The 461,373-nt window shown below is 57.2% G+C and carries 389 protein-coding genes, 4 tRNA genes, 3 rRNA genes and 3 pseudogenes (2 of these 399 cut by a window edge); 195 read left to right on the top strand and 204 right to left on the bottom strand.

Features of this window, described 5'->3' with window-relative positions:
* From PK28_RS04705 to PK28_RS04695, 3 genes are all read right to left on the bottom strand, one after another.
* On the bottom strand, positions 1 to 1,823 hold the 5' portion of the coding sequence (locus tag PK28_RS04705; RefSeq protein WP_044511928.1) for a TonB-dependent receptor family protein. 304 nt of this gene lie to the left of the window's left edge; the window shows 1,823 of its 2,127 coding nt (coding positions 1–1,823); it begins with the start codon at positions 1,821 to 1,823; the stop codon falls past the left edge of the window.
* A gap of 152 nt (positions 1,824 to 1,975) precedes the next feature.
* Positions 1,976 to 2,566, bottom strand: coding sequence for a hypothetical protein (locus tag PK28_RS04700; RefSeq protein ID WP_044511926.1), 591 nt, complete (start codon positions 2,564 to 2,566; stop codon positions 1,976 to 1,978).
* 2 nt (positions 2,567 to 2,568) lie between these two features.
* The gene (locus PK28_RS04695; RefSeq protein WP_156126239.1) at positions 2,569 to 3,063 is read right to left on the bottom strand and encodes a hypothetical protein; all 495 of its coding nucleotides are present in this window, start codon (positions 3,061 to 3,063) and stop codon (positions 2,569 to 2,571) included.
* Positions 3,064 to 3,767: 704 nt separating this feature from the next.
* Between PK28_RS04695 and PK28_RS04690 the strand changes: the two genes are divergently transcribed.
* The 6 genes from PK28_RS04690 (at position 3,768) to PK28_RS04665 (ending at position 9,215) form a co-directional block, all read left to right on the top strand.
* The gene (locus PK28_RS04690) at positions 3,768 to 4,358 is read left to right on the top strand and encodes a HupE/UreJ family protein (protein WP_044511922.1); all 591 of its coding nucleotides are present in this window, start codon (positions 3,768 to 3,770) and stop codon (positions 4,356 to 4,358) included.
* A 134-nt stretch (positions 4,359 to 4,492) separates the two neighbouring features.
* The gene (locus tag PK28_RS04685) at positions 4,493 to 6,844 is read left to right on the top strand and encodes a M1 family metallopeptidase (RefSeq protein ID WP_044511920.1); all 2,352 of its coding nucleotides are present in this window, start codon (positions 4,493 to 4,495) and stop codon (positions 6,842 to 6,844) included.
* A 170-nt stretch (positions 6,845 to 7,014) separates the two neighbouring features.
* Complete coding sequence (locus PK28_RS04680; RefSeq protein ID WP_044511918.1) at positions 7,015 to 7,638, top strand: YIP1 family protein; 624 nt, start codon at positions 7,015 to 7,017, stop codon at positions 7,636 to 7,638.
* A 31-nt stretch (positions 7,639 to 7,669) separates the two neighbouring features.
* Positions 7,670 to 8,044 carry a PH domain-containing protein gene (locus tag PK28_RS04675; RefSeq protein WP_044511915.1) on the top strand — a complete coding sequence of 125 codons (375 nt, stop codon included), beginning with the start codon at positions 7,670 to 7,672 and terminating at the stop codon, positions 8,042 to 8,044.
* 68 nt (positions 8,045 to 8,112) lie between these two features.
* Positions 8,113 to 8,487 carry a hypothetical protein gene (locus tag PK28_RS04670; RefSeq protein WP_044511913.1) on the top strand — a complete coding sequence of 125 codons (375 nt, stop codon included), beginning with the start codon at positions 8,113 to 8,115 and terminating at the stop codon, positions 8,485 to 8,487.
* A gap of 77 nt (positions 8,488 to 8,564) precedes the next feature.
* Positions 8,565 to 9,215, top strand: a complete 651-nt coding sequence (locus tag PK28_RS04665; protein ID WP_044511911.1) for a beta/alpha barrel domain-containing protein — start codon at positions 8,565 to 8,567, stop codon at positions 9,213 to 9,215.
* Positions 9,216 to 9,483: 268 nt separating this feature from the next.
* On the opposite strand, the gene PK28_RS04660 is transcribed toward PK28_RS04665, so the two are convergent.
* The gene (locus PK28_RS04660) at positions 9,484 to 10,860 is read right to left on the bottom strand and encodes an NAD(P)/FAD-dependent oxidoreductase (protein ID WP_044511908.1); all 1,377 of its coding nucleotides are present in this window, start codon (positions 10,858 to 10,860) and stop codon (positions 9,484 to 9,486) included.
* A gap of 211 nt (positions 10,861 to 11,071) precedes the next feature.
* On the bottom strand, positions 11,072 to 11,752 hold the full coding sequence (locus PK28_RS04655) for a carboxypeptidase-like regulatory domain-containing protein (RefSeq protein ID WP_048825593.1): 681 nt from the start codon (positions 11,750 to 11,752) through the stop codon (positions 11,072 to 11,074).
* Positions 11,753 to 11,863: 111 nt separating this feature from the next.
* On the opposite strand from PK28_RS04655, the gene PK28_RS04650 reads away from it, so the two are divergent.
* The 5 genes from PK28_RS04650 to pruA all read left to right on the top strand — a co-directional run bounded on the left by PK28_RS04650 (position 11,864) and on the right by pruA (position 15,922).
* Positions 11,864 to 12,259 (top strand): metalloregulator ArsR/SmtB family transcription factor, encoded by a 396-nt coding sequence (locus PK28_RS04650; RefSeq protein WP_044511904.1) that lies wholly within the window; start codon positions 11,864 to 11,866, stop codon positions 12,257 to 12,259.
* Positions 12,260 to 12,302: 43 nt separating this feature from the next.
* Positions 12,303 to 12,620 carry a (2Fe-2S) ferredoxin domain-containing protein gene (locus PK28_RS04645; RefSeq protein ID WP_044511902.1) on the top strand — a complete coding sequence of 106 codons (318 nt, stop codon included), beginning with the start codon at positions 12,303 to 12,305 and terminating at the stop codon, positions 12,618 to 12,620.
* Between the two features lie 146 nt (positions 12,621 to 12,766).
* Positions 12,767 to 13,465, top strand: a complete 699-nt coding sequence (locus PK28_RS04640; RefSeq protein WP_044511899.1) for a YjjG family noncanonical pyrimidine nucleotidase — start codon at positions 12,767 to 12,769, stop codon at positions 13,463 to 13,465.
* 58 nt (positions 13,466 to 13,523) lie between these two features.
* The gene (locus tag PK28_RS04635) at positions 13,524 to 14,072 is read left to right on the top strand and encodes a nucleoside/nucleotide kinase family protein (RefSeq protein ID WP_044511897.1); all 549 of its coding nucleotides are present in this window, start codon (positions 13,524 to 13,526) and stop codon (positions 14,070 to 14,072) included.
* A gap of 182 nt (positions 14,073 to 14,254) precedes the next feature.
* Positions 14,255 to 15,922, top strand: a complete 1,668-nt coding sequence (pruA, locus tag PK28_RS04630) for an L-glutamate gamma-semialdehyde dehydrogenase (RefSeq protein ID WP_044511895.1) — start codon at positions 14,255 to 14,257, stop codon at positions 15,920 to 15,922.
* A 531-nt stretch (positions 15,923 to 16,453) separates the two neighbouring features.
* On the opposite strand, the gene PK28_RS04625 is transcribed toward pruA, so the two are convergent.
* On the bottom strand, positions 16,454 to 17,068 hold the full coding sequence (locus PK28_RS04625; RefSeq protein WP_044511893.1) for a Uma2 family endonuclease: 615 nt from the start codon (positions 17,066 to 17,068) through the stop codon (positions 16,454 to 16,456).
* A 131-nt stretch (positions 17,069 to 17,199) separates the two neighbouring features.
* On the opposite strand from PK28_RS04625, the gene PK28_RS04620 reads away from it, so the two are divergent.
* The 11 genes and pseudogenes from PK28_RS04620 to PK28_RS04570 all read left to right on the top strand — a co-directional run bounded on the left by PK28_RS04620 (position 17,200) and on the right by PK28_RS04570 (position 26,663).
* The gene (locus tag PK28_RS04620; protein WP_044511890.1) at positions 17,200 to 17,592 is read left to right on the top strand and encodes an NADH-quinone oxidoreductase subunit A; all 393 of its coding nucleotides are present in this window, start codon (positions 17,200 to 17,202) and stop codon (positions 17,590 to 17,592) included.
* A 69-nt stretch (positions 17,593 to 17,661) separates the two neighbouring features.
* Positions 17,662 to 18,216, top strand: coding sequence for an NADH-quinone oxidoreductase subunit B (locus tag PK28_RS04615; protein ID WP_044511887.1), 555 nt, complete (start codon positions 17,662 to 17,664; stop codon positions 18,214 to 18,216).
* Between the two features lie 75 nt (positions 18,217 to 18,291).
* On the top strand, positions 18,292 to 18,858 hold the full coding sequence (locus tag PK28_RS04610; RefSeq protein WP_082016961.1) for an NADH-quinone oxidoreductase subunit C: 567 nt from the start codon (positions 18,292 to 18,294) through the stop codon (positions 18,856 to 18,858).
* A 96-nt stretch (positions 18,859 to 18,954) separates the two neighbouring features.
* Positions 18,955 to 20,145 (top strand): NADH dehydrogenase (quinone) subunit D, encoded by a 1,191-nt coding sequence (nuoD, locus tag PK28_RS04605; protein ID WP_044516265.1) that lies wholly within the window; start codon positions 18,955 to 18,957, stop codon positions 20,143 to 20,145.
* Positions 20,146 to 20,167: 22 nt separating this feature from the next.
* Positions 20,168 to 20,743, top strand: coding sequence for an NADH-quinone oxidoreductase subunit NuoE family protein (locus PK28_RS04600; protein ID WP_044511885.1), 576 nt, complete (start codon positions 20,168 to 20,170; stop codon positions 20,741 to 20,743).
* Between the two features lie 126 nt (positions 20,744 to 20,869).
* Positions 20,870 to 22,210 carry an NADH-quinone oxidoreductase subunit NuoF gene (gene nuoF, locus PK28_RS04595; RefSeq protein WP_044511882.1) on the top strand — a complete coding sequence of 447 codons (1,341 nt, stop codon included), beginning with the start codon at positions 20,870 to 20,872 and terminating at the stop codon, positions 22,208 to 22,210.
* Positions 22,211 to 22,340: 130 nt separating this feature from the next.
* Positions 22,341 to 23,347 (top strand): annotated as a pseudogene (locus PK28_RS04590) (NADH-quinone oxidoreductase subunit G).
* A 61-nt stretch (positions 23,348 to 23,408) separates the two neighbouring features.
* Positions 23,409 to 24,488 carry an NADH-quinone oxidoreductase subunit NuoH gene (nuoH, locus tag PK28_RS04585; protein WP_052430518.1) on the top strand — a complete coding sequence of 360 codons (1,080 nt, stop codon included), beginning with the start codon at positions 23,409 to 23,411 and terminating at the stop codon, positions 24,486 to 24,488.
* A 144-nt stretch (positions 24,489 to 24,632) separates the two neighbouring features.
* Positions 24,633 to 25,196: a NuoI/complex I 23 kDa subunit family protein gene (locus PK28_RS04580; RefSeq protein WP_044511880.1), complete on the top strand. Its 564-nt coding sequence runs from the start codon at positions 24,633 to 24,635 to the stop codon at positions 25,194 to 25,196.
* 100 nt (positions 25,197 to 25,296) lie between these two features.
* Positions 25,297 to 25,806 carry an NADH-quinone oxidoreductase subunit J family protein gene (locus tag PK28_RS04575; RefSeq protein WP_044511878.1) on the top strand — a complete coding sequence of 170 codons (510 nt, stop codon included), beginning with the start codon at positions 25,297 to 25,299 and terminating at the stop codon, positions 25,804 to 25,806.
* A gap of 86 nt (positions 25,807 to 25,892) precedes the next feature.
* A complete protein-coding gene (locus tag PK28_RS04570) occupies positions 25,893 to 26,663 on the top strand; it encodes a DUF4262 domain-containing protein (RefSeq protein ID WP_044511876.1) in 771 nt (256 codons plus the stop codon).
* A 41-nt stretch (positions 26,664 to 26,704) separates the two neighbouring features.
* Here the strand turns inward: PK28_RS04570 and PK28_RS04565 are convergent, their stop codons facing one another.
* From PK28_RS04565 to PK28_RS04550, 4 genes are all read right to left on the bottom strand, one after another.
* Positions 26,705 to 27,088, bottom strand: coding sequence for a hypothetical protein (locus tag PK28_RS04565; protein ID WP_044511874.1), 384 nt, complete (start codon positions 27,086 to 27,088; stop codon positions 26,705 to 26,707).
* A 59-nt stretch (positions 27,089 to 27,147) separates the two neighbouring features.
* A complete protein-coding gene (locus PK28_RS04560; RefSeq protein ID WP_197070478.1) occupies positions 27,148 to 27,756 on the bottom strand; it encodes an RNA polymerase sigma factor in 609 nt (202 codons plus the stop codon).
* Between the two features lie 176 nt (positions 27,757 to 27,932).
* Positions 27,933 to 28,397 carry a MaoC family dehydratase gene (locus tag PK28_RS04555; protein ID WP_044511870.1) on the bottom strand — a complete coding sequence of 155 codons (465 nt, stop codon included), beginning with the start codon at positions 28,395 to 28,397 and terminating at the stop codon, positions 27,933 to 27,935.
* 188 nt (positions 28,398 to 28,585) lie between these two features.
* Positions 28,586 to 36,043 (bottom strand): T9SS type A sorting domain-containing protein, encoded by a 7,458-nt coding sequence (locus tag PK28_RS04550; RefSeq protein ID WP_044511867.1) that lies wholly within the window; start codon positions 36,041 to 36,043, stop codon positions 28,586 to 28,588.
* A gap of 695 nt (positions 36,044 to 36,738) precedes the next feature.
* On the opposite strand from PK28_RS04550, the gene nuoK reads away from it, so the two are divergent.
* The 6 genes and pseudogenes from nuoK to PK28_RS21305 form a co-directional block, all read left to right on the top strand.
* Positions 36,739 to 37,071: an NADH-quinone oxidoreductase subunit NuoK gene (gene nuoK, locus PK28_RS04545; RefSeq protein ID WP_044511864.1), complete on the top strand. Its 333-nt coding sequence runs from the start codon at positions 36,739 to 36,741 to the stop codon at positions 37,069 to 37,071.
* A gap of 88 nt (positions 37,072 to 37,159) precedes the next feature.
* Positions 37,160 to 39,142 (top strand): NADH-quinone oxidoreductase subunit L, encoded by a 1,983-nt coding sequence (nuoL, locus tag PK28_RS04540; protein WP_044511861.1) that lies wholly within the window; start codon positions 37,160 to 37,162, stop codon positions 39,140 to 39,142.
* Positions 39,143 to 39,345: 203 nt separating this feature from the next.
* Positions 39,346 to 40,530, top strand: a complete 1,185-nt coding sequence (locus PK28_RS18845) for a hypothetical protein (RefSeq protein ID WP_048825590.1) — start codon at positions 39,346 to 39,348, stop codon at positions 40,528 to 40,530.
* A 44-nt stretch (positions 40,531 to 40,574) separates the two neighbouring features.
* Positions 40,575 to 42,044 carry a complex I subunit 4 family protein gene (locus PK28_RS04530; protein ID WP_044511859.1) on the top strand — a complete coding sequence of 490 codons (1,470 nt, stop codon included), beginning with the start codon at positions 40,575 to 40,577 and terminating at the stop codon, positions 42,042 to 42,044.
* Between the two features lie 120 nt (positions 42,045 to 42,164).
* On the top strand, positions 42,165 to 43,574 hold the full coding sequence (locus tag PK28_RS04525; protein WP_044511857.1) for an NADH-quinone oxidoreductase subunit N: 1,410 nt from the start codon (positions 42,165 to 42,167) through the stop codon (positions 43,572 to 43,574).
* A 269-nt stretch (positions 43,575 to 43,843) separates the two neighbouring features.
* A pseudogene (locus PK28_RS21305) lies at positions 43,844 to 44,032 on the top strand (hypothetical protein); the annotation flags it as partial.
* On the opposite strand, the gene PK28_RS20855 reads toward PK28_RS21305, so the two are convergent.
* The gene (locus PK28_RS20855; protein WP_044511854.1) at positions 43,991 to 44,464 is read right to left on the bottom strand and encodes a hypothetical protein; all 474 of its coding nucleotides are present in this window, start codon (positions 44,462 to 44,464) and stop codon (positions 43,991 to 43,993) included. The pseudogene PK28_RS21305 and the gene PK28_RS20855 overlap by 42 nt on opposite strands.
* Here PK28_RS20855 and PK28_RS20850 point away from each other — a divergent pair.
* On the top strand, positions 44,454 to 44,942 hold the full coding sequence (locus PK28_RS20850; RefSeq protein ID WP_082016956.1) for a S41 family peptidase: 489 nt from the start codon (positions 44,454 to 44,456) through the stop codon (positions 44,940 to 44,942). The genes PK28_RS20855 and PK28_RS20850 overlap by 11 nt on opposite strands.
* Positions 44,943 to 45,002: 60 nt before the next feature.
* Here the strand turns inward: PK28_RS20850 and PK28_RS19505 are convergent, their stop codons facing one another.
* The gene (locus tag PK28_RS19505) at positions 45,003 to 46,385 is read right to left on the bottom strand and encodes an OmpA family protein (protein WP_052430517.1); all 1,383 of its coding nucleotides are present in this window, start codon (positions 46,383 to 46,385) and stop codon (positions 45,003 to 45,005) included.
* Between the two features lie 135 nt (positions 46,386 to 46,520).
* Positions 46,521 to 47,315, bottom strand: coding sequence for a 3'-5' exonuclease (locus PK28_RS04505; protein WP_197070476.1), 795 nt, complete (start codon positions 47,313 to 47,315; stop codon positions 46,521 to 46,523).
* Positions 47,316 to 47,831: 516 nt separating this feature from the next.
* On the opposite strand from PK28_RS04505, the gene PK28_RS04500 reads away from it, so the two are divergent.
* Positions 47,832 to 49,673, top strand: coding sequence for a multicopper oxidase domain-containing protein (locus PK28_RS04500; protein ID WP_231576218.1), 1,842 nt, complete (start codon positions 47,832 to 47,834; stop codon positions 49,671 to 49,673).
* A 359-nt stretch (positions 49,674 to 50,032) separates the two neighbouring features.
* Here PK28_RS04500 and PK28_RS04495 read toward each other — a convergent pair whose 3' ends face one another.
* From PK28_RS04495 to aspS, 6 genes are all read right to left on the bottom strand, one after another.
* On the bottom strand, positions 50,033 to 50,683 hold the full coding sequence (locus PK28_RS04495) for a response regulator (RefSeq protein ID WP_044511850.1): 651 nt from the start codon (positions 50,681 to 50,683) through the stop codon (positions 50,033 to 50,035).
* Positions 50,684 to 50,780: 97 nt separating this feature from the next.
* Entirely contained in the window at positions 50,781 to 53,864 is a 3,084-nt protein-coding gene (locus PK28_RS04490; RefSeq protein ID WP_082016955.1) for a sensor histidine kinase, read from the bottom strand.
* A gap of 112 nt (positions 53,865 to 53,976) precedes the next feature.
* Positions 53,977 to 54,633 (bottom strand): SdpI family protein, encoded by a 657-nt coding sequence (locus PK28_RS18840; protein ID WP_048825585.1) that lies wholly within the window; start codon positions 54,631 to 54,633, stop codon positions 53,977 to 53,979.
* Positions 54,634 to 54,649: 16 nt separating this feature from the next.
* Complete coding sequence (locus tag PK28_RS04480) at positions 54,650 to 54,904, bottom strand: autorepressor SdpR family transcription factor (protein WP_044511843.1); 255 nt, start codon at positions 54,902 to 54,904, stop codon at positions 54,650 to 54,652.
* A 78-nt stretch (positions 54,905 to 54,982) separates the two neighbouring features.
* Positions 54,983 to 55,414 (bottom strand): hypothetical protein, encoded by a 432-nt coding sequence (locus tag PK28_RS04475; RefSeq protein ID WP_156126238.1) that lies wholly within the window; start codon positions 55,412 to 55,414, stop codon positions 54,983 to 54,985.
* A 782-nt stretch (positions 55,415 to 56,196) separates the two neighbouring features.
* Positions 56,197 to 57,963, bottom strand: a complete 1,767-nt coding sequence (gene aspS / locus PK28_RS04470; protein WP_044516251.1) for an aspartate--tRNA ligase — start codon at positions 57,961 to 57,963, stop codon at positions 56,197 to 56,199.
* 310 nt (positions 57,964 to 58,273) lie between these two features.
* On the opposite strand from aspS, the gene PK28_RS04465 reads away from it, so the two are divergent.
* The 9 genes from PK28_RS04465 to PK28_RS04425 all read left to right on the top strand — a co-directional run bounded on the left by PK28_RS04465 (position 58,274) and on the right by PK28_RS04425 (position 68,923).
* A complete protein-coding gene (locus PK28_RS04465) occupies positions 58,274 to 59,173 on the top strand; it encodes an ABC transporter ATP-binding protein (RefSeq protein ID WP_044511837.1) in 900 nt (299 codons plus the stop codon).
* A 129-nt stretch (positions 59,174 to 59,302) separates the two neighbouring features.
* Positions 59,303 to 62,932: an ABC transporter permease/M1 family aminopeptidase gene (locus PK28_RS04460; protein ID WP_044511834.1), complete on the top strand. Its 3,630-nt coding sequence runs from the start codon at positions 59,303 to 59,305 to the stop codon at positions 62,930 to 62,932.
* Between the two features lie 190 nt (positions 62,933 to 63,122).
* Positions 63,123 to 63,590 (top strand): T9SS type A sorting domain-containing protein, encoded by a 468-nt coding sequence (locus PK28_RS04455; protein WP_044511832.1) that lies wholly within the window; start codon positions 63,123 to 63,125, stop codon positions 63,588 to 63,590.
* A 156-nt stretch (positions 63,591 to 63,746) separates the two neighbouring features.
* A complete protein-coding gene (locus PK28_RS04450; RefSeq protein WP_044511829.1) occupies positions 63,747 to 64,310 on the top strand; it encodes a DcrB/PsbP domain-containing protein in 564 nt (187 codons plus the stop codon).
* A 136-nt stretch (positions 64,311 to 64,446) separates the two neighbouring features.
* Entirely contained in the window at positions 64,447 to 64,860 is a 414-nt protein-coding gene (locus PK28_RS04445; protein WP_044516248.1) for a nucleoside deaminase, read from the top strand.
* A 100-nt stretch (positions 64,861 to 64,960) separates the two neighbouring features.
* Positions 64,961 to 65,569 (top strand): superoxide dismutase, encoded by a 609-nt coding sequence (locus PK28_RS04440; protein WP_044511827.1) that lies wholly within the window; start codon positions 64,961 to 64,963, stop codon positions 65,567 to 65,569.
* 301 nt (positions 65,570 to 65,870) lie between these two features.
* Complete coding sequence (locus tag PK28_RS04435; protein ID WP_044511824.1) at positions 65,871 to 66,140, top strand: ArsR/SmtB family transcription factor; 270 nt, start codon at positions 65,871 to 65,873, stop codon at positions 66,138 to 66,140.
* A 94-nt stretch (positions 66,141 to 66,234) separates the two neighbouring features.
* The gene (locus PK28_RS04430; RefSeq protein ID WP_044511822.1) at positions 66,235 to 67,347 is read left to right on the top strand and encodes an alkene reductase; all 1,113 of its coding nucleotides are present in this window, start codon (positions 66,235 to 66,237) and stop codon (positions 67,345 to 67,347) included.
* A gap of 232 nt (positions 67,348 to 67,579) precedes the next feature.
* Positions 67,580 to 68,923 carry a nucleoside permease gene (locus tag PK28_RS04425; RefSeq protein ID WP_044511819.1) on the top strand — a complete coding sequence of 448 codons (1,344 nt, stop codon included), beginning with the start codon at positions 67,580 to 67,582 and terminating at the stop codon, positions 68,921 to 68,923.
* Between the two features lie 254 nt (positions 68,924 to 69,177).
* Here PK28_RS04425 and PK28_RS04420 read toward each other — a convergent pair whose 3' ends face one another.
* A complete protein-coding gene (locus PK28_RS04420; RefSeq protein WP_044511816.1) occupies positions 69,178 to 69,597 on the bottom strand; it encodes a nucleoside-diphosphate kinase in 420 nt (139 codons plus the stop codon).
* Positions 69,598 to 69,955: 358 nt separating this feature from the next.
* Here PK28_RS04420 and PK28_RS04415 point away from each other — a divergent pair, with 358 nt between their 5' ends.
* From PK28_RS04415 to PK28_RS04400, 4 genes are all read left to right on the top strand, one after another.
* Complete coding sequence (locus tag PK28_RS04415) at positions 69,956 to 70,999, top strand: DHH family phosphoesterase (protein ID WP_044516247.1); 1,044 nt, start codon at positions 69,956 to 69,958, stop codon at positions 70,997 to 70,999.
* Positions 71,000 to 71,037: 38 nt separating this feature from the next.
* A complete protein-coding gene (locus PK28_RS04410; protein WP_048825584.1) occupies positions 71,038 to 72,033 on the top strand; it encodes an FKBP-type peptidyl-prolyl cis-trans isomerase in 996 nt (331 codons plus the stop codon).
* Positions 72,034 to 72,120: 87 nt separating this feature from the next.
* Positions 72,121 to 72,690, top strand: a complete 570-nt coding sequence (locus PK28_RS18835; RefSeq protein WP_197070475.1) for an FKBP-type peptidyl-prolyl cis-trans isomerase — start codon at positions 72,121 to 72,123, stop codon at positions 72,688 to 72,690.
* A gap of 51 nt (positions 72,691 to 72,741) precedes the next feature.
* Positions 72,742 to 73,155: an FKBP-type peptidyl-prolyl cis-trans isomerase gene (locus tag PK28_RS04400; protein WP_197070474.1), complete on the top strand. Its 414-nt coding sequence runs from the start codon at positions 72,742 to 72,744 to the stop codon at positions 73,153 to 73,155.
* A gap of 115 nt (positions 73,156 to 73,270) precedes the next feature.
* On the opposite strand, the gene recO is transcribed toward PK28_RS04400, so the two are convergent.
* The 4 genes from recO to PK28_RS04380 form a co-directional block, all read right to left on the bottom strand.
* Complete coding sequence (gene recO / locus PK28_RS04395) at positions 73,271 to 73,990, bottom strand: DNA repair protein RecO (RefSeq protein ID WP_044511814.1); 720 nt, start codon at positions 73,988 to 73,990, stop codon at positions 73,271 to 73,273.
* Positions 73,991 to 74,094: 104 nt separating this feature from the next.
* On the bottom strand, positions 74,095 to 76,422 hold the full coding sequence (porZ, locus tag PK28_RS04390; RefSeq protein WP_156126237.1) for a type IX secretion system anionic LPS delivery protein PorZ: 2,328 nt from the start codon (positions 76,420 to 76,422) through the stop codon (positions 74,095 to 74,097).
* Positions 76,423 to 76,486: 64 nt separating this feature from the next.
* Entirely contained in the window at positions 76,487 to 77,119 is a 633-nt protein-coding gene (locus PK28_RS04385) for a thymidine kinase (RefSeq protein WP_044511809.1), read from the bottom strand.
* Between the two features lie 270 nt (positions 77,120 to 77,389).
* A complete protein-coding gene (locus PK28_RS04380) occupies positions 77,390 to 77,713 on the bottom strand; it encodes a 2Fe-2S iron-sulfur cluster-binding protein (RefSeq protein WP_044511806.1) in 324 nt (107 codons plus the stop codon).
* A 35-nt stretch (positions 77,714 to 77,748) separates the two neighbouring features.
* Between PK28_RS04380 and PK28_RS04375 the strand changes: the two genes are divergently transcribed.
* Positions 77,749 to 78,906: a DUF8457 domain-containing protein gene (locus tag PK28_RS04375; protein ID WP_156126236.1), complete on the top strand. Its 1,158-nt coding sequence runs from the start codon at positions 77,749 to 77,751 to the stop codon at positions 78,904 to 78,906.
* A 59-nt stretch (positions 78,907 to 78,965) separates the two neighbouring features.
* Here PK28_RS04375 and rodA read toward each other — a convergent pair whose 3' ends face one another.
* The 7 genes from rodA to purH all read right to left on the bottom strand — a co-directional run bounded on the left by rodA (position 78,966) and on the right by purH (position 87,804).
* Positions 78,966 to 80,237, bottom strand: a complete 1,272-nt coding sequence (gene rodA / locus PK28_RS04370; protein WP_044511801.1) for a rod shape-determining protein RodA — start codon at positions 80,235 to 80,237, stop codon at positions 78,966 to 78,968.
* A gap of 44 nt (positions 80,238 to 80,281) precedes the next feature.
* The gene (mrdA, locus tag PK28_RS04365; protein ID WP_044511799.1) at positions 80,282 to 82,123 is read right to left on the bottom strand and encodes a penicillin-binding protein 2; all 1,842 of its coding nucleotides are present in this window, start codon (positions 82,121 to 82,123) and stop codon (positions 80,282 to 80,284) included.
* A 205-nt stretch (positions 82,124 to 82,328) separates the two neighbouring features.
* The gene (locus tag PK28_RS04360; RefSeq protein WP_044511796.1) at positions 82,329 to 82,868 is read right to left on the bottom strand and encodes a hypothetical protein; all 540 of its coding nucleotides are present in this window, start codon (positions 82,866 to 82,868) and stop codon (positions 82,329 to 82,331) included.
* A complete protein-coding gene (gene mreC, locus PK28_RS04355; protein ID WP_044511793.1) occupies positions 82,868 to 83,791 on the bottom strand; it encodes a rod shape-determining protein MreC in 924 nt (307 codons plus the stop codon). The genes PK28_RS04360 and mreC overlap by 1 nt, the downstream gene beginning before the upstream one ends.
* Before the next feature lie 128 nt (positions 83,792 to 83,919).
* On the bottom strand, positions 83,920 to 84,945 hold the full coding sequence (locus PK28_RS04350) for a rod shape-determining protein (RefSeq protein ID WP_044511790.1): 1,026 nt from the start codon (positions 84,943 to 84,945) through the stop codon (positions 83,920 to 83,922).
* A gap of 226 nt (positions 84,946 to 85,171) precedes the next feature.
* Complete coding sequence (locus tag PK28_RS04345) at positions 85,172 to 86,185, bottom strand: SRPBCC family protein (RefSeq protein WP_231576217.1); 1,014 nt, start codon at positions 86,183 to 86,185, stop codon at positions 85,172 to 85,174.
* A gap of 83 nt (positions 86,186 to 86,268) precedes the next feature.
* Complete coding sequence (gene purH / locus PK28_RS04340; protein ID WP_044511787.1) at positions 86,269 to 87,804, bottom strand: bifunctional phosphoribosylaminoimidazolecarboxamide formyltransferase/IMP cyclohydrolase; 1,536 nt, start codon at positions 87,802 to 87,804, stop codon at positions 86,269 to 86,271.
* 255 nt (positions 87,805 to 88,059) lie between these two features.
* Here purH and PK28_RS04335 point away from each other — a divergent pair, with 255 nt between their 5' ends.
* Genes PK28_RS04335 through PK28_RS04325 form a run of 3 tightly spaced genes read left to right on the top strand, consistent with a single transcriptional unit; the run spans position 88,060 to position 90,560 of the window.
* On the top strand, positions 88,060 to 89,196 hold the full coding sequence (locus PK28_RS04335) for an acyl-CoA dehydrogenase family protein (RefSeq protein WP_231576216.1): 1,137 nt from the start codon (positions 88,060 to 88,062) through the stop codon (positions 89,194 to 89,196).
* Positions 89,189 to 89,959 carry a PIG-L deacetylase family protein gene (locus PK28_RS04330; protein WP_044511782.1) on the top strand — a complete coding sequence of 257 codons (771 nt, stop codon included), beginning with the start codon at positions 89,189 to 89,191 and terminating at the stop codon, positions 89,957 to 89,959. The genes PK28_RS04335 and PK28_RS04330 overlap by 8 nt, the downstream gene beginning before the upstream one ends.
* Positions 89,904 to 90,560 (top strand): SAM-dependent methyltransferase, encoded by a 657-nt coding sequence (locus PK28_RS04325; protein WP_316931970.1) that lies wholly within the window; start codon positions 89,904 to 89,906, stop codon positions 90,558 to 90,560. Before PK28_RS04330 ends, PK28_RS04325 begins: the two co-directional genes overlap by 56 nt.
* Here the strand turns inward: PK28_RS04325 and PK28_RS04320 are convergent.
* The 9 genes from PK28_RS04320 to PK28_RS04280 form a co-directional block, all read right to left on the bottom strand.
* Positions 90,517 to 91,740 carry a glycosyltransferase family 2 protein gene (locus PK28_RS04320; RefSeq protein WP_197070473.1) on the bottom strand — a complete coding sequence of 408 codons (1,224 nt, stop codon included), beginning with the start codon at positions 91,738 to 91,740 and terminating at the stop codon, positions 90,517 to 90,519. The genes PK28_RS04325 and PK28_RS04320 overlap by 44 nt on opposite strands.
* Positions 91,741 to 91,804: 64 nt before the next feature.
* Positions 91,805 to 92,956 (bottom strand): BamA/TamA family outer membrane protein, encoded by a 1,152-nt coding sequence (locus tag PK28_RS04315; RefSeq protein ID WP_044511777.1) that lies wholly within the window; start codon positions 92,954 to 92,956, stop codon positions 91,805 to 91,807.
* 90 nt (positions 92,957 to 93,046) lie between these two features.
* Complete coding sequence (locus tag PK28_RS04310) at positions 93,047 to 94,246, bottom strand: BamA/TamA family outer membrane protein (RefSeq protein ID WP_044511775.1); 1,200 nt, start codon at positions 94,244 to 94,246, stop codon at positions 93,047 to 93,049.
* A gap of 94 nt (positions 94,247 to 94,340) precedes the next feature.
* Positions 94,341 to 95,246: a geranylgeranylglycerol-phosphate geranylgeranyltransferase gene (locus PK28_RS04305; protein ID WP_048825568.1), complete on the bottom strand. Its 906-nt coding sequence runs from the start codon at positions 95,244 to 95,246 to the stop codon at positions 94,341 to 94,343.
* A gap of 133 nt (positions 95,247 to 95,379) precedes the next feature.
* On the bottom strand, positions 95,380 to 95,574 hold the full coding sequence (locus tag PK28_RS04300) for a cold-shock protein (RefSeq protein WP_044511773.1): 195 nt from the start codon (positions 95,572 to 95,574) through the stop codon (positions 95,380 to 95,382).
* A gap of 114 nt (positions 95,575 to 95,688) precedes the next feature.
* On the bottom strand, positions 95,689 to 96,192 hold the full coding sequence (locus PK28_RS04295) for a KdsC family phosphatase (protein ID WP_044511771.1): 504 nt from the start codon (positions 96,190 to 96,192) through the stop codon (positions 95,689 to 95,691).
* A 101-nt stretch (positions 96,193 to 96,293) separates the two neighbouring features.
* Positions 96,294 to 96,533, bottom strand: a complete 240-nt coding sequence (gene iscX / locus PK28_RS04290) for a Fe-S cluster assembly protein IscX (protein ID WP_044511769.1) — start codon at positions 96,531 to 96,533, stop codon at positions 96,294 to 96,296.
* Between the two features lie 99 nt (positions 96,534 to 96,632).
* Positions 96,633 to 96,962: a 2Fe-2S iron-sulfur cluster-binding protein gene (locus tag PK28_RS04285; protein WP_052430594.1), complete on the bottom strand. Its 330-nt coding sequence runs from the start codon at positions 96,960 to 96,962 to the stop codon at positions 96,633 to 96,635.
* 57 nt (positions 96,963 to 97,019) lie between these two features.
* Positions 97,020 to 97,853, bottom strand: a complete 834-nt coding sequence (locus PK28_RS04280; RefSeq protein WP_082016952.1) for a Rossmann-like and DUF2520 domain-containing protein — start codon at positions 97,851 to 97,853, stop codon at positions 97,020 to 97,022.
* A 161-nt stretch (positions 97,854 to 98,014) separates the two neighbouring features.
* Here PK28_RS04280 and PK28_RS04275 point away from each other — a divergent pair, with 161 nt between their 5' ends.
* A complete protein-coding gene (locus tag PK28_RS04275) occupies positions 98,015 to 100,690 on the top strand; it encodes a T9SS-dependent choice-of-anchor J family protein (RefSeq protein ID WP_044511762.1) in 2,676 nt (891 codons plus the stop codon).
* A gap of 149 nt (positions 100,691 to 100,839) precedes the next feature.
* Here PK28_RS04275 and ccsA read toward each other — a convergent pair whose 3' ends face one another.
* The 7 genes from ccsA to PK28_RS04240 form a co-directional block, all read right to left on the bottom strand.
* Positions 100,840 to 103,419 carry a cytochrome c biogenesis protein CcsA gene (gene ccsA, locus PK28_RS04270; RefSeq protein WP_044511760.1) on the bottom strand — a complete coding sequence of 860 codons (2,580 nt, stop codon included), beginning with the start codon at positions 103,417 to 103,419 and terminating at the stop codon, positions 100,840 to 100,842.
* A gap of 96 nt (positions 103,420 to 103,515) precedes the next feature.
* Positions 103,516 to 103,941 carry a cytochrome c maturation protein CcmE domain-containing protein gene (locus PK28_RS04265; RefSeq protein ID WP_044511757.1) on the bottom strand — a complete coding sequence of 142 codons (426 nt, stop codon included), beginning with the start codon at positions 103,939 to 103,941 and terminating at the stop codon, positions 103,516 to 103,518.
* Positions 103,942 to 104,106: 165 nt separating this feature from the next.
* Positions 104,107 to 104,337, bottom strand: a complete 231-nt coding sequence (locus PK28_RS20700; protein ID WP_044511754.1) for a CcmD family protein — start codon at positions 104,335 to 104,337, stop codon at positions 104,107 to 104,109.
* Complete coding sequence (locus PK28_RS04255; protein WP_044516222.1) at positions 104,318 to 104,989, bottom strand: cytochrome c biogenesis protein; 672 nt, start codon at positions 104,987 to 104,989, stop codon at positions 104,318 to 104,320. Before PK28_RS04255 ends, PK28_RS20700 begins: the two co-directional genes overlap by 20 nt.
* 16 nt (positions 104,990 to 105,005) lie before the next feature.
* A complete protein-coding gene (locus tag PK28_RS04250) occupies positions 105,006 to 105,647 on the bottom strand; it encodes a heme exporter protein CcmB (RefSeq protein ID WP_044516219.1) in 642 nt (213 codons plus the stop codon).
* 198 nt (positions 105,648 to 105,845) lie between these two features.
* Positions 105,846 to 109,082: a hypothetical protein gene (locus tag PK28_RS04245; RefSeq protein WP_231576215.1), complete on the bottom strand. Its 3,237-nt coding sequence runs from the start codon at positions 109,080 to 109,082 to the stop codon at positions 105,846 to 105,848.
* Between the two features lie 22 nt (positions 109,083 to 109,104).
* Positions 109,105 to 110,202 carry an NAD(P)/FAD-dependent oxidoreductase gene (locus PK28_RS04240; protein WP_044511751.1) on the bottom strand — a complete coding sequence of 366 codons (1,098 nt, stop codon included), beginning with the start codon at positions 110,200 to 110,202 and terminating at the stop codon, positions 109,105 to 109,107.
* An 86-nt stretch (positions 110,203 to 110,288) separates the two neighbouring features.
* Here PK28_RS04240 and PK28_RS04235 point away from each other — a divergent pair, with 86 nt between their 5' ends.
* From PK28_RS04235 to PK28_RS04215, 5 genes are all read left to right on the top strand, one after another.
* The gene (locus PK28_RS04235; RefSeq protein ID WP_044511747.1) at positions 110,289 to 110,924 is read left to right on the top strand and encodes an MBL fold metallo-hydrolase; all 636 of its coding nucleotides are present in this window, start codon (positions 110,289 to 110,291) and stop codon (positions 110,922 to 110,924) included.
* 46 nt (positions 110,925 to 110,970) lie between these two features.
* Entirely contained in the window at positions 110,971 to 111,666 is a 696-nt protein-coding gene (locus PK28_RS04230) for a CDP-alcohol phosphatidyltransferase family protein (RefSeq protein WP_044511745.1), read from the top strand.
* 128 nt (positions 111,667 to 111,794) lie between these two features.
* Positions 111,795 to 115,739, top strand: a complete 3,945-nt coding sequence (gene porU / locus PK28_RS04225) for a type IX secretion system sortase PorU (protein ID WP_044511742.1) — start codon at positions 111,795 to 111,797, stop codon at positions 115,737 to 115,739.
* Between the two features lie 42 nt (positions 115,740 to 115,781).
* Positions 115,782 to 116,987: a type IX secretion system outer membrane channel protein PorV gene (porV, locus tag PK28_RS04220; RefSeq protein WP_044511741.1), complete on the top strand. Its 1,206-nt coding sequence runs from the start codon at positions 115,782 to 115,784 to the stop codon at positions 116,985 to 116,987.
* Between the two features lie 3 nt (positions 116,988 to 116,990).
* Positions 116,991 to 118,277, top strand: coding sequence for a M16 family metallopeptidase (locus tag PK28_RS04215; protein WP_044511737.1), 1,287 nt, complete (start codon positions 116,991 to 116,993; stop codon positions 118,275 to 118,277).
* A 446-nt stretch (positions 118,278 to 118,723) separates the two neighbouring features.
* Here PK28_RS04215 and rrf read toward each other — a convergent pair.
* The 14 genes from rrf to rpmH all read right to left on the bottom strand — a co-directional run bounded on the left by rrf (position 118,724) and on the right by rpmH (position 132,713).
* A 5S ribosomal RNA gene (gene rrf, locus PK28_RS04210) occupies positions 118,724 to 118,835 on the bottom strand.
* Positions 118,836 to 118,915: 80 nt separating this feature from the next.
* Positions 118,916 to 121,822, bottom strand: a 23S ribosomal RNA gene (locus PK28_RS04205).
* Positions 121,823 to 122,021: 199 nt separating this feature from the next.
* Positions 122,022 to 122,098, bottom strand: a tRNA-Ala gene (locus PK28_RS04200).
* Positions 122,099 to 122,135: 37 nt separating this feature from the next.
* Positions 122,136 to 122,209: transfer RNA gene (locus PK28_RS04195), tRNA-Ile, on the bottom strand.
* Positions 122,210 to 122,316: 107 nt separating this feature from the next.
* A 16S ribosomal RNA gene (locus PK28_RS04190) occupies positions 122,317 to 123,829 on the bottom strand.
* The 16S, 23S and 5S rRNA genes sit together here with 2 tRNA genes alongside, the layout of an rRNA operon.
* 208 nt (positions 123,830 to 124,037) lie before the next feature.
* Positions 124,038 to 124,613, bottom strand: coding sequence for a hypothetical protein (locus PK28_RS20310; protein ID WP_156126233.1), 576 nt, complete (start codon positions 124,611 to 124,613; stop codon positions 124,038 to 124,040).
* Positions 124,614 to 124,735: 122 nt separating this feature from the next.
* Positions 124,736 to 125,875: a serine hydrolase gene (locus PK28_RS04185; RefSeq protein WP_048825564.1), complete on the bottom strand. Its 1,140-nt coding sequence runs from the start codon at positions 125,873 to 125,875 to the stop codon at positions 124,736 to 124,738.
* Positions 125,876 to 126,230: 355 nt separating this feature from the next.
* Positions 126,231 to 127,442, bottom strand: a complete 1,212-nt coding sequence (locus tag PK28_RS04180) for a hypothetical protein (protein WP_048825561.1) — start codon at positions 127,440 to 127,442, stop codon at positions 126,231 to 126,233.
* A gap of 58 nt (positions 127,443 to 127,500) precedes the next feature.
* On the bottom strand, positions 127,501 to 128,850 hold the full coding sequence (locus PK28_RS04175) for an APC family permease (RefSeq protein WP_044511733.1): 1,350 nt from the start codon (positions 128,848 to 128,850) through the stop codon (positions 127,501 to 127,503).
* A 155-nt stretch (positions 128,851 to 129,005) separates the two neighbouring features.
* Entirely contained in the window at positions 129,006 to 129,518 is a 513-nt protein-coding gene (locus tag PK28_RS04170; protein ID WP_044511731.1) for a DUF2480 family protein, read from the bottom strand.
* 54 nt (positions 129,519 to 129,572) lie between these two features.
* Positions 129,573 to 130,274 carry a tRNA (adenosine(37)-N6)-threonylcarbamoyltransferase complex dimerization subunit type 1 TsaB gene (gene tsaB, locus PK28_RS04165; RefSeq protein ID WP_044511728.1) on the bottom strand — a complete coding sequence of 234 codons (702 nt, stop codon included), beginning with the start codon at positions 130,272 to 130,274 and terminating at the stop codon, positions 129,573 to 129,575.
* Between the two features lie 94 nt (positions 130,275 to 130,368).
* Positions 130,369 to 132,063: a S41 family peptidase gene (locus PK28_RS04160; RefSeq protein WP_044511726.1), complete on the bottom strand. Its 1,695-nt coding sequence runs from the start codon at positions 132,061 to 132,063 to the stop codon at positions 130,369 to 130,371.
* A gap of 28 nt (positions 132,064 to 132,091) precedes the next feature.
* Positions 132,092 to 132,520: a ribonuclease P protein component gene (locus PK28_RS04155; protein WP_044511722.1), complete on the bottom strand. Its 429-nt coding sequence runs from the start codon at positions 132,518 to 132,520 to the stop codon at positions 132,092 to 132,094.
* Positions 132,521 to 132,554: 34 nt separating this feature from the next.
* Positions 132,555 to 132,713, bottom strand: a complete 159-nt coding sequence (rpmH, locus tag PK28_RS04150; protein WP_044511719.1) for a 50S ribosomal protein L34 — start codon at positions 132,711 to 132,713, stop codon at positions 132,555 to 132,557.
* 237 nt (positions 132,714 to 132,950) lie between these two features.
* Between rpmH and PK28_RS04145 the strand changes: the two genes are divergently transcribed.
* The gene (locus PK28_RS04145; RefSeq protein ID WP_044511716.1) at positions 132,951 to 134,687 is read left to right on the top strand and encodes a M61 family metallopeptidase; all 1,737 of its coding nucleotides are present in this window, start codon (positions 132,951 to 132,953) and stop codon (positions 134,685 to 134,687) included.
* 18 nt (positions 134,688 to 134,705) lie between these two features.
* Positions 134,706 to 135,509: a hypothetical protein gene (locus tag PK28_RS04140; RefSeq protein ID WP_156126232.1), complete on the top strand. Its 804-nt coding sequence runs from the start codon at positions 134,706 to 134,708 to the stop codon at positions 135,507 to 135,509.
* A 79-nt stretch (positions 135,510 to 135,588) separates the two neighbouring features.
* Here PK28_RS04140 and PK28_RS04135 read toward each other — a convergent pair whose 3' ends face one another.
* From PK28_RS04135 to PK28_RS04125, 3 genes are all read right to left on the bottom strand, one after another.
* Positions 135,589 to 135,843, bottom strand: a complete 255-nt coding sequence (locus PK28_RS04135; RefSeq protein ID WP_044511711.1) for a hypothetical protein — start codon at positions 135,841 to 135,843, stop codon at positions 135,589 to 135,591.
* Between the two features lie 149 nt (positions 135,844 to 135,992).
* Positions 135,993 to 136,919: a PfkB family carbohydrate kinase gene (locus PK28_RS04130; RefSeq protein ID WP_044511708.1), complete on the bottom strand. Its 927-nt coding sequence runs from the start codon at positions 136,917 to 136,919 to the stop codon at positions 135,993 to 135,995.
* A 99-nt stretch (positions 136,920 to 137,018) separates the two neighbouring features.
* Positions 137,019 to 137,095: transfer RNA gene (locus PK28_RS04125), tRNA-His, on the bottom strand.
* A gap of 168 nt (positions 137,096 to 137,263) precedes the next feature.
* Between PK28_RS04125 and PK28_RS04120 the strand changes: the two genes are divergently transcribed.
* Positions 137,264 to 138,688, top strand: coding sequence for a DEAD/DEAH box helicase (locus PK28_RS04120; protein WP_044511705.1), 1,425 nt, complete (start codon positions 137,264 to 137,266; stop codon positions 138,686 to 138,688).
* A 66-nt stretch (positions 138,689 to 138,754) separates the two neighbouring features.
* Here PK28_RS04120 and PK28_RS04115 read toward each other — a convergent pair whose 3' ends face one another.
* The 3 genes from PK28_RS04115 to PK28_RS20075 all read right to left on the bottom strand — a co-directional run bounded on the left by PK28_RS04115 (position 138,755) and on the right by PK28_RS20075 (position 140,996).
* The gene (locus PK28_RS04115; RefSeq protein ID WP_044511702.1) at positions 138,755 to 139,162 is read right to left on the bottom strand and encodes a hypothetical protein; all 408 of its coding nucleotides are present in this window, start codon (positions 139,160 to 139,162) and stop codon (positions 138,755 to 138,757) included.
* 215 nt (positions 139,163 to 139,377) lie between these two features.
* Positions 139,378 to 140,061 (bottom strand): uracil phosphoribosyltransferase, encoded by a 684-nt coding sequence (upp, locus tag PK28_RS04110; protein ID WP_082016950.1) that lies wholly within the window; start codon positions 140,059 to 140,061, stop codon positions 139,378 to 139,380.
* The gene (locus PK28_RS20075) at positions 140,046 to 140,996 is read right to left on the bottom strand and encodes a GNAT family N-acetyltransferase (protein ID WP_197070472.1); all 951 of its coding nucleotides are present in this window, start codon (positions 140,994 to 140,996) and stop codon (positions 140,046 to 140,048) included. Before PK28_RS20075 ends, upp begins: the two co-directional genes overlap by 16 nt.
* 153 nt (positions 140,997 to 141,149) lie before the next feature.
* Between PK28_RS20075 and PK28_RS04095 the strand changes: the two genes are divergently transcribed.
* The 7 genes from PK28_RS04095 (at position 141,150) to PK28_RS04065 (ending at position 149,490) form a co-directional block, all read left to right on the top strand.
* A complete protein-coding gene (locus PK28_RS04095; RefSeq protein WP_082016949.1) occupies positions 141,150 to 143,084 on the top strand; it encodes a hypothetical protein in 1,935 nt (644 codons plus the stop codon).
* A gap of 21 nt (positions 143,085 to 143,105) precedes the next feature.
* Positions 143,106 to 143,444: a hypothetical protein gene (locus tag PK28_RS04090; RefSeq protein WP_197070471.1), complete on the top strand. Its 339-nt coding sequence runs from the start codon at positions 143,106 to 143,108 to the stop codon at positions 143,442 to 143,444.
* 81 nt (positions 143,445 to 143,525) lie between these two features.
* Positions 143,526 to 145,370, top strand: a complete 1,845-nt coding sequence (locus PK28_RS04085) for an ABC transporter ATP-binding protein (protein WP_044511696.1) — start codon at positions 143,526 to 143,528, stop codon at positions 145,368 to 145,370.
* 140 nt (positions 145,371 to 145,510) lie between these two features.
* Entirely contained in the window at positions 145,511 to 146,017 is a 507-nt protein-coding gene (locus PK28_RS04080; protein ID WP_044511693.1) for a hypothetical protein, read from the top strand.
* 9 nt (positions 146,018 to 146,026) lie between these two features.
* Complete coding sequence (gene lpcA / locus PK28_RS04075) at positions 146,027 to 146,611, top strand: D-sedoheptulose 7-phosphate isomerase (RefSeq protein ID WP_044511691.1); 585 nt, start codon at positions 146,027 to 146,029, stop codon at positions 146,609 to 146,611.
* Between the two features lie 116 nt (positions 146,612 to 146,727).
* Positions 146,728 to 148,266 carry a YifB family Mg chelatase-like AAA ATPase gene (locus PK28_RS04070; RefSeq protein ID WP_044511689.1) on the top strand — a complete coding sequence of 513 codons (1,539 nt, stop codon included), beginning with the start codon at positions 146,728 to 146,730 and terminating at the stop codon, positions 148,264 to 148,266.
* 189 nt (positions 148,267 to 148,455) lie between these two features.
* Positions 148,456 to 149,490 (top strand): quinone-dependent dihydroorotate dehydrogenase, encoded by a 1,035-nt coding sequence (locus PK28_RS04065; RefSeq protein ID WP_044511687.1) that lies wholly within the window; start codon positions 148,456 to 148,458, stop codon positions 149,488 to 149,490.
* A 10-nt stretch (positions 149,491 to 149,500) separates the two neighbouring features.
* Here PK28_RS04065 and PK28_RS04060 read toward each other — a convergent pair whose 3' ends face one another.
* Entirely contained in the window at positions 149,501 to 150,622 is a 1,122-nt protein-coding gene (locus tag PK28_RS04060) for an acyloxyacyl hydrolase (protein WP_082016948.1), read from the bottom strand.
* A 189-nt stretch (positions 150,623 to 150,811) separates the two neighbouring features.
* Here PK28_RS04060 and PK28_RS04055 point away from each other — a divergent pair, with 189 nt between their 5' ends.
* The 5 genes from PK28_RS04055 (at position 150,812) to PK28_RS18830 (ending at position 154,722) form a co-directional block, all read left to right on the top strand.
* The gene (locus PK28_RS04055) at positions 150,812 to 151,534 is read left to right on the top strand and encodes a porin family protein (protein ID WP_156126231.1); all 723 of its coding nucleotides are present in this window, start codon (positions 150,812 to 150,814) and stop codon (positions 151,532 to 151,534) included.
* 157 nt (positions 151,535 to 151,691) lie between these two features.
* Positions 151,692 to 152,354, top strand: a complete 663-nt coding sequence (locus PK28_RS04050; protein ID WP_044511681.1) for a porin family protein — start codon at positions 151,692 to 151,694, stop codon at positions 152,352 to 152,354.
* 182 nt (positions 152,355 to 152,536) lie between these two features.
* Positions 152,537 to 153,145: a porin family protein gene (locus PK28_RS04045; protein WP_044511678.1), complete on the top strand. Its 609-nt coding sequence runs from the start codon at positions 152,537 to 152,539 to the stop codon at positions 153,143 to 153,145.
* Positions 153,146 to 153,294: 149 nt separating this feature from the next.
* A complete protein-coding gene (locus tag PK28_RS04040) occupies positions 153,295 to 153,987 on the top strand; it encodes a porin family protein (RefSeq protein ID WP_044511676.1) in 693 nt (230 codons plus the stop codon).
* A gap of 135 nt (positions 153,988 to 154,122) precedes the next feature.
* On the top strand, positions 154,123 to 154,722 hold the full coding sequence (locus PK28_RS18830; RefSeq protein ID WP_048825558.1) for a porin family protein: 600 nt from the start codon (positions 154,123 to 154,125) through the stop codon (positions 154,720 to 154,722).
* Positions 154,723 to 154,865: 143 nt separating this feature from the next.
* Here PK28_RS18830 and PK28_RS04030 read toward each other — a convergent pair whose 3' ends face one another.
* From PK28_RS04030 to prmA, 5 genes are all read right to left on the bottom strand, one after another.
* Positions 154,866 to 156,230 (bottom strand): dipeptidase, encoded by a 1,365-nt coding sequence (locus PK28_RS04030; RefSeq protein WP_044511674.1) that lies wholly within the window; start codon positions 156,228 to 156,230, stop codon positions 154,866 to 154,868.
* Positions 156,231 to 156,330: 100 nt separating this feature from the next.
* Complete coding sequence (locus tag PK28_RS04025) at positions 156,331 to 156,708, bottom strand: hypothetical protein (protein WP_197070470.1); 378 nt, start codon at positions 156,706 to 156,708, stop codon at positions 156,331 to 156,333.
* Positions 156,709 to 156,822: 114 nt separating this feature from the next.
* Positions 156,823 to 157,464, bottom strand: a complete 642-nt coding sequence (gene plsY, locus PK28_RS04020) for a glycerol-3-phosphate 1-O-acyltransferase PlsY (protein ID WP_044511670.1) — start codon at positions 157,462 to 157,464, stop codon at positions 156,823 to 156,825.
* Between the two features lie 247 nt (positions 157,465 to 157,711).
* The gene (locus PK28_RS04015; RefSeq protein ID WP_044511668.1) at positions 157,712 to 162,967 is read right to left on the bottom strand and encodes a hypothetical protein; all 5,256 of its coding nucleotides are present in this window, start codon (positions 162,965 to 162,967) and stop codon (positions 157,712 to 157,714) included.
* Between the two features lie 257 nt (positions 162,968 to 163,224).
* Positions 163,225 to 164,055 (bottom strand): 50S ribosomal protein L11 methyltransferase, encoded by an 831-nt coding sequence (prmA, locus tag PK28_RS04010; protein WP_044511665.1) that lies wholly within the window; start codon positions 164,053 to 164,055, stop codon positions 163,225 to 163,227.
* 176 nt (positions 164,056 to 164,231) lie between these two features.
* Between prmA and PK28_RS18825 the strand changes: the two genes are divergently transcribed.
* Together PK28_RS18825 and PK28_RS18820 are read left to right on the top strand one after the other, a co-directional pair.
* The gene (locus PK28_RS18825; RefSeq protein WP_156126229.1) at positions 164,232 to 164,945 is read left to right on the top strand and encodes a hypothetical protein; all 714 of its coding nucleotides are present in this window, start codon (positions 164,232 to 164,234) and stop codon (positions 164,943 to 164,945) included.
* Between the two features lie 86 nt (positions 164,946 to 165,031).
* Entirely contained in the window at positions 165,032 to 165,322 is a 291-nt protein-coding gene (locus PK28_RS18820) for an OmpA family protein (RefSeq protein WP_231576214.1), read from the top strand.
* Between the two features lie 78 nt (positions 165,323 to 165,400).
* Here PK28_RS18820 and PK28_RS04000 read toward each other — a convergent pair whose 3' ends face one another.
* The 6 genes from PK28_RS04000 to uvrA (PK28_RS03975) form a co-directional block, all read right to left on the bottom strand.
* On the bottom strand, positions 165,401 to 165,784 hold the full coding sequence (locus PK28_RS04000) for a 7(1) septoil knot domain-containing protein (RefSeq protein ID WP_044511663.1): 384 nt from the start codon (positions 165,782 to 165,784) through the stop codon (positions 165,401 to 165,403).
* A 111-nt stretch (positions 165,785 to 165,895) separates the two neighbouring features.
* On the bottom strand, positions 165,896 to 166,660 hold the full coding sequence (gene tpiA / locus PK28_RS03995; RefSeq protein ID WP_044511661.1) for a triose-phosphate isomerase: 765 nt from the start codon (positions 166,658 to 166,660) through the stop codon (positions 165,896 to 165,898).
* Positions 166,661 to 166,711: 51 nt separating this feature from the next.
* Positions 166,712 to 167,512 carry a TspO-related membrane protein gene (locus tag PK28_RS03990; protein WP_048825552.1) on the bottom strand — a complete coding sequence of 267 codons (801 nt, stop codon included), beginning with the start codon at positions 167,510 to 167,512 and terminating at the stop codon, positions 166,712 to 166,714.
* A gap of 155 nt (positions 167,513 to 167,667) precedes the next feature.
* Entirely contained in the window at positions 167,668 to 167,913 is a 246-nt protein-coding gene (locus PK28_RS20695; protein WP_197070468.1) for a T9SS type A sorting domain-containing protein, read from the bottom strand.
* Between the two features lie 140 nt (positions 167,914 to 168,053).
* Positions 168,054 to 169,772 carry a DUF8693 domain-containing protein gene (locus PK28_RS20690; RefSeq protein WP_197070467.1) on the bottom strand — a complete coding sequence of 573 codons (1,719 nt, stop codon included), beginning with the start codon at positions 169,770 to 169,772 and terminating at the stop codon, positions 168,054 to 168,056.
* Between the two features lie 245 nt (positions 169,773 to 170,017).
* Positions 170,018 to 172,855, bottom strand: coding sequence for an excinuclease ABC subunit UvrA (gene uvrA / locus PK28_RS03975; protein WP_044511653.1), 2,838 nt, complete (start codon positions 172,853 to 172,855; stop codon positions 170,018 to 170,020).
* A 306-nt stretch (positions 172,856 to 173,161) separates the two neighbouring features.
* Here uvrA (PK28_RS03975) and PK28_RS03970 point away from each other — a divergent pair, with 306 nt between their 5' ends.
* From PK28_RS03970 to PK28_RS03960, 4 genes are all read left to right on the top strand, one after another.
* Complete coding sequence (locus tag PK28_RS03970; protein WP_197070466.1) at positions 173,162 to 173,710, top strand: dihydrofolate reductase family protein; 549 nt, start codon at positions 173,162 to 173,164, stop codon at positions 173,708 to 173,710.
* A 126-nt stretch (positions 173,711 to 173,836) separates the two neighbouring features.
* Complete coding sequence (locus PK28_RS03965) at positions 173,837 to 174,265, top strand: hypothetical protein (protein ID WP_044511649.1); 429 nt, start codon at positions 173,837 to 173,839, stop codon at positions 174,263 to 174,265.
* 238 nt (positions 174,266 to 174,503) lie between these two features.
* Entirely contained in the window at positions 174,504 to 174,806 is a 303-nt protein-coding gene (locus tag PK28_RS20305; RefSeq protein WP_156126228.1) for a hypothetical protein, read from the top strand.
* A gap of 399 nt (positions 174,807 to 175,205) precedes the next feature.
* On the top strand, positions 175,206 to 176,420 hold the full coding sequence (locus PK28_RS03960; RefSeq protein ID WP_044511646.1) for a hypothetical protein: 1,215 nt from the start codon (positions 175,206 to 175,208) through the stop codon (positions 176,418 to 176,420).
* 23 nt (positions 176,421 to 176,443) lie between these two features.
* Here the strand turns inward: PK28_RS03960 and PK28_RS03955 are convergent, their stop codons facing one another.
* Positions 176,444 to 177,145 (bottom strand): SGNH/GDSL hydrolase family protein, encoded by a 702-nt coding sequence (locus PK28_RS03955; RefSeq protein ID WP_044511643.1) that lies wholly within the window; start codon positions 177,143 to 177,145, stop codon positions 176,444 to 176,446.
* A 427-nt stretch (positions 177,146 to 177,572) separates the two neighbouring features.
* On the opposite strand from PK28_RS03955, the gene PK28_RS03950 reads away from it, so the two are divergent.
* The gene (locus PK28_RS03950; RefSeq protein ID WP_156126227.1) at positions 177,573 to 179,024 is read left to right on the top strand and encodes an alpha/beta hydrolase; all 1,452 of its coding nucleotides are present in this window, start codon (positions 177,573 to 177,575) and stop codon (positions 179,022 to 179,024) included.
* A gap of 307 nt (positions 179,025 to 179,331) precedes the next feature.
* Positions 179,332 to 180,804: an alpha/beta hydrolase family protein gene (locus PK28_RS03945; RefSeq protein WP_044511640.1), complete on the top strand. Its 1,473-nt coding sequence runs from the start codon at positions 179,332 to 179,334 to the stop codon at positions 180,802 to 180,804.
* Positions 180,805 to 180,892: 88 nt separating this feature from the next.
* Here the strand turns inward: PK28_RS03945 and PK28_RS03940 are convergent, their stop codons facing one another.
* Positions 180,893 to 182,191: an MFS transporter gene (locus PK28_RS03940; protein ID WP_082016945.1), complete on the bottom strand. Its 1,299-nt coding sequence runs from the start codon at positions 182,189 to 182,191 to the stop codon at positions 180,893 to 180,895.
* 299 nt (positions 182,192 to 182,490) lie between these two features.
* Here PK28_RS03940 and PK28_RS03935 point away from each other — a divergent pair, with 299 nt between their 5' ends.
* The 5 genes from PK28_RS03935 to nth all read left to right on the top strand — a co-directional run bounded on the left by PK28_RS03935 (position 182,491) and on the right by nth (position 185,363).
* Entirely contained in the window at positions 182,491 to 182,898 is a 408-nt protein-coding gene (locus tag PK28_RS03935) for a hypothetical protein (protein ID WP_044511638.1), read from the top strand.
* Between the two features lie 84 nt (positions 182,899 to 182,982).
* Complete coding sequence (locus PK28_RS03930; RefSeq protein ID WP_044511635.1) at positions 182,983 to 183,549, top strand: DUF6799 domain-containing protein; 567 nt, start codon at positions 182,983 to 182,985, stop codon at positions 183,547 to 183,549.
* 283 nt (positions 183,550 to 183,832) lie between these two features.
* Positions 183,833 to 184,468, top strand: a complete 636-nt coding sequence (locus PK28_RS03925; RefSeq protein WP_044511633.1) for an RNA polymerase sigma factor — start codon at positions 183,833 to 183,835, stop codon at positions 184,466 to 184,468.
* Positions 184,446 to 184,637, top strand: a complete 192-nt coding sequence (locus PK28_RS03920; protein WP_231576213.1) for a hypothetical protein — start codon at positions 184,446 to 184,448, stop codon at positions 184,635 to 184,637. The genes PK28_RS03925 and PK28_RS03920 overlap by 23 nt, the downstream gene beginning before the upstream one ends.
* A gap of 21 nt (positions 184,638 to 184,658) precedes the next feature.
* Positions 184,659 to 185,363, top strand: coding sequence for an endonuclease III (nth, locus tag PK28_RS03915; RefSeq protein ID WP_044511628.1), 705 nt, complete (start codon positions 184,659 to 184,661; stop codon positions 185,361 to 185,363).
* A 53-nt stretch (positions 185,364 to 185,416) separates the two neighbouring features.
* On the opposite strand, the gene PK28_RS03910 is transcribed toward nth, so the two are convergent.
* Together PK28_RS03910 and gldB are read right to left on the bottom strand one after the other, a co-directional pair.
* Entirely contained in the window at positions 185,417 to 186,622 is a 1,206-nt protein-coding gene (locus PK28_RS03910) for a glycosyltransferase family 4 protein (protein ID WP_044511626.1), read from the bottom strand.
* Between the two features lie 150 nt (positions 186,623 to 186,772).
* A complete protein-coding gene (gene gldB / locus PK28_RS03905) occupies positions 186,773 to 187,783 on the bottom strand; it encodes a gliding motility lipoprotein GldB (RefSeq protein ID WP_502213706.1) in 1,011 nt (336 codons plus the stop codon).
* Between the two features lie 106 nt (positions 187,784 to 187,889).
* Here gldB and PK28_RS03900 point away from each other — a divergent pair, with 106 nt between their 5' ends.
* Positions 187,890 to 188,561 carry a porin family protein gene (locus PK28_RS03900; RefSeq protein ID WP_044511624.1) on the top strand — a complete coding sequence of 224 codons (672 nt, stop codon included), beginning with the start codon at positions 187,890 to 187,892 and terminating at the stop codon, positions 188,559 to 188,561.
* A 90-nt stretch (positions 188,562 to 188,651) separates the two neighbouring features.
* Here PK28_RS03900 and PK28_RS03895 read toward each other — a convergent pair whose 3' ends face one another.
* The 3 genes from PK28_RS03895 to PK28_RS03885 form a co-directional block, all read right to left on the bottom strand.
* A complete protein-coding gene (locus tag PK28_RS03895) occupies positions 188,652 to 190,259 on the bottom strand; it encodes an Rne/Rng family ribonuclease (protein WP_048825547.1) in 1,608 nt (535 codons plus the stop codon).
* A gap of 328 nt (positions 190,260 to 190,587) precedes the next feature.
* On the bottom strand, positions 190,588 to 191,484 hold the full coding sequence (locus PK28_RS03890) for a tetratricopeptide repeat protein (protein WP_231576212.1): 897 nt from the start codon (positions 191,482 to 191,484) through the stop codon (positions 190,588 to 190,590).
* A gap of 75 nt (positions 191,485 to 191,559) precedes the next feature.
* Entirely contained in the window at positions 191,560 to 191,865 is a 306-nt protein-coding gene (locus tag PK28_RS03885) for an HU family DNA-binding protein (protein ID WP_044511619.1), read from the bottom strand.
* 193 nt (positions 191,866 to 192,058) lie between these two features.
* Here PK28_RS03885 and mutY point away from each other — a divergent pair, with 193 nt between their 5' ends.
* From mutY to recG, 4 genes are all read left to right on the top strand, one after another.
* Positions 192,059 to 193,141 carry an A/G-specific adenine glycosylase gene (gene mutY, locus PK28_RS03880; RefSeq protein WP_044511616.1) on the top strand — a complete coding sequence of 361 codons (1,083 nt, stop codon included), beginning with the start codon at positions 192,059 to 192,061 and terminating at the stop codon, positions 193,139 to 193,141.
* Positions 193,142 to 193,240: 99 nt separating this feature from the next.
* Positions 193,241 to 193,663: a single-stranded DNA-binding protein gene (locus tag PK28_RS03875; protein ID WP_044511614.1), complete on the top strand. Its 423-nt coding sequence runs from the start codon at positions 193,241 to 193,243 to the stop codon at positions 193,661 to 193,663.
* Between the two features lie 117 nt (positions 193,664 to 193,780).
* Positions 193,781 to 194,377, top strand: a complete 597-nt coding sequence (gldD, locus tag PK28_RS03870) for a gliding motility lipoprotein GldD (protein ID WP_044511612.1) — start codon at positions 193,781 to 193,783, stop codon at positions 194,375 to 194,377.
* A gap of 106 nt (positions 194,378 to 194,483) precedes the next feature.
* Complete coding sequence (gene recG / locus PK28_RS03865) at positions 194,484 to 196,583, top strand: ATP-dependent DNA helicase RecG (RefSeq protein WP_044511610.1); 2,100 nt, start codon at positions 194,484 to 194,486, stop codon at positions 196,581 to 196,583.
* Positions 196,584 to 196,633: 50 nt separating this feature from the next.
* On the opposite strand, the gene PK28_RS03860 is transcribed toward recG, so the two are convergent.
* On the bottom strand, positions 196,634 to 196,891 hold the full coding sequence (locus PK28_RS03860) for a hypothetical protein (RefSeq protein ID WP_156126225.1): 258 nt from the start codon (positions 196,889 to 196,891) through the stop codon (positions 196,634 to 196,636).
* 369 nt (positions 196,892 to 197,260) lie between these two features.
* On the opposite strand from PK28_RS03860, the gene PK28_RS03855 reads away from it, so the two are divergent.
* Positions 197,261 to 198,712 carry a hypothetical protein gene (locus tag PK28_RS03855; RefSeq protein WP_044511606.1) on the top strand — a complete coding sequence of 484 codons (1,452 nt, stop codon included), beginning with the start codon at positions 197,261 to 197,263 and terminating at the stop codon, positions 198,710 to 198,712.
* Positions 198,713 to 198,794: 82 nt separating this feature from the next.
* Here the strand turns inward: PK28_RS03855 and PK28_RS03850 are convergent, their stop codons facing one another.
* From PK28_RS03850 to PK28_RS03825, 6 genes are all read right to left on the bottom strand, one after another.
* Positions 198,795 to 200,219 (bottom strand): Glu/Leu/Phe/Val family dehydrogenase, encoded by a 1,425-nt coding sequence (locus PK28_RS03850; protein ID WP_044511604.1) that lies wholly within the window; start codon positions 200,217 to 200,219, stop codon positions 198,795 to 198,797.
* Between the two features lie 133 nt (positions 200,220 to 200,352).
* Entirely contained in the window at positions 200,353 to 202,140 is a 1,788-nt protein-coding gene (locus tag PK28_RS03845) for an acyl-CoA dehydrogenase FadE (RefSeq protein ID WP_044511602.1), read from the bottom strand.
* 301 nt (positions 202,141 to 202,441) lie between these two features.
* Positions 202,442 to 203,620, bottom strand: a complete 1,179-nt coding sequence (locus tag PK28_RS03840; RefSeq protein ID WP_044511600.1) for an acetyl-CoA C-acyltransferase — start codon at positions 203,618 to 203,620, stop codon at positions 202,442 to 202,444.
* A gap of 122 nt (positions 203,621 to 203,742) precedes the next feature.
* Positions 203,743 to 206,151, bottom strand: a complete 2,409-nt coding sequence (locus PK28_RS03835; protein ID WP_044511598.1) for a 3-hydroxyacyl-CoA dehydrogenase/enoyl-CoA hydratase family protein — start codon at positions 206,149 to 206,151, stop codon at positions 203,743 to 203,745.
* A gap of 62 nt (positions 206,152 to 206,213) precedes the next feature.
* Complete coding sequence (locus tag PK28_RS03830) at positions 206,214 to 206,693, bottom strand: MarR family winged helix-turn-helix transcriptional regulator (protein ID WP_044511596.1); 480 nt, start codon at positions 206,691 to 206,693, stop codon at positions 206,214 to 206,216.
* A gap of 153 nt (positions 206,694 to 206,846) precedes the next feature.
* A complete protein-coding gene (locus PK28_RS03825) occupies positions 206,847 to 208,628 on the bottom strand; it encodes an AMP-dependent synthetase/ligase (RefSeq protein ID WP_044511593.1) in 1,782 nt (593 codons plus the stop codon).
* 132 nt (positions 208,629 to 208,760) lie between these two features.
* Here PK28_RS03825 and PK28_RS03820 point away from each other — a divergent pair, with 132 nt between their 5' ends.
* From PK28_RS03820 to PK28_RS03805, 4 genes are all read left to right on the top strand, one after another.
* Positions 208,761 to 209,909: a formimidoylglutamase gene (locus PK28_RS03820; protein ID WP_044511592.1), complete on the top strand. Its 1,149-nt coding sequence runs from the start codon at positions 208,761 to 208,763 to the stop codon at positions 209,907 to 209,909.
* 102 nt (positions 209,910 to 210,011) lie between these two features.
* Positions 210,012 to 210,308, top strand: a complete 297-nt coding sequence (locus tag PK28_RS03815; protein WP_044511589.1) for a cytochrome b5 domain-containing protein — start codon at positions 210,012 to 210,014, stop codon at positions 210,306 to 210,308.
* 24 nt (positions 210,309 to 210,332) lie between these two features.
* The gene (murQ, locus tag PK28_RS03810; RefSeq protein WP_044511587.1) at positions 210,333 to 211,139 is read left to right on the top strand and encodes an N-acetylmuramic acid 6-phosphate etherase; all 807 of its coding nucleotides are present in this window, start codon (positions 210,333 to 210,335) and stop codon (positions 211,137 to 211,139) included.
* A 382-nt stretch (positions 211,140 to 211,521) separates the two neighbouring features.
* Positions 211,522 to 212,088: a hypothetical protein gene (locus tag PK28_RS03805; protein WP_044511586.1), complete on the top strand. Its 567-nt coding sequence runs from the start codon at positions 211,522 to 211,524 to the stop codon at positions 212,086 to 212,088.
* A gap of 90 nt (positions 212,089 to 212,178) precedes the next feature.
* Here the strand turns inward: PK28_RS03805 and PK28_RS03800 are convergent, their stop codons facing one another.
* From PK28_RS03800 to era, 3 genes are all read right to left on the bottom strand, one after another.
* Positions 212,179 to 212,418 (bottom strand): hypothetical protein, encoded by a 240-nt coding sequence (locus PK28_RS03800; RefSeq protein ID WP_044511584.1) that lies wholly within the window; start codon positions 212,416 to 212,418, stop codon positions 212,179 to 212,181.
* 150 nt (positions 212,419 to 212,568) lie between these two features.
* The gene (gene der, locus PK28_RS03795; protein WP_044511582.1) at positions 212,569 to 213,891 is read right to left on the bottom strand and encodes a ribosome biogenesis GTPase Der; all 1,323 of its coding nucleotides are present in this window, start codon (positions 213,889 to 213,891) and stop codon (positions 212,569 to 212,571) included.
* Between the two features lie 197 nt (positions 213,892 to 214,088).
* Entirely contained in the window at positions 214,089 to 214,988 is a 900-nt protein-coding gene (gene era / locus PK28_RS03790; RefSeq protein WP_044511580.1) for a GTPase Era, read from the bottom strand.
* A 228-nt stretch (positions 214,989 to 215,216) separates the two neighbouring features.
* On the opposite strand from era, the gene hemH reads away from it, so the two are divergent.
* Positions 215,217 to 216,263, top strand: a complete 1,047-nt coding sequence (hemH, locus tag PK28_RS03785) for a ferrochelatase (RefSeq protein WP_044511578.1) — start codon at positions 215,217 to 215,219, stop codon at positions 216,261 to 216,263.
* Positions 216,264 to 216,343: 80 nt separating this feature from the next.
* Here hemH and PK28_RS03780 read toward each other — a convergent pair whose 3' ends face one another.
* The 4 genes from PK28_RS03780 to glmM all read right to left on the bottom strand — a co-directional run bounded on the left by PK28_RS03780 (position 216,344) and on the right by glmM (position 220,467).
* Complete coding sequence (locus PK28_RS03780; protein WP_048825543.1) at positions 216,344 to 216,853, bottom strand: PRC-barrel domain-containing protein; 510 nt, start codon at positions 216,851 to 216,853, stop codon at positions 216,344 to 216,346.
* Positions 216,854 to 216,909: 56 nt separating this feature from the next.
* Positions 216,910 to 217,533 carry a hypothetical protein gene (locus PK28_RS03775; RefSeq protein WP_044511576.1) on the bottom strand — a complete coding sequence of 208 codons (624 nt, stop codon included), beginning with the start codon at positions 217,531 to 217,533 and terminating at the stop codon, positions 216,910 to 216,912.
* A 139-nt stretch (positions 217,534 to 217,672) separates the two neighbouring features.
* Positions 217,673 to 218,854 (bottom strand): cysteine desulfurase family protein, encoded by a 1,182-nt coding sequence (locus PK28_RS03770; RefSeq protein WP_044511574.1) that lies wholly within the window; start codon positions 218,852 to 218,854, stop codon positions 217,673 to 217,675.
* A gap of 224 nt (positions 218,855 to 219,078) precedes the next feature.
* Positions 219,079 to 220,467, bottom strand: coding sequence for a phosphoglucosamine mutase (gene glmM, locus PK28_RS03765; RefSeq protein WP_044511572.1), 1,389 nt, complete (start codon positions 220,465 to 220,467; stop codon positions 219,079 to 219,081).
* Positions 220,468 to 220,633: 166 nt separating this feature from the next.
* Between glmM and mazG the strand changes: the two genes are divergently transcribed.
* From mazG to PK28_RS03715, 9 genes are all read left to right on the top strand, one after another.
* Positions 220,634 to 221,476: a nucleoside triphosphate pyrophosphohydrolase gene (gene mazG / locus PK28_RS03760; protein ID WP_044511570.1), complete on the top strand. Its 843-nt coding sequence runs from the start codon at positions 220,634 to 220,636 to the stop codon at positions 221,474 to 221,476.
* Positions 221,477 to 221,729: 253 nt separating this feature from the next.
* Complete coding sequence (locus PK28_RS03755) at positions 221,730 to 222,602, top strand: MotA/TolQ/ExbB proton channel family protein (RefSeq protein WP_197070465.1); 873 nt, start codon at positions 221,730 to 221,732, stop codon at positions 222,600 to 222,602.
* Between the two features lie 65 nt (positions 222,603 to 222,667).
* The gene (locus PK28_RS03750) at positions 222,668 to 223,291 is read left to right on the top strand and encodes an ExbD/TolR family protein (RefSeq protein WP_044511568.1); all 624 of its coding nucleotides are present in this window, start codon (positions 222,668 to 222,670) and stop codon (positions 223,289 to 223,291) included.
* A 10-nt stretch (positions 223,292 to 223,301) separates the two neighbouring features.
* A complete protein-coding gene (locus PK28_RS03745; RefSeq protein WP_044511566.1) occupies positions 223,302 to 223,823 on the top strand; it encodes an ExbD/TolR family protein in 522 nt (173 codons plus the stop codon).
* Positions 223,820 to 224,644, top strand: a complete 825-nt coding sequence (locus tag PK28_RS03740; protein WP_231576211.1) for an energy transducer TonB — start codon at positions 223,820 to 223,822, stop codon at positions 224,642 to 224,644. The genes PK28_RS03745 and PK28_RS03740 overlap by 4 nt, the downstream gene beginning before the upstream one ends.
* Positions 224,645 to 224,849: 205 nt before the next feature.
* Positions 224,850 to 225,659 (top strand): energy transducer TonB, encoded by an 810-nt coding sequence (locus tag PK28_RS03730; protein ID WP_197070464.1) that lies wholly within the window; start codon positions 224,850 to 224,852, stop codon positions 225,657 to 225,659.
* Between the two features lie 178 nt (positions 225,660 to 225,837).
* Positions 225,838 to 226,086 carry a hypothetical protein gene (locus PK28_RS03725; RefSeq protein WP_044511562.1) on the top strand — a complete coding sequence of 83 codons (249 nt, stop codon included), beginning with the start codon at positions 225,838 to 225,840 and terminating at the stop codon, positions 226,084 to 226,086.
* Positions 226,076 to 227,044: a PstS family phosphate ABC transporter substrate-binding protein gene (locus tag PK28_RS03720; protein ID WP_048825541.1), complete on the top strand. Its 969-nt coding sequence runs from the start codon at positions 226,076 to 226,078 to the stop codon at positions 227,042 to 227,044. The genes PK28_RS03725 and PK28_RS03720 overlap by 11 nt, the downstream gene beginning before the upstream one ends.
* 52 nt (positions 227,045 to 227,096) lie before the next feature.
* Positions 227,097 to 228,728 (top strand): tetratricopeptide repeat protein, encoded by a 1,632-nt coding sequence (locus tag PK28_RS03715; RefSeq protein WP_044511561.1) that lies wholly within the window; start codon positions 227,097 to 227,099, stop codon positions 228,726 to 228,728.
* Between the two features lie 66 nt (positions 228,729 to 228,794).
* Here the strand turns inward: PK28_RS03715 and PK28_RS03710 are convergent, their stop codons facing one another.
* The 15 genes from PK28_RS03710 to PK28_RS03640 all read right to left on the bottom strand — a co-directional run bounded on the left by PK28_RS03710 (position 228,795) and on the right by PK28_RS03640 (position 242,370).
* Complete coding sequence (locus PK28_RS03710) at positions 228,795 to 229,844, bottom strand: RluA family pseudouridine synthase (RefSeq protein WP_044511560.1); 1,050 nt, start codon at positions 229,842 to 229,844, stop codon at positions 228,795 to 228,797.
* Positions 229,845 to 229,938: 94 nt separating this feature from the next.
* Positions 229,939 to 230,586, bottom strand: coding sequence for an OmpH/Skp family outer membrane protein (locus PK28_RS03705; protein WP_044511558.1), 648 nt, complete (start codon positions 230,584 to 230,586; stop codon positions 229,939 to 229,941).
* 38 nt (positions 230,587 to 230,624) lie between these two features.
* The gene (locus PK28_RS03700; protein WP_044511556.1) at positions 230,625 to 231,305 is read right to left on the bottom strand and encodes an OmpH/Skp family outer membrane protein; all 681 of its coding nucleotides are present in this window, start codon (positions 231,303 to 231,305) and stop codon (positions 230,625 to 230,627) included.
* Between the two features lie 30 nt (positions 231,306 to 231,335).
* Positions 231,336 to 233,924 carry an outer membrane protein assembly factor BamA gene (bamA, locus tag PK28_RS03695; RefSeq protein WP_052430515.1) on the bottom strand — a complete coding sequence of 863 codons (2,589 nt, stop codon included), beginning with the start codon at positions 233,922 to 233,924 and terminating at the stop codon, positions 231,336 to 231,338.
* Between the two features lie 10 nt (positions 233,925 to 233,934).
* Entirely contained in the window at positions 233,935 to 234,681 is a 747-nt protein-coding gene (gene uppS, locus PK28_RS03690; protein ID WP_044511554.1) for an undecaprenyl pyrophosphate synthase, read from the bottom strand.
* 65 nt (positions 234,682 to 234,746) lie between these two features.
* Positions 234,747 to 235,487, bottom strand: a complete 741-nt coding sequence (porG, locus tag PK28_RS03685; protein WP_044511552.1) for a type IX secretion system protein PorG — start codon at positions 235,485 to 235,487, stop codon at positions 234,747 to 234,749.
* 39 nt (positions 235,488 to 235,526) lie between these two features.
* Positions 235,527 to 235,952 carry a DUF6089 family protein gene (locus PK28_RS21120; protein ID WP_156126224.1) on the bottom strand — a complete coding sequence of 142 codons (426 nt, stop codon included), beginning with the start codon at positions 235,950 to 235,952 and terminating at the stop codon, positions 235,527 to 235,529.
* Complete coding sequence (locus PK28_RS21115; RefSeq protein WP_044511550.1) at positions 235,949 to 236,464, bottom strand: DUF6089 family protein; 516 nt, start codon at positions 236,462 to 236,464, stop codon at positions 235,949 to 235,951. Before PK28_RS21115 ends, PK28_RS21120 begins: the two co-directional genes overlap by 4 nt.
* A gap of 129 nt (positions 236,465 to 236,593) precedes the next feature.
* A complete protein-coding gene (locus PK28_RS03670; RefSeq protein ID WP_044511549.1) occupies positions 236,594 to 237,490 on the bottom strand; it encodes an NAD kinase in 897 nt (298 codons plus the stop codon).
* 42 nt (positions 237,491 to 237,532) lie between these two features.
* The gene (locus PK28_RS03665) at positions 237,533 to 238,885 is read right to left on the bottom strand and encodes a BamA/TamA family outer membrane protein (protein WP_048825537.1); all 1,353 of its coding nucleotides are present in this window, start codon (positions 238,883 to 238,885) and stop codon (positions 237,533 to 237,535) included.
* A 99-nt stretch (positions 238,886 to 238,984) separates the two neighbouring features.
* Entirely contained in the window at positions 238,985 to 239,653 is a 669-nt protein-coding gene (locus PK28_RS03660; RefSeq protein WP_044511548.1) for a CBS domain-containing protein, read from the bottom strand.
* Between the two features lie 112 nt (positions 239,654 to 239,765).
* The gene (locus tag PK28_RS03655) at positions 239,766 to 240,548 is read right to left on the bottom strand and encodes an alpha/beta fold hydrolase (protein ID WP_044511546.1); all 783 of its coding nucleotides are present in this window, start codon (positions 240,546 to 240,548) and stop codon (positions 239,766 to 239,768) included.
* On the bottom strand, positions 240,532 to 241,218 hold the full coding sequence (locus PK28_RS03650; RefSeq protein ID WP_316931965.1) for an anthranilate synthase component II: 687 nt from the start codon (positions 241,216 to 241,218) through the stop codon (positions 240,532 to 240,534). The genes PK28_RS03655 and PK28_RS03650 overlap by 17 nt, the downstream gene beginning before the upstream one ends.
* A 52-nt stretch (positions 241,219 to 241,270) precedes the next feature.
* A complete protein-coding gene (locus tag PK28_RS03645; RefSeq protein ID WP_044511541.1) occupies positions 241,271 to 241,792 on the bottom strand; it encodes a CvpA family protein in 522 nt (173 codons plus the stop codon).
* 116 nt (positions 241,793 to 241,908) lie between these two features.
* Positions 241,909 to 242,370, bottom strand: coding sequence for a GatB/YqeY domain-containing protein (locus tag PK28_RS03640; RefSeq protein ID WP_044511539.1), 462 nt, complete (start codon positions 242,368 to 242,370; stop codon positions 241,909 to 241,911).
* Positions 242,371 to 242,506: 136 nt separating this feature from the next.
* Between PK28_RS03640 and PK28_RS03635 the strand changes: the two genes are divergently transcribed.
* From PK28_RS03635 to PK28_RS03610, 7 genes are all read left to right on the top strand, one after another.
* Positions 242,507 to 243,220: a pyridoxine 5'-phosphate synthase gene (locus PK28_RS03635; RefSeq protein ID WP_044511531.1), complete on the top strand. Its 714-nt coding sequence runs from the start codon at positions 242,507 to 242,509 to the stop codon at positions 243,218 to 243,220.
* A gap of 30 nt (positions 243,221 to 243,250) precedes the next feature.
* Positions 243,251 to 244,324, top strand: a complete 1,074-nt coding sequence (mnmH, locus tag PK28_RS03630) for a tRNA 2-selenouridine(34) synthase MnmH (RefSeq protein ID WP_044511530.1) — start codon at positions 243,251 to 243,253, stop codon at positions 244,322 to 244,324.
* 42 nt (positions 244,325 to 244,366) lie between these two features.
* Positions 244,367 to 245,428, top strand: a complete 1,062-nt coding sequence (gene selD, locus PK28_RS03625; protein WP_044511529.1) for a selenide, water dikinase SelD — start codon at positions 244,367 to 244,369, stop codon at positions 245,426 to 245,428.
* Between the two features lie 33 nt (positions 245,429 to 245,461).
* Positions 245,462 to 246,025, top strand: a complete 564-nt coding sequence (locus PK28_RS03620; RefSeq protein WP_044511521.1) for a PH domain-containing protein — start codon at positions 245,462 to 245,464, stop codon at positions 246,023 to 246,025.
* Positions 246,026 to 246,090: 65 nt separating this feature from the next.
* A complete protein-coding gene (locus PK28_RS21215) occupies positions 246,091 to 246,279 on the top strand; it encodes an alpha/beta fold hydrolase (RefSeq protein WP_316931964.1) in 189 nt (62 codons plus the stop codon).
* Positions 246,192 to 246,869: an alpha/beta fold hydrolase gene (locus PK28_RS03615; RefSeq protein ID WP_316931978.1), complete on the top strand. Its 678-nt coding sequence runs from the start codon at positions 246,192 to 246,194 to the stop codon at positions 246,867 to 246,869. The genes PK28_RS21215 and PK28_RS03615 overlap by 88 nt, the downstream gene beginning before the upstream one ends.
* 161 nt (positions 246,870 to 247,030) lie before the next feature.
* Positions 247,031 to 247,738 carry an SAM-dependent methyltransferase gene (locus tag PK28_RS03610; protein WP_044511519.1) on the top strand — a complete coding sequence of 236 codons (708 nt, stop codon included), beginning with the start codon at positions 247,031 to 247,033 and terminating at the stop codon, positions 247,736 to 247,738.
* Between the two features lie 128 nt (positions 247,739 to 247,866).
* On the opposite strand, the gene feoB is transcribed toward PK28_RS03610, so the two are convergent.
* Positions 247,867 to 250,050 (bottom strand): ferrous iron transport protein B, encoded by a 2,184-nt coding sequence (gene feoB / locus PK28_RS03605; protein WP_082016941.1) that lies wholly within the window; start codon positions 250,048 to 250,050, stop codon positions 247,867 to 247,869.
* Positions 250,051 to 250,059: 9 nt separating this feature from the next.
* On the bottom strand, positions 250,060 to 250,323 hold the full coding sequence (locus PK28_RS03600) for a FeoA family protein (protein WP_410471232.1): 264 nt from the start codon (positions 250,321 to 250,323) through the stop codon (positions 250,060 to 250,062).
* A gap of 204 nt (positions 250,324 to 250,527) precedes the next feature.
* Here PK28_RS03600 and PK28_RS03595 point away from each other — a divergent pair, with 204 nt between their 5' ends.
* Both PK28_RS03595 and PK28_RS03590 read left to right on the top strand, forming a co-directional pair.
* Complete coding sequence (locus PK28_RS03595; RefSeq protein WP_044511503.1) at positions 250,528 to 251,424, top strand: carboxypeptidase-like regulatory domain-containing protein; 897 nt, start codon at positions 250,528 to 250,530, stop codon at positions 251,422 to 251,424.
* An 83-nt stretch (positions 251,425 to 251,507) separates the two neighbouring features.
* Entirely contained in the window at positions 251,508 to 252,407 is a 900-nt protein-coding gene (locus tag PK28_RS03590) for a carboxypeptidase-like regulatory domain-containing protein (protein ID WP_044511502.1), read from the top strand.
* 174 nt (positions 252,408 to 252,581) lie between these two features.
* Here the strand turns inward: PK28_RS03590 and PK28_RS03585 are convergent, their stop codons facing one another.
* Positions 252,582 to 255,080 carry a bifunctional UDP-N-acetylmuramoyl-tripeptide:D-alanyl-D-alanine ligase/alanine racemase gene (locus tag PK28_RS03585; RefSeq protein ID WP_044511501.1) on the bottom strand — a complete coding sequence of 833 codons (2,499 nt, stop codon included), beginning with the start codon at positions 255,078 to 255,080 and terminating at the stop codon, positions 252,582 to 252,584.
* 132 nt (positions 255,081 to 255,212) lie between these two features.
* On the opposite strand from PK28_RS03585, the gene PK28_RS03580 reads away from it, so the two are divergent.
* Complete coding sequence (locus tag PK28_RS03580; protein ID WP_044516175.1) at positions 255,213 to 256,127, top strand: EamA family transporter; 915 nt, start codon at positions 255,213 to 255,215, stop codon at positions 256,125 to 256,127.
* On the opposite strand, the gene PK28_RS03575 is transcribed toward PK28_RS03580, so the two are convergent.
* Positions 256,124 to 258,748 (bottom strand): DUF5686 and carboxypeptidase regulatory-like domain-containing protein, encoded by a 2,625-nt coding sequence (locus PK28_RS03575; protein ID WP_082016939.1) that lies wholly within the window; start codon positions 258,746 to 258,748, stop codon positions 256,124 to 256,126. The two genes, PK28_RS03580 and PK28_RS03575, sit on opposite strands and share 4 nt — an antisense overlap.
* 146 nt (positions 258,749 to 258,894) lie before the next feature.
* On the opposite strand from PK28_RS03575, the gene PK28_RS03570 reads away from it, so the two are divergent.
* Entirely contained in the window at positions 258,895 to 259,395 is a 501-nt protein-coding gene (locus PK28_RS03570; RefSeq protein ID WP_044511495.1) for a regulatory protein RecX, read from the top strand.
* Here the strand turns inward: PK28_RS03570 and PK28_RS03565 are convergent.
* From PK28_RS03565 to PK28_RS03535, 7 genes are all read right to left on the bottom strand, one after another.
* Complete coding sequence (locus PK28_RS03565) at positions 259,392 to 259,985, bottom strand: GNAT family N-acetyltransferase (protein WP_044511494.1); 594 nt, start codon at positions 259,983 to 259,985, stop codon at positions 259,392 to 259,394. The two genes, PK28_RS03570 and PK28_RS03565, sit on opposite strands and share 4 nt — an antisense overlap.
* Before the next feature lie 25 nt (positions 259,986 to 260,010).
* The gene (locus PK28_RS03560) at positions 260,011 to 260,643 is read right to left on the bottom strand and encodes a DUF4230 domain-containing protein (RefSeq protein WP_044511493.1); all 633 of its coding nucleotides are present in this window, start codon (positions 260,641 to 260,643) and stop codon (positions 260,011 to 260,013) included.
* A gap of 126 nt (positions 260,644 to 260,769) precedes the next feature.
* Positions 260,770 to 261,741: a 1-aminocyclopropane-1-carboxylate deaminase/D-cysteine desulfhydrase gene (locus PK28_RS03555; RefSeq protein WP_048826260.1), complete on the bottom strand. Its 972-nt coding sequence runs from the start codon at positions 261,739 to 261,741 to the stop codon at positions 260,770 to 260,772.
* Between the two features lie 101 nt (positions 261,742 to 261,842).
* Positions 261,843 to 264,389, bottom strand: a complete 2,547-nt coding sequence (locus tag PK28_RS03550) for a YfhO family protein (protein WP_044511486.1) — start codon at positions 264,387 to 264,389, stop codon at positions 261,843 to 261,845.
* A 218-nt stretch (positions 264,390 to 264,607) separates the two neighbouring features.
* A complete protein-coding gene (locus PK28_RS03545) occupies positions 264,608 to 264,892 on the bottom strand; it encodes a DUF4834 family protein (RefSeq protein ID WP_044511485.1) in 285 nt (94 codons plus the stop codon).
* The gene (locus tag PK28_RS03540) at positions 264,892 to 265,662 is read right to left on the bottom strand and encodes an FkbM family methyltransferase (RefSeq protein ID WP_044511484.1); all 771 of its coding nucleotides are present in this window, start codon (positions 265,660 to 265,662) and stop codon (positions 264,892 to 264,894) included. Before PK28_RS03540 ends, PK28_RS03545 begins: the two co-directional genes overlap by 1 nt.
* A 68-nt stretch (positions 265,663 to 265,730) precedes the next feature.
* Positions 265,731 to 266,186: a hypothetical protein gene (locus tag PK28_RS03535; protein ID WP_044511473.1), complete on the bottom strand. Its 456-nt coding sequence runs from the start codon at positions 266,184 to 266,186 to the stop codon at positions 265,731 to 265,733.
* Between the two features lie 158 nt (positions 266,187 to 266,344).
* On the opposite strand from PK28_RS03535, the gene PK28_RS03530 reads away from it, so the two are divergent.
* A tRNA-Thr gene (locus tag PK28_RS03530) sits at positions 266,345 to 266,420 on the top strand.
* A gap of 111 nt (positions 266,421 to 266,531) precedes the next feature.
* Here PK28_RS03530 and PK28_RS03525 read toward each other — a convergent pair.
* Positions 266,532 to 267,236: a hypothetical protein gene (locus PK28_RS03525; protein ID WP_044511469.1), complete on the bottom strand. Its 705-nt coding sequence runs from the start codon at positions 267,234 to 267,236 to the stop codon at positions 266,532 to 266,534.
* Positions 267,237 to 267,471: 235 nt separating this feature from the next.
* Entirely contained in the window at positions 267,472 to 267,855 is a 384-nt protein-coding gene (locus PK28_RS03520) for a hypothetical protein (RefSeq protein ID WP_044511468.1), read from the bottom strand.
* 316 nt (positions 267,856 to 268,171) lie between these two features.
* Here PK28_RS03520 and PK28_RS03515 point away from each other — a divergent pair, with 316 nt between their 5' ends.
* Both PK28_RS03515 and PK28_RS20300 read left to right on the top strand, forming a co-directional pair.
* Entirely contained in the window at positions 268,172 to 268,777 is a 606-nt protein-coding gene (locus PK28_RS03515) for a C40 family peptidase (RefSeq protein WP_044511467.1), read from the top strand.
* A gap of 454 nt (positions 268,778 to 269,231) precedes the next feature.
* Positions 269,232 to 269,309: pseudogene (locus PK28_RS20300) on the top strand (YkvA family protein); the annotation flags it as partial.
* Positions 269,310 to 269,738: 429 nt separating this feature from the next.
* Here PK28_RS20300 and PK28_RS03505 read toward each other — a convergent pair.
* The 5 genes from PK28_RS03505 to PK28_RS03485 all read right to left on the bottom strand — a co-directional run bounded on the left by PK28_RS03505 (position 269,739) and on the right by PK28_RS03485 (position 276,900).
* Positions 269,739 to 270,005, bottom strand: coding sequence for an acyl carrier protein (locus PK28_RS03505; RefSeq protein WP_044511462.1), 267 nt, complete (start codon positions 270,003 to 270,005; stop codon positions 269,739 to 269,741).
* Positions 270,006 to 270,037: 32 nt separating this feature from the next.
* On the bottom strand, positions 270,038 to 273,487 hold the full coding sequence (locus tag PK28_RS03500; RefSeq protein WP_044511460.1) for an efflux RND transporter permease subunit: 3,450 nt from the start codon (positions 273,485 to 273,487) through the stop codon (positions 270,038 to 270,040).
* 63 nt (positions 273,488 to 273,550) lie between these two features.
* Positions 273,551 to 274,702 (bottom strand): efflux RND transporter periplasmic adaptor subunit, encoded by a 1,152-nt coding sequence (locus PK28_RS03495; protein ID WP_231576210.1) that lies wholly within the window; start codon positions 274,700 to 274,702, stop codon positions 273,551 to 273,553.
* Between the two features lie 38 nt (positions 274,703 to 274,740).
* Positions 274,741 to 276,267, bottom strand: coding sequence for a TolC family protein (locus PK28_RS03490; protein ID WP_048825532.1), 1,527 nt, complete (start codon positions 276,265 to 276,267; stop codon positions 274,741 to 274,743).
* Positions 276,268 to 276,288: 21 nt separating this feature from the next.
* Positions 276,289 to 276,900, bottom strand: a complete 612-nt coding sequence (locus PK28_RS03485) for a TetR/AcrR family transcriptional regulator (RefSeq protein WP_044511455.1) — start codon at positions 276,898 to 276,900, stop codon at positions 276,289 to 276,291.
* A gap of 242 nt (positions 276,901 to 277,142) precedes the next feature.
* On the opposite strand from PK28_RS03485, the gene ispF reads away from it, so the two are divergent.
* The 5 genes from ispF to PK28_RS03460 all read left to right on the top strand — a co-directional run bounded on the left by ispF (position 277,143) and on the right by PK28_RS03460 (position 290,569).
* A complete protein-coding gene (ispF, locus tag PK28_RS03480) occupies positions 277,143 to 277,622 on the top strand; it encodes a 2-C-methyl-D-erythritol 2,4-cyclodiphosphate synthase (protein WP_044511453.1) in 480 nt (159 codons plus the stop codon).
* A gap of 95 nt (positions 277,623 to 277,717) precedes the next feature.
* Complete coding sequence (locus PK28_RS03475; RefSeq protein ID WP_044511452.1) at positions 277,718 to 279,409, top strand: M28 family peptidase; 1,692 nt, start codon at positions 277,718 to 277,720, stop codon at positions 279,407 to 279,409.
* 166 nt (positions 279,410 to 279,575) lie between these two features.
* Entirely contained in the window at positions 279,576 to 280,976 is a 1,401-nt protein-coding gene (locus tag PK28_RS03470) for a LutB/LldF family L-lactate oxidation iron-sulfur protein (RefSeq protein WP_044511451.1), read from the top strand.
* A gap of 641 nt (positions 280,977 to 281,617) precedes the next feature.
* On the top strand, positions 281,618 to 284,221 hold the full coding sequence (locus PK28_RS03465; RefSeq protein ID WP_197070463.1) for a T9SS type A sorting domain-containing protein: 2,604 nt from the start codon (positions 281,618 to 281,620) through the stop codon (positions 284,219 to 284,221).
* A 1,299-nt stretch (positions 284,222 to 285,520) separates the two neighbouring features.
* The gene (locus PK28_RS03460) at positions 285,521 to 290,569 is read left to right on the top strand and encodes a T9SS type A sorting domain-containing protein (protein WP_044511446.1); all 5,049 of its coding nucleotides are present in this window, start codon (positions 285,521 to 285,523) and stop codon (positions 290,567 to 290,569) included.
* Between the two features lie 64 nt (positions 290,570 to 290,633).
* Here PK28_RS03460 and sdaAA read toward each other — a convergent pair whose 3' ends face one another.
* Positions 290,634 to 291,539: an L-serine ammonia-lyase, iron-sulfur-dependent, subunit alpha gene (sdaAA, locus tag PK28_RS03455; RefSeq protein ID WP_044516157.1), complete on the bottom strand. Its 906-nt coding sequence runs from the start codon at positions 291,537 to 291,539 to the stop codon at positions 290,634 to 290,636.
* 155 nt (positions 291,540 to 291,694) lie between these two features.
* On the bottom strand, positions 291,695 to 292,156 hold the full coding sequence (gene msrB, locus PK28_RS03450) for a peptide-methionine (R)-S-oxide reductase MsrB (protein WP_044511445.1): 462 nt from the start codon (positions 292,154 to 292,156) through the stop codon (positions 291,695 to 291,697).
* Between the two features lie 111 nt (positions 292,157 to 292,267).
* Here msrB and PK28_RS03445 point away from each other — a divergent pair, with 111 nt between their 5' ends.
* Positions 292,268 to 293,785, top strand: coding sequence for a bifunctional ADP-dependent NAD(P)H-hydrate dehydratase/NAD(P)H-hydrate epimerase (locus PK28_RS03445; protein ID WP_044511443.1), 1,518 nt, complete (start codon positions 292,268 to 292,270; stop codon positions 293,783 to 293,785).
* 2 nt (positions 293,786 to 293,787) lie between these two features.
* Here the strand turns inward: PK28_RS03445 and PK28_RS03440 are convergent, their stop codons facing one another.
* From PK28_RS03440 to pafA, 4 genes are all read right to left on the bottom strand, one after another.
* On the bottom strand, positions 293,788 to 294,687 hold the full coding sequence (locus PK28_RS03440) for a UbiA prenyltransferase family protein (RefSeq protein ID WP_044511441.1): 900 nt from the start codon (positions 294,685 to 294,687) through the stop codon (positions 293,788 to 293,790).
* A gap of 75 nt (positions 294,688 to 294,762) precedes the next feature.
* Complete coding sequence (locus tag PK28_RS03435) at positions 294,763 to 295,446, bottom strand: DUF6766 family protein (protein ID WP_044511439.1); 684 nt, start codon at positions 295,444 to 295,446, stop codon at positions 294,763 to 294,765.
* Between the two features lie 121 nt (positions 295,447 to 295,567).
* Complete coding sequence (locus PK28_RS03430) at positions 295,568 to 296,137, bottom strand: inorganic diphosphatase (RefSeq protein ID WP_044511437.1); 570 nt, start codon at positions 296,135 to 296,137, stop codon at positions 295,568 to 295,570.
* A 112-nt stretch (positions 296,138 to 296,249) separates the two neighbouring features.
* The gene (gene pafA / locus PK28_RS03425) at positions 296,250 to 297,968 is read right to left on the bottom strand and encodes an alkaline phosphatase PafA (protein ID WP_044511436.1); all 1,719 of its coding nucleotides are present in this window, start codon (positions 297,966 to 297,968) and stop codon (positions 296,250 to 296,252) included.
* A 158-nt stretch (positions 297,969 to 298,126) separates the two neighbouring features.
* On the opposite strand from pafA, the gene PK28_RS03420 reads away from it, so the two are divergent.
* Positions 298,127 to 298,852 (top strand): HAD family hydrolase, encoded by a 726-nt coding sequence (locus PK28_RS03420; protein ID WP_048825529.1) that lies wholly within the window; start codon positions 298,127 to 298,129, stop codon positions 298,850 to 298,852.
* A 197-nt stretch (positions 298,853 to 299,049) separates the two neighbouring features.
* Here PK28_RS03420 and atpG read toward each other — a convergent pair whose 3' ends face one another.
* The 8 genes from atpG to PK28_RS03380 all read right to left on the bottom strand — a co-directional run bounded on the left by atpG (position 299,050) and on the right by PK28_RS03380 (position 305,081).
* Positions 299,050 to 299,940 carry an ATP synthase F1 subunit gamma gene (gene atpG, locus PK28_RS03415; RefSeq protein ID WP_044511435.1) on the bottom strand — a complete coding sequence of 297 codons (891 nt, stop codon included), beginning with the start codon at positions 299,938 to 299,940 and terminating at the stop codon, positions 299,050 to 299,052.
* 75 nt (positions 299,941 to 300,015) lie between these two features.
* Positions 300,016 to 301,599, bottom strand: coding sequence for a F0F1 ATP synthase subunit alpha (atpA, locus tag PK28_RS03410; protein WP_044511434.1), 1,584 nt, complete (start codon positions 301,597 to 301,599; stop codon positions 300,016 to 300,018).
* A 6-nt stretch (positions 301,600 to 301,605) separates the two neighbouring features.
* Positions 301,606 to 302,166, bottom strand: a complete 561-nt coding sequence (atpH, locus tag PK28_RS03405) for an ATP synthase F1 subunit delta (protein ID WP_044511433.1) — start codon at positions 302,164 to 302,166, stop codon at positions 301,606 to 301,608.
* Positions 302,167 to 302,273: 107 nt separating this feature from the next.
* Positions 302,274 to 302,765, bottom strand: coding sequence for a F0F1 ATP synthase subunit B (locus PK28_RS03400; protein WP_044511420.1), 492 nt, complete (start codon positions 302,763 to 302,765; stop codon positions 302,274 to 302,276).
* A 153-nt stretch (positions 302,766 to 302,918) separates the two neighbouring features.
* Positions 302,919 to 303,179, bottom strand: a complete 261-nt coding sequence (gene atpE, locus PK28_RS03395; RefSeq protein WP_044511419.1) for an ATP synthase F0 subunit C — start codon at positions 303,177 to 303,179, stop codon at positions 302,919 to 302,921.
* Positions 303,180 to 303,241: 62 nt separating this feature from the next.
* The gene (gene atpB, locus PK28_RS03390) at positions 303,242 to 304,318 is read right to left on the bottom strand and encodes a F0F1 ATP synthase subunit A (RefSeq protein ID WP_044511417.1); all 1,077 of its coding nucleotides are present in this window, start codon (positions 304,316 to 304,318) and stop codon (positions 303,242 to 303,244) included.
* 33 nt (positions 304,319 to 304,351) lie between these two features.
* Positions 304,352 to 304,759 (bottom strand): hypothetical protein, encoded by a 408-nt coding sequence (locus tag PK28_RS03385; RefSeq protein WP_044511415.1) that lies wholly within the window; start codon positions 304,757 to 304,759, stop codon positions 304,352 to 304,354.
* A gap of 88 nt (positions 304,760 to 304,847) precedes the next feature.
* On the bottom strand, positions 304,848 to 305,081 hold the full coding sequence (locus PK28_RS03380; protein WP_197070462.1) for an AtpZ/AtpI family protein: 234 nt from the start codon (positions 305,079 to 305,081) through the stop codon (positions 304,848 to 304,850).
* 219 nt (positions 305,082 to 305,300) lie between these two features.
* Here PK28_RS03380 and porW point away from each other — a divergent pair, with 219 nt between their 5' ends.
* The 3 genes from porW (at position 305,301) to uvrC (ending at position 312,612) form a co-directional block, all read left to right on the top strand.
* The gene (gene porW, locus PK28_RS03375) at positions 305,301 to 308,246 is read left to right on the top strand and encodes a type IX secretion system periplasmic lipoprotein PorW/SprE (protein WP_044511413.1); all 2,946 of its coding nucleotides are present in this window, start codon (positions 305,301 to 305,303) and stop codon (positions 308,244 to 308,246) included.
* Positions 308,247 to 308,313: 67 nt separating this feature from the next.
* Positions 308,314 to 310,650: a penicillin-binding protein 1A gene (locus PK28_RS03370; RefSeq protein ID WP_082016935.1), complete on the top strand. Its 2,337-nt coding sequence runs from the start codon at positions 308,314 to 308,316 to the stop codon at positions 310,648 to 310,650.
* Positions 310,651 to 310,794: 144 nt separating this feature from the next.
* Positions 310,795 to 312,612, top strand: coding sequence for an excinuclease ABC subunit UvrC (gene uvrC / locus PK28_RS03365; RefSeq protein WP_044516147.1), 1,818 nt, complete (start codon positions 310,795 to 310,797; stop codon positions 312,610 to 312,612).
* 76 nt (positions 312,613 to 312,688) lie between these two features.
* On the opposite strand, the gene porN is transcribed toward uvrC, so the two are convergent.
* From porN to PK28_RS03310, 11 genes are all read right to left on the bottom strand, one after another.
* On the bottom strand, positions 312,689 to 313,594 hold the full coding sequence (porN, locus tag PK28_RS03360; protein ID WP_044511409.1) for a type IX secretion system ring subunit PorN/GldN: 906 nt from the start codon (positions 313,592 to 313,594) through the stop codon (positions 312,689 to 312,691).
* Positions 313,595 to 313,640: 46 nt separating this feature from the next.
* Complete coding sequence (porM, locus tag PK28_RS03355; protein WP_231576244.1) at positions 313,641 to 315,176, bottom strand: type IX secretion system motor protein PorM/GldM; 1,536 nt, start codon at positions 315,174 to 315,176, stop codon at positions 313,641 to 313,643.
* A gap of 108 nt (positions 315,177 to 315,284) precedes the next feature.
* Positions 315,285 to 316,049, bottom strand: a complete 765-nt coding sequence (porL, locus tag PK28_RS03350; protein ID WP_231576209.1) for a type IX secretion system motor protein PorL/GldL — start codon at positions 316,047 to 316,049, stop codon at positions 315,285 to 315,287.
* Between the two features lie 109 nt (positions 316,050 to 316,158).
* Positions 316,159 to 317,178 (bottom strand): T9SS ring complex lipoprotein PorK/GldK, encoded by a 1,020-nt coding sequence (gene porK / locus PK28_RS03345; RefSeq protein WP_044511399.1) that lies wholly within the window; start codon positions 317,176 to 317,178, stop codon positions 316,159 to 316,161.
* Between the two features lie 240 nt (positions 317,179 to 317,418).
* The gene (locus PK28_RS03340; protein ID WP_044511398.1) at positions 317,419 to 318,411 is read right to left on the bottom strand and encodes a PorP/SprF family type IX secretion system membrane protein; all 993 of its coding nucleotides are present in this window, start codon (positions 318,409 to 318,411) and stop codon (positions 317,419 to 317,421) included.
* Positions 318,412 to 318,536: 125 nt separating this feature from the next.
* Positions 318,537 to 319,370, bottom strand: coding sequence for a uroporphyrinogen-III synthase (locus PK28_RS03335; RefSeq protein ID WP_044511393.1), 834 nt, complete (start codon positions 319,368 to 319,370; stop codon positions 318,537 to 318,539).
* 91 nt (positions 319,371 to 319,461) lie between these two features.
* A complete protein-coding gene (locus tag PK28_RS03330) occupies positions 319,462 to 320,631 on the bottom strand; it encodes a DUF4271 domain-containing protein (RefSeq protein ID WP_082016934.1) in 1,170 nt (389 codons plus the stop codon).
* Positions 320,632 to 320,643: 12 nt separating this feature from the next.
* A complete protein-coding gene (locus tag PK28_RS03325; protein WP_044511392.1) occupies positions 320,644 to 321,699 on the bottom strand; it encodes an MraY family glycosyltransferase in 1,056 nt (351 codons plus the stop codon).
* 69 nt (positions 321,700 to 321,768) lie between these two features.
* Positions 321,769 to 322,185 (bottom strand): hypothetical protein, encoded by a 417-nt coding sequence (locus PK28_RS03320; RefSeq protein WP_044511389.1) that lies wholly within the window; start codon positions 322,183 to 322,185, stop codon positions 321,769 to 321,771.
* Positions 322,186 to 322,192: 7 nt separating this feature from the next.
* Complete coding sequence (gene lipB / locus PK28_RS03315; protein ID WP_044511388.1) at positions 322,193 to 322,918, bottom strand: lipoyl(octanoyl) transferase LipB; 726 nt, start codon at positions 322,916 to 322,918, stop codon at positions 322,193 to 322,195.
* A gap of 127 nt (positions 322,919 to 323,045) precedes the next feature.
* The gene (locus tag PK28_RS03310; RefSeq protein WP_044511387.1) at positions 323,046 to 324,047 is read right to left on the bottom strand and encodes a bifunctional phosphoglucose/phosphomannose isomerase; all 1,002 of its coding nucleotides are present in this window, start codon (positions 324,045 to 324,047) and stop codon (positions 323,046 to 323,048) included.
* A gap of 132 nt (positions 324,048 to 324,179) precedes the next feature.
* On the opposite strand from PK28_RS03310, the gene PK28_RS03305 reads away from it, so the two are divergent.
* Complete coding sequence (locus PK28_RS03305; protein ID WP_044511383.1) at positions 324,180 to 324,539, top strand: YraN family protein; 360 nt, start codon at positions 324,180 to 324,182, stop codon at positions 324,537 to 324,539.
* A gap of 9 nt (positions 324,540 to 324,548) precedes the next feature.
* Here PK28_RS03305 and PK28_RS03300 read toward each other — a convergent pair whose 3' ends face one another.
* Together PK28_RS03300 and htpG are read right to left on the bottom strand one after the other, a co-directional pair.
* On the bottom strand, positions 324,549 to 325,502 hold the full coding sequence (locus PK28_RS03300) for a toxin-antitoxin system YwqK family antitoxin (RefSeq protein ID WP_044511382.1): 954 nt from the start codon (positions 325,500 to 325,502) through the stop codon (positions 324,549 to 324,551).
* A 158-nt stretch (positions 325,503 to 325,660) separates the two neighbouring features.
* Positions 325,661 to 327,493: a molecular chaperone HtpG gene (gene htpG / locus PK28_RS03295; RefSeq protein ID WP_044511381.1), complete on the bottom strand. Its 1,833-nt coding sequence runs from the start codon at positions 327,491 to 327,493 to the stop codon at positions 325,661 to 325,663.
* A 198-nt stretch (positions 327,494 to 327,691) separates the two neighbouring features.
* Between htpG and PK28_RS03290 the strand changes: the two genes are divergently transcribed.
* Complete coding sequence (locus PK28_RS03290) at positions 327,692 to 327,991, top strand: YidH family protein (RefSeq protein WP_044511380.1); 300 nt, start codon at positions 327,692 to 327,694, stop codon at positions 327,989 to 327,991.
* Positions 327,992 to 328,130: 139 nt separating this feature from the next.
* On the opposite strand, the gene PK28_RS03285 is transcribed toward PK28_RS03290, so the two are convergent.
* Positions 328,131 to 328,592, bottom strand: coding sequence for a hypothetical protein (locus PK28_RS03285; protein ID WP_044511378.1), 462 nt, complete (start codon positions 328,590 to 328,592; stop codon positions 328,131 to 328,133).
* A 405-nt stretch (positions 328,593 to 328,997) separates the two neighbouring features.
* Between PK28_RS03285 and PK28_RS03280 the strand changes: the two genes are divergently transcribed.
* The 6 genes from PK28_RS03280 to PK28_RS03255 all read left to right on the top strand — a co-directional run bounded on the left by PK28_RS03280 (position 328,998) and on the right by PK28_RS03255 (position 335,325).
* The gene (locus PK28_RS03280; protein ID WP_044511375.1) at positions 328,998 to 329,378 is read left to right on the top strand and encodes a hypothetical protein; all 381 of its coding nucleotides are present in this window, start codon (positions 328,998 to 329,000) and stop codon (positions 329,376 to 329,378) included.
* Positions 329,379 to 329,557: 179 nt separating this feature from the next.
* Entirely contained in the window at positions 329,558 to 331,960 is a 2,403-nt protein-coding gene (locus PK28_RS03275; RefSeq protein WP_048825520.1) for a TonB-dependent receptor, read from the top strand.
* A 107-nt stretch (positions 331,961 to 332,067) separates the two neighbouring features.
* The gene (locus PK28_RS03270) at positions 332,068 to 333,018 is read left to right on the top strand and encodes a cation diffusion facilitator family transporter (protein ID WP_044511370.1); all 951 of its coding nucleotides are present in this window, start codon (positions 332,068 to 332,070) and stop codon (positions 333,016 to 333,018) included.
* Positions 333,019 to 333,164: 146 nt separating this feature from the next.
* The gene (locus tag PK28_RS03265) at positions 333,165 to 334,409 is read left to right on the top strand and encodes an MFS transporter (RefSeq protein ID WP_082016931.1); all 1,245 of its coding nucleotides are present in this window, start codon (positions 333,165 to 333,167) and stop codon (positions 334,407 to 334,409) included.
* A 97-nt stretch (positions 334,410 to 334,506) separates the two neighbouring features.
* Positions 334,507 to 334,956: a DUF6526 family protein gene (locus PK28_RS03260; protein WP_044511367.1), complete on the top strand. Its 450-nt coding sequence runs from the start codon at positions 334,507 to 334,509 to the stop codon at positions 334,954 to 334,956.
* A gap of 66 nt (positions 334,957 to 335,022) precedes the next feature.
* Positions 335,023 to 335,325, top strand: coding sequence for a DUF4286 family protein (locus PK28_RS03255; RefSeq protein WP_044516142.1), 303 nt, complete (start codon positions 335,023 to 335,025; stop codon positions 335,323 to 335,325).
* Between the two features lie 79 nt (positions 335,326 to 335,404).
* Here the strand turns inward: PK28_RS03255 and PK28_RS03250 are convergent, their stop codons facing one another.
* The 4 genes from PK28_RS03250 to PK28_RS03235 form a co-directional block, all read right to left on the bottom strand.
* Complete coding sequence (locus tag PK28_RS03250; RefSeq protein WP_044511365.1) at positions 335,405 to 335,908, bottom strand: GNAT family N-acetyltransferase; 504 nt, start codon at positions 335,906 to 335,908, stop codon at positions 335,405 to 335,407.
* A gap of 108 nt (positions 335,909 to 336,016) precedes the next feature.
* Positions 336,017 to 336,253, bottom strand: a complete 237-nt coding sequence (locus PK28_RS03245) for a hypothetical protein (protein WP_044511363.1) — start codon at positions 336,251 to 336,253, stop codon at positions 336,017 to 336,019.
* Between the two features lie 96 nt (positions 336,254 to 336,349).
* A complete protein-coding gene (locus PK28_RS03240) occupies positions 336,350 to 338,566 on the bottom strand; it encodes a prolyl oligopeptidase family serine peptidase (RefSeq protein ID WP_052430514.1) in 2,217 nt (738 codons plus the stop codon).
* A gap of 106 nt (positions 338,567 to 338,672) precedes the next feature.
* On the bottom strand, positions 338,673 to 339,356 hold the full coding sequence (locus PK28_RS03235; protein WP_044511359.1) for a hypothetical protein: 684 nt from the start codon (positions 339,354 to 339,356) through the stop codon (positions 338,673 to 338,675).
* Positions 339,357 to 339,520: 164 nt separating this feature from the next.
* Between PK28_RS03235 and PK28_RS03230 the strand changes: the two genes are divergently transcribed.
* Positions 339,521 to 340,210, top strand: a complete 690-nt coding sequence (locus PK28_RS03230; protein WP_044511356.1) for a DUF4386 domain-containing protein — start codon at positions 339,521 to 339,523, stop codon at positions 340,208 to 340,210.
* A 39-nt stretch (positions 340,211 to 340,249) separates the two neighbouring features.
* On the opposite strand, the gene PK28_RS03225 is transcribed toward PK28_RS03230, so the two are convergent.
* The 7 genes from PK28_RS03225 to PK28_RS03195 form a co-directional block, all read right to left on the bottom strand.
* Positions 340,250 to 341,710, bottom strand: coding sequence for a MotA/TolQ/ExbB proton channel family protein (locus PK28_RS03225; protein ID WP_044511354.1), 1,461 nt, complete (start codon positions 341,708 to 341,710; stop codon positions 340,250 to 340,252).
* A gap of 166 nt (positions 341,711 to 341,876) precedes the next feature.
* Entirely contained in the window at positions 341,877 to 343,364 is a 1,488-nt protein-coding gene (locus PK28_RS03220; RefSeq protein WP_156126223.1) for a hypothetical protein, read from the bottom strand.
* 154 nt (positions 343,365 to 343,518) lie between these two features.
* Entirely contained in the window at positions 343,519 to 346,995 is a 3,477-nt protein-coding gene (locus PK28_RS03215; RefSeq protein ID WP_044511348.1) for a hypothetical protein, read from the bottom strand.
* A 194-nt stretch (positions 346,996 to 347,189) separates the two neighbouring features.
* On the bottom strand, positions 347,190 to 348,638 hold the full coding sequence (locus PK28_RS03210; protein WP_044511346.1) for a hypothetical protein: 1,449 nt from the start codon (positions 348,636 to 348,638) through the stop codon (positions 347,190 to 347,192).
* Positions 348,639 to 348,787: 149 nt separating this feature from the next.
* Entirely contained in the window at positions 348,788 to 349,180 is a 393-nt protein-coding gene (locus PK28_RS03205) for a hypothetical protein (RefSeq protein ID WP_044511344.1), read from the bottom strand.
* 91 nt (positions 349,181 to 349,271) lie between these two features.
* A complete protein-coding gene (locus tag PK28_RS03200) occupies positions 349,272 to 350,615 on the bottom strand; it encodes a hypothetical protein (RefSeq protein ID WP_044511342.1) in 1,344 nt (447 codons plus the stop codon).
* Positions 350,616 to 350,941: 326 nt separating this feature from the next.
* Positions 350,942 to 351,940, bottom strand: a complete 999-nt coding sequence (locus PK28_RS03195; RefSeq protein WP_044511340.1) for a sugar phosphate nucleotidyltransferase — start codon at positions 351,938 to 351,940, stop codon at positions 350,942 to 350,944.
* Positions 351,941 to 352,165: 225 nt separating this feature from the next.
* Between PK28_RS03195 and PK28_RS03190 the strand changes: the two genes are divergently transcribed.
* The 3 genes from PK28_RS03190 to PK28_RS03180 all read left to right on the top strand — a co-directional run bounded on the left by PK28_RS03190 (position 352,166) and on the right by PK28_RS03180 (position 354,120).
* Complete coding sequence (locus tag PK28_RS03190) at positions 352,166 to 352,744, top strand: LemA family protein (RefSeq protein WP_044511337.1); 579 nt, start codon at positions 352,166 to 352,168, stop codon at positions 352,742 to 352,744.
* A 105-nt stretch (positions 352,745 to 352,849) separates the two neighbouring features.
* Positions 352,850 to 353,305: a TPM domain-containing protein gene (locus tag PK28_RS03185; RefSeq protein WP_044511334.1), complete on the top strand. Its 456-nt coding sequence runs from the start codon at positions 352,850 to 352,852 to the stop codon at positions 353,303 to 353,305.
* Positions 353,302 to 354,120 (top strand): TPM domain-containing protein, encoded by an 819-nt coding sequence (locus PK28_RS03180; RefSeq protein ID WP_044511332.1) that lies wholly within the window; start codon positions 353,302 to 353,304, stop codon positions 354,118 to 354,120. Before PK28_RS03185 ends, PK28_RS03180 begins: the two co-directional genes overlap by 4 nt.
* 78 nt (positions 354,121 to 354,198) lie before the next feature.
* On the opposite strand, the gene PK28_RS03175 is transcribed toward PK28_RS03180, so the two are convergent.
* A complete protein-coding gene (locus PK28_RS03175; protein ID WP_044511329.1) occupies positions 354,199 to 354,837 on the bottom strand; it encodes a DUF1684 domain-containing protein in 639 nt (212 codons plus the stop codon).
* Positions 354,838 to 355,026: 189 nt separating this feature from the next.
* On the opposite strand from PK28_RS03175, the gene PK28_RS03170 reads away from it, so the two are divergent.
* The 12 genes from PK28_RS03170 to PK28_RS03120 all read left to right on the top strand — a co-directional run bounded on the left by PK28_RS03170 (position 355,027) and on the right by PK28_RS03120 (position 374,420).
* Positions 355,027 to 355,797, top strand: coding sequence for a hypothetical protein (locus PK28_RS03170; protein ID WP_044511327.1), 771 nt, complete (start codon positions 355,027 to 355,029; stop codon positions 355,795 to 355,797).
* A gap of 39 nt (positions 355,798 to 355,836) precedes the next feature.
* Positions 355,837 to 358,620 (top strand): TonB-dependent receptor, encoded by a 2,784-nt coding sequence (locus PK28_RS03165; protein ID WP_044511324.1) that lies wholly within the window; start codon positions 355,837 to 355,839, stop codon positions 358,618 to 358,620.
* Between the two features lie 13 nt (positions 358,621 to 358,633).
* Positions 358,634 to 358,855 (top strand): DUF4249 family protein, encoded by a 222-nt coding sequence (locus PK28_RS20295; protein ID WP_156126222.1) that lies wholly within the window; start codon positions 358,634 to 358,636, stop codon positions 358,853 to 358,855.
* Positions 358,842 to 359,789 carry a DUF4249 domain-containing protein gene (locus PK28_RS03160; protein ID WP_048825515.1) on the top strand — a complete coding sequence of 316 codons (948 nt, stop codon included), beginning with the start codon at positions 358,842 to 358,844 and terminating at the stop codon, positions 359,787 to 359,789. The genes PK28_RS20295 and PK28_RS03160 overlap by 14 nt, the downstream gene beginning before the upstream one ends.
* Positions 359,790 to 359,821: 32 nt before the next feature.
* Positions 359,822 to 362,227 (top strand): hypothetical protein, encoded by a 2,406-nt coding sequence (locus PK28_RS03155; protein ID WP_044511321.1) that lies wholly within the window; start codon positions 359,822 to 359,824, stop codon positions 362,225 to 362,227.
* Between the two features lie 329 nt (positions 362,228 to 362,556).
* Positions 362,557 to 363,312 carry a hypothetical protein gene (locus tag PK28_RS03150; RefSeq protein WP_156126221.1) on the top strand — a complete coding sequence of 252 codons (756 nt, stop codon included), beginning with the start codon at positions 362,557 to 362,559 and terminating at the stop codon, positions 363,310 to 363,312.
* Positions 363,313 to 363,367: 55 nt separating this feature from the next.
* Positions 363,368 to 366,148: a TonB-dependent receptor gene (locus PK28_RS03145; RefSeq protein WP_044511316.1), complete on the top strand. Its 2,781-nt coding sequence runs from the start codon at positions 363,368 to 363,370 to the stop codon at positions 366,146 to 366,148.
* Entirely contained in the window at positions 366,149 to 367,315 is a 1,167-nt protein-coding gene (locus PK28_RS03140; protein WP_044511313.1) for a DUF4249 domain-containing protein, read from the top strand.
* 24 nt (positions 367,316 to 367,339) lie between these two features.
* A complete protein-coding gene (locus PK28_RS03135; protein ID WP_044511310.1) occupies positions 367,340 to 368,500 on the top strand; it encodes a DUF4249 domain-containing protein in 1,161 nt (386 codons plus the stop codon).
* A gap of 53 nt (positions 368,501 to 368,553) precedes the next feature.
* On the top strand, positions 368,554 to 370,950 hold the full coding sequence (locus PK28_RS03130; protein ID WP_044511305.1) for a hypothetical protein: 2,397 nt from the start codon (positions 368,554 to 368,556) through the stop codon (positions 370,948 to 370,950).
* Between the two features lie 105 nt (positions 370,951 to 371,055).
* Positions 371,056 to 373,932, top strand: coding sequence for a DNA polymerase I (gene polA / locus PK28_RS03125; RefSeq protein WP_044511300.1), 2,877 nt, complete (start codon positions 371,056 to 371,058; stop codon positions 373,930 to 373,932).
* Between the two features lie 68 nt (positions 373,933 to 374,000).
* The gene (locus PK28_RS03120; RefSeq protein WP_044511298.1) at positions 374,001 to 374,420 is read left to right on the top strand and encodes a DoxX family protein; all 420 of its coding nucleotides are present in this window, start codon (positions 374,001 to 374,003) and stop codon (positions 374,418 to 374,420) included.
* Positions 374,421 to 374,548: 128 nt separating this feature from the next.
* Here PK28_RS03120 and PK28_RS03115 read toward each other — a convergent pair whose 3' ends face one another.
* A complete protein-coding gene (locus PK28_RS03115) occupies positions 374,549 to 375,070 on the bottom strand; it encodes a hypothetical protein (protein ID WP_044511297.1) in 522 nt (173 codons plus the stop codon).
* 167 nt (positions 375,071 to 375,237) lie between these two features.
* Here PK28_RS03115 and PK28_RS03110 point away from each other — a divergent pair, with 167 nt between their 5' ends.
* Complete coding sequence (locus PK28_RS03110) at positions 375,238 to 376,239, top strand: YpdA family putative bacillithiol disulfide reductase (RefSeq protein ID WP_044511294.1); 1,002 nt, start codon at positions 375,238 to 375,240, stop codon at positions 376,237 to 376,239.
* Positions 376,240 to 376,314: 75 nt separating this feature from the next.
* On the opposite strand, the gene PK28_RS03105 is transcribed toward PK28_RS03110, so the two are convergent.
* The 4 genes from PK28_RS03105 to PK28_RS03090 all read right to left on the bottom strand — a co-directional run bounded on the left by PK28_RS03105 (position 376,315) and on the right by PK28_RS03090 (position 380,663).
* Positions 376,315 to 376,806, bottom strand: coding sequence for a hypothetical protein (locus tag PK28_RS03105; protein ID WP_044511287.1), 492 nt, complete (start codon positions 376,804 to 376,806; stop codon positions 376,315 to 376,317).
* A gap of 164 nt (positions 376,807 to 376,970) precedes the next feature.
* A complete protein-coding gene (locus PK28_RS03100) occupies positions 376,971 to 378,407 on the bottom strand; it encodes an SGNH/GDSL hydrolase family protein (protein WP_048825512.1) in 1,437 nt (478 codons plus the stop codon).
* A 21-nt stretch (positions 378,408 to 378,428) separates the two neighbouring features.
* Complete coding sequence (locus PK28_RS03095) at positions 378,429 to 379,688, bottom strand: OmpP1/FadL family transporter (protein ID WP_044511284.1); 1,260 nt, start codon at positions 379,686 to 379,688, stop codon at positions 378,429 to 378,431.
* A 156-nt stretch (positions 379,689 to 379,844) separates the two neighbouring features.
* A complete protein-coding gene (locus PK28_RS03090) occupies positions 379,845 to 380,663 on the bottom strand; it encodes a cyanophycinase (RefSeq protein ID WP_048825508.1) in 819 nt (272 codons plus the stop codon).
* Positions 380,664 to 380,916: 253 nt separating this feature from the next.
* On the opposite strand from PK28_RS03090, the gene mgtE reads away from it, so the two are divergent.
* Positions 380,917 to 382,302 carry a magnesium transporter gene (mgtE, locus tag PK28_RS03085; RefSeq protein ID WP_044511281.1) on the top strand — a complete coding sequence of 462 codons (1,386 nt, stop codon included), beginning with the start codon at positions 380,917 to 380,919 and terminating at the stop codon, positions 382,300 to 382,302.
* A 16-nt stretch (positions 382,303 to 382,318) separates the two neighbouring features.
* Here the strand turns inward: mgtE and arfB are convergent, their stop codons facing one another.
* Entirely contained in the window at positions 382,319 to 382,732 is a 414-nt protein-coding gene (arfB, locus tag PK28_RS03080; protein ID WP_044511279.1) for an alternative ribosome rescue aminoacyl-tRNA hydrolase ArfB, read from the bottom strand.
* A 282-nt stretch (positions 382,733 to 383,014) separates the two neighbouring features.
* Between arfB and PK28_RS03075 the strand changes: the two genes are divergently transcribed.
* The 3 genes from PK28_RS03075 to PK28_RS18805 all read left to right on the top strand — a co-directional run bounded on the left by PK28_RS03075 (position 383,015) and on the right by PK28_RS18805 (position 386,628).
* Positions 383,015 to 385,075, top strand: a complete 2,061-nt coding sequence (locus tag PK28_RS03075) for a M13 family metallopeptidase (RefSeq protein WP_044511276.1) — start codon at positions 383,015 to 383,017, stop codon at positions 385,073 to 385,075.
* Between the two features lie 133 nt (positions 385,076 to 385,208).
* Complete coding sequence (locus PK28_RS03070) at positions 385,209 to 386,051, top strand: helix-turn-helix domain-containing protein (RefSeq protein WP_048825505.1); 843 nt, start codon at positions 385,209 to 385,211, stop codon at positions 386,049 to 386,051.
* A gap of 73 nt (positions 386,052 to 386,124) precedes the next feature.
* Positions 386,125 to 386,628: an SgcJ/EcaC family oxidoreductase gene (locus PK28_RS18805; RefSeq protein WP_048825503.1), complete on the top strand. Its 504-nt coding sequence runs from the start codon at positions 386,125 to 386,127 to the stop codon at positions 386,626 to 386,628.
* A 37-nt stretch (positions 386,629 to 386,665) separates the two neighbouring features.
* On the opposite strand, the gene PK28_RS03060 is transcribed toward PK28_RS18805, so the two are convergent.
* On the bottom strand, positions 386,666 to 387,136 hold the full coding sequence (locus PK28_RS03060; protein WP_044511273.1) for a nuclear transport factor 2 family protein: 471 nt from the start codon (positions 387,134 to 387,136) through the stop codon (positions 386,666 to 386,668).
* A 180-nt stretch (positions 387,137 to 387,316) separates the two neighbouring features.
* On the opposite strand from PK28_RS03060, the gene PK28_RS03055 reads away from it, so the two are divergent.
* A complete protein-coding gene (locus tag PK28_RS03055; protein ID WP_044511270.1) occupies positions 387,317 to 388,063 on the top strand; it encodes a head GIN domain-containing protein in 747 nt (248 codons plus the stop codon).
* Between the two features lie 88 nt (positions 388,064 to 388,151).
* Here PK28_RS03055 and PK28_RS18800 read toward each other — a convergent pair whose 3' ends face one another.
* On the bottom strand, positions 388,152 to 391,064 hold the full coding sequence (locus PK28_RS18800; RefSeq protein WP_048825501.1) for a PA14 domain-containing protein: 2,913 nt from the start codon (positions 391,062 to 391,064) through the stop codon (positions 388,152 to 388,154).
* Between the two features lie 340 nt (positions 391,065 to 391,404).
* Here PK28_RS18800 and PK28_RS03045 point away from each other — a divergent pair, with 340 nt between their 5' ends.
* Positions 391,405 to 392,430 carry a DUF3667 domain-containing protein gene (locus PK28_RS03045; protein ID WP_044511268.1) on the top strand — a complete coding sequence of 342 codons (1,026 nt, stop codon included), beginning with the start codon at positions 391,405 to 391,407 and terminating at the stop codon, positions 392,428 to 392,430.
* Positions 392,431 to 392,444: 14 nt separating this feature from the next.
* Here PK28_RS03045 and PK28_RS03040 read toward each other — a convergent pair whose 3' ends face one another.
* Positions 392,445 to 393,020, bottom strand: a complete 576-nt coding sequence (locus PK28_RS03040) for a hypothetical protein (protein WP_044511265.1) — start codon at positions 393,018 to 393,020, stop codon at positions 392,445 to 392,447.
* A gap of 165 nt (positions 393,021 to 393,185) precedes the next feature.
* Here PK28_RS03040 and PK28_RS03035 point away from each other — a divergent pair, with 165 nt between their 5' ends.
* Complete coding sequence (locus tag PK28_RS03035) at positions 393,186 to 394,133, top strand: 3-oxoacyl-ACP synthase III family protein (protein WP_044516132.1); 948 nt, start codon at positions 393,186 to 393,188, stop codon at positions 394,131 to 394,133.
* 8 nt (positions 394,134 to 394,141) lie between these two features.
* On the opposite strand, the gene PK28_RS03030 is transcribed toward PK28_RS03035, so the two are convergent.
* A complete protein-coding gene (locus PK28_RS03030) occupies positions 394,142 to 396,232 on the bottom strand; it encodes a matrixin family metalloprotease (protein ID WP_048825499.1) in 2,091 nt (696 codons plus the stop codon).
* Positions 396,233 to 396,333: 101 nt separating this feature from the next.
* Positions 396,334 to 397,245 (bottom strand): DUF72 domain-containing protein, encoded by a 912-nt coding sequence (locus PK28_RS03025; RefSeq protein WP_044511262.1) that lies wholly within the window; start codon positions 397,243 to 397,245, stop codon positions 396,334 to 396,336.
* A 352-nt stretch (positions 397,246 to 397,597) separates the two neighbouring features.
* Between PK28_RS03025 and PK28_RS03020 the strand changes: the two genes are divergently transcribed.
* The 4 genes from PK28_RS03020 to PK28_RS03005 all read left to right on the top strand — a co-directional run bounded on the left by PK28_RS03020 (position 397,598) and on the right by PK28_RS03005 (position 402,163).
* Positions 397,598 to 398,410 (top strand): septal ring lytic transglycosylase RlpA family protein, encoded by an 813-nt coding sequence (locus PK28_RS03020; protein WP_082016929.1) that lies wholly within the window; start codon positions 397,598 to 397,600, stop codon positions 398,408 to 398,410.
* A gap of 138 nt (positions 398,411 to 398,548) precedes the next feature.
* Positions 398,549 to 399,181 (top strand): outer membrane beta-barrel protein, encoded by a 633-nt coding sequence (locus tag PK28_RS18795; protein WP_048825497.1) that lies wholly within the window; start codon positions 398,549 to 398,551, stop codon positions 399,179 to 399,181.
* Positions 399,182 to 399,325: 144 nt separating this feature from the next.
* Positions 399,326 to 401,752, top strand: a complete 2,427-nt coding sequence (locus PK28_RS03010) for a penicillin acylase family protein (RefSeq protein ID WP_231576208.1) — start codon at positions 399,326 to 399,328, stop codon at positions 401,750 to 401,752.
* 15 nt (positions 401,753 to 401,767) lie between these two features.
* Positions 401,768 to 402,163 carry a hypothetical protein gene (locus tag PK28_RS03005; RefSeq protein ID WP_044511249.1) on the top strand — a complete coding sequence of 132 codons (396 nt, stop codon included), beginning with the start codon at positions 401,768 to 401,770 and terminating at the stop codon, positions 402,161 to 402,163.
* Between the two features lie 137 nt (positions 402,164 to 402,300).
* On the opposite strand, the gene PK28_RS03000 is transcribed toward PK28_RS03005, so the two are convergent.
* Positions 402,301 to 403,524: an alpha/beta hydrolase family protein gene (locus PK28_RS03000; protein ID WP_048825495.1), complete on the bottom strand. Its 1,224-nt coding sequence runs from the start codon at positions 403,522 to 403,524 to the stop codon at positions 402,301 to 402,303.
* Between the two features lie 191 nt (positions 403,525 to 403,715).
* Between PK28_RS03000 and PK28_RS02995 the strand changes: the two genes are divergently transcribed.
* From PK28_RS02995 to PK28_RS02985, 3 genes are all read left to right on the top strand, one after another.
* A complete protein-coding gene (locus PK28_RS02995; RefSeq protein ID WP_082016928.1) occupies positions 403,716 to 404,150 on the top strand; it encodes a BlaI/MecI/CopY family transcriptional regulator in 435 nt (144 codons plus the stop codon).
* A complete protein-coding gene (locus PK28_RS02990) occupies positions 404,104 to 405,495 on the top strand; it encodes a TonB family protein (protein ID WP_197070461.1) in 1,392 nt (463 codons plus the stop codon). Before PK28_RS02995 ends, PK28_RS02990 begins: the two co-directional genes overlap by 47 nt.
* A gap of 204 nt (positions 405,496 to 405,699) precedes the next feature.
* Entirely contained in the window at positions 405,700 to 406,737 is a 1,038-nt protein-coding gene (locus tag PK28_RS02985; protein WP_197070460.1) for a hypothetical protein, read from the top strand.
* A 173-nt stretch (positions 406,738 to 406,910) separates the two neighbouring features.
* On the opposite strand, the gene PK28_RS02980 is transcribed toward PK28_RS02985, so the two are convergent.
* Positions 406,911 to 408,482: a DHA2 family efflux MFS transporter permease subunit gene (locus tag PK28_RS02980; RefSeq protein WP_044511242.1), complete on the bottom strand. Its 1,572-nt coding sequence runs from the start codon at positions 408,480 to 408,482 to the stop codon at positions 406,911 to 406,913.
* Positions 408,483 to 408,563: 81 nt separating this feature from the next.
* On the opposite strand from PK28_RS02980, the gene PK28_RS02975 reads away from it, so the two are divergent.
* Positions 408,564 to 408,950, top strand: a complete 387-nt coding sequence (locus PK28_RS02975; protein WP_231576207.1) for a four helix bundle protein — start codon at positions 408,564 to 408,566, stop codon at positions 408,948 to 408,950.
* Positions 408,951 to 408,995: 45 nt separating this feature from the next.
* Here the strand turns inward: PK28_RS02975 and PK28_RS02970 are convergent, their stop codons facing one another.
* From PK28_RS02970 to PK28_RS02960, 3 genes are all read right to left on the bottom strand, one after another.
* Positions 408,996 to 410,114 (bottom strand): HlyD family secretion protein, encoded by a 1,119-nt coding sequence (locus PK28_RS02970; RefSeq protein ID WP_048825493.1) that lies wholly within the window; start codon positions 410,112 to 410,114, stop codon positions 408,996 to 408,998.
* Between the two features lie 90 nt (positions 410,115 to 410,204).
* Positions 410,205 to 410,639 (bottom strand): universal stress protein, encoded by a 435-nt coding sequence (locus PK28_RS02965; RefSeq protein ID WP_044511240.1) that lies wholly within the window; start codon positions 410,637 to 410,639, stop codon positions 410,205 to 410,207.
* A 28-nt stretch (positions 410,640 to 410,667) separates the two neighbouring features.
* Complete coding sequence (locus PK28_RS02960; protein WP_044511237.1) at positions 410,668 to 411,906, bottom strand: TolC family protein; 1,239 nt, start codon at positions 411,904 to 411,906, stop codon at positions 410,668 to 410,670.
* A 305-nt stretch (positions 411,907 to 412,211) separates the two neighbouring features.
* On the opposite strand from PK28_RS02960, the gene PK28_RS02955 reads away from it, so the two are divergent.
* Positions 412,212 to 414,317, top strand: coding sequence for a sigma-54-dependent Fis family transcriptional regulator (locus tag PK28_RS02955; protein ID WP_044511235.1), 2,106 nt, complete (start codon positions 412,212 to 412,214; stop codon positions 414,315 to 414,317).
* A gap of 155 nt (positions 414,318 to 414,472) precedes the next feature.
* Here PK28_RS02955 and PK28_RS02950 read toward each other — a convergent pair whose 3' ends face one another.
* Entirely contained in the window at positions 414,473 to 416,956 is a 2,484-nt protein-coding gene (locus PK28_RS02950) for a M1 family metallopeptidase (RefSeq protein WP_044511232.1), read from the bottom strand.
* 383 nt (positions 416,957 to 417,339) lie between these two features.
* Here PK28_RS02950 and PK28_RS02945 point away from each other — a divergent pair, with 383 nt between their 5' ends.
* From PK28_RS02945 to PK28_RS02930, 4 genes are all read left to right on the top strand, one after another.
* Complete coding sequence (locus tag PK28_RS02945; RefSeq protein ID WP_048825491.1) at positions 417,340 to 418,614, top strand: AAA family ATPase; 1,275 nt, start codon at positions 417,340 to 417,342, stop codon at positions 418,612 to 418,614.
* 126 nt (positions 418,615 to 418,740) lie between these two features.
* Positions 418,741 to 419,772, top strand: coding sequence for a 5-methylcytosine restriction system specificity protein McrC (locus PK28_RS02940; RefSeq protein WP_197070459.1), 1,032 nt, complete (start codon positions 418,741 to 418,743; stop codon positions 419,770 to 419,772).
* Between the two features lie 336 nt (positions 419,773 to 420,108).
* Positions 420,109 to 421,758, top strand: coding sequence for a TldD/PmbA family protein (locus PK28_RS02935; protein WP_044511226.1), 1,650 nt, complete (start codon positions 420,109 to 420,111; stop codon positions 421,756 to 421,758).
* A 56-nt stretch (positions 421,759 to 421,814) separates the two neighbouring features.
* Entirely contained in the window at positions 421,815 to 423,149 is a 1,335-nt protein-coding gene (locus PK28_RS02930) for a TldD/PmbA family protein (protein ID WP_044511224.1), read from the top strand.
* A 214-nt stretch (positions 423,150 to 423,363) separates the two neighbouring features.
* Here PK28_RS02930 and PK28_RS21210 read toward each other — a convergent pair whose 3' ends face one another.
* Complete coding sequence (locus PK28_RS21210) at positions 423,364 to 423,537, bottom strand: GIY-YIG nuclease family protein (protein ID WP_316931960.1); 174 nt, start codon at positions 423,535 to 423,537, stop codon at positions 423,364 to 423,366.
* A gap of 139 nt (positions 423,538 to 423,676) precedes the next feature.
* Between PK28_RS21210 and PK28_RS02920 the strand changes: the two genes are divergently transcribed.
* Both PK28_RS02920 and PK28_RS02915 read left to right on the top strand, forming a co-directional pair.
* Positions 423,677 to 425,329 (top strand): TldD/PmbA family protein, encoded by a 1,653-nt coding sequence (locus PK28_RS02920; RefSeq protein WP_044511222.1) that lies wholly within the window; start codon positions 423,677 to 423,679, stop codon positions 425,327 to 425,329.
* A 42-nt stretch (positions 425,330 to 425,371) separates the two neighbouring features.
* Positions 425,372 to 426,697: a TldD/PmbA family protein gene (locus tag PK28_RS02915; RefSeq protein WP_044511219.1), complete on the top strand. Its 1,326-nt coding sequence runs from the start codon at positions 425,372 to 425,374 to the stop codon at positions 426,695 to 426,697.
* Positions 426,698 to 426,871: 174 nt separating this feature from the next.
* Here the strand turns inward: PK28_RS02915 and PK28_RS02910 are convergent, their stop codons facing one another.
* Positions 426,872 to 427,501, bottom strand: a complete 630-nt coding sequence (locus PK28_RS02910; protein ID WP_044511216.1) for a porin family protein — start codon at positions 427,499 to 427,501, stop codon at positions 426,872 to 426,874.
* A gap of 187 nt (positions 427,502 to 427,688) precedes the next feature.
* Between PK28_RS02910 and PK28_RS02905 the strand changes: the two genes are divergently transcribed.
* The 6 genes from PK28_RS02905 (at position 427,689) to PK28_RS02880 (ending at position 436,028) form a co-directional block, all read left to right on the top strand.
* Positions 427,689 to 428,312 carry a DUF4159 domain-containing protein gene (locus PK28_RS02905; RefSeq protein WP_044511213.1) on the top strand — a complete coding sequence of 208 codons (624 nt, stop codon included), beginning with the start codon at positions 427,689 to 427,691 and terminating at the stop codon, positions 428,310 to 428,312.
* Positions 428,313 to 428,445: 133 nt separating this feature from the next.
* A complete protein-coding gene (locus tag PK28_RS02900; RefSeq protein ID WP_044511210.1) occupies positions 428,446 to 429,423 on the top strand; it encodes an AAA family ATPase in 978 nt (325 codons plus the stop codon).
* A 159-nt stretch (positions 429,424 to 429,582) separates the two neighbouring features.
* Positions 429,583 to 430,461, top strand: a complete 879-nt coding sequence (locus tag PK28_RS02895; protein WP_044511208.1) for a DUF58 domain-containing protein — start codon at positions 429,583 to 429,585, stop codon at positions 430,459 to 430,461.
* Between the two features lie 29 nt (positions 430,462 to 430,490).
* Positions 430,491 to 432,023: a BatA domain-containing protein gene (locus PK28_RS02890; protein ID WP_071885040.1), complete on the top strand. Its 1,533-nt coding sequence runs from the start codon at positions 430,491 to 430,493 to the stop codon at positions 432,021 to 432,023.
* 80 nt (positions 432,024 to 432,103) lie between these two features.
* A complete protein-coding gene (locus tag PK28_RS02885) occupies positions 432,104 to 434,242 on the top strand; it encodes a DUF4175 family protein (RefSeq protein ID WP_044511203.1) in 2,139 nt (712 codons plus the stop codon).
* Between the two features lie 4 nt (positions 434,243 to 434,246).
* On the top strand, positions 434,247 to 436,028 hold the full coding sequence (locus PK28_RS02880) for a hypothetical protein (RefSeq protein ID WP_044511200.1): 1,782 nt from the start codon (positions 434,247 to 434,249) through the stop codon (positions 436,026 to 436,028).
* Between the two features lie 173 nt (positions 436,029 to 436,201).
* Here the strand turns inward: PK28_RS02880 and PK28_RS20290 are convergent, their stop codons facing one another.
* On the bottom strand, positions 436,202 to 436,432 hold the full coding sequence (locus tag PK28_RS20290; RefSeq protein ID WP_156126216.1) for a hypothetical protein: 231 nt from the start codon (positions 436,430 to 436,432) through the stop codon (positions 436,202 to 436,204).
* A 135-nt stretch (positions 436,433 to 436,567) separates the two neighbouring features.
* Here PK28_RS20290 and PK28_RS02870 point away from each other — a divergent pair, with 135 nt between their 5' ends.
* The 5 genes from PK28_RS02870 (at position 436,568) to PK28_RS02850 (ending at position 439,605) form a co-directional block, all read left to right on the top strand.
* Positions 436,568 to 437,155: an RNA polymerase sigma factor gene (locus PK28_RS02870; protein WP_044511196.1), complete on the top strand. Its 588-nt coding sequence runs from the start codon at positions 436,568 to 436,570 to the stop codon at positions 437,153 to 437,155.
* Positions 437,156 to 437,203: 48 nt separating this feature from the next.
* Positions 437,204 to 438,358, top strand: a complete 1,155-nt coding sequence (locus PK28_RS02865; RefSeq protein ID WP_044511193.1) for a trypsin-like peptidase domain-containing protein — start codon at positions 437,204 to 437,206, stop codon at positions 438,356 to 438,358.
* A 161-nt stretch (positions 438,359 to 438,519) separates the two neighbouring features.
* Positions 438,520 to 438,813, top strand: a complete 294-nt coding sequence (locus PK28_RS02860) for a hypothetical protein (protein ID WP_044511191.1) — start codon at positions 438,520 to 438,522, stop codon at positions 438,811 to 438,813.
* Between the two features lie 216 nt (positions 438,814 to 439,029).
* The gene (locus tag PK28_RS02855) at positions 439,030 to 439,239 is read left to right on the top strand and encodes a hypothetical protein (protein WP_044511189.1); all 210 of its coding nucleotides are present in this window, start codon (positions 439,030 to 439,032) and stop codon (positions 439,237 to 439,239) included.
* Positions 439,240 to 439,314: 75 nt separating this feature from the next.
* Positions 439,315 to 439,605, top strand: coding sequence for a hypothetical protein (locus tag PK28_RS02850; protein WP_044511186.1), 291 nt, complete (start codon positions 439,315 to 439,317; stop codon positions 439,603 to 439,605).
* 1 nt (position 439,606) lies between these two features.
* On the opposite strand, the gene PK28_RS02845 is transcribed toward PK28_RS02850, so the two are convergent.
* Positions 439,607 to 440,014: a hypothetical protein gene (locus PK28_RS02845; RefSeq protein ID WP_048825487.1), complete on the bottom strand. Its 408-nt coding sequence runs from the start codon at positions 440,012 to 440,014 to the stop codon at positions 439,607 to 439,609.
* Positions 440,015 to 440,230: 216 nt separating this feature from the next.
* Here PK28_RS02845 and PK28_RS02840 point away from each other — a divergent pair, with 216 nt between their 5' ends.
* On the top strand, positions 440,231 to 440,758 hold the full coding sequence (locus tag PK28_RS02840; protein ID WP_044511184.1) for an inorganic diphosphatase: 528 nt from the start codon (positions 440,231 to 440,233) through the stop codon (positions 440,756 to 440,758).
* Positions 440,759 to 440,788: 30 nt separating this feature from the next.
* Here PK28_RS02840 and PK28_RS02835 read toward each other — a convergent pair whose 3' ends face one another.
* The 3 genes from PK28_RS02835 to PK28_RS02825 form a co-directional block, all read right to left on the bottom strand.
* Positions 440,789 to 441,889 (bottom strand): PAS domain-containing sensor histidine kinase, encoded by a 1,101-nt coding sequence (locus PK28_RS02835; protein ID WP_048825485.1) that lies wholly within the window; start codon positions 441,887 to 441,889, stop codon positions 440,789 to 440,791.
* A 223-nt stretch (positions 441,890 to 442,112) separates the two neighbouring features.
* On the bottom strand, positions 442,113 to 443,777 hold the full coding sequence (gene ettA, locus PK28_RS02830) for an energy-dependent translational throttle protein EttA (protein WP_044511182.1): 1,665 nt from the start codon (positions 443,775 to 443,777) through the stop codon (positions 442,113 to 442,115).
* Positions 443,778 to 443,789: 12 nt separating this feature from the next.
* On the bottom strand, positions 443,790 to 443,984 hold the full coding sequence (locus PK28_RS02825) for a hypothetical protein (RefSeq protein WP_044511180.1): 195 nt from the start codon (positions 443,982 to 443,984) through the stop codon (positions 443,790 to 443,792).
* A 143-nt stretch (positions 443,985 to 444,127) separates the two neighbouring features.
* Here PK28_RS02825 and PK28_RS02820 point away from each other — a divergent pair, with 143 nt between their 5' ends.
* The 3 genes from PK28_RS02820 to PK28_RS02810 all read left to right on the top strand — a co-directional run bounded on the left by PK28_RS02820 (position 444,128) and on the right by PK28_RS02810 (position 446,627).
* Positions 444,128 to 445,447, top strand: coding sequence for a DUF349 domain-containing protein (locus tag PK28_RS02820; RefSeq protein ID WP_044511178.1), 1,320 nt, complete (start codon positions 444,128 to 444,130; stop codon positions 445,445 to 445,447).
* Positions 445,448 to 445,585: 138 nt separating this feature from the next.
* Positions 445,586 to 445,807: a DUF2795 domain-containing protein gene (locus tag PK28_RS02815; RefSeq protein WP_019948259.1), complete on the top strand. Its 222-nt coding sequence runs from the start codon at positions 445,586 to 445,588 to the stop codon at positions 445,805 to 445,807.
* Positions 445,808 to 445,856: 49 nt separating this feature from the next.
* Positions 445,857 to 446,627: an ABC transporter ATP-binding protein gene (locus PK28_RS02810; protein WP_231576206.1), complete on the top strand. Its 771-nt coding sequence runs from the start codon at positions 445,857 to 445,859 to the stop codon at positions 446,625 to 446,627.
* Positions 446,628 to 446,791: 164 nt separating this feature from the next.
* Here the strand turns inward: PK28_RS02810 and PK28_RS02805 are convergent, their stop codons facing one another.
* The 3 genes from PK28_RS02805 to PK28_RS02795 all read right to left on the bottom strand — a co-directional run bounded on the left by PK28_RS02805 (position 446,792) and on the right by PK28_RS02795 (position 450,366).
* Positions 446,792 to 447,979 (bottom strand): lycopene cyclase family protein, encoded by a 1,188-nt coding sequence (locus tag PK28_RS02805; RefSeq protein ID WP_044511169.1) that lies wholly within the window; start codon positions 447,977 to 447,979, stop codon positions 446,792 to 446,794.
* Positions 447,980 to 448,070: 91 nt separating this feature from the next.
* Positions 448,071 to 448,934 carry an LOG family protein gene (locus tag PK28_RS02800; RefSeq protein WP_082016922.1) on the bottom strand — a complete coding sequence of 288 codons (864 nt, stop codon included), beginning with the start codon at positions 448,932 to 448,934 and terminating at the stop codon, positions 448,071 to 448,073.
* A 172-nt stretch (positions 448,935 to 449,106) separates the two neighbouring features.
* Positions 449,107 to 450,366: an ABC transporter permease gene (locus PK28_RS02795; RefSeq protein WP_044511167.1), complete on the bottom strand. Its 1,260-nt coding sequence runs from the start codon at positions 450,364 to 450,366 to the stop codon at positions 449,107 to 449,109.
* A gap of 141 nt (positions 450,367 to 450,507) precedes the next feature.
* Between PK28_RS02795 and queA the strand changes: the two genes are divergently transcribed.
* Positions 450,508 to 451,557, top strand: coding sequence for a tRNA preQ1(34) S-adenosylmethionine ribosyltransferase-isomerase QueA (queA, locus tag PK28_RS02790; RefSeq protein WP_044511165.1), 1,050 nt, complete (start codon positions 450,508 to 450,510; stop codon positions 451,555 to 451,557).
* Positions 451,558 to 451,630: 73 nt separating this feature from the next.
* On the opposite strand, the gene PK28_RS19675 is transcribed toward queA, so the two are convergent.
* Complete coding sequence (locus PK28_RS19675) at positions 451,631 to 451,978, bottom strand: hypothetical protein (protein WP_065814128.1); 348 nt, start codon at positions 451,976 to 451,978, stop codon at positions 451,631 to 451,633.
* Positions 451,979 to 452,133: 155 nt separating this feature from the next.
* Here PK28_RS19675 and PK28_RS02780 point away from each other — a divergent pair, with 155 nt between their 5' ends.
* Together PK28_RS02780 and PK28_RS02775 are read left to right on the top strand one after the other, a co-directional pair.
* Positions 452,134 to 452,832, top strand: a complete 699-nt coding sequence (locus PK28_RS02780; RefSeq protein WP_044511162.1) for a 2-C-methyl-D-erythritol 4-phosphate cytidylyltransferase — start codon at positions 452,134 to 452,136, stop codon at positions 452,830 to 452,832.
* A gap of 70 nt (positions 452,833 to 452,902) precedes the next feature.
* A complete protein-coding gene (locus PK28_RS02775; protein ID WP_044511160.1) occupies positions 452,903 to 453,703 on the top strand; it encodes an enoyl-CoA hydratase-related protein in 801 nt (266 codons plus the stop codon).
* Positions 453,704 to 453,777: 74 nt separating this feature from the next.
* Here the strand turns inward: PK28_RS02775 and PK28_RS02770 are convergent, their stop codons facing one another.
* Positions 453,778 to 454,623, bottom strand: coding sequence for a hypothetical protein (locus tag PK28_RS02770; RefSeq protein ID WP_044511158.1), 846 nt, complete (start codon positions 454,621 to 454,623; stop codon positions 453,778 to 453,780).
* 159 nt (positions 454,624 to 454,782) lie between these two features.
* Here PK28_RS02770 and PK28_RS02765 point away from each other — a divergent pair, with 159 nt between their 5' ends.
* Genes PK28_RS02765 through PK28_RS02755 form a run of 3 tightly spaced genes read left to right on the top strand, consistent with a single transcriptional unit; the run spans position 454,783 to position 456,325 of the window.
* On the top strand, positions 454,783 to 455,397 hold the full coding sequence (locus tag PK28_RS02765) for a DUF4142 domain-containing protein (RefSeq protein ID WP_044511156.1): 615 nt from the start codon (positions 454,783 to 454,785) through the stop codon (positions 455,395 to 455,397).
* A 49-nt stretch (positions 455,398 to 455,446) separates the two neighbouring features.
* Complete coding sequence (locus PK28_RS02760; protein WP_044511154.1) at positions 455,447 to 455,686, top strand: hypothetical protein; 240 nt, start codon at positions 455,447 to 455,449, stop codon at positions 455,684 to 455,686.
* A 39-nt stretch (positions 455,687 to 455,725) separates the two neighbouring features.
* Positions 455,726 to 456,325, top strand: a complete 600-nt coding sequence (locus tag PK28_RS02755; protein ID WP_044511152.1) for a DUF4142 domain-containing protein — start codon at positions 455,726 to 455,728, stop codon at positions 456,323 to 456,325.
* A 57-nt stretch (positions 456,326 to 456,382) separates the two neighbouring features.
* Here PK28_RS02755 and uvrA (PK28_RS02750) read toward each other — a convergent pair whose 3' ends face one another.
* Entirely contained in the window at positions 456,383 to 459,427 is a 3,045-nt protein-coding gene (gene uvrA, locus PK28_RS02750; RefSeq protein WP_231576205.1) for an excinuclease ABC subunit UvrA, read from the bottom strand.
* Between the two features lie 266 nt (positions 459,428 to 459,693).
* Between uvrA (PK28_RS02750) and PK28_RS02745 the strand changes: the two genes are divergently transcribed.
* Both PK28_RS02745 and PK28_RS02740 read left to right on the top strand, forming a co-directional pair.
* On the top strand, positions 459,694 to 460,179 hold the full coding sequence (locus PK28_RS02745) for a hypothetical protein (RefSeq protein ID WP_048825483.1): 486 nt from the start codon (positions 459,694 to 459,696) through the stop codon (positions 460,177 to 460,179).
* A gap of 80 nt (positions 460,180 to 460,259) precedes the next feature.
* Positions 460,260 to 460,508, top strand: coding sequence for a hypothetical protein (locus tag PK28_RS02740; RefSeq protein WP_044511150.1), 249 nt, complete (start codon positions 460,260 to 460,262; stop codon positions 460,506 to 460,508).
* 96 nt (positions 460,509 to 460,604) lie between these two features.
* Here the strand turns inward: PK28_RS02740 and asnS are convergent, their stop codons facing one another.
* On the bottom strand, positions 460,605 to 461,373 hold the 3' portion of the coding sequence (asnS, locus tag PK28_RS02735) for an asparagine--tRNA ligase (RefSeq protein ID WP_044511148.1). 638 nt of this gene lie beyond the right edge of the window; 769 of the gene's 1,407 nt are visible here — the last part of the coding sequence; the start codon falls outside the window, past its right edge; it ends in the stop codon at positions 460,605 to 460,607.

Raw genomic sequence — 461,373 nt, 5'->3', positions numbered from 1 at the left:
TTCAGGCCCGCGCTGAGGGTGTGCGGCGCAGTGCCCGTCAGGCGGTTGCCGGTGTAGTCATTACTGCCTTGCTGGTAAGTCTGAAACCGGAAGTGGTTGTAGGCATAGCTGGCCCACGCCCGCAGACCAGCTTCGGGGGTAGGCACATTGGAGGTCCCCCCTTCCACCGATGCAGGCTTCCACAGCCAGCCGCTGGCCGCTACCTCCGCCCCCAGCTGGCGGGTGGCCCCGGAGTTGGAAAACAAGGCGGTGCCCTGCGCATTGCTGCGGGTTACAATGGTTTGGCGGAGCTCAAAATCAAACACCGAAACATCAAACGTGAGCCGGTCGGCCAATAGCTGCCCCCTGGTTCCGATTTCGTAGCTGGTGCCGCGCTCGGCCTGCAGGTCGGCGTTCAGGCTGCCATCGGAAGGGCGAATTTCTTCTTCGGTGGGCGGCGAGAAGCCGGTGCTCACGCTGGCGTAGGCCGAAATTTTGGGGCTGAGCTCCTTCAGCAGAGCCACCCGCGGGGAAACCTCCGGGCGGAAGCTTCGCTTAAACTGATAGGTATCCGGTTGCGCAGCCGCATCCGAAACCCGGGCAATGCGGTAGGCCAGGCGGTTGTAGCTGGCCCCCAGCGTCAGGAGCCAGCCGGCGGGCAACTCCCAGTCGGCCTGGGTAAAGCCGAAGCCCGTGGCCGTCCGGATTTCATCATCGTAGCGCAGCGCCCCGGGCGTGCCACCCTGGTTGCGGTAGTTGCGGGAATTCTCGAAGCTGCTTTGCACCTCTGCCCCCGCCAGCAAACGGAGCGTATGTCCGGCCAGGGTAGTCTGGTAACGGAAGGCGGTGCGCCCGCCCAGCCCCAGCAGCGTGTTCCGCTCATAGTCTACCAAGAATGGGGTGCGAATAACCGAGCCGGAGCCATACAACACGGTTTTATTGCTGAGGCGGGGCGAGAATTGGTACTGGTGCGAACCGCCCACCAGGGCAGTGCGGGAACGGTAGGCCGCCTTTTGCGCCACAGTGCCCGGCCCGGCCGGACTATCGGGGCGAGCCTGCCGGGGGTTCTGCTGAAACTGCGCCAGCGTGAGGCCACCGGGCAGCTGATAATCCAGATCGGTATAGAGCAGATGCAGCGCCACAGTGCGCTCATCAGAAGGCCGCAGCTCCCCATCCAGGGCCACCACATCCCGGCGCTGGGCGCTCTGCTGGCGGTAGCCATCCAGGGTCTGGCGCACGTATTGGGCGCGCCAACTGGCTTTTTCCGTGGCGCTTTCGGCGGCTACATTATAGCGCCGCAGCCCAAAGCTGCCCGCCGTGAAGCCGGTTTGCAGGCGGGTGGTGCCCGCGGCCGGCCGCGGGCTGCTGAACAGTACGGCCCCGCCGGTGCCGGCACCATAGGCACTGCCCGCCGGGCCTTTCAGCACTTCAATGCGCCCAATGATAGCAGGGTCCAGCAGGTTGAGCGGGGTGCTGCCGCTGGCCTCGGTGAAGGGAATATCGTTGTAGTAAACCTTCACATTGCGCACCCCAAACGGCGAGCGGAGCGTGCTGCCCCGCACGCTGAGGCGGTAGCTGGCGGTGGCCCGCTCCTCCAGTCGCACGCCAGGCAGCGTATTCACGGCCGCCGTAAGAGAAGCCTGGTTAAACTGGTTGATAACGCGGGCATCTACTATCCCAATACCGGCGGCGGTGCGGCGCAGCGGCAGCTCCTGCCCGTAGCCGGTTACGGTGGTTTCCGGGAGCAGCACGGTGCGGGTGGTATCCGGTGCGGGCAGGGTTTGCGCCAGTAGCGGGACGCTGCCCAGCAGCAGACCTGCAGTCAACAGGAAAAATCGTAACATCAGAGACAGGAAAAGCGGGTTTCTCCCAACGCGGAAGCCCCACGGCGGGTTGACCGGGGCGGCCGCCAGTCGGAATCATTATCCTACAACAAGCAAGCCCCCATCGGAGATAAAACCAATGAGGGCTTCCGGGAAGCCAGTTTATGGCTGACTTATTCTGAGCCGTTGTTCGTTTTTTGGGTGAGGCGCTGCATTTGTTCCCGCTCCTGCTGCTGGCGAATTGCCTCGCGCAGGTAGGCGGCTTCGGCAAAGTGATTGGCATTAAGCCGGCTGCGGTATTTAGCCGGAATAGGCTTACCGGCTGCATACGCATCGTCTACTGCCTTCAGATGCGCTTTATTGAACATAGTGGCATGCACGATAAAGCCCGCTACGGTACCGGCCAGCACCGCAGCCCCCAGCGGGGGCGAAACCGCTTCATCGGCTACGCTGCGGTTGCCGTACTCATCGGTGTGCTCTACGGGCAGGGCCAGCATGGTGCCGGCCATGAAGGGCAGCACGTAAACCCAGCCCGCGTAGCGCTTTTTGCGGAACATACTCAGCAGGGCGCCGGTGGTATCGGCCTCGGTGCCTTTGGGGTGGTAGCTGGGCAAGTACCAATCGTTAAATAGCAGCACCGCTCCGGAGTCAACGGGAATAACGGGTTTGGTAGTAGTTGCCGCTTCTGATGGCAGCGGAGGCGTTTGGGCCTGCACCGCCAGGCCGGTTAGCAGGAAGGCCACGAGAAAGGCTAGTTGCTTCATACTTAGTTGGCCGGCTTAACTTCGACGGGCTTGTACTGGATAATAGGCTGGTCGAAGAACCGGGGCTTTAGCTTGCGGCGCACATTGCGCGGCAGTGGTTGCCCGGCGCCGTATGCCGTAACAATCTTTTCCAGGTTGCCATTGCTGTAGTGCAGCAGCTTACCTACCCCGTAGGCCACAAACGGCATTACCATTAAGGCCGCCGCCGGACTGGGTGCCTCTTCCTGCATGACGTAGCCGCCCCCAACATCTGTCTGACGTCCGCTGGCGGTAACAATGCGCAGGGCCGTCAGGGCCGAGCCTAAAATCCAGCTGGCGCCGCCGGCCTGCCTCTTGCTGTAGAGGTTAATTACGGCCTGCGCCGTATCGTTTTGCAGATATTGACTGCGCAGATGCTGCTTAAAGGTTTCGGACTCCAGATTGGTGACCGGCGCCTGCGCCCGGGCACTCATGGCACACAAGCAAATAAAGCCACTTACGAGTAAGGGTTTAATCATAAAAGCGAAACGATAATTGAGAAGTGAATTTCCTCGCAAAATACTGCCTTCGCACAGGAGTAGCAGCATTACTGCGCCGGATTTATGGCTTTGTTTTTATGTCGGTATTTCCGACCTGCTTCCCATTCGACTTCTCTTCTACTTACCACCTGCTGGCTTTGGGCGAGTTGTTTATCGCAGAACTTAGGGCCGTTTAGCCAGCTGCCCGGATAACTGACGTTGAATACGCCGGGGCAACTGATGTTTCTGCTCGTAGAGCAACACTATGTCCCGCTCGCTACCCCGCGAGTTTCTGGCGTAAGTGTTTAGAGCGGCATAAGTAAGGGCACCAGTGCCTAGTGCTCCCACAAAGATTCCTATAACAGGTAGTGTGTCATCATCAGCTACCCAAACTCGCGACCCAGAATAGATGCTCCAGCGGCAAGCACAGGAGTTAAACCCAGCATTATTCTCGCGCTGCGGCGGTGTTTCCGATAAATAGCCTGAATGGCGCGCAGGGTATCAGCGTGGGTATAGTTTGCGGCGGCAGCTGCCGGCCGGGCATTGTGGAGGAGAGAATCGTCAGAAGTTTGCGACCAGGAGGGATGAGCTATACCGGTAAGCAATCCGAAAATAAGCAATAGTCTGAGCATAACGGGGAAATAGGATACATACACTTGCGGCAGTAATATAGCAGTTCCGACTCCCCTCCCTAGCTTTGCCGCATGTCGTCCGTTTTTCAGACCTACCTCCAGCTCGGCTTCTTCCACATCTTCAATCTGCAGGCCTACGACCACCTGGTGTTCCTGCTGGCGCTGTGCGCGCCCTATGTGTTGCAGGACTGGCGGCGCGTGGTGGCGCTGGTCACCAGCTTCACGCTGGGCCACTCCCTTACGCTGGCGCTGGCCACGCTGGGGTTTGTGCAGTACAGCCCGGCCCTGATTGAAATTCTGATTCCCATTACCATTATCCTCACCTGCCTGGTAAATCTGCGGCAGGCCGGGCAGCGCCTAAACCCGCGGGCACCCATCGTCCTCACACTGGCTAACGCCCTGGCCGCCAGCTTCGGACTGATTCATGGCCTGGGGTTTTCCAGCTACCTGCGCGAGCTGCTGGGCCACCAGAGCCGGCCGGTGCTGGAGCTGCTGGCTTTCAATGTGGGCGTGGAACTTGGGCAGCTGCTGATTGTGTCTTTCATTCTGATACTGGGCTTTATAGTACTGCGGGCTCTGCGCGTGGCGCGCCGCGACTGGCTGCTGGTTGTAAGCGGGGCCGCCGCCGGCATTGCCGCTGTTTTATTGCTGCAGCACGTGTAAGGCGGGTTAAAGTGCAACCTTTATAAGGGCTCCTATTATGATGCAACGTTATCGGCCCAAAAGTGTCTTATTTCGCATTGTCATTTCGTAGCTTTGGTTTTCTGTCTTTTGCTTTTCGTTTCACCCCTGTTTTCATGCTGAAACATTTCTTCCTTACGGCTGGTGTGGCGGTGCTGGTAGCTGGCCCTTTGGCTGCCCAGTCCACCAACTCCGGCACCGATAAATTTGCCCAGCTGGGCACGGAGCTGCCCACTCCCAATATGTACCGCACGGCCTCCGGTGCCCCCGGCAGCCAGTACTGGCAGCAGCGCGCCGACTACAACATTCAGGTGAAGCTGGATGATGAGAAGCAGTCCATCACGGGCTCCGAGGATATCACCTACACCAACCTCTCGCCCGATGTTCTCACCTACCTGTGGGTGCAGCTGGACCAGAACATCCTGGACAAAAACTCCATCACGCAGTCTACGGAGGTAGGCCAGCTGTCGGATAAAATGTCGTTCCGCGGGCTGGAGTACCTGATGAACTCTGATTTTGAAGGCGGCTTCAAGATTTCAGAAGTGAAGCTGAAAGGCGGCAAAGCCCTGCCCCACGTCATCAACCATACCATGATGCGCATTGACCTGCCCACGCCCCTGCGGCCCAAGCAGAACGTGACGTTCAGCATCAAGTGGAGCTATAACATCAACGACCAGCTGAAAATCAATCAGCGCTCCGGCTACGAGTTTTTCCCCGAGGACAAGAACTACCTCTACGAAATTGCCCAGTTCTACCCCCGCATGGCGGTGTACTCCGACTTTCAGGGCTGGCAGCACAAGCAGTTTCTAGGCAATGGTGAGTTTGCCCTGCCCTTCGGTGACTACCGCGTGAGCATTACGGCCCCCGCCGACCACGTGGTGGGCGCCACCGGCGTGCTGCAAAACCCCGGCGAAGTCCTGACGGCCACCCAGCGCCAGCGCCTGGAGAAGGCTAAAAACGCCAAAACGCCCGTGCTCATCGTGAGCCAGCAGGAAGCGGAGCAGGCAGAGCAGAAGCGCGCCAAAGGCACCAAAACCTGGACCTACGCCGCCAAAAACGTTCGTGACTTTGCCTGGGCTTCGTCCCGCAAATTCATCTGGGATGCCATGCAGATTAAGCAGGCCGGCAAGCCCGTGATGTGCATGAGCTACTACCCCAAAGAGGGCAACCCGCTGTGGGGCAAATACTCTACGGAAGTGGTGGCCCACACCATCAAAACCTACTCCAAGTACACCATCGACTACGAGTACCCGGTAGCTATTTCGGTACACGGTCCGGTGGGCGGCATGGAATACCCCATGCTGTGCTTCAACGGCGGCCGCCCCGAGAAAGACGGCACTTACTCTGCCGAGCGGAAATACGGAATGATTTCGGTGATTATCCACGAAGTGGGTCACAACTTCTTCCCCATGATCATCAACTCCGATGAGCGCCAGTGGACGTGGATGGACGAAGGCCTGAACACCTTTGTGCAGTACCTCACGGAGCAGGAATGGGAGCGTGACTACCCCTCGCGCCGCGGCGAGCCCAAGCTGATTGTGGACTACATGCGCACCGGCAAAAACGTGCAGACCCCGATTATGACCAACTCGGAATCGGTACTGCAGTTTGGGCCGAACGCCTACGCCAAGCCCGCTACCGGCCTGAACATTCTGCGCGAGACTATTCTGGGCCGTCAGCTTTTCGACTACGCCTTTAAGGAATACGCCCGCCGCTGGGCCTACAAGCACCCCGAACCCGCCGATTTCTTCCGCACCATGGAAGACGCCTCCGGCACCGACCTGGACTGGTTCTGGCGCGGCTGGTTCTACACCACCGACTACACTGACCTCAGCATTGAGGGCGTGAAGTGGTACACCGTAGACTCCAAAAACCCGGAAATTGAAAACGCCCGCAAGCGCGAGCAGCTGAACGCCTCGCCCAAAACCCTGTCGGAGCAGCGCAACCTGCAGGACATCAAGCGCACCCTGGTGGATGAGAAGCCCGAGCTGAAGGACTTCTACAACCAGTATGACCCGCTGGCTACCACCGAGGCCGACAAGAAGCGCTACCAGGACTACGTGGCCAAGCTCACGCCCGAGCAGCAGAAACGCTTGGCCGGTGGCCTGCACTTCTACGAGGTAAGCCTGAAAAACCTGGGTGGCCTCACCATGCCGGTTATCGTGCAGATGACCTACGAGGACGGCAAGCAGGAAGTAGTGAATATTCCGGCCGAAATCTGGCGCAAGAACAACGCCCAGGTAACCAAGGTGTTCATCACCGAGAAGCCCGTAGTAAGCTTCGTGCTGGACCCCTTCCTGGAAACCGCCGATACGGACCTTTCCAACAATGCCTTCCCGCACCGGAACGCACCGTCGCGCTTTGAGCTGTTTGATCAGCAGCAGCGTACGCAGCCGAACCCCATGCAGAACGCTATGCAGCAGACGGAGAAGAAATCAACCGGCAGCAGCACCGGAGGCAGCAATTAGTAGCTGCAATGATCAGCAAACAAAAAAGCCAGCCGCTATTGCGGCTGGCTTTTTTGTTTGCTGATTTTCAGGACTTAAAAGGCCTTTCATATTGGGCTGAATTCAGGTCCTACGCTACTTTATTTGTACTAGATTTACAGCAGCTACTCTTCTAAAAGCATATAGCACTCATGGAATCTATAGAAGTCCGGAAAATCAATCCACTAACACAGATTTGGTTTAAACCAAAGCACACGCTACAGTACATCCTGCAATATTCTCCGGAGAAATATGTTCCTGTTTTATTATGCCTTGGGGGTATTGACAGAGCTATTGATCGGGCTTCGCTGAAAGATATGGGCGATAAAATGTCGACCCCATCAGTACTGTTTTCAGCTATTCTGGCTGGGGGTTTGTTTGGCTGGCTTTCCTATTATCTCTATGCATGGCTGTTGAGCGTTACCGGGAAATGGCTCAATGGCCAGGCCACTTTGTCTGTGCTTAAAACAGTACTTGCGTGGTCACTCCTTCCCGCTATTTTTTCGCTTGTGCTGGTAGTACCGGCACTGGCAATATTTGGGGATGATGTATTTAAAAGCCAACTGGTACATCAATCCATTTCCTACCAAATCATGTGGGTTTTCTATGGCCTATGCGAAGTCGTTTTGGGTATCTGGACCTTGGTTATTTTGGTTCAGGGGATATCCCTGGTTCAAGGATTTACAATGGGAAGATCAATTCTGAATCTGGTTCTTCCTGCCCTTGTGATTTTAGCACCTTTTGTGTTGCTGGCCGTACTCTTCAGGGCATTTTAGTATTTCACTTACCTATTAACACCCGTTTCACATGGGACTACTCGACGGCTTACTCGGAAATGCATCGGAGAAAGATGCGCAGGAACTACAGAATGAACTGACAAAGGTGCTGGCCTCTACCGAGCGGGTGGAGCGGGCCTACGTGCTTATCCGGGACCAACTTGTATTTACCAACAAGCGCCTGATTATGGTAGACAAGCAGGGCATAACGGGCAAGAAAGCGGAGCTGCTAAGCATCCCCTACCGCAGCATCACCCAGTTCAGCATGGAAACTACCGGGCACTTTGATATTGAATCGGAGCTGAAAATCTGGGTGCGCGGGCAGACGGAGCCCATTCTCAAAACCTTCCGCGACGATAAAAGCATCCATGACGTGTACCGGGCCCTGAGCGAGTATGCGTTGTAGCTCGTATGCCTGCAACCATTTTAGCGGGTCCGGGCTCCTTGCAGCATATCCCCTAGCCTCCCCGTTTTATGCATAGGTTATTTCTGGCCACGGTAGCCAGCTTATTGGCGCTGAGCCTGATCAGTAGCTGCAAGGAAGAAAACGTTAATCTGCAGCTGGATTGTGCCCGCGGCCGGGTAATTGGCCGGAGTTGTAATGGCCTGCTCATTCAGCTGCTGGAGGAAACCACGGTAGGCCAGAGCATTACGTATCAGGACACGGTATATACCAACGTATTCGGCACTTACTCCCCGCTTGCTGATACTCTGAAGGCCGGTGACACCTTCGTTTTCAGTCTGCAATCAGCTACCGATGCAGATGCGGCGGCTCGTCCGTGTCAGGCTATTTATCAGAGTTACGATGTTCCCCAACTCACCGTGGGGCCTGCCAAATGTCAGAAATAGCCGTACGCAGGGCTGGTTACCGGGCCCTGCTGCTTAGCGAATAAGGAAGCGGGCCTGACTTGTTATTGCATTTACTTATGGCCCGATTTACCCGCTCCTTTACCATCGCGCAAGCGCAAAGCACCCCGCTGATTCCCGTTTTCTACCACGCCGAAGCCGGGTATGCCCGCCAGGTATTGCAGGCCTGCTACGAGGGCGGTGTCCGGCTGTTTGAGTTTACCAACCGCGGGCCCAACGCCTTTGCCATCTTCGCGGATCTACAGCGCTTTGTTGAAGCCGAATACCCCGATCTGCTCCTGGGGGCCGGTACCATTTTCACGGCCGAAGAAGCCGAGCGGTTCATTCAGGCCGGGGCCGATTTCATCATCCAACCCATCATCAACGCGGAAGTAGCAGCCGTGTGCCAGCGCCACGACCTGGCCTGGCTGCCCGGCGCCATGACGCTGAACGAGGTTTACCAGGCACAACAGCTGGGCGCGGCCCTGGTGAAACTGTTTCCGGCGGCCCTGCTTACCCCGGCATACCTGAAAGCCCTGCGCGGCTCTATGCCCATAATGCCTATCATGGCTACGGGCGGCATTCAGCCTACCGTGCCGGTACTCACAGAATGGCGGGAAGCCGGCGCCACCTGCGTCGGCATCGACACCCGCCTGCTCCTCACGGATAGCCCGGTGGCTCTTACGGCGCAGGTAGCCACCTTAATGCAGGTCCTGATTTCTGCAACTTAGCTGCACAAAAACAGGCCGTCCTGTCGAGCAAAGCCGAGACATCTCGCGTGCTGATGTTGTTAGGAAACGAACGAATAAAACAAAGAACGTCATGCTGAGCGGAGTCGAAGCATCTTGGTAGTGTAGTAAACTCTTACGAAGCGGTAGAGATGCTTCGACAAGCTCAGCATGACAGTTACCATGGCAACATCAGCACGCGAGATGTCTCGGCTTTGCTCGACAGGACGGCCTTATTTATTGGGCAAGCCTGGCGTTATAACCATGCTATCTACCCCGCCGGGGTTTGGATGGCGGGCGGGGTGGGAATATACTCCGCGGTGGCGGTCTGGTGCTCTGCGGCTTTTTTGCCCCGGTCGTCTTTCACGTCGCGGCGGCTGAAGGGCCGGATAATGAGGCGCAGAGCCTGGTCGGAGTTGAAGTAGCTGAAGGCCCAGTCAATAAAGGCTACGATTTTATTACGGAAGCCCACCAAGGTCATCAGGTGCACAAATAGCCAGGTAAGCCAGCCAAAGAAGCCATTGAAGTGCACGTCCTTGGGCAGGTCTACCACGGCTTTATTGCGGCTTACAATGGCCATTACGCCTTTGTTCAGGTATTTAAAGTTCTCGGGCGTTTGTCCCTGCAGAATGCGCACCAGGTTTTTAGCCAGCAATTCGGCCTGCTGCTGGGCCACAGGCGCCAGCATGGGCAGGCCGCGGGGCATTTCCTCCGTCACCATATTGGCCACGTCGCCAATAGCAAAGACATTCTCGAAGCCCTCCACGCGGTTCCACTGGTTCACATTGATGCGCTTGTTGCGGGCCACAATTTCGGGCGGCAGGCCGGGTATGGCGGCGCCGTTCACCCCGGCCGCCCAAATCAGGTTTTCGGTAGGAATAAACTCAGTATCCGAATAATAAGCGCGGCAGTTTTCGTAGCGCTTAATAGCCGTGTTCAGCCGCACCTGCACGCCCAGGTCCTGCATGTAGCGCAAGGCATCCTCCTGCGACTTTTTAGACATGGGTCCCAGTAGTTCGGCACCGGCTTCTACCAGAATAATCTGCATCTGGCGCAAATCCAGCTCGGGGTAGTCTTTGGGCAGCACGTGCTTGCGCATCTCGGCCAGAGACCCGCTGATTTCCACGCCCGTAGGGCCGCCGCCCACCACCACAATATTCATCAGGGCCTGGCGCTCCTCGGGGTTTTCCGTGAGCAAGGCTTTTTCAAAATTCTGGAAGATAAAGCTGCGCAGATTCAGGGCATTGGGAATGCTCTTGATTTGCATGGCATTGCGCTCCAGGCTCTCAATACCAAAGAAATTGGTGAGCGAGCCGGTGGCCAGCACCAGGTAGTCGTAGCGAATGTCGCCGATGTGGGTCACCACCGTATTGCGCTCGGGCTCTACGCGCTGCACATCGGCCATGCGGTAGAAGAAATTCTCCTGACCCGCAAATATTTTCCGGATGGGATAGGCAATGCTATCAGCCTCCAGAGCACCAGTTGCTACCTGATAGAGCAGGGGCTGGAAATTATGATAGTTATTACGATCGATAACCACCACCTGCACGGGAGCATGGCGCAATTCTTTGGCCAGGCGCAGGCCGGCAAAGCCACAACCCACAATCACTACCCGCGGATTTTTAGAAACCGGAAGGTTGGTATCCATAAAGCACAAATACAGTTAGAACAAACACTGGCTTTACCGGGAAAACGCTTCGGGGGTTGCCTGGTATCAAATCAAGAACGTCATGCTGAGCGTAGTCGAAGCATCTCGCTAGTGTGGTAAATGGTTAGCACCACAACCTCAGCACGCGAGATGCTTCGACTACGCTCAGCATGACGTTCTATATTTATCAGGCTCCTATCAGGCCCGCCGCTTAATAATCGACGCCTTCTTTCTTCTTGAACTCACCATCTTTCACCTGTTTAATGAGCTGCAGCCAGCTGAAGGGATTGAGGAGCGGGTTGTTGGCCTGCACCGAGGGGCCGATACCCATGCGCCGGTCGCGCTCAAACTGCTGCTGCTGCATGGTTTGGCGATAGTTGCCCATGCTGGTAACGGGGGCATTGTTGAAAATGCGCTTCATGATTTCCTCGTTGAGGTTTTCAGCAGTGCGGGAGCCCCGCTCGGTAGGCAGGCGCAGGGCCAGGAAAGCCTTTTTAAAGTCCCGCTCCGTCACGTAGGGGAAAATGCGCACCTCCGGCAGCATGGTGGCATCTTCCTTCAGCTGCACAATAACGGAGTAGCTCTGGCGCGGGTAGTCGGGCGGAATAACCACCCACTGGTTGCGGTAGCCCAGGGAGCGAATCACGATACTATCACCGGCCAGCACGGGCAGGGAGAAGTAGCCGTAGGCATTGGTGGCGGTGCCGCGCCCGGCCTGGGGCACCATCACAGTAGCGCCGGGCACGCCCAGCAGGGAGTCGCCGGTGGCTACAATACCCGTAAACTGCACCACGCGCCGCTGGCCCTGGGCCTGCACGGTTGATGAGCAAGTGGCCCACACCAGCAGCACCAGCGCCGTGAAAAGGAATTTATATCGAACTACAACAGACATACAAGGCATTACAGACTACAAGTATACGGTGGATTTGGGGGGAGCCGGCCGGTTTAGCGTAAATTTGTGGCGCCCCCGGCCACTGGTTCTTCCCTGCTGCTTTTACAAAAGATGCGCCTAAAACACTTTACCGTTGCATTTGGCCTCCCAATATTTAAAGCCCTGGGCGACGAAAGCCGCGTCCGCATCCTGCATTTGCTCTGGCGCAACCAGGAAATGTGCATTTCCGACCTGGAACAGGTGTTGGACTTCACTCAAACTAAGACATCCCGTCAATTATTGTTTTTAAAAAATGCGGGGCTCGTCAGCTTCCGACGCCTCGATAACTGGGTGTTTTACTACCTCAAGGACGAGGTGCTGGAGCTGATGCAGCAACTGCTGGGCTACCTGGAGCGCGACGCCCAGCTGCTCCACGACCAGCAGGTGTACCAAACGCTGTGGTCTAACCGGGAGCTGGCCGCGTATAAGCTGCAAAACCGCCGCTGGACGGGCGCTCCGCCTGCATAAACTGGCCGGCGCGCGGCTTCCTCTGGCTCTCCCCTTTCCTGCCATGCTGCTCGATCATCACGTATTCGTCTGTACCAACCAGAAAAATGAAATTGGCCGGGACGTGGCCAAAGCGCTGAAAACCGAGCTGAAAAAGCAAGGTCTGAAAAACCTGCTGGCGGGTGGGGAAAAGCGCCGGAACCGCGTGCAGACCTGCAACTGCCTGGACCAGTGCAAGCATTGCAAAAAAGGCCCCGGCGCCGCCCTGGTTATTTATCCGGAGGGCACCTTCTACGGCGACGTAAAGCCCAAAGACGCCGCCGAAATCGTGCAGAAACACTTAGGCGAAGGCCAGGTTATCAAACGGTTATTAATTGACTGATTGCCCGTCATGTCGAGCGAAGGCGAGACATCTCGCGTGCTGACGTTGCCAAACTAATTACCACACTAGCGAGATGTCTCGCCTTCGCTCGACATGACGGGCTTTTTGCCTCATTTCTTCGTTACATCATTACCTCATCATCCGCTTTGAAATCCTACCGCCACCTCTTCTTCGACCTCGACCATACGCTCTGGGACTTCGAAACCAACGCCGACGAAACGCTGCGCCATCTGTATGACCATCATGATCTGGCGCGCTACGGCACGTTTTCAGTAGACCAATTCATTCAGGTGTATTCCGATATCAACCACGGCTTGTGGCGCCTGTACCAGAACAACAAAATCACGCAGCAGCAGCTGCGCGCCACCCGCTTCCCGCGCACCTTCGTGAAGCTGGGCCTCACGGAGGCGGACTCCCCGGCCGGTATCTCTGAGCAGTTCACGGATATCCTGCCCAAGAAGTCGGCGGTGTTTCCCTACACCTACGAGGTGCTGGACTACCTGCGCGACAAAGGCTACGAGCTACACCTGATTACCAACGGCTTCAAGGATATTCAGTACATCAAGCTGAATGCCTCCCGCCTGACGGACTATTTCCAGGAAATAGTCACCTCGGAGTGCTGCGGCCACCTCAAGCCCGACACACGCATCTTCCAGCACGCCCTGGAGCGCACCGGCGCCACTACTGCTGAGAGTATCATGATTGGCGACAACCTGGAGTGCGACATGCTGGGCGCCTACAATGCCGGCATCGACCAAGTGTATTTTAACCCTGAAAAGCGCCGGCACTTCAACCAGGTAACCTACGAAATCAGCTGCCTGAGCGAGCTGCGCACAATCCTGTAACCACGCTTTTCCCGGCAAGGGCTAACTATTGCCCCGTTCCTCCCGACCTTTGCCCGCTATGGTACACCTCATTGGCCTCTCGGGGAAGCGTGGCAGCGGCAAAGACACCGTGGCGCACCTCATTCAACTACTGCAGCCCGAGCGCAACTGGCAAATTATGTCCTTCGGTGATGCTATTAAGGCCGTGTGCGCCACGCTGGCCGGCGAAAGCACCGCGCCCTACTATACCCAAACCGGCAAAACTGAGCTGCTGCCGGCCTTTGGCCGCACCCGCGGCGAGATGCTGCAGCAGGTGGGCGCCGCCCTGCGCGCCTGGGACTATGAAATCTGGGTAAAGGCCTTTTTCGCCCGCCTGCCTAAAGACCAGTTTGTCATCATTCCTGATGTGCGCTTCCCCAACGAAGCCCAGCCCATTCTGGACCGGGGCGGCATTATGCTGCGCGTGGAAGGCGACCCACTCCACCAGCAAGGCGACGGCACCCGCGACGACTCGCACCCCAGCGAAACGGTGATGGATACGTATGACCAGTTTACGGCGGTGCTGCACAACACCGCCTCCCGCCAGGAGTTAGAGCAGCAGGTGCGGGCCTTGCTTAAAAAATTGTAAAAAACTGTCATCCTGAGGCGGCAGCCGAAGGACCTTCTCAAGTTAGAACGAATCGTTGTTACGAGAGTCGTGCTTTGGTGAGAAGGTCCTTCGGCTGCCGCCTCAGGATGACACATAGTATTCTTCTACCTTTGCTCCGCCCACCCATACATTAAATCTGCAACCCAAAACCAGTAACCGCTATGGCCAACGGCTTTTTTAACGTTCCCACCCCGATTAATGAGCCTGTAAAAGGCTACGCGCCCAACTCGCCGGAGCGCCTGGAGCTGCTCAAGACTCTGAAAGAGCTGAAGCAGCAGCAGCGCGACATTCCCATGCACATTGGTGGCAAGGAAATCCGCACGGGCAAAACCAAGAACATTACCCCGCCCCACGACCACCAGCACGTGCTGGGCCAGTTTCATGAGGGCGACAAAACCCACGTAGGCCAGGCCATTGAAGCCGCTCTGGCTGCCCGCGCCCACTGGGCCGAAATGCCCTGGGAGCACCGTGCCGCCATCTTCCTGAAAGCCGCCGATTTGCTAGCCGGCCCTTACCGCGCCCGCCTAAACGCGGCTACCATGCTGGGTCAAAGCAAAAACGCTTTCCAGGCTGAAATTGACGCTGCTTGCGAGTTGATCGACTTTTTCCGCTTCAACGTGCACTTCATGCAGCAGATCTACCAGCAGCAGCCGGAGAGCCTGCCTGGTATGTGGAACCGCCTGGAGCACCGCCCGCTGGAAGGCTTCGTGTTTGCCCTCACTCCTTTCAACTTCACTTCCATTGCCGGCAACCTGCCTACTTCGGTAGCCATGATGGGCAACGTGGTGGTATGGAAGCCCGCCAACACCCAGATTTACTCAGCCCAGGTGCTGATGGAGCTGTTCAAGGAAGCCGGCGTGCCGGATGGCGTTATCAACCTGGTGTATGTGGATGGCCCCACCGCTGGTGATGTTATCTTCTCGCATCCCGATTTTGCTGGTATCCACTTCACCGGCTCCACCGGCGTATTCCAGAACATCTGGAAAACCATCGGGCAGAATATTCACCTCTACAAGAGCTACCCCCGCATTGTGGGCGAAACCGGCGGCAAGGATTTCATCCTGGCCCATCACTCGGCGCACCCGCGCCAGGTAGCTACGGCCATCAGCCGCGGTGCTTTTGAATATCAGGGCCAGAAGTGCTCGGCCGCTTCCCGTGTGTACATCCCCAGCAACATGTGGGATGAGGTGAAAGGCTACCTGCAGGAAGATCTGAAGTCGTTCAAAATGGGCGATGTGGAGGATTTCTCCAACTTCATCAACGCCGTTATCGACGAGAAGTCGTTCGATAAGCTGGCCAAGTACATCGACGGTGCCAAGGCTGATGATTCGGCCGAAATCATTGCAGGCGGCAACTACGACAAGTCGAAAGGCTACTTCATTGAGCCCACAATTATCGTGACCAAGAACCCGCAGTATATCACCATGTGCGAGGAGCTGTTCGGCCCCGTGCTCACACTGTACGTGTATGATTCGCAGGAATTCGAGAAGACGCTGGATCTGGTAGACGGCACCTCGCCCTACGCCCTCACCGGCGCCATCTTCTCCCAGGACCGCTACGCCATTGATCTGGCCTCGAAGCGCCTGGTGCACGCCGCTGGCAACTTCTACATCAACGACAAGCCCACCGGTGCCGTGGTAGGCCAGCAGCCCTTCGGCGGTGCCCGCGCCTCCGGCACCAACGACAAGGCCGGCTCCATGCTGAACCTGCTCCGCTGGGTATCGCCGCGCGCCATCAAGGAAACCTTCGTGCCGCCGGTAGATTACCGCTACCCCTTCCTGGGCGTGGACAACCACGAGGACCTGAACGTAGCGAAAGGCGGCTTTTAAGCTGTTTGCTTTTCTTATAGAAAAAGCCGCTCTGGGTTACTGGGGCGGCTTTCTTGTTCACCTATCCTTTTAACTTGCTTTATGTTACGCTGCTTTTTGGTTGCAAGTCTGCTATTTCTCACGTCACTATGTTATGGTCAGGCATTCCATTGGCCTGCCAGCTATGCTGTAAAAGTCCCACATTCAGTATATCTACAATTAAAGTATCAAGCCCAAGTGAAGGAGAATTGGGGTGTCGTTCCTGACCGATTCACGTATCTGCCTGTATTCAATGTATTACACCCTAAGCAGCGTGAATTCACGGACGGCATTTACTACTACAGCTGTAGTGTGCATGATCAAGGCAGGCTTTTCATTTATAGAAAAGGCAAAACAACTTTTCTACGTAACACCTCTACTGTCACAATTTTAACGGACTACAATAATTTCATAAGATCTAATTCTTTATCAGAGCAAACTCAAGTCGAGTATCTAAGTGCAATATCTTCTTTCCTAAAATTCTTACAGGAGTAGAGTTGTTTCTGTATTTTTCTATTTATTGGATTGATTCTCAGCCGGTGGCTGCGCCCGCATCGGCGTAATGTCTATTTCATCATAAATATCCTGCACCCGCAGCGTGCTGGCCAGCTCCGAGATTTCCAGCGTGTCCGTCAGCTCCCCTAGCGGGGTGAAGGACCACACACCACTTTCCTCGCGCCGAAACCACTCTACCAGGCAGGTGTGCTGGGAAACCAGCAGGTAGTGCTGCAAAGAAGGGAGTTGTTTGTACTGATTGAATTTCCAGCTCCGGTCGTGGTCGGCGGTGGAGGGCGAGAGGATTTCAATGATGAGTACCGGATGGCGCATGGTACGCTGCTCGTTCACGTCCTCCGGGTGGCAGGTTACCAGTACATCAGGGTACGTGTAGTAGCGGCCATCCTGTACCGCAAGCTGCATTCCTTCGTCATAGACTTTGCAGCCTCGCCCCCGCAAGGCAGCACGCAGGCTAATGACGCAGTTCTGCCGGATAGTATGGTGCGTGGCCGAAGCCCCCGATATAGCATACACCTCCCCCTCATAAAACTCGTGCCGCTGCTCTGAAACTTCTTCCAGCGCCTGGTACTCTTCTACGGTATAGCGCCGTGGTGGGGATTGAAGATGTGCCATATTACAACTGCTGATTTGCCCAAATATACGCCATTCCCTACCCTGCCTGCCATAACCTTTGTTCCCAACCCTCCAAGCCCTACCTTTGCCCTCCAATGCCGTTCCCGAACGGCCTTTTCCCGTTGCTGCTTATGCTTCTTGCTGTAACCTCCAATTACCAGCCCTCTGACTTTCTGCCGATTATCGTGCAGTTTGTGTTGGCCATAGCCTTCGTGGCTTTTTCCATGATTGCCTCTCACCTCATCGGTCCGCGCCGCAAGAGTCGCGTGAAGGATGAAGCCTTTGAGTGCGGTATCGAATCGGTGGGCAATGCGCGCACGCCTATTTCGGTGAAGTACTTTCTCACAGCCATTCTGTTTGTGCTGTTTGATGTGGAAGTCATCTTCATGTACCCCTGGGCCGTGAACTTCCGGGAGCTGGGCAAAACCGGCTTCTACGAAATGATTGTATTCCTGGCTTTGCTGATGGCGGGCTTTGCCTACGTTATCAAAAAAGGCGTCCTGCGCTGGAACGAAGCCCGTTAGTAGCAACCTTTAGCCCGCCTGCAGTGTTGGCTATGCGGGGTTTCCCGCTTTCTAAACTGACCTTTCCTCATGGATAATAGAGTTCCTGAAATCAAAACCGTAGAGGCCCCTGAGGGCGTTGAAGGTGCCGGCTTCTTTGCTACCTCGCTGGAGAAAGTAGTGGGTATTGCCCGCGCCAACTCGCTCTGGCCTCTGCCCTTTGCCACCTCGTGTTGCGGTATCGAGTTCATGGCTACCATGGGCTCACACTACGATATTTCCCGCTTCGGCTCGGAGCGTCCTTCGTTCTCGCCCCGGCAGGCCGACCTGCTGATGGTGATGGGCACCATTGCCAAGAAGATGGCTCCCATTGTAAAGCAGGTATATGAGCAAATGGCCGAGCCCCGCTGGGTGCTGGCTATGGGTGCCTGCGCCTCCTCGGGTGGCATTTTCGATAGCTACTCCGTGCTGCAGGGCATCGACCGGATTATTCCGGTGGACGTGTACGTGCCCGGCTGCCCACCCCGCCCCGAGCAGGTGCTGGATGGCCTGATGCGTGTGCAGGATCTGGCCAAAAACGAATCAATGCGTCGCCGCAACTCGCCCGAGTATCAGGCCCTGCTGGCGTCTTATAATATTAAGTAGGAAACCAGTTGCGAGGAGCGGGAAGCACATTCCTGATCCTCGTTACACTTCTCTCCTCTAGCTTCTTCCACCAGAATGGCTGAACAGAACGAAGAATCCCCCGCTGCCCAGGAAACTGCCGCGGCACTGGACCCGGCCGCGCAGAAAAACGCGCAGCTGCTGGCTTTGCTGCACCGCTTGTTCGGGGCCGATGCCTTTACCGATGTAGAGGAGCCCTACGGCATGCTGACGGTGACCACCACGCGTGAGCGGATTCACGACATCATTGCCGGTCTGCAGCAGGATCAGGAATTGCAGCTCAACTTTCTCACCACCATGTGCGGCATGCACTGGCCGGAGCGCGAAGGCGAGGAGCTGGGCATGGTGTACATGCTGCACAGCCTGGTACACAACATCCGTCTGCGTCTGAAGATTTTCTTCCCCATTGCCGACCCGGTGGTGCCCACCATGACGGTCCTCTACGGCACGGCCAACTGGATGGAGCGCGAGGCTTATGACTTCTACGGCATTCTGTTCCCCGGCCATCCTAACCTCATTCGCATCCTCAACGTGGAGGACATGGACTACTACCCCATGCGCAAGGAGTACGCGCTGGAAGATGGTACCCGCGAAGACAAAACTGACCTTTTCTTCGGCCGCTAGGCCCCTGATACCTTTATCATGGCAGTAAACGACACGCTGGAAGGCACCCATAAAATTGTAGAGTCGGCGAAGGAGCAGGACCACCGCATCAACCCGATGCACCCGGCCGTCAACGACTTCAACCAGGAGCTGACCACGCTGAACCTGGGCCCCACGCACCCCGCTACCCACGGCATCTTCCAGAATATTCTGCAGATGGACGGGGAGCGTATTATTTCGGGCGTGCCCACCATCGGCTACATCCACCGCGCCTTCGAAAAGATTGCCGAGCGCCGGCCCTTCTACCAGATTACGCCCCTGACGGACCGCATGAACTACTGTTCGTCGCCCATCAACAACATGGGCTGGCACATGACTGTAGAGAAGCTGTTGGGCGTTACGGTGCCCACCCGCGCCCAGTACATGCGCGTAATTGTGATGGAGCTGGCGCGTATCACCGACCACCTAATTTGTAACTCCATTCTGGGCGTGGATACCGGCGCTTTCACGGGCTTCCTGTATGTGTTTCAGGAGCGCGAGAAGGTGTATGAGATTTACGAGGAAATCTGCGGCGCCCGCCTCACTACCAATATGGGCCGCGTGGGCGGCATGGAGCGTGACTTTACGCCGGTTGCCCTGCAAAAGCTGCGCGACTGGCTGAAGACCTTCCCGGCCGTAATGCGCGAGTTTGAGAAGATGTTCAACCGCAACCGCATCTTCATGGACCGCACTCAGAACGTGGGCGGTATCACGGCGGAAAAGGCGCTGAATTACGGCTTCACGGGCCCCAACCTGCGCGCCGCCGGCGTCGACTACGACGTGCGGGTGATGAACCCCTACTCCTCTTATCAGGATTTCGACTTTGAAATTCCGGTGGGCACCAATGGCGACACCTACGACCGTTTCCTGGTGCGCAACGAGGAAATCTGGCAGAGCCTGCGAATTATTAATCAGGCCCTGGAAAACCTGCCCGAAGGCCCCTTCCACGCCGATGCCCCGCATTACTACCTGCCGCCCAAGCAGGCCGTGTACCAGAATATGGAGGCCCTCATCTACCACTTCAAAATCATTATGGGTGAGATTGAAGCGCCGGTGGGTGAAGTGTACCACTCCGTGGAAGGCGGTAACGGCGAGCTGGGCTTCTACCTCGTTTCCGACGGGGGCCGCACGCCCTACCGCCTGCATTTCCGCCGCCCTTGCTTTATCTACTACCAGGCTTACCCCGAAATGGTGGTGGGCTCAACCCTCTCCGACGCCATCGTGACCCTGTCCTCGATGAACGTTATTGCCGGAGAGCTGGACGCGTAGTTTTTTGCTGAATTTGACTGATATGGAACCGACTACTGCGCCCGCTAAGCCGCAATTTTCTGAAGCTGCGAAGGCCGAAATTGCGCGCATCTGCAAGCAATATCCTGAAGAGCGCCGCAAGTCGGCCCTGCTACCTGTGCTGCACATTGCCCAAGCAGAATTTGGCGGCTGGGTAAGCCCCGAAGTACAGGACCTGGTGGCCGAAGTACTGGGCCTGGCTCCGATTGAGGTATACGAGGTGTCGACGTTCTACACCATGTTCAACCTGAAGCCGGTAGGCAAGCACGTGCTGGAAATTTGCCGCACGGGTCCCTGCATGCTGCGCGGCTCCGATGAGCTGACCGCTCACCTGGAGCGCATCACCGGTGCTAAAGTAGGTGGCGCCCCGTCAGAAGACGGTTTGTTTACCCTAAAAGAAGTGGAGTGCCTAGCCGCCTGCGGCTTTGCTCCCATTGTGCAGGTGCGCGAGAAATATTACGAGCAGCTGGACACACAGGAAGCCGTGGATGCTATGCTCTCGGAGCTGCGCAACCAGGTACACCGCCCGGCGCTGCCGTGGGAAGAAACTGGCCTCCCGAACGCGCTGGCCAATAATTAGGCTGTTGGCTGTTAGCTTTTAGCTGATAGCCTTTCTGCCTGAGTAACTTTGTTCGTCAGGTTTATTCTGACAGCCTACTTACCCTAGCTAACAGCCATCAGCCAATAGCTAACAGCTTCAAGACCAATGGGACGCAAACTGCTGACCGAACATATTAACGTTGAAGGCATCGAAACCCTGGAGGTATACCGCAAGCATGGCGGGTACCGCTCGGTGGAGAAGGCCATCAAAACCATGACGCCTGAGGAGGTGGTGGAAGAAGTGAAGAAGTCGGGCCTGCGGGGCCGCGGCGGCGCTGGCTTCCCCACGGGCATGAAGTGGAGCTTCCTGGCCAAGCCCGAGGGCGTGCCGCGCTACCTGGTCTGCAACGCCGACGAATCGGAGCCGGGCACCTTCAAGGACCGCCAGCTGATGTCGAAGCTGCCGCACCTGCTCATCGAGGGCATGATTACGAGCTCCTACGCGCTGGGTGCCAACACCTCGTACATCTACATCCGCGGCGAGTTGTTGTACGTGCTGCGTATCCTGGAAAAAGCCATTGCCGAAGCTTACGCGGCCGGTTACCTGGGCAAGAACATCCTCGGCTCAGGCTACGATCTGGACCTGTACGTGCACCCCGGTGGCGGCGCCTACATCTGCGGTGAGGAAACGGCGCTGCTGGAATCCCTGGAAGGCAAGCGTGGCAACCCGCGCAACAAGCCCCCATTCCCGGCGGTGCAGGGCCTGTACGCCCGCCCCACGGTGGTGAACAACGTGGAGTCCATTGCCGCCGTGCCGGTGATTGTGAACGAGGGCGGTGAGGAGTACGCTAAAATCGGGATTGGCCGGAGCACCGGTACCAAGCTGATTTCGGCCTGCGGCCACCTCAACAAGCCCGGTATCTACGAAATTGAGCTGGGTCTGCCCGTTGAAGAATTCATCTATTCCGATGAGTACTGCGGCGGCATCTGGAAAGGCCGGGAGCTGAAGGCGGTAGTAGCCGGTGGCTCTTCCGTACCGATTCTGCCCAAAGAGCTGATCCTGAAAACGGCCGCCGGTGAAAACCGCCTGATGACCTACGAGTCACTCTCGGATGGTGGTTTCGTGACGGGCACTATGCTGGGCTCCGGTGGCTTTATTGCCATGGACGAGACGACCTGCATTGTGCGCAACACCTGGAACTTCTCCCGCTTCTACCACCACGAGTCGTGCGGGCAATGCTCGCCCTGCCGTGAGGGTACGGGCTGGCTGGAAAAAGTACTCCACCGCCTGGAGTACGGGCACGGCCGCATGGAAGACATCGACCTGCTGGTGAGTGTAGCCAAGCAAATTGAAGGCAACACCATTTGCCCGCTGGGCGAAGCGGCTGCCTGGCCGGTAGCCGCCGCCGTGCGCCACTTCCGCCACGAGTTTGAATGGCACGTGACCAACGCCAAAGAAGCCGTGCAGCCCGGCGCGGTCTTCCCCGGCAAAGCAGTGCTGGTTTAAAATTGAACGTCATGCTGAGCTTGTGGAAGCAACTCGCCCGGCATCGTTAGCTTACTAATCATACGTCACCACGCGAGATGCTTCCACAAGCTCAGCATGACCGGCGTACTTTTAATGTGCGATACCCCCAATGGCTAAAATAACCTTCGACGGCATCGAGGTGGAAGTTCCGGACGGAACCACCATCCTCAACGCAGCCCGCCAGATTGGCGGCAGCATTGTGCCCCGGCCATGTGCTACTACACGCCCCTGAAAGGCTCGGGCGGCAAGTGCCGCGCCTGCCTGGTGCGCGTAGCCGCTGGCTCGGCCAAGGACCCGCGCCCCATGCCCAAGCTGGTGGCCTCGTGCGTTACGCCCGTGCAGGATGGGATGATAGTGGAAAACACTACGTCTGAACAGGTGATGGACGTGCGCAAAGGCATTGTGGAAATGCTGCTCATCAACCACCCGCTGGACTGCCCCGTGTGCGACCAGGCCGGCGAGTGCGACCTGCAGAACTTCGCCTACGAGCATGGCGTGAGCACCACCCGCTACGTAGAGGAGCGCCGCACCTTCGAGAAAATCGACATTGGCCCGCTGATTCAGCTGCACATGACGCGCTGCATCCTGTGCTACCGCTGCGTGTACACTGCCGACCAGCTAACCGACAAGCGCGTGCACGGCGTACTGGGCCGCGGCGACGCCGCTGAAATCGGCACCTACATCGAGAACATCATCGACAACGACTTCTCCGGCAACGTCATCGACGTATGCCCGGTGGGCGCCCTGACCGATAAAACCTTCCGCTTTAAGCAGCGCGTGTGGTTCACGAAGCCCGTGAATGCGCACCGCGACTGTGAGAACGAGAAGTGCGGCGGCCGCGTGGTACTCTGGTACAAAGGCAAAGACGTGCTCCGCGTAACGGCCCGCAAGGACGAGTACGGCGAGGTAAAGGAGTGGATCTGCAATACCTGTCGCTTCGACAAAAAGGAAACTGCTGACTGGACTATCGAAGGCCCGGCTCACATCGACCGTTCTTCGGTAATTTCGGCCAACCACTATGAGCTGCCGGTGGTAAACCCGCAGGTTATTGCCGATTTGCCCGAAAGCTCTATTCGTGATTTGGAGCAGAATCCGCCCATGAAACTGGGTAACTAAGCTGAGTATATACGGTTCTGCCACCCTCTTCAAAGGGTGATTTTAAGCAAGAAACTCTCCCATGATAGAAATACCAACCCTGGGCTGGCAATCCATCGTCATCTTCGTTGTATTCGCGCTTTCGCTGCTGATTGCTACGTATTGCACTTATGCTGAGCGGGTCATTGCCGCGTTTCTGCAGGACCGCGTAGGCCCGGACCGTGCCGGCCCCTATGGCCTGGCCCAACCCCTGGCCGATGCCGTGAAGATGTTCACGAAGGAAGAATTCTTCCCCGGCGGTGCCAATAAGGCCCTGTTCATCTTCGGCCCCTGCCTGGCCATGACTACGGCTCTGATGTCGTCGGCGGTTATTCCGTTCGGCAACAACGTGAGCTTCGGCAACAACCTTTTCTTCCTGCAGGGTATCGAGGTGAACATCGGCATGCTGTGGATTTTCGGCGTGGTTTCGCTGGGCGTGTATGGTGTGATGATTGGCGGCTGGGCCTCCAACAACAAATTCTCGCTGCTAGGCGCTATCCGGGCGGCCTCGCAGAACATTAGCTACGAGCTGGCCATGGGCATGTCGCTGATTGCGGTGCTGATGATTTCCGGCACCTTGTCGTTGCGCGAAATCACCCTGCAGCAGTCCATTGCCGGCGAGTGGCACTTCTGGAACATCGTAAAGCAGCCTTTGGGCTTTATCATCTTCCTGGTGTGCGCTTTCGCGGAAACCAACCGTACGCCTTTTGACTTGCCCGAGTGCGAAACGGAGCTGGTAGGCGGCTATCACACGGAGTATTCTTCCATGAAGCTGGGCCTGTACCTTTTCTCGGAGTACGTGAACATCTTTGTGGTGTCGGCCGTGATGAGCGTGCTGTACTTCGGCGGCTTCAACTTCCCCTTCCAGTACGAGCTGCGCGACTGGCTGGTGAGCAACCACGACTGGACGCTGGCTTCGGCTCAGAACCTGATTACCTTCCTGGGCACAGCGGGTCTGTTCCTGAAGATCTTCGCCTTCATCTTCTTCTTCATGTGGATTCGCTGGACCCTCCCGCGCTTCCGCTACGACCAACTGATGCGCCTGGGCTGGACTATGCTCATCCCACTGGCCGTGATAAACATCCTCATCACCGGCGGGCTCATCCTGTTCGGCGTGATTTAGTACCTTCAAGTACCCGCGTCTGTCATGCAGAGCGCAGCGAAGCATCTCGCGTGCTGACGTTGCAGAAGTATACCACACTAGCGAGATGCTTCGCTGCGCTCTGCATGACAGCCAAATATTCTGACAGTTTTCGCAACTGATTATATGCAACTCACCAACCGAGCCAAGATACTGGAGAAAAAGCCGATGACGCTGGCCGAGCGGGCCTACCTGCCGGCTATTTTTCAGGGGCTGAGCATTACGATGCGGCACTTTTTCATGAAGAAGGCCACCATCCGCTACCCCGAAGAAACGCGCCCCTTCTCCCCCATCTTCCGCGGCCTGCACGTGCTCAAGCGCGATGAGCAGGGCCGGGAACGGTGCACCGCCTGCGGCCTCTGCGCCGTAGCCTGTCCCGCCGAAGCCATTACCATGGTAGCCGGCGAGCGGAAAAAAGGCGAGGAAGGCCTCTACCGCGAGGAGAAGTACGCCATCAGCTACGAAATCAACATGCTGCGGTGCATTTTCTGCGGCCTCTGCGAAGAAGCCTGCCCGAAAGCCGCCGTGTATCTCCAGCCCGATAAGATGGCCCCGCCCCGCTATGAGCGCGACGAGTTCATCTACGGCAAAGACCGGCTGGTTGAGCCTGTGTCGCCAGATGCCCGCTCTATCCGCGGCATTCAGCTGACGCCGGAGCAGGCCGAGGCGCTTCGCGCCAAGCTGGTGTAGAGTGTAGCGCGAAGCTCCAGCTTCGCGTGGCAGTCGCGCCGATTCAACGATTATCGTTCAACGATACGCGAAGCTGGAGCTTCGCGCTACTTCTTTCGAAATGTCTCCACTTTTTCTCTTCCTGGCTTTTGTGGCGCTGCTGAGCGCGCTGGGCGTGGTGTTTGCCAAGAACCCGGTGCACAGCGTGCTGTTTCTGATTCTGACGTTCTTTGCGCTGTCGGGGCACTACCTGCTGCTGAACGCGCAGTTTCTGGCGGCCGTGAACATCATTGTGTACGCCGGCGCTATTATGGTGCTGTTCCTGTTCGTGATTATGTTCCTGAATCTGAACGTGGACACGGAGCCGCACAAGCCGGCGCTGGCGAAAATTGCCGCTGCCGTAGCCGGTGGCTCGCTGCTGCTCATCATGGTAGCAGCCATGAAAGACGTGCAGCCTGCGGGTTATGATGCCGCTACCTTCAACTCCCAGATTGGCATGGTAGATAAGCTGGGCATGGTACTCTATACCCAATACCTGCTGCCGTTTGAGTTGGCCTCGGTGCTGTTCCTTGTGGCTATGGTTGGCGCTGTAATGCTGGGCAAGCGCGAACTGGGCGAGCGGAATTTTTAATTAGGAGGTTCACATTAAATAGAAAGCGGCGTCTGATGTATCAGGCGCCGCTTTTTCTATATTTAACCAATACAGTTTTAACCCAAATGTCTACAGACGAGCACGAACTACACAATCAGGAAGCAGAAGATTCAATCAAGCGAATAATCAAAGAACATGGTTGGTACGTTGCCTTATTTGAAGCTGATACCGCGACTCCCGCTTTTGCTTATACAATTGGACTATGGAAGAATTTTAACCACCCAGAAATCATTGTTTTTGGTTTGCCCACAGACACTATGCACTGGATGTTAAATGATGCTGCCGAGCTTATCCAAAAGGAAAATCCAATTACGGTTAATGCTGACAACTACAATATTCTGAGTGAGGGCCCTGTTCAGTTTAGGCCTGTAGAATCCAGCAATATCCCTGACTACTTTGGTTATGCACGCTGGTTTTATGAGTACGGAGATTTTCCAGCAGTACAGCTAGTATGGCCTGATAACCAAGCTCGATTTCCATGGAATGAGGGCTTCGATGAGAGGTACGAGTTTGACCAACCAGTACTTGATAGGAAACTTGATTTCAAGTTTTTTGAACCCAGAAATGTGGCAACGTTTGTTGCTCGTCAGATCTTTTCTGAGGGCAGACCTATATTATATGTTTGTCACGATGACGATGATGGCAGCTGGCAATTTTTAACTGGCGACTCTGTTACAACTGATGACTGTATGATAGTTGCACTAGAAGAAGTCGTAAAGCATGATTTAACAATAAACGAGCTGTTCAACATGCCAACAGGTCAATATGCTACTAGACAGTTTGTAGGCGACCAATGGATTCGCGAATCTATGAACAATAACGACGAAGCAGAGTAAATGAAAAGCGCCAACTGATTCCTTAGTCGCCGCTTTTTAGTTTACTGGGCCTGGGAAGCAGACTTAGGTTGCTCTGCCGGCATGCGCATCCACGGCGGGCCGCAGCTGGTGCGCATCTTCTGGCGGAATTTCTCCCGTTCTTCTTCCGTCATGCCCTGCATGCGGTTTTCCATTTTGTTGCGCCAGTGTTCCTGGGCGCGGGCTTTCCAAGTGGCGCCTCCACCACCTTTGTGAAAACCGCCGAACAGGATGCGGCTCAGAATCAGCAGACCCAAGGCCTGCGCGAAGGAAAGAAGTGGCAGACCAAAGATGGCCGGCATCAGCCAGTTCCAGAGGCTCATCACCACAAAGCCAGCCAGCGCCACAAATAGCGCGGCAAAGAGGATAAATTTTAGGCCGCGAAGCAGCCAGAAGGAGCGGTTCATATATCGTTTGATGAGGGGTGCGAGAAGGGAGTAGTACGGCCGAAAAATCGTCGGCTTAGTTAATCCGTGAACAGGTCGGTGTAGAGGTCCTGTAGTTTGGTGCGCAGTTGTTGCACGGCGTAGTGCTTGCGCGAAATGAGGGTTTTGAGCGGCACGCCGGTTTCTTCTTCCATCTGCCGGAAGGTTTTACCTTCGAATTCGTGCCACACAAATACCTGGCGCTGGGCGGGCGGAAGCTCATCCAGGGCATCCAGAATAGCTTCCATGATGGCCTCGCGGGCCAGGGCAGTTTCGGTGGAGGAGTCGGCGGCGGGCAGCACGTCGGCCAGCAGCAGGGATTCTTCCGCGTCCTGAGTGGCGTGGTAGGCGGCGGCTTCTTCCAGGGAAGAGGTTTTGGGGCGGCGGTACCGGTCGATGATTTTGTTGCGGGCCACGCGGAACAGCCAGGCTGCCACCTGCTCTACCGGCTTCACCATGCGGTAGCTCTGCACCAACTCGTAGAACACGTCCTGCAGAACGTCTTCGGCATCGGCCTCATCGGGAATGCGCCGGCGGATGAACGACAGCAGCCGGCCGCGCTGCGCGCGCACGGCCTCCTGTATCTGCTGATCCTGGTGCCCGGCCGTCATGAAAGAGGCGTCGTCGATGTTGAGAGGTAGTGTTGCCATTCTGCTGATACAGACGGGCAGAGCCAGAAGATACTTTACTGGTAGCAGAAAATTTCTGGGCAGATATAAGCGGTCATTCCGAACGGGGCGAGGAATCCGGATATAAACCGTTGCGTAGGTTTATCCGGATTCCTCGCCCCGCTCGGAATGGCAGGTTCTAAACGGGAGATAACCGCTTACAGGAAGTGGTACAGAAACGTAATAACGCCTGTGTAGGCGGGTTTCTTGTTGCCTTCGATTTCCATCGTTACACCGATGTTGGCTTTAGCTATACCGCGCAAATCTTTCACGGCCAAAAGCTTGGCGTGCAAACGAACTGGCGTATTCACCAGCACAGCCTGGTTGAAGCGGAAGCTTTCGATTTCGTAGTTCACCTGCATCTTCAGGTTTTCTACCTGCACCAGCTGGTTCCAGAAGTAAGGCAGCAACGACAGCGTGAGGTAGCCGTGGGCAATGGTGCCCCCGAAAGGCGACTCAGCGGCGGCACGCACCGGGTCAGTATGAATCCACTGGAAATCGAGCGTGGCAGCGGCAAACTGGTTGATTTGCTCCTGCGTGATGGTATGCCAGGGCGTGATACCGAGGTCCTGGCCCTCATACTGTTGCAGCTCAGCTAAGCTGCTAATCGTAATGCTACTCATGGTGGTGGTTGTGGTGAATGGCGCACCTAAGGTAAGGTTCTTTCCCGCACGTTTTTCAGGTAGAAGCTCCCCTGGTGCCTTCTATCCGGTACGAGAACTAAACCCAGAATGGCCGGCCGGTATTCAGCTCAAATAAAAAAGGCGGCCCCAGGAGGAGCCGCCTTTTTAGGCAATAGTGAAGGAGTAGATTACTCTACTACCAGCTTCTGCGTGAAGCGGCCATCGGCCGTTTGCAGCGAGACGATGTACATGCCGGCTGCCAGCTTGGCAGCGGGCTTCACCAGCATATCCTGCTGATCCAGCGTCAGGTTAACCGCCATGCGGTACACCTCGCGGCCAAAGCCGTCGGTGATGCGCAAGGTGCCGGCCGTGCCTTTCAGGCCCTGTACCAGTACATTGAACTGCGTGCCTTTAGCGGGGTTAGGATACGCCTGCAGCGCCGCTTTGGCAAGGCCGGCCATCTTCACCACTACCACGGCGCTGTACGCTGTGCGGCCATCGTTATCCACCTGGCGCAGGCGGTAGTACGACTGGCCTTGGAACGGACGAGCATCAGTGGCAGCATACTCAAAGCGGGTAGTGCTGGTGCCCTGAGCGGCAACTTGCGCTACCGCTTCAAAGTCCTTACCGTTCAGGGAGCGTTCTACTACAAAGTACGAGCTGTTGCGCTCCATAGAAGTAGCCCAGGCCACGCGCACTGTAGTACCCACTGCTTTCGCCGTGAAGGTAACCAGTTCCACAGGCAGCGGGGTGTAGGAATTGTTCAGGGGGTTATCTACCAGGTTGGTAGATGCCAGGGCAAACAGCGAATTGTTGGTAATGCTGGTTATCCCGGAGGTAACATAGCCGGCAGGAGCCGCCGGGGAGAATACCCCCGCGCCGCCTTCATTTGTCCAGGTACCGCCGGCCGCTGTGGCCCGCGCTACGCGCAGGTTGCTGGGCACTTTAATTTCCTCATCGTTGATGTTGGTATTAAAGCTTAGCTGTACCGTTGGGCTGCTAATTGCTCCACTAAGTGCCGTAATGCTGTAGTAGCGCACCCGCGACAGGTTAGAGATGCCGGAGCCTGCTGCTACCTGACCGGTTGCCGAAGTCTGCACCATTTCTACCTGTACTACTGTACCTGCAGTGCTACCGCCCTGGGCCACAATAGTTACCGGACGATAGAAGTTGGTGGAGGTATCACCCGGCTTGAAGTTACCCACCGGGAACGTACGTGCAGCAAACGAAGTGGTAGGGAACGTAATGGCCAGTTTACCCAGAATGTAAGCACTCAGGCTCTGGCCAATTACCGGCTGCGTAGCAGCATTGGTGAGAGCCAGTGTGTTGGCACCCGTCACAATGTTACCATTGTTGAGGTTGAGCACGTTTCCAATCGTTATGTTCTGCGACATAGTCAGCGAACCGCTGCCCTGCTTGTAAACCGTGTAGAATGCCGTAGGCTGTGTGCCTCCCAGCGTACGGGCCACATTACTCAGGAAACGTACCGTGCCCATGTTGGGAATGAAAGTAGCCGAGTTGGTCCAGTTTCCTTGCAGATCAATAGTGCCGGTGCCCGCGTTGAAGCTACCAGTGCCCAGGTTAGCAAAGTCGCCGCCAATGGTGAGCGGGTTTGCGTTGGCAAAGTAAGCCCCCGAGTTTGACACGTTGCCGGCTACCGTCAAGTTGCCGTTGCCAGCCCGGAAGATGCCGGAGGTTGTCAGGTTACCACCTACCGTAATAGCGCCGCTTTGGTTCTCCGCGTTCAGGGTACCGGAGTTGGTCAGATCAGCCGTTACGCGTAGTGCACCAGCCCCCGTGTTATAAGTACCGGAGTTTACCAGGGTAGCAGCTACTACTTCGCCATCAGCGGAAGTTAGCGTGCCAGTGTTGGTTAGCGTGGCTCCTACCGTGGCTTTACCACCTAGCGTCAGGCTGGCCGCAACGTTATTCGTCAGGGAGCCCGCTACGGTAAGGGCGCCATTCCCCAGGTTCACTGTACCACTGTTGATAAAGTTCTGAGCGGCATTCAGCAGCGTAACATCAATGTTATCATTGTTATTCACCGTGTTGCCGGCCTCAATCGTCATATAACCATTCAGCTGCAAGGCCACGTTGCCCAAGGACTTGGTAGCCCCCGTGCCGGAGAACACCAGATTATTGTAGACAGAGCGGGGTGGCAGCGTTACAATGGAGCCGGTATATTCTACCGTTCCACCGGTGCCGCTCGTGAAGTCAGCATAATTACCGGCCGGGAAGGTAGAGGAGTTGATTTTCAGACGACCCGTGCCTGTTACCACACCAAAGTTGTTGGAGGTGTAGTTGCTGATGTCCAGTGTTCCGTTCAGCGTCAGTGACGAAGCATTCTGGCCAGCGGCTGCCGTTTTAATAACGTGGGTTGGCAAAATTACCACCGGCGTACCAGCCACAGGGCCTGCAGTCGGCATCACGGCTGCATCCGAGCCATCAGCCTGGAATGTCCAGGAACTGGCCGTAGCCCAGTCAGCACCGGTAGTAGTAATGTTGGGAGCCAAGTTGCGGCTGTAGTACACTTTCACCGCCTGGAATTCCGATGATGCACCAGCCGTGTAGTCACCATTAATATAGCTAACCGTCGTATTTGCTGTGATATTGGCGAGAGCAATAACATGCTGTGCCGTCAATATAGTAGAGCTGATACCACCAGTAGGGATCCAGCCATTAATCAGGAACCGACCGGCTACGTAGGAGCTTTCTTCAGGAGCATCCGCAGCCACATACTGGTACACGTGACGAATAGCTAATGCGCTGCCCGTACTGAATCCGGTACTATTCACGCGCCAGTAGTACTTCAGCTCTGATTTGGTGTTGTCAGTAGTGGAGGGATGTGCCGAGTTTACCGGCGCTACTGTGATGGTACCCGCTACCGCATTAGTATTCACATCATAGGAAGCCGGAGTATACTTGCCAGCTACACCAATGGGGAAGATGAAACGGGCAGCTGCAGAAGCCGGGAAGGCCTTTTGCACGCCTTCATCCGCCACGTTGCCATTAGTGATAATGTACTTGGTATTCGTTGTGCCAACAATAGCTGCACTGCTGGTATTGGTCAGTTTCAGGAGGTTGGAGCCAATGGTCAGGTTGCCGTTGGTGAGCGTAAGCACGCCATCAACCTGCTGGGCAACCAGAGTAGTTGCGCCATTACTATTGTTCACTTCCAGGTTACCAAAGATACCCGTGCCATTACCACCAATGGTTTGAGCAGCCGTACCAATCAGGGCAATTTTGCCCGTACCACTGTGCCTGGCAGAGTTTACTACATTGCCCAACACCGAAATAGTGTTGCCACCATCCGCCAGTTCGCCTTTCGTAAGCGTTAGCTGTCCCTGCACGCGCAGCGCGGTGCTGGCAGCCAGGGTTACTTTGCCACTGGAATTTGTGTTGTTCACTACCAGGTTGCCGAAGTTGGTCAGGTTACCGGGCGCACCGGTCAGCAGCTGGTTGTTGGATGAGCCGTTCAAAGTAGTGGTTTGCGTAGCAGTCTGCACGCGGTAACCACCCACTGCCAAACCGGTAGTGGTGGTGGTGTTACCGTTGCTGAAATTGCCGCCTACCGCTACATCGAAGCCATTGGTATCAAAAATAGAATTGGCGTTGCCAATAGTCAGGTTACCTTTCAGCGTGAGGGGATTTTGCAGCAGCTGTGCGGTATTGGCACCATTCTCCACCTTCAGGCTATACAAGGGCACTGAAGTATCCAGCGTCAGAGTAGAAGCAACCGTGGCACCACTGGTACCCAGGATGATTTCGCCACCCGTTACGGTGCTGGCAGCCGGGTGCAGGTATACATCGGCGGTAGTACCACTACTTAATGTTTTGAGCACGGTGAGCGTACCCCCTGACATGTTGAAGGAGCTGCCAGCGTTCAGCACCTCAAACTGGGCCCGGGTCAGGTTAGTAGTAGCATTGTTGCCCCGTACCAGCACGGCTCCGCCGGTCTGGGTGTAGGTTAGAGCGCCCTGGGTAGTAGTGAAAGGCCGACGAATACGGCCATCCACGTTTAGCGTACCGGTGGTTACCAGAATTTCCGGCTGGCTAGCGCCGGAATATTCTATGCTGCGCCCTACGTTTATGGTGCCAGCCAATGCACTCAGGCGGCCATCCAATTGCAGGTTAGCCCCCGTGGCAAGATTAATAACGGCTCCGGTGCCATTTACTGCCAGTCCAGCCGTGTTGCCAATAGTATATTCTCCGGCATTTACCTGAATAGTAGTATTGGTTTTGGCGAAACTGAATGTACCATTGGTCAGCACCAGCCAATTATCAGTGGTTGGTACGGATAAGGTACCCGCTACATCCAGTGTTATAACCGGTGTGCGGGAAGTGCCTTTGTCAACGGTGAGCTTATTGAATCTGGTGGTGGTACCGGTACCGGTTATTTTCTGGTCCGTGTCACCTACAAACGTTACATCAATCTTGCCACCTGCAGGTGCCAGATCAAATGTGCCGTTATTCGTAACGCCACCGCCTATCTGCAGCGTATTAGCTGCAGTACCGGTTACAATACCAAAAGCAGCCCCCGATCCAACCAGCACATTAGCACCTACCACAACGTTACGCGTGGCGGCACCATACTGGAGCCGGCCATTCTGTACATCTATATTGCCACCAATCGTGAGGTCACCATTCACTCCGGCGCTGAGCGCGGCCAAACCGGTGTAACCGGCCAGGGTACCCACGCTCAAATCATTATAAATGCGCAGGTTTTGGTTGGGCAGGGTAAGCGTGCGGCCAGCACCGGCATTCAATACCAGATTGTAGTAGCTGGCTACGGTGTTGGCGGGCAGTGTAAAGTTGGTATTTCCAACCGTGTAGTACTCTACCGTACCGCCTTGTGTTCCCAGGAAGTTAGCAAAGTCACCACCAGGGAATACGGCGGTAGCACCCGTGCTGGCAATGCGCAGCGTACCGGAGCCCTGCACAATTTCCTCGGGCAGGGAGCCAAAGTTATGGCCGGTAGTAGTTCCAACATCCAGCGTAGCCCCTTTATCTATCTGCAGGCTACCGGAGGCAACCCCGTTAGCCGTAACCGTTACCGTATAGTTGTTGCCAATGAATACAGGGTTGCCGGCACCCGGCACATCGGTAGTAGCTACGCCATCATAGCCGGTTCTCGACCACGTAGTGGCATCGTTCCAGTTACCGGTTTTGCGGCTGTAGAACTTGTTGATGGTACCGAAGGCCGTGCGGTAGTCACCAGCCGTGTATTCCCCATTAATGTTCACGCCCGAGAAGTTGATATCAAGGGTGGTCGCATTTTTCACTACATCACTGGCCTGGTTATTCGTCTTCCAGGTCACGGTAGCCGGGTCGTAGTAGGCGGCTACATAGAAAGCTTTATCCCCACTGATCAGCGCATTGGGTGCCGTGTACTTGTGCACGACCTTATTAGCAGCCAGACCAGCAAAGTCATATTCTGATACCTTCCAGTAATACTGCAGCGTTTTGGGCTTATCAGTGGAGAAAGGGTTCACCACTTTTACCGGAGCCACATTTATTTTCCCATACTTACCTGGCACGGCCGTGAGATTGATGGCGGCAGGGGTATAGTAATAAGTGGCGCCTACCTGCGTACCCACGGGGAAGATAAAGGCCTCCAGCGAGCCATAGGTTTTGCGAATACCACCGTCGCTCTGGTTACCCGCAGTCAGGATCATGCGCGTGCTGGAGAAAGCTCCTCCAGTAGCTACAATGGCGTCTTTGCTTACTGCAGTAATATATAACCGATGCGTGTTGATGTCGAACAGCCGGTCGTTGGCCAGGGTAAGCGTACCGCTTACGGTCTGATCGGCAGTAGCCTGCACGGCCAGAGTGCCCGCTGCACCCGTTGTGTTGTTGAGGATCAGGTTACCGAAGATACCGCTCCCATCGCCGCCTACGGTTTGCAGAGCTGTGCCGGCCAGCGTGATGCTGCCGGTGGTGGTGCCGCTGCTGGTGTGCGTAGCCGAGTTGACCACGTTGCCCAGCACCGTGAGAACTTTGCCCGCATCGTTGAATACACCGTTTGCCAAGGTAAGAGTGCTGCGCACCCGCATGGAAGCAGTAGAGGAACCAGCCAGCGTGAGCGTACCGTTCGATTTGTCCATCACCATCTGGTTCAGACCCAAGGCGCCGGTTAATCCAATGGTGCCGTCAATCTGCAGCGACTGATTTTTGCTGCCGGTAAAGCTGGTGGCATTGGCACCGGGTAGGTACACCGTACCAGTGTTAATTACAAAGTCACCCTGTACCGTTACGTTCTGGCTGTTGGTCTGTAGGGTGGGTTGGTTAGCGCTGCTTACCAGTATCAGATTATTCGCTACTACCAGCGGTTGAACGGTATTATTTACCGTAGCAGCTAAGGCGGCTACCGGCGTACCAGTGCCCGCTACCGGGCGGGAGATAGACAAATTCCAGAACGGCACCGTGCTGGAAATGTTCATGTTCTGCGTATTGTTGAAGATACCGGTGCCGGGCAAAATCACATTGAAGTCGCCGCCCGTAACCGAGTAGTTACCGGTCCCAACTCCGATTTCCACGGCGGACAGTGCACCCTGGCCGCTGTCTTCCGAGTTGTACACATTGATGGTACCACCACTTACGCTATACGTCTGTCCCGAATACGGAACAGAGAAGCGCGCATAGGGCTTCTGGTTATTCATATTAGCACCAGTTCCCTTCAGGTTCATGGTACCACCTGTCATCACAAAGCTGCCGACAGGCGTTCCTACCTTCTTTGGGCTGAACTTTTCAGAATTTACTGTTCCCCCTTCTATGGTATAGCTGCCTACGTCGCCAATTACGGTACCATCGTTACCGGTTGAGGTGAACGTACCTGCACTGATACGGAAACTCCCCAACGATATCAGACCACCATTTACAGCGGCAGGCACAGATATATCAGCACCATTCACCCAAAGGCCTGCTGTAGCGGGAATGACATAGCCATTGTTACCATTGGCTGAAACCATTAACTGCGTAGTGATATTGCTACCCAGCTGAATGGTACCGTTTTGAATATCGATTTTAGGATTGTTATTCCCGGTATCCGTTAAGGAGAGCAAGTTCGCGGCACCGGCAGTGACGGATAATATATACTGTGCGTTGCTACCCTTGTTAATTATAATGGACTTTAACGATGTAGCGCCATTAACTGCAAAGGTGCGGTTAGCGGCACCCGTGAAAGTAATAGAGCCCGTACTGCTGATAGTTCCGTTATTGGTTATATTCCCGCTGCTGGTAATGTCTCCACTTCCCGTAAGCATTGTACCAGCTGCCAGGGTCATATCCCCAGTAACGGCTATATCATTTGCGCCTAAAGACAGTGTGAGGGCGCCTGCACCGGTCTTCTTAGTGGTCAGGGTACCCAGCACCGTAGTACCGGTTCTGACCGAAGCTTCCATAGCCGTTGGCTTGCTATTACTGAACAGCAGGTTATTATACTGCGCAATTGTAGGCAGATTCTCCGTGCCCAGATCATAGTATTCTACCGTACCGGTGCCCGCATCATCAAAATTGTTGGTGGTGATACCAGGAAAGTTCACACTAGCCAGACGCAACAGACCCTGGCCATCCAGCTTGGTAATGGTGCTGCTGAAGCCAAAGTTCTGCATGTCCAGCACGCCACCTTTCTGAATAGTGATGCTCAAGCCGGTTGTGGCAACGCTGGCTGTTAGTTTAACCGTGTATCCGTTTAGGATTACTACCGCGTCCCCATTAGCCGGCACACCAGAATTCGTCAGAACAGAGCCTGTGGGGTCTGTTGTCCAGGTTTTGGTGCTAGCCGCGTTATTCCACGGGCCATTCGTGCCCCCACCTATATAGGTATAATAGGTAGCAGCATGCGCCAATGTACTACTGAGAATCAGCAGTAACAGAGTAAGTAATCTTCTCATAAGCAATAGGTAAGTGGAATTAGAAAAGTCAAAATCAGATTCAGAGTGCAATTTGGCGACTTTACTTTGGATAACGTATGACTTGGTATAGTGCTGGGTAAGGAAATTATAATTTTATCATTTTTTTATAATTTTAATCATTCCTTACATTGATATAATACAAGTATAATTTATAGCCCCGCCGTAATATGCGGCCTTTCTATCGGGTGTATAATTACGAGCTATTCAATAGCAAAATGGAAATGCTAACCAGGTGTATGTTAGTAAAGTTCAAGCCAGCGGCAGGAATATAAAGGCTACTGGATTTGTTTATCCCGCTAATGTGCTACAAAGGCAAAAGCCCTAGTGCGGCGGTATGGATTTCCCGATTTTCAGGATACCTTTGCCAGCTAATTGCCCCGCCCTGCCCAGGTAGTGCGGGACTTTCGTTCCGCCGTCAGCCTTCCCGCATGGACCAGAACATACCGCAGGTCATCCAAACGGTTCCTCTTCAGTACTACGTCTTCTTCGCTACTGCCCTGTTTTCTATTGGCGTGCTGGGCGTACTCACCCGGCGCAATGCCATTATCATCTTTATGTGCGTGGAGCTGATGCTCAACGCCGTAAACGTGCTGCTGACGGCCTTCTCCGCCTACCGCGCCGACCCCAACGGACAGGTATTCGTGTTCTTCATTATGGCCGTGGCCGCGGCCGAAGTGGCGGTGGGCTTGGCTATTATTGTAATGATTTACCGGAACCTGCAGAATACTGACGTTAATCTGCTTAACCGCCTGAAGTTCTGATTTCGCTTCTGCTTTGCTGAGCAGCCGGAAGCTCTCCTAAGGCTTCCTACGCTGCTCTGCAGGACTGAAACAATTCTGCATCTCTCTTATGCAAGAAACTGTTATACCCGCTGCCGGCGCCCCGTACTCTGCTTTGCTGTACGTGCTCATTCCGCTGTTGCCGTTCCTGGGCTTCCTGATTAACGGCCTGCTCAACCGCCGGCTCTCCGGCACCGTGGCCGGCTTCATCGGCAGCGCCACCGTACTGTGCTCCTTCCTGATTTCAGTCCTGCTGTTCTGGGAGTTTCAGCACCCCACGGCCCAGTGGATTGCCCCCGGCGCTACTGCCCACCAGGCCTACACGGTGCAGCTGTTCGACTGGATTTCCGTCGGCTCCCTACAGATTCCTTTCTCCTACCAGATTGACCAGCTCAGCCTGATTATGCTGCTGCTGGTAACGGGCGTGGGCTTCCTGATTCACGTGTACAGCATCGGGTACATGCACCACGATGAGAACGTGGGCAAGTTCTTCTCCTTTCTGAACCTGTTCGTTTTCTCAATGCTGGTGCTGGTGCTGGGCGCCAACTTCGTGATTCTGTTTATCGGCTGGGAAGGCGTGGGGCTCTGTTCCTATCTGCTTATCGGCTTCTGGAACAAGAACACCAGCTACAACAACGCCGCCAAGAAAGCCTTCATTATCAACCGCATCGGTGACCTGGGCTTCCTGCTCGGCATCTTCCTGATTTACCTCACCTTCGACTCGGTGCAGTACGCCGAGGTATTCCAGAAGGCCAGCGCCTTGCAGATTGGCACCATGACCGTGACGGCCATTACGCTGCTGCTGTTCGTGGGTGCCGCCGGTAAATCGGCTCAGCTGCCGCTCTACACCTGGTTGCCCGATGCTATGGCCGGCCCCACCCCGGTTTCGGCACTGATTCACGCCGCCACCATGGTAACGGCGGGTATCTACATGATTCTGCGCGCCAACGTGCTCTTCACACTGGCTCCCCATACGCTGGAAGTTATTGCCATTATTGGGGCGGCCACGGCGCTGTTTGCCGCTACTATTGGTCTGGCACAGAACGATATTAAGAAGGTGCTGGCTTACTCCACCGTGTCGCAGCTGGGTTATATGTTCCTGGCGCTGGGCGTTATGGGGTACAGCACCAGCCTGTTCCATGTGCTTACCCACGCCTTCTTCAAGGCGCTGATGTTCCTGGGCGCGGGCTCCGTGATTCACGCCATGAGCAATGAGCAGGACATGCGCCGCATGGGTGGCCTGCGCAAGGCGCTGCCTATCACCTTTATTACCTTCCTGATTGGCTGCCTGGCCATTGCCGGTATTCCGCCCTTCGCGGGCTTCTTCTCGAAAGATGAAATCCTGCTGCACGTGTACGAGCATAACAAAGTGCTGTACGCCGTGGGCCTGTTCACCGCTTTCCTGACGGCCTTCTATATGTTCCGTCTGCTGTTCCTCACCTTCTTCGGCGAGTTCCGGGGCACCGAGGAGCAGAAGCACCACCTGCACGAATCACCGGCCAGCATGACGCTGCCGCTCATTATCCTAGCTATTCTGGCCGCCGTGGGTGGTTTCATGAATGCGCCGCTGGTGCTGGGCAAAGGCTACCTAGCCGACTACCTCGCTCCCCTCTTTGCTTACTCACAGAAGCTGAACCCGGCTGCTTTCGGTGCCGAGGTTGACCATGCTACGGAGTACATGCTCATTGGGCTTTCCGTGGGTGCCGGCTTGCTGGGCATTATCCTGGCCTACGTGCAGTACGTGAGCCGCGGCGTGCGCCCAGTGGAAGATGGTGAGTCGCGCGGCTTCCTCGAAAACCTGATTTACCACAAGTACTACATCGACGAGCTGTATAATGCTCTGATCGTGCGCCCCATCATGTGGCTCTCGCGGGGTCTCTACCGCTTCGTGGAAAACGGCATCATCGACCCAATTGTCAACGGCTTCGGCCGCGTGACTATGGGCGGCGGACAGCTGCTACGCTACGTGCAAACCGGCTCCGTGGAAACCTACCTCATCCTGATGGTGGTGGGTATCGTGCTGGTACTGGCGCTGAACTTCGTGAAATTCTAATTCTATTCTGACGGCCGGGCCGGGCATTTTTCTACCGGTTTCTTCCGCATCCAGATTACGTATGCTGACTGTCTTACTCTTGCTTTATCCCTTGGCGGCCGCCCTGCTGCTGCACTTTTAATTGAAAAAAACCATCACTTATCAATCTTATTCAACATTATATTATTTATAGTTGACCATTAATTTACAAGCTTCTCAGCGCCATGATCATTCAGGAACTTTCCATCAACTCACACGGGAATCTGACCCGTCTTTCTGCTCAGATCGTTTGGGAAACTAGTAAGCAAGTGACCCAAACAATCTATTTCGATGTACCCAACAAGTATACTGACCATTTATACAAGTCCTACGACCCTTTTTTATCCGGGGCTATAGTACCGGCAATGTTTGCCGGTGAGAAGAGAATTAAAGTTGAGGGTGTAGTTTGCCCAGTACTGAAGCGTGGCTTACTTCTCAATATGCAGTGGTTGTCTTACTGGTACAAACCGGGTCATTCAATTCCTGAGATTGAAGCAGGATCTACTCTATCCTACAATCTTGGTGATACCAGATATGCGGCCTCATTCCTTTCGGGTGGTATAGATTCGCTCTGTACACTGCGACTCAATCATCTACAATTTCCTGAAGGACATCCCCAACGCATAAAAGAAGGAGTAATGGTTTTTGGGTTTGACATTGCTGGTCAATCTCATGAACTCAACACCGATCATGAGCAACAGTTTGAAATAGCATTAGAGGCACTTGAACAAATTGCCACCGGAGCAGGTATCAACTTAGTCCCTATTTATACTAACATCCGTTATCTGAATGATAATATTACATTCTGGATGCATCAATCACATGGTGCCGCTCTGGCAGCTACTGGATTAGCATTAGCCAATAAAATTGACTCAATTTATATCGGCTCTAGTTATGATATCCCTAATATGCAGCCTTGGGGTTCCCACCCCATTTTAGATACCAACTTTAGTAGCCAATATCTTAATATCCGTCATGATGGAGCGGAATTATCCCGTTTGGAAAAGACTAGGATAGTCGCCGAATGGCCGGTTGGTCTGAATAACATGCGCGTTTGCGTTGCGAATACGGGAAGACTCAATTGTGGACAGTGTGAAAAATGTGTCCGCACTATGTTTCAATTGGAGGCACTTAATAAACTCAAGGATAGTACTGCTTTTCCTAGCCATACGGTTAATCCGCAAATGTTGCTCTCTATAAATATTGGCAGCCGTTACGCCGAAATTTGCTACGAAGATCTATATCCTATATTCCGCCAACAAGGCCGCAACGATTTGGCAGATGCTATTAGCGCTTTTCTAAAAAGAAGAAAGAACTATCTAGCCAAAAGGAAGATAATTGATTTTGCAAAAAAGGTGCTTCGCAAATAATACTTACCCCGCTTCCATTCGACACTGCACCCTCACAGTAAAGCATGCTCACTGTCCTTCTTTTACTCTGGCCCTTGGCGGCCGCCCTGCTGCTGCACTTCTTCAAAGGCCGTGCGGCCCGGGTGGCGGCGCTGGGCGCAGCCCTCATTGAATTTGCGCTGGCGGTTTACGCGGCTGTTTCATTCAACGGCAACAATACCGCGCAACTCTCCTTCAACCACGACTGGATTGCCTCCGCGGGCATCAACTTCCACGTGGGTATGGATGGCCTGAGCCTCCTACTGGTACTGCTGACAGCTTTCCTGGTGCCAATTATTCTGCTGAGTGCCTTCCGCCGCAACTTCGAGAATGAGTCGGCTTTTTATGCGCTGGTGCTGTTTATGCAGACCGGCCTGATTGGCGTATTCACGGCTCAGGATGCTTTCCTGTTCTACTTCTTCTGGGAAGTAGCCCTGATTCCGATTTACTTCTTGGCCGGCATCTGGGGCGGCGTTAACCGGGCCCGCGTCACCTTCAAGTTCTTCCTCTACACTATTGTTGGCTCGCTGTTTATGCTGGCGGGCTTTGTGTACCTGTATTTCCAGACTGGCCCTGCGGCTAACGGCCTTGCGGCGCATAACTCGGAACTGGCCTCGTTCTATAACCTGAACCTGCCGGCCGAAACCCAATCCTGGCTGTTCTGGCTGATTTTCGCGGCCTTCGCCGTGAAGATGCCCATCTTCCCCTTCCACACCTGGCAGCCTGATACCTACACCGAGGCCCCGGCCCCGGCTACCATGCTGCTCTCGGGCATTATGCTGAAGATGGGTATCTACGGCACTATGCGCTGGCTGCTGCCGGTGGTACCCATGGGCGTGAGTCAGTGGCAGAATCTGGTTTTGATTCTCTCCATCATCGGCATCATCTACGGCGCTATCATTGCCATTCGTCAGCAGGACATGAAGCGCCTGATTGCCTATTCGTCCCTCTCGCACGTGGGACTGATGGCGGCCGGCGTATTCTCGCTCACACAAATCGGCCTGCAGGGCGCCAGCATTCAGATGCTGGCCCACGGCATCAACGTGGTAGGTATGTTCTTCATTGCTGACGCCATTGAGCGCCGCACCGGCACCCGCCTTATTCCTGATCTGGGCGGCCTCACGCGCCAGGCTCCTGTTCTCACGGTTTGCTTCCTGGTGCTGCTGCTGGGCATCGTAGCCTTACCACTCACCAACGGCTTTGTGGGTGAATTTCTGCTGCTGGCCGGCGTGTACCAGTACAACGCCTGGATGGGCGCCGTAGCCGGTGTTACCATCATTCTGGGGGCGGTGTACCTGCTGCGCATGTTCCAGCGCGTGATGCTGGGCCCCGACTCCGCGCACACTGCTACCTTCACCGACCTGACCGGCGCCGAGCTGGCCCTGCTGGTGCCGCTCATAGTACTGGTTTTCTGGATTGGCCTGTTCCCGAACACCTTCCTGCACCTGTCGGAAGGCAGCGTGCTGAATATTCTGAACGAGGTAGTAAAACGCTAATTCGCTTGTAGCGCGCAGCTCCAGCTTCGCGCCTCCTACGCACCGTCATAACGAGTATCGTTCAACGAATTCGTTTAACGATACGCGAAGCTGGAGCTTCGCGCTACAACGCAGCCGACTATGAATTCCATCATTCTACTTTCCGTTCTGGGCCTCGCGAATCTGTTTCTCGGGTTCCTGCGCTCCAACCGGCTCCTGCTGCCCGCGGCTATGCTCATGCTGGCCGTGGTGTTCGGAGTAAACTTCATCGACTGGAACGCCGGTACCCAGACCTTTTTCAGCGGTATGCTGGTCATCGATAATTTCTCGGTGGCTTTCACTGGTATTGTCGTGCTCACGGCGCTGCTGCTGATACCCTTTTCCCAGAAATACGTGCGCGACGGCGAAGCCAACCTGGCCGAGTACTACTCGCTGCTGCTGTTCTCGCTGGTGGGCGCCATCATGATGGTGAGCTACAACCACCTGCTCATGCTGTTCCTGGGTATCGAAATCCTGAGCGTGGCTATGTACGTGCTGGCCGGCTCTGATAAGCGCAATCTGCGCTCCAACGAAGCCGCCCTGAAGTATTTCCTGATGGGCGCATTCTTCACCGGCGTGCTGCTCTTTGGTATGGCGCTGGTATATGGTGCTACCGGCACGTTTGAGCTGAATAAAATTGGGCAAGCGGTGCTGATGCCAACCAACGCCTCGCTCACGCCCATGCTCTACATCGGCATGCTGCTGATGCTGATGGGTATTGGCTTTAAAGTATCGGCGGCGCCGTTCCACTTCTGGACGCCCGATGTGTACGAGGGCACGCCTACTTTCTTCGCCGCCTTTATGAGCACGGTGGTGAAAACCGCTGGTTTCGCGGCTTTCCTGAAGCTGTTGGTGCAGGCTTTCCCGGCTGCCTCGGCGGTGGGTATCTGGCTGCCCACGCTCACGGCTATGTGCGTACTCACGCTGCTCATCGGTAACATAGGCGCAGTGGCCCAGGCCAGCGTGAAGCGGATGCTGGCCTACTCCAGCGTATCGCACGCCGGCTATCTGCTGATTGGTCTGGTGGCTTTCAACGGGCAGTTGCAGGGTGCTTCCGCCAACGGTATTTTCTTCTATTCGCTGGCGTACTCAGTAGCTACGGTGGCCGCCTTCGGGGTGCTGAAACTGGTGGCCGATGCCCGCCAGCGCGAGGACTACAACGGCCTGAACGGCCTGGCCAAAACCAATCCGCTGCTGGCGTTTGTGATGACGGTGGCCATGCTTTCCCTGGCCGGCATTCCGCTCACGGGTGGCTTCTTCGGCAAGTTCTTCATCTTCTCAGCGGCTGTGGAGAATGACTATATCTGGCTGGTGGTGTTTGCCGTGGTTATGTCGATGGTAAGCATTTACTACTACCTGCGCCCCATCATTGCCATGTACATGCGCGATGCAGACGCGGATACCGCCGAACCTGTTTTCGTGGGCGGCTTCCAGTCGGCCGCGCTGCTGTTGCTGGCCTTGCTGACGGTAGTGCTGGGTGTGCTGCCCGGCCTGGTAAGCGGTATTTTGTAAACCGGTTTTATGACCTGTTATTCCTGAAAAGAGCGGCCCTCCGGCCGCTCTTTTTATTTGGAAGGTAGAGACGCAATATTTTGCGTCTCCTCGCGGGCGAATCGTTCAACGCTAAGACGCAAAATATTGCGTCTCTACCTTCCAATGGCTTAAGAGAACAGCACAAAGGCTTCCAAAACATTCTTTTTACCCCGACATCCAACCTGCGCCCCTCCAAAAGCATCTACCTACTACACCCGACTGGCTCTGCTATACCACCACGCTGTTTTATGAGGTTGATTTCTACTCTGATCTGCCTGCTGCTTACAATTAGCAGCAGTTATTCCACTCGCGCGCAACCAGCCTCCCTTAGCCTCCCGGAACAAAATTTTGAGCAGTTCTGGCAGGCCTTTCGGGACAACTACGCTTTCTTTCCGCTAAAGAAAGTGGATTGGAATGCCTCCTATCAAATCTTCAGCCCCCGGGTTTCGGCCCAAACCACCGAAGAGGAGCTGGTAGCCGTGTTCGGAGAAATGCTGACGCCGCTGCGCGATGGGCACCTCACCATTTCGCGGGGCGAAACCATTCTGTTTAAGGGCGAAAGCGCCCGCAACACCTTCAAGCAAACGTTTAAGGCAGTGCAGCCGGAGTTCTGGCGCGTGGCCTACCAGCAGCTGCAAGCCGCCGGTTTTACCCCGGCAAAAGGCCTCGGCCCCAGTTTTAAGGGTAAGCAGGTGCTGTACACCAGCCGAAACTGCACCATCAGCTACCTGCACCTCACCCGCAACTTCGCCGATGTAACCGGCGCCATCGGTACCGAGGCTCAGGAGCTTAAAGACCACCGCAAGCTGGAAAAGCTGTTCAGCCGGGCGCTGCGGCAGCTGGCCGGTTGCCGGGTACCTGCGCGACAACGGCGGCGGGCACAGCGGCTACGAGCTGGCCGGGCACTTCCTCCGGGAGCGCCGCCTGGTGAACTACAAAGCCCTGCGCCAGCCTGGCGGTTACGAGCAGTTTGGCGCGGAACAGGCCTTCTACGTAAATCCGACAACCGGCCCGCGCTTTCTGGGCCTGCTGGTGGTCCTCACCAGCGACCAGACTGCCAGCGCTGCCGAAGACCTAACCATTTCGCTGGCCCGGCGCCCGCGCACCACGCTGGTGGGCACCGCCACCAAGGGCATGCTTTCCGATATGCACAGCATACGCCTGCCTAACGGCCTGGACGTTACCCTTTCGAACCAACGCTACACCACCCCCGACGGACAGCTGCTGGAAGACACAGGCGTGCAGCCCACCGTAGCCGTGAAAAACACGCTGGCCGAGCTGCAACAGCAGCGCGACGCGGTGCTGCAACGGGCACTTTCTGAAGCGCAGCAGTTACTTAAAAAGTAAAAAGAGTCGGCCCTTCTGCGTGCAGAAGGGCCGACTCTTTTTATGAGTCAGGTACAACGCTTATTTTTTCGTCACGCGCACGTCTACCCGGCGGTTCTGAGCGCGGCCTTCGGGGGTATCATTGGAGGCTATGGGGTGCTCCTGGCCGTAGCCCTCGGCCGCCACGCGGCCGGCGTCAATACCGTTATTCATCAGGGCTTTGCGGGCAGCGTTGGCCCGGTCGGCGCTGAGAGTCAGGTTCATATCAGCCTTACCAACATTATCAGTATAGCCGCCGAATTTGATGGCCGCGTTGGGGAAGGCCTTCAGTATGGCCGCCATGTTCTTCAGCTGCGCCTGCGATTCGGCCGTGAGCGTAGACTTGCCGGTGTTGAAATACACCCGGTCCAGGCTAAACCAGCCCTGCGTCTTGTCGTCGCTCACCGTCATGTTGGCGTCGTTGAGGAAGTTGTACAGGCGGGCTTCGGTGGAGTTGGCGCCTACGTTCAGTACGGTGCCATCTGACAGCTTGATTTCCGTGGTGGAGCCGGTATCATAGATGTAGTTGCCGGTAGCCTCATCGTAGCGCCCGGTAGCGGTAGTAGCGGGCGCCATCCGGGTGGTGGTATCCATAGGCGCTTCAGTTGTGGTTGTATCAACCGCGTCCGGCTCCCGGTTGCAGCCGCGCATAAAGTACCACAACGCGGCCAAAGCCAGCACGGCCAGCAGCAGCCAGGGCCAGCGGGAAGGCGTGGCGGCGCGCTCGGGCACGTACCCTGCCCCCCGGGCGGCATCCTGCGTGTTGTGGGCAGCGGCCGACATGGTATTGCCTACGTTGTGGGCAGCACCGGTTACGGCATTTCCTACACTGGCGGCAGTACCGGCAGCGCCCAGCCCCAGGCCGGCCAGCATATTCCCCAGCCCGCCGGGCAAGCGGCTTAACGCCCCGGCAATACTCCCACGCTGACTATTCAGGTAGGTACCGAAACCTGCTTCATCTAAATTATTCTGCGCGGCATGGCGGCCCATTAGGCCCAGCCCTACCGGCACCGCCATACTTAGCAGGCTATTAATAGAAGAACTTTTTACGCCGGCCTGCTGCCCTACCTGCTCTACCGCAGTGGTATAGTGGCTGCCTAATACGGAGCGCAACAATTCGGCTCCGCGGTTTAACAGGGCCCCATCAGTATCGGCTGTGGCGGTGCTGCCCCGGCTCATACCGCCCAGCAAGTCGCCCAGGTTACCCAGAATGCCGGTGCTGTGCGCCTGGCGAGCCATCCCAAATACCTCGGCTGCGCCGCCGGGCTGCTGGGCGCGACCAAACAGGGCCGCCAGAGCCAGGGGAATGACGCTACGCAAAGCTGTACCAATACTACTTTCACTTTCGCCCAGCGCAGTGCTGGTCTGGTGCACGGTGTCGCTGCTGAAATAATTTTCAACAAGCTCCAGTAAGTTCTGGCTCATGGCAGGCAGGATTTAGCGTGAAGAATCTCCCTGCTTACGTAGTCAAGCATCTACACGACTATATATAAGACTAATTATTAATGATTATATACAAATTTTATCTCTCGATTCATAAAAACGTCTGTGGGACACGCCTCAGACGCGGCGCATTACGGCTGCCACCTCATCAGCATATACTACGGCTTCATCCCCGAAGGGCTCATCGCCCCGGAATTTCTGCAACACGCGGGCCGTGGTGATAATATCCTTCTGGCAATAGTGTACGATACGGGGCAGGTCCTTCTCGTTGTAATACACCCGGGCTACATCGGCCCCGCTGATGTCGTCTTTGGGCGTGGGAATGCCAAACATGGCAGCCAGTAGGGCCAACGAGGTAAAGGATTTCCGGTCGCCGAACTTCCAGAGCTCCATGGTATCCAGGTGGTTGATTTCCCAGGGCTTTTTGCCGGCCACATCCAGCTGCGGCGGCAGCTGCAGGCCGTTGATCAGCAGACGCCGGCCCAGGTAGGGGAAGTCGAATTCCTTGCCGTTGTGGGCGCACAGCAGGTAATTGGGCTTGCGGGCCAGTAGGGCGGCAAAATCGCGCAGCATGGTTTTCTCGTCGTGGTCGGCGAAGCTTTTCACCCGGAAGCGCCACCGCTCTTCCTCTTTATCAAAAAAGAAGCAGCCCACGGAAATACACACCACTTTCCCAAACTCGGCATAAATGCCGGCCTGCTCAAACAAGGAAGACGGATGCAGGTGGTCGGGCATTTCCGTGACGTCGGCGGCGCTGGAGTGCCAGCCTTTTTCCCGGCGCAGGGCGTGGCACTTATGCTCCCACAATAGCCGCAGCATATCATTCAGCTCATCGTGGCAGCCTACGCAGGGCACGGTTTCAATATCGAGAACGAAGAGCTGATCAAGGGAAACTTTGTGCAGAATCTGCATAACGGGCGCGGCTAACGGTATTCGGATTCCGAAGATACTTTTTTTAGCAAGCTCCGCGGTAAAAACTCTGTCAAAACCAGCAGGCACCCCAGCCCATTTTCTATGCTGCAGCTCCCGGCAGCCCCGTTTTACTGCTGCATCCCGGCGGCACTCCCCATGCTAATGGACCTTCCTGGTCACACCAGTGAGCAGCTGCCAGGCCATAGCAATGATTTATGTCATTTCTTATATATATATAATTAAATATTTTAAATACATACTCCCTAACCGCACAGGAATCCCCTGTAGTTAACTGATGACGTGCTATGTGAAAAATTTAACCAGGTATGAAAAATGCAACCGCCACTCTATCCATCCACTCGCCGGAGGCTGCTCCTGCTGGTAGCCTTGCTATTTACCAGCATAGTGGGCCAGGGACAGGCTCTTCTCTCCCCGGCTTCAGTGCCCAAATTCGTTAACCCGCTACCCATTCCGGCAGTTATTAACGCAACCGGTGCAAACAGCCGACTCATAACCATGACCATTTCGCAGTTTCAGCAGGATCTGGGACTGGGGCTGAAAGACGAGGCGGGAAAGCCGGTGCTCACTACGGTGTGGGGCTACAACGGCCAGTATCCCGGCCCTACCCTGCTGGCGAAGAAAGGCCAGCCCGTATTGGTGAAATGGCTGAACCGGCTGGTGGATGCCCACGGGGCGCCACTTCCCCACTTACTGCCCATTGATAAAACCATTGACTGGGCCGCGCCATCTACGCCGGGCATCCCCATTGTTACGCACCTGCATGGGGGCCACACCGAATCTGCCAGCGACGGCCTCTCCCAGGCCTGGTACACGCCTTTTGGGCGCAGCAAAGGCCCGGCCTACCGCAAAGGCGAGCAGACTCCCTATTTCTACGATAACAGCCAGGAGGCCGCCACCCTCTGGTACCACGACCACGCGCAGGGCATCACCCGCCTGAATGTGTATGCGGGCCTGGCCGGCTTCTATCTGCTGACCGATAACGTGGAGCAGGGGCTGCAAAAAAGCAACAAGCTGCCGGCCAGCCCCTATGATATTGGCCTGGCCATACAGGACCGGATGTTTACCACCGATGGGCAGTTGTTTTACCCCTCAGAGCCGGAGGAGCCCGACCAACCGGCACCCAGCATTCTGCCCGAGTTTTTTGGGGATATTATGCTGGTGAACGGCAAGGCCTGGCCCCTGCTAAAAGTGGAGCCCCGCCAGTACCGCTTCCGGCTGCTGAATGGCTCCGACTCCCGCTTCTATAACCTGCAGCTGACGCGGGGCCTGAAGATGTGGCAAATCGGCTCCGACAATGGCCTGCTGCCGCAACCCGTAGAGCAGGGCCAGCTGTTGCTAGCGCCCGCCGAGCGGAAAGACGTCATCATTGACTTCTCGGCGGCAGAGCTGCAAGGCAAAACCATCATCCTCACCAACAATGCCGCCATCCCTTTCCCAAACGGCGACCCGGTAGAGGCCGATGATGCCCTGGCACAGATTATGGCTTTTAAAGTGTGTGTGCCGCTGAACCCGGCCTATCCGCGCACGCCGGTGCCCGCTACCCTGCGCGCTCCGCTGCCCAGTTTACCCGCGGCTACCAACGTCAGAAAGCTGATTCTGTATGAAGCCGAAGATGAATATGGCCGCCTGAAACCCATGCTGGGTACGATGGATGGCGGCGTGTTTATGTTTGAAGACCCGATTACTGAAAACCCGGCCATGAACAGCACGGAAATCTGGGAGATTTATAACCTGACGGAAGATGCCCACCCCATTCATTTGCACCTGGTGTCTTTCCGGGTACTCAGCTCCCAGGAATTCACGGGCACTATCAATCCGGAAAACGGCGCCCTCTCTCAGGTGCAGCTGCAAGGGCCGCTGAAGCGCCCGGAAAGCGGACAGGACGGCAGAAAAGATACCTACCCCATCCGGCCCGGCGAAGTAACCCGCCTGGTGGCCACCTTTGATAGACCCGGGCTATACGTGTGGCACTGCCATATTCTCTCCCACGAAGACCATGATATGATGCGCTCCTTCTATGTGGGGGCTATGCCGGGCGCACCGCAGGTGGGCAACCCGGCGCAGCCAGGCCCGGGCCGGAATGTAGCCTTCAGCTTCTTTCCCAACCCTTTCTCCACTTCGGCTACCCTGCACCTGAGCGTATCAGAACCGGCCTCCGTGGCCGTGCGCCTGTTTGCGCTGGGTGGCCGCCTGGTGCGGGAGGTACCGGCCCGCCAGCTGCCGGCCGGGCAGCACCAACTGGAGCTAAACGGCGCCGGGCTGGACAACGGCCTCTATGTGTGCGAGCTGAAAGTAAACGACCAGCTTTACCACAGCCGGCTGGTGCTGGCCCGGTAGCCCGGCCAGAAATCCGGCAGCCACCCCATGGGGCAGCATAGAAACGCCCGGCTCAGGACTCTCATCCTAAGCCGGGCGTTTAGGTGGAGTGCCCACCACTACCCGAGCCACTTACTGCATAAAGCTCTCCGTTTGCGGCCCTGCGACTAGGCCAGGGCGGGCTTATGCAGCATCCACAAGCCTAATAGCATAATGGAAATGGTAGTAGACGAGGAGGCTGTGGCTGGTCTCATAACATTGCCACCAACCCCGGAACCCTCCGTTACGACCCGGATTTGCCGGAGCCAGTGGTAAGGGTAAGTTGCAGTTCTTTCTCGGTTTTGTCAATCACATGAACATGTGATAAGCCGCTCCCCTTTTTAGGTCAGGCCCTGGCGCAGCGCCTTGCTGACGGCCTCCGTCATGGAGCGTACGTGCAGCTTTTCGTAGATTTTCTTGATGTGGGAGCGGACGGTATCCAGACTGATGCCCCGGTCGGCGGCAATCATTTTGTAGCTGTAACCCTCCACCAGCAACCCCAGAATCTCCTGCTCCCGGGCGCTCAGGTTGGCCGCCGACTCCTCGGCCACGGCGCGGGGCGGCACCCGGGGAAACAGCCGGAGCACCTGCCGGGCAATAGCAGGCGTCATGGGCGCGCCGCCGGCCCGCACCTCCCCAATGGCTTCCAGCAGCCGGGCCGGGGGTGTTTTCTTCAGCAAATATCCATCAGCCCCGGCACAGATGGCCTCAAACACCCGGTCGTTTTCATCAAACACGGTAAGCATGACCACATTTACCTCCGGCGTGGTGGCTTTAATGCGCCGCAGTCCCTCAATGCCGCTCATGCCGGGCATGTCAATATCCATCAAGACCACATCCGGCTGCAGGCGGAGCATATCGGCCCCGGCCTGGGTGCAGTTGCTCAGGGCGCCGGCCAGCTCCAGCCCCGGCGAGCCCGCCAGCAGCTGACTCAGGCTGGCGCGCAGGTCGGCGTTGTCTTCGTAAATCAGAACGCGGGTGGGCTTATCCATGGCAAAGGGAAGAGAACTGGCAGGCAGCTATTTTTTCTGAAGATACTGCACTGACGGCCACAGCGGCTTCACATAATCATGTGAGCGGCCAGCTGGTTTAGCTGTTTAAGGGCACGCTCAGCCGCAGCTCGGTGCCCTGACCGGGCGCCGTCCGGATTTCCAGCTTGCCATGCAGCGCCGCGGCGCGGGCCTGCATGTTGGCCAGACCATTGCCGCCACCCTGGGCGGGCGCCTGCAGGTCAAACCCCACGCCGTCGTCGCGCACAGTCAGGAGCAGGTGGTGGTGCTGGTGGTCGAGGTGAATGGTGGCGTGCCGACACCGGGCGTACTTAGCCAAGTTATTGATGGCTTCTTTGAAGAGCAGATAAAACTCCCGCCGGGCACGCATCTGCAGGCGCAGTCCCTGCACCTCGGGCGTTGCAGTAAAGGAGAAGTCGAGGCCCCGGGCTTCCAGCACCTCGGAGGCAAAAATGCGCATGCGGGTGGTTACGGCCTCCATGGTATCGTGAGCGGGGTTAATGGCCCACACAATGTCATCCATGGAATCCAGCATCCGGCGCGAGCTGTCCCCAATCTGGTCCAGCAGGGCGGCGGCCTGGTCCGGGCGGTTTTCGTGCTGGTGGTTGCGGGCCAGCTGGCTAAGAATGGAAATACTGCTGAGCGTGGAGCCCATGTCGTCGTGCAGGTCGCGGGCAATGTGGTGGCGTACCCGCTCCAGGGCCAGCAGCTGCCGCACCCGCATGCGGTACAGGAGAAACAACACCGCCAACGCGGCCCAACTGGCCAGCACCCGAAACCACCACGTTTGGTACCACGGGGGCGTCACCATAATTTTCAGCTGGGCCCCCTGCTGGTTCCAGACCCCGTCATTATTAGCGGCGCGCACCTGAAAGGTATAGGTGCCGGGGTCCAGGTTGGTGTAGGTAGCCTCCTGGCGGGCGCCGGCCTCTACCCACTTTTCATCGAAACCATGCAGCCGGTATTCAAATCTGTTTTTGGCGGGCAGCTGATAGTTTAAGGCTGCAAACCCGATGGAGAAAAAGTTGTCGCGCGGGCCCAGACGCAGGGTGCGCCGCTCGGTAATGCTGGTATCCAAGGGCACGGGCCGATTGAACTTTCGAAAATCGGTGAGCACCACCGGCGGGGCTATCGTATTGGCCGGCACCGTGGCGGGCCGGAAGCTCACCAACCCGTTGCTGCCGCCAAAATACAGCTGCCCATCAGCCCCCCGCAGGCAGGAGCCAGCGTTGAACTCATCCTGCAGCAGCCCGTCGCGGGTATCGAAGGTGCGGAAGCGTTGTGTGGCGGGGGTAAAACAGGCAATACCCAGGTTGGTGGATAGCCAGAGGTTGCCCCGCTCATCCTCCAGCATACCATACACCACATCATTAGGCAGGCCCTGCGGCTCCCGGAAAGTGGTGAAGAGGCCTTTCGCCGGATCATCCAGCCGGTTGAGGCCACCGCCTTCGGTTCCAATCCATAAGGTGCCCCGGCGGTCCTGGAGTATGCAGCGCACAAAGTTGCTGCTCAGGCTACGGGGGTTCCCGGGAATGTTACGGTAAGGCCGGCACCGGCCGGTGGCGGCATCCAACAGCACCAGTCCGCCGCCACCGGTGCCCACCCACAGGCGCCGCTGGCGGTCCTGGTATGCCAGGCGCACGTAGTTGGTACCCAGGCTGGTGGCGGGCTGCCGGGGGTTATGGCGAAAAATGGTGCAGTGGCCGGTAGCGGGGTCCAGCAGGTTCAGGCCGCCTTCGGTGCTCACCCAGAGGCGGCCATTGTTGGCGCGGCTAATAGCCCGCACCGCATTATCACTCAGGCTTTGCGGGTTGGCAGGCTGGTGGCGAAAGTGCGTGATGCTGCCGGTGGCGGGGTTCAGGCAGTCGAGGCCGCTGCGCTGGGTGCCAATCCAGAGGCGGCCTTCAGCATCAAAACACAGCGCCCGCACAAAATCCTCGCTCAGGCTTTGTGGCCGCCCGGCGTTGTGCCGGTAGGCTTGCCGCTGGCCGGTGACCGGGTTATAACAGATTACGCCCTGCGTTTCGGTACCGGCCCAGAGGCGGCGCTGGGCGTCTTCGGCCACTGCCCAAACGGGCTCAGGGCCTGCGGTAACCGGCACCGTTACAAAGGCGTTGGGCCGGGGTGCAAATGAGCTGACTCCGGCATCAGTACCCACCCACAGCAACCCATTCCGGTCCTGAAACAGCGCCTGCACCGTATTATTGGGCAGGGAGTAGTTATTGCCAGGGCGTTGCTGATAAACGGTAAAATCATTGGTGGTCCGGTTCAGCAGATGCAGCCCTTCGGTAGTGCCCACCCACAGGCGCTCCTGCGGGTCTTCAATGAGGGCCCTTACCTCATTGCTGCGCAGGCTGCGGGAGTTTCCGGGTTCAAACCGCCAGGTGGTCATGGGCTGGTTGCCGGTGAGGGAAACGCGGCGCAGGCCGTTGGCTTCGGTGCCAATCCAGAGCATTCCGGCCCGGTCGGGGTGCAGGGCGGTAATGGAAGAGGCTGATGACCATTCCGGATAGGCCACTAACTCCTGTTTTTGCAGATCCAAATGGCACACCTGCCCTGCCCCGGTGCCTACCCAAAGCCGGCCCCGGGCATCCTGCCCAATAGCCCGAATAGAGTTGATACGCGGGTTAGTAGAGGCACTACCTGAATGGGTAAACAGCTGAAAGCGCCCGGTTTTGGGATTATAGCGGTGCAGGCCGCCCTCGGTGCCGGCCCATATCGAGCCCGATCTGTCGCAGAAAACGGTGCGCACAAAGTCATCCGTGAGCGTGCCGGGCTGGCCTTCCTGGTGCTTGAAAGCCCGAAATTTACCGGTTATGGGGTCGTAGCGGTTGAGGCCTCCCCCGCCGGTGCCAATCCAGAGGCCACCCCGGGCATCCACGGCCAGGGCCAGAATGAAGTTGCTGCTTAGGCTACCTATATGTTGCGGGTCGTTGCGGAATACTTTGAAGGTGCTGCCGTCGTAGCGGTTCAGGCCGTCCTGGGTGCCCAGCCATAGAAAGCCACGCTGGTCCTGGGCCAGGCAGTACACGCTGTTTTCTGACAGGCCCTGCGCCGCGGTGAGGGAGCGGAATGTGAACGGCATGGCGGTTTGGGCAGCCGAGATGCCTGCCCACAATACCAGGAAAGGCAGAAAGAAAGCGGGTAGCAAGCTACGATTCATGCTGATATGGCGAGCCTGCCCGCATGGCCGGGCGGGCTCGCCAAAGCTAGCAAAATAGGCGACTGACGCTACTCCTGTCCGCCAAGGCTTTCCTTCTCTGCCTGGCGGCGCCTTAGGCGGCTTTACTTACTTGTTGGTACAGGTAGTAAGAATAGCCATAAACCACTACTACTGTTGCCAGCACTCCGGCAATTAACACCCCCGTAGCCAACGGCGCCGACCATACCACGGCCAGCAGCGCGCTAAGCAAGCCGGTGGCAAAAAATAGCCAGCCGCCCACCCGATGGACACGGGCCCAGATCAAAGGAAACTCCAGGGCCCACGGCGTTTTAAAGCCCATAAAATAGTTGGGCGGCACGGTGGTCAGGTAGTTACCTATCAGCATAAAGAATAGCCCCATCAGAATGGCCATACCCTCCCCTGCTTTTACCAGCGGATGGACCGCCAGATACAAAGAGTAAACAAGCAAGCCACTCACCAAACCCACCAGGGCCAGCATCAGCTTCTGGTAATTGGCGCTGCCCGCGTTTAGGCGCTGCTTAGGGTCGAGGCGCGGGGCAAACCAGAGCAGCAGGTAGATACTAAGCGGCACCAGCGTGCATAGCAGCCACATGTTTTCTTTATTGGTAAAGCCATTGGCATTGCCGCCCGTATCAAAGTGCGTGGGCACATGGGCCGGCAGGCTGGGCCAGGTATAAAACAAGTAGAGCGAAGGCAGCAGCACGAGCAGCAGCGTAAACAAGCTCCAGATAGAAAAGGCAGATTTCATGGGATGTGGAATAGCACTATGATTTGAACTGCAGCAGCCAGCCCAGCAGCTCATCCATCACCGTCATATTTAGGGTGTAGCGGATAAACTGGCCCTGCTTTTCGCTACTCACCAAATCGGCTTGGCGCAGCAAATCGAGGTGGTGACTGATGGTAGGCTTCGAGAACTGGAAGTAGTCGGCTATTTCCCCGGCCGTGCGCGGCTGTTCGCTCAGCAGCTCCAGAATGGCGCGGCGCGTGGGGTCGTTGAGGGCTTTGAAGAGTGCGTTCAAGATTGATTAGTTATTTAGGCAAATATCTAAATATATTTCACATAAGCAAGAGTCCTACGGAATTTTGCTTCGCCTTATCTATCTGCTTTTGTAATCTGAGGTGGCCTTCAGGCTCTGGATGAAGTCGGCCTCCTTTGCAACAGGATAAACCCTGAAAGGCGCTGGTGATGCCGCATTCACGATTGACAGCAGCGCTACCAGTTCGGGCACGTAGTTATTATTCCAGAATAGCTCGGTCATTCTTCCGGCTTTTGTTACCGTTACTTCTGCCTGAAACCCATCATCCGCTGCCACATTATTGCTTCGTAAAGCCAACGAGTCTGGATTAGCACGGCGTAGAATTCGCCGAAACGCCCGGGCCTGTTGTGCACTTATACCCTTGCTGCCGATGCGGATAGGTGCAGCTTCCGGGCTATAAGCTGTTTTGTATAGCACCACCCCACGCTCATTCAATACATAGGTAATCCGGTAGACGTCTACCGTATAAGGCATTGGGCGCGCGAGTTTCACGGAATCTAAGCTGTATTCACGCCAGCTGTATTCCCGGTGTGGTAAGGTAAACTTGATTTCGAGTGGGTGCTCCTGCCGTTTTCTAGCGCTAGCGCAGGAACAAAGAAAAAGTAAAGTAAGCAGGCAGAATCTGGGTTGCATATCTGCGACTTGAATAACGTAATAGTCAGTTGATTTGCAAATCAAATGATTTACTCCGCTTTCAAATACAACACTACTTATTGTTCTTCTATAGTATTTATAAAACTACAATTCATTTAGAGTTGATGTTGAGCGAATCCAATAGTTGCACCAGTTCAGCCTTACTAATATCTAAATACTCTAGTTCCACACCACCTATTAATTTTTGTTTAGCTGGACTATCATAAAAGAAAATCCAATAAGTTGATGTTCAACCTTTTGTTACCTTTTCTATTACGGTGAATATCTTTTTCCACTCAATAAAAGAATGCTTTTTAGTCCATATCCCATCTACTCCAATCTTCAATTGAGGTGTATGAAGACGAAGTATTGGAAGAATTACTGGAGCGACGGCAACAGCATATAACAGACACAGAATTAACAATGCAATTCCAAAATTTGATGATTTTATTTCATTACTATTCAAAGTAAAAAATATTGGTATTACTAGTAACGGAACAACGATACTCTTCAATAGCTTCCACTTTGAATAATAAACCACTCTGAACCATTTTTTAGATTCAGAGTGGTTTATTATTTCACTGCGAAGAGTCTCCATATTGATTTAACAAATTATATAGACGGCCTTCACAAAAAAATATTTAATTCTTTATCGCCACATCCGTCTTTATCCTCAGCTCCTTCAATTGAGCACCAGAAATCTGCGAGGGCGAATCAATCATGACGTCGCGGCCGGAGTTGTTTTTGGGGAAGGCAATGAAGTCCCGGATGGAATCGGCGCCGCCGAAGAGCGAGCAGAGGCGGTCGAAGCCGAAGGCAATGCCGCCGTGGGGCGGCGCGCCGTACTCAAAGGCATCGAGCAGGAAGCCGAACTGCGCTTTAGCCTCCTCATCGGAGAAGCCCAGCAGCGAGAACATGCGGGCCTGCACGGCGCGGTCGTGAATACGGATGGAGCCGCCACCTACTTCTACGCCGTTAATAACCATGTCGTAGGCGTTGGCGCGTACTTCCCCAATGGTTTCGGGGTTATCGAGCAGCGCAATGTCCTCGGGCTTGGGCGAGGTGAAGGGATGGTGCATGGCGAAGTAGCGGCCTTCCTCCTCCAGATATTCCAGCAGCGGAAAATCGACTACCCACAGGGCGGAGAAAGTATCTTTATCGCGCAGGCCCATGCGCTGGCCCATCTCCAGGCGCAGCTCGCTCAGAGCCTTACGGGTTTTGGTAGGCTCGCCGGCCAGAATCAGCAACAGGTCGCCGGGGTTGGCATTGAAGGCGGCCTTCCACTTCTGCAGCTCTTCCTGAGAGTAGAACTTGTCTACGGAGGATTTCACCAGGCCATCGGGCTCTACGCGGGCGTACACCAGGCCGGTGGCCCCCACCTGCGGGCGCTTCACGAAATCGGTGAGCTCATCCAACTGCTTGCGGGTGTACACAGCGGAGTTAATGGCGTTGATGCCTACTACCAGACCGGCATTATCGAACACGGGGAAGCCCTGGCCTTTTACTAGGTCGTTCAGCTCCACAAACTTCATTTCGAAGCGGGTGTCAGGCTTGTCGTTGCCGTAGTAGCGCATGGCATCGGCGTAGGTCATGCGGGGCAGGGTGCCAATATCGAGGCCCTTCACTTCCTGAAACAGGTATTGTACCAGCCCTTCAAACGTGTTGAGGATGTCTTCCTGCTCCACAAAGGACATTTCGCAGTCAATCTGCGTGAACTCGGGCTGGCGGTCGGCGCGCAGGTCTTCGTCGCGGAAGCACTTCACAATCTGGAAGTAGCGGTCGAAGCCCGAAACCATCAGCAGCTGCTTAAACGTCTGGGGCGACTGCGGCAGGGCGTAAAACTCGCCTGGGTTCATGCGGGAAGGCACCACGAAGTCGCGGGCGCCTTCCGGCGTGCTTTTGATGAGCACGGGGGTTTCCACTTCGATGAACTCCTGGCCATCGAGGTAGCGGCGGGTGGCCTGGGCCACGCGGTGGCGCAGCATCAGGTTCTGGCGCACGGGGTTGCGGCGCAGGTCCAGGTAGCGGTATTTCATCCGCAGGTCGTCGCCGCCGTCGGTTTCGTCCTCAATCAGGAAAGGCGGCAGCTTAGCGGGGTTCAGCACCTCCAGCTGCTCCACCCGGATTTCAATGGCCCCGGTGGGCATTTTGTCGTTTTTGGAGTAGCGCTCGGCCACTTTGCCCGTCACGCAAATCACGAACTCGCGGCCCAGCTCGCGGCCTTTGGCGCGGATTTCTTCGGTCTCCACGCCTTCTTCCAAGGCCAGCTGGGTGAGGCCGTACCGGTCGCGCAGCACAATCCAGAAAATACCGCCAGCGTCGCGGGTGCGCTGTACCCAGCCACAGAGCGTAACGGTTTGGCCAATATGGTCGGGGCGAAGTTCGCCGCAGGTGTGCGTACGGAGCATAACAGAGATATTCAGATGAAAAGAGCCGGCGGCCCGCCGCAAAGATAGAAGACCGGGGCGGGCGCACCACACCCCGGCTGGCAAGCGGCCACATTTTACCCCGCGCCGGGTCCTGCGCCCCTGTGCTGGCCGATGTTGTAGTTATTCTGAGAAGAAATAGGTGAAATAGCGGAGAAAAAGCCGCCGAAGGCATATACAATTCCCTATGTTTGTCGGGAACTCCCACAAGCCTAGCCCATTACTGGCTGCAACCTATTACCAGTTCCTCGTCTCCTTCTCCCGCTTCACAACCTTAACACTTTCCCAAGCTATGGAACTGGTTATCGACCACCTCTCCAAAACATACCCCAACGGCACTAAGGCCCTCAACAATGTTTCCCTACGCATTGAGCCGGGTATGTTTGGCCTGCTGGGCCCCAACGGCGCGGGGAAATCCTCGTTGATGCGCACCATTTCCACCTTGCAGGAGGCCGATGCCGGCAGCATTCAGCTGGGCGATATTGACGTACTGCAGCAGCCCGAGAAAGTGCGGCAGGTGCTGGGCTATCTGCCCCAGGAGTTTGGCGTGTACCCCAAAGTAACGGCGGCCGAACTGCTGGAGCACTTTGCCGTGCTCAAAGGCATCAGCAATAAAGGTGAGCGGCGGCAAGTGGTAGATGCCCTGCTGCACCAGACCAACCTCTATAATGTGCGCAACAAGAACCTGGGCGGCTATTCCGGCGGCATGAAGCAGCGTTTCGGCATTGCGCAGGCCCTGCTCGGCAACCCCCGGCTTATCATTGTGGATGAGCCCACGGCCGGCCTCGACCCTACCGAGCGCAACCGCTTCCACAACCTGCTGGCGGAAATTGGCGAGGACCGCATTGTGATTCTGAGCACCCACATTGTGTCCGATGTATCGGACCTGTGCCGGCAGTTTGCCATCATCAACAAAGGGCAGGTACTGTATACCGGCGACCCGCTGCAGGCCATTGAGGAAATGCGCAACCAGATCTGGCGGCGCACCATCCGCAAGGATGAGCTAACGGCCTATCAGCAGCAGTTTTCGGTGATTTCCTCGCGTCTGTTTGCGGGCCAGACCATTATTCACGTGCACAGCCTGGCCCAGCCCGGCAACGGTTTTGAATCGGTAGAGCCCACCCTGGAAGACGTGTACTTTGCCCGCATTCACGCGGCCGAAAGCGTGGCTTCGGAAGCACTGAAAGGCTAAAAAGACACTAGTAAGACCGGCATGCAGAGGCGGAGCCGAAGCATCTCGCTAGTGTGGTAAATAGTTTGGCAACATCAGCACGCGAGATCCTTCGGCTTCGCCTCTGCATGACCCTGAATACTCCAACCCATGTTCCTGGAAATCTTCCTGTTTGAAATCCGTTACCGCCTGAAACGGCCGGCAACCTATATCTACTTTTTTCTGATGGCCCTGATGGGCTTCCTATTCATGCTGGCGGTGGGCGGCGTGTTTGGGGCTAATGTGACCATTGGCGGTGCGGGCGGCAAAGTGCTGGCCAACTCCGCTTACCAGGTAAACACCATTCTCACGGTGCTCAGCCTGTTTGGCGTGTTCATCACCTCCTCCATGATGGGTACCCCGGTGTACCGGGACTTCGACCACCGCACCCACTCCCTGTACTACACGGCGCCCATCAGCAAGGCCGGCTACCTGGGCGGGCGCTTTCTGGGCTCGTTTATCGTAACGGTGGCCATATTTCTGGGTGGGGCATTGGGCACCTGGCTGGCTACCTACTGGCCTACCATGCTGGCTGATAAGCTGGGTCCCAATATGCTGGCGGCCTACCTATATCCTTACCTGCAGATTGTGATTCCCAACCTGTTTCTGACGGGCGCCATCTTCTTCACGGCCGCTACGCTTACCCGCTCGGCGCTGGCTATTTACCTGGGTGGCGTGCTGTTTCTGGTGTTGTATTCCATCAGCGGCAGCCTGCAGCAGGATATGGACAATGAAACCCTGCGCAGCCTCCTCGACCCCCTGGGCGGTGCCGCCATCGACCTGACCCAGCGCTACTGGACGGTGGCCGAGCGCAACACCCTGCTGCTGCCCTGGAGCACTTACCTCCTGCAAAACCGGCTGCTCTGGATGAGCGTGGGCGTACTGACGCTGGTGGCCTGCTACGTTTTCTTCCGCTTTTCCTTCGCCAACAAAGCCGACTCCGGCCCCCGTCCCAAAGCGGGCGAAGCCCTGGGTGTGGCCGCCCGGCCTACGCAGCTCACGCTGCCCCAAATACAGCCTCAGTTCACGCCCGGCCTAGCCTGGGCGCAGCTGGGCCGCCTGGTGCGACTGGAGTTCTTCAGCACCATCCGCAGCGTGTACTTTATGGGCATTGTGGGCGCTGGCGTGCTGTTTCTGCTGATATCGGGCATGCAGGTGGGCAAAATGTATGGCACCAATACCTTCCCGGTTACGCCCGTGGTGGTGCAGCTGCTGGCCGGCACGTTTGCCCTGTTTCAACTCATCATTATTACTTTCTACGCCGGCGAGCTGGTGTGGCGTGAGCGGGATTCCAACGTGCACCAGATTTACGATGCCATGCCCATGCCCAGCTGGGTGCCGTTTGTGGCTAAACTGGGCGCCCTCATGCTCATTCAGGTGGTGCTGCTGGCCGTGGTCATGGTGTGCGGCCTGCTGCTGCAGACCTTTAAAGGCTATTTCAACTACGAGCTGGATGTGTACCTGAAAGAGCTGTTCGGCTTCCGGCTGGTTGGCATGCTGATGCTGTGCGTGCTGGCTATGCTGGTGCAGGTGCTGGCCAACAACAAGTACCTGGGGCACTTCATTATGATACTCTATTATGCCTTCAGCCTGTTCCAGAGCACGCTGGGGCTGGAGCATAACCTGTATACGTTTAACTCCGCCCCGGGCACGCCCTATTCAGCCATGAACGGCTATGGGCATTTTGTGCTGCCCTTCCTCACGTTTAAAGTGTACTGGGCCATGTTTGCCGTGCTGCTGGCCCTGGCCAGCTCCCTGCTCTGGCCCCGTGGCACCGAAACCCGCTTCTCGTGGCGCTGGCAGCAGGTGCGCGCCAACTTCTCGCCGGCCCTGCGCGTGGTAGCGGGCGTGGCATTCCTGGCCTTTGCGGGCCTGGGCGCTTACATTTTCTACAATACCAACGTGCTTAATACCTACCGCACGTCTAAGCAACAGGAGGAGCTCTCGGCCCGCTACGAGAAAACGTACAAGCGCTTTGCAAGCCGCCCCCAGCCGCGCATTGTGGCGGTTAATATTCAGGCCGATTTATACCCGCAGGAGCGTGACATCCGCTTCCGGGGCTCCTACTGGCTGCTGAACCGCTCCGGCCAGCCCATCGACTCGGTGCACCTCGTCAGCAACGCCGACGCCCAGGTAAAACAGCTGGCCCTTGGCCGCGCGGGCAAGGAAGTGCTGCACGACCAGATTGGCGACGTGGACTACCGCATTGTGCGCCTGGCCCAGGCCCTGCAGCCCGGCGACTCCGTGCAGCTCAACTTCGACCTAAGCTACACCAACCCGGGGTTCAAGAACGAGGAGCTCAGCACCAGCGTAGTGTACAATGGCACCTTCGTGAATAACTCCCAGATGCTACCGCACATTGGCTATCAGGAAGCCGTGGAGCTGAGCTCCGATGATACCCGCAAGGAGCAGGGACTGCAACCCAAGGCCCGCATGGCCGGGGTAAACGACTCGCTGGCGCGCATGAACACCTACATCGGCAACGACGGGGACTGGATTCGATTCGAAGCCACCGTGAGCACCACCCCCGACCAGATTGCCATTGCCCCGGGCTACCTGCAGAAGGAATGGACGAAAGATGGCCGCCGCTATTTCCACTACAAAATGGATGCGCCCATTCTCAACTTCTACTCCTTCCTCTCGGCGCGCTACGCCGTGTACAAAGACCAGTGGCAGAATATTCCCATTGAAATCTACTACCAGCCGGGCCACGAGTATAACCTGAAGCGCATGGCTACGGGCGTGAAAAAGGGCCTGGAGTACTACACCGCGCACTTTGGCCCCTATCAGCACCGGCAGGTACGTATTCTGGAATTTCCCGGCTACAGCTCTTTCGCCCAGAGCTTCCCCAACACTATTCCCTTCTCCGAGAGCATTGGCTTCATTGCCGAGGTAGACTCCACCGACCCCAAGGACATTGACTACCCGCTCTATATAACGGCGCACGAGGTGGCCCACCAGTGGTTTGCCCACCAGATTATTGGCGGCAACGTGCAGGGCGGCACGCTCATGTCGGAAACCCTGAGCCAGTATGGCGCCCTCATGGTGATGAAGCACCTGTACGGCGAGGAGAAAATGAAGAAGTTTCTGCGCTTTGAGCTGAACTCCTACCTCACGGGCCGCACCACGGAGCGCAAGAAGGAAGTGCCCCTGTACCTGGTAGAAAACCAGCCCTACATCCACTACCGCAAAGGCTCCCTGGTAATGTATGCCCTGCAGGATTATGTGGGCGAAGCCGCCGTGAATGCGGCTATTAAGGAGTACCGCGACAAAGTGGCCTACCAGCGCGCCCCATTCACCAACTCCGTAGAGTTTGTGGGCTACCTGCGCAAGCACACGCCCGATTCGTTGCAATACCTGGTCACGGACCTGTTTGAGCGCATCACGCTTTATGAGAACAAGGTAGACTCGGCCACGTACCGCCAGCTGCCCAACGGCCAGTACCGCGTACAGTTCACCGTAGATACCAAAAAGCTCTACGCCGACTCCCTGGGCAATGAAACGGCCGACCTGAAGTCTCGTGACCTGATTGATGTGGGTGTGCTGGGCCGCAAAAAAGTGAAGGGCAAGTGGCTGGATGTACCCCTCATGGTGCAAAAACAGCGCCTCAAGCCCGGTCGCAACCGTTTGGAGTTCACCGTGCCCCAGAAACCGGAGCGCGTGGGCATCGACCCCTTTAATAAGCTGGTAGACCGCAACCCCGATGACAACGTGAAAGCGCCCACCGAGAAAAAGGTATAAACCCAAAATGTGAACCTGTAAGAAAGCCCAGTCGTTACGGACTGGGCTTTCCTGTTGTAAGCACGCTTTACTATACTTAGCCTAAATATTAGCGTATATCCTTCCAGGGGGCTTTTTTCAAGTTTGGCCCGACTTCTGCAAAGACCTATGTACGGGCGGTTGCCCGCTTCCTTAGCCTTCTCTACTTACTATGAAACGTTTCGCACTTCTTGCTCTCGCTACCGCTCTTAGCTTCTCTGCCGCGCAGGCCCAGACTAAAATTAAAACCAAGGCCAAGGACGAAGATGCTTCCGTGAAATCGAAGAGCTCCGGCAATGATTCCGTGGTGCTCAGCGGGCCAATTCGGCGGGTAGAAACCCTCTCCGGCATTGATGTGTACCCCAACGCGGGCACCAATACCATTCTGCTCAGCTTTACGCAGCAGTTCACGGTGCCTGGCACGCTGGTGATGACCAACTACAAAAACGAGCCGATTTACACTACCCCGCTGGACCCCGCCAACAACACCGGCCAGCCCGTAGACCTGGGCCGCATTCCGGCCGGCACCTACCTGGTAGAGGCCAAAACCGGCAACTATGTGTACTGGAAGAAGGTGCGCATTAAATACCCCACGGTGGCCAGCTCCAGCAATACCAAAAAGAAAAAGCACCGCCGCTAACCGGCTTCTACTACCGATTTTTCAGCCTCCGCAGCCAGCCTGGTTGCGGAGGCTTTTCTTTAGAAGGGCGCACGCCAGCGCCTGTTTTTCCCGTTTTTCTCTCAGATTGCAGCGCCAAAGCGCTTAGCCGCCCGGCCTCTTCCTTTCTTCTGCCTCATGAAAATTCGCCTTTTTTCGTCTCTGTTCCTGGTTTTTTTGCTGGCGCTGACCGCTGTAGCCGGCCCGCGTCCTAAGCTCAAGAAAACCTCAGTAAACAACCGCATCAGCCTGGGCGTGCCCGTGGGCTTTATTCCGCTGCCCGATGAAGGCATTGCCGCCAAGTTTCCGGCCCCGCGCAAGCCCCTGGCCGTGTTCAGCGACCCCAGCGGCCGTACCGATCTGAGCGTGGCTCAAAAGCAGACGCCCTTCACCAGCCAAGACTACGGCCTGCTGCTGAAAATCTACAAGGCCAGCATTCAGAATATGTACACCAAGGTGGAGTTTCTGGCCGAGGATATCCGCACTATTAACAAGCGTGATTTTGTGGTGCTGGAATTCGTGTCCACCCTCGCCGACACGCGCCGCAACGGCAACCTGGCCCCCATCCGGCGCTACCAAATGGTGCAGTATGCCATCGACGGCGACCAGCTGACGGTCTTCACCTTCACGGCCCCGGCCGATGATCAGCCCAAATGGCAGCCCACGGCGCAAGCCATTATGCAGAGCATTTCCATGAAATAGCTGATGATTGATGTTGGATAAGCAGCAGATGTTTTCCTGATTTGTGAAAATTTATTCTGTTAATTATCCACATATCCACAATACTTATCCACATTCTTTTTTCGTGACCCTTTCCCTTTATTCCGACGAGCAGTACATGCGGGAAGCTTTGAAGCAGGCGCAGTATGCCCTGGCGGAGGAGGAAATTCCGATTGGAGCCGTGGTGGTGATGGACCGGCAGATTATTGCCCGCGCGTACAACCAGACGGAAAAGCTGCGCGACGTAACGGCCCACGCCGAAATGCTGGCCCTCACGGCCGCCGCTAACCACGTAGGCAACAAATACCTTTCTGACTGCACTTTATATGTAACCGTGGAGCCCTGCGTGATGTGCGCCGGGGCCAGCTTCTGGGCTCAGGTAAAGCGCGTGGTATACGGCGCCCCCGAGGATAAGCGCGGCTTCCGGCGGCATGGTAACCTGCTGCACCCGCGCACGGAGCTGGTCAGCGGCATTATGGCCCAGGAGTGTGCCGCCCTGATGCAGGAGTTTTTCGCCCGCAAGCGTAAATAATCTACTTTTGGCACGGCCGCTGCCCGCCCAGCGTAACCCTAAGGGCCCGGTGGCGGTTAGTAGTTAATTCCCTCCATCCTTCACTAAAACTCCTTACCCTATGGCTTTCGAACTGCCCCAGCTGCCCTACGCCTACGATGCCCTTGAGCCGCACATTGATGCCCGGACCATGGAAATCCACCATACCAAGCACCATCAGGCCTATGTGACCAATCTCAATAACGCCATTGCCGGCACCGAGCTGGAAAACCACTCGCTGGAAGAACTGATGCACAACATTGCGGCCGCTCCGGTAGCCGTGCGCAACAACGGCGGTGGCCACTGGAACCACTCCCTGTTCTGGACTATTATGAGCCCCAACGGCGGCGGTGAGCCTACCGGCACTATTGCCCAGGCCATTACCTCGGCTTTTGGCAGCTACGAGAAGTTCAAGGAAGAATTCACCAAAGCCGCGGTGGGCCGCTTCGGCTCCGGCTGGGCGTGGCTGTGCAAGCAGCCCGATGGCTCGGTGCAAATCTGCTCCACTCCCAACCAAGACAACCCGCTGATGCCCGATACCGGCTGCAAAGGCATTCCGGTACTGGGCCTGGACGTGTGGGAGCACGCCTACTACCTGCACTACCAGAACCGTCGGCCCGACTATATTTCTGCCTTCTACAATCTCATTAACTGGGATGAAGTAAACCGCCGCTTCGCTGAGGCAGGCTAATCCGCCGCGGCGGATAATTTCCACGGATTAGTGAACGGACCTGGCCTGCACATGCGGCCGGGTCCGTTTTTCTGTTTAGCGTTGCCTGCGCTGCACGTAGCCGCCGGTAGATTCTATCATTCTCATCGTACTTTCCTTGTACTTTCAGGTTCTGAAAAAGCAGCACTTATGCACCAAAGAACCGGTGTGATTGTTGCTCTGCTTACTACAACTTTATCAAAATATTAGTAGCGTACATTTCCCTTTTTGCTTGTAGCTATAGCCGTTTATCCTTTTCCAGTTCAGTATATCTTTCTTCCCTATGGATACCCAACTTGTGGCCAAATCGGCAGGGGCGCTGTCTGATAAATACCGTCTTAGCATTGTACTGGCCCTGAGCCAGCAGCCCACGCTGCCCTTTGCGCAGGTACAGGAGCTCACGGGCCTTTCGCAGCCCTGCGTATCCCATCACCTGAAAATTCTGGCCGATAGCGGCCTGGTATTGGTGCAGAAAAATGGCCGCTGCGTGAGCATAACCCTGAACCGGAGCGCTATGCAGGAGCTGGCTTCGTTTTTAGGGGGCCTTAGCTGAAACCCGAAAAAAAATTTACCGTAATCCATCCAAACATTTGAATGAATTGATACTTTATAGCGTCTGCATTCTAACTAACCTTTGACTTCCCCATATGGCTTCTAAGCTTTTTTCGCCCGCCCAGCTGGGCCAGCTTGCCCTTTCTAATCATATAGTTATGGCTCCCATGACGCGCAGCCGCGCGCTGGGTAACGTGCCCAATGCCCTGATGGCGGAATATTACGCCCAGCGCGCCTCGGCCGGCCTTATCATTACCGAAGGCACTGCGCCTTCCGCCAACGGTCTGGGCTATGCCCGCATTCCCGGGCTGTTTACCCCGGAGCAGGTAGCCGGCTGGAAGCTGGTAACCGATGCCGTGCACGCCAAAGGCGGCCGCATCTTCGTGCAGCTGATGCACACCGGCCGCATTTCGCACCCCCTGAACATGGCTGCTGACGCGGAAATCATTGCCCCCTCGGCCATTGCCGCCGCCGGCGACATGTGGACGGACCAGGAGCAGATGCAGCCCCAGCCCACGCCCCGCGCCCTCACCACCGAGGAAGTAAAGCAGGCAGTGAGGGAATATGTAACCTCGGCTAAGCTGGCTATCGAAGCTGGTTTCGACGGCGTGGAAATCCACGGCGCCAACGGCTATCTGATTGACCAGTTCCTGAACCCCAAGAGCAACCAGCGCACCGACGAGTACGGTGGCAGCACCGAAAACCGCGCCCGCTTTGCCCTGGAAATTGCCAAAGGCACTGTAGAAGCTATCGGCGCCGGGCGCACCGGCATCCGCCTTTCGCCCCACGGCGCCATGAACGACGTAGCCGCTGCTTACGACGACCTGAACGACCTGTACCTGCACCTGGCCACCGAGCTGCAAAAGCTGAACCTGGTGTACCTGCACCTGGCCGACCACAGCAGCATGGGTGCCCCGGAGGTGCCCGCCGCCCTGGTTGCCAGCATCCGCGAACAATTCACGAACACCCTCATCCTGAGCGGTGGCTACGATGTAGAGCGCGCCGAAGCCGACCTGCAGAGCGGCCGCGCCGACCTGGTGGCCTTCGGCCGGGGCTTCATTGCCAACCCCGACCTCACGGAGCGGCTGGAGCAGGGCACTGAGCTGGCCCAGGCCGACCAGGCTACGTTCTACGCCCCCGGTCCCGAGGGCTTCCACCAGGGCTACACCGACTACCCGGTGCTCGCTGAAACGGAGGCTGCGCGCTAACCATCCGGCTTATTAAGCCTGAAAAGCCCTTCTACCAGTGGTAGAAGGGCTTTTCTATTGCTGCCTGCTCCGGCAGCCTGCTATTGGAGCACCATATCAGGCTGGCATATAGTACCACTACCATTGCTTATAAATAGGTCATTCGGCGGCGGCAGGTGTTTCCGGCTCTGGGAAGTTTTCTTGTATCTTTAGGTGCAAAACGTACCTCCTACTTTCCCCAAAACTGCCCCGCATGAACACTAAGCTGCGTCTTATTGTATTGAGTTTCTTGCAATTCTTTATTTGGGGTTCGTGGTTGATAACCATTGGGGCATATTGGTTTAAAACCAAGGAATGGTCGGGGGCTGAGTTTGGGGCTATTTTCTCTACCATGGGTATTGCGGCCATTTTTATGCCCTCGCTCATGGGTATTCTGGCCGATAAGTACTTCAACGCCGAAAAGCTTTTCGGCATCCTGCACATCCTGGGCGGGGCCGTACTGATGATGGTGCCTTCCGTGAACGACCCCGGCACCATGTTCTGGGTGATGCTCCTGAACATGATTTTCTACATGCCTACCCTGGCTCTGTCCATTGCCGTGTCGTACTCGGTGCTGAAAAAGGAGGGCCTGGATGTCGTGAAAGACTATCCGCCGATTCGCGTATGGGGCACCGTGGGCTTTATTGTGGCCATGTGGACGGTGAGCCTGCTGCATATTGAAACTTCCGCCAGCCAGTTTTACGTGGCAGCCGGGGCGGCTTTCCTGCTGGGCATCTACTCGTTTACGCTGCCCGCCTGCCCGCCACAGGGCGCTAAAGAATCCAGCAAATCCTTGGCCGATGCGCTGGGCCTCCACTCCTTTGCGCTACTGAAGGACCGGAAAATGGCAGTTTTCTTCCTGTTTGCGCTGTTGCTGGGCGCTGCCCTGCAGCTGACTAATGCCTACGGCGACGTATACCTGCACGACATTAACAAGGATGTGCCTCTTGTCAATATTGAGTCTTGGGGACAGTTTTTATCCTTAATAGTATCCCATCCTTTTGAGACTATTAGCAGCTTAGCGGCGAAATATCCAGCAATTATTATGTCTATCTCGCAAATTTCAGAAACCCTTTTTATTCTGGCCATTCCTTTCTTCTTGCGCCGCTTTGGCATCAAGCAGGTCATGTTTTTCAGTATGATAGCCTGGGTACTTCGATTTGGATTATTTGCTTTTGGAAACTTGGAGACGGGGCTTTGGATGATTATCCTCTCGTGCATTGTGTACGGCATGGCCTTCGATTTCTTTAATATCTCGGGCTCCCTGTTCGTAGAAACTCAGACCAAGCCATCCATTCGGGCCAGCGCCCAGGGCCTATTTATGATGATGACCAATGGCTTTGGGGCCGTGTTGGGTAGCTTAGTGAGCGGCCTGGTTATCCAGCACTTCTTCACCAACCCCGATAACAGCAAAGACTGGCACGGCATCTGGCTGTCGTTTGCTGGCTACTCGCTGGTTATTGCCGTGCTGTTCGTTATTCTGTTCAAACACAAGCACGACCCACGCTCAGTGGATACCACCCAGGTAGAGCCACTGCTGACAGTAGAGCAGGCATAGGCTAAACGCTTACCTTGCCTTACGCAGGCAGCAGCTTTTGCCTCATGCTAAAGAATATGGATTCTCTGGATCAGAAGCCCCCCTTTGGAATAGGCTAGTTTTAAATCGGTATAAAAAAAGTTTATAAACAGCCTGTTTTTAGCAAACAGAAAACCCCGCTAAGCAGATGCTTAGCGGGGTTTTCTGTTTGTTTCGCTCTGGATCAGAACTGAAAAGCCATCAGCTAAAAGCTAACGGCCATCAGCTAAGAAGACTTAGAACTGCTCGTTGGCGGCGAAGAAGAAGTCACCTTCAATCTGCGCGTTTTCGTCGGAGTCAGAGCCGTGCACGGCGTTAGCTTCAATGCTCTTGGCGTATTTCTTCCGGATGGTGCCTTCAGCCGCCTGTGCTGGGTTGGTAGCGCCAATCAGGGTGCGGAAATCAGCTACGGCGTTATCCTTCTCCAGGATAGCGGCTACGATGGGGCCCGACGACATGTACTTTACCAGGTCGCCGTAGAAGGGGCGCTCTTTGTGTACGGCGTAGAACTCACCGGCACGCTCGGGCGTGAGGCTTACTTTTTTGAGGGCAACGATGCGAAAGCCGCCTTCTTCCATCATGTTCAGGATGCCACCAATGTGGTTTTCCTGGGTGGCATCGGGCTTAATCATCGTGAACGTGCGGTTCGTGGCCATGGGCTTTTCTTATGGTTGGGTTGAAATAAATTGACTTGGGGGAAGCAAAGAAGTTTGCGGCCGCAAAAGTAGCCGATTGCAAACGAAGAATACATCATGCGCAAAAATCTACTAGCCGCCCTCCTCCCCGGGTACCTCTCCTGTTAGCAGGCAGAAGGGCCCCGGTAGAGCATGCAGCGCCCTTCCGGGCCACCTTCAGCCCCCGCAGGACCAACTCCATTATTAATTGGCCACCCGGATTGTGACCAAGTTGGCGCACCAAACTGAAGGCCGGTTTGTTGAAACCCGGATTATTTCCGATTTTTGCCCCCTTGTACACGGCGTAAATCACCGGATTTCAGCCACCTATCAGCAGCAAATGCACGATATAAACGCTCTGCGGGAGCTGTTAGCCCAGCCCAGGCAGATATTTATCACCACCCACCACAAACCCGACGCCGACGCCCTGGGCTCGTCTTTGGGCCTGGCTGGCTACCTGCGCAAAAAAGGCCACCACGTAACGGTGGTTACGCCTTCTGATTACCCCAACTTCCTGGCCTGGATGCCCGGCAACGAGGACGTAATCATTTATGAGCGCAACCAGAATGATGCGCAGGTGCGGGACCTGATCAACCGCGCCGAGGTTATTTTCTGCCTCGATTTCAGCTGCCTGGGCCGCATCAATGAGATGGGCGAGTACATCCGCCACGCGCCCGGCACCAAAGTGCTCATCGACCACCACCTGGAGCCCGAGCAGTTTGCCGACCTGGACTTCTCCAACCCCAAAGCTGCCGCTACGGCCGAGCTGGTGTTTGAGGTAATCCGGGACCTGGGCGACCAGGCCATGATTGATGTAGGCATTGGCGAGTGTCTGTACGCCGGCATTATGACGGACACGGGCTCGTTCCGCCACCCCAGCACCTCCCGCAACGTGCACCTTATTATTGCCGAGTTGTTGAACGCCGGCATTAACCTGAGCGACGTGCACCGCCGCATCTACGACTCGCACTCCGAAATGCGCCTGCGCTTTCTGGGCTTCGTGCTCAAGGATAAGCTCACAGTGCTGCGCGAGTACAATACGGCCTACATTGCCATTACCCAGGACGAGCTGCGCCAGTACGATTCCAAAACCGGCGATACGGAAGGCCTGGTAAACTTTGCCTTAAGCATTGAAGGCGTGGTGTTTGCTGCTATTCTGATTGACCGCGGCCCGGCCGTGAAGATTTCCTTCCGCTCGGTGGGCGAGTTCTCCGTGAATGAGTTTGCCCGCAAGCATTTCAACGGCGGCGGCCACCATAATGCCGCTGGTGGCATCAGCTACGAGCCGCTGGAACCTACCGTACAACGCTTCCTCGACCTGCTGCCCCAGTATCAAACGCAGCTGGTCACGAGTCCTTTGGCAGTTGCGCCGCCTTCGGTGTAACTTGCCTGAAATTTATTCTTCATCCTCTTTTCCTTTTCATGCGCTCTACCAACTTTCTGTACCTCGCTCTGGCGGCCGGTACGCTTAGCTTATACTCCTGCAACAAAGGCGGCAGCGGGGATTTTGCCAAAACCAAATCTGGCGTTGAATACAAGCTTTTCAAGAACGAGGGCGGCAAATTCACTTCCAAAGAGGTGAATGAAAATGATACCACGTACAAAAGCCGCATCGGAAAAATCATTTCCCTGGACGTAGAGTACCGCACTGCTAAAGACTCGGTGCTGTTCAACTCCCGCAAGCAGCAAGGTGTACCGGTTATGGTGCCCCTGCAGGAAGTAACCACTAAAGGCGGCCTGGAAGAAGCTATTTCCATGCTGCAGCCCGGCGACAGCGGCGTATTCCGCTTTAACCTGGACACCATTTTCGAGCGCTCCTTCAAAACGCCGGTTCCTCCTTTCATGAAGAAAGCCGGCAACACCATGACCGTGTATGCTAAGGCTGTAAAGCTGATGTCGCGCGACGAAGCCATGGTAGAGCAGCAGAAGATGATGGCCGAGCAGCAGCAGAAAATGATGGCCTACGCTGAGCAGCAGCTCAAGAAGGACGACGTGATTCTGCAGGACTACATCAAGAAAAACAACCTGAAGGCCCAGAAAAGCCCCGACGGTATCTACTACATCGTAAACACCGCCGGCACGGGCGCCAAGCCTAAAACCGGTCAGCTGGTGTCGGTGCAGTACAAAGGCACCCTGCTCGATGGTAAAGAGTTTGACTCTTCGGCCAAGAGCAACGGCGGCAAGCCAATTCAGTTCCCCCTGGGCGTGGGCCAGGTAATTCCAGGCTGGGATAAGGGCATTGCCTTGCTCAGCAAAGGTACCAAAGGCACCCTGCTCATTCCTTCGTCGTTGGCCTACGGGCAGCGCGGCGCCGGCACCGATATTCCGGCTGATGCTCCGCTGCGCTTCGATGTAGAGCTGGTAGACATTCAGAACGCTCCGGCTGCTCCGCAGGGCGGTCCGGCTATGGGTCGCTAAGCTGCCCTTGAGTTAGTAGCATTTAATACCCGCGCCGCCGAATAGCGGCGCGGCTTTTTTCTCCTCACTATGGTACGCTCCTTTCCTTTGAAAAGCTCTTTCTTCCTCCGCTTGCTGGTGCTACTGCTGGTGGCCACCACGCCCCTCCTTTCCGGTTGCGGCAGTTCCGAGCCCGATTATATCAAAGCTGCCAAAAAACATCAGGAAGAGCAGAAGGTGAAAGACCTGGCTGCCATTCAGGAATGGCTGACCACGAACAACTACTCCGGCTCCCAGGTACAGACCACGGAATCGGGCATTTCCATTGTAACGCTGGAAGCCGGAACTGGTCCGGCCGTAGTGAAAGGCAAAACCCTGCAGGTGCAGTACATTGGCAAGCTGCTGGACGGCACCAAGTTCGACAGCTCCTTCGATAATGGCTCGGTATGTGGCTGCTTTAGCTTTGCAGTAGGCGCCGGCGGCGTAATTCCCGGCTGGGAAGAGGCCGTGCTCCTGATGAAAGCAGCCGGTAACAGCCAGGATGGAAAAGGAGACGAAAAGGGTGACCATAAACTGGTACTTATCCCCTCTTATCTGGCCTATGGCGCTGCCCCAAGAGGCAACATTCCTGCTGACTCGCCTCTGGTGTTTGATATGCAGCTGCTCAGTCAGCGCTAACATATGCCTGCTTGCCGGATTACGGGAAGGTTGGCCATGCTGGCCTTTCTCTTGCTACTTGCCCGCCTAAGCACCGCTCAGACCCCAGGCGCGGCCGCTGACACCGTGAAGCTGGCCAGCGGCGTGCGCTACGTGGTCCACTCGGTTGGCACGGGCGCGGTGCCCCGCATGGGGCAGATGGTTTACGTGCACTACACTGGCTTTTTGCCCAGTGGGCGCATGTTTGAGTCATCGGCGGAAGAAGGTAAGCCGGTGAAGTTTCGGTTGGGCCGGAAAGAGGTTATTGCGGGTTGGGAAGAAGTACTGGCGCTACTGTCGGAGGGCACCCGGGCCTGGGTGTATATTCCGGCCCAGCTGGCCTACGGCACAAAGGGCGTGCTCCTTCCCGATGATGAACAGCAACGCTTTCTTATTCCACCCAATACTAACCTCAGCTTTGAGCTGCAGGTAGTGAAGGTGAAGTAGCCTGCGCCGAAGAACCTTCAGGAATTAAAAAAGCCCCGCTATGCTTATAGCGGGGCTTTTTTATGCAAAATGAGCTAAAAGCTCCGGGAGCCTATAGCAGGCTTTTGTGCCGGCTTTACTCCGCCAGCACTTCGGAAAGCACGGCCAGGGAGCGTATCTCCCCCAGCTTCTCAATATGCAGCTGGTAGTAGCGAATCAGCACCAGGAGCAGCTCCCGGCGTACGCGGCCGTTGGGTACGGAGGCGCTGCCCGGGTCGCGCAGCAGCTCATCAAAATACTGATCGAACTCCTGAAAGCGCAGGGCAGTAGGGCCGGAATCGGCGGCGGTAGTGGGGGCAGCGCCGGCAAAGGCTACCTGCGAGGTTATTTCCTGCCCGGATTCGGCCCCGAAGCCCAGGTAGGAGGCCAAGCGTAGCAAAAAGGCCAGCGCAAAATTCTCGAAGCCCTCCTTTTGCTGATCGAAGGCCAGAATAGAATCGTGCAGGAAAGTGAACAGCAGCACGTTTTCCTCTTCCTCCAGCACCGTGCGGCTTACTACTTCCGAGAGAAACAGTACCACGCTGCTTTTGCGCACATCATACGGAATAGACGAAAACGACTCGGAGCATCGGAATTCCGACAACCGCGTGATGCCGCCCGTGCGGGAGGTATAGGCCACCAGATCCAGCAGCGTGAAGGGCTGAAACAGCGCAATGCGCCCGGGCGGCTTGGCCTTGCGCACGCCGTTTACCACGTACGTCTGCAGCCCCAGCCGCTCGGTATAGACGCGGGCAATAATGGATGTTTCGCGGTAGCGGATATAGCCCAGAACAATACCACGGGTTTTAATGAGCATAGTTGGTGGAGTAGATACGAGTTAGAAGCTAAAAGCTAAACAGCTAGTTCCCCTCCTTTCTAAGGAGGGGAACTAGCTGTTTAGCTTTTAGGGCGGCCCTTAGTTTATTCATTCACTACGGCAATTTTGCTGATGCAGCCATTCTGGCCATCGGCATCGGAGCTCAGCACCAGGTATACGCCCGACTGCACCCGGCGGCCATTGTAGTCCTGCAGGTTCCAGACCACGGTGCCGCCGCTGGCGCGCGTTTGGTATACCAGCTGCCCGGCCACATCCGTAATCTTGACCACGGCATTATTGGCCAGCCCGGAAATACCCACCTGGCCCGTGAAACTGCGGCGCACCGGGTTGGGAAACACTTTAGCGCAGCTGGGGGCACCTTCTGTTACGGTAGCCGAGCCCCGGTAGCTTACCAGCCCGGCGTCGGTGGCTACAAATACTTCCCCGGTTTTGTCGTTCACGGCCACATCCACAATGCGGTTGGAGGGCAAGGGGCTGTTGGCGGTAGTGAAGTGCTGCAGGGCCTCGTCGCCGTCGGCGTTGAAAAGCCAAAGGCCATTATCGGTGCCAAACCACTTGCGGTTGCCCCCATCTACGGCAATGGTTTTTACTACTTCCGTGAAGAGCAGGTCGTAGCCACTACCCTCTCCCCGGCTGACCAGCGGCTTGCGCAGGCCGGGGCTGCCGGGCAAAAAGACTTGGCTGGGGTCGTTGTACACGGCTACGCCGGCAATAGTAGCCACCCAAATGTCGCCGACCCGGTCTTTCACCACGTCATACAGCTCCACGGCGGGCAGGCCGCCATCTTCCTTGGTAAAGAGCCGGCGGGCCTGGGTTTTGCGGTCATACACCACCAGGCCCCGGCCATTCTTGCGGGACTCCGTTAGCCAGGCATACCCATTATCGTCAATAGCAATGCGGTCCAGGTTTTCAGCGCCGGAAAAATAGGGTATGGTAATCCACTGCTTGGTGGCGGGCTGATACAGAAATAACCCCGAGGTATTGGGCACCTCGTGCCGGTTTACCACCCACACGTTGCCGTCAGCATCCAGGGCCACATCGTTTATGCGGGTGTAATTGGGGTCGGCAATAACGCTTAGCAAGGGGTTAGGCTGATTACTGACCGGGTTGAAAAGCTTAAACCTGCCCGGCCCCTGCCACTCCAGCAGCCCATTGCCGTAGCTGCCAATGTAGAGCGTGCCATCCGGGGTGCGCACGCCCCGCGTGAGGTCTTTGGGCCGGGGATACTGGGCCAGGTCGGGCAGGGTTTGGGGCGTGGTGCTCTGCCAGCGGCCATCGGCATACTCGTAGAACCCATCGTACACTTCGGCCTGCAGATACCGGTCGCCGTACCCACCGGAGAAAACGGTTACGCGGCCGTTGGGCTCCGTTAGAATACTGAAAGACCGCGCCGAGGCCGGGGAGTTGGTAACATAATTGGTCACCTGCTGCCCATCAGGAGCTACAGCCAGCAGGCCATTGCCATTATCGGCCACGTACAGCACCCCGTCGCGGGCACGGGTTGCGGCCCGGGGGTTTTGTATCAGGGCATTCGGGTACGAGCGCACCTCACCATTGGGTTTCAGCAGTGCCACACCCATGTTACTAACTACCAGCAGCCCCGCGGCAGAGGGCGTTAGCTGCCGGTACTCATTGCCGGCCAGTGGCCCCAGTGGCACCCACTCCTTGCCGGTGAAGCGGTGTAACCCAATGCCGTTTATGCCCGCGTACACCCGCCCATCCTGGGTAGCCAGGGTGCGGTACGGGTCCCCGGGGCGGGTAAGGCCACCGGCATCGGTGCGCCAGCTGTGGTAGTCTACCAGGTTATCGGTCAGGCGGCCGCGCAGCAGGCCGTAGGAAGTGGCCGCGTACAGCGAGTCGTGCAATACGGTGGTAGCCAGCACGCGCACCGCCTCGCCGCCCGCACCAATATTGGTGTACGTATCCCGCACTTCCAGCCGGTTCATATCAAGCACCACCAGCCCAAAGTTGCCGGACAGGTAAGCGCGCCGGGCATTGAAGTAGATGCTGTTAATAATTTTTTCGCCGGGTAGCTGCTTGCGCAGAATATCGGTGAGGTTGTGGATGGAGCCATCGGGCCGCAGCACGTCCAGGTTACCGTTGCGGTACACCACCAGCACCGACTGCGTCAGGGAATCATAGGCCACGGTGCGCACGCCCACATCATGCAGGCCGTCGCGGCGGGAAAGCAGCCGGATGCTTTTCAGCTCCTTATCAAACAGCAGAAAAGCGTCATTCGTCGCCACATATACCTTGGCACCAGCGTCGGCCAGTGCGTAAGCGCCGTTGGTTGGCAGGTGCAACTGCCAGTCGCCGTAGCCTACTGCTCCCTGCCCCAGCGCTCCGCCGGCGGCCAGCAGACTGGCCACCAGCCCGGCAAAAATCCACCGCAGACAGTGTAGAAAGGGCATCAGCAGCAAAGACAGCAAGCGTGAGCGAAAACCAGGAGAAACCAGAAGAACGGAAAGCAGTTGGTTATGGGTGCTTGATGGTAGTACCGGTAGCCTCTGCCTCTTCCGACTTATCCTTCAGGCCTTCCAGAAAGCAATGGCGGCAGCGGGCTTCGTAGGAATCAGTTTCGCCCAGCAGAATCTTGTCTTCGGAAGCGGCAATGCGGAAGGAGTAGCTGGCAATTTCGCCGCAACGCACGCACACGGCGTGCACTTTGGTTACGTACTCGGCCACGGCCATGAGGGCGGGCATGGGGCCAAAAGGGTTACCCATGTAATCCATATCGAGGCCGGCCACAATCACGCGCTTGCCGTGGTTGGCCAGCTGAATGCAGACGTCAACCACGGAGGCATCAAAGAATTGGGCTTCGTCAATGCCTACTACGTCGCAGCCGCTGGCCAGTAGCAGCATTTCCTCCGGCAGCTGCACCGGCGTAGAACGGATGCTGTTGGCGTTGTGCGATACCACATCCAGCTCATGGTAGCGGGTATCGAGGGCGGGTTTAAAGATTTCAACGTGCTGCCGGGCTATGCGGGCGCGGTTCAGGCGCCGGATCAGCTCTTCCGTTTTGCCCGAAAACATAGAGCCGCACACAACTTCAATCCAGCCCCGGCGGGGCGTGTCACGGGCATTGCCGACGCGGGGTTCAATAAACACAGAGTAGTCAGTTTTCGGTGGCGGTTGTCAGTGGCCTGACAGCTCTCAGAACTCTAAAGTACGGCTTTCGGCGGCTAAGCTCAAACGGAAAATACCCCGACTACCGCTTACGTTCAGAGTATCAGCTGCTAGGGCTGCAACGCAAAGAGTAGCGCGAAGCTCCGGCTTCGCGCACGAGCGCAGCGAGTAGCAGGCGTAAGCTCACCTCTGCACAACGCGTAGGAACTCGCGTTGCTCGTACGCGAAGCCGGAACTTCGCGCTACTTTTCGCTATTTGATATACTGCTGGTGCGGCAACTGGGTGGCCTGGGGCACGCGGCCGGTTACGTGGCCGGCGGGCAGGCGCGTCTGGCAGGTAAGGCGCTCCGTGCTCAACAGGCGGCCGGCCGTGCGGTAACGCAACTCCGCATCGGTTGGCGGCGTTAGGAGCTCGGCCCCTTCCTGCACTATCATGCGGCAGGTAGTACAGCGGCCTTTCGCCCCACAGGCGTGCATCCAATCGTAGCCAGCGGCCTGCAAGGCGGCCAGTAAAGTGGCGCCGACTGGCACCTCCAGCGTGGCACCGGGCATATTTTGCACCGTCAGTGTGGGCATCTTTCTCTAACTTTCCCGCCTGAACAAGGCTTGCGATGAAGGACAAATATAGCCAACCAAAACTCGAAGAGTACGGCCGCCGCCTGGCTGCCCAGCTCTGTGAACGACATTTCGGTCCCCAGCCGGGGGCCTTGCTTGATGGGCCAGCCGTGCTGCGGTTTACGCCAGTGCGGCAGTTAAACCTGTTTGTGGTACAGCAGCTGCTGGCCAAATGGACGGAGGAAATGGCCAATCTGCGCAGTCCCTACTTCGATTTTGAAGATGCGGAGGTGCGGCAGGCGCTTACCCAGTTTATGAACGTGCTGTCCCGTCGCATCCGCCTGGGCCGGGAGGCCTTTGAGCCCCTGCTGGCCCGGGCCGTAACGGATACCCTGCGCGTAGCCGCCGACCCGGTGGTGGGCTTTGATGAAAAGCTGCTGCATGGCCGCGCCGCCGCTACCAAGGAGCAGCTGCTGGAAGGGGTGCGGTATATTGATGTAGAGAAGCCCCTTTTCCAGGGCTTTCTGGAGAGCCTACCCAGCGCGGCCGCCGTGCCACGGGCAGAGCTTTTGAAGCAGTTTCGCCAGTATCAGGAGGCCAACTACCAGACACTGCATCCGTTGGAAACCGTGGTGAATGAGCTGAGCGCCCTTCTGCCTTTGTCGGAAATTGATTTGCGGGTAGAAGAAGCTACCCTGCCCAGCCCGGCAGCTCCGGCAGCAGTTACTACGCCCGTAGCACCCCAGCCGGAGCCGGTTGTCCCGGCCGCGCCTGCTCCCCCTGCTCCAGCACCAGAGCCCACGCCGGCCCCCACGCAACCGGAGCCTGTGCGGCCCCCGGTGGCAGCAGAAGCATCTGCCCCGGCCGCGACCGAAAAGCCGCTCTATGAAAAGCTGAAAACCGAGCGCGCCACCCCACCTTTGGCCGAAACCCTGCGCACCGAGCGCACGGCCGCTACACTGGCGGAGAAGGCGCCCAAAGTAGAGTCTCTGCGGGAGGCTATTTCCATCAATCAGCGCTTTGGCTTCATTAATGAGTTATTCAATGGCGAGAACATGGAATACCATGCCGCCATTCAGAAGCTGGATGCCATGCCCGACGCTGCCACGGCCCGCCGCTATGTGCAGGAAGACCTGGCCCAGCAATACGGCTGGGTGCGCAAGGAAGAGCACGTGAACAAGCTTCTGCGCCTGATTGACCGGAAATTTGAGTAAGCCTGCCTGCTAGGAAAGAATACTTCTGCCCTGCTGCGCCCCGCGTAGCAGGGTTTTTTTTACCGGTTCAGATCCTGCTTGCGGTAGGCATCAATAGCCAGCAAAATAAACAGCAGAATCGTAAACGACCACAACGACGAGCCGCCGTAGCTGAAAAACGGCAGCGGAATACCTACCACCGGCGCCAACCCAATGGTCATGCCGATGTTGATACTGAAGTGGAAAAAGATAATGCTGGCCACGCAGTACCCGTACGTGCGTCCAAACACCGATTTCTGCCGCTCAGCCACGTATAAAATGCGCGCCAGCAGCGCCATAAAGAGAATGACCACCGTAATGGTGCCCAGCCAGCCCCACTCCTCCCCTACAGTACAGAAAATGAAGTCGGTGCTTTGCTCTGGCACGAAGTCGAACTTGGTTTGGGTGCCTTGCAGGAAGCCTTTGCCGGCAAAACCACCTGAGCCAATGGCAATTTTGGACTGGGTTACGTTCCAGCCCACGCCCAAGGGGTCGGCAGAGGGATTCAGCAGCACCTCAATACGCTTGCGCTGGTACTCGTGCAGCACACTGTTGAAGAAATAATTCACCCCAAATACCATCCCAATCACAATGGCCCACACGCTGAGCGCCACGGGCAGATGGTGCCGGAAAATGCGCGTGTTAAACACGAATACCAGCACCAGAATCAGGGTGAAAGTGCCCAGCAGCCACATAGTGGGTACCAGCAACGCCAGAATAAGAATGATGCCGGCAGAGGCCAGAATAATCAGAATCAAAGGCGACATGCCCTCCCGGAAGTAGGCCAGCAGCAGGGCCGCGTACACCAAAGCCTGCCCGGTTTCATTGGAGGCAATGATGAGCACGACGGGCAGCAGCGTCATGCCGGCCAGAATCAGCTGGTCGCGCCAGTTCTGGTGGCGCAGGTTAATGCTGGCCATGTAGCGCGAAACGGCCAGGGCCGTAGTAAACTTGGCAAACTCCGCCGGCTGCAGGCGCACCGGACCCAGCTCCAGCCAGGAGCGCGACCCGGCAATGGGCCGGGCAATGAAGAGCGTGAGTAGCAGCAGCAGAATCATGCCGCCATACAGCACGTAGGCCAGCGTGTCGTAGGCTTTGTAATCGATGACCAGCAGGATAACAATCAGCACCACGGCGGTGCCAATCCAGACCAGCTGCTTGCCGTAGTTGAAGTCGAAGTTGAAGAGGCCACTGGGGGCATCGGGCGAGTAGCTGGCCGCGTACACGTTCAGCCAGCCCAGCAGCACCATAAAGGCATATAGCCCCACGGTAACCCAATCTATACTGCGAGAATAGCGCGCCGGTGCGGGCATAACAAGGGAAAGCTGAAGAGAGCAGCCGCTGCCGGCTGGAATGATTAGTGTTTCTTTTTGCTGATGAATTTGCCGTTCATCACCCAATATTCCCAGGGTTTGCGCCCGGGCGAGATGCTGCCGCGCAGGTATTTCTCCATCATGAGCGAAGCCAGCGGCGCGGCAGAAACCCCACCAAAGCCGGCATTTTCAATAAACACGGCAATGGCAATTTTGGGGTCTTCGGCCGGGGCAAACGCCGCAAACGTGGCGTGGTCTTCGCCGTGGGGGTTTTGCACCGTACCGGTTTTGCCCGCTACGGAAATGCCCAGGCTGGCCAGGCTGGCAAAGCTACCGGTAGCACCCCGGCCCCCATCCACCACGGCCTGCATACCGGGAATGAGCGCCTCAAAATATTGAGGGTCTACGGTGGTCTTGTGCTTTACCTGATACTCCGGCCGGGGGCCGTCTTTGCCAATGCCGCGCACAAAGTGCGGGGGGTAGTAGTAGCCGCGGTTGGCAATGGTGGCCAGAATATTGGCCATTTGCAGGCCCGTAATGCCAATTTCGCCCTGCCCGATGGCCAGCGAATACACCGTGCGGAAGTTCCAGTGGTTTTTGCCGTAGCGCTTGTCGTAGAAATTGGGGGAAGGAATCAGACCCATTCGCTCGCCTGGCAAATCCACGCCCAGGTGCTGGGCCAGACCAAAGCTCACCACGTTTTGCCGCCAATCGGCCAGGCCCAGGGCGGCATCCTGGTTTTTCTTGCTGGAGCGGCCGCGCATCACGGTAGCCCGCATTACCTGATAGAAGTAAGGGTTACAGCTATTTTTAATGGCGATGCTCAGGTTGCTGGGATTCTCGTGGCGGTGGGTGCAGCGCACCAATTTCCAGTTGCAGGGAAAGCCCGTGTAGGGCGTTACCACGCCTTCCTGCAGGGCAATCAACTCGTTCACCAGCTTAAACACCGAGCCCGGCGGGTAGGTAGCCATCAGCGGGCGGTTGAACAGGGGCCGCTCCGGGTTATTGAGCAGGTCCATGTAGCGGTTGCCCAGGCCCTTGCCCGTGAGCTGGTTAGGATTGTAGAATGGGGCCGAAACGAAGGCCAGAATCTCGCCGGTTTTGGGGTCAATAGCCACCACAGAGCCGCGCTTTCCCTTCATCAGCAGCTCGCCGTAGCGCTGCAGCTCCAGGTCGATGCTGGTGTGCAGGTCCTGCCCGGCCACGGAAAGCGTGTCGAACTCGCCGCCCCGGAAGGCGCCTTTCTCAATGCCACGCACGTTTACCATGCGGTACTGCACGCCCCGGCGGCCCATCAGCTCCTGCTCGTAAAACGACTCCAGGCCGCTGATGCCCAGGTTGTCGCCGGCCTGGTATTTAGCATATTTCGGCTTCTCCAGCATGGCCGGCGACACCGGCCCCACGTAGCCTAGGGCGTGCGCCAGCACCGTATCCTGGTAGGAGCGCGCCATGCGGGCTTTGATGCTGAAGCCAGGAAAGTCCATCAGGTTATCCTGAATGGCAGCCAGCTCGGGTGTGCTCAGGTTCTGCACCAGCGGCGAGGCCTTTACCCGGGAGTAAATTTTGGCGGCCAGCAGCCCCTCGCGCAGTTCTTCCACGGATAGCTGCAGCAGCTGACAAAAGCGGGTGGTATCCAGGGTTTTTACTTCGCGCGGCACCACCATCAGGTCGTATACCGGCGTGTTCTGCACCAGTATTTTGCCGTTGCGGTCGTAAATCAGGCCCCGATAGGGCGTTTGTACGATGCGCTGCAACGTATTCCGGTCGGCGGCCAGCTTGTAGCTGCCGTCCAGCACCTGAATGTAGAAAAGGCGGGCGCCAAATATCGATGCTACGGCCAGGAAGATGGCCAGAACCACGTATTTGCGGCCTTCGAGATATTGCAAAACAGAGAAAACTAACGGTACGCGGCAACGGCCTAACAGCCGGATTTACAAAGGTAAGCGGTGGCCGCTTAGCAGTCACCCTTACTTTCACAACCAATAAGCGGAATGGGGCAGACAGCACAGCCAACTGCAGATTGCATCCGCATAACGGACTTCAGGCCCTCCGCAGTTCCCACGGGCCAAACAGCCCGCCACGCCCGTAGGTTTACCGGCTGCTGCGCCGCGTAGAGAAGAAAACCAGCTGGATAATGAGTAGCACAATTCCTGTAAAAAGGGTGCTTACGATAATCTTACCCAGTGTAAGGCCAATGGAGCGCAGGCCGCCCAGCTCTACAAAGAAGAAGGCGGCATTATGAATCCCCAATAGCAATACCGTGTAGACCATAAACCACTGCCACCCCATGCGGTGGATATTCACGGAGTCGGCGGAGTCGTAGCCGTCGCGGGGGGTGAGCAGGCGCAGCACCCACGGCCGCAGGTAGGCCACCAGCACCGAGGCCACTGCGTGCACGCCGCCGGTGTCAAAGAAAATATCCAGCGCAATACCCATCACAAAGCCCAGCACCAGCTGTAGTACAATAGGCGTATTGATGGGCAGAAACAGCAGAAAGCCCAGGTACAGAAAGCACCAGCCCAGCCCAAAAAGGCCGTCGGGCGCCAGCCGGCTCACCACAAATACCTGCAGCGCCAGGTAAAGCGCAAACCGCAGTATTTGAATCAGGATAGTCCCAATAGCTCCTTGCATCAGCGGGTGGCTCCTTCCGGCTTTATGCCCGCGTGTACGGCCAGCGTATCCCGCTCGGCCTGCGAGCGGCTGCCCACCACGTACACATAGGTCAGGTTTGAAAAATCGGTGGCCAGACGCACCTGCACCGTCCAGAAGTTTTTATCCGGCTCCTGCCGGAAGCCATCAATGGTGCCAATCATGACGCCCTCCGGAAATACGGCATTGTAGCCCGAGGTCACGATAGTATCGCCGCGCACGAGCTTGTTCTGGCGCGGAATATAGTCCAGCAGCGCATGTTTGGGGTCGTCGCCCAGCCATTTAATACTGCCAAAGGTGCCGTCGCGCAGGATTTTGGCCGAGATGGTGGTTTTAGAATGCAGCAGGGAGCTGACCGTGGCATAGTGCTCACTGACCACTTTCACCCGGCCCACCACGCCCGAAGCCGCAATAACGCCCATGCCCGGCTTGATGCCTTCCCGGTTGCCGACGTTCAGGGTCAGGTAGTTATCCACGCGCTGCAGGGTATTGCTGATGACGCGGGCCGGCGTAAGCGGGTACTCCGGGTCGGCGGCGGGCAGGTTGCGCAGGCCCAGCAGCAGCGAATCGGGCCGGCCTTTGGCTTGCAGGCGGTCCTGCGTGATGCTATCCTGGCTGACGGGCAGCACGGGCGCTTCGCGGCGCGTTAGGGTAGTGGGATACAGCTGCTCGCGCAGGGCTGCATTTTCCGTCACCAGCGTGCGGTTTACATCTACCAGCCGGAAATAATCATACACCTGCGTGCGCAGAGCCAGCATCTGGCCGGTGTACTCATTGGCCGAGTTGAAGAAAGCCGCCCGCTGATACGAGCTGTTGCGCAGCAGCAGAAACACGCTTATCACCTCCAGCAGCACAAATACCAGCGCCCCCCGATAGCGGAAAAGGAAGGTGAAAAGATTCTTCATTAACTAATTAGTAATTAAGAATTAATAATTAAGAATTGACCTCCACAAAATCCGTGAGAAGCAGGGGGCGCAACTCAGGCTTTGAAGAGGCCATTACTAATTCTTAACTACTAATTGCTAATTGAAGCTTAAGTCAGCAGCACGCTGCGGAACGCCTGAATATCCTTGATGGCCGCCCCCGTACCCCGCACTACGGCGCGCAATGGGTCTTCGGCAATGTGAATGGGCAGCTTGGTTTTGGCAGCCAGGCGCTTGTCCAGGCCGCGCAGCAGGGCACCGCCGCCGGTCAGGTGGATGCCGTTTTCGTAGATATCAGCCGATAGCTCGGGCGGAGAGATTTCCAGCGCCTTCAGCACGGCTTCCTCAATCTTGGCCACCGACTTATCCAGGGCAATGGCAATTTCGGAAGAGGTTACTTTGATAACCTTGGGAATACCGGTCATCAGGTCACGGCCACGTACTTCAAAGTCCGGGGGCGTTTCGTCCAGCTCCGTGAGGGCGGCACCTACTTCAATCTTGATGCGCTCGGCGGAACGCTCGCCGATGAGCAGGTTGTGCTGGCGGCGCATGTAGTCCAGAATATCCTGGTTGAACACGTCGCCGGCGGTTTTAATGGACTGGTCGCAGACGATACCGGACAAGGCAATAACCGCAATTTCGGTGGTGCCCCCTCCTATGTCAATAATCATGGAGCCGATGGGCTGCTCCACGTCGATACCAATACCGATGGCGGCGGCCATGGGCTCCTGAATCATCCAGACTTCCTTGGCGCCGGCGTGCTCGGCGGAGTCCCGGACGGCACGCTTTTCTACTTCCGTAATGCCCGAGGGAATGCAGATAACCATGCGGTGCGACGGCTGAAACAGCCGGTTCCGGGTATCAATCATTTTTATCATCCCCTTAATCATCTCCTCGGCGGCGTGGAAGTCGGCAATTACGCCGTCCTTCAGCGGACGAATGGTTTTGATGTTATCGTGGGTTTTCTCGTGCATTTGCTGGGCCTGACGGCCTACCGCAATTACTTTATTGGTTGTGCGGTCTTTAGCAATGATGCTCGGCTCATCCACCACGATTTTATCGTTGTGAATGATGAGGGTGTTGGCCGTTCCCAGGTCGATGGCAATGTCACTGGTCAGGAAATTGAAGAAACCCATTGAGTAGCGGCAAATGAATGAAAACGGGCGGGTTGCGCCCGTTAAAAGAGGTGCAAAAGTAAACAGATTTCAGGGAAGAACGACTTATAGCACTTTGGCATTGTGAGCAAAGCATAGCATTCCTGCCTGAGCAACACCCAAAGCTTCGGAAAGTGAAAAGCCCCTGCGGCCAACACGGGCAGCAGGGGCTTTTTTAATAGGCGAAAGAAGCCAGGAGTTTATTCTTTTATTTCTGACTACTTATTGAAGTCGAGTAAGTATGCGGCGCTTGTGCTTCACTGCGTTTGGCTACTACCAGCAGAATGCGGCGCTGAATCTCGCGCATTACATAATCCGTCCACAGGCCGGCATAGGGATTCAGCCGTGTGCTCAGCCGCTGCTGACTGTAGAGCAGGAGCCGCGTTTGCCGGGGGCTGACAACCTCTAACTCATAAGTACCCCGCAGCACGTCAAAAAAACGCCCTCCAACTGTTACATGCTCATCAAACGTGGTGGGCGGAATAGTGGCCGTATTGGGCTTGATGCTAAAGGAAATACGCTTGAGTGGCTCCCAGGCGTCTACCGTTTCAATAAATTCCACACCACGTTCAAAGGTAGCGTGCCGCACCCCTCCTATTCCTTCATATGAAAGCGTGGCTTCTACCGGGCGAGGAAATCCAATATCATCTACCAGACTTGAACCCAGATCCTGAGCGGATATGGGCGGTACCCGAATAATGTTCTGCCATACCACGGTGGCGGGCGCGTCAATTACAATAGAGTTTTCTACCCGCCGGAAATCATTGGGTGCAGATAGTTGACTCTCCAGTGGAGCTGCGAGGAAGGGCAACAGCGCAAAGCCAGCAACTACGTACGCTTTATGACTATCAGAACCTGTTTTTCGCGTGAGTCTTACATACAGTTCAGCCCCCAGCCAGGAGGTTAGCAGAAACAGCGGGGAGATAATTAGTACGCAGATCATGCCCTCCAGATGAAACAGGAGCGCCACCGTCAAGAACAAGAAAACCGTTAACCACGGGGCAAAAACAGTCCGCCAGTTCCGGGATGCTGAAATGGGTGTAAAGTGCGCGGTAATTGCTCCTAAGGCCACTGGAATTAATACCAGAAAGCATACCATTAGCAGCCCTCCCGCATTGTTAAACGCCTTGCTGGCAAAGGTAAAACGTCCTAAAAGAGCGAAGAATAGTCCCGCTGAAACCGCTATAGCATAATGAGCATAGCGGCGTTGAAATACGGACATAAAAACAGCATATAAACACTCGTGGATACTGCTGCGTCATTGTTCCACACAGCAGTACCCACAAACGGATTAAAATAAAATGATTAGTGCTTGAAGTGGCGCACGCCCGTCAGCACCATGGCCATGCCCAACTGGTCGCAGGCGTTGATGCTATCCTGGTCTTTGATGGAGCCGCCGGGCTGCACTACCGCCCGGATGCCGGCCTCGCCGGCAATTTCCACGCAGTCGGGGAAAGGAAAAAAGGCGTCGGAAGCCATAACAGCGCCGTGCAGATCAAAGCCAAAGGAGCGGGCTTTTTCAATGGCCTGGCGCAGGGCGTCTACGCGGGAGGTCTGCCCCACACCGGAAGCCAGCAGCTGGCCCGGGCGCGCCAGCACAATAGTATTGCTCTTGGTGTGCTTGCACACTTTCAGGGCAAACTCCAGTGCTGCCGTTTCCTCGGCCGTGGGCGTCGACTTGGTAACGGTGCGGAAGTCTTTGGCAGTTTCTGTCTTCCGGTCGAAATCCTGCTCAATCATGCCATTCAGCAGGGTTTTCACTTGCTTAGCGGGAAAATGCACCGGCTTCTGGCGCAGCAGAATACGGTTTTTCTTGCTTTGCAGAATGGGCAGCGCCTCGGCCGCAAACTCCGGGGCAATCAGCACTTCAAAGAACAGCTTGTTTAGCTCCTCGGCGGTGGCCACGTCCACGGGTTTGTTTACAATGATGACGCCCCCGAAGGCCGACACCGGGTCACAAGCCAAGGCGTTGAGGTAGGCCTGGTGCAGGGTTTCGGCCTGGGCCACGCCGCAGGCATTGGTGTGCTTCAGAATAGCGCAGGCCGCCGGGCCATCGGCCGCAAACTCCTGCATCAGCAGCACGGCCGCATCCACATCTACCAGGTTGTTGTAGCTGAGCTGCTTGCCGTGGAGCTGGTCGAAAAGGGCGTTCAGGTCGCCGTAAAAGGTGCCGGCCTGGTGGGGGTTTTCGCCATAGCGCAGGGCAGTGGCGGGCTTCTGGCTGATTTTGAGGGCGGCACCTTCCAGCGCCGTGCCCCCGCTCATGTAGCGGAAGATTTCCGTGTCGTAGTGGGAGGTGGCTTCGAAGGCCGCCGCCGCATACTGTTTCCGGTCGGCCAGCTCGGTAGCGCCGTTCTTCTCGCGCAGCAGCTCGGTCACGGCGGCGTACTGGTCGCGGCTGCTCACTACCAGCACGTCGCGGAAGTTTTTGGCGGCGGCGCGCAGCAGGGAGATACCGCCAATGTCTATTTTCTCGATTACGTCCTGCTCCGGCGCGCCGGAGGCTACAGTTTCCTCGAAGGGATACAGATCCACAATCACCAGGTCGATGGGCGGAATCTGGTGCTGCTCGGCTTCCTGCCGGTCACTGGCTTCGTGGCGGCGCTGCAGAATCCCTCCGAATACCTTGGGATGCAGGGTTTTCACGCGGCCGCCAAATACCTCCGGGAAGCCCGTCAGGCTTTCCACGGCCGTAACCGGAACGCCCAGGTCTTCAATAAACTTCTGGGTGCCGCCCGTGGAGTACAGCTGCACGCCATGCTGACGGAGGACCTCAATCAGCGGCTCCAGCCGGTCTTTGTAATACACGGAAACCAGGGCGGAGCGAATGGGCTGCATCATAACAAGAAAAGGTTGGGCTGAACGACGGCACGAAGGTAGGTAGCCCGGGGTTAGCGGGGCAAGCCATTACCTGATTTGTTCCCGCGCCAGGGGAAATCAGCCTCGCTTAGTTAAAGTAGCCCCCTATTGCCCCGGTTATTTCGCTGATGCACAACTCTTGCTGATTTTCTCAGGTTATAGTGAGCTACCCGGGGAAGTCCGGGTGGCTACCTCTTGCCGGTTTTCGCTATGCTTTCCTCTCCTTCGCCCTCTGTATTGGCAGCTCCCCCTTCTCTGGAAATGCTGCTGGCCGCTGCCGCCCACCTTGTCCCCTGTCTGGCAGCCCGCGCCGCGCAAACCGATACGGTGGGCGGCTTTCCTACTGAAGAGCTTGACCAGCTCCGCACGGCTGGCCTGCTAACGGCCCCGCTACCTCTGGCTGACAACGGGGCCGACCTGATGGCCCCCGCCAATACGCTCACAATGTTGAGCGTGCTAAAGCATATTGGGCGCGGCAACCTGGCCGTAGGGCGTATTTACGAGGGACACGTGAATGCCCTGCAGCTTATTCAGCGCTTTGCCAGCCCGGCGCAACAAGCCCGCTGGACGGTTGATGCGCAAGCTGGTCATGTATTTGGGGTTTGGAACACCCAAGCTGAGGACGGCGTGCATCTGCAGACACTACCCAGTGGCGGTTACCGCCTGCAGGGCAGCAAAACCTTTGCCTCGGGCGCCGGCCACATAACGCGGCCACTTATTACGGGCGCACTGCCTGACGGCGGCTGGCAGCTGTTTGTACTACCTACCGATAGCCAGCCGCCTGCCTTAGACGCGTCCTTCTGGCAACCACTGGGTATGCGGGCCACCGCCAGCCTGCACGCCGACTTAACGAACCTGGAAATCAGCCCGGAGGAGCTGGTAGGTCAGCCCGGTGCCTATTATCAGCAGCCGTGGTTTAGCGGCGGCGCCATCCGGTTTGCCGCCGTGCAGTTGGGCGGGGCCGAGGCAGTATTTGATGAAACCCGGCGTTTTCTGCAGGATTTGGGCCGTACTGATGACCCCTACCAACGGATGCGGCTGGGAGAAATGGCCATGCTGATTGAAAGCGGCAACCTGTGGCTGCGCGGCGCCGCCGACCACGCAGCGCGCCCCGCGGCTGAAACCGAGGCGGAAGCCACGGTAGCCTATGCCAACCTGGTGCGCACGGCCATAGAAGAAATCTGCCTGCGGGTACTACAGCTGGCCGAGCGCTGCGTGGGCGCCCGGGGCCTGCTGCAGCCCGAGCCCTTTGAGCGCCTGCACCGCGACCTGACCCACTACCTGCGCCAGCCCGCCCCCGATGCTGCCGTAGCCGATGCCGGCCGCTATGTACTCCATAACACCGCACCCGCCTACCAGCTCTGGCATGACTGAAGCCGCCGCGCTCTTCCACTCCCTGCCGCTATACCCGGCGGCTTATGCGGCCAGTCTGGGCTCCACCGTCGTCATAGTGCCCCACCCCGATGATGAAGCCCTGGGCTGTGGCGGCCTGCTGGCGCTGCTGCGGCAGGCCGGGCAAGAGGTGCGTGTGGTTTTAGTGAGTGATGGCACCATGTCTCACCCTAACTCCCGAAAATTTCCGCCAGCGGCCCGGCAGGCCTTACGGCAAGCCGAGTTAGAAGCCTCTTTGCGCTGCCTGGGCGCTAATGCGGCCCAGGTTTTATACCTGAAGCTGCCGGACGGGGCCGTGCCCGGCACCGGCCCGGAAACCGAGGTTCCGGCACAGGCTATCCGCCGGCTTCTTGCGGCGCATTCCCCTCAAACGGTACTGGTGCCCTGGCGGCGCGACCCTCACCCCGACCATCGAGCCACCCACGCCTTGCTGCAACTGGCGCTGGCCGGCTTCTCCTCTCCTCCCCGGGTAATTGAATACCTGGTATGGGCCTGGGAGCGGGCGGCCCCGGCTGATCTGCCACTGCCCGGCGAGGCCACCGGCTGGCGGCTGGATATTCAATCGGTTCTCGCGCAAAAGCAGGCGGCCCTGGCCGCGCATGCCTCCCAACTGCCGGGCAGCCCTATCAACGATGATCCGACGGGTTTTACTTTAGCTGAATCGATGCTGGCGCATTTCGCGCAGCCGTTTGAAACGTATCTGGAAGTACCACTGCCCACCGGAAACCAAGAACAACATGGGTGAGAACCCCGATAACCCCAGCCTGCCGCCCACTTACTTCGATGCGGTGTACCAGGCAAATACGGACCCCTGGCATTTCGAAACCAGCCCCTATGAGCACGCCAAGTACGCCGCCACGCTGGCGGCATTGCCCCAGGCGCGGTATGAGCGGGTGTTTGAAATTGGCTGTTCGCTGGGAGTACTTACAGCCCGGCTGGCCTCACGCTGCGGCTATCTGCTGGCCGTAGATGTGGCAGAGGCGGCACTGGCCCAGGCCCGGGCCCGCTGTACCGGGCTGCCCCAGGTAGACATTCGCCGAATGCAGGTACCCGAGAGCTTCCCCGAGGGCCAGTTCAATTTGATTCTGGTGTCGGAAGTGGGGTACTACTGGTCCTGGCAGGCGCTGGCGCAAGCGGCGGAGGCTATCCGGGCGGCCCTTCCCGTAGGCGGGCAGCTCCTGCTAGTGCACTGGACACCACCAGTCCATGACTACCCCCTCACCGGCGACCAAGTGCACGAATACTTCCTGCAGCACTCCGGCCCGGATGGTCCGTGGCGGCATCTACTGGGCCAGCGCGAGGCTACATACCGGCTGGATCTGCTGGAGAAAGCCCCTCAGGCGTAGTTTCTACTGTGCGCAACAGCTGCCGCACCTTCAGTAGGGCCTGTCCCAGGGGTACCATAACAGCCGGGTAGCGCGGCAGCCGTTGCGCCGCTACCTCTTCCCAGAGTTGCCCAAACGTTTCCGCCGACAGCAACTGCTGCATTAGCTCCGGGGTAGTACAGGCCAGGGCAGTGGCTAATTCAGCATACTGCGCATGGTACGTCGGGCAGCTTGCTACATGCTCCCGGCTTTGCCACAACCGGCGCAGCTTGCCGCGCAGCTTTAAGTGAGCGTAGAGATGGGTGCTGCTTTCTACCATCGGCTCGGTACCGGCCGCGCTTAGCCGGGCCCACTCGCGCAGCTGCCAGGACAACCCGACGGCCACGCGCCCTACCTGCCGGTCGGAGGTGTGCACGCGTACCTGGGGGCTGTGGCGCACGCGCAGGTCGTGGCGGCGCAGGGCGTGGCGCAGGGCCTCGTCTTCCAGATACGGCAGCACGGGCAGGCCTCCCACGCGCCGATAGGCCGCCGGGGTGAGGGCCAGGCTGCCGCCAAAGAACTGATGATGGCGCGGCCAGGGGTCGGCCGGGTCGGGGTCGAGGAGGCTTTCCAGACGGGCACATAGCAGCCGGTAAGCGGCATCGCGCAGATGGCTGCGCCGCACCGTGCACGTGACCGGGGCCATGCCAGGCGTTAGGATCCGCCCTCCTACGGCATCAGCGCCGGCGGCAATTTCGGCCAGGGTAGCGGCCAGCCATGTGGGGGCCGGAATGGTATCAGCATCGGTGGAAACAATGATGCCCTGGGGGCGCTGCACCTCCTCCAGGCGGCGGCAGGCCGCATCCATCAGCAAGCGGCGCGCCCGCCCAATGTGGGCCTCCGCCGGCGGCAGCTGTATTTCCACCACGTGCACAGCCAGGGCCGGATGGGCGGCGGCAAACCGCCGGGCCGCTGCTGCTGTGGCATCTGCGCAATTATTGGCCAGCACCAGTATCTCAAACAGCTCCGGTGCCAGGGCCTTGCCCGCCAGATCCAGCTGCGTGGCCAGGGCAGCCAGCGTGGCGGGCAGCGTTTCGGCTTCGTTTTTGGCGGGGATGATGATGCTGGCTAGCAGGGCTGGGTGCGGGGGCGTGCTCAACTGCAAAGCCGCTACGGCCAGTTCAGCCGGGGCACTGCCCTCCTGAAATAGATTGGGTGCCACAAGGTTCATTCCTGCGGTCTACGCCAATCAACTGGTTTTGGATTGCTGCTTTGCGGCTGGTGTGTTAGAAGGCCTCATTAAAGGCAAAATATACGCCGCTGGACTCGCCGGAGCCCACGCCATAATCAATCCGGATGCTTAGCCGGTCTTGGCGGTTGACATCAATGCGCAAACCGGCGCCGCCGGCCAGGTTAAACTGGCCGGGGCGGAAATCGGTAACCTGAGGTTGTACCTGCCCCACGCCGCCAAACAGCACACCGCGCAGCCGCCAGAAAAGCTGCTGCCGCACCTCAGCCTGCGCGGCCACCAGCTGCCGGTCCCGGAAGCGGCCTTCGTAAATCCCGCGCATCATCCGCTCGCCTCCCAGGTTAGCCAGCTCCCGGAAGGGTACCGTGCCGCCATGAAATATGCCCTGCACCTGCCCGGCCAGCACGGTACGCTCTACGTCCTTCGGCCCCAGCACCCAATACTGGCGCGCATCAAACTGCAGGCGCATAAAGCCATAGTCGCTGCCCAGAGCTTTGCCCGCGAATAGTACGCTGGCATCCAGAAAGCGGCCGTGGTGGGCACTCAGGATATTGTCACGGGTATCATAGAGCAACGCGGGGCCTATGCCGGAAGTAAGCGTGGCCTGCCGCTCGCGGGCGTCGCGCTCCAGCAGCCAGTTGGGGCGGGTGCCGTCATCGGTGAGGGCATCATCAATGCGCACATTGTACATGTTGGTGAGGCGGTACAGGCCGCCCACAAACAGGCCCGGCCGCAGGCGTTTCAGCACCCGCTGGTTGAGGATAAACACCTCGTAGGAAATGTCGCTTTTCTCGCTTTTCCGGGTGTCGTTACCGACGCCGTAATAGTAAATGGGGAAGTTGAAGTACTGCGCTTCGCCGCCCACAAACCACCGCTCGCCGGGCGTAAAGATAGAATGGGTAAGGCTGGCGCTGGACTGCTTACGCTGAGTACGGTAGGCCAGCACCCGGGCATTGGAGCTCCGCGTGGTGGTATCGGCCCCAAAACGCCACACGGGCAGCACGGCGGCCCCGTAGGCCAGCCCGGTTTCGGGTTGCGAAAACACGATGGGCAACACCGCAATTTTTACGCGGCGCGGCTTTTTAACGGGGGCACTGGTAGTTACCGAATCGGGGGCAGGCGACTGGGCAGCGGCGGGCAGCGTGAGCAGACTCAGCAGCAGTGCGGCCCCAAAATGAAACGCGGGCATACGGCGGGCGTGGTTGGGAGAGGGAAGGTTGCTAAATGTACAGGTTTAACCCAGACCAACTACCGCCCGCTTCCGTTGCCTGCGTGGTTTCTAGAAAGCTTCGTTTACGCCAAAATATAAACCGCTATTTCCGCCGGAACCCACCCCGTAATCAAAGCGGATGTTGAGCCGGTCGCGGCGGTTAAACTGGAAGCGGATACCCGCGCCGCCAGCCAGCTTGATACCGTCCAGGGACATGTCGTTCAGATGGGGGGCTACCTGCCCTACGCCGGCAAACACGGCCCCATTCAGGCGCCAGAACAGGTGGTGTCGCAGCTCGGTTTGGGCTGCCAGCAGCTGCCGGTCGCGAAAGCGGCCTTCGTAAATTCCCCGCAGCAGGCTCACGCCCCCCAGATTAGCCAGCTCCCGGAAAGGCACCGTGCCATTATGAAACATACCCACCACCTGACTGGCCCAGATGGTGCGGTTAGAGCCCAAAGGCAGGAAATAGCGCCCATCTACCACATAGCGCGTGAAGGTGTAGTCGCTGCCCAAACCTTTGGTATTGAAAATGGCCTGCAGATCCAAATAACGGCCCTGATAAGTGCTGAGAATAACGTCGCGGCTATCATAGATAAAGGTGGGACCGAAACCGGAAATGCGGGTTTTCAGCGTATCACGGGCTGAAAGGGTACGCAAAAGGTTGGGCCGCTGCCCATCCGTGGTGGTGCGCTCGTCTGACTGAATATCCCGCAGATCAGTAAAGCGGTACTGGGCGCCTACAAAAGTGTAGGGCCGGATGCTTTTCAGAGCCCGTTGGGTAATGGTGATGAGCTTGTAGGAAATTTCACTTTCATCCTCCTTGCGGGTATCATTGCCGATGCCGTAGAAGAAAATAGGGTAGTCGAAATACTGAATGTCGCCGATAAGCAGGTAGCGCTCCTGGCGGGTAAAAATGGTGTGCGAGAGCTGCAGGTTTACTTGCTTTTTCTGCGAAACCCAGCCCCCCAGGCGCCCATTTGATTTGCGCACGGTGGTATCGCGGCCGTGCCGCCAGGTGGGCAGGAAGGTTGCGCCCACCGCAAAGCCGGTTTCCGGCTCATAGAAGGCCACCGGGGCCGGAATAAAGCTGGGCCGGTCGGCCGGGTTTTTGGGTGGCTGCGCAGGGGCGGCCGTTACCGGGGCTGCTGGCTGCGCCGGGGCGGGCGCCGCCGGCACGGTTTGGAGAGAATCGGAGGCAGGAGCAGTTGTTTGGGCAAAAGCAGCCGGTGCCAGCCACAGGGCAGCCAGCAACAGGGTAATTATTCGCATGAGTCAGGAATACATAAGGTGAGCGGCAGGGGCCAAAAGCTCCGCCGCAATTCCTAACGTACCAGCCGCAGCCAAGTTTTACTGTTGAGCTTAGCTATACCAGCAGCATGGAGAGGATACCGGCCAGCATAAGCATTTTGCACCAGAGGCTCAGCTGGGAAAAGTGCTGCTTGCGGTCGGCGCGGGCCAGCTGCCGGGCGAAGGCCAGCAGCGGGAAAAGCACCAGCGCCGCCAGCCAGGCGCCCAGTGCCCAGCGGTGCATTTGCAGGCTCTGCCAAATGGCGCCGGTCAGGAGTACGGCCAGGTTCAGCAGGAAAAAGCCGGCCACCCATTTGGCTTTCGCCACGCCGGCCACAATAGGCAGTGTGCGGCAGTCGTGCTGGGCATCGCCGCGCATATCCTCGATATCCTTAATGATTTCGCGCACCACGGAAAGCAGAAAAGCGGCCAGGGCATAGGCCCATACGGCCTGGTTGCCGGTGCGCAGCTGCAATTCCGGCAGTAGCACCGAGGCAGCCGTGAGGGCGGCAATACTGACATTGCCAACCAAAGCCACGCGCTTAAACCGTACAGAATAGCCCCACAACAGCAGTGCCGAGCCCATATGCACCAGCCCCAGCAGCGGCGACAGTGCCCCGCTGATGAGAATACCCAGCCCCGACAGGATGAGGTGCGTGAGCATGGCGTGGCGCCGGTTGATGGCCCGGCCCACCACCAGGCGCTCAGGCCGGTTGATGGCATCAATCTTTACATCATAATAATCATTGATGATGTAGCCGGCCGCCGCCACGCATACCGTAGCCAGCATGAGCAGGGCAAAGGGCACATCCAGCGGCTTTATCTGGGGTACCTGCGGCCGCAGCAGACCCATGCGCACCAGCGCCATGCACAGCATGATAATGAGCAGATTGGGCAGGCGCACCAGCCGCCATAGCTCCCGCAGCCCGGCACCGGAAGGCGCCGCGGTAGCCGCAGAAGCAGGGGGAAACGGGGCAGCCATACGCAAGCGCAACGCAGAGGAAGATACAAAGATGCCACATGGCCCGCGGACTACGTACCGGCCGCAAAAAAAGAAAGCCTCCCCACGATGGAGAGGCTTTCCGCAAGCAAAAAACCTTGTCAGGCGAAGCGCCTTACAGTTTCTTCACATTCACCGCGTTAACACCTTTGCGGCCTTCCTGCGTGTCAAACTCCACGCGGTCATTTTGCTGAATCTGGCCCCCGTTAAGGCCGGTAACATGGACGAAGAAGTCTTCCTTCGTGCCGTCTTCCGTAATGAAGCCGTAGCCCTTCGACTCATTATAGAATTTTACGGTTCCTGTTTTCATGAAAAGAATAAGAAAGAGTGAATGGATGATTTTGTAAAGATAGAGGGATTTTATAAAAACACAACCGGTGTTTTGTGGCCCTCAAATTCACAAAAACATCTTCTAAAACCCTCTCTACCAAGTCTGTTGGCACTTCATTACGTTTTCCACCAGCTCGCGCACGGCACCTTTGCCGCCGGGCAGCTGAGCTATGTAATTGCAGATTTCGCGCACATCGGTGGCGGCATCGGAGGGGCAGGCGGCAATGGCACAGCGGCGCATTACTTCCACATCGGGCATATCGTCGCCCATGTAGGCAATGTGGGCGGGATCCAGCCGGTGCAGGTTGATGTACTTGTTGAAGATGACCATCTTATCATCGACGCCCAGGTAAATATCCTGGACATCCAGGGACTCCAGCCGGCGGCGGACACCTTCTTCCTCGCGGCCGGAAATGACCACAATGCGGTAGCCTTTGCGCAGAGCGTGCCGGATGGCAAATCCGTCGCGGATGTGGAAGGCGCGGGCCTGCTCACCGGAGTTCAGGGCCAGCAGCGTGCCATCGGTCAGCACCCCGTCCACATCAAAAATAAAGGCCTTCACTGCCGATAAATCCGGCATTTCTACAACTACTGACATGCAAGCGGGATAAAGGGAGCCTGGCAAAATATAACAAAGTCCTGGTCAGGAAAGCAACCAACGGCTGCCAGACCAGAACTAATGGGCCGGGCCCGGGCTTTTTATTTCTGATTGTCGCGCCACTCGTACACCCACTTGGCCTGAATCTGCTCCAGGTGGCCTTCGGTGGCCTGCTCGCGGGTGCCTTCAAAGTTGGGCAGGGTTAGTACCCAGTCCAGCAGATCGGTGAAGCGGATGCGGTAAATTTTGGCTTCGGAAAAGTCGTCGCCAAATTTCTCGTACAGCGCCATGGCAATATCCTCATGGTCGCTCCACTTGATGGGGGGCTCGAAATGATTCATCTTATCATCAGTTGAAAGTGGTCAGCTGCCCTGTGCTGATGGGGAGTTGGCGCGCTATATAAACGGGCCGCATACCAAATCAGCAGGATAAACTGAAAATTAGTGGCCCAGGAAATCCTGTGGCGGCACCAGAATAACCAGGTCTTCGTGGCCCTGCACCACGCACTGGCAGCCCAGGCGGGAGTTGATGCGGGGGTTAGCGGCCCGGTCAATGAAATCTTCTTCCTTGTCGCTGATTTCCGGCAGGTCATTTTCGCCCTGCACCACATATACGTGGCAGGTGCTGCAGCCGCAAACGCCCCCGCAGTTGTGCTGCAGCTGAATTCCATTGTTCAGGGCAACATCCAGCACCGATTCTCCTTCTGCGGCCACATGGGTCTGCTCGGGCTGTCCGTCCTCGAATTTAAAGGTGATATTAACAGCTTTCACGGCGTGGGGGTAAAGTGGCAAATTGCGGGCACAAAGGTAGGCAGGCAGCCTCCGGAATCAAAGTTGCGTGCCGGATATGCTCGGGCGCTGAGGATGTTGGCGCTGAATATCGGTGGTTAGCTGGGCATACAGCGCCTGCCAGGCCGGATGGGCGGCTAAGGCCGCCCGGTGCGCGGCCAGCGTGGGCGCATCGTAGCGCACGGCCGGGCCGGTTTGCACGCTAAACGGCGCGTTGCTCAGGGCTTTGTCTATGGTTTCGCGCACCAGGGGCTCCAGCAGCGGCAAGGGCAGCCCGGCCTCGGCCAATAGCTGCTGACTGATGCCGAGCAGATGGTTGGTGAAGTTGCAGGCAAAAACCGCGGCTATATGCAAAGCCTGGCGTTGCGGCGTGGCCACCAGCTGGGTGCGTTGGGGGCTCAGGCTACGGCCCAGGGCCAGCAGCAGGGCCTCGGCGGCCGGCTCGGCGGCTTCAATGCACAGGGGCACCTGCGCCCAGCTGATGGGGCGGCCCGGACTGAAGGTTTGCAGCGGGTAGAACACGCCCCCACGCAGGGCTGGATAGGGGGTAAATACTGCCAGCGGCACCGTACCGGACGTATGCGCTACTACGCTGCCGGCCGGAAACCGCGCCTCCTGCAATACCGCCGGAATGGCGGCATCGGGCACGGCCAGCAGATAAACGGCCGCGGGAGGCAGCAGGGTAAAATTGAGGGAAGAAAGCGCGGGAGTGCCGGGCACAGTGGCGGCCACGGCGGCAGCATGTGCCGGAGAGCGGCTCCATACGCCGGCCAGCTCCCAGCCCGCCCGGGCCAGCGCCGGTACCAGCTGCGCGGCTACTTTCCCCGCTCCTACTACCAGCACGCGCTGCCCCAAATCAGAAATCATTGTCATAGAGGGCACAAAAATGCGCCGAAAGAATCGACTTATTTTTTCAACGCAGAGGTTTGCTATTCAACTTGGCCGAGTGCTAAAAGTTATTGCCCGAATTTGCGCTAAAACCGGCACCTTTGCTTTTAGGATTTATTTGATTCTGTCCCTATTGACTTACTAATATGAAGAAACTGTACCCTTTACTTCAGCTTTCCTTCCGGGCACTGGTTTGCCTGGCACTTTTCCTGGCGGCTGCGCCAGTCCAGGCCCAGCGCCTGAACTATTCCAGCCGGGGATTCTCCCTGTTTGCGGGCACCTACACCGACCTGGGCCCGGAAGGAACAGTTATTACGCTGCCCACGCCGGATACTTACAACTCGGCCCCGCAGGAAATCGGGTTTACTTTCCAGTTCAATGGGCGGGCTTTCACGCAGTTTATTTTCAATACCAACGGGTTTCTGCGGCTGGGCAATGAGGCCCCCAAAACCTCCAAATCGGAGCAGGAAGGTTCTATAATGGGTGGCCCCATTACCAGCGCTGACCCTGCCGATGTAAACCTGATTGCGCCCTTCAGCATGAATCTGGCGGGGTCCGCTACCAAAACGCCCGAATACCGCGTGGCCACCACCGGCACAGCGCCTAACCGGGTGTGCACCATTCAGTGGAAAAACGTAGCCGACCTGGGATTGACGAAGCTCCGTCAATTTGAGAGCATGTCGTTCCAGGTAAAGCTCTACGAAACCAGCAATACCATTGAGTTCATCTACGACACCATTACGCCTACCAGCAATGCCGTCAGTCCTCTGCTGGCTGCGGTGGGCATAAAGGGCTCCGGCATAGCCGAGTACCAGCAGGTAATGGTTGGCAAAACCAGCATAGCAACCTGGGCATCGGCCAAAGCCATTAATACCAAGTACACCTCTAATACCAGTGCATTTGGTACGCGCCGCACGGAATTACCCACCCCCGGTATCACATTCCAGTTTAAGAGCACGCCGCTGCAGGATGTTACCGTAGCCAATATCTACACGCTCGGCCAGTTGCCCCTTACGGGCGTCTTGCCGCACAAAGTATCTGCGCGCATTGCCAATACGGGGATGAACGCCATAAGCGCCCTGAAAGTGACGCTTACAGTAACCGGGGCCACTGAATTCACCAACACCCGCACTATTGAGTTGCCGCAGTATGAGACGGTGTTGGTAGAGTTTGAGGGCTACACCCCGGCCCAGAGCGGCACCAACCAGGTTACTGTGCGCGTGACGGAAGATGATGACAATACCAACAACGCGCTAACAGTAACGCAGGAGGTGAGTCCCTCACTCCTGAGCTACGCGGATAACTCCCCGGTTCTGGTTAATACCCGGCGCTACGATGAGCGGCTTACGCTGGTGCGGCACGCCCTGCTTCAGCCCAAAGCCATAGAGGCCATCAAAATTCTGGTAGGCAACAGCACCTATAACACGGGCCAGACGGTGTATGGCGTGGTACTGGATGCCGCCGGCAAAGTCATCGGCCGTTCGCCTAACTACCGTGTTCTGGCAGATGATCTGGGCCAGGAGCATACTTTCACCCTGTATTCGCCTATTAAAATGGAGGCGAATACCGATTATTACTTTGGGGTGGCCCAAACGCTCCTCACGGGTAAATCCGGCTACGAGGTGGTAGCGGAGCAGGCAGAAACTCCGGTTCGGGACAATGCCTACTTCCAGGCTTCCCCGGACGGCAGCAACCTTCTGCCGTTCCTGAGTAGCCGTTTTGTTATTACGGGTAAGCTGATAGAGGTACCTGCCTGCCTGGCGCCTTTGGAACTGGCTGCCTCTGATGTCACAGCCGGAGGCGTAACTCTCACTTTTCCAACCGTGGAAGGTGCCCCGGCTTATACCGTAGAATATGGCCCGAAGGGCTTTATGCCCGGCACTGGCGCCGGCACTATCGTCAGCAATGTAACCACCAGCCCTTACCAGCTGACCGGCATGCCGGCCGGCACATGGTACGATGTATATGTCCGCACGGCCTGCTCTGAGACCAGCACCAGCGGTTTCGCAGGCCCTGTAGCCGTGCAAACGGAATGTGGCCCGGTAGAAGCAGCCACCATTCCCTACACCCTCGATTTCAGTAAAGTAATGGCAGGCACCCTGCCCTGCGGCGTTACTGTTTTCAATGGCAACCCGGACCAGGACGAATACAAGTACACCTGGGAAGTGGCTCCTGACCCCGCCGCTGACTATCAGAATGCCATGATGTCCACTTCGGGTGGTACCGGGCCTTCCGACGACTGGTTTTTCACCGCGCCACTCCAGCTTAATGCCGGAAGCCGTTATTTGGTAAGCTTCGATTACCATGGTTTCAGCGCTTCTTTACCTCATGCGCTGGCTGTTTCCTACGGCAGCGCCGCCACGGTTGAAAGTCAGAGCACGCTGCTATGGAGCAACGCTGATATTACTACCAAGGAGTATGTACCCGCAGAGGGTGTGGCTGTTATTGAGCCCGCTACTACCGGGAGCTACTACGTGGGGTTCCATACAACTACTGAAACGGGCCACCTCTTTATGTACGTCAAGAACGTGCAGGTGGTAGCCGCTGAGGTAACGGCCGCTTCCGGAGCCCTTGCCCGCGCTATCAGTGCCTACCCCAACCCTGCTGCCGATCAGCTGCTGCTGGAAGTGCGCGGAGCTAATGCCAAAGGCGCCCTGCAGGTGGAAATCGTGAATATGCTGGGCCAGCGCGTGTATGCCGGCACCGCCCACGACAACTTCATCAACCGCCTGAATGTAGCCTCCCTGGCCTCGGGCCGGTATATTCTGAAAGTGCAGTCGGCCAATGGCTACGCGGTGCGTGCTATCCAGATCCAACACTAAGTATCTGGCTTTTGGCTGATGGCTAATAGCTTATTATCATAAAAAAGGCCTGTCTGGAGTCAGACAGGCCTTTTTTATTTTATACATCCTGATAAGGTTCGCTGGAAAGCAAACAGCCAATAGCCATCAGCCAAAAGCTAAATCCCAAGCTACGCTACCTGCGCCGAGGCCGTCTGCTTGCGGCGGGCCGGGGCCTCGGGGCGCTGGGACTCCGGTTTGCGCTGGCGCAGAGCCATCAGGAAGCCCACGCCCATGAGCAGCGTGCCGCTCCAGAGCAGGTTGATGAAGGGCTTCTCCATGGCTTTCAGGATGATGTAGTCTTTCTGGGTAGTGCTCACGCCGAAGGTGAACTTGCCTTTGGTGGGGTCTACATTGTTGAAGGACAGGCGCAGGCCCAGGTCTTCTACCTCATCGGGAATGCGGCCAATCATTTTGTCGCGCACTACAAACACGGGGTGCACGTGGTACTGCTTTTTCTCGCCGGATACGATAAAGTCGCCCTGAATGGCCAGGTCGCCGGGTTTCAGGCCCAGGCCGGCGGTTTCGTGGGCGGGCTCAATGGCGCGCAGCACGGCAAAGTAGTCGTTCAGGTAAATGGTGTCGCCTACGGCCAGCACGTGCTCCTTCACCTCGCTCCAGTCCTTTTCCTTGGAAGGATCCGGCACGGTGCTGATGTGCGAGTAAATGTCGTGGTCCCAGAACTTCTTGATGTCAGGAGAAGCCAGCAGGCCCTCGCCCATTTCCTCGTTCACCTGCGCCCGGGGGAAGAGCGTGAAGGATTTGCCGGTTTTCCGGTCTTTATACTCCACGCGGTAGTAGGTGTTTTCGGGCCGGATTTCCAGCGTGTCGCCTACTTTATAGTACACCCGGTCGTTTTGCTTTACCTCGGCGCGGGCAATGGCCTTGAACTCGTCGTCGGTGCGGAAAAGCAGGTCTTTGTTTACGTATTCGGGCACGCCGGGCACATCATAATACTGGCCGGTGTAGCTGACATCGTAGCCCTGCATGGGGGCCGCTTCGTTGCGCCACAGCAGCACGTTGTCGCGGTTCACATCTTCCGGAAAATCCTTGGAGTACACCAGGCCCGATACGTTCTGCGAAATAATGTTGGAATACCCGGCCGAGGCCAGAATCCCCAGCAGCATCAGCGCAATGCCAATGTGCGACACGGCCCCGCCCGAAAGCTGAATCCGGCGCTTCAGCAAAACCAGAATGGTGCTCAGGTTAGCCAGCACGCCAAACAGGCCCGCCGTTACCAGCACAATGTACACCGGCTTCATGGGGTGCCCGAAGTAGCGTACCAGCAGAATAGCCAGCGCCGCGCCCAGCAGCGTGAGCACCACCGGCACGGTGAGGGAGTTGGTGAGGCTTTCCTTGTTGTTGCGCTGCCACCACATCACCTGCCCCAAACCAGACAGGAAGGCAATGGCCACGCCCATCCAGAGCTGGAACTTGGTGTAGTGCGCAATCTGGTCGGCGGGCAAAGCAAGGTTGGATTTAATACCCAGGAAGCCCAGGAAGGCATTATACACCGGAATGCTGGTGGTTACCAGCACCTGGAACGCGCCCAGGCACAGCACCGTGGCGCCAATGAATACCCACAGCTCGGGGTTGTAGGTTGTCAACTCTTTTTCTGATACCGGAATCTGTTTCCACTTCACTATCAGCAGCGCCACGGCCAGCACCACAAAAGCAGCCAGATAAATCATCAGCTGGCCGGAGAGGCCCAGGTCGGTGAAGGAGTGCACGGAGGCATTGCCCAGCACGCCGCTACGGGTGAGGAAGGTAGCGTAGAGAATCAGCAGGAAGGTGGAAATTACCAGCACGAAGGCGGTGCGCAGGCCCGTGCGGCGGCGCTGCCACAGCACCAGGGCATGCAGGGCAGCCACCAGTACCAGCCAGGGAATGTACACGGCATTTTCTACCGGGTCCCAGTTCCAAAAACCGCCAAAGTTCAGGGTTTCGTAGGCCCAGTAAGCGCCCATCATAATCCCAATGCCCAGCACGGCTCCCCCCCACAGGCTCCAGTTAATGGCTGGCTGTACCCACTTGGTCAGCTCGTTTTTCCAGAGGCCGGCAATGGCGAAGGCAAACGGCACCAGCGTGAGGGCAAAGCCCAGGAAGAGCGTGGGTGGGTGAATCACCATCCAGTAGTTCTGCAGCAGCGGGTTCAGACCGGTGCCATCGGTAGGCACAAAGTTGGGGTTGAGGCGGAACACCGGCGCATCGGTGAGAAAGTCGCGCAGCAGAATAAAGGGCGAGGAACCGATTTTTACGTCCAGCACCACCACGCCCAGAATCATGGACGTGAGAAACAGCTGCACGCCCGCGAATACGGCCATTACCGGGGCCTCCCACTGGCGGTTGAAGCGCATAATGGCAAAGCCCAGCAGCACGTGCCAGAATATCCAGAGTAGGAACGAGCCCTCCTGCCCTTCCCAGAAACAGGAAATCATGTAGTACACCGGCAGGTGGTTGCTGGCGTGGCTCCAGGCGTAGTGGTACTCGTAGCGGTGGTTATAAATGATATTGAACAGGCAGATGATGATGGAAAACACCGCCGCGCCATGTACAAAAAATGCCCCGCGCGCCAGCCGCAGCCAGGAGGCATCGGCCGAGCCCAGGGGCTGGTTGCGGGCCGCCATGAAGTAGGAATAGGTAGCCACAATGGCCGCCACAAACGCTACAATGACACTCAGATGTCCGGCGTCGCCAATAAATGTGTTCATACTAAATTCTGAATGATGAATTCTGAATGATGAAGTCTGTTTCGTAGACTGGTTACTGCGTAGACCAGCTCAGCATTCAACATTTAAAACCCAGAATTAACGAGTCGCCGTAGCGCCTTTGATGTCTTTCTCCACGTACTTCGAGGGGCACTTCAACAGGATTTTATCGGCCACGAACACGTCGTTGCGCATGGCGCCGGTAATCACCACCTGCTCGGATTTGTCGAAGTCCTGGGGCTTGGGGTTGAAGTACACCACGCGCTGGGCAATGCGGTTGGTATCTACCAGCGTGAAGGCGAAATAATTGGGGTCGAGGGTGGGGTTGTACTCCAGACCCATGATGTTTTTCTGCGTGTCGCGGGGCAGGCGGCCCACTACGTGCACTTTGGTGGTATTGCCTTCGGCGGCCAGCTCGCGGGCCTCCTTAAAGGACACGTATTGGCTTACATCACCGGCCGTGGTTACCAGAATGCCGATGGCAATGGCAATGACCGTCAGGATAAGCAGGTGTGATTTTTTCATGGTATTACGGAGCGGAAAGCACGAAGCTGGCTGTTGCGGGGCCAACTCTTCTGAACAACCAAAAAGGACCGAATAAATCCGTCGGCCTGGCGGAAAAATTTACAATCCGGCGGCAGTGAAAGTTTGTCTTGAAACTCTGCTGTATCGCCGGTTATGGCAGGCGCTTTATCTGATTTCCTTTTCCAGACGGCCCAGCTTGCGGTCCAGGGAAATGAGGTAGGCAAACAAGCCCGTCAGGAGGACCACAATAACGGCTACCACCACGTAGATTTTCCCGCTCTGGCGCAGGGTATCGGCCATTTCGGGCGTGCCGGAAGCGGTTTGGGCGGCGGCTTGCAGCACAGGCAGCAGCAGAGCCAGCACCAGCAGAAGGGCGTTACGCAAGCTGTTTTTCATATACTTTTTGTTTGAGCAGCGACAGGCGCACGGCCAGCTGCGTAATCCAGACGCCCAGCAGCGTCCAGCCAATTACGGCCGGATAGAACACCAGGCGCATATCACTGTCGAGGTCGTAGCGGGCAAAGGCGGGGTTGCCGCCCGCGCCGGGGTGGAGCGAATCCGTAAGGCGGGGCAGAATAAAGAACAGCGGCATGGCCGCGGCAAAAGCAAAGATGTTGTAGATGGCCGAGACGCGGGCGCGCTGCTGCTCATCGGTAAAAGAGGAGCGCAGCACTAGGTAGGCGCCGTAAATGAGCATGGCAATGGCCGCACCGTTCAGCTTGGGGTCGTTGGTCCACCAGGTGCCCCAGGTAAAGCGGGCCCAGATGCTGCCCGTGCTCAGGCCGATGAGGCCCATGAGAATGCCGGTTTTGGCAAACTCATGCGAGAGAGTATCCAGGCGGCTGGTGGGTGCGCGCAGGTAGCGCACGGAGAATACCACCGAGGTCGTCAGAATAATCGTCATCCCGAACCACATGGGCACGTGGAAGTACAGGTTGCGGATGGTTTCGTTGAGGATAGCCAGGCGCGGCACCGGCATCAGCAGCCCCGCAATAGCGGTGTAAAACACCAGCACCACGGCCAAAACTTTCCACCAATTGCTCTTCATCATAGGAACGTTGGAATCAGCTTCGCCACAAAAAAGGAAACAGAATGTAAGACACCGCTCCCACAATTAAATTCAGGGCCACCAGCGTAAGCATGGAGCTCCGGCTGGCTTCCCACTCCAGCCCATCCAAAGCATTTTTTGACACTTTGATGAGTAGCAGCAGCATCGGAATCATAATCGGGAAACCCAGCACGGCCATCAGCGTGTGGCTGTTGGCGGCTTTGGAGGCAATGCCGGATACCAGCGTGAGGGTGGCCGCAAAGCCCAGCGCACCCAGCAGCACATTGCTTACAAACAGCGGCACATCCTGCACGGGGTTGCCCAGCACCAGCGCATACACGCCAAAGCCCACCGTAGACAGCCCCAGCAGCAGCAGGGCGTTGTAGCCTATTTTAGCCACAATAACGGCCTGGGGCCGCACCAAGGCATAATAGTAGAGCTGCCGCCCACGACTTTCCTGCAGAAAGCCCTTCGCCACGGCATTCACGGCGGTGAAGAGCAGAATAATCCAGAACAGAGCATTCCAGGCAGGTACCGGCAGCTGGCCACCGCGCAGGGCAAAGCTCATATAGCACACAAATACCGTGCTGCCCACGTACAGCAGCATGCCGCTCAGGGCCGCGCGCTGCCGCCATTCCAGACGGAAGTCCTTCTGTATCAAATACCAAATCTCACGGAGGAGCTGCACGGCAACAGGAGTGGTGAACGGGACGGCAAAGATACAACCCAACTCCCGGATGGCCGCACCCCCGCGCTACCTATGACGAATGTCATGTAGCGGCCGCCCTCTAAAAAGCCAAAATCCCCGCCTGCGGGGGCAGACGAGGGATTTTTCCGGAGGCACTGGCTTTAGCCGTTAAAAATCATACCCCAGCGTGAAATAGAACTTGGGGCCATTCTGCTCAAAATCCTCTTCTCCCCACGCCACATCCAGCTTGCCATAGAAGCCCAGAATGGTGCTGCGGGCCCCCACGCCGTAGCCCACCAGCAGCGGGTTGCGGAAGCGTACCACTGTGGCCGAAAAGGCATTGCCGGGGTTAGGCTGCAGTTGGGTGTTGTAAGAGTTATCCTGGGTGAAGGGGTTGGCGCCGGAATAGGCACTGCCGGCATCAGCAAAGCCCGTGAGCTGCAGGTTGCGGAAGAAACCGGACTCAATAGGCTTGTTGGTGAAGTACTGGATAATGGGAATGCGCAGCTCCGAGTTAAACAGCACGTACTTGGGGCCGCTGCGGGCATTGTAGTTAAAGCCCCGCATGTTGGTCACAAACTCCTGGTAGAATACGTCGGCCAACTGTCCCTCAAACACTTCACTGGCCGGGCCATTATAACTGTTGTTCAGCCAGTTATCCATACCACCCATCCGGAAAGTTCTCGGCGACTTGCCAAAGAATGCCCCATAGCTGGCGCGGTTTGCCCAGATAATCTGGCGGTGCACTTTCTGGTAATGCCGCAAATCCACAAAGAACTTGTTGAAGCTCTGGTTGGCATCCCGGGTAGCATGCAGCATCTGGATGCCAACTTTCATGCGGGTGCCTTCCAGCATGTTCACGCCCGTGGCAATGGCGTTATCAAACACCAGCTCTGAACTACCGCCTAAGAAATTCTCCACGGAGTCCCGCTCCGTGAGCGGAATCATCCGGGTGGTGCGCACATTTACATAGCGGGCCGCTACCCGCACGCTCAGGTTGGGCGTGAGCGGATAGGCCAGGCGCGGGGCCACTTCGTGGCGGGTAAAGCGGGTTTCCCCTTTCTCCGTACCTACGTTGTAAGACTGTTTCTGGTAGCTCATACCCCAGTCGTAGCGGCCACGCAGGTTAGAATACTCCGTGAAGATGTTGCTGGTGCGCAGGTCCGTGAGAGCGAAGATACCCGCCCGGATGCGGTGGTCCTCAAACAGGTCAGACATGGCGGCCTGCCCAATCAGCCCCCAGCCCAGCAAAGGGTCCACATACACCGTGGATACTACTTTGTTGATGCTGAACTGCCGGCCATACCGGATGGGCCCTACCAGACCAATACCATCGGCGGGTGGTGTGGTGCCTGCCCGCTGGCCGCTGCGCTGCTGCGGGCGTACCGGTGTGTCTTCCTCATACTGGTATTCCTGGTTCTGGGTCTGCTGGGCCTGCTGCTGCTGCGTGGAGTCGGCGGAGGCGGGCGGCTGCGGTACCGTATCCTGCGCGGCCGGGGCGGGCGCCGGCGCGGGGGGCGCGGGCTTAGACCGGTCTTCCAGAATTTCCTGCCGCGCCGTTTTCGAGAGCTGCAGGCCGGTGGGCAGCGGGTACGCCGGATTTAGAAAGACGAAGGGGCGCGCCCGGTCATTAGCTACATAAGCCAGCGTAGAAGTAGCGGCGCTATAGTCGTAGCTGCGCAGGTTGGGCAGCAGGTTGGTAACGGGCGTGCGCTGTTTAGTGGTGATGTCGTAGCGGTAGAGGCTGCGCACGCCGCTTTCTTCGCTCAGAAATACCACTTCGTTATTCGACAGCGCCCGCGGGGCACTTTCGTTGGAAATGGTAGCTACCAACGACTCCACCGGCTGTGCGCGCCCATCCAGATGGTACAGAAACAGGTCGTAGTTATTCACCACGTAGGCGAAGTTGTTTTTAGCCAGCCCGGTAGTGTCCATCCAGCGGTTGGAGCTGAACACGATTCCCTGGCCGTTGGGCAGGAACGTGGGCTGCACATCGTCGAACAGGTCATTGGTGAGGCGCTCGGGCGTGCGGCTGCCGCTGCGCAGCAAAAACAGGTCGTTCTGGCCATTTACGGCCGCACTAAACACCATGGACCGGCCATCGGGGGAGTATTGCAGACCCATTATCTGCGTATACCGGCTGAGAATAGTGGAGCCCTCGCGCCCGCTAAACGGCAGGCCTTCCCATACCCGCGCCAGAATACCGGCGGCCCCGCCATTGGCCGGGCGCAGGCGCAGGCTCATCTCTCCCCTATCGGTTTCGGCTACAGCCAGCTCATTGTTGTTGCGCCAGGCCAGCACGGGCAGACGCTGGTCTACCTGCTGATCGGGCGTTTTGTAGCCGCCGCGGTGCACTACGTGCCGGTTATTGCCGGTGGCCGCATTGCTTACAATTACCCGGTAGCGGCCCCGGTCGTTCATCACGTAGGCCAGCTGCCGGCCATCGGGGCTCAGGGCTATTTGCGAATACTGCACCTCGTGCCGGTTGCGCTTTACCAGCCGGGATTTATCGTCGGGCAGGGTAGTGTAGGGCGTGGTGGGTTGCGCGTTCAGCTGGCGGTAGTAGGCCAGCCAGTCTTTCAGAAAGGTTTTATAGGGTACGTTCAGCGAGCTGCTGATACCGGTTTCCACGTCGCGGGTAATGCGCGTGAGGTTGAGAATATTCTGAATGGAGGTGTAGCCGTAGCGCTCGGCAATGTAGTTCCACACGCTCTGCCCGGCCAGCTCGGGGCTGCGGGCAAAGAATGGGGCCGGGCGGTTGGCGTCTATCTGCTGCGTCATATCGCGCATGTACTCGTCCATCTCCACGCTCCAGCCCTCGGCGGTGTAGGCGGCCGCGCCGGTGATAAACCAGTCGGGCAGCTGCAAGAGGTAGTTGCTCTGGATGACTTCCTTCAGGGAACCGCCGTACATCATGTCGTGCAGCAGCACGCGCGTTACCTGAAAGCTTACGTCGCGCTTCAGCAGGGTTTGCTGACCCTGAAAGGCAATCTGCACTTTATCCATGCGCAGCAAGTCGGTTTCGCCGCCCATCTGGTACTTGTCATCGTTCAGACCGATGTTGCTCTGCCGCAAATCCGTGACGGAGTTGTAGAGCATGAGCGTGGTTTTGGAGTAGGGATAATACCCCAGCAGCGAGGTAATGCGCTGCAGCTCCTTTTCCGCGTACTCGGCGGTGCGCCGGGCCGTGGCCTCGCCGCCGGCGTAGAAATACACGTTGAAGTTGGCGGTGGAGAAATAGCTCCAGTCAAACTTTTTATACTGAATCCGGACCCGTCCGAACGGCTCCTGCGACGTTTGCGCCACCGTGCCGGTGAGCGTGCTCAGCCACAACACGGCCGTGAGCAAGCCGCCCATCGAGAGCAAGCGCTGCCGTTGCCGAAAGGAAGTAAACAGGTGCATCATCGAGCTAAAGAGCAAAAAAATATCAGGAAGATATTACGGCTGCCGGATGGGCCGCAGAGTAGAACGATTGAAAGCGCCGAATATTGACCTCGGGCCACATTTCTGTGGTGCCCGCCAGCACATTGGCGAAGTGCTCGGCCAGCAGCGGCGCCATGAGCACGCCCTTGGAACCGAAACCGTTGCATATACTCAGGAAAGGCTCCGCCGGATGCGTGCCCAGTAAGGGTTTTCGGTCGCGCACGGCCGGGCGTACGCCCGCCCACTGCTGCAACACATCAAACGGCAGTGTGGTTACCTCCGCAAAGCGTTGGCTCAACTCCGTGCGGGCCTCCACTGTAGTGCCCGCCGCAAACGGCGGCCAGCGGTAAGTGGCCCCCACCCGGAACCGCCCGTTGCCGAGCGGTACTACGTAAGCGCCTTTATTTAATACTTGTTCTTCGGCTAATCCCGGGCAATGCACGTCCAGTACCTCGCCCTGGTTGGGCGTAAGCGGCAGCCAGCTAAACCAAGGGTTGTGCACGGCCGCGGAACCTTCGCAGAAGATAACGCGGCCCGCCCGTACCGTATCGGCGTAGCAGACATCCGTGGCATTGGTAACAAGCTGTTCCGGCACGAAAGTTTCCCGGCGCAGCCAGCCTTCCGCTACTCCTTTTTCGGCCTGCGCAGCCAGCATTTCCCGCACTGCTATATAGCCGCCGCCACGAATGCGCATGCCGCCGAAATCCTGCCGCACGCCCGGCAGCGGGGGCAGCTCGGCGCTGACTTCCTCTACAAATTCCTGCCAGGGGTGGTCGGCGCTGCGGGCCATGGCGTTGTTCTGGTCTGCTATCGAGGAAAAGAGCTTCAGAATGGGCATGAGCTGCAAAAACTGCGTGCCCAGCTCCTGCTCCAGACTTTGGTAATAGCGGATAGCGGCCGGCAGAAATTCGGCTACGCGCCAGCCCAGCGCCAGGCGCTTGCCGGCCACGGGGTTCAGCAGGCCGGCGGCCACGGTGGAGGCCGTATCTGCCGGGGCGGCATCCAGCACCAGCACGCTATGGCCGCGGCGGCGCAGCACGGTGGCCAGCGTAGCACCGGCCAGGCCGTGGCCTATGAGCAGATAATCGTAGTACTCTCGCATGGCGGCCAAGGTACACAAGTACGGCCCGAATGTGTAACTTACCTCGCCATTGAGCCTGTTTTTGGGCTGATTTCAGACTTTTTCGCATGCTGGTTTCCGGGTTTACTTTCAACGCCTTTTCCGAAAACACTTACCTCCTGCAGGATGAAACCGGGGAGTGCGTCATCGTAGATCCGGGCTGCTACTCCACCGAGGAGCAGCAGGCATTGCGGCAGTACATTGAGGAGCACAAGCTGCGTGTGGTATTGCTGCTCAATACCCACGCCCACATCGACCACGTGCTGGGCAACCGGTTTGTGCTGGATACTTATAAGGTACCCTTCCTGCTGCACGAAGCTGATTTCGCTACCCTGCGCGCCGTAGAAGCATATGCGCCATCTTATGGCTTTGCCCAATACCAGCCCGCCGAGCCCACCGGCACCCTCACGCCGGAGGAGCCCGTCCGGTTTGGTAAAACTGAGCTGGAAGTGCGCTTCACGCCCGGCCACGCGCCGGGCCACGTGGTATTCTACCATGCACCCACGCAAACCGTAATTGGCGGCGACGTGCTGTTCCAGGGCAGCATTGGCCGCACCGACCTGCCAGGCGGCGACTACGCCACCCTAATCAGCAGCATCAAAACCCAATTGCTTACCCTGCCGGATGAGGTAACGGTGTACCCCGGCCACGGCCCGGCTACAACGATTGGCGCAGAACGCCGTTCGAATCCGTTCCTGCAGTAAGCTTCTACCCTGCGCCCTTCTCTCTACCACCTCCAAGTTCTTCCCTTTGAAACGACACCTTCCCAACGCCGTTACCTGTCTCAACTTGTTTGCGGGCTGCCTGGCGCTGGTACAGATTTTTGCGGGCAATCCGCAGGCGGCAGCTTACCTGGTAGGCATTGCGGCGCTGTTTGATTTTGTGGATGGCCTGATTGCGCGGGCCCTGCACGTTAGCTCGCCCATTGGGAAAGACCTTGATTCCCTGGCCGACATGGTGTCGTTTGGGGTGGTGCCGGGTGCTTTCCTGTTTACGCTGCTGCAGCAGGCGCTGCCCGCGGCGGGCCTGCCGGCCTGGCTGGCCTACGCGGGTTTTATTGTGACAGTATTTTCGGCGCTGCGGCTCGCTAAGTTCAACAACGATACCCGCCAGACCACTTCGTTTATTGGTTTGCCCACGCCGGCCAATACGCTGCTGGTGGCCTCGCTGCCGCTTATCCTGGCCAATGACACTTTCGGCCTGACCTCCTATATTCTGAACCCCTGGGTGCTGCTGCCGCTCATGCTGCTGCTGTCATACCTGCTGGTGGCCGAAATTCCGCTTTTTGCCCTCAAGTTCAAGAATATGAGCTGGCAGGATAATTCCCTGCGGTTCATTTTTGTGCTGCTGGCCGTGGTGCTTATCCTGCTGCTGCAGGCTACCGCCATTCCGCTGATTGTGCTGTTATATGTAGCGTTATCCATGCTGAAACCCAGTTATAGCTAGGCTGCACAATAAAATACGGAGCAGGGAGGTTGTGCCTATGAACAGCGAATGAACCGGCTGCCGGGTGTTGCTGTTTCCAGCATCTATTCCCTTTTCATTTTCTGCTTTTGCCGCTGACCTGAATTTCTATGCCCCGTCGTGCTTTGTTGCTGCTCTGGATGCTGCTGGGCTGGTCGTGGACCGGGCAGGCACAGGCACCTGCTGATCAGGCGCTGCGGGTTGCGCTGCATTGGCAAGGCACCGCAACCGTTTATTTGCCGCAGGGCCGCACCCGGCAGGTTCCTACGTTTGCGGAAGCCGGTTTCCGGCCCGGCCAACTGCTGCCTTTCTACCAGTTTAGTGTGGATGGCCGGGTGGCTGCTGATGAGCTGCGGGATGCCGTGTACGAGCCGCTGACCGCAGCCGACAGCAAAATACTGGGTACCGCTACCATTGGCGGAACACCGGAGATTCGCCGCGCCAGCGGCACCGAGAACCGGCAGGCCCGCACCATTCTTACGCTCACGCCCCTGCGGCGCAATGCCGGCACGGGACAGGTAGAAAAGCTGGTTTCGTTTACTTATTCCTATACTACCCGGGAAGCGGTGGCTGCGCGCCGTGGTGGTACCCACGTTTACGCCGCCAACTCAGTCCTGAGTCAAGGACAATGGTACAAGATTGGAGTGCCCACCAGCGGCCTCTATAAGCTGGATAAAGCCACCCTACGCACCCTGGGGCTGGATGTGCAAACTTTGGATCCGCGCCGTCTGCAGCTCTACGGCAACGCCTTCGGCCAGCTTCCTCAGCTGAACAGTTCCCCGCGCCCCGACGACCTGGTAGAAAATGCCATCTACGTTTCCGGCAACAACGACGCCACCCTCAGCGACGACGAATATGTGCTGTTCTACGCCCGCGGGCCGCACACCTGGGAGCCTACCTCCAACGAGCAGCGCCCCTTCCGGCACCTGTACCACACCTACACCGATACCGCCTATTACTTCCTGACCGTAGGCGCCACGCCCGGCCGGCGGGTAGCCCCGGCGGCTACTGTCACCGGCCCGGCCTCCATTACCGTTTCCACCTTTCCCGATCATCAGTTTCACGAAATAGACCTGGTGAACCTTCTGAAGTCGGGCCGCCAGTGGCTGGGCGAAGGGTTTGATGCCGGCGCGGCGCAAAAGGACTTCACCTTTCCCTTCCCGGATCTGGTGGCGAGTGAGCCGGTTTCGGTTACCAGTCTCACCGCCGCCACCGCCAACAGAGCTACCACTTTTCGGCTGACCCTCAATGGACAGTCCATTGGCAGTCAAACTATTACCGGCCTCAGCGGCGACTATTTCCCAGAGGCCGCCAACCTGCAGCTTTCCACCTTCAGCAGCCCCGCCCCGGCTGGCAATGAGCTGCAGGTAAAGCTCACCTACGACGCAGGGGGCGACTTCTCCGCCAAAGGCTACCTCGACTATCTGGAAATTACGGCTTGGCGCAAGCTGCGTTTAAGCGCCTCCTCGCTGGAGTTTCGGGCCCTGGCCGGCTCTACTGCCGGCACCATCCAGAAGTTTGTTCTGGATAATGCCGCGGGCGCTACCGTCTGGGACGTCACCAACCCGCGCCGGGCACAGGAGCGGCCCCTCTCTAACGACACTTTCCTGGCTCCCGCCGATTCGTTGCGGGAGTTTGTGGCTTTCATGGGCAGCAGCTTTCCGGCGCCCCGCCTGTTCGGCCGCGTGGCCAACCAGAATCTGCACGCTCTCAGCCTGGGCAATCAGCTGGATGTAGTAATAGTGACGCATCCGGTTTTTCTGGCCGAAGCGGAACGCCTGGCTGCCCACCGCCGCAGCCACGATGGCCTGCAGGTGCAGGTAGTCACCACCGAGCAGGTATACAACGAGTTCAGCTCCGGCGGGCAGGATATTACCGCCATCCGGGACTTTATGAAGATGGTTTACGAAACCAACCAGCGACCTACTGGCGCAGTCCGCATGGCGCTTCTGCTCTTCGGCGACGCTTCCTACGACTACAAAGCCGACCCTGGCAACGACCCCAGGTTTTTGCCCGAGTACTGGTCTCAGCGGCAGATAACGGATAAAAATAACCAGAACTACGTACCGGTTTACGAGTCTTACGAGTCGTTTGCCCGCATTTTTCCGCGGGCCTTCAATGAGGCCATTTCGTTTTCTTCCGATGACTATTTTGGTCTGCTGGATGATGCGGAAGGCGAATGGAAGGAAAGCGCGGACGCTAATTTCGAGCTCCTGGATATTGGCGTCGGCCGCCTGCCGGTGCGTACGCCTAACGACCAGCCCCGTTCCGCCGCCCAGGCCCGCCTGGTAGTGGATAAGCTGATTAGCTATGATCAGCCCGCGAGCTTCGGGAAGTGGCGTAACCGCATCACCTTCGTCGCCGATGATGGCGACTCTAACCTGCACCTGCGCGGTGCCGAGCTGCTGGCCAATCAACTGGTAGCCAAGCAGCCAGCCTACAACGTGCACAAGGTGTACCTGGACATGTACCCGCAGGTGGTAGTGGCCGGCGGCCAACGCTCCCCCGAAGCGGCCCGGGCCATCGACCAAAGCCTGGAAGAAGGCTCCCTGCTGGTTAACTACACCGGACACGGCGGCACCAAAGCCTGGTCCGATGAACAGATTTTCAACATCGAATCCATTAAGAAGCTGCAGAACACCCAGCGGCTGGCCTTCCTCCTTACGGCCACCTGTGACTTCAGCACCTATGACGACCCCGGTTTTGACTCGGCCGGCGAAGTAGCCCTGACCGATGTAGCCGGCGGCGCCATTGGCCTGCTTACTACTACCCGCGTGGTTTTATCCGGCAACAACGCCGTCCTGAATCAGCAGTTTTATGAGGCTGTTTTCAAGGAAGAGAATGGCCGGCTGCCCCGCCTGGGCGAGGTGATGGCGCGAACCAAAAATCAGAGCGTTTCCGGTGCCTACAACCGCAACTTCGCCCTGCTCGGCGACCCTTCCATGCGGCTGGCCTATCCCAACTATACCGCCACCGTGCGCGAGCTGAACCACCGCGCCCTTACCACTACGCCCACCGATACGCTCAAGGCCCTGTCTCAGGTAGCACTGGCCGGTGACGTAACCGACCGGGCCGGCGCGCTGGCTACTGCCTTCAGCGGCACCGTGCAGGTAACGGTGCTCGATAAACCGGCGCCCGTGCTCACCCTGGGCAATGAGCCCAACGATGGCCAGCAATCTATACAGGTGCAGGAAAGTGTGTTGTACGATGGCAAGGCCACTGTGCGCGAGGGCCGTTTTCAGCTGGAGTTCATGGTCCCGCGCGACATCAATTACAACGTAGGCCCCGGCAAAATCAGCTTATATGCCGCCGCCCCCCAACTGGGGCTTGATGCACACGGCGCCAACAAAGACGTGCTGGTAGGCAGCGTGGCCTCCGATATCAAAGCCGATACCATTCCGCCCCAGGTGCGCCTGTTCATGGATTCAGAATCCTTCGTGTTTGGGGGCCTCACTGGCTCCGAAACCATGTTGCTGGCCCAGCTCAGCGACAGTAGCGGCATTAACACCGCTGGCGCCGGCATTGGCCACGAAATAACCGCGGTGCTGGATAATGACCCGTCTAAGCTTATTGTGCTCAATAGCTATTATACCGCCGATGTTGATAACTTTCGGAGTGGCCGCGTACGGTACCTGCTGAAAGGACTGGCACCGGGCCCGCACGTGTTGCGGTTTAAGGCCTGGGATACGTTCAATAACTCCACGGAACGGGAGCTGGAGTTTATAGTGGCCCGCAACGAAAAGCTGGCGCTGGAGCACATCCTGAACTACCCTAACCCGTTTGCTACCACCACTACGTTTCATTTCGACCATAACCGCAACGGCGAGGACCTGGACGTACAGGTTCAGATTTTTACCGTAACGGGGAAGCTGATCCGGACCCTGGCCACCTCAATCCCCGGCAGCCCGGCGCACGTAGGTACTTTAACCTGGGACGGGCGGGATGAATTTAATGACCAAGTTGCCCGTGGCGTGTATCTATATCGGCTTCACGTTCGTTCACCCCGCGACGGCGCGCAGGTAAGCAAGTATGAAAAACTTGTGCTCTTGCGTTAACGTGTTTACTTGCATCTCCATTACCCACCTTTTCTGATATATATGTTGTCGAAGTTGACTGTGCGACTGAGTTTTCTCACCACAACCGGGCTGCTTACCTTGTCGGTAGCCGCTTCGGCCCAGCAGCGTGATGACCACGCCATTACCACGGCCGTGCCCATTCTCACGCTCAGCCCCGATTCCCGCTCCGCCGCTTTAGGGGAAGCCGGGGTGGCCATTTCGCCCGATGCCAACTCCATGTACTACAATGCCGGTAAACTGGGCTTTGTGCCCTACAACACCAGCGTTTCCCCTTCCTACACACCTTGGCTCCGCTCCATTACCGATGACATGGGCTTGGCACATGTTTCAGCGTATCACCGCGTCGGCCAGCGCTCCGCTTTTGGGGCTTCGCTCACCTATTTCGATCTGGGCAGTATTCAGTATCGGGACAACCTCAACAACTCTAAGGGCGACTTCAACCCTAAAGAGTACGCCTTTAGTGTTTCCTACGGCCAGCGTTTGAGCGAAAACCTGGGGGTAGGCGTTGCAGCGCGCTTCATCCACTCCAACCTCACGGGCGGCGATACGGATACCAAGCCCGGCAACGCCGCCGCAGTAGACCTGGGTTTATATTATACCAAAGACGTGTCCATCGGCGCCCAAGATTACAACCTGGCATTTGGAGCTGCTATTGCCAATATTGGCAACAAGATTTCCTACACCAATCCGGAGGAAGGTAACTTCCTGCCCACTAACCTGAAAATTGGTACTGCTATTACGAAAGAGCTGGACCCCTACAACAAGCTTACCTTTACTATCGACGCCAACAAGCTCCTGGTGCCCAGCCCTTATTATGAAGGTGCTAACCCGGACTCAGCCTCTCAGGTACGCATAGATGCCAAGAACCGGGAAATAGCCGGTAAAAGTGTTGTTAGCGCTATACTGGGCTCTTTCTCGGACGCTCCTGGCGGCTTTAAGGAAGAAATGCAGGAAATCAACCTTTCCGCTGGCATAGAATACTGGTACAAAGATATGCTGGCAGTGCGCGCTGGCTACTTTTATGAGAACCCGCAGAAAGGAGCCCGTCAGTACCTGAGCTTAGGTGCCGGCCTGCGCTACCAGGTATTTGGGGTTGATGCGGCTTATCTGGTCCCTAACGACAAGAACAACCCGCTTTCCCAAACCTTACGGCTTTCTTTACACTTTAACTTTGGCGAAGGCGCCAACACCTCCGGCGCCACCGATACCCCGACCCCCACGAATTAGCCTATGCTCAACCGTTTGGTTGCCCCTCCCGTTCAGCCGCTGGCCAGTGTAACGCTGCCCGCGGCTGACGTGCTTTTACTGCCTAACGGCAGTCGTTTGCACGTTCTTCACAACGCGGCCCAGCCCGTTGTACGCCTACAGGTAGTATTCCGTGCCGGCAAATGGTACGAGCCTGCCCCTGGTATTTCCCTGCTAACCGCCCGCATGCTGCTGGAAGGTACCCGCACCCGCACTGCCCGCCAAATTGCCGATGAAGTAGCTTTCTATGGTGCTTCTCTAGAATGTGAGCAAGGCTTCGACCGGGCCACGCTGACCCTCTATTGCCTCACTCGGCATTTGGAGAAGCTACTCCCGCTGGTAAACGATGTACTCACAGAACCCACCTTCCCCGAGCCCGACTTGAGCCTGCTGAAAAACCGTACCATTCAAAACGTACGGGTAGAACGCCAGAAAACCAGCTATCTGGCCGCTGAGCAGTTTTCCCGTAATCTTTTTGGCAGTGCCAATCCTTATGGGGTAGTCTTTGATGAAGACAGCTTCCAGGCAATACAAGCAAGTGATGTCCAACGCTTCCACCACCAAGCCTATCGTTTAGCCGGAGCTGAAATTTTCCTTTGTGGTGATGTGGAAGCCCAACATATTGACCAAGTGCAAGCCATGGTGGGTAAAGGGAGCATTTCCACTCAGGATCTGAGTGCGTCTCATGGCTACACTGCTCCTACTGCCTCCCTCGCACATGATTACGTAACAGTAGCTGACAGCATTCAATCTTCACTACGAATCGGCCGCCTGTGGCCAGCCCCCAGTCACGCAGATACGCATAAGCTCCAGGTACTCACCAAGATATTAGGGGGGTATTTTGGCTCACGTTTGATGAAGAATATCCGCGAGGATAAAGGCTTTACCTACGGTATTTACGCCAGCGTAGGCCCACGGGAACACGCCACTAGCTTCGTCATCGGTACCGATGTAAATGCGGCCAGCACCCAAGCCACCATCACAGAAGTACATCATGAACTCAGAAAGCTACAGGAAGAACTCATCCCTGCTGAAGAGCTAAAAACCGTCAAGAACTATATGGCTGGCAAATTCGCCAACGAGCTCAGTACAGTATTCGAACAATGTGATAAATATAAAAGCTTAGTATTCCTTAACCTACCACCTACCTACTACACCGATTTCTTACATGATGTTAGCAGTATAGATGCTGCACAAGTACAGCACCTAGCCCAGCAATACCTTTCCCCCTCAGATATGCTTCAGGTTATAGCAGGCCCAGCATCAGCTTAACCATAATAAAATAGACCCAAAGAGCCTCTCGTAAATTTTACGGGAGGCTCTTTGGGTTTAGGCAATACTGTAATCTACAGAGAAATATAACTTCTATTAAAGGTTTCAGGCACTAGTATAATCGAACTATAGCTTAACTCCCAATGAGAATAAAGCAAAAGACCCTCCCGCATTTGTTGTGGGAGGGTCTTTTGCTCAAAGAGCCTGCTTGCTTTATGAAATAGGCCAAGACATTTTCAAAATAGATTAATCCTTGACGTTGGTCTAGGCCTAGCGGCTGATTGGCCCTGCGCACTGCATACCTAATCCTTACCAATAGCTGAAAAGGGAAGAGTTGACAAAGACGCCGGGCGCTTTCCTGGTGGCCGGGCGCGGGCACGGAGAAGTGGTAAAACGACGATACCCCTCCCGCAGCACAAAGTCGCAGGAGGGGTATCGAAAAATAAGGTTGGCGGCGACCTACTCTCCCGCCGGTGAAGGCAGTACCATGGGCGCTACGGGGCTTAACTGCTCTGTTCGGAATGGGAAGAGGTGAACACCCGTGCTAAAGCCACCATTAAGGTGTCAGTAATACGTGAAACGCAAACTGTCAAATCGTTGACGCAGGTAACGGGTAAGAAAAAGGAGTTGAGCTTACTGACAAGAAGCGTTCGAGTCATTAGTACACCTCGGCTGTGCTATTTCTAGCTTTAGACCTAGTGCCTATCAACGTGGTCATCTACCACGACTCTTAGTATGGGATATCTCATCTTGAGGTGAGTTTCGCACTTAGATGCTTTCAGCGCTTATCTCATCCCAGCGTAGCTACCCGGCGCTGCAGCTGGCGCCACAACCGGTGCACTAGCGGCTGGTCCATCCCGGTCCTCTCGTACTAAGGACAGGTCCTCTCAAATATCCAACGCCCACCACAGATAGGGACCGAACTGTCTCACGACGTTCTGAACCCAGCTCGCGTGCCACTTTAATCGGCGAACAGCCGAACCCTTGGGACCTTCTCCAGCCCCAGGACGTGACGAGCCGACATCGAGGTGCCAAACCTCCCCGTCGATATGAGCTCTTGGGGGAGATCAGCCTGTTATCCCCGGCGTACCTTTTATCCTTTGAGCGATGGCCCTTCCATGCGGAACCACCGGATCACTATATCCGTCTTTCGACCCTGCTCGGCTTGTAGGCCTCACAGTCAAGCCCGCTTCTGCTATTGCGCTCTGCGTACGGTTACCAAGCGTACTGAGCGGACCTTTGAAAGCCTCCGATACTTTTTTGGAGGCGACCACCCCAGTCAAACTACCCAGCAGACACTGTCTCCCTTTCAAGATTAGGCACCAAGCAACACAAGGGTGGTATTTCAACGTTGGCTCCCCCACGGCTGGCGCCGCGGGCTCATAGCCTCCCACCTATCCTACACATGTGTTACCCAGCGTCAATGTCAACCTATAGTAAAGGTGCACGGGGTCTTTCCGTCCCGTGGCGGGTACTCGGCATCTTCACCGAGACTACAATTTCACCGAGCTCATGGCTGAGACAGCGCCCAGATCGTTACACCATTCGTGCAGGTCGGAACTTACCCGACAAGGAATTTCGCTACCTTAGGACCGTTATAGTTACGGCCGCCGTTTACCGGGGCTTCGATTCAAACCTTCGCCTTGCGACTAAGTTCCCCTCTTAACCTTCCGGCACCGGGCAGGTGTCAGGCCTTATACTTCCGCTTGCGCGTTCGCAAAGCCATGTGTTTTTGTTAAACAGTCGCCTGGGCCTTTTCACTGCGGCTTCTTGCATTGCTGCAAGGAAGCGTCCCTTCTCCCGAAGTTACAGGACCATTTTGCCGAGTTCCTTGGCCATGATTCACTCGAGCGCCTCAGGATTCTCTCCTTGACTACCTGTGTCGGTTTGCGGTACGGGTTATCGAGCAGTAAACGCTTAGCAGGTTTTCTTGGCAGTCTGATTAGGTACACTATCCCCGTGGCCGAAGCCGTGGGGTACTATCATGTTTCAGCTAGGTCAGCGGATTTGCCTACTGTCCTAATACCTACGCACTTTAACGGGCACTTCCGTCCGCCCGCGGTACTTTCACTTCTGCGTCACTGCATCACTCTACTCAATAAGTGCTGGAATATCAACCAGCTGTCCATCGGTGTTCGCCCTTCGGCTTACCCTTAGGTCCCGACTAACCCTGCTCCGATTAGCGTTGAGCAGGAAACCTTAGTCTATCGGCGGGCAGGTTTCTCACCTGCCTTATCGTTACTCATGCCTACATTTGCTTTTCTAGCCGCTCCAGCACCCCTGACAGGATACCTTCACCGCTGCTAGAATGCTCCCCTACCACTCATACATAGTATGAATCCATCGCTTCGGTACCGGACTTGATGCCCGCGTATTATCGATGCCCTGTCGCTCGACCAGTGAGCTGTTACGCACTCTTTAAATGAATGGCTGCTTCCAAGCCAACATCCTGGCTGTCAAAGCAACTGGACCTCCTTTGTTCAACTTAGTCCGAATTTAGGGACCTTAGCGGATGGTCTGGGTTCTTTCCCTCTCGGCCTGGGACCTTAGCACCCCAAGCCTCACTGCCGAGTATATTTCCAGGCATTCGGAGTTCGTCAGGATTCGGTAGGCTGTGACACCCCCTAGTCCTATCGGTAGCTCTACCTCCTGGAAACTTCACCTCGACGCTGTACCTAAATACATTTCGGGGAGTACGAGCTATTTCTCAGTTTGATTGGCCTTTCACCCCTACCCACAGGTCATCCAAATCCTTTTCAACGGAAACTGGTTCGGGCCTCCAGTTGGTTTTACCCAACCTTCACCCTGCCCATGGGTAGATCACAAAGTTTCGCGTCTACCCCCTCTGACTCTGCGCCCTATTCAGACTCGCTTTCGCTGCGGCTCCATGCGTCCACGCATTTAACCTTGCCAGAGAGGAGTAACTCGTAGGCTCATTATGCAAAAGGCACGCCGTCACCCCACTAAAGGGCTCCGACCGCTTGTAAGCACACGGTTTCAGGTTCTTTTCACTCCGGTATTCCCGGTTCTTTTCACCTTTCCCTCACGGTACTAGTTCACTATCGGTCTCTCAGGAGTATGTAGCCTTAGCGGATGGTACCGCTGGATTCAGACGGGATTTCTCTGGTCCCGCCCTACTCAGGAATCCACTACCGTACCTAATCAGGTCGCTTACCGGGCTCTCACCGTCTATGGCCGACTTTCCCACGTCGTTCAGCTAAGATTAGATAATCAGATGTTGTGGTCCTACAACCCCACGGTGGCCGTAACCACCCTGGTTTGGGCTAGTCCCCGTTCGCTCGCCACTACTTGGGGAATCATTAGTTATTTTCTTTTCCTCCGGGTACTTAGATGTTTCAGTTCCCCGGGTTTGCCCTTGGTGCTAAATGCACGAAGTCTTACAGCTTCACTGTAAGGGGTTGCCCCATTCGGAAATGCCAGGATCAATTGGTATGTGCCCATCCCCTGGCCTTATCGCAGCTTATCACGTCCTTCATCGCCTCTGAGAGCCTAGGCATCCCCCGTGTGCCCTTGCTTACTTCTTGTAGCTCTCTATTGCTAGAGAGGGCTCGGGTGACTAACCATAGGTTAATCACTCTTTGTTACTTTTTCTTACTCGTTACACTACGTCAAAGAACGTTTGTTTTCCCTATTGGAAAACAACGTAGTACTGTCCTGTTGCCAGAAACACTACTATATGTTGGTATTCTCACCAAAGCTGATCCGATTGATCATACTTCTTGTTGGTGGAGAATAACGGATTCGAACCGTTGACCCCCTGCGTGCAAGGCAGGTGCTCTAGCCAGCTGAGCTAATCCCCCATTTCCGTGTTCCGTTGGCAATCCCAACTGTGAACAGTGGGCCTGCCTGGACTCGAACCAGGGACCTCTACATTATCAGTGTAGCGCTCTAACCACCTGAGCTACAAGCCCGGGTTTCGATGAGGGCATCGAATCCGTGAATATCTTGAATGAAGGAATGACAAATTTGATAGTCCAAAGGTAACGCGAGCAATAACTCACGAGTCGGACCGCTCCAGAAAGGAGGTGATCCAGCCGCACCTTCCGGTACGGCTACCTTGTTACGACTTAGCCCCAGTTACCTGTTCTACCCTAACTGGCTTCTGTGACGAGCACCAGCTTCAGGTCTACCAGACTTCCATGGCTTGACGGGCGGTGTGTACAAGGCCCGGGAACGTATTCACCGCGTCATTGCTGATACGCGATTACTAGTGATTCCAGCTTCACGAAGTCGAGTTGCAGACTTCGATCCGAACTGAGAACGGTTTTTTGAGATTGGCGTCACATCACTGTGTAGCGACCCTCTGTACCGTCCATTGTAGCACGTGTGTAGCCCTAGGCGTAAGGGCCATGATGACCTGACGTCGTCCCCGCCTTCCTCACTGCTTGCGCAGGCAGTCCATCTAGAGTCCCCGGCATAATCCGCTGGCAACTAAATGTAGGGGTTGCGCTCGTTGCGGGACTTAACCCAACACCTCACGGCACGAGCTGACGACGGCCATGCAGCACCTTGCTTTGTGTCCCGAAGGAAAGGTTCATCTCTGAACCGGTCACGCGCATTCTAGCCTAGGTAAGGTTCCTCGCGTATCATCGAATTAAACCACATGCTCCACCACTTGTGCGGGCCCCCGTCAATTCCTTTGAGTTTCACCCTTGCGGGCGTACTCCCCAGGTGGGATACTTAACGCTTTCGCTAAGTCACTAACTGTATATCGCTAGCAACGAGTATCCATCGTTTACGGCGTGGACTACCAGGGTATCTAATCCTGTTCGCTCCCCACGCTTTCGTGCCTCAGTGTCAGTACCAGCCTAGTCAGCTGCCTACGCAATCGGGGTTCTGGATGGTATCTATGCATTTCACCGCTACACCATCCATTCCGCCAACCTCGTCTGGACTCAAGCCTTGCAGTATCCATGGCAGTTCTCTCGTTAAGCGAGAGGCTTTCACCACGGACTTACAAGGCCACCTACGCACCCTTTAAACCCAATAAATCCGGACAACGCTTGCACCCTCCGTATTACCGCGGCTGCTGGCACGGAGTTAGCCGGTGCTTATTCCTCAGGTACCGTCAGTGTACCACGCATGGTCTTTTTCTTCCCTGAGAAAAGCCGTTTACAACCCAGAAGGCCTTCATCCGGCACGCGGCATGGCTGGGTCAGGCTCTCGCCCATTGCCCAATATTCCCTACTGCTGCCTCCCGTAGGAGTCTGGCCCGTATCTCAGTGCCAGTGTGGGGGATCACCCTCTCAGGTCCCCTAGACATCGTCGCCTTGGTGGGCCGTTACCCCGCCAACTAGCTAATGTCACGCAACCCCATCCTTGACCAATAAATCTTTACCAATTGCCTGATGCCAGGCTGTTGGTTTATGCGGTATTAATCCGCCTTTCGGCGGGCTATCCCCCAGTCAAGGGCAGGTTGGTTACGCGTTACGCACCCGTGCGCCACTAGTGTATTGCTACACCCGTTCGACTTGCATGTATTAGGCCTGCCGCTAGCGTTCATCCTGAGCCAGGATCAAACTCTCCATTGTAAAATTACTTGCTACTCTCTTCGAAAAGAGAGCCATGTCGAGTGCTGATCCGACCCGTATTGACGAGCTATTATTCGTTTGTTACGCTTGGTTGGTTTTAAAGCCGAAGCTCGAAAACCGCTTACCAAATTTGTCAATTCCAATCATTCAAAGAACGTGTGCTCTCGTCGTTTCGAGAACCGTGCGCTAGCCAGGCTAGCCGTGTTTTTCATTTCGTTTCCCGGCTTCCGTTCGAAGCGGGATGCAAAGGTAAGTACCTTTTTTGAAGTGACAAGCGAAAGGCGAAATAATTTTGAAGCTTTCGTTTTCGTCTGCCTGACTTGTTTTCCCCTTCCGTTTGAAGCGGGATGCAAAGGTAAGTAACTTTTCTGCTGCTTTCCAAATCCGGTTTCGAAGTTTTTTTTCGAAGCGGGTTGGGTTTGTTCAGCTCGAAGCGCTTCCGGTTGAAGCGGGTGGCAAAGGTAAGCCGCTTTTTTCGTTTCGCAAGCGAAGTGGAAAATTTCTTTTTTGAACTTTTCCGTGCTGCTGGCTGACTTCCGATGGAAGCGGGTGGCAAAGGTAAGGCTTTCTTTTCTTCGTTTGCAAACCCGAAAACAACTTTTTTTTCGGATCCGGCCCGGCTTCCGGTTGAAGCGGGCTGCAAAGATAGTAGAACCTTTCCCAGATTTCCAACTTCTTTTTCAAAACTTTCTCCAGCCGCCTCGCAGCTCTTGGCCCCGCCGCGTTCCGGTTTGGGAGTGCAAAAGTGCGACTCTTCTCCCCTATTTCCTAATCCGTACAGCAAATAATTGATGGAAATAGGTGCTATCAGGCTTAGGTATGATCAACGATATCCTCATCAAAACTGATTGACAGCACTTTACACCCTTCTCGCATAACCTGACTATTTTCGAGGAGAAGCAAAAACTAGCGGACTACTTCCTTAGCGAAGAGTTCTGACAGATCTGGATGGTGCGTGCGGGGGCGCCTGGCCTCGTATTGATAGAGCACCTGCCCCAATGCTTTCAGGAAAGGCAGCCCGATGGATTCGTATTCATAAGCGCCATCGTTGAGGATGCCGTCCTGGTTTACGTAGAGCACTGCGCTGAGCAAAAACTCGCTTTGGTGGGTGGAATCGGCGAAATAGGCCACATCGGCCAGGTAGCCGTGCGACATCCCTACTATATTATATAGGTGTAAGCCGGGCTGCGCTGGCCGGTTGGGTTGGCGGCCGAAGTAGAGATACTTCTTATAGGCATCGAAATAAGCGCGGCTTTGATAGCGCGAGAAGCCCGAGCCGTGGGGCGTACTGTGCAGATAATAGCGCAGGAAGGCATAATCATCGGGGGTGAGCTGGAAACGCTGGGCAGCCGGGGTGGATTCAGGGAACAGAACAGCCTTGAGCATATCCGTCACGTTCTGTAGCGGCAGATAGTTGGCGGTAGTGAAATCGTAGGGTTGATAAATGATGCGCCCTCCGGCTTGGTAGCCGCGGCCTTTTCGGATGTTCCCTAATGGCAAGGGGAAGGAATGTGGGTTAAAGGCGGCGGGCTGTTGATAGATAATCTGCCCCGTGGTGGCATTAAGGAAGGTTATGGGATTGGTATGGCGGTTGGCGGCCGTATCACAGGGAGCAAAGCGGCGGGTGATGCGTACCTGCGTGTACCCTAATTCCCATAAACGCACATTAAGTGGGCGCTGCCCCAGGAATTCATAGAGCCGGTTATAGGCTACGTTGTCGCTGACTAGCAGCATGCGCTTGATATAGTTGCCGACTGTATTCACCTGGTCGGAGTTGGCGGAAGGAATATAGGGTGCGGGGGTCTGGCAACGGAAGGCGGTGCCGGTGGCCATAGGTGTGCGGCGGGTGAGGCCGGATTGGTGCAGGCGGTTCAGCTTTTCCAGAGCCAGGGCAGCCGTGGGCAGCTTCACCAGACTGGCAGGGTTGAAGTACTGCCGGGCATTGAGGTGGTAATCGTACTGGGTGAAGTGCGGGCGGTTCTGCGCGTCGCGGTTGATTTGGGTATAGATGATCTGCAGCTCATACTTGTCGGCGTGGTTTACCACTTCGGCTAAGCGAGCATCGCTGTGAAGCAGGCTGTCGAGCAGCTGGCGGTTGACTCTTTGTTGTGCTATGGAACCTGGAGGAACCGGCGCTTTAGAAGGGCTATTGAAAGTACTCCCTATATATAGGAGTAGCCACAATAGGAATGGATGAAAAGCTAGCGGCATAAACATTCCGGAAAGGGATAATGGAACCGAGGACCAGTACGGCAATACATCCTTACGAAAACACAGCATGCCCTACTCTCTTGCTGGCATTAAATAACAAAAAGAGGCTGCGGCAACCATGCCACAGCCTCTTTTCTTTTGCTGCCGAATTTGCGCAGCCTACTCCTATATATATAGTATAGGCCGAAAGCTATTCCGCTACCGTTTTGGTGCGGCGGGCTAAAAGCAGGTTGGAGTCGTTTTGCCGCCAGTTGTAGCCGGTACCGAAGGGCAGCGGGCGGGGCCGGTGCACCGAATCGGTATAAACCTGGGTTAGCGTGGGCTGATAATGCTTGGCGAAAAGGTTGATGGGGCGCTTATAGGTGCCGTAGTAGGTGAATTGCCAGTCGGAAGCGGGGAAGTATTTCATGGCAATGCCCGAATCATCCTGTAAGATAAAGTTGCTGCGGTCCAGAATCAGGTTGCGCACTTTGCTGAAATAGGGCTTGTGCATGAGGTAAGTAGCCGATTTGATGTAGGTGACTACCGGCCCAAGCGTGCGCACATACTGCAGTATAGCGTCTTTCGTCGTGCCCAGCTTCCAGTCGCTGAGGTCGGCGGAGAAGTAGTACACGGTTTTCTCCTGGCCTTTGGCATCGCGCAGCTTCATTTCTACGCCGGGAATGATTTTGGGACCGGGCCGATGGATGGTCATGGTATCGGCTTCCGACATCTGCCCCTGAGTATTCAGCTGGAGGTAGCGAATATCAGTTACCTGGTTGCCGGTGCGCGTGGCGAAAAGCATCATCAAAGGCAAAGCCCCATCCAGCTCCACTGATTTGAGGTCGACGGCCATATCATTAGTGCGGAAAAAGCTAAAGTTGAGCACCGACCACAAAGAGGCTTTGATGGCGCTGAACAGCTTAGGATTTTCCAGGGTGCTGCGGCGGGGCACTGTGCCTACTGGCTCCAGCCCTACCAATACATAGGTTTGGGCCGTGGGAAACATGGTATAGGCATTCAGCAAATCGGGCCCGCTAAAGGGGTAGAACACGGTGGAGCTGCTGCGGCGTACGGAATCCAGCTCGGTGGCGGCCCACTGCTGAATACGGTTGGTGCGGGTGTTGTGATAGTTGGTCCAGCTTTTATCGGCATCGGCGGCAAATGCCTGCCAGGCAGGAAGGGCCGTAAGTGGGCGCAGGTCGCTACGTTGGCTTACTGGCTGACCGGCCAGATAGGCCGCTACATCCTGCACAGCGGTAGTATCCGGGGCGGGCGCCGCAACGGTTGGAGCCGATGTAGTGTCAACGGGAGCTGACGAGGCGGGCTTCTCTGGTTCAGTGGCAGTGGTTTTTTGCTCAGAGCAGGCAGCCAGCGTGGTAAAAAGAAAAGGAGCCAGAAGCCTGAAAAGGTAAATGCGCATGCGGGAGTACTTAGGAAGAACAAAACGAATGGAGCAGCAAGTTAGCTTTTCCGCTTTTTCACTCCTTATATATAGAGTGCATTGGAACATCGGCGTTTGGCTTCTTCATCGGGCGACTAACGCCTTTATAGACCAGCAGGCCCAGCAACACCGTGGCCAACCCATACAGGGACTCCATTGGTTTATCGCGCAGCAGAAAAAGGAGCGTCCAGCCACTTAAGCCCAAAAATAGCAGAGGCGTGATGGGGTAGCCCCAGGCCCGATAAGGCCGGGGCAGCGCCGGGTGCTTCCAGCGGAGGATAAACAGACCCAGCACCGTGAGAAATGTGAAAAGGCTCAATACAAAGCCTGCATATAGAAGCACCTGCTCAAAAGTGGCCGTCAGAATAAAAACCAGGGTGAGCAGCGTTTGCAACAGCATGGCCCGGACCGGTATGCCAGCCCGACTGACGTGCGCCAAAGCGCGCAGGCCGGTGAGGTCCTCCCCCATTACCTGCACAATGCGGGGCCCGGCAAAAATCATGGAGCTGACGGTGGATACCAGTAGCACCGCAATAACGCCGCCCATCAGACGGCCAATAGCGGGACCAAACAGGGAATTGGCCACCACGAAACCAACTTCTACCTGGCCGGCCAGGGTATTGAGCGGGGTGGAATACAGGAACACGAAATTCAGCCCTATATATAATAGGAGTACCACGGCGGTACCGATCAGCAAAATGCGTGGCAGATTCCGTTGCGGATCGGCCACTTCGCCCGTCATATACACGGCGGCATTCCAGCCGGAATAGGCATACGACACATAAATGAGGGAAACGGCAAAGGCCGGGCTCAACACTTCCTGCCAGCCCAGAGCACTGGGGCGGAAAGACAGCGGCTGTGGGGTGGCGGCCAGCAGCCCGGCGCCAATAAAACCAACCAAAACCAGCACTTTGATGGCCGTAATCAGAACCTGCAGGCGGCTGCCGGCCTGCTTGCTGCTGGCATGTACCGCCGTAAGCAGCAGGACCACCATCACCGATAGCACCTGCGGCTGCACCGAGGGCCATACATTTTGCGCATATTTTCCCAGAGCCATTGCCGCCAGCGCCGTGGGAGCCGCAAACCCAACCGTAGCCGATACCCAACCCGACAGAAAGCCTACCGCAGGGTGGTAAATCCTGGAGAGGTAGTGATATTCGCCACCCGAGCGGGGCATGGCCGCGGCCAGCTCACCATAGCTTAGCGCCCCGCATAAGGCAATTAGTCCGCCCACGGCCCACAACATCAGCAGCGCAAAGCCGCTTTTGAGGCCCAGTATCTGAAACCCCAAGCTGGTAAAGACGCCGGTGCCCACCATATTGGCAATAACAATGGCAATGCCCGTGATGACACTGATTTTGTAAGCGGCTTTTTGGGGTTGCGTCATAAGAGCTATTTACCGGCAAAGATGCAAAGTTGCTTTTTGCCGATTCAGAAGTACGCTCCTGCGGGGCTATGCAAACCTCAGCAACGCAAAAAGCCCCTGCCGTTTTATAACGCCAGGGGCTTTTAGATAACCTCGCCAGGAAAATTTCCGGCGAATCAGGCTTTCGGACGCTTGTACAGGGGTACCGTGCTGCAGGGCTCACCATACATAATGCTGCTGGCCACCGGCAGAAGTTTCTGCATAATGGCCACGTAAGCATACGTAGGCACGGGTTTCTCACCACAGCCTTTTACCACCATTTTGGCATCCCGGTACTGTTCAGCATCAATGCCCGCAATGGCTTCCTGGAACAGCTCCTGCTCCAAGGCTTCCAGGTTGCCGAATACATATCGATGGGCATGGCCCTGTAGCTTGGAAGCCAGCAGCATGTACGCCCAGGTAGGTACAATGGCATCGGCGGAGCAGATGATGGCTACGTTCTTGCCGTCGTACTGGCTCCAGTCGTGGGTTTTGATGAACTCGCGGAAGTCCTTTTCCCGCAGCATTAAGCCATGGAACAGGTTTTCTTTGATGTCATATACCACCCGCTCACCAGGATGAATAAACTCTTCCAGATTGAGCGTAGTGAGGGCACTTTGCGTGACGCGGTTGATGAGGGTGTCTTCCATTATATAGCTGATAGACGTTAGAGGGAAGATTTTTTGACAGCTTGCCTCCTGGTGCTAAGCCTTAGGCCTGGGGGTAGTGGTGTATACTTCTTTTAAGTAGAACGGCTCGTAGTAGGCCACATCCCGGAAGTCCTGCTCCCGGAAAGCCTGCACGGCCAGCGCCCCTACCGCCACCGCAGATGGCTGAATATCTGCCAGAAAATCGGCGTGGACATTACCGGCCACAAGCGGCTGAAACTTAACGGCGCCGTTACCAAAGCATAACAAGCGGTGGTGGGCTAATTGTTCGGCCAGCGTGGTTTCCTCCAGAATAAGCGGTGTGGGCGCCAGCACTTCCCGGCCTTCGTGGGTGTAGAGCGCGGCATATACCTCCATACGACGGGCATCCAGCATGGGACAAAAGAGGTATTGCTCCGGCCGGGCCGTGTAGGAAGCTACCTGATAAGCCAACGCCTGCAGGGTACTGATAGCCACCAAAGGAATTTCCAGCGCAAAGCAGAGGCCTTTTGCTGCGGCTGCTCCTATGCGCAAACCAGTGTAGGAGCCCGGTCCATCAGAAACCGCCACGGCCGCCACATCCTGCAACGTGTACTGGCAGTTTTCCAACAGCTGATTCACCAGCACGCTCAGGTGCGAGGAGTGCGACTTCTCCAACCGCAGTTCCGACTGCCCCACCAGGCTACCATCGGCTACCCGGTGCAGGGCTACGGAGCAAATGGAGGAGGAAGTTTCGAGGGAGAGAATGAGAAAGGACATAAGCAGCGAAAACGGAGGAGAACAGTTCCTCTCACAGAATGAAAAAAGCAGACTCATAAGGAGTCTGCTTTTCATTACAAAGGTATAACAAACCTTACTTCGTACCGGCACTCTTCATGGCACTGGCCGCTTTGCCGCCGGGCTTAAGCAAGGCAGCATAGCGGTTGGGCTCGTTCAGCACCTGCACGGCAGCCAGAATATTGGGGTCATCATCAAAGCTGGCTTCAATGCTGCCTTTCTGGAAGTAGTAGCGCGACACAATTTCCTGCTCCAGAAACTCCCGGATTTCGGGCTTAAAGCGAATCAGGTCGTTGCTCTTGTTGGTGGATACTTTCCGCCGGATGGCTTCCAGTTCGTTCTTCACGTCGTCGTAGTGCTTTTCCTCCTTGGCTTTCTTCACTACATCGGCCAGGCTTTTCTCTACCTCGGTGCTGTAGCTGATGTCTTTGCCCTGCAGAAACTGAATAAATTTCTGGTACTCGGCATCGGAAAGCTTGAAGTCGCGGGCTGGTGGAATGCTGGTATGCTCGGCGCGGTAGCGCGTGGCATAGTCGAAGACGTAATTTTTCTGCAACAGCAAGCGGGTGATTTCGGCCACATCCTGCTCCTGTACTTCCACATCCGGCGCTACTCCGCCACCATCAAATACGGTGCGGCCGGTCTGGGTTTTGAAAGCAGTGCGCAGGGAATCGGGGAATTTGCCCAGCGAGCCATCATCGGCGCGGTGCGAATAGTCGATTTCCTGAATGCAGCGGCCGCTGGGAATGTAGTATTTGGCGGTAGTTACCTTTAGCTGGGAGTTATAGCTAAGCGGGCGCGTGGCCTGCACCAGGCCTTTCCCGAAAGTACGCTCCCCTACCAGCACGGCCCGGTCGTAGTCCTGCAATACCCCCGATACAATTTCGGAAGCCGAGGCGGAACGGTTGCTGGTGATAATGGCAATGGGTATCTGGGTATCCAGCGGCGTATCAAGGGCCTTATAGGTCTTATTCCACTCGGTTACTTTGCCTTTGGTGCTGACAATATCGAGGCCTTTATCCACAAACAGGTTGGAGATATTCACCGCCTCGTTCAGCAGTCCACCGGGATTGTCCCGGATATCGAAGACAATTTTCTTGGCGCCCTGCTCTTTCAGCTTGCTTACCGCCAGCCGAACTTCCTTGCCGGCGTCAACCGTAAAGCCGGCCAGCTGGAAATAGCCGATATCACTGGTGAGCATGCCGTAGTAAGGCACGTTGTCTACCTGAATCTTGTCGCGGGTGATGTTCACTTCTACCGGCGCATCCTGCCCGTAGCGGGTCACCATCAGCTTCACCTGCGAGTTGGCCTGCCCCTTCAGCAGCTTGCTGATATCGGAGTTGGTTTTTTTCTCGAGGCTCACGCCGTTGATGTTCAGGATTTCGTCGCCGGGCAGCAGGCCAGCTTTCTGGGCCGGGTAGCCCTCATACGCTGCCTGCACAACGGTCTTGTTGGCCCGCTTCACCACTACGGCCCCAATACCGCCGTACTGGCCGGTGGTCATGGTGCGGAAATCCTCGATATCGTCTTCGGGAATGTAGTTGGTGTACGGGTCCAGGGACTTGAGCATGGCGTCAATCCCGGTTTTCACCAGCTTGGAAGGCGGCACCTCGTCTACATAGTAGGTATTCACCTCCTTAAACAAGGTGGCGAAAATGTCGAGGTTCTTGGCAATTTCGAAGTAGCGCTCGTTGTCGGACGCTGACCGAAAGGATACGAGTAGCGCAGTGCCTCCTAGCAGAAGACCGGCAGCAATAGATTTTTTACGCATAGACTGAGCAGGAAGCAAGTAAACAACCCTACGAACCAGACACCCCGCCGGCCTGCGGCGTTGCATCTGTCAACAAACGCTCTAGCCCTGAAATTAATTTTTTTTCGACCAGCGTAAAAGGCTTTTTTTCCTTGCCGGTATAAATAATAGCCAGCAGGCCCACGCTGTGGCCTCCTGCTGCCTCCGTGAGGCGATATTTATTTTGCCGGTACGCTTCGCGCATCAGCCGCTTAAAGTAGTTGCGGTCTACGGCGCGCTTAAAGTTGCGCTTGGATACACTTACTAATACCTGCGGCGGCGCGGTGGTAGCGGCGGGGGCAGGCAGCCAAATCAGCCGTAGGGGGTATAAACCAAAAGAAGAACCCCGTGCGAACAGCTCATCAATGAGCTTTTTTCGGCACAAGTGTTCTTCTTTCGAAAACGAATAAGAGCGCGCCCCCGGCGTAGTATCATCCATGGGTGGGGGCAAAGCGGCGGCAGCCGTCAGCGGTTTAGCGCTTATGACGGCCTTCGTCGGATACGCTGATGCGCTTGCGACCTTTGGCACGACGGGCGGCCAGCACACGGCGGCCATTGGCGGTTTCCATGCGCGAGCGGAAACCGTGCTTATTGCGGCGCTTGCGCTGCGAAGGCTGAAAAGTACGTTTCATGATATGTGAAGTGACTCAGTAACAGGTAAGGCCGGCAAAGGTACGCCCTTGTTTTGAAAATGGCAATGCTTCTACCGGCTTTTTGCAGCAATACGGCAAACAAGTTCCCCGGCACTCCGGCAAAGTTCCAAACAAAAGTACTACTATCTGCCGGGCAAACCTGTAAGAAAGGCCGCGTGTATCAGCCGGATAGGCGTACCTTTACTCTGATTTTCTGCTCTGCCGCCCCGCGCTTATATGATTCACTATTACGTTTCGTTTGAGAACCCGCTCACGTTTTACGCGCAGGTTCAGATAACCTTTGAAGTGCCCGCTACGGCTGCTGGCGCGCTGGAATTGCAACTGCCCGCCTGGCGCCCGGGCCGCTACGAGCTGCAGAATTTCGCCCAGAAAGTACAGCGGGTGGTGGTAGAAGATGCCGCTTCCAGTGAGCCCCTCTCCTACCGCAAGCTCACCAAAGACCGGTGGGAGGTAAGCAGCGCGGCTGGCCGCACCGTACGGGTACGCTACAATTTCTACGCCCACCAGATGGATGCCGGCGGCTCCTGGCTGGATGAAACCCAGCTCTACCTGAACGGGGTGCAGTGCTTTATGTACGTGGAAGGCCGGCAGGAAGAAGCCTGTCAGCTGACGCTGGCGCTGCCTACGGGCTGGCAGATTGCCTGCGGCCTCCCGCAAAGCGGCCCCAACACGCTCCAGGCCCGCAGCTTCGACCATTTAGTGGACTCCCCCCTGATTGCCAGCCCCACGCTGGCGCAGCATACCTATCAGGCGCAGGGTATTCCGTTTTACGTCTGGATTCAGGGCGAATGCACGCCGGACTGGGCGCGCATTCTGCAGGACTTTGCCGCCTTTACCGAGGAGCAACTCACACTATTCGGCGGCTTTCCGGTATCCGATTACCATTTCCTGAATCAGATTCTGCCTTATAAGCACTACCACGGCGTAGAGCACGGCAACTCTACCGTTATTACGCTGGGGCCCGCGGAGCTCTTGATGACGGAAGTGCTTTATAAGGAGTTTCTGGGCGTGAGCTGCCACGAGCTGTTCCATACCTGGAATATCAAGAGCATTCGGCCCGCCGAGATGCAGCCGTACGACTACGCCCGCGAGAATTACTTCCGCACCTGCTACATAGCCGAAGGCATTACCACCTACTATGGCGAGTATCTGCTGGCTCGCAGCGGCGTCCGTACTGTGGAGCAGTATTTCCAGGAGCTGAACACGGTGCTGCGCAAGCATTACGATGATTACGGCCGCTACAACCTTTCCCTGGCCGATGCCAGCATGGACCTGTGGCTGGATGGCTACAAGCCCGGCGTGCCCGACCGCAAAGTATCCGTGTATCACAAAGGTGCCCTGGTGGCCCTGCTGCTAGATATTACCATTCGGAACCTCTCCCAACACCAGCGCAGCCTGGATGATGTAATGCGCCGCCTATGGCAGGAATTTGGCCAACCCGGCATTGGCTACACGGAGCAGGATTACATGCACTTGGTAACCGAAGTGGCCGGCCAGGATATGCAGGGCTATTTCAATGACTACGTGTATGGCACCGCCGCGCTGGAGCAACCGCTGGCGGAGGCCCTGGCCACCGTAGGCTGTATGCTGCTGATCGAAGAAAACCCATCGGCCTCCGAAGGCACTTTTGGCTTCCGGACAGTGGTGAAAAACGAGCGGACTGAGGTTACCGACATTCTGCCCGGCTCACCGGCTGCGGCGGCGCTGACCGTAGACGATGAGATTGTGGCCGTGAATGGCCGCCGCGTAGCCATGAACTTACAGTCCCTGCTTTCCGCCAACCAGGAAATGCAGTACGAAGTATCCGTGTTCCGGCAGAACAAGCTGCTGACGGTTACGCTGCAGGCCCGGCCGGAGCAGCGCTACTGGCAGAAGCTTACGGTAGAGAAGCGGCCGGATGCCACCCCCGCCCAGCAGGCCAGCTTCCGGCAGTGGCTGAAGCAGGATTTTTAAGCGCTGGCTCTTGATCCTATGATGCCATCTGTACGCATCCTTTCGTCGGGGCTGGCGCTGAGTATGCTGGCGGCCTGCTCCCTGCGGGTACAACCGCAGGAGCACGCCAAGCCTGAGCCAAGCGGCGCCTCTCTCAAGCGCGCGGAACCCCGCCCCATCTACCGCTGGGCCCACCTGGACACCCTTACGCTGGAAGGCGGCCGGGTGTTGAAGCTATACCCAGCCCCCACATCAGTCTACAACCGCCTACCCGCCCCGGCCTGGCTGGCCGCGGCCACGGCCGCCGAAGATGACGGCGAGCTGGATATATCCGTGGAAGAGCAGCGCCGCCTGCGCACGGCGGGCCCGGCAGTACGCCGCGTGGGCCGCAACCTGCTGTTGCGCACTCGCAGCGGGGCCACCGTGCGCCTCACAGATAACCCGGCCGAAGACTACGATACCAATATTGCTTTCGAGTACGTGGCTGCCCTGCCCAGCATTGGTCAGTGGCTGGTTTCGGTGCATTTGTACGAAGGCGGCTACTACATGCTGGTAAGCCAGCACACGGGTCGGCGCACCAAAATCTGGAGCCCGCCGGTAATATCTCCGGACGGTCATCATTTCGTGTGCGGCAACTCCGATGTACTGGCCCGCTACGAGCCCAGTGGCCTGCAGGTGTGGGAAGTACAGGGCCAGCAGCTGCGCCTGCTCTGGCAGCGGCAAACGGAGTGGGGCCTCAGCCAACCGCGCTGGCTCGATAACCGCACTATCCTGTTCGGGCAGGATTACTTTGATAACGGCGACGTGGACACCCGCGTGATGCGCCTGGCCGTGGTACCGTAGCTTTTGCAGATTATCAAACATAAAAAAGCCCCGTCATGATTACTGACGGGGCTTTTTTTGATAAGGCTATAAGCCGGTATTAGTGGCGCGAATCGCCGCCTTTTCCCACTTTGCTGTTGCCGTCCACCGACATGGGCTTGTTGCCTTGCGGGTTGCTGCGGATGTGGGCGTTCTTGTTAGGGTCTTTCCCTTGGGTGTTCCCATCGGTGGTGTTGCCGTGCGTAGACACGTTGCTCACGTTAGGGTTCTGAACCTGGGTGCTTTTCTTCTTGGTATTGGCAGCGGGGTTCACCGACGTTTTCTGGTTGGCGAGGTCCGATTCTTTCTTATTCATGGCACTGACTGTTAAAGTGAATGACTATTCCTTCTACCGTACCCTTTGTAAAAGGTTGCCATAAATCAGGGCATAAAAAAACTCTGACCGGTGCCAAAAAGACCGGTCAGAGTTTTCCGTTGGCTGATTCCTCAGCCCGGTAATTCTAGTTACACCGTAGCCACGGGCATCACGCTCACCAGATCGGCAAACTGCTGCTCGCGGGCTTCCACTTCTTTATCTGTGAGATGCAGCAAACGCTCGGTGCCAAACTTCTCCACGCAGAACGAGGCCATGGCCGAACCATGAATGACGGCGCGCTTCATATTATCGAAGCTGATGTCGTCGGTAGCGGCCAGGTAGCCGATAAAGCCACCCGCGAAGGTGTCGCCGGCGCCGGTGGGGTCAAACACCTCTTCCAGTGGCAGGGCCGGGGCAAAGAAAATCTGCTTTTTATGGAAGAGCAGCGCGCCATGCTCGCCTTTCTTAATGATGAGGTATTTCGGGCCCATCTCCATGATTTTGCGGGCCGCCTTCACCAGGGAATACTCACCGGAAAGCTGGCGGGCTTCTTCATCATTGATGCTGAGCACGTCTACCATTTCAATGGTGCTGATGAGCTCATCCAGGGCCACGTCCATCCAGAAGTTCATGGTGTCCATCACAATGAGCTTGGGGCGGTTCACGAGGCGCTGAATCACGAGGCGCTGCACCTGCGGGGCCAGGTTGCCCAGCATCAGGTATTTGCAGTCCTGGTAGGAGTCCGGAATAATAGGGTCGAAATCGGCCAGCACGTTCAGCTCCGTTACCAGCGTCTCGCGCGAGTTCAGGTCGTTAGCGTACTTACCCGACCAGAAGAACGACTTCTCTCCTTCTTTGATCTGCAGGCCTTCGGTATCTACTCCATGCTTTTCCAGCAGGCTGATATCCGACTGCGGAAAGTCGTCGCCGACTACGGCTACCAGTTTCACGGGCTTCAGCGAGTAGGACGCCGACAGGGAGATATAAGTAGCCGCGCCGCCAATAATCTTGTCGGTTTTGCCGAAGGGGGTTTCCAGCGCGTCGAACGCTACGGAGCCGATAACAACCAGACTCATAAGGAGAGGGTCTAAAGTGAGGTCTGCAAAAATGCCTTGCCGGAGCAACGCTTCAATCAACAAAAAAGTCCCCGGAAATTTCTCTCCGGGGACTTCCATTGGGGTAAATAATGGGGCTCGAACCCACGACCTTCGGAATCACAATCCGACGCTCTAACCAGCTGAGCTATATCTACCAGGTAGGTAATGGAGTGACAAAAGTAGTGTTGAGGGAGGAAATTACAAGCATTCTAGGCAGATTTTTTTCTGGCACGATGCCTCTCAATTCGTAGTAAGCTGACCCTCTGTGACTCTTTCCGCCGGTATTCCCCGTACCTTTGCAGCTTCAAAAGCATCATAAGATTATGTCTGATTCGCCCCAGCCGGCAGCGTTTGCCGATTTCAAGCTCAACAAGCAATTGCTCACGGCCGTGGCCGAAGCAGGCTTTGAGCACCCTACGCCCGTGCAGGAGCAAACCATTCCGCTGCTGCTGGCGGGCCACGACGTGCTAGGCATTGCCCAGACCGGCACCGGCAAAACCGCCGCCTTCGGCCTGCCGCTGCTCATGAAGGTGAAGTATGCGCAAGGCGTAAACCCAAGGGCCCTGATTCTGGCCCCTACCCGCGAGCTGGCCATGCAGCTTGAAAGCCACCTACGCAAGATGGCCGTGCACACCGACCTGCGCATATTCGCCATTTACGGCGGTCTGGGTCCCAAAACCCAGATTGAAACCATTGCCAAGGGCGTAGACATTCTGATTGCCACGCCCGGCCGCCTCATGGAGCTGTACCTGAAAGGCAACCTGGTGCTAAAGGATATTAAGACCCTGGTGCTGGATGAGGCCGACAAAATGATGGATATGGGCTTTATGCCCCAGATCCGCCGCATTCTGGAGGTAATTCCAAGCAAGCGCCAGAATGTGCTGTTCTCTGCCACCATGCCCGATAAAGTATCGGTGCTCAGCGAGGAATTCCTGGAATTCCCGGTGCGGGTGGAGGTAACCCCCGCCGCCACCTCGGCCCAGAATGTGACGCAGTCCTTGTATGAGGTGCCCAACCTGCTCACCAAGATTAACCTGCTGGAATACCTGTTTCTGGACTGGGACGCTTTCCACCGCGTCATGATTTTTACCCGCACCAAGGAGCACGCCGAAAATGTGGCCAGCTTCCTGAAGCGCAAAGCCCACGGCGAGGTGCGCGCCATTCATGGCAACAAAGGACAGAACGTGCGCATCAACGCCATGGAAGCCTTTAAGGCCGGGGAAATCCGCTTTCTGGTAGCTACCGATGTAGCCGCCCGCGGCATCGACGTGCCCCAGGTAAGCCACGTTATTAACTTTGATGTGCCGCTGGTGTATGATGACTACGTGCACCGCATTGGGCGCACCGGCCGGGCGCAGCACACGGGGGCCGCTATTACCTTTGCCAACCAGGCCGAGATGCACCACATGGGCCGCATTGAGGAGCTCATCAACCAGAAAATTCCGCTGCTACCGCTGCCGCCGGAGGTGAAGGTGATGGAAACCCAGTTCGATGAGCAACAGGGCATGGACCGGGAGATAGATGAGCGCCGCCGCCGTGAGGACCCCTCCTTCCAGGGTGCCTTCCATGAGCGCAAAGAGTATGTGAAGCCCGGCGTAACCATAGACAAGCGCACCGGCAAAACCTATCAGGAAGGGCCCAACCGCAGCCAGAAAGGCAACAAAGCCAACCCGTCTAAAAAGACGGCCTCCAAGCCCGCCGTGAAAGCCGCCAAAGCGGCCATGGCCCGGGCCAAGCGCCGGAAGTAAGATTAAAAGCCATAGAAAAAGCCGCTCCGGATATCCGGAGCGGCTTTTTCTATGAAAGGAAACCTGCTAATGCTGAAAGATAGCCAGGTGGCTGAACCTAACGGCCAGCGTGGTGAACAGGAATCCCCAAAAAACAGCGCTCCACAGCATATGCAGCATAATTTTAAAGCGAGGCACGTGTAGCTGCGTGGCAATAACGGTACCGCCAATGGGGCTGAACAGAATAGGTGTGAGAAACGCAATGCCACCCATTCCAAAGCGGGAATAGATCATAACGATGCGCCGGGAGCGTTTGGAAAACAACGGCTTACGGTTCTTAATTCTTTTCCGGCGCTGGTGCAGGGCCCAGGCCTTGCCCAGGCTCGAAATCAGGATAACGCTGGACATCATGCCGGCTACGGTGAGCCCCACGGTGGCCATGTACGGCACGCCGGCAGCTACCCCCGCTACGGGGCCACCGAAAAATTTTACCATGCTAAGCAGGAAAACAGAAGCGTATTTTAGAACGTGTGGTACCACGGTTGTTTTCGGAGCGGAGAATGGAAATAGCGAGCTATTCTAGCGTCAACTAAAGATAACAGGTTGAGCCTGCCGGAATAGTTCCGGCAGATCATCTGATTGTGACCGATGTATAAACAGATGATGGTGGCGTAGGGCACTGCCTGCGCCAGACTTCCAGCCGATTTTCCTTACAGCTTACTGCCGTAGGAAAGGTCGCCGGCATCGCCCAGGCCGGGCACAATGTAGGCCTGCTCATTCAGCCCTTCATCAATAGCCGCTACCCACAGCGTGGCTTCCGGAATTTCGCGGGTGACGTAGGCTACGCCTTCCGGGCTGGCAATAACGGCGGCAATGTGCACCTGCCGGGGGGTGCCAAAGCGCAGCATGGCCCGGTACGTTTGCACCAGGGATTTGCCGGAGGCCAGCATGGGGTCGGCCAGAATCAGCACCCGCTCATCCAGGCTGGGGGCCGTGAGGTAGTCTACCTGCACCTGTACTTGTGAGGTACCCTCAATGCGGTAGGCCGCGGCAAAGGCCGATGGGGATTGATCAAAGTAGTTTAGAAAACCCTGGTGGAACGGCAGACCCGCGCGCAGCACGGTAGCCAGCACCGGAAAATCGTGCAGGTGCATGCTGCTGGACTGGCCCAGGGGCGTGCGCACCGTTTTGGTGGTGTAGCTGAGCTGGGAGCTGATGCGGTAGGCCATGATTTCGCCCAAGCGCTGCAGGTTGCGGCGGAAGCGTAGGGAGTCGCGCTGCACGTCTACATCACGAAGCTCAGCCAGAAAATGGTTGGCCACCGAGGGCTCGGCACATACTACATGTACACGATTCAGATCGGGGGCAGACGTAGGATTCAGCGCATCAGCCATGAGAGATACCAGGGGTTTCGGGTTTGGGTGAGGGCAGCATACGGCACCGCTGCGGCACCGAAGTTGGCGAAAAATCGGGCAATAGACGGTATCATGCCGCCTTCGAAATCGAGGAGCAAGCCCCGGGTGCCGGCATGGTGCTGTATTATGTAGTTGAGCAGCAGCAGCGGGGCACCTGCCTGCCGCCCCGCCGCGGAGGCGGCTGCGAACAAGTAAATCAGGCGGTGCGGGTGCGTAACGAAGACGGCGCCGGCCAGCAACGCGCCGGACTGCGGCGCCCGCACCTCCAGCACCTGTCCCAGGCCACGGGTTTTTAAGGCTCCGAGCAGCTTTTTTAGTCGCTCGTATTCCTGGGGCTTGAGGCCCGCGGCGGCTCCGGTGGCTTCAGTTTGAAAGAGAGTAATCAGCTCATCGGCCGCGGCTGCGGAAGTAACCGCCAGTGGCTGCGGCTGCTCCTGGTTGCGGCGCAGGCGCCGCCGGTAGTCGGCTTCAAAACCGGCCAGCAGCGCCGGGTAGTGCGGGGCTAGACTCAGCTGATAGGTGTAACGCTCTTTGAGCTGAAAGCCTGCCGGGGCGCTGGCAAGCTCCTGCCCGGTATGCAGTTGCAGGTAAAAGCGGGCAAACCGGCCTTTTATCAGGGTAAGATAATCCAGCACATTCCGCTGGCGGCTACCGGCTGTCGTGAGCAAACCCAGCTGCTGGGTGAAGGGCGGCTGGTATACTTCCCGGCCCCACGGCCGGCGCTTAATGGGCAACGGGAATACCGAGAGGTACGCTCCGCTGGTCTCATCTATCTCCACCACGGCATCCCAACGGCCAGCGGTAGCCGCCAGCCACCAGGAGTAGGCGTACGGCACCGGCTCCGTGGCAGCCGCCACGCAGGTATCCCAGGCAGACAGGTCTAGTTGGGCATGAGGCAGATAGCGGAGCGACAAGGAATAAGGCCGTTGGTATAGCTCAAAAGAGTACGCAATATGCCACACCACGGCCAAGCAAATGGGGTAATCGGGAGAAAAACCAACTCCTTTCGCGTAACTGCGTAGGTTTGCGCCATTGGCTGCCGCGTCGGCAGCGCTGTCTACTTCTGTATGATACGACCTCTCCTGCTTTTGCTCGCTACCGGGACGCTGCTGGCGGGCCCTGCCATTGCTCAGGATACCCTCTCCACTGCCCCCACAAGCGCGCCTACTGATACGGCTACCACCTCGCCCTGGCGGATATACAACCAGCCTATAGAGGCGCCACGCAAGGCCAAAGAAGTGGCCGCCCCTACTCCTGCCTCAGCGGCTCCGGCAGCCCAGCCTGTGGCGCAGCCGGCAGCCGTCCCGCCGCCCCAGCCAGTACAGGCACCCGCCTCGCGCACGCTCCAGGGTACCACCTACGTACCGCTTGACGCTGATATTTACCGCCTGATTGACCGCTACGCGGCCAAGTCCGGCGCCGATTCGTTGCAGGAGCTGCACACGGCCGTGCGGCCCTACCCGCGGGCTATGGTGGCCCGCCTGGCCGAGCAGATGCTGCGCGACTCTGCCGCCGGCCTCTCCCGTGCCGACCGGTTTAACCTGCGCTACCTGCTGCGCGACAACTGGAACTATTCCACTCAGGCCGCCGCAGTAAACGAAAGCGCCCGCCCCCTGCTCACCCATTTCTACCGCCGGCAGTCCGACCTGTTTTCGGTAAACAACCCCGACTTTACGCTGCGCATCAACCCGGTGATAGGCGTGCAGCTGGGCAAGGACACGGATAGCGACGGAATTCGCTTCCTTAATACCCGCGGCGTGCAGGTGGAGGGCACTATTGATGAGAAGCTGGGCTTTTACACCTTCCTGGCCGATAACCAGATGGCCGTGCCGGAATACGTGCGCCAGCGCATTGTGCGCGACAATATTGTGCCGCACGAAGGCTATTGGAAGCCGTTCAAAACCAAGCCCGGCCAGTATGACTTCCTCTCAGCGCGCGGCTACATTACCTATGCGGCTACCAAGCACATTAACGTGCAGCTGGGCCACGACCGGAACATTATCGGCAACGGGTACCGCTCCCTGATTCTCTCCGATTACGCCGCGCCATACTTCTTTCTGAAGCTGAACACGCGCATCTGGAAGTTCAACTACCAGAACCTGTTTGCAGAAATGACGGCCGACAAGGCCAACGCCGATACCATCTATCAGAAGAAGTACTTTGCTCAGCACCACCTCAGTTTCGACATCACCCCTAACTTCAATGTGGGGGTGTTTGAGTCGGTAGTATTTTCCCGGGGCAAGGGCCGTTTTGAGCTGCAGTACCTGAACCCCATCATCTTTTACCGCAGCGTAGAGCAGCAAATCGGCTCCCAGGATAACGCTTTGCTGGGCATGGATTTCAAGTGGAATATTGCCCACACGGCCCAGCTCTACGGCCAGCTGATGCTGGATGAGTTTGTGGTAAGTCAGGTGCGTTCCGGCAATGGCTGGTGGGCCAATAAGCAGGCCTTTCAGCTAGGCGCGAAGTACTTTGATGCCGTGGGCATCCGCAATCTGGATCTGCAGGCGGAGTTCAACTACATCCGCCCTTACACCTACGAGCACGAAGACAAGTTCCGCAACTACCAGCACTACAACCAGCCGCTGGCGCACCCCATGGGGGCTAACCTCTGGGAAATTTTGGGGATAGTGAGCTACCAGCCGCTGCCGCGTCTGATGCTGGTAGGCAAGGGCTTTTTCTCGGAGCAGGGCCTGAACACCACCATCAGCCCCGATTTTCCGCCTTACACGCCTATTCCTATTAACTACGGTGGCAACGTGCTACTGCCCTACACCACCCGCGTGCAGGAATATGGTAACCGCGTGGGCCAGGGCAACACCACTCACCTGTTTCACGGCGACCTGACGGCAACCTACCAGCTGCGGCACAACCTCTTTATTGATGCCACGCAGATAGTACGCCACCAGACTTCCCAGATTGCTACCCCGTTGGCAGGCACGGAAGCCTATTCGGCCCTTTCGCTCCGCTGGAACATTGCCCAGCGCGTGCACGAGTTTTAAGCCGCAGTCCTCTTTCCGTTTATGCGCCACGACCCCGCCGCCCTGCTGCTTTTCCGGCCGGTCAATCAGCAGGAGCTGGATTTAATAGCCGCCGCCAACTGGCTGGCTTTTCCACCGCGCTTGCCCGAGCAGCCCTACTTCTACCCGGTGCTGCATGAGGCCTACGCCAGCCAGATTGCCCGCGACTGGAACGTGTCCTACTACGGCATCGGCTACGTGCTGCGCTTTGCCGTGGATGCGGATTACGCCGCCACCTTCCCGGTGCAGAACGTGGGCGGCCCGAGCACGACGAGCTGTGGGTACCGGCCGAAGAGCTGGCCGAGTTCAACCAGCATATTCTGGGGCAGATTGAGGTGGTAGCCGTGTTCAACGCGGAGTAGCGCCGGCAGCGCAAAGCAGCCCGTCTGCAATCGGAATCCGGGGGTTACCTTTGCAGCCTCCATGAAGACCTACCTCCGCATTCTGCAGTACGCGCGGCCCTACGCCGATTTTCTGCCCTTCTACTTTCTCTACACCATCCTGGGCATCATTTTCAGCATTGGCAACTTTGCGCTGATTATTCCCTTGCTGAAAGTGCTGTTTGACAAGACGGGCAAGGTGCAGATGAATGCGCCGGACCACCTCCCCGGCTTCGCCCCTTCTCTCGATTACGTTACCAGCACCTTCAACTACTTCTTCGCGCACGTTATTGCCACGCAGGGCAAGATGGGTGCCCTGCTGTTTGTGTGCCTGGTGCTGGTGGTATCGGTGTTTTTTAGCAACGTATTCCGGTATCTGAGCTTGCGGCTGGTGGCCCGGGTGCGGGCCCGCGTTATCCGCAACATGCGCCGGGCGCTCTACCACCGCGTCATTCAGCTGCAGCTGGGCTACTTCGCCACCGGCCGCAAGGGTGATTTGATGTCGCGCTTTACCAACGACGTGCAGGAAGTGGAAGGCTCCGTGGTGAATACCCTCACGGCCGTCATTCGGGACCCACTGACTATTGTGGCCTTCTTCGCGGTGCTGTTTTACATGTCGTTTAAGCTCACGCTGTTTACGCTGGTGCTGCTGCCCATTTCCGGGGGAATTATTGCCAGCCTGGCCAAGCGGCTCCGCTCTCAGGCCAAAACCAGCCAGAGCACGCTGGGCTCCATGCTTTCTGTGATTGATGAGACGCTGGGCGGCATCCGCGTGATTAAGGCCTTCAATGCCCAGGACTACATCAAGGACAAGTTTGAGCAGCAGAACGACCTGTACGCCAAAACCTCGCGCCGCATTGATAACACCCGGGACCTCGCTTCCCCCTTCTCCGAGTTTGCCGGGGTGCTGGTAGTAGCCGGCCTGATTTACTTTGGCGGCACCCTCATTCTGGGTGGCAATTCCGATCTGGAAGGCGAATCGTTCATCACCTATATCGTGCTGTTTTCGCAGGTACTCACGCCGGCCAAAGCGCTGTCGTCGGCGTTTGGCAACATTCAGCGCGGCCTGGTGGCCGGCGAGCGGGTGCTGAGCATTATTGATACGGAGCCGGTGATTCGGGACAAGGCCGATGCGCAGTTGCTGCCCGCTTTTGAGAAGGAAATCGAGCTGCGCAACCTGCAGTTCACCTACGGCGACCAGCCCGTTTTGCAGGACATCAACCTCATTATTCCGAAAGGCAAAACGGTGGCGCTGGTGGGCCCCTCGGGCGGTGGCAAATCAACCCTGGCCGATCTACTGCCCCGCTTTTACGACCCCACCGGCGGGCAACTCCTGATTGATGGCCACGATGTGCGCGACTGCACCATTCACTCCGTGCGCGACCAGATGGGCATTGTAACCCAGGAAAGCATCCTGTTTAACGATACCATCTTCAACAACATCCGCTTCAACCAGACCCAGGCCACCGAAGAGGAAGTGATGAATGCCGCCCGCATTGCCAATGCTCACGAGTTCATTATGAGCACCCCGGAAGGCTACCAGACCATCATCGGCGACCGGGGCACGCGGCTTTCGGGCGGGCAGCGGCAGCGCCTGAGCATTGCACGCGCCGTGCTGCGCAACCCACCTATTCTCATTCTGGATGAAGCTACTTCCGCCCTCGATACCGAGAGTGAAAAGCTGGTGCAGGAAGCGCTGATGCGCCTGATGCAGAACCGCACTTCCCTGGTTATTGCCCACCGCCTGAGCACCGTGCAGCACGCCGATGAGATTGTAGTGCTGCAGCACGGCCGCATTGTGGAGCGCGGCACCCACGATGAATTGCTGCAGCGCGGCGGCCTTTACCAGCGCCTGAGCCAGATGCAAACCAACGTGGCGTTAGCCTAAGCCAACGCGGAACCGGGACTTTGCGTTTAGACGGGCAGCCGGGCTCACCGCGCCGTAATTAGATATCTCCTATATTTAATTCGCCAAGCCACTGCCGTGGGCCGGTGCTATTCGTTTTGTACTCTCTAAGCCTCTCTCCCATGCTTGCTCTCAAACGCCTCGTCACCATCCTGGTTATGGTGTATCTGCTCCTGGCGCTGCTCTTTATTTTAAGCCCCGCCACCCGCGACGCCGTAGCCGGCGCCTTTGGTCTGGGTACCGATATGAGCACCTTTTATTGGGTGCTGTTTATTGTAGCCGCCGTGCTGCTGGCCGTGCAACTGCTGGTTGAGAACCTGGACAGCACCATGCTGCGCCGTAATATCTCCCAGCACGAAGGCAAAATCAACGAGTTGAAAGCCCGCCTCTACGACCAGCAGATGGAGCTGCGCGAGCGGGAGTTTCAGCAGCGGCCTGGAGTGGTCACGGGCACTACTACGTATCCCGAAACGGTGTATACGCCTTCGCCAACAACTACTCCCGTGCCGGAAGCTACCCGGCCGGTTTTTCCTCAGGAAGACCCCAGCCTACCTAACGCGCCCCTGCAGCAGCCAAATTCTATCATTCCCCCGGCCTCACCTGATGTAGATGAGCGGCCAGTGCGGTAGTTTTGCACCGTGACTGAATCCCTTACTGACCTCATCCGGGCCGAGCTGACGGAAGCCCGCACCGTTCTCGACCGTTTTCTGGCCGATCCGGCCAATCTGCAAGCCATTGAGCAGGCCGCCCGCCTTATGGCGGATTCCCTGCGCGCCGGCGGCAAAATCCTGACCTGCGGCAACGGCGGCTCGCTCTGCGATGCGCAGCATTTTGCCGAGGAGCTCACCGGCCGCTACCGCCAGAACCGCCCTGCGCTGGCCGCCATTCCGCTCACGGAAGCTTCTCACATGAGCTGCGTAGCCAATGATTTCGGCTACGACCATGTATTCAGCCGCTACGTGCAGGCCCTAGGCCGCCCCGGCGACTTGCTCCTGGCCATCAGCACCAGCGGCAACTCGCCCAACGTGCTGCTGGCCGCCGAGGCCGCCAAAGCCGCGGGCATGCGGGTGGTTAGCCTCACCGGCAAAGACGGGGGCCAGCTGGCCGGTATCAGCGACGTGGAAATCCGGGCCCCACACAGCGGCTACGCCGACCGGATTCAGGAAATCCACATCAAAGCCATTCACATCATGATTATGCTCATTGAGCAGCTGGTAGCCTAAGCCTACTAACACTTTACAGAAAAAGCCGACTCCTAAGAGTTGGCTTTTTCTGTAACACGTGGCACTCTATCCTAGTATCTTCGGTTACTGAACCGCTTTATCCTTACCCCCACTGTATGCTTACAAAAACCTACGGCTCGGCCGTGCAGGGTGTCAATGCCAATACTATTACTATTGAAGTAGTTGTATCGCAGGGGACGAATTTTTATGTAGTGGGCTTAGCTGATAATGCCATTAAGGAAAGTCAGCAGCGGATAGAAGCCGCCCTCAAGTTCAGGGGCTACCGCATGCCGCGCACCAAAGTGGTGGTAAACATGGCCCCGGCTGATGTGCGTAAGGAAGGCTCCGCCTACGATTTACCCATTGCGCTGGGCATTCTGCACGCTTCCCAGCAACTGACCACCGAGCGACTGGGCGACTATATAATTATGGGCGAGCTGGCCCTGGATGGTGGGCTGCGGCCTATCCGGGGGGTGTTGCCTATTGCCATTCAGGCGCGCAAAGAAGGCTTCAAAGGCATTATTCTGCCGAAGGAAAACGCGCAGGAAGCGGCCATCGTGAATAATCTGGATGTGATTCCCGTGGAAACCATGCAGGAGGCCATCGACTTTTTCGAGGGCCGCCAAGATATTGCGCCGGTGAAGGTGGACACGCGCGACATTTTCCAGCACGCCGCCAACCAGTACGCCGCCGATTTTGCCGATGTGCAGGGTCAGGAGAACATCAAACGGGCGCTGGAAATAGCCGCGGCCGGCGGCCATAACGTTATCATGATCGGCCCGCCCGGTGCCGGCAAGACCATGTTGGCCAAGCGCCTGCCCAGCATTCTGCCGCCCCTCACGATGCACGAGGCACTGGAAACCACCAAGATTCACTCCGTAGCGGGCAAGCTGGGCACTAATGCTTCGCTGCTCAGCTCACGGCCATTCCGGGCTCCGCACCACACCATTTCCGATGTGGCCCTGGTGGGTGGTGGCGGTAATCCGCAGCCGGGAGAAATATCCCTCTCGCACAACGGGGTGCTGTTTCTGGATGAGCTGCCCGAGTTTAAGCGCACGGTACTGGAGGTGATGCGCCAGCCTTTGGAAGAGCGGCGCGTGACCATTTCCCGCGCCAAAATCAGCATCGATTTCCCGGCCAACTTTATGCTGATAGCCAGCATGAACCCTTGCCCCTGCGGCTACTATAATCACCCGGAAAAGGAGTGCGTGTGCGGCCCCGGCGTGGTGCAGCGCTACCTCAACAAAGTAAGCGGCCCGTTGCTGGACCGCATTGATCTGCACGTGGAAGTAACGCCGGTTTCCTTCGACCAGATGACGGAAACCCGCCGCTCCGAAACCAGCGCCGATATTCAGCAGCGCGTTTCCACGGCCCGGGAACGGCAGGCCGTGCGGTTCCAGGATTTCCCCGAAATCCACTCCAATGCTATGATGCCCCCGCAAATGGTGAAGGACCTGTGTCAGATAAACGATGCTGGCCGCCTGCTGCTGAAAACCGCCATGGAGCGCCTTGGCCTCTCCGCCCGCGCCTACGACCGGATCCTGAAAGTAGCCCGCACCATTGCCGACCTGGCCGCTTCGGAGGAAATCCAGATTCAGCATCTGGCCGAAGCCATTCAATACCGCAGCCTGGATAGAGAAGGCTGGGCGGGGTAAACAAATTGTCATTGCGAGGCACGAAGCAATCTGTCCTCTCAGAAGTGACCAACCCTCTCTTACCAGAAAGCCCTTGATGTATAGTACGTCAAGGGCTTTTCACATCTCAGAGCTTTCTGCGTTTCAGAGGACGGATTGCTTCGTGCCTCGCAATGACACTTCCTCCCCATTGCGTAGCTTTGCCTTGCCATGTACAAAGCCCTGCTGAAGCCCCTGTTTTTCCAGTTGGATGCCGAACGCGCGCACCATCTGGTATTCGATAACCTGAAGCGGATGGCCCGCGTGCCGGGCGGCCAGGCGCTGCTGCGGGGGCTTTATGACTATCAGAATCCGGGGCTGGAGCGGGAAGTGTTCGGGCTGAAGTTCCGGAACCCGGTGGGCCTGGCGGCTGGCTTTGATAAGAATGCGGAGCTAACCGACGAGCTGGCGGCCCTGGGCTTTGGTTTTGTGGAAATTGGCACCGTAACGCCCCGCCCGCAGCCCGGCAACCCACAGCCCCGCCTGTTCCGCTTGCCGCAGGACGAGGCCCTGGTAAACCGCATGGGCTTCAATAATGCCGGGGCCGCTGCGGCCGCCGAGCGCCTGCGTCACCGCCGTTCCGATATGATTATCGGCGGTAACATCGGCAAAAACAAAGACACCCCGAATGAGCAGGCCGCGCAGGATTACGTGGCCTGCGTAGAGGCCCTGCACGAGGTGGTGGACTATTTTGTGGTGAATGTCAGCTCGCCTAATACGCCCAACCTGCGCCAGCTGCAGGAGCGCGAGCCGCTGATTCAGCTGTTGCAGCAGGTGCAGGAGCGCAACCAGGCCCTGCCGAAACCCCGGCCCCTCCTACTCAAAATAGCCCCCGATCTGACGGACACTCAGTTGGACGACATTCTGCTGATTGCCCGCGAAACCAACCTTAGCGGGCTGGTAGCTACCAATACTACCATCAGTCGGGAAGGCCTGCGCACCAGTCCGGAGCATGTGGCCAGCCTGGGGGCGGGTGGATTAAGCGGGCGGCCTTTGCGTCAGCGCGCTACGGAGGTTATTCGCTACCTGCACCGGCATAGTGATGGCGCCTTGCCCATCATTGGGGTGGGCGGTATTCATTCCCCGCAGGATGCGCGGGAAAAGCTAGCCGCCGGGGCCGTGTTGGTGCAGCTCTATACCGGGTTTATTTACGAAGGGCCCGCCATAGTGAAGCGCATTAATCAGGCGCTCCTGGCCGCCAAATAGAAGGCAGCTATTATAGCTTTATCCCGGCTTTCCACTCCAGCACATCGGCCGCGCCGCGGTGTACTTTCAGGTCTACGGCGCCAAACAGGCGGTTGGTAAAGTGGTATTTCAGCCCCACCCGCTCGTAGTAAAAGTTGTTGGATTTGTAGGGGTTGTACACGTATACGCCCAGGTGCGTAACCAGCGCCAGGCGGCCAAACAGCAGCTCATGGCCCAGAAAAACGCCGGCTTTTTTTACGTCTACTAAAGGCGCGTCCTGGCGGGCGGTATCCCGCTGCTCGGCGCGCAGAGAACGGTCGTAGAAGCCCTCCAGGCCCAGCAGCAGGTTGCTTTTACGATCCAGGCGGCGGCCAGCTACTATTGAAACGGAGTTGACCAGGTAGATTTGCTGGTCGATTTCATTGAGGCGTTTCAGTCCCAGGCTAGTGCTTAGGTTCAGGAAATTCCGGCCGATATCGGTTGGCTCGGGCAGCGGGGGTACATCCAGCGGCCGGAAGGGGCGCTGCTGATGGAAATTGAGGCCCAGTACTACGGTGGGAATATTAATACCCAGATTGGGCTTGGCCGTGGCGCCGTTGGAAAAATGATTCAGCCCCACGCCTACCAGCAGGCCAACCTGCCGCGACAGGGCCCGGTCGTACTCCACGCGGGCCTGCAGCATGGCATTGAGGTGGGAGCTGACGAGCGTATTTTTGTGGTTGAGTTCCTGTGAAAACCCCTGCGTAAACCACCCCAGGCCAGTGCCCAGTCGGAAATTTAGCTCCTGCCGGGTGGTGCGCCAATAGGTTTTATTAAGGTAAAAGGAAGCCCCGTAGCTCTTCCCCAGCACCGGGTTATGGTAATCATAATAGACCAACGCCACGCCTATTTTAGGGTAGCCATACCAGGCGTGCCAGGGGGCCTGCCCGGTGGTTTGGCGCTGCAAATTCAGCTCCAGGCCGGTAGGGTGCGCCCGCACCAGGTGCCGCACCCGCGGCGAGTGGGCCACTATAAAGCCTCCCTGGGCATAGAGCCCTGCCACCCAGGGGGCGCGCGGCACTTGGCCCCAGACGGGGCCGGCGCTACTGCTAAGCAGCACCACTACTACGGATAGTGCTGCCCAAATGCGGATAGTGGAATCAGAGTTAGCCAACGCTCAAAAATACGAGCCGCTGCTTTATCGGATGTACCCTGCAACGCCAAGGGCATAAAATCAATCTTACCAGAGCAGCTGGTTGCGGGTAACTCACGCCATTGCCGTAACATTGTCTTTTCATTGGGCTCCGCCGGGCAACATGCGGCGGGTTCCCTGTATTATTCATTCACTGCAATTTCTATTTTCATGGTTAAGAAGGCCGTACTGGCAGTTGCCCTCGCCGCTTTGGCCTCGGTGGCCCACGCCCAAAACCCCGGCAAGCCCCGCCTGGGCCTGAAAGCCGGTGCTACGCTGGCCCGCCTCACGGGCAACGAGCTGGACATGCTGGCCGGCCCCAACTACCGGGTGCAGCTGGGCGACCGGCATACGGGCTATAATGTGAGTCTGGCGGCGACTATTCCCCTTTCCAGCACTGGTTTGTTCACGGTAGCGCCCGAACTGCAGCTGAACCATAAAGGCTATAAGCTCACGCAAACCTCCCTGAACACTACTGAGCTGGGCGAAAGCGAAACGCTGCGCATCAATACCGTAGACCGCACCCTGAGTTATCTGGATTTGCCCGTTCCTGTGCGCGTGAACACCAACGGAGGCGTGTACTTTGAGCTGGGTCCGCAGGTAGGCTACCTGCTGGGCAGCAGCACCGATACCGAAACCTACAGCAAATTCTCCGACAGCCGCAAAGAAGCCACCACCAAGGCCTCTTCCGACGCCAGCGGCGACGTAGCCAAGTGGGATTTTGGCGCCCTGGCGGGAGTAGGCTACCAGTCCCGCAATGGCCTCACCCTTGGCCTGCGCTACAACCGCGGCTTTCAGACGGTGCTGGATACCAAGGCCATTGAAAGCAAGCCCAAGAGCGCCAACGACGCCGTTATTTTGCAGGTGGGCTACCTGCTGCAACTGGGCAAATAATCAGGCGGTTACCGCCGCCTGAAAATGGTCTGGCCGCAAGGCCGGGCCATTTTTTTTTGCGGTGATATGTATCCGTTACCAATTTCTCCGTTTAAGGCCCCATGGAACCCCGGGTTGGGGTGCCAATGTGCAATGTTCACTAAACCCTTGTTGCACCATGAAAAAGACAACAATCCTACTCGCTTCGCTTCTGGCGGCCGCCACTTTCTCTTCTCAGGATGCCAAAGCCCAGGGCGTACGCCTGGGTATTAAAGGCGGCGTAAACTATTCCAACCTCTCCGGCGACCTGGTCAATGAGGACCGTTTCGAAAGTAAATTCGGTGGCCACGGTGGCATTATGGCTAATTTCAGCGTAACCGATGATGGCTTCTTCTCCATTCAGCCGGAAGTACTGTATTCTCAAAAGGGCTTTAAAAATGCTGATAAAGAAATTGCGGGTACAAAGTTTGAAGGCAGCCGCACCTATAACTACATCGATGTACCAGTATTGCTGAAGATTAATGCTGATGGCTTTTTCTTTGAAGCTGGCCCGCAATACAGCTATTTGCTTAAAATAAAAGATGAAACTAAGTCGACTAGGAATGGCACAACTCTTTATAAAAGAGAGGATACAGAAAACCTGAACAATGTGAATCGTAGCGAAATTGGCTACGCCGCTGGCTTGGGTTATCAGTCTACCGCAGGCTTCCTGGTGGGTATCCGCTACAATGGCTCCTTTACTGACTTTGCCAAAGACGGCTACACAGGTGATGATGACGTGAAGAATGCCCGTAACCAGGTATTCCAGGCTTCGCTAGGTTACCTCATTGGTGGTAAATAAGCCGTAGCTTTTAAAGCAGAAACACTTGGGCGCTTACTTTCTTCGGAGAGTAAGCGCCTTTCTGTTTTATAGCAATTCCGGAATAATGGCACAATTCCTGCAGCACTTTTCAGCCTCTGTTGCAACGTCCGCTCTCGTCCTCATCACCGAACTTTTCTCTCCCTTCTGTTCTTCGATTTTGCATGAAAAAGGCCGTTTTTATCCTAGCCGCTGCGCTTTTTACTACGGGTGCCGTGCAGGCGCAAAAAACCATATTTGGACTTAAAGCCGGGGCTAACCTGAGCAACATTGTGGGCTCTGATGCGCCGGATGCCAACCAGCTCAAGCTAGGTGGGCTGGGCGGCGCAGTAGTCAATTTTCCGGCTTCTTCTAATGGGTTCCTATCCATTCAGCCCGAGCTGCTGTACTCCATGAAGGGCACCAGCCAGAATGCTGGTGCTACCAAATCCACCATCCATTACATAGACGTGCCCGTGCTGGCCCGGCTGGATCTGGAGGGGCCGTTTCTGGTGCTGGGCCCTCAGGCTAACGTTCTATTGACTTCCAACTCTGGTAGAACGGGCTACCGGCCGGTTAACTACGGCGGCACGGCCGGGGTGGGCTATCAGTCGGAAGGCGGGCTGAGCGTAGAGTTGCGTTATAACCGGGATGTAACTCCTCTGAAGGAAGACAACGGGAATATCAAAGTACACAACTACAACTCCGTCATACAGGCGCAGGTGGGCTACTTGTTTTTGGGCAGTGATAACCCTTCATTTAACCGCGCCAGACACAACCGCAGCAAGTACTAATAATCAGTGGCCTGCTTGTAGAAGCCTGCTTTCCCCAGGAGGGGAAGCAGGCTTTTTTTACGCCAACAGTGCCTGCATAAATCAGATTGGCACATTTTTCGAATAGAGGCCGGCATACGATTTCCTTTCCCTAATTCGTATCTGACCTTATGAAAAAGTCCACCGTTCTCGTAGCCGCTTTGCTTTCTGTCGCGGCATTTTCTTCGGCCCAGGCACAGGGTGTGCGTTTGGGTCTGCGCGCCGGCGCTAACTATTCCAACCTGTCCGGCAATATCAAAAACGAAAACACTTACAATAACAAGCTCGGCTTTGTGGGTGGCGTTATGCTGAATGCCCCTATCGTGGAGAATTTCTTCTCCATTCAGCCTGAGCTTTTGTACTCGCAGAAAGGCTTTGAAAACAAGCCTACGGAGTATACTAACATACTGGGTTACCAGACAAAGCGTGAAGGCAAGGTAAACTACAACTACCTGGACCTTCCTATTCTGGCCAAAATCAATGCTGATGGTTTCTACTTTGAAGCAGGCCCGCAGATATCATATCTGCTGAGTTCGAATAATCAGACTAAAACTACCACCACCAGCCCACTGACAGGTGAGCCCGAGACTTCCCAAGCCGAAAACCAGAACGACGTGAGCGAGCTGAACCGCACGGAACTGGGCTACGCTGCCGGCTTGGGCTACCAAGCCGAAAATGGCCTAAGCATAGGCCTGCGCTACACTGGCGCCTTCAGCGACCTGGTGAAGAGCGACAATGGCGACACCTACTTCAACGGCGACCTGAAAAATGCCCGCCACTCTGCCTTCCAGGTTTCTCTGGGGTATCTGATTGGCAATAAGTAAGCCTCGTCGCTACCGCAAACCTTGCCCCTTCCCCTCCACGGGAAGGGGCTTTTTGTTACCCGAAGAGTAAGCACAGACGGTTTTCAGTGTAGTTTTACGCCTGTACAGTACGTCTCTCTGACTTTGGCACTTCCTATGAAAAAAGCATTTCTTCCTCTTTTGCTGCTGGCCGGCCTGGCGGGTACCGCTCAGGCTCAAAGCGACGTTTCCTTAGGCCTGAAGGCGGGCGGCACCCTTTCCTCTTTTGTGGGCAAGCAGGCCGGCAGCGCTAAGTCTATTTTCGGCTTCCACGCCGGGGGCTTCGCTAACATCGGCTTTACGGATATGCTGGCCTTTCAGCCCGAGCTGCTGTATTCCCAGAAAGGGGCCGAAATACCTTCCGTTCCCAACCCACACACCCGCCATCTGGGCTACGTGGATGTTCCACTGCTGCTGCACGTAAATGCCGATGGCCTGTTCTTTGAAGCCGGCCCGCAACTGGGCTTTCTGGTGTCGGCCAAAGACAAGTACAACACCATTACCTACGATCGAAAAAGCCGGTACAACACCTTTGATCTGGGTTATGCGGCGGGCCTGGGCTATCAGCGCAAAACGGGGCCGGGCATTGGCCTGCGCTATAATGGCGGCATCACCAACATAGAAAAAGCCACTACGGTGGGCAGCGCCACGGTGCAGAACAACATCCGCAACAGTGCTTTTCAGCTTTATCTTACTTACTCCTTCAACGGCCGTTAAGCTTCCTCCTGCTAACAAGCAAAAGCCCGGCTCCTGCTAAAGGAACCGGGCTTTTGCTTACACTGTCATTCCGAGCAGCGCGAGGAATCTGGGTTAATCTTAAGCAGAGAAACTCAGCTTCCTCGCTTTGCTCGGAATGACAGTTACTTCTGCATGCCCGCCGCGTAGTTGCGGTAGAAATGCGGAATGGTTTCAATGCCCTTAAAGAAGTTAAACACGCCGTAGTGCTCATTGGGCGAGTGAATGGCGTCCGAATCCAGTCCGAAGCCGAGCAGCACGGTATCCAGGCCCAGCTCTGATTTAAACATGGCCACAATGGGAATGGAACCGCCACCCCGGGTAGGAATAGGCTTTTTGCCGAAGGTGGTTTCCAAAGCATCGGCGGCGGCCTGGTAGGCTACCGAATTGGTGGGTGTTACTACCGGCTCACCGCCGTGGTGCGGGGTTACTTTTACGGTTACGCTGGCCGGGGCAATGCTTTCGAAATGCTTCTGGAAGAGCGCCGTAATTTCATCCGAGGTCTGGTGCGGCACCAGGCGCATGGAGATTTTGGCGTAGGCTTTGGAGGCAATAACCGTTTTGGCACCCTCGCCGGTGTAGCCGCCCCAGATGCCGTTTACGTCCAGCGTGGGCCGAATGCCAATGCGCTCCACGGTGGTGTAGCCTTTTTCGCCGTAGATATCTTTCAGGCCGATGCTCTCCTTAAACTCCTCATCGGAGTGCGGCACGCGGTTCAACTCGGCACGGTCGGCCTCGCTGAGTACGGCTACATTGTTGTAGAACTCGGGAATGGTAATGTGGTTGTTCTCATCGTGCAGGGAGGCAATCATCTTGCACAGCACGTTGATGGGGTTGGGTACGGCGCCCCCGTAGAGGCCGGAGTGCAGGTCGCGGTTGGGGCCGGTTACTTCTACCTGGTGGTAGCTCAGGCCACGCAGACCTACCTCAATGCTGGGCTGGTCGTTGGAGAGGATGCCGGTGTCCGAAATCAGGATGACATCGGCCTTCAGTTTCTCCTTGTTGGCTTTCACGAAGATGCCCAGGTTGCTGGAGCCTACTTCCTCCTCGCCCTCAAACATCACCTTCACGTTGCAAGGCACGCCGCCGTCCTGCATCATCATTTCGAAGGCTTTTACGTGCATGTACACCTGGCCTTTGTCGTCGCAGGCGCCGCGGGCGTAGATCTTACCGTCTTTAATAACGGGCTCGAAGGGTGGCGAGGTCCACAGCTCATACGGGTCGGCGGGCTGCACATCGTAGTGGCCGTACACCAGCACGGTGGGCAGGCTGGGGTCAATGATTTTGTCGCCGTACACAATGGGGTAACCGGCCGTCTGGCACAGCTCCACGTTTTCCATGCCGGCTTCTTCCAGGCGCGTTTTCAGGAAGTCGGCGGCCCGCAGCACGTCGCCGTGGAACTTAGGGTCAGCGGAAACCGAAGGGATGCGGAGCCAGTCGAGCAGTTCGCTCAGGAAACGGTCTTTATTCTGTTCGAGGTAAGAAGCCATGCAGAGTAGATTGGGTGGAAATGCTGGGGTAAAAGTAGCCAACGAATAGATAGTACGGGAAAGCACAACTTCCACCTTTTTTATGAGAGGTAGCAATCTGTTATCCGGCCCTATTCAACAAAGCAGCCATTACCTCATCTGGTGCTTTATAAGGCCCTAAATAATCTTTAATTGTCTGGGCCTTGAGTTCAGTGTCAAGTGAGTCCCAATTATCAAGCTTACGCAGATGGTAATTAACTATTTCATAAATTTCATCTCCCTTCTTCACCAAAGGCCAGCCGTTTTCGAGTAGGTTTTTTGTTGCGCGGGAACCTTTTGACATCTCCCATATCCTCTCACAAATTTTCTGATACAGGTCTGAAATGATAGGACTGCCAGCTAAAAAAGATGCGGTTTCTCCCTTCGATTCATACTTAACGAAACTCAATGCTTTTGCTAAAGCAACCAGTTCATAACGTTCAAATGAGTCAAAGTTCATTGGTCTCTTATTAGTCAATTCCAAAGAGAAATGATTTTTATGAACCGAATTAGCTCCTAACTGTTCGCGGCGTAGACAGCACTTATCTGTTGGAACACGCCTATTAAGTACCTCCTACTTCTTATCCCATGGCATGGGCACGCGGCTTTCCGTACCGGCCCGCAGCCTCCCAATATTAGCGCGGTGGGTGTAAATCAGCAGCAGGGACAGCACGAAACCAAACCACACCAGCAGCGAATTATCGGGACGGAAAGCCGGGAAGAGTTGCAGCAGCGCAAAGACTACTCCGGCCGTCATGCTGCTGAGCGAAACGTAGCGAAACAGCAGTAGCATCACGATAAACACCAGAATACACACGCCCACCGTAGCCGGGGCAATAGCCAGCATCATACCCAATACGGTAGCCACGCCTTTGCCGCCCCGGAAGCCCGCCCAGATGGGATAAATGTGTCCAATGACGGCCAGCACCCCACAGGCCAGCTGAAAGTAGAGCAACTGCCCGGGCTGAATGGCGCCCTGCTGCATCATCACAGTAGCCAGAGAAGTAGCGGCCCAGCCCTTCAGCACATCCACGGCCATAACGAAGGAGCCGGGCTTTTTGCCCAGCACCCGGAAGGTATTGGTGGCGCCGGCGTTGCCCGAGCCGTGCTCCCGGATATCGAGGCCAAAAAACCAGCGGCCTACCCACAGCGCGGTGGGAATGGAGCCAACCAGGTAAGCGGCCACCAGCAGACCGATGACAATGGGCAGATTCATACAAAAAGAGCGTAACGGTGGGAAATAGGCAGCGGGGAGAAAGGCCGAACAAGGCCAAATATAACGGTTGCGTGGTAGCGCGAAGCTCCGGCTTCGCGCACGAGCGAGGCGAGTAGCCGGAACCGCGCCAGCTGTACCCACGCGCAGGAACTCGCGTTGCTCGTGCGCGAAGCCGGAGCTTCGCGCTACTATCCGGAAGCAAACAGCCCCGCTCCGGTTTCGGAGCGGGGCTGCGGCCAGAAGGAGCTTACTGACCGCCGAAGGGGTCGTCTTCGTTTTTCTTCTTTTTCTTCTTTTTACTGGTGTCTTCCGTGGGAGCGGCAGAAGCATCTGCGGGCGGGTTGTCCGCATCGGCCTTCGCCTCTTTCTTGCTCTTCTTTTTGCTGGTTTCCTCTGCCGGAGCGGTACCCGCGGCCTCTTTGGCGGCAGCATCAATCAGCGCCTGGTCGTCGTCCTTTTTCTTCTTTTTCTTGCGGTCTACCGGGGCGTCGTCTACAGGCGCATCAGCGGCCGGCTGGTCAGAGTTGGTCATATCGAACTCCGAGCCTTTTTTCTTCTTTTTCTTCTTGCCATCCTCTTCTACCGAAGGGTCGGGCTCGGGCTGGGTAGTCACAATTTTCTTGGCAGCCTCTTTGCCTTTCAAACCCAGGTAAGTTTTGCGGAAGCGCGTGAGGAATTCCTGCACCGTCTGGTCATCACCCAGGAAGAAGCCGTACTCCGTGGCCGTGTTGTAGTCGCCCTTGGCTTTGTAGCCTACAATCTCGTCGAAGGAGCCGTGCTGGGCTTTGGCCAGCATGGTGTTGTTGGCATACTTGAGGTAGTACCAGGTTTGCGGCTCGGCCTCCAGGTACATTTCCACCACGTCGCCCGTCGATTCGTGCTTGATTTCGATGTAGCCGTCAATCAGGGCGTTGATGTCCTTTTTCAGGATGCTCACCAAGCCAATTTTGCCGGTGGAGTACCAGGCCCGCTGCTTGTCAGACCAAACCAGGTCCACTTTGTTCAGCACCAGCGTGCGGGCCAGTTTAGACGATACTTTCTGCAGGGACGTGTAGCCACCGCGGCGGTTCATGTAGGCGGCGGCATCTTTGCTGCCCACAAACTCACCCAGCTTCAGAGCCGTTTCGCGGGAGTTGTCCACGGCTTCGGGCAGGCCTTTGGAATAGCGGGCCATATCATCGCCCATAGCTATCAGAGCCTTTTCGGGCAGGTTGATGTCCAGGGCCATGAAGGTATCCAGTTCGTAGCGGCTGCTGTCGGGCTTGGCGTAGCCCAGACCGGCGGCCTCCAGGGTATAGTCCTTGTTGGAGTTGATGAGGTTAAGCTTGCCCCGGAAGGTCATGGCTGAGGTAGAGTCATTAAACGTCAGCACATTTCCCTGCAGGATATCGGGGCTCTCGTCCTGCGGCCCCAGCCGGAACTGCCGGGTCTTAGGATCAAAAGCCAGGGTGCCTTCCGCCTGAAAGATATTCTGGTCGGTGATGCTCTGCTTGGGGCCTACAAACAGCGGATAAACTCTATTGGCCTCCGATAAAAACAGACCCGTAAACAAGGTGGTGCCGTCGTCGGATTTCGGGTCCTTAATCGGAATACGGATGCGGTTGGGGTCAATCGAGTCCTGCACCGCAAACCAGGTAGAGGCCGCGGCATTCTTGCTGAACTCCAGCCGCGACTGTCCATCAAAAGCAAACCGCTTACGCTGGGAGTTCATAATGGCGCTGCCCCGGTACGCAATGCGTGGGGCCAGATGGAACTTGTCCTCGGCCTTAATGCTGGCGGTGGCCAGCGTGGGCGGCGAGAATTTAGCGCCATCGTTCCTGCTCAGCAGCTTAGCGGCCCGGCTGCGGTTATCGCCGCCCAGCGCCTGCGCGGAGTCTACCCGGAAGTTCTCGAACTTGATAGCAAAAGAATCGGCGGAGGCATTCTTGTAGTTATACAGCGCATTGCCCACAAATGAGCGCCGCGACAGGATATCGACCTCGCCCTTGTACAGCTGGTGGTACTTGTGCAGCGTGTCCATGGTGATGTTGGCATTCTTGAACGCGCGCATATCAGCGTTGGCCGAGATATACACCTTGTTGCTGTCCGGCTCAATCCAGGCATCGGCGGCGGCAATATGCGGCACGCCACCGGCCAGCAGGCGGTACTTGTTCAGATCGTACATGCCGCTGGAAGCCTGAAACTTCAGGCCGTACTGATCGGGCTTGGTGGAGTAGAAGAAGGAGCGCGTGGAGTCGGCGCCCGGCGCTACCCGGAACACAATAGTTTTCTTCTTAAAGTCCCACTTACCGCCACTCAGCGAGGTTTTGTACTGGGTATAGGGCAGCTCTACGTTGGCCACACCGGCCTTTTCCGGCGAGAAATCCGCAAAGCCCTGCTTAATGTCATAGTCGAAAGCCACGTCCGATGCCGTTACCGCCGGCTTGTTCTGCTCACTGGATTTGATGTTGAGCACCGCGTTACTGCCTTTGTAGTGGTGCTGCAGGAACGTGAACTTGGGGGAGCGAATCACGGACTGTGGTCCTTCCATCCGGCCGTCACCGTACAGGCCGGTGGGCGTCAGCACGGCTTCGCCGCGGTAGGTGTAGGTACCATCGTAAAAGCGCATGGCCGAGCTGGATTTGGCCGTGCTGAAGTACATGGAGTCGGCGGCTACGGCCCACTTCATCTGGTAGCCGGGCAGCAGACTCAGCTTAGGATACTCCGCGCCTTTATAAGAGCCTTCGGCCAAGGTGGCGGTTTTGCCCACCGTTACCACGGAATCTTTGTAAAAGATGAACTGGTCGCTCTGCAGCGTGGCCGCCAGGTACTTAATTTCGCCAATGCCCTGAATACCGCGGTTACTCATCTTCACCTGGTTAAACAGCTGGGCCTTGCCGCCATACAGGGCAAAGCCACCTTTGGGAATGTTGTAAGTGAAGCCCAGGGAGCCATCTTCCTGCAGGCTGAGCTTGGTGGCAAAGCGGGGCATGATATTACCCGAGACGAAGGTACCCTTGAAGCCTACCGCCGAGCGGTTTTTGTTGTTCAGGGAGTCCAGGCGGAAAGGCGGAATATCGAAGTAAACCGTGGTATCGTAGGCGCCGCCCAGTACTTCCGGCTTATCAAAGAACACGTAAGCCCCTGTGGTAGCATCAAACGAAGGATACGCCCCCAGCTTCTTGCGGCCTGACTTATTTCTGGGGTCGTTGATGTAGAGCTTACCGGCCGAGGTTTTCTTTTTGTTGGTGAGGGTAAAGTCCGTGTCCTTGCGGGCTTTCATCACCGAGCCTTTGGAGTTCTTGCCCTTCACAATGATGGAGTCAATCTTCATCATATCCACGAAGAACCCATCGTAATCAAAGCGAAACTCCTTGCCCTTGAACACGAAGGCCGACGCTACCATGGTGCCGTTGAACAGAATGTTGCGGTTTTTCTGAATGCGAATCTGGCTGCTGTCGGGCTTCACGAATACCGTTACGGAGTCGTCGGAGAAGTTAAACCGGTCTACGCCCCGCACCAGCAAATCGTCGTTCTGCATGTTCAACGTGGCATTGCGCCCGCCACCAGCCACCGACTTAATAGAAATATGGTCGTAGTCTTTCTTGCCGCGCGCCGAGTTAACGTAGTGCGTGGCCTTGGGCAGCAAGAGAATATTGTCGCTGTTGGGGTTGATGCGCACGTAGCCATCCCGGGCTAGTGCCGCCATAGCCGAGCGTACGTTCGGCTCCGTTACCTTATAGGTAGTTATCAGGTCGTTTACGGTAAAGCTTTTGGTATTGCCGTGGCTCTGGCTGTAGCCCACCACCATTTGCAGCGGGTGCATCTTGTTAATGCCTTTCAGCTGTTGATACCGGGTATTCGTGTAGAATTCTTTAGAATCGAAGGTGGCGGCTACCTGGCTTTTGGCCGTGAGCATGGTAAAGTTGATGAATGGCGTATTGATGGGCCAGGTCAGCAACTCGGTGGCAATTTCAATCTGGTGGTAAGAGTCGGCGTAGGGCGTGGTTTTGTACAGGCCGTCTTCGCGGGCCAGCTGCAGCACCTGCCGGGGCTTGGAGAACTTCAGCTTCACGCCAGGGTGATAGAGCGAGTCAATCTTGGCCTGGTAGATGGTAACGGCGGCGCGGGCGGAGGAAATCAGTGTATCGCCCAGCTCATAAGCGCGGGCATCGGCCCGGAACTTGGTTTTGCCATCGGCCTGCACACTAATGGTAGACAGGGAACCATCGAGGCTGGCGCTGAAGGTGCGCTGCCCGTTCAGGGCAAAACCACCCACGTATTTGATGTTGTCGCCGATGTTCTTAACGCGGGCGTCGTTAGTGAGGGAGATAAAGCGCGGGAAGGAAGAATCGGTGCTGCCGGGCTTTTTCTTGAGGCTTTTAAACGCCAGCGCCCCGCGCACGGGGTTTTCCAGCACGGCCGGATACGTCAGCGTTACGGGCTCAGCCTTAAACTCCGGCCTGGCCACGTCAAAATCGTAGTGGGTGAGGTCGGCGGTGGCGGGGTTCTGCCCTACCTGCCACGCATACTGGCCGCCCTGCCCCACAAAGCGGGTTTGCAGGGGCACCAGCATGCCGCTGGTTTTGGTGATAAGCGCCGAGTCGGCCCCGAAGCCGCCCAGCAGTAAATCCACTTCCTTCAGCACAATTACGGGCCCGCGGGTGCTGGGCGCGGCATAATCATCATAGTACTGGGGCGCGGCTACCGGCTCCGGCTCAGCGGCCCGCTCTACGGGCGCCGCTTTGCTGGCAGTAGTTTTAGCCGGGGCTTTTTTTACGGGCACGGCCTTTTTCTTGGGCGCCCCCCAGCCATCATCGTCGCCCCAGCCACTACTGCCGGAAGATGACCAGTCAGAAGTATCCCACCCATCATTTTTCTTTTTGGCGGCAGGCTTAGCCGCTGATTTGGCCTTGGTTTTCAGCGGAGCCGTGGTAACGGCGGCTGGTGTAGGCGTAGGGGCTGGCGCGGCTACCGGTGCGGCCAGGGGCTGGTCGTTCTCGTTATAGGCAAAGGTAAAGCTGCCGCGCACCAGCTCTACGCGGTTGTAGCGCGAGCGGTAGAGCATATTGCTGGCCGTAAACTGGGCCAGCGTGTTCAGCAGCTTTTCGGTTTCCTTCACCGGCTCCTTTTCCACCGTTTTGCCGATGGTAGTAAGCAGGTCCGTCATCTGCTGGTCAGAGAGGTTCTGCTTGGCATTGCCGGCCAGAATGGTATTGAAGAACAGCTCGAAGTGGGGCTTAGGCCGAAACTTGCGGGCCAGCATCTGCTGCGAAATAGCAATAATAGTGCGCTGCTGCGTAGCCGTGAGCTTGTTGGAGCCCCACAGGCTCTGCAGTTGCGCGGCGGTAGCCTTGGCTGCTACATTGTTAGTGGAGGCCATCATAGCCTGCACATCCTGGATAAACTGCTCAGGGTCCTGGGAAAGTTTACCGGCCTGCGGGCGCGCCGTGGCCGGTTGCTGGCCGGGCTTGGGGGCGGCCGGCTGCTGGGCATGCACCACCGTGCTCAGTCCCAGGGTCATTACGCATAGCCATCCAAATACTAGTTGCTTCATACTCAATACCGTCAGAACATACTTATTCGCCTACAATTTCATCAAAAATCGGCGCATTCTTTTTGAAACGGCCGCCAACGCCCACAATTCCCGGTGGATGAAATATTCGGCTGGCTATTATCCAAACCAACGCTAAAAACCCGGGCGCAAGTGCCCAAGGGGTTCAAACAAAACGAGGGAAAGAGCTATTGCTCCTCCCCTCGCCCATTACCTGATTCCCTCGCTTATTTCCGGAAAATAGCCGATACCCAATGGTTGCGCGTGCGCATAGATTCATACCGGAAGCCAGCCTTTTCCGCGGCGGCCCGAATCAGGGGCAGATCTTCCTCATAGAAACCGGAGAACAGAATAGGTCCGCCCGGCTTCAGATACTGACCATAGGCGCCCATATCTTCCAGCAGTACGTTGCGGTTGATGTTGGCCAGAATAATATCGAAAGGAGCTTCGCCTTCCAGGGCGGTGATGTCGCCGAGGCGGGCTTCCACTTTGTCCTGCACATTGTTTTCGGCGGCGTTGTCGGCGGCATTTTCGGCGGTCCAGGGCTCTACGTCCACGGCCAGCACGTAGTCGGCGCCCAGGTGCACGGCCATAACGGCCAGAATGCCGGTGCCGCAGCCCATGTCCAGCACACGCTTATGCTGGTGGTCGATAGTGAGCTGATTTTCAATCATCAGCGCGGTGGTATCGTGGTGGCCGGTGCCGAAGGACATGCGCGGCATAATCACGATTTCGTATTCCAGATCCGGTCGGGCCTCGTGGAACGGCGCCCGCACCGATACTTTCTCGGCAATAACCAGCGGCTGGAAGTTCTTCTCCCACTCGGCGTTCCAGTTCTGGCGAGTGATGATGCGGTGGCTGTGCTCTACCTCCCCAATGCCTTCGTAGCGGCTCACAATTTCCGCTACATTGTCGGGGTTAAATACGTCCTCGGTGGTGTAGGCGCAGAAGCCTTCGTCGTTGTCTTCGAAGGTATCAAACCCTACTTCGGCCAGCTCGGCTACTAAGATATCGGCCAGCTCGCGGGGCGCCTTCACGCGCAGTTCTATAAAATCCATCAGCTCTGAGTAAGTAAATCCAAGGAAGGCGGCCGGGTGGGCCGCGCTGCAAAGGTCGCAGGAAAACTTGGGCGGAAAACCTCCTGCCTGCAAATGGACATGTTGTATTTAAGTATTCTTATATAAATATTCATTTTATTTGTTCGATCTATACACGCTTAGCCCTTCTGCTTTTCATGAAACAAACTTCTCCTCTCGTAGCTTCCGCCCTTTTGTTGGCGGGTGTACTCTCCTCCTGCGGCTCCAAAGACAAGGCCGCCGGAGAATCAGCCACAGCCACCGTTGAAACCACCGAAACCACTGCTCCTGCCCCCGCGTCGGCTGAGCCGGCCGCTGTATTAGCCAGTGAAGCCCCCGCCACCACGCCGGCAGCTACTTTCGATATCAATACTGTTCCGGTTACGGACGCCAACCTGGGTACTTTCCCCTATTTGAGCGCCCTGAAAGGCTACCAGACCAAGTACAGCAGCGACAGTGTGGGCTTCGATTTTGACCGGGCTTACTTCTTCGATGGCAAGAATATTATTGCGGTGGAAGGCAAAATGGTGTCCCGCACGTTCCGCCCCGTCGACTCCAACAAGCCCGCCTCGGAACTAATGATGCAGCGCAACTACGAGAACCTGATTAAGAGCCTGGGCGGCGTAAAAGTGCATTCCGGCATTATTAACGAGGAAGCCATCAAGAAGCTGGGCGAGCAGGAATATGACAAGCATAACGGCTCCGTCAGCACCTACCGGCCCACCGATACCTATGTCATTCGGCAGAAAGACAAAGAGGTTTGGATACAGGTGCAGCCCGATGACGAGAAGTACAACCTGGACATAGTGGAGAAAGCCGCCATGCCCCAGCAGGCATCCGTAGTGGGTGCCACGGAGTTAAAAAAAAACTAGAAACTGACGGCAAAGCCACGCTCTACATCAACTTCGATACCGACCAGGCCAGCATCCGCCCCGAGTCGGAGGCCACAGTGGCGGAGGTGGTGAAGCTGCTGCAGCAAAACCCAGCGCTGCGCCTGGCTGTGCAGGGCCACACCGATAACACCGGCAGCGCCGAGCACAACCGCAAGCTTTCCACGGCCCGAGCCCAGGCCGTGGTAGCCAACCTCACGCAGCACGCCATTGCCAGCCCGCGCCTGCAAGCCGCCGGCTTCGGCCCCGATCGGCCCATTGCTGATAACAGCACGGAGCAGGGCAAAGCCAGGAACCGGCGGGTAGAGCTGGTAGAGCTGGTAGAGCTGGTAGAGCTGGTAAAGCTGGTAAAGCTTTAGAAAGACAGAGTAACAGCCTAAAAAAAGCCCTTCTGCATGATGCGGAAGGGCTTTTTTAGTATCAAGAGCTAAAGCGGATTACCGCTGGGAACGGCAACCAGCGTAGCTGCGCACCTTGGTATACTGAATGCTGAAATCGGCTAAAGCGCGCTTATCCGTCACGAATAGCACATAATCGGCAAAGTCGCGGGCCCTGGTGAAGTACCAGAAGCCGGCTTTATCGGCAAAAAGCTTGTTGTCTTCCTGGTACACCAACACATCGGCAAAGGCTTCCTCCGGCTCCCGATACACCGTAGCAAAGCACCGGGCCCGTCGGCGGGGGTCGGTTTCCAGAAAGATGCTGCCATAAATTCGGCAGGCATCAACGGAGCCTACCGGCCCGGCCTCCACAAACGGTATGGCCGGAGCCGGCTGAAACGGATTCAGCGCCAGGAAACCGGAAAGCAGCAGGGTATGGAGCATGGCGGTGAGTAAACAAGAATCCGGCCGTGATTTGTCATTCCGAGCAAAGCGAGGAATCTGGGTGCTCACTAACAGATTAACTCAGATTCCTCGCTTTGCTCAGAATGACATCTAAAACGACTTGATGATTTCCGTGAAGTCGCGGGACTTGAGGGAGGCGCCACCGATGAGGCCGCCATCTACATCGGGCTGGCTGAACAGCTCACGGGCGTTCTGGGCGTTGGCCGAGCCGCCGTACAGAATGGTTGTGTTCAGGGCCGCTTCGGCATCATAAGCGCGGGCAATCTGCTCGCGGATGAAGGCATGCACTTCCTGCGCCTGGGCGCTGGTGGCCGTTTTGCCGGTGCCAATGGCCCAGATGGGCTCGTAAGCAACTACTACCTGCTCAAACTCCTCATTGGAGAGGTGGAACAGGCCGTCTTTCAGCTGCTTCTCAATGTATTTGAAAGTGTCGTCGGCTTCGCGGGTTTCCAGGCTCTCGCCCACGCAGAAAATAGGCTTCAGACCGGCAGCCAGGGCCGCTTTCAGCTTCTGGCTCAGCAACTCATCATCCTCACGGAAATACTGGCGGCGCTCAGAATGGCCCAGAATCACATACTCTGTTCCTACTGATTGCAGCATTTTGGCCGACACCTCGCCCGTGAAAGCACCGCTTTCCTTCTGGTGGCAGTTCTGTGCGCCCAGGTGGAACTGGCTGCCAGCGGGCAGCTGCTTGCCAATGGCCGACAGAAACGGAAACGGTGGGCAGATAACCACCTGCACATCGGAGCCGGTTACCTCGTCCTGTACCATGTTGGTGATTTCGGAAACCAGCGCCAGGCCATCCTGGAGCGTCATGTTCATTTTCCAGTTGCCGGCAACGATGTTCTTACGCATAGCGGAGATGTAGTGATGGAGGAAAGAATGCGTCAAAAGTAAGCAGACAATTCAGACTCCGGCTACTACGCGCCGCCGGCGCAGGGCCAGCGCCACGCCTACTACCCCCGCCAGCACCGCGCCGGCCAGCGCAGCCCAGGCCAGCTCCGGATACTGCGGGCGCCGTGCCAGCCAGATAGCCACCAGCGCCCAGGCCACCACCAGCGGAATCACTACGTCCCGGAAAGCGCTGCCTACCAGAATACCCAGGGCTGTAACTATGGCAATCAGCACCAAAGCCAGCAGCAGCGACACATTCAGCTCCGGCTGCCAGCCCAGGTCGCGCAGCGCAATAGTTAGGTTGATGACCGTAGCCACCGAAATCCAGCCCAGATACAGCGCCACCGGCACGCTGCCTATGGCGGGGCTTTGGTCCTCCAGCACCAGCCGCCGCGCCCGCCCGTAGGCCACAATCAAACTACCCAGAATAATAAGCATTACGGCCGCACTCAGGGGCATTAACTCATAGGCAAACACCACCAGCCAGGCGCCGGTAGCCAGGTTGGCTACCACCAGCGGCCGGGCCACCGCGCTGGGCAAAGGGTTGTGCCGCTGGGCAGGCAGCAGCTGCCACACCGCGTACGCCAGCAAGCTCAGAAATATCAGCCCCCAAATACTGAACGCATAGCCCGCCGGCGTGAGCAGCGTGGGGTACTTACCCGAAACCACCGCATTGGTTTGCCCATTAAACGGGTATTGCTGAGACACATAGTTGAGTGCAATATTGAGTACAATGGCTACGGCCGCCAGCCCGCGCCACACGCGGCTTTCGGCGTAGGTGGCGGAGAAATGAGGATGCGGGGTGATTTCCATATGGGCCGCGAATAGCAGATAAATGAGTGACTTACGAAACCGGTTTGGTCAGCGTTGATTACTACCCGCTAACTTACGAATACCGCACTTCTGGTAATGTAAATCCTGGTTGGCAGACAAGTAGGCTATCGGAAAACTCCGGGTATGGCCATGCACTATTCCACCACTACGCGCTTAACCAACACTTCGGCTCCGGCCTGCAGACGCAGCACGTACACACCAGCCCGCAGGTCCCGCACATCGAAATCAAAATGAGTACCGGCGGCAGGCAGGAGTGCCGTTTTCCGGCATACTGCCTGCCCTAGCATATTGAGCAACGTGGCCTGCACCTGCTTGGCACCGGGCACGGCTGGCAGTAGCAGACTGAAGCGCTGATGGGCTGGGTTAGGATAGAGTTGCACGCTGGCGGCACTCAGAGCAGCCGCGCTGGCGCTAGTGCTTATTGGCTCAAAGCGCAACTCAAACCGACCATTCAGTGGCCCGGCCGCCCCTACCACGAAATTATAGCGCGGTTGCTGGCTCAGATTGACATCCTGCCCGGTCAGGGCATCGTGCAGGTCACGGTGGCCGTGCTTAGGTTCAATAGTTGAGCAGCTTCCAGCGTGTAGGTGCCCGCCTGCGGAAGGGCCATGCCCAGCGGCACAACTGCGGAGCCGGTCAGTTGAGAGAGGCCATTGATAGCCTGCTCGGTGCCCGCCGCCAGGGTCCAGAGTGTAAGCACCGTGTCGGGGCTGTGTTGCATTTTCAGCGCATCAAAGCGTGCGTCAAAGTCAGAGGTGGCTCCTGCCTCGAAGTACACGTAGGTCTCATCGGTCAGGGACGAGCCGGCGCGGGCGAGAGTCAGCTGCAGTAAGGGCCGGGTTTCAGCGTCCGGCTGCTCCCAAGGCTCTTGCCGGAACGTGGTAACGCGCGCCGCATTGGGCAAAGTCAGGCTCACTACCGAGTTGGGCTGGCTCACGCGCACAAAAAAGCCCTGACCCAGTGGCAGCACGGGGTTGCCAATGCCGTTGACGTAGCTGTGGTACCGGCCGCCATACTGCCCAATACTCTGGTACACGTAAAGCGCCGCATCAAGGCCGGCGGGCACGGGTACTTGGCGCCAGTCCAGCGGCGCAGGAAACGGGTTGCCCAGCAGCTGCCAGCCTGCATCGGCTTCAGACCCGCGGTTCAGCGTCAGTGTTACGTCACTCTGGTTCGGCACGCCCTGGAAATTAATGATGCTACTGGCGGGCAGATTCACGTTATAGCCCCGGCCCACTGCCAGCGGGTCGCTGAGGGAGGCCGGCGAAACCCAGCCCTTATCGAACGGACTCAGGCCCACGGCCGGGCTGCTGGCCAGCCGGGCTTGGTCGTAGCCGAACACCGTGGGAAAAGGCAAGACGCTGCCCGGCGCGGCGGCCCCATTGTAAGCGGGGTTGACTACAGGTGTAAAACCGGCCGTAGCCAGCATACCGACGGAAGCACCCTGCACCGGGGCGGCGAGGTGGCGGTAGCCAAGTCCCGCGTTCAGACTCGGGTCGATACTGCGCTGGATGACGATGGGCCGGGTGATGACCGGCCCCGGTGGCACCCCGTTAGCTGTCCGATCCATTATCAGGGCGGTTCCGCGCACGGGGTCCGAAAGCAGTGTAATCGTACGGGCTGGCCCCGGTCCCAGCAGAAAATCCGGGTCGATGATGGTACTGTTGTAGGTGCCCAGCACTTCGGCAACGCTCACGTCGCTTTCCAGCGCCAGAATGTTGTTGCCCGGCGTGCCCTGCAAGTTCACCACGTTTGCTATCAGACTACGAACCCGCGCAGGCAGCCCCGAGCCGGTATACTGCACCACAGGCGCGTCTTGGAAGCGTATCACTGCATCGTAAACGTAATTGGCGTCGGGACTGTACGAGCGGCTCTCAGAATAGATACTCCCGCCATTAGGTGAGGTGCTGCCCGCTGCCATGATGCCGAATGCGTCCCCGATGTGCAGCGTGCCACCCGCCTGCAACTCAAAAGCGCCTCCTCCTACCAGCCATTCATCGGTAATCAGGGTGCCGCCGTCCTCCACGCGCAACGTTTCGGTTACAGTTACATTGGCCCGCATCGTGGCAATCCCGCCCCGGGCAATGGTCAGGTTGGTGTAATCGCCGCCGATATCCTCGCTCGAGGTTATCGTTACATTCTGAGCCAGGGCCGCCGAGGCCGGCAACAGCAAACTCACCATCAGGACAAGGACATACCTCAACTGCGGGCGGCGAGTGGTGGGTGGTACTGTATCCATACAGCGGTGATAATAAGTGGATGGGAAATACCAGCGGGCCTCGGCTGTGGTGGGCTCGGTGGGCAAGCTGCAACCAGAGCTGTCTATTTAAATTACTGAATTTACCGGCTCCAGTCCAATTTGACCAGCATCATTTTGGCAGAGGGCGGGTCATGTGCCGACAAACCGTTTTACTCACCTTAAGCACAAAGAAAGGGCACCCATGCGGGTGCCCTTTGTACCAGACAGGCTGCCAGAAGCTGTTGCTACAGCTTCTCGGCCAGGAACCGCGCCGTGTGGTTGCTATCCTTAATTTTCACCATCTCCTCCGGCGTACCTTCAAACAGCAGGTGGCCACCGTTGATGCCGCCTTCGGGGCCGAGGTCGATAATCCAGTCGGCGCACTTGATGATGTCCATGTTGTGCTCGATGATGAGTACCGAGTTGCCTTGCTCTACCAGCGCATTCAGGGCCGTCATCAGCTTGTTGATGTCGTGGAAGTGCAGGCCGGTGCTGGGCTCATCAAAAATGAACAGAATCTTATCCTGCTGCAGTGTGGCGCCTTTGGTCAGGAAGGAAGCCAGCTTCACGCGCTGGGCCTCGCCGCCGGAAAGCGTGTTGGCCGACTGCCCCAGGCGGATATAGCCCAGGCCCACATCATCGAGCGGCCGGAGGCGCTCCACAATCTTCAACTGGTTTTTGAAGAACTCAATGCTGTCCTCAATGGTCATTTCCAGCACCTCGTTGATGCTCTTGTCCTGGTATTTCACGTCCAATACATCCTGCTTGAACTTGCGGCCCTCACAGGCTTCGCAGGTCAGGTAGATATCGGCCATGAACTGCATTTCAATCTTCACCTGGCCTTCGCCCTGGCAAACCTCACAGCGGCCGCCATCAATGTTGAAGGAGAAGTGCGACGGTTTGAAGCCGCGGGCCTTGGCCAGCTGCTGATCCGCGAACAGGCTGCGGATAGCGTCGTAGGCCTTTACGTACGTCACCGGGTTGGAGCGGCTGCTTTTGCCGATGGGGTTCTGGTCCACAAACTCCACGTGCGTTACCTGCCCGCTCACGCCCATGAGGCGGTCGAACTTGCCGGTAGCCTCGCCGGCGCCGCCGCCCAGCTGCTTCATGAGCGCGGGTGCCAGAATGCGGCGAATGAGCGTTGACTTGCCCGAGCCGGATACGCCCGTTACTACCGTCATAACGTTCAGCGGAAACTTGACGGAGACGTTCTTCAGATTGTTTTCGCGGGCGCCGGTCAGTTCCAGGGCATTGCGCCAGGGGCGGCGGGTTTTGGGCACGGCCACTTCCATTTTCCCGCTCAGGTACTGGCCGGTGTAGGTAGCGGTGTCCTTCAGAATCTCTTGGTAGGTACCCTGGAACATGAGGTGGCCGCCACCGCTGCCGGCTTCGGGGCCGATGTCGATGATCTGGTCGGCCTCTTCCATGATTTTCTCCTCGTGCTCTACCACAATAACCGTGTTGCCCAGCTTTTGCAAGGAGCGCAGCACGCCAATCAGCTGCTCGGCATCCTTGGGGTGCAGGCCAATGCTGGGCTCATCGAGGATATACATGGAGCCTACCAGCGCCGAGCCCAGCGAGGTTGCCAGCGAAATACGCTGGCTTTCGCCGCCGGAAAGCGTGCTGCTCAGGCGGTTCAGGGTGAGGTAGCCCAGGCCCACGCGGTTGAGGTACTCCAGGCGGTTGGTTACTTCCGTTACCAGACGCTCGGCCACCTTGGCGTCGTGCTCGTCCAGATTCATGTTCTGGAAGAACTCCAGGGCCTTGCTCACCGGCAGCAGCACCAGATCAGTAATGCTTTGGCCGCTGATTTTCACGTACTGGGCGTCTTTACGCAGGCGCGTGCCGCGACAGTCGGGGCAGGTGGTGCGGCCCCGGTAGCGGCTTTGCAGCACGCGGTATTGGATTTTGTGCGTTTGGGTGGAAACCCACTTAAAGTAGTCGTCGAGGCCGTCGAAGTACTTATTGCCCTTCCAGAGCAGCTGGCGTTCAGCCTCACTCAGCTCATTGTAGGGCCGGTGAATGGGGAAATCGAAGCGGATACCGTTTTTGAGCAGGGGCTTCAGCCACTCGCTCTGCTTGTCGGTGCGCCAGGGGGCAATGGCGCCTTCATACACCGTCAGGCTTTTGTCGGGAATCACCAGGTCTTCATCAATACCCAGCACCGAGCCGAAGCCTTCGCAGGTCTGGCAGGCGCCGTAGGGATTGTTGAAGGAAAAGAAGTTGACGCTGGGCTCCTCGAACACTTCGCCGTCCAGCTCAAACCGGTCGGAGAAGGTGCGGGTTTCGTCGTCGAGCTTAATGATACAGGTGCCGTGGCCCTCGAAGAAAGCGGTTTGTACCGAGTCAGAGAGGCGGAACATCAAGTCTTCGTCGCCGGGCTGAATCACGGCGCGGTCAATCATGATGAACACGTCGCCTTTCACCTCGGGCTGGCCTTCGGCAATCAGCTCTTCAATGAAGGATGTTTCGCCGTTTACGACTACGCGGCTGTAGCCTTTCTGCAGCAGCAAATCCAGCTCCTTGCTCATGGGCCGGCCCGCTTCCGAGGGCATCAGAGGCGCCAGCACCATAATGCGGGTGCCGCCGGGCAGGCGGAACAGGTAATCCACCACATCGGCCACGTTATCCTTGCGCACCTGCTCCCCGCTGATGGGCGAGAACGTGCGGCCTACGCGGGCGAAGAGTAGCTTGAGGTAGTCGTAAATCTCGGTGCTGGTGCCTACCGTGGAGCGGTTGTTCTTGATGCTGACCTTCTGCTCGATGGCAATGGCCGGCGAAATGCCCCGGATGTAGTCTACATCGGGCTTATCCATGCGGCCCAGGAACTGGCGGGCGTAGGACGAGAGGCTTTCCACGTACATACGCTGGCCCTCGGCATATAAGGTATCAAACGCCAGCGAGGACTTGCCCGAGCCCGAGAGGCCCGTAACCACAATGAATTTATTGCGCGGCAGCGCCACGCTCAGGTTCTTGAGATTATGAACCCGGGCATTTTTTATCAGGATAAACTCGCGTGGGTCGAGCTGGTCAATGGGGTCGGCTGCCGGAGCGGCCATTTGCAGAGCGGAATTGTCGGCCATAGAACGGGTAAACAGCCGCAGGGCTGGGTTTGGTTTCCGGCCTCTGCGGTTTGGTCAGGCGAAGGTACGGCGGGGGCGGTTGGATTGGTAGTGGCAATCTTCTCACCACTACCTGCATAGTCCGCCGCGGGGTGATTATTTGGCTACTGTTGGTTTGAGAAACGCTACTACCTTGCGTAGGCATGCGCTGGTACTGCACTGGGCACTAGTGGTACTACCACATAGTATCAATCCTTGTAAAAAAGACCGTCACCACGCACAGACAACTACACCTCTTACAAGCACATGAGAAAACTAATTTCATTTATGCACATCTCCCTGGACGGTTTTGTATCAGGGCCGAACGGAGAAATGAATTGGATTACCGTGAATGAAGAAATCTTCGCTCATATCGATAAGCGGATAAGCAAAACCGACACGGCAGCCTATGGCCGGGCAACCTATCAGATGATGGAGAGTTACTGGCCAAAGCAGGGAAACGAGCCCGATGCCAGCCAGCACGACATTGACCACTCAACGTGGTATAACCACGTGCACAAGGTGGTTGTATCCAACTCCATGCAAGGCGCGGATTTATCGAACACCATCATTATTAATGGTAACCTCGCGGAGAGCCTACAGGAAATAAAACAGCAGGGGGATACAGACATTCTGCTGTTTGGCAGCCCAACAGCCACCCACTCCCTGATGCAACAGAATTTAATTGACGGCTTCTGGCTGTTTGTGAATCCCGTAATTCTGGGCCAGGGCATTCCCTTGTTTACCAACGTCCAGGACAAAATAAAACTTAAGCTATTGACCACCCAACAATTCACTTGCGGAGTAACAGAACTGAGTTATATAGTGGACAAATAATAACAACGAACGGCTACGTTCATGTAGCGCGAGAATCATAACGCAACGAAGCGCAGACAACTAAATGCACTACATAAAAGTATTTCAACCGCAGAAAGTGCTTCAACGGTAATCTAAAAAGGACTTATGAACTCGTCTGCCCACAACGATATTGACCTTCTCTTGGAAAAAGCAAAAAGCTCTGGAAGAAATGAAGACCTCTCCGCTTTGTGGAAAGCTGCCCTCAATTTGCCTCAATGGCATTTTATAACGCAACAAACGGCAAATATTGAAGACAGAAAACCGGCCGTGGGAATGGTTGATAACAAGCCTTGGGTATTCTTATTTACTGATAGGCAAAGAGCGCAGGAGTATGGGAGAACTATTAAAGACGGCGGGTTTGTCGATGAAAGTGGCAACGTTATGGTTATATCCACGGATACGCAAAGAGCCATTGACTACCTTCTGGCTCTCGCTTCGCAAGGCGTGTATGGATTAAGATTCAATGAGCTTAATGGCTGGTTTTCACCCATCGAAAACTTGCCTGCTATTATAAAACACGTGAATAAAGGCTAAGTAGTAATTACCTCACCAAGCAATGGTGAGCCCCCCCGCAGTCGCTCGGCTGTGCCGAGTGACTAATGCATGCGCTTGAGCAGCTAGGCTGCGAATCCGGCCGAGGCGCTGCCCCACATGGCGCGGGACGCTCGCGGCAGAGCCGCTCTGACTTATAGCTCACTCGGCACAGCCGAGCGACTGCACCTGTACTTTATTGGACCGACAACAAAACAATTACTTGATATTAGAATCGAAAATGAAGACTGAAACTATTAATAGGGTTATTCTCAACAGCAATAATGAGCTACTATTAATTTTAGCTGGCCCAGGAAAGCCTATGTATCAATATGTTTATCGTGAAGCAGCAGGTGTTTATTGGGATAACAGCCAAAAAGGATTTAGATCCACGCCGTTAAGAGAATGGACTATCTCAGATTGGTTTATGCATATTAAAGAAATTGTAAAAACAAGTCTGAATGTAGATTTAAAATTGAGTAACTCCTTAATCTGGGAAAATATACCGGAAATCGAACAGACAAAAATTAAAAGCGCACTATAACAGGCGTTTGACCCCTACTGGCGCTAATTTAGTGTAGCGTAACTCGTGACCAGCCTAGAGGATGATGTTGCACCTCATCTGCCGCAAGGCAGCAAGCCGAATCAGCCCTAATCAGAGGATATAGCCCTTTTTTTAAACCCCTTGGATAGAGCCTCGGCAGCTCCATAACCCGGCCGGAAACACAATAAAAAAAGGGCCGCTGCCGCGGCCCCTTTTTATTTGCATAGGTGTAATGATACTATAGTAATAATCAAGTCAATAAGCTTAGTATTCTTTCGTAGCCCGGGTAACTGAATAAGCTGTCTGATAGCACTATACAAAAGTGCAGTCTTCCCATGCGTGGTACAAAGGCCAAAAATTTCTTTTTTTGGCCCTTCGTTACTGTTTAGTGTTCTATCTATGCCCGTTATATCTGCTACGCAGCAAGCCGCTCTTTGCGCGGCAGTAGCTACCCGCTTTGGCCAGCCCATCCGTTACCCCAGCCACTGCGAGGCCCTGGAAGCCTCCATTGCCCAGGCCCAACCTCAGGACGGCCGCCTAAGTGCCAACACGCTGCGCCGGTTTTTTGGGCTGGTGAAGAAAACCGGCGGCTACCACCTACACACCCTGGATGCCCTGGCCCGTTATGCCGGCTTCGCAGATTTTGAGGCTTTCGTAGCGGGCACTTTTACCACCGCCGATGCTATTCCGGACATTCCCGAGCTGCTGGCCTTTCCCCGGCTGCAACATGCCGAGCGGCTCCTGATGGGTTACTTCTTGGGCCAGATTACCCGCACCGATGATTTCACGGCCAATGCGTTGGCCCTGCGCTTAGCGGCCCACCCCGCCGGGCAGGAATATTTCGTGGAAAGCTACGTGGACCTGGCATACCTCAACGGCGCATATGGGCAGGTAGTGCGGGAGTATTTACGCCATAAGAAAACGCCCGAAGCCCAGCTCTATGGCCACAGCGTGCTGTTCCTGGGCGAGTTTCTGGCCGAAGATGAACCCGCCTGGCAGGCCCGTTTGCAGCATTTGCTGGCTCTGTCCGTTCCGCCCGATACGCACCCTTTCCCGCGCGGCCGTCGGGCCTTTGCCACAATTGCCGCCACGTGGTATAAGGCACCCGCGCAGCCGCTACCGGCCGCGCTGTGGGCGCAACTACTGGATGAGGCGGCTCAAATTCCCATTCTCCCCACGGATGCTGGCAGCTTACCTCCCTTTTACAATTACTTTCCGGCCGGATATTACTTCTTGGTGGCGGAGGCCTTCTTTCTCACCAATCAGTTTGAGCCGCTAGTTGCCTGGATAGAGCTTACGCTGGAAGCTTACCCCACCTTGCGGCATTACGAACACAACGTTTTTAATGAGTTGATGCGGGCTTTTCAGGCAGTAGCTGCCCTGCGTACCGGCACCGCCACCACCTGGGATTCGGCACCGCTGGGCGCCGTGCTGACTACCCACGCCTGGCTGCGCGACTACTATCAGGTGCATTGCTGGCTGGCGAGCCTACATTTTGCCGTAGCCGGCCCACCCGACCCGTCGGCAGTTGCCAAGATTCGGCAGCACATCAGCCGGTTTGCCCAAAAGCGCCGGATGCCGTTTTTTGAAAGCCTGGCCGCGCGCATTGCGTAGCTGGCGCTTGTGGTCTGATAAATCTACTTCTTCAAATACGGCGCTACCACGCGCGTCCAAATCTCATACCCGGCGCGGGTCATGTGCAGGCTGTCTGACACATAAAGATCCGGGCGGGGCTTGCCGTTTGGGCCCAGCATAGGCGTGCTCACATCCACGTATGTAAGCCGTTTGGGATGTTGCTCAATGTACTGGCGGATGAGGGCGTTGGCCTCCTGCATCCTGGGATAAAGCGCCCAGCGCGAGGGGCTGGGTTTGATGGACAGGAACACGACGGGCACGCGGCGCAGCTTTTTGTTCTGGCGCATCAGCTTCTCAAACGCCAGAAACGATGCATACACTTCCTGCGGCGTAGCCCCGGCGTTAATATCGTTGTCGCCCTCATAAAGCAGTACCTGTCGCGGCTGGTAGGGCACCACCAGCTTCTCGAAAAAGTAAATAGCATCGGGAAAGCGGGAGCCTCCGAAGCCGCGGTTGAGCACGGGCCGGCCGGGGAAGTCTTGCGGCAGCGTTTCCCACTTCCTGATAGACGAGCTGCCATAGAACAGAATGGGCTTGCGGGGAGGCGGCGTGAGGCTGTCCTGCCGGGCAAAGGCGCGCAGTTCCTCCGCCCATTGGGCCGGATCAATAGCCGGCACCTGGGAAGTCTGGGCAAAACCCGTGAGGCTGCTTAGCAGGATAAAAACCAGCCCTGCACTCAGGAAACGAAGGATAGATGGACGCATAGCAAGAATTATCAGCTTACAGGAAGCAGCAAGCTATGAAGTTGTCTGGTAATGGTCGTTAGGTTGAAAAAGGAACGTCATGCTGAGCGGAGTCGAAGCATCTCGCTAGTGTGGTAAAATCAATAGCACCACAAACTCAGCACGCGAGATGCTTCGATCCTGGCTTGATGCGCCACATGCTCGACATGACAGGCTTTTCCCCAACAACATCAGCACGCGAGATGCTTCGACTGCGCTCAGCATGACGGTTATTATGGCAACGCCACCACGCAACATGTCTCGACTACACTCGCCGTGAGGAATCTTGTTGCCATCTGCAATCCTGGCTACCCTTCTTTCTATTTTCCCGTTCGGAACAGAGCCTCCTTACCCAACGTTGTACCAGCACACCGTAATTTTCGGCACTCATCTTGTGCTGTACCAGCCTATGCGTTCTACCTTCTTTGCCTGCCTGCTTCTATTAATTTCCTTTTCGGTGGCTTTCGGGCAGCGTACGCCCGGGCTGGCCGGCCAATGGGCCGGCACCCTGAAGCTGCCTAATGGCGGCGCCCTGCCCCTGCTCATTGCCATGCAGGATGCCAACGGCCGCCGCACCGCCACGCTGGACGTGCCCAGCCAGGGCGCAAGCGGCATTCTGGTAGACCAGGTACTCGTGCGCGGTGATAGTGTGCTACTGGCCATCAATACCATAAAAGCCCGCTATGCCGGCCGGCTCAGCGCCGATGGCCGTCAGATGCAGGGCTTCTGGCGCCAGAATAATGCCCGCTTGCCCCTTACCTTGGTGCGTAGCTCGGTAGGCGCGCCACCGGCCGCGGCGGCCCCGGCTACTTCCGGGCGGCCCGGCGCCAAACAAAACCGCCCTCAGGAGCCGGTAGCGCCCTTCCCCTACCGTGAGGAAGAAGTCAAATTCACGAACCGGGCGGGCGGCGTTACGCTGGGTGGCACGCTCACGGTGCCGCCTGGTGCGGGACCCTTCCCGGCGGTGGTGCTGCTCTCCGGCTCCGGCGCCCAGGACCGCGACGAATCTGTTTTCGGCCACCGCCCTTTCCGGGTAATAGCCGATTATCTGACCCGCCGCGGCATTGCCGTGCTGCGCTTCGATGACCGGGGCGTGGGCCAGTCTACCGGCAACGCCAAAACCGCCACGGCCGGCGACTACACCACCGACGCCCAGGCGGCGCTGGCTTTTCTGCGCACCCGCCGTGAAATCAATGGCAAGCAGCTGGGCCTGATTGGGCACAGCGAGGGCGGCACGGCCGCTATTGCTGCCGCCGGCCAGCCCCAAGGCCCGGCCTTTCTGGTGCTGCTGGCCACGCCCGGCGTGCCCGGCCCCGATTTAATTACTCGTCAGGCCCTGGATCAGGCCCGCCTCAAGACTACCAACCCTAAAATTCTGGCCGGGGTAGAACAGCGCCAGCGCAACCTGCTCGGCATTGTGCAGCGCATCGCCGATAACAATGCTGCCCAGGCCCAGCTGGTGGCCGCCCTCATCCCCCCCATTGACCTGCCTCCCGAGCAGGCGGCTCAGATTAAAGCCGTAGCCCAGGGCCAGGCCGCCCTCATGGTCACGCCGGCCTACCGCTATCTGCTGAACGACAACCCGCAGAAAACCCTGAAGGCCGTGCGCTGCCCGGTGCTGGCCCTGGGCGGCAGCAAAGACCTGCAGGTAGCCTCGTGCGTGAATTTGCCGGCCATTGAGAAAACCCTGAAGGCCGTGCCCAACCGCGACGTAACCGTGAAAGAGCTGCCGGGCCTGAATCATTTATTCCAGACCGCCAACACCGGCGGCGTGGGAGAATACGCACAGCTGGAAGAAACCTTCTCGCCCACTGCCCTAAAAATTATCGGCGACTGGGTGACGGAGCACACCAAGCGTTAAGCGGCTTTTTGAGTTAATCTGTCACGTAAGACTACTGCTCCGGAGGGAGCTTCTGCGGGTGTACCTGCGGAGGCTCCCTCCTTCATTTTTAGCCCGTTAAGGGACGGGGCAGCACCAGGGCTTTCCTCTGTTCCTGCTCCATTCCTTACAAAGCCCACCTTTATTCTCTGCCCTACCCTCCGCCAGGTAAGCATAGCGCAGGCCCACGCAGCTTATTATGGCTTGATGATTGCGGATTAAAAAAATGGTTAGATTTCAACCTTCACCTGCACCCATCAGCCCTATTAACAGCCTTACATAGAACTTTATGAATACAAGCTTACTCGCCCTGCGCAGGTTCTGTGCCTTTGTGCTGTTGATTCTCCTGCCGGGTATTTTGTTGGCCGGGCCCGAAGACCAAAAGCTCAACGGCCAATGGTCGGGGATGCTGAAAGTAGGCGGCACAGAGATGGAGATGATTGTGACCATTGTGCCGCTCTCCACCGGGGGCTATTATGCGGCGCTGGATATTCCCAAGCAGAAAATCAGCCGCATGCCTATGCAGGCATCCTTAACCAACCAGGATGTGCTGCTGAAGATTGACCAGGCCGGCAGCCGCTTCACGGGCAAGCTGAATACTGCGGGCACGGCTATGACGGGCACCTGGCAACAGCCGGGCATTACCAGCCCACTGGTACTCAAGCGTATTTCCACTTCTATTCTGAACGCTACTTTCAACGCGGCGCCGCCTTACCGGCGCGAGGAAGTGATTGTGCCCAACAAGCCGTTTAAACTGCGCCTGGGTGCTACCCTAACCATGCCCAACGGGGCCGGCCCTTTCCCCGCTGTGGCCTTGGTATCGGACCTGGGCGCGCAGGACCGCGACGCTTCCCAGGAGCAATACCGCATGTTTGCTATTCTGGCCGACTACCTCACGCGCCGGGGCTTTGCCGTGTTGCGCTACGATGACCGGGGCGTGGGCAAATCAAACGGCAAATACTACGCCGCCACCACCGCCGACCTGGTGACCGATGCGCAGGCCGCTATGGGTTTCCTGCGGGCGCACTATCGGGTAAAGAAAAACCAGGTGGGTTTGATTGGGCATGGCGAGGGCGCCAACATTGCGCTCCTGGCCGCCGCGCAGCCCAAAGGCCCCGATTTTATAGTCTCCCTGGCGGGCTCCGGGCAAAGTGGCCACGCCGTGATGCAGCAGCAGCAGGTAGAAATTCTGCGCCTGATTGGCGCTAATGCCAACCAGGTGAAATCGGCCCTGGCCCTGGATAATCAGATGGTAAATGTAATTCGCCAGAACCCCGACAATAAGCTGGCTCGCGCTAAACTGGGCGTGTTGCTGCGCCAGATTAACAACGACCTGGCGTTTACCATGGTGCAGGCCCGCGTAGACCAACTGACCTCGCCCTGGTACCGCTACTACCTGGACTTCAACCCAAGCGCCAAGCTCCCCGCCGTGAAATGCCCCGTGCTGGCCATGAACGGCACCGCCGACCTACAGGTAATGGCCAACAAAAATCTTTCGCTCTTGCACAAAGGCCTCCGCAACAGCCGCAAAGTCACCATTGTAAAGCTGCCCGGCGTAAACCACCTGTTCCAGCCCGACCGCAACGAATGGGCGCTAATTAATAACGAGCAACAGCCGGTTTTTGCCCCCAAGGCTTTGGCTACCATAGATGTATGGCTGAAAAACCGCACCAAAACCAGAACCTCCTTCACAGCCCCTATTAAAGCTAAGCTGGCGGCACCGCTACGTAAGCCAGCTACCGATAAAACTGCCAGCCGGTAAGTTAAAAGAGTTAAAAAACCGAAATGCTCCGGTAGCCAGTCAGGCTACCGGAGCATTTCGGTTTTAAGGGCGTTTACTTTCGCCCTGATCAGGCCTTCACCGGCTCGGTTTCCTGTTTTGGAGATAAGTCCAGTACGCGCAGCTGGTTGGCGCGCCAGGCCGTTACGGCCACCACTACCAGCGTCATGGTGCCGCCCAGCACCACCGAGGTAACCGTGCCCAGCAGCCGCGCCGTGGCTCCCGACTCAAAGGCGCCGATTTCATTGGAAGAGCCAATAAAGATGTTGTTTACCGCCGAAACGCGCCCTTTCATGTACTCCGGCGTGAAGGTGTGCAACAGCGTGGAGCGCACAATCACGGACACGGAATCGAAGATGCCCGTCATGAACAGCAGCACCAGGGACAGCCAGAAGTTGCGGGATAGCGCAAACAGAATAGTAGCTACGCCAAAGCCCGCCACCGCCCACAGGAGCTTGCGGCCGGCGTGCCGGCGCAGCGGGAAGTACGTCAGCAGCACCGCCATCAGCACGGAGCCTACGGCCGGCGCGGCCCGCAGGTAGCCCAGCCCCTCGGCGCCGGTGTGCAGAATCTCATCGGCAAAAATGGGCAGCAGCGCCACCGCACCACCAAACAGCACGGCAAACAGATCCAGCGACAAGGCAGCCAGTACAATCTGGTTTTGGAAGATGAACTGCACCCCGCTCAGCACGCTTTCCTTTAGCCCCAGGCGCTGGCCTTCTATAGGCGGCAGCGGGCGCCCAGCAATACTCAGAAAGAGCGCCAGGGAAAGAGTGGTCAGCACTACATCGGTGAGGTAAGCGGCGGAAATACCCAGCTTGGCATACACCAGTCCACCAATGGCCGGGCCCAGCACGGCGGCAGCCTGCCAGGTAGAGCTGTTCCAGGTTATGGCATTGGCCAGCCGCTCCCGGTCGGGCAGCAGCTGGGGCATAAAGGAAAACAAAGCCGGCCCCAGGAAACCGCGCGCCAGCCCACTGGTAAAAATAACGGCGTATAAAGGCAGCGCATGATAGCGCAGCAGCCAGCCGGCGCCTTCCGGGCGGGTAAAGGAGAGCAACGCCGCCGCACAGAACAGCAGCACCACCACGGCGGCCAGAATAATATTCTTGCGGCGCACAGAATCGGCCAGGTGGCCGGCGTATAACGATACCACAATGCTGGGCACGGCTTCGGCCAGGCCAATAAGGCCCAGCGCCAGGGGGTCTTTGGTAAGCTGATAGATCTGCCAGCCCACTACTACCGCCTGCATTTGGGTAGCTACCACCAGGCACACGCGGGCCCCAATCAGGCGCCGGAACTCAGGAATGCGCAGGGCCGCATAGGGGTCATGCCGGGGCGCTGGAGGAAAGCTGGGAGAAGATGTCATAACGGTTTTCGCAGAGCCGGCAAAGGTAGCCCAAACGCGCCGCAGAAGTACAGAATATGGGCCGCTTATTCGCCTGGCTTGCTATAGCTGAGTATTCTGTGTATCATTGACTTATTCTTCCTGCTCTGCCGGTGCGGCCACTTTTCCAGGCACCTGCCCTTCCTTATAGGACGCTACCACGGCGCCACCGCCTCCCTCCACCTAGCTGCCACTTCTCTTACCGATGTCTTCTGGCATAGGGTGCTGCTGCTGCCCTTTCTGCCCACTGGCCTGTCAGATACAGCTAACTGCGCTTTGCTATGGTCGATTTTCTTGCCCTCACGCATCAGCCTGCTACCTCGGTGCTGGTGGCCCGCTGGCTGCGGGCAGCCACGCCCGAAGAACTACAACAGGGGTATCACGAGCTGCTGTCGGTGGCTACGCTGCATAAAGTGCGCTACTGGCTGCTGGACTTACGCCGCCGTGGCCCCGTCAGCACTGAGCTGGTGCAGTGGGTGCAGCAGACCTTCTTCCCGCACGCGGCCCGGGAGCTGCAGGGCAGCATCTACCTGTCTTATTTCATCTCGCCCGACCATCTGGAGCAGCTGCAGCTACAGCCTGACTGGTTCGCGGAAGATCAGGGCCATTGCCTGGCCCGGCTTTTTACCGATGAGCGGCAGGCAACCGAGTGGCTGAGCCAAACCCGTCAGCAGGAACAAGTCGCCTGATTCGACTTATTCTATTGGTTTGCGTACTAAGCGAAATCCTCCTGATTTCGCTTTTTTTATTGTCCGCCGTTCCTCCTCTTTCCTATGCTACGCACTACTATCCTTGGCTTTCTGGCAGTTTTTTGCCTGAACACAGCTGCCTCCGCCCAAACCCAACCCACCACCCAGGGCCAGCAAGCCGTGCGCGTATCCCTGAAGGATGGCGCCTTTCGCCGCAAGGGAGTAATGATGCGCATCCAAAGCGGTAAAATCACCCGCCTGACTTCATCCTTCCAGCTAACCAACGGCACCACTGTTTACCCCGATGGCCATGTGGTAACCACTAACGGCACCCGCCAGCAGCTGCCCGATGGGCGCGCCATTAATATGCAGGGCGAGATTGTGGGCCTGAGTGATGATATGCTGACCGCGGCCACCATTCAGCAGCTGGATCAAATGGTAACCGGCTACACCGGCACCGTAATTAGCCTGCCCAATGCCGTGCCCGCCGAGGCTGCAACCGCCCTGCAGCGCCTGGAGCGCAAAGCCGCCTTGCTGGAGCAGCTCACCGACCGCCTCGCCCAGCGCACCGCCCAGGCCGTGCCCGCCTCCCCGGAAGCCGCCAGCTTAGATGCCCAGATCAATGCCCTGGCGCCTCCAGCCAAGCCATAAGCAGCCCCTCTCAACAATGGAAAGCCCGCGTTAAGCGGGCTTTTTTATTTGCTTCCATTCCATTTTTAAGTATTTTAAGCTGATAGAAAGCAAAACTGAACAATTGCACCGGTTCAGGAACATGTGAAAAATTTCTGCTTTTATTCTTATCTGGCATTGTGTTTGGGCGATTGGTTCTTTACATTTGGTCAGGAGATATCTCCGCCAATCCCCTAATTTTCTTCTTTATCCTCTAGCTGCACAATATGGCTTAAAGCTCTACGTTCCCTTATTCGTAGCCTTTATGGAAACCATGCAGCCGAGCGACTCCGCGTTGATTTCGCTCTATATCAACGGAAAAGAAGAAGCCTTCGAACTGTTGTTGAACCGGCACAAAAGCCGCGTCTTTACCACGATTATGTTAATCGTGCGGGACGAAGCCGTAGCCGAGGATCTGCTACAGGACACCTTTATCAAGGCTATCCATACCATGAAAAGTGGCCGCTACAACGAGGAGGGCAAGTTCTCGTCGTGGATTGGCCGTATTGCCCACAACCTGGCCATTGATTTCTTCCGTCGGGAGAAGCGCAGCCCGCTGCTCAACCTCGACATCACGAGCCACGCTTTCAATTCTCTCTCGCACGCCGAGGAAGGAGTAGAGGCCAGCCTCACCCGCGAAGAAACCTATAGCCGGCTGCGGGAGTTAATACAAGACCTGCCCGCCGCGCAGAAAGAAGTGCTGGTGATGCGCCACTACGGCGACATGAGCTTTCAGGAAATTGCGGACGCGACAGGGGTGAGCATCAACACGGCGCTGGGGCGTATGCGCTACGCGCTGATCAATCTGCGGAAGAAAATGGCCGCACATCCTGTCTTCTATGATCAAAACCTTTACCCAAGAGAAACTGCTCCGGTACGTGTACAACGAATTGCCGGCTGATGAGCAAGCCGGCCTGGAGCAAGCCCTGACCCACGATGCCGAACTGGCGGGCCAGTGCGCCGATCTGTTGCTAGCCCAGCGGGTGCTAGATGGCGTGCGCAGCACGCCCAGTGCTGGTACAACTCAATCTATTCTGCAGTATTCGCGTACGTTTTTAGCCGCGTCCTAAGGGCGCGGCTTTTCTTTTTTTATGCGTAAGACCGAGCGGTACCGCCGCTTTCTGGACTACTTCACCACCCACTTTCCTGCCCCCGAAACCGAGCTGCACTACTGCAGCCCGTACGAGCTGATTGTGGCCGTGGTGCTCAGTGCCCAATGCACTGACAAACGCGTGAACCTGGTCACGCCGGCTCTTTTTGAGCAGTTCCCCACGCCGGCGCATCTGGCGGCTGCCTCTGTGGAGGAAATTTTCCCTTTCATTCGGAGTGTCTCCTACCCCAACAACAAAGCCAAACACCTGGCCGGGCTGGGGCGCCTGCTGGTGCAGGATTTCAATTCCGAGGTACCCAGTCAGCTGGAAGATCTGCAGCGCCTGCCTGGCGTGGGCCGCAAAACGGCCAATGTGGTTATGTCCGTGATTTACAACCAGCCCGCTATGGCCGTGGATACGCACGTCTTTCGGGTGTCGCATCGGTTGGGCCTGGTTAGCAAAACGGCCACTACCCCGCTGGCCGTAGAGAAAGAGCTGGTGCGGTATATTCCGGAAGAGTTGGTGAACAAAGCACACCACTGGCTGATCCTGCACGGGCGCTACATCTGCGTGGCACGCCAACCTAAATGCGGCATCTGTCCACTCACGGACATTTGCGCCTATTACCAGAAGGTAGTAAAGCCTACTGCCGCGCTTGGACTGAACACCGCTCAGCAGCTGGAAAACGAGGGAACCGTCGAATAAAGCAGCCCGTTAGTACAACTTAGTATAAAAGTAGCTTTAAGCGGCACAACGCTTTAGCGCAGGGTGGCCGCCTTTTCCAGCACCTGCTTAACCGTGTGAGCAATCTGCTGGCGGTCAAATAATTGCCGGGCTGCCTGCTTACCACGTTGGCCGGCTGTCTGCAGTTTTTCTGGCTGCGCAAGCAGTTCCAGCAGCTTGGTAGCCAGGGCATCAGGCTGCCCGGCCGGTACAAACCAACCGGCTCCGTGCTGCTCTACAAATGCCTTGGTCCAGCCCTGGTTGGTTACAATTACCGGGGTGCCTACCGCGAGGCTGTCGTAGAATTTAGCGGGGGAATTGGCATCCAGTACAGGCATCTCCAGAAACGAAACTACTGATACTGCCGCCAACCGAAACCACGTGAATACCGCATGCCTTGGCTGCGGCGGCACCAGCCGAATAGCGGGGCAACGCGCCGCTGCCTCCCGGATCAGCGGCTCGTGGTAGCCAAGGCCCATAAACAGCCAGCACATGTCCGGATTCTGCGCCGCCAGTTCCTCGGCGGCAGCTACCAGGGTCGGGATGTCATTGGCTCGGCCAAACGTGCCGGCATACAACACTACCTGCTTGCCTTCCAACCTATACTCCTGGCGCAGCGCAGCCACTGCTGCATCTGTAGCGCGGGCAGCCAGGTCCAGATCGGTGCCATTGAGAACGGTAGTTACCTTGGCGGCCGGTATTCCCAGATCGGTAACGTAGCGCGTCATATCCGGCGAGAGGGGCAGAACATGGGCGGCGCTCTGGTACAGGCTTTTCTCCAGCGCAAACAGCCGTTGCCGGGCCCAGCCGGCAGGTACGGCCCCCATAGCAATGGGGAAAGATGGCCACAAATCCTGCACCTCAAATACCCACGGCACCCGGCGCCGGCGCGCTACCCGGGCCGCCACCCAGGCGGCCGTGAGCGGCGTGGAAATGCCCCAGATAACATCCGGCTTATCTACTTTCAGCCCTTCCCGATAGGCGTAGGCTACGTACTGCCCAAACGCCAGTACCCGCCGCGCCGGCCCCATGCGGTTATGGTACGGTATATCGGCGGCGCGCATCTCTACGCCTTCCGGTAGCCACGGAAACTCCTGCGTCAGGCGCTGTTGCTCCCAGGTGCGGGTGGTAATGAGCGTAACGCGGTGGTACCGGGCAATATGCGCCAGCAGGGAGTAATGCCGGCTCGTGGCCGGGCAGTCGGGATTGGTGTGGTACTGGCTGAAAACGAGGATGTGCATAAATTCAGTAGCGAATTCAGTAGCGCCCACAGTAGCGCGAAGCTCCAGATTCGTGCACGAGCGAAGCGAGTAGCCGGCGTATGCAGACGCGTGGGAACTCGCGTTGCTCGTACGCGAAGCTGGAGCTTCGCGCTACACCTTCCTTACCGCCTACTTACGCTTCTGCGGGCGGTAGCGCGACTGGTTAAGGATCTGCTGCGCGTCTCGGTTGGCCATAAGCTGCGGCAAGGTCACCTTAGCGTTTTCAGCCATATACTTACGCACAATCTGCCAGCCAACCCATGCTCCTATGCGGCCGGGCGCCGTCTTGTCGATTTCCGGTACGTCGGGCCGCTCACCTACGTACTTCTGAATCACGAAGGGCGTGGTATTGTACAGCAGGTTTTTCTCAATGAAATGGCCCCACACTTTGCCTTCGTTGTACTGTACACCTTCTATTTCTTTGGCCGTGTAGCCAATCAGCAGGGAATCGGGGGTGCAGGGCAGCATTTTTTCGGCGAAGTACAGCGCCTTGCCAAACTGGACCATTTCGGCCAGCATGGTTTGGTTGGTTAGCTGCTTGCGGTTGTATTTGCTGGATACGGCCAGCATCACGGTAGGCAACAAATGCTCCGGCGTATAGCGGCGGACAATGTACTCGGGCACGTTGGGCCGGTAGCTGGCCTTGGGGCCCACAAAAAAGTCGAGCCCCAGCACCAGCAGGCTGTCGTTCACGAATACGTCCTGGCTTAGGCCGCTTACAAAGGTCTTGACGGGCGGCACCCGGAAATCGGGGAAGTAGAAGCGCACGTGCTGGAAGGCCTGCTGCAATTGGCGCCGCAGGGCCGCGGTATCCTTAAAGGCGGCTTCTGTTTCGCGGCCCAGCTTCTGCAGTCCTTCGTTGGTGGCCAACTGCGTCAGGCGCTGGGCCAGCACGTCGTCTGAGGGGTATTGGCGGCGCAGCAGGAAATGGGTAGCAAACAGGGGCTCGGCCGCCAGAAAACGTTTGGCGTCGGCGGGCGTCTTAATCTGGAAGAACGGGCGCGTCAGATCCTCCATCTGTACCGGGGCCTCTACCCGCGCTACGGCCGGGTCAAGCTCACAGGAGGAAGTATCCCGGCTACAGCCGGCCAGCAGTCCTATGGCACACAGCCACGGCAGAAAGTGAAACAACGGGCGCATGTGGGGGAGATTGTACTTCACGCTTCTATCTTTAGGGCGAAATTAGCCAAAACGAAACGCCGCGCTACTGACGCTATTGTCTGACCCCGTTTTTCCTTGCTTTTATATGAAAAAGACGTTCCTGGCCCTTTTCCTGACGGCCGCCACCGCTACTGCCGCTTCGGCGCAGGTTGAAATTGGCCTGAAGGTATCCCCTTCCATTACATATCTGCGAGCCGATGGCTCGGCCAATAGCTTCGAGAAAGAAAAATCGAAGCTCGGTTTGGGCGGCGGCCTGGTAGTTGATTATTTCTTTGGCGAAAACTACGCCTTCAGTTCCGGGCTGGAGCTGGCCGGCAAAGGCGGCACCATTCGCTACAACGACCCGGGTACCGGCACCTCGCAGACGGCTAAAATCACGGCCCAGTATCTGCAGATTCCGCTCACCATGAAGCTTTTCACCAACGATATTGCCACCGATACCAAGCTCTATTTCCAGCTGGGCGGCGTGGTCGGCGCCAACATCGGCACCCGGATCAACGGCGAGAAAGAATACAAAGACCCAGGCAATAACAACGCCGTTTTCAAAGCCAATAAATTCCTGCTGGTGCCTGATCTGGGCGTGATGATAGGCTTTGGCACCGAGTACCAGATGGGCCAGAGCACCAAGGTATTCGCCGGCCTGCACTACCAGCGCGGCCTGCCCAACATCGACAACTATTATGGCGATGAGCGCAACTTCAGCAATGTGGTGCTCAAAAATAGTGAGTTTGCCCTGGATCTGGGCCTGAAGTTCTAGGCCAGCCTTCTACCGCACAAAAAAGCCCGCGTTGCTTCCAGCAGCGCGGGCTTTTCTTCTTGTTCAGGCGGGGCTTTCGCAGAAAAACCGTTAGTCTGTAATTTCTATTTCACGATCCTGCAGGCGGCTCATAGCCGCAGCGGCCGAGTGTAGGGCAATATCTTCGCCTTGCTCGTCTTCGATGCGGTATTCCGTCAGGCCCAGGGACGTGTCCTTCATGATTTTCACCCACTTGTAGTACTTGAGGTACCACTTCATCTGCCGGCTTACCAAGCCTTTAGTATAGTAGGCGTGCAGGAACGGATGCACATACAGCGTGATGCCCGCCTGGTTTTGAGTTACCAGAAGGTCTTCAATGCTGTTGTCGATTTCATCCGTTACCAGAATAGAAGCGGAAATCTTGCCCGTGCCACCACAGGTGGGGCACACCTCACCGGTTACAATGTTCTCGGCGGGGCGTACGCGCTGCCGCGTAATCTGGAGCAGGCCAAACTTGGTGATGGGCAGAATAGTGAAGCGCGCTTTATCGTGCTTCATAATGTCCTTCACCGCGTCTTCTACCTTCTTGCGGCTATCTGCCGACTTCATATCAATGAAATCGACCACGATAATGCCGCCCATATCACGCAGGCGCAGCTGCCGGGCTACTTCCTTGGCCGCCAGCATATTGATCATGAGAGCCGTAGCCTCCTGGTCGCCTTCCTGGTTGCTTTTGTTGCCCGAGTTCACGTCGATAACGTGCAGGGCTTCGGTGTGCTCAATAACGAGGTAACCACCGCCCGGCACCGTCACGGTTTTGCCAAACAGCGACTTCAGCTGCTTTTCAATGCCGTGCTGCTCAAACACCTTTACTTTGGCGTTGTGAAGCTTAAGCAGACCCAGCTTATCGGGGGCAATTTTCTGGAGGTAGCTGCGCATCTCCTCATACATCGGCGCCGAGTCCACGGTAATGGCATCGAACGACTCGTTGAGCATATCGCGCAGCATGGAGCTGGTCCGGCCCAGCTCGCCCAGCACCTTGTCGTTCGGCTTGGCCGTGCGCAGGGTCTGGTAAAGCTGGTTCCAGTTATCCACCATGCTCTGCATATCCTTGTCGAGCTCAGCCACTTCGCGGCCTTCAGCCACGGTGCGGATGATCACGCCAAAATTATCGGGCTTAATGGAGGCAATGAGACGCTTGAGACGCTCCCGCTCCGTGCGGCTGACAATTTTCTTGGAAACACTGATGGTATTGGAAAAGGGCACCAGCACGAGGTAGCGACCGGCCATGGAAATATCCGTGGACAGGCGTGGGCCTTTGGTGGAAATGGGCTCCTTGACAATTTGAACCAGCATTTGCTGGCCCTTTTTCACGGTGTCAGCAATCTTGCCGACTTTGTCCAGCTGCCCATCAAACTGGAAGGTTTTCAGGGGGCCGACGGTAATTTTCTGCGACTGGACACCTTTCACCCACTTGGTAAGCGAGGGAAAATTTTCCCCAAGGTCGCCGTAGTGTAGAAAAGCATCCTTTTGATACCCGATATCAATGAACGCGGCGTTCAGACCGGGCATAACTTTCTTGACCGTACCCAGGAAGATGTCACCAACGGAATAGTTGGTGTCGTTGCGGTCGAAATGATATTCGATGAGCCGCTTGTCCTGGAGCAGAGCAATCCGTTCTCCGTCCTGAGTAGAATTAATGATTAATTCGTTACTCAATGGATTAGGCTGTTTAAGGTATATCTCCGAGTGAGCAGCCCGCTGGCCTGACCAGAAACCCGCAAAGGGAAGCCAGTGCACAGAGCACCAGCTTCCCTTTCAAGCCACGGGGAAAGCGCACAGTTAGCCACTCTCGGGGATATGACATGAGAGATAGACGGGCGCTTAAACGCGCAGTGCGTTACGCCCGCCAGCAAACCCCGAAAGGCTTACTTCTTCTTGTGACGGTTCTTGCGCAGACGCTTCTTGCGTTTGTGGGTAGCAATCTTATGACGCTTTCTTTTTTTACCGCAGGGCATGGGTGAAAGTGGTTAAGGTTAAAAAATGATTATTGCAGCTTCTGCAATTCCTGATCAACCGAGGCCGACAAAGCCGGATCGGTACTGTTTTTCTTTACTTCGGTGAACACCTTGCGGGCTTCGGCACGGTTGCCGGTTTGCGCCAGGGCCACCCCCAGGTAAAATTGGCCGCTTTCGTTTTCGGGGTGATATTTCACCAGCTCCCGGAAACGCTCCACGGCCTTTTCGGCCTGGTTGCTTTGCAACGACAACACACCCAGATTATAGAGCGCCTTTTCGTTGCGGGGGTCGGTGGCCAGCACCTCGCGCAGCATTACAACACCCTGTACGGGGTTTTCGCTGGCCATGTACGTCATCCCCAGGTTGGTTTTCGCATCCAGGTTATCGGGGTTGTTCTTGAGCACCCGCTCATACAGCTCCCGGGCCTTGGCACTCAGCTGCTTAGCCCGCTCCTCGGTAGCCGCGAAGCTGAACGCTTCGAAGTACTGATCGGCGGCCCGTTTCCAGGCTTGCTCACCGGGGCGGGCCACGGCTACCTGCTCGTAGTAGTATCCTGCGCTGTCAAACTTATTGACGGCGGCATACTGCTTGGCCAGGTCACCGGCCAGGCGGGATTTTGCGGTGCCATCGGCAGCAGCGTATTTAGCCCGCAGCTGCGCCAGCTCCTTCTGCTGCGCCGGAGTAGCGGCCATGTGGGGCTGCTCAGGCGTAGCACCGGCCGTAACGGGCGCAGCCCCTTCTACAGAAGCTGTAGAGGGGGCTGCGGCACCATTGTCGCGGTTAGCTGTGCGAGCTGCGGTTTGCGCCAGCTCGCCTTTGCCTTCTTTGGGCTTCACAATTCCCTTCGGCAACATAAACAAGGCCCCCACTATCACCAGAGCGACGAGGACCAGAATCAGTTGATGCGAAGAGGAAGTACGAGCCATGCGAAGAAAAAAGCAGGCCGCCGGGCTTTACACGAAAACCTGGCGGCGCTGCGGCAATGTTACAAAGAAACGAACTTATGCCTGAGCCAGCTCCTTGATCTTCTTGCTGTTTTTGATCTTGCCGATGAAGGTTTTCGACGGCTTGAAGCTCGGGATGAAGTGTTCGTCGATGATAATCGACGTGTTTTTCGAGATGTTGCGGGCTACTTTTTTCGCCCGTTTTTTGTTGACGAAGCTTCCGAAGCCACGCACGTAGATGTTGTTGCCATCGGCCATGGAATCCTTCACTACTTTGAAGAAGGCTTCTACGGTAGCCGAAACGTCTGCTTTCTCAATGCCAGTCTTCTCGGCAATTTCGGCGATTACTTCTGCTTTAGTCACGCTGGTAAGTGTACTATGGAGTGAAAAAATATACGGGCAAAACTCCCCGATTCTATACGTAAGCCTTTGCCCAATAGGCGGTTCGCCTACGAATTGGGGCCACAAAGGTAGTTTCCTTTTTTTGTTTTACAATACTTTCTCCCGAATCCATGTTGGATGCTCTTCATCTGACAAGCCTTTCTTCTTCACCATTTTGACGCCTTCTTCCTCTTCTGCCGCCCATCCGTTCTTCTCCCGCGCCCTGCTGGCCTGGTATCCGCGCCACCGCCGGGACCTGCCCTGGCGGCACACCCGCGACCCTTATGCCATCTGGCTTTCGGAAGTGATTCTGCAGCAAACCCGGGTCAAGCAGGGCCTCCCCTACTACCTCGATTTTATCACCACTTATCCCACTGTGCATGATCTGGCGGCCGCTCCCGAGGATGAGGTGCTGCGCCACTGGCAGGGCCTGGGCTATTATTCCCGGGCCCGCAACATGCATCATACCGCCCAGCAGGTAGTACGGGAATTTGAGGGGCAGTTTCCTGGTACGTACGCCGGCTTGCTGCAGCTGCGCGGCGTGGGCCAGTACACCGCGGCCGCCATTGCCTCTTTTGCTTACGATGAAAAAGTAGCGGTGCTGGATGGCAACGTATTCCGGGTGCTGGCCCGAGTGTTTGGCATTTCGGCTGACATTGCCGTGCCGGCCAGCCGCAAGGTTTTCCAGCAGCTGGCTGATACGCTGATTCCGGCCGATGCGCCCGCTGAGTTCAACCAGGCCATTATGGAGTTTGGTGCCATTCAGTGCACCCCGCTGAAGCCGGACTGCCTGTTTTGCCCTGTGCAGAGCGAGTGCTACGCCTTTCAGCACGGGCTGGTAGCCGAGCTACCGGTGAAAAGCAAGGCAAAAGTCGCCCGTACCCGCTATTTCCACTACTTGGTGCTCCGCCACGCCGATAGAATCTACATGCGCAAGCGCATAGAGAAAGACATCTGGCTGGGGCTCTATGATTTTGCCCTAACGGAGACGGAATTGCCGGAACTAGCCCCGCACAGAATTATTGACCAGGTAGAGGCCCTGGGCGGCAAGCTGGCTACCGACCGGGTAGAAGAGCCAACGCCCGCTTTCCGGCAGGTGTTAAGCCACCAGAAGCTGGAAGCCCGGTTTCACGCGGTGTGGTTGCAGGAGCCCTTATCGGCGGCGGCTATTGCCGCTACGGGCTTAACGGCCTTCTCCATGGAAGAAGTGGAACAGCTACCTAAACCATTATTGATTACTAATTATATTGGCATATAAAACACAAGCTAAACCTGTTGGAATTTATGATATTTATATCTATCTTTAACCTATCATAAAACAACCCTATTTCATACTTAAACTTTTCATTGTCAGACTATGGCAGGCATAAACAAAGTAATCCTGGTTGGGAACCTGGGCAAAGACCCAGAAGTCCGTCATTTGGAAGGCGGCACCAGTGTAGCTCATTTCACGCTGGCCACCAACGACTATTACAAAGACAAGCAAGGCAACCGGGTAGAGCGCACCGAGTGGCATAACATTACTGCCTGGCGCGGCCTGGCCGAAATGGCTGAGAAGTACCTCAAAAAGGGCCAGCAGGTGTACGTAGAAGGCAAGCTGCGCACCCGCCAGTTCCAGGATAAGGACAATCAGACGCGCTACATCACGGAGATTGTAGCCGATGAGATTTCCATGCTGGGCGGCCGCCCGCACAACGATGATACGCCCGCCGCAGAGCAATCTGCGGCGGCGCCTACTACATTCCGCCAGGAGCCGGAACTCGACCAGCTTCCTTTCTAATCAGAACAGCCGCTCTGCGGCTTGTGAGTAGCCTCGGCACTTTGCCGGGGCTTTTTTGCGTTGTGCGGCACAGTGCCCGTTAGTGGCTACCTTTGAGTAAACTCCGCATTGTTTCAAATGCCTGCTTCTTCCTTTCTCCGCAGCCTGGGTGCTGCTTTAGGCTTTCTGCTATTAGCGGCCGGCTGCTCTTCTGCCCCCGATTTTACGCCCAAGCCCAAGGGCTTTAACCGCATTGATCTGCCGCCGCACCGCTACCAACAGCTGGCGCCCGGGCATCCCTACACGTTTGAGTACTCCCGCTTTGCCAAAGTGCTGCGCGATTCATCCTACCTGGCCCAGCCGCACTGGATTAACGTGTACTACCCCACGCTGAAAGCCAACGTACAGATTACTTACACCGATGTGCGCCAGAACCCCAAGCTCTACAACAAGATGATGGAGGACGCGCGCAAGCTCACGGGCAAGCACGAAATCAAGGCCACCGCTATTGATGAAAGCTTGCTGAAAACGCCCAGCGGCATGCGCGTATCGGTATTTGAGTTGCAGGGAGAGGTACCCAGCCAGCTGCAGTTTTATACTACGGATAGCACCAAACACTTCTTCCGGGGTGCCCTCTACTTCCGCACGGCTACCGCCAATGATTCCCTGGCGCCCGTCATCGACTATGTAAAGCAGGACATTGTGCACCTGCTGAACACCCTCAAATATCAGTGAGTTGAGCTGCAAGCCACAAGCTTTGTAGCCTGTAGCCGCCTTTTTCTCCGAGCATTTTTTTGTTTTTTAAGCTTGCAGCCTGAAGCTTATAGCTTGCAGCTGATCCATGAGTAATTTCTTTCAAACCAAAATTGAGTATCTGCGGGGTGTGGGCCTGCAACGGGCCCAGCTGCTGCAAAAGGAGCTGGGCATTTTCACGTACGGCGACCTGATTCAGCGCTACCCGTTCCGCTACCTCGACCGCACCCAGTTCTATAACATCTGCGACCTGCACGACGACCTTCCTTACGTGCAGGTGAAAGGCGTGCTCCGCAACCGTGAAGTGCTGGGAGAGGGCCCTAAAAAGCGCATGGTGGCCAAAGTCGCCGATGCCAGCGGGGAGCTGGAGCTGGTCTGGTTTAAGGGGGTGAACTACCTGGAGAAGATCATCCGGAATCACCAGGAATACATTGTCTTTGGCAAGCCCACCATGTTCAACGGCCGGCCCCAGATGGCGCACCCCGAACTGGAAGAAGTGACCGAGGCCAAACCGGGCCAGAGCTTCCTGCAGCCAGTCTACAACACCACCGAAAAGCTCAAGAACTACCACCGCATCGACAGCAAGGCCATTGCCCGCATGGTGGCCGACTTGCTGAAGATTGCGCTGCCGCAGGTGCAGGAAACCCTGTCGCCGGCCCTGATTCAGCACTATGCGCTGATGGATAAGGCCACGGCGCTCCAGCAGATTCACTTTCCGCAGACGCCCGAGCTGCTGCAGGCCGCCCGCTTCCGCCTCAAGTTTGAGGAGCTGTTTTACGTGCAGCTCAAGCTGCTGCGCCAGAAAACCCAGCGCAAGATTGAGCTGGCCGGCCAGATTTTCAAGGAAGTGCCCACGCTGGTGCACTTCTACAAAAACATCATGCCCTTCGACCTCACCGGGGCGCAGAAGCGGGTGATTCACGACATCTACAAGGATTTTTGCGCCGGCAAGCAGATGAACCGCCTGCTGCAGGGCGACGTGGGCTCGGGCAAAACCATCGTGGCCTTTATCAGCATGCTCATGGCCGCCGACAACGGCGCGCAAAGCTGCCTGATGGCGCCCACCGAAATTCTGGCCGACCAGCACTATGTGGGCCTGAAGCAGTATGCCGACCTGCTGGGACTGAAGATTGGCAAGCTGACGGGCAGCACCCGCACCGCCGAGCGGCGCGTGCTGCACGAGCAGCTGCGCTCCGGCGAGATGCATATGCTGGTGGGCACCCACGCCCTGCTGGAAGATGTGGTGCAGTTCCGCAACCTGGGGCTCACCATTATGGATGAGCAGCACCGCTTTGGCGTGGCCCAGCGCTCCAAGCTCTGGCAGAAAAACCCCCACGTGATACCCCACGTGCTGGTAATGACGGCCACGCCCATTCCGCGCACCCTGGCCATGACGCTCTACGGCGACCTGGACGTGTCCGTGATTGATGAGCTGCCGGCCGGCCGTAAGCCCATTGTTACGGTGCACCGCTTTGACTCCAACCGCCTGAAGGTATTCCAGTTTCTGCGCGACCAGGTTGCCCTGGGCCGGCAGGTGTACATTGTGTACCCGCTGATTGAAGAAAGCGAGGCCATGGCCGACTATAAAGACCTTATGGATGGCTACGAAAGCGTGGCCCGCGCCTTCCCGGACTTGCAAATCAGCATTGTGCACGGCCGCATGACGGCCGGCGAGAAAGACGCCGAGATGCAGCGCTTCATTGAGCGCAAAACCCAGATTATGGTGGCCACCACCGTTATTGAGGTGGGTGTAAATGTGCCTAATGCCTCCGTAATGGTCATTGAAAGCACCGAGCGTTTCGGCCTTTCCCAACTGCACCAGCTGCGTGGCCGCGTGGGCCGGGGCGCCGACCAGAGCTACTGTATTCTGATGAGCGGCTACAAGCTCAGCAAAGACTCCCGCACCCGCATTGAAACCATGGTGCGCACCAACAACGGGTTTGAAATTGCCGACATCGACCTGAAGCTGCGCGGCCCCGGCGACCTGATGGGCACCCAGCAAAGTGGCGTGCTGGACCTGCTCATTGCTGATCTGGCCAAAGATGGCCGCATTCTAACGGAAAGCCGGGCCGCCGCCCAGGGCCTGCTGAACGAAGACCCGGAGCTGAACCACCCGGAAAACCGCAACATCCGGCAGCATATTGATTCGCTGCCGGCCACGGCTGTAAACTGGAGCCGGATTAGCTAAACCCGACGGCAGCGGGCATAAAAAAAGCGGAATCACTTCCGCTTTTCGCTTTACTCAATCGTAAAGATTTGATCACCGCTTGAGGAAGGCGGTGTGCCGGGGGCCTGGTGATAGCCGCCTGATTTATGGCTTACCTGCTGCACAAAAAACGTGTGGCTATCCGTTGAGGTAGTACCTACTACGGTTTGGGGCTTTTCAGCAACCAGATTTACGTACGTTAATGGTTGTTTGGCAAGCTTACCAACTACAATCAGCGTGAATAATAAAAAAGCTTTGAGTAAAAATTTCATATGAATGGTGGTCTTCAAATAAGCGCTGGCTGATAGTGCAAGAATTAAGCCAGAGCCGTCGTAAAATCGAGGTAAATCAAAGAATCAGGGGCAAAAGTACGATGATTGGCTGGTAGATGCCGGCAAAAATCACCAGAACATCCTAGAGGACAAAATATCCTTTTTATAAGTCAATCAGCACCTTTCTACTGTGAAGGCACAGACAAAGGAACGGTGAAGCGGGAGAGCGAGGACAAAAAAGGCGGTTAAGGATTCGTGAAGATTTCAAAAAGCGGTGGTGGCCATTCGCGGCATTGTGGCCATGTACGGAACTGAGGGCAGAGTTGATACCTTTGGAGAAGACTTTTTCAGTTTTTTTTCATTTTTTCTTGTTAACTGTCTTTTGCCGTGCGTCTTAACTTTCTTTTTTGGATAAGCAGCCTTGCTCTGGCCTGGACCGTTGCCGCCCCTACGGCTACCGCCCAAAAGGCAAAAACCGCTTTCAGCTACGTACCCGAGCAGTCGGAGGACCGCTACAACCAGCGCGTGCCCCACAAAACCCTAGCGCTGGCCGGCTCTACTGATTTCATCGTCCTCGGCCACAAATCGGCCACCGAGTATACCGTAGAGCGCTACAACACGGAGCTGAAGCGGGCCTGGCAGGCCATTATCCCCGTGGCCGCCGGCGAAACCATTGAGGCATTTTCCCGCAATAAGGAGCAGGCGCTGGTAGTGATACACCACAAGGAAACCGGCGCCCAGAACCTCTCCGTTATAGCCGTAGACCTGAGCAATGGCCAGAAGACCGCCGCGAAGAAGCTGATAGATGCTGCCCCGCGCGACCGGCGCCCCGGCGTAGCTATTTCACCCGATGGCACGCACCTGGTGGCCTTCCGCTACCTCACCCGCGACGTGCAGATCCGGGCCCTGAGCGCCAACATCTTCGATCAGAAGCTGACCAAGCTGAAAACCCGCGTCTACGATTTCCATGACCTAGGCGACTTCTTCTCCCCCACCGTGTACGTAGCCAACGACGGCACCCAGTACGTGGCCCTGGTAACGGACGGCATGAAAAAAATAGCTGTGCGCCAGTATCGCAACGACAACCCCGATGTGAAGGTGATGTCGGTAGTGGTGGGCGGCACGTTTGGCGGCAAAGTGGTGAATGTGTTCGACACTAAATTCACGGTGCACCCGAACGGCGTTATCCTGGGGGCGGCTATCTGCACGGAGCGCGAAACCGGGCAGTACTATAGCCTCAAGCTTCTCAAGTTTGACCCCACTGCCGGCGGCGAGCTGAAGTTTGCGCCGGAATTCCGGTTCAAGCCGGAGTATCTCACCATCGTAAACAAAGCCACGCAGAGCAGTGCCAAGCGCCTGGAAGACATATATCTATCCGATGTGATCATGACGCCCGACAGCTCACTGGTAGTAATAGCCGAGAAAAAGTATGAAGAAGGTGGTGATACCTCGCCGGTACACGCCCGCGAGCTGCATCTATTCGGTTACAACCAGTTTCAGACGCCCACCTGGAATACCATCATTGCCAAAGATCAGGTGGCTTCGCCCGCGGAAGGCTTTGCTGGTATCGGCTACCGCATGGCTTCCTTCGGCAATGAGCTGGAAATCCTGACCCAGGAAAAAATCAAAGGCAAGTCTGACCTGTACCTGCGCCGCGTGAATGCCCGCACCGGTGTGGTAACGGAGCCCAAAAAGCTGGGCCTGAATGTAGCCGCCGACCAGAACCTGGCTTACGTGAAGGACTTTACCACCTGGCTGGATGCCAAAACCATCATCGGCGTGAGCCGCCCTAACAAGAAATCAGCAGCCCTGATGCTGAACAAGATTACCGTGAAATAGCCACCTCCGCGCATAAAAAAGGCGTGGCCCGATGACTTACGGTCGTCGGGCCACGCCTTTTTTGCGGGGTTTCTGCCGGGGTTTACGGGAAGATTCCCAGCGCCTGGTAGCTCACGCCAATTTTCTCAATGGCGTTGTAGAAGGCCGCCGTGCGCAGGTCCGTGATGCCGGGCACGTCCTTCATTACCTGCCGGATGGCGTGGTAGGCCGTAATCATGGTGTCTTCGAGGCCGGAGCGCACCAGGTCAATTTCGTCGGCGCCGTGCACGATGAGCTGCCGCTCCTGCTCCGAAACTTTCTTGCCCGTGTTGCGCTCAATGGTTTCTACCAGGCGCTTCATGGCCGCTTCCTCCGCCCGCTTGCCCATGCGGCCAAAGCGCACGTTGGAAAGATTTTTCAGCCACTCGAAGTATGAAACGGTTACGCCGCCGGCGTTTAGGTAGAGGTCGGGCAGAATTACGATGCCGCGCTCCAGCAGAATTTTCTCCGCGTCTTTGGTGGTGGGGCCGTTGGCGCCTTCGGCAATGATTTTGGCTTTGATACGCGGCGCATTTCCCTCGTGAATCTGGTTTTCCAGCGCGGCCGGTAGTAGCACATCACACTCGTATTCCAGCAGCTCCAGGGACTGGGGCACATCCTTAGCGCCGGCAAAACCCAGAATGGAGCCCGTATCCTGGCGGTGCTTGAACACGGCCGCTACGTCCAGCCCACGCTCACTATAAATTCCGCCTTCGCGCTCGGCAATGCCCGTAATAAGCGCGCCGGCTTCCTGGCAGAAGTGGGCGGCATAGTACCCTACATTTCCCAGGCCCTGCACAACGATGCGCTTGCCGGCAATGCCGCTACTCAGCCCTATTTTCTGAAGCATGGGCTCATCTTCCAGCAGCTCGCGCAGCCCGTAGAACACGCCCAGGCCGGTAGCCTCCGTGCGTCCCCGAATACCGCCCTGCCCCACGGGCTTGCCCGTAACGCAGCCCAGGGCGCTGGTGTCGCCGTATTTAAAAGTCATGTAGGTATCGGCAATCCAGGCCATTTCCCGGCTACCGGTGCCGTAGTCCGGGGCGGGCACGTCCATGCCGGGGCCAATCAGGTTTTTCTTGATCAGCTCGCTGGCGTAGCGGCGCGTAACCCGTTCCAGCGTTTGCAGGGAGCTGGTGCGCGGGTTGATTTTTACCCCGCCCTTGGCTCCGCCAAACGGTACATCTACCAGGGCACACTTAAAGGTCATGAGGGTGGCCAGAGCCATTACTTCTTCCTCATCTACGTACACGCTGTAGCGAATACCGCCCTTGCTGGGCAGCTTGTGATGGCTGTGCTGCACCCGAATCCCTTCAAACACCTGCACGTGCCCGTCTACCTCTACCGGGAAATTTACCTTGTAGATGCTGTTGCAGGCCCTGATCTGTGCAATAATGCCGGGGTCCAGCTTAGAGAAGCTCGCCGCATGGTCATAAAACTGCAGTACGCTGTTGTAAAAGTCCTGGCCCTTTACTTGTTCGTTCGTCATGGTTTCGCGGATGGGTTGAAGGTGGGATGTCTGCTGCAAACGGCATCTGCTTATCCGGCGTTGTACCAAACAAAAAAAGCCGCCCCCAGCGGGAGCGGCTTTTGGTAGTGAGTTTTCCTTACGTGAATTACCCCTAATACACGTAATCGTTGGCCTGAATCATGGCATCCGCAATGCGACGACGGGCCTCTTTGGCGTTGAACAGCTCAGCTTTGGTGAAGCGCTTGAGGCCCATGGCCAGCAGGCGCTGCTCGTCGCCTTCCGTCATGGAGGCAATGGCGTCTTTGCCGGCCTTGTTCACCAGGTCCACGGTATCGTAGAGGTACACGCGGGCAATGTCTACCTGATTGGCAACGGCTTCTTCGCCTTTGGTGCCAGCCTCTTTCTCCACGCGCAGCAAAGTGCTTTCGGCGGTGTAGACCTTGATGGCCATGTCGGCAATGTTCATGAGCACTTCCTGCTCTTTGGCCAGGGAGTTCATGTACTTCTGCACCGCCGTGCCGGCCACCATCAGAATTGCCTTCTTCAGCTTCTGAAGGGTCTTTTTCTCGGCAGCAAACAGGCCGGTTTCTTCTTCGGTATTGAAGTCCGGAATAGCCATCAGCTCCTGCTGCACGGCCTGGGCGGGGCCCATCAGATCCAGCTCGCCCTTCATGGCCTTTTTCAGGATCATGTCTACGGCCAGCATCCGGTTGATTTCGTTGGTGCCTTCGAAGATGCGGTTAATGCGGGAGTCACGGTAAGCGCGGTCCATGGGGTAGTCGGCTGAGAAGCCGTAGCCGCCATAAATCTGCACGCCTTCATCCACCACGTAATCCAGCACTTCCGAGCCTTCTACTTTCAGGATAGCACACTCCACAGCAAACTCGCGGGCAGCGCCCAGCAAAGCTTCGTTGTGGCTCTGGCCCTGGCTCAGCAGCTCCTGCTCCATGCGGTGGATATCCATACCCGCCCGGTAAATAGCCGATTCTACGGCGTAGGTGCGGATGGCCTGCTGGGCCAGCTTGTACTTGATGGCGCCGAACTTGGAGATAGGCAGCTTAAACTGAATCCGCTCGTTGGCATACTTCACGCTGGTAGCCACCACTCGCTTGGTAGCGCCCAGGCAGGCCGCGGCCAGCTTAATGCGGCCAATGTTCAGGATGTTGAAGGCAATGAGGTGGCCTTTGCCAATCTCGCCCAGCACGTTTTCCTTCGGGATTTTCACATCCGAGAGGAATACCTGGCGGGTGGATGAGCCTTTGATGCCCATCTTGTGCTCTTCGTTGCCGAAGCTGAGGCCGGGGGTGCCGCGCTCCACAATGAAGCCCGTGAACTTATCCCCATCTACCTGCGCAAACACGATGAACACGTGCGCGAAACCGGCGTTGGTAATCCACATTTTCTGGCCGTTGAGCACGTAGCTCTCGCCATCTTCCGTCAGCACAGCTTTGCTGCGTGCGCCCAGGGCGTCGGAGCCCGAGCCGGGCTCGGTGAGGCAATAAGCCCCCAGCCACTCGCCGCTGGTCAGCTTGGGAATGTATTTGTCTTTCTGCTCCTGGGTACCAAAGTACAGGATGGGCAGCATGCCGATACCCGTGTGAGCCGCGAAGGCTACCGGGAAGGAGTGGCCGCCACCTACGCCTTCTGTCACCAGCAGGGCAGTGTTGAAGTCCATATCGTAGCCGCCGTACTGCTCGGGAATGCTCACGCCGAACAGGCCCAGTTCGCCGGCCTTTTTCATCAGGCCTTCCAGCAGGCCTTCCTCGTGGTTATCGAGGCGCTCCAGCAAAGGGTCTACTTCGGTCTGCACAAAGTCCAGACAGGTCTGGTACATCATGCGCTGCTCCTCCGAGAATTCGGCGGGGGTAAATACTTCCTGAGCGTCGGTCTCTTTGATGATGAACTCGCCGCCCTTGGTCAGTTTGTTGGTTACTTCCATGACTGGGTGAGGTATTGAGGGGGTTGGGGATTATCGAGGGGAAAGCAAATTATTCCGATGGCTGTCAACTACTTATTAACACAGTAGCTCAACAAATTGTCGTACCGAAATATACAAAAAAATAGTAGGCTTGCCGAGTATATTCCGGAAAGAAAACCCCGAACTGCCGGGGTTGTTCTTGCAAACCAGTTGTCATGTCGAGCGAAGTCGAGACATCTCGCTAGTGTGGTAAATAGTTGAATTACTACTCCAACATCAGCACGCGAGATGCTTCGACTTCGCTCAGCATGACAACCGTCTTTTATTTCAGCAGTTCATAAATGCCGGCTACGCCCTGGCCGCCGCCCACGCAGGCGGTTACCATGCCGTATTTCTTGTTTTGCGCCCGCAGCTCGTGGAACAGTTGAATGCTGAGCTTGGCTCCCGAGCAGCCCAGTGGGTGCCCCAGCGCAATGGCGCCGCCATTCACGTTCACTTTGCTCTGGTCCATGCCCAGCTCGCGCATAACGGCCAGACTCTGAGAAGCAAAAGCCTCGTTCAGCTCGAACAAGTCAATGTCTTCCAGCTTCATGCCGGCCTGCTTCAGTGCCTTCGGAATGGCTTTAATCGGGCCCATGCCCATGATGCGCGGGTCAATGCCTTCGGTGGCGTAGGTTACCATGCGGGCAATGGGCTCCAGGTTCAGCTCCTTCACCATGCGCTCCGACATCACAATGACGAAGGCAGCGCCATCGGAAGTCTGGGAGGAGTTGCCGGCCGTTACGGTACCGTTGGCTGCAAACACGGGGCGCAGCTTGCCCAGGGCTTCTACCGAGGTATCAGCACGGGGGCCTTCATCGGTATCTACCACGTAAGAGCGGGTTTTCTTTTTGCCGCTGGCGGGGTCCAGGTAAGTTTCTTCTACCGTGATGGGCACAATCTGTTCCTTGAACTTGCCGGCCTGAATGGCTTTAATGGCCTTCTGGTGGGAGTTGTAGGAGAACTGGTCCTGGTCTTCGCGGGAAATCTTGTAGTCCTGGGCTACGGCTTCGGCGGTGAGGCCCATGCCGAGGTAGTAGTCCGGGTGCTCTTTGGCCAGCTTGTAGTTGGGCACCGTTTTCCAGCCTACGGTGGGCACCAGGCTCATGCTTTCCGTACCACCGGCCACGATGCAGTCGGCCATGCCGGCGGCAATTTTACCGGCGGCCATGGCAATGGTTTCTACCCCGGAGCCGCAGTAGCGGTTCACAATAAGGCCTGATACGTTCATGGGCAAAGCCAGCAGCGAAATCAGACGGCCCATTTGCAGGCCCTGCTCGGCTTCCGGCACGGCATTGCCCACTATCACATCGTCGATGCGCGTGGGGTCGAGGGCGGGCACGGAGGCCACCAGGTGCTTGATGACGTCGGCGGCCAGGTCATCGGGGCGGGTGAAGCGGAAACCGCCACGGTTGGCTTTGCCTACGGCCGTACGGTAACCAGCTACGATATATGCATTCATGAGAAGTTTCTTCTTAGAGAGTTGAATCGAATGTCCTTCCGAGCGAAGGCGAGGAATCTGAAGTTAGCAAGTCAACAACTTTTTCAGGCCAGATGTCTCGCTCTGCTCGACATGACAAGTAGTTAGTTGCGCAGCGGCTTGCCAGTGGTCAGAATAGACTGAATCCGCTCCAGCGTTTTCCGCTCGCCGGTCAGCGAGAGGAAAGCTTCGCGCTCCAGATCCAGCAGGTACTGCTCCGATACTTCCGTAGGGGCGCTCAGGTCGCCGCCGCACATCACGTAGGCCAGCTTGTTGGCAATCTTCACGTCATGGTCGGAGATGTAGCGGCCTTCCTTCATGGCCGAAACGCCCGTCAGGAACATGCCCAGCGCGCCTTTGCCGTGCACCTTGATGTTGGTTTTCTGCGTGGGCTGGGTGTAGCCATCATCGGCCAGCTCAATGGCCGCGGCCTTGGCCTGGGCAATGACGCGGTTGGAGTTCACCACCACTTCATCGCCGCGGCGCATAAAGCCCAGATCGAAGGCTTCAGCAGCGGAGGTCGACACCTTGGCCGTGCTGATGGTCATGAAGGTGTTGCGGAGCATGTTGTACTCCGGCTCTCCTTCCTCGTACTTGGCGGCGGTGCGCAGGGTCATTTCCTTGGTGCCGCCACCGGCCGGAATCAGGCCTACGCCAAATTCTACCAGGCCCATGTAGGTTTCCGCCGAAGCTACTACCCGGTCGCAGTGCAGGTTCAGCTCGCAGCCGCCACCCAGCGTGAGGCCATGGGGTGTACCCACCACCGGAATGCTACTGTAGCGCATGCGCATCATGGCCTGCTGAAACTGAGCAATCATCATGTTTATCTCATCGTACTCCTGCTCCAAGGCAAACATGTACACGAGGCCCAAATTGGCGCCCGCCGAGAAGTTGGGGGCGTCGTTCCCCACCACCAGACCGCGGAAATCTTTCTCAGCCAGCTCCACGCCTTTCAGCAAGCCCTGAATAACATCAGAGCCCAGCGTGTTCATTTTGCTGTGGAATTCCACGTTCAGGATACCGTCGCCGAGGTCGATAACTGAAGCCCCGGCGTTTTTCCAGAGCACTTTGCCCGTGGCGCGCAGGTTATCCAGAATCACGAAGTTCTCGACGCCCGGAATGGCCTTGTAGCTCTTCGATTCGAGGTCGTAATACTGCTTTACGCCCTGCTTATTTACCTGGTAGAAGGAAGTATTGCCGGCGTCCAGCATCTCGCGCACCCAGTCGGCGGCCTCTTTGCCTTCGGCCTGCAGCAGCTCCAGGCCTCTCTCCACGCCCAGGGCATCCCAGGTTTCAAACGGACCCAACTCCCAGCCAAAGCCGGCACGCAGGGCATCGTCAATCTTGTAGAGCGAGTCGGTGATTTCCGGAATGCGGTTGGTCACGTAGGCAAACAGGCCCGCGAACATCTTGCGGTAGAACGCACCGGCTTTGTCTTTGCCCGCGGCCAGCACCTTGAAGCGGTCCGCCAGCTTTTCAATCGGCTTGGTGGCTTCTAAGGTGGCAAACTTCACCTTCTGGCTGGGCTTATACTCCAGCGTGTTCAGGTCCAGCGCCAGAATTTCTGACTTGCCATTAGCTCCAGTTACTTTCTTGTAGAAGCCCTGCTTGGTTTTATCGCCCAGCCACTTGTTTTCGCCCATCTTCTTGAGGAAGTCGGGCAGTTGGAATACAGCTTTGGCTTCGTCGTTGGGCAGGCCCTGGGCCAGCCCATTGGCTACGTTCATCAGCGTATCCAGACCCACTACATCGGAGGTGCGGAACGTGGCTGATTTGGCGTGGCCGATAACCGGACCGGTGAGCTTGTCTACTTCTTCTACCGTGAGGCCCAGCTCCTGCATCACCTGCAGCACGTCCATAATGGCGAAAACGCCCACGCGGTTGGCAATGAAGGCAGGCGTGTCTTTGGCCAGCACGGTGGTTTTACCCAGGTACAGGTCGCCGTAGTGCAGCAGGAAGTCCACAATGGCCGGATCGGTGTCCGGCGTGGGGATAATTTCCAGCAGCTTCAGGTAGCGCGGCGGGTTAAAGAAGTGCGTGCCGCAGAAGTGCTTTTTAAAGTCCTCGGAGCGGCCTTCCGTCATCAGATGAATCGGGATGCCGCTGGTGTTGGAGGTAATGAGCGTACCGGGCTTGCGGAACTGCTCCACGCGCTCAAACAGGCTCTTTTTGATGTCGAGACGCTCTACTACCACCTCAATTGTCCAGTCATACTGAGCAATATTCTTGAGGTTGTCGTCGAAGTTGCCGGTTTTGATGCGCGAAGCATCGGCCTTGCGGTACAGCGGCGAAGGGTTGCTGGCAATGGCCGCCTGCAGGGAGCTGTTGACGATGCGGTTCTTGACGGCCGGCGCGTCCAGCTTCAAGCCTTTTTTCTCTTCGTCGGGCGTCAGCTCTTTGGGAGCAATGTCGAGCAGCAACACCTGCACGCCAATGTTGGCGAAGTGGCAGGCAATGCGGGAGCCCATGACGCCCGAGCCTAAAACAGCTACTTTTTTAATGGTTCGATTCATGAGGAGATGAAGCGGGTGGCAGGAATGCGTTATAAACAGGATACGCTCCGGGTCCGGACCGGCTAAGCCGACTTAGACTCCGAGCGCAGGGGTTTCAGGGTGAAGTCCTCGAATAGGGTTTTGCCCTCAATCATGGCCGTAATCTGAGAAATGACCGTGAAGAAGGTATCCAGCTGGTTTTGCGGGATTTTCTCGCGCACCTTCAGGTTGAAGTGGCGCACCGTCTGGCGGGAAATTTCCTTTTTCTGCAGGCCTTCTTCGGTCAGGAAAATGCGCACGGAGCGCTTGTCCAGCTGGTCGGCCTGTTTGTAGATCAGGCCCTTCTCTTCCATGCTGCGCAGAATGCGCGTGAGGCTGCGCGTTTCCAGGCCCAGCAGGGGCGCAATTTTGGTAGCCGGCGTGCCGTTTTCCTGATCAATGTTCAGGAGCACGAAGCCAATACTGGTGGTGATGTCGTGCTTGGCAGCCTGCGTGTTGTACATGCGCGAAATGGCGTGCCAGGCTACTTTGATGTTATAATCGACGGTTTCTTCCGGTGTCATGAGCGGGGTGAAGTCCGGTAAACATACATAAATATGTTATGCTTGCATACTAGTTCAGGCAAAAAAAGTTTAGCCTAACTGCTGCCAGGTTTTCCGACTTCCCACCTATTATAAATAAAAAGACCCCGCTACTCCAATAGCGGGGCCTTGGGGTTAGCGGCGGCTGTCGGTATGATATAAGCTGTCGATCAGGTCGGTGTTGTTCTGGAAGATGACTTTGCGCTTCACCTTCATGGTGGGCGTCATCTCACCGGTTTCCACCGTCCATTGCTGGGGTAGCAGCGCCACTTTCTTTACCTGCTCCCACTGCGCAAAGCCTTGGTTGTATTTCTTCACCAGGTCTTCGTACATCGATATAATCTTCTCGTTTTTGATCAGCTCGTCGTTGGGCCCGGTGCAGTCTAAACCGTTGCGCTTGCACCAGCCGCGCAGGTCGTCGAAGGCGGGAATAATCAGTACGGAGGGGAATTTCTGCCCGTCGCCCACCACCATGCACTGCTCTACCAGCGGCGACTCCTTCAGCTTGCCTTCAATTACCTGCGGGGCAATGTACTTGCCGCCCGAGGTCTTGAACATCTCCTTTTTGCGGTCCGTGATTTTGAGGAAGCGGCCGTTCACCAGCTCGCCAATGTCGCCGGTGTGGAACCAGCCTTCCTCATCAAACTCCTTGGCCGTCAGCTCAGGCTTGTTGTAGTAGCCCTTCATCACGGAGGCCGATTTGGTCAGGATTTCGCCATCGGGCGCAATCTTTACTTCCGTGTTGTCGATGATGGGTCCCACGGTGCCAATCAGGTTGTTTTCGGGCTCGAAGCCGCCCACAGCAATAACCGGCGAGGTTTCGGTGAGGCCGTAGCCTTCCATTACCCGGATGCCAGCGGCCCAGAACACGCGCGCCAAACGCGGCTGCAACGCACCACCGCCGGAAACGATGCACTTGAGGTTACCGCCCAGCGCTTCGCGCCATTTATTGAAAATGAGCTTGTTGGCCAAGGCCAGCTGGGCATTGTAGAAGGCGCCCTGGTCTTTCTGCGTGTCGTACTTCAGACCCAGATTCAGCGCCCAGAAAAACAGGCTTTTTTTGATGCCGGTCAGCTCGTGGCCTTTGGCTACAATCTTATCGAACACCTTTTCCAGCAGACGCGGCACAGTGGTGAAGATGCTGGGCTTTACTTCGCGCAGGTTATCCGCAATGACTTCCATGCTCTCGGCGTAGTAAATGCTCACGCCGTTAATCATATAGAGGTAGGTGACCATGCGCTCAAAGATGTGGCAGAGCGGCAGGAAGCTCAGGGCCATATCATTCTTATTCACCGGCACAAAGCGCTGCGAATTGCGGCAGTTACTCAGAATGTTGTCGTGGGACAGCATCACGCCTTTAGGCTGGCCGGTGGTGCCGCTGGTGTAAATCAGCGTGAGCAGGTCGTCGGGCTGCACAGCATCCTTCAGGGGCTGCAGTGAGGCTACGTCGCCCGTCTTGCCCATTTCCACCAGCTCGGAGAAATGGCGGGCGCCGGGAATGGTATCGAATGTAAAAATATTGGTGGCGGGGATACTCAGACCCTCAATAGCGGCTGTTACATTGGCATACAGCTTCTTATCGGCCACGAAAACGGCTTTTACCCCGGCATCGGCAAAGATGTACTTATAGTCCTCCACCGTAATGCTGGGGTACATAGGCACGCTCACGGCACCAATTTGCGAGATGCCGTAGTCGGCCAGCATCCACTCCGGGCGGTTCATGGAGATGATGGCCACTTTATCGTCCTTCTTCAGCCCCAACTTTACCAGACCCAAGCTCACCAGTTGCGCGGCATCGTACACCTGCTGGGTACTCATTTTTTCCCACGTTCCGTTTACTTTGGCAGCCAGGCAATCAGATTTAGGGGTGTTCTCCAGTTGATAAGGAAGAATATCAAAAGCGCGACGAACTTGCATGAACAAAGGTGGTGAGGTGGAAATAGTGGTTAAATAAATTGATTTTTTAGCGGAAAGCCTATTTACGGCCGGTTGGAATACCGTAGCAGCGGCCTTTTTAACTAGTTTTGTCAGCAGCACTGCCCGAGCCTGATGAACCTTGCGATATTCTTTGATCCGCTTCTCGAAGATCCGCTGGCCGCGGCGCCTGCGCCTACTACGCTGGGCGCCTATGCCACGCGCTTTGTGGATACGTTTCCCGACTGGCGCGCGGCTGATCTGGCCCTGATTGGGCTGGACGAGTGGCGCGGCAGCGCCGCCGGCGCGCCGGCCAGCCATGCTGCCAACGCCGTGCGGGAACGGTTTTACCAGCTTCAGAAAGGCACCGGACCTATCCGGCTGGTTGATTTAGGTAACCTGCGCCCCGGCCTCACCCTGGAAGATACCTACCTGCGCCTACGGGAAATTGTGGCTGCTCTGCTGGAGCAAAAGACCATTCCGCTGTTGCTGGGTGGCAGCCACGACCTGGACTACGGGCAATTTCTGGCTTACGAAACCCTGGAGCGCCCCGTCAGCCACGTGACCATTGACTCCCGCGTGGACATGGCCGAGCAGGATACGGCCCCGGCCGAAGAATCGCACCTGCAGCGGATTCTGATGCACGAGCCGAATTTCCTGTTCGCCTTCAGCCAGATTGGCCACCAGCAGTACCTGGTGCAGCCCGGCGTGCTGGCTACGCTGGAGAAACTGCACTTTGAAACCCTGCGTCTGGGTGAAGTGCATACCGATGTGCGGCAGGCGGAGCCGCTGATCCGGCAGGCCGATATGATGAGCTTTGACCTCTCGGCACTGCGCTGGCCCGACTTTCCGGGCTACTACCCGGCCAGCCCGTATGGGCTTACCGGCGAGGAAGCCTCCCAGCTGTGCTGGTATGCCGGCCACAACGACCAACTCAGCTCCTTTGGACTGTACGGCTACCGCCCCGACCACGACCCACACGGCCTGGCGGCATTTGCAACGGCCACCATGCTGTGGTATTTCATTGAGGGCTTTTACCACCGCCACGGCGAAACTGATTTTCAGAGCCGGCGCTTTATGCGCTACGCGGTGGGCCTGCCGGGCACACCGGCCAAGCTGGTGTTCTACAAAGCGCGTCGTACGGAAAAATGGTGGCTGGAAGTGGAAAGCCTCGCCGATAGCAACCTCAAGCGCATTGTGCCCTGCAGCTACCAGGACTACCTGCACGCCGCCCAGGGCGACCTGCCTAACCGCTGGATTCTGACGCAGGCTTTGTTAGGATGAGTTGCCAGTTGCCAGTTTTTAGTTGCCAGCAAAAACCGGCAACTGACGATTATTAACCAACATCCGGCAACTGACCATCATCACCTGACCACTAACAAACGAATGACTCTGGCAACTGGCAACCCGCAACCGGCAACTGATAGCCTGCCCGAATACTCCCGCGCTCAGCTGGCCCTGCGCAACGGGCAGGACCGGGACGAAGTCTGGGTAAGCTACCAGGGGCTGATTTATGACGTAACCCGCTCCCGCCTGTGGCGGCGCGGTAACCACTACGAGCACTGGGCCGGCCAGGACCTCACCCGCGAGCTGGAGGTAGATGCCCCGCACACACCCAACGTTTTCGACCGGTTTCCGGTTATAGGGCGGCTAAAAACCACGGCGGCTTCGGCCAAGTCTTAATCTTCTCCGCCCATACTATTCTCTGTGAACAACACCGAAAGTCCTTCCCACTTCCATAACCTCGAAACGCTGAGTACCCACGAACTGCTGGCCGGGATTAACAGCGTAGATCAGACGGTGCCGCTGGCAGTTGCCAAGGCACTGCCGCAGATTGAGGCACTGGTACAAGCTACCGTAGCCCGGCTGCGGGAAGGCGGACGCCTTTTCTACATCGGTGCCGGCACCAGTGGCCGCCTGGGTATTCTGGATGCCTCTGAGTGCCCGCCCACGTTTGGCGTGCCTCAGGGGCTGGTTATCGGGCTGATTGCGGGTGGTGATAAGGCCATTCGGCAGGCGGTAGAAAACGCGGAGGACGATGCGGAACAGGCCTGGAAGGATTTGCGGGCCTTCGACATCAGTGAAAAAGATATAGTGGTAGGCATTGCAGCCTCGGGCCGCACACCCTACGTAATTGGCGGGCTCAACCAGGCCCGGCAGCACGGCATAGCCACGGGCTGTATTGTGTGCAATGCCGGCTCGGCAGTGGCCACGGCCGCTGAGTTTCCGGTGGAAGTGGTAACCGGGCCGGAGTTTGTAACAGGCAGCACGCGCATGAAAGCCGGCACCGCGCAAAAGCTGGTGCTCAACATGCTCACTACGGCCACCATGATTCAACTGGGCCGCGTGAAGGGCAATAAAATGGTGGATATGCAGCTCAGCAACGCCAAGCTGGTAGACCGCGGCGAGCGGATGCTGATGGATGAGCTAGGTATTGCGCAGGCAGAAGCAGCGGAGCTGCTGCGCCAGCATGGTTCAGTGCGGGCTGCGCTGGATGCCCGGCTAAACCCCTAAAATAAATACTATATGTTGCCCCGCTTTCGTAGCCAGACAATTTTCGGGTCACTTGGGTCCTAGTCTTGCTACAATTGGGAAGTTTCCTGTTAGCCTCATGGCTAGGCGATGGACTCTTTTCAGTGGCATCTTACTTTATTGGCCCGTTAGGCATCATGCTGCTTGCTGTTGCATTCATTGCAGGTAGACAACGGCGCTGGCTAACCTGCTGTATAGCTTTGTTAGCTGCCTTTCCGGGCTTGTTAGTATGTATAATGCTATTGCACTTAACCTTATAATTCATCCTGCAAGTAAAAGGGGAAAGGTATCGGCGATAACTGAACAAATGCCTTGGATACCGCTGTTAAACTAGCTGCGTAAGCTATACCTGACGCTGTATCCCATGCATACCATTGAGCCGCATTATAACTGGATAGAGCAGTACTCGGCTGCCGAGGACCCCCGCTCGCCGCTGTTTGAAACCGAAAACAGCCTGGACCATTACGTCAATACCATCTACGGCTACTACATCCACCCCCAGTGGGACAGCCTGGAATCAGATACCTTATTCCTGAAAATCCTGTTTGTGGATTACGAGCAGGGCATCGGCATTATTGAGTTTATTGGCGAGTGGAATGATGCCATTGAGAATGACGTGATGCAGCTCAAGCGCAACATCGTGGATTCCATGGTGCACGAAGGCATCCGCAAATTCGTGCTCATCGGGGAAAACGTGTTCAACTTTCACGGCTCCGACGACTGCTATTACGAGGAGTGGTTTGAGGACGTGGAGGATGGCTGGATTGCCGCCGTTAACTTTCAGGAGCACGTTATCCGGGAAATGCGCCAGTATAATATCGACAGCTACGTGAACTTTGGCGGGCAGCTGGATGAGCTGCCCTGGCGCACGTACGGGCCCCGTAAGCTTTTTAAGGTGATTGACGGGCTGCTGGAGCGTCGTCTGGGCTAAACCTTATCCGGCCGCAAACTTCCTGAACGAAAAAGAGGGCTTCTCCCGTGGGAGAAGCCCTCTTTTTACATGCGCTGGGCGCAGACGAAATTACTTAGCGTCCGTGGCGTCAGCTGCGTTTTCCATAGCGTCAGCCTTGGCATCAGCCGAGTCACGTACTGCATCAGCAGCAGCCTCGTTAGCACCAGCATCTTCCATAGCGTCAGCTTTGGCTTCGCCAGCTTCTTCTACGTTGTCAGCAGCTTGCTCCTGAGCGTTTTCAGTTTTGCTGTCGCAAGAAGCGAACGAGAAAGAAACAGCGGCCAGGGCGAGGAACAATACCTTTTTCATGGTGGGGGTTGATTTGGAAATGAAAAGTCTTTTTTAGGTCGACTCCGCAGAGAAACTCCGTAGAATCTGGGGTTTATCCCGATTACTGAAAAAGGTAACCCGGCCGGCAGAAAAAATTTCCTGAATCTGCCTTAAACCACTGTCCAAGGCTTATTTCTTCCGGAAAATAATACCTACTGGTACTCCCGTAAAGTCGAAATGCTCGCGGAGGCGGTTTTCCAGGTAGCGCGTGTAGCTTTCCAGCACGTACTGCGGCAGGTTGCAGAAGAAGGCAAACACCGGGTTGTGCGTGGGCAGCTGCGTTACGTATTTGATGCGCACCATTTTGCCTTTCTGGATGGGCGGCGGATACCGCTCAATCTCCTTCAGCATTACCTCGTTCAGCTCCGAGGTGGGAATTTTGCGGCGCTTGTTCTCGTACACGTCAATGGCGGTTTCAATGGCCTTGTGCACGCGCTGCTTGTTCAGCACCGAAATGAAGATGATGGGCGGATAGCTGATAGGCGCAATTTTCTCGCGGATTTTCTCCTCAAAGTCCTTGGCCGTGTTGGTTTCCTTGTTCTCGATGAGGTCCCATTTGTTCACCAGAATTACAATGCCCTTGCGGTTTTTATCGGCCAGGCCAATGATGTTCAGGTCCTGGGCCTCAATGCCGCGGGTGGCATCCAGCATCACAATGCAGATATCAGACTCTTCCAGCGCCCGGATGGAGCGCAGCACCGAGTAGAACTCTACATCTTCATGCACCTTGGTTTTGCGGCGCAAACCAGCCGTATCCACCAGAATAAACTCCTTACCAAAGGCATTGTAGCGCGCCTGAATAGAGTCGCGGGTGGTGCCGGCAATGTCCGTTACAATACTGCGTTCGGTGCCCAGCAGCAGGTTCACGAAGGAGGACTTACCCACGTTGGGGCGGCCTACCACGGCAATTTTAGGAATCCCGGCATCGGGCTCCTCTATACCTTCTTCCTCAAAGTGGCTGACCACGGCGTCCAGCAGGTCGCCGGTACCGGAGCCGCTCTGCGAGCTGATGGGGAAGATTTCGCCGTCGCCCACGCCCAGGGAGTAAAACTCGCCGGCGGCGTGAATGCGGGCGTTGGTATCAGCCTTGTTCGCTACAATGTAAATCGGCTTTTTGCCTTGGTAGCGGCGCAGTACGCTGGCAAACTCCTCGTCGAGGTGGTGCACGCCGGCATCCACATCTACCATAAACAACACCACGTCGGCCTCATCAATAGCCAGCTTTACCTGCTTGTTGATTTCGCCTTCGAAGATGTCATCGGAGTTGTGCACGTAGCCACCAGTGTCAATCACGGTGTAGTACTTCCCGATCCAGTCGCCGTAGCCGTAGTGCCGGTCGCGCGTTACGCCGGACTCGTTGTCCATAATGGCTTTGCGCTGGCCTACCAGGCGGTTGAATAGCGTGGACTTGCCCACGTTGGGGCGGCCCACAATAGCAATGGTATTTTTCATGTGTCTGACTCCAGCCGCCGGCCCGACCATTTTCGGCAGTGCCCGGAGTAGTTAAGTGAATGTGAGGTCGGTAGTTGTGTTCTTTAGAACGTCATTCCGAGCGAAGTCGAGGAATCTCGCGTGCTGATGTTGCAGTGGTATACCACACTAGCGAGATGCTTCGGCTGCGCTCAGCATGACGTTCTTTTATGTGTTGTCTACTGATTATACCCGAACCGGCTCAGGGCTTTGGGGTCGGCGCGCCAGTTTTCGTTGACTTTCACGTGGATTTCGAGGAACACTTTCTTCAGAAAGAATTTCTCCATTTCCTCGCGGGCCCAGGTGCCTACTTTCTTTAGCGCCTCGCCTTTCTGGCCAATGACAATGCCTTTCTGGCTGGCCCGCTCCACATAAATAGTGGAGCGCATCCGGATGATGTCTTCTTCTTCTTTAAACTCATCAATAGTGACCTCACAGCTGTAAGGCACCTCTTTTTTGTAGAGCTTAAAGATTTTCTCCCGAATCATCTCGGCGGCAAAAAACCGCTCGGGCTTGTCGGTTAGTTCATCTTTGGGATAATACGGCGGGTGCACCGGCAGCTTTTCCAGCACAAGCTCCAGCACCCGTTCGGTCCCGAAGGCATTCAGGGCGGAGATGGGCAGCACCTCGGCGGCGTTGGGTAGCTGCTCGTGCCAGTAGGCCAGCTTGGCTTCCACATCGGCCTGGTCGGCCTGGTCTATTTTATTGACGAGCACCATAATGGTAACGTCCTGCATCTTGCGCAGGCGCTCCACAATGGGTTCTTCGTCGTGCTTTTCGTAGATATCCGTTACAAACAGCACCACGTCAGCATCTTCCAGAGAAGAGTACACAAACGACATCATGGCGTTGTGCAGCTCATATTTGGGCTGAATGATGCCGGGCGTATCGGAGTAGATCAGCTGGAAATCGTCGCCGTTGAGGATGCCGAGGATACGGTGGCGGGTGGTTTGGGCTTTGCTCGTGACGATGCTCAGCCGCTCACCTACCAGCGCGTTCATCAGCGTCGACTTGCCCACGTTGGGTTTGCCGATAATGCTCACGAAGCCAGCGCGGTGTGGAGTAGGGGTGGTATTCATTTCAGACTCTGAAATTTGGCCCGCAAAGGTACGACTTTTACCCCGCCCGGCCGCCGGTTATTAAAACATCGGGGGTGGCCAGATTGTCTGTACCCCAAATTGAAAGATGACGGAAGTCAGTTTTAGTTCGGCAACGGTTATACGACCTTTGCAGTTCTTCCCCCTGGCTGGCTCCTCTGACACGCTCTGACGACTTGCCTGCTTACTTCTTTCGGCATTACGGTTTCTATGTCCTCTACCCCTGCTTCTTCCAAAGGCCGCATCGGCGTCCTGCTCGTGAACCTTGGCACGCCCGACTCGCCCCAGACCAGCGACGTGCGCCGCTACCTCAACGAATTTCTGACGGATGCCCGCGTCATTGATATGCCGGCCGCCGTGCGTTACCCGCTGTTTCAGGGCCTGGTGGTACCCTTGCGGGCCCCCAAATCAGCCAAAATATACCAGCAGCTCTGGACGGACCGGGGCTCGCCCCTGCTCTATCACGGCCTCGATCTGAAAAAGCTGGTGCAGGAGAAGCTGGGCCCCGATTACCTGGTGGCGTTTGGCATGCGCTACCAAAAGCCCAGCATTGAGCTGGCCCTGCAGGAGCTACGCGACGCGGCCGTGGAGCGCATTATTGTGCTGCCCCTGTTTCCGCAATACGCCGCGGCCAGCACGGGCTCGGTGCAGCAGAAGGTGATGGAGATTGTAAGCAAGTGGTGGGTGGTGCCCAATATCAGCTTCATCAGCACGTTTACGGATGACCCCGGCTTTATTGCCTGCTTTGCGGCCCTGGGCCTGCATGAAATGCAGAAGCATAATTACGACCATGTGGTGTTCAGCTACCACGGCATTCCGGAGCGCCACGTGCTAAAAGGCAGCCAGAACGGCTTTTGCAAGCTGAGCAGCTGCTGCAATACCTATAACAAAAACAACCGCTACTGCTACCGGGCGCAGTGCTACGAAACCTCCCGCCTGCTGGCCAAGGCCATGAATTTGCAGCCGGAGCAATACACCACCACCTTCCAGAGCCGCCTGCAGAGCCGCCTCCGCGACCCATGGCTGCAGCCCTACACCGATGAGGTATTGAAGGAATTTCCGGCCAAAGGCATTCACAACGTGCTGGCCTTCAGCCCCGCTTTCGTGGCCGACTGCCTAGAAACTACCATTGAGGTAGGCGAAGAATTCAAGGAAATGTTCGAGGAAGCCGGCGGTAAGCACTGGCAGCTGGTGCCCAGCCTGAACGCCAACCCCATGTGGGTAGATGCCGTGGCCAGTATGATTCGGCGGAATTAACCGGCAACGCTTAAAACAGCAAGGCCTGGCCTCTGCTTACGAGCGGAGGCCAGGCCTTGCTGTTTTGATTGAAGATTAAGTTACCCTATGCGGCGGCGCAGGTTGCTGGCCGGCTCGGAGGGGCGGCGGTTCTGGTAGAAGTGCTGCTCGCTGTAAGGCGCCTGATCATAAAAAGGCGTGGTGTGCTCCGGCAAAGGCAGTTTTAAGGAGCGCAACATGGCTTCTTCATACTCCCGGGTTATTTGAATTTCCGTGTAAGGCGGGTATTCCAGCACCGACTGCAGGTTAAGAGAGGGCACGAAGATATTGTCGCCATCCTCATCAATGGTAGCTACGCCAATGGGCAGCAGAATATGCCGCTCCCATTTGTTGATTTGCAGGGAAGGATCCAGCTCAATATCGAGGTAGCGCACTTTCATGGCTTCTTCCTCCACAATTAGCTCAAATACGTCCCCAAACTTCTTACCATCACTGCCGCGCACGGCCCAGCCGCGCACGTCTGCGCTATCGTCGGCCACTTCAAAGTTTTCCAGGTCGCGCAGGCGGCGCAGGTGCATGCCCTGGGCGGAGGGTACGGGAGTAGGTTCCATGGGTGTAGCGTTTTGGCAAAGCCAGACAGTGCTGACTGCTGAGTTGGCTCTAAGGTTTAGCTGAAGCTTTTCAGGATTTGGGCAGCCTGCCGGAAAAAGGCGCGCTGCAGCTCCTGCTGCGCGGGTTCGTCGCGGCCGCTGAGGGTGGCGGCTTGCTCGGTGAGGCGGTTTACCGGGCCGGCCTGCTCGGGGTAGGCTTTCTGCTGAATGGCCTGCAGCACTGCGGCGGTGGCCGTAAAGCCGGGCCGCAGGCTGGTGCCGGGCTCCTCCAGGCGGCTGGTGGCGCTGGTAAGGTCGTTGCGCCGCTCCTGCACGGTGGCATCCTGGCGCAGGTCGTCACGGTCGGCCAGGCTCACCAGCACGCCGGTGAGCAGGCGCAGGCCGTGGCGGCCGTAGTTGGCTACGGAGCCGGCAGAGTCGGCGGCAAACTGATAGAAAGCCTCCGGGGTGGCGGCTTCCTCGTTGGCCATAGCGGCCATTGCCTGGTTGGAGCTGCCGGCAGTATCCCGGGTGGCTCCCAACGGCTGGGCGGTGTTAGTGGGTGGAATGGCGTCAATGGGTTGCTCCGGATCGGCGCGGAAAAAGAAAAACCAGACCAGGCCCAGTACTAGCAAAGCCAGCAATACAGCCAGCCAGGGGCTCAGGGACTTTTTCTTGCGTTGAATATTGATGTCAGCCATATCGGTATATAGGGTTGCTGAAACAGTACGGCACAATTCGGAATTAGGTGCTGTTGGCCGGCTAATTTCAATTAAAAACAAGGCCCTCCCTTAGCAAGCTAAAGGAGGGCGCAGGTTTCATTCAAAAGACCCGACAAAACTAAGCCGGCACCTTGCGGTACATTTTGGCCAACTGCTCTACGGCGTAATCTACTTCCTGCTCCGTGTTGAACTTGCTCATGGAGAAGCGGATGGTGCCCCGGTCAGGGTCGCAGCCCAGGGCCTGCAGCACGTGCGAGCCGGCCTGCGCCCCACTGGTGCACGCCGAGCCGCCCGACACCGATACCTTATTGATATCGAGGTTGAACAGCAGCATTTCGTTCATTTCCGACGGCGGCAGGCTCACGCTCAGCACCGTGTACAGGCTCTGCTCCGCCTCAGCGGAGGTGCCGTTGAACTCCACGCCGTCAATTTCCGCGCGCAGCTTTTCAATAAACCGGTCTTTCAGGGCCTGAATAGTGCGCTGGTGCTCCGCCATGTCGCGGTAAGCAATTTCCAGCGCCTTGGCCAGCCCGATAATGCCGTACACATTCTCGGTGCCGGCCCGCTGGTTACGCTCCTGCGAGCCGCCATGAATCAGCGCATCAACCATCAAACCGGAGCGGCGGTACAGGAAGCCCACGCCTTTCGGCCCGTGAAATTTATGGCCGGAACCTACCAGAAAGTGTGCTTGCAGCTGTTGCACATCGTGGCGGTAGTGGCCCATAGTCTGCACCGTATCGGTGTGGAAAATGGCATCGTGGCGGGCACATATTTCGCCGATGGCCGCAATATCATTGAGGTTGCCAATTTCATTGTTGGCGTGCATCAGGCTCACAAAAGTGCGCGGATGCGTGGCCAACAGCTCCTCTAAATGCTCCAGATCCAAACGCCCTTTGGCATCATGGCGCAGGTAGCTCAGGGTTAAGTCGCCGGCTTTTTCCAGGGCCTGCATGGTGTGCAGCACGGCGTGGTGCTCCAATTTGGAGGTGATGCCGTGCTTCAGGCCCAGGGTGCGCACACTGCCAAAGGCCGCGTAATTATCCGCCTCCGTTCCGCAGGAAGTGAATACAATTTCCGCCGGGGCGGCATTAATCAGGTGGGCAATGGTTTTGCGGGCGTTTTCGATGGCGGCCCGCACCTGCCGGCCGTGGCTATGTATGCTGCTGGGGTTGCCAAAATGCTCACGGAGGAACGGCAGCATAGCATCCAGCACCTCGGGGTCCAGCGGCGTGGTGGCCGCGTTATCAAAATATACGGCCCGTGGCGCTGAGGAGGGAGTACAATCGGAGGGAGTTGACATAGCCCGGCAACAAAGAATAAGTGAGTGGCGCCCTTGCCCCTACCGGCCGGGCGCTCCTGCAAAAGTAAGATTTTCTGTGGCTCGCCGGACGAAGCGCTACTTACAGAATGTGACAAGCCTAACGCTACCAGCGGCTGCCCCGGACAGAAAAAGGTCCGGACTACACAGCCCGGACCTTTCTGTTCTCCTGCCAGGCCGCACTTGGTCAGCCTGCCTGCATTGCGCTATACGGTGATAATCTCCTTGATATCGGCAATGATCTTATTGGCCAGATAGTCGGCCGTGGCGTTGGATTCCGACTCCGCGTAGATGCGGATAATGGGCTCAGTATTCGACTTGCGCAGGTGCACCCACTCTTTATCGAACTCAATCTTCACCCCATCAATGGTGTTTACGGGTTGCTTGGCGTAGCGCTGCTGCATCTTCTCCAGCACCTCGTCGGTATTGATTTCCGGCGTCAGCTCAATTTTATTCTTGGAGATGAAGTAGTTGGGGTATGAAGCCCGCAGGCGCGTCATGGTGAGGCCGGTTTTCGCCAGATGGCTCAGGAAAAGCGCAATGCCCACCAATGAGTCGCGGCCGTAGTGCAGCTCGGGGTAGATAATGCCGCCGTTGCCTTCACCACCAATAATGGCGTTGGTTTCCTTCATTTTAGTTACCACGTTCACCTCGCCAACGGCCGCGGCGGCGTACTGGCCGCCGTGTTTTTCCGTCACGTCGCGCAGGGCGCGGGTGCTGCTTAGGTTGCTCACCGTGTTACCGCCCCCGCTTTGCTGCAGCACGTAATCGGCTACTGCTACCAGGGTATATTCTTCCCCGAACATGGTGCCATCTTCGTTTACCAGCGCCAGGCGGTCTACATCGGGGTCTACCACAATACCCACATCAAAGGAGCCTTTTTCCAGCACCCGGGCAATTTCGCGCAGGTTCTCGGGCAGCGGCTCGGGATTGTGCGCAAAGTCGCCGGTGGGCTCGCAGAACAGCTTTTCAATGGTAGTAACACCCAGTGCCTCCAGCAGCATGGGCACCGCAAAACCGCCTGTGGAGTTCACCGCATCTACCACTACCCGGAAGTTTTTAGCCTTAATAGCGGCCACGTCCACCAGCGGCAGGGCCAGAATAGCCTCGATATGGGTTTTTAAGAACGTATCGTCGATGCTGTACTGGCCGAGCTTAGTGACGGGGGCAAACTCGAAGGCTTCTGAGTCGCCCAGCGCCAGCACTTTCTGGCCATCGGCATCCGAAATGAATTCGCCTTTGTCGTTCAGAAGCTTCAGCGCATTCCACTGCTTCGGGTTGTGCGAGGCGGTGAGAATGATGCCGCCGCCGGCTTTTTTGGCGGGCACGGCCATTTCCACGGTGGGCGTGGTGCTCAGGCCCAGGTCGATGACGTGGATGCCCAAACCCTGCAGCGTGGCCGCTACCAGCTTGCTTACCATTTCGCCCGATAAACGGGCGTCGCGGCCAATGACAATCGTATTATTTTGGGTTTTGTCCAGAACCCAGCTGCCGAAAGCGGCAGCATATTTCACCACGTCCAACGGCGTCAGGCCTTCACCTGCCGCGCCCCCGATAGTGCCTCGTATGCCCGAAATGGATTTGATGAGTGCCACTAGAAATGTTGTTTTTTTGAATGGGCAAAAGTATGGAAAAGCCCGTTGTTTTTTATGAACCTCGGGCGGCCCGCTATTCTGCGGCGGTGCCGCCAAGCTGTTACGCAGCCGGCTGCGGAAGGGCTATATTTTTCCGCACCAGCTTCCGGGTTGTATATTTGACTTAATGAACAATACTTCATCTGCTGACCGCCGGCCCGAGCAGCTGGCCGCTTTTGGGCGCTTGCTGGACGTGCTCGACCGGCTCCGGGCCGAGTGCCCCTGGGACCGAAAACAAACGATGCAGAGCCTGCGGCATCTGACTATCGAAGAAACCTACGAACTCTCCGATGCTATCCTGCGGGATGATCTTTCCGATGTGCGCAAGGAGCTGGGCGACGTGATGCTGCACTTGGTTTTCTACGCCAAAATAGCGGCGGAGAAAGGCGCTTTTGATATTGCGGATGTGCTGAACGCCCAGTGCGAGAAACTTATTTTCCGGCACCCCCACATTTACGGCGACGTGACCGTGAGCAGCGAGGAAGATGTAAAGCGCAACTGGGAGCAGCTGAAACTCAAGGAGAAAGGAAACTCTTCCGTACTAGGCGGTGTACCGGTATCGTTGCCGGCGCTGGTGAAGGCCATGCGCATTCAGGAAAAAGCCCGGGGCGCCGGGTTCGACTGGGAGCGAAAGGAGCAGGTGTGGGAGAAAGTACAGGAAGAGCTACAGGAATTTCGCGAGGAGTTTGCCGAGGCCGAGCACAGCCCCGAGCATCAGCAGCGCGCCCAGGCCGAGTTCGGCGACCTGCTCTTTTCCTTAATCAACTTCGCCCGTTTTGCCGGCATTAACCCGGAAGAGGCCCTGGAACACACCAACCGCAAGTTTATCCGGCGGTTTCAATATCTGGAAACCGAGGCCGCCCGCGACGGCCACCAACTGGCCGACCTGACGCTGGCGCAGATGGATGTGTATTGGAACCAAGCCAAGGTCCTGCCCGTAGACGACCCAAACCCAAAATCCGGGAAATAGCCTTTTTTCCAGATGAAGGCTACAAGGAAGCGTTTAAACGCAAGTTGGATTTGGCAGGGACAAGGCTTTTGCTTAGGTTTGCCAAGGAGAGTATAGGTTCCGAAGTAGTCCCCGTTCACAAGCAGACCCATTGTTTTGCCTCACACCGGCTTAGTAGTGCGGGTTAACGGGGCTTCGTCGTCTTTATACAAACCATTTCCGTTTTCACTTACAAAATTACCTTTCACCAACCATCCCCTAATTTTCCGGAACAATGGAACAAAAGAATGCCATGAACAAGAACGTGCGGCCTGCCGCTCCCGCTGCGCCTAAGAGCGAAGCCAAAGGCGGTTCCGCGTTTGCCGCCATCGTGATTCCACTGGCTTTTGTTGTGAGCATCGTTATCTTCATTTTTGTATTGGGTAACGGCTCTAACTTCCAAGGTGGCGATAACGCAAATGCTGCGCTGCCAGGTAACTACTTGGGTACTGTTTACAAAGGCGGTGTCATTGTACCGGTCCTGATGTCGCTTTTCCTGTTGGTAATCACCTTCTCGATTGAGCGCTTCCTCACCATCAGCAAAGCCAAAGGCACCAAGAGCATTGAGAGCTTTGTGCGCACTATCCGCCAGAAGCTGAACAGCAATGACATTTCGGGTGCTATTGCCGCCTGCGACCAGCAGAAAGGCTCCGTAGCCGCCGTAGTAAAGTCGGGTCTGCTGAAGTACCAGGAAATGGCCCGCGAGCGGGGCATGGACAAAGACCAGAAGATCCTGGCTATCCAGAAAGAAATCGAGGAATCGACTACGCTGGAGCTGCCTATGCTGGAAAAGAACCTCGTTATCCTGTCCACCATTGCTTCGGTGTCTACCCTGGTAGGTCTGCTGGGTACGGTATTCGGTATGATCAAGGCCTTCTCGGCTCTGGCCCAGGCTGGTAACCCAGACGCAGTAGCCCTGGCAGAAGGTATTTCGGAAGCACTGATCAACACGGCTATCGGTATTGCCGGTTCGGCCATTGCTATCATTGCCTACAACTTCTTCACCAGCAAAATTGACGAGCTGACCTACAGCATCGACGAGGCTGGGTTCAGCATCATTCAGACCTTCGCTGCTCAGCACGGCGAAAAGGAAACTTACACGGCTTAGTTTGCGGTTAACGCACTAAAGCCTTCGTAAGTCTCGTTTTCTGAATATTCTCAACCACGCTCGAAATGCCTAAAGTAAAGCCCCATAGAACGTCCCCTTCGCTGGATATGACCCCGATGGTGGACCTGGCATTCCTGCTGGTGACGTTCTTCATGCTCACGACTAAGTTTTCGCCCGAGGAAGTGGTAGTAGTGGATACGCCCTCTTCTACCTCGGAACTGAAACTGCCCGAGAGCAACGTAATTCGCATCCTGATTGACAAGGATAAGCGCGTGTTTTTTGGCTTGGAAAGCGACAAGGCCAAGCCTTTGCTGCTTGACCGGATGGGCGCCAAGTATGGCGTAACCTTCTCCGAAAAGCAGAAGCGCGCTTTTGGCGGCCTCAACAGCTTTGGGGTGCCCGTTCAGCAGCTGGGCTCTTTGCTCAGCATGAGCTCGGAGCAGCGCAAAGAAGTTAAGCAGCCCGGTGTTCCGGCCGACTCACTGAATAATCAGCTGATCGACTGGGTAATGGAAGCGCGTAAAGCCAACCAGGAAGCCATTGGTAAGCCCACCTTCATTGCCATTAAAGGCGACGGCAATGCCGATGTACCAACCGTGAAGAAGGTCATCAAGTTTCTGCAGGAGAAGAACATCAACCGTTTCAACCTCATCACGGACTTGGAAAACAAGCCCACAGTGAGCAAATAAGCGCAGCGCCATGGCAGAAATACAACAACAAGCCGACTCCGGCAAAGGCGGGAAGAAGCGGGCCAAGAAAATGTCGACCAAAATCGACATGACCCCGATGGTGGACCTAGCCTTCCTGCTCCTGACGTTCTTCATGCTGACCACCACGTTCAACAAGCCGAACGTGATGCAGATTACCATGCCGGTGAAACCGAAGCCTGGTGATCCACCAGTGGAATTGAAGGCGTCGGACGCTCTTACCGTTCTTCTAGGAGAAAACAATAAGATCTACTACTACGACGGCTTGCTCTCTGATAAGGACAAGCCGGAGTTGAAACTTTCCAGCTACGATGCCAACGGCATCCGGAAAGTTCTGCTGGACCATCAGCGCCAGAACCCGAAAACGGTGGTGCTGATTAAGCCAGACGACAAGTCCAACTACAAAAACATGGTGGACATCCTGGATGAGATGAACATCACCGACCAGAAAAAATATGCGTTGGTGGACATCTCGAAGGCCGATACCGAACTCATTAAATCTTCCGGGCTATGATGGATAACTCTCAAATAGCGCGTGCGAGTCTTAATGATCTTGTATTTGAAGGCCGCAATAAAGCCTACGGGGCTTATGTGCTGCGCCGTCTGTACAACCGTCACGTCACGCGCGCCCTTCTCATCGCCGTTGCGCTGTTTGCCCTGTTGGTATTTATACCAACCATTGCCCGCATGTTTAGCAGCAATGAGGTAGTAGATGACGAGAAGATGCTGAAGGAAAACGTCCTGATGGAGGCACCTCCACTGGACCAGACCAAACCACCACCACCACCACCGCCACCAGACGCGCCACCACCACCACCACCCAAGCTTTCCACCATCAAATTCACGCCTCCGGTAGTGAAGAAAGATGAGGAAGTACGGAAGGTGGAGGAAATTCCAGATCAGAAGGAACTGGAAGATAAGGTAGTGTCTACGGTTACCGTGAAAGGCAACACCGACAACCCCAACTTAGAGGGCTTAGAAGGTGAAGGCAACGCGGTAGTAGCTGACGTGGTAGATACGAAAGTGTATACCTATGTAGAACAGATGCCGGTATTCCCCGGCGGTCAGGAAGCCCTGCTGCAATACATTGGTAAAAACATCAAGTATCCGGCCATGGCACTGCGTAACCAGATTGAAGGCAAGGTATTCGTTCAGTTCACTGTAAACCCCGAGGGGCAGGTGCAGGATGTGAAAGTAACCAAGCCGCTGGGTGGCGGTACCGATGAAGAAGCCGTACGCGTTATTAAAACGCTGCCGCGCTTCTCGCCTGGTAAGCAGAACGGCCGCGCAGTAAGCGTGTCCTACACCGTACCGGTAACCTTCGCTATTCGCTAGCAAAAGGCTTTTATAGCCACTTGAAAACCGCCCCGGGCTTGCTGCCCGGGGCGGTTTTTTATTTTAACAATATAGCGCGGCATGCATACTATACTGAGAATAGCCGCCGTTTTGTAGATGAAAGCCGGGCAGTAGGTACTGTGCAGAATGGATGGCTTGGGTAATACGCGTCGAGGACCTTTGCTCACCTTTAACCCATACCGCCATGAACACCGCACAATTGCAGACTGCGTCTCTGGACGACATGATCTTTGAGGGCCGTAACAAAGCCTACGGCGCTTACCTGCTCCGGCGCCTGTACCACCGCCACCTGGCCACGGCCATTACCATTGCCACTACCCTATTTGCGCTGCTGATAGCTACGCCTCTGGTAGTTCAGTATCTGTTTCCTCCGGTGGTTATTGTGCCCGAGCTGCCTATTCCGGATGAAGGCACGGTAATCAGCAGATTCGACTTTCCCAAAAGCCCACCGGCAGCCAGTGTACAGCCGGTGGTGCGCCCACAGCAGGACATCCCCACCAAAGTGGTAAAAACACTAACTAAAGTGGTGCCCCCAGTGGAAGACCAGCGAGTAATTCCGGCACAGGATGGCCCGGTGGGTAATGTATCGGGCACGGCCGCTACGGATTCCGGCGCGGGCACTGGCAGCCCCGGCGGCATAGATTCTGGTATGGTTACGGCCCCTGTTACGGCCCCGGCCAAGCCATTCACCTACGCGGAAGTAATGCCGGAATTTGCCGGCGGCTCTAAAGCCTTACAAGCCTATTTGCAGCGCCATCTGCGTTTCCCTGGCCAGGCCATCCGGAATCAGGTGTCCGGCCGCGTGTACGTGGCTTTTACAGTAGGCATTGATGGGGCTATTTCCGATGTAGAAATAGTAAAGGCCCTGGGCTATGGCACCGGCGAAGAAGCGGAGCGAGTGGTTCGCGCCATGCCAGACTGGACGCCGGGCCGGCAGAACGGGCAGAATGTGCCCGTGCGCTACACTCTTCCCATTACCTTTCAATTTGAATAAACCTTATTGCCAGCGTTTTAAGTAAAAGCAGGCTATTCCGGAGTAACCTCTTCGGAGTAGCCTGCTTTTTTACGCTAAATAGCCTTGTTCTTATATAGCGCGTTGTGGGGGTAAACCATCTGGTTACTTTTACACGTTTAACAGTAGTATTTGCTGATTCAGCGCTTCCTTCTTTTCTATGATTGACCGCCCACCCACCAACGAGCGGCTCCGCCCGCGTGGCAACCGCAACTTCAGCCAGTACTTTGTGCTGGTGATGGCAGTGGTATACATAGGCCTGGGTTTATACCTGCTCCTGAGCTCCGTTACTATCTTCACCCTCCCTCCCACTCCACGCCGGATCCTGGGCGCACTTTTCGTATTCTACGGAATCGTTAGATTTGTTCGCACCTATCGGCAACACTTACGGCAATCCAATGATGAATAGTCCTACTTCGCTGCGGGCCCTGGGCATGGCCCTGGCCGCTGGCTTTTGTGTACTGTCGGGCTGTAATCAGGGCGGACCCTCCGGGGCAGCCAACGACGATACCCCCACCAGCGGCAGTGTAGCCATTGCCGTTGATGCCACCTTTGAGCCCATTGTGAAGTCACAGGTAGATACCTTTCACAAGCTCTATCAGTATGCCAAAATCAGCGCCCGGTATGAGCCCGAGGCTAATGCCATGCAGGACCTGCTGAACGATAAAGTTCGTTTGGCTGTTGTAACCCGTGAATTGACGGCTGAAGAGAAGGCGGCATTTGACCGCAAGAAGTTATTTCCGCGTACCACGCACATTGCCACCGATGGCTTAGCCATTATCGTGCACCCATCCAACCCGGATACGCTTCTCACGATGGAGCAGCTGCGGGGTATCTTTAGTGGCCAGACCAAGCAGTGGCAGCAGGTAAACCGAAAAAATAAGCTGGGAGATATTACGGTCGTTTTCGACTCGAATAACTCCAGCACCAGCCGTTACATGCAGGATTCGGTTACGAAGGGTACGCCTTTGGCTAAAGGAGCCTTCGCCTCTGAGTCGAACCCGGCCCTGCTGGATTACGTTGCTACGCACCCCAAGGCTATTGGCGTGATTGGGGTAAACTGGATTAGCGACCAGGATGACAAGGAAGTGCGTGGCTTTTTGGAGAAAATACGGGTCGTGGGCATCAGTACATCAGCCCGGCCCCAGAAAACCGATGAGTACGTACAACCTTACCAAGCCTACTTAGCGTTGAAGACGTACCCGTTGCGGCGCAACGTATATGTTATCAGCCGGGAGGCCCGCGCCGGACTTGGCACCGGTTTTGCATCCTTCGTTGCCGGGACCAAAGGCCAGCTCATTATTCTCAAATCCGGGCTGGTACCGGCCATTGGCCAAACGCGCATCGTGAACACGACGCCCAATTAATACCGACTCCCTAGTTCATTTTTCTTACGCTTTTTCACTTAATTTTTCGCACATGAAGTTCAAGCCCTGGAAGCTCTCGCTCCTCGTTGCCTTGTCTGCTACCAGTACTGCTGCTTTCGCACAGGATATTGCTGGCGCTCAAAAAGCCATGAATCTGGAGCGCTATAGCGAAGCCCGTCGTATGTTGGCCCAAGGCCAGTCGCCGGAAGCTGCCGTTGAGATGGGTCGTTTGTATCTGTTGATGGAGAAGCCGGACTCGGCTGCTTACTTTTTCAATAAGGGCGTAACCAACGCCAAGTCGCCGCAATCGATGGTGGCAGCTGGTCGGGCGTTTCTGGCCCAAGGCAAAAAAGCCGAAGCTGAAATTCAGTTTGACAACGCAGTAAAGGCCTCTAAGTCTAAGGACAAAGAGATTCTGACCATGATTGGGCAGGCCTATGCCGAGTCAAATGAGAAAGACACGAAAAAGGCCATTGAATACCTGAACCTGGCTACCAAGCTCAACAAGAAGGATGACCCACGGGTGATGGTTCTGCTGGGCGACCTCTACCTGAAGCAGGAAAATGGTGGTGGTGACGCCATGAACGCCTATGAGCGTGCTACGCTGGCTGACCCCAATTACGTACAGGCTTATTTCCGTAAGGGCCAGCTGAATGTACGCTCGCGCAACTACAACGGTGCCCGCGACGCTTTCCAGAAGGTTATCAGCATCGACCCAAACTACGCGCCTGCTTACCGGGAGCTGGGTGAAATGTACTACCTCATTGGTAAGTATGATGACGCCCTGAGCACCTTCCAGAAGTACCGGGACATGGCGGAAAACACGCCCAGCACGCAGGCCAAATATGCTTCGTTCCTGTTCCTGACCAAGAAGTACCCGGAGGCACTGACGGAAATTCAGAAGAATCTGCAAGCAGATCCGAAGAACGTTACGATGAACCGTCTGCAGGCTTATGCCCTCTATGAAACCGGCCAGAACGACAAGGCACTGCCGGCTATGGAGGCTTACATGAAGAATACGCCGGCGGATAAGATCATCACGCAGGACTACATCTACCAAGGTAAGATGCTGGCCAAAGCTGGTCGCTCGGAAGAAGGTATTGCCATGATTAAGAAGGCAATTGCCGCTGACCCCACGCAGGCTGCTGATCTGCAGAATGACCTGGCGCAGGCGTACATTGCTTCTAAAAACTACCCTATGGCCATTGCTACCTACCGGGCTAAGCTCCAGGATGGCAAAGGTGACCTGACCGACAATGTGTACCTGGCTCGTGCTTATGAGTTTAATAAGCAGTATGCGCAGGCTGACAGCCTCTACGGGGTAATTCTGACTGCCCGCCCAACTTACGTACCCGGTTACCTGATGCGTGCCCGGGCCAATGCTAACCTGGATCCTGACTCCAAGCAGGGCACGGCTAAGCCGTACTACGAGAAGTACATTGAGGTAGCTAATGCCAACGACCCTTCCAAGTATACGGATGGCCTGGTAGAAGCCAATAAGTACCTGGGCTACTACTACTACCAGAAAGGCGACAAAGCTGCTTCGCTTCCTTACTGGCAGGCTGCCAAGACCCTGGCTCCTGGCGATGCGCAGGCCACTACGGCTATCAATGAGATAACCAAGAAGGCTGCTCCGCGCAAAACCACTACTACCACCAAGAAAACGACTGTTAAGCAGAAGTAATCATCTGGTTCATAAAAAAAGCCCGCTACTACGGTAGCGGGCTTTTTTTATGGGCGTTTGGGTAGGCTAGGCTGATTCCTCAGCATACTTTTCCCATTCCTCCAGGGCGGCGGCAAAGTCGGCGGGCAGCTCTACTTCCTGCTGAATGTGGGCGCCCGTTACGGGATGCACAAACCCCAGGGATTTGGCATGCAGCGCCTGCCGGGGCATCAGCGCCATTACCTTCTCGGCAAAAGCCTTGTACGTCCCGGTACGCTGCCCGTAGAGCACCTTATCACCGCCATAGGTGGCATCGGAGAACAAAGGGTGGCCAATGTGCTTCATATGCACTCTGATCTGGTGGGTGCGGCCGGTTTCCAGATTACACTGCACCAGCGAGACATGCTTAAACGTGCGTAGCACTTTATAATGGGTAACGGCATGCTTACCCTGGTCGCCCTCGGGGAATACAGCTTGCACTTTGCGGTCCTTTATACTGCGACCAATGTGCCCGCGCACGGTACCTTCCGCTTCTTTCGGTACACCCCACACCAGCGCCAGATAGGTACGCTCAATAGTATGGTGAAAGAACTGCTGGGATAAGTGCGTCATGGCCCATTCGGTCTTGCCAATCACCAACAGACCCGAGGTATCCTTATCAATGCGGTGTACCAGGCCCGGGCGGATCTCACCATTGCGCCCCGTGGGCAGGTTCCGGAAATGGTAGGCCAGCCCGTTTACCAGGGTGCCCTGCCAGTTGCCGAAGGCCGGGTGCACCACCATGCCAGCCGGCTTGTTCACCAGCAGCACCGAATCGTCCTCATAGCGGATATCCAACTCCATGGGCTCGGGCGTCACTTTTACTTCCCGGGGAGGTTCAGGCAGCGTTATAGTGATAACATCGAGCGGCTTGACGCGGTAATTGGCTTTGGCCGGCTTGTCGTTTACCTGAACTGCTTCGGCTTTAATGGCATTCTGGATTTTGGTGCGCGAGGCATTCGGCAGCCGGTTCATCAGAAACTTATCCAGGCGCAACAGCTCTTGCCCGCGGTCGGCGCGGATGCGGTGGTGCTCATACAGCTCGTCACTGGTTTCCAGGTCGTCGGCCTCGAAGTTCTCGTCAGCTAAATCAATCATAAGGGGTATGGAGCCGCAAAGGGTAAGCGCAAACAAACAAGAAAGCCGGAACCTTGGGTTCCGGCTTTCAGCAAAGCTACTGCGTAGGGGCAGATTAGTTCTTCTTCGTCTTGGTTTTGGTTTTTCCAGCGGCGGGAGCGGCGGCAGGAGCAGCAGGCTTAGCAGCAGCGGGAGCCGCGGCAGCCGGTGCTGCATTGGGATCAATACCCATTTTCTTTAATACCAGATCCGAGATGTCGCCATCCTTGGGGCCGTGCAGCAAAATAGGCGTGGTGCCGTAGCCGGCATCGGAGTTGAACACGTAGGCATAGCCATTTTCGTCGGCTACCTGGTCAATGGTCTTCTGCAGCTTGTCCAGCACGGGCTTCAGCAGGGTTTGCTGCTTCTGCTGGATAGAAGCATCGGCATTGCGCTGGAACTCCTGGATGGACTGCTGCAGGTTCTGCAGCTCTTTCTCTTTGTCGGCGCGTACTACGTCCGTCATCGTGGAAGCACCTTTCTGGTAGGCTTCGCCCTTAGTCTGGAACTCCGTGTATTTGGCTTTCAGCTGGTTTTCCAGCTGGGTGCTGTAGTCTTTCAGCTGCGACTCTACCTGCTTGCTCTCGGGCATTTTGCTCAGCACATAGTCTACGTTGGTGTAGCCAATTTTTTGCGGAGCCGTTTGGGCGATAGAAGCAGTGGCAGAAGCAACCATGAGGGCCGCGGCCGCCAGCATCAGACGAATTTTAGGAAATGCGTTCATTCGAAAGGAAAGGAAATTTCTAAAGTGAGAAAGCAAAGTTAATTTTTTCGGCCACTACTGCGCGGAGCAGGCTTGGTGGTTTTGGGAGCCGACGTAGCGGGCTTGACATTATCCTGCTCGCTGCCGGGTTCATCCGAGGCGGGCGTGGTCGGGGTAGTGACGGTACGCACCGCCCCTTTCTGCCCGGGTTGGTTGCGTTCTTCCGAACCCAGCCCTAACTCTTCCAACACAAATTCGGTGTAATCGTGCGTTGGGTTGGTATAGAGCATGGTCAGGTCGCCGGCTTTATCGAAGACAATGGCCAGCTGCTTTTTCTTGGCCACCTTCTCAATGGCTTCAAATACCTTGTCCTGTACCGGTTTCGTCAGCTCCTGGCGCTTTTTGAACAGAGTGCCTTCGTACCCAAAAATTTTATTCTGATACGTCTTGATGTCCTGTTCTTTTTTCAGAATCTCATCCTGGCGCTTCTTTTTCATCGGCTCCGTTAGCAGTACTTCTTCCGCCTGATAAGCGCGATACATCTTGTCGAGGTCCTTACGCATCGACTCAATATCCTTCTGCCAGTTCTGGGACAGGGTATTGAGCTCCTGCTGCGCGGCGCCATATGCCGGCATCTTACTCATGATGTACTCTGAGTCGACGTAGCCGAACTTCTGGGCCCAGGCTGCCGGAACGGCCAGCAAGAGCAGCAGTGGCAGCAAACACACTAGTTTTTTCATGCGGAATACCGTGCTGAGCGGCCCGGCAGACTAGCGAATCTGCTGGCCGATGATGAAGTGAAAATGACCTTTGTCCTGTGGCCCCTGCGTAACGCCGGGGTAACGGGGTACTGCGTCCAGACCGTAGCCGTAGTCGAAGCCTAGCAAACCGAATGCCGACATGAATACGCGGGCACCCACGCCCACCGAGCGGTACAGTTTATAAGGGTTATAATCGGAGTAGCGTTCCACCGCATTGCCCGCTTCGGCAAAGCTGAGCACGTATACAGTAGCGGCCGGGTTCAGAGAAACCGGATAACGCAGTTCCATTACATATTTATTGTACGCCACGCCGCCGCTGGAATTAGGCGACTGAATGGCATTGACCTCGTTGGGGTCATCGTAGCCGCGCAGGCCCACATATTCGGTACCCACCAGGAAGTTGGAAGAACCGCCCGAGGCCATACCCGAACCACCCAGCTTGAAGCGCTCAAACGGACCAATAGGACGGCTGGAATTGTAGGTACCAATAAAGCCGAAGTGCGCCCGGGTATTCAGCACCAGTTTACCAATGATGGGGGTAAACCAGGAAGCATCGAACATCCATTTGTGGAATTCTACCCACTCATTTACGTTGGGATGTGCGCCTTTAAACGCTGAGTAAGGCGGCGTCAGGTTAACACTGAGCGACAAGGCTGAGCCACGACGTGTGTAAGTTGGGTTATCAGTGCTATTGCGGGAAAGGGTGGTATTCAGGGTAATGTTGTTGGCATTGCCCGTACCATTCTGGAAGCCCTGCAGGTAGGTGTAGTTATTCAGCTTGTACTGACTCACCGACAGCGAATTGCTCAGAGAGAAGTAGTCATCGGGCCAGCGCAGGTAGCGACCCAGGCTCACCGAAGCGCTATTTACTTTAATAGAGCTACCCGTCTTCACATCGAAGTTGGTACCTACCCGCTGAATGCTTTTGTTGAGCGATACCGACAGCGAGTTACGCTTACGACCACCCAGCCAGGGCTCCGTGAAGGAGAAGGAATAGGCCTGGTACTGCAAGCCGTTAGCCTGAATATTCAGAGCCAGGCGCTGGCCATCACCGGCCGGCACAGGGCGCCAGTTGCTCAGGCTACCCGCTTTGCGCAGCGAGAAGTTGTTGAAAACCAAGCCTACGGTACCGATGAAGCCGGCGTAGCCGCCCCAGCCGCCCGACAGCGTAATCTGGTCAGAAGGCTTTTCTTCTACCGTGTAATTAATATCCACCGTGCCATCGGCCTGGTTAGGCACCGGGTTGATGCCCACTTTCTCGGGGTCGAAATATCCCAGAGACGAAATTTCCCGCTGGGAACGAATCAGCAGTTCCCGGTTGAACTTCTCACCCGGGAGGGTGCGCAGCTCGCGCCGGATTACATGGTCGCTGGTTTTGGTATTCCCGGCAATGTTGATGTCTTTAATACGGGCCTGCACCCCTTCATTGATGCGCATCTCAATATCAATGGAGTCTCCCTCTACCTTGGTTTCAATGGGGTCAATGGAGAAGAACAGGTAGCCATCGTTCATATAGAGCGAGGTAATATCCTGGCCGGTGGGGTTGTAGTTCAGGCGCTTATCCAGCGTTTCCTTGCTGTAAACGCTGCCTTCCTTAATGCCCAGCACGGAGGCCAGGGTTTTGTTATCGTAGAGGTAGTTGCCCGCCCAGGTAATGTTGCGGAAGTAGTATTTGGGGCCTTCATCCACCCGAATCTGCAAAGCCAGCTTATCGACATCCTGCACCGTGGTTTTATGAATACCGAATTTTCCATTTTCAGTACCCAGCCAGAGGTAGGAGTGGTTTTGCGCCGTGCTAATCAATGAGTCAGATACGATAATAGCGTCACGGTAGCCCTGCGAGTTGTAGTACTCAATTACCTTGTCCTTATCGTCTTCAAACTCCTTGCGCTGGAACTTGCCGGCATTCAGGAATTTGTAGAATTTCTTCTCCTTGGTCTTCTTCATCTGACCCTTCAGCTTGCTATCTTTTATGGCTGAGTTTCCAAGGAAGGTAATGTCGCTGATATGCACCCGGGCGCCGCGGTTTACGGCAAACACCAGCACTACACTGTTGGGCAGGGTAGAATCAGGACGTTGCGTAACGTCTACTTTTGCATTCAGGAAGCCCTTGTTGGTAAAGAACTTGCGTACCTGGTCACGCGTGTTGCTGAGCAGGGCGTCCGTTACTACTTTACCGCGGATGAGCTTAATCTTCGCTTTCACATCATCGGCCTGGGTTTTGCCAATACCGGTGAACACGAAGTTGGACAGGCGCGGCCGCTCCTTTACATCGAACACCAAGAAAATGCGTGTGCCTTCAATCCGGTCAATGGCCACGGTCACGTCGCCGACAATTCCCTGGTCCCACAACTTGCGGATAGCCTTGCCTATTTCCTCCCCAGGAATCGTGACCGGGTCGCCTATTTTCAGGCCGGTAATGCCCACCAGCGTGTTAGGATCCAGATAGCGGGTACCGGTAAAGGTGATGCCGCCCACCTGATACCGCTGTGGCTCAGGGGCAGCGGGTGCATTCTGAGCTAGGGCAGGTGTGGCCAGCCAGCTAAACGCCAACAGGAAGGTGAGCAGGCTAAAAACCCGGATACTGGTGAAATTCATTCGACAGGACTTACGAAACGGTGAGCTGCTCACTGGTTTTACCAAAGCGCCGTTCGCGGCGTTGGTAGGCACAAATTGCGTCATAAAAATGTTCGCGGCGGAAATCGGGCCAGAGCAGCTCCGTGATATAAAGTTCGGTATAGGCCAGCTGCCACAACAGAAAGTTGCTGATGCGCTGCTCGCCACTGGTACGGATCAGCAATTCCGGGTCGGGCATTCCGGCAGTTGCCAGATACCCGGCTATAGTTTGCTCAGTGATGCTGGCGGGCAGCAGAGAACCGGCCGCAACGGCTTCCCCCATCCGGCGGGCAGCCTGCGTCAGGTCCCAGCGGCCGCTATAGCTCAGCGCGAGCACCAGCGTCATGCGCGTCCCCGTGCGGGTAAGCTCTTTCGCCTCCGCCAGCTCCTGCTGGCAGGCGGCGGGCAGATTTTCGGTTTCCCCGATAGCCTCCAGCCGGATATTATTTTTTAACAGCGTAGGCGTTTCCTGCCGGATGGTATGCACCAGCAACTGCATCAGCGCCATTACCTCGTGCTTGGGTCTTGACCAGTTTTCGGTAGAAAACGCATACATCGTCAGGTATTGCACGCCCAGTTCAGCAGCAGCCTCCACCGTTTCGCGCACGGCCGTTATGGCATTCTGATGACCAAAGATGCGGAGTCCGCCCTTCTGCTTGGCCCAACGGCCGTTGCCATCCATAATGACGGCTACATGGGCGGGGATTCTGGTAGGATCTATTTCGGACCGGGCGGCCATTCGTGTGTTTTGCGTAAAGAGGCTGCAAGTTACGCAAATGGTTGCATTACCCTTATCCGGTTTTGTTATTGCAGTAACCGGCTATTCTCTTTGTACACTTCCGGGCACCGTATTTTATAGAACGTGTAAGAAACGCTCAACCCGCTGTAGAAATACCAGTCCTGATCATGCCGGTTGGCAATGACATTGTTCTGCTCGCTGAGTTGGTCCAACTCATCCGTAAAGGCTTTCCGGGCCCCTACTTCCAGCCCCAGATTCCAGTGGCGTGACAAGCCTAATTTGGCCCCTATGCCCGCCGGCACAGCTACTCCGATTACTGTATTAGAAAAGGTCTGGCCATCCTGCAACACCGTTTTCACGGGCGATAGAAAACCGGCTACACCCACAAAAACGAAAGGCGTGAACCGGGTCTTGGCTTTGGTACTATAATAATCGAAGAAGTTGTACTCCAGAATGCCGGCCACTTCATAGATGCTTCCTTTCAGGTAGCCTCCCCGAGACGCATTCAGCGGGGCCGTGTCCCCGTTTACTCCTTTTACCTGCTTATCATCAGCTCGTAAGAGCCCAGCCATGAGGTTGCCCCGCAATGTGATAGGCGCCGATATATCTTTCCTATAAAATGCGGATACCGCCGGGCGGTTGTTTGCAAACCGATATTCGGGAGACAATTCCCCTTTATAGTTTACAGCACCAAAGCCTAAGCCTACTTCACTGGTGTTCTGGGCTTGCGCATGGCAGGCAAAAAAAACACTCCCTACTTGCGCCAGGCAAATAAGGAGTGCTTTATGCGAGTTCAAATGGATCATCAGACTGGCTGTGGATTAAACATGACAGCCACTTGCTGGCTATCGGAATTTGGGGCTCTTGATTTTGGGAGCGAGGATGTAATTCAGCGTTATGCCGGTAACGATGTACCAGTCCTTTTCATTGCTATGGCCACGGATTTCACCTGCTTGGTTGTATTCGCCGAAAGTACCAAGCTGGGCTCCATCGTTACGGGTAATATCATAACCAAAGTACTGAGCAGCAGGACTTTTCAGATCAGCTCTATCCTGAACATAGTCACCACCTACATCATCAATGTAGTCAGTGAAAGTTTTGCGCCAGCCAATTTCGAAACCTAAGTCAAAGTGACGGTCCAGTTTGTAACGCACACCTGCACCGAAAGGAATGGCAATTTGACCACGCTTGTAAGGTTTATCGTAACCTTTACCGCTTACATTCTGGCCTTCAGTGCCCAAAGGCTGAAGTGCTACATATTGGCCTTTCAAATTTGCGGGGCATCAGCTTCCGAACCCACTAAACCTTTGGGGTTATGCTTGAAGGCAGCTACCCCGGCAAATACGTAAGGAACAAAGTCAGGGCGACGAATATAGTTGTTACGGTTTTCGATCAGGTCGAACATACCAACTGCAGAAGCTTCAAAAATATCGTTGCGGAAGTTCATGTTCCGAGTGTAGCGATATTTAGCATCCTTGTCTTTATCGTCGGCGGATTTCTGGTCATCACCAGTTACGCGGCCATAAGACAGACCGAAACGGCCCGAAATCCGGGGCGCGAAGCGGCGCGTGAAGGTAAAGCCAAGGTTAGGACGGGTAGCACCCAGCCGTAGGCTGGTAATATTAGTACGCGGTACGATGTCGCCAAAATAGTTCATGGCGTTTAGGTTCACACCTACCGAGTTATACATTTTCCGCTTGGTAAACCGTTGGGCGCTTGCGTCTGAAGCTACCAGCGCAAAAGCCAGTATAAGCGCCAGGATAAGGGGGAAAAATCTCTTCATAATCGAACGAAGGTTAAGTATATCGGGGTGCAGGAAAAGCTATTGATCCGTACGGACACGATTACAGTCAGTGACAAAAGTAGTGGTTGCCAGCAAGATTAAAAATAAAAGCTTTAAAAAGTCCTTATTTTATGGGAGTAAGCTACCATCAGGATTCCGACGGTCATACCCCCAGTTTAACTTACTGCGCAGGGTGCTCAAAAAATTTACGTGGTTAAGACGTATCAAACGGGCATTAAAGGTTTCCCGGCGCACGGCAATCTGTACCGTGGCATCAACGGGAACCGAGCGCGAATCCAGGGAAAGCAGGAAGTTATTGCTCCTTCCTTCAATCTCAAATGAAATAACGCTGCGGTCGGATACAACGAGAGGACGCACGTTCAGGTTGTGCGGACATACGGGAGAGATGATAAAATTGTTGGTTTGCGGCAACATTACCGGTCCACCACAGCTAAGCGAATAGCCGGTAGAGCCGGTTGGCGTGGATACAATCAAACCATCGGCCCAGTAAGAATTGAGATACTCCCCATCAATATAGGTGTGCACTACAATCATGGAAGAGGTGTCTCGCTTCAGAATGGAGAATTCATTCAGGCCGAAATTCACCTCGCCAAATACCTCCGGATCAGTATCTACGCGAATCAGGCTGCGCTCTTCCACCACGAAATGCCCTTTGAACAAGGCGTCAATAGCTTGCGGAATACGGTCGGGCGTGATAGTGGCCAAGAAGCCGAGCCGGCCGGTATGAATACCCAGAATTGGAATTTGCAGGCTGCCTACATAAGTCACAGTGTCCAGCAGAGTCCCATCGCCGCCAATACTGAGCACGAATTGCATACCACGCAGGGAGTCCCCGCGCCGAAAAGTGGTGATGGTATCGGGTAATTCCAGCCGGGTATCGAGGTAAACCCGGAACGACTCTACAATGTACAACTCAGCATTGCGGGCCAGTAAACTGTGCAGCAATGCCTGAATAGCCGGAGCTACGCTGTCATCGAAGGGCTTACCGAGGATGGCTATTTTCATATCTAGAGGCAAACTATTAGGTGCCACAGAGGCGGCAGCGGCTCAGATGGGAAAGGCCGTGCGAATGTATAATCCGGTTTGACCAAGCGCATTTAAGGCATATTCCACCGCAAAAACCCGGTCGTAATACGTAACCAGGTGCAGACCTACCCCTGCTGCCAACAGAAACTGATTGGGCAGCCGGTTGTTGGCATCCGCCAGCGAAGCAGGTGCCGCCACGTAGCCCATGTCGGCAAAGGTATTTAAATAAATGGCCAGCGGAAGGGTACTGAACTTGGGATTGTTGGTGGCCTCCAGTTGAAGCTGCCGGGCCGGCAGGATGGGATAGGAAAGCCCCTGCTGCAATAACAGGTAATGCTGCCCATCCACTACATACCGGTCGTAGCCTCGCACAAGGGCCGCGTAGCCCAGCGCGCGGGAATCGGCATAGGCCAGGCGGCGGTTGGTCAGGCGGGTTTGCCCTTCCAGCCCGGCGCTATAGTACAGCTTATGAGGCAATGGAATGTAGCGGGCATACCGCGCATACAGCGTGGTATAGCTGGGGCTGGCTGAGTGCAGAAACATACGCCGTGACAGGGTAACCTGCGCAAAACGGCCGGTAAGTGGGTAACTAAAATTATTTCGTCGATTTATAATTCGCGTCAGGGCCACATCTATATAGCGCCGTTCTAAGTCGCCGGAGAAGTACCCTGGGTTACCAATCTGAATTGAATCGGATATCTGCTCCCGCCGCCAGGCCACATCCAGGGCGGTGCGGCGCTGTACGGTGTTGCGCCAGCGCAGTCCGGCCACGAAGTAGGTGCGGTGAAACGCAAAGCCACTCTCGGAACGATAAGTAATTAGTTGATCCTGGATGGTGCGGTAATCAACCGCCCGGCTGCGGGCCAGGGAAGCGCCCAGTGCCAGCCCCGGGCGCTGCCTAGTGCCGGGGTTTTCAAAAAAGACCTCATATTTCTGGTTGAAGCCCAGCTGCAGATTGCCCCGCAGCTGCTCATTGCGGCCGCGGAAGTTGTTGCGCACCACATGCACGCCGTAATCCACGCGCCGCCAACGGTCGGGCCGGTCCAGCCAGGAGCGGATGTTACGGTCGGCGAGCGAGAAAATGGGAATGGGAAACGTATACCAGCGCTCCTGCAGGCTGAATAGTACCGTAATTTCGCCGTCGCGGCAAACGGCTTGCACCAAAACGGAGTGAAACAGCTGCAGGTTGAGCAAGCGGCGGCGGTTGGCTTCCAGCCGCCCAACCAAGGCGGTAGCCGCCAGCGTATCGCCTTCCCGAATGTCCAGCTCAGCCCGTAAAATACGCTCTTTGGTCACTTCATTCCCCACAAAAACAACCGAGGAAATCCGCAGGGTGCTATACGTGGGGCAATGTACCCGTACCAGACTATCCACAGGGGAATGGCGGACCGTGTCCGGCACCCCTATGTGTGCATCAGAGGGCAACCAGGCTAGTAACCAAGCAAAGAAAAATCCCAGCACCCGGCGCCGCGCTTACAGGCTCAGGTATTTCAGCAGAGCATCGTACCGATCCTGCTCATCTTCCCCCAACTCACTGCTGCCACTGAACTGAGCGCTGATAGTATACCCAAACCGCTCCAGCGTAGCGACAATGCTGGCCAGCTCTGGGGTATTCAGCTTTAGGGTAAGTCTGATTTTGTAGGGCTCATTTTCGTCCCGGGCCACGTGGGCACTCAGCACTTTGGCATTGTTCTCTTCTACGTAGCGGCTGATCTGGGAAAGGGAATAGTCGCGCTCATCCATAGTCAGCACAATAATTCCGCCCAGCCCAACGGCCACCGGGGTTTCGCCGAAGGCGGCCAGCGTATCACTCACCGAAACCACGCCCATATAATCGTGCCGGTCATCCAGCACCGGAATAAGCTGTACTTTGTTCTGCACCGCCATTTCAATGATGTTGTAGAAATGCTGGTCGCGCTGCACGTGCACGTCGGCAAAGCCAAAGGGGATATTGGCCAACAGCTTTTCTGTGCTGTCTACGTCCAGGATATCGGCTTCCGTAATCAGGCCGCGGTAGCGGCGGTTTTCAATGACCGGTAGCTGTCCAACGTGAAACTCATCGAGCCACTTCGCTGCCTTGCCGGCTGAGTCCGTCACTTTCAGTGGCGGAATCATTTGATTAATCATGTCTTCGGCAATCATCGAGAGCATCGGCTAGAACCAGAAAAACGGAAGGTAAGCGCTGGCCACGCCGGGAACAAACCCCGGCCGTGGTACTTTGTTCTAAACCTACTGGAAAGGAACCAGGCAGGTTTTACCGGCTGATCACCGCCTGCGGCGTGGTACGCTCCAAAAACTGCGCCAGCAGGGCATTAAAGGCCTTCGGGCGCTCCATCATGGGCGCGTGGCAGCAATGATCCAGAAAGTGCAGCTCAGCGTTGGGCAGCAGCCGGTGAAACTCATGTGCCACCTGGGGCGGCGTAATGGTATCGTTCAGCCCCCAGATGAGCAGCGTGGGAACGGATATACGGCTTAGGTCCTTCCCCAGATTGTGTCGCTGCGCCGAACGGGCAATACTAATGATACGCAGACACTTGGAGTTGGAATTGGTGATGCTGAACACTTCATCCACCAGCTCTTTGGTAGCCACGGTGGGGTCATAGAAAGTATAGGCCACGCGCTCCTGCACAAAGGCATAGTTGCCGCGCTTGGGGAAGGAGCCGCCCATGGAGTCCTCAAACAGCCCACTGCTGCCGGTGAGCACCAGGCGGCTTACCTGCTGCGCGTTGTGCAGGGTGTATACCAGGGCAACGTGCCCGCCCAGGGAGTTGCCCAGCACGGTGTACGGCCCGGGCAGCTGCACGGCCGCCACAAAGTCTTCCACAAAGTTTACCAGGCCCGGTACGCCGGCCTTCAGCAGGGGCATATCATAAATGGGCAGCAGCGGAATAACCACGCGGTAGTGCGGGCGGAAGGTTTCTACTACGTCTTCCCAGTTGCTGAGGGCCCCAAACAGGCCATGCAGCAAAAGGAGCACGTCGCCGCTTCCTTCGTCTACATATTGAAAGCCGTTGTGTTCCTTAATTTGAAGTTCCATCGGTTGAGGGAGCCGGCGCGGAGGGCGCCCCGGTCTTTGCAATGATACAACACTTGACCCAATTGCGTAACAGCGCCAGCCCATGGGTCGTGAGCAGGGCTTCGGGATGAAATTGCACGCCGTACAGCGGCAGCTTGCGGTGCCGGAGCGCCATGATTTCCGCGTGCGCATCGGCGGTGAAAGCCAAAGGCAGCAATACCTCCGGCAACGACTGCAGCCCCAACGAATGATACCGGGTGACTGGTATACGCGCCGGCAGCCCGGAAAATAGCGGATCCGTCAGGTCCACATCAATATCCGAAACCTTGCCGTGCATGGGGCGGCTGGCCCGGGTAAGCGTGGCGCCAAAAAACTGCCCCAGCGCCTGATGCCCCAGACATACGCCCAACATAGGCACCTGCTGATGGTAGGCCGCAATAACCTCCAGCAAAATACCCGCCGACTCTGGGGTTCCTGGCCCCGGCGACAAAACCAAGCCATCAAACGAATGCTCGGCCAACTGGGCCAGCGGTGCATCGTTGCGCAGGACCTGCACGGTGGCACCCAGCTGCTGCAGGTAGTCCAGCAGGTTATAGGTAAAGGAATCGAAGTTATCGAGCAGCAGCAGGCGCAAGGGCTCTGGAGCGGCCGGCGGCGGAAGGGGTGCGGCGGAAGCGGCGGGTTGAGTCACTAGTTGTAAAGTCGGCAGCCAATAGGCGGGCCGATATTCCGGGAGTATAACCCTAAAATACGCCCCGCAGTTTCTCCAGCAGGGTACCGGCAAAGGGCATGACAAAACCCACCACTTGCAGAGCGAAAGGCGTGGCCTGGCGCACCAGCGGCAATACCTGGGACTGCGCCACCAGATTCGGCGATAACAGCTGCAGGCCCGCCATGCCCACGCCGTGCAGCAGCAAACTCAGGCCCAGCACCCATTTCACTACCCCCGCCGCGCCTCCCAATGCATTATCGAGCACGCCCAGCGGAGTGAGATGCACAGCTGTTTTCAGGAATGTACCCAGCAAATGCACGCCCCACACAATCAGCACAAACACCAGCAGGAACGATACGAAAGGCAAAAACCCGAAAGCCTCTCCCACATAATGCCGCACCAGCGGAATGGCATCGTGCAGGAGTACCAGCCCACCAATAGAGCCCAGAATGAAAGCCAGCAACGAGGCTACCTCCAGCACCAGGCCACGGCGGAAACCTTTCACGGCGCCAATGCCCAACGGAATCAGCAGCAGAATATCAAACCCGGACATACAGTGAGGTGGTGGGGTGGTGAAATTGTGACTTGTTTTATTGATGGTATTGCCAGCGCATAATAGCGCGGGACAAACAAAAATTTCCCAATTTCACCACCCCACAATTTCACCAATTACACATTCGTGTTGTTGAGCAGGTTGTTTACCACCTGCGAAATCATTTTGCCATCGGCCTGGCCGGAAAGCTCCCGGGCTGCTACCCCCATCACTTTGCCCAGATCAGAAGGGCCGGTAGCGCCTACGCGCTGAATGATTTCTACCAGACGCTCTACCAGATCAGCCTCCGAAAGCTGCTGGGGCAGGTATTCCTCAATAATAGCCAGTTCGGCCAGCTCTACTTCCTCCAGATCCGAGCGGAACTGCTTCTGGTAAGTATCGGCGGCTTCACGGCGCTGTTTGGCGGCTTTGGTCAGGAGCTTTAGCTCCGCATCTGCCGTGATGGTGCCGTGCTGACCTTCCGCCGTTTCGGCCAGCAGAATCTGGGATTTGATGCTGCGCAGGGCCGTGAGGCGTACTTTGTCTTTGGCCAGCATGGCCTTTTTAATATCAGCGTCGATGATTTCTTTCAGAGCCATAGGTCAGGAAAAATAAAAAGATGAAAACGCCCGGAAGAAGCCGGGCGGCAGACAAGGGCAAAACCAACGGCTCCCACGATTTCCGCGTACTTTTGGGGCAACCCGGAGGGCCGGGAACCTGTTTTGGCCTTGTAGAATGACGAAACTAAGCGTAAACATAAATAAAATAGCCACGCTGCGGAATGCGCGCGGCCACAACCGCCCCGATTTGCTGCAGGTAGCCCGTGACTGTGAGCGGTTTGGCGCGCAGGGCATCACGGTGCATCCGCGGCCCGATGAGCGCCACATCCGCTACCAGGACGTGCGCGACCTGAAGCGCATAGTCACCACGGAGCTGAACGTGGAAGGCAACCCCACCCCCGACTTTTTGGCCCTGGTACGGGAAGTACGCCCCGAGCAGGTGACGCTGGTGCCGGATGCGCCCGATGCCATTACCTCCAACGCCGGCTGGAACACGGTAGAGCACTTAGTATACCTGATGGGCGTGGTGCAGGAGCTGAAATCCATTGGCTGCCGGGTGAGCATTTTCCTCGACCCCGACCCGGCCATGGTGAAAGCCGCCGTGGGCACCGGCACCGACCGGATTGAGCTTTACACCGAAGCCTACGCCACCGGCTACCCCACCAACCGCGAAGCCGCCGTGGCCCCCTACCGCCTGGCCGCCACCATGGCCCAGGAGTTGGGGCTGGGCCTGAACGCCGGCCACGACCTTGACCTGGAAAACCTGGCCTACTTAAAACAGCAGCTGCCCGGCCTGGCCGAGGTCAGTATTGGGCACGCCCTGATTTGCGACGCGCTTTACCTGGGTCTGGAAAACACCATTCAGCTATACCGGCGCCAGCTGGTGTAACTTGCCGCCTGCCCGCTCCTACCCCGCCTTATGCCTCGTATTCCGCTTACTGATTTTCTGACTGGCCCCACGCACGCGCCCATTCTGGACGTGCGCGCCCCGCTGGAGTACGCCCACGGCCATATTCCGGGCGCTCTAAACCTGCCGTTGTTCTCCAACGAAGAGCGGGCCCGCATCGGCACTACCTACAAGCAGGTAAGCCAGGAAAAAGCGGTACTGCTGGGCCTCGATTTTTTTGGCCCGAACATGAGCAGCATGGTAAAGCAGGCGCAAAAGCTGGCGCCCAACAAAGAAGTGCGGCTGCACTGCTGGCGCGGCGGTATGCGCAGCGGCGCGGTGCAGTGGCTGCTGGAGCTGGCCGGCTTTCGGGTGCATCTGCTCGATAAGGGCTACAAAGACTACCGCCGCTGGGTACTGGAGCAGTTTTCGCAGCCCCTGCCCCTGCTGGTACTGGGCGGCCTCACGGGTTCCGGCAAAACCGACGTGCTGCAGGTGCTGGCTCATCGGGGCGAGACGATTATTGATCTGGAAGGCCTGGCCCATCACAAAGGCTCCTCGTTTGGCGGCATTGGTATGGAAGCCCAGCCTACACCCGAGCAGTTTGAAAACGACCTGGCCGGCGCCCTTTCCCGCACCCCGCTCGATAATCTGATTTGGGTAGAAGACGAAAGCCTGATGATAGGCGCGGTGCACCTGCCCAAGCCGCTGTACGAGCAAATGCACCGCGCCCCTCTGATTGTGCTGGAAGTGCCCCGCCCCATGCGCACCCGTAAGCTGGCCGAGGAATATTGTCAGGCTGACCCCGAACTGCTGAAAGCTGCCATCCAGCGCATCAGCAAGCGCCTGGGCGGGCTGGCTACCCAGGAAGCCCTGGCCGCCATTGACGCCGGCGACATGGAAAAGATGGTGGATCTGGCGCTTACCTATTACGATAAAGCCTACCGCTACGCTCTGGCGGCCCGCACCGGCACCCAGCTGATTCAGGTGCCTTCGGAAACCTGTGACCCGGTAGAAAATGCCGGCCGTGTGATGGCTGCCCTTCGCCGTGAAGGCATCAGCAATTTACCGGCTACCATGAGTCTGCCCGATACGGACGTTGCGTAATCCAGCTGATTGCTGGCCCTTCCTTTTTGCTATTTCTGCCTTATGACTCCTGAAAACGCCACCGCCGCCGATAGTATCCGCCTGACCCAATACAGCCACGGGGCTGGCTGCGGCTGCAAAATTGCGCCCAAGGTCCTCGACCAGATTCTGCACACCAGCATTGCCCAGCCCCACGATGACAAGCTGCTGGTAGGCAACAGCTCCCGCGACGATGCGGCCGTGTACGACATCGGCAACGGGCAAGCGCTGATTAGTACCACGGATTTTTTCATGCCCATCGTAGACGATGCCTACGATTTCGGGCGCATTGCTTCCGCCAACGCCATTTCCGATGTGTACGCTATGGGCGGACGGCCGGTGCTGGCTATTGCCGTGCTGGGCTGGCCCATTGATAAGCTGGCGCCGGAAGTGGCCCGCCGCGTGATTGAAGGCAGCCGCAGCATTTGCCTGGAAGCCGGCATTCCGCTGGCCGGCGGCCACAGCATCGACTCGCCCGAGCCTATCTTCGGGCTGGCCGTTACGGGCATGCTCGACATTAAAAATCTGAAGCGCAACGATACCGCCACTGCCGGCTGCGAGCTGTTCCTGACCAAGCCCCTGGGCGTGGGCATGCTGACCACGGCCCAGAAGCGCGGCATTCTGCGCCCCGAGCACGAGCAGATTGCCCCCCAAAGCATGATGCACCTCAACAAAATCGGGGAAGATCTGGGCAAGCTCTCCGCGGTAACGGCTATGACGGACGTAACCGGTTTCGGCCTGCTGGGCCACCTAAGCGAAGTATGCGAAGGCAGCAACCTGACCGCCGAAATTGATTTCAGCAAAGTACCCCTGATTCGGGAAGCCGAGGAATACCGGGCCCAGAAGTCTATTCCGGGCGGCACGGTGCGCAACTGGGACAGCTATGGCCACAAAGTAGGCCCTATCACCGACGAGCAGCGCAACTGGCTCTGCGACCCGCAGACGTCCGGCGGCTTGCTGGTGTGCGTGGTGCCGGAAGGCCGCGCGGCCGTGCAGGAAGTATTTGCCCGCCATGGCTTGCAACTGGAGGCCTTCGGCTCGCTGCGCCCCCACACGACCGATGAGCCCTGGATTTTGGTGCGCTAACGGGTGAAGCTTTTTCCTCTTCTGCGCCAGTTCATGGAAATAGGCATCGGGCTGGGCGCGGTACTGCTGGCTTTGCGCTTTGTGACGGGCCTGTTTAGCAAGCGGGGGCGGGTATACCGCCCCAACTTCACCCGGCAGCTGTATCTGTTGTTCTGGCCTTTGCTGTGCCTGGCGGTGGACCTGCCGTTTCTGGCTTCTTTCTTTTTGATGGGTAGCCTTTCTGCCTTCGAGCTGGTGCTGCTGGTAGCGCTGGCGGCGGTAGTGCTGGGCTTTTCGGTACCGGCACTGGTGCTGCATATACAGTATTATCTGCGAAATCAACAAACCACGCTGGTTTTCGATCCTAAGCAGAATATTCTGGAAGTGTATGAGCATGGTGCTCTCCTGCCTTTTCGCCGGCAGGATATTGTGCGCGTGGAGCGGGTGACGTGTGCCTCTAAACGCATGTTCTGGAGCAACTACGATTTTATCCGGCTGCACTTCCGGCAGGGCCCGCCCATTACGCTCACCTCCCTGCTACTCAACCTGGAGCCGGTGGCGGAATTTCTGCGTAACACCCATCTGGAGAAGCATACCCGCTGGATGTGCTTTGCGTAGTACCACCACGGTAGTCCCCCTTCCGGCGGCACGCTACTTCCTGCTTTCGCATCTTTGTAACCATTATGCTGCAACTTCATTACCGCGAAATGGGCCAGGGCAAGCCGCTGGTCATTCTGCACGGCCTGTTTGGCACCCTGGATAACTGGCAAACCCTGGCCCGCCGCTGGGCCGACGCTGGGCACCGCGTTATCGTAGTAGACCTGCGCAACCACGGCCGCTCCCCCACACCCCGGAACACAGCTACGAGCTGATGAGCCAGGACGTGCTGGGCTTGTTCGATCAATTACAGTTGGGGGCCGATACCACACTGCTGGGCCACAGCATGGGCGGCAAAGTAGCCATGCGCTTTGCCCTGGACCACCCCGACCGCCTCGCCAAGTTGGTAGTTGTAGATATTGCGCCGCGTCATTCCGATATGAACCATCAGGACGACATCATCACCGGCCTGAACTCCCTGCCCCTGGCCTCCCTGCAAAGCCGCCAGGAAGCCGATACGGCCCTGGCCCGGTTCATTCCCCAGCCCGGTGTGCGCCAGTTTCTGTTGAAGAATCTATACCGCAGCGAGGATAACACGTTTGCCTGGCGGCAGAACCTGGAGGTACTGACCGCGCAAATGGAGGCCGTCGGAGCTGAAATCAGCAGTTCGCAGCCATTTCTGAAGCCAGCGTTGTTCATCCGCGGCGGGAAGTCCAACTACATTTCCACAGAGGACAAGCTCTACGGCATTCCGGCGCTGTTCCCCAACTCCCAGGTAGAAACCATAGTAGATGCCGGCCACTGGGTACACGCCGAAAAACCCGACGAGGTTTTTGCGCTGGTAAAAGCGTTTATCGAACAGTAGTCTACTCTGTCCTCCATATTACAAATGTCATCCTGAGCTTTGCGAAGCACCTTCTCACATAAGCATGAGTCGTTGTTAAGCGAGTCGCTCTAGCGTGAGAAGGTCCTTCGCCAGTTCAGGATGACAACTGGTAGTTAAGTCACCACACCAACCCATCATAAATGCCCGGCACGCTCTACCTCATTCCCACCGTTTTAGCCGAGGACACGGCCACGCAGGTACTGCCGCCGCAGGTGGCCGAACGGGTAGCGGTGCTGTCGTATTTTCTGGTGGAGAATGCCCGTACGGCCCGGCGCTTTATCAAGCAGGTGGCACCACAGCACGTGATAGAGGAGCTGCAGATTTCGGTGATTGACAAGGACAGTTCCGAGGCGCAGATTCAGGCGGCGCTGAAGCTGGTGCTGGCCGGGCAGGACGCGGGGGTAATTTCCGAAGCGGGCTGCCCCGGCATTGCCGACCCCGGCGCGGAACTGGCCCGGGCAGCGCACCAACTGGGCATTAAAGTAGTACCGCTGGTAGGTCCGTCCTCCCTTCTATTGGCTCTGATGGCTTCCGGCATGAACGGGCAGAGCTTTGCGTTTCACGGCTACCTGCCCATTGACCGCAGTCGGCGCAGTGCGGCTATCAAACAGTTGGAGCGTGTAGCCCTGGCTCAGAAGCAAACCCAGCTGTTTATTGAAACGCCCTACCGGAACATGCAAATGCTGGAGGATTTACTCACCCAGCTGACCGGCACCACCCGCCTCTGCATTGCCGCCAACCTAACCGCTCCCAACGAACTGGTGCGCACCAACACCGTAGCCGGCTGGCGCAAAGCCGGACTACCCGATATCCACAAGCAGCCAGCCGTATTTCTGGTAGGAATGTAGCGCATGAAGTAGCGCGAAGCTCCAGCTTCGCGTACGAGCGGAGCGAGTAGCAGGCGTATGCTGATGTTGCCGGTAACTACATGCGCGTAGGAATTCGCTGCGCGAATACGCGAAGCTGGAGCTTCGCGCTACTTCATGAGCTGGTACACCAGCAGCGAAGACACGTAAGCCAGGCCCGTCATGTACACCAGTTGCATCATGGGCCATTTCCAGCCTTTGGTTTCGCGGTAGGTGGTGGCCAGCGTGCTCATGCACTGCATGGCAAATACGTAGAACACCAGCAGGGAAACGGCCCGGGCGGGCGTGAAGAACGGCTGCCCCTCGGTATCCTTGGCCAAAGCCAGCTTTTGCTGCACGGTACGCATGTCCGCATCCTGGCCCACGCTGTAAATAGTGGAAATAGTGCCCACAAATACCTCCCGGGCGGCAAAAGAAGTAAGCAGTGCAATACCAATTTTCCAGTCGAAGCCCAGCGGGCGGATGGCGGGCTCCATGGTGCGGCCAAATACGCCGGCGTAGGAGTTTTCCAGGCGGGCGGAGGCTACGTTGATGTCGGTTTCTGCGGCGGTGAGGCCCTGAGCGGCGCCTTGCTGCCGGGCCTGGATTTCGGCGCGCTCCAGCGCTTGGCCCGGGCCGAACGACGCCAGCACCCAGAGCAGCACCGAAATAGCCACAATCACCTTACCAGCCTGAAACACGAAGGTTTTTACTTTCTCTACGATAGTGATACCGACGTTTTTCCAGCGCGGCCAGCGGTACACCGGAAACTCCATAATGAAGTAGCTCCGCTCCTTGGTCTTCAATAGAAACTTCAGACCCAGCGCTGAGAAAATAGCCGCGAAGAAGCCTAGCATATAGAGCCCCATCAATACAAATCCCTGCAGGTTAAAAACCCCTAGCACGGCCCGGTTGGGCACCACCAGCCCGATGAGCACGGTATACACCGGAATGCGCGCTGAGCAGGACATGAGCGGGGTGACGAAGATGGTAATCATCCGGTCTTTCCAGTTCTCAATGGTGCGCGCGCTCATAATGGCCGGCACGGCACAGGCCACGCCGGAAATCAGGGGCACCACGCTCTTGCCGTTCAGCCCGAACTTGCGCATAATGCGGTCCATCATGAACGTGACGCGGGCCATGTAGCCGGTTTCTTCCAGCACGGCAATGAAGGCGAAGAGCAGGGCAATCTGGGGCACAAACATCAGCACCCCGCCCAGGCCAGCCAATACTCCTTCCGTGAGCAGGTTAATGAGCGGGCCTTTGAAGTTGGTTTGGATGAGTCCGTTGATGAGGGCAATGCCCTGGTCGATGAGCTCCATGGGGTAGCTGGCCCAGGCAAATACGGCCTGAAACATCATAAACAGCACGCCAAAGAAAATCAGGTACCCCCACACGCGGTGCGTGAGTACCCGGTCGAGGCGGTTGCTGTAGGGCTCCTCCTTTTCCGTGCGCGTCACGGATACCGTGTTCAGCAGGATGTCGTTGATGCGGGCGTAGCGGGCAATGGTTTCCTGCGCCTGGCGCGGTGTGGCCTCAAACCCATACTTCTGCACCAGCTCCCCGATGTAGGTCTTATCGTCAGCAGAAAGGAAGCTGATATGCCGGAACTGGTGCGCGTAGTGCAGCGCCAGGTAGTCGTTGTGCAGGTTGAAGTAGTAGCGGATCTGCCGGATCATCGGCAGCAGGTCTTCCTCGGGCTCGTAGAAGTGGATGGTGGGCGCGGCCAGCTGCTGCGCCATCACAATTTTGAGGGCCGCTACGCCAATGCCGTTGCGGGCATTCATGGGAATAACGGGCACGCCCAGCTCTTCCTGCAGGGCAGCTACATCAATGGCAACACCGTGCTGGGCGGCCACGTCCATCATGTTGAGGGAAAGCACAATGGGCAGGCCCAGATCCGCCAGTTGGGTGAACAGCAGCAGGTTGCGGCGCAGGTTGGAGGCATCCACCGTCACCACCACAAAATCGGGGTACTGCCGGGAGGTGCGGTCGTAGAGTAGGTCGGTGATGACCTTCTCGTCCAGGCTCTTGGGATAGAGCGAGTAGGTGCCGGGCAGGTCAATGATTTCGGCCCGCATAGAGGGCGAAATCTGCGCTATACCGGTTTTGCGGTCTACAGTTACGCCGGGGAAGTTGCCTACTTTCTGATTGAGCCCGGTGAGTTGATTGAACAGCGAGGACTTCCCGGAGTTGGGGTTGCCGATGAGGGCAATGCGCGTAAGGGAGCCCGGCAAACGCTGGGAAGAGGTTTCCAGCGCGGCCGCTGATAGCGCCGCTCCGGCCCGGCTGGTAATCAGTTCTGGACCTGCCATTCGTTCGGGCTAGTCTTTCAGCAGTATGGTGGCGGCCTCACTCACCCGCAGGGAAAGGGTATACTCCCCGCCTTCGCCTACCAGGAGCGTAATGGGGCAGCCCAGGGGGGCGCGGCTGTTCAGGCGCACCTGCGTACCGGGTATGCAGCCCATTTCCAGCAGCTTCAACGCCATTTCCGGGTCGTTGAGGCAGCAAATCGTTCCAGCTTCACCCATATGAAGGTCTTTCACGCTTCGGGCGGCAGGCTTGGCAGAGGTGGAACGAGTAGACACGGCGGAGTTATTTAGATTCTCTTTAAACAAAGGTACACCCCATTTAAGTTTCGGCCAAAAAAAGCGCGGTTTGAGTCCTTTTTTTCCCAAAGAACCCGCGGTTGTATAATTATTTCAAAACGCAATTGATTATTATAAATAATCACAGAATATATGCATCAGTTAGGGGTATTCCTTGTATTTTTGACATATAATCCGCTGCATATGCTTCAACGTATACTCACTGTCATTGCTATTATCCTCCTGTTTCCGGCGCTGGCGCAGGCTCAGGAAAACCGCATCACCGGCCGCATTGTAGATCAGAAGACCAAAGAGCCGGTACCTTTTTCCGCCATTGGCCTGAAGGAGGAGCAATCTGGTGCCCTCACCAACGAATATGGCTTCTTCCAGATAGCCATGCCCGAGAAAAACGAGCAGGACTCCCTGATTGTGCAGGCTCTGGGCTTCTTCCGCAAAGCCATAGCTGTAAAGCGCGGCACTAAAATGGAAGACATTACCATTGAGGTAACCAAGCGCGTGATTGAGTTGGGCGAGGTAAAAGTGCAGGGTGGTAAAATCAAGGATCTGGCCCTGGGTGCCCGCTCCTCTACCCCCGGCGAAGGCATGATTCAGGGCCAGCCCGGCAGCCAGTATGCTTTCTTCGTGAAGAATGAGAAAGGCAAGCACCTCGGCATGATTCGCTCGGTATCATTCTACATTGGGGAGCACGGCTTCCCGCAGGAGCCGTTCCGGGTGCGCATCTACAAGCCCGATGGCAACTATAACTCGCCTAACACCGACCTGCTCACGGATAACGTAGTAGTGTCGGCGCCCGGTGGCGGCCAGTGGTACACCATCGACCTGACCCAGTACAACATTCCCGCCCCCGACGAAGGATTCTTCGTGGCCATGGAATGGGTAGTGAGCGGCGACAAGTTCTACACCACTAACTTCTCCGATAACTACACGCCCTACGGCCAGATTATGCGCCCCACGTTCGAGTTCAAAGAGAGCCGCACCTGGAGCTATAGCATTGGCAAGGGTTGGAGCCTGATTACCCTGGTGAATAATGGCAAGTTCTACAATGCCATGATTAAGGCTGAGGTAGACGCCTATAAATAAGCTCCAACCACGCTTGCCGGGTCCGGAAAATAGTTTCCGGATTTGATTGAACTCCCTGTATTTTTGGCAGATAAAAGCTCTCTATGCAACAGCGCGTACTCTCTCTTTTTACCTTCCTGCTGGTGCTGCTGCCGGCTCTGGCTTTTGCCCAGAACGACCGGATTGCCGGCCGGATAGTAGACGCCAAGACCAAGGAGCCGATTTCCTTTGCCTCGGTTAACCTGAAGGAAGAGCAGACGGGCGCTCTGTCCAACGAGTATGGCTTCTTCCAGCTGCCCATGCCGCAGAAGGGCCAGCTCGACTCGCTGATCATCATGGCCCTGGGCTTTGAGCGCAAAGCCATTCTGGTGAAGCGCGGCACCAATATGGACGAGCTCATTATTGAGGTACCCAAGCGCAACATTGTCCTGCAAAACGTAACCGTTACGGCCGGCAAACTGAAGGCGCTGGAACTGGGCTCCCGCACGAACACGCCCGGCTCGGGCATGATTCAGGGCCAGCCCGGCAGCCAGTATGCTTTCTGGGTGAAGAATGAAAAGGGCCGCAAGCTGGGTATGATTCGCTCGGTGTCCTTCTACATCAGTGAAAGCGGCTTCCCGCGGGAGCCGTTCCGCGTGCGTATCTACGCTCCTGATGGCAACTACAGTTCCCCCAATACAGATTTGCTCACGGACAACGTGGTGGTTTCCGCACCCGGTGGCGGCCAGTGGTATACCATTGATCTGACCTCTTATAACATACCCGCTCCTGACGAAGGATTCTACGTGGCCATGGAATGGATTGTGAGCGGTGACAAGTTCTACACCACCAACTTCATGGACTCCTACACGCCCTACGGCCAGATTCTGCGTCCTACCTTCGAGTTCAAAGAGAGCCGTACCTGGACGTACAGCATGGGCAAGGGCTGGAGCCTGATTACCTTGGCTAACAACGGCATGCGCTACAACGCCATGATTAAGGCCGAGGTAGATATGTATAAGTAAGGATGACAGTACAGGGAGGCGCAAGTGTCATTGCGAGGCGTAAGCCGAAGCAATCCGTCCTCTGAAATGTAGTAAGCCCTGAGATGTGAAAAGCCCTTGACGTGCACTACGTCAAGGGCTTTCTGGTACTTAGAGGCCGGATTGCTTCGGCTTACGCCTCGCAATAACAGAGCATTATTCCGCGTAAAACACCCGTTTCACCCGCTCACTCACGTTGGTCAGCAACTCATAAGGAATAGTGCCAATTCGGTTGGCCAGCTCCAGCAGCGTGATGCCTGGCCCAAATACCTCGGCGGTGTCGCCGGCCTGGGCGCCGGCAATATGGGTTACGTCGGCCATGCACATATCCATGCAGACGTTGCCAACAATGGGCGCCCGCTGCCCGCGGATGATAACCTCCCCGCCCCCGTTACCAAAGCGCCGGTCGTAGCCATCGGCGTAGCCAATGGCCAGGGTGGCTATGCGGCGGTTGTGGGCAGTGGCGGAGCCGCGCCGGCCATACCCCACCGTTTGCCCCGCGGCCAGCGTCTTCACCTGAGAAACGGTGGTACGCAGGGTGCTAACGGGGCGCAAGGCTTCCTGCTCCTGCCCGGTGGCCTCCACGCCATACAGCCCGATGCCCAGCCGTACCATATCAAAATGAGCCTGCGGAAAGCGCAGAATGCCGGCTGAGTTAAGCGCGTGCTTGATGATGGAATAGCCCAGGGCGGCTTCCACCAGCGGCGTCATGCGACTAAAGGCCGCCAGTTGCTCCTGAGAAAAGCTATTGTGCTGCTCTTCGTCGGCGCCGGCCAGGTGCGTGAGGGCACTGGCCACGCGCAGCCGGCCCGCGTTGGCGCGCAGCAGGGCGCACAGCTGCGGCATATCTTCTTCGGCAAAACCCAGGCGGCGCATGCCGGTATCCAGCTTTAAATGAACGGCCGGCAATGGCTGTTCAGCGGCCACCTGCAGGTATTGCTGCAATACTTCAAACGAATAGATTTCGGGCTCCAGATGGTACTGCTGCATTTTCTGGAAGCTGTCGGGCGAGGGGTTCATCACCATCAGCGGCAGGCTGATGCCCTGCTCCCGCAGCGCCACGCCTTCATCGGTGTAAGCCACGGCCAGGTAGTCGGCGCGGTGAAACTGCAGCAGGTTGGCCACTTCGTAGCTGCCGCTGCCGTAGGCAAAAGCCTTCACCATTACCATCAGCCGGGTGCCGGGCTGCAGGCGGGAGCGGTAAAAGTTGAGGTTGTGCACCAGGGCATCAAAGTTCACCTCCAGCACGGTGCCATGAATTTTCTGCTGAAACGCGGCCACAATCCGCTCAAAGCCAAACCGGCGGGCGCCTTTTACCAAGATGGTTTCGTGGCGAAACTGCTCGGGGCGCACTCGCGCCAGGAATTCCTCGGTATCGGCAAAAAACTCCTTATCTATGCCGGGAAAGGCGGCGGCGTGGGCACTGATATCGGGCCCCACGCCCAGCAGGCGCTCTACCTGGTGCGTAGCCAGCTGCGTGGCCACCCGGGCGTACAGTTCGGCCGCAGGCAACCCGGATTGCAGCAAATCAGACAGAATGAGGCTGCGGCGACCCCGACGCGGCTGGCGGGCCAGCATGTCCAGCGCCAGCGAGAGGCCGGCCAGGTCGTTGTTGTAGGTGTCGTCCAGAATGTAGCAATCGTTCAGGGCCTGCTTCATTTCCAGGCGCATGGCCACGGGGTGTAGCCTATCCAGGCGGTGCTGAATTTCAGTGGCCGGCACCTGCAGCCAGAGCAGTACCGTGAGAACGTGCAGCGCATTTTCCAGGGAGGGCTCGTCGGCGAAGGGCACCGTGAACGTGTATTCCTGGGGCAGGGGGCGGTCCAGCGCCACGTGTACCACGGTGCGGTCGGCACTGGCTTCGGCTACGGTAACGGCTACGTGGGCTTGCTGCGGGTGCTGCCGGCTCCAGGTAAACGTGCGGGATTCATCCAGCACTTCCTGCGCGGTGGCATGCACCAGGGCGTGGTCGCGGCAGTAGAACAGCGTATCGACGCCGGCAAAAAGGCGCATTTTTTCCCGCGCTTTATCGGTGGCGGAGGTAAAGCCGGCATCGTGCGCGGTGCCCAGGTTAGTGAAAATACCCAGCGTGGGCTGAATTACGCGGGCCAGCCGCTCCATCTCACCCCGCTCAGAAATGCCGGCTTCAAAAATACCAAAAGTGTGCGTGCTGTTCAGCTCCCATACACTCAGCGGCACGCCCACCTGGGAGTTGTAGCTGCGCGGGCTTTTGCAGATCAGCTCATCGGGGCTCAGCAGCTGGGCCAGCCATTCTTTCACAATGGTTTTGCCGTTGGAACCCGTAATACCCACCACGGGCACGCGGAATTGCGCGCGGTGGTGCGCTGCTATTGCCTGTAGCGCCAGCAAACTATCCGAAACCAGCAAAAAACAGGCTTCCGGGTAGGCTTCCACGCCCTGGGGAATTTCGTCGGCGCGGTCTACCACAAACTGGCGCACCCCCTGCTGGTACAGGTCCGGCAGGTAGCAGTGGCCATTGTGCTGAGCGCCCCGAATGGCAAAGAACAGTGCCCCGGCCGCTACGCCCACGTGCCGGCTATCCAGCAGCAGATGTTGCACGGGGCGGGGCGGAGCGGCGGGCGTGGGCAGCAACGTACCGCCGGTAATATGGGGCAGGTGGGAGAATAGCAGCATACCAGAGAGGAAACAGCGGCCAAGGTACGGGAGTTTGCAGGCATGCCCACGCCGGATAAAATGACCGGCAGCACAACAGCCTGGCAAACAAGCCGTATTTTTGCGCCTTCGTCCTTCAACCACTGCTTTTCTGTGAAGTTCTCGCGCTACCATCTGGCCGCTTTTATGGCCTTTCTGATCTGGGGATTTTTCCCGTTGCCCCTGCGCATGCTGAGCAGCTACGCCAGCGGACAGATTCTGTTTTTCCGGGTGGTGCTGTCTTTGTTGCTGTTGCTGTTGATCAATGGCGTGCTACGCCTCTCGGCCGTGCGCGCCACCTGGCAGCAATACCAGCAGGCAGTCCGTAGGGAGCAGCGCCGGGTACTGTCCCTCACGGCCGTGGGCGGACTCCTGCTTGTGGGCAACTGGCTGCTGTTTATCTATGTCATCAACCATGTCAGCGTACAGGCGGGGTCGTTTGCCTACCTGATTTGCCCTATCATTACGGCGCTGCTGGGCTTTTTCCTACTGCACGAGCCGCTGCATTTCAAGCAGTGGCTGGCCATTGGGCTGAGCGCGCTTAGCTGCGTAATGCTGGGCGCCGGTGACATCTATACCGTGGCGCTGAGCTTTCTGGTGGCCTTCACCTACGCCTTTTACCTCATTACCCAGCGCCTGCTGCGCGACTACGATAAGCTGATTCTGCTGACGCTGCAGCTCAGCCTGGCGGCCGTGGTGCTGATTCCGCTGGCTGAGCCGCTGGATGCTCATCCTCTGGCTGGTTTTCAGGATGCGCACCTGTTGCTTTATGCGGGTATCCTGAGCGTAGGCTTCACTGTGCTGCCCTTGTTTCTGAACCTGTACGCATTGAACGTACTGCCCTCCGGCACCGTGGGCATTCTGATGTACATCAACCCCCTGGTGAGCTTTGTGCTGGCTTTTGTGTACTACCACGAGGCCTCCGGCACCACGCAGGCTATTGCCTATGCCGTTATTCTGGCCTCAGTAGTGCTCTATAACCTGCCGGACCGCCGCAAAGAGCCACAGCCGGTATTGCAGGAGCATTAGAAGCCGGCGCCAATACGCACCCCGGTGCTCAGATGCTGACCCGAGCGGAGGGCCGTGTACATATCTACCCGGAATACTTTGAAGATGTGCTCTATGCCGGCGCCCAGCTCCACATACTGGCCTACAGTAGGCGTACTCAGGTAATTCAGTGAGGCCACTTCCTGCCACTTCAGCTTCCGCAAGAGCGGCACCTTGTTCAGCAGAAACCCATTGAAGTGGTGATTCACGTGGGCTTCCAGGTAGCGGCCGCGGGTGCTGAACCGGTAGTAATCCAGTAACTGAAACTGCTCAAAGTTGGCGGCAAAGCCCGTGAGGTTACCCGAGAAATGGCGGTAGTCCATAAACGAGAGCTGCGGGCGGCCCAGGAAGGCGCCGGCCGTCACGTTCAGGTGGGTTTCGCCTACCAAACCCAAGGACGCCTCTTTGCGCACGCCGGCCTCCAGCCGGGTATAGCGCACATCGGAGCCCAGCACACCGCGTATCCCCTGCCGCCAGGCCAGACGGAAAGTGGGGTATCTGGAGCCGAGGTTGAACTTGCCATCGGGCCGAATGATGTACTGCTGGCCGGGCTGCCACGTTAGCTCCGCCTGCACCGTGAGCGACTGATTGCGGCCGAAAGAAGGATTGGGTAGCTCCTCGCTGACGGGCTGGTTGGGCGTAAAGGCCCGGCCGGGCACGTCAATCAGCACTTTGCGGCTGTGGTTTTGCAGCTCCCGGCGGTCGGCGTAGCCCAGCGCGGTGCGCAATATCAGGCCGTTTATCAGCTCGTGGCGCAGGTTCAGCTCGCCGCCGTCGCGCTGGTAGTACTTGGCGTAGTTATGGTTGCGCAGCAGCGTGTATTGGGTGTTGATGAAGGGCGTAAGTTGCGAGTTGGGGTCGAAGTCCTCCACGGTACGGCCCACCATAAACCCTACCCGGGTGAAGGAAAGCGGCCGGAACGTGTAGCCCCCGGCCAGGCTGGGGCTGAAAAGCTTAGCGGCCACCCCGTAGCGCAACGCGGGCGTAAGCGAGTAGCTGCGCCGGTCTTCGTAGCGCTGCGTGTAGGTTACTTCCGGGTTGATGATAACGCCTTCCACGGTGCTGTACTGCAGCAGGTTGAACACGGGCTGCACAGACACGGTGCGCCGCCGAAAGGAATTGTTGTATGTGTAGCCCGTGAGCAGCAGCTTGGTAGCATCGGGCACGTTGCGTTTGCGGTCCAGGGAGTCCTGGTAGGGCCTGGATTTCTTAACTACCTCGGCGCTGTCTTTCACGTGAAAGTCCTTCTGCTCTTCGTCCGTGAGCGGAATGGGGCGCACCTCTTCCCAGAAAGCGGAGTCGCGCTCATTCACGCCTTTTTCAATGCGCATTACCTCGCCCTTTGCCAGCGGTTCTATTCCGGCTACTGCTTCCGTTTGCTTTTCGGCGTCTTTCACCTGTTGGCGTACGCGGCGGTTCAGGTTACGCAGATCAGGGCGCTGCTTTTTGGCCTCGGCCACCGTTTCGCGACGCACGGGGCCGGCTACCTCGGGGGTAGCCGGCTGGGGCACAGCTTTTTCCTGGGGCCGGGCGGGGTAGGTGGCCTGCACGCGGTAGTTGGAAAACACGGCGTTAAAGTACCCGCTGCCTTTAAAGCCCATGCCCTTGCCGGTCAGGTTTACTTTCTGCGACTGCAGCACCCAGATGTCGGGGCGGCCGGGCGCGGGCATAAACTGCTGCTCAATGCGCACGGTTTCTACATACTCAATGCCGGAGTTCTGATCCAGGGAAAGCTCCAGGCTGTGCAGCCGCCAGGAGCCATCTACCAGGTATATATAGCCGGTAAAGGCGGGGTCGGTGCGGCGGCGGGGCGTTACCCGGATTTTATGAATCTGCTCGCCGTTGCGCTCCGTGGTGCCCACCAGCTCGTAGCGGTAGAACAGCATGGCATTCTGGGCAATGGGCGACACAAAGCCGCGCTCTGAGAAGCCGGAGTTCAGCAGGTTATCGTAAAAATTGAAGTTGCGGCCCGAGGCCCGGTTAAAGCTAAAGCCCTTGCTGCTACCGCTCACGCGGGAGGCAATCATTCGCTCCCGCACCACATTCGGCTGCCGGAAACTCAGCTCCGACACTGATTCTGATAAGTAGATGACACCGGGTTTCAGGCTGGGGTCGGTTTTGAACAGGCCCAGAATCTTAGCGGGCACATCAATCAGGCGCACCAGGCCTTTGATGTACGTGCGGGCCGAAAAGGCCGCTACCTCGGCGCGGTGGTAGCGCCGCCACTCAATGGCGTGCTGCACCAGGGCGTAGGCCGGGTCCCGGTCTTTGGCGCGCACCAGCACCTCGTTCAGCTTATAGCTTTCGGGCTGCAGTGTCACGTCGAGGGTGGTTGCCGTGTCGCCGCCGGCTACGCGCACGGTTTCAAAGTGCGGCCGGTAGCCCACGTACTGGAACACCAGCTCGTAGCTGCCGGGAGCCAGGCGCAGCTGGTACTGGCCCTGCTCGTTGGTGCCCGTGCTTTGCGTGGTGCCGCGCACGGCTACGTTGGCAAAAGCCAGCGGCGCTTTATCCGGGCCCGTCACCCGGCCGCGCACTACGCCGGCATGGGCCATCAGTACATTCAGGACTACACTTATACTCAGCAATGCAACACGCAGCATACCAGCTCAACTCAGTCTTATATCCGGTGAAGATAGAGACAAACCCGGCTTCGTGGGTTGCATACCTAACCCGCCGCCGGCCGAACGACTTCGCCCCCGTCCTCGTTACTTTACTGCCTGCTACCGGCTCCGCCAATCCCTATCTTATGTTTCAGTCTTCGAAAAAGAAAAGTTATACGCCCGCTGAGGCGCTTCAGAAAATAGCCGCTTTCTGCACCTACCAGGAGCGCAACTTTAAAGAAGTGGAAGCCAAGCTGCGCGACTACGGCCTGGACGAAGACGAAGCCGGCGAGATTATCATCCGCCTGAGCCGCGAGAAACTGCTGGATGAGGAGCGCTACGCCAAAAGCTTTGTGCGCGGCAAGTACCGCCAGAAAAAGTGGGGCCGCCGCCGCATTCAGCAGGAGCTGAAGCAGAAAGGCATTTCCGAATTCTGCATTAAGGCCGGCATGAAGGAAATAGACGGCGACGAGTACTACCAGAACCTGGTAGACCTGCTGGAAAAGAAAGATGCCCAGGAAAAAGAGCGGCACCCCGCCAAGCGCCGCCAGAAGCTGACGCAGTTCCTGACCCTGAAAGGCTACGAATCGGACCTGATCCGGATGGCTATGGATGACCTGGGCAAAGAACCGGAGGCGGAAGATTAACTCAGCCGCAAAGCCGTTGGCTGGTATTCTGACTGCAAAAGGCCATACAATATTGCGTCCTGCCATTCCTCGTACAGATAATACCGTTCCCGCTGATGGCCTTCCTGCTGAAACCCAATGCGCTCCAGGCAGCGCCGGGAGGCCGTATTGCGCGGGTCCACGTCTGCCTCCAGGCGGTGTAGGGCCAGCTCGGTGAAGGCAAATTCTACCAGCGCCGCCACAGCCTCGGAGCCATAGCCCTGCCGCCAATGCGCCGAGCCCACTGCATACCCAATACCGGCATGTTTATTCGTATTGCTGAGGCTGTACAGGGTACCGGTGCCAATCACCACATCATCGGAGCGCCGCGCCAGGCCCCACTGGAACAGGCTGCGAGCAGCAAAGTATTCCGCTATCTGGACTTGGAGGGCGGCTGCTTCGGCTTCCGACGTCATGGGTGGGCGGCTCCAGTAGCGCATCACGGCGGGGTCAGAGAATATGGTAAACAAGGCGGGCACATCGGCGGGCGTGAGCCAGCGGAGGTGCAAACGGCTGGTGGTAATGGTGGGCAGGTGCGGGAGCCCGGGCAGAAAGTTGGTAGCAGCATTCATAACCCAAGAATACTGCTTTCCGGGGTTACCGCCGCCTGGGCAGGGCCGGCACGGTCATTTGTTGGGTAAGCACTACGCGGCGGCCGGTCATGGTTTCCAGCATGGGGCGCAGAATAAGCTCCGCGTTTTGCGTAGTCTGAGCCAGAATACCGGATTGCAGGGCGGCGCGGCGCACATTTTTCTCGGCGTAGCGGTAGCCTTCATCTACCAGCTCGGCATCCTGAAAAAATCCGTTTTCTACGCTGTACACCTTGCTGGCACTGTGGTCTACCTGCCAGGTGCACAGCTCGGCCGGGGGCAGCGCTATGCGCACTACCGAGTCGCCTTCGAATACCACGTCCTGGGGGCGCACTTTGCGCAAATCCAGGCAGCCTACAGCATCGCCGGCTACAATAAGGGCTACTTTGGCATCGGGCAGGAAGCGGTAGGTGCTTTTTTTGTACTCCACCACGTCTTTGAAGCGGTAGCGCACCAGCTCCAGCCGGCCCAGGTTTTCCACTTTTTGCAGCACTGTGTTGTGGGTTACGGTGATGCGCGGGTCGGCCCGGAGCGGATCAAATCCGGTGAGAGTAGGTTCTACTTTTTTCCACAGAAACCACCCCAGTAGCAGTAGAAAGGCCAGGGGGAGCAGACGGCGTAGTAAGCGGGCTATGGGCATTTGATAAATTAGTGGTTTGCTACTGATTCAGGTGCTGGCACAGCGAAGACAAGCTATTTAAACGAAGTCTGCCTGCCAGCTCCTCAACAGTACATACGGTATTCTGCCGCTATTTGCTGACTAAACCTATCCGGCACTGCCCTCCGGCCACCACGCACTACGGTTACCGAAACGCTGCCGGAAGCCAGCCCACCCCTGCAGGCCGCCGGTGTGCACCGCTACTACCGTACTACCGGGCGGGAAATAGCCTTGCTTGAGCAAGTCCAGCACGGCCCAGAGCAGCTTGCCGGTATAAACAGGGTCCAGCAATACGTCGTAGCGCTCCTGAAACGAGCGAATAAACCCGAGAATCTCCGGTGAGAACCGGGCATAGCCGCCGGCGTGATACTGCGTTTGCAGGGAGTAGTTGGTGAAGGCCTGTCCGGTACCGGCCTGCGTCAGGGCATCCACTTCCTGACGCAGAAACTCCCCTCCTTTTAAAGCCGCTACGCCCACTGCCTGCTGTGCGCCCTGCAGGCCGGTGAGCAGGCCCGCCAGCGTGCCGCCGGTGCCACAGGCCACGCAGAGGTAATCAAACGGCAATTGGTCTTGCAGCGCCGTTACCAGCTCGGCGCAACCCGGCAAGGCCAGCGCATTGGAGCCGCCTTCAGGAATGATATAAGCCGGGCCGGTTTGCAGGAGCAGGCCGGCCAGCACGGCCTGCTCCTGCTTGCGCCGATAGGTGGCGCGGTCCAGGTACAGGAGTTGCATGCCATCGGCCACCGCTTGGGCCAAGGTAGGATTCAGCGCCGAAGCTGGGCTGTTTTGCAGTTCCTCGCCGCGCACTACGCCTATGGTGCGCAGGCCGGTCAGACGGCCGGCGGCAGCCACAGCAGCCAGATGGTTAGAATAGGCTCCCCCAAAAGTGAGTAGGGTGTCATGTCCCTGGCGTCGGGCTTCCAGCAGGTTATATTTCAGCTTGCGCCACTTGTTGCCGGGTAGTTCAGGGTGCGTCAGATCATCGCGCAGCAGCACCAGTCGCACGCCCCGCGCCTGGGCAACCGGCTCCACCAACTCCTGCAGCACCAGCAGCGGCGCCTCTCCTGCTTCTCGGTTCATGCGCAAACCATTCTTAAAACTTCTGTAAAACAACTGACCCCGCTTCTGGCGCATAAAGGCCGAAAGCGGGGTCAGACTACCGACCGAAGCTTGCTCTTAATTTAAGCTACCAGCTTCTCTTGCTCTTCCAGTACCGGCTCCGGTTTCTGGCGCAGGGCATATACCAGCGCTGCCACCATGGCCAGAATCAGCACCACCGAAGAGATGAGCGACACCGTGTTGCCCAGCTTATAGGAAGTAGGCTCAAACTTGAAATCGATGATGTGCTTGCCGGCGGGCACGGGCAGGGCGCGTAGCACGTAGTTGGCGCGCAGGTGTGGGGTCAGCTTGCCATCGATATACGCATTCCAGCCATCCTTGTAATAGATTTCGGAGAACACCACAAAGCCATCCTGCACGGCATTGGCCTCGTAGCGCAGGGCATCGGGGGAATAATTGGTGAGGCGAATGGTGGAGCCTTCCGCGGAGTAGCTGGTTTTGCTGACGGGGAATTTCGACACATCCACTACGGCCGTGGTAGCCAGATTGGTGTTGCTCAGGGCGTTGATTTCCTGATCGGGGTTTTGCACCTTCTCAATCTCGCGCACAAACCAGGCATTGCCCAGCGCCCCGGGGTTGCGCTGCACGGGCGTTTTCTGGTCGCCGGTGATGATGTAGCGCATATTCAGCATGCCCAGCACCTGCGGGTTCCGGGTGGAAATCTGCCGCTCAATTAAGTCCTGATAGCGGCGCAGCTTGGCGCCGTGGTAGCCGCCCAGGCTCTTGTGGAAGTACGAAGTATTGGCTTCGTTGAAGGGATTATCGGCGTTCAGCACGCGGTAGCTCAGGCTTTTATCCTGCAGAATCAGCTGATCGGCCACCGAAGGCACAAACTGCTGGGCCACAGTTTCGCGCTGGAAGTTGCTGTCGTTGAGGTAGCGCTTATCCACGCTCCACAAATCTACCAGCGTAAGCACGCCCACCAGGGCTACGGCCAGGGTAGCGGATAGCTTGCGCTGCAGGTAGAACCACAGCACCCCGGCCGTCAGCAGAATAAACACCAGTGAGCGGAAGATGTCCGAGTGCATGAGGCTGGCGCGGTCCTGGCGCAGGGCATCCAGCGGGAAGCCCTGCTGCTGCAGCATGCTGTCGATGGGGGAAGCAAAATCAGCCCCCAGGCCAAACAGGAAGGCCAGCACGCAGATACCGGCCGTGATACCCACGGCATACACCAGCTTGCGCTTGAGGTCGGCGGTTTCGGGCGTATCAACGGCTTTGGGGGTTAAGGCCGGATGACCACCCGCGGGTACTACTTCCGGGCGGCTGCGCAGCACGCGGGCCAGGGCCAGCACGGCCAGCAGCGGCACGGCCAGCTGGGCAATAACCAGCGCCATGCTCACCGAGCGGAACTTGTTGTAGCCGGGGAAGTAATCAAACATCAGGTTGTTGAACACCTCAAAGTTCTTACCCCAGGCCAGCAGAATAGACAGAATAGTAGCCGACAGCAGCCAGATACGGGTGCGGCGGTCGGCCACAAACAAGCCCAGGAAGAACAGCATCAGGATGCCGGCTCCCAGATAAACCGGGCCGCTGGTGCTGGGCTGAGCACCCCAGTACAGGGGCAGCTGCGCCAGATAATCCTTCAGCTGCATGGGCGGCACGCCCAGTGCGCTCAGCGCCTTAGCCGTTTCCGACGACTCACTCAGCTTACCCTGCGAAGCACCACCATAGTAGTTGGGCACGAGCAGCGTAATGGTTTCGCCTACGCCGTAGCTCCAGCCAAAGGCATAGTCCCGGTCGAGGCCGGAGCCCACGCCTTCTTCCGTGGCAGCCGGCGCCTGGCCGGGAGCCGTGGGTGGCGGGGTGGTTAGCTCAGAGCGGCCCCGGATGCTGTACTTGCCGTATTCCAGCGTGGTGTACAGGCGGCCGAAGCTTACGCCCACGGCCAGCAGCGCGGCCAGCCCCAGCAGCGCCGTGCGGGACAGGAAATCGGGCAGGCGGTTGTTCCGAATGGCAAAAATCAACTCAACTACCCCAAACACCAGCACCAGCAACAGCAGGTAGTAGGTAATCTGCAGGTGATTGGAGCGCAGGTTCATGGCCAGGCCCAGCGCAAACAGCGCCGTTCCCAGCAGCTTGTTGCGCCGGAAGGTGACCAGCAGGCCGGCCAGCACCAGAGGCGCGTAAGCCAGCGCCAGGGACTTGGTATTGTGCCCGGCAGCCAGAATAATGAGGTTGTAGCTGGTGAAGCCCAGCGCAATGGCACCTACGGTAGCCAGCAGAGGCCGCACGCCCAGCGCAATAAACAGCACGTAGCCACACAGCAGCGCCAGAAACAGGTTAGCCACTACGGCCGGCAGATGCAGGGTAAAGAGCTGATGCAGGTACAGGGACAGGTCGCCGGGGAAGCGAGTGCTGATGAGGTAGGTGGGCATGCCGGAAAACATGGAGTTCGTCCAGAGGGCCTCCTTGCCCGTTACCTCACGGTACTGGGCGGCTTCATGCGCTCCACCATTGAACTGCACAATATCGTGCTGGGACAAGGTTTTGCCATCAAAAAGGATAGGCGAGAAATACACGGCGACCAGCACCAGGAAAAACACGACGGCCAGCAGGTGCGGCAGCACCCGCCGCCACAGCGGCGCGGGGCCGGAGGTAACGGTTGTCATTCGGCGAAAAAAGAAAGCTAAAAACCTGCTTTGGCGGCATACAAGCCGGGAAAGCAGCCCCAAGGTAGCCTGATTATTTCATTTCAGGCAGTACAATTTCAGATTCCCAGGTCTACCCCATCGGCTATCTGCCACGAAAAAACCCTTCTACCGGAGCCGGCAGAAGGGTTGATTTTGCTTTCGGAACGCAAGCCACCGGTAGTGGGAAGCAACGCAGCTTACTTCACTTCCTCAAAGTCAACGTACTCGCCGCCTTTGAATTCCTGCGGTTTTTCGGCGGGCTTGGGCGGCACGTAGTCCACGCGCACATCACCGGTAGCAGTGGAACCGTTAGGCTTGGGCTGGCTGAATGGAGCTTCGAAGGGTGCCTGGCCGCCAAACTGCTGACTGTAGCGGCGGGCCTGCTTTTGCACAAACCGGCCTACCACCAGTCGCAGCACCACCGGCACCACGAAGCGCATAATCAGAGAAATAATGAGAAGGGTGAGCAGAAACTTAACCATCAGAGAGCCGCCGGAGCGGCAGGGTTGGTGGGTTGAAAGTAAAAATCAGCGGAAACGGCGCTTTCCAGCTGCGCCGGGCTGCACGGTACGAGGTCAGAACGCTCAGACAGCACAAATGGTTTGTAGCCCAGCGTTTCCAGCAGGGTCGTTACCTGGCGGCGGTTTTCCAGGCCATTGAGCTCCGTTTGGATAAGCGGGCGGAAGCGGCGGAGTGTGTGCTGCATGTGGCGGAACACCTCGTACTCGAAGCCTTCCACATCACACTTCACAAAATCCAGGCGGGGCAGATCGGCAAACAACTCATCGGGCACGCGCATGGGCACCTCGTAGGTGCGGGCATATTGTTCCTGGGTGTTGCTGGCCGCTACTTTGGTCATGCCGTGGTGTAGCAGGCCGTCGCGCTCCGGGGTGCCCATTTGCACGGTGGCGTTTTCGCCGCCCAGGGCGTAAGGCAAGAGGGTAAGGTTTTGGTAGCCGCTCAGGCGCACATTATCCTGCCAGATCTGCTGAAACAGCGGAATAGGCTCCACGGCCAGCACGCGGCCCTGCGGCCCCACCAGGCGGGAAAGTGCCACGGAATAGTAGCCCAGGTTGGCGCCAATATCCACGCACACAAAGCCCGGCTGCACAATCTTCGAAAGAAAAAAAAGCTCCGGGTACTTCTGTTTGCCCCACCCCGCGCCCACCAGCCGCAGGTACACGCGGCTTACCAGACGGATATACCGCTCAAAGCCGAGCGCCTGCACCAGAAGTTTGCGGAGTTGTTTCATTACGGCCACAAAGATGCCGGAAACCCGGGAAACGCGCAGCCTTCTTTGCAAACAGACGCTTTGCTCTTTTAGCGGCTACTGCTCTGGCTCCATAGTCTGGAAGCTGCGGCCGCGGCCAGGCCACCTATCAGGTACCATGCTACAGTCATAGCCTGGGTTTGCGGGGTACGGTTGCTGGGCGCCTCGCCTAAACCCATGGGCCCGGGTAGCATTACGCCGCCTATGCCGGCCGCCAGGCCCAGAGCGGCGCCGCGCAGCCACACGCCCCGGCCGGTGCCTACCAGACTATAATAGAGGCCATTACTCAGCACGTCGCCGGCCATAGTGAGGGCATACGCCGTATGGTCATCGGGTTGGGGCGCATCAGCCTTATATAATAGCATGCGCAGGCCTCTTTTGCCCAGAACGTCCATGCGCGGGGCATCGGCGGGGCGCAGGTGGCGCACGGTTTCGTGCAGGGCGTTGAGCACCAGCGCGCCGGCCAGGCCGCTGCCTAATGACTGTGTAATGGTGGATGAATTCATAAATCAGAAGAAGTTGTAACGGATAAGCCTTTGTGCCAACGCGGCTTCAGGCCTGGGGGTTAGTGGCAGGCACGGTAAATTTTTGCCCGGCAGGTTGCGCATTGTCTGCCGGGCTCTTTATCTTTGCTGCCCCTAGCGGCAACCGGCCCCGGGGAAACGCCTTCTTAGCTCAGTTGGTAGAGCAGCTCATTCGTAATGAGCAGGTCGCAGGTTCGAGTCCCGTAGAAGGCTCCAGCAAAAAGCCCCACTTCGTAACAAACGTAGTGGGGCTTTTTCATGCCTATCAAAAACAAAACAGGCCAGGTATAACTACCTGACCTGTTTTGTTACTAAGCTACAACGGCTTTACAGCACGTTGTCATAGTCAGAAGAAGAGCCAAACCGGGTATCGGTTTCGCTGCTGGACTTCCGGAACGAACGGCTGGTTTCCGAAGAAGAAGAGGGCTTATCCCAGGAAGACGAAGACGAGGAAGTAGAGGGCTTATTCCAGTCGGAGCGGTGCGAAGACTCCGTGCGCGGAATATTACCGGAGCGGTAGTCGCGGGCCCGGCGGGTGGCCGAGTCCATCAGGTTGCTGGTGCGCGAGCCCGAAGAACGGGACGCCAGGTAGCTGATGCCGCCCAGCAGCAGGGCACCGCCTACTACTTTTTGCGTGGTAGAGAGCTTGTTGAATTGCTCAGCGGCTTTAGAGCCGATGTCCTTAAGAGACTGGGGCAGCTGGTTTACCGTATCCTTCAGGTTTGCCTGGCCCATCCACGAATTGCGGTCCTCATTGGAAGCGTTATTGCGCTGCACGGAGCTGGAGCCGGACTGGTTCTGGCGGCTGGCGCCCGGCGTTTGGTTCTGGCTCTGGCTGCGCACATCACTACCCTGGCCGCTGCTTTGTGTGCTACCAATAGAAGTAGACTGATCCGAGCGGGAAGAAGTATCACCGGAAGCACCGGCCACGGGCGAATTCTGACGATTTACACCTGCGTTAGAAGACTGGGAAGATTTATTAGCAGCCGAACCGGCTGACGAAGACGAGGGATTTTTGGGGGTGTTTTCCATAAGACATATGCAGAATTAGGAGTACATTAATCTGCACCGGCAGTCGGGCCGGGCAACACTCCCTATTCGTAAGTAATGCCTTAGAGGTTACAGCTTTCCCGCGCTTTTGCCATGAATCTGTACATCGGCAGTAGCACAAAAAGAAGCCCGGCCGCCGCCCGAAAAACCTTCTCCGCCGGCACCTTTAGTTACCGGAACTCTTAAGCGAAGAGCCGCCCAGACAGGGCATAAAAAGCTACCCCCGGGTACTATCCTGGCCCGGCGTGCGGGCGCCCTGGTGCATCTGCGCCGGATCGGGCAGGGGGCGGCCGGCGGCGTACAGGTGGGCCTCGTCGCGGCCGGCCTGCCGGGCCTCGGCCTCAAAGCGGTTGGCGTAATACCCTACCCGCACCGACTCCACCAAATACTTCCACAGAAAGCCCGCAAAGCCGTGTTCCCGGAACTGCCGGATATGGCACATCTCATGCGCCACCCAGTAGGGGTCCTGCAAAAATTCCTCGCGCCGGGCCCCGCTCAGGTGCACTGTATTGCCCAGCACCATGGCCACACTTTGGGCCCGCAGCACCACGCGGGCAACGCGGGCAAAGGGGGAGTTTTCTAAAATGCGGGGGGTACTCATAGCTTACAGGAAACGGCCGGAATATACGGGGCGGGTTTGCAGGAAGTTGCATGCAGCTTCTGCATCATTCTTCCTATTCTTTGCACTTAACCATGGATTTTGATTTTTTTTAAGGATTTAGCTTGGATGCACCCGCCGGCTATGCCTAGTTTTACTCAACAGGGTATTTCAGCGAAGGCTGATTTCTTCCTGGCTTACCTCTCTTTTCAACCTTTTCTACAGCTGCTTCACCCCTGGTTATTGAGTAACGAAGGAGTATGCTAAGGCCCTGGCTGGGCCGACCCACCAAAACGATTCTGCCACCTCACGACGGACAATGAAAAACAGAATACTGTATTGCCTCGCCGCTGCCTCTCTGGCTCTATCCTTTTTCTTCGAGAAAGCACCCGTTACTGCTGCCGGCGCGCCGGTGGTAGCTGAAGCCTCTCTCTTCCCCGAATTTCTGGTTGCCAACGACGGCGAAGCCGCCAACGACCGGGCCTCTTACCGCGACTCGGTTCTGTACCAGCACTACTCCAGCGCCCTGGGCGTAAAGCTGGCTTACACCGAGGACAAAGACCTCCTCCGCACCGTAGCCGACTGGATGGGCACTCCCTACCGCTTTGGCAGCAACACCAAGCGCGGCACCGACTGCTCCGGCTTCGTAACCCGCGTTTTTAAAGAAGTATACGGCGTAACGCTGCAGCGCAGCTCCCGCTCCATGTTTCAGAACGTGAAGCGCGTAGACAAAGACGAAATGCAGACCGGCGACCTGGTATTCTTCCGTCGCGGCCCCGGCCAGCCAATCTACCACGTAGGCATTTACCTGAAGGATGGCAAGTTTGCCCATTCCGCTACCAACGGGGGCGTTATGGTTAGCTCCCTGAACCAGGCCTACTATCACCGCAATTTTTATGCAGCGGGTCGCGTAGCTCAAAACTAAGCTTCCCGGTATTTCTGCTTCCGCTGGTGCCCGGCCTGTTCTGCAGGTCGGGCACTGGTTTTTTATGCAAGGTGAGTTGAAACTCGGCAGGTCAACTATTTTTGAGCGCGCACAGTATAGAATACCTCTCCCGGCTTCTTCCGGAGCCCTCCCTCCACACTACATTCTTTTCTCTTCCATGGCTACTCAACCACCCAAAGGCGAACAGGTAAGCTCCTCGCCTTTTTTCAAGCGGGCCCTGCGCACCGCCGAAGAATACGTTCAGAAACCTACCCGCATCAAGCAGCTGCTCACGGATGCTTACCAGAAAGCCAGCGACAAAAAAGACGTAGGCACCCTGGCCCACGAAGCCTGGGAAGGACTGCAGCGCATGTTCCGGCTGGTACGGGCGGCTTCCAGCGGCGAGTACAAAGGTCTGCCCACCCCTACTATTGTGGCGGCCGTGGCCGTACTGCTGTACTTCCTGAGCCCCATCGACTTGATTCCGGATTTCATTCCCGTGCTGGGTCTGCTGGATGACGTAGCGCTGGTAGCCTGGTTTACCTCCACGCTGAAAGACGAGATGGACAAGTTTGAAGAGTGGGAAAGAACCCAGGCCGTGGTGGTTTCCGGCTCTTCCTCAGCTTCCCAGAGCTTTACGCCGCACGTAGATGCCACCGAAGAGCGCCCCGAGCAGGCGGCTCCCGCCAAAGCCAATGCTCCGGCTACGCCCGAAAGCGAATCGGCCAAGAAAGCTGGCACCGACCCGGTATATTCTGAAAAGAGCCCGTCGCACTCCGCCGCGAAACCCCACGCCGATGTAGCCGCCAATACCACCGACAGCAGCCGGGAGCGAAACTCCACGAACAATGCCAACGGAGACACGGGCGGCAACATCCGCTAGGCCGTAGTTAAAAAGCAATAAAAAAGCCCGGCACCATTTGGTGTCGGGCTTTTTTATTGCCTTAGGGCAGCCGCGGAGTTAGGCGGCGGCTTCCGGAGTGTGAGTGGCTACGTAGTTTACAAAATCTCCCACGGTACTGATGGGCACCTCATCCGGGATGATGATGTGAAAGCTGCGCTCCAGCTCTAGAATGATGTCCACGACATCCACTGTATCGAAGCCCAGCTCACGGCTGAGGTTACTGGAAATACGCAGGCGCGAAGGCTTAATGGCTTTGCGCTTGCTGATAATGCGCACCACTTGCTGGGCAATGGCACGGGAGGAAGGGCTCGTCGAGGCAATCATATTAAGGGACGACGTTCAGGAAAACGAGTGAGTTAGTAGTTGGCGAATACCGGTGGGGTAGCCGCCTCAATTTCTTCGGCATCAGCCGCGCCTGCTTCCGCGCCGGGGCCATCGGCCGAGCGGCCGGTTACCTTCTCGCGGATTTTCTCATTGAGCAGGTACATCACCGGGACTACCACCAGGGTAATAACGGTTGCAAACGACAACCCGAAAATGATAGTCCAGGCCAGTGGCCCCCAGAACACCACCGATTCGCCACCGATGAAGAAGTGCGGATTGCCGGAGTTGAATAGCTCGTAGAAGTCAATATTCAAGCCAATGGCCAACGGAATCAGACCCAGAATGGCGGCCGTGGCCGTCAGAATAACCGGGTTCAGACGCGTGCGGCCCGCCAGAATAATGGCTTCGCGCAGCGGCATGCCCTGCGTGCGCAGCATATCGGTGAATTCCACCAGCAGAATACCGTTTTTCACCACGATACCGGCCAGGGCAATAATACCCACGCCCGTCATCACAATACTGATGTTCATGCCCGTAATGGCCAGGCCCAGCAGCACCCCGATAACGGAGAAGATTACTTCCGTGAGGATAATGAGCGGCTTGCTGAACGAGTTGAACTGTGTTACCAGAATCAGGAAGATGAGGCCAATGGCGCCCAGACCGGCCAGCGGCAGGAAGTCCGAGGTTTCTTTCTGGTTTTCCTGCGCACCACCCATTTTAATAGTGTAGCCGGGCGGCGTGGGGAAGGCCTTCAGCGCCTGCTGAATGTTGGCCACCACATCAGGCCCCGTAAAGCCGTTCAGCACGTTGGAAGAAATGGTAATCACGCGCTTCACGTCTTTGCGCTTGATGCCGCCGTAGGTGGTGCCGTAGGTCACATCGGCCACGGCCGAGATGGGCACCTGGCGTACCTGGCCGGTGGCGTCGCGGAAGGTGAGCGGGGCATTCACAATGGCGTCCACGTCTTCGCGGTAGGGCTTGGCGTAGCGCACCTGAATGGGGTACTCATCATCCGGGGTTTTGAATTTACTAGCCTCGGAACCGTAAATCGAGGTCCGGACTTCCATGCCGATCTGGGCAGTGCTGATGCCCTCGCGGTTGGCGCGGGTGCGGTCAATGTTCACCGCAATTTCGGGGTTGCGGTCTTCCAGGTTGGAGCGCAGCTGCTCCACGCCCCCAATGTTCTTCGAGTTGATATAGCGAATCACCTCTTTTGACAGCGCCGCCAGCTTCACGTAGTCGTCGCCGGCTACTTCAATGGCAATTTCCTTACCCGTGGGCGGGCCGCTGGCTTCCTGGTCTACGGCTACTTCGGCGCCCGGAATGCCTTTCACCACTTCCCGGATTTTATCCATGTACACGCTGGTGGGCGGGCCTTTCCGCTCGCTCAGTTCTTTGAAGGCCACGCCTACCTTGCCCAGGTGCGACTGCGACACACCGGAAGCGGAGGCCTCGCCCGGGTCGCCGGCACCAATGGCCACGTTGGTAATCACCGATTCCACATCAGGGTTGTTGCGGCCGATAACGCCGTAGATGCGGTTTTCCAGCACTTTCGTCACGGAATCCGTGATTTCAACGCGGGTGCCTACCGGCATTTTCAGGTAGGTGTATACAAACTTGGGGTCACCCTTCGGGAAGAAGGCTACTTTGGGCTTGCGGATGCCGACTGCCACAATGGACAGGAAGAACAGCACAATCATGCCGAACAGAATGCCCACCTGTCGCCACAGCGTACCACCAGTTACCGCCCGAACCACGCTGGCATAGCCGTTCTGGAAGCGCGGCAGCGCCCGGGTCTGGAACCAGGCAATCATCTTCACAAACACGAACTTATCAAGGAAGACGAACAGGATGATGGTTAGCATCAGGTTGCCCACGAAGGGCGAGCCGAATACGTAACCCAGCACCGCAATCAGCCCCATAATACCGATGGCTATGAGGAAATTGCGGCTCATTTTGGGCTTGTTATCCTCGGCGTGGTGATCTTCGCGCTCCATAAAGCTCACGGCAAATACCGGGTTCATGATGAAGGCCACCACCAGCGACGACATCAGTGTGAGAATGAGCGTAACGGGCAGGTAGTACATGAATGAGCCCACAATGCCGGGCCAGAACAGCAGCGGCACGAAAGGCGCTACCGTGGTCAGGGTACCGGCCAATACGGGCACGAATACCTCACCAGCGGCGAATTTGGCGGCTTTGGGCGTATCCAGCTCGGGGTGTTCGTGCAGCAGGCGGTGCGTGTTTTCAATCACCACAATGGCGTCGTCTACCACTATACCCAAGGCCAGCAGGAAGGCGAACAGCACAATCATGTTCAGCGAGAAGCCGAAGATGGGAATGAGCAGGAACGCCAGGAACATGGAAATGGGCACCGAAAGGCCCACAAACAGAGCGTTGGTGGTGCCCATGAAGAACATCAGAATCAGGGTTACCAGCAGGAAACCGATGATGATGGTGTTGATCAGGTCGTGAAGGGTAACGCGGGTGTCGTTGGATGTGTCACCGGTTACGGTGATGGTCAGCTCCTTGGGCAGGCTGGTTTTCGACTCCGCAATAATCTGCTTGATCTTATCGGAAGCATCAATCAGGTTTTCGCCCTGGCGCTTTACCACGTTCAGGCTGATGCTGGGCTTGCCGTCGAGGCGGGCGTAGCTTTCGCGGTCCTTAAAGGCATCTTCCACAGTGGCAATGTCGCCGAGGCGAATGGCCTGGCCGTTCAGGTTCTTCACCTGAATATCGGCAATGTCGGAAGCCTTGGTGTACTGGCCGGCCACGCGCACGGCGCGCTTCTGGTTGCCTACATCAATAGAGCCGCCGGAAATGGTGATGTTCTCGCTGGCAATGGCGCGCTGGATATCCGAGAAGCCCAGGCGCGAGGCGCGCAGCTTATTCAGGTCCACGTCCACATTTACCTGCTGCTCCAGGGCGCCAATGATGTCTACGCGGGTGATTTCGGGCAGGGCCTCAATCTTATCCTGGAAGTCATCGGCGTACTTTTTCAGCTGGCTCACGGGCAGGTTGCCGGCCAGGTTGATGTTCATGATGGGCAGCTCCGAGAGGTTTACTTCCTGCACAGTAGGCGGCGTGGGCAAGTCGTTGGGCAGGTCACTGCTGGCCTTGTCCACGGCATCCTTGATGAGCTGCTTGGCATACTGCACGTCTACGCCGGAGTCAAACTCCACGTCCACGATGCAATAGTCCTGGTTGGAGGTGGAAGAAATCTTCTTCACCCCGTTTACGCTCTTGATTTCCTTCTCCAGCTGGCGCGTTACCAGGTTTTCGATGTCCGTGGGCGACGTGCCGGGGTACACCGTGGCCACAATGATGCGCGGAATCACGATATCCGGGAATTTCTCCTTGCCCAGCTTAATGTAGGCGAAGATACCCGCGATACAGAGTATCACCGTGATGATGTAAATACTGGTTTTGTTGTTGATGGACCAACTGGTGGGTCCAAACTCTTTTTCAACGTCCTGCATGATATGGTCTTTGCGGGGTGGACGATACTCGCCGGCTCAGCTGGAGCCGGGAGTGATACTGCTTTATAGACTAACCGTCTGTCCTTCGTTCAGATTCTGATACCCGGCGGAAATTACCTGGTCATCGGCCTTTAAACCGCTAGTTACTTCCACCTTGCCGTTGTAGGTGTTCCCGGTCTGGATAATGCGCTTGGCGGCCACTTTCTGGTTGCCCTTCTGCTCCACTACCAGCACGTAGCTGTTTTGTTCATCCTTCTGCACCAGGTCAACGGGCAGCACGGTGGCGTTATTTTGCGCGTAGTTCTGGATGCGTACCGTGGCCACCATGTTGGGGCGCAGTTGGGTGGCTTTGCTGCCCAGCACCCGCAGCTCTACCGCAAACGTGCGGCTGGTGGGGTTAATGGTGCGGCTCACCGTGCGCACGGTGGAGGTAATTTCCTCATTGCCGAGGTCCGGAATGGTGACCAGGGCCTGGTCGCCGGCTTTGATGCGGCTGGCGTAGGCTTCTGATACATCGGCCACAATCTTGCCGCCGCTGCCGCTTACCAAGCGCACCACCGGCACGCCGGGGCTGCCCATCTCGCCTACTTTGGCGGGCACATCGTCTACAGTACCGCTGAAGGGCGCTACCACGTTGTACATGGCGCGCTGGCGCTGCTGGGTAGCCAGGCTGCGCTGCAGCGCCTCGTAGTTGTTCTTGGCCTGCAGGTACTGAATTTCGGTGCCAATCTGCTGTTTCCAGAGGCGCTCCTGCTTTTGATAAACCGTGCGGGCCAGCTCCAGACGGGTGCGCAGCTCGGCAATGCCGGACTCCAGCACGGCCGCATCCTGGGTAGCCAGCACCTGGCCTTTGCTTACCCGGTCGCCGCGCTGCACGCGGATGTTGGTAATCATGGCTGGTACGCGGGGCGAAACGTTGGCATTTTCATCAAACTCCACCCGCCCCTGCACTTCCAGGTAGCTCTTAAAGCTTTCGGGCTTTACGTTGATAACGGATACTGGCGTGGCGGCCAACGCAGGGTTGGCGGGTTTGCCGGTTTTGGCTTCCAGCTCGGCAATTTTGGCCGCATTGGCGGCCTGCTCCTGTTTCAGCTTGGCCAGCTCAGCCGCGGGGTCTTTTTTGCCACCACAGGAAGAAGCCAGCAGGGCCAGGGCCAGTACGGCCGCCGAAGAAGTATTGGTAAAGTTCATGAGGGAAAAGCGAGTCGCTTTCATCAGAGGAGAGCAGTTTAGAATGGGTTGCCTGCAGAGGCTTATTTCTGAGCCTGATACAGGCTGCCGTTGGCTTTAGCGAAGTCTACTTTGGCTACCAGCACATCGTAGAGGGCGGCGTAGTAGTTGGTTTGGGCCTGGCGCAGGTCGGTTTCGGCGGTAATCACTTCCAGGTTAGAGCCTACGCCCTCCTGAAATTTGATTTTCGAAACGCGGGCTACTTCGGTGGCCAGGTCCAGGTTGGCTTTTTGGTTATTCAGCACGTCCAGCGAGTTCTGCAGGGTGGTTTCGCCCTGCTGGCGCTGCAGATCCACGCTCTGCTGCAGGGTGGTAAAGCCTTTGTTTACCTGCTCCAGGGCCAGCTTGGCCTGCTGAATAGAGTACTTCTTGCGGAAGCCATCGAACACGGGCAGCTGCAGCTGCAGGCCCACATTGCCGAAACCAAACCAGTTCTGGTTGATGTAGCCGGCCGCGTTGCGGGAGTCCGGGCCGCGGAACTCCATCAGGCCGCCAAAGCGGGGGTCGGAGCCGGTGACACCGTAGGCGGCCACCAGGTTCAGCTTGGGCAGGTAGCCCGAGCGGCGGTTGCGCACGTCCAGCACAGCCAGGTCGCGCTGCGTTTCCAGCACGGAGTACTCAATGCGGTTGCTGTAATTGAAGTTATCAGTGGTCTGTACCGATGTTTGCGCCCCCGTAATGGCGGCGTCCAGGGAGTCGGCCAGCACAATGGGCTGGCGCTGATCCAGGCCCATCTGGAAGCGGAGCAGGTCTACGCTCAGGTCTACCAGACGCTGGGCTTTCTGCTGCTCAATCTTCAGGTTGTTGGCCTGCACCTGCAGGCGCTGCACGTCCAGCTTCTCCACAAACCCTTCTTTATAGGTTTGGGTGGTCTGGTATAATAAGGTATCAAGGCGGGTAACGTTGCGGGCCAGCAGCTTCAGCCGCTCGCGGGCCACCAGCGTGCTGTAGTAAGCTTTGCTTACCTGCTCTACCACATCAATTTCGCTTTGCCTGGTTTGCTTTACGGAGAGCTTCTCGTACACGCTGGCCGCTTTCAGGCCCAGCAGGTAAGAGCCATCAAACAGCAGCTGGGAAGCCGAAATGGCGGCGTTGCCGGCATACTGCAGGCCAAAGGCCAGCGGCGTAGGACCGGTCTGGGGCGCTTCGCCGTACTTGGGCTGCAGCACCACCGGGCCGCTTTGGGCCTTCACAATATCCTCTTGGGTAAGCGTGGTGCCGGAGAGCGGCGCGCCCCCAAAGCGGGAGAAATCAACCAGGGACTTCTGCAGCTTAAAGTTATCGGTAATGCCGGCGGCCCCGTTGATCTGGGGCAGGCCCTGGGAGCGAATCTCGCCCACGCGGGCTTTGGCTACCTGCTCATTCAGGCGGGTAGACTGCAGCGTGGATTTGTTCTGCAGAGCATAATCAATGGCCTGCTGCAGCGTGAGGGGCATAGGGGTTGAGGAAGCCACTGTCTGACCCGTGGAAGGCGTCTGGGCCAGCAGCTCGTGCAGTCCCAGAAAGCCCAGCACCGCGAGCAGCAGCAGGAAGCGAAGCGTGTTTTTCATAGATGTTAAGAAGGGAAAGGGCTATTCTTCCGTCGCCTGACGGTATTCGTTGATCAGTTGGTGGCCTTTGATGGTGGAAACGCCAATCAGGAAGTGCTCTATCATGGCCGAGTTCACCCGCTGCAGGCCAAACTGCTTGGGCGGAAACACCACGTTGTTAAACATCAGCTCTATTTCGGCCAGGTGCAGGCGGGCCAGCACCTCCACATCCAGATCAGGGCGGTAAAGGCCTTCTTCCATGCCCCGCTGAATGTTAGCGGCTATTTTGGCCAGAATGAAGGTGTTTTTATGCTCATCAAACAGCGTCCAGGCCTGGGGGTAGTATTTCTGCAGGTCGTGAAAAATGCCGGGGTGAATATTAGCCAGCATGTCGCGGTGCCAGTCAATCATGTTAAACATGGCTTCCAGGGCATTGTCGCCTTTGCCGAAGGCCGTTTCACATTCGCCTTCTTCTTTATGAAGATGCTGCTGCATCACGGCCAGCACAATCTGGTCTTTGTTTTCAAACCATTTGTAAAGCGTCTTTTTCGACATGCCCAGGCGGCTGGCTATATCATCCATCGACACGCTACGGATGCCATTCCGCATAAACAGCTCTATTGCCCCTACTAAAATCCGGTCTTTAATTTCCATTGCGGGAGCAAAGGTACAATGGAAACTTTGCATGACTTCAAAGTTTCCATTAATTTTTTTATATGTTTTTAGGTTGGGGGCTGGTCAGTAGTATTTCTGACGCAGAAGCCCGGCGTTTACTTTAGATCAGTGCTGATTTTCAGGCATTTTCTTTACGCCTGGGGAGCCACCGTACCGCCAGACCGGAAAAACGCGCCGACGGTTGTACCTTGTAGGCCCACATTTTCCTTTTTCTGCTCCTTATGAAGATCCGCACCGGCTTCGGGTACGACGTTCATCAACTCCGCGAGGGCCTGCCCTTCTGGCTCGGCGGCATTCAGATTCCGCACACCCACGGCGCACTGGGCCACTCCGATGCCGACGTGCTCATCCACGTTATTTGTGATGCGCTGCTGGGCGCCGCCAACCTGCGCGACATCGGCTACCACTTCCCCGACACCGACCCGCAGTACAAAGGCATCGACAGCAAGCGCCTGCTGGCCGAGGTGATGCGCCTCCTGCGCGAGCAAAACTACCAGGTGAGCAACATCGACTCTACCATATGCCTGGAGCAGCCCAAAGTGAACCCGCACATTGCGGAAATGCAGCGCGTGCTCTCTGAGGTAATGGGCATTCCTGCCGAGGATATATCCATTAAAGCCACTACCACCGAAAAGCTGGGCTTTGTGGGCCGGCAGGAAGGCGTGGCCGCCTACGCATCGGTGTTGATTACCCATTCTTAAAATTCAGTTCCGGAATTTTTTCGGGGGCATGCAAGCTTTTCCCTAAGCTGGTGTCTTTGCTCCTAACTTCTTTTTCTCCCGCCTTTTAGATTCGTATGAAGCATCATTCCCTGTATGCGCTGCTGCTGGCCACCCTATGCAGCACCGCGGCGGTGGCCCAACAAGCCCCCACCAAGCACAAGATTAAGGTTAAGCACAAGCCGAAAACCGAGAAAACCACCGCTCCGGTAATGGAAGCCGCAGCCCCAGTGGCCGCCCCTGCTCCGGCGGACGTGAAACAGACCTACGCCGAAACCATCACGCAGGAAGACCTGCGCCGCCACCTCACCGTGCTGGCCTCTGATGAGTATGAAGGCCGCGAAACCGGCGAAAAAGGCCAGAAAATGGCCGCTGAGTACATTGCCAAGCGCTTCCAGGAGCTGGGCCTCGCCGGCCCGGTGCCGAACTCGGACAATCCCTACATTCAGCACTTCACTATGGTGCGCTCCAGCTGGGATGCCGCTAAGGCTCCCACGCTGAAAATTGGCAGCCAGAGCTACAAGTGGCTCACTGATTTCTATGCTGCCGGCACCTCCCCCTTCCAGCAGCCTACTACCGTGCAGCCCGTGTTTGCGGGCTACGGCATTGAGCAGGACGGCTACTCCGACTATACCGGGCTGGACGTGAAAGGCAAAGACGTGATTATCCTGCTGGGCGAGCCGATGAAAGACGGCAAGCCGCTGCTGGGCAAAGACGGCCAGCCCAGCAAATGGGGCAAGGAATACCGCTCTAAGTCGGCGCTGGCTACGCAGAAAGGCGCGCGCAGCGTGTTCTTCGTGAGCTTTAACCCGAACGACAACTTTGAGAAGACGGCTGCCCGCATGACGCCGTACCTGCAGAAGCCCACCATTTCCTTTGCCGATGCCAAGGACGCCCGCGCGCTAACGTTCTTCGTGTCGCCGGCCGTGGGCTACAAGCTGCTGGGAACCAATGCCGCCGGCATTGCCAAGTATGATGCCGCCCTAGGCAAAGCCGGTAAGCCGGTGAAAGCCAGCTTCAAGCCTGCCAAATTTACCGTAACGGCCCCCAAAACGCAGGAGCAGTTCACCACGGAAAACGTAATGGGCTACCTGGAAGGCACTGATAAAAAGGACGAAGTGCTGGTGGTTTCCGCCCACTACGACCACATCGGCATCATTAATGGCGAGGTAAACAACGGCGCCGACGACGACGGCTCGGGTACGGTATCGGTGCTGGAGATGGCCGAAGCCTTCAGCAAGGCCAAAGCCGATGGCCACGGCCCCCGCCGCAGCATCCTTTTCCTGACGGTAACCGGCGAAGAAAAAGGCCTGCTGGGCTCGGAGTACTACGCCAGCCACCCCATTTTCCCGCTGGCCCAAACGGTAACCGACCTGAATATTGACATGGTAGGCCGCACCGATAAGGACCACGAAGGCAAAGGTGACTACGTGTATGTTATCGGTTCCGATAAGCTTTCCTCCACGCTGCACAGCATTGTGCTGGCCGCCAATGACCAGTACACGAAGATGGACCTGGACTTCCGCTTCAACGACCCCCAGGACCCCAACCGCTTCTACTACCGCTCCGACCACTATAACTTCGCCAAAAACGGCGTGCCGGTGGCCTTCTTCTTCAATGGCGTGCACGATGACTACCACGGCGCCGGCGACGAAGTAAGCAAAATCGAATTTCCGAAAATGGAAAAGCGCGCCCGCCTGGTGTACTATGCCGCCTGGGAGCTGGCCAACCGTGACCAGCGCCCGGTAGTGGACTCCAACAAGCCGTAAGCCGGTTGTCATTCCGAGCGAGAGCGAGGAATCTGCGGTAACTGCCAGCCAGATTCCTCACTGCGTTCGGAATGACAATTCTCCATCATAAAAACCCGCTGAACCCGTTTGGGTGCGGCGGGTTTTTATCTTTGTTAGTATCCGCTGACCTAATTGCCGCCCTGCTATGAACCCTACTGCCACCAATCCATCGAAAGCCGCCCAGTTTCTGGTTGATTCCGACGCCAAAGCCTTCGATCTGGAGCATCGGCGTAAGATTCGCTTCAATATTGGCAAGTACAACGCGGCCGTGCAGACCGGGCTGGGCTTCTATCAGGACCACGAGCTGGCCCGGGAGCGGGCATCGTACCTAAAAACCAAGGTCATCAACAACCTGGACCAGTACCTGCTGGAGTTTGAGCGCAACTTTACGGAGCGCGGCGGCCGCGTTATCTGGGCGCAGAATGCGGAAGAGGCCCTGCACGAAATCGGCAAGATCATGGCCCGCCGGCACGCGCGCACCGTGGTGAAAGCCAAGAGCATGACCACGGAGGAGATTCACCTGAACCCTTTCCTGGAAAAGCAAGGCATTGAGTCCATTGAAACCGACCTGGGCGAATACATTGTGCAGCTGAATGGCGAGCGGCCCTACCACATTGTAACGCCGGCCATGCACCTGAGCAAGCAGGACATTGCCAACATCTTTGTAAAGCACCTGCATATTGCCCCCACCGATGATGCCCAGGAGTTGGTGCTCACGGCCCGGCGTCTGCTGCGCAACAAGTATACCTCGGCGGAAGTGGGCATTACGGGCGGCAACTTTCTGGTGGCTGATGTGGGCGGCGTGGCCGTGACGGAGAACGAAGGCAACGCCCGCCTTTCCGCCACCTTCCCGCGCACGCACATTGCCATTGTGGGCATTGAAAAGGTGATTCCCTCGCTGGAAGACCTGGATTTGTTCTGGCCGCTACTAAGCACCAGCGGCACCGGCCAGCAGGTAACGGTGTACAACACAGTATACACCGGCCCGCGCCAGCCCCTGGAAAAAGACGGCCCCGAGGAAATGTACGTGGTGCTGCTGGACAACGGCCGCACCACTCTGCTGGCCCAGCCCGACAAGCGCGAGGCCCTGAACTGCATCCGCTGCGGCGCCTGCCTGAACGTGTGCCCCGTGTACAAGAACATTGGCGGCCACACTTACGAAAACACGTACTCCGGCCCTATTGGCTCGGTTATCTCGCCCCACCTTTCCGGCATGGCCGAGAACAAGCACCTGAGCTTTGCTTCCTCCTTGTGCGGGGCCTGCACCTCGGTGTGCCCGGTTAAAATCCCGATTCATAACCTGCTGCTCAAAAACCGCCAGCAAAGCGTGGAGGAAGGCCTTTCCGAAAAAGAGGAATCCCGCGCTATTAAGCTCTGGATGCGCGCCATGCTCAGCCGCACGCTGTTTAACCTGCTGCCCATGCGGGCCAAGAACTGGGTGCTGATGCGCCTGCTGAGCCAAGTAGGCTGGAGTAAGCGCCGCGAGCCGCTACTAGTGGCCGATACTTCATTTAACAAGCTCTGGCGGCAGGGCAAGCGGCCGTAGGCTTTAATCTTTTCCGGCGCTATAAAGGCAGTCCGCTATCCTGATCAGGATAGCGGACTGCCTTTATAGCGCCTAGGGCCACATGGTTTTTATCTGACAGGATTTCGAGAAACTACAGGAGCAACAGCTTATCTACTACTCTGACAAGCAGGACTTAAGCTAAGCTCACCAGTTTTCCACCAAGTCGAATTTCAGGCAAAAACTTTCTAATTAGCCAAAGTTATATTCTAAATCAAGTGTAATTAAAAATAAAAATAGTTATTTTTATAAAAAGGCTGCTGAGTGGCTCGAAGTGCCGGGCTAACGGTGGGTAGTGTAGTGGATAGGACCTCTAAAGCGTATAGGCCATGCAACTTTTTACCAGCTCCCTCAAAAGTACTTTCAGCAGTTGCCGGGCAGGCTGCTACAATGAAAAGCCTGCTGCCCTGGCAGGATTGTCGCTCTCCTGGGTGGCCGCTTCAAAGAAAGTAAAGCCAGTATTGCTAACGCAGAGAGCGGGCCTCTTATGGTTTTTTTTCCTGCTTCCTTTTACCTCGTTGGGTCAGCTATTTAGCAATGGGTTTGAAACCGCAGGGGGCTTTGTGTATAGTGCCACGTCTGCTGAAACCTCAAATAATCAAAACAACTCCCCTTTTGGGCGTTTGAATGTTACGACTACCGGAGGAGAAGTTACGGCCAGAACAGGCTCTTGGGTTGGTTATGTGCAGGCAACCGGCTCTAACACGAAGACCTACGATGCCTCCATCATCACCGCAACTGATATACTTTTTCGGCCGGGTTACACCTATACCATTTCAGTTTACGCCCGCATTGGCGTCCGCCAGAATGCTTCCTTAACACCAGGTGCTCTCACGATTTTAACTACGGACCAAACGACTAATGCTGGTATTCGAAGTGCGGTAACCTCTTCAAGTGCCAATACAGTTGTGCGGCTGGGTACGCTCTCTGCTACCGGCTTTCCTACTACGACCAACGTTACTACCACTGCTTATACGCTATATACCACTCAATTTACCGTTGCAACGCAGATATCCCGGCGGGTTGCTTTTCAATTGTTTTCCAATACCGCAACGGGCAATGGGGCTCCGTACCTGTCTATCGATGATGTAACCGTCACGGAGGCCTGTTCGCCTGCTAGTTTAAGCGCCTTTAATCCGGTTTGTGATAACACGGCGGCCTTTGCTCTTTCCGGTGGCGCTCCGGCAGGTGGTACTTATGCCGTAAATGGCACTACGACTACCACGTTTGATCCGGTGGCCCGTGATGCCGGCAATTATACCATTACCTATACTTCACCCTGCGGCAGCACTTCCTCCCAAACGCTCACCGTTATTGCGCTGCCTACCCTTGGTACTTTAGGCTCTATCTGCGAAGGCGACTCTAAGACGCTTTCGGCCGGCACGCCGGCGGGTGGCTCTTACTCGGGCCTTGGGGTTACTTCCATCACCAACCCATCTGGCACTACCTATGCCTTCAATGCGGCCGGCACCTTAGCTCCGGGAGACTATACCATTACTTATTCCACGGGCTGTGGCAGTGCTTCGCAAACCATTACGATTATCCCCAAGCCCTCATTTTCCCAAAGTTTTAAGGCGGTTTGTGCCGGTACTACCCTCGATTTAGCCCCTTATGCATCGCCATCCGGAGGCACTTTTTCCGGGCCTGGTGTTTCTACCAGTGGGATATTCAATCCGGGTGGCTTAACGGGTACCGGCCCTTTCACTATTACGTACACTACCAGCTGCGGTAGCGCTACCATTGATCTGAACGTTACCGGTACTTCTGACTGGACGGGAGCGGTGTCAAATGACTGGTCTGATGCCCGGAACTGGTCTAACTGCGTACCCAGCACCACCATTGGCGCATTTATTCCGGCTTCTGCTTCCAACAATTACCCCGTCATTACCCCTGGCACTACGGTGGACGTACGCAGCCTCGTAGTGGCGGGCACATGGCTCCCCACCTCAGGAAACATTAATCTGCATGGCGACTTAATTATTTCCGGGTCAGGTCGATTTGTGCACACTGGCGGTACCGTTAAGTTGATGGGCAACAGCCAGATTGTGGGGGTTGCTACTTTTAATAACCTGATAGTAGCTACTACCGGTACCACCGCCTTAAATGGCAATATTGCAGTAACCGGTACCCTTACCATGCAGAGTGGGGTAATAAATACGGGTGACTTAAATGGCTCCGCCGATTTCCGGATAGACTTGGGCACTACCGGCAATCTGATTGAGACGGAAGATAGTTATGTATATGCCCGCGTACGGGCTGAGCGGCCCCTTCCCGCCTCGGGCACTCAAAACTTTGGGGGAATTGGACTTTCATTAGCCCTTACCTCCGGCACTTCACCCGGCACTATTGTAGTTAACAGAATATCGGGCACCGTTGGTGCCATTCAAACCGGCGAAGGTACCAGCCAAAGCATTGAGCGGTACTTTGATGTGGTAGCCGTACCGGCAACAACCGCCCCTTTTACGCTGTCAGGCACACTTAACTACCGGCAGGCCGAGCTGAACGGTATTCCGGAAAACAACCTGCGCGCCTTTCGCTCCGCCGATGGCGGCATTCCCTGGACTCCGCTGCCCAGCGTAGCAAACCCGACCGCCAACCAGGTGGCTTTCACGAACCTGACGGCGCTGGGGCGCCTCACGCTGGGTGACCGGGCAAATCCGCTGCCCATTACGCTGGTGGCCTTTGAGGCGAAGGGCAGCAACCAGGCAGTACGCCTGACGTGGAGCACGGCCATGGAGAAGAATAACCGCGGGTTTGGCGTAGAAGTAGCCGCTCAGGGGCCCGTTAACTTCCAGGAGCTGGCTTTCGTGCCATCGGAGGGAGGGAATAGCACCACGCTGCAGTCTTACGCTTACACCGATGCTACACCGCGGGCTGCCGGCACGTACTTCTACCGCCTGCGCCAGGTAGATATGGATGGTACAACTGCCTACAGCCCGGTGCGTGCCGTCACAATAAGTCAGGCGGCAAGCAGCGCCAAGGCTTACCCCAATCCATTTAGCAACTCTTTCCTGGTAGAACTGCCCGCGCAGCTGCGGCAGCAGGCTATTACGCTAGTACTGCACGATGCGCTGGGCCGGGAAGTATACCGCGCCGCCATGGCGGCCGATACCACCAGCAGCGGGTTGCTTACCATCAGCCCCAATACCCGTACGCCGGGAGTGTATATGCTGAGCATTCTGTCCGGAAACCTACCGGCCCAACGGATAAGACTGGTGCAGGAATAACCTGCTGACTACCACTGCGGCGAGGTTGCTCTAATGCAGGGGACCGGGATGAAATGATTTCATCCCGGTCCCCTGCATTTCTTTATACCCGCTGCTACCATCCGGCAATCCGGCCAGGCGGAGGTAACAGGTAAAAGCCAGGGAGAGTAGTAAATCCGGATAGCTAAGCCTTCAGAGGTGCCGGGGCGGCGGCATTCCATCTCCGATGTATGGCCGCTTTTGAAATCCACTCATCAAAAGCACTATAACCAGCTGCTTATCTGGCAGATGAAGAATAATCAGCATGCGTAATAGTAGGATATATTACTTTTTTAAGTGCCTTATACTCATAGCACCTTCCAGTAAGTGTGTTTTATAAAATTAACAATCACTGTATATCCTTATAATAATCATAGGAATAGGCCTAAACACAACTTGGATGAAAAAATAATAATTTATTATAAAAAAATATGAACAAGCATATAGATTAATCAAAAACAATCTTCTAATATTATTACTGAAAAAGGTTACACTCTTTCGATATATTCTTTTAAAAAGGAAATTTCTTACTGATTATATACTAAATACCTCATGCAACACATTCTACCTCCTTTTTCTGTTCCTTCTGCATCAAGGGATGGGAAACCGCTACTCACTCTACTGGCGGGTATTCTTAAGCGGAACTATGCGGCCACGTGGCGCGGCGTACTGTTGCTGGGGATTATCCTGCTGAGCAGCCTGCCTGGCCTGGGACAGGTTCTTTACCAATCGGGTTTTGAAGGAGGCGACTGCCCGGCTACTAACCCGATAGAAAATGAGGCTTTCGACCCGGTGCTTACTTATGACAAGGCGGTAGGTACCACCATTGGGCGGGTAGCGAAAGACCTGTCTAATGGGGTTAACAGAGAGCCTAGAACTGGGTGCTATGCTGGCTTAATCACCAATGAGGGTACTAATACTCAGACCTATGATGGATCCATCATAACCCAGTTAATCACCTTTGAGCCAGGCTATGATTACAGAGTGGAGGTTTTTGCCAAGGTATCTACTACTGCCAACAGCACGCCTAAGCCTGGGTCGTTGCGCATTATGGGGATACCCGGCAGCTTGGCTCCTACTAATGCAAATGCCACTAATAGTGCTGCCCGCGTGATTTATGCGCCATCAGGCACAACCAGTACTTTCGTTCCGAATAACGTTCTTATAGATACTTATACCTCCTACGCAGGGACATTTTCCGTTACCGCTACAACGCAATACTACATTGCCTTTAAGCTGCAAAGTCCTAGTGTAACTACAGGAGCTCAGTCTAAGGACTTTATGATTATTGATGATATCAATATATCATTCTGCCCCACCACCACTTTACCCGCACTGCCTACTGTTTGCTCTACTTATGCACCCTTTAATCTTAGTGGCGGCCTGCCAGCAGGTGGGGTTTACTCGGGTACGGGCGTAACTACGCCAGCGCAGAATGGTACCGCTAACTATCAGTTTGACCCTTCCCTGGCCGGCGTAGGCACATTTACCATTACTTATACGGCGCCCAATGCCCCTAAATCACAGGGAAACAGCGCTTGTCCAATTTCTGCTTACAAAGCCACGCAACCCATTACCGTTACGGCTCCCACCACTTTAGCCGCGCTGAATCCGGTTTGTCTTGATGCAGGTGCCTTCACGCTGAGCGGTGGCGCGCCGGCCGGCGGCGTGTACTCCGGGACGGGGGTTACGTCCTCAACTCAGAATGGGGTAACCACCTATCAGTTTAACCCTGCTACGGCCGGCATAGGCACCAAAACCATTACGTATACAGCCAATGGCTGCTCCGCTTCGCAAAGCATTTTGGTTAAATCTACCACGCTGGCTGCTTTCAGCAGTGTGTGTGCCAATGCCGGCGCCTTTGTGCTGACGGGCGGCCTGCCCGAAGGCGGCGTATACTCGGGCACCGGCGTTACCTCTCCGGCCCAGAATGGCACCGGCGGGTATCAGTTTGACCCGGCGCTGGCCGGCGCTGGCACCCGCACCATAACGTATACTGCCGATGGCTGCGCGGCCTCCCGGAGCATCACGGTTATTGCGGCGCCCACGCTGGCAGCTTTTACCGCCATTTGTGAGGGCACTTCCCGTACGCTGTCTGGTGGAGGTCCGGCGGGCGGGGTGTACAGCAGCGCCACGGCCGGGGCCGTAACGCAGCCCACGGCGGGCACCTACGTGTTTAACGCCGCCAAAACGCTGGCCCCCGGCACTTATCAGATTGATTATACTACCAGCTGCGGCACCGCTTCCCAGAGTATTACCATCACCCCACTGCCTACTCTGGCGGCATTTAGTGATATCTGTGTTAACGCCGAACCACTTATTCTCACGGGTGGGGCACCGGCCGGTGGGGTATATTCCGGTACCGGCGTATCCCTGGTAGGTGGCAGTTATCAATTTAACCCTGCTACCGCGGGTACGGGTGGTAAAACCATTACCTACACGGTAAATGGATGTTCAGCTTCGCAAGGCATTATGGTAAAAGCCATTGCCTTAACTGCCTTTACGGATGTATGCGCCAATGCTGCCCCCTTCCAGCTGACGGGCGGCTCGCCCGCGGGCGGTGTGTACTCCGGCGACGGGGTTACGTCTTCAACTCAGAATGGGGTAACTACCTATCAGTTTAACCCTGCTACGGCCGGCATAGGCACCAAGACCATTACCTATACAGCAAATGACTGCTCCGTTTCCCGCAGCATCGTAGTGAAAACGACGATCCTTCCTGCTTTTGGGGATGTATGTCTGAATGCGGCGGCTTTTCCTTTGAATAGCGGCTCACCCTCAGGCGGCATTTATTCCGGGCCGGGGGTTACCGGAAGCAATGGCGTGTACCAGTTTACTCCGTCTACCGCTGGCATAGGCACCCACACTATTCAATATTCAGCCAATGGCTGCTCGACCTCGCAGAGCATTACGGTGAAGGAAATTGCCCTGGCCAGCCTGTCCGATATCTGTGTTAACGCGCCGGCGCTGGTATTAGCCGGCGGCTCACCGGCCGGAGGCGTTTACTCCGGAACGGGTGTTTCGCTGGTAAGTGGCAGCTACCGTTTTAATCCCGCTACAGTCGGAGAAGGTACCCACACTATTACCTACACCGTGAATGGCTGCTCGGCCACGCAGCCCATCAATGTTAGAGCTATATCCCTTGCTGCATTTAATGATGTGTGCCTGAATGCATCGTTTTTGACCCTTTCCGGTGGCTTGCCAGCCGGGGGAGCTTATTCCGGAAAAGGAGTAACACTGGTTAATGGCACTTACCGCTTTACCCCTTCTGCTGCCGGTGTAGGCACTTTCCCTATAACCTATACGGTAAATGAATGCTCGGCCACCCAGAACATTACGGTGAAGGATATTTCACTGGCTGCCTTTGCGGCTGTCTGCGCCAATGCGGCGCCATTTGAGCTGACGGGTGGTGCGCCTATAGGCGGTGTATACACGGGCACAGGTGTGGCGTACCTTAATGGAAAGTATATGCTAGATCCAGCCGTGGGAGGCACTGGCTCACGCAATATAACCTACGCTATTAATGGCTGCTCCGCCACGCAAAGCATTAATGTGAAGCCCATTGCCTTTCCTGCCTTTTCCGATGTGTGCGCTAATGCTTCCGCTTTCATCCTGACAACTGGCTCACCGGCGGGCGGGGTGTATTCCGGCACCGGGGTGACGGTAAATAATGGGGTGTATCAGTTTACACCTACTTCTGTTGCTGCCGGTACTTATCCCATTACCTACGCCGTAAATGGGTGTTCAGCTACGCAGAGCATCACGGTAAAGGCCATTGCTTTAACAGCCTTTAACGCCGTATGTGCCAATACCGCAGCCTTTACGCTGACGGGCGGCTCGCCCGCGGGCGGTGTATATTCCGGCACCGGGGTTACGGAGAGTAATGGCGTATACAAATTTAACCCCGCTGCTGTGGGTGATGGTACCTATACCATTTACTATGCGGTAAACGGCTGCTCCGTTTCCCGTACTATCACAGTTAAGGAAATTTCGCTGGCTGCTTTCCCGGATGTGTGCGCTAATGAAAGTGCATTTACCTTAACCGGGGGCCTACCAACCGGGGGCATCTATTCCGGGCCGGGCGTAACGGCCATTGGCAACAGCGGCAGCTACCGCTTTACCCCCTCCCCTAGTCTGGTAGGCAAGACCAACCTTATTACCTATACCATAAACGGCTGCTCGGCATCTCAGCTCATTACGGTGAAGGCCGTGCCTACTTTAGCCGCCTACTCTCCCATTTGTCAGAGCACTTCGCTAACCCTGAATACGGGTACGCCTACGGGCGGCGTATACAGCAGCCCCACGGCCGGGGCCATAACGCAGCCCACGGCCGGCACCTACGTGTTCAACGCCGCCAAAACTCTGGCCGCCGGCACTTATCAGATTACCTATCAGGCCACGAATGGGTGCGCTGTTTCGCAGCCTATCACCGTTATTGCCACGCCTACGCTGGCCGCGCTCAGTACCATGTGCCAGAGCGACGCCGCCATTACGCTTTCGGGCGGGGCACCGGCAGGCGGCGCATATTCCGGGCCGGGGGTTTCGTCCTCTATCGTGAATGGGGTAACTACCTACCAGTTTAGCCCCACGGGGGCTGGCGCCGGCGTGCATACCATTTCCTATACTACCAGCTGCGGCGTGGCCACCCGTTCCCTTACTGTTATTGCCACGCCTACGCTGGCAGCATTTGCGAAGCCGGTTTGCATTAATGGTACGCTGGCTCTCACGGGCGCCAACCCAGCGGGCGGCACCTGGTCGGGGCCGGGGGTTACGGGTTCCACCTTCAGCGCGGCAGCTGCCTTGCAGACCGGGTCCGGGCCGTTTATCATCACCTACACCACCGGCTGCGGCAGTGCTTCTCAGTCCCTGGCCGTTACCAACACCACTACCTGGACGGGTGAGGTTTCCAACAACTGGTTTGATGCCAGGAACTGGACCGCCTGCGTGCCGGATCCTACCATTAATGGTATTGTGCCGGTACCAAGTGGCTCCCGCCCCTACCCGGTTATCAGCGGAAGCACTGGTGAGGTACTTACCCTCACGGTGAGCGGAAAGTGGACGCTGCCGGGCGGCAATCTGGACCTGTATGGTGATTTTGACACCAGTGGAGGCGGCACCTTCGAGCAGAAGGCGGGCACTTTCACCCTAAAAGGCATCAACCAGGCTATTGCCGGCGCCACGTTCTATAACCTCACCTCCGGCACCGCCGGCATTAAAACCCTTACCGGCACAGTGAGCGTGACTAATCTGCTGAATATGCAGGTGGGCGTAATGGAAACCTCCGCCAACTATATGGCCGACCTGGGCACTACCGGCAGCATCAGTGAAACCGATGCCAGCTATGTTCTCGGACGGGTAAGATCTATCCGCACGGTTCCGGCTTCGGGCACGCAGGCATTCGGCAATATTGGCCTGGCGCTGGCGGTTAATTCCGGGCTGTCGCCGGGGACGACCACGGTACTGCGGGTAACCGGACCCAATACGGCTCAGACGGGCCTGCCGGGCAGCACCAGCATCCTGCGCTACTTTGATGTTTCGGCCACGGGCGCTAACCTGACCGCCCCGCCCATGGATATGACCGCCACGTTTGCGTACCGGGAAGCGGAGCTGAACGGTATTGCCGAAAGCAGTCTGGCCCTGTTCCGCTCTACCAATAATGGCGTAAGCTGGGGCCGGGTTGGGGGTACCCTATCGGAAGCCGATAACAGATTTGTTGGGGTACGCCTGGCGAGCCTGGGCCGCCTGACACTGGGCGACAAAGGTATGCCGCTGCCGGTGTCGCTCATATCCTTCTCTGCCCGGCGCCAGCAGCAGACTACCCTGCTTAACTGGAGCACGGCCAGCGAGAAGAACAATGATGGATTCTCGGTTGAAACCTCCCACAACGGCGTAAATTTCCAGAGTATCGGCTTTGTGAAATCCGTAGCCGGCAACTCCCAGACAGTGCAGAACTACTCCTTTGTGGACCGCGCCAACCGGCCGGCCGGCGTGCAGTACTACCGCCTGCAGCAGCTGGATCTGGATGGGAAAGCCGGCTACAGCCCCGTGCAAACGGTGGTAGTACAGGCCGGTGGCCTGCAGATGTCGGCTTACCCCAACCCGTTCCGGGGCACTCTGACCGTTGATGTAAGCCTGGTAGCCAATTCGCCCGTTACCATTGTCATGCACGATGCGCTGGGCCGGGAAGTGTACCGCACGTCCACCAAAACGCTACCGGCGGGTACGCACAGCCTGCTGGTTGCCCCGGATACTAAAGCCCAGGGAATGTATATGCTCAATATCAGCACTAACAACGGGCCCACCCAGCATATCAGGGTAGTGCAGCAATAACCCGCGGCCAGGCACGCAAAAAAGCCTCCTGATGGATTCAGGAGGCTTTTTTTATAGCTTGATCTTACTCAGTATCCTCGTCGGGTAGAATATTGACATCCTGCACCAGCACCATTTTCTCAATCTCGCGGCCCCGGGTGGTGTTGGCCAGGCCGCCGAGGGCGGTTTCCTTGTAGCGGGTTTCCATGCTCTGGCCCACCTCGCCCAGCGCCGCCACGCACTGGTCCACCGGAATAACGGGGTCTACACCGGCTATGGCAATTTGGGCAGAGCTGAAGGCAATGGCCGCGGCCGAGGCGTTGCGCACCACGCAGGGTACTTCCACCAGGCCCGCTACCGGGTCGCAAACCAGGCCCAGCATACACTGAATGGTAATGGCCACGGCCGCAAAGGTGTACTCTACGCTGCCGCCCAGGCAATACACAATGGCCCCGCTGCCCATAGCCGCTGCCGAGCCGGTTTCGGCCTGACAGCCGCCTACGGCGCCGGCCAGGGAGGCATTCTGCTCAATAATCAGCGCAATACCAGCCGACACCAGCAGGCCTTCCAGAATCTTTCGGTCGTCTAGCTTATGCAGGTCCTGCAGCGTAACCAGCACGCCGGGCAAAATGCCGGAAGCACCGGCGGTGGGCGCCGCCACTACGCGGCCCATGCACGAATTCACTTCCTTGGCCCCCAATGCCCTAATAACCAGATTTTTGAACTCCGGAGACAGCACCGTAATGGGCGAAGCCGCTATTTTCTTCGCGCCGTTGTTGATCATGCCTGAGCGGGAGGTCATGTCGCCGGTAAGGCCGGTATGCACGGCGTCGCGCATCACGTCATAGGCGCGCTGCAGCCCCGCCCATATTTCTTCTTCGGTACGGCCTTTCTGCTCTATTTCGTAGGTCAGCACGGGCTGGTATAGCGGCTCGCCGGTAGCGGCGCAGTGTGCCTGCCAGGAGGCAAAATCAGTGAATAATAAGGACATGGGTGGGGAGTTTAGAATGGGACAGGCCTTGTGCAAAAACAGCGGGCCCAGGGTAGTGGTGCGAAAATCGACATAATTTCCGGCACGCTCACCCACAAAAAGCCCCTATATGCCTGTACGGCATATAGGGGCTTTGTACGTACGCGCGCGGCTATCTATTGCACCGGCGCACCTTCCGTCACCAGCTTAATGGCCGCCGAGTTAATGCACAGGCGCAGGCCACTGGGCGGGGGGCCGTCGGGGAAAACGTGGCCCTGGTGGGCATCACAGGTATTGCAGAGCACTTCCACGCGCGTCATGCCGTAGCTGGTGTCTTTCTTGTATTTGAGGGCATTTTCCTTCACTGGCTGCGTAAAGCTGGGCCAGCCAGTGCCCGACTCAAACTTGGTGCGGGAGTCGTAGAGCGGAGTACCGCAGCACACGCAGGCGTAAAGGCCGGCTTCGTGGGCTTCGCAGTACTCGCCGGCAAAGGCCCGCTCCGTGCCGTGCTGGCGGGTAATGTAATACTGCTCCGGCGTGAGTAGGGCTTTCCACTCTTCGTCGGTTTTTTCTACGCGCTTATCGGGGGCCGGGCTGCCGTGGTTGGCCAGCCGGATGACGTCATTCCAGGTTTGCATAGCAAGTACTTCTAACAGTCAGAAAACAAACAACAATTACCAGACAAACGCCCAAAACCAGCCCGAAGTTTTCAGACTTGTCTGTTTGCCCGCCGTACGTAGATATCAGCCATGAAACTTCTCTCCGCGTCCCAAACCCGCCAGGCCGATCAGGCCACTATTCAGGCCGAAGGCATTCGTTCCGAAGACCTGATGGAGCGGGCGGCTACGGCGTTGGCCCGGTGGCTGATGCAGCGCCTGCCTCTGCAAACGCCAGCCCGGGAGATTCACGTCTTCTGCGGCCCCGGCAATAATGGTGGTGACGGGCTGGCTGCAGCCCGCCTCCTGCACCACGCCGGCTACCCTGTACAGGTCTGGCTATTACCCGCCAGCCAGCACTCCCCGGACTTCACCCTAAACCGTCAGCGCTTACCCGCTGATGTTCCGTGCCAGGAGCTTCACCCGGAACAGCTGCCTGCACTTCCCCAAGCAGCGGTGGTAGTAGATGCCTTGTTTGGCACCGGGCTAACCCGGCCGCTGGAAGACCCGGCCGCAGCCCTAGTCCATCACCTCAACCAGGCAGCGGTCACGGTTGTGGCTGTTGATGTGCCTTCCGGTCTATTACTGGATGCGCCCCAGCCTTCGGTTAGCGCTGTGGTGCAGGCCAAGCATACGATTAGCTTTGATTTGCCGAAACTGGCTTTTCTGCTGCCCCAAAACGCCCCGTACGTGGGGGAATGGCACGTTTTGCCCATTGGGCTAGCAGTTGAAGTTATCCACAATTTACCTGTGGATAACTACTTTGTGGATGAAATAATGTTGATGAACCGTTTGCCACACCGGCAAACCTTCAGCCATAAAGGCACCTATGGCCGTGCCCTGCTGCTGCTGGGCAGCTATGGTAAAATAGGCGCCGGAGTATTGGCGGCCCGGGCTTGCCTGCATAGTGGCGTGGGGTTGCTGACGGTTAGTCTCCCAGCCACTGGTTACAACATCCTGCAAACTGCCGTGCCCGAGGCTATGGCGCTTACCGATTCACAGCCAAATCATCTCTGCGACCTGCCGGAGCTTAAGCCCTATTCTGCCATTGGAATAGGGCCGGGCGTGGGGCAGCACGACGACACCCGCTCCTTGCTGGAAGAATTGCTCTGCACCAGCAAAGCCCCACTGGTGCTGGATGCCGATGCGCTGAATCTGATGGCCGCCAACCGCCCCCTGCTGGATCTATTGCCCCCCGACTCTATCCTGACGCCCCACCCCAAGGAGTTTGAGCGCCTGACGGAACCGGCTCGAAACGATTATCACCGCCTGGAGCTGCTGCGCACTTTTTGCCAACAATACCGCTGTTTTACTGTGCTTAAAGGCGCCTATACCTGCACCGGCACGCCCACCGGCGAGCTGTATTTCAACAGCACCGGCAACCCCGGCATGGCTACCGGCGGCAGCGGCGACGTGCTGACCGGGGTACTTACGGCTTTACGCGCCCAGGGGCTGACCCCGCTGGATGCCTGCCTGGTAGGCGTGTATGCCCACGGCCGCGCCGGCGACCTGGCCGCGCTCCAGACGGGGGAAATGGGCCTGACCGCCTCCGATTTGGTGGCGCAGCTTGGCCCAGCCCTGCGGGAGCTAACGCCTCCCAAAACTTTATAAACTTAGCGGGCAGCCCAGTACACGGCCAGGAACTGGAGCAACATTACCCCATCGGCCAGCAAAGCAAAATAATAGTCGGAGCGCGCCTCATTGGCCTGCCAGATAATGCCGGCGGTTAAGATGAGCGGCAGCGTGAGCACCCATATGTGTAAGGTGGAGGCCCCGGGCGGAATCAGCACGGTAGCCAGCGCCAACGCCCCCAGCGCCAGAAACTTGGCGGCCCGCACGCCAAACAGCCCGGGAAAGGTCTGGGTACCACTTAGCCGGTCTTTGGTATAGTCCCGAATGTCGAAGACAAAGGTGAGGGCCAGAATAAAGAAGAAGCGGCGGGCAAACAGCACCAGCACCACGGGCGAAAACAGCGGCTGGTGCAGCTGCAGCGCCGGCATCCATACCGTCACCGCCGACCATACATAGGCAATGAGAAAGCCCTTCAGCAGGGGTACGTCGCGCAGGCTGCGGCGCTGGCCCCGGCGGCCCAGCACTGGCAACGAGTACAGCACCGAAATAACCGCCAGGTGACCCAGAAACGGCGTTAGGTGCAGCCACCCATCAAACAGAAAAACCCAGCCCGCTATGGCCAGGCTTACTACCGCCACTCCCAGCAGGGCGCGGCGGTGGCGTAGCATCCAGCGCTTGCGCTGGGAGAGCAATGCCGGCTGCGTGTATTTGTAAGGCAGAATGCTGTCGAGGTTATACAGGAACAGCGTGGCTGCGAAGATGAGCAGGGCCAGCCGGGGGGGCATGAGCTGCTGCCAGAACAGGAAGGTAGCGGCCGTGAGGCCGGTGGCCGCGGCAGCTACCAACAAGCTACTGTATAGAATGGCATCCAGCAGCCCTCGCAGCAAGCTTATAAGTTGCGCCGCTATGCCAGCCGGGGCAGTATGAGAGGAAGGGCGCATAGCGGAGAAAGCAGCGGTTGGATAGCACCGGAGGAGTGCCCGGCAAAGATACGACGCTCGGCTGCTTTCCGGCGGCTACTCGCCGGTTTCGTCGTTGGGGGCATCCACCGGCTTCGACTCCGGGGAGCCTTGCTGCCGCAGGAAAATGGACAGTCCCACAATAGAAACAATAGACAGGAACTCGCTCTGCCAGTTCTGCAGCGACTCAAACCAAAAGCGGGTGGTGCTCATATACTCCCAGGTGCTTACCAACGGCTTGTGTTGCTGCAGCTGCTCTACATTGTACACCTCGGCGCCGCCTTTGGCATGCAGAAACAGGCTGGCAAAAAACAGCAGGGTGAAGGCAATGCTGAGGGAATTTTTGAATAGCAGCAGCCAGATGCCGCCCCAACGTACCGGAGCCGGGGCGCCCTTGCGGTTAGGATCCGGCTTCCGGTCTACTTCTTCTTTCTCGTATAGCTTCTTGGACTCTGACGAGCCTTTTTGCCGCAGCCCCACCGTGAGCAGCACGTACAGGGCCATTTGCAGAAACTCGCTTTCCCAGTTTTCGAAGGTGGCTTCCAGAAAATGACCCGAGCCAAGGTATTGCTGTAAAGCTAGTTGGGGCAGCTTCATTTGCTCTAGCTCATCGTTGTAATCCTGCCAGCCGGTATAGCACTGCCCGGCCAGGGTGCCCAGCACCAGGGCGGTGCCTACCAACAGCAGGCTGTTCTCATAGAGGAAACGCAGAAACGGCGACCTAGCGGGTTTTTTGGGCATAGAGGCTGATACGCAAACTCCCCAAAAATGTAAATACTCTTTGGTTGGTCCAAAAGCAAAGCGCCCCTGCCGGCTATAAAAGCTCTGACAGGGGCGCTCGGATAGCTCCGCGCTGCGGTAGTTACTGCGCAGCGGCGGCCTGCGCGGCGTGCTTGGTACCAAAGGTTTCGTTGTAGAGCTGAATGCTCTTCTCCACGATGTGGTACGCGTCTTCGCGGCCCATAAAGCGCTCCACGCTCACATGCTTGTGCTCCAGGGCTTTGTAGTCCTCAAAAAAACGCTGCATTTCCAGCAGGGTGTGCGGGGGCAGGTCGGCAATATCGTTGTAGTGGTTTACCGATACATCGTTAGCGGCCACGGCAATAATTTTGTCGTCTTCCTCGTCGCCGTCAATCATCTGCATCACCCCAATTACCTTGGCGTCTACCAGGCACATGGGTACAATATCTACCGAGCACAGCACCAGAATGTCCAAGGGGTCTTTATCGTCGCAGTAGGTGCGGGGAATAAAACCGTATGCGGCCGGATAATGCACGGCGGAAAACAGAACCCGGTCCAGCTTCAGCAGGCCGCTTTCTTTGTCCAGCTCGTATTTGCCTTTCGAGCCTTTCGGAATTTCAATAATGCCATTCACTACTTGCGGGGCGTTATCACCGAGGGCTACGTCATGCCAGGGATTAAAATGCGTCATTTTGGAGTGCAGTTAGCCGCCCGCGCAGTGGGGGCAGCTGTATGAAAAAGAAACTATGTTATTACTTCCTGAAAGTAGGCGGCCTGACAACCGCCGCCAGCCTGTTCCTGTTTTATCGGCCCAGTACTTCCTGCAGCGGTTCTCCGGTGCAGCCGTTGGGCTCCTGAATGTGCAGCCAGCGCGCCACCGTGGGCGCAATGTCGATGATACGTGCGGCCGAGTTAGACTCGCCGTGCTTTACGTGCCAGCCCCAGAAAAGTAGCGGCACGTGCGTATCGTAGTTGCCGGAGGAGCCGTGCGTAGCGCCTTTGTTGATGGGGTAGGTATACGATTCCAGCCAGCCCGGCGCTAATACCACCGAAACATCACCGCTGCGCTTGGGGAAAAAGCCGTTTTCCAGGTACATAGGCAGCCCACTCTCAAAGTGCGACTGCTGAAAGTCAGGCGCGGTATAGGTGCGTGCTACGCCGGTCATGTCCAGCATCACTTCAGCCACTTCGCGCTGCATCTGATTCAGGTCCAGCTTCTTTTGCGCCACCAGCGGCCGGTTCAGGTACACCTGCTGATTTTCGAAGCTCAGCACCCATTTGCCGGCCCCGTGCCGGCGCACCAGCTCGCGCTGCAGAGAGTCGCGCATCAGCGCCGAGCCCACGTTGCCGGCCGGAATGCCTTTGTCCAGTAGGAAATCGGGGGCGTGCGCCCCGCCGTGGTCGGCAGAGAGGAACACCAGCACCTGGCCTTTGCCCACATTATCATCCAGGTAGCGCAGCAGGCGCTCCAGGTCCTGGTCGAGGCGCAGGTAGGTATCTTCTACCTCAATGGAGTTGGGGCCAAACTGATGCCCCAGGTAGTCCGTGCTGGAAAAGCTCAGCGCCAGAAAATCGGTTACGTCACGCTGACCCAGCTGCTCGTTGCGCAGGGCTTCCAGCGCGAAATCCAGCGTCAGGGAATTGCCGAAGGGCGTAGAGCGAATCAGGTCCAGATTCCGGGACGTGGCCAACGGGGCTTTCTCCCCTTCCGCCTTGAGGGCGTCTTTCACCGCGGGCGGGGCGCCGGCGCTGAGTTGGGGTAAATCATGCGGAAAAACCGGTCTGGCTTCACCCTTAAACGCCGATTCCCACGGCACATCATCGGCAGAGCTTTCCGTGTATTGGGCAATGGGCAGCAGCGTTTCCCAGGGCTTGCTCAGGTACTGGGCGGCTTTCTGCTGGCTATTGAAGTTGGCCACCCAGCCGGGCAGCGTGTTCTGGTAGTAGGAGCTGCTGATAAAAGCCCCATTCGTGCCATCGTACCAGTAGGCCGCATTGGCCGCGTGGCCGGCGGGCAGAATGGAGCCCCGGTCCTTAATACACACCCCAATGACTTTGCTCTGAAAATTGGTAGCCAGGCGCAGCTCATCGGTAATGGTGCTGGTAAGCATGTAGTGCGGCGACTGCTGCCCGGCGGCTGCGGAGCCGCCCACCGCCTTCACCGATTTATCTTCCGTTACGTACGTGCCGCGGCCTTCTTCCCGCACATACCAGTTGTTGCCCACAATACCGTGCACGGAGGGCGTAGTGCCCGTGTAAATGCTGGCGTGACCCGGCCCGGTGTAGGTGGGCACGTAGTTATAGTGTGTGTTTTCGTAGCTGAAGCCCTGCCCCAGCAGGCGCTTGAAGCCGCCACTGCCATACTTGTTCCAGTAGCGGTACAGGTAGTCGTAGCGCATTTGATCTACCACAATACCCACCATCAGCTTGGGGCGCTCCAGCGTCTGCGTCTTGCTTTTCTTCTGGGCAACTGCGGGCAACGACACCAGGGCCACCGCCAGCCACAACAGGCTCTTTTTCAAATCGAAAGACAATTAAGCACGTCATCAGCTTTCAGGAAACTCCCTAAAGCGGCTGCAAAGATAACTCTCCTCGGTGGAGTTCCGTTGCTGACAGCTAAATCGGGCGGGCTTGCGTAGGCACTAGCGGTTATTTCTTTGTTACCTCAGTTGATTTCTTCATGCCTGATTTCTCTTCCTACGCCCTCATCTTTGATATGGATGGCGTACTGATTGACAATACGCCTACGCAGGCCCGCGCCTTTCAGCTTTTATTCCGGGACCTGGGGCTAACGACTAACGCCAGCCGCCTGCTGCGCCGCCTGAACGGCATGCCCGCCAGTAAAATTCTTTCCACTGTCTTCACCAATCCGGTGCCCAAAAAGCAGCTGGAAGAATATGCCTCGCAACGTGAGTTCCTGTACCGCACTTTGTACTGGAACAAACGCAAACCCCTGCCGGGCCTGGTCTCCTTTCTGGAAAAGGCGCGCGCCGCCGGCTTCAAAATAGGCCTGGGTACAGGCTCCGGCACAGAAACCATCCGCTATATCATCGATTACCTGGACCTGCGCCGCTTTTTTGATGCCGTCATCGGGAAAGATGATGTAGACCACGGCAAGCCTCACGCCGATACCTATACCGTAACGGCTCGTAAGCTGGGCATTCCGCCAGAGCGCTGCATTGTGTTTGAAGATGCTATGCTGGGCGAGCAGGCCGCCTACAAAGCCGGCATGCGCTGTATCGGCGTATCCACCACCCTGAAGCCGACTGAGTTTCAAGCCCCACTCACGGTTATCAAGGACTTCACTGAAATAACCCCCGCCCAGGTTCTTCAACTCCTGACCAAGCAACATGATGCGCCCAAACCCGACGCGCAGCTGGCCAAGCGGCAGTACATGAAACTATAGCACAAAGATTAGCGCGAACAGGTGCGAAAAAGTAGCGCGAAGCTCCAGCTTCGCGGACGAGCAACGCGAGTTCCTACGCGTAGTGCAAACGCCTGCTACTCGCTGCGCTCGTCCGCGAAGCCGGAGCTTCGCGCTACAAGAAAAAAGCCCGTTTCCAGCAGGAAACGGGCTTTTTTAAATTCGTAAAAAGTAGAACCTTACCGGCTGGCGGCCAGCGCTTCGGCACCACCCACGATTTCGAGAATCTCGGTGGTGATGGCCGCCTGACGCGTGCGGTTGTACGTCAGCTTGAGTTGCTTCAGCAGTTCACCGGCGTTGTCGGTGGCTTTGTCCATGGCCGTCATGCGGGCGCCATGCTCCGAGGCGTTGCTTTCCAGTACGGCCTTGTACAGCTGCACTTTCAACGACTGGGGAATCAGCGTCTGGATGATTTCTTCTTTCGAAGGCTCAAAGATGTAATCCACGTTCATCGTGTCCGTAGCGCCCTGGGGCAGCTCGGCGGGCACCAGCGGCAACAGCTGCTGCGTGCGTACAATTTGCGTAGCTACGTTCTTGAACTCGTTATAAACCATCACCACCTCATCGAACTGACCCATGCGGAAACCTTCCATAGCCTGCTCAGCGGCCACGCGCACCGTGTCGAAGGACAGCTTGGTGAATACGTGGTTATAGTCACCCAGCAGCGGGCCACGCTTCCCGAAGTAATCGTGAGCCTTCTTACCGATGGCCAGAACAGTAATGTTGCCAGCAGCCGCTTGTGCCGCGTAACGCTCCTGTACCAGGGCATTCACACCCTTGAAGATGTTGCTGTTGAACGCACCCGCCAGGCCTCGGTCAGAGGTAACCGCAATAACCAGCACGCGGCGCACCTCACGCTGCACTGCATACTCGCTTACAATTTCGCCGCCGGCCAGCCCCGTGAGGTTGCTCAGAATGCTGTTCAGCCGCTGGGCGTAAGGGCGCATGCGCAGGATGTTGTCCTGCGCGCGACGCAGCTTAGCCGCCGCTACCATTTTCATGGCTTTGGTGATTTGCTGCGTGCTGCTCACCGACTGAATTCGGTTACGGACTTCTTTTAAGCTAGCCATTGATTGCGTGTTGATTGTTAGTTGCTACCTGCAGCTGATGAAATATTCAACCAGCCGCAGGTAGCAATCAACCAATTACTTATTAGCGTATACCGCCGACAGGTCTTTGGCAACCTGACGGATAGCACCGGTGATGGAATCGTCCAGCTTACCAGCCTTCAGCCCTTGTAGAGCCTCTGGGTGGCGCGAGGTCATCACCTGCACAAACTCCTTCTCGAACTCCCGCACCTTGTTTACTGGTACTTGGTCAAGCAGGCCGTTGGTAGCGGCGTAGATAACGGCCACCTGATCTTCTACCCGCTGGGGCGAGAACTGGGGCTGCTTCAGGATTTCGAGGTTACGACGGCCACGCTCAATAGTGAGCTTGGTCGAGGCATCGAGGTCGGAGCCGAACTTGGCGAAGGCTTCCAGCTCGCGGAACTGCGCCTGGTCCAGCTTCAGCGTACCGGCCACCTTCTTCATCGACTTGATCTGGGCGTTACCACCTACGCGGGATACCGAGATACCTACGTTGATGGCCGGGCGGATACCGGCATTGAACAGGTTGGTTTCGAGGAAGATCTGACCGTCCGTAATCGAAATTACGTTCGTGGGGATATACGCCGATACGTCACCAGCCTGCGTCTCAATGATGGGCAGAGCCGTCAGCGAACCACCACCTTTTACGAGGTGCTTGATGCTGTCGGGCAGGTCGTTCATGCTGCGGGCAATTTCGTCCGAAGCGTTGATCTTCGCGGCGCGCTCCAACAGGCGGCTGTGCAGATAGAATACGTCGCCGGGATAAGCTTCACGTCCGGGAGGACGACGCAGCAGCAGCGACACCTCACGGTAAGCAACTGCCTGCTTCGACAAGTCATCGTACACTACCAGTGCCGGACGGCCCGTGTCGCGGAAGTACTCGCCAATGGCGGCACCCGTGAAGGGCGCGAAGAACTGCATAGGAGCCGGATCAGCCGCCGAGGCCGAAACCACCACGGTGTAATCCATGGCGCCGCCGCGCTGCAGCGAGTTTACGATTTGGGCAACCGTAGAGGCTTTCTGACCTACGGCAACGTAGATGCAGAATACCGGCTCGCCGCGGTCGTAAAACTCACGCTGGTTCAGGATGGTATCCAGGGCTACCGTCGACTTACCCGTCTGACGGTCACCGATGATCAGCTCGCGCTGGCCACGGCCAATCGGAATCATGGCGTCAATAGCCTTGATACCCGTCTGCATGGGCTCGTTTACCGGCTGACGGAAGATAACGCCCGGCGCTTTACGCTCCAGAGGCATATCGTAGGTCTGGCCCTGGATGGGGCCGCGGCCGTCGATAGGCAGACCCAGCGTGTTTACCACGCGGCCTACGATACCTTCGCCTACCTGAATAGAGGCAATTTTATTGGTGCGGCGCACCGTAGCTCCTTCCCGGATTTCGCTGTAGTCGCCGAGCATTACGGCACCTACGTTGTCTTCTTCCAGGTTGAGAACCAGGGCCTGCAGGCCGTTTTCAAACTCGAGCAATTCCCCCGACTGGGCTTTGCCCAGGCCGTAGATGCGGGCTACACCGTCGCCAACCTGCAGTACCGTACCAACCTCTTCGAGTTCGGCTTCGGTTTTGAAGTTGGACAGCTGCTCCCGCAGAATGGCGGATACTTCATCCGGACGTACTTCTGCCATGGTGGGTTATAGTTGGGGTTGGTAGGGGTTCTTAGAGAATTCGCTGCGCAGCTTGCGCAGGCGGTGACGTACCGAGTCGTCGATCTGCCGGTCGCCCACGCGCAGCACAAAGCCGCCAATGAGCGAGGCATCGATTTTCTCGGTGAGTTCGACCTGCTGGAGGCCGGCTTGCTGGCGAACCAGCTGTTCCACTTCCGCGCGCAGCGCGGGCGTGAGCGGGGTGGCCGTAATCACCTCGGCTACCTGCACACCACGCAGCAGATTGTACTGGCTGCGAAACTCGGAGCCAATAAATTCCAGTGCGCTTTCGCGGTTTTTCTGGGTAACGATGGTGAGGAACTTCTCAGTCAGTTCCGACACCTTGCCCCCAAATATGGCCCGCAGAATAGCGAGCTTCTTGTCGTGCTTGACGATGGGGTTACGCAGCAACAGGCGCAGGTCACGGTTCTCCTCCAGCGTTTTGCTGAACAGATCCATGTCCTCTTTCACCTGGGCCAGCGTCCCACGCTCCTCTGCCAGATCTAGCAGCGACTTAGCGTAACGGGAGGCAACTCGTTGTTCAGACATTGATTTCAGTTGTCAGTTGATAGTTGTCAGTTGCCAGTTTTTAGCTGTTGATGCCCGGCTGTACTACCCGGGCAACTGACAACTGAAAACCAACAACCCCCAACAGACTAATTCAATTTTACTTCCTTCAGGTACGAATCCACCAGCTGAGTTTGTGCCGAGGCATCCGTCAGCTCGCGGCGCAGAATGCGCTCCGCAATATCAATGGACAGTTGCGCAGCCGTGTTTTTCACTTCGGCCAGAGCAGCATTCTTCTCATTCTGGATGGCTTCGCGGGCTTGCGAAATCAGGCGCTGGCCTTCTTCCGAAGCCTTGTTTTTGGCATCTTCAATTTGCTGGGTAGCAATAGCTGATGCCTCCTTCAGAATGTTGTCGCGCTCCAGGCGCGCTTCAGCCAGCAGCTTTTCGTTGCCGGCTTTCAGCAGCTGCATTTCCAGCTTGGCCTGGTCGGCCATGCGCAGAGCACCTTCGATGGAGTTTTCCCGCTCCTTCAGCGAGCTGAGGATAGGCTTCCAAGCGAATTTGGTGAGCAGGAAGAGAAGGATCAGGAAGATGACCAGCTGCCAGAACAGCAGGCCAATACTAGGGTTGGTAAGCATGGATGCTCAGCTAAATCGGTGAATAATCGGCCGTGAACTCCAGGGGTTGAATTACCGGAGAATCCGGCCGCCACAACCCAAAGAAAACGCAAACCCGACGAACCGGCCGGACTAGAAACTAGCCCGGCCGGTGTATCGGGTTTTGCAGGTTCTCTACTGAAGCTTCAGGGCAATCAGCAGGCAAACTACTACTGCGAACAGAGCAGCACCTTCTACCAGAGCGGCTACGATCAGCATAGCAGTCTGGATTTTGCCGGAGGCTTCCGGCTGACGGCCGATGGCTTCCATAGCCGAGCCACCGATGCGGCCGATACCCAGACCAGCACCCAGAATAGCCAGACCGGCACCGATACCGGCACCCATTACAGCCAGACCAACAGCATTAACAACCTGCAGCAACAGAGAGAGCAGCATAAGACAAAGATTTTGAGGAATGTGTGAGAAAAAACAAAGAAAAATAAGGGGGAATTTGGTGCTTAGTGACCGTGGCTACCGCTTACGTGCAGTGGCGCATCGGCATCATCACCGCCAATGCCGTAATCGTGGTCGTGGTGTTCTTCCACGGCGCCACCGATGTACATGGCCGTTAGCAGGGTGAAGATGTAGGCCTGCAGAATGGCTACCAGCAGCTCCAGCACATTAATAAACAGGCCGAAGGCAATGGATAGCGGCGCAATGCCAATAGTATTGAAGATAAAAATCAGGGAAATGAAGCTCAGAATGATGATGTGACCGGCCGTGATATTGGCAAACAGTCGAACCATCAGGGAGAAGGGCTTCGAGATTACGCCAATCAGTTCCACCGGAATCATGATGGGGCGCAGCCACAGCGGAACACCGGGCGTCCAGAAAATGTGCGACCAGTAGTATTTATTAGAGCTGAACGTGGTGATGAGCAGCGTAATAAAGGCAAACAGGAAGGTAACGGCCAGATTGCCGGTCAGGTTGGCAGCACCGGGCAGCAAACCCATCAGGTTGTTGAACCAGATGAAGAAGAAGATAGTCAGCAGGTAAGGTAGATACTTCTCGTACTTCGGGCCAATGGCCTTCTTGGCTACCTCGTCGCGCACAAATACAATAACGGGCTCAAAGAACGACTGGATGCCGCGGGGGGCCTGGCCGTGGTTCTTGCGGTAGCCTGCGGCCACGGAGAAGAACACGAACAGCAGCAGGGCCACGCTCAGCAGCATGGAAGCTACGTTCTTGGTGATGGAGAAGTCGTGCACCTCGGTGCCGTCTGCGGACTCCAGCTGCTCATGCTCCAGCTTCAGACCATCGTGCACGGTACCCTCGGGGTACAGGTGATGCGAGGAGAAAACCGACAGGCCGTGGCCCGCGCGGTAAGCAATAACGGGCAGCGGCAAGGTGAAGTGGGCACCTTCGTTTGCTTCCCCAAAGAAATGCCACTCGTGCGAGTCGCCTACGTGATGAAGAATCATCTCGCCGGCATTGAAGCCTTCTTCTTTGGTAGCCTCGTGGACGGAAGCCGTTTGCTCTTGGGCAAAAACAGGAAGCGTAAGAATGCAGAAGAGGGCTATCAGTAAGCGCTTCATTCAGAAGACCTTAGGGTGGGATTCGGGAGGTACTTAAACGGTGGGCTCCCCCGGTTTTGAAAACGGGCGCAAGTTAGTCAGAACGCTCCAGACTTCAAACCCCGTAAAGAGAAAATACCCAATAAAGAAGGCGCCCAGGAAGGTATACGTACCCATACCCTCGTGTGCGCCTCCTTTATATAGATACACCAGCACCAGGCCCATGGATAGCAGCATGCGCAGCACCATGGAGCCAAAATAGGCCGACATAAAATTATCGGGGCTGGCTTTTACCAACCGGGCCGTTACCCAATAGATAATAGCCGTGAGCACCGCAAAATAGCCCAGAATGTAGCCGGCCAACGGGTGAATAACCTGCGTGCCGTAGCGGGCATTCAGCAAATAAGCCGTGCCATAAAGCAGCAGAATCAGCAGCAGAAGGTTGCGGAAAAATCGAAGCAAAGCGGGGTGGTGTTCACAAGTGAGGCGCAAAGGTAGCACGTAACGCCACAGTCTGGTACCGCCCGCTTATAACAACTCCACTTCTCCCCTATTTCTCCGACACGGAACGGATAACCTGATACATAGCCAGAAACACGCCCAGCAGGGTGAGCCCCACCGTACCCCAGGGTCCGCTCCCGAAGCGGCCATCCAGCCACACGCCCAGCCAGGTGCTCAGGCCAATGGTGGCCAGCATTTGAATACCCAGCCCGGAATACTTGCCTACGGTGCGCATTTTATCCGATGCGGGCTTGGGAGGCTCAGGGGGCAACTGCTCGGCCATATTATAAGGAAGTAGAAGGTGAGAAAATGGTTTTATGAGCTGCTGAATGGGCTCCTCTCTTATACGGAGCAGAACAAACAGCCGTGGCCGGGAATTTCCCGTAATTTTACCCGAAGTGCTGCGTTGTGCAAGATACCTCCCGCGCGCTGCCGAACGAATCGGCCGCCGGAATGCGTTTTTCTTTTGCCTACTGCCTATCCCGCCGTTTTGACAAATTATTTGCCTCTACGTCTTTTCTCTGCCCCGCTGGCACTGGCTCTGCTGCTGGCCTGCCTGCAGGCTTGCTCCTCCGGCGAGCGTACCTCGGTGGTAGGGCGCACCTATCAGAATATAGCCGCCCGCGACAACGCCTACTTTCTGGGCCGCGAGAAGCTCCGCGCCACGGAGGCCAGCCTCTACAAGTCCCGCAACAACGACTATAACCGCATTCTGCCGCTGCTGCCGGTAGTAGATTCCGTGACGGCCACCCAGCTGGCCACGGATATGGAGGATATCATCAAGAAAGCATCCATCCCCATTCAGCACCACGCGGCCAGCGACTGGACCGACGACAGCTACATCCTCATTGGCAAGGCCCGCTACTACAAGCGGGAGTTTGAAGACGCCGCCAAGACGTTTAAGTACGTTAATACCACCAGCAAAGACCCCAACGCCCGCCACGAGGCCCTGATCTGGCTGATGCGCACTTTCCTGGCTACTAAGGAATACGAAAGCGCCGCGGCCGTATCCGATATTCTGGACAAAGAGAAAGGTACGGAGGTGAATGCCCGGGAGCTGTTCCTGACGCGGGCCCAGTATTACCTGCTGACCGACAATCAGCCCCTGGCCATTGAGAATCTGGAGAAGGCCATACCTTATATAAAGCCGAAGGATGAACGCTCCCGCACGCGCTACATTCTGGCGCAGCTCTATCAGGCTACCGGCAACGATAAGCAGGCCTACGCCCAGCTCAACCAGATTCTGAAGCGCAACCCACCCTATGAGCTGGACTTCTTCTCCAAGCTGATGCTGGGCCAGGTCTCGGACCTGAACACCACCGATAAGGCCCGCCTGGATAAATACTTTGCCCGGCTGCTGAAGGACGGCAAGAACACCGAGTACCGCGACAAGATTTATTACGAAATGGCCCGGCTGCAATACCGCCAGCAGCATTATCCGGAAGCCATAGCCTTGCTGGAGCAATCGGCCAGAGCCGCCGGCCCCAACCGGGCGCAGAAAGGCTATACCTATCTGCTGGCCGGGCGCATCTACTACGATAATCTGCAGCGCTACTCGCTGGCGGCGGCTTACTACGACAGCACCATGCAGATGCTGCCCCGCGAAGCCCAGGACTACGCGGCCTTGGCCGAGCGCGCCAGCATTCTGAAGGAATTTGCCAACCAGCTCAACATCGTGACCACCCAGGACAGCCTGCAAATGCTGGCCCGCCTGGATACCGCCGCCCTGCGCACCCGCCTGACTGCTTACGCCCAGACGGAATTAACCACGCGCCGCCAGGCCGAAGAGCGGTTGGCCGCGCAGCAAGCCCGGCAGGAGCAACGCCAGACGGCCACCGGCATCAGTGATGTACGCAGCGGCAACCCTGATATTGACCCGCTGGCTTTTACGGCCAGCAACACCGGCGCCCAGTGGTATTTTGATAACCCCACCGCCATGAGCACGGCCCGCTCTGAGTTTGTGCGCCGCTGGGGCAACCGCCAGCTGCAGGATAACTGGCGCATCAGTAGCCAGGCCAATACCTCTCCGGTTACCAACCAGGGCGGCAACGTGCCGGTATCCATAGCCGGCACCGATGCCACGGTGGTCAACACGGCCGCGGCCGATCCGGCCGCGCAGCTTACGGCATTGGTGGCGCAATATCAAAAGAACGTGCCCACCACCGCTGATCAGTTGGCCGCCTCCAACAAACAGATTGAAGAAGCCTTATTTGCTTTAGGCGCCATCTACAACCAACAGCTGAAAGAGCCCGACCGCGCCATTACCACGTACGAAACCCTTCTGAGCCGCTTCCCGCGCAGCGGCCACGTGCCGGAGGTGTATTACGGCCTGTACCTGCTCTACCGTGATAAGCAGGACACCAAGGCTGAAACCTACGCCCAACGTCTGCGGCAGGAATACCCCACCACTTCCTACGCCCGGCTGGTTGCCGACCCGGAATATCTGCGCCGCATGTCGGTGGCCAATGCCGGGGTGAGCGTACAGCTGGATTCAGCTTTCACCTTCTATAAAAAGCAGGAGTTTAAAAAGGCCGGCGCCGTGCTGGCTCGCACCCGCAAAAAGTATCCGGAAAGTGACTACACCGACCGGCTGGCTTATATGGATTTGCTGTTGGCGCTCCGCACCCAGGCTCCCGCTACCACCAAGCCGCAGGTAGAGCGCTTCCTGAAAACCTACCCCAATAGCCCCCTGGCCCCCGATGCGCAGGAACTGCTGGCCACCTTTACCCGCTACGAGCAAGGCCAGCTGCCCGGGGCGCTGGCTTCGGCCCAAAAGCCTTCCATTTCTTATTTCCGCCCGGGTGAGGTAGACAACAAGCTGCGGATTTTCAATAATGACCCTACGCCGGGCATAACGGCCCCCACCGCCGCGCCCGGTTCTGCTACGCCGCCGGCGCCAACTACTTCTGCGGCGCCAGCTGCTAAGGCACTGACTACTCCTGCTTCCGCGCCAGCAAAACCCGTTGCCGCGCCTGATTCTGCCAAGGCTACGCGGGCTGGAGTTCCGCCGGCTGCGCCAGGCAATGCGCCTGCTGCCCCGACTACGGTTGCCACTGCGCCTCCACCCGTTCCCGCCTCTCCTTATGCGGCCGGCACCAATGGCGCCCATGCGGTAGTGCTGGTAGTGAGTAAAAACTCTCCTTTGCTGAAGGATTTACCGGGGCAGCTGGGCACCTATAACAACCGTTTTTATCGCGCCAGCAACCTGCAGGTGCAGCCCCAGAGTCTGAATGATTCTTTGTCGCTGATTGTGGTGCAGCCATTGGCCGGAGCTAAAGTGGCCCAGAGCTACGGGCTGAAACTGCGCGGCCCCCAGAGCCCGCTGGGCCGCCTGCGGGGCGTGGGTTACCAAACCCTGATAGTAGGTATTGAGAATATACCGGTGCTGCTCCAGCGTAAGGATGTGGAAGAGTACCTCCGTTTTTACCAGCAAGTTTATCGTCCGTAAATTTGCGGCAGCGGACTGGCACCTGATGGTGCTGCCGGCCCTTGATTTTGCTTCTTAAATATCCTCCATGGCATATTCTGCTGCCAAGCCTAAAATTGCTCCCCGTAAACCGGTTCGTACCGGCCGCTTTGCCGCTTTCACCCGCACCCTATGGGTTTTGCTGGTGCTGGGGCTGGTGGGTGCCGTAGTGTTTGTGTGGGCCGTTAGCGTGAACCTGCTGAACCTGTTCGGCAGCATGCCCAACCTGCGCACCCTGGAAAACCCCAAGAGTGAGCTGGCCTCGCAGGTATATTCTGCCGATGGCGTGCTGATGGGCAAGTATTTCCGCGAAAACCGCACCCCGGTTGATTACGATGACCTACCCCAGAACCTGGTAGATGCGCTGATTGCTACCGAGGACGTGCGCTTCGAAAATCACTCGGGCATCGACCTGAAAGGCATGGCGGCTATTCCCTACTACGTAGCTTCCGGCCGCATTCGGCGGGGTTCCAGTACGCTCACGCAGCAGCTGGCCAAAATGCTGTTCCGCACCCGCGAAGACCTGAACGACGGCCGCCTGAACGAAACCCCGGGTATCGGCATGCTCATCACCAAAACTAAAGAGTGGATTTTGGCGGTGCGGCTGGAGCGCAACTACACCAAGCGGGAAATCCTGCGCATGTACTTAAACACAGCCGAGTATGGTTCCAATGCTTTTGGAGTGCATACAGCGGCTAAAACCTTCTTTAATAAGCGCCCCCAGGATCTGAAACTGGAAGAATCGGCGCTGCTGGTGGGGCTGGTGAACGGCCCTTCGTGGTTTAACCCGGTGCGCAACCCGGAGCGCTCCGTAAAGCGGCGCAACTGGGTGCTGAGCCAGATGCAGAAGTATGGCTACATCACGCCCCCTGCCTATACGGCGGCGGTAGCCAAGCCGCTTAAGCTCGATTACAAGGTGGAAAACCAGAACGAGGGCATTGCACCCTACTTCCGCATGGAAGTAAGCAAGATGCTGCGCGAATGGGCCAAGGAAACCGACCACGACCTGTACGCCGATGGCCTGAAAATCTATACCACCATTGATTCCCGCATGCAGAAATATGCGGAAACGGCCATTGCCGACCACATGAAGCTGCAGCAAAAGTGGTTTGATGCCCATTGGAAAGGCCAGCAGCCCTGGCGCGATGAGAACGGCAAGCTCATCCCCAACTTCCTGAGCACGGCCATCAAGCGCACGGAGCGGTACCGGTCGTTGGCCGCCCGCTATGAAGGCCAGCCTGATTCTATTAAGTACTATCTGAATAAGAAGTACAAGATGAAGGTGTTTACCTGGAAGGGCGAGAAAGAGGTGCTCATGTCGCCGATGGACTCCCTGGCTTACTATAAGCGCTACCTGCACGCTGGCTTTATGGCCATGAACCCGCTGAACGGCCAGATTAAGGCCTGGGTGGGCGGCACCAACTACAAGTACTTCAAGTACGACCACGTGAAGCAGGGCAAGCGCCAGCCGGGCTCCACGTTTAAGCCCTTCGTGTATGTAGCTGCCATCGACCAGGGCTACTCGCCTTGCTACCAGCGCCCCGACGTGGCTACCACCTTCCCCGCCGTAGCGGGGCGGGAGGCCTATACGCCCCAGAACTTCGAAGGCAAATTCAGCGGGCGCACCTTTACGCTCCGGCAGGCTCTGGCCCGCTCCATGAACTCCATCACGGCCTGGCTGGTGCAGAAACTGGGGCCGGAAACGGTGGTGGCCTACGCCAAGCGTTTGGGCATTACCTCGCCCATTGAGGCGGTGCCTTCCGTAGGCTTTGGTTCTTCCGATGTAAGCATTTACGAGCTGAGCGGTGCCTACAGCACCTTCGTGAACAAAGGCGTCTGGACGGCGCCCATGATGGTTACCCGCATTGAAGACAAAAACGGCAATGTACTACGCGAATTCGTGCCTCAGACCAAAGAGGCCCTGAGCGAGGAAACGGCCTACCTCATGACGTATATGATGCGCGGCGCCGTGGAAGAGCAAGGCGGCACCTCCATCATTCTGCGCGGTGGCTTTAAGTTTCCGTACCAGATTGCGGCCAAAACCGGTACCACCTCCAACTACTCCGATGGCTGGTTTATGGGTATGACGCCTGACCTGGTGTGTGGCATGTGGGTGGGCGGCGAGGACCGCAGTATTCACTTTCGCACCGGTGCCTACGGGCAGGGCTCGCGCCTGGCCTTGCCTATTTATGGCCTGTTTATGAAGCAGGTGTATGCCCATAACAAGGAAATAGGCATCAGCACCGCCGACTTCCCCGCGCCGGCCCAACCGCTGAGCGTGGAAATAGACTGCTCGCGCTACTACGGTGGGCAGCGGGACACGATTCCTTCTGATCAGAAGCTGAACCAGACCGACCTACAGGATCTGAACGACCAGGATATTTAATTGCTGCCCTACGGGTGCAAAACGGGAGTGGCAGGTGTTCTACATCTGCCACTTTTGCTTTCTTACCATGGGCAGCCCACTTTAGCCCAGGCAAACAAAAAGCCGGAATCGGAGTATTCCGCAGTAGTCATCTTTCCGCATTTTATGGCCGCCAACGCCCAAATACAGGAGCAAATCCGCCAGCTGCCGCACCGCCCCGGCGTGTACAAATACTTCGGCGACGAGGATACTATCATTTACGTGGGCAAAGCCATTGATCTGCGCAAACGGGTCAGCAGCTACTTCACCAAGCAGGACCACAACAAGAAGACCATTCAGCTGGTCAAGAATATCCGCCGCATCGAGTTTACTATCGTTGACTCGGAGTCGGATGCGTTTCTGCTGGAGAATAACCTCATCAAGCAGCACCAGCCCAAGTATAACATCCTACTGAAAGATGGTAAGACCTACCCCTACCTGCTGCTCACCAACGAGCGGTTTCCGCGCCTGATTCCTACCCGCAACAAGCGCCCCGGCGACGGCCGCTACTACGGCCCCTACGCTAACCTGACCGCCATGAACGTGCTGCTGGAACTGATTCGGGCCCTGTATCCGCTGCGTACCTGCACCTACAACTTGGCGCCCCAGAACATTGAGGCCGGCAAGTTTAAAGTGTGCCTGGAGTACCACCTGGGCAACTGCAAGGGCCCCTGCGAGGGGCTGCAAGATGAGGAAACGTACAACCAGTACATCCAGCAGATTCGCAATATCCTGAACGGCAACCTGACTATTCCCAAGCAATACTTCCGGGAGAAAATGACCCAGGCAGCGCAGGATCAGCAGTATGAGCTGGCGCATCAGTTCAAACAGAAGCTCGACCGGCTGGACGAGTTTCAGGCGAAAAGCACCATCGTCAATGCTTCGCTTTCAAACATTGATGTGTTCAGCATCGCGGCCAATGAGAAGCTGGCTTTTATCAACTATCTGAAAGTGATGAACGGCAGCATCATCCTCACGCAGTCCGTGGAGGTGCAGAAGAAGCTGGATGAGCCCGACGATGAGATTCTGGCTTCCATGGTGATGCAGATGCGGGAGGAATTTGAAAGCCAGTCGAAGGAGATTTTGACCAACGTGGCACTGCCGGAGCTGCCGTTGCCCGGCGTAACAATTACGCAGCCCCAGATTGGGGACAAGCGCAAGCTACTGGAGCTCAGCATCAAGAACGTCATGTACCTCCGCAAGGAAAAGGAGAGCATGAACGACCGGAGCAAGGATGTAAACGAGGTCCGCATCATGGAAACCATGAAGAAGGATCTGCGCCTCAAAGACCTGCCCAAGCACATTGAGTGCTTCGACAACTCCAACTTTCAGGGCGACAACCCGGTGGCGGCCATGGTGTGCTTTCGCAATACCAAGCCCAGCAAAAAGGACTACCGGCACTTCCACATCAAAACCGTCGTCGGCCCCAACGACTTTGACTCGATGTACGAAATCGTGACGCGCCGCTACCGCCGCCTGATAGATGAGGGGGCCAGCCTGCCACAGCTGGTAATTGTGGATGGCGGAAAGGGCCAGCTGGGCATGGGCGTGAAGGCGCTAAAGGATCTGGGCCTGTGGGGGCAGATACCCATTATTGGCATTGCCAAGCGCCTGGAGGAAATCTACGTGCCCAACGACCCGCTTCCACTATACATCGACAAGAAGAGCGAAACGCTACGCCTTATTCAGCGCATGCGCGACGAAGCCCACCGGTTTGGTATCACCTTCCACCGTTCCCGCCGCGACGCGGCCACGCTCAAGACTGAGCTGACGGATGTAAAAGGCCTTGGGCCGGTGACGGCTGATAAGCTCCTCACTAAGTTCAAATCCGTCAAGAAAATTAAGGAGTTGACGGAAGCGGAGCTCATTGCCGAGGTTGGTAAGGCCAAAGCCCGGGTGCTGCTGGATTATTTTGCGCAGCAGGATGCACCTGCCGAAAGCTAACCGTTGACCTATCCGGAAACAAAAAGCCCCGACCAGCTGGCCGGGGCTTTTTTAGCATCAGAGTTACTGCTGAGGCTTAGAAGCTCCACAGGTTATACTCGTACTCAATCAGGTCGGACGCAGCTTGCTGCGAGGCCAGAATGCCTTGCTGAGCACCACCGTAGATGTCGTCTAGACGCGAGTCGTTCGGGTTAGAAACCTTCACGATGTACGAGTTGAACAGCCACAGTTCGAAAGCATCGGCCAGGTTCTTGTGCTGGGCATCGTTCTGGGGGTTAAACCAGATGGCTTTGTCCGGGTTGTTGCGGAACACGCGTACCAGGTCGCTGTACTTGAACGTACCAATGGGCTTTTCAATGCCGGAGGTGTTCGAGGAAAGCGTAGAGGGCACCAACAGCGTAATGGTTTTGATGTCGTGATACATCCGTGACCGTTTCTTGTCAAAGATCATATCCTCTTTCAATTCCATCTGGTAGATGTCCTTGGGGCGGTACTCGTAGCTGGCGGGAGCAACCGGCGCAGCTTTCGCTACGGCCTTTTTGCCTTTGGCACCTTTTTTAGGCGCCGGGGCACCCCAGCCATCATCCGAAGCACCAAAACCAGCGTCAGCATCCGTAAAACCGGCAGCTTTCTCTTCCTCACTCAGGCCAGCGCTGGCTTCAGCGTACGAGGCGTTGGAAGAAACTTCCTGCGGCGTGTAGGTAGTGGTCAGCGAGTCGTTACGATACGCCTGCAGCTCACCACGGCGCACTGCATCCATAATTACCTTGGTAATCTCATTACCCTGCGAGAACATAGGCTTGTTCTGCTTTTCGCGCAGGTCAATGGCACGCCAGATGGTCTTCCGGAACATGATGTCCGAATTCGGAATCGGGCGGTACGAGCCGTTGCTGCTCGCAGTAGTGGCTTGTTCCTGAGCCGAAGCTGACACCGACAGCGTCAGGCCGGCCACCAGGGCGGCGAAGGAAAGGAATTTGTTCATACCAGATAATCAAAAAAGCGCAGCACTTAGTTCAGCAGAGTAACGCTTAGATCAGCGGAATATTGAATTGCTTCGACACTTTTACTTCCTCAGTGTTACCCTGGAAGTTCATACGCTGCACCTCTTTTACTTCGATGTAGAGACGGTCACCTTCACGAGCGGTGTTTACCACGTCGGTCAGGTTAACATCAGGGCCGTTGACAGTGCGGGTAGGCATAGCAGGGCGCTTGCCACGTACCAGCGTTACTTCATAGCGGGTTACCCGGTAGCGGGCATCTTCCGGCAGGAAAGTAGCAAAACCGGCATCCGGAATAGCCTTCAGGCTCATGTTGCGCACCGCCGTTACCGGGGTACCCTGCTTTTCGTTGGCTTCGCGGCCACCTACTACGCATTTGATTTCCGGCTTAGGAATAGGACGCACCTGGAAGGTTTGCGAGCCAATGGCGTTGCCACCGCTGCTTACATTCAGGGTTACCTCACGCGAGTTGGGCACTAGGGTTACTTCACCTTTAGCCGAGCCTTTGATGGTAGAAGCACCGGAAGCCGAGAAGCTTGGATCATACTGCGCACCCAGGGCGGGCACTTGTACGCTTAGCTTGTTGCCGCACTTGAAGTACAGGGCCTGTACCGAAGCCGACTGAATCTGCATTACCGGTTTGGTAACGGTGTACGGCACGGTCACTTTGAAGGTAGTATCGCGACCGTTCTGGTTGAAGCGGATGGTACCGGTCCAGGAAGCCTTGGCGTTGCCAGCAGCATCAAAGCTGCCGGGGCGGGCCGTGAACTCTACCTTGCCTTTGCCATCGGGACCAACTGGCAGCGGCGAGCCGTTCAGGGTCATGGAAGGACGCAGGTTGCTGGCGGAAGCCGTCAGGAACAGTTCGGCTTTGTACTTGGTACCGGCTGCTACCGTGTTGGACTCGGCGCTAGCAAAAGCATTTACCTTGTCGAATACAATTGTAGAAGCACCTACCTGCGAAGCCAGCTTGTTCAAAGCATCCGACTCGTACTTCAGCACTTCGGTTTCTTTCTGCGAAAGAGTAGCCAGCGCGGCTACAATCGGAGTATTTTCGAAGTTCAGCTCAGCAAAGTTTTTGCTCTTCTGGCTGGGCTCCAGCACGTTCGGATCCTGGCCAGCATCAAGTGCCAGTGGACCAGCTTCTGGTACAAACTGCTTGATGTAGGTAGCGTAGTTGTTCAACTCATCTTTCAGGGGGTAAGCCAGACCATTCTTTTTGCCGCCAATCATAGTGATGGCAACTTTATCTTCCATGCTCATATTCTTGAAAGCATTCTTGCCCTGGTTCTCAGTAGCAACTAATAGCTTCTCACGAATATCACGCAGGTAGCCTACCATTTTGGAGGTACGCTCACGTACTTCCTGGCTTTGCTTGAGAATGGCAAGGTCACGCGCCTGATTCCGGTTTTTAGCAACCGTGGCTTCAATACCTTTTACAGCACCTTGGTTAGCTGTCGCCGTTTTTCCATTTACTCCGAGCAAGCTGTCGTCCAAAAACTTGAACTTGAGCAGAATCGCGGAGTTTACTTGTAGGGCCAGAAGCGCAGTCAGTACCAGGTACATCATGCCAATCATCTTCTGCCGTGGAGTTTCTTTACCTCCCGCCATCGTATCTTCCTATTCTAAAACTAGTGGAACTGAAACGTTTAATGCTCTTACTACTCAGCTTGCTTAGCTGGTAGCACGCATAGCGTTCAGCATGTTGCCGTACACGCGGTTGAGCGAGGTCAGGTTGCTCGTCAGGCTGGTTACTTCCTGCTTGAACTGCTCGGTTTCTTTGCCGGCTTCGGTCAGATTTTCCATGGCCTGGCTCAGCGTGCCATAGAACTTGTTCATGGACTTCAGGTGCGTGTTGGCATCCTGCAGTTCCATTTCATACACTGCGTTCAGAGCGCCCAGGTTCTTGGTTACGTTCTGTACCTGCAAGTGGTATTCCTTGGCATCAGAAGTAGCGCTGGACATAGCCGTAATAGCTTCTACCGTGTTGGAATAGGCTTCGTTGATGCGCTCCAGTGAGTTAGCAGCGGTACGAACCTTAGCGGTATACTCGTCGGTTACGTTGGTAGCCTCGCCCAGCGACGAAAGCTGCTGCGTGGTGGTGCTCAGGCGGTTCAGGCCGGCACCCAGGGAAGAAATAGCTTCGGGGGTTACGTTAGCATCTTTCAGCATATCATCCAGCTTGCGGGTCAGGCCTTTGCCATTGTCCGTAGAGAAGCTGGGGTTGCCGGTAGAAGGGTCGTAGCCTTCGCTCAGCTCAGGATACACCAGTGACCAATCGTGCTCTTTGTGCTGGGGTTGGAAGGCGCTCAGGAAGAAGATAACAGCTTCCGTGCTCAAGCCCACAATCAGCATCAAGTCAGCGCCAGCCCAGTGTTCAATTTTGAACAATGCTCCCACGATAACTACTGCTGCCCCAATGCCGTAAATTTTCGGCATTAATACGTCATATAGAAAACTGCCGCCTTTTTGTGCCATTGTACTTGTGTTGTTGAAAAGAAAAGGTGAAGGTTGTTAAAACACTAAATAAGTTGGAACGAAAGAGGGCTTAGTTCAAAGCATTGTTGGTACCCATGCCAATCTGAATCATGGCCGTGCGGAAACCGATATAAGAGCGGGCCGAATCCTGATACTCGAAGTTGCGGGCACCGGTCTCCAGGAAGTAGGCAATGTCTTTCCAGGAACCACCGCGCACTACTTTGCGGGGCTCGTTATCGTCGGGGTTGGTGGGGTTCAAATCCCATACTACCGGTACCGAGGCTTCCATGTAAGCATCATCGCACCACTCCGACACGTTACCGGACATATCATACAGGCCGAAGTCGTTCGGAAAGAAGGCGCCTACCGGGGAAGTGTAAGCAAAGCCATCGGAAGCATAGTCGCCACGGCCGGGTTTGAAGTTGGCCAGCATGCAGCCTTTGGAGTTACGCAGGTAAGGACCGCCCCAGGGATAGGTAGCCAGGTCGCGGCCACCACGAGCGGCGTACTCCCATTCAGCTTCCGAAGGAAGGCGGAAGTTTGGCGTTGGCGCCAGACCCACTTCTTCGTTCGAGGCATTCTTGTGCTTGGTGCGCCAGTTGCAGAAATACTTGGCGGCAAACCAGTCTACGCCCACTACCGGATAATCGTCGAACGCGGGATGGGTATAGTAATACTCCATCAGCGGGTCACCCATGTGGTAGGTGAAGTCCCGTACCCAAACCGTGGTGTCAGGGTACAGTTCCGTCATGACATACTCTTCGCCCAGCACATCGATGGAATCCTGCCGGATAGCATCCATGAACTGACGGTATTCATTATTGGTAATTTCGGTTTCATCCATGTAGAAGCCGGCAATAGTTACCTGCTTGTTCATGTTCACCATAGAGGCAGAAATATCCTGGTCGGTCTGGCCCATGTGGAAGGTGCCACCGGGGCAGGGTACCATACCATACGGAACTTCCTGGGGGTTAAACTCAGGCCGATCCTCGGAGCCGTATAGGTCGCCCTGAGGCCCTTTACCAAAACCACACCCTCCCAGGAGCAGTGCCGACATGGCAACGAGAGGCAATACGAAAAGCTTGTTCATAGTCAGGAACCGAAAGACTTACTAGGAGGCAATAACCAAAGATTACAATTTTTGCAGCTGGCAAATTTAGTACTTTAAACAAACGCAAACAAGTTATTCGTTTAACATTACCAACTTGTCTGCGAAACCCTATTTACACCGGATAAATAGAAGTAGTTCAACTTCTTGCAGGCGTAGCGGGGGAATGTATTCGCTTAAATCCACCCTACCCCATCAGCACGCCTAATATACGTACAAGTCCTAAAAGCTGTAGCGCGGAGTACGAATTGCTGGCCGCAGAATATTACCAGGCTTAGGCAACCGATAAGAAAGCATTATTTCATGAGAGCTCAATGCACGAGCATCTTGGTTGAATGCAATAAAATCAAATGCATAGCCCACTTTGAATGCGTTATCCTTTGCAAAACTTACTCCTACCAATGCGTTGAAAGACTCCTGAAAACGGTAGCCAACTCCGCCCCAATACTTATCATTGAAGGTGGCCCGGGCGCCCAGCTCAAAGGAGGTTTTATCCTGAGCAAACTTGCCCGAGTCTCCCACCTTACCTGGCAACACCATTTTAACCAGAACCGTTGGCGTAACAACAACGGAAGAAGTAGCCTGAATATTATAACCGCCGGTCAGATAGACGTGGTTTTCGCCAATCACCCGGGCTGAGTCTGTGTTGCCCCGAAAGTTCTGAAACTTATACTCTGACCGTAACAGGTTGTTAACGCTCAGGCCCGCATAATAAGATTCGGTTTCATACCACGCCCCTGCGCCAGCATCAAATTTACGGTCCGAGCTTTCTACCGGCACCGCCGGATCATTCGGCTCGACCGGGCGGAAGTTGCCCTGATGAATATTGGTGAGGATACCTTGCACCCCAAGCCCTAGCGTGCCTTCGCCTATCTTTAAATGATAGGCATAGGATAAGTTAGCGGTAGTAACATCCGTCTCGGCAATCTTGTCCTTATACAGGTTTATGCCCAAACCGCCATGCAGGAGCTTAAGCGGAACGGAAGCCGAAAGCAAATAGGTTTGGGGAGAGCCTCCCGCGTCTACAGAAGCATTATATCCTACGTATTGGTAACGGCCTATAGTAGTTATTTCACCGTATCCTTTTACCCCGGCATACCCCGGATTCAGATACATGCCATTAAAGCCGTATTGAGTAAACTGGGGCTGCTGCTGCCCCAAAGCGAAACCGGCCGCTATAAATAGCAGAAGAACAGTAAGTACTGATCCCTTCATAACTGCAACCGAATAGAAGTAAGAGATAATTTGGGGCTGGATTTCTTCTCTTTCAAATGTAACAAAAAAACGTCACGCGAAAGAGAAGGAGCCTGCAAGCAGGCTCCTCTGCCTCAACGAGCAAACTAGCTGCTCGGTTTACCTACTTTGCTTTTCGCATTGCTCTGCTCGGCGGCACCGGAATGATAAAGGATATACTGCTCAATAGCACCTGTCATAGAGGGCGCGTTGGGATGAGGCGCCTGGATATCCAGCTCCAGACCAGCGTCCAGCACGGCTTTGGCCGTCGTAGGTCCGAAAGCAGCAATACGGGTGCCGTCCTGCACGAAATCAGGGAAGTTGATGAACAGCGAACTGATACCGGAAGGACTGAAGAAGGCAATACAATCGTATTTCACATCCGACAGATCCGATAGATCGCTGGCTACCGTGCGGTAGATGACGGCCTCGGTAAACTTGAAGTTATTGGCCCGCATGAACTCCGGAATATCATCCTTACGGATGTCAGAGCAAGGGTACAGGAACTTCTCGCCTTTGTGCTTCTTGATTACGTCGAAGAGGTCGGCGGCGGTGCGGCTGCCCACAAACAGCTTGCGCTTGCGCAGTACAATGTACTTCTGCAGGTAGTTAGCCGTCTGCTCCGAGATGCAGAAATACTTCATCTCGGCGGGCATCTCAATCTTGGCCTCCTGACAAATGCGGAAAAAGTGGTCTACGGCATTGCGGCTGGTGAAAATGATTGCCGTATGCTCCAGAAAATTAACTTTTTCCTTCCGGAAGTCTTTGTAAGACACCGGGTCTACCTGAATAAACTCCCGGAAATCAACTTTAATACCATATTTCTCGGCAATGGAGAAGTAAGGGGAAACGTCGCCGGTAGGTTTAGGCTGGGTGACAAGGATGCTGGAGATGCGCTTGGCGTGACGGCCAGTCCCCGGGTTATCTTTGTTTTCGGCCATAGTAAAAAAGAGCGTAAATCTAGGGCTATAAGAGGAACGGTGAGGTGCTAAAACTATTATCGACAACTATGTTTCACCAATAACCCCTTGATTAGTAAGGAAAAACGATGATTTTGAGCAGCACAATAAAGGGCAGGACTTCGGTGGCGCAAAGGTACGAAAACAAATGCAGATTTAGGAGCGAGGCTCGTTGATTCAGGGTTCGGCCGATGCGTAGAACCGTTACCAGTAATAGCAAGGCAACCACCCCATTAGAAACCCACAGCACCATAGAGGGGGCAGAGGAGTTCAGGGCCAGGTAGAGCAGCATAACAAAGGGCAGCACCAGGCCCATCAGCAGAATAGTGCGGATAAACTCCCGGTACTGCACCATCACCAGCCCCGACACGTCAAAAATGTACCCCATTACCTGCAGGTACAGATATTTCAGCAGCACGAAGGCGGCAATGAGGCCAGTATACAGCAGCACTCGCACCACCAGCGCCGATTCCGGCACGTTGAAGAGCCGCCGGATAAGGGGCACGTCCTGCACACTGGTATGAATAGCCACCAGGAGCAGCGCAAAGGACAGCGAGAACACCAGCACCAGCACCAGGTTAAGCCAGGTAATGGTGGGCTTAATCAGAAAATCCTGGTCGGTGGAGGAGTTACTCCAGAAGCTGCTTAGCTGGTAAATGCGGGTAAAGCCCGGGCGGTAAGTGGCCCGAATGCCGCCGTAGCCCAGCCCAATCAGCAGCAGAAATACGATATATACATTCTGGGGACCGGGCACCCGCTCCTGGGGCAGCAGTGCATTAGCCGCCTGCCCCTGCTGAACAGCCGGCTGCGGCACCGTATTGACGAACGAGGTGTAGGTTGGCGATTCATCGGGATGCCATACGCACAACAGGTGCCGGGCCGCCGGCGAGCCAGGCGGAATCAAGCGGGCCAGATCCAGGGAAAACACGCCCGCTTCCGGCGCGGTAAATACCAACCGGTTATCCAGAAACAGGCTGAGGTTTTGCCGGGCCGTGAAGGTAATGGGCACCGGCTGGCCCCACTTCAGACTAACCCATTGGTAGTAAGCATGGGCCGGCGGGTGATAATCGGGCAGGTAGAGCGTGAGGCGGTTCTGGGCCGGATTGTAAATCAGCCAGTCGTTGGTCAGGCCCTGCTGCGGAGCCGGGGGCAACGGGCGATACTCGGCGGCCAGCGCCGTGTGTCCCAGCAGCAGTATTCCTACTACTATCCCATACCACCACTGATAACGCCCCGCTGGCATCTGCTTACCTGTTTAAGAAGCCACCCGCTGGCGGGCACTCCGGCTCTGGTACACGCCCAGAAACACACTCAACGCTACCGAGAAAGCCACCAGGTACACTATCAGCAAGGTATTACCCAGGTAAGCAAAGTTGATAACAAACAGAATCACCAGAATATTCAGCAAAGCCAGCAGCATAACGGTACTGATCTGCTGAAAGCCCATGGCTAGAATACGGTGGTGCACGTGGTTTTTATCGGGCGAGAAGGGGGAGCGGCCGGCCATCATGCGCACAATAAAAATACGCAGCGTATCAAACAGCGGTACAAAGAGGATACCAGCCGCTACAGAAGGTGCAGCATCCGGGAAAGGTTGCCGCATCTCAATAAACTGAATGGTGAGCACCGAAACAATAAACCCGCAAACCAGGGAGCCGGTATCGCCCATAAAAATGGTGGCCCGGTGAAAGTTGTAGCGCAGGAAACCTATCAGCCCCCCAATCACACACACGGAAACGTACACGTAGTTGCCGTACCGCTCGCCACCATACCGGAAGAAGAAATAACCCAATGTGCTTACAATGATGAGCACGATGGTACCGGCCAGCCCATCCAGGCCATCAATCAGGTTAATGGCGTTGGTAATACCTACAATAGCTATGAACGTAATAGCGTAGCTGATGCCGATGGGCAGCTCCTGAATGCCTAGTATGCCCTGAAAGCTGGTAATCCGGATGTCGGCCATAATCATAACCACGCCGGTGGCCAGCAGCTGACCCACAAACTTTTTGGAGACGGAGATGCTCACCAGGTCATCTTTCAGCCCCACGAAAAACAGCACAATACAGCCCGCTAAAAGCTGCTGCACGCCATTGGCTAGGTTTCCGAAAATGGTAAGGGCCGACATAAAGCCGGCAAAGACGGCCACTCCGCCTAAGCGGGGCGTCAAGGACTCATGCACCGTGCGCAGGTTGGGCGCATCGAGCATATTCTTGAGGTGAGCAATGTATATAATGGAAGGCACCGCGAACAGTGCTACCAAAAACGCCCACAAAAACGAGAGACTCAGCGAAATACCTAATGCAGTCATATGGCAGGGCCCGAAGTTAAGCAATTACGCCAGAAGCCCGGTGCGTGGTTTGCGGATAACTCCCGAAGCTTAACTATGCAATACACCTTCCCGGTGAAGAAGGGCAATGCGGGTAAGATTTTCGGGAACAATGGAGTCGGGAACAAAGATGAACTTCTTATCGAAAATCTGCGAGCCCCGATAATAGCTCACCCAGTACTGGTTATTCAAATGAAACAGGTCTGGGTCAATGGGCTCAATGGGAACAGCGGTGTGTGGCTCTACTTCCAGAATAACGTGGCGCAACGTGGAGGTACGCACCGTTTCACCACTGGGCTGCACACCGTAGCCATTAGAGCTTACGATGACGTTCCGCAAGGGAAAATCGTTATGATTCAGCAGGTATACTTGCCAGCCCTGCTTGCCTTCTTCCGTAGCAGCAGCTTCATCGGGCACTACTGCCACCGAAACGCCTTCCACCGGATCGAAGATAATATCGTCTTTCATAAAGGACTTAGCTGATCAAATCGGCCTGCAATAAGTTGGCCAAATGGGGCAACAGGCGGTTTTCTACTTCCGTTATGGGTACGGCGCGGCCCAGCTCCTGCTGCAGCGAGGTGACGGCCTTATCCGTAATGCCGCAGGGCACGATATGGCCGAAATACGACAGATCGGGATTGACGTTGAGGGCAAAGCCGTGCATGGTTACCCAGCGGCTGCACTTCACCCCCATAGCGCAAATCTTACGCGGGTTGGATGCGCCTTCCTCAAAGTCCAGCCATACGCCGGTGAGCCCCGCAATGCGGCCGGCCCGCAGGCCATACTCGGCCAGCGTCAGGATAACGGCTTCTTCCAGCACCCGCAGGTAGCGGTGAATGTCAGTAAAGAAGTTATCGAGGTCGAGGATGGGGTAGCCCACCAGCTGGCCGGGACCGTGGTATGTTATGTCGCCGCCGCGGTTGATGCGGTGGAACGTGGCGCCGTGCGCGGCTAAAGCCGTTTCATCGAGCAACAGATGCTCAGGCTTGCCGCTTTTGCCCAGCGTGTACACGTGGGGGTGCTGGCACAGCAGCAGGTGGTTAGGCGTAGGCTCCAAAGGCACGCCGGATTCAGCGGCCAGCCGGTTGCGGGTTTTAACCGCCAACGCCGCCGCCAGCAACTGTTCCTGATAGGCCCAGGTAGACGCATAGTCCACCAACCCCAGGCGCTCCACCTTAATTTGTCGGTTTTGGCCGGGCATTGCCGCCGCCGCTCCGGCCACGGGGGCCGGAGCGGGGCTGGTAACAGCGCAGGAACTATAGAGAGAATCCATGCCGGGAAAATCAAACGCCAGGCCCGAAAAACGGGCTACTCCACTCTAAGCCAGCTTAGGCTGGCTGCGCCGACAGCTGATTTTTCAGCTTGTCAATCACCTTCACGGGCGCCGGATCGGTACCGTTTTTCTCGGCCAGGTAAATACTTACCCAGTCCAGCAGGTGAATCAGGTAGAAAATCTGAGCGGTGAGGGACTTGCCTTTGGCGGTTACGTCGAGCACTTTAGCGCCCTGGGCCTCAAACACGGGGCGGCACAGCTCCATACGCTGGGCTACGCGCTTGTGGTCGAAGGCCGAGTGCAGGAAGAGCACGGTAGTGGCGGTCAGGATTTTGGTGGGGAATTCCCAGCCCACAATTTCATTGTGGTTCATCTCCGGGAAGCTGTTCACGTGGCACAGCTGCTTGGAGTTTTCGTTTACCTGCTGCTGAAAGCGCACGGCGGTAGACTCCAATAGGGCATCACCATATACGATGGGCAGCCGCTCATAAAGAGCACCGGTGATAACCTGCGCCTCTTCGCGCACAGCGGTTTCGGTTTCTTCTACCAGCGCAACGGCTTCGTGCAGATCAGCCAGGTAGGAGTTATCAATCAGGCCGGCTGCTTCCAGCACGAAGAACAACTGGAACGCCGAGTAGCCGATGTTGGCACGGGGCATCTTGGTTTCGCCGGGGAACACAATGGTGGGATACTTGTGCTCCTGAGCCAGCTTCAGCATTTGGCCGCCGGTGGTTACGCACACAATGGTGGCGCCTTTCTGCTGGGCTTCTTCCATGCCCGCCAGCGTTTCCTCGGTGTTGCCGGAGAACGAGCAGGCAATGAACAGGGTATCCTGGTTTACAAAACCGGGGATATTATAGGTTTTCACTACCGACACAGGAACCGGCAGCTTATCAAGCAAAATAGACTGCACTACGCTGCCGCCAATGCCTGATCCGCCCATGCCGGCAATGACCACATTGCGGTAGGCTTTCTTCTCTATGGTAATCTGGCTGGCCTGTCCGATGCGGATGGCGTCCTTCATTTGCTCGTTAAACTGCTCGACTAGTGTCTTCATAAGTATCTGGAATTTCGCGGAAAACACGCAAAGGTACTAGTTTTAGACCCAACGCCAATTCAAAGCCGGCGGTACGCCGGCTTTTATCCCATCGGGCAGCCATCAGCCCTACCACGCTTTATTAAAGCCATTATGACTTCTGCTGCTCATATGTTAGGCCGGGCCGGCGAAGAAGCAGCGGCCGATTACCTGACTGCGTTGGGCTATGAGCTAGTGCACCGCGGCTACCGCTACCGCCGCGCCGAAGTGGACCTGGTAGTGCGCCAGGGCAATAAGCTGCTTGTGTTTGTAGAAGTGAAAGCCCGTTCCTCCAGCCAGTTTGGCTACCCCGAAACGTTTGTAACCGTCCGCAAGCAGCAGCTTTTCCGGCTGGCCGCCGAGCAGCTACAGGAAGAGCTGAACTGGACCGGTGATATCCGCTTCGATATTCTGGCCGTGACGCCAGGCGGTGCCGGCTTCCGCATCGAGCATTTTGAGGATGCGTTTTATTAGCGCCTGAGCTTAGTTTTTGGCACCGGGTCGGGAAAGGTCAGGCTGACCGCGCTTGTCCAGCTTATCCTTCTCGTAAATCAGCACGGAGTTGCGGTTATATTCCCGGATTAGCTCGGGTTCGGTTACTTCGGGGTCGTAGCCGGTTTCGCCGTATTGGTACACGTAGTGGCGGCGGTCCTTGGTGTTCCGGAAACCCCAGTACTTGGTCCACTCCCCTACTTTCTTGCCGTTCTCAAACTGCCCGTCCCAGTCGCGCTTGCCATTTTCCAGAAAGCGCACGTAGTCACCTTCCAGCTTGCCATTTTCATAGGGCACTACTTCCTTTATCTGCTTCCGCTCCCCATCATAATAGGAGATAACTGCATCCCGCGGGAAGCCCATTTCATAGTGGGTTTTGCTGAGCAGGATGTTCTCTTTATTGTATTTCTCCCACCGCAGATGGCGCGTGCCCACGGCGTAAAAGCCGGTTTCCACCACTTTGCCGCCCTGCAGCTTTTTGTAAGGGCCGTGCAGCACTTTATCGGTGGCGGGGTCCAGCTCGCCGGCGGCTTTAAATATTTTGCCTTTCCGCTGATTGAAGTAGTAGCGGGCCGGGGCGTAGGCGTTAGGCTGCTGAAAATTTTTCAGGTAGTAGAAAATCTCAATAACCTGGTTTTTGCCTTTGGGGCCCGATTTCGTGTAGCCCTTCTTAATAGGCTCGCCAAGGAAAACGTTCTTTTTCTTCTTGGGCTTGCGCTGGTTGGCTTTTTCCTGCTCCTTGGCCTTTTTCTCCTGCTCTTTGGTAAGCCCCGCCCGCGCCAGCAAGGACGGCGCTTTGGTCGTATCGCGGGCAGTGGTGAGCGTATCCAGGCCGGCGGCCAGCTGGGGCTGCTCCGGCTTGCTGGAGAAGGAAACGGTTTTGGGCGAGCAGGCCGCCACTAACAGCAGCAGCCCCACCCCCACCGACGAAAGGAATGGGCGCATCAGAAGTATGAAAGTATTCGGAGCAACGAACGTAAATATAGCCGGATTTGGTGCCCCAAAAGGTGAAGTGGTGAAAATGCAAAATGGTGAGTTTGACGTTCTGAACGCGCCATTAGCGCCAATAGAACATCAAACTCACCATTTCACTATTTCACCGCTTACTCAGCGGCCAGCAGCTCGGCGCTACGCTTCACAAACTGCGTGAGGGCTTCACCTTTCAGCATACCCTGAGCCAGCAGTGCTAAGTCGAAGGCCTGACGGGCCAAGCGGGCAGCATCCTCGTCGGAGGCTTTCAGTACCCGCTGGGCTACGGCGTTGTTGGCGTTTACGCTTACCGTGTAGGAGTCGGGCAGGGAGCCGAACATCTGCATGCCGCCGCCACCGCCGGTGCGCTGCATATCCTTCATGCGGCGCATGAACTCAGGCAGCGTAATGATAACGGGGGCATCCTGCGGCGACAGGGCCTCTACCTGCACGTGCATTTGCTCGTTATTAATGGCCTTGGCGAAGAGCTGCTGCAGTTTCGTTTTCTCTTCGTCGCTGAGGACGCTTTCGGTGGTTTCCGCCTTCTCAATGAGCTTGCCGATGGTATCGGCATCCACCCGCTTAAAGGTGGTTTTCTCCAGCTTCTGCTCCAGCTGACCAATAAAGTGCGAGTCGAGCGGGCCGTTGAGCTCCAGCACATCGTAGCCGCGGTCCTGGGCAGCTTCCACGAAGCTGTGCTGGGCCTCCGCATCGGTGGTATAAAGCACTACCGTCTGCTCGTTCTTATCCTTCTGGTTAGCCTGGATGAACTCCTGGTACTCGGGCAAGGTGAAGAACTTGCCCGCCGTGTTTTTCACTAAGGCAAAATCCTTAGCCTTCTCGTAGAATTTTTCATCCGAGAGCATGCCGTACTTCACGAACAGCCCAATATCCGACCATTTCTCCTCGAAGCCCGCGCGGTCTTTGCGGAACAACTCGGCCAGCTTGTCGGCTACCTTTTTGGTGATGTAAGTATTGATTTTGCGCACCGCGGCGTCGGCTTGCAGGAACGAGCGGGACACGTTCAGGGGGATGTCGGGCGAGTCAATAACGCCGTGCAGCAGCATCAGAAACTCGGGTACCACGTCCTTCACCTCATCGGTAATGAACACCTGCCGCGAGTAGAGCTGGATTTTGTTGCGCTGAAACTGCAGTTCGTCCTTCACCTTAGGGAAGTATAGAATGCCCGTCAGGTTGAATGGATAATCCACGTTCAGGTGAATCCAGAACAGCGGCGGCTCCGAGAAAGGATACAGCTCCTGGTAGAACTTGGTGTAGTCCTCGTCCGTCAGCTCCGAAGGCTGCTTGGTCCAGATGGGCGTGGTCTGGTTGATGACCTCACCTTCGAACTCAATAGGAATCGGCAGGAACTTGCAGTACTTGGTGAGGATGGTGCGCAGGCGGGCCGGCTCCAGGAACTCGTCGGAGTCTTCGGCTACGTGCAGCACCACGTCGGTGCCGCGGTCAGCCTTGTCAGCGGTATCCAGGCTGAACTCGGTGCTGCCGTCGCACACCCAGTGGGCGGCTTCGGTGCCCTCCTTATAGCTCCGGGAGAAGATTTCCACCTCCTTGGCCACCATGAAGGCGGAGTAGAAGCCCAGACCAAACTGACCAATAATCTGGTCTTTGGCGGCGGCATCCTTCTCCTTATACTTCTCCACAAACTCGGTGGCACCGGAGAAGGCAATCTGGTTGATGTACTTCTTGATTTCCTCGCCCGTCATACCCAGGCCCCGGTCGGAGATGGTGATGGTGCGCTTCTCCTTGTCCAGGCTCACCTTCACGGTCAGGTCGCCCAGCTCGCCTTTGAACTCGCCGAGCTGCGCCAGGCTCTTCAGCTTTTGGGAGGCATCCACAGCATTGGACGTCAGCTCCCGCAGGAAGATTTCGTGGTCGGAGTACAGGAATTTCTTGATGATGGGGAAGATATTCTCGGTGTGAATCGAGATGCTACCTTTCTCTTGCATAACGCTTTGGCAAAGGGTGGAAACAAAAAACCGGACTTACCGCCAGCTCTGGTAAGAGTGGAGGCTGTCGGGTACCGCGCTTCAAAACACGTTCCACGCCTGGCTTCGCTGTCAGATTGACATTCTCAAACCTCGACCAGCCCGCTTTGCGTATGTAATCCTGACTCTCCGCCCCATCCACCGTATTGCTTCTTTCCCATGGCACCTTTCCGCACTGTTTCCCGCCGTGATTTTCGTGAGTTAATGGCCCTGGAACGCACGCACATGGCCAATGAGCGCACCATGCTGGCTTACGTGCGCACCGCCATGACGCTAATTGTAGCGGGGTTCTCCCTGATTCAATTTTTCCGGGATAATTTCTTTGTGTGGGTCGGCGTGGCGCTGGTGCCCATAGGCGTAGGCGTGATAGTAGCCGGCTGGCTGCGCTACCGCCAAAAAACTGCCCATATGAGTCAGGATGCAACAGAAACCTTCCCGAATACTACGGCGGCCGTTTAAATCATTTTTATATAATTATTCTGGCACAACTTCCTTAATCAAGCAAGTAACAGCAGCTGCTTTATTTAGCACTATGGCGCATGATTCAAGTAACCCTGCCGCATACGGGGCAAGATTATTGAAAAGAAGTAAACAGGAACTAAGCTACCTGCTTACGGGCACCTACGCTTAACTGCCACTGGCGCTCCAGCAGTTCGGCCTCATCAGGGCTTCGCGTGAGCCAGTCCAATGCGGCCGGCGCACAGTTGAAGAACTGAATAAGCCCGCAGTCATACTGATGGGCTTCGTGAAGGGCGGTTTCCAATATTAACTGGTTGTGCAGACTATCTGGCAGAATAAGAGCCAGATGATGCACCGCCGTATTCAGCCCGAACTCCGGTAGCCACTCCTCACTAAGCCAGGCCTGCTCCTGCGGCCCCAGGGGCGGCAGGCCGCGTGTATCGGCCATCCAGCGCTGCACATCATAGTGCAGAGTAATAAACAGCAGCTCCTGAAAAGCCTCCTCAAAACGGGCCTGACTCAGGGGGCCCTGCCACTGCCAACGCAGAAGCTTTAAGGGCTCGTGGTACTGTAAATACAGAGATTTTCGGGTAAATATCATCCTGGCGGCACGTAACTTTCTCTCCTCACTGATGGGGTAAAAGTACGCGCCGCTTTTAGGACTTGGACATGAATTCGTCGAAAAGACAATAAGTCAAAACAAATAGAATTTTCCTCCTACTATTATAACTGAATAGGGCAATTATTTACACAAAAAGTTCATCCTTTGGGTTAACCGCCGGGGCCGATGGGCGGATGCGAACGGCGAGACGATGCAGTAAAAAGCGGGTAAGTCGTTTCATAGGTCAGGGGTTATATCAGCAGGCAACACAAAAGTACTGCCAGAGTATTACTGCAAGATGATGAGGCGGTTATGGTTTTGTGACTCTTACCGAACAACTCCCCGGCCATAAATCCGTCCTTGCCCTTCCACCTACTGCCGGAAAGTCAGTATGTTTGATTTGTTGTGAGGCTTCTGTTAGACGTACGCATCTCCCGCCCCCGGCTGGCTTTCTGGCTGCTGCTGTGCTTTCTGCGCGTACTCCTGCCCGATTCCTGGATTCTGGCTCTGCACACGCACCAGCACACACACAAAGAGGTGTCGTTTGCGCCGCATAAGCCGGGCGCCCGCCCTAAGGCAGCCCTTACTACCAAACACCAGCACTGCCCCATTGATCAGTTTTATTCGGCAGCGTTTCAACCCGGCCTTCCGCCAGAGCTGCCCCAGCCCGTGGTAGGCTATGGCACCAGCCAACTGGCCATATGGGTATTGCAGCGGCCGGTAAGCCGCGTTAGCAGCATTAAGCTGCGGGGGCCGCCGGCAACCGCTCCGCACCAACTTTCCTAAGGGGCAGCACCGCAACCTATGGGTCATCCCCTTGGGGCACTTTGCTGCTGACCCAGGCTGGCTTATGCCGAGGCTGGCAGGAGATAACGCCGGCTTTTCCAGGGCGTACTCCGTCCAATTTCCTTTTTCCTGACTTTGCTCTCCGTCCATTCTATATGGCTCGAATACTTCTTTTTTTAATGAGCTGCCTGCTTCTCAGCAACGCTGCCCTGGGGCAGGTAAAGCCCACCACGACGCCCGTTACCGGCCGTGTGCTGGACCAGCGCACCCAGGAACCATTACCGGGCGCTACCGTCCTGTTCCCCGACCTTAAACAAGGCACCAGCACGGCTGCCGATGGCACTTTTCGTTTCAATAACCTACCCCGCGGGCGCTTTCTCATTCAGGTGCGCTTTATTGGCTACAGCACGGTAGCACGGTCCGTGGAAACCGGCAGTGCTGCTCCGCTGGAAATAGCCCTTACCCCCGCCGACACCGAAATTGGGCAGGTGGTGGTTACGGGGGTATCAGCCAGTACGGAAATGCGCCGCTCGCCAGTGCCCACCTCCGTTATTGACCATGCCCGCCTAAACCAGTCGGCTTCTACCAATGCCGTGGATGCCATTGCGCACACGCCCGGGCTGTCCCAGATTACCACCGGTGCCGCCATCAGCAAGCCCGTGATTCGGGGACTGGGCGGCAACCGCGTCATCACCCTGAATAACGGTTCCAAGCAGGAAGGCCAGCAGTGGGGCGATGAGCACGGCATCGAAATAGATGAATACAGCATTGACCGGGCCGAGGTAATTAAAGGCCCCGGCAGCCTGCTCTACGGTTCCGATGGCATGGCTGGCGTGGTGAATTTTCTGGCCCCCGACCCCGTAGACGATGGCAAAGTGCTGCTGGAAGCGGCCGCCGGCTACCAGACCAACAACCATCAGCAGGGCTATTCTTTGATGAATGCCGGTAACCGCCACGGCTTTAACTGGCTGGTGCGCGGCAGCCGCAAAGTGGCCGGCAACTACCAGAACCGCTACGATGGCCGGGTGTACAACTCTGGCTTCCGGGAGCTGAACGGCAATGGCTACGTGGGCCTCAATAAAAGCTGGGGCTACTCGCACCTCACCTTTAGCTCTTTTAACCAGCGCATTGGCTTGGTGGAAGGCGACCGGCACCCGGTTACGGGCCGCTTTGTGCGTCCCGGCATTGGGCCCGCCGATGAAGGGTATGAAACGGTGCCCGATGAGGACCTGCGCGGCTACGCTATTGCGGTGCCTTATCAGCGCATCAACCACCTGCGCGTGGGCACAGAAAACAACCTGATTTTTGGCCAGCACCGGTTTACCCTGAATGTGGGCTGGCAGCAGAATCTGCGGCGGGAATACGGCGAGGTAGAAGCCCCCAACACTCCCGGCCTGTATTTCCAGCTGCGCACTGTGGACTACGCACTGCGCTATTTCCTGCCCGAGCGCAACGGCTGGAACACCACAGTAGGGGTAAGCGGCATGCGCCAGGAGAACGTAAACAAAGGCGTAGAATTTCTCATTCCGGCCTACCGCCTATTGGATGGGGGACTGTTTGCCGTCACCAAAAAATCCTTCGGCGCCCTGGACCTGAGCGGTGGCCTGCGCTACGATTTGCGCCATATCTCAGCCGATGCGCTTTATCTGGGGGCAGAAGAAGAGCCGATACCCGCTCCGCTGGGCGAGCAGAAGTTCGCCGATTTTACGTCTACTTTCCGCAACGTGTCCGGTAGTGTGGGCGGGGCCTACAGTCTCACCGAAAACCTGGTATTAAAAGCCAATGCTTCCCGGGGCTTCCGGGCGCCTAACATTGCCGAGCTGGGCTCCAACGGCATTCACGAAGGCACCATTCGCTATGAAATTGGGGCCCCAAACCTGAAAGCAGAAACCAGTCTGCAGCTGGATGGCGGCGTAAGTTTCACATCCGACCACGTGGGCCTCACAGTAGATGCCTTCCGCAACGGCATCCGGAACTACGTTTTCCCCACCCGGCTAGCCGACTCCGTTTCCGTGGATGGGGACCCGGTGTTCCGCTACGGGCAAGGCAACGCCCGCCTGGCCGGCGGCGAAATCAGCCTGGACCTGCACCCTCACCCCCTGGACTGGCTGCACTTTGAAAACAGCTTTTCCATGGTGCGGGCCGTGCAGCTACACCAGCCCGACAGCCTGCGCTACCTGCCCATGATTCCTGCCGACCGGCTGCAGTCGGAGGTGCGCGTGAACTTCCGGAAGGTGGGCACCTCGCGCCTGGCTAACCTCTATGCCCGGCTGGGCGTGGAATACACCTTCGCCCAAAACCGCTTTTTCTCCGCTTACGAAACCGAAACCCGCACGCCCGGCTACACGCTCCTTAATGCCGGCCTGGGTTCTGATGTGCTCAACGCCCGGGGCAAAACACTGTTTTCCCTGTACCTAACAGGCAACAACCTGCTGGATGCGGGCTACCAGAGTCACCTCAGCCGCTTAAAATACGCTGCTTATAATGAAGCCAATGGGCGAAGAGGTGTGTTTAACATGGGCCGCAATGTGAGTGTAAAACTGGTAGTGCCGCTATCCTGGACCATGAATACCGGGGAGTAGCCAGGCGGACTTTGGCGGGCTGCTTCGGCCAGGCCCGCCCAACTTCCGTTTAAGTAGCTGAGCATTCTGCTCTTTTCATCTTCTCCCTTCTTTTCACCGAATTTCAAATGGCGCACGCACACAACCACGGGCACGGCCACCAGCATGGCGCAGCGGCACCCATGCAATACGGGCGGGCTTTTGGCTGGGGCATTGTCCTCAATCTGGCTTTTGTGGCCGCTGAAGCCGCAGGCGGTTTATGGGCTAACTCCTCGGCGCTGCTTTCTGATGCGGGCCACAACCTGAGTGATGTGCTGAGTCTGGCCCTGGCCTGGGGTGCTATGCTACTGGCCCGGCGGCCATCCTCGGCGCGCTATACCTATGGTTTTAAAGGCATTACTATTCAGGCCGCCCTGGTGAACGCGGCGCTGCTGTATGTGGCTTTAGGCATTATTCTGTGGGATACCATAGACCACCTGCGGCACCCGGCGCCGGTAAACGGGCAGCTGGTGATGCTGCTGGCCGGAATTGGCATTGCGGTGAATGGCTTTACGGCCTGGCTGTTTAGCCGCGGCCAGCACGGCGACGTGAACGTGCGCGGCGCCTACCTGCACATGCTCACCGATGCTTTGGTATCAGTAGGCGTGGTGGTGGGCGGGGCGCTGGTGTACTGGACGGGCTGGCTCTGGCTCGATCCGGCCATCAGCTTTGTTATTCTGGGTATTGTGGCCTTTGGCTCCTGGGGGCTGCTGCGCGAAACCATGCAGCTTAGTCTGCAGGCCGTTCCCAATAACATTGACCTGGAGGCCGTGCAGCGCTTCCTGCTGGCGCAAACCGGCGTGCAGCAGGTGCATCACCTGCACGTATGGCCCCTTAGTACCCAGGAAACGGCCCTCACGGTGCATTTGGTACGCCCGGGCTACCCCCACGATAACACCTTTCTACACCAGTTGCAGGACGATTTGCAGCACCAGTTCCACATCGGCCACGCCACCATTCAGATTGAAGAAGCCTCGCCCGCCGGGTGTGCTTCCGATGTTTGCGAGGTTCGCCCGGTTAGCAATACCGTCAGCAGCTAAGCCTGTTTTTACCTCTTTTCTAAAAAGCCGCTTCTCCGCAGAAGCGGCTTTTTACGCTTTCAGCGGGCCGGTTTGGAAAAATCTGCTTATCTCGATAAGCCAAACCCGGTTCTCCTCCCCTAACCCTCCACCCCACCCTCTTTTTCGTGCAATTAATTTCGTCTGAAAAGCCTGCCCGGCACGCCTCCCTGCTGAGCGCCGCCGTGGTAGTAGCCGCCCTGGGCTACTTCGTGGATATATATGACCTGGTGCTGTTCAGTATAGTGCGCGTACCCAGCCTGAAAGCGCTGGGCATTGCCGATGCCGCCATTCTGGACCAGGGCGTGCTGCTGCTGAATATGCAGATGGCCGGTATGCTGGTGGGGGGCATTCTGTGGGGCGTACTAGGCGACAAGCGCGGCCGGCTAACCGTGCTTTTTGGGTCAATTCTGCTGTATTCGCTGGCCAATATTGCCAATGGCTTTGTGCAGGAATTGAGGCAATACGCCGCCCTCCGGCTGATTGCCGGCATTGGCCTGGCCGGCGAGCTGGGCGCAGGCATAACGCTGGTAAGCGAGGTACTACCCAAAGAAAAGCGCGGCTACGGCACTATGATTGTGGCCACCGTGGGCGTATCCGGAGCCATGCTGGCATATTGGGTGGGCGAGCAGTTTGGCTGGCGCACGGCCTATTTTATCGGCGGCGGGCTGGGCCTGGCCTTGTTGATTTTGCGCGTCAGCGTGTTTGAGTCGGGTATGTTTGAGAAGGCCGCGGCGGCGGCCCATATCCGCCGGGGCGACTTCCTAAGTTTGTTTTCCAACCCGGAGCGGCTGCAGAAATACCTGAAGTGTATTCTGATGGGTATTCCGCTGTGGTTTGTGGTGGGCATCCTCATCACCTTTGCGCCGGAGTTTGGCCGGGAGCTGGGCATCAGCGGGGAAGTATCGGCGGGCAAGGGCGTATTCTGGTGTTACTTCGGGCTGGTTTTCGGCGACTTTCTGACCGGCTGGCTTTCCCAGCGCTGGCGCAGCCGCAACCGGGTGATGCTGGTATTCCTGGGCCTGAGCGCAGTACTGATTGCCGTGTATCTGTTTGCGCTGCGCGGCAGCACGCTCAGCACGGTATATGCCGTTTGTTTTGCGCTGGGCCTGGGCTCCGGCTACTGGGCGGTATTTGTGACCATAGCGGCCGAGCAGTTTGGCACCAACGTGCGCGCTACGGTGGCTACCACCGTTCCCAACTTTGTGCGGGGTTCCGTGGTGCCCATGACCTTGGCTTTTCAGGCCCTGAAAGGCCCGCTTACGCTGGTAGGCGCCGCCGCTATTTTGGGGGCTATTGTACTGCTGGTAGCCGTTTGGGCCGTAGCTACGCTGCCCGAGAGCTATGGCAAGGAGCTGGATTACTACGAATAAGCCATGAGAATAGCCCGGGGTAAACTTTCCGCGGCCAAACCAGTATTCATTTTCGGCCCCGACCTGGAGTCAGCTTCGTCTCTTTTCCATTTTAGTCATGGCCTCCTCCTCTCCCCGGCGCACGGTGCGCTGGTACGCACCCCACCATTTTATTCTGCTGCCAGCGGCGCTGGTAATGGCTTTTTACACCGGCCGGCGCTATACCACCGTGGCCGGCACTGATACCAATGATGCCCGGCTATGGTTTTCCCTGGCGGCTCTGGCCTTTATTGTATTGGGCATGCTGCTCATGATGCGCCAACATTACGCCCTTACGCTGCAGGACCGCATTATTCGGCTGGAAATGCGGCAGCGGTATTTTGAAATCACCCGCGAGAGTTTTCAGCCGCTGGAGCAGCAGCTCACCTTCAAGCAGATAGCCTCCCTGCGCTACGCCAGCGACGCCGAGCTGCCGGGCCTGGTGCAGGCCGCCATCCGCGAAAAACTCTCCCCGGCCGCTATCAATGAGCGTATTAACCTGCTGCAGCCCGATAATATGCGGGTCTGAGAAATATCTTTGCCGCATACCGGCCGCCCTGGCTGCTGGTATGCCTACTCCCTTTTCTGCTTTCCCATGATTCTTTACAACGTAACCAGCAGCCTCGACCCGGAAATTGAAGACCAATGGGTGGCTTATATGCGCGACACCCATATGCCGGAGGTGATGGAAACCGGTTTCTTTCTGAAAAGCCAGCTCTGCCGCCTCCTTAATGAGGAAGACAACGGCATAACCTACGCCGCGCAGTATTACTGCATCAGCCTGGAGCAGTTGGAAGAATACCAGCAGGTAGCCGCCCCCGCCCTGCGCGCCGATATGGAGAAGCACTTTGCCGGGCGCTATGCTTCCTTCCGTACCATGCTGGAAGTAATCGATTAAGGCAACTTCTTCTTACCACCAAAAAGGCCGCTTCCTCAGCAGGGAGCGGCCTTTTATCTTTTTGCATAAGCAGCTTTAACTAGCCCCGCACGGCTGCTTCTACAGCCGGGTGGCACACATAAGCCTGCAGCTCCGCCGCCGACATGTTGCCGTTGTGCCACTCGGGGTCCAGGTTGGCGCCTATGCGCTTGTAAAAGCCGATGGCGGGTTCGTTCCACTCCAGCACCTGCCATTTGAGGCGGTGGGCACCGGTGGCACGGGCTTCAGCTACCACGGCATCAAACAACAGCTTGCCCAGTCCCATACCGCGGGCAGCCTCCGTCACCACCAGGTCCTCCAGATACAGCATACGGCCTTTCCAGGTAGAATAGGCCGTGTAGTACAGCGCAATGCCCAGAATCCCGGCCTCGGGCGTTTCGGCCACGAAGAAGCCAAAAATAGGTTGGGGGCCGAATCCGTCGCGGCGCATGTCCTCTAGGGTGGTGGTTACCTCGTGGGGGGCGCGCTCATACTCGGCCAGTTCCAGAATAAGCTCCCGCACGCGGGGCAGGTCGGCTTCGGTGCCGCGGCGAATGGTAGTCATAGCAAGAGAAGTTAAAAGGAAAAGCAAATGACAGGCTAGTCTGAAAAAGCAATGAGCAACAGCTCCTGGGGGCCATTGCTCATTGCATTGTATTCAGAACCCGGAAAATTACATCTGGGGCTGCATCTTTTTGATGGCATTGGTGGCATTCACCGCGTTGATTTCCTCTTTCGCGGCGGCCTCAGCCGTGGCGGCGGAATCCTGGCCTTCGGCGGCAGCCGGCACCGGTGGCAGCGGCGTGTCAACTACCTCATCGTTCTTCTGGAAATCAGGATTGCTGCACGACGACACCGTGAGCGTCAGGGAAGCGGCGGCCAGCAGACCGAGGAAAAGCGTTTTTTTCATTGTATCAGCTTGAAAAAGCGAGGCAGGTTCAGGTTTGGGCCCGCAAGATACAAAGCCCACCCGGAAAGCCATAAACAGAAAGGAAGGCGGCCGGGGTTACTTCAGCACGCGGCCGTAGGGGTTCAGGCCCATATTGTAGTACGCAAACGACCAGATATCGGTCCACTCATCAATGAGCAGCCGGGTGCTCTTGCCCGCGCCGTGGCCGGCATTCACATCAATGCGAATCAGCTGGGGATTGGGACCTGAGTTGACTTCCTGCAGCGTGGCGGCAAACTTAAAGGAGTGCGCGGGCACTACCCGGTCGTCGTGGTCGGCGGTGGTAATGAGGGTGGCGGGGTAGTTGACACCCGTTTTCAGGTTGTGCAGGGGCGAGAACTTGTAGAGGTTCTGGAACTGCGCGTAGTTATCGGAAGAGCCATATTCCGGCACCCAGTTCCAGCCAATGGTGAACTTCTGGTACCGCAGCATGTCCATCACGCCCACGGCCGGGAAGGCCACATGCGCCACATCGGGGCGCTGCGTCATGGTAGCGCCTACCAGCAGGCCGCCATTGGAGCCGCCGGCAATGGCCAGCTTCCCGGGGTTGGTGTAGCTCTGGATGGAGAGGTACTCGGCCGCCGCAATAAAGTCATCAAACACGTTCTGCTTGTGGGGCGTCATGCCGGCCTGGTGCCAGGCCTCGCCGTACTCGCCGCCGCCGCGCAGGTTGGGAATAGCCAGCACGCCGCCGTTTTCCAGCCACAGCATGCGCGTTACGCTGAAGCCGGGCGTGAGCGACACGTTGAAGCCGCCGTAAGCATACAGGTAAGTGGGGTTCTGCCCGTCCAGCTTCAGCCCCTTCCGGTGCACAATAAACATCGGAATCTTTGTGTGGTCTTTGCTGGCGTAGAACACCTGCTGCACCACATAGTCATCGGGGTTTACATCAACTTTTGGCTTGCGGAACACCGTGCTCTGCCCGCTGGCCACGTTATAGCGGTAAATGGTGGTGGGGTAAGCAAACGAGGTGAAGGCGTAATACACTTCCTTATCCGCGCGGCGGCCATGAAAGCCACTGGCGGTACCAAGCGCCGGCAGTGCTACGTCGCTCAGAAACTCGCCTTTCTCCGAATATACCTTCACCAGGCTGCTGGCATCATGCAGGTAAGAGGCTATCAGGTGGCCGCCCACCTGCGATACTTCTTCCAGCTTATCGGTGGTTTGGGGCAGCACGTCTTTCCAGTTGGCTTCCTGCGGCTTTTTGGGGTCGATGAGAACCAGGCGGAAGCGGGGCGCTTTGTAGTTGGTATGCACCAGCAGCTTGCCGTCCAGGTTGCCTATCACGGAGCTGTTAAACTCATAGGTGCTGCCCACGGCTGTGAATTTGGCGGCCGGTTTTGGGGCTTTCAGGTCGCGCACCAGCAAGCGGTTGCCGTCGGCTTTGCCATCCGTCAGCGAGATAATCAGGAACCGTTCATCGTCGGTGGTGCCGGCATAGCGGAAGCCCAGGGGCATGGTTTTATCCTCGTACACCAGCTTGTCGGCGCTTTGCTCGGTACCCAGCTGGTGGTAGTATACTTTGTGGAATTCGTTTTTGCCGGAGAGCTTATTTTCGCCGGCTTTGGGCGCGTCGTAGCGGCTGTAATAGAAGCCGTTCTTGTCCCAGGCCGCGCCGGATACTTTCACCCAGTTCAGCTCGTCTTTTAGCGGCTGCCGGGTTTTCAGGTCCATTACCTTCAGCTGCTGCCAGTCGGAACCGCCGCCGGAGGTGGCGTAGGCCAGGTAGCGGTGGTCGTTGGAGAAGTAGGTGCCGGCCAGGGCCGTGGTGCCGTCGGTCGAGAACTTATTGGGGTCCAGCAGCATTTCTTCTTTCTCCTCTCCTACCTTCTGCACATACAGTACAGCCTGGTTTTGCAGGCCATCGTTCTTCTGAAAATACAGGTACTCGCCTTCCTGCTGCGGAATGCCATACCGCTCATAATTCCAGATCTGGGTGAGCCGCTCCCGGATTTTATCCCGGAACGGAATCTTGTCCAGATATCCGAAGGTGACTTTATTCTCGGCCGTCACCCACGCCTTGGTTTCCGGCGAGTCGGCATCTTCCAGCCACCGGTAGGCATCCGTTACGGACGTGCCATGGTAATCATCGGTCTGGTTGCTTTTGCGGGGAGTGGGGTACACAAGCTTGTGGCGCGAAATCGGAGAGCTGGTAGTGGTAGACACGGCAGGTGCTGAGGAAGTAGAGGAGGCGCCCGCCTGCCCCAATGGTCGCGACGGGCTACAAGCCGTCAGGGCAGACAGCGTAAGCAGGCAGAGAGTAGAAGTCTTCATAGCAACAGGAACGAGTAAGAAAAAGCCGGGAAAGTATCCTTCGACCGGGAAGCCGCTAAGGTAGCAGTCAAACGGTGTTTTTCCGGCGGCGCGGCACTTTGCCGGCTTAGGCCCGCATGCGCCCCACCTTCGGAATCACCTGAATCAGAAAGCGTTTGTTCTGGCCTTCGCGGGCGGCCGGGTAGCGCCCCGTGCCGTAGAAGCCACTGCCGCCGATAATTAATTCTATGCTTTGGTCGCGGTTGAAATTTAACCCGTTCTGCGACCATAAGTTCAGCAGGTTCAGGGCGCGGCGGTAGCTTAGCAGGTAGGCAAACTGTTCGTCGCGCTTGGTGCGGGCTTCATCGTAGAGGTAGCGGGCGGCCATGCCTTCCACAATGACCAGGTAGCGCACGTTCTGGCCCCGGGAGCTGGCACTCAGGCTGCGCAGGCGGTCCTGCAGCAGGCGCCCGGCCCGTAGCAGCGCGGGCTTATCACGCTCCTGAATCTCGTCGCGGCCGGCTTTGAACTGCACGTCCAGCTTTAGCTCGTAGCGCTCATTCTGCGGGTCGTAGCGGAAGTACTGGCCTTCCAGCCGGCGTAATGATTCCCGGATTCGGGTAATCTGCTCCAGCTCAATGGCCTTGGCTTTCAGCTCCCCGTTGGCATCTTTCAACTCCCGCTCCCGGTCTTTGAAGAGCTTGAAGCTGTACACAAACAGCACCAGCATCACCACGAACAGGGACGTCATCAGGTCCACGTAACTGGGCCAGAAGAAGTCGTTGGATTCGCGTTTGGAGGAGCTGTTCATGAGTAGCTGACTTTATTGGACTTGCAGGCTGATGTTCTGGTCGGCCATTTACACGAGTCGGGCTGATGCCACAATAATAATTTTAATATTCCGCGCAAAGCAGGGCAACTCCTACGCCGGGCGTTGCATCTGCCCCATTACCTCTCGCCCTATTTCTCTTTGGTATGTCAAACATCTCCTTTTCTCTACGCAAGGCAGCACTTATTACGGGGCTAGCGCTGCTGGGCTCGGTTATCGCGGCGCCTTTTGCCGAAATGTATGTCTTACCCAAGCTGGTAATCCCCTACAAAGCCACGGAAACTGCCCAGAATATTCTGGCGCACAAAGGACTTTTTACCGCTGGCATCTTCGCTTATTTCTTCACGTTTATTCTGGATCTGGTGCTAAGCTGGTCGCTGTATTTATTATGCAAGCCCGTTAGTAAAGCCCTGGCGCAACTTACCGCCGGGTTTCGGCTGGTGTATACCATTCTGGCGCTGGTAGCCCTCAATAACTTGGTAACCGGCTTCCGGCTGATTACTGCTCCCGAATACCTGACGCTGTTTGCCAAAGACCAGCTGTACGCCTTATCCATGGTGTACCTCCGCGCCTTCAAAAATCACTGGTATCTGGGGCTTATCCTGTTCGGTATTCACCTCGTGCTGTTGGGCTATCTGGTGGTAAAATCAACCTACATTCCCCGTATACTGGGCTTTGCCTTAATGATTACCGGCGCAGGGTATATCCTGACCAGCTTACGGCCCTACCTCGCGCCCGATCTGAACATTGACTTTGCCATGTATACCTTTTATGGTGAAATCCTCTTTATGATTTGGCTCCTCGTTCGATGGAGAAGATTACCGGAAACGCTCTAGCAACAAATGCTGGTCTGGAGTACCATTGAGAATACTTTCCTACTGCGGCTGCACCCCGCCAAACAGCTTGTCCATAAACCGCTGAAAACGGTTCTTCGCGGTAGCCTTCACCAGCACCGTATTCAGGTTCGATAACTCGGCGAGCAGCTTGGCCTGAATTTGGGAGTCCAGCTCCACTTTGCGGAGCAGCTCGCGCTGGGTGGCGGTTACGTCGCGGCTGAGGGCCTGCTGGCTGGCGTCCACGTTTTTGAGAGGGTCCAGCTGGCGCATGATTCGCTCAAATACGTTGTCCTGGTTGACGCGCTGGAAGTACTCGCCCCACTTCTCGTAGGCCTGCTGGGCGTCGCGCTCATGGTACTGCAGGCGTTTCTGCATGAGGTCCGTTAGGGACATGGAGGCCTGGTCGAAGTACTGCTCGGTGCGACTGCGCAGGGCGTCCATTTCCTTCTGGTGGCGTTGGAAAAAGTCGAGCTGGTGCTGGATGAGGTTGTCGTTCTGGCCAATGTACTGGCCCAGGTCATTGATGCCGCGCTCAAAGCCACGAAGGCGGTCCAGAATGCCGGCCACGCTGTGCGCGGTGTTGGTGCCCTCGGCCAGCATCTGGTTCAGCTTCTGCTGGTAGCCGGTAAACTGCCCAAACATTTCCGCCGACTCCCGCACCTTATCAAACACTTCTAGGTTAGCCTGCGCCATCCGGTCGTAACCGATTTCCTCCAGCTTCACCAGGAAGTCGCGCTGCACCCGGATGTTCTCGGTAATGGTGTTCAGAATGGGCTCGAAAAGCGTGACTTTGCCCACGAAATCCTGATTGAAGGCATCAAGCACCGCTTTCAGGTTAGTGAGCGAGCCGGCCATATCTGAGTGCAGAATAGGCAGCAGCTTCACCTGCAGGAAAGTGTAGTATTGGTTCTGGCGCTCATCTACCACCTTGCGGGCCCGCCGCACTAAGCCGTTGCCCAACAGCGTGAGCAGCAGCCCCACAAAGGAGCCGGCCATAGCAATAAGCACCCCGGTCAGGAAGGGTGTCAGGGCGTTTTCATCTGCCACCCCATTACGGGCAATACCCACCAGGCCCAGAATTACGCCCAGAAACGTACCCAGCAAACCCAGATACAGTGGCGTAGCCACGCCCGACTGCACTTCATTGGTTAGTACCTCACTGCGCCGCTCCGATATATCCTTGAGGATATCAAAGTCGGCCGCGGCGCCTTTGTTATGGCGCAGATACTCATTGGTGTCCAGCAGAATGTCGCGGAAGTCGTCCGTGGCCGGGTCGGCTTTAATCAGGTCTGCTACATAGGAATCGGCCGGCGCATCGGCGGCGTAGTCCGGCATATCCCGGCCATCGGGCGTTACCAGGCGGCGCTCCACGCGCAGGGCGCTACGCTCCGGATACAGCAGTTCCAGCCGCCGCGCGCGGGACCGGGTAAGCAGAAACTCGCGTATCTGCAGCCCCACCACCACGAGTACAACAACCAGTTCGAGAATGATTTCAAGCATAGTGCTACGAAACTACAAGCTATTCTTTAAAGCTAGTTCCCCTCCTTTTTGCAAGGAGGGGTTAGGGGTGGTTCATTTCGTTGAACGATGACCAGCTCTAAATTTAGCTCTAGCTGACCACCCCTAACCCCTCCTTGCAAAAAGGAGGGGAACTAGCTTTTTACTTTTACTCAAACCGAATGGCGGCCTTGTGCTCAATCTGCCAGGCACCCGCTACGCGACGTAGCGTGCCATCTTCGTCCGTTATAATGCGCGACACAGGGCCGGCGGGCTGCTGGTAGCGGCATGCCTCGCGTAGCGAGTACTGGGCGCTTTGAATGGCGTAGGCATGCACCGCCGGGTTGGGATTCACGCGGAACGTGGCCATATCCGGGTTTAGAGGGCTGAGCGTAATCTGATAGATGCTGTCGTGCTGGGGCTGGTCGGAGAGGTCATACTCACTGAAACCGCCATTCACGGGTACCTTCACGTAGCGCAGCTCCGGACCGGGGGCCACTGGGCGCGGCGGCTCCGGCAACGTTACAGGCGGCACCAAGCTATCAAACTCATCCCGCGAAGCGGCGGCCGGTGGGCCGGCCGGCGTTACCACGGGCGGTGCGGGCGTTTCCGTCATGGCTACGGGCGGCTCGTACGCCGATGGTGCCTGGCTAATGTTGGCGAAAGGAGTAGCAGCGGGGGTTGGCGCTGCTTCCACCCGTGCGGCCACAGGCGCAGGCTTGGACTTTTCTACCAGCCGGTTTTGGTTTTGACTCTGGTTTTGATTCTGCCGCTGCTTGCCATCATTTCCACCTTGGGGTGCGGCAGCCGGACGCTTGCTTAGCTCCTCAGCTACCCGCTGCTGCACCAGTTGCTCTACCTGGCGCTGCATTTCCGGCGTGAGGCGCGTTAGAGCAGGCTGGCCTCCACCGGCGGGGGCTCCCTGCAAAGCCATGATTTCCTCGCGACGCTTGTCGATACGGGCACTTAACTCCTTCTGGAAGCTGTCGAGGCTGCGGCGCATCAGTACATACAGAAACAGGCTCAGCAAAGACACAATCAGGGCCAGCGGCGCAAAGAACTTGCTCATCAGACTTTCTCCCCCACCCCGGGCAGCCGGAGTTGCCACCGTTTCATCAGTACCAGCCGTTCCTACTTCATCCAAGCTCGCTTCGGTGCCTATCGATGTCGTGTCGGAGGCGGCTTCCGAATCGGAGGCCGATACGCCGGTGGGCGGTGTGCCGTTCTGCACGTAGCCGTTCAGCTGCGTGGCCAGCTCTTCCACACGCTGCATGCGGGCCGGGTCTTTGCGCCGGGCCGGCGAGGCTTTCAGACGGTTAATGATTTCCGTAGCCAGCTTCTGCAGCCGCGACTTATCCGAGCCCAGGCCTTTATACATCGCGCCCTTGCCTTCCAGCGGTTGGTACAAGGCGCTGTACACCCGCTGGCTGTCGGCTTTGATGCTGTTTTCAAAAGCTTTCAGCGAGCTGCCGCACTGCAGACTATTCTTAAGATTTGGCCGCCCGGTGTCTTCATAAACGAACTTCACCGTGGCACACCAGATCTGCACCTTTTGCTCATCAAGCGTGGGCTGACCGAGGGGCGTTTGGGCGTGGGCGCCTGCCGCTAACAGCAACAGACCGAAGAGCAAAGAAGCAGCGCGGCGGGAAAGAGTCATAGGGTTTCAGAGCAAGAGAAGGCGCAACGAAAGAAGGCAACGGTACTTGTCCGTCATGCTGAGCGCCGTCGAAGCATCTCGCGTGCTGATGTTGTAGTGCTAACTATTTACCACACTAGCGAGATGTCTCGACTACGCTCGACATGACAAGGGATTAACTCATCGGGTTCTGCAAATCCCGACTCAGGTTATACAACGCCTGTTTCAGTGGCAGGAAGAACAGCGTTTCCGGCAGGGTTTCATCAGCCGACAAGAGGCGCTGGAACTGGTGCAGGCCCAGGCTCAGACTGTCCTCAATTTCGCGGAGCAGAATATCTTTCACCCGCTGCCGGTCCACATCTACGCCTACTTCGCGCATGAGGGGCGCTACTTCGTCGCCTTCCAGCACCAGCGTGAGGAAGTGGCGCACGTTTTCGAGCACCTGCGCTTTCAGGTCAGCATCTACCTGCGCCAGCTTGAGGCGGCGCTGCCCGATTTCGCCCGAATCCGGGGCGCCGGTGAACTTGACGGGCTTGATCCGGTCGTAGTCGGCAGTGGAAGCGCCGTCTTCGAAGAGCACGCCGCCGTTGGTGGTGGCCTCCTTGGGGTTGTCGGCCAGAATCACGCGGAAATTATGCGGTGCTTCGGTGCCGGTTACGGCTTGGAAAATGGCTTTGGTAATCTTCTCAATAGCTGCTAGGTTGCTGCCCCCGGCCAGCAGGCGCAGGTACAGGCTGCCTTTACCGGAAAAGCACAGGTAGCGCGGCGTTTTCAGGCCGAGGTGCTGCACCAGCTGGGCGGTGTGGTAGATAATGGCCGTGTAGTGCAGGTAGAACAACACCCGCAGCTGGCGGCCTTTGCCTAAGCCCAGCGCCTGCGAGAAGCGCAGTGCATCATCGTACTTAAACAGCAGCGAGGTTACGTCAGCGGAGCCGAAGTCGGCGTTGCGCAGGGCCGCGTTCAGGTAGCCTTTGTATTCCTGGTTCTGCTCCGAATCGGGCAGGCTTTCGGCGTGCGCTACGCCCAGGCGCAGCAGGCCGTTTTGCTTGGGCGCACCCTGCACGCGGGCGTAGCCGTCGCCCCACAGGTCGTCGCCGGCAAAGCGGAACGAGGTGCTGAAGGCCGGATGCTGCTCGGCAAACACCAGCAAGTCGGTGGTGCCACCGCCAATGTCGATGTTGATGACGTTTTCGTCGCGGTTGGGCACCACCTGGTTAGTAGCTGTGAGGTAGTAGTACGGCGCCACCGATTCGGTGAGACATACCGTGGAACGGCGCACTTTAAACACCTCCTGGAACTTCTCGTCCCAGACCTGCTGGAACTGGTTGCGCAGGAAACCATCAAAGCTCAGCGGGGCAAACCACACCACGCGGGTGTCTTCCAGAATGCCACCGTGCAAAGCCGCTTTGTGGCGCATCAGCAAGAGCATTTCCTTGAAGAACGCCTCAATGCGCGATACACCCTGCGGATCCAGCTCGGCCGACCACTTCAGATTGGTTACAAAGCGGTTTTGCGGCAGCTCCGAGAGGGTTTCGGTGTTGATGCTGAAGCCTACGTTGATGTTGCTGAGCACCTTGGCCGGCTCGTTGGCGAAGCTGGTGGTTTCGCACACGGCCGTCCGAATCGGAAACTCATAGGCAGAGCCACCTTCGCCGATAAAGCTGGGGACAAACTCGCGGGTTTGCAGCGTGGCAATATCACTCTGCATCTGCCCGGCACCGGAGCGGTAGCGCTGGGTTGCCGACTGCCCGGCATCGGGCAGCGGAGCGTGCAGCCATTCCACCTGCACATCGGCTTCGCCAATGGTAAGGGGCCGTGGATGCGCGCGCGGGCTATCAGCATAGGCCACGTGGGTGTTGGTAGTGCCAAAGTCTACCGCGAAGGTGAAGCGGCGGGTTCCGCGCTCCAGCTCGCGCCAGCGGGGCACTACCAGCCCCCGGGCCGGCGCAGCACCCAGCATGGCGGGCGGGCAGGTCAGCTCGGCAATATCGAAGTGAGTGCCGGTTATTTCGTAGTAGGTACTGCCGGCGCTGGCCACGCTCTTGGTAGTGCGCTCCTGTTTTGTGGCCCGACGAGCGGCTCCCTGGTCGGTTATACGCTCCCCGCCGGCAAAGAAGGCCAGCTCGTAGCGGCGCTGCAGCATGGTGGGCGAGTTATCGGCATCCACCAGCATCACCTTGTACAAGTCGTTGTACTCGGGCTGCTGGCGGAATACGTAGAACGGGAAGATGCCCACACCCACGTTGGCCCGCACAATGCGGCCTTTTTCCAGAATCTCGCGGCCCTGCGCGTCTTTCGGGTTCTGCGGATTGGTATAGTAGCTGCGCTCGAAGGTGATAAAGCGGCCACCCTGCACCGGCACGCGCAGCTGTACGCGCACGTGGTTCAGGTCGATGGTGAAGGTGAGCAGCTCGGCCAGATCATGCTCCGTGAAGTACTCGAAGAAGGCCTGGCGCAGCGGCAGCAGGTACGGGAAACGGGCGCGGCCCTGGCCGTCGGCCCCGTACTGGAACGTGACTTTGCCGGTATGGTAGCGCTGGGTGTTCAGCTCGTAGGGCAGCTCCACCAGGGAGTCTTCCAGGAAGTCGCCTACCGTCAGATAAGGATATTTAAAGCCTTTGCCGGGCAGCACGCGGCTTTCCAGCGCCAGCTCATCGTGGTAGGGCACGGGCGTGCGGTCGTCCCAGGGCTGGCCGTTGAGGTAGTTGGCCCCGGCCATGGTCAGGTTGGGGCGCAGCACCAGCGGGCGCGGGCGGCCGTTGCCGGCTTCGCGCGTGGGCTGAATGAACAGGTCGGAGCTGGTCACGGCCGACTGGTCGGCGCGGCCGGGCAGGGGCACCCCTTTTACCGATACCAGGTTGCCCTGGGCATCGGGCAGGGCCGGGAAGCGGCTCTGGAACTGCTGGGCCGTCCGGTCGCCCTGCATCTGCATCTGGTTGATGCGGGTGCGGTCGAGGGCGGCGTATACGCTACCGGCAAACTCGCGGCTGCGCAGCTGCGGATACGCCAGGAACAGCTCGTACACAAACTCCTGAAACTGCGGGTCGCGCTGCTCCAGCAAAACCGTCTGGCCATCGAAATAATGACCCCGGGCCTGCGGACGCTCCAGATCCAGCGGCTTCACGGCCGGACCGGTAAACAGCAGCGTAAGCGGCGAGGTGCCTCCCAGCAGGCGCGGTCCGCCCGCCAGCTCCGGCGACTCATAGAAAATGAGGTACATGTCGGAGAAGCCCTGGAAGCGCTGGTCCTGGAAGAACAGCTGCAGGGTTTCGCCCAGCAGGCGGGTGCCTTCCTCGCTGCGCATCTTCCGGATTTCGGCCTCTGTGTTCCAGCGGCGCAGCGTGAGCTTGCGGCCGGCCTGCCCATAGAGGTGGAAGTTGTAAAGCAGCTCCAGCAAGTCCCAGTAGTGCGTTACCAGCTCGTGGTACACCGAGTTGGGGTTGCGCTGCCCTTCGCGGGCCAGGAAATCAAACGCCGTTTCAAACAGATGCATCCGCGCAAACGGCGTGGGAATGCTAATAGCCAGGTTGCGGGCTTTGCCGCCCGTGGGGTCCGTTACGGTGTTGATTTCGGTACTGGTGACGGGGGCGGTTTTCTGCCAGCCTTGAACTTGCTGGGACCCGTTATTATGCAGGCGAAGGACTTTAGCCATTCTGAGTTTGCTTTGATTTGAACGGAGTCCCCTCCTTTTTTAAGAAGGGGTGCCCGAAGGGCGGGATGGTTCAGGCGTTGATTTTTCTGGTGCTACTGGTTCAACCAAACAACATCAGCAACGAGGTCAACCACCCCAGCGGCAGTAAACTGCCGCGTCCCCTCCTCATCTGAGGAGGGGAATTAACGTTCTGTTTAGACCACTTTTACCTTTTCCTCAAAGGCCTTGTCGGTCACATCGTAGAACAGGGCCAGCAGCTTCTTGAAGTTATCGGGCTCGTTGATGGACTTATCGGCTTTGTTGAGACTATCGAGGATGTAGTTGTGGCTGAGGCCTTTGTTGAAGAAGTCGTTCCACTTTTTTTCCACGGGCTTACCGGCAATCATGGCGTTGAAATCCTCGGTGGTCAGATCGAAGGGACGGAAGGCGCGGCGGTTCTGGGAGAGTTCCTGCAGCCACTGGTCTACCCCGAATTCGGGGCTGTGCAGCAGGTTGTTCAGCTCCCGGAAGATGGGCTCGTTGCGCAGAGCATAATCCAGCTTCAGGTTGTCGTGGTAAGGCGCCTTGTCATCGGGCAGGTGCTGCTTGTGGTAGCGCGAGAAGTACAGCAGCTGTGTGAGGTGCTTGGCAATCAGCTCCCGGGTTTCATCGGGCAGGTGGCCAAACTGCACCTCCATCGAATCAGACCCGAGGCCATACTCGTGGAAGTGAGGCGCGCCGCTGCGCAGTTCGGCATCGGAGTACTGCATGAAGTCCACAATGCTCAGGGCAGCCAGTAGCTCAATGAGGTGGGCTTTGTTTTTCTGCTGGGTGCCGCCGGGCTGGTTATCGTAGGGGGTGTCGGGCGTGTCGGCCAGGTAGTACAGCGCATCCAGGCCCGGCAGGTTGTGCTCGTAATAGCTGAGCGCCGCCTTGGTCTTGGTCAGGAAGTTATTGGAGTCGATAACCTGATTGTCCTCGCTCTGCAGCGCAAAATAGGGCATCACGGTTACGGCGCCGGTCAGCGCGTCGCGCAGGTAGCGGGCGTTGCTGAGGCGGGTGTTGGGGTCTTTCAGGTTTTTGAGCAGCAGCGGGAAACCAGCCGCGCCGGTACCCCCAAAAATGCTCGACACGAAGAACACCCGGTCACCTTCCTGGAAGTTATCGGCGAAAAACCTCATTTCCGGGCTCTCCACCACCTTATTCAGGACCACGGAGCCTACGTTCGGCGAGCCGCGGAAGCCAATGGTGAGCGGGCTTTCCAGGTTGTCCTGGGTGAATAGCAGCTCTACCACGGCCTTGGAATCCACGGAAAGCTGGTCGTAGTGCAGGTACTGGCGGAAGCTCTGGTTGATGCCGCCGAAGTCGAAGATAAAGGTATCCTTCACGCCGCCATTGGCATCGGCTGAGATATTGCTCAGCGTGCTGATGTCGGTTTTGAAGAAGCCTTCTTCCTGCTGGCCCAGGCGGCGGTGCACCTGCTGGTAGCTTTGCAGCAAGGCCACCGTGCGGTTCATGTCGCCGTTGTGGGCATCAGGGTCGATGATGATGGGCACTACCCGGTCGCAGTTGGGCAGCTCTACGCCCGAGGCCAGCAGCATGGTGAGCGAGCGAATGACGCGCGAGCCTGTGCCGCCGATGCCGAATAAAAACAGTTTAGCCATGAGTTGCGAGTGCTAAATGACTGTAGCGCGAAGCTCCAGCTTCGCGCATCGTTCAACGAAATATCTGAACGATAAAAACAATCAGAATCGTAAAAACGGCGCGGTGGCCATTGTTCAACGATACACGAAGCTGGAGCTTCGCGCTACACTTAAAACGGTGTGGTGCTGGCGTTGGTAGAGCCACGCCGCAGAATCAGCGAGAACACAAAGAACCACAGCATGCTCAAAACTGCGTTCCAGGTAGCCAGCCAGTAGATATAGCTGTGCTCCGTAGCCTGCTGGGCGTTGGCCTGCCAAATGGCGATAATGAAAGCCAGCACCGCATTCAGGAAAAAGAAAATTCCCCAGTGGCGGCCCTTATTGAAGGTGGCCACACCCATGGCGCGGTTAATCACATAGTAGAACACCACCACCAGCGCCAGGGAAAGACCGAGGTTTAGCAGGCCAATGTTGGGGAAGATGACGTCGCGGTACACGGGGGTATCCGCGGGTGGTTGAGGGGAGCCAATGATTTCGTAGAGGAACCGGAAGAATGCTTTCATGGAACGGGGAGAGAGGCGCGCCTGGCTGGTGCGTGGGTAAAGAAACGGTAAACGAACAGGTATTAGTACGTAGGGAGGTTGCGCCGGGCAATTACCGGGCCGGTTGCAGGATCAGGGGCACCGTGAAAACGGGCCGAACGTCCTGCTCACTGGTGGTTACCGCTTCCACGCCGTCCAGCAAAGAGCTGAAGGCAAAGGTTTTAGCACCGGCCTGATTGATATTGCTGTCGTTTTTAGTGGTCCACTCATTTATCCAGGCGGGGCGCTTGTTGTTGAGCACCAGCTGGAGCGGGCGCTCGGCCTTGGCCATGCGGGTAAGGCGCACTTTCACAAAGTGCGTGTAGCCGGACTCGGGGCCGCTGCTGGCGCGGGTCTGGTCAGTGGCGGCAAATACCTGGGTAATTTTGGCATCGGTGTCCACGCCTACCAGCTGCAGGTTGGCTTTCAGATACGTCAGGTCACGGTACAGGGCCGGCAACGGCGCCAGGTTCAGACCCACCACAAACTCCACGGGCTGCTGGGCCGATACTTCACTGACGGCCACCGTGTGGTAGGAAGCCCCCGCGGCCCGCTTGCTGGCCCCGGCATCACCATAGTACCAGCCGCCCTGGTTCTGGAATTTGCTGAGCAGTGAGGAGGAAGGCGTAGGGTATTTCACGCCGAAATGCGCCTGCTGGGCGGGCTGCTTGCTGAGCAGCGCGGCATCAAAGCGGCGCACGGCATCGGCGGGGCCAATTACCCAGAAATAGTACGGAATGTCAGTATCGCAGCAGTTGGCGCGCTTGGGCCCGCCGGTTTTCAGGGCCGGGTAGTAGGTGCCGTGAAAATCAGAAGTAAAACCGTAGACCGACACGGCCAGATCGGAGCGGCCAGCGCGGTTCAGAGCGTCGGTAATGTCGGTTTTGATGTAGGGAATGGCCCCGGCATTTTTCGGCGAGTAGATAAAGTCCGAAATCAGCACGCTGACGGTGTTAGGCTCATAATAATGGCTCACCAGCGTATCCAGCACGGAGGGAATATCAGTGCTCTTGGCGGGCTCCCGGATGCCGCCGCGCACGGTACCGGAAAGCTGCTGGTAGGTGTCGCGGTAAGGCTTTTCCTTGATGCGGAAGAACTGCTTCTGCTGCACGGCCGTGCTCCGGTTCACATCGGATAGAAACTGGGCTACGTGCTGCTGGAAGCGGGTATTCTGGGCGCTGGCGCCGGGCTTCGGCATAAAACCTTCCATGGAGCCCGATACTTCCAGGAAAATAGCGGCCCGGTCCAGCGGGGCTTCGGGCTGCTCCCCTTCCGGAACGGAGTTTTCCGCCGCCTCCGGCGCTTGAGCCGTGGGCTTTTCTTCCGCGGGCGCTGTGGTTTTAGATACCGTAGCGGTGTTTTCGGAGTTCATATCCTCCCGCGAATAACAGCCGGTAAGCAGCAGGGCAGCTGCCATAGCCGGCAGCAGGCGAGAAAAAACAGGGTTTCGCATCGAGCCAAAGTAACGTTTCACGGCCGAAGCCGCAACCCCGCGTACTGCCAAGCCGGCCCGCAGGTTGTGCCGAAACGTACTCCGGAGCAGAAAATTTTGTCTCAGTGATATTTCAACGTGTCATTGCGAGGCGCCAGCCGAAGCAATCCGTCCCCTGAAACGCGGAGAGCCTTAAGATGTGAAAAGCCCTTGACGTATCGTACGACAAGGGCTTTCTGGTAAAAGAGACTTCAGTGCTTTTTAAAGGACGGATTGCTTCGTCCTTCGTCCTCGCAATGACACATACCGCCTTAGCTGTAATCTATTTCGGTATTGTCCCCGATGTTGATGCTGTGGTTGAGGCCGCGGAAGGAGGCATCGGAACCCACAATGCAGTCGTGCATCACGGCGGAGCGCAGCTCGGAGTAGGAGCCGATGATGGAGTCGCTCAGGATAGTGTTTTTGACGATGGTACGGTCGCCGATGGCCACGTTGGGGCCGATGATGGAGTGCGAAATCTGGCAGTCCTTGCCAATGCTGACGGGCGGAATGATGATGGTATCGGGAAACTCGGGGTACAGGCGGGCCAGGAACTCGGGGCGGTTGAGCAGGCGGGCGTTGGCTTCCAGCAGGGTTTCCTTGCGGCCGCAGTCAAACCAGTTGTCTACCGGCGTGGTGGTAATTTCCTCGCCCTGCTGAATCAGGCGCATCAGCGCATCCGTGAGCTGGAACTCGCCGTGGGTGCGCTGGTCCTCATTGATGATATATTCCAGGGCTTCGGCCAGCCGCTCGGGGTTGGCTATTTTGTAGAGGCCCACCATGGCGTAGTTCGACTTGGGGATTTTGGGCTTCTCCACCACTTTGGTCACGCGGCCGCTACCGCTGGTTTCTACCAGGCCAAACATGCCGGGGGTTTTCACCTCTTTCACGGCCAGCACGGTGCCGGGCATTTCCAGCAGCCGGGGCAGGTCCACGTCCACAATGGTGTCGCCCAGCAGAATCAGTACGCCGTCAGGGTCGTGGCGGAAAGTGTCACGGGCCAGCCACAGGGCGTGGCCGATGCCCTCACGGGGTTCCTGCACCACAAAGGTGACTTTCAGATCGGGATACTCGCGGCGCACGTAGCGCTCAATTTTCTCGCCCAGGTAGCCAATGATGAACACAAACTCCTCAAAACCGGCATCGCGCAAACGGTCGATGATATGGCCCAGAATAGTATTTCCGGCCACGGGTACCAACGACTTAGGCTGGGTGTGCGTGTGAGGCCGCAGGCGCGACCCAATGCCGGCAACGGGAATAACTGCTTTCATGTGCGGTGCAATGGTGGTCAGATAGACTCGCAAAATAAGGATTCGGCGCGGTTGGCGGCCTATAATACAACCGCTGCGTTCTGATTTCGTACTGGCAGCACGTGTATATAGGATTTCGTGCATAGTATTGCCGGGGCAGTAAGCTCATCAGCAACTGCTTTCCTGGGGCGGCAGCCCGCTTTTCTTTGATTTTCTCTCCCTCACTTTCTTTCCCAATCCTTTCTCATGAAACGTTTCCTCCTTTATCTGGCCGGCCTGGTCATTATGCTGAGTCAGTCTTCCTGCGGTTACAACTCCATGGTATCGAAAGACCAGGCCGTGAAAGCCCAGTGGGCCAACGTGCAGAACAGCTACCAGCGCCGCTCCGACTTGATTCCGAACCTGGTAAACACCGTGAAAGGCGCCGCCAACTTCGAGAAGTCAACCCTGACCGACGTAATTAATGCCCGCGCCAAGGCCACCAGCGTGCAGCTTTCCGCTGACCAGCTGACGCCCGAAAACATCAAGAAATTCCAGGAAGCCCAAAGCCAGGTATCGGCCGGGCTGGGCCGCCTGCTGGCCGTTTCGGAAAACTATCCGGACCTGAAAGCCAACGCCAACTTCCAGGAACTGCAGGCTCAGATTGAGGGGACCGAGAACCGTATTAACGTGGAGCGGCAGAAGTTTAACACCGTCACCAACGACTACAACGGCTACATCAAGTCTTTCCCCAATAACATCTTTGCGGGTATGTTTGGCTTCACTGAAAAGCCCTACTTTGAGGCAGAAGCCGGCGCGCAGAAAGCGCCTACCGTACAATTTTAATTGAGTTGCCAGTTGTCAATTGCCAGTTGCCAGTTGTTAATGCTTCGTTAAACGAACTGACAACTGGCGACTGGCGACTGACAACTGACAACTGACAACTGAACTATGGTTAATCCTCTCACGCCCCAGCAGGAGGCTGCACTGGTAGCAGCCATCCGGCAGGCTGAAGTCACGACTTCCGGCGAAATCCGGGTGCATTTTGAAGACACCTGCCCTACCCCGGAGCCGCTGGACCGGGCCGCGCAAATATTTGCGCAGCTTAACATGCAGGAAACGGCGGAGCGCAACGGGGTCTTGTTTTATGTAGCCTGGGAAACCCGTCAGTTTGCCATTGTGGGTGATGCCGGTATTAACTCTGCCGTGCCCGATGACTTCTGGGAAACCACGAAGGAAATTGTGCTCGAGAATTTTCGGACCCACAAGTTTGTACTGGGCCTGGAGCGCGGCATTCAGATGGTAGGCGAGCAGTTGCAGCGGTATTTCCCCTATAACGCCCACACCGACCAGAACGAACTAGACGACTCCATTTCGTTTGGCGACGCTACGCCGCCGCGTATATGATGCTACCTCTCTTCCGGCCCGGTGCCGCCCTGCGCCCCATCTACTTTCTGTGGCTGCTGCTCCTGCTGGTGGCCCCGCCCCTGTTTGCGCAAACCCTGCCGGAACGCCCCTCGCCCCCGCGCCTGGTAAATGACCTGGCCGGGCTGATGCGCCCGGAGGAAGTGGAGGCCCTGGAGCGCAAGCTGGTGGCCTATGATGACTCCACCTCCTCGCAAATGGCCATTGTGACGGTACCTTCCCTGGAAGGCGCCGAGGTGGCCGACTACGCCCAGCAGCTGTTTGAGAAGTGGGGCATTGGCCGCAAAGGCAAGAATAATGGTCTGCTGATTCTGGTTTCCAAGGAAGAGCATAAAATCAACATCCATACCGGCTACGGCCTGGAAGGCGCTATTCCCGATGCCTTGGCCAAGCGCATCATCACCAATGTGCTGGTGCCCAACTTCCGCGCCGACGAGTACTATAAAGGACTGGATGCCGCTACGGACCGCCTGTTTGCGCTAGCCGCCGGCGAGTACCAGGCCGAGCCCCGCCCCTCCGGCGACTACAATGATAGTGGCGGCTCCGGCTGGCTGTTCTGGGTAGTGCTGGCCCTGCTCATCTTCCTGTTCATCTCCCGCATGGGCGGTGGTAAAGGCGGTGGCGGCCGGCGCAACCGCGGCTTTGGCGGCGGCATGATTCCGCCCATCATCTTTGGTAGCGGCGGTTTCGGCGGCGGTGGCTTCGGCGGAGGTGGTGGTGGTTTTGGGGGCGGCGGCGGTTTCGGCGGCTTTGGCGGCGGCAGCTCCGGGGGCGGTGGCGCCAGCGGCAGCTGGTAAACCCAGCTTGTATCCTGATAAAAACAGAGCGCCCGCAGCATGCTGCGGGCGCTCTGTTTTTGGAGCGAAAAGTTAGAATTAATGCGGGCTCTTCACACCGGCTTCTATGGCCACGGGCAGGCGGTTTTCGGCGGGCGGCACGGGGCAGGAGTAGCGGCCACTGTAGGCGCAGAAGGGATTATAAGCGCGGTTGAAGTCCAGCACCAACATGCCACCCTGTATCTGGCCGGTGCGCACATCCAGATAGCGCCCGCCGCCATAGCTGGTTTGGCCATTGGTGGGGTCAGTGAAGGGCACGAAGAGGTAGTCTTCAAACCCCGGCTTTTGCATCAGCTCCTGGTTTTGATACACCGTGAGCTTTAGGGGCTGGCCACTTAATGTGAAATGCACCTCTCCATACTTGCGGTACATGGGGCGGCGGCTGGTGCTGGTTTGCATGGCAAAAGGCACTGAGAGCGAATCAGCCACAAACCGGCCTTCTACGCAGGCACTGTAGTTAACCGGAAAAAAGAGCAGGCCCGTGAAAGCCGCGCGGTCCTCCGGCGTCAGTGGCGACTCCGCGGGGTTACGGTATTCCGCGTTCAGTTCCTGCTGAAAGGTTGCTACAGCCCGGGCGTGCTCCGCGGCCGTGGGGCGTAGGCTGCGGGAAGCAGGCGGAACTTGTGCCCAGGCAGTCAGGCCCTGGAGCAGCAACAGGAAAAGCAAGCTGGTTTTCATAGCCGCAAGATAAGTGGCCCCGCTGTTTCATTCTGATAACCAAGCCTCCCAGGGCACCCGCGGAAAGTTATTTCAATGTAGCCTGCCGATTGTTTACCTTTCTCAGAAAAGCGCCCGGCCGCTGCTCCAGAAGCTGTATTATGCTGCAAAACCTTGCCCTTCCATCTACTATTCAAGCCATCGAGGTAGATGCCTTACGCTGACAGCATTAAAACCTGTCTTTTTCTTTTCCTGCTGGCCTTCGGGGTTTCCTTGGCGGCGCGGGGGCAGGTGCCGCACCCGGACTCCACATTTCTCACGGCTGCTGCCCGGCAGCTCACCCACCATTATGAGGCCATGCGGCAGGATCAGTCGCAGCTTTACCATGGCAAAGAGTACGTAGACTATACCCGCTACTACCGCAAATCGGAGGGGCACCAGTTTTTTGAATCCAACAAGCCCCAACTGGGCAGTGTGGCATACTGGGGCCATAGCTACCCTAACGTCCCGCTGCTTTACGATATCCGGCTGGATCAGCTGGTTTTGCAGCAGCCGGCTACGGCTTTGTTTCTGCACCTGGTAGAAGAAAAGGTAGCGGGCTTTACGGTAGGGACGCATCGGTTTGTGCGGCTGGAAAACCAGCCCGGTGCCCCGCATGCGGTAGCTACCGGTTTTTACGAGGTATTGCTGGATGGCCCGGTGCGGGTGCTGGCCAAACGTCGGAAAGAAATGAAGGAGCAGTCGGACCAGAAAATCTATTACCCGGTTTTCCGCGTCATTGATCAGCTGTATGTGCAGATGGGCAACGCCTACTACCCGGTTAGCCAGTTGGCCCCGGTATTGCGCATTTTCCCGGACCAGCGGAAAGAGCTGCAGAAATTTAGCCGCAGCCAGAAGCTCCGCTTTAAAAAAGCCACCCGCGAGGCCGACCTGGTCCGGCTAATCCGCTACTACCAGAGTCTGCCGGCGGCCACACCTTAATTCCCGGGCTGTTTCCCTTATTTGCTGCATGCGCCTTTCATGAAATACCTCTACCGGATAGTACTGCTACTGGCACTCAGCAGCCTGTTGCAGCCGGGTTATGGGCAGCAACGGCCCACCCCGGAAGTGGTCAGCGGCACCTATCGGCAGGTGCCGTTTGCAGAGTTTATCCGTCAGCTGGAAACCCAGACGCGCTACCACTTTTACTTTAACCCCGCCGAGACAGATAGCCTAGCCATAACCGCCGAGCTAAGCGCCCAACCTCTGCCCCAGGCGCTGGAGCTGGCCCTGCGGGGCACGCCACTGCAGTTTGTGCTGGATGAGGAGGAAAAGCGGGTGTATATTCTGGGTGGGCCGCCTCTGCAGGCTACCGTACCGGAAAGCTTTTTTCAACTGGCCACAACGGAACAAACCGCGCAGGAAACCCCAGTAGTGCCGACTGAAAGAGGCACCGGGAGGGTGGCCAGCGTAAGTGCCGCCGAGTTGAAGCGCTACGAAATTGGAACGGCAGGAAGCGCGGCGCCAGGCAACAAAGCCACGGTAGCGGGCCACATACGCACCCAAACTTCCGGCGAGCCGGTGATTGGCGCTACCGTGTATGTAGAAGCCCTGAAAGTCGGAACTACTACCGATCAGTACGGCTATTACTCCCTCACGCTGCCCCTGGGCCGCCATGAATTGCGGTTGCGCGGCATCGGCATTCAGAATACCCGGCGCCAGCTGGTGCTGCACGGCAACGGCAAGCTGGACATTGAAACCGAGGAGGATATTATCCCGCTGAAGGAAGTGGTGATTGAAGCCGAGAAGGACAAGAACGTTTCGGGCATGCAGATGGGCCTGGAGAAGCTCGACATCAAAACCATGCGGCAGGTGCCCACGGCCTTTGGTGAAACCGATATCCTGCGGGTGGTGCTCACGCTGCCGGGTGTGAAGTCAGTGAGTGAAGGCAACACCGGCCTGAATGTGCGCGGCGGCACTGCCGACCAGAACCTGATTCTGTTCAACGATGCCATTATCTACAACCCTTCCCATCTATTTGGCTTTTTCTCGGCTTTTAACCCCGATATTCTGCAGGGCGTGGAGCTGTATAAAAGTGCCATTCCGGCCAAGTACGGCGGGCGGCTTTCCTCGGTGCTGGACATCACCACGCGGGAAGGCAACAAGAAGAAGTTTTCCGGCTCCGGGGGTGTTGGCCCGCTTACCAGTCGCCTGACGTTGGAAGGGCCCATTGTGAAGGACAAAAGCGCGTTTATCCTGAGCGGGCGCAGCAGCTACTCCGACTGGCTGCTGAAGCTGCTGCCCGGAAAAACCTTTCAGGAAAGCTCGGCTTCTTTTTATGATCTGGCCGCCCACGTCAGCCACGCCTTTTCCGACAAAAACACCCTCTACCTGACGGCCTACCGCAGCGCCGATAAATTTCAGCTGGCCAGTGATACGGCGTACCGCTACAACAACCAAACGGCCAGCCTGAAGTGGCGGCATTCCTTCAGCAATAAGCTCTACGGGGTACTCACGGGCACCCTCTCCGACTACGGTTATAACATTACCAGTCAGCGGGACGCGGCCACGGCCTCCCGGCTGGCCTACGGCATCAGGCAGTACAGCGGGCTGGCCGATTTCAGCTATTTCCCCAACGCCCGCCATACCGTAGATTTTGGGGTGAGCTCCCTGCGGTACAACATCGAGCCGGGCAGCCAGCGGCCCTCGGGCGCGGAGTCGTTGGTAACGCCCAATGTATTGCCCCGCGAGCAGGCCCTGGAAAGCGCCCTGTACGCTTCCGACCGGTTTGATATCACGCCCCGGCTGTCGGTTTCGGTGGGGCTGCGCTACTCGCTTTATCAGGCCCTGGGCCCGCGCGCCGTGTACCAGTACGCGCCGGGCAAGTCCCGATCTACCTCGAGTATACTTGATACCGTGCAGTATGGCGCCGGGAAGGTGCTGGCCTCCTACCACGGGCCGGAATACCGGTTTTCGGCCCGCTACTCGCTTACCGACCACTCCTCCGTGAAGCTGAGCTACAACCGCACCCGCCAGTACCTGCATCTGCTGTCGAACACGGTGGCTGTTTCGCCTACTGATATCTGGAAGCTGAGCGACGCCTACATCCGCCCGCAGGTGGGCAACCAGGCATCCATGGGCTATTACCACAACCTGAAGAGCAACACGGTAGAAACCTCCGTGGAACTGTATTATAAGTCTACGCGCGACTTTGTGGATTATAAGGGCGGCGCTACGCTGCTGCTCAACCCCCACCTGGAAACCGATGTCGTGAATGCCATGGGCCGGGCCTATGGCGTAGAGCTACTGGTGCGCAAGCTCACGGGCAAGCTCAATGGCTGGGTGAGCTATACCTATTCTCGCTCTTTGGTAAAGGCTAATGCCGGCCCGCCCGCCGACCGGGTAAACGGCGGGCGCTACTACCCCAGCAACTTCGACAAACCCCACGACCTGACGCTGATTGGCAACTACCGCTTCAGCCGGCGCGTGAGCACCTCCCTCAACCTCACCTACAGCACCGGGCGGCCCATTACCCTGCCGCTGGCCACCTACTACGCCGGCGGCGCCGAGCGGGTGTACTACTCCGAGCGCAACGCCTACCGCGTGCCCGACTACTACCGCGCCGATGTGGCCCTGAATATTGAAGGCAACCACAAAGTGCGCAAGCTGGCCCACAGCTCCTGGACGCTGGGTGTGTATAACCTGACGGGCCGCGACAACCCTTTCTCGGTGTACTTCAAAACTGTGAATGGGCAGATTAAGGGATATAAGATGGCCATTTTTGCCCATCCTATTCCGGCCATTACCTACAACTTCCGATTTTAGCCCCTCCTGAGATATGCGTGTTTGGAAATGGCTTTTCTACTGGATGCTCCTGCCGCTGCTGGCCGGCTGCGTAACGCCTTTTGAGCCCGAGGTGCTGCAGGAGCCCGTCAATATTCTGGTGGTAACGGGCTACATTAATACCCACGGCGCTACTACTATTCAGCTCTCGCGCACGCGCAACCTGGCCGCCCCAAAGGGCCCCCCCCCCGGAAACCCAGGCCGTGGTAGCCATTGAGGACGATGCCGGCACCCGCTGGGCACTGCCGGAAAGTGCCCCGGGCACCTATACTTCCGCCAATCAGCAGCTGCCCACCGACCACCGCTACCGCCTGCGCATTCAAACCACCCAGGGCCGCGACTACGCTTCGGATTTCGTGGCCGTGAAACCGGCCCCGGCCATCGACTCCCTGGCCGGCCGGGTGCAGGCCGATGGCGTGCAGCTGTATCTCAGCACTCACGACGATGCCGCCCGCAGCCAGTACTACCGCTGGGAGTACGAGGAAACCTGGGAGTTTACCTCGGGCGCGAAGAGTGGCCTGGAAAAGCAGGGCGACACCCTGCTCCCGCGTCGGAATGACATTTACCACTGCTGGCGCACGGAAAACACCACTGCCGTGCAAACCGCTTCCACGGTAGCCCTCAGCCGGGACGCGGTGCTGGATTACCGCCTGCTTTTCCTGCCGGCCAACTCCATTCGGCTGCGGTATAAATACAGCATTCTGGTGCGCCAGTTTGCCCTCACCGAGGAGGAGTTTCAGTACTGGGAAACGCTGAAGAAAAATACGCAGTCCATTGGCGGGCTTTTCGACCCTTTGCCCAGCCAGCTCACCGGCAATATCCATAACACCACCAACAGCCAGGAGCCGGTACTGGGCTACATAGGCGCCGGCACAGTAAGCGAGAAGCGCATTTTTATTGATAACAGCACCCTGCCTACCTCCTGGATTAGCGCTAACCCGGAGTATGCCGGCTGCATGCTGCTGGACACCATTTTCATTGCCAAAACGCCCTATAAGCCCGCCATCTTTTTCACCGATACCACCCTGCGCGTGCCGGTAGGGCCGGCCGCCGACAAAGCCGGCAAAACCATTGGCTACACCTACCAAACCGCTCCCTGCGTGGATTGCCGCCTGCGCGGCAGCAACCTCAAACCCAGCTTCTGGCCTTAAGCAGCGGCCGGGCTTGTTTTCATTTTAGTTGTATGCGTTTTCAGGCTTTTTTCCGTCTTCTGTGCCTTGCCGGCACTGTGTTGGGGCTGGCGCCGGCCCGGGCGCAGTCGCCGGCTGATTCCGTGGGCCGGCAGTTTCAGCGGTATCAGCAGCAGGCGGTGCACGAGAAGCTGTTTCTGCACCTGGACCGGCCCTCCTATCTAAGTGGAGAAATGATGTGGTTTAAAGCGTACGTGATAGATGGCACTTATTCCCGGCCGCTGCCGCTAAGCAGCATAGCGTATGTAGAAGTACTGGATGGCAAGCAGCGCCCGGTATTGCAAGGGCAGATTTCCCTGCAGCAAGCCATCGGGTACGGCTCCTTGTCATTGCCGGCTTCGCTGCCTTCGGGCCGGTATACGGTGCGGGCCTACACCAGCTGGATGAAGAATTTTGGTCCCGAATACTACTTCCACCAGCCAGTCACTATTCTTAACACACTGCGTGCTTCGGGCACCGCTGCCGCCCCCGATACGGCCGGCTATGATGTGCAGTTTTTCCCGGAAGGTGGCTACTTGGTGAAAGGCCTGCCGGGTCAGGTGGCCTTCAAAGTCCTGGATAGAAGCGGCCGCAGTCTGGCCGCCACGGGCTCGGTGCTGGATGCGCAGGGCCAGCTGGTAGCCGCGTTTCAAACCCTGCGGTTTGGTATGGGCCGCTTCACCTTCACCCCCACTTCTGCCCACGCTCCCTACAAGGCCGTGCTTCGGCTGGCCAATGGCCAGCGCCTCACGCGCCAGCTGCCTGTTGTGCAGGAGCAGGGCTACGTGCTGCATTTGGAGCAACCTAATGAGCAGCAGCTCACGATAACCGTGCAGGCCTCTCCCGCTACCACATCGGAAACCGTGGTTTTGCTGGGCCATGCCCGGCAGCAGCTGTTGGTTTCGGCGCAGGCACCCTTAGTGGCCGGACGGGCGGTGTTTACTATAAACCAAGCGGAGCTGGCCGAGGGTATTTCGCACTTCACGCTGTTTAACGCGCGCCGCCAGCCGCTTTGCGAGCGGCTGTATTTCCGCCAGCCCCGGCAGCAGCTGGTAGTCACGGCCCAAACGGATAAGCGGCAGTATACCGGCCGGGAGAAAGTGTCCTTGCAGCTGAAAACGGCGGGGCCTGCCGGTCAGGCAGTACCCGCCAATCTTTCTGTGGCCGTGTACCGGCTCGATTCGCTTTCTGCCGATGCTACACCCGACTTTAACAGCTATGTCTGGCTGACTTCTGACTTGAAAGGGCACGTGGAGCAGCCGGAATATTACCTGATGGCTACCGGCCCCGAAGTAGCGGAGGCCACCGATAATCTGATGCTGACGCAGGGGTGGAGCCGCTTCAGCTGGAAGCAGGTACTGGCCGCAGCACCTCCCCGGCTTGAGTTTCCGCTGGAATTACGCGGGCACCTGGTGCGGGGGCTGGTGCGGCATAGCGGCACGGGGCGGCCGGCGGCCGGCCTCACTACCTATCTGGCCTCGCCCAACCGGGTTGCCCGGGTGTATAATGCCATTAGTGCGGAAGATGGTGGAGTTCAGTTTGAAGTAAATGGCCTATATGGCCCGCGCGACATCATTTTGCAGGCCAATACCCAGCAGGACAGCACGTATAGCTTCGAGATTTTTAACCCCTTTTCGCAGCGTTTTGCCGGGGCACTGCCCGGTCGCTTACCTGCTTTCAGCGCCTCATTCCGGGCAGAGGTAGCCCGTCGACATTTGCAGACGCAGCTCCAGAATGCCTATGCCCGCCAGCAACAAACCCAATACCGAACACCCGCGCCCGACACGCTGGCCTTCTACGGCCAGCCCGATGAGCGCTACCGGCTGGATGATTTCACACGCTTTAAAGTGATGGAGGAAGTGCTGCGCGAATACGTGACCGGGGTGAAAGTTCGCATTAGAAAGGATGGCTTTCATTTTACAGTGGATGACCGGGTGAACCGGACCCTGTTTACCAGCCCGCCTCTGGTGCTCTTGGACGGAGTGCCGGTGTTCCAAACCAACAAGCTCATGGCCATGGACCCGCTCCGGATTCAGAAGCTGGAAGTAGTAACCAGCCGCTTTATGCAGGGCCGGCTGCTGTATAATGGGATTATGAGCTTTACTACCTACAAGGGCAACCTGGAGGGCTTTCAGCTGGACCCCAAAGCCCTGGTGCAGGAATACGAAGGCTTGCTGCCGCTGCGCGAGTTCTACGCCCCCCGCTACGATACGCCCCAGGAAAAAGCCAGCCGCCTCCCCGATTTGCGCAACCTGCTGTACTGGAATCCCAACGTAAATACCACCACTGCGCCGGGCGAGGCGCTTTCGTTTTACACTTCTGACCTGCGGGGGCACTACCGGGTAGTGGTGCAGGGCCTCACGGCCGCCGGCATAGCGGGTACCGGGAGCTTCACGTTTGAGGTAAACCCCATCTTATAAAGCATTACAGATGCCGGCGGGCAGTTATCAACAGCGTGCAGTTGCCCGCAGGCGGCTAACGGGTATTCTGTTCGCTTCAGCATATCATCGTAAATTGAAAATATTTTGCTGTGCGCCCCCTTCGTGCAACCTAAACCTTACTTTTTGCCTCTACTCTTATGCAGCAAAATGATGAGTTGGCAGGGGCCGCTTTAGCAGAATAGAAAAGTGCGGTTACCGGAATAAAACAGGTGCAGGAAACGACTAGTGGCAGTGATAAGCCCTACGGCCTAAGGACATTTTTATTCTCATCAACACACTGACCATCACCCATTTGAACACTAGTACCCGTGCCCATACCTATCCGCCAGATTATCCTTTTGCTTTGTCTGCTCACGGTGGCTCCGCTGGCTATGGCGCAATCAGCGCCAACAAGCGCTTCTCCATTATCGGCCTCGGTTGATCAGCTCCGGCAGCAGTATACCAAATCCTTTCCCGTCCATTCCCAGCTGTTTAATGGGCCGGAGTATGTAGACTATGCCCGGCGGTACCCCAATAATATCGGGCACCAGTTTTTTCTGTTGCCTGAGCCGGCTACAGGCAGTGTATTCTACAATGACCATTACTTCCCGAACCTGCAGCTGGTGTATGATATTGTGCTGGAGCAGGTGGTTCTGCAGCAGCCCGGCAGCCCCCTGCGCCTGCGGCTAGTGAATGAGAAAGTGCGCTCCTTCTCCCTGGCCGATCATCACTTTATCCGGATAGAGGCCGACAGCTCGAGCGGGGCAGTTATTAAAACAGGCTTTTATGAAGTGCTGGTAGATAGTGCCGTGCAGGTGGTGGCCAAGCGGACAAAACAACAAAAGGACCGCATTTACGAGGGAAAAACCCGGCTGGAGTTTACGCCGGCCGACAAGCTTTTTCTTCGAAAGGAAGGCAATTATTACGCCGCCAACAGCCGGAGCGCGGTTACGCGCCTGTTTGCGGATCAGGGGAAAGAGGTGCAGAAATATATCCGGGCCAATAACCTCAAATTCCGGAAGGGAACCCGGGAAACGGATATCGTGCAGCTCACGCGCTTTTATAATGGCCTCAGTTCCCACTAAAACAGCTTCGTACGGCACCGCGTCCCAGTATTAATCCGTCTCCATTGCCTGCTCTATGAAGCAATTTTACCAGCTGTTATTCTGCCTGTGCTTTGCCCTTACCCTGATCAGCCACCGCAGCTTTGGGCAGCAGCCCGCGGAGAAGCTCGTCACCGGCAGCTTCAACCATATACCCTTCGAGCAGTTTGCCCGCCAGTTGGAGTCGCAGGCTGAGGTGCGCTTTTATTTCGACCCCGCTACCGTAGACAGCCTGTTTGTGACGCTGCACGTGCAAAACCAGCCCGTGCGCAAAGCGCTGGAGCAGGCCCTGCAAAACACGCCCTTCCGGTTTGCTATGGATAGTGAGAACCGCGTGTTCATTACCGCGGGTGCCACCATCGACCCTAACCTGCCCGGCAATTTCTTTACTCCGGAAGCCGCCGGGGCCGTAGCGGCTATGGCAGAAGCACCAGAAGAGCGGGTAACTACTAACAGCCAGACCACCACCGTGCGCAGCGCGGAAGGGCGCGTGTATGAAATAGGAGCCAGGGGCTCGGGCAGCGGCAAAGCTACCCTGGCGGGACATATTCGGGAACTGGAATCCGGGGAGCCGGTGATTGGCGCTACCATTTATACGGAGTCGCCCTCCATTGGCACCAGCACCGACCAGTTTGGCTACTATTCCCTCACGCTGCCGGTGGGGCGCCACAATATTAAAATCCGGGGCATCGGCATTAAAAACACCCGCCGCCAGATTCTGCTCCAGGCCGATGGCAAGCTGGAAATTGAGGCAGAAGAAGATATTACCACCCTGAAGGAAGTAGTGATTGAAGCCGAGAAGGACAAGAACGTAACCGGCATGCAGATGGGCCTGGAAAAGCTGGATATTAAGACCATCCGGCAGGTGCCCACCGCTTTTGGGGAGGCCGATATCCTGCGCGTTATTCTGACGCTGCCCGGCGTAAAATCAGTGGGTGAAGGCAGCACCGGCCTGAATGTGCGCGGCGGAGCCACCGACCAGAACCTGATTCTGTTTAACGGCACTACTATTTATAATCCCTCGCACCTGTTTGGCTTCTTTTCGGCCTTCAACCCCGATATTCTGCAGGGCGTGGAGCTGTATAAAAGCGCCATTCCGGCCAAGTACGGTGGGCGCCTCTCCTCGGTACTGGATATTAAGACCCGCGAGGGCAACAAGAAGAAGTTTTCCGGCTCGGGCGGCATTGGCCCGCTTACCAGTCGCCTGACGCTGGAAGGGCCCATTGTGAAGGACAAAAGCGCCTTTATTATCAGTGGCCGCAGCAGCTACTCCAACTGGATTCTGCACCTGCTCTCGGATAAAAAGCTGCGCGAAAGCTCGGCGTCTTTTTATGACATCAGTGCCCACGTCAACCATCAGCTGAACGATAAAAACTCGCTGTACGCTACGGGGTATCTGAGTGCGGATAAGTTCCGGCTGGCCAGTGACACCTCGTATCATTACGTGAACAAGAATGCCAGCCTGAAATGGCAGCACAACTTCAACAACAAGCTTTACGGAGTATTCACGGGCGCTTACAGCAACTACGCCTATGATATTGAGAGTGATAAAAACCCGGTAAACGCCGCCCGCCTGCAGTACGGCATCAGCCAGCAAAATCTGCAGGCTGATTTCAGCTATTTCCCGAGCGCCAAGCACACCGTTGATTTTGGCGCCAGTTCCCTGTTCTACAATATTTCTCCCGGCAGCCAGACGCCCACCGGCGAGGCCTCCCTGGTAAGGCCCGATATTCTGCCGCAGGAGAAAGCGCTGGAAAGCGCGCTGTATGCCTCCGACCGGATTGACATCAGTTCTCGCCTTTCGGTGGCCATTGGGCTGCGCTACTCGCTGTTTACCGCCCTGGGCCCCCGGGATGTGTACCGTTACGCGCTGGGCGAATCCCGCTCCGAAGCTTCCATCACGGACACCATTCATTACGCCGCGGGCAAGCCCGTAGCCACGTATCAGGGGCCGGAGTATCGGTTGTCGGCGCGCTATTCGCTCACGGAAAACACCTCCGTGAAGGTCAGCTACAACCGCACCCGCCAGTACATTCACCAGCTCTCCAACACGGCCTCCGTGTCGCCGGCCGACACCTGGAAGCTCAGCGACGCCAACATCCGGCCGCAGGTAGGCGACCAGGTATCGGTGGGGTACTACCGCAACTTCAAGTCCAACACCATTGAAACATCGGTGGAAACCTACTACAAGTGGCTGCGCGACTTTGTGGACTACAAGAGCGGCGCCACGCTGCTGCTGAACCACCACATTGAGACAGACATTGTAAATGCGCTGGGCAAGGCCTACGGCGTAGAAGTAATGGTGAAGAAGGTAACGGGCAAAATAAATGGCTGGGTGAGCTACACCTACTCCCGCTCGTTGGTGCAGGTAAACTCGGGCACTACCTCCGATATGATTAATGGGGGCCGCTTTTATCCCAGCAACTTCGACAAGCCCCACGATTTCACGATGATCAGCAACTACCGCGTCAACCGCCGGCTGAGCGCCTCGCTGAACTTCACTTACAGCACCGGCCGGCCCATTACGCTGCCGCTGGCCAAATACTACGTGGGCAACTCGCCCCGGGTATACTACTCGGAGCGCAACGCCTACCGCGTGCCCGACTACTACCGCGCCGACCTGGCCCTGAATATTGAAGGCAACCACAAAGTAAAGAAGCTGGCGCAGGGCTCCTGGACGGTGGGCGTATACAACCTGACGGGGCGCCGCAATGCTTATTCCATCTATTTCCGCTCGGAAAACGGCCGTATTCGCGGGTATAAGCTCTCCATTTTTGGGCAGCCCATTCCCACCGTTACCTATAATTTCAAATTCTAGATGAAATTCCTCGCGCTACATGGCCGGCGGTTACTCCTCTGGAGCCTGATTATAGGCCTGGTGGGCTGTATCGATTCCTACCTGCCCGAGTCCATCAGCGCGGCACCCGGTTATCTGGTGGTAGATGGGTTTATCAACGCGCAGGGTATTTCCACCATTACGCTTACCCGCGCCATAGCCATCCGCGAAAAAACCGCGGCGCCGCAGGAAATCAGCGCCCAGGTAGCCATTGAGGAAGAAGGCGGCGCCCGCTATTTGCTGCGCGAAACCAGCCCCGGCATTTACCAATCGGAGGCGCTGACGCTGGCGCCCGCCCGGCAATACCGGCTGCTGCTGACCACCCTGGCCGGCAAGAATTACGCCTCTGATTTTGTTCCCGTCCGCCTTACCCCGGCCATCGACTCCGTCACCTGGCAGGGAAACGACGAAGGCGTAGCCATCAGCGTAAGTACCCACGATGACCAGGATTCTACCCGCTTTTACCGCTGGGACTATGAGGAAACCTGGGAAATAGCACCCCTGCTGCGCCCTGATATTGAGTTTAAGAATGGCAAAATCCAGGATATTGAAAAGCCCTACCCCATTCTGTGCTGGCGCAATGCCAAATCAACCCGGATTAGTCTGGCCAAAACCACCCAGCTGGCCCGGGATGTAGTGTCCAAGCACTTACTGCAGTCCATCACTACCACCACCGAACGGCTAAACCGCACTTATAGCATTCTGGTGAAGCAATATGCCCAGACCCGGGAGGAATATAGCTACTGGGAGATGCTGCAGAAAAACACGGAAAACCTGGGCTCCCTCTATGACCCCTTGCCCGTGCAGCTAACCGGCAACGTGCACGGTATTACTGATGAGCAGGAAGTGGTGCTGGGCTACATTGGAGTGCACTCCGTGGCCGAAAAACGCATCTTTATCACCATGGGTCAGCTGCCGGCCAAATGGCGCTGGAACCCCATAAACGGGTATGAATCCTGTGTGCCGCCAGGCATCTTAGATGTGAAGGATGCCCCCCATATGTTTTTTGGCAAGGTGCCCTATTATGTACCCGTAACCACCCTCTATTCCAGCGACGGAGCCTTTGTGGTAGGATATACTTATTCAACGCCGGACTGTGTGGACTGCCGCCTGCGCGGCACCGACGTGAAGCCCGATTTCTGGCCGTAAGCCGCTTTAAAAAGTTACTATCCGATGGCTGGTCGTCCCCTCTATTTTATACTGCCCCACGCTTACCGGCGCCTGGTTTTTCTTTGGTGCCTGGCGCTGCTGTTGCCGGGCTGCATTGATGCCTACGTGCCCGAAGTTATTAACTCCCCCACCCGCTTTCTGGTGGTAGAGGGTTTCATCAATTCGCAGGGCCAAACTACTATCTACCTCTCGCGCTCCGTTGCAATTGATTCCCGCCAGCCGGCCCCCAAGGAAACCGGGGCCGCCGTCAGTATTGAAGGCGAAGACTTTAGCCGCTATAACCTGCAGGAAGCCAGTGCTGGCACGTACACCTCCGCGCACCTGACGCTAAACCCCGCTCTGAAATACCGACTGATACTTACTACGTCTCAGGGCAAGGCCTATGCCTCCGACTTTATGCCGGTGCAGCTCACCCCGGCTATTGAATCGGTAACCTACACCCCCAAACCGGAGGGATTGGAAATTAGCGTAAACACCCAGGATGCGCAGAATGCTACCCGTTATTACCGCTGGGAATATGAGGAAACCTGGGAAATAGCGCCCCTACTGCGCCCTTACCTGGAGTACAAACGGGGACAAATCCAGGACATAGAAACGCCCTATCCTATTTTGTGCTGGCGGAGCGAAAAGTCTACGGATGTTAATCTGGCCAAAACGACCAACCTGGTGCAGGACCGGGTAGCCAACCACCTGATACAGTCGATACCAGATACCTCGGAAAAGCTACACCGGACATACAGCATTTTGGTAAAGCAGTATGCTCAGACCAAAGAAGAGTATAGCTACTGGGAGCTGCTGCAGAAAAACACGGAAAACCTGGGGTCTATTTTCGACCCGCTGCCCGTGCAGCTGACCGGCAACCTGCACGGCATCACCGATGAGCAGGAAGTGGTACTGGGCTATATCGGGATACACTCCGTGGCCGAAAAGCGCATCTTTATTACCCCTTCCGACATTCCCCGCACCTGGCGCACGCAAAGTGGCTACGAGAGCTGCGCCATTCCCGACACGGTGGACTTTATAGACGCGTGGAAGATTTTTGGTGGGCCGCCTGTTTCCTTTGTTCCGGTAGGCAACGCTGATGGCGGCTACACCTTTACTACGCCAGCCTGTGTAGACTGCCGCCTGCGTGGCACCAATGTGAAGCCGGATTTCTGGCCATAACCTCCCTTCTAAAAGTATTCTGCCAGATGGCTGTTTCTACTCCCAAACTATCTATGCTTTCTACTGCCAACAAGGGGCTGCTCAGCGGACTGCTGCTATGGCTGCTGGCCACCTTACCTGGGTACGGCCAGATAGACTCTTTAAATGGCCTCACGGGCAAGCTGGCCCGCTACCAGCAGGCTGCCCTGCCCGAGAAGCTGTTTCTGCACCTGGACCGGCCCACCTATCTGAGCAGCGAAACCATTTGGTTTAAGGTGTATGCCGTAGATGGCACCTACGGCCGGCCCCTGGCTCTGAGTACCGTGGCATATGTAGAAGTGCTGAACCGGGAGCAGCAGCCCGTACTGCAAGGCAAAATAGCGCTGAAGAAGGCAAAGGGCCAGGGCTCTTTTTCAATTCCGGCTTCGCTGGCCTCGGGCACCTACACCGTGCGGGCCTATACCAGCTGGATGAAGAACTTTGGGCCCGAATACTACTTCCAGCAACCCGTTACCATCATCAATACTTCTGCCACGGCCGGGATAAAGGCGCGCAAAGACTCCGCCGCAGCCTATGATGTGCAGTTTTTCCCGGAAGGCGGGAACCTGGTGCAGGGCCTCAGCAGCAAAGTAGCCCTGAAGGTAACCGACCGCACCGGGCGCGGCATAGCGGCCGAAGGCAAAATCCTCAACCAGCAGGGCGCCGTGGTAGCGCAGTTTAAAACGCTGCGCTTTGGCATGGGCAGCTTCCGCTTTACGCCGGCCGCCGGTGCCAGCTACACGGCGGTGGTTTCCCTGGGCAAGCTGCCGGCAGCCACCTACAAACTACCGGCGGTATATGAGCAGGGGTATGTTATGCGCCTCGAAAGCACCTCACCTACCGCCCTTACGGTATCGGTAGCCGCTACTACCACTCAGCCGGAAACCCTTTCTCTGCTGGTACATTCTCGGCAAAAAGTAGTGGTAGCCGCCCGGCAGCCGCTGCTCAACGGGCAGGCCTTGTTCACTATTGATCGGGGGCAGCTACTGGATGGCGTTTCGCATTTCACCCTCTTCAATGCCGCGCAGCAACCCCTGTGTGAGCGGCTGTATTTTCAGGCGCCCCGGCAAACGCTCACCATCACGGCCCGGCCCGATAAGAACGGCTACACTACCCGCGACAAAGTAAGCGTGCAGGTGGCTACTGCCGCCGCCTCGCAGCCGGTAGGCGCCAGCGTATCCATGGCCGTATACCGGCTGGATTCACTTACCCGCGCATCCATTCCTGACATCACCAGCTACCTGTGGTTAGCCGCCGACCTGCGCGGCACTATTGAGCAGCCGGAGTATTATTTCTCGGCTACCAGCCCGGAAGTAGCGGAGGCCACCGATAATCTAATGTTGACGCAGGGCTGGAGCCGCTTCGACTGGAAGCAGGTACTGGCCGCAGCGCCCGTGGCCTTCGAGTTTCTGCCCGAACTAAACGGCCACCTGGTGCGCGGCCGCCTCACGCAGGCCGGCACCAATAAGCCGGTGCCGGGCATCACTACCTACTTATCAGCCCCCAGCCGTATTACCCGGCTCCAGAACGCGGTGAGCGGTGTCAATGGTGTTTTTCAGTTTGAGCTAAACCATTTTTATGGCCCCCAGGATATTATCGTTCAAACCGATCCGCAGCAGGATAGCACCTGCCAGATAGAAGTTTTTTCGCCCTTCTCCCCGCAATATGCTGCAGCCGTAGCGGGCGGGCCAGCCCTGCCTCGCTTTGCCCCCGATTATGCTAAGCGGCATTTTCAACAACAGGTGCAAACCATCTACTCCGGTAAATACGCTAACCGGATTACCATGCCCGCCCCCGATAGTACGGCCTTTTTTGGCAAGCCTGATGAGATATATCTATTGGATAAGTACACCCGCTTTAAGGTATTGGAGGAGGTTATGCGGGAGTACGTGCCCGGCGTAGATGTCCGGATTCGTAAAGATGGCTTTCATTTTTTGGTGAAGGATAAGATTAACGGGGCCCTGCTGACCCAAAACCCCATGGTGCTGCTGGATGGGGTTCCCGTCTTCAACATCAATAAAATGATGGCCATGGACCCACTTAAAATTCAGAAGCTGGAAGTGATGGATAGCCGGTATGTGCATGGCACCTCCATCTATGATGGCATCGTCAGCTTTACCACTTATAAAGGCAACCTGGCCGGTTTTTCCCTCGACCCGCGCGTGTTGGTGCAGGCCTATGAGGGCGTGCAGGGCCAGCGGGAATTTTACGCCCCGCGCTATGAAACCCCCGAGGCCCGGCAAAGCCGCCTGCCCGACTTCCGTAACCTGCTGTACTGGAACCCCGATATAGCCACCGCCGCCGGGGCCGGCAAAAGCGAGTTTTACACCGGCGACCAGGCCGGGCAGTATCTCATCGTTATCCAGGGCCTCTCAGATACCGGCCTGGCCGGCAGTGCGCGCACCATTCTGGAAGTAAAGCCGGCTTTGTAGCGGTAAAGCAAACGGACAAGCGACCCGGCCCGTACGAATCCTGCAGTTCTTATTATTGCCGGCTGCGTTTTCCTGCCCCGCTCACTTCCGTACCTTCGCTGCCCTATGACCGACGCCTCCGCCGCTCCCCAGCACCATAAACTCTTCCTGCTCGACGCTTTTGCCCTGATTTACCGCGCCCACTTTGCCTTCAGCAAAAACCCGCGCGTGAACTCCAAGGGCCTGAATACCGGCGCTATCCTGGGCTTTACCAACACCCTGGTGGAGGTACTGCAAAAGGAGAAGCCCACGCACATTGGCGTGGCCTTCGATGCGCAGAAAAAAACCTTCCGCCATGAGCAGTACGCGGAGTACAAAGCCCAGCGCCAGGCCATGCCGGAGGACATTGGGCTGGCCATTCCTTACATCAAGAAAATCATCAAAGCCTTCAACATTCCCATTCTGATGGTGGATGGCTTTGAGGCCGATGACGTGATTGGTACCCTGGCGCTGCGCGCCGAGCAGCAGGGCTTTGGCGAGGTGTTCATGATGACGCCCGACAAGGACTATTGCCAGCTGGTGACGGACTGCGTGAAGATTTACCGCCCGGCCTTTATGGGCAACTCCGCCGAGGTGCTGGATGTGCAGCACGTGCTGCAGCGCTTCGAGGTGGAGCGGGTAGAGCAGGTGATTGACATTCTGGGTTTGCAGGGTGACGCATCCGACAACATTCCCGGCATTCCCGGCATCGGCGACAAAACCGCCAAAAAGCTGATTCAGGAGTTTGGCTCGGTAGAAAACCTCATTGCCAACACCGATAAGCTGAAGGGCAAGCTGCAGGAAAACGTGCGCAACTACGCCGAGCAGGGCCTGATGAGCAAGGAGCTGGCCACCATCCATCTGGATGTGCCCATTGAGTTTCATGAGGAAAACCTGCGCCTGGAGCAGCCCAATGCCGATATGCTGCGCCAGCTGTTTGATGAGCTGGAATTCCGGCAGCTGGCTGCCCGCGTGTTGGGCGGCGGCAATGCCCCGGCCACCAGCACCCCACCGCCGCGCGGCGCCCGCAGGCCCAGCGTACCCGCCGGGCAGGGTTCCCTGTTTGATGCGCCCGGCGCCGTAGCGGTAGCGGCCGAGGAAGGCGAAACCGGCGCCTTTGGTGCCCCTGCCGGACCGCGCCGCCAACTGGCCGATGTGCCGCACCAGTATCACCTGATAGATACCCCGGAGCTGCGCCGCGAACTGCTGAAATTCCTGCTGCTGCAAAAAGAGGTCAGCTTTGATACCGAAACCACAGGGCTGGACACCATGACAGCCCGGCTGGTAGGCCTCTCCTTCTGCTGGCTGCCCGGCGAGGCCTACTACGTGCCCGTACCGCACGACGACCAGGAAGCTGCCCAGCAGCTGGTAGATGAGTTCCGTCCGTTCTTTGATGCCGAGCAGATTCTAAAAATCGGTCAGAACATCAAGTACGACCTCACTATTCTCAAGCACTACGGAATAGAGATTAAAGGGCAGCTCTTTGATACCATGCTGGCCCACTACCTGCTGGAGCCCGATATGCGCCACAACATGGACGTGCTGGCGGAAACCTACCTGCACTACACGCCCGTCTCCATTATTGAGCTCATTGGCCCTAAAGGTAAGAAGCAGAAAACCATGGCCGACATTCCCCCGGCTGAGGTGAAGGATTACGCCTGCGAGGATGCCGACGTCACGCTGCAGCTCAAGCACTACTTCGAGCCCAGGCTGGAGGCCGTGGGGCTGCTGAAGCTGCTGAATGAGGTAGAAAACCCGCTGGTGCCCGTGCTGGCCGCTATTGAGTACGAAGGCGTAAAGATTGACAGCGCCGCCATGGGCGAATACTCGGCGCAGCTGCAGGGCTACATTACCGAGCTGGAAGGCCAGATTTTTGCCGAAGCCGGCCAGTCGTTCAACATCGGCTCACCTAAGCAATTGGGCGAGGTGCTGTTTGATAAGATGGGCCTGGGCGGCGGTAAAATCAAGAAAACCAAAACCGGGCAATACGCCACCGGCGAGGAAATTCTGAGCGTGCTGGCCGCCGATGCGCCCATTGCCAGCCTCATTCTGGAGCACCGCCAGCTTACCAAGCTGCGCAGCACCTACGTAGAGGCCCTGCCCCAGCTGGTCTGTGAGCTGGATGGCCGCGTGCATACCTCCTTCAACCAGGCCGTAACGGCCACGGGCCGCCTGAGCAGCACCAACCCCAACCTGCAGAACATTCCTATCCGCACGGAGAAGGGCCGCGAAATTCGCAAGGCCTTTGTACCGCGCGATGCTGACCACGTGCTGCTGGCCGCCGACTACTCGCAGATTGAGCTGCGCATCATGGCCGATTTCTCCGGCGACAAAACCATGATTGAGTCGTTCCGCCAGGGGCTGGATATTCACGCCAGCACGGCCAGCAAAGTGTTTAAAGTGCCGCTGGACCAGGTAGATGGCGAAATGCGCCGCAAGGCTAAAATGGTCAACTTCGGCATCATCTACGGCATTTCGGCCTTCGGGCTGGCCCAGCGCCTGGGCGTTTCGCGCAAGGAGGCTACCGAAATTATTGAAGCTTATTTCACGGAGTTTTCCTCGGTGAAGAAGTTTATGGACGACAGCATTAACCGCGCCCGGGAGCTGGAGTACGCCGAAACCCTGCTGGGCCGCCGCCGCTACCTGCGCGACATCAATTCCCGCAACGCCACGCTCCGCGGCTACACGGAGCGCAACGCCATTAACGCCCCCATCCAGGGCACCGCGGCTGATATCATCAAGAAGGCCATGATCAACATTCATCACTGGCTGCTGGAAGAAAAACTGGGCACCAAAATGATTCTGCAGGTGCACGACGAATTGGTGTTTGATGCTGTGAAGTCGGAAATCGACTACATCACGCCCAAAATCAGGGAGCTGATGATTAATGCCCTGCCCCTGCCCCACGGCGTACCCATGGAGGTGGAGGTAGGCACCGGCAGCAACTGGCTGCAGGCGCACTAGCCCTGGGGTATCCGGCCCCATCTGTTGGCCGTATACCTCAGGGCCGGGCTACTCCCGGTGCTATCTATATGCTGGAAAACCAACCCACTACTACCCTGCAAAATGTTGCCCGTGGCTTGCTGGGCACTTTTATGGTAACAGCCGGCACCGGCCACCTCACCTTTGCCCGCCAGGAGTTTCAGGCCCAGGTTCCCGATTTTATCGCGCTGGATAAAGACACAGTAGTACTGGCTTCGGGCGTGGTGGAAATTGGGTTGGGGTTGGCGCTACTGGCATTGAAAGGAAAAAACCGGGTACGGATGGGTATCGGGTTGGCTGCGTTTTACGCGGCAGTATTTCCTGGAAACGTGCATCAATACACGCACCACATTTCGGCCTTCGGCCTCGACACGGATACCAAGCGGTTGGGACGGCTGTTTTTCCAGCCCGTATTAATGGGCTGGGCGCTGTGGTCAACGGGTGCTCTAAAGGCGCTAAAGCGTAAGTAGGTGCCCGCGCACGGAACTGTTAGCCCTTCAACGAGAACTGCCGCCGCTATATCCATAGCGGCGGCAGTTCTCGTTGAAATAAGAATATAAACTGGTAACTGGTAATGCTGTGGTTATCTTCTCACTCTCTAATTCACTTTGGTAAAAATTGATTTTCTAGTGTACAGAGTGTCTTTTTGGGATGATAAGTATTGACGGTTTATTACTAAGTGGGAGGCATCTAATTGAGATGTCTCATAATCACTGCCCACTTCGTGATAAACCCATCCCCAGGTAGACTTAATTTGAAGCTTGGTATTATTCTCTTTTAAAATCCAGGCACCTATTTCCAGATTCTTCTGGTGACTCTCGGGTTGCTCGGGTGGCCCGTCTGGCCAATAATGAGTGCAGGTACCCTCCAGCTGAGTCCACAGTATCCGACCATCTGCAGCTAAAGTATACTGGTCCAGCCCATAGCAGGGAATGAAAATGCTGTGTACCTCGCTGGAATTGCTGTTGACAGCTTTTGCCTCCACCGTATAATCCGTCAGGTGCCAGGTAGAGTTACTAACCAAGCCAGTCAGGTCAGTGGGGGATACTTCTTCATCCTTTTCACAGGACCCCAGCGTTAGACCGGCAGCAGCCAGAAATAAATACAAAACAGCTTTCATAAAAGGGAGAATAGAGGCTAGAAAATGTCTTACACGGGCATGACCGGCGCCTTCTTCTATTGGTTGCGTGGGGTTAGAGAAAAATAATGGTATGCTCCTGCCCCGCGTTTAATGCCCGGAAAGCACCAGCCGATAACCTATGCGCCTTCTTGCAGTTTAAGCCCTGTATGAGTGCTATTGAATTTCCAGAAGCCACTGCTTCTTTTGACGTGGTGATTATTGGGGCGGGTCCGGTGGGGCTGGCCTGCGCTATTGAGGCCCGGCGGCGCGGCCACACCGTGTGCGTGGTGGATAAAGGCGCGCTGGTAAACTCCCTGGTGGGCTACCCCACCAATATGGAGTTTTTCTCCACGCCCGAGCTGCTTGAAATTGGCAACTATCCTTTCCCCACCGCGCACTACAAGCCCCTGCGCGAAGACGCCCTGGACTACTACCACCGGGTGGCGGTGGCCGAGAAACTCCCGCTCCGCCTCTACGAAAAAGTAATGGGGCTGGAAGGCGAGCCGGGCCGCTATGAGGTAGTCACGGAGAAAGGCCGCATAGCCTGCGCCGCAGTGATAATAGCTACTGGCTTTTATGATATACCCAACCTGCTGAACGTACCCGGCGAAGACCTGCCGCACGTGAGCCACTACTACAAAGAGCCCTACGCCCACGTGGGGCAGCGGGTGGTGGTTATCGGGGCCAAAAACTCCTCGGCCAAAGCCGCCCTGCAGTTGCTACGCGCCGGCGCCGATGTAACAATGGTAGTGCGCGGCGCGGAGGTCAGTGAATCAGTGAAATACTGGATCCGGCCCGATTTGGTAAACCGCATTGCTGAAGGCCGGATTAAGGCATATTTCAGCAGCAGTGTGCAGCGCATTACCCCCGAGGCCGTGGAGGTGCTCACGCCGGAAGGTCTGCTCACCCTACCCACCAGCCACGTATATGCCCTCACCGGCTACCGGCCCAATTACGCGCTGCTGGCCGCCCTGGGCATTGCTACCCAGGATGATGCCGCGTGCACACCCTGGTACAATCCCGATACGTTTGAAACCAACCGCCCCGGCGTATACCTGGCCGGCACCGTGTGCGGCGGCCTGAACACCAGCCGCTGGTTTATTGAAAACGGCCGCCACCACGCGGCGGTTATTGCGGCGCACCTTACGCCGGTTTGCACGGTGAAGTAATAACTCCCAAATAAAAGCCCGTTTCTCCTGAGGAGAAACGGGCTTTTAGGTAGCCGGCATGGCTTATTTCTACCGTTAGAAAGCGGTATAAGTAAAGGTGTAGGTCACGGTTACATCTTTACCCGTATCCGGATCAACGTCCTTCTCTGAGTACTTCTGCACCATAGTGGTAGAGTTCAGTTCTGCCAGATCAACCGTATAGGAATCCCCACCGCCAATTTCAGAAACGGTCAGCTTGGTTTCGTCAGCTTCGAAGTTCCAGGATGCTTTCTGCATCTGGGGGTCACTGGCCGTATCATCACACTTCGTCGGCCCCTGATCGTAAGTAACGGTTTTATCGGTGCTGTACTTTTCAAAATCATCCTTCTGGCACGGCTCCATATCAGCGAAGAAATCCTGCGAATAGGATGTTGAACCCGAAGTCAGGGTCCCAACAGCCGCCGACAAACGCCAGTTCTTGGCCGTCAGCAGATCTGTCTTAGACTTAGGCTTGTCATTATCCTTCTTACAAGCCGAGAAGGTGCCTACGCATAGCAGGACGATAAACAGGCGGAAAAGGTGTTTCATGCGAATAAATGAAAAGTAGATAAGTGGTCTGTAGAAGCCTGCTAATAGAACCGGCGCAAAGTAGGACACAAGTATAGCCTTTCCGGCTTACTTCTGGCTGGAAAGTTCATAAAAAAGGCTCCCTGCTGGCAGGGAGCCTTTTTTATTAATGCATGCAGCAATACTTACGGGAACGTTACGCCCCGATAGTCATTGGGGTTTACTTTGGGCACCGAAGCGTTGTAGGCAGTATTTATCGCCTGAATAAATTCATTGGCAATGGCAGCGTAGCCACGGGGGGTGGGGTGCACGCCATCCAGGGAGAACAGGTTGCCAGAAATATAGGCTACCGTGTTATTTACCGCATTAACGGCAATACCATTACCGGCTACACTCACGAAAAAGGCATTCATATCCGCTACAGGAATACCCTTCGCCGCTGCTGCTGCCCGGATTTTCAGGTTCAGATCAGTAGTAGCTTTTTGTACGGTTGCCTGCTCCGCATCGTCCAATATCAGGGCGCTGGGGAAGGGGTTACCAGCACTAACACCAAACGCCTGGGTGGTGTCCAATTCGAAGGTGGCCAGCAGTGCCGCTACGGGCAGCTTTCTGGAGGCCGCTAAATCACGCCAGTACTTGCCGGTAGGCGCACCCAGCAAAGGAGCATAAGCACTGCTGGTAAGCGTGAACAGCTGACGGCCATTTCCACTGGCATCCCGAATGTCAGCAGTAGCAATCTGCTTGCGGTTGCCGGAGGTTGCGCCGCCCGGCTTAGCCCCCGTCAGGATTACCATGCCGGGAACACTCAGTTTAGTTAGGTTAGCACGTACGCTGGGACCTACGGTGGTGAAGAAAGGCAGGGCCGTTACGTTAGGAATAGTAGCCACTGCACCCTTGGCACCGCCGGAAGTCAGCGCGTCCAGGATACCAGCATAGTTGGTGGCAAACACTTCGGGGTCGGTGGTAGCACCGCTGGCGCCGCCGGCCGTAGCAAAGCCCAACACGTCGTTATTACCCAGCCACAGCGTGAAGAAGGTAGGCTTCTCCGCCGTTACGCGCGACTGCACGAAGCTGGTATACGTCATGAAGGTAGCAGGGTCACCGGCTTCGCCGGGCAGCAGGCGCTCAAAGTAGGGGTTGCCGGCTACGCTGCCATAACCCACTGTATTCACATCGGCTACGGCAATGCCGGGTACGGCCAGGTTTTGCACCGGGTCAGTGAACTTGGTGTACAGGGCCGTGCCGGCCGGCGACAGACCACGTACGGCCAGGTTGGTAGTTACGGGCTGCAGGTTGGGCGACCCAGCGCTGGTGAAACCGGCAAATCTCAGGTAGCCGCTACCGTTTGACTGAGCAGCCGCAAACAGGGGTTGCTTAAACTCACCGCCACCTACCAGCTTAAACTGCTGCGCCAGAATGTTAGGATAAGAGTTTTGCTGACCTTCCAGGTATAAACCACCATCGGAGTAACCCGCCGTGAGGGAGTTACCTACGGCCACATATTTCGAGAAGTCGGCGGAGCCTTTATCGGCTTTGGGAGCTTCCAGCTCAGGCTGGCAACCGCCCAGCACCAGACCCAGCAGTGCCAGGCCCGGCATTGATTTTTTAAACAATGTAATCATCGGAGTCAGGGGAGTAGACGCTTAGAAATTGTAGTTGAGGCCAATACCGGGAATTACAATCTGCGTTTTGTAAGTTCCTGCTACCCGGTCAGTCGTCTTGTTGTTCAGCAGGTCCTGCTGGGTTTGCGTGCGCTTCATCAGGCTGATGAACTGGGTGGAGAAATCCACCGAGAAATGCTCACCGGCTTTGTAAGAAACACCGGCAGTAACACCTAAGCGGTCCGCGTCCGGCGTTTCCGGCGACACGTAGCCATCTTTCACCGGCGACATATCAAAAGAACCGCCGGCCCGCACCGTAAAGGCATCGGTCAGCTTGTACTGGCCACCCAAACGCAGGGTCAGCGCATCCTGGTAAAAGCGCTTGGAGGTGCTGCTGGTAGCGCCGCCCACAGGGCCATTAAAGGTGAAATCGAGGCTGCGGTATTTGCTCCACTGCACGTGGTTCACGTCCAGGGCTACGGTCAGCTTCTCGGTGGGCATCACGCCAATGCCGATAGAAGTAGTAGCAGGCAGCGGAATGGTTACACCGAATTTGGTACCCGCAAAGCTGGCCTTAGCCGACTCCGGCAGGTTAGTGAACGTAATGTCGCCGCCATCTACGGTAGCGTCAATCTTGGAGCGGTAGGAAACCCCTACGCTCAGCTTCTCAGAAGGCTTGAAGTAAATACCGGCGTTTACGCCCAGCTTGGTATCAGCCTTGCCATCCAGCTCCACGTGGCCGTACTCGCCCTGGGCGTTGGTCACGGGAATATCGCGCTGCAGGTTTACCGAGCCGTGGGCCAGTACTACCAGGCCGGCACCAATGCTCAGCTGGTCGGTGAGGGCCAGGCTTACCGTAGGCTGCACAAACACCGACTTCAGGTCGATATCCGTCAGCGAGAAACGGCCTTCCCAGCCATCGGCGTACTGCAGCTTGCTGCCGAAGGGTGTGTAGACGGCAATACCTGCTTTCCACTTGCCCTCTGTTGGGCCAAAGCCTGCAAACAGGCTTACCGGAGTTACTATTGAGTTGCGCAGCGTGCGCTCGGAACCACCGTACTCGGCGCGGAATGCCTGCCGGGCAAAGGTGGCATTGGCACCCATCTGTACACCCCGCTCCCGTACCATGGCCAGGGCGCCGGGGTTGTAGAACATGGAGGCCTGGTCAAGCGCTAAGCCCGCGCCCACGCCGCCCATACCATTGTTTTTGATGCCGGCCAGCGACACCTGAAAGCCGCCTGCGGATGCAGCTGTTGCCGCCAGCATGGCACTACCTACGAGAAGTAGAGATTTTACATTCATACAAGAAAAATGTGGGTTGGGATAGTTGGGACTAAATGTAGGGAGAAAAAACGTTCAATTTAGTAGGCGTGCCTACCATTTTCATGGTGCATAGTAAGCCGGGCCACCTATTTGGCCGCTAGTATGCAAAAAATTAGCGTTAGCCCTATGAATGGGCTATTCCGGGTGGTGTTCTTTTACCTGCCGGGTGGGCAGGTGCAGACGCTGCCCGGCTACCAGCAGGTGCACGCGCAGGTCCAGCCCGCTTACCGGCTCGCCGCGCCCAATGCGGCCCAGGTTGTTGGCGCGCTGCCGGGAGCCATCTACCACCATCACCACCCCGTCGCCGAAAACCTCCGCCTCCGTTCCGCCCCGGATAATAAGGCCGGTTTCCTCTGACAGGCCCAGGCCCAGGCACATGGGATGGGCCAGCACGGCGTGAGCCAGCCGCCCAAAGCGGCCCCGTTCCACAAAATGCTGGTCAATGAGCAGCTTAGGCAGCAGCTCCAGCCCAGGCACAGTTTTAATGCCGCCTTTGCGCAGGGCCCGCCAGCCATAGCCATCTACCAGCATAAAATCAGAAAGCACGGCGGCGCCGGCACTGGTACCGGCAACAATAAAGTCGGCCTCCGTGCGGAAGCGCTCCTGCAGCTGGCGCAAAAACTCGGTACCGTGCAAAAACTCTACGATGCGCTCCTGGTCGCCGCCAGTGAAGAACACCACTTTGGTGCGCGCCAGCCGCCGGAGCGTGGCCGGGGCATCGGCGGGGTGGTGCTCATCAATGTGCAGGTGGTGGGGAGTCACGCAGCCCAGGTCGCGCAGGGCCTGCTCATAGGCTTTGGCGGTATCGTGAGGCTCACTGGAAGCCGTGGTGATAATCTCAATGGGGGCCTCGGGCTGGGGCAGCAGGTCGCAGAGCAGGGACAGCAACACGTCGTCGTCGCCGCCGCCAAGGGCGATGAGCGTACCAAGTGCAGGGCCGGATAACTGGGTCATAAAAGGCAGCGGGCAACAGCAACAGCGGGTCTCCGTTGCCCGGCTGCTACCCCGAAAGTAGTAGGCCTGTACGCAAAACCACCACCGGTAGCTAAGCCCGGGCTGAAAGGCCGGTGCTGCTTACGGGAAATAACCATTCTGTTGGCCGAAATTTCGGTCGGCAGTGCGGGTTAGCCGCCAGTTTATCCTAATTTTGCAGGCCGATTTTCACCTCAACCTGCTTGCCTAGCGAAGCATAAGCGCCTTCAGTCCGATGATTCAGCACCCCACCGCGGAAAACATCACGTCCCTGATTCAGGAGGGCGAATTTTTTAAGCTGAAGGAGGTTCTTAAACAGTTTGAACCGGCCGAGCTGGTAGAGCTGCTGGAGAACGAGGAGGAGCGCGAGCAGCTGATTATTTTCCGGCTACTGCCCCTGAAGCTGGCCACCGAGGTATTTGAGTACCTGGACCTGGATATTCAGCGCCACTTTCTGGCCAACCTTTCCCAGGAGAAAATTGCCGACATCCTCAATGAGATGTCGCCCGATGACCGGACGGCCCTGCTGGAATTCCTGCCCGATGACTTTGTAAAGGAGCTGATTCAGACCCTGTCGGAAGCGGAGCGCAAGGTTACGCTGGAGCTGCTGGGCTACCCCGAGTACAGCGTGGGCCGCCTGATGACGCCCGACTACATTGCTATTCGCGAAACCTGGACGGTGCAGCAGGTGCTGGACTACATCCGCCGCCACGGCGGGCAGTCGGAAACCATCAGCGTGCTCTACGTCACCGATAATAGGGGCGTGCTCATTGATGATATCCGCATCCGGCAGCTGCTGCTGGCCGATCCGCAGAGCCGCGTGAGCGAGCTGATGGACCGTCGCTACGTGAGCCTGCGCGCCATGCAGGACCAGGAAGCGGTAATTGACGTGTTCCGCAAAAACGACCGGGTAGCGCTGCCCGTGGTGAACGACGAAGGCGTGCTCTTCGGCATTGTCACCATCGACGATATTCTCGACATCCGGGAAGAAGAAGACACCGAGGACATTCAGAAACTGGGGGGCTCCGAGGCCCTGGACGAGCCGTACCTGGCCACCTCCATCTGGAGCATGGTGAAGAAACGGGCCGGCTGGCTGGTTATTCTGCTCATTGGTGAGATGCTGACTACCTCCGCCATGCACCATTTTGAGGATGACCTGCAGAAAGCCGCCGTGCTGGGCTTGTTTATCCCGCTCATTATCTCGGCCGGGGGCAATGCCGGCTCCCAGGCAACTTCCCTTATCATCCGGGCCATGAGCCTGGGCGAATTCACCCTCTCCGACTGGTGGCTGGTGATGCGCCGCGAGCTGCTTTCCGGCGTGCTGCTGGGCGGTATTCTGGGCGTGGTAGGCTCGTTGCGTATTATTCTGTGGGCCAACTACATCGACCCCGGCTATTTTGGCCCCTACTGGCTGCTGATTGCCGTAACGGTGGGCTTCTCCCTGCTGGGCATTGTGCTGTGGGGGGCGCTATCGGGGGCTATGCTGCCCATGCTGCTCAAGCGCCTGGGCCTGGACCCGGCTACCTCCTCCGCGCCTTTTGTGGCTACTCTGGTAGACGTAACCGGGCTGATTATTTACTTCTCCGTAGCCACTATGGTGCTGCGCGGCACGCTGCTGTAATAGACTTAGGCAGGCGCTAAAAATCCAAGCCTCCCTTTCCGCGGTTGGCCTTTTTGGCGCTGTGCTTTTTCTTGGATTCCAGGCGTTGGCGTACGGCCCCTTTGCTGGGTTTGGTGGCCTTGCGGGCTTTAGGCTTGTGCAGGGCTTTCAGCAGCAGCTGATGAAACTTCTGCAGCGCAATTTCTTTGTTGCGCAGCTGGCTGCGGTCCTCCTGCGCTACCACCTGCAGCAACCCATCTGCCGTGAGTTGCTTAGCCAGCTTAGTAAGCAGCACCTCTTTCTGCTCCTCGCTAAGCAGCTGAGAATCGGCTACGTGAAAGCGCAGCTCCACCCTGGACTCTACCTTGTTCACGTTTTGTCCGCCCGGTCCGCTGCTGCGGCTGGTTTGAAACTGAATTTCGGGTAGAAAGGCATCAACAGAAGGCAGCATGGGCAAGCAGAGTAAAGCAGGGAATAGCGGCGGCAAGTAGCACCAAACTGCGCATACCAGTACTCCGGCAATATAGTTCGCCTATTTCTCTCATACGGTAAGCCGGCTTTTGCCAGGCGGCACCGCAGAATCCAAGTATAAGGTTGAGGCGAAAGTATTTGGCTGGTGCCTGGCGGCTCTGCCAGCCTAGTGCCGGCGCATTGCAACCTGCGCGGCGGGCTCTTGTCTTATGTCCCGGCGCCGCTCTATCTTCGTCGCACTCAACCTTCTCCTCTGTTCTGCATGAAAATTTCTTCTGCGGCCCGGCGCTGCCTGGTGCTCGGCCCCGCTCTGGCCCTGGCGTTGGCCAGTTGCCAATCCTCCGGCTCTACCGGCACAGCCGGCCAGCCCGACCTGCTCCAGGCCAACCTGGACACCACCATTCATCCCGGCGACGACTTTTTCACCTACGCCAATGGCGGCTGGCTGAAAAAGCACCCCATTCCCGCCTCCGAAAGCGCCTGGGGCATTGGCAAAGAGGTGCAGAACGAGGTGTATGCCCGCCTGCGCGCCCTCAACCAGGAGGCCGCCAAAGCCAATGCTAAGGCCGGCACCAGTCAGCAGAAAATCGGTGATTTCTGGGCCGCCGGCCTGGATTCCGTAGCTATTGATAAGCAAGGCATTGCCCCACTGAAGCCGGAGCTGGACCGCATTGCCGCTATTAAGTCCCTGGCCGATGTGCAGGCCGTTATTGCCCGCCACAAGGTACTGGGCGTGAACTCCCTGATTGGGCTGTATGTGGCGCAGGACGCCAAAAACAGCGAAAAAATGGCCCTGCACCTGTACCAGGCCGGGCTGGGCTTACCCAACCGCGACTACTACTTTAACAAGGACACGCGCACCAGCAACATCCGCAAAGAATATGTGCGCCACGTAGCGCGCATGCTGCAGCTGCTGGGGCAGGACTCTGTTACGGCCCAGCGCCACAGCCAGCAGATTATGGCGCTGGAAACGGCGCTGGCTGGCTCTTCGCGCAAGCTGGAAGCCCTCCGCGACCCATACGCCAACTATAACAAGCGCGCCGTCGCTGACCTCGGCAAACTCACCCCCGGCATCGATTGGAAACCCTGGCTGGCTCAAATGGAGCTGGCTAAGGTAGATACCGTTATTGTGGGGCAGCCGGAGTTCTACCAGAAGGCCGGCCAGTTGCTGAAAACCACGCCGCTGGACCAGTGGCAGGCTTACCTGCAGTGGCACCTGGTGAACACCTTTGCCGGCCAGCTCAGCCACGACTTCGATAACGAGCATTTCCGTTTCTACGGCACCATTCTGCAGGGCCAGAAAGAGCAGCGCGCCCGCTGGAAACGCGTGCTGGATGAGGAAGAAGATGGCATGGGCGAAATTCTGGGTCAGCTGTTCGTAAAAGAATATTTCTCTCCCGAAACCAAGGCCCGCTACGCTAAGCTCACTGAAAATGTAGTGGCCTCTTTCCGGGAGCATATTCAGGCCCTGGACTGGATGAGCAACGCCACCAAGCAAAAAGCGTTGGTAAAGCTGGCCAAAATCACCCCCAAAGTAGGCTACCCCGATAAGTGGCGCGACTATTCCGCCCTCTCCATTACCCGGGATTCTTACCTGGGCAATGTGATGCGCGCCAACGAGTGGAACTATCGGTACCAGGTAAACAAGCTGGGCAAGCCCGTAGACCGCACCGAGTGGGACATGACGCCCCAGACGTACAACGCCTACTACAACCCCAGCAACAATGAAATTGTACTGCCCGCTGCCATTTTTGCCGTGCCCGGTTTGAAAGATGCCGAGGCCGATGATGCCATTATCTATGGCTACGCCGGCGCCTCCACCATTGGCCACGAGCTGACGCACGGCTTCGATGACGAAGGCAGCCAGTATGATGAGAAAGGCAACCTGCGCAACTGGTGGAGCAAGCAGGACCGCGCCGCCTTCCAGCAGCGCGTAAACGGCATTGTGCGCCAGTTCAATGGCTACACCGTGCTGGATTCCCTGCACATCAACGGCAAGGCTACGGCCGGCGAAAACATTGCCGACCTGGGCGGTATCGTCATTGCTTTTGATGCCTTTAAAAAGACCGATCAGTACAAGAAAGGCGAGAAAATTGGCGGCCTCACGCCCACGCAGCGTTACTTCCTGGGCTACGCCCTGGGCTGGCAGCACCACCAGCGGGATGAGGTGCTGGCCCAGCGCATCCTCACCGATGTGCATTCGCCGGCGCAGTACCGCGTAAACGGCCCCTTCGCCGATGTACCGGCCTTCTATGAGGCCTTCAACGTGAAGCAGGGTCAGCAGCTCTGGCGCCCCGACAGCACCCGGGTAACCATCTGGTAGCCGCGTTGCCCGTAGCAGCCCACACACTAAAAGGCCCCACCATAGCTAGCTGTGGTGGGGCCTTTTAGTGTGTGGGCTGTTGTCAGAAAATCATTAGAATCAGTAGCTTGGAAGAGCCTATCAGGCATTCCTTATGGAGGCTCCGTTTTTCCGGTTTTATCGTCCGTGCCCGGCCCTGCAGCCCTTTGTGAGCAACTACATGCTCATGCATGTGCAACTGAACCCGCTGCTGCCGCGGGTGGCTAACCCCTACCCCACCAACCCGGAGCAATGCCTGTTCTTTTATGCGCGCGATGCCGTGGAGGTGTTTAACTACGCCCACGAAAAAGAAAGCACCAGCCCGCCCAGCATTATTGTGGGGCCACAGGTGGCGCGGGTAAACCTGCGCATGGGCTACGACCAACTTACCATTAAAGTAGGCTTTCAGCCGGGCGGCCTGTTCCGGTTGTTTGGTATGCCGATGTGGCAACTCCTTGATTATTCCATTGATAGCAGCGAGCTGGCCGGCCGCGAAATCAGCCGCATCAACGAGCAGTTGCGGGAATTGAACGACTACCAGCAAATGATTTCGCTGGTGGAAAAGTATCTGTTGAGCAAGGTGGCCGCCCTGAAAAACGACGCTCATGCCGTGGATAAGGTAGCCCAGCTCATGCTGCAGAGCCATACCCGGCCCTTTTCACTGGACTGGCTGGCCAGCGAGGCCTGCCTGAGCGCCCGGCAGTTTGAGCGCAAATTTCTGGAGCGCATTGGCATGAGCCCCAAGCTTTTTATGCGGGTAGTTCGGTTTGCCCAGGCCTACCGCCTGAAAAACCAGCAACCTAACCTGGACTGGCAGGATATTGTGTACCGGTGCGGCTACTACGACCAGACCCACCTCATCAAAGACTTCCGGCTCTTTGCCCAGGTTACGCCCACCATGCTATTGAAAGAAGACGCGCAGGCGCCTATTAAACTGTTTCCGGGTAGCCCGTTCTAACGTCGGTTTTTTACTATTTCCCGGCTGCCCCGGCTTCTAGTTTTGCTTCATCACTTTTAATCGATGAAGCCCTATGAAAACCCTGTTCAGCCTCCTGCTTTGCCTGTGCCTGTTTGGCGGCGCACAAGCCCAGAAAGCCCCCTCTGCGGCCGATGAAAAGGCCATTCTGCAAGTTCACGAAGGCCTTATTGAGGCCTGGAACAAGCACGACACTGACCTGTACTTTACGTATCTGGCGCCCGATGCGCAGTGGGTAAATGTGGTGGGTATGTGGTGGCGCAACGCCGCCGAACACAAGTATGCCCTGGACATCTTCATGAAGATGATGTTCTACAAAACCACGCACATCGCCAACAAACCCGAAATAAGGATGCTGCGGCCTGACCTAGCCCTGGTGCGCCATACCTGGGAGCTCACGGGCTGGGTAATGCCCGACGGCCGCGACATGAGCGAATTTTCAACCGGCGTACTGACTCTGATTATGGAGAAGCGCAAAGGCCGGTGGCTTATTATCGATGGTCATAATACCTCCATCGACAAGAAAGCCCAAGACCCGGCCCTGTCTTTGAGAAAATAGCGCCTACATCGGCCGCCGTATTTCTGCGCCGGATGGCTTAAGCAAGCCGGGCTCTGAACTGCTGCAGATTTTTGGCGGCCTGCGCCCGCACTTTCCGCTGCAGAAACGGCGACCAGCCCAGCAGCCATCCCACCGGCCCCAGCGCCTGCCGCGACCAGCGCCAGAAGCTGAAAGCATCGTGGTGGGTATAAATCAGGCCATCGGAAAAGGTAAAGCGGGCTCGGATGCGGTTGTGCACCGGGCGCTTGGTTTGCGAGAAGGTGTAGCGGGCTTCCCAGTCGGCCTGGCCCTGGTGGTCGTGGGCGTGCACGTTGTTGTAAGTCAGCTGCAGGTCGTGGCCCCGCTCACAAAGCATGCGCCACATAGTGCCTATTTCGGGCGCACCGGTCAGGCTGAAGGCGGCGTCCTGGAAGGTGGCCTGTGGGTGGTAGCACATGGCCATGGCATGCCAGTCGCGGCGCTGAAAGGCCTGGTAGAAGCGGTGCAGCAGTTCCTCGTGAGGGTGCATGAGAACGGGGCGCTTGGGGGTGTGCGGGTTAAGGTAAAGAAAGCCGCGTTATGCCGCTGCGGGGTTAAGTGATTTTAACTTCCTTATTATTCCGGTTCGGCAAAAATTTGTGCTCTTCAGGCAACGATTTCGGGCAGCGCGTCATCTAACCAGCAAGCTCCTCACCCTTATTTTTTCATTATGAAATCCGCTACCCTTCTGCTGCTTCCTTTGCTGGCCTTCTCCTCGCTCACAGCCTTTCGCCCGGCGCCGGCCCATTCCGCAAGTGAGGCCCCGGCCGCCGAGCGCCGTGAGGTGCGGACGGTAGCCGCCTTTGAGGAACTATCCTTGAATATTCCCGCAGAAGTAATTTTGCGGCAAGGCAGCCCGCAGCGGGTAGAAATAGTGGGCGCGGAAGAAGATTTGGGCAGAATAGAAACCGTGGTGAAGGAAAACCGTCTGCGTATCCGGCTGCCGGAAAAAGACCGAAAGGCCGAGTGGTATAAAGGCACCAGCTTTAAGCAGCCCGTTAAAATCTACGTCACCATGCCCAACATTAAAATGCTGGGCGTAAGCGGCTCGGGCTCCATGAGCGGCGAAACCCCCATTAAGGCCCCGGCCCTGAAAGTGAGTATGTCCGGCTCAGGCGCCCTGCGCCTGAATCTGGTCACCGACCAGCTGCATACTTCCCTGTCCGGCTCGGGCCGCATCAGCCTCTCCGGCAGCACCGATGCGCATACGGTATCTATCAGCGGCTCCGGCCAGCTGGCAGCATCCAACCTGCGCACCAACGCTACGCAAATCAGCATCAGTGGCTCCGGCAACTGCCAGGTGCATGCCAGCCAGACGCTGCAGGCTTCAATTTCAGGGTCGGGCAATGTGCGATACCAGGGCAGCCCACAGGTTACCTCCCGCGTTATGGGCTCGGGCAACGTTCGGAAAGCGTAGGCTGCTCTACACGCTTCTGCTGCTTCTCCATAATAGAAAGCCCGGCGCTAAAGCTAGCGCCGGGCTTTCTGTCTTAAAAACCGTGCTTCTATTCTATCAGCAGTTTTTGGGTGGTGCTGCCGCCCTGGGTTATCAGGCGCACCAGGTAGGCGCCCCGGGCAAGGGTCGGCGCATTTATCCGGTACTCGCCGGTGCTTTGGGCGGGTAGCGTCTGGGTATAGAGGCGCCGTCCCTGCAGGTCCAGGATTTCCAGGGAGGCTGCGGCGGGTGTGGGCTGAGTTACGCGCACCATAAACTTACCGGCCGATGGATTAGGGAATACGTTCAGCAGCAACCCTTGCCGGCTGACCAGCTGCACGGTTTGCACCATGGAGTACTGCACGGCGCCGTCAAAATCGGTCTGGCGCAGGCGGTAGTAATTCAGGCCTGCCCCGGGGCGCCGGTCCACAAACTGATAGCGCTGGGCATTCGAGCTGTTGCCGACGCCAGCCTGCCGCCCTATTTCCGTAAAGTGCTGTCCATCGGTGGAGCGCTCCACGGCAAAGTAGGCGCTGTTTTTCTCCAGGGCCGTTTCCCAGTCCAGTTGCACGGTGCCTCCATTGGCCGCCCGGGCCTGGAAGCGCACCAGCTCTACCGGCAGCGGCGGCGTGGCCCCGATACCCGTGCAAAGCAGTGTAGTAGGAATCACCACCGTATCGGGAATGCCGGCAGCGGGGCTCACCCAGCGCAGGATCAGCCGGTTGCTGGCCGTAAACTCGCCGTAGTGCACCAGAATAGGGTGCAGCCCGGCTGCCAGGGTTACGGTGCCGGTAATGGTGCGCGGCGGGTGGCCGGTGCCATTATTAATCAGGGCACTTTCCGTGGTAGGGGGCGTAGCCAGGGCGGCACCATCCAGCCACAGGTAAGAGGCATCATCAGAAGTCAGCGCGAAGGTGTACTGGCCGGCTACGGGCACGTACAGGCGGCCCCGGAAGCGGGCACTGTACATATTGGGGGTGCCTTTTGAATCAAACTCCGGCCCCACCAGCGTCCCCCAGTCATCCTGATTAAAGTTCAGCCCCAGCTCCGTGCGCAGCATGCTGGGCGTTTGGGCGGTGAAGAAGTTCTGGTTGTTCTCTAAATCATCAAAATAGCCCGCATAATACTCCCCGTAGAGGCCGGCCGTAGCGGGCTTATTGCCGGGGTCGGTGCCGGTGCAGCCAGGCGGTGGCGGCGGCGCAATAACAAAGGCATACGTGCGCGGAAAGGTGGTGGAGCCTTCGGTATTGATAACGGCTACATCTACCTGGTAGCGTCCTTCCGGCACGGTACCATCTACCAGCAGGCGGCCGGTAGCGGCATCAATGGTAATTCCGGCGGGCAGGTCTTCGGCATTAGTCAGGGCAAAGCCGGTTACCGGCCGCGGGCTGGTAGCTGTGGGCACCACCGAGGAACCGCTGTCGCTAACACCCACCGTGGTAGTAATGGGCGAATAAGCCAGGGTTTGAGGCAGTTGCCAGAACGGCTGCAGCGGGGTACCGAAGGCGGTGCTGGGAATAATCTGGCGGGCAATACCGGCTGCCGTGCTGGACCATTCCAGTTGCAGAACGTTGCTGCCCTCGCCTTCGCCGTACAGCACCAGCACGTTGTGCAGGCCGGCCGTGAGAAAGCGCCGCACTTGTTTGGTAACGGGCGCGTGGCTGCCGCCATCATTAATAGCAGCTTTACTCAACAGCAGCGGGGAGCTGATGGCATCATTATCCAGCCAGAGAATGGCCCCGTCGTCGGAGGTCAGATAGAAGATATAATTGCCGGTAACCGGCACGCTGAGGGTGCCCCGGATGCGGGCGCTGAAGTTATTGGGGTTGCGGAGGGAGCCGGTAGCGGGCGGATTGATAATGCCCCAGTTGTCGGTCATATCCAGCTGAGGAATCACCCAGGAGCGGGAAGTAGCCTGCGCGAAAAACGCATTAAAGTCAGAGGTGGTGTTGAAGTTGCCGGGGTAGTACTCAATATACAGCCCCTGCGCCGCCGGGTGCCCGCCGGGGTCGGTGCCGGTTACCCCGGCGGGTGGTGGGGGCGTAATGATAAAGGTGAAGACCTGGGTGAAAGTGGTGGAGCCGTCCTGGTTGGCCACGGCTACATCGGCCACGTAGGTACCGGCCGGCACGTCCTTATCGGCCGTTAATACCCCCGTTGACTGGTTAATGCTGATGCCCGCGGGCAGCGCCGAGGAATTGGTCAGGATATATTCGCTGATGCGCGAGTCGCTGGTAACGGTGGGGGGCGCCGAGGTAACCTTGGTGCCGGTGGCCGTGGCGGTATAGTTGGGGGTGTACACCAGGCTTTGCGGATAAGAGCGCAGGGGCTGAATGCTGGTACACAGCGACGCCGAGGGAATAATCTCCCGGCTGATGCCCGCATCGGCGCTGGCCCATTCCAGCTTAAGGATGTTGCTCCCGGCTACGTCGCCGTAGTGCACCAACACGTTGTGCAAGCCTTTGGTGAGGTATACCGTGGCTGTTTTTTCCGTGGGGCCGTGGCTTCCTCCGTTCTTAATGGCAGCAGTAGCACTGGTGGGCGTAGCCAGGGCCGCGTTATCCAGCCACAGAAAGGAGCCATCATCAGAAGTCAGATACAGCGTATAAGTACCCGCTTTCTGCACCATCAGGCTACCCCGAAACCGCACACTGAAGTTATCCTTGGCCCCGGGGCTGGCGCCGGGGGCACTGGTAGCGGGGGGCGAAATGCTTCCCCAGCTAGCAGTGTTGGTAAAGTTTAGGAGGACATCTACCCGTACCAGGCCCGCTGTATTGACCGCAAAGAAGCTCTGGTCATCATTAAAATAGCCGGCGTAGTACTCGGCGTACAGGCCATTCGTAGCGGCCTGGCCGCCGGCATCCTGCCCGGTGCAGGTTACCGCCGGCCCTTGCGCCGGTGCTACCAGGCTAATCAGGCTTAGAATAACCAGACTGAAAGGAAATAAACCACGCCGTAAAACCTGTGAAAAAAGATGCTTCATAACCTCAGGATTTAAAGTGAACCACCTTGCCTTAGAGGTTAAAAATATATTTCTTTCACGAAAAAGAAAAATACTTTATTGGAATTATTATATGAATATTATAAGTATTTAACCCCCTTATATAACTATAGAAAGCACATATCTTGCGCCACTCTTTGCAGCGTTAATATTTAACTACTACTATTTTTGTGGACCAATGCCTAAATTTTACACATACTGAATAAGGCGCATCTGCTGGCTCCGCTAGCCATAGTTCTTGGCTTGCCGGTTTTAGAACCTGCTCCCGAAATGCTTATTTGCCATTGCGCTGTCTTCCTTTGCGCGGCTCTTTTTCCCGTTCATGTCGCATTCCCAAGTTAAGCTACCTGCCTGCGCCAACTGCGCCTACCCGTTTCCCGAAGAGCAGCCCAATGAGTTTTGCCCGCGCTGCGGCCAGCAGAATCATGAGATAAACCTCTCCTTTGGCCACGTACTGGAAGAAACGCTGGAGGGCGTGTTTCACTTCGACTCCAAGGTTTTCCGCACGCTCCGGCTGCTACTGTTCAAACCCGGCCGCCTCACCCAGCTGTTTAACGACGGGCACCGGGTAGATTTTGTCCCGCCTATCCGGCTGTATGTCTTTATCAGCTTTGTGTTTTTCCTGCTGCTCTCGCTGCAGCACAGTGATTCGGGCAAGAAGGAGAAGGTATTTTCTGATCTTAAAGTAACCACAGAGGCCGATAAACGAGAGCTGGCCGAAGCCGATTCGCTGCTGCAGAATACGGTGGGAGAAAAGCCTTTTGGTTTCACCGTGGGCAAGTCCGACAGCAAGGACACCACCAATATCTTCGATCTGAAATTAAGCCAGCGGGACGTGCAATGGTTCTCGGAACACGCCACCGCCGCCCGCACCGATTCCATGATTCGGGCTAACGGCAAGGAACCCACCTGGTACCGCCGGCTGGCCCTGAACCGCCTGCCCCGCATTCAGAATGCCACCAAAGAGGAGATTGAGTACAAGCTGCAGAAGAGCATTTCCATAGCTATGTTTCTGTTGATGCCTCTGTTTGCCCTGTTGCTGAAGGCGCTTTACATCCGGCACCACCAGTACTACATCAGCCACCTGATTCTGTCCATCCACTTCCATTGCTTTGCCTTTCTGCTGTTCACGGCCAAGCTATTGCTGGGCTACGTGTACAGCTCAGACTGGGTAGTGCTGGTGATGCTATTTCTGCCGGCGTGGTACCTCTACAAGGCGCTGCGCCTCATCTATCAGCAGTCGGGGCGCAAAACGCTGGCCAAAGTGCTGCTGATGATGCTGAGCTACGGGCTGGTTATTGCCCTGGTGCTGATGGGCGCGCTGGTGGCCAGCCTGATGATGGTATAGGCAGCTCAGCGGTACTACTGCTGGTTGAAAATGCCTTTCAGAAAGCCGTTGTTCTGCTCCTTTTTCGGCTTCGATTTCTTTTTGTCATCATCCCCGCCCAGAATGCCTTCCAGAAAGCCGCGCTTCTTTTCTTTCACTAGGATGTAACGCAGCGACAAGCCGGTGGGAAAGCGCGCCCAGTCGGCGGAGTTAAACTCAATGGAAGGCTTAAAATCGGTAGAGATAACCAAGGGCGTGAAAGCAATTTTATACTCCAGCCCCACAATGCCGTCGAAGCCGCCAAAGGAGCCGTTGTCCTTGTTGTTGCCCACGTGGCCGCCTGCCCCAAAGTAGTAGTTGAGACTGGGGCCCAGAATGGGGAAGTGCCGCTCTAACAGCACGGTAGCACTTACCTCCCGGGTATCGGCCAGCGCCAGGCCTTCCAGCGTGGACTTCTCCCACACTTTTTGCTGCACCGTTAAGCCATAGCCATTGGGGCTGTAGCGGAAGCCCGCCGCCGTGCGGTATTTCTGCGCCTGCGCGCCGGAAAACGACAAAACCACGAGCAGCAATACCAGAAACACCCGGCCGGAGAAACGCGCAAACACCATAAATTAAGAAAAAGGTATACTTCAGAATGAACCCGACAACGGATAATGTCCGTTGAACGCACAACGGCGGTGCAAAGTACGCGCCGCTTTCCCAGGTTTGCCAGTTTTGGCCGGGGTCCCGTACCTTGCTACCTGATTTCTATTCCGCATTTTCGGTTTTTGCCAGTGTATATTCACCACGTTGCCTACTATCTGCCGGAGCAGGTAGTCACGAATGAGCATTTCTCCCGCCTGAACGGCCTCTCCCACGAATGGATTGTTGAGCGGACCGGCATTCGGGAGCGGCGCAAAGCCGGCCCAGGTGAGAATACCAACACTATGGCCATTGAAGCCACCCGGCGCGCCCTGGCCGCCGCCCCGGCTTTTGAAGCGGAAAAAGTAGACCTGATTGTAGGCGCCACCTACACCCCCCACGATACCATTGTAACCCTGGCCCACGTGGTGCAGCACGCTATTGATGTACCCGATATTCCGGTAGTCAGCGTTTCCTCGGCCTGCTCTTCCCTGCTGAATGCGCTGGAAGTGGTGGAAGGCTACTTTGCCATGAATAAAGCCACCCGGGCACTGGTCGTGGTTTCGGAGCACAACACCGCCTACTACAACGAGGACGATACCGTAGCCGGCCACCTCTGGGGCGACGGCGCCGCTACCCTGCTGGTAACCAAAGAGCGCCTGGCCCCCACCGACCTGCGCATGGTGGATTTGATGACGGGCGGGGCCGCCACCGTGGGCAAAGCCACCATCAGCGTAACGCTGAAGCCTGTGGAGCGCGGCATTGTAATGCCCTTTGGCAAGGACGTGTTTATCTGGGCCTGTCAGTACATGGCCCGCGTAACCGGCCAGATCATGGAGCGTAACGGCCTGCACCTGGACGACATCACCTACCTGATTCCGCACCAGGCCAACCGCCGCATCACCAACAATGTGCTGCAAACGCTGGCTTTGCCGGAGGAGCGCGCGGTATCCAATATCGAGTACCTGGGCAATACCGGCTGCGCCGGCGCCGCTATTGGCCTGGCCGATACTATGGGCCAGCTGCAGCCCGGCAACCGCGTGGTGCTGACGGTATTTGGCGGCGGCTACTCCTACGGCGCCATGCTGCTGGAGCGCTAACCGGCGGCCTAATTCATTCCTCTGATAAACGGAATCTGCCCTTCGTGGCCTTTGTAGTCTGACCAGCGCAGCACGTGCCAGCCCGCGCGCAGCACGGGCAGGCGCAGCGGCACAATATTGAGGCCCGGCTGCAGCGTGAGTACCTGCGTTTGCAGCTGGCGGCCCACGGCATCATACACCCGCAGCAGCAGCTGGCCTTCTGTCTCAATTAAAAACTGAATGTTGGGGGTTTCGTCGGTTACGGGGTTGGGAAAAAGCTCCAGCTGATTGGCCTGCAGGGCACTATCCCGCACCCGGGCCGGGGCAGCGTAGTCAATAACGCCGCCGGGACGCACCACACCTACGCGGTAGTAGGGCCGGCCGGCCGGCGGGGCGGCATCCGTAATGCTGTAGGAGCCGGCATCGGAGGCGGCTACGCGGCCGATGGGCTCCCAGGTAAGGGTATCCAGGCTGCGCTCAATCACAAACTCGGTTACAAAGCACTCCTCCCGGGTGGTCCAGAACACCTGGTTCTGGCCGGCCAGCACGGTTTGCGGATCTACGCGCACCAGCGGGGCGGGGAGCATGGCCGCCGGTCCGCAGCCCAGGTTCCGGAAGCTGCGGGTGGTTAGCACAAACCGGCCGCCGGCAATGTCGCTCTCCGGGTTCAGCTCCCGTTCAGACTGCTGCCGCCCGTAGGCGTAGTGCATCACGGCGCCGGGCAAAATGAGGTGGGAGAGCTGCTGGGCGTGCCCCAGCTCGTGCAGCACTACGGATTCAAAATCATACTGGGTGGCGGAAGGCAGCCCCGGGCCATACTGCCAGCTTTGCACGTCATCAAACACCATATCAAACTCCTTCACGGCAAATACTATCTGGCCATCGGGGCGGCGGCAGCCGGTGTAGTAGCTGGTAGTGCGGCCCAGCACGCGGGCGGGTAGCTGGCTGCCGCCATCGAATCCCAGCGCGTTGATGTTGTCTTCCGCTTCTATGGTGCCGGTGCGGGTGTCGCCTACTTCCCAGTTTACGCCGGTATTGCAGCGCCAGGTGGCCAGGGCCCGCGCAAATGCCGGCAAAGCGCCACGGCTTATAAAGTCCGGGGTAGGCTGAATGGTATAGCCGCCGCGGCCGTTGCGGTTGGCGTGGTTGGGGCGCACTATGTCTTTGCTATTCTGCTCCTGCACGGTGCTCACGGCATATATTACAGTAAGCGTAGCTAAGCTGGTACCGGCATCCTGCCCATTGGTAGTAACGCGCACCGTGCCGCTGCCGGCCGCCTTGCCGCCCTCACCGTAGGTGGGCACCAGCACTTTAATTTCGGAGTTGGTCCAGCTGATGTAGTCCGTAGCCTGAGGCTTTACCAGCGTCTCCCCGCCATCATCGGCATTGCGGAACTCTACAAAGCCACTGCCCCGCGTAGCGCCAAAACCAGTACCCCGGATGGTGAGCACCTGGCCGGTGCCGGCGGTAATGCGCAAGGGCGTGAGCGTGCTGATCAGCACTGCCTGGGGGCGGCCTACTGCCGCCTGCCGGCGCACCGCCGCTTCCTGCAGCCGCAGATTGGGCTGTATGGAGCGCAGCGCCCGGCCCGTGGCCTCTTCCAGGCGGGCATAAAAGGTTTGGTCGAGGGCGGCATACTGGCGGAATGGCTCGGCGGCCGTGCCACGGGCCAGATCATACCGAATAAAGCCCTGCTCACTGCCGTAGGCCATCCAGCTGGCCGCTGGGGCGCCGGCAAAGTTGGCCGGGGTCAGGTAGAAAATACCCTGCTCGCCGGGGCTAAGGGTGAGCGTATTGGTCAGGCGCTGCTGATCCAGGCCAACCGTGCCGCCTTCCGTTATCAGGGTAAGCTCGGGGCTGGTATTCTGCCCCTGAAACACCTTATATATACGGAGGCGGTGGGCGGTATAAATGCGCTGGTGGGCGGCATCCCAGAAGCTTTTCGCGCTTAGCACTTCGCCTTCCAAAATAAGCCGGGCCTGCTGCACCCGCTCGGCTTCCGGCAAGGGCTGCAGCAGGCAGCGCAGCTCCTGCTCGGGGGCCTGGGCCCGTGCCTGTAGCAAGCCGGCAGAAAGTAGCCCGGCCACCAGCAGCGGCCGCAAAAGGGTAGATAATTTCATGTAACAGCCGAGCTAAAAGTCGTTTGGCAGAAGTACGGAGTTTAGGCGGGTTGTGGCGTTCTGACACCCTGGAATCAGCAGAAAAACAAAATACTTAGAAGCTAAAACAGGCTACCCTGCACCGGTTGGGGAATGATGCGGGGTGGCGCCACCTCCAGGCCCGTTAAGGTATGCAGGCGCTCCAGGAAATACTGCGTCCAGATGGGGGCATGCATAATGTCTTTCTGATGAATGAAGAAGTAAACGGTTTGCAGCCCGGCAGCTAACCAGGCGGCCAGTCGCTCGGCCCAGGCATCAGCGCGCTGGTAGTCGGTGGACACCAGGCCGTGGCCGTTAAAGCGCACGAAGGCTACGGGCGTGGTCAGGCGCTGGGGCAGCACGTCGCGGCGGCCGGCAACATCGGTTATCACCAGAGTTTTGCCCAGGGCTTCCAGCATTTCAAACACAGATTCGCGCAGGGCGTTATCGGCAAACCAAGCGGGGTGGCGCAGCTCTACGGCCAGGGGCACTTCGGCAGGAAAATCGAGCAGGTAGCGCTCCAGCCGGGGCAGCCGCTCGGGCCCGAAGTGCGGCGGCAGCTGCAGAAAAGCCATTCCCAGGGCCGGGCCCAGTTCCAGAATAGCCCGGCAGAAGGTAGTGGTGAGGTCATCGGCATTATACAGCTCCCGCTCGTGGCTGATGCTCTGCGGCATTTTAGGGCAGAAGCGGAAGCCCTCCGGCACGGCCGCCCGCCATTTGCGCACGGTGGGCGCATCAGGGATGCGGTAGTGGGTGGTATTCAGCTCAATGCTGTTAAACTGCCGGGCATAATGGCTCAGAAAATCTGCCTCTTTGGCGCCGGCCGGAAAGTAAGATCCCAGCCAGGCCTTATTGGTCCAGATGGGGCAGCCCACAAACACCTGGGGCGGGGCTGCGGATGGGGCCGTGCGGGCCAGCACCGCGGCAGTGCCGGGGTGGTCCGGGGGCAGGCGAAAATCAACGTAGCGCAGATCAGAAAGGCGACCAAAATCCATACGGCAAGATACGAGGCAGTCTACCTCAGCGGACGTCTATGTTCATAACAAATAATCGGCACCTATGCAACCAGGGTTTCGACTACTCGACGAGCTGATAGCCAAAATTTTTTATCTCCCTTATTGTCTAATTTTCTTGGATTCCAGTCAATCGTCCCTTAATAATTCAAAAAAGTGCATCAACCAAGAGTAAGCGCAATTTTTTGTGAAAATTTATTGCATATATTTTGTACAAGTTTTATCGGAAAAAGACAATAACAAAGCTAACACTGGCAGCTCTCCTTTGGAAGTATCCCACCGATTTAGGATTGTGCTAATAGTTTTGCCACCCTTCACCAACGCAACGAACACTATGAAGTTACTCTACCGAATGGATGTATCGGGCTTGATGATGGCACTACTTTGTTTGCTGCTATCTGCCCCGCTCAGCACTGCCTGGGCTCGTACAGAGACAATAGAAGAAACCCCAACCGGCAAAACCGCCGCTAAAAAAACCGTACTGCGGGGCCGGGCCTCCTGGTATGGCAAAGAACACCAGGGCCTGCGCACCAGTAGCGGCGAGCGTTTCGACCGGTTTAAATATACCTGCGCCCACAAAACGCTTCCCTTCGGCACGCGTTTGCGCGTAACCAACCCCAAAAACGGCAAGGCCGTGGTAGTCCGGGTTTCCGACCGGGGCCCCTTCCGCCACCAGCGCATCCTGGATCTGGCCGAAGTAGCCGCCCGCCCGCTGGACATTATCCGTATGGGCGCCGTATCAGTAGTGGCGGAAATCGTACCTGACGATACCCCCCTCGGCCCCACGGACGCCCCCGCGAATCTGGCTGAGCTGACCACTGATTCTGCTGCTACCACGCTGGCTACCGTAATTGAGCCCGGCGCTACCGAAGCCGCCGATGCGGTAGTGATTCCGCAGCCCGCCCCCACTTTTGTTATTCAGGCCGGCACCTACGGCGATGCGCGCAACGCCCAGGCCGTGCAGGCTAAAATCCTGGCCCTCGATAAAACCCTGTCTGTGAGCATTGCTGCTTCTACCGTGGATGGCCGCGCCCTGAACCGCGTGCTGGTAGGGCAGTTTGCCTCGCCGGCGGAAGCCGAAACCACCCGCCGCAAGCTGCAGGAGTGGGGCATCAGTGGCCTGGTAAGGCAGAAAGAGAATATTTAGCGTAGAGATTGGTTATATAAAAGCCCGTCAGACTCAAGCGTCTGGCGGGCTTTTTTGTGCGCCTTGCAACGCTGGCCGGGGTAGTTGGAATCATGGTGGGGCATTCTGTTTCTCTATTCCTTCTCCCTACTTCATTGTATGAAAAAGCAGTTGATGCTGCTGGGCGGCGCTACGCTGCTCACTATATCCGCCTCAGCGCAAACAGAAAAAGGCACCGTCATGCTGGGGCTTTCTGGTGGTAACTTTGGTTACTCCCACAATGCAAACAGTAATGGTTCCAATATTTCAGCGAGCCTGTCGCCCAGTGCTGGTATTTTTCTGTTGGATAATTTTCTGGTAGGTACCAGAGTGAATGTTGATTACTCATACTTCAGTCAGAATACCTATACCTCTACTCCTATAACGCCCTACCGCTATACCCACCAAGGAATAGGCTATGGTCTGGGCCCTTTTGCTCGTTACTATGTTCCCAGTGGCAGCAAGCACCGCTTTTTTGCTGAAGCGGGAGTTGCCCTGTATCATTCGCGCTTTCGGGCTGAGACCAAGCAACAGGGGGAAGCTACGGTGCAGCAGAACTCCAGAAATACCTATTCGGGCTTCCATGGCGCAGTAGGCTATAATTACTTTTTCACCCCAAACATTGCCCTGGAAGCTACGGCCGGGTATTACCATACTGATCTGGGACAGGCCTATTCAGGCGGCAACCTACGTGGGCAGTTGGGCCTCAGCATCTTCCTGCAAAAGCGCCAGCCTGCCGCCCCGCAGCCATAATCATACAGAATTACTCCTTATAAAAGGCGGCCCGTTGAGGTCGCCTTTTTTCGTGCGCGCCGTTTTCTGCTGCCCGGCAGTTGCAATTTGCGGCCAGGATTCTACCTTAAGCGCCCAAACCATCGGTGCACTATGTTTCAGTGGATGAAAGCCTTTACCGCCGTGCTCATCAGCCTGCTGCTGACGTGGGTGCTCAATGTCAGGCAGGGCGACGTGCCGCCCATGGGCAAGTTCCTGAGCCCCTTCCGCGGGTTCTGGCAGAACGCGGAGCGGGAGCAGGATTTCCCCGCCCAACAAACCCTTACCCTGCCGGGCCTGCAGCAGCCCGTGCAGGTGCGGTTTGATGATAAGCGCGTACCCCACGTGTTTGCCCAGAACGACCACGACCTGTACTTCGCCCAGGGCTACCTTACCGCCCGCGACCGGCTCTGGCAGATGGAATTCCAGACCCACGTAGCCGCCGGGCGCCTCTCGGAAATAGTAGGCGAAAAGCGGCTGGAAACCGACCGGTTTTTCCGGCGCATGGGCCTGCCTTTTGGGGCTAAACGCTCTTTGGCCGTGATGATGGCCAACCCCACTACCCGCACCGTGCTGGAATCGTACTCGGCGGGCGTAAATGCCTATATCAACTCCCTCACGCCGGCCACGCTACCCTTTGAGTACAAGCTGCTGAACTATACCCCCGAGCCCTGGCAGCCGCTGAAATGTGCGCTGCTGCTGAAGTTTATGGCCTGGGACCTGAGCGGCCGCACCGATGATTTGCGCCTCTCCAACATCCTCAGCAAATACGGCCCGGCGGTGCTGAAAGACCTATTTCCGGACTACCCCCTGCGCGAGGACCCCATTGTGCCCGTGGGCACCCCGCTGGATTTTAAGCCCGTGCCGGTGCCATCCACACCAAAGGAATTTTCGGCTGAACTATCCAACAACACTCAGCGCAATGAGCCGGATGCCGAGCTGGGCTCCAACAACTTCGCCGTCAGCGGCAGCAAGTCAGCCTCCGGCTTTCCCCTGCTGGCCAACGACCCGCATTTGCAGCTGAACCTGCCCAGCATTTGGTACCAGATTCAGCTCTCGGCGCCGGGCGTGAATGTGTATGGCGTGACTATTCCGGGCGCACCCACCGTTATTATTGGGTTTAATACCGATGTGGCCTGGGGCGTAACCAACGTGGGGGCTGATGTGCTGGACTGGTATCAGTTGAAGTTTAAGGATGCCTCCCAGCGCGAATACTGGCACGATGGCCGCTGGAAGCCCATCCGGCGCGTGGTGGAGCGCATAAAAGTGCGCGGCCAGCCCGACCGCCTGGACACGGTGCTTTACACCCACCACGGTCCTATTGTGTACAACCACGATGAGAAACCCTTCCTTTCGCAAACGCCCATCCGGCACGCCATGCGCTGGACGGCCCACGACGGCGCCAACGAAGTGCTGGCCTTCTACCGCCTCAACCGCGCCCACTCCTACCCCGATTACACTGCGGCCCTCAGCACCTACGGCTCCCCGGCCCAGAACTTCATCTTTGCCGATGCCGGCAATGATATTGCCATCTGGCCCAATGGCCGCTTCCCGCTGAAATGGCGCGACCAGGGCAAGTTTATTCTGGATGGCACCAACCCCGCCCACGACTGGCAGGGCTGGATTCCGCAGACGCAAAACCCGCACGTGAAAAACCCGGCGCGCGGCTTCGTTTCCTCGGCCAATCAGTTTTCCGCCGGGCCCGATTACCCGTATTATCTGGGCTGGGAGTTCGGTTCCTGGGACCGGGGCCACCGCATTAATCAGCGACTGGCCCGCATGACCGGCGCCACCGTAGACAGCCTGCGGCTTTTGCAGAACGATAATCTGGGCATTAATGCTCAGCTCATGCTGCCCCGCCTGCTGGCGCTCCTGCGCGGCCAGCCGCTCAGCCCGGCCCAGCAGCAAGTAGAACAGACGCTCAGCCGCTGGAACTACTTCTACGATGCCGGGGCTGTGGGGCCTACCGTATTTGAGCTGTGGTACAAAACGTTGCTTAAGCAGCTTTGGGAGGATGACTTTGGCCTCCAGGCCGGCCCGGAAATGCGCTACCCTTCCCGCGACCGGACTAATACCTTACTCCTTACTGAAGACCACAGCCCCTGGATTGACGACCGCCGCACCCCAGCCGTGGAAACCCTCCCCCAGCTGGCGCGGCAGTCGTTCCAGTTTGCGGTGGATTCCCTGCAGCGCAAATTTGGGCCGCTGGGCCCAACCTGGAACTGGGCAAATCAGAAAAGCACCGATATTCTGCACCTGGCCCAGCTGCCCGGCTTTGGCCGGATGGATATTGTGTGCGGGGGCGGGGCCGGCATTGTGAATGCTACTTCCGAGCGCAACGGGCCTTCCTGGCGCATGGTGGTGGCCCTGGGCCCGCAGGTGCACGCCTTTGGGGTATTTCCCGGCGGGCAAAGCGGCAACCCCGGCTCCGCCCACTACGATGACCTGATTGAAACCTGGCGCCTGGGCCAGCTGAACGAGCTGATTTTCCTGCGCTCGGCTACGGAGGCCAACCCACGGATAACTACGGCCTGGTCGCTTACTTCTCAATAACTTCTCTGCCTTGTTATGGTGCTTTTTCTCTTGATTCTGGTGCTGGCGGCCATTGCGCAGCTTTTCATGCCGTGGTGGATTATTACGCCGCTTTGCTTTGCGCTGGCTGCCTGGCGCGGCCGCAAGGGCGGTCAGGCATGGCTGGCCGGGTTTGCCGGGGTAGGGCTGGGTTGGCTTATCCTAGCCAGTTGGCTGCACGTGCGCACGGAGGGCATTCTAAGTCACCGGGTGGCGCAGTTGCTGCCTCTGGGCGGCCACGGCTGGGTGCTGGTGCTGGTAACGGCAGTACTGGGCGGGCTGGTAGGCGGCTTTGCGGCCCTGGCTGGCACGTGGGTGCGGCAGGCTGTGCTAAGTCAGCGACAAGTACCGGTGGAGCCACTGCAGCCGGCAGCCAGAAAATTAACGCTTTAAGAATGTATTATAGAATTGTCATGCTGAGCGCAGTCGAAGCATCTCGCTAGTGTAGTAAACCCATACGAAGCGGTAGAGATGCTTCGACAAGCTCAGCATGACGGACACGTCGTTTTTAGTGAAATTTTAAATCCGCTTTAATAGCGGGAAATAAAGGCGAAGGCTTCCAGCGTATAGCGGGCGGCGGAAGTAAAGTGGTTGCCGCCCTCAATGGGGTGCAGCTCTACCTGCGTGGCGCCGCGGCTGCGCATGGCCTTGTAGGCATCTTCGGAGTTGAAATAAGGCACGTAGTCGTCTGCGGTGCCGTGGAAGAGGGCCAGCGGCGCCGTGGGCTTCCAGTCGTACACGTCGTTGTTAAGGAAGGCGGTGCGCATGGGCTGGTCGGTGTTGCTGAGGATGGCCTGGCGGAAGGTGGCGGTGAACAGCTCAGTGGCTTTGGTGGGCACCGCACTAAATGGATTGAGCTGGAGCTGGCCGGCCCAGGGCTGATTAAAGTAGTAAGGGAACGGCCGGTTGATGCCATATACCTTATTATAGGTATCCAGCACCCAAACGTAGGAGCTCAGGAAACTCAGCGGCTTATCAGAGCTTAGAATATAGTTGGCGAAGACCGTTTTATGGTAGGCACCGGCCCCGGGCGCGCTGGCCGTTACCGTAAACTCCCGGGCATACTTTTCCTCCATCAGCTTGTGCAGGGCCATGGTGGCATAGCCGCCTTCGGAGTAGCCCAGCAGGAAGTTTTTCTGGTTAAGGGGTAGCTTTTCCCGCTGACAAAACTCCCGGGCCGCGCGCATCATATCCAAAGAAGCCGAGGCCAGCGAGGGGCCGTGCTCATAGGGGTGCGCCTGCGCTTTAGAAGCACCGTAGCCAATATAATCGGGGGCGGAAACCACGTAGCCCGTAGAGGCCAGCAACGATACTGCCGACCACACCTCGCTGCTAGAGCTATAGTAGGAAGGCGCGCGCCGTTCCTCATCGGGCTGAATAGTGCCGTGCTGGTAGCTCAGCAACGACAATGGCTGACTGGCCACGGGCACCAGCAAAGCACCGGAAGCCGTAATGGTTTGTCCCGCCGGGTTTTGGGTAGAGTAAGTAAGCTTATACACCCGAATAGGATATTGGGCCAGCGCCCCGGCCAGCGGCACGCTGCTTACCCGCTGGGCCAGCACGGCCGGGCTGTATTCGCCAATAAGCGTGCTGCTGATGAGGTGCGTGGCAACCGGAGTAGCCGGCGTGGCCGTCGGCGCGGGCTGGGCCGCCTCGCTCTTGCAACCAGTAGTAACCGAGAAAAACAGGGAAAGCCAAAGCAGGCCCGTAGCCAAGGGGCGCAGAGAACGGTGGCGCGGGTTTAAAACTGTCACAGCGGAAAGCGTCAAGCATGAGTTGTTGTTGGGTATAACACCAGCCCAGGCAAATAATTCACCCTTCGTTTTCGCCTTTTATCAGCTTCCGGGGCTGGACAAAAAGCAAATTTTTAAATCTTAATTAAAAATCTAGTTTTATAACTAAAAAATTAGTTATACATTCATATCACTTACTATCAAACTCAATTATGCAACCTTCTTTTCCTGAGCTGACCCGTGCCGAGGAGCAAGTGATGCAGGTACTCTGGCGCCGGGGCCCTTGCTATGTAAAGGACGTGCTACCCGAGCTACCGGCCCCAACCCCGGCTTATAACACGGTTTCTACTATCATCCGCATTCTGGAGCAGAAAGGATTTGTAGGCCACGAGGCCTTTGGGCGCACACACCGCTACTTCCCCCTGGTGGCGCAGGATGCTTACCGGCGGTTTTCGTTGGGCAAGCTGCTGGGTGGCTACTTCGGGGGCTCCTTCTCCCGGCTGGTTTCCTTTTTCGCCCAGGAAGAAAACCTCAATGCCGCGCAACTGGACGAGCTGCTGCGCCACGCTCAGGCATCTACCCCATCAACCCCACCCGCCAATGAACCAGGTTCTGCCCCGCCTGCCGACGATGCTCCCACTGCTTAGCTGGATGCTGCAAAGCACCCTATGCCTGGGTGCATGCTGGCTGCTATACCGCTATGTACTGCGGCAGGAGCGGTTCTTCGCTTATAACCGCCGGTTTCTGCTCTTCACGCCCTGGCTTGCACTGTTGCTACCCGGCCTGCTGGCCCTGGCCGGGCCGTGGCTGCCGGCCATGCCAGCCCCTGGCAATGGCCTGCTCAGCGGCGGTTTGCTGCCGGGGCTCACTATTGCCGGGGCCGCGGGCGGTGGCAGCCCTGCCCTCTTACCTACCGAACTCCCGGCTTGGCTACCGCTGCTCTATGGTGGCGGGGTATTGGTGCTGCTACTCCGGCTCGGGTTTCACCTGGGCTGGTTGTGGCTGGCTACGCGCCGCTTTCCCCGGGAGGCGCGGCCGGGCTACGTGCTGGTGCATACGGGTGGGCAGCGCCCCACCAGCTCTTTTGGCCGCTGGATATTCTGGGATGACAGTGCGGCACTTTCCCCCGCCGAGGCCCGCGCGGTGCTGGCCCATGAGCTGGCCCACGTGCAGCAGGGCCATACCGGGGAGCGGCAGGGGCTGGAGCTGGCGAGGGCGGTGCTGTGGTTTTGCCCTTTCGTACACCTCTTCCCTGCTGCCTTAACGCAGGTGCATGAGTTTTTGGCCGATGATGAGGCCCTGCGGGCCACTGCGCCTGCCAACACCTTTGCGGTATCTGGCACTAAACCCTATACCGCCCTGCTGGCCCGCCTGGCTCTGCGCCAGCTCCATCCCAACTTACCGCTTGCGCATTCCTTCACCCAATCCTTTACCTTAACCCGTATTCGTATGCTTACTTCCCAAACGCCTGCCCGGCGCTGGAAGCAGTGGTTGCTGCTGCCTGTCGCTACTCTATTGTGCGTGGCCGTAGCCTGCGAGCAGGCCCCGGAAATGGAAGCGGCTACCCCACCTCCACCGGCGGCGCCGGCTTTATCATCCGATGCGCTGACTCCGCCCCCGCCCCCTCCGCCGGTTCTTACCCGGGCGGAAGTAATGCCCGAGTACCCGGGCGGCCAGATGCAGCTGCTCACCACTATTGGTAAAAACACGCGCTACCCTGCCATAGCGCTGCAGCAAAAGCTAGGAGGGAAGGCATTCGTAAGCTTTATCGTGAATACGGACGGCAACATAACGGCCGTAGAGCTGAGAAAAGGGGTGGACGCACCGGCCGACAAGCAACAAGCGGCGGCGGCCCTGAACGAGGAGGCCCTGCGCGTAGTGCGGGAGCTACCGGGCAAGTGGACGCCCGGCCGTGACCAGGGCAAAGCGGAAGCGGTGCAATACACCATCCCCATCAGCTTTGCCCTGAAGCCCTTAGCTCCCCGGAGCTAAATGCCCTAATTTTCTACGCCAGCGGTTTGCAGCCGCTGGCGTAGTCTTTTTAAGCTGGAGGGTGGATTATGAAGTTAAACTATAGCAAGCTGTTTGATTTTTACCTGGAATTGTGAGAATTCCTGCCAGCTGGGTTTCTGGGAGTTGACCGTAAAGCCGTAACTTGCCAGAGCAATTCTGTTTTACTCCGCTTACTTTTCTTCAGTGTTTCAATTTCGTGCTGGCGGCCCTTTCAAGGTCTCATTGCTGCCCTTACTGGGCCTCGCTTTTTCTCTTACTTCCCTTTCCGGCTGTGGTACCCGCACCGATGGCGAAACCCCGGATACCAAAGCCACAGTAGAGGCTGCCAAGCCGGTGGTAATTGACACGCTGGCCCTGAAAAAGCAAGCCATGCAGCGGGACTCGCTCAAGGCTGACTCCATTGCCAAGAAAAACGGACAGCTGCCGGGCGCCATTCTGCCGGGGCACCGCATCATTGCCTTCTATGGTAATATCCGCTCCAAGGGCATGGGTATTCTGGGCCGCGAGCCGAAGGACCAGATGTTCCGCAAGTTTGAGAAAGTACTGGCCGAGTGGCAGGCCGCCGACCCCAGCATTCCGGTGCAGGCTGCCTTGCACAACGTAACCATCACGGCCCAGGGCACCCCCGGCAAGGACGGCAAGTGGCGCCTGATGAACTCCAAAGCCACCATTGCGGAAGTAATGAAGTGGGCCAAGGAGCACAACTGCATTCTGTTTCTGGACGTGCAACCGGGCCATAGCACGCTACAGGCCGAGCTGCCTAAGCTGGAGCAATACCTGAAGGACCCAACCGTGCACCTCGGCATCGACCCCGAGTTTTCGCTTTCCACTATGCCCGGCGTGCGCCCGAACCAAAAAATCGGTACCCTCGACGCTAAGGACGTGAACTACGCGGTGAGCTTCCTGGCCCGCATCGTAAGTGAAAACAACCTGCCGCCCAAGGTGCTGACCGTGCACCGCTTCACGCGGAAGATGATTACCAACTACAAAAACATCAAGCTGGACCCCCGGGTGCAGATTGTGATGCACATGGACGGCCACGGTGAACCGACGCTGAAGAAGGACTCCTACCACGACTACATTCAGACCGAGCCCGTGCAGTACACCGGCTTCAAGCTGTTCTACGAGTATGATGCCCGGCCCAAGCCCCACCACATCATGACGCCCAAAGAAGTGCTGTCGGAGCTAACGCCCAAGCCACTGTATATTCAGTATCAATAATAGGGCGTGAGGGTAAGTGGGTTTGAGTTTAGGGGTTTCTTCTCTCCTGCTTATCCCGACGTACTACTCAACAATAAAAGGACGCAACAAAAAGCCCCGACCGAATTAGGCCGGGGCTTTTTGTTGGGCAGGTACTTCCTAAACTCAAACCCTCCTACCCTTGCACCCTAACCCTAGTGCGCCGCGTTCAGGTCTACTTTCTCGCCGGGCTTGGCACGCTTCACCAGGAAAATGAGCGGCACACAGATCAGGAAGAAAGTACCGATCATGAGGAAGGTTTGGGCATAGGTGATGATGGCGGTTTGCTTCATCAGCATGCCTTCCAAGGCGGCGTAGGCTTGCTGCTGAGCCTGCATCATGCTGGCGCCTTTGGACATGAAGCTGCCAATCAGACCCTGCAGGCGTTGTTGCGTTTCGGGGTCGTAGAGGGAGATGTTAGGCAACAGGCCCACCCGGTTCTGCATGGTGCTGCGCTCCAGGTAAGTACCCACCAGCGCCACGCCAAACGAGCCGCCCAGCTGCCGGATCATGCCGGTGAGGCCGGCCGCCTGGCCCGCTTCTTTCCCACTGATACCCGCCAACGACATGGTGGTAATAGGCAGGAACAGCAGGCTCAGGCCCAGGCCACGCAGAAGCAGCGGCCAGAAAAAGTCACTTTCGCCGGCCGTAGGCGAAATCTGCGTGCTCATCCAATAAGAGAAGACAAAGAAGATAACGAAGCCCACCGGCAGCATAAACTTCTGCGACACGCCCTTCTGAATAGCCTTGCCCACTACAGGCATCATAAAGCCGGAGAGCAGTGCGCCGGGCAATAGAATTTCGCCGGTTTGCGCGGCCGAGAAGCCCAGGATGCGCTGGCAGAAAATAGGGAATACAAACACGGAGGCAAACAGCCCGAAACCCAGAATAAACGACAGGAAGGCGCCCACGGCCAGGTTCCGGCTCTTGCCCAGCACCCGCAGGTCTACAATAGGCTGCTTGGCCGTAAGCTCGCGCCAGATAAAGCCCACCAGGCCAATAACGGTGAGGAAGGTGAACAGAATGATGTTGCCGTCCTCAAACCAATCCTTGCTTTCGCCTTGCTCCAGCACGTACTGCAGCGAGCCTACACCCAGAATCAGGAGAAAGACGCCAGCCCAGTCAATTTCGCGCAGGGGCCTGGGTATGGCGTTCTTGATGCGTTCCGGGTCGCGGATAAACAGGATGGTGAAAATGGAGGCCATAATGCCCACCGGCACGTTCACGTAGAAAATCCAGGGCCAGTCGTAGTTATCTACAATCCAGCCGCCCAAAGTAGGGCCAATGGTGGGGCCAATGATAACGCCCATGCCAAACAGCGCCTGGCCCAGCGCCAGCTGGCTGGGCGGGAATGTATCAATGAGAATAGCCTGGGAGGTAGCCATGAGGGCGCCGCCGCCCACACCCTGAATAAAGCGGAAGGCCACCAGCTCCCAGATATTGGTGCTCTGGCCGCACGCTACCGAGGCCAGGGTGAAGAGTATTACCGAGAACAGGTAGTAATTCTTGCGGCCGAACTGCTCGGCCAGAAAGCCCGTCATTGGAATTACAATAACGTTGGCAATGGCGTAGGACGCCACCACCCAGCTTACCTCCTGCTGCGTGGCCGAGAGGTTACCCATCATCTGGGTAAGCGCCACGTTCACAATGCTGGTATCAATCAGCTCCAGCAAGCAGCACATAACCACCGTTATAACGATGATCCACTTGGTAAATCCGGTTTCCATGCGGCGAAGTTGTGAAATGGTGAAGTTGTGAAATGGCTACAGTAACTTGATAGCCACCTGCACAACCCCACACTAGTTGGTATGAATGAAGAGCTTCTTTTGCCTGACCAGTTATCCTTTAATGAGGATATGCGCAGACGGACAAAGCAAGCTGCGCTGCGGATAATCCGCCTTTTTCAGCAGTTGCCCCGCACTGGCGAAGCATCAGTTTTGGGCAAGCAGCTTCTGCGTGCTTCCACCTCCGTAGCCGCTAATTTTAGGGCAGCCTGCCGGGGGCGCTCTTCGGCGGAATGGTATGCCAAGCTCTGCATTGGTGTAGAAGAAGCCGATGAAACGCTCTTCTGGCTCGAGCTTCTCGGTGATGCCAATATCTTCAGCAAAGCCCGGTTAGCCAATTTAGAGCAGGAGTACAAGGAGATTGTATCCATTCTGGCCAGCATTAGAAAGAAGGCAAAGGCCAAATCGTAAAAGGGGACGCTACTTTACTTCACAACTTCACCCTTCACAATTTCGCTACCTGACCTCTACCGTGGCCGTCACGCTCATGCCGGCGCGCAGCGGGTGCTCAGGGTCTACTTTATCCAGCACGATTTTTACGGGTACGCGCTGGGTTACTTTTACAAAGTTGCCGGAGGCGTTATCGGGAGGCAGCAGGGCAAAGCGTGCGCCGGTAGCCGCCGAGAGGGACTCAATGTGGCCTTTGAACTCCTGGTTGGGATAAGCATCTACTTCCACTTCCACGGGCTGGCCTACTTTCATGTGGGTCAACTGGGTTTCCTTGAAGTTGGCAACCACCCAGGTTTTCTCGCTGGCTACCAGGCCCATCAGCTGCTGGCCGGGCTGTACTACCTGGCCGGGCTGCACGCTTTTCTTGCTCACAATGCCGTTGCCGGGCGCCTTAATAGTAGTGTAGCTCAGCTGCAGCAAAGCGTTGTCGAGGTCGGCTTGGCGCTGCTTTACAATGGCTTGCGCCACAGCTACCTGCTGCTGGGCGGCTTCTACCTGCTGGCGGGCTACGCTCACCTGGTTGGTGGCCGTGGCCCGCTGGGCGCTGCTCGATTTCAGGTTAGCCTGCACGGCATCCAGCTCGCTCTGCGGAATGATGTCTTCCTTGCGCAGAAACTGGCTGCGCTTCAGGTCCTTCTCCAGCTTGGCGCGGGTAGCATCGCTCACCCCAATGGCCGACTGCGCGGAGCTGACATTGGCCTGGGCCGTACCTACGGCCGCCCGGGCTGCCGTTACGTTGGCCTGAGCCGCGGCCAGGGCCGCCTCCGCCGAGTTAACGCGCTGCTGATAATCGGCGGGGTCCAGGGTGATGAGCACGTCGCCGGCTTTCACCATCTGGTTGTCCTGCACTTTCACTTCCAGCACCGGGCCACCCACGCGGGGCAAAATGGGATACACGTCGCCTTCTACCTGGGCGTCGTCGGTTTCTTCATGATGCTGACCAAACTGGTAGCGCTGCCAGCCAAAGTAGGCGCCTACCAGCAGAATTAGGGCCATAATGGCCATAATAAAAGGACGCTTGGAGCGGCCGGCCGGCTGCTCTTCTACGGCAGCATCATACGGCGGCGGGCCAACGGGTTGCGAAGCAGCGGCTACAACTGGCTCTTGATGAACGGGGGTTGCCATGGCAAAAAATATTGGAGAGGATGTGTTGACAAAAAGAAGTAAGCAGGCGGGAAGCGCCGGGCACGTAGGTGGGTTCTTCCCTCAAAAAAGCTACGCCGACTGGCGGTATTCATTGGCGGGGCGCGCCTTCACCAGCAAAGTGGCACAGGCAGCCTTGCGTACTACGGCCTCGGCTGTGCTGCCCACCAGAAAGCGCGTGAGCCCGGTCTGCCCGTGCGTCCCGATAACAATCAGGTCGGCGTGGCGGGTTTGGGCTTCGGCCACAATTTCTACGGCGGCTTCGCCCTGCAGCAGCCCGGTACTTACCCGCGCGCCGGCCTGCTCGGCCTGGGTGCGGTAGAAAGCCAGCTGCCGGTTAGCTGCGTCGGGGCCAGTGGCCGGTACTGTTAGCGAGGGCTGGGGCTCCAGCACATGCAGCAGGTGCAGCTCGGCCCCGGTACCGGCTGCCAGCGCCGCCGCGTAAGCAACCAGCGGCGTAGACACAGCCGAGAAATCAAGCGGGCAAAGAATCAGCGACAGGTTCATGCGCGTGGGGTGTGGTCAGGGAGTGGATTTACCAGATTTGCTCGCCGGTAGCGCGCTTCAGTTGGTACTGGCCCTGGGTATAGTTGTAAATAGCCTGCAGGCGGGCCAGCCGGGCCTGGGCCAGGGAGGTTTCCGCGTCCAGCACGTCCAGGTTGGTGCCTACATCATAGCGGTAGCGGGCTTTGGCGCGGGTCAGGGCATCACTGGCCTGGTTGATCTGCACCACGGCATTGTTGTAGCGCGCGGTGCTGGCCTGCAGGTTGTTGGCGGCCTGGCGGACATCAGCGCGCACCTGCTCCTGGGCATCCTGCGTGCGGGCCTGGGCCCCGCGGATGCTGGCCTGTGCCTCTACCCGTTGGTTTTTGTTTTTGTTGCCATCGTAAATCGGCACGGAGAGCTGCACCACGCCCACGGAGTTGGGGCGAATCCGGTCCAGGTTGGGCAGATAGCCGTTTTTGGCGCCCAACTGCGCGCCCACGCCCAGCACGGGTTTGTTGCTGCGCTCAATAAACTTCAGGTTCATGGCCGCGGTGTTTTCGGCGTCGCGGGCCATTTTAATTTCGGGGCGGGTTTCGGTGGCTTTGGTCAGCGCCGCTTCCACGTCTACGGCCTGCGGCTGGAAGGCCAGCGTGCCGCGCACGGGCACCTCCACGTATTCCGGCTTGTGCAGCAGGCGGGCCAGCTGTACCTGCTGGTTGCGCAGCTGGTTCTGGAGGTCAATCTTCACGTTTTCGGCCTGCGTAATGCGCACCTGGGTGGTGGTTACATCAAATTTGGTGCTCACGCCGCCTTCCACGCGCTTTTCCATCTCGCGCTCATGCTGGCGCAGGGAAGCAATCTGCTGGTCCTGCACCTTAATGCTTTCGCGCACAAACAGGATATTATAGTAAGCTTGAGCGGCGGCATAAGCCAGGTCGCGGCGCGTAACGGCAATCTGGTCCTGCGCGGTCAGCCGACGGCTTTCCGCCAGATTATAAGAGGCTTCCTTTTTACCGAAGTCCAGCAGCCCGTATTGCAGGGTAATGTGGGCATCGTAGTTATTGTTGGGGGCCAGCTGGAATTCCGGCGCATCCGGCGCCAGCTGCAGCTTTACTACCGGGTCGATGCGGGTGTAAGTAGCCGTGCCAGTTACCTGGGGCAGGAAGCCGCCGCGGGTTTGCTGCACGCGGCTGGTAGCGGCATTTACTTCTTCTTCCAGGGAGGTAATAGCCGGGTTAGCATCCAGCACCGAGCGGATGGTACCGTCCAGCGTTAGAGAATCAGACAAAACAGGCCCTTGTTGAGCCTGTGCGCTGCCAGCCAGCATCAGCCCAAAAGCAAAAAGCGGAACAGCGAGTGAAGATCGGGAAAGCATGGTCAATCAGCTTGTGTGTGCTGGCCATGTACCCAACTATGTGCCAGAGGAGGTTCATACTAGAATTTCACGCTGAAAAATGCGTCTGATACACTCTAAGGCCACTTTAATTTTATTTTAATGTAATTCTGAACAAAGCATACCATAGTCTGTTTTTCTCAAATATCAGGAATCCCTATATCCATCTTCCTGATATTTGAGGATTAAAGCCCCCATCTATGATTGCCGAAGACGAATCCCTGCTGCTTTATCTCAACGAAGCCATTGCCACCACCCGGGACAAGGACTCGCTTTTCCAGATTGTAACGGAGAAGCTGCGCCTTATTTTTCCTTTTGATATGATTGCCGTGGTTACCCTGGACCCCGGCCTGCAGCACAAGCGCATTTTTCTGCGGCAGTATTTCAATGAAGCCTCCGGGGATGAAGCCGACCTGCTGCCCCGGGAGCGGCCCCAACGCACGCCCGTGGCGGGCTCGCCGGTAGAAATTATGCTGCAAAACCCCATAGTGCAGGTAATGGACATTGCCCAGGCCAGCACCACTTACCCTGGCTCCGTGGCTTTCCAGCGTATGCTCACCAATGGTATGCACTTCCTCACGGTGGTACCGCTGCGCACGGCGGGCACCCTGATAGGCTTTATGGCCCTAGCTGCCCGCCGCCATCCGGAGCTGCCGCCCGCCGACCGTGAGCTGCTGGAGAAAATCGGGAGTCTGGTGGCCAGTGCTATTTCCAACACGCTGGCGTTTGAGGAAGTGGCCCAGCGCGAGCGTGAAAAGTCCCTGCAGCTGGCCGTGAACAACGTATTGCTCAGCATTAAGGAGCGGGAGCCCCTGTTTAAGGCCGTAGTGCAGGAGCTGAGCCAGGTGGTGCCGTTCCAGTATTTTGGCATCCGGGTACAGCGCAACGGCGAGCCCCTGAAGGCATTTGCCGAGTTTTCGCGCACCTCTGAGGCGGAGCCCTTCCTGGCCCTCGACCCCGACCGTGGCCCCGACCCACAGGAGCGGGAGCAGATGTACCAGCAGGTAATGCATTTGTTGATGCGCCCTGCTATCTATACCAATCAGGAGTTTGATGCGCTGGCCCGCCGCTACCCGCTGATGCGGCAGGTGCGGGAGCAGCACAACACCCGCGCCCTGCTGATTGCCCCCATCTGGAACCGCCCCGACGGCGCCGCCGTGCTTACCCTGGCCGACTCCCGCCCCGATGCCTTTCGGCAGGAAGACCTGGACGTAGTATTGAGCCTGGTGCCCCAGATTGCCCTGGCCCTGGAAAACCTGTTTGCCTTTGAGCAGATAGAAGCCCTGCGCACCCAGGTAGAGCAGGAGCGCACCTATCTCATTGATGAAATCAACACCACCACCAATTTTGAGGAGGTCATCGGCAATAGCCCCGTGATGCAGACCGTGCTCCGGCGCGTGGCCCAGGTAGCCCCCACCGATACCACCGTGCTCATCACCGGCGAAACGGGCACTGGCAAGGAGCTTATTGCGCGGGCCCTGCATAACCTCTCGCCCCGCCGCGAGCGAGCCCTGATCAAGCTAAACTGCGCCGCCCTGCCGGCCCAGTTGATTGAAAGTGAGCTGTTCGGACACGAGAAAGGCTCCTTTACCGGCGCCACCGACCGGCGCATGGGCAAGTTTGAGCTGGCCGATGGCGGCACTATTTTTCTGGACGAAGTAGGCGAGCTGCCCCTGGATTTGCAGGCCAAGCTGTTGCGCGTGCTGCAGGAAAAGGAGTTTGAGCGCATTGGCGGGCAACGCGTCATTCACAGCAACGCCCGCGTTATTGCCGCCACCAACCGCGTGCTGGAGGATGAGGTAGCCGCCGGCCGTTTCCGCGCCGACTTATACTACCGCCTGAACGTGTTTCCGGTGCGCCTGCCCGCCCTGCGCGAGCGGCCCGAGGATATTGAGCCCCTGGCCCGCTACTTTCTGGAGCGCTTTACCAAACAGATGGGCCGCCCCGTACGGGGCCTGCGTGAACGGGATTTGCAGGCCCTGCGGGCATACCCGTGGCCCGGCAATATCCGGGAGCTGGAGCACGTACTGGAGCAGGCCGTGATTGTAAGCCAGGGGCCGTTTCTGGAGTTTGCCGGCTTTGCAGCCACCGCTGCCCAGGCCAGTCCGGCTCTACCCGATTTTTCTTCTCCCCTGCTTACGTTGAAGGAGCAGGAGCGCCAGCATATTCTGGCGGCGCTGCAGATCACCGGAGGCCGCGTAAGCGGGCCCAACGGCGCGGCCGTGCTGCTCGATATCAACCCCAAAACCCTGGAAGCCCGCATGAAAAAGCTGGGCATCCGGCGCACGGTAGTGGCGGGAGAATAGCAGCAGAGCTAAGATTAAAGCTAAAAAAGCTAGTTCCCCGCCTTAGCTAAGGCGGGGAACTAGCTTTTAGTTTATTATAAAAACAGCGGCCGCTCCGACTTACGTCAGAACGGCCGCTGTTTTTACTTTATCTGATTACCTGAAAGCTCAGCGCCTTACTTGGCAGCCTGAATCTCAGCAATGGCCTTTTCAGCTACTGCCTGATTGGCGGCGGCATTCGGCTTGCCGGCCTGCTCCTTTACGGCGGCCTGAATCATACCCATAACCGGCTGATCGGCGCCGTACTTTTTGTACTTCACAGCCAGCTCTTTCAGACGGTCTACATCTTCGGCAAAAGCTTTTGGGTCCTCGAGGCGGGCCAGCATAGTGCCCATGCCTTCGAAGTAGGCAAACCTACCGTTGGCATTAGCGGCATCGAACTTGTCGCGCACGTAGTTCCACTGAGCCAGGCCACCGCTTTGGGCATAAACCCCTACCACAGCCTGGCTGATAGCCGACTGATCGGTGTTTTCCAAAGCCTGGGCCTTGCTCAGGGCTGCTTTGGGGTTTACGGTAGCCAGAGCCTGTAGCGCCGCTGCCTGCACCACGTATGACTCGCTGGTGTTCAACTGCTTGGTGAATAGCTTCTCGTCTTTCTTATCCTTCAGCTTAGCCAGCGCTGTGAGCATAGTGGCCAGGGCGTGCGGATCTTTCTCCATACCAGCGCGCTTACGCAGAGCCGGGGCTGCCGCTTTGGCTACGGCTTTGTCTTCCAGTTTCAGGCGCTCGGCAGCTACCATGCGCAGGTTGTTGAACTTGTCATTCAGGCCGGCCAGCAGCAGGGTGCGGGCGGCGGCATCGGTGGTTTGCTTGGCGTCGGCGGCCAGCAGAGCTTCGCGGCGGGCTACGTAGAGCGGCGCGTGGGCGTACTGGTACACATACTCCGTGAGGGGCTTGTTATCCGTCTGCTGCCATACCAGGGTCTTTTCGGCGTCCACATCCACCAGCATGGGCTTGGCGGCCAGCGGCATGCTGAAGGTTTGGGTGGCCTCGGTCATCATTACGCGCTGACGCTGGGGCTTGCCATTCACCCAATAATCAATGGCGAAAGGCAGCTGGAAGATCTGGCCCGGCTGGGTCTGCTTTACGGTAACGGACTGCACTTTTTTGGCGGCGTCCCAGGCATAATCAATGGTTACCACGGGGTGGCCGGTGCCGTAGTACCACTGGTTGTAGAACCAGTTCAGGTCTTTGCCCGAAACGGCTTCCATGGCCAGGCGCATCTGGTGGGCCTCACCGTTGCCCAGGGCATTATCCTTCAGGTATTTCTGCAGGCCGGCAAAGAATACGTCGTCCCCGAGGTAGGTGCGCAGCATGTCCAGAATGGCACCGCCTTTCTGGTAGCTCACCAGGTCAAACATGTCTTCCTTGTCGGCATAGTGGAAGCGCACCAGCTGCTTCATGGCATCCTGGGGGCTGCGCAGGTAGTTGCGCAGGTTGCGGTGGTTATGCGAGTCGCCGGCATCGGCGCCGTACTTATGCTCGGCGTAGAGGCCTTCGGAGAAGTCAGCCATCGACTCGTTCACAGTCAGGTTGCTCCAGCTTTCGGCCGTTACGTAGTCGCCAAACCACTGGTGAAACAGCTCGTGGGCAATTACGGATTCGTTCTGGTATTCGCGGTCCAGCAGCTCTTTGTCGGTCATCTGCACAAACTCGCCGTGCAGGGTGGCCGAGGTGTTTTCCATGGCGCCGCTCACGTAGTCGCGCACCACAATCTGGGCGTATTTATTCCAGGGATACTCTACGCCCAGGCGGGTGGAGAAGAACTCCAGCATATCAGGCGTGTTGCCGAAAATCTGCTTGGCGTAGGGCGCATACTTGGGCTCCAGGTAGTAGCTTACCTCTTTGCCGCGCCAGGTGTCTTTGTAGATTTTGAAGTCGCCCACGGCCATCATAAACAGATACGGGGAGTGGGGCAGGTCCATTTTCCAGGTATCGGTGCGCAGGCCAGGGCCGGCGGGCTTCTGGCTCACCAGCGCACCGTTGCTCAGCGTAACGTACTTGCTGGGCACCGTCATGCTGATTTCCTGGGTAGTTTTCTGGTTGGGCCGGTCGATGGTGGGAAACCAGGCTGAGGAAGCTTCCGTCTCACCCTGGGTCCAGATCTGCACGGGCTTGCCCTTCACGGCGCTGTCGGGGTTGATGAAATACAGGCCTTTGGCATCCGAAATGGCCTCGCTACCCTTTACCTTTAGCTCGTCGGGCTTGGCGGTGTACTCAATATAAACCGTGTAGCTGGTACCGGGCGCCATGGTTTTACCCAGGTAGATGCGCAGGTTGCTGCTATCGGCGTAAGTAAACTTCAGCGGTTGCTGCTGGTCGCCGTTCATCAGTGCTACGGTTTTGATATCCATACCTTTGGCATCGAGACGCAGCGAGTCGGTGGCGTAGGCGTGGGGCTTCAGCGTTACCCATTCCTTGCCGTAGAGGTAGCGCTTGGCATAGTCAAAGCGCACATCGAGCTTAGTGTGTACCAGGTCGTTGCTTTTGGTAGCCGAGGCGTGGTAGGGCAGTTGCGGGGCCGACGCCGGAGCGTCCGGCGTTTGCGCCATGGCCATAGCGCTTAGCAGGCAGGCCGCGGCGGTAAAGGTTTTTCTCATAGGAAAGCAGAAAAGGGAAGGGAGAATAGACGAGGAAATCAACCGGCTTGCGTAGTCTGCCGAGCAGTTGGCTAAATAAAAACTGAGGCAATAGCCAGCACCGAGAGCCTTAAAAACTGCATAAAAGTAGTGGGATATTCTAATTAGAGAAATCCACCACGCCACTGAATTTTGCTGAGATGGCCTGGCAGCTTATTTTCCCTGCCAACCCTGAACAGCTCTAATTCATATTAGATGCGTCAAATATATAAGTCGGTACAATGCAAAGCAAGGTACTATATGAAATATATTAACTTTCTCGAGACCCAGCTTTTGGAAAGCACTTCCGTACGCTGGACCGTGGTTTCTTCCTTTGCGTTGCCTAAGCGCGTACATTTAGCCGAATGCCCGACCTGTTTCCCCTCACCCGCCAACACATTCTGCGCGCGCTCCGGCAGATTGAGCGCGAAGGCCAGCGCCTGCCACCCAGCACAGTGTATGACCTGGTGTACCGTGGCCGACGCTACCCGCCCCGGGCCGTGGCGCAGCTGGCCTACCGCCTGGCTACCCAGCAGCCCAAAGCCGTGTGGCCCCTGCCCAGCGGCGCGGCCACCAACCGCCTGCTGGAGCAGCTAGATTTTACCATTGCCGCCAAGCGCCCTACCCTGGCCAACTCCCCGCTGGACAGCGACGTGGCCGAACAGGAGCAGCTGGAAGATTTGTACACCGGCCGCCCCACCCGCAAAGCCCCGCATGCTCCGGTGGCAGCTGTTGCAGCCGAGCCCACCACGCCTTACGAAACCCCGGCCACTTACACCCGGGCTCAAGCGCTGGCTGAGCTGTTTATCAGTGAAGCGGCGCTGGATGCCGCCCTGGCCGCGCTACAGCGCCGCAAGAACCTGTTGCTGCAGGGCCCGCCCGGCACCGGCAAAACCTTTCTGGCCCAGCGGCTGGCCTGGCTCCTGCTGGGCGCTACCGATGCCGGCCGCACGGAGCTGGTGCAGTTTCACCCGAGCTACAGCTACGAAGACTTTGTGCAGGGCTTCCGCCCCGATGCCGCCGGCACGTTCCGCCTCACGGACGGGGTATTGCCGGACGTCTGCCGCCAGGCTGCCACGGACCCCACCCGGCCGTATTTCCTGCTGATTGATGAGCTGAACCGCGGCAACGTAAGCCGTATTTTCGGCGAGCTGCTGCTCTTGCTGGAAGCCGACAAGCGCGGCCCGGCCCACGCCGTGCGCCTACCCTATGCCCCAGTTGATGCCCCGCACTTCTTCGTGCCGGAAAACCTCTACGTCATCGGCACCATGAACACCGCCGACCGTTCTCTGGCGCCGTTGGACTACGCCCTGCGGCGGCGGTTTGCCTTTGTGAATCTGGAGCCGGAGTTTGGGCCGCCCCTGCAGGAGTTTCTGGCCGGGCAGGGCGTGCCGGCCGCCATTATCCAGCGCCTCACTGTCCGCCTCACGGAGCTCAACCAAACCATTGCCGACGACCCCGACCTGGGGCCTGATTTCCGCATCGGCCACAGCTACTTCTGCCAGCCACCCCAGAAAGTGAGCGAAGCGGAAGCCTGGCTGTACCTGATTCTGACCCAGGAAATAGCGCCGCTACTCACGGAATACTGGCTGGACCAGCCCGCCAAAGCCACGGCCCAAATCAAACGCCTGCTGGGCTGATCAGTTTCCAGTTGTCAGTTGCCGGTTGCCAGTTCGCTCTGCTTAAACAAGGTAAACCGCAATGAAAACCAACAACTCACACCTCACAACCGGCAACTGGAAACTGGCAACCGCCAACTGATTCCCGTGATTCCCATTCAGAACCTCTACTACCTGCTTTGCTACGCCTGGAACCGCCTGCCGGAGCCGGGCGAGCTGCAGACCGTAGAAGCGGCGGAGTTTCACCGGCCGGTAGAGCTGCTCACGCGCCTGTTGCTCACGGCGCTGCACCGGCAGCTAAAAAGAGGCTTGCAACAAACTTATACTGAGCGGAAAGAGGAGCTGCCGGAGCTGCGCGGGCGGGTGCTGCTGGCGCCTACCCTGTTGCGCAACCTGCTACCCCGCGGCCGCGCCGTATGCGCCTATGATGAGCTGGGCCATGATACGCCGCTAAACGGTTTACTGCTGGGCACGCTGCAGCAGCTGGTCCGCTCCCGCCAGCTGCCCGCCGCGCTGCGCCACGAAGTACGCCTGGTGCTGGGCCGTTTTCCGGCGGGAGTAGCAGCATTGCCCCTCACCAGCCATACCCTGCATCTGGTGCGCCGCCAGCAGCACACCGGCCCGGAGCGGTTTCTGCTTCATATCTGTGAATTACTGCACGCCAGCGCCCTGCCCGAGCCGGATACCGAGGGCGCCTTTCGCTTCCAGGACTTCCGCCGCGACGAGGTGCTGATGGCACGGCTGTTTGAGCAGTTTGTGCGCAACTTCTATCGGATGGAGCAACGCCGCTACCGGGTGCTATCGGAAACTATTCATTGGCAGGCGGCCGCCGAGCGGGCCGAAGATCTGGCTCTGCTGCCCGTCATGATTACCGACACCACCCTGGAAGCCCCTGACCGGAAGCTCATTCTGGACACCAAGTATTACGCCGCCGCGCTGCGCACGCGCTACAACCAGCAGCGCCTTATTGCCCCTCATCTGTACCAGCTCTATGCCTACCTGCAGAATCAGCCTAACCTGCCCGGGCAGCAGCTGGAAGGCATTCTGCTATATCCGGCCACCGCGCGCACCGTGGATCTGCGCTACACGCTGGGCGGTTTTCCAGTGCGGGTAGCCACCCTGGACCTAGCCCAGCCCTGGGCCGGCATTGCTGCTGATCTGCTGGCGCTGGTTGTCTGAATCCGTGGTTCAAGCCGATTCCGGGGACTGTTCCAGACGGTCGGCGGATTGAGACGCAACCTATTTCTCATCAACAGTTAGCATCTAAATTTCACGCAAAAAGCCTCGCCGTCGGTGAGGCTTTTTGCGTGAAAGAATCGTCCCCAGAATCCGTGGACTCCACAAAATCCGCCTGAATCTGTGGTTCAGAATTTCGGCACTAGATGATATATCATCTCATGTGTGCTATTTTCCAACCGGCAAGCAGCCTTCGATTTCCGGGCGGCGTCCTTCCGCCACGTTTTACGTTGTGGTTCACCCTCTCTTTTCTCCCTATCTCCTAACACTTCTACGCTTTTGAAACGACGTGATTTTGTAGGTGTGACCGGTCTGGCAGCCGGTGCCCTGTTCCTGCCCAGCCTGCCCGGTTTTGGCGGTACCGCCGTGGACCCCGACCGTTTGCTGGAAGCCATTGATCCGGCCCTGAAAAAGCGCCTGGCCGATGCCGCCCTGAATGCCGCCAAATCAGCCGGCGCCACGTACGCTGATGTGCGCATTGGCCGCTACCTGAACCAATATGTTTTCACCCGCGAAAAGCAGGTGCAGAACATCACCAGCACCGAGAGCTTTGGGGCTGGCGTGCGCGTGATTGTGGATGGTACCTGGGGCTTTGCCGCTACCAACACCGTAACGGAAGCCGGCATTGCCAATGCCGCTAAAATGGCTGCCTCCATTGCCAAGGCCAATGCCAAGGTGCAGAAAGCCAAAGTGCAGCTGGCCCCCCAGAAAGGCTACGGCGAAGTAACCTGGAAAGCCCCCATTGAAAAGAATGCCTTTGAGGTACCGGTAAAAGACAAGGTAGACCTGCTGCTGGCCGCTAACGCCAAGGCCCTGGACAACGGTGCTACCTACGTCAACTCGGCCCTGTTCCAGGTGAATGAGCAGAAGTATTTTGCCTCCACCGACGGTTCCTACATCGACCAGGATATTCACCGTATCTGGCCCACCTTCACTGTGACGGCAATTGACCGTACCTCGGGCAAGTTCCGCTCCCGCGAGGCGCTCAGCTCGCCCATGGGCATGGGCTACGAGTACATGATTCCGAAGGCTCAGGACAAGATTGCGGGCCCCGCTGGTACGGGCCTGGTAGGCTACAGGCAGAGCTACGACATGCTGGAAGATGCTGCCCTGGCCGCTAAGCAGGCCAAGGAAAAGCTCACCGCCAAGTCGGTTACGCCGGGCAAGTACGACTTGGTGCTGGACCCCAACCACCTGGGTCTGACCATTCATGAATCCGTGGGGCATGCCACTGAGCTGGACCGCGTGCTGGGCTATGAGGCCAACTATGCGGGCACCTCCTTCGCTACGCTGGAATGGAAAAAACAAGGCAAGCCTTACGGCTCCAAAATCGTCAACATTGTGGCCGACAAGCTGCAGCCCGGCTCGCTGGGGGCCGTGGGGTACGACGACGAAGGCGTGAAGACCAAGGAGTGGGATATCATCAAGGAAGGCAAGCTGGTAGACTACCAGAAAATCCGCGACCAGGCCGCCATGGTGGGTCAGAATGAGTCGGATGGGTGCTGCTACGCGCAGTCGTGGCAGGATGTGCAGTTCCAGCGCATGGCCAACATCAGCCTGAAGCCCGGCAAAGAAAAGATGAGCGTGGACGACATGATTAAGAACGTGGATAAAGGCGTTTACATAGCCGGCCGCGGGTCTTTCTCCATTGATCAGCAGCGCTACAACTTCCAGTTCGGTGGCACCGCTTACTACGCCATTGAGAAAGGCAAAATTGCCGGCATGCTGGAAGACGTGGCGTATCAGTCGAACACCCAGGAATTCTGGAACAGCTGCTCGGCTATCTGCGACGAGTCGGACTACCGCTTGTTCGGTTCCTTCTTCGATGGCAAAGGTCAGCCGCCGCAGGTATCGGCGGTGAGCCATGGCTCCAGCACCACGCGCTTCAATGGCGTGAATGTTATCAACACAGCCCGCAAAATCGGCTAAACCAGCCAGTCCTGCTTTGCGCAGCCGAACCCTTATTTCAAAAGACATCCATTTTCATGGCAATCCTTTCTCAAGAAGAATCCCAGGCCATCCTGAAAAAAGTACTGAGCTTCAGCACCGCCGATGAGTGCGAGGCCACGCTCACGGGCAACATTGGTGGCAACGTGCGCTCGGCGCGCAATGCCATCAGCACCAGTGGCGCCGATGACAACGTAGCCCTGGCCGTGGAAGCGCGATTCGGCAAAAAGTCGGGCACGGCTACCTGCAACCAGTTTGATGATGCTACGCTGCGCCAGTGCGTGAAGCGGGCCGAAGAAATTGCCCGCCTGGCCCCGGAAAACCCCGAGTACATGCCCCTGCTGGGCCCGCAGCAGTACCTGACTTCGCCTTCATCGTTTGCGGCCAGCACCGCCGGCATCAACCCCGAATTCCGGGCCAAGCAGGTAGCTGCCGGCATGGCCCTGTGCGATGAGCGGAAGCTTTCCTCCGCCGCGTTTTTGGTTGACTCCGCGGGTTTTGTGGCCAAGCGCAACAACAAAGGCCTGGAGGCTTATCAGCAGCAAACCGGCCTGGAATACAGCGTAACGGTGCGCACGCCCGATGGTACCGGCTCTGGCTACGCCATTGCTGACTACAACGACTCCAGCAAGTTTGACGCCGGCCGCCTGACTAAAATTGCGGCCGATAAAGCCTCTATGTCGCGCAATGCCAAGGCCATTGAGCCTGGCAAGTATACCGTGATTCTGGAGCCCGCCGCTCTGGTAGCCAACAGCGACGCCTCGCTGCTGAATGCGCTGATGAGTGCCATGGACGCCCGCAACGCCGACGAAGGCCGCTCGTTCCTGAGCAAAAAAGGCGGCGGCAATAAGAAGGGCGAGAAGCTCTTCGATGAGCGGGTAACCATCTACTCCGACCCCACCAACGCCGAAATTCCGGATCTGACTTTCGCCGGCGACGGCCGCCCGCAACAGAAAGTAACCTGGATTGAAAAGGGCGTGGTGAAGAACCTATACAGCTCCCGCTTCTGGGCCCAGAAAGCCGGTATCCCGGACCTGCCCTCGCCCGGCGGCTGGATTATGGAAGGCGGCACCCAAAGCGTGGAGGACATGATTAAAGGCACGGCCAAAGGTATTCTGGTCACGCGCCTGTGGTACATCCGTCCGGTAGACCCGCAAACCCTGCTCTACACCGGCCTGACCCGCGACGGAACCTTCTACATCGAGAATGGCAAGATCAAGCACCCGGTTAAGAACTTCCGCTTCAATGAGTCGCCCATTATCATGCTCAATAACCTGGAAGCCCTGGGCAAGCCCGTGCGGGTAGGCGGCAACCTGGTGCCCCCGCTGAAAATCCGGGACTTCACCTTCACCAGCCTCTCTGACGCCGTGTAGGCTGTCATTCCGAGCAAAGCGAGGAATCTGGATTCGAACTTTTGAACGTCTTTTCCCAGATTCCTCGCTTTGCTTGGAATGACAATTACCCAATAATATCAGGGTGCAAATCCCGCCATTCGGGGTTGTGGGCGGCTATTAGAGCATCTTTCTTTTCCCGCCGCCAGCCTTTGATTTCCTTTTCGCGCGCAATGGCCTGAACAATGTCGCCGAACTACTCCCAATGCACCAGCAGATTGCAGAAGTAGCGCCCGGCAAAAGTGCGCCTCCCACCTTCGTTTTCCATATGCTGGGCCAGCCGGCGGGCCAGATCATTGGTAACACCGGTGTATAAAGTGGTTCGCTTGGGATTGGTCACCAGGTAGACGTAGTAATGATGATAATGCATATAGTTGACCGGCAGTTTATTGCTTGAAATGTAATGTTTTTGTCATTCCGAACGCAGTGAGGAATCTGGGTTAACTGCCAGCCAGATTCCTCGCTTCGCTCGGAATGACAATTCTCCCTCTCACCCTACTTCTACTCCTTTGAAAAGACGTGATTTTGTGGGCATAACCGGTCTGGCGACTGGCGCCTTGTTTCTGCCCAGCCTGCCCGGCTTTGCCGGCGCGCTCGTCAGCCCCGAGCAACTGCTGGAGGGTGGCCTTGATGTAGCCGTGAAAAAGCGTCTGGCCGATGCCGCCCTGAACGCGGCGAAAGCCGCCGGCGCCACCTATACCGATGTGCGCATTGGCCGCTACCTCAACCAGGGCATTTTCACCCGCGAAAAGCAGGTGCAGAACATCCTCAGCTCGGAGAGCTTTGGGGCCGGCGTGCGCGTAATTGCCAACGGCACCTGGGGCTTTGCGTCTACCAATACCGTAACGGAAGCAGGCCTGGCCAAAGCCGCCCAGCTGGCGGTGCAGATTGCCAAGGCCAATGCCAAAGTGCAGAAGGAGCAGGTGCGGCTGGCGCCCCAGAAAGGCTACGGCGAGGTGAGTTGGAAAGCACCCATCAAACAAAACGCTTTTGAAGTACCCGTAAAAGAGAAAGTAGACCTGCTGCTGGCGGCCAACGCCAAAGCCCTGGAAAACGGCGCGAGCTTCGTGAATTCCGTGCTGTTTCAGGTGAACGAGCAGAAGTACTTTGCCTCCACGGATGGCTCCTACATCGACCAGGATATCCACCGCATTTACCCCACGTTTGGGGTAACGGTGGTCGACCGTACCTCGGGTAAGTTCCGCAGCCGGCAGGCCCTGAGCTCCCCCATGGGCATGGGCTACGAGTACCTCACGCCCAAGGCCGAGGACAAAGTAGCCGGGCCCCAGGGCTCCGATGTGGTGGGCTACAAGTACAGCTATGATATGCTGGAAGATGCCGCCCGCGCCGCCAAGCAGGCCAAGGAAAAGCTCAGCTGCAAATCCGTAACGCCCGGCAAGTATGACCTGGTGCTGGACCCGCACCACCTGGGCCTGACCATTCACGAATCTGTTGGCCACCCGCTGGAGCTGGACCGCGTGCTGGGCTACGAAGCCAACTACGCGGGTACTTCCTTCGCCACCCTGGAGTGGAAAAAGCTGGGCAAGCCCTACGGCTCCAAGCAGGTGAACATTGTAGCCGATAAGCTGCAGCCCGGCTCGCTGGGCGCGGTGGGGTACGATGATGAAGGCGTGAAGACCAAGGAGTGGAACCTGATTAAGGAAGGCACGCTGGTGGACTATGAAAAAATCCGGGACCAGGCGCACATGGTAGGCCAGAACGAGTCCGACGGATGCTGCTACGCGCAGTCCTGGAAAGACGTGCAGTTTCAGCGCATGCCCAACGTAAGTCTGAAGCCAGGAGCTACCAAGCTCAGTGTGGATGAGATGGTGAAGAACGTGGACAAAGGCATTTACATTGCCGGCAACGGGTCCTTCTCCATTGACCAGCAGCGCTACAACTTCCAGTTTGGCGGGCAGGTGTTTTATGCCATTGAGAAAGGCAAAATCACGGGCATGCTGGAAGACGTGGCCTATCAGTCGAACACCCAGGAATTCTGGAACAGCTGCTCGGCCGTATGCGACCAGTCGGACTACCGGTTTGCGGGCTTCTTTAACGATGGCAAGGGCCAGCCCAGCCAAAGCTCGGCGGTGAGCCACGGCTCCAGCACCACGCGCTTTAATGGTGTAAACGTCATCAACACGGCCCGCAAAATTGGGTAAGCACCCGCTGGTTTATCTTCTCCACCCTTCTGCTTTCCTCCGATGCCTATCCTTTCCCAAGAAGAGTCTCAGGCTATCCTGAAAAAAGTACTCAGCTTCTCGCAGGCTGATGAGTGCGCGGGCACGCTGCAGGGCCGCCTCAGCGGCAATATCCGCTACGCCCGCAACAACGTGAGCACCGCGGGCATGTCCGATAACGTGTCGTTGGTCGTGGAAGCGCGCTTCGGCAAGAAATCCGGCGTGGCTACCTGCAACCAGTTCGATGACGCCACGCTGCGCCAGTGCGTAAAGCGGGCCGAGGAAATTGCCCGCCTGGCTCCCGAAGACCCGGAATACGTGCCCATGCTGGGTCCGCAGCAATACCTCACGCCTACCACGTTTGTCCCTGCCACGGCGGCCATCACGCCGGATGTGCGGGCCCGGGCGGCCGGCGACAGTATTGCCCTCTGTGAGAGCCGCAAGCTTACGGCCGCCGGTTATCTGGAAGATGCCTCCTCGTTTCAGGCCCTGCGCAACAGCAAAGGACTGGAAGCCTATCAGCAGTTTACCAACCTTGACTACAGCGTAACGGTACGCACGCCCGACGGCAAAGGCTCCGGCTATGCCGTGGCCGACTTTGCCGACGTGAAGAGCTTCGATGCCAAGGCCCTCACCAAGCGCGCCGCTGATAAAGCCGCGTCTTCGGTGAATGCCCGCGCCATTGAGCCCGGCAAGTACACCGTAATTTTGGAGCCGGCTGCCCTGGTATCGGATGAGGGGCTTTTGAACCGCCTGGTGTATGCCCTGGACGCCCGCGAAGCCGACGAAGGCCGCTCGTTCCTGAGCAAAAAAGGCGGTGGCAACAAAACCGGCGAAAAGCTCTTCGACGACCGGATCAGCATCTACACTGACCCGCAGAACGCTACGGCACCGGGTGGCGTGTTTGATAACGAGGGGCTGCCCGTGAAGCGCATGCCCTGGATTGAAAAAGGCGTGGTGAAAAACCTGTACTACACCCGCTTCTGGGCTCAGAAAAACAAGGTAGAGCCCAGCGCATTTGCCGGCAACTTTGTGATGAGCGGCGGCACCCAGAGTCTGGAGGAAATGATTAAGGGCACCGCCAAGGGTATTCTGGTCACCCGCCTGTGGTATATCCGCGACGTGGACCCACAAACCCTGCTGGTCACCGGCCTCACGCGGGATGGCACGTTCTACATTGAGAACGGCAAAATCAAATTCCCCATCAAAAACATGCGCTTCAACGAAAGCCCGGTGATTATGCTGAATAACGTGGAGGCCCTGGGCAAACCCGTGCGTCTGGGCGGCAACGTTATACCGCCCATGAAAATCCGGGACTTCACGTTTACCAGCTTATCAGACGCGGTGTAGTAGCAGCTAGCTTCCACTAAAAACAGCTGTCATCCTGAGCTTGCGAAGGACCTTATCACGCTAGAACATTTGTCGTAACAACGACTCGTGCTAACGTGATAAGGTCCTTCCTGCGTCAGGATGACAGAGATTTTAAAAGGACAGCTCTTTTAGGTTGGAGCTGATAACTACCTCCTACTTGCCCCCCAGCTGAAATGCTAAGTAGGCTTGCACCACGCGGTTTTTGAGGTGCGGATCGTCGGGGCTGCGCACGTCTTTGTAGTCGGCAACATCGGTAAGGCCGGCGTTGAAGCGGCCGCCGGCACGCAAGCCGTTGGCAATTTCCAGCTCGGCGCCCACGCACAGGCTGAAATCCTGCTTTTTGTACTGGTCGTTTACCTGGTGGCTTACGCTGCCGTAGGTTTCCATCTGGGTGGCGGGGTCGTAGCTGACCAGTACGGTACCGGCCTGTTTGGCCGTGAGCAGCACCCCAAACTGCGGACCGGCCTGTAGGTGCAGGCGGCTGATTTTGAGGTCGAGCAGGATGGGCAGGTTCAGATAGTGCAGCTTGGTTTCGTAGTCTTCCTGGGCGGCTTTAAAGTCAGCCCCCTGCAGGGAGTAGAGCAGCTCCGGCCGGATGGAGAGCGGGCCTACCAGATTGTAAGTGTAGAACAGGCCGGCGTGATAGGTATAGTTGTACTCCGTTTTCTGGCTGATTTGCTCCCCATCGAGTACGGCAGCATTCAGGCCCGCTTTCAGGCCTATTTGAGCGGAAGCCGCGCCGCCCACCAACAGGCCGGCCAGCAGCAGGATAAGTTTTTTCATAGCAGTTGCAAAGGGTAAAATGGTGCGGAAGTAACTTGGCAGAAGAATAGAACCACGGTGTGCTGGCATAAACGTGCCACACAGAAGCAGATTGCGGCGCTATTTCGCTTTTTTTCAACTTTCGCCCAAGCCTCTAAGCCACCTTTGTGGGCTCGGTGTTGTCTTTGCCGCACGTATTCGCCCCGCTATGCCCGCCCCGTTCACCTTCGTACGCCTCAGCTACCACTCCGGCGACTGGGATGCCGTGGACGAACGGATGCCCGCCAACCTGCTGCACTCCCTGGTGGAGTACACCAAAGTGCCCATTGCCGCAAAGGAAAAAGTAGTGGCCCTGGACTCTGAGGAGCTGTTTCGCTACCCGTTCTGCTACCTTTCCGGCCACCGGCTGGTGCAGTTTTCGGAGCAGGAGAAAAAGAACTTCACGCAGTATGTGCGCGGCGGTGGTTTTGTGTTTGTGGATGACTGCAACCACGATATCGACGGGCTGTTTGCGCGCTCTTTTGAGGAGCAAATGCGCCAGTGCTTCGGGGCTGGGGCGCTGCGCAAAATCCCGAACACGCACCCGCTCTACTTCCAGTTTTTTAAGTTCAAGGAAGGCCCGCCGCCTACCGCTTTCGAGCTCAATGGCTGGGGCGACGACCTGGTGCACGACTACCTGAAAGGCATCGAAATAAACGGCCGCCTGGGCGTGCTCTACTCCAACAAAGACTATGGCTGCGAGTGGGACTACGACTTCCGCAACAAGCGCTTCCTGGCCGAAGACAACACCAAGTTTGGGGTCAATATTCTGCTGTATGCTTTAACCGTGTAATTGCTCGTCATGTCGAGCATTCTGCGCATCAAGCAGAGTAACGAGACATCTCGCTAGTATGGGAATTAGTTAGCATCACAACGTCAGCATGCGAGAAGTCTCGACTGTGCTCGATATGACAAATAATACATAAATGACTGAACAAGAACTCCGCCAGCTGCTTGCCAAACTCAATCCGCTCCGTCAGGAAATCGGAAAGGTTATTGTGGGCCAGCAACAGGTGCTGGACGAAGTGCTGGTAGCCCTGCTGGCCGGCGGGCACGCGCTGCTGGAAGGTGTGCCGGGCCTGGCCAAAACGCTGCTGGTGCGTACCCTGGCCGCCGCTACGGATCTGCCCTTCCGCCGCATCCAGTTTACCCCGGATCTGATGCCCACCGATATCCTGGGCACGGAGGTACTGGAAGAGGACCACGGCACCGGGCACCGGTCCTTCAAATTCAACGAAGGCCCCATTTTCGCCAGCCTGGTTTTGGCCGATGAAATCAACCGCACACCGCCCAAAACCCAGGCGGCGCTGCTGGAAGCCATGCAGGAAGGCCACGTCACCTACGCCGGGCAGGAGCACGCGCTGCCCAAGCCGTTCTTCCTGCTGGCTACCCAAAATCCCATTGAGCAAAGCGGCACCTACCCGCTGCCGGAAGCCCAGCTCGACCGGTTTCTGCTTTACATCCGCATGGGCTACCCTTCGGAGCAAGAGGAGTTGGCAGTGCTCAGTGGCACCACCGGCACCCACCGGGCCGAGGTAAATTCCGTGCTCAGCGGCCCCGATATCCGGCAGCTGCAGGAGCTGGTGCGGCAGGTGAGCATGAGCCCGGAGCTGCTGGATTTTGTCAACCGCCTCGTGCGTGCTACCCGGCCGGCTACCTCCACGGTGCCTTTCATTCAGCAGTATGGGCGCTGGGGCGCCGGGCCGCGGGCCGGGCAGGCGCTTATTCTGTGCGCCAAGGCCCGGGCCCTGCTGCAGGGCCGGTTTGCGGCTACGCCGGATGATGTGCACACCTTGGCCCCAGCTGTGCTGCGCCACCGCGTACTCCTGAACTTCAACGCCGAAGCCGAGAATATTACGCCCGATGATGCGGTGGTGGAGCTGCTGAAAGCGGTGAAGCTATAATGCGGTTGAACGTCATGTCGAGCGTAGCCGAGACATCTTGCGTGCTGACGTTGGGATGCTAACTATTTACCACACTAGCGAGATGTCTCGGCTATGCTCGACATGACGTTCTAAAACGCTCCAATTCCTCATTCATAATCCACCCTCACAATTCCTAAAATGCTTTCCCCCGAACTCCTGCATGCGCTGAAAAACCTGCCGCTGGCTGCCCGGCAGGCCGCGGAGGAGTTTATGCACGGGCAGCATGAAAGCCGGCAGCGCGGCTCGGGGCTGGAGTTCAGTCAGTACCGCCCCTACCAGCCCGGCGACGACCTGCGCCGCCTGGACTGGCGCCTGGCCGCCCGCTCCGACCGTTACTACATCCGCGAGTCGGAAGTGGAAGCCAGCCTTACGGTGCACCTGCTGCTGGATGCCACCGCCAGCATGAACCACCGCGACGATAACGGCCTGACCAAGCTGGATTACGCCCGGCTGGTGCTGGCTGCCCTGGCTTACCTGGCCCAGCAGCAGGGCGACGCCGTGGCCCTGACCATTCTGCACCCGGCCGGGCTGCAGCACATTCCGGCCCGCAACGATACCCGGCAGCTGGCGCGCATTTTTCACGCTCTGGAACAAACCACGGCCCAGGGCCAGTTTCCCGAGCCCCCGGCCCTGGCATCTTTGGCCGCCACGCGCCGCCGCAGCCTGACCATCTGCGTCAGCGACTTATATGAGGCCGAAGGAGAAATCATGGACCTGCTGGTTCGCCTGCGCGCCGCCACCGGCGAGGTTTTGCTTTTGCACCTGCTGGCCCACAACGAGCAGCACTTTACTTTCCGCGGCTCCCTGACCATGGAGGACCTCGAAACCGGCCGCACCCTTCAGCTGGATGCCGACCAGCAGCGCACCACCTGGCAGCAGAACCTGACCGCCTGGCTGCGCGACACGGCCTCCAACGCCCGCCGCCAGGGCTTCGATTATCACCTGCTGACTACCAACGAACCGCTGACCCGTGCCATGCGCGAGTTTCTGCACCGCCGCCGGTTTTTGCTGCGCTAACTATTTTTCACCCGCATACTTTCTCCTCTTTGTTTAAGCTGCTTTCTCCTTCCGCATTACTGGCTTTGGGTGCCCTGGTGGTTCCCCTGGCCATTTATTTGTGGAACCGGCGGCCCGGCCGCACCGTGCAGGTGGGTAGTTTGCGGTGGCTGGAAGCCGGGGCCAACCGGCGGTTGCGCAAGCTCAGTCCGGAACAGCTGCTGTTGTTTCTGCTGCGCGTGGCCGTGCTGGCGTTGCTGGCGCTGGCCGGGCCCGTTTGGCAGCGCCCGGCCCGGCCGCAGCGGGGCCCCGTACTCATCAGCCCGGAGCTACTAACCTCCCGTGGCGTGGAGGCGGTGCGGCCACAGATAGATTCGCTCCGCCGCCAGGGGCATTCGTTGCGGCTGCTGCAGCGCGGCTTTCCCCTGGTGCCCGCTGCCGCCTGGCTGCGGCCGGACTCGGCGTATCCGGCCAGCCGAAAACCACAACCCGTAGACAACCTGTGGGCACGTCTGCAGCAGGCCACCGATTCCTTTCCCCAGGGCCGCCTGTGGGCATTTACTTCCGTGCGGCTCCGGAATTTTCAGGGCGGCCGTCCCGCTCTGCCCCGGCGCCTGGCCTGGACGGCCGTTCCCCTGGATGACTCTGTTACCTGGGTGCAGGCGGCTTTCCGTCCCTCCCCTACTACTCTTACCCTGTTGTTGGGCCGCAGCGCGGAAAACCGCACCACCTTTCGCACCATCACGCGGCCGGTATCTTCCCAGCCCATTGCCGTGCCGGGCCTAGGCAACTGGCAATATCAGGCTTCTGCTGACCGCGCCCTGCTGGTTTCCGCCACCGATACCATTCCCGTCCGGACGGATGCCTGGCACGTGTGGGTACGAGCCGCGCCCTCCTACACCGAAGAAGCCCGGCACATGCGCGCCGCGCTACGGGCTGCGGCCCTGGGCGTGGCCATGCCTCTGCAGCTAACAGTTTCCGCTGATGTGCCCCCGCCAGCCAAGCCGCTGGATTGGGTATTCTGGCTGACGGATGAGCCGCTGCCGGCCCAACTGCAAGCGCGCATGGCTACCGGCCTACATATCTGGCAGGTAGCCGCCGGCCCGGGCAAAGTGGCAACTACTCATTTTGCTCCTTTTCCGGAAGGCCCGGTGGTTAGCATTCAGCGGCGAGGCGAGGCAGCAGCCCCAGACGGCTCATTGGCCTTGTGGGCTGATGCCACCGGCCGGCCGCTGCTTTCTTATACGCCGGCTCAAAAAGGCGGATACTATCAGCTGCACACCCGCTTGCAGGCAGGCTGGAGTGAGCTGGGTGAAACGGCGGAGCTTCCGGCCCTGCTTCTGCCGCTGCTCTCTCCTAACCCAACGCTGCTGCCCGCACACGATTACCGCGCGCTACCAGCTGCCCCTCTACAGCGTTTTGCAGATACGCCACCTTCAGCGCAGCCCGTTATGGCTAAAAGTCCGGTGGCACTTGATTTGCGGGTTTGGTGGATACTGGCAGCGGGAATTGTATGGGCTATTGAGCGTCTGGTAGCATCCCGGCAGGCTCGTTTATCGGCTGTAAAGGCATCTGCCGTATGAGGGTAACGGAAAACCAAATATTGGCAACACCGCATCCACTACTACAGCGGGTAGCCCACCAAAGGGCCCGGCTGCTAACCGTGCAGGTACTCCTTCCTGCGCTGGCAGGGCTGCTGGTATTGGGCGTAGTCTGGCAGCGCGGCACCAACTGGCATACTCCCACTCTGGTTCTGGGCCTCTCGGGGCTCACCTTATTGTTGTGGTATTTGTTCCGGCTTTGGCAGCCTGATTTAGCCCATACTGCCCGCCAGCTCAACCGCCTTTATCCAGAGTTGGAGGACAGCGCTGGTTTGCTGCTGCGTCAGCCTGATGAGTTGAGCTTGCTGGAAAGCCTGCAGCAGCAGCACGTCATCAACCGTCTCGCCGTACTTTCTGCTGACCAGCTGCCATTGCTGCCCGTGGCCTGGCGCCCTACTATACTTCTCACCGCGGGTCTGTTGCTGATGGCTGGAGGGTTGTCGTTGTGGAAATCAACTTCTTCCATTCGTTCTGAGGCGGCGCCGGCCTTGGCCATTCGGTTTCCGGAAAGCCCTGCGGCCGCGGGCCAGCCCACGGCCCCGCGCCTGCTGGATACCCGCATCCTGATTAGTCCACCCGCCTACACCCGGCAAGCTACTTCGGCGGCCTCGCAGCCATCCTTCCGCTGCCCGGAAGGGTCTTTGGTACGCTGGACCGTGCGCGTGAGCCGGGCCGCCAAGCAGCCGCCCCAACTTATTCTGGGCAAGCAAACCCTCCCTTTCCGCCCTGTAGCCGGACAGGCTAATACCTTCACCGCGCAGGCTACGCTTACCTCATCGGTGCTCTATCACCTGCGCTTTGCGGGGCAGAACTCCGATGACTACGCCATCAACGTACAGCCCGACCAGGCCCCTACGGTGCGCATTCAGACGCCAAAGCCGTATACTCTGGTAGAATTTGGCATGAAGCCGCAGGTGCCGGTGCGCGTGCTGCTGCAGGATGATTACGGCCTGACCCGGGCCCGCCTGGTGGCCACCGTAGCCCAGGGCCAGGGCGAGGCGGTGAAGTTTAGGGAAGTAGCCACGGAGCTGAGCGGCGGCCTGCGCGGCCAGCCGGCCCAAGCCACCCTGGCGCACCTGCTCCGTCTGCCCCAGCTGGGCCTCACCTACGGCGACGAAGTGTATTTCTACGTGCAGACCTGGGACAACCACCAGCGCACTGCCCGCTCCGATAGCTACCTGGTGCAGTGGGAAGACACCACCGTAGACGACTCCGGCACCGATATGGCCCTGGGCGTAAACATGGTGCCCGCCTATTTCCGGAGCCAGCGGCAAATCATCATTGATACCGAAAAGCTGCTGTCCGAAAAACGCGGCCTACCCCAAGCTACCCTGCTGGAGCGCTCCAACACCATCGGCTACGACCAGAAAGTACTACGGCTGCGCTACGGCCAGTTTATGGGCGAGGAATTCTCGGAAAGCATTGGTGATGCTCCCGTGCAGGCAGACTCTGCCGGGTCGGCGGAAAAGCATGAAGGGGCGGAGGAGCACGGGCACCACGATGAGCACGCGGCCCCGGCTACCTCGGACGCCGCCGGCGACGCAGCCCGCCTGATGGAGCCCTACGTGCACGCTCACGATGATGCGGAAACGGCTGATTTTCTGGAGCCCGCCGTGAAAGCCAAGCTCAGTATTGTGCTCAGTCAGATGTGGGAAGCCGAGCTGCGGTTGCGCACGGGTCAGCCCGCCGCCGCACTTCCCTTCGAATACAAAGCCCTGCGCCTTCTCAAGCAAGTGCAGCAGCAAACCCGCGCCTACGTAAAAAAATCAGGCTTTGAGCCCCCGGTTTTTCCCGAAGCCACCCTGCGCCTGACGGGGGAACTGGGCAATGCTTCGGGCGTGGCCATACAGCGGAACGTGCCCGCCCCGACCTCGCCTCAGAAACCCGCCCAGGCGGCCCTGGCTATTGTGCAGCGCCTGCAGCAGGGGGCTGCTCCTGCCGCTACCGATGCGCTGGTGCTGGAGCAGGCTGGGCAGGCGCTAGCCCAGAAAGCGCTGAATCAGCCCGGCACTTATCTGGGGGCCTTACGGGAGCTACGCACCCTTACGGGCCGGCTACGGGCCAAACAGCCGCCCTGCCGCAGCTGCCTGCCGGTGATAGAGCGCGCCCTGCTGCGCCTGCTGCCCGCTGCCCGCCCGGCCCCCGTGCGGCAGCCCGGCCCCGGCCGGCTTTCCCAACGTTATTTCCAGGAGCTTCGCTAGCCGTATGACTTTCTCTCTCCCTACGCTGGTACTCCTTGCCTTTTGTGTGCTCCTGGCCCTGGGCCTGACGGTGGCCGCCATACGCCGTGCTAACCGGCACTGGCTGGCGGGGCGTATCGTAGCTGGCTGGCTGGCCTGCGCCGGCCTCTGGGCTATGGCGCAGCCGCCCACGCATACCGTTCGGCAGGCGGCCGGCACGGCCATCCTGCTCACCCCCGGCTACCAACCCGATTCGCTCCGGCAGCTGCTTCAAACGCTGGGGCCCGCCACGCCGGTCTATCAATACGGGACGGCCTCCGGCGATACGCCCGCAGTGCGGCAGGTAGCAGCCCTGCTGGAACGGCAACCGCCCTTGCACCGCCTGCATATTCTGGGAAATGGCCTGCCCCCCGCCGAAGCGGACGCGCTGCCGGCCAGCCGGCTGGTTATTCATGCGCCGGCTGTGCTTCCCGGCATCCAGACGGCTAACTGGCCCCATCAGCTGACTGCGGGCCAGCCTTTTTGGGTGGAAGGAAGTCTGGCTAAATCGGCGGCTTCCTCTTGGGTAGTTCTGCGGGTGGCGGGCACCGCCCAGGATTCCGTGCGTTTAAACCCGGGCACCACGGCCTTCCGCCTACAGATGACACCCCGCACTACCGGGCCGGTCGTATTTGAGCTGGTGCTGCGGCAAAATAAGACCATATTAGCCGTGGAGCCCCTGCCGGTGGAAGTGCTGCCCGCGCAGCCACTGCGGGTGCTACTGCTCAGTAGTGCCCCTTCGTTTGAATTCAAGTTCCTGAAAAACCATTTGGCGGCGCGGCAGCACGCGGTGGGTCTGCGGGTAGGCGTGAGCCGCAACATTGTGCAGACGGAGCTGGTGAATCAGACGGCCCACGCGCTGGCTTCGCTCACCAACCCGCTGCTTGCGCGCTACGACGTGGTAGTGGCAGATGCCGGTATTCTATCCACGCTTTCGGCGGCGGAAATAAGCACTTTGCGGGCGGCGGTGCAGCAACAGGGCTTGGGATTGATAGTGCTGGCAGAAGGCCGTCAGCTGCCTAATGCAACGCCCGGGCGGGCGGGCTTCACGGTGCGGCCCACGGCGGCTACGCAGCCCCGCGCGTTGCGCTGGCCGGCCATGCCGGCGGGGAAGCCCACAGCAGCCGTTGCCGCTACGCTACAGCTTCCGGTCAGCTCGTATCTTCTGGTTTCAGATCAGCAGCAACGGGCGGTGGCGGCGCGCCACCGGGTGGGTATGGGACAGGTGGTAGTATCTACCGTGCCGGAAACCTTCAGCTGGCTGCTGCAAAATACTACCGCCGTTTACGATGCGTACTGGAGCCTGCTGCTGACGGCAGCCGCCCGCCCGCAGTCGGCAGCAAATTCCTGGCAATCAGAGCAGTACTGGCCGCGCCCTAACCAGCCGCTTACACTGCAGCTGTCCGCGGCTGGTTTTCCGGCCGCCTCGCCGGAGGTGCGCGGTCCTGATGGGGCTACGGCGCCGCTGGCCCTGCAGCAGGACCCACGCCTGCCGGAATGGAGCACTGCCTCGTACTGGCCCGCTACTGCGGGGTGGCATCAGGTGCAGCTAACCCGACAACTGCCGCACTGGCTGTATGTGTACCCCGATTCCGTTTGGCAGGGCCCACAACGCCTGGCATGGCAGCAAAGGGTGGCCGCTCAACCAACGCTGCAGCCGGGCCACGAGCCCAATGTTTATGCCCGGGAAGTGACCTGGCCCCGCTGGTGGTTCTTTATTCTTTTTGTGGTGGCGGCCGGCTTTATGTGGCTGGAAGAGAAACTATAGTACCCCGCCTGTTTGCCGGCCTTGGCTTCGCCTAAAACTTTATGGAGCCGGCCGGGGTACAGCAGGAATACCTTTGCCAAAAGGATAAAAAAACGGCCCGAACACCCTTGCGGGCATTCGGGCCGGGAGAGTCAGGGGTTAGCCGCTTGCGCAGCCAGCCTCTAACGCTGCAATTACTTGGTCTCTTCAGTCGTGGTGGTCGTAGTCGTCGAAGCGGCAGGAGCCATCGTCGAGTCGGTAGAAACCGTAGTGGTGGTCGACTCCATGGAAGTAGAATCGGTGGTGGCAGGAGCAGTAGCTTCTACGTTGGTGGTTTCGGTAGACTCAGTGGTCTTCGTCTCGCAAGAGGTCAGGCCAGCGGCGAACAGAACGGCAACAGCAGAAACTTTGAGCAGATTCTTCATTTTGGTGTTAGGTTTGAAAATTAAAAGTCTGAAAAACGCCCTTCATACCTACTGGAAAGAAAGGTAACCCACTTTGGAAAAAAGTTTTTTTCATGGGTTACCACCGGGCGCGCAACGTATTAAGAAGCAAAGCGAATGGGCAAGGGTCAACCTTCCTATACCGATGAAGAGTTCGTGGCAGCCATTCGCCGCGGCGACGACCGGGCGCTGGCACACCTCTACCGCCTGCACCTTCCCATGGTCCTTCACTTTGTGCAGCAGAACAGCGGCACCGAGGATGAAGCCAAGGATGTGTATCAGGAAGGCGTGATGGTATTCTATGAGAAGGTACGCGAAGGCTCTTTGGAGCTCAGCTGCCAGATCAAGACTTACCTCTACGCGGTGTGCCGCCGGCTGTGGCTGAAACGACTGGCCGAGAAAAGCCGCTTCGGCGTGCGTCTCGAAGACCACGAGCCCTATCTGGAAACCGGAGCCGAGGCCGATTTGGCCCTGGCCGAGGAGCGCGACCGGCGCCTCAGCACCATGGCCGAGGCTCTGGAGCGCATCGGTGAGCCCTGCCGCTCGCTTTTAGAAGGCTTTTATCTGTTGGATAAGTCGATGCAGCAGCTCACCGCTGAATTTGGCTACACGAATGCCGATAACGCCAAAAATCAAAAATACAAGTGCCTGGTACGGTTAAAGAAGCTGTTTTTCACTCACTATCAAGAGGAAGAACTCTACTGATACCGCCGCCGGAGCTCACCGCGGGCCTCACCCACCCGCTGCATTGCTATGAAGACGGAAGCTGACTATTACGAGCTATTTGAAGCCTACCAATTAGGCGAGCTGGACGCGCCCACCCGCGCCGAGCTGGAAAGCCGCCTGGCGGCCGACCCGGTGTTGGCGCGCCGCTACGCCGATTTTGAGGATCTGACGGGCACCATGCGCACCTATGGCCACCGCCTGGCTACCCGCCGCAAGCTGCAGGCCGTGCAGGCCGAGCTGGATGCCGAGCAGGCCGCCGCCGCTGAGGTGCGGGAAACCGGCATCCCAACCATGCCCAAGGTGTATATCTCGCCGGTAGAGCGCAAGCTGCGCGAGTTCTGGAGTGGGCACCGCGCCACTATTGCCGTAGCGGCCTCCGTGGCCGTGCTGGCGGTGTTTGCTACGCTGCTCGGTATTGAGTGGTGGCGGGCGGCCCAGCGGCCTTCTACCTACGGCTACACAGTACTGCGCCGCGAGATGGACCGCATCAAGCGCAACCAGCGTGCCATTAACCGGGCTATTACCCAGATAGATGGCACCAAGACCCCGGAAGAGCTGAACCCCGGCAAGTTTGGCGGTACGGGCTTTGCCCTCACCGCCGATGGCTACCTGGTAACCAGCTACCACGTAATCCAGGGCGCCGACTCGCTGCTGATTGAGGGCCGCGACCGGCAGCGCTACCGCGCCGAGCCGGTGTTCTCCGATGTGGCCCACGACCTGGCTATTCTGCGCATTAACGACAAGAAATTTAAAACCTTCGGGCGCCTGCCTTACTCCTTCAAGCGCGGCTCTGCTGACCTGGGCGAGCGGGTGTACACGCTGGGCTACCCCCGGGAGGATGTGGTGTTTGGCGAAGGCTCTTTGAGCGCCCGCTCTGGCTTTGAAGGCGACACGGGCTTCTACCAGATTTCTATTCCGGTGAACCCGGGCAACAGCGGCGGCCCGGTGCTGGATGACCGCGGCAACCTGATTGGCATCATCAGCGGCAAGCAGATGGATGTGCAGAGCGCGGCCTTCGCTACCAAGTCGTCTTACCTGATGCGGCTGGTGGACTCCCTTTCGGCAGCCAACTCCGGTCCTACCTACAGCATGCCGCGCACCAACCAGCTGGCCGGCGCTTCGCGGGCGCAGCAGGTACGCAAGCTTCAGGACTACGTGTTTGTAGTGAAAGTATACGAATAGACTCTCCCCCTATTTCCCTTAAAAAGGCCTGTTCCCCATGGACAGGCCTTTTTTTATTCCCGGGCAGCCTTTGCGCAGGGTTTTCCGTACACAGCCTCGCGGCTTTCCGCAACACGCCTAATCCACATATCGATTATCTACCTCTTTTCATTCCTAACACCATGAGCACTGAGCTGGACCAAAACCTGGAGAAAATTCTGCCCGAAGACATTGCCCGCACTTTTGAAAGTGCCTACCATGTATTTACGGGCAACAATGATCATATCGAAGACCTATTGAAGCATGGCGGCGCGCTGCTGCGCAAAGCCAGCCACCGGTTCACTACTACCCAGCTTATCATCGGCATCTCCGTACTGGCGGTGGGGGCGGTTCTGCTTACGCAACGGGTAGCAGAAGCTATTGAAGACGACTCCAACGACCAGCCAAAAAAGAAGGCGCCCCGCCAGATCGGCTAGCACCCTTCTTCCCTTTGCAGGGGATAAGCCCGCCCGCCTGCGCTCCTACTTTCCTAAAGGAAAATCAGGGGTACAGGCGGGCTTTTTTCTGGGTTTAGCCCAGCTGAATGGAAATTTTTATATCATAATAAATATTTTTTTGCATTATACCAGAAATTGTTTTTACTTTGACGCATCAAAAAAATCTGTTTTTATTCATATAAAATCCGCTTTTCTATGAAATCTGTTTTCTACTCGCTGTTGGGAGGTGCGCTGATTGTTGTTTTATCGGCCGGTAATACCCAGGCTGCTACTGTTTCTGTTTCGTCTCTTTCTACTACGAGTGTAGCTGCCGGGAACAGCAACTGGGTTTCTAAATCAGAAAAGAAGAAACGCCTGCGCTCCAATGCCAGGCGCCTGCGCAAAATGCGCCGCCAGCGCTACTAAGCCCACTATATCCTCCTCCGGGCCGGGGCTGCGTACAAGGGAAATTCCCTCAGGTACGCAGCCCCGGCTTTTTTTATGGCATTTGAGATATTACTACGGGTGGCCCGCAGCATTCATGTTCCCGGTCTGGGACTGCTAGTCCTGCCGGCCCAACCCAGCGCTGTGCTGCGGCAACTACCGCTGCACAGTGCGTTGGAAGTGTTTATCGGAGAGGATGCGCCAGCGGTGACGCAAGTGCCCCTCTCGGCAACGGTAGAGGAAGTACAGTTTGCGCACGAACAGACGGAGCAGGCGCCCGTAGTGGGCTTGCTACTGGAAAGCAGCACCGCCGCGGCACTCATGCCGGGCACTGCGCTGTGGTGGTAGACTACTGGCTGAAGGGTACCTGCCGCTGCAACCACATATAGGCGGTAGCCACATCATCAAAGGTGCCTACCACGGGCCGGACAATTCTGAGTACTGTTTCTTCGGTCACCTGGCGGGCGGCAAAGTCGCGTGGGTATACCCAGGCTACGTATTGCAGGCCGGCCCGCTCCATTTCTTCCAGCCACCATGCTCCCCACAACGTGAGCTGCACCGTGGTGCGCGTGATGTTGGAATTATCGTTCAGAATCTTGTGACAGGGAAACGCCCGCAGGCTGTCCAGCATCAGCATACAGCCCGCCTGGGAAGACTCCTGCGTGTGCTCTCCCCGCCAGTCGACATACAGCCACTGGTTCTGGGCATCGTGCCCAATCGAAATGCCTGGCGTATCGAGAATCGGAGTTAACTGCATAGGAGTGCCCCAAGGAAAGCAGCGCGCGGGTGGCCAGGATAAAGCTACGCCGGGCCAGACTAATCTGGTTTTGGCCCCGCAAAAAATATGGAAAGAAGTGATGAATCAAGCGGCTATTTCCGCGGGCAGCGCCGGCATATAATGCAGGCTCCGCACCTGAACCATAACAGTATGTTGGTCTTGGGTCGTAGAAGCAGCCCACCCTACTCTCTGCCTATGTTCTCTGCTTTGCACCAGCTGCCCGCCCACGTGGCCAACTCCCGCACCCGCATTCATGTGGTAGTAGAAACTCCCAAAGGCAGCCGCAATAAAGTAGCCTTTGAGCCCGAGTTGGGGGCTTTTAAGCTGAAGGGCGTGCTGCCGGAAGGCCACAGCTTCCCCTATGACTTTGGTTTTGTGCCCTCCACGAAAGCCGCTGATGGCGACCCCCTGGATGTGTTGCTGTTGCTGGATGCTCCTACATTTCCGGGCTGTGTAGTAGAGGCGCGCCTAATTGGCGCCCTGGAAATAGAGCAACAGGAGGCCGATGGCACCACCCAGCGCAACGACCGGCTGCTGGCCGTGGCCGCCACCTCCCGCCTGCACAAAGGCATTCACGAAATCAGTGACTTGCCCGAGGAGATGCTGCATGAAATAGAGCATTTCTTCCACTCTTATAACGAAGCCAAGGGCGGCGAAATAAAGGTACTGCACCGCGTGGGCGCAAAAAAGGCCCACGCCTTGTTGGCGCAGGCCCGGCAATAATTTGCTTTAGACAGCCCGGAATGCCTCACTCTAGGCTTTAGAACCGGGCAACTCAATGAAGAAGGTTGTTCCCTGATCTTCGGCGCTTTCCAGCCAGATATTGCCGTGGTGCAGCTCCACAATAGTCTTGATGATGGACATGCCCAGCCCGGTGGTTTTCTCGCCCCGCAGCCCAGGCCGGCGGGCCCGCGTGAAGCGCTCAAACAGGCCGGGCTGCAGCTCCGCCGGAATGCCAATACCTGTATCCGCCACCGTAATCAGCACATGGGCGGGCTCCTGAATAATGGTTACGCTTAGGTAGCCACCATCTGGCGTAAACTTCAGCGCATTGCCCAGCAGGTTGTTCATCACCTGCATAAACTTGTTTTCGTCAACATCGGCGTAGATGCTGGGGTGCGACGTTTCAAAATAGAAATGATGTCCCGCGGCATGTTCCCGGTGCTGATAGTTCTCCAGCAGAATGCCTAGGCGCTCTACCAAATCCAGGCGCTCCAGGTGCACATCTACGTTGCTGGAATCCAGAAACTCCTGGTCTACAAAGTCCCGGATTAGGGTGACGCCTTCCTGGCAGGCGGTACGCATCTCGCTAATCATAGCATTGAGGCGGGCATCGTGGAGTGATTCCACTTTCTCGGCAATATAATCGGCCATTTGCTGGGCCAGTACCAAGGGGCTGGCCAGATCATGCGAGAGTATTTCGAGCATGGAATTTTTCTTACTCTGGTAGCGGCGGGCTACTTCCAGCACATTGCGTGAGCGGGTGGTGTCGCGCACGTGGCCACTTATCAGGAGGCCATCGGCCGCCGCACTGCCGTCGGGCACATAGCCAATGGCCGACATGCACAGCCAGCGCAAGGTGCCATCGGGGTTCACCAGCCGCAGGTTCATATCCTCCACCAGGTGGCCGGTAGCGGCAAAACCCATGCATTCTGCCAGGTAGGGTCGGTCGTCGGGGTGGAGTACGGCCAGCCAGTTGGGTAGCTCCTCGTTTACTTTATCGATGTGGCCGCCCAGTTCCCGCTCGTAGGCTGCACTCACATATAACACCTGCTTATCAGAAGGCCGGTAACAGAAATAAACCACGGAATCGTGCGCGGCCAGGGAAGCAAATAGGTCGGAAGGAAGGGGCATGGGCGAAAAGAGGTGTTGCCCCGCTATACCGCCTCTTTCTGGGTTTCGTTGCGGGCGGTTAGCCAAGGGCTTGGCTGCCAGGTTCGGCAACGGCCTAAACCCACCGCTACAGGGCAGACCCAAGGTAAAATAGTGGCCTCCTTTGCTGAAGCCCGAAAACACAAAACCGGCCCCACACACCTGCTAGAGAGGGCATGGGGCCGGTTTTTAGCGTTATTCTATCTTACGTGAGTTTCTTATAGCGCACACGCTTGGGCTCTACATCGCCCAGGCGTTTCTTCTTGGCTTCCTCGTAGTCAGAGAAGTTGCCTTCAAACCATACCACCTGCGAGTCGCCTTCGAAAGCAAGAATATGCGTAGCTAGGCGGTCGAGGAACCACCGGTCGTGGCTGATAATAACGGCACAGCCGGCGAAGTTTTCCAGCGCGTCTTCCAAGGCCCGGATGGCATTCACGTCCAGGTCGTTGGTGGGTTCGTCGAGCAGCAGCAGGTTGGCGCCTTGCTTAAGGGTAGTGGCCAGGTGCACGCGGTTCCGCTCGCCACCAGAGAGCATGCCCACTTTCTTTTCCTGGTCGCCGCCGCGGAAGTTGAAGTTGCTCACGTAGGCGCGGGCATTCACGGGGCGGCCGGCCAGCAGCATGGTTTCGGTGCCGCCGGAAATGGTTTCGAACACCGTTTTGTTGGGGTCCAGGGTATCGTGCTGCTGGTCTACGTAGGCGGTTTGCACCGTGGGGCCTACCACAAAGGTGCCGGAATCGGGCTCTATCTGGTGCGTGATGAGGCGGAACAGGGTGGTTTTACCCGCGCCGTTGGGCCCAATGATGCCCACAATACCGCCCTGGGGCAGGTTGAACGAGAGGTTTTCGAACAGGAGCTTGTCGCCGAAGGCTTTGGTGATGTTGTGGGCCTCAATCACCTGCGAACCCAGGCGTGGTCCGTCCGGGATGAAGAGCTCCAGCTTCTGCTCTTTCTCACGGGAGTCTTCGTTCACCATTTTATCGTAGCCAGCCAGGCGGGCCTTGCTTTTGGCCTGGCGGGCCTTGGGGGCCATGCGCACCCACTCCAGCTCGCGCTGCAGCGTTTTCTGGCGCTTGCTCTCGGTTTTCTCTTCCTGGGCTAAGCGGTTAGACTTCTGCTCCAGCCAGGAAGAGTAGTTGCCTTTCCACGGAATACCTTCGCCGCGGTCCAGCTCCAGAATCCAGCCGGCCACGTTATCCAGGAAGTAGCGGTCGTGGGTGACGGCTATAACGGTGCCTTTGTATTGCTGCAGGTGCTGCTCCAGCCACAGCACCGACTCGGCGTCCAGGTGGTTGGTGGGTTCGTCCAGCAGCAGCACATCGGGTTCTTGCAGCAGCAGGCGGCACAGGGCCACGCGGCGCTTCTCGCCCCCGGAAAGGTTGCCGATGATGGCCTCGGGCTCCGGGGTGCGCAGGGCATCCATAGCACGCTCCAGCCGGCTGTCCAGGTTCCAGGCGTCCAGGTGATCCAGGCGCTCCTGCACGGCGCCCTGGCGCTCCAGCAGCTTGTCAAAGTCCGCGTCTTCGGCCCCAAAGGCTTCGTTGATTTCGTCGAACTCCTTCAGCAGAGCCACCGTTTCGGCAGCGCCTTCCTGCACTACTTCCAGTACGGTTTTGCTGGCATCGAGCTGGGGCTCCTGCTCCAGATAGCCCACCGAATAGCCCGGCGACCAGACTACTTCGCCCTGAATCTGCTTATCGACGCCGGCAATAATTTTGAGCAGCGAGGACTTACCCGAGCCGTTCAGACCGAGTACGCCGATTTTGGCTCCGTAGAAAAACGAGAGGTAAATATTTTTAAGAACCTGTTTCTGCGGCGGGTAGATTTTACTCACGCCGGCCATGGAAAATATGATGGTCTGGTCGCTCATGCAGAGAAAGAATTAAAAAATCGTGGCATTATGTAGGTGCTCAGTTACCGCCTCCGGGCGGCGCAAGCCCTGGCGAAGGTACACCCGCCGCCCCAGCTTAGCTACCGTAGTTGAGCAGCTGAGAATAACCGAGTTGGTCAGGTAACCGTAGCCGGAAGAAGTGGCCAGCGGCAGCAGATGCGGCCAAACGGGCTTTCTTACTGCCAAAGGTAGGCAGCGCAAGGCGGCTTTCCCATGACTGTACCAGCAGCCCCGGGTATACCGAAATTGCGCCGCAAGCCGTACACTTGTAATAATTTGTTTAACCTACCCCCGTTCGGCCATCTATTGCCGCTCTCGCTATTCTAAGTATGGAACCAACTGACCACCTGCTGGCCGAAGCCCGCCGTTATGGCTACATCCAGGGCGACCAGGTGTGGCTGCACCCGTTCATGAACCTGCCCGCCCGGCAGGTAGGACAGGTAAAAGAATCGGAGGAGGCGTCTTTGGCGTACTTCGCCCAACGTTTCGAAGCCTTCCGCACCAAAGTAGACGACCTGCTCCACAAAATGGAGGAGGCCGAGAATAAAGGCTCCTTCCTGATGAAAGCCCTGCACCTGAAAGAGCAGGTAGCCTCTTACGACGGCCTGGGCGACTTTGAGAGCCTGCACCGCCGCCTGACCGATGCTGAGGAGAACATCAAGGTACTGGTAGCCCGCAACCGCGAGAAAAACCTCTCCACCAAGATCAATCTGATTAAGGAAGTAGAGGCGCTGCACGATACCGTAGACTGGCAGGGCGCCGCCGACACCATCAAGGAGCTACGCCAGGCCTGGATTAAGACCGGCCCCGTGGAGAAACAGCTTATTGAGGAACTGGACGCCCGCTTTCATGATGCCGTAGAGGGTTTCTTTGCCAAGCGCAAGCAGTTTCAGGCCGAGAAAAAGGCCATGACCAACCGCGTTTACGATAAGTATAAAGAGCTGATTCATAAGTCGGAGGCCCTTAAGAACTCCACGGAGTTTGAGGAAACTACCCGCAAGCTCAAACAGCTGCAGCAGGACTGGAAAGAAGTAGATGGCTCCTTGCCCCGCAAGCAGGCCAATGAGCTCTGGACGCGCTTCCGGGCGGCGCACAATCACTTCTTTGAGCGCCTGAAGGAGCATATTAACACCAAACGCCCTGAGGCCACTACGGGCGGCAACGGCAGCAGCGCCGATGAAAACCTGAACCGTAAGCGGGCCTTGGTAGGGGAAGCCGTGGCCTTGCTGGAGCGCCCCATGGGCGAGGCCGTAGCCCGCGCCAAAGAGCTGCAGGCCGCCTGGAAAAAGGTGGGCCCCGTGCGCGGCGAAGAATCGGATAGGGTATGGGAGCAGTTTCTGGCCGCCTGCGACAAAGTATTTGAGCTGAGTGCCCTGGAGCACTTTGTGCGCAAGCGCCAGGCCAACGGCCTGGATACCAGCAGCACGCCCGAAGAGCAATACAATGTGCGCGTACAGGCCCTGCGCGACTTTATTAAGTACGACCGCCAGGAACAGGAAGTGCTGGAAGAAAACCTGGGCAAGCTCAGCGACACGCCCGGCAACGAAGCGTTCCGCACCATGCTGCAGGGAAAAATCCGCACGTTTGAGCGAAAAATTCGCACCAAGAATGAGCTAATTGAACTTCTGCGCCAGCGTTTGGTTGCGTAGTTCAACCTTGCACACTATTTTACGTTGTGCTCGTTGAGTAATCTACCGCTGTTATTGGGTTATTTCCTGAGCAGTAGTTAGTTTTTAACTGACGAACACCTACTTTTGCCAACCTTTTTTCTGTAGCAACACACGACTATGTACTGGACGCTGGAATTGGCTTCGTATCTGGAAGATGCCCCCTGGCCCGCCACCAAGGACGAATTGATTGACTATTCTATCCGCTCGGGCGCTCCGATGGAGGTTGTAGAAAACCTGCAGGCTCTGGAAGACGATGGTCAGCCTTACGAGAACATTGAAGAAGTTTGGCCGGACTACCCGACCAAGGAAGACTTCATGTTCAACGAAGACGAGTATTAATTGCTGCGGGTGAGGGTTTGACGAACACCTGCCGACTGGCTTTGCTTTGTTGAACAACCAACCACTCATCCACAACAACACACCATCTGCCACGCTGCGCGTGGAAAATCTGGTTGCGGGGTATGCACAGCGCGTGCTACTCCGCAACCTTTTTTTGTATGTGCCTGAGCCCGCCTTCGTAGCCATCATCGGGCACAACGGCTGCGGCAAAACCACCTTGTTCCGGGCCCTGACGGGGCAAATACCCTACGAGGGCACCGTACACGTAGCTGGCCACGACCTGCGCACCATTCGCCGGCCGGCGGCAGAAGGCTTACTGGCCCACCTGCCCCAGCGCAGCTCCGTTTCGTTTCCTATTGCGGTGCGCGAGCTAGTGGTCATGGGCCGCTACCGTCACCACCGCTTCCTGAGCAGCTACTCCCCCACCGACTACGCCCTGGCCGAGCAGGCCCTGGCCCGCGTAGGCGCCGCCCACCTCCTGCCCCGCGACTTTACCCAGCTCAGCGGCGGCGAGCAGCAGCTGGTGTGGTTAGCCCAGCTCAGCCTGCAGGATGCCGGCCTGTACCTCTTGGATGAGCCCACCCAACAGCTGGACGTGTACTACCGCCGCCGGGTATTTGACTTGCTAGCGAGCTGGGTGCAGCAAGAAGGCAAAACCATCCTTTGCATCACCCACGATCTGGATAACCTTGCCGCCCTGCCCGGTTATCTGCTAAATCTGTCCCGCCCTCAGCCCCGGTTGCTGCCCCTATCGGCAGCAGCCGTGCAAACCGAGCGGGCTTATTTGGAGAGTGAAGAGAGCCTGGAAGTAAGACCATAGGCTTCCTGATAACTTCCCCAATAATCTTTTGTCATCCTGAGCTTGCGAAGGACCTTTTCACGCTAGCACGAGCCGTTGTTACGCTTGGCGTTCAGCCGTGAGAAGGTCCTTCGCAAAGCTCAGGATGACAGATAGATCTTAGATAATTTACTTATCTGATTTACTTAGCCCCGCTGTCCCGGCTGGCCGCGCAGCACCTGCCAGATGGAGCGCAGGAAGGGCCACGGCGATACCGAATTCATTACCTGCAGGTTCTGCCAGGGCGTGGTGCGCTCATCCAGAAAATCAAAGATGCGCTCCACCGGGTTGCGCTGAAACAGCTGCGCGAAGATGTCGCGGGTTTTTTCGCCGCGGCGCTGCATGGCATCCAGTAGCAGGGTATCGAAGAGCCGGAACTGCCATTGGTCGCCGGTGGGGTCCTGGGGAGGGTGGCTGGTAGTGGCCAGCGCCGCCACCAGCCGCGCCGACTGCTGCTGAATGCGCTTAAACGCATAGCCGGTGCTGGGCTTGGCGCGGCCGCCCCGGGTACCAATGTTGATGATATGTGGACTCTGCACGGCCGGGAGCGGGTGGTCCGTCATGGGTATAGCGCCTACTTCCTCAGCTTCTATCCGATACTTTTCCACGCCCAGCGTGTGCAGATACGCTTTGATTTCGGCTTCATACTGCACTTTGGGCAGTATTTTCGCTGAAAACAGGGTGTACTCTACCAGGGCCCGGCGCTTACTGAAGGGCAGCACGTACATAAACCGCGCTTCCTGCTGCTGCGCCCCGCGGAAGTCCATAAACTCCACCGTGGCCGGATCAAAGGCGTCCTGTTCGGTTTCTACTTCCCAGCCCACAAAGTGCTGCAGGAGGTAACGATGCTTATGGGGCCGTTTTTGCAGCTGTGGGGGGCGGCTATCGAAGGCGTAGCGCGCGGAGAAGGTGCCGGCACTGGTATGCGCTACCACGCCGCCTGCGGCTTCTTCCAGCCGCTCTACTGTGCCGGTTACCCACGTTACCTGCGGGGCCGCGGCCACGGCGGCCTTCACGAAGCGGTAGAAGTCCAGCCCCCGAATCATTTTGTAGCGGTGCCGCTGCAAGGGGAATACCTGCTCAAACCCGGGGCTGCGGAAGGCCAGCTGGGCCCATTCGTGGGCCACTACGTCATCAAAAAGCGTGGGGGCATCGGCCCAGAACGACCAGGTTCGGTCGTTTTGGTCTTTGCGCTCGGGCTCAATCAGAAGAATCCTCTTGTCAGCTAGCCGGGGCTCCTGCAGCAGGTGGTAGAGCAGGCTCAGGCCGGCTGCGCCACCGCCTGCCAGCAGGTAATCATAGGAAGCAGATGGCGCAGATTCTTTGGCTTGCACGGAGTTTAGCAGAAGTAAGACAGCCGCAAGGTATACATGAAAAAAGCCGCTCCCGAAGAAGCGGCTTTTTGCAAGGCAGCTACCCGGGCCGTTAGAAGTTTGGCGAGAGCAGGTAGCGGCTGTAGAATTCGTCGATGATTTTCACCGCCGATTCGGCATCGTCCACAATCTGCACCAAGTGCATGTCTTCGGCGGAGATGTTGCTTTCCTCGTGCAGCATCACGTCCTCAATCCACTTAAACAAGCCATTCCAGTAAGCCGAACCCACCAAAACAATGGGGAAGCGGCCAATTTTCTTGGTTTGGATGAGAGTAATGGCTTCAAACAGCTCGTCCAGGGTGCCAAAGCCGCCGGGCATGCCAATAAAGCCCTGCGCGTACTTCACAAACATCACCTTGCGCACGAAGAAGTAATCGAAGTTGATAACCTTATCGGGGTCGATGTAGATGTTGTGGAACTGCTCGAAGGGCAGCTCAATGTTGAGGCCCACGGAGCGGCCACCCTCGGAGCGGGCGCCTTTGTTGCCGGCTTCCATAATGCCGGGGCCACCACCCGTGATAACGCCGTAGCCGTGGCGCACCAGCTTGGCCGCAATTTCCTCGGCCATCTGATAGTAAGGGTTATCGGGCTTGGTGCGCGCCGAGCCGAAGATAGATACGCACGGGCCGATTTTGGTCATCTTCTCGAAGCCCTCCACGAACTCGGCCATCACCTTGAAGATCTGCCAAGAGTCGGCAATCTTAATTTCGTTCCAGTCTTTGTCGACGAAGGCTTTACGGATGCGCTGCTCGTCGTCGAGTTGTACGGTACGGGCACCGTGCGTTTGCTCGCGCAGCTCGCTGATGCTGGTTACCTTATTATCGTTGATGTTAGGCTGGCTGATGGTTTGTCCGCTGCCGGCATTCAGGGCTTCGTCGGAGAGTTTGGTCTTGCTGGTTTTCTTAAGTTTCGTCATGCTCGCTCGGCGTAAAAAACGGCCTTAAAACGGGCCGTTGGGGAATATAAAGGGTGGGTTTGGCAAAAAAAAGACGCCCTGCGCAAAGCAGGGCGACCCAAAGTACGGACCCGCAATTTAACGATTTGTCACCATCCGGCCTACTGCCGTTACCTTTTCGTTACCAGCGGGGCTACTTGGCCCGGATGGCCAGCACGGGGTCCAGATTGGCAGCCAGCACCGCCGGAACAATACCGGCCAGCATGCCAATTACCACGGATATGGTGAGGCCCAGGGTAATGTTGCCGGCCGAGAGAAACAGCGGCATAGCATCCTGCGGAATCAGGGTAATCAGCCACACCAGCAGAATGCCGGCGGCGCCGCCAATCAGGCACAGGAAAACGGCTTCAAACAGAAACTGAAACAGGATAAAGTAGTTTTTGGCCCCCAGCGACTTTTGAATACCGATGATATTGGTGCGCTCTTTTACCGATACAAACATGATGTTGGCAATGCCAAAACCGCCCACCAGAATGGCAAAGGAGCCGATAACGGCCCCGGCAATGCCAATAACGGAAAAGAGGGAGGTAATGGCGTTGGCCAGCATTTCGGGGCGGTTCAGGGCAAAGTTGTCTTCCTCCTTGGGCTTCAGGCCTCGGATGTTGCGCATGGTTCCCTGCAGCTCGGCCTCCAGGTCCAGCAGCCCGGTATCGGTATCCGTGCCTTTCACGGCAATGGTGGGCGTTACGCCACTCATGCCGCCCGTACTCAGGGCAAACATTTTGCTGAAGGCCCCGAAAGGAATCAGGCAATTCGTATCGTTGCTGGGGGTATCCAGCAGCTTTTTGCCTTCTTTCTGCATCACCCCAATCACCACAAACCGCAGGCCCTTGGCCTTAAACTCCTGCCCCACGGCCGAGCGGCCGGGAAACAAGCCGGTAGCAATATCATAGCCAATGATGGCGACCGGGCGCGCCGCCTCAATTTCCTGAGCCGTGAAATAGCGCCCTTCTGTAATCGGCACATCCGATACCACCCGATAGGCATAGCTCACGCCCTGCAGGGCACAGTCTGCGAGGCTGTTATTGCCGGCTTTGAGCGTGTTGCCGCCAGTGGCGGCGAAGATGGCCACCCCTTTATTGTTGCTGCTGAGGGTTTCTTCCAGCAGGCGGTATTCGCGCACCGTAGGCACCGGCCGGTTGAAGTATTTCCACCAGGGGTAATTTCCGCCGAAAGCCCAGGGCCACTTGGCCACGTAAATCACCTTGTCGCCCACAAAGCTCATGCTCTGGCGCACGTTGGCCTCCAGGGAATCCACCACGGCAAACACGGCAATAATGGCGAAGATGCCCACCGTGACGCCCAGCAAGGACAAAATGGTGCGCAACAGGTTTGACTTCAATGCCTGCCATGCAAACCGGAAGCTCTCAAGAGTCAGACGCAGGGCTTTCATAGGGAGCGAGGTTGAGGGCGGAGCCCAATACGGGCAATTACCAGATTTCGGCCGGAAAGTAACAATTAATCCAGCCATTGTACGTACTTTCGTGCCCTCAAATTTTTCGTTAGGTTCCCCTACTATTGCCCTTTCTGGCCCATGAAACTATCCGAGTTCAAATTTGACCTGCCCGAAAATCTGGTAGCACAGCACCCCGCCAAAACGCGTGACGAATCTCGGCTGATGGTTTTGCACCGTGATAGTGGCAAAATTGAGCACCGGGTGTTCAAAGACATCATTGAATACTTCGACGAAGGCGACGTATTTGTGGTCAATGACACGAAAGTGTTTCCGGCTCGTCTCTACGGCAACAAGGAAAAGACCGGCGCCAAGATTGAAGTATTCCTGCTGCGTGAGCTGAACAAGGAAATTCACCTGTGGGATGTGCTGGTAGACCCGGCCCGTAAAATCCGGGTGGGCAACAAGCTCTACTTCGGCGAGTCGGACATGGTGGCGGAAGTTATTGACAACACCACCTCGCGCGGCCGCACCATCAAGTTCCTGTTTGATGGTACCGACGAGGAGTTTTACAAAGCCCTGCACGATTTAGGCGAAACGCCCCTCCCCCGGGAGTCCATCACCCGCGAGGCCGAGCCAGCCGATAAAGAGCGTTACCAGACCATTTACGCCAAGCACACGGGTGCCGTGGCCGCGCCCTCGGCCGGTCTGCACTTCACCCGCGAGGTAATGAAGCGCCTGGAAATTAAAGGCGTAGAGGTAGCGGCGGTTACCATGCACGTAGGTCTGGGCACGTTCCGGGCCGTGGATGTGGAAGACCTGACCAAGCATAAAATGGACTCGGAGAACTTTGTAGTTCCCTCCGAAACGGCGGCCATCGTAAACCGCGCCCTGGACCGCAAAAAGCGGGTGTGTGCCGTGGGCACCACCTCTATGCGGGCTATGGAGTCGTCGGTATCGGCCAATTCCCGCCTGAAGGCGACGGAGGGTTGGACGGACAAGTTTATCTTCCCTCCGTACGATTTTAAAATTGCCAACTGCCTGCTAACCAACTTCCATACTCCGGAAAGCACGCTGATGATGCTGGCCGCCGCCTTTGCCGGCTACGACCTGCTCATTGAGGCGTATCAAACGGCTATCAAAGAGAAATACAAGTTCTTCAGCTACGGCGACGCCATGCTGATTCTGTAGTCTCTTAATTGGACTAATACTGAAAGCCCGGTTGCCCACGCAGCCGGGCTTTTTGTTTAAAGCAGCTAATAGCTCAGCGGCCCGATGGCATACTAACTTGCCCGGTTACCAGCAGCTCACCCACCTGCAGGCGCTTAATGGTTAGATGCTCTACTTCCACGTGCCCCAGCCGGGATGCGCGCACCGACAGGCGACGTACCGCCAGCCGGCCAATAGCCAGCGCCCCAATGGCTACAGCCCCAAACGCCATGGCGCCCAGGGCCAGAGCGCCCATACTGCGGGCCCCAATGGCCTCTACCCCGGTGGCCCGGGCGCCAATGGCCAGCGCGCTGATAGTCTGGGGCGGAATAACTTCGGCACAGGACGTGGAAGCAGGAAGGACCTGAGAAGAGGAAGCGGAGGGGCTGGCGGGAGTAGTCATAGCATAGCAGGATAAAAGCGGAGGCAGATCAGGCCCGAAAACCGGCCCATAGTCAGGCAGCGCGCCGGGGCAGGTGGCCTTACCGAATATACGCTATTTTTGGGCGTGGCCCGGGCCGCGGCTGGTACCAGCCAACGTCTTTTTTTTAGCTTTTTATGCCTCTTCCCCGCTTTGCTATTATCGTTGCCGGCGGCAGCGGCACGCGCATGGGCGCCGACCGCCCCAAGCAGTTTCTAAGCCTGCTGGGCGAGCCGGTGCTGCTGCATACCCTGCGCCGCTTCGCCGACCCCGCTCTGCAGGTGCAGCGCATTGTGCTGGTGCTTCCTACCGATGCCTTTGCCGCCTGGCAGCTTCTCTGTGATGAACATGGCGTACAGATTCCGCATACCGTAGTAGCCGGCGGAGCCTCGCGCTGGGCATCCGTACGCCGGGGCCTGGCCGAGTTGGCCGCCAGCGCCACGGAGGGAGTGGTGGCGGTGCATGATGGCGTGCGGCCGCTCACGTCGTTTGCCGTCATTCATAACACCTATGCAGCCGCGGAAGAACACGGGGCCGCCGTGGCGGCCGTGGTACCCAAAGACTCCGTGCGCGGCTTATCCCAGAATGGCTCCTATGCCCTGGACCGCTCCCGGTTGCGCCTGGTACAAACCCCGCAATGCTTTGAGCTCCAGCTGCTGCAGCGCGCTTACCAGCTGCCCGAGCTACCCACCTTCACGGATGATGCCAGCGTGGTGGAAGATCTGCACCCCATCCGGCTGGTGGAAGGCGACTACCGCAACCTGAAGATTACCACCCCGGAAGACCTGCTGGTAGCGGAAACCTTCCTGCGCGCCGCCAGACACCCCGCTGCCTGACCTCCAGGCGCAATATTTCCGCTGATCCGGTTACTTTGCCAGCCCATTCCTTCTCAACCGCTCTTCATCCATGGAAGCCCCCCAGCCTACTTATACCTGCCTGCTCTACGAGGTACGCCCCGACGGCGTAGCCACCATCACCCTCAACCGCCCCGACGTATTCAATGCCTTCAACGACCCGCAGAGCTATGAGCTGCAGGATGCGCTCAAGCAGGTAACCCGGGATGCGCGGGTGCGCGTGGTTGTTTTAACGGGTGCCGGCCGGGCCTTCTGCTCAGGGCAGGATCTGAAGGGTGCCAGCAACGGGGAGAAACGCTCGTTCTACGACTCCCTGCACAAGCGCTACAACCCCATTATCCGGGCCATGCGGGCGCTGCCCAAGCCCATTATCTGCCGCCTGAACGGGGTGGCGGCCGGCGCGGGCTGCTCCCTGGCGCTGGCCTGTGACGCCATTGTGGCTTCCACGGATGCCTCGCTGATTGAGGTATTCATCAATATCGGTCTGGTGCCTGATTCGGGCTCCTCCTGGTTTCTGCCCCGGCTGGTGGGCACGCTGAAGGCTTTTGAGCTGTGTACGCTGGGCAGCAAAGTACCCGCGGAGGAAGCCCTGCGCCTGGGCCTGGTAAACCAGGTAGTAGCGCCCGAGCAGCTGGACGAGGCCACCTACTCGCTGGCCGCCCGCTACGCCGCGGCTCCTACCAAAGCCATTGGCCTGATTAAACAGATGCTGAACAAAGCCGGGGCGGCTACCCTGGATGACATGCTGGACTACGAAGCCCACTGCCAGCAGATTGCCGGCGAATCGGCCGATTACCAGGAAGGCGTGCAGGCCTTCGCCGAAAAGCGCAAGCCCATTTTCAAAGGCGAGTAAGCAGCCACGTGGTTTGCCTATAAAAAAGGCCCGGCGCAGGAATGCGTCGGGCCTTTTTACGCTATAATGGATGCTTAGCGGAGGTTGATCAGGCGGGTTTTGCCATCGATGGTGACGGAGGCAATATTGTCGCAGGCCTGAGTGCCGGTGGGGTCGTAGTTGAGCAGCAGGCTTCGGTTCTTGTAGTTGGTGATGGTGATAGTGCCGGCCACAAAATGCCGGGCGCAGCCCCGGCGCAATACTTTCACCAGCGGCTGCTCAATCTGGGCGGTATAAGCCACGCCCTGGCGGTTTACGCCGGCTGCTTTCCCGGTTACTTTGTATTCATCATCGAACACGGTGCGGGTGCCAAAGCCGGCGGTGCGGGTATAGGTGCGCTCGGAGTTCCAGGAGGCCGTGCCACGGGGCGTGGTGACGCTGGCATCCTGCACCAGCAGGCTGTAGGAGCCGTTTTCCAGGGTAGTGATGATACGCGTGCCGGTATGGTGCCGGTCGTTCACATAGTAGTCAACCAGGGAAATGGTGGCGGAGGCACCGGGCTGCCGCCGCTCGCCCTGAAACACGACCACAATTTTTCCGCGCCGGGCTACGCCGCGGGCATCGAGGCAGTTGGTGGGGCCAAAATCCAAGGTAAGGGTGTGGGTAGCGGCGTCGTAGGTGCGGGTGGCGCAGTCGGGCAGAATCAGGCGCAGGTCGTCGGGGGCTACGGCTGGGCTGCCGGAGGTGGTTAAGTCGGCGGGCTCCGCGGCGGCCGTCAGGTCGCTCATGGTCACATTTTCCTCTTCTACCGTAGCGTAATCCTCAGCGGAGGCCGTGCGGTCGGGGCTCAGCTCATCACTTTCTTTGTTACAGCCCGCCAGGAGCAGGCAGGCGGCGGCCAGGGCCGAAAAGCACACGGAACGAACGGTGGAGGCGTACATGTTATGGAAAGTTTTATTGGTGGAAGAAAAGGTTTTGCGGCTTAGAAAACGGAATATTCAAAAGGTTTAATCTAAGTCGAAATTTTTCATTTTGCACTTTTCAGTCTTTCGATTTCTCTTTCGAAAGAACACGGGGTGCGCAGGTTCGTATAGAGGGCTATGTCTCAACGCCCTTCCCTCCTTCCGTGGCCGTTTCTTGGCCGGGTACTCCTCCCCGCCGCGCTGCTTCTGCAAACGGCGGCCTGCTCGCCCGATGCCAGCCAGAAAGACCCCGTAGCCCAAGCCAAATTCGAAAATGAGCGCCGCATCAGCAGTGAAGACGTCACCAAAAAACAGGAGCGCGACGCCGAGTTTATGGTGAACACCGCCGTGGCCAGCCAGCTCACCGTACAGCTTAGCCAGCTGGCTCAGCAAAAAGCGGCGCTGCCCGCCGTGCGCGCCCTGGCCGGCACCCTGCAAAAAGACCACACTACCCTCAATCAGGCGCTGCGGGAGCTGGCGCAGCAGAAAAGCATTGTGCTGCCCACCGGCCTGGGCACCGACCAGCAGAAGCGCTACCGCGAGTTTGGCAGCTACAGCGGCGGCAGCTTCGACAGAGAATATATTGGCCAGCTTACCGACAGCTATAAGCAGCTGGCCGAAGCTTTTGACGACATGCGCGAGGACGCCTACGACGGCGACATCCGCGGCTTTGCGGCCAATTACCTGCCCATTATTCAGCAGCACCTCACGCAACTGAAAGACCTCGAAGATCAGACTGAAGATCTGAAATAACCCTCCCTGCTTCTTTTCCTTTTCCGACTTTTAAAACACCCTCCTGTGTATGAAAAAGGCTTTTTTTGCATACCTGCCCCTGCTGGTGGTCCTCACGCTGAGTACCGGCTGCAATACCGATAAGCGCACCGATGGCACCGCCGGCGAAGTGGTGAGTGACATGGACAAAGCAGCCGATGAAGGGGGTGTGCAGGCGGATGCCACCGTTATTGATAACAATGCTGGCCCCACCGTAACCGCTGATGCCGACTCGATGGCCGCTGCTATGGATACAGCAGCCACCCGCTAGTTGGCTATTCTTATTCTTTAACCTTTAATATTACTACCCATGAAAACTTCCCTATATGGCGTGCTTTGCGCCACTCTGCTGCTGGCAGGCAGTGGCTGCAACTCCAAGCAGGACGCCGTGGAAAACGCCCAAGAAGTAAACGAAGCCAGGAACGACAGCGCGACAGCTTCTGCCGGCACCGGCCAAATGGAGGAAAAAAAAGATTTCGATTCCGAGTTTATGACCAAAGCGGCCAGCGGCGGCATGATGGAGGTAGAGCTGGGCAAAGCCGTAGCAGCCAAAGCCACCACCTCCGAGGCCAAGCAGTTTGCCAACATGATGGTGACCGACCACACCAAAGCCAATACCGAGCTGAAGGCGCTGGCTGCCAGGAAGAACATTATGCTGCCCGCCACCATGGGCGAAGACCATCAGGAAGTGTATAAAGACGTAACCGGGAAAACGGGCATCAACATGGACAAGGAGTACCTGCGGGAAATGGTGCAGGACCATGAGGAAGACGTGAAGGAGTTCATTGAGGCATCCGAAAAAGCAATGGATCCTGATATTAAGGCATTTGCCAAAAAAACCACACCCGTGCTGCAGGGCCACCTGGAACAAGCCCAGAAAATGCTGGCGGCCGTGAAAGATCGGAAATAGCTGCCTGCACGTTGTATAATAAAAAAAGCCTCTGTACTTATTACAGAGGCTTTTTTATTAGGCGGCCGGGGCTTCTTCCTCGGCGTATTTACTGGTTTTCAGCTCCTCGGCCAGGAAGCGGGCCGTGTAGCCCTTCTTGCTCTTGGCCACTTGCTCCGGCGTACCCTGCGCCACAATAGTGCCGCCGCCCGCACCGCCTTCCGGCCCGATGTCAATAACGTGGTCGGCCACTTTAATGAGGTCCAGGTTGTGCTCGATGATGAGCACGGTGTTACCCTTGTCGGCCAGCTTCTGCAGCACCACGGCCAGGTGGTTGATGTCCTCGAAGTGCAGGCCGGTGGTGGGCTCGTCCAGGATATAGAACGTTTTGCCGGTGTCCTTTTTGCTGAGCTCCGTGGCCAGCTTCACGCGCTGCGCTTCGCCACCGGAAAGCGTGGTGGCCTGCTGGCCCAGCGTGAGGTAGCCGAGGCCTACTTCATTCAGAGTTTTGATTTTGCGCAGGATGCGGGGCTGAAACTCAAAGAACTCCACGGCCTTTTCCACCGTCATGTCCAGCACATCGGTAATGGACTTACCTTTAAAGCGCACTTCCAGCGTTTCACGGTTGTAGCGGCGGCCTTTGCAGGTTTCGCAGGGCACGTGCACATCGGGCAGGAAATTCATTTCGATGGTGCGCATACCGGCCCCCTCGCAGGTTTCGCAGCGTCCGCCCTTCACGTTGAAGGAGAAGCGCCCCGGCCCATAGCCCCGGATTTTGGCTTCCGGCAGCGAGGAATACAGCTGGCGGATTTCGGTGAACACACCCGTGTAGGTAGCCGGATTGGAGCGCGGCGTGCGCCCAATCGGCGACTGGTCCACTTCAATCACCTTATCAATCAAATCCAGGCCTTCAATGCTGCCGTAAGCCAGCGGCTCGCGCTTGGCATTAAAGAAATGCTGGTTGAGAATGGGGTATAGGGTATCATGAATCAAGGAGGACTTGCCGGAGCCCGAAACCCCCGTTACAGCAATGAACTTACCTAGTGGGAATTTCGCTGTTACGTTTTTCAGGTTGTGGCCTTTGGCGCCTTTCAGCACCAGTTCGCCGCCGTCGCCGGCGCGCTTGGTTTTGCGCAGCTCAATGTGCTTCTGGCCGCTGAGGTATTGGGAGGTGAGCGAGCCACTGGAGAAGATTTCCTTCGGAGTGCCTTCGGCCACAATATGCCCGCCGTGAATGCCCGCGCCCGGACCAATGTCCAGCACATGGTCGGCGTGCATAATCATATCCTTGTCGTGCTCCACCACAATCACGGAGTTGCCCAGGTCCCGCAGGTGCTGCAGGGCTTTGATGAGGCGCTCGTTGTCGCGCTGGTGCAGGCCAATGCTGGGCTCGTCCATAATGTAGAGCACGCCCACCAGCTGGGTGCCGATTTGCGTAGCCAGGCGAATGCGCTGCGACTCGCCGCCCGAGAGCGTGCGCACGGAGCGGTGCAGGTCCAAGTAATCCAGGCCCACTTCCAGCAAAAAGCCGATGCGCTTGCGGATTTCCTTCAGCAGTTCGCGAGCAATCAGGTTCTGGCGGTCGGTGAGGCGCTTTTCCAGGTCCTCAAACCACTCAGCCAACTGCTTAATGTCCATCACCGACAGCTCGCCAATGTGGTGGTCGGCAATTTTGAAGTGCAGGCTCTCCTTTTTCAGGCGGTAGCCGTGGCACTCGGGGCACTCTTTTGCCTGAGTGTACTGCTGAATCCACTCCCGGATGTTGTCCGACTCGGAATCCATTTGCCGGCGCAGGAAGGGAATAATGCCTTCAAATGGCTCCGTGTAGCCCGCTTTTTTGGGGTCGGCGTCTTCATCTTCCGGAATGCCGTGCAGCAGCCGGTCCACCAGCTCGGCCGGCAGCTTTTCGATGGAGGTGCTCAGGCTGGCTTTGTGCTTTTTGAGAATCAGGCCCAGCTGCTGGAAAATCCAGATGTCGCGGTACTCCCCCAGCGGCGCAATACCGCCGCGGCTGATGCTGAGCTTGGTATCCGGCATCACCGACTCGCGGGTGATTTCCTGCACCTCGCCCAGGCCGTTGCACACGGGGCAGGCGCCGTAGGGCGAGTTGAAGGAAAAGGTATTCGGGGCGGGGTCGTCGTAGGCAATGCCGGTGGTGGGGTCCATCAGAAAGCGCGAGAAGAACTGGGTCTTCCCGGAGTCGGGGTCCAGCACCAGCATAGTGCCTTTGCCGTGGGTTAGCGCATTCTGCACCGAGCCCGAGAGGCGGAACCGGTCTTCCTCCTTCACCGCCAGCCGGTCAATCACAATTTCGATGTCGTGGATTTTGTAGCGGTCCACCTGCATCTTGGCCGTGATGTCGAGCAACTCGCCATCTACGCGCACTTTGGTGAAGCCCAGCTTGGCAATCTGCTGGAACAGCTCGCGGTAGTGGCCTTTGCGGCCTTTTACTACCGGCGCCAGCACCACCAGCTTGCTGCCATCAAAGTGCTTGAGAATGTAGTTGATGATCTGGTCGTCTGACTGCCGGATCATCTTTTTGCCCGTGGCGTAGCTGAAGGCCTCGGCCGTGCGGGCGTAGAACAGGCGCAGGAAGTCGTAAATCTCCGTGATGGTGCCTACCGTGGAGCGGGGGTTGCGCGAGGTGGTTTTCTGCTCGATGCTGATAACCGGCGACAGGCCCTCAATCTTGTCCACATCGGGCCGCTCCAGGCCGCCCATAAAGGAGCGGGCATAGGCCGAAAACGTCTCCATGTAGCGACGCTGGCCTTCGGCGTAAATCGTATCAAACGCCAACGATGACTTGCCCGAGCCGGAAATACCGGTGAACACCACCAGCTTACCGCGCGGAATTTTGACAGTAACGTTCTTTAGGTTGTGCTCCCGCGCCCCATATACGTCAATAAACGGCGACTCTATATCGGCGGCCAGGGGGCGGGCAGCGGCATGGGCGGCCACCACGGCTTCGCTGACCTGCTCTGCCAGCGGCACCGCCTGCACGGCAGCAGTATGCTGTTCGGAGTTATCGGCTACGGCTACTGCTGTGGCAGGAGCAGCGGGTTGAGAAGCGCGTCCTTTGCGGGAGGTGGTGGAAGAAGCGGATACGGATGATTTTTTGGCCATGCAACAGCGAAGCGGATAAGTCTGCAAAGGTACGTAAAACGAACCCCGGCGGCTAGTGTGAATAGCTTATTTCCCAAGGACTTTAGCGCCTCCTGGGTTAGAAGGCTGTCAGACGTTGCCAACAGTACAGAGAGGCTCTAACAACAAACTCAACCGGATTGTGCCCGCAAATCCGGTGTTCTTTTTATGGGATGCGTACACTATCCAGATTTGGCGTTGTTCTTGCCTCATTGAACTTTGACTGTTCATCTCAACTTGCTTTTCCTATGAAGTTCTTCCCGAAAATTGCGCTTTCCGGCTTTTTCGCGCTATTCCTGCTGGGCGCAGCAGCTCCTACCCAGGCGCAGGTGAATATCAACATCAACCCACCTTCCTGGGGCCCTGCTGCACCAGCGGGCACGCGCTACTACTATGTACCAGAGTACGACGGCTACTATGACCTGCAAGACAGGCGCTACATTGTTATGCGCGACGGCCGCTGGACGCGCCTGCAGAGTCTGCGCGGTTACAATACCGCCAACTTTCACCCGGTAGTACTGGATTACCGCGGCTCACAGCCCTGGGTACTCATCCGGGAACACCGCGTGAAGTATAAAAAGCCCCATCCCCACGGCATGCCTCCCGGCCAGGCTAAGAAAATGCGTGGTAGCTACTACTCTGCCCCCGGCCGGGTGATTGTGGTAGATGACCGGGGTGGACACCCAGGCCAAGGTCCGGGCCATGGAAAAGGCCACGGCAAGGGCAAGCACTAAGCGGCCTGCGCCGCATTTCCGGCAAATAAATTAAGCCCCGTCTCCAATACCGGAGGCGGGGCTTTTGCGTACAGCCTGCTATGGCTACCGACTATCAACCCATTAACTGCTCGTTCTATGACGAGCTGGAGGCCCTGGCCACTTCCCGCCAGCGCTGCACTTTAGTGTACCGCACCGAGCCCGACACCCCACCCAGCACCTACAGCGGCGTGATTACGGACCTGTTTCTGCGCGACAAAGTGGAGTACCTGCGCCTGGAAGACGGCTTCGAAGTGCGCCTGGATAACCTGCTGGCCGTGGACGACAAAGAGCTACGGGACTATTGTTAAGGCCTGCATCAGCCCAAACTGAAAACCACAACGGCCACCTCTACTGAGGTGGCCGTTGCTGTGTAATTGTCCTGGATTTCGACTAAAACCGTAGTCTTAAAACTCCGCGCTCTTCGGGAAGCGGGGAAAGGGAATCACGTCACGGATGTTGGCCATGCCGGTCACGAACAGGATGAGGCGCTCGAAGCCCAGGCCGAAGCCTGAGTGCGGTGCGGTGCCGTATTTACGCAGCTCCAGATACCACCACAGGTCATGCTCGGGCACGTTCATTTCGGCCATGCGCTTAGTCAGCTTCTCCAGGCTTTCCTCCCGCTCCGAGCCGCCAATGATTTCACCGATGCCGGGGAAGAGCACGTCCATGGCGCGCACGGTTTTGCCGTCCTCGTTGAGCTTCATGTAGAACGCCTTGATATCCTTGGGGTAGTTGGTCAGGATAACCGGCTTCTTGAAGTGCTTCTCTACCAGGTAGCGCTCATGCTCGCTCTGCAGGTCGGTGCCCCAATCCACGGGAAATTCAAACTTCTGCTTGGCCGACTTCAGGATTTCTACTGCCTCGGTATAGTTCAGGCGCTGGAACTCATTGTCCACCACAAACTGCAGCCGCGTGAGTAGCTCCTTGTCGTACTGCTCGTTGAGAAACTTGAGGTCGTCCTGGCAGTTATCGAGGGCGTAGCGCACCAGGTAGCGGAGGAAGTCCTCAGCCAGGTCCATGTTGTCCTGCAGGTCGTTGAAGGCCACTTCGGGCTCAATCATCCAGAACTCGGCCAGGTGGCGGGCGGTGTTGGAGTTTTCGGCCCGGAACGTGGGGCCGAAGGTGTACACCTTGCCCAGGGCCAGGGCTGCAATTTCGCCTTCCAACTGGCCC

Source organism: Hymenobacter sp. DG25B (assembly GCF_000801315.1).
Classification (GTDB): Bacteria; Bacteroidota; Bacteroidia; order Cytophagales; family Hymenobacteraceae; genus Hymenobacter.
This window is presented reverse-complemented; position numbering and strand designations above follow the sequence as displayed.

Coding starts and splice junctions, on each gene's coding strand:
- PK28_RS03370 (WP_082016935.1), top strand. CDS start 308,314: ATGGCATATTCTGCTGCCAAGCCTAAAATTGCTCCCCGTAAACCGGTT.
- PK28_RS03460 (WP_044511446.1), top strand. CDS start 285,521: ATGATTATTGATGATATCAATATATCATTCTGCCCCACCACCACTTTA.
- PK28_RS18800 (WP_048825501.1), bottom strand. CDS start 391,064: ATGAAGCATCTTTTTTCACAGGTTTTACGGCGTGGTTTATTTCCTTTC.
- PK28_RS04050 (WP_044511681.1), top strand. CDS start 151,692: ATGAAAAAGACAACAATCCTACTCGCTTCGCTTCTGGCGGCCGCCACT.
- PK28_RS03205 (WP_044511344.1), bottom strand. CDS start 349,180: ATGAAAGCATTCTTCCGGTTCCTCTACGAAATCATTGGCTCCCCTCAA.
- PK28_RS03950 (WP_156126227.1), top strand. CDS start 177,573: ATGCGTTCTACCTTCTTTGCCTGCCTGCTTCTATTAATTTCCTTTTCG.
- PK28_RS03195 (WP_044511340.1), bottom strand. CDS start 351,940: ATGAAAGCAGTTATTCCCGTTGCCGGCATTGGGTCGCGCCTGCGGCCT.
- PK28_RS20295 (WP_156126222.1), top strand. CDS start 358,634: ATGCGTGTTTGGAAATGGCTTTTCTACTGGATGCTCCTGCCGCTGCTG.
- PK28_RS18840 (WP_048825585.1), bottom strand. CDS start 54,633: ATGAAATCTGCCTTTTCTATCTGGAGCTTGTTTACGCTGCTGCTCGTG.
- PK28_RS04350 (WP_044511790.1), bottom strand. CDS start 84,945: ATGGGTTTCTTCAATTTCCTGACCAGTGACATTGCCATCGACCTGGGA.
- PK28_RS03420 (WP_048825529.1), top strand. CDS start 298,127: ATGCCTGATTTCTCTTCCTACGCCCTCATCTTTGATATGGATGGCGTA.
- PK28_RS03285 (WP_044511378.1), bottom strand. CDS start 328,592: ATGATATTTACCCGAAAATCTCTGTATTTACAGTACCACGAGCCCTTA.
- PK28_RS02815 (WP_019948259.1), top strand. CDS start 445,586: ATGTACTGGACGCTGGAATTGGCTTCGTATCTGGAAGATGCCCCCTGG.
- PK28_RS02880 (WP_044511200.1), top strand. CDS start 434,247: ATGACTTTCTCTCTCCCTACGCTGGTACTCCTTGCCTTTTGTGTGCTC.
- PK28_RS04460 (WP_044511834.1), top strand. CDS start 59,303: ATGTTCCTGGAAATCTTCCTGTTTGAAATCCGTTACCGCCTGAAACGG.
- hemH (WP_044511578.1), top strand. CDS start 215,217: ATGTCCTCTACCCCTGCTTCTTCCAAAGGCCGCATCGGCGTCCTGCTC.
- PK28_RS03730 (WP_197070464.1), top strand. CDS start 224,850: ATGAACACCGCACAATTGCAGACTGCGTCTCTGGACGACATGATCTTT.
- PK28_RS03925 (WP_044511633.1), top strand. CDS start 183,833: ATGGAAACCATGCAGCCGAGCGACTCCGCGTTGATTTCGCTCTATATC.
- PK28_RS18845 (WP_048825590.1), top strand. CDS start 39,346: ATGATCATTCAGGAACTTTCCATCAACTCACACGGGAATCTGACCCGT.
- PK28_RS03575 (WP_082016939.1), bottom strand. CDS start 258,748: ATGCTGCGTGTTGCATTGCTGAGTATAAGTGTAGTCCTGAATGTACTG.
- PK28_RS20700 (WP_044511754.1), bottom strand. CDS start 104,337: ATGAAAAACAGCTTGCGTAACGCCCTTCTGCTGGTGCTGGCTCTGCTG.
- PK28_RS02910 (WP_044511216.1), bottom strand. CDS start 427,501: ATGAAAAAACTTATCCTGCTGCTGGCCGGCCTGTTGGTGGGCGGCGCG.
- PK28_RS02995 (WP_082016928.1), top strand. CDS start 403,716: ATGCAACCTTCTTTTCCTGAGCTGACCCGTGCCGAGGAGCAAGTGATG.
- PK28_RS02975 (WP_231576207.1), top strand. CDS start 408,564: ATGAATGAAGAGCTTCTTTTGCCTGACCAGTTATCCTTTAATGAGGAT.
- PK28_RS03955 (WP_044511643.1), bottom strand. CDS start 177,145: ATGCGTCCATCTATCCTTCGTTTCCTGAGTGCAGGGCTGGTTTTTATC.
- prmA (WP_044511665.1), bottom strand. CDS start 164,055: ATGGATTTTATAGAACTGCGCGTGAAGGCGCCCCGCGAGCTGGCCGAT.
- nth (WP_044511628.1), top strand. CDS start 184,659: ATGCGTAAGACCGAGCGGTACCGCCGCTTTCTGGACTACTTCACCACC.
- PK28_RS04580 (WP_044511880.1), top strand. CDS start 24,633: ATGCAACTCACCAACCGAGCCAAGATACTGGAGAAAAAGCCGATGACG.
- PK28_RS03440 (WP_044511441.1), bottom strand. CDS start 294,687: ATGCGCCCTTCCTCTCATACTGCCCCGGCTGGCATAGCGGCGCAACTT.
- PK28_RS03475 (WP_044511452.1), top strand. CDS start 277,718: ATGAAGCATCATTCCCTGTATGCGCTGCTGCTGGCCACCCTATGCAGC.
- porG (WP_044511552.1), bottom strand. CDS start 235,487: ATGATCCATTTGAACTCGCATAAAGCACTCCTTATTTGCCTGGCGCAA.
- PK28_RS03135 (WP_044511310.1), top strand. CDS start 367,340: ATGGCTGGTCGTCCCCTCTATTTTATACTGCCCCACGCTTACCGGCGC.
- PK28_RS03180 (WP_044511332.1), top strand. CDS start 353,302: ATGATGCTACCTCTCTTCCGGCCCGGTGCCGCCCTGCGCCCCATCTAC.
- purH (WP_044511787.1), bottom strand. CDS start 87,804: ATGATGCAGCCCATTCGCTCCGCCCTGGTTTCCGTGTATTACAAAGAC.
- PK28_RS04315 (WP_044511777.1), bottom strand. CDS start 92,956: ATGCCCGCGTTTCATTTTGGGGCCGCACTGCTGCTGAGTCTGCTCACG.
- PK28_RS04670 (WP_044511913.1), top strand. CDS start 8,113: ATGCATAGGTTATTTCTGGCCACGGTAGCCAGCTTATTGGCGCTGAGC.
- PK28_RS03210 (WP_044511346.1), bottom strand. CDS start 348,638: ATGGCTAAACTGTTTTTATTCGGCATCGGCGGCACAGGCTCGCGCGTC.
- porL (WP_231576209.1), bottom strand. CDS start 316,049: ATGCCGAAAATTTACGGCATTGGGGCAGCAGTAGTTATCGTGGGAGCA.
- PK28_RS19505 (WP_052430517.1), bottom strand. CDS start 46,385: ATGAGCCAGAACTTACTGGAGCTTGTTGAAAATTATTTCAGCAGCGAC.
- PK28_RS04635 (WP_044511897.1), top strand. CDS start 13,524: ATGGTACACCTCATTGGCCTCTCGGGGAAGCGTGGCAGCGGCAAAGAC.
- PK28_RS03340 (WP_044511398.1), bottom strand. CDS start 318,411: ATGAAGGGATCAGTACTTACTGTTCTTCTGCTATTTATAGCGGCCGGT.
- PK28_RS03225 (WP_044511354.1), bottom strand. CDS start 341,710: ATGCTTGAAATCATTCTCGAACTGGTTGTTGTACTCGTGGTGGTGGGG.
- PK28_RS02865 (WP_044511193.1), top strand. CDS start 437,204: ATGAAGACGGAAGCTGACTATTACGAGCTATTTGAAGCCTACCAATTA.
- der (WP_044511582.1), bottom strand. CDS start 213,891: ATGAAAAATACCATTGCTATTGTGGGCCGCCCCAACGTGGGCAAGTCC.
- PK28_RS03105 (WP_044511287.1), bottom strand. CDS start 376,806: ATGAAACACCTTTTCCGCCTGTTTATCGTCCTGCTATGCGTAGGCACC.
- PK28_RS03550 (WP_044511486.1), bottom strand. CDS start 264,389: ATGACAACCGTTACCTCCGGCCCCGCGCCGCTGTGGCGGCGGGTGCTG.
- PK28_RS04680 (WP_044511918.1), top strand. CDS start 7,015: ATGGAATCTATAGAAGTCCGGAAAATCAATCCACTAACACAGATTTGG.
- recG (WP_044511610.1), top strand. CDS start 194,484: ATGAGTAATTTCTTTCAAACCAAAATTGAGTATCTGCGGGGTGTGGGC.
- ettA (WP_044511182.1), bottom strand. CDS start 443,777: ATGAGCGACCAGACCATCATATTTTCCATGGCCGGCGTGAGTAAAATC.
- sdaAA (WP_044516157.1), bottom strand. CDS start 291,539: ATGTCCTTATTATTCACTGATTTTGCCTCCTGGCAGGCACACTGCGCC.
- PK28_RS04130 (WP_044511708.1), bottom strand. CDS start 136,919: ATGAGTCTGGTTGTTATCGGCTCCGTAGCGTTCGACGCGCTGGAAACC.
- rpmH (WP_044511719.1), bottom strand. CDS start 132,713: ATGAAACGTACTTTTCAGCCTTCGCAGCGCAAGCGCCGCAATAAGCAC.
- PK28_RS03545 (WP_044511485.1), bottom strand. CDS start 264,892: ATGGTTAAGTTTCTGCTCACCCTTCTCATTATTTCTCTGATTATGCGC.
- PK28_RS03965 (WP_044511649.1), top strand. CDS start 173,837: ATGAACTCGTCTGCCCACAACGATATTGACCTTCTCTTGGAAAAAGCA.
- PK28_RS18795 (WP_048825497.1), top strand. CDS start 398,549: ATGAAAAAGCAGTTGATGCTGCTGGGCGGCGCTACGCTGCTCACTATA.
- PK28_RS03140 (WP_044511313.1), top strand. CDS start 366,149: ATGAAATTCCTCGCGCTACATGGCCGGCGGTTACTCCTCTGGAGCCTG.
- gldD (WP_044511612.1), top strand. CDS start 193,781: ATGCCTGCTTCTTCCTTTCTCCGCAGCCTGGGTGCTGCTTTAGGCTTT.
- PK28_RS02835 (WP_048825485.1), bottom strand. CDS start 441,889: ATGCCCCTTCCTTCCGACCTATTTGCTTCCCTGGCCGCGCACGATTCC.
- PK28_RS20290 (WP_156126216.1), bottom strand. CDS start 436,432: ATGAAGAATCTGCTCAAAGTTTCTGCTGTTGCCGTTCTGTTCGCCGCT.
- PK28_RS03800 (WP_044511584.1), bottom strand. CDS start 212,418: ATGAAAAAGGTATTGTTCCTCGCCCTGGCCGCTGTTTCTTTCTCGTTC.
- PK28_RS04660 (WP_044511908.1), bottom strand. CDS start 10,860: ATGGATACCAACCTTCCGGTTTCTAAAAATCCGCGGGTAGTGATTGTG.
- PK28_RS03025 (WP_044511262.1), bottom strand. CDS start 397,245: ATGGATTTTGGTCGCCTTTCTGATCTGCGCTACGTTGATTTTCGCCTG.
- PK28_RS03750 (WP_044511568.1), top strand. CDS start 222,668: ATGCCTAAAGTAAAGCCCCATAGAACGTCCCCTTCGCTGGATATGACC.
- PK28_RS03535 (WP_044511473.1), bottom strand. CDS start 266,186: ATGAATTCATCCACCATTACACAGTCATTAGGCAGCGGCCTGGCCGGC.
- PK28_RS04645 (WP_044511902.1), top strand. CDS start 12,303: ATGCTGCTCGATCATCACGTATTCGTCTGTACCAACCAGAAAAATGAA.
- ispF (WP_044511453.1), top strand. CDS start 277,143: ATGAAGATCCGCACCGGCTTCGGGTACGACGTTCATCAACTCCGCGAG.
- PK28_RS04360 (WP_044511796.1), bottom strand. CDS start 82,868: ATGCAAGGAGCTATTGGGACTATCCTGATTCAAATACTGCGGTTTGCG.
- PK28_RS04655 (WP_048825593.1), bottom strand. CDS start 11,752: ATGTCTGTTGTAGTTCGATATAAATTCCTTTTCACGGCGCTGGTGCTG.
- PK28_RS04695 (WP_156126239.1), bottom strand. CDS start 3,063: ATGATTAAACCCTTACTCGTAAGTGGCTTTATTTGCTTGTGTGCCATG.
- tsaB (WP_044511728.1), bottom strand. CDS start 130,274: ATGTCCTTTCTCATTCTCTCCCTCGAAACTTCCTCCTCCATTTGCTCC.
- PK28_RS04025 (WP_197070470.1), bottom strand. CDS start 156,708: ATGAACTTTGACTCATTTGAACGTTATGAACTGGTTGCTTTAGCAAAA.
- PK28_RS03890 (WP_231576212.1), bottom strand. CDS start 191,484: ATGGCTCGTACTTCCTCTTCGCATCAACTGATTCTGGTCCTCGTCGCT.
- PK28_RS04145 (WP_044511716.1), top strand. CDS start 132,951: ATGATTCACTATTACGTTTCGTTTGAGAACCCGCTCACGTTTTACGCG.
- PK28_RS03660 (WP_044511548.1), bottom strand. CDS start 239,653: ATGATTGCCGAAGACATGATTAATCAAATGATTCCGCCACTGAAAGTG.
- PK28_RS04555 (WP_044511870.1), bottom strand. CDS start 28,397: ATGAGTAGCATTACGATTAGCAGCTTAGCTGAGCTGCAACAGTATGAG.
- aspS (WP_044516251.1), bottom strand. CDS start 57,963: ATGCTCCGTACGCACACCTGCGGCGAACTTCGCCCCGACCATATTGGC.
- PK28_RS03900 (WP_044511624.1), top strand. CDS start 187,890: ATGAAAAAGACGTTCCTGGCCCTTTTCCTGACGGCCGCCACCGCTACT.
- PK28_RS03850 (WP_044511604.1), bottom strand. CDS start 200,219: ATGACGAACGAACAAGTAAAGGGCCAGGACTTTTACAACAGCGTACTG.
- PK28_RS04085 (WP_044511696.1), top strand. CDS start 143,526: ATGAAGACCTACCTCCGCATTCTGCAGTACGCGCGGCCCTACGCCGAT.
- PK28_RS03270 (WP_044511370.1), top strand. CDS start 332,068: ATGGCGCACGCACACAACCACGGGCACGGCCACCAGCATGGCGCAGCG.
- PK28_RS02955 (WP_044511235.1), top strand. CDS start 412,212: ATGATTGCCGAAGACGAATCCCTGCTGCTTTATCTCAACGAAGCCATT.
- PK28_RS03090 (WP_048825508.1), bottom strand. CDS start 380,663: ATGACCCAGTTATCCGGCCCTGCACTTGGTACGCTCATCGCCCTTGGC.
- porN (WP_044511409.1), bottom strand. CDS start 313,594: ATGAACAAATTCCTTTCCTTCGCCGCCCTGGTGGCCGGCCTGACGCTG.
- PK28_RS21115 (WP_044511550.1), bottom strand. CDS start 236,464: ATGAAGAGATTTTTCCCCCTTATCCTGGCGCTTATACTGGCTTTTGCG.
- PK28_RS04280 (WP_082016952.1), bottom strand. CDS start 97,853: ATGACAATGATTTCTGATTTGGGGCAGCGCGTGCTGGTAGTAGGAGCG.
- PK28_RS03755 (WP_197070465.1), top strand. CDS start 221,730: ATGGAACAAAAGAATGCCATGAACAAGAACGTGCGGCCTGCCGCTCCC.
- era (WP_044511580.1), bottom strand. CDS start 214,988: ATGAATACCACCCCTACTCCACACCGCGCTGGCTTCGTGAGCATTATC.
- PK28_RS03740 (WP_231576211.1), top strand. CDS start 223,820: ATGATGGATAACTCTCAAATAGCGCGTGCGAGTCTTAATGATCTTGTA.
- PK28_RS03255 (WP_044516142.1), top strand. CDS start 335,023: ATGATTCTTTACAACGTAACCAGCAGCCTCGACCCGGAAATTGAAGAC.
- PK28_RS04175 (WP_044511733.1), bottom strand. CDS start 128,850: ATGACGCAACCCCAAAAAGCCGCTTACAAAATCAGTGTCATCACGGGC.
- PK28_RS03220 (WP_156126223.1), bottom strand. CDS start 343,364: ATGACTCTTTCCCGCCGCGCTGCTTCTTTGCTCTTCGGTCTGTTGCTG.
- PK28_RS03190 (WP_044511337.1), top strand. CDS start 352,166: ATGAAACGTTTCCTCCTTTATCTGGCCGGCCTGGTCATTATGCTGAGT.
- PK28_RS03290 (WP_044511380.1), top strand. CDS start 327,692: ATGGCACCTTTCCGCACTGTTTCCCGCCGTGATTTTCGTGAGTTAATG.
- tpiA (WP_044511661.1), bottom strand. CDS start 166,660: ATGCGTAAGAACATCGTTGCCGGCAACTGGAAAATGAACATGACGCTC.
- PK28_RS04465 (WP_044511837.1), top strand. CDS start 58,274: ATGGAACTGGTTATCGACCACCTCTCCAAAACATACCCCAACGGCACT.
- PK28_RS04430 (WP_044511822.1), top strand. CDS start 66,235: ATGGCTTCTAAGCTTTTTTCGCCCGCCCAGCTGGGCCAGCTTGCCCTT.
- PK28_RS03055 (WP_044511270.1), top strand. CDS start 387,317: ATGAAATCCGCTACCCTTCTGCTGCTTCCTTTGCTGGCCTTCTCCTCG.
- PK28_RS03645 (WP_044511541.1), bottom strand. CDS start 241,792: ATGTCCGGGTTTGATATTCTGCTGCTGATTCCGTTGGGCATTGGCGCC.
- PK28_RS03930 (WP_044511635.1), top strand. CDS start 182,983: ATGCTACGCACTACTATCCTTGGCTTTCTGGCAGTTTTTTGCCTGAAC.
- PK28_RS04500 (WP_231576218.1), top strand. CDS start 47,832: ATGACCATTTCGCAGTTTCAGCAGGATCTGGGACTGGGGCTGAAAGAC.
- nuoL (WP_044511861.1), top strand. CDS start 37,160: ATGCAAGAAACTGTTATACCCGCTGCCGGCGCCCCGTACTCTGCTTTG.
- PK28_RS03185 (WP_044511334.1), top strand. CDS start 352,850: ATGGTTAATCCTCTCACGCCCCAGCAGGAGGCTGCACTGGTAGCAGCC.
- PK28_RS04135 (WP_044511711.1), bottom strand. CDS start 135,843: ATGAATAAGAAAGAATCGGACCTCGCCAACCAGAAAACGTCGGTGAAC.
- PK28_RS18825 (WP_156126229.1), top strand. CDS start 164,232: ATGAAACAAACTTCTCCTCTCGTAGCTTCCGCCCTTTTGTTGGCGGGT.
- PK28_RS21210 (WP_316931960.1), bottom strand. CDS start 423,537: ATGCATTATCATCATTACTACGTCTACCTGGTGACCAATCCCAAGCGA.
- upp (WP_082016950.1), bottom strand. CDS start 140,061: ATGGCTGATGCGCTGAATCCTACGTCTGCCCCCGATCTGAATCGTGTA.
- PK28_RS02855 (WP_044511189.1), top strand. CDS start 439,030: ATGAAATCTGTTTTCTACTCGCTGTTGGGAGGTGCGCTGATTGTTGTT.
- PK28_RS03640 (WP_044511539.1), bottom strand. CDS start 242,370: ATGGCTCTGAAAGAAATCATCGACGCTGATATTAAAAAGGCCATGCTG.
- PK28_RS03145 (WP_044511316.1), top strand. CDS start 363,368: ATGAAGCAATTTTACCAGCTGTTATTCTGCCTGTGCTTTGCCCTTACC.
- PK28_RS04610 (WP_082016961.1), top strand. CDS start 18,292: ATGGCTGAACAGAACGAAGAATCCCCCGCTGCCCAGGAAACTGCCGCG.
- bamA (WP_052430515.1), bottom strand. CDS start 233,924: ATGAATTTCACCAGTATCCGGGTTTTTAGCCTGCTCACCTTCCTGTTG.
- PK28_RS02930 (WP_044511224.1), top strand. CDS start 421,815: ATGGCAATCCTTTCTCAAGAAGAATCCCAGGCCATCCTGAAAAAAGTA.
- PK28_RS04425 (WP_044511819.1), top strand. CDS start 67,580: ATGAACACTAAGCTGCGTCTTATTGTATTGAGTTTCTTGCAATTCTTT.
- PK28_RS03590 (WP_044511502.1), top strand. CDS start 251,508: ATGCAACAGCGCGTACTCTCTCTTTTTACCTTCCTGCTGGTGCTGCTG.
- PK28_RS04120 (WP_044511705.1), top strand. CDS start 137,264: ATGTCTGATTCGCCCCAGCCGGCAGCGTTTGCCGATTTCAAGCTCAAC.
- PK28_RS04310 (WP_044511775.1), bottom strand. CDS start 94,246: ATGCGAATAATTACCCTGTTGCTGGCTGCCCTGTGGCTGGCACCGGCT.
- PK28_RS04155 (WP_044511722.1), bottom strand. CDS start 132,520: ATGGATGATACTACGCCGGGGGCGCGCTCTTATTCGTTTTCGAAAGAA.
- PK28_RS03805 (WP_044511586.1), top strand. CDS start 211,522: ATGCATACCATTGAGCCGCATTATAACTGGATAGAGCAGTACTCGGCT.
- PK28_RS03560 (WP_044511493.1), bottom strand. CDS start 260,643: ATGCCCATAGCCCGCTTACTACGCCGTCTGCTCCCCCTGGCCTTTCTA.
- PK28_RS02905 (WP_044511213.1), top strand. CDS start 427,689: ATGCCCGCCCCGTTCACCTTCGTACGCCTCAGCTACCACTCCGGCGAC.
- PK28_RS03910 (WP_044511626.1), bottom strand. CDS start 186,622: ATGCACATCCTCGTTTTCAGCCAGTACCACACCAATCCCGACTGCCCG.
- PK28_RS03715 (WP_044511561.1), top strand. CDS start 227,097: ATGAAGTTCAAGCCCTGGAAGCTCTCGCTCCTCGTTGCCTTGTCTGCT.
- PK28_RS03165 (WP_044511324.1), top strand. CDS start 355,837: ATGAAATACCTCTACCGGATAGTACTGCTACTGGCACTCAGCAGCCTG.
- nuoK (WP_044511864.1), top strand. CDS start 36,739: ATGGACCAGAACATACCGCAGGTCATCCAAACGGTTCCTCTTCAGTAC.
- PK28_RS04575 (WP_044511878.1), top strand. CDS start 25,297: ATGTCTCCACTTTTTCTCTTCCTGGCTTTTGTGGCGCTGCTGAGCGCG.
- PK28_RS03240 (WP_052430514.1), bottom strand. CDS start 338,566: ATGAAGACTTCTACTCTCTGCCTGCTTACGCTGTCTGCCCTGACGGCT.
- PK28_RS03505 (WP_044511462.1), bottom strand. CDS start 270,005: ATGATTGCCTCGACGAGCCCTTCCTCCCGTGCCATTGCCCAGCAAGTG.
- PK28_RS04490 (WP_082016955.1), bottom strand. CDS start 53,864: ATGAATCGTAGCTTGCTACCCGCTTTCTTTCTGCCTTTCCTGGTATTG.
- PK28_RS04565 (WP_044511874.1), bottom strand. CDS start 27,088: ATGAACCGCTCCTTCTGGCTGCTTCGCGGCCTAAAATTTATCCTCTTT.
- nuoH (WP_052430518.1), top strand. CDS start 23,409: ATGATAGAAATACCAACCCTGGGCTGGCAATCCATCGTCATCTTCGTT.
- PK28_RS03935 (WP_044511638.1), top strand. CDS start 182,491: ATGGTCGATTTTCTTGCCCTCACGCATCAGCCTGCTACCTCGGTGCTG.
- PK28_RS03230 (WP_044511356.1), top strand. CDS start 339,521: ATGTCAAACATCTCCTTTTCTCTACGCAAGGCAGCACTTATTACGGGG.
- PK28_RS03780 (WP_048825543.1), bottom strand. CDS start 216,853: ATGGAACCTACTCCCGTACCCTCCGCCCAGGGCATGCACCTGCGCCGC.
- mgtE (WP_044511281.1), top strand. CDS start 380,917: ATGATTCAGCACCCCACCGCGGAAAACATCACGTCCCTGATTCAGGAG.
- PK28_RS04015 (WP_044511668.1), bottom strand. CDS start 162,967: ATGACCCTGGGACTGAGCACGGTGGTGCATGCCCAGCAGCCGGCCGCC.
- PK28_RS02980 (WP_044511242.1), bottom strand. CDS start 408,482: ATGGAAACCGGATTTACCAAGTGGATCATCGTTATAACGGTGGTTATG.
- PK28_RS02950 (WP_044511232.1), bottom strand. CDS start 416,956: ATGAGAAAAACCTTTACCGCCGCGGCCTGCCTGCTAAGCGCTATGGCC.
- PK28_RS02780 (WP_044511162.1), top strand. CDS start 452,134: ATGCCTCTTCCCCGCTTTGCTATTATCGTTGCCGGCGGCAGCGGCACG.
- PK28_RS04080 (WP_044511693.1), top strand. CDS start 145,511: ATGCTTGCTCTCAAACGCCTCGTCACCATCCTGGTTATGGTGTATCTG.
- PK28_RS03100 (WP_048825512.1), bottom strand. CDS start 378,407: ATGATTACATTGTTTAAAAAATCAATGCCGGGCCTGGCACTGCTGGGT.
- porU (WP_044511742.1), top strand. CDS start 111,795: ATGCCCCGTCGTGCTTTGTTGCTGCTCTGGATGCTGCTGGGCTGGTCG.
- PK28_RS03525 (WP_044511469.1), bottom strand. CDS start 267,236: ATGGAAAACACCCCCAAAAATCCCTCGTCTTCGTCAGCCGGTTCGGCT.
- PK28_RS03620 (WP_044511521.1), top strand. CDS start 245,462: ATGGAAATAGGCATCGGGCTGGGCGCGGTACTGCTGGCTTTGCGCTTT.
- PK28_RS03305 (WP_044511383.1), top strand. CDS start 324,180: ATGACTTCTGCTGCTCATATGTTAGGCCGGGCCGGCGAAGAAGCAGCG.
- PK28_RS20690 (WP_197070467.1), bottom strand. CDS start 169,772: ATGGATACAGTACCACCCACCACTCGCCGCCCGCAGTTGAGGTATGTC.
- PK28_RS02760 (WP_044511154.1), top strand. CDS start 455,447: ATGAAAAAGGCTTTTTTTGCATACCTGCCCCTGCTGGTGGTCCTCACG.
- PK28_RS02775 (WP_044511160.1), top strand. CDS start 452,903: ATGGAAGCCCCCCAGCCTACTTATACCTGCCTGCTCTACGAGGTACGC.
- iscX (WP_044511769.1), bottom strand. CDS start 96,533: ATGAATCATTTCGAGCCCCCCATCAAGTGGAGCGACCATGAGGATATT.
- PK28_RS03215 (WP_044511348.1), bottom strand. CDS start 346,995: ATGGCTAAAGTCCTTCGCCTGCATAATAACGGGTCCCAGCAAGTTCAA.
- PK28_RS03020 (WP_082016929.1), top strand. CDS start 397,598: ATGAAGTTACTCTACCGAATGGATGTATCGGGCTTGATGATGGCACTA.
- PK28_RS02970 (WP_048825493.1), bottom strand. CDS start 410,114: ATGGCAACCCCCGTTCATCAAGAGCCAGTTGTAGCCGCTGCTTCGCAA.
- PK28_RS04180 (WP_048825561.1), bottom strand. CDS start 127,442: ATGCGCATTTACCTTTTCAGGCTTCTGGCTCCTTTTCTTTTTACCACG.
- PK28_RS03720 (WP_048825541.1), top strand. CDS start 226,076: ATGATGAATAGTCCTACTTCGCTGCGGGCCCTGGGCATGGCCCTGGCC.
- PK28_RS04445 (WP_044516248.1), top strand. CDS start 64,447: ATGCGGGAAGCTTTGAAGCAGGCGCAGTATGCCCTGGCGGAGGAGGAA.
- PK28_RS03490 (WP_048825532.1), bottom strand. CDS start 276,267: ATGAAAAACACGCTTCGCTTCCTGCTGCTGCTCGCGGTGCTGGGCTTT.
- polA (WP_044511300.1), top strand. CDS start 371,056: ATGACCGACGCCTCCGCCGCTCCCCAGCACCATAAACTCTTCCTGCTC.
- PK28_RS04690 (WP_044511922.1), top strand. CDS start 3,768: ATGTCGTCCGTTTTTCAGACCTACCTCCAGCTCGGCTTCTTCCACATC.
- PK28_RS04495 (WP_044511850.1), bottom strand. CDS start 50,683: ATGGATAAGCCCACCCGCGTTCTGATTTACGAAGACAACGCCGACCTG.
- PK28_RS04330 (WP_044511782.1), top strand. CDS start 89,189: ATGACTGAAGCCGCCGCGCTCTTCCACTCCCTGCCGCTATACCCGGCG.
- PK28_RS04345 (WP_231576217.1), bottom strand. CDS start 86,185: ATGTCCGTATTTCAACGCCGCTATGCTCATTATGCTATAGCGGTTTCA.
- PK28_RS04685 (WP_044511920.1), top strand. CDS start 4,493: ATGCTGAAACATTTCTTCCTTACGGCTGGTGTGGCGGTGCTGGTAGCT.
- PK28_RS04265 (WP_044511757.1), bottom strand. CDS start 103,941: ATGAAAAAATCACACCTGCTTATCCTGACGGTCATTGCCATTGCCATC.
- PK28_RS03110 (WP_044511294.1), top strand. CDS start 375,238: ATGAGTGCTATTGAATTTCCAGAAGCCACTGCTTCTTTTGACGTGGTG.
- PK28_RS04625 (WP_044511893.1), bottom strand. CDS start 17,068: ATGGCACATCTTCAATCCCCACCACGGCGCTATACCGTAGAAGAGTAC.
- PK28_RS03495 (WP_231576210.1), bottom strand. CDS start 274,702: ATGAAAGCGACTCGCTTTTCCCTCATGAACTTTACCAATACTTCTTCG.
- PK28_RS03700 (WP_044511556.1), bottom strand. CDS start 231,305: ATGAAAAAACTAGTGTGTTTGCTGCCACTGCTGCTCTTGCTGGCCGTT.
- PK28_RS03070 (WP_048825505.1), top strand. CDS start 385,209: ATGGAGGCTCCGTTTTTCCGGTTTTATCGTCCGTGCCCGGCCCTGCAG.
- PK28_RS04420 (WP_044511816.1), bottom strand. CDS start 69,597: ATGGCCACGAACCGCACGTTCACGATGATTAAGCCCGATGCCACCCAG.
- PK28_RS04095 (WP_082016949.1), top strand. CDS start 141,150: ATGATACGACCTCTCCTGCTTTTGCTCGCTACCGGGACGCTGCTGGCG.
- htpG (WP_044511381.1), bottom strand. CDS start 327,493: ATGCAAGAGAAAGGTAGCATCTCGATTCACACCGAGAATATCTTCCCC.
- PK28_RS03095 (WP_044511284.1), bottom strand. CDS start 379,688: ATGAATGTAAAATCTCTACTTCTCGTAGGTAGTGCCATGCTGGCGGCA.
- PK28_RS02795 (WP_044511167.1), bottom strand. CDS start 450,366: ATGAAAGCCCTGCGTCTGACTCTTGAGAGCTTCCGGTTTGCATGGCAG.
- PK28_RS03945 (WP_044511640.1), top strand. CDS start 179,332: ATGAATACAAGCTTACTCGCCCTGCGCAGGTTCTGTGCCTTTGTGCTG.
- PK28_RS03170 (WP_044511327.1), top strand. CDS start 355,027: ATGCCTTACGCTGACAGCATTAAAACCTGTCTTTTTCTTTTCCTGCTG.
- PK28_RS04140 (WP_156126232.1), top strand. CDS start 134,706: ATGATGCCATCTGTACGCATCCTTTCGTCGGGGCTGGCGCTGAGTATG.
- PK28_RS02765 (WP_044511156.1), top strand. CDS start 454,783: ATGTCTCAACGCCCTTCCCTCCTTCCGTGGCCGTTTCTTGGCCGGGTA.
- PK28_RS03430 (WP_044511437.1), bottom strand. CDS start 296,137: ATGACGCATTTTAATCCCTGGCATGACGTAGCCCTCGGTGATAACGCC.
- PK28_RS04600 (WP_044511885.1), top strand. CDS start 20,168: ATGGAACCGACTACTGCGCCCGCTAAGCCGCAATTTTCTGAAGCTGCG.
- PK28_RS04675 (WP_044511915.1), top strand. CDS start 7,670: ATGGGACTACTCGACGGCTTACTCGGAAATGCATCGGAGAAAGATGCG.
- PK28_RS04045 (WP_044511678.1), top strand. CDS start 152,537: ATGAAAAAGGCCGTTTTTATCCTAGCCGCTGCGCTTTTTACTACGGGT.
- PK28_RS03155 (WP_044511321.1), top strand. CDS start 359,822: ATGCGTTTTCAGGCTTTTTTCCGTCTTCTGTGCCTTGCCGGCACTGTG.
- PK28_RS03435 (WP_044511439.1), bottom strand. CDS start 295,446: ATGCCCAAAAAACCCGCTAGGTCGCCGTTTCTGCGTTTCCTCTATGAG.
- PK28_RS04295 (WP_044511771.1), bottom strand. CDS start 96,192: ATGTCAGTAGTTGTAGAAATGCCGGATTTATCGGCAGTGAAGGCCTTT.
- porK (WP_044511399.1), bottom strand. CDS start 317,178: ATGAACAAGCTTTTCGTATTGCCTCTCGTTGCCATGTCGGCACTGCTC.
- PK28_RS04435 (WP_044511824.1), top strand. CDS start 65,871: ATGGATACCCAACTTGTGGCCAAATCGGCAGGGGCGCTGTCTGATAAA.
- PK28_RS04255 (WP_044516222.1), bottom strand. CDS start 104,989: ATGAAGAGCAATTGGTGGAAAGTTTTGGCCGTGGTGCTGGTGTTTTAC.
- PK28_RS03820 (WP_044511592.1), top strand. CDS start 208,761: ATGAACCTTGCGATATTCTTTGATCCGCTTCTCGAAGATCCGCTGGCC.
- atpE (WP_044511419.1), bottom strand. CDS start 303,179: ATGCTGCTCTCTCTGTTGCTGCAGGTTGTTAATGCTGTTGGTCTGGCT.
- PK28_RS03310 (WP_044511387.1), bottom strand. CDS start 324,047: ATGAAGACACTAGTCGAGCAGTTTAACGAGCAAATGAAGGACGCCATC.
- nuoD (WP_044516265.1), top strand. CDS start 18,955: ATGCACCCGGCCGTCAACGACTTCAACCAGGAGCTGACCACGCTGAAC.
- PK28_RS03725 (WP_044511562.1), top strand. CDS start 225,838: ATGATTGACCGCCCACCCACCAACGAGCGGCTCCGCCCGCGTGGCAAC.
- porV (WP_044511741.1), top strand. CDS start 115,782: ATGTTGTCGAAGTTGACTGTGCGACTGAGTTTTCTCACCACAACCGGG.
- PK28_RS02945 (WP_048825491.1), top strand. CDS start 417,340: ATGCCCGACCTGTTTCCCCTCACCCGCCAACACATTCTGCGCGCGCTC.
- PK28_RS03845 (WP_044511602.1), bottom strand. CDS start 202,140: ATGGAAGTAACCAACAAACTGACCAAGGGCGGCGAGTTCATCATCAAA.
- atpG (WP_044511435.1), bottom strand. CDS start 299,940: ATGGCTAGCTTAAAAGAAGTCCGTAACCGAATTCAGTCGGTGAGCAGC.
- PK28_RS03610 (WP_044511519.1), top strand. CDS start 247,031: ATGCCCGGCACGCTCTACCTCATTCCCACCGTTTTAGCCGAGGACACG.
- PK28_RS04415 (WP_044516247.1), top strand. CDS start 69,956: ATGCACGATATAAACGCTCTGCGGGAGCTGTTAGCCCAGCCCAGGCAG.
- PK28_RS04300 (WP_044511773.1), bottom strand. CDS start 95,574: ATGAAAACAGGAACCGTAAAATTCTATAATGAGTCGAAGGGCTACGGC.
- PK28_RS04215 (WP_044511737.1), top strand. CDS start 116,991: ATGCTCAACCGTTTGGTTGCCCCTCCCGTTCAGCCGCTGGCCAGTGTA.
- PK28_RS04410 (WP_048825584.1), top strand. CDS start 71,038: ATGCGCTCTACCAACTTTCTGTACCTCGCTCTGGCGGCCGGTACGCTT.
- PK28_RS03515 (WP_044511467.1), top strand. CDS start 268,172: ATGAAAAACAGAATACTGTATTGCCTCGCCGCTGCCTCTCTGGCTCTA.
- PK28_RS03175 (WP_044511329.1), bottom strand. CDS start 354,837: ATGAAAACCAGCTTGCTTTTCCTGTTGCTGCTCCAGGGCCTGACTGCC.
- PK28_RS03010 (WP_231576208.1), top strand. CDS start 399,326: ATGAAAGCCTTTACCGCCGTGCTCATCAGCCTGCTGCTGACGTGGGTG.
- PK28_RS03555 (WP_048826260.1), bottom strand. CDS start 261,741: ATGAACCGAGAAGCAGGAGAGGCGCCGCTGCTGGTGCTGCAGGAGTTG.
- PK28_RS03260 (WP_044511367.1), top strand. CDS start 334,507: ATGGCCTCCTCCTCTCCCCGGCGCACGGTGCGCTGGTACGCACCCCAC.
- lipB (WP_044511388.1), bottom strand. CDS start 322,918: ATGCCCGGCCAAAACCGACAAATTAAGGTGGAGCGCCTGGGGTTGGTG.
- nuoF (WP_044511882.1), top strand. CDS start 20,870: ATGGGACGCAAACTGCTGACCGAACATATTAACGTTGAAGGCATCGAA.
- ccsA (WP_044511760.1), bottom strand. CDS start 103,419: ATGAACACATTTATTGGCGACGCCGGACATCTGAGTGTCATTGTAGCG.
- PK28_RS03940 (WP_082016945.1), bottom strand. CDS start 182,191: ATGACATCTTCTCCCAGCTTTCCTCCAGCGCCCCGGCATGACCCCTAT.
- PK28_RS04440 (WP_044511827.1), top strand. CDS start 64,961: ATGGCTTTCGAACTGCCCCAGCTGCCCTACGCCTACGATGCCCTTGAG.
- feoB (WP_082016941.1), bottom strand. CDS start 250,050: ATGGCAGGTCCAGAACTGATTACCAGCCGGGCCGGAGCGGCGCTATCA.
- PK28_RS03960 (WP_044511646.1), top strand. CDS start 175,206: ATGCCCGTTATATCTGCTACGCAGCAAGCCGCTCTTTGCGCGGCAGTA.
- uvrA (WP_044511653.1), bottom strand. CDS start 172,855: ATGGCCGACAATTCCGCTCTGCAAATGGCCGCTCCGGCAGCCGACCCC.
- PK28_RS03040 (WP_044511265.1), bottom strand. CDS start 393,020: ATGGTGTTTGCGCGTTTCTCCGGCCGGGTGTTTCTGGTATTGCTGCTC.
- pruA (WP_044511895.1), top strand. CDS start 14,255: ATGGCCAACGGCTTTTTTAACGTTCCCACCCCGATTAATGAGCCTGTA.
- PK28_RS03115 (WP_044511297.1), bottom strand. CDS start 375,070: ATGAAAGCTGTTTTGTATTTATTTCTGGCTGCTGCCGGTCTAACGCTG.
- PK28_RS04170 (WP_044511731.1), bottom strand. CDS start 129,518: ATGGAAGACACCCTCATCAACCGCGTCACGCAAAGTGCCCTCACTACG.
- atpA (WP_044511434.1), bottom strand. CDS start 301,599: ATGGCAGAAGTACGTCCGGATGAAGTATCCGCCATTCTGCGGGAGCAG.
- PK28_RS02770 (WP_044511158.1), bottom strand. CDS start 454,623: ATGTACGCCTCCACCGTTCGTTCCGTGTGCTTTTCGGCCCTGGCCGCC.
- PK28_RS04375 (WP_156126236.1), top strand. CDS start 77,749: ATGAAGGACAAATATAGCCAACCAAAACTCGAAGAGTACGGCCGCCGC.
- PK28_RS02850 (WP_044511186.1), top strand. CDS start 439,315: ATGGCATTTGAGATATTACTACGGGTGGCCCGCAGCATTCATGTTCCC.
- PK28_RS03275 (WP_048825520.1), top strand. CDS start 329,558: ATGAGCTGCCTGCTTCTCAGCAACGCTGCCCTGGGGCAGGTAAAGCCC.
- PK28_RS04700 (WP_044511926.1), bottom strand. CDS start 2,566: ATGAAGCAACTAGCCTTTCTCGTGGCCTTCCTGCTAACCGGCCTGGCG.
- PK28_RS02915 (WP_044511219.1), top strand. CDS start 425,372: ATGCCTATCCTTTCCCAAGAAGAGTCTCAGGCTATCCTGAAAAAAGTA.
- PK28_RS04525 (WP_044511857.1), top strand. CDS start 42,165: ATGAATTCCATCATTCTACTTTCCGTTCTGGGCCTCGCGAATCTGTTT.
- PK28_RS03005 (WP_044511249.1), top strand. CDS start 401,768: ATGGTGCTTTTTCTCTTGATTCTGGTGCTGGCGGCCATTGCGCAGCTT.
- PK28_RS04650 (WP_044511904.1), top strand. CDS start 11,864: ATGCGCCTAAAACACTTTACCGTTGCATTTGGCCTCCCAATATTTAAA.
- PK28_RS04040 (WP_044511676.1), top strand. CDS start 153,295: ATGAAAAAGTCCACCGTTCTCGTAGCCGCTTTGCTTTCTGTCGCGGCA.
- PK28_RS03330 (WP_082016934.1), bottom strand. CDS start 320,631: ATGCCAGCGGGGCGTTATCAGTGGTGGTATGGGATAGTAGTAGGAATA.
- PK28_RS02845 (WP_048825487.1), bottom strand. CDS start 440,014: ATGCAGTTAACTCCGATTCTCGATACGCCAGGCATTTCGATTGGGCAC.
- recO (WP_044511814.1), bottom strand. CDS start 73,990: ATGCTCATTAAAACCCGTGGTATTGTTCTGGGCTATATCCGCTACCGC.
- PK28_RS02870 (WP_044511196.1), top strand. CDS start 436,568: ATGGGCAAGGGTCAACCTTCCTATACCGATGAAGAGTTCGTGGCAGCC.
- PK28_RS03970 (WP_197070466.1), top strand. CDS start 173,162: ATGCACATCTCCCTGGACGGTTTTGTATCAGGGCCGAACGGAGAAATG.
- PK28_RS03830 (WP_044511596.1), bottom strand. CDS start 206,693: ATGACACCGGAAGAAACCGTCGATTATAACATCAAAGTAGCCTGGCAC.
- PK28_RS04115 (WP_044511702.1), bottom strand. CDS start 139,162: ATGGTAAAATTTTTCGGTGGCCCCGTAGCGGGGGTAGCTGCCGGCGTG.
- PK28_RS03320 (WP_044511389.1), bottom strand. CDS start 322,185: ATGAAAGACGATATTATCTTCGATCCGGTGGAAGGCGTTTCGGTGGCA.
- PK28_RS04030 (WP_044511674.1), bottom strand. CDS start 156,230: ATGGCTTCTTACCTCGAACAGAATAAAGACCGTTTCCTGAGCGAACTG.
- PK28_RS03840 (WP_044511600.1), bottom strand. CDS start 203,620: ATGAATGCATATATCGTAGCTGGTTACCGTACGGCCGTAGGCAAAGCC.
- PK28_RS03335 (WP_044511393.1), bottom strand. CDS start 319,370: ATGGCCGAAAACAAAGATAACCCGGGGACTGGCCGTCACGCCAAGCGC.
- PK28_RS03245 (WP_044511363.1), bottom strand. CDS start 336,253: ATGAAAAAAACGCTTTTCCTCGGTCTGCTGGCCGCCGCTTCCCTGACG.
- PK28_RS02820 (WP_044511178.1), top strand. CDS start 444,128: ATGGAACCAACTGACCACCTGCTGGCCGAAGCCCGCCGTTATGGCTAC.
- PK28_RS04615 (WP_044511887.1), top strand. CDS start 17,662: ATGGATAATAGAGTTCCTGAAATCAAAACCGTAGAGGCCCCTGAGGGC.
- PK28_RS04070 (WP_044511689.1), top strand. CDS start 146,728: ATGCTTACAAAAACCTACGGCTCGGCCGTGCAGGGTGTCAATGCCAAT.
- PK28_RS03595 (WP_044511503.1), top strand. CDS start 250,528: ATGCTTCAACGTATACTCACTGTCATTGCTATTATCCTCCTGTTTCCG.
- PK28_RS02840 (WP_044511184.1), top strand. CDS start 440,231: ATGTTCTCTGCTTTGCACCAGCTGCCCGCCCACGTGGCCAACTCCCGC.
- PK28_RS02745 (WP_048825483.1), top strand. CDS start 459,694: ATGAAGTTCTTCCCGAAAATTGCGCTTTCCGGCTTTTTCGCGCTATTC.
- PK28_RS04065 (WP_044511687.1), top strand. CDS start 148,456: ATGTACAAAGCCCTGCTGAAGCCCCTGTTTTTCCAGTTGGATGCCGAA.
- porM (WP_231576244.1), bottom strand. CDS start 315,176: ATGTACCTGGTACTGACTGCGCTTCTGGCCCTACAAGTAAACTCCGCG.
- PK28_RS03130 (WP_044511305.1), top strand. CDS start 368,554: ATGCTTTCTACTGCCAACAAGGGGCTGCTCAGCGGACTGCTGCTATGG.
- PK28_RS04505 (WP_197070476.1), bottom strand. CDS start 47,315: ATGCAGATTCTGCACAAAGTTTCCCTTGATCAGCTCTTCGTTCTCGAT.
- PK28_RS03570 (WP_044511495.1), top strand. CDS start 258,895: ATGTTTCAGTCTTCGAAAAAGAAAAGTTATACGCCCGCTGAGGCGCTT.
- PK28_RS03990 (WP_048825552.1), bottom strand. CDS start 167,512: ATGGAAATCACCCCGCATCCTCATTTCTCCGCCACCTACGCCGAAAGC.
- PK28_RS03075 (WP_044511276.1), top strand. CDS start 383,015: ATGAAAATTTCTTCTGCGGCCCGGCGCTGCCTGGTGCTCGGCCCCGCT.
- PK28_RS03200 (WP_044511342.1), bottom strand. CDS start 350,615: ATGGCAGCTGCCCTGCTGCTTACCGGCTGTTATTCGCGGGAGGATATG.
- PK28_RS04380 (WP_044511806.1), bottom strand. CDS start 77,713: ATGCCCACACTGACGGTGCAAAATATGCCCGGTGCCACGCTGGAGGTG.
- PK28_RS03485 (WP_044511455.1), bottom strand. CDS start 276,900: ATGGAAATTAAAGACCGGATTTTAGTAGGGGCAATAGAGCTGTTTATG.
- queA (WP_044511165.1), top strand. CDS start 450,508: ATGAAACTATCCGAGTTCAAATTTGACCTGCCCGAAAATCTGGTAGCA.
- PK28_RS03670 (WP_044511549.1), bottom strand. CDS start 237,490: ATGAAAATAGCCATCCTCGGTAAGCCCTTCGATGACAGCGTAGCTCCG.
- PK28_RS02800 (WP_082016922.1), bottom strand. CDS start 448,934: ATGACGAAACTTAAGAAAACCAGCAAGACCAAACTCTCCGACGAAGCC.
- PK28_RS04275 (WP_044511762.1), top strand. CDS start 98,015: ATGAAGAAACTGTACCCTTTACTTCAGCTTTCCTTCCGGGCACTGGTT.
- PK28_RS03380 (WP_197070462.1), bottom strand. CDS start 305,081: ATGGCCGAGCAGTTGCCCCCTGAGCCTCCCAAGCCCGCATCGGATAAA.
- PK28_RS03030 (WP_048825499.1), bottom strand. CDS start 396,232: ATGAAATTATCTACCCTTTTGCGGCCGCTGCTGGTGGCCGGGCTACTT.
- selD (WP_044511529.1), top strand. CDS start 244,367: ATGACTCCTGAAAACGCCACCGCCGCCGATAGTATCCGCCTGACCCAA.
- PK28_RS04160 (WP_044511726.1), bottom strand. CDS start 132,063: ATGCGTAAAAAATCTATTGCTGCCGGTCTTCTGCTAGGAGGCACTGCG.
- PK28_RS04235 (WP_044511747.1), top strand. CDS start 110,289: ATGCTGGTTTCCGGGTTTACTTTCAACGCCTTTTCCGAAAACACTTAC.
- PK28_RS03835 (WP_044511598.1), bottom strand. CDS start 206,151: ATGAATCGAACCATTAAAAAAGTAGCTGTTTTAGGCTCGGGCGTCATG.
- PK28_RS04665 (WP_044511911.1), top strand. CDS start 8,565: ATGGCCCGATTTACCCGCTCCTTTACCATCGCGCAAGCGCAAAGCACC.
- uppS (WP_044511554.1), bottom strand. CDS start 234,681: ATGGCCGCCCGGTCCGAAATAGATCCTACCAGAATCCCCGCCCATGTA.
- PK28_RS03635 (WP_044511531.1), top strand. CDS start 242,507: ATGACGAAACTAAGCGTAAACATAAATAAAATAGCCACGCTGCGGAAT.
- PK28_RS03325 (WP_044511392.1), bottom strand. CDS start 321,699: ATGACTGCATTAGGTATTTCGCTGAGTCTCTCGTTTTTGTGGGCGTTT.
- mreC (WP_044511793.1), bottom strand. CDS start 83,791: ATGAAGAATCTTTTCACCTTCCTTTTCCGCTATCGGGGGGCGCTGGTA.
- atpH (WP_044511433.1), bottom strand. CDS start 302,166: ATGTCTGAACAACGAGTTGCCTCCCGTTACGCTAAGTCGCTGCTAGAT.
- PK28_RS19675 (WP_065814128.1), bottom strand. CDS start 451,978: ATGACTACTCCCGCCAGCCCCTCCGCTTCCTCTTCTCAGGTCCTTCCT.
- PK28_RS18805 (WP_048825503.1), top strand. CDS start 386,125: ATGAAAACCCTGTTCAGCCTCCTGCTTTGCCTGTGCCTGTTTGGCGGC.
- gldB (WP_502213706.1), bottom strand. CDS start 187,783: ATGCGCCCGTTGTTTCACTTTCTGCCGTGGCTGTGTGCCATAGGACTG.
- PK28_RS02990 (WP_197070461.1), top strand. CDS start 404,104: ATGAACCAGGTTCTGCCCCGCCTGCCGACGATGCTCCCACTGCTTAGC.
- porZ (WP_156126237.1), bottom strand. CDS start 76,422: ATGCCCTTTCTACACTGTCTGCGGTGGATTTTTGCCGGGCTGGTGGCC.
- PK28_RS03825 (WP_044511593.1), bottom strand. CDS start 208,628: ATGCAAGTTCGTCGCGCTTTTGATATTCTTCCTTATCAACTGGAGAAC.
- PK28_RS03710 (WP_044511560.1), bottom strand. CDS start 229,844: ATGATTGATTTAGCTGACGAGAACTTCGAGGCCGACGACCTGGAAACC.
- PK28_RS04000 (WP_044511663.1), bottom strand. CDS start 165,784: ATGCTCCATACCCTGCTGCTTTCCGGTTTCCTGGCGCTGAATCCGTTT.
- PK28_RS03745 (WP_044511566.1), top strand. CDS start 223,302: ATGGCAGAAATACAACAACAAGCCGACTCCGGCAAAGGCGGGAAGAAG.
- PK28_RS03875 (WP_044511614.1), top strand. CDS start 193,241: ATGGCAGGCATAAACAAAGTAATCCTGGTTGGGAACCTGGGCAAAGAC.
- PK28_RS03775 (WP_044511576.1), bottom strand. CDS start 217,533: ATGGCTGACATCAATATTCAACGCAAGAAAAAGTCCCTGAGCCCCTGG.
- PK28_RS04530 (WP_044511859.1), top strand. CDS start 40,575: ATGCTCACTGTCCTTCTTTTACTCTGGCCCTTGGCGGCCGCCCTGCTG.
- PK28_RS02740 (WP_044511150.1), top strand. CDS start 460,260: ATGGCTACCGACTATCAACCCATTAACTGCTCGTTCTATGACGAGCTG.
- msrB (WP_044511445.1), bottom strand. CDS start 292,156: ATGCAAACCTGGAATGACGTCATCCGGCTGGCCAACCACGGCAGCCCG.
- PK28_RS03585 (WP_044511501.1), bottom strand. CDS start 255,080: ATGCTGCTATTCTCCCACCTGCCCCATATTACCGGCGGTACGTTGCTG.
- PK28_RS03815 (WP_044511589.1), top strand. CDS start 210,012: ATGACTCTGGCAACTGGCAACCCGCAACCGGCAACTGATAGCCTGCCC.
- PK28_RS02755 (WP_044511152.1), top strand. CDS start 455,726: ATGAAAACTTCCCTATATGGCGTGCTTTGCGCCACTCTGCTGCTGGCA.
- PK28_RS03120 (WP_044511298.1), top strand. CDS start 374,001: ATGCTGGAAAACCAACCCACTACTACCCTGCAAAATGTTGCCCGTGGC.
- PK28_RS03300 (WP_044511382.1), bottom strand. CDS start 325,502: ATGCGCCCATTCCTTTCGTCGGTGGGGGTGGGGCTGCTGCTGTTAGTG.
- PK28_RS03235 (WP_044511359.1), bottom strand. CDS start 339,356: ATGAACAGCTCCTCCAAACGCGAATCCAACGACTTCTTCTGGCCCAGT.
- PK28_RS02895 (WP_044511208.1), top strand. CDS start 429,583: ATGCTTTCCCCCGAACTCCTGCATGCGCTGAAAAACCTGCCGCTGGCT.
- mazG (WP_044511570.1), top strand. CDS start 220,634: ATGAACAATACTTCATCTGCTGACCGCCGGCCCGAGCAGCTGGCCGCT.
- PK28_RS03520 (WP_044511468.1), bottom strand. CDS start 267,855: ATGAGTACCCCCCGCATTTTAGAAAACTCCCCCTTTGCCCGCGTTGCC.
- PK28_RS03045 (WP_044511268.1), top strand. CDS start 391,405: ATGTCGCATTCCCAAGTTAAGCTACCTGCCTGCGCCAACTGCGCCTAC.
- PK28_RS02965 (WP_044511240.1), bottom strand. CDS start 410,639: ATGAACCTGTCGCTGATTCTTTGCCCGCTTGATTTCTCGGCTGTGTCT.
- atpB (WP_044511417.1), bottom strand. CDS start 304,318: ATGAAGCGCTTACTGATAGCCCTCTTCTGCATTCTTACGCTTCCTGTT.
- PK28_RS04455 (WP_044511832.1), top strand. CDS start 63,123: ATGAAACGTTTCGCACTTCTTGCTCTCGCTACCGCTCTTAGCTTCTCT.
- PK28_RS03445 (WP_044511443.1), top strand. CDS start 292,268: ATGAAACTTCTCTCCGCGTCCCAAACCCGCCAGGCCGATCAGGCCACT.
- PK28_RS03540 (WP_044511484.1), bottom strand. CDS start 265,662: ATGAAACAACTCCGCAAACTTCTGGTGCAGGCGCTCGGCTTTGAGCGG.
- PK28_RS04620 (WP_044511890.1), top strand. CDS start 17,200: ATGCTTCTTGCTGTAACCTCCAATTACCAGCCCTCTGACTTTCTGCCG.
- PK28_RS03060 (WP_044511273.1), bottom strand. CDS start 387,136: ATGCACCCTCACGAGGAACTGCTGCACCGCTTCTACCAGGCCTTTCAG.
- PK28_RS04305 (WP_048825568.1), bottom strand. CDS start 95,246: ATGGCTGCCCCGTTTCCCCCTGCTTCTGCGGCTACCGCGGCGCCTTCC.
- uvrA (WP_231576205.1), bottom strand. CDS start 459,427: ATGGCCAAAAAATCATCCGTATCCGCTTCTTCCACCACCTCCCGCAAA.
- PK28_RS03705 (WP_044511558.1), bottom strand. CDS start 230,586: ATGAACGCATTTCCTAAAATTCGTCTGATGCTGGCGGCCGCGGCCCTC.
- PK28_RS02860 (WP_044511191.1), top strand. CDS start 438,520: ATGAGCACTGAGCTGGACCAAAACCTGGAGAAAATTCTGCCCGAAGAC.
- PK28_RS02900 (WP_044511210.1), top strand. CDS start 428,446: ATGACTGAACAAGAACTCCGCCAGCTGCTTGCCAAACTCAATCCGCTC.
- rodA (WP_044511801.1), bottom strand. CDS start 80,237: ATGCCCGCACCGGCGCGCTATTCTCGCAGTATAGATTGGGTTACCGTG.
- PK28_RS04240 (WP_044511751.1), bottom strand. CDS start 110,202: ATGCGAGAGTACTACGATTATCTGCTCATAGGCCACGGCCTGGCCGGT.
- PK28_RS04570 (WP_044511876.1), top strand. CDS start 25,893: ATGTCTACAGACGAGCACGAACTACACAATCAGGAAGCAGAAGATTCA.
- arfB (WP_044511279.1), bottom strand. CDS start 382,732: ATGCTGCCTTCTGTTGATGCCTTTCTACCCGAAATTCAGTTTCAAACC.
- PK28_RS04560 (WP_197070478.1), bottom strand. CDS start 27,756: ATGGCAACACTACCTCTCAACATCGACGACGCCTCTTTCATGACGGCC.
- PK28_RS03400 (WP_044511420.1), bottom strand. CDS start 302,765: ATGCTTACCAACCCTAGTATTGGCCTGCTGTTCTGGCAGCTGGTCATC.
- PK28_RS04090 (WP_197070471.1), top strand. CDS start 143,106: ATGCGCCACGACCCCGCCGCCCTGCTGCTTTTCCGGCCGGTCAATCAG.
- PK28_RS03500 (WP_044511460.1), bottom strand. CDS start 273,487: ATGCAGGACGTTGAAAAAGAGTTTGGACCCACCAGTTGGTCCATCAAC.
- PK28_RS04245 (WP_231576215.1), bottom strand. CDS start 109,082: ATGATGCACCTGTTTACTTCCTTTCGGCAACGGCAGCGCTTGCTCTCG.
- mnmH (WP_044511530.1), top strand. CDS start 243,251: ATGCCTCGTATTCCGCTTACTGATTTTCTGACTGGCCCCACGCACGCG.
- plsY (WP_044511670.1), bottom strand. CDS start 157,464: ATGAATCTGCCCATTGTCATCGGTCTGCTGGTGGCCGCTTACCTGGTT.
- PK28_RS03470 (WP_044511451.1), top strand. CDS start 279,576: ATGAACCCTACTGCCACCAATCCATCGAAAGCCGCCCAGTTTCTGGTT.
- PK28_RS03565 (WP_044511494.1), bottom strand. CDS start 259,985: ATGAATGCTGCTACCAACTTTCTGCCCGGGCTCCCGCACCTGCCCACC.
- PK28_RS04055 (WP_156126231.1), top strand. CDS start 150,812: ATGGTTAAGAAGGCCGTACTGGCAGTTGCCCTCGCCGCTTTGGCCTCG.
- PK28_RS18830 (WP_048825558.1), top strand. CDS start 154,123: ATGAAAAAAGCATTTCTTCCTCTTTTGCTGCTGGCCGGCCTGGCGGGT.
- PK28_RS03770 (WP_044511574.1), bottom strand. CDS start 218,854: ATGTCAACTCCCTCCGATTGTACTCCCTCCTCAGCGCCACGGGCCGTA.
- PK28_RS21215 (WP_316931964.1), top strand. CDS start 246,091: ATGCTGCAACTTCATTACCGCGAAATGGGCCAGGGCAAGCCGCTGGTC.
- PK28_RS03655 (WP_044511546.1), bottom strand. CDS start 240,548: ATGGAACTTCAAATTAAGGAACACAACGGCTTTCAATATGTAGACGAA.
- PK28_RS04450 (WP_044511829.1), top strand. CDS start 63,747: ATGAAAATTCGCCTTTTTTCGTCTCTGTTCCTGGTTTTTTTGCTGGCG.
- PK28_RS03250 (WP_044511365.1), bottom strand. CDS start 335,908: ATGACTACCATTCGCCGCGGCACCGAAGCCGACCTGCCCCGCGTGCGG.
- PK28_RS20305 (WP_156126228.1), top strand. CDS start 174,504: ATGAAGACTGAAACTATTAATAGGGTTATTCTCAACAGCAATAATGAG.
- uvrC (WP_044516147.1), top strand. CDS start 310,795: ATGGCCGCCAACGCCCAAATACAGGAGCAAATCCGCCAGCTGCCGCAC.